The organism is Nocardioides anomalus, assembly GCF_011046535.1.
GTDB classification, from domain to species: domain Bacteria; phylum Actinomycetota; class Actinomycetes; order Propionibacteriales; family Nocardioidaceae; genus Nocardioides; species Nocardioides anomalus.
The window spans coordinates 614,462-1,062,414 of sequence record NZ_CP049257.1 but is presented as its reverse complement, the minus strand read 5'-3'; the positions used below and the strand labels follow the sequence as shown (position 1 = coordinate 1,062,414).

The 447,953-nt window shown below is 73.1% G+C and carries 453 protein-coding genes, 6 tRNA genes and 7 pseudogenes (2 of these 466 running past the window's edge); 163 read left to right on the top strand and 303 right to left on the bottom strand.

The genetic code is table 11. From position 1 onward, the window contains the following. The 5 genes in view from G5V58_RS05490 to bioD are tightly spaced (at most 45 nt apart) and all read left to right on the top strand, a layout consistent with a single transcriptional unit that may run on beyond the window. A protein-coding gene (locus G5V58_RS05490) for a hypothetical protein (RefSeq protein WP_165229531.1) crosses the window boundary here: on the top strand, positions 1-550 show its 3' portion. Its footprint begins 482 nt before the window's first position; only the last 550 of its 1,032 coding nucleotides appear in the window; its start codon lies off the left edge, out of view; its stop codon occupies positions 548-550. A 45-nt stretch (positions 551-595) separates the two neighbouring features. After that, positions 596-1,660 carry a biotin synthase BioB gene (gene bioB / locus G5V58_RS05485; RefSeq protein WP_165229528.1) on the top strand — a complete coding sequence of 355 codons (1,065 nt, stop codon included), beginning with the start codon at positions 596-598 and terminating at the stop codon, positions 1,658-1,660. Continuing rightward, entirely contained in the window at positions 1,653-2,945 is a 1,293-nt protein-coding gene (locus tag G5V58_RS05480; protein ID WP_165229525.1) for an adenosylmethionine--8-amino-7-oxononanoate transaminase, read from the top strand. Before bioB ends, G5V58_RS05480 begins: the two co-directional genes overlap by 8 nt. Next, positions 2,942-4,063, top strand: a complete 1,122-nt coding sequence (locus tag G5V58_RS05475) for an 8-amino-7-oxononanoate synthase (protein WP_165229522.1) — start codon at positions 2,942-2,944, stop codon at positions 4,061-4,063. Before G5V58_RS05480 ends, G5V58_RS05475 begins: the two co-directional genes overlap by 4 nt. Further along, positions 4,060-4,695, top strand: a complete 636-nt coding sequence (gene bioD / locus G5V58_RS05470) for a dethiobiotin synthase (protein ID WP_165229519.1) — start codon at positions 4,060-4,062, stop codon at positions 4,693-4,695. The genes G5V58_RS05475 and bioD overlap by 4 nt, the downstream gene beginning before the upstream one ends. Positions 4,696-4,701: 6 nt before the next feature. Here the strand turns inward: bioD and G5V58_RS05465 are convergent, their stop codons facing one another. Then, positions 4,702-5,373: a hypothetical protein gene (locus tag G5V58_RS05465; protein ID WP_165229516.1), complete on the bottom strand. Its 672-nt coding sequence runs from the start codon at positions 5,371-5,373 to the stop codon at positions 4,702-4,704. Between the two features lie 138 nt (positions 5,374-5,511). Between G5V58_RS05465 and G5V58_RS05460 the strand changes: the two genes are divergently transcribed. Further along, a complete protein-coding gene (locus tag G5V58_RS05460) occupies positions 5,512-6,240 on the top strand; it encodes a hypothetical protein (RefSeq protein ID WP_165229513.1) in 729 nt (242 codons plus the stop codon). Here the strand turns inward: G5V58_RS05460 and G5V58_RS05455 are convergent. Genes G5V58_RS05455 through G5V58_RS05440 form a run of 4 tightly spaced genes read right to left on the bottom strand, consistent with a single transcriptional unit; the run spans position 6,221 to position 10,290 of the window. Further along, on the bottom strand, positions 6,221-6,607 hold the full coding sequence (locus tag G5V58_RS05455; RefSeq protein ID WP_165229510.1) for a VOC family protein: 387 nt from the start codon (positions 6,605-6,607) through the stop codon (positions 6,221-6,223). The genes G5V58_RS05460 and G5V58_RS05455 overlap by 20 nt on opposite strands. 1 nt (position 6,608) lies before the next feature. Further along, positions 6,609-7,367, bottom strand: a complete 759-nt coding sequence (locus G5V58_RS05450) for a MerR family transcriptional regulator (RefSeq protein WP_165229507.1) — start codon at positions 7,365-7,367, stop codon at positions 6,609-6,611. 41 nt (positions 7,368-7,408) lie between these two features. Continuing rightward, positions 7,409-8,806 (bottom strand): hypothetical protein, encoded by a 1,398-nt coding sequence (locus G5V58_RS05445; protein WP_165229504.1) that lies wholly within the window; start codon positions 8,804-8,806, stop codon positions 7,409-7,411. 50 nt (positions 8,807-8,856) lie between these two features. Then, positions 8,857-10,290, bottom strand: coding sequence for an amidase (locus tag G5V58_RS05440; protein WP_165229501.1), 1,434 nt, complete (start codon positions 10,288-10,290; stop codon positions 8,857-8,859). A gap of 1,079 nt (positions 10,291-11,369) precedes the next feature. Here G5V58_RS05440 and G5V58_RS05435 point away from each other — a divergent pair. Next, positions 11,370-11,972 (top strand): TetR/AcrR family transcriptional regulator, encoded by a 603-nt coding sequence (locus G5V58_RS05435; RefSeq protein ID WP_165229498.1) that lies wholly within the window; start codon positions 11,370-11,372, stop codon positions 11,970-11,972. Here G5V58_RS05435 and cimA read toward each other — a convergent pair. Both cimA and G5V58_RS05425 read right to left on the bottom strand, forming a co-directional pair. Beyond that, positions 11,960-13,540, bottom strand: coding sequence for a citramalate synthase (gene cimA, locus G5V58_RS05430; protein ID WP_165229495.1), 1,581 nt, complete (start codon positions 13,538-13,540; stop codon positions 11,960-11,962). The genes G5V58_RS05435 and cimA overlap by 13 nt on opposite strands. Positions 13,541-13,677: 137 nt before the next feature. Beyond that, positions 13,678-15,465, bottom strand: coding sequence for a serine/threonine-protein kinase (locus G5V58_RS05425; protein WP_165229492.1), 1,788 nt, complete (start codon positions 15,463-15,465; stop codon positions 13,678-13,680). 10 nt (positions 15,466-15,475) lie between these two features. Here G5V58_RS05425 and G5V58_RS05420 point away from each other — a divergent pair, with 10 nt between their 5' ends. From G5V58_RS05420 to G5V58_RS05410, 3 genes are read left to right on the top strand one after another with little or no spacing between them, the layout of a single operon-like run. After that, positions 15,476-16,096 carry an SRPBCC family protein gene (locus G5V58_RS05420; protein ID WP_165229488.1) on the top strand — a complete coding sequence of 207 codons (621 nt, stop codon included), beginning with the start codon at positions 15,476-15,478 and terminating at the stop codon, positions 16,094-16,096. A gap of 3 nt (positions 16,097-16,099) precedes the next feature. Next, on the top strand, positions 16,100-16,420 hold the full coding sequence (locus tag G5V58_RS05415; RefSeq protein WP_165229485.1) for an ArsR/SmtB family transcription factor: 321 nt from the start codon (positions 16,100-16,102) through the stop codon (positions 16,418-16,420). Positions 16,421-16,434: 14 nt separating this feature from the next. Beyond that, complete coding sequence (locus tag G5V58_RS05410; protein WP_165229482.1) at positions 16,435-17,448, top strand: MBL fold metallo-hydrolase; 1,014 nt, start codon at positions 16,435-16,437, stop codon at positions 17,446-17,448. 6 nt (positions 17,449-17,454) lie between these two features. Here G5V58_RS05410 and G5V58_RS05405 read toward each other — a convergent pair whose 3' ends face one another. The 3 genes from G5V58_RS05405 to G5V58_RS05395 are packed head-to-tail and all read right to left on the bottom strand — an operon-like array spanning position 17,455 to position 19,803. Next, positions 17,455-18,531 (bottom strand): branched-chain amino acid aminotransferase, encoded by a 1,077-nt coding sequence (locus tag G5V58_RS05405; RefSeq protein WP_196240565.1) that lies wholly within the window; start codon positions 18,529-18,531, stop codon positions 17,455-17,457. Between the two features lie 51 nt (positions 18,532-18,582). Then, complete coding sequence (locus tag G5V58_RS05400) at positions 18,583-19,656, bottom strand: 3-isopropylmalate dehydrogenase (RefSeq protein WP_165229476.1); 1,074 nt, start codon at positions 19,654-19,656, stop codon at positions 18,583-18,585. A 9-nt stretch (positions 19,657-19,665) separates the two neighbouring features. After that, a complete protein-coding gene (locus G5V58_RS05395) occupies positions 19,666-19,803 on the bottom strand; it encodes a hypothetical protein (RefSeq protein ID WP_165229473.1) in 138 nt (45 codons plus the stop codon). A gap of 443 nt (positions 19,804-20,246) precedes the next feature. On the opposite strand from G5V58_RS05395, the gene G5V58_RS05390 reads away from it, so the two are divergent. Beyond that, the gene (locus G5V58_RS05390; RefSeq protein WP_230487105.1) at positions 20,247-20,759 is read left to right on the top strand and encodes an O-methyltransferase; all 513 of its coding nucleotides are present in this window, start codon (positions 20,247-20,249) and stop codon (positions 20,757-20,759) included. A 73-nt stretch (positions 20,760-20,832) separates the two neighbouring features. Here G5V58_RS05390 and yczE read toward each other — a convergent pair whose 3' ends face one another. Further along, positions 20,833-21,543, bottom strand: coding sequence for a membrane protein YczE (gene yczE, locus G5V58_RS05385; protein ID WP_165229470.1), 711 nt, complete (start codon positions 21,541-21,543; stop codon positions 20,833-20,835). Positions 21,544-21,604: 61 nt separating this feature from the next. On the opposite strand from yczE, the gene yczR reads away from it, so the two are divergent. Both yczR and G5V58_RS05375 read left to right on the top strand, forming a co-directional pair. Further along, positions 21,605-23,050 (top strand): MocR-like transcription factor YczR, encoded by a 1,446-nt coding sequence (gene yczR / locus G5V58_RS05380; protein WP_165229467.1) that lies wholly within the window; start codon positions 21,605-21,607, stop codon positions 23,048-23,050. Then, a complete protein-coding gene (locus G5V58_RS05375) occupies positions 23,047-23,322 on the top strand; it encodes a chorismate mutase (protein WP_165229464.1) in 276 nt (91 codons plus the stop codon). Before yczR ends, G5V58_RS05375 begins: the two co-directional genes overlap by 4 nt. A 4-nt stretch (positions 23,323-23,326) precedes the next feature. Here G5V58_RS05375 and serA read toward each other — a convergent pair whose 3' ends face one another. After that, positions 23,327-24,982, bottom strand: a complete 1,656-nt coding sequence (gene serA / locus G5V58_RS05370; protein ID WP_230487104.1) for a phosphoglycerate dehydrogenase — start codon at positions 24,980-24,982, stop codon at positions 23,327-23,329. Positions 24,983-25,096: 114 nt separating this feature from the next. Here serA and G5V58_RS05365 point away from each other — a divergent pair, with 114 nt between their 5' ends. Continuing rightward, on the top strand, positions 25,097-26,668 hold the full coding sequence (locus G5V58_RS05365; RefSeq protein ID WP_165229461.1) for an ABC-F family ATP-binding cassette domain-containing protein: 1,572 nt from the start codon (positions 25,097-25,099) through the stop codon (positions 26,666-26,668). On the opposite strand, the gene G5V58_RS05360 is transcribed toward G5V58_RS05365, so the two are convergent. The 5 genes from G5V58_RS05360 to G5V58_RS05340 form a co-directional block, all read right to left on the bottom strand. Then, on the bottom strand, positions 26,665-27,129 hold the full coding sequence (locus tag G5V58_RS05360; protein ID WP_165229458.1) for an MSMEG_6728 family protein: 465 nt from the start codon (positions 27,127-27,129) through the stop codon (positions 26,665-26,667). The genes G5V58_RS05365 and G5V58_RS05360 overlap by 4 nt on opposite strands. Positions 27,130-27,154: 25 nt before the next feature. Further along, entirely contained in the window at positions 27,155-28,423 is a 1,269-nt protein-coding gene (gene efeB, locus G5V58_RS05355) for an iron uptake transporter deferrochelatase/peroxidase subunit (RefSeq protein ID WP_165229455.1), read from the bottom strand. A 5-nt stretch (positions 28,424-28,428) separates the two neighbouring features. Further along, complete coding sequence (efeO, locus tag G5V58_RS05350; RefSeq protein ID WP_165229452.1) at positions 28,429-29,607, bottom strand: iron uptake system protein EfeO; 1,179 nt, start codon at positions 29,605-29,607, stop codon at positions 28,429-28,431. A 16-nt stretch (positions 29,608-29,623) separates the two neighbouring features. Further along, positions 29,624-30,511 (bottom strand): iron uptake transporter permease EfeU, encoded by an 888-nt coding sequence (gene efeU, locus G5V58_RS05345; protein ID WP_165229449.1) that lies wholly within the window; start codon positions 30,509-30,511, stop codon positions 29,624-29,626. A 77-nt stretch (positions 30,512-30,588) separates the two neighbouring features. Further along, positions 30,589-31,299 carry a DsbA family oxidoreductase gene (locus tag G5V58_RS05340; protein ID WP_165229446.1) on the bottom strand — a complete coding sequence of 237 codons (711 nt, stop codon included), beginning with the start codon at positions 31,297-31,299 and terminating at the stop codon, positions 30,589-30,591. Between the two features lie 133 nt (positions 31,300-31,432). Between G5V58_RS05340 and G5V58_RS05335 the strand changes: the two genes are divergently transcribed. From G5V58_RS05335 to G5V58_RS05320, 4 genes are all read left to right on the top strand, one after another. After that, positions 31,433-32,332 carry an ABC transporter ATP-binding protein gene (locus G5V58_RS05335; RefSeq protein ID WP_165229443.1) on the top strand — a complete coding sequence of 300 codons (900 nt, stop codon included), beginning with the start codon at positions 31,433-31,435 and terminating at the stop codon, positions 32,330-32,332. Further along, the gene (locus G5V58_RS05330; protein ID WP_165229440.1) at positions 32,329-33,147 is read left to right on the top strand and encodes an ABC transporter permease; all 819 of its coding nucleotides are present in this window, start codon (positions 32,329-32,331) and stop codon (positions 33,145-33,147) included. Before G5V58_RS05335 ends, G5V58_RS05330 begins: the two co-directional genes overlap by 4 nt. Positions 33,148-33,274: 127 nt before the next feature. Next, complete coding sequence (locus G5V58_RS05325) at positions 33,275-33,976, top strand: hypothetical protein (RefSeq protein ID WP_165229437.1); 702 nt, start codon at positions 33,275-33,277, stop codon at positions 33,974-33,976. Positions 33,977-34,086: 110 nt separating this feature from the next. Continuing rightward, positions 34,087-35,103, top strand: a complete 1,017-nt coding sequence (locus tag G5V58_RS05320) for an SGNH/GDSL hydrolase family protein (protein WP_165229434.1) — start codon at positions 34,087-34,089, stop codon at positions 35,101-35,103. 9 nt (positions 35,104-35,112) lie between these two features. Here the strand turns inward: G5V58_RS05320 and ilvC are convergent, their stop codons facing one another. The 7 genes from ilvC to G5V58_RS05285 form a co-directional block, all read right to left on the bottom strand. Continuing rightward, complete coding sequence (gene ilvC / locus G5V58_RS05315; RefSeq protein WP_329957558.1) at positions 35,113-36,141, bottom strand: ketol-acid reductoisomerase; 1,029 nt, start codon at positions 36,139-36,141, stop codon at positions 35,113-35,115. A 28-nt stretch (positions 36,142-36,169) separates the two neighbouring features. Then, positions 36,170-36,709 (bottom strand): acetolactate synthase small subunit, encoded by a 540-nt coding sequence (ilvN, locus tag G5V58_RS05310; RefSeq protein ID WP_165229431.1) that lies wholly within the window; start codon positions 36,707-36,709, stop codon positions 36,170-36,172. Position 36,710: 1 nt separating this feature from the next. Further along, positions 36,711-38,453: an acetolactate synthase large subunit gene (locus G5V58_RS05305; RefSeq protein ID WP_165229428.1), complete on the bottom strand. Its 1,743-nt coding sequence runs from the start codon at positions 38,451-38,453 to the stop codon at positions 36,711-36,713. A 207-nt stretch (positions 38,454-38,660) separates the two neighbouring features. Continuing rightward, positions 38,661-39,341, bottom strand: a complete 681-nt coding sequence (locus G5V58_RS05300) for a 4a-hydroxytetrahydrobiopterin dehydratase (protein ID WP_196240564.1) — start codon at positions 39,339-39,341, stop codon at positions 38,661-38,663. Beyond that, on the bottom strand, positions 39,338-42,523 hold the full coding sequence (cydD, locus tag G5V58_RS05295; RefSeq protein ID WP_165229422.1) for a thiol reductant ABC exporter subunit CydD: 3,186 nt from the start codon (positions 42,521-42,523) through the stop codon (positions 39,338-39,340). Before cydD ends, G5V58_RS05300 begins: the two co-directional genes overlap by 4 nt. Continuing rightward, complete coding sequence (gene cydB, locus G5V58_RS05290; protein ID WP_165229419.1) at positions 42,520-43,521, bottom strand: cytochrome d ubiquinol oxidase subunit II; 1,002 nt, start codon at positions 43,519-43,521, stop codon at positions 42,520-42,522. Before cydB ends, cydD begins: the two co-directional genes overlap by 4 nt. Positions 43,522-43,541: 20 nt before the next feature. Further along, positions 43,542-44,981 (bottom strand): cytochrome ubiquinol oxidase subunit I, encoded by a 1,440-nt coding sequence (locus G5V58_RS05285; RefSeq protein WP_165229416.1) that lies wholly within the window; start codon positions 44,979-44,981, stop codon positions 43,542-43,544. 77 nt (positions 44,982-45,058) lie between these two features. Here G5V58_RS05285 and G5V58_RS05280 point away from each other — a divergent pair, with 77 nt between their 5' ends. After that, positions 45,059-45,439, top strand: a complete 381-nt coding sequence (locus G5V58_RS05280) for a BlaI/MecI/CopY family transcriptional regulator (RefSeq protein ID WP_165229413.1) — start codon at positions 45,059-45,061, stop codon at positions 45,437-45,439. A gap of 2 nt (positions 45,440-45,441) precedes the next feature. Next, entirely contained in the window at positions 45,442-46,302 is an 861-nt protein-coding gene (locus tag G5V58_RS05275) for a M56 family metallopeptidase (RefSeq protein WP_230487103.1), read from the top strand. On the opposite strand, the gene G5V58_RS05270 is transcribed toward G5V58_RS05275, so the two are convergent. Beyond that, positions 46,296-46,718, bottom strand: coding sequence for a VOC family protein (locus G5V58_RS05270; RefSeq protein ID WP_165229410.1), 423 nt, complete (start codon positions 46,716-46,718; stop codon positions 46,296-46,298). The two genes, G5V58_RS05275 and G5V58_RS05270, sit on opposite strands and share 7 nt — an antisense overlap. A gap of 5 nt (positions 46,719-46,723) precedes the next feature. Continuing rightward, positions 46,724-47,419: a GNAT family N-acetyltransferase gene (locus tag G5V58_RS05265; protein WP_165229407.1), complete on the bottom strand. Its 696-nt coding sequence runs from the start codon at positions 47,417-47,419 to the stop codon at positions 46,724-46,726. A gap of 23 nt (positions 47,420-47,442) precedes the next feature. Between G5V58_RS05265 and G5V58_RS05260 the strand changes: the two genes are divergently transcribed. Together G5V58_RS05260 and G5V58_RS05255 are read left to right on the top strand one after the other, a co-directional pair. Next, the gene (locus G5V58_RS05260; protein WP_165229404.1) at positions 47,443-48,129 is read left to right on the top strand and encodes a Pr6Pr family membrane protein; all 687 of its coding nucleotides are present in this window, start codon (positions 47,443-47,445) and stop codon (positions 48,127-48,129) included. Next, complete coding sequence (locus tag G5V58_RS05255) at positions 48,126-48,470, top strand: UBP-type zinc finger domain-containing protein (protein WP_165229400.1); 345 nt, start codon at positions 48,126-48,128, stop codon at positions 48,468-48,470. The genes G5V58_RS05260 and G5V58_RS05255 overlap by 4 nt, the downstream gene beginning before the upstream one ends. A 127-nt stretch (positions 48,471-48,597) precedes the next feature. Here G5V58_RS05255 and G5V58_RS05250 read toward each other — a convergent pair whose 3' ends face one another. Beyond that, positions 48,598-49,818, bottom strand: a complete 1,221-nt coding sequence (locus G5V58_RS05250; protein ID WP_165229397.1) for a kynureninase — start codon at positions 49,816-49,818, stop codon at positions 48,598-48,600. A gap of 151 nt (positions 49,819-49,969) precedes the next feature. Between G5V58_RS05250 and G5V58_RS25590 the strand changes: the two genes are divergently transcribed. After that, a complete protein-coding gene (locus G5V58_RS25590; protein ID WP_196240563.1) occupies positions 49,970-50,614 on the top strand; it encodes an ABC transporter substrate-binding protein in 645 nt (214 codons plus the stop codon). Positions 50,615-50,672: 58 nt separating this feature from the next. Here G5V58_RS25590 and G5V58_RS25585 read toward each other — a convergent pair whose 3' ends face one another. Then, entirely contained in the window at positions 50,673-51,686 is a 1,014-nt protein-coding gene (locus G5V58_RS25585) for a hypothetical protein (protein ID WP_196240562.1), read from the bottom strand. A 52-nt stretch (positions 51,687-51,738) separates the two neighbouring features. Then, the gene (gene ilvD / locus G5V58_RS05235; protein WP_165229394.1) at positions 51,739-53,418 is read right to left on the bottom strand and encodes a dihydroxy-acid dehydratase; all 1,680 of its coding nucleotides are present in this window, start codon (positions 53,416-53,418) and stop codon (positions 51,739-51,741) included. Between the two features lie 149 nt (positions 53,419-53,567). On the opposite strand from ilvD, the gene G5V58_RS05230 reads away from it, so the two are divergent. The 4 genes from G5V58_RS05230 to G5V58_RS05215 all read left to right on the top strand — a co-directional run bounded on the left by G5V58_RS05230 (position 53,568) and on the right by G5V58_RS05215 (position 57,354). Beyond that, positions 53,568-55,217 (top strand): APC family permease, encoded by a 1,650-nt coding sequence (locus tag G5V58_RS05230; protein WP_165229391.1) that lies wholly within the window; start codon positions 53,568-53,570, stop codon positions 55,215-55,217. A gap of 19 nt (positions 55,218-55,236) precedes the next feature. Further along, entirely contained in the window at positions 55,237-56,106 is an 870-nt protein-coding gene (locus tag G5V58_RS05225; protein WP_165229388.1) for an EamA family transporter, read from the top strand. A gap of 93 nt (positions 56,107-56,199) precedes the next feature. Then, complete coding sequence (locus tag G5V58_RS05220) at positions 56,200-56,403, top strand: hypothetical protein (protein ID WP_165229385.1); 204 nt, start codon at positions 56,200-56,202, stop codon at positions 56,401-56,403. A 36-nt stretch (positions 56,404-56,439) separates the two neighbouring features. Next, on the top strand, positions 56,440-57,354 hold the full coding sequence (locus G5V58_RS05215; protein WP_165229382.1) for an alpha/beta fold hydrolase: 915 nt from the start codon (positions 56,440-56,442) through the stop codon (positions 57,352-57,354). 3 nt (positions 57,355-57,357) lie between these two features. Here G5V58_RS05215 and G5V58_RS05210 read toward each other — a convergent pair whose 3' ends face one another. The 9 genes from G5V58_RS05210 to gatC form a co-directional block, all read right to left on the bottom strand. Further along, a complete protein-coding gene (locus G5V58_RS05210; protein ID WP_165238674.1) occupies positions 57,358-58,095 on the bottom strand; it encodes an ECF transporter S component in 738 nt (245 codons plus the stop codon). A 71-nt stretch (positions 58,096-58,166) separates the two neighbouring features. Then, entirely contained in the window at positions 58,167-59,717 is a 1,551-nt protein-coding gene (locus tag G5V58_RS05205; RefSeq protein WP_165238676.1) for an ABC transporter ATP-binding protein, read from the bottom strand. Positions 59,718-59,719: 2 nt separating this feature from the next. Beyond that, positions 59,720-60,802 carry an energy-coupling factor transporter transmembrane component T gene (locus G5V58_RS05200; RefSeq protein ID WP_165229379.1) on the bottom strand — a complete coding sequence of 361 codons (1,083 nt, stop codon included), beginning with the start codon at positions 60,800-60,802 and terminating at the stop codon, positions 59,720-59,722. A gap of 40 nt (positions 60,803-60,842) precedes the next feature. Beyond that, positions 60,843-61,799: a hypothetical protein gene (locus tag G5V58_RS26330; protein WP_165229376.1), complete on the bottom strand. Its 957-nt coding sequence runs from the start codon at positions 61,797-61,799 to the stop codon at positions 60,843-60,845. A 105-nt stretch (positions 61,800-61,904) separates the two neighbouring features. Next, entirely contained in the window at positions 61,905-62,912 is a 1,008-nt protein-coding gene (locus G5V58_RS05190) for a hypothetical protein (protein ID WP_165229373.1), read from the bottom strand. Then, positions 62,909-64,498, bottom strand: a complete 1,590-nt coding sequence (locus G5V58_RS05185) for a prenyltransferase/squalene oxidase repeat-containing protein (RefSeq protein WP_165229370.1) — start codon at positions 64,496-64,498, stop codon at positions 62,909-62,911. The genes G5V58_RS05190 and G5V58_RS05185 overlap by 4 nt, the downstream gene beginning before the upstream one ends. Positions 64,499-64,775: 277 nt before the next feature. After that, positions 64,776-66,278: an Asp-tRNA(Asn)/Glu-tRNA(Gln) amidotransferase subunit GatB gene (gene gatB, locus G5V58_RS05180; RefSeq protein ID WP_165229368.1), complete on the bottom strand. Its 1,503-nt coding sequence runs from the start codon at positions 66,276-66,278 to the stop codon at positions 64,776-64,778. Further along, on the bottom strand, positions 66,275-67,798 hold the full coding sequence (gene gatA / locus G5V58_RS05175; protein ID WP_165229366.1) for an Asp-tRNA(Asn)/Glu-tRNA(Gln) amidotransferase subunit GatA: 1,524 nt from the start codon (positions 67,796-67,798) through the stop codon (positions 66,275-66,277). Before gatA ends, gatB begins: the two co-directional genes overlap by 4 nt. Beyond that, complete coding sequence (gatC, locus tag G5V58_RS05170; protein WP_165229364.1) at positions 67,795-68,097, bottom strand: Asp-tRNA(Asn)/Glu-tRNA(Gln) amidotransferase subunit GatC; 303 nt, start codon at positions 68,095-68,097, stop codon at positions 67,795-67,797. The genes gatA and gatC overlap by 4 nt, the downstream gene beginning before the upstream one ends. 111 nt (positions 68,098-68,208) lie before the next feature. On the opposite strand from gatC, the gene wrbA reads away from it, so the two are divergent. Together wrbA and G5V58_RS05160 are read left to right on the top strand one after the other, a co-directional pair. Further along, a complete protein-coding gene (gene wrbA / locus G5V58_RS05165; RefSeq protein ID WP_165229362.1) occupies positions 68,209-68,808 on the top strand; it encodes an NAD(P)H:quinone oxidoreductase in 600 nt (199 codons plus the stop codon). A gap of 61 nt (positions 68,809-68,869) precedes the next feature. Then, a complete protein-coding gene (locus G5V58_RS05160) occupies positions 68,870-69,535 on the top strand; it encodes a biliverdin-producing heme oxygenase (protein WP_230487102.1) in 666 nt (221 codons plus the stop codon). Between the two features lie 84 nt (positions 69,536-69,619). Here the strand turns inward: G5V58_RS05160 and G5V58_RS05155 are convergent, their stop codons facing one another. Next, positions 69,620-69,895, bottom strand: coding sequence for an HU family DNA-binding protein (locus tag G5V58_RS05155; protein WP_165229360.1), 276 nt, complete (start codon positions 69,893-69,895; stop codon positions 69,620-69,622). Between the two features lie 187 nt (positions 69,896-70,082). Between G5V58_RS05155 and G5V58_RS05150 the strand changes: the two genes are divergently transcribed. From G5V58_RS05150 to G5V58_RS05140, 3 genes are all read left to right on the top strand, one after another. Then, positions 70,083-70,451: a YciI family protein gene (locus tag G5V58_RS05150; RefSeq protein ID WP_165229358.1), complete on the top strand. Its 369-nt coding sequence runs from the start codon at positions 70,083-70,085 to the stop codon at positions 70,449-70,451. 4 nt (positions 70,452-70,455) lie between these two features. Continuing rightward, on the top strand, positions 70,456-71,670 hold the full coding sequence (locus G5V58_RS05145; protein ID WP_165229356.1) for an RNA polymerase sigma factor: 1,215 nt from the start codon (positions 70,456-70,458) through the stop codon (positions 71,668-71,670). Positions 71,671-71,786: 116 nt separating this feature from the next. Continuing rightward, a complete protein-coding gene (locus G5V58_RS05140; protein WP_165229353.1) occupies positions 71,787-75,392 on the top strand; it encodes a cadherin-like domain-containing protein in 3,606 nt (1,201 codons plus the stop codon). A 12-nt stretch (positions 75,393-75,404) separates the two neighbouring features. Here the strand turns inward: G5V58_RS05140 and G5V58_RS05135 are convergent, their stop codons facing one another. The 4 genes and pseudogenes from G5V58_RS05135 to ligA all read right to left on the bottom strand — a co-directional run bounded on the left by G5V58_RS05135 (position 75,405) and on the right by ligA (position 79,651). Then, positions 75,405-75,641: a DUF1272 domain-containing protein gene (locus G5V58_RS05135; protein WP_165229350.1), complete on the bottom strand. Its 237-nt coding sequence runs from the start codon at positions 75,639-75,641 to the stop codon at positions 75,405-75,407. A 12-nt stretch (positions 75,642-75,653) separates the two neighbouring features. Then, complete coding sequence (locus tag G5V58_RS05130) at positions 75,654-77,159, bottom strand: CoA-acylating methylmalonate-semialdehyde dehydrogenase (protein WP_165229347.1); 1,506 nt, start codon at positions 77,157-77,159, stop codon at positions 75,654-75,656. Between the two features lie 29 nt (positions 77,160-77,188). After that, a complete protein-coding gene (locus G5V58_RS05125; protein WP_165229344.1) occupies positions 77,189-77,512 on the bottom strand; it encodes a hypothetical protein in 324 nt (107 codons plus the stop codon). Continuing rightward, positions 77,509-79,651, bottom strand: a pseudogene (ligA, locus tag G5V58_RS05120) (NAD-dependent DNA ligase LigA). Before ligA ends, G5V58_RS05125 begins: the two are co-directional and overlap by 4 nt. Before the next feature lie 609 nt (positions 79,652-80,260). On the opposite strand from ligA, the gene G5V58_RS05115 reads away from it, so the two are divergent. Both G5V58_RS05115 and G5V58_RS05110 read left to right on the top strand, forming a co-directional pair. Then, positions 80,261-80,878 (top strand): TetR/AcrR family transcriptional regulator, encoded by a 618-nt coding sequence (locus tag G5V58_RS05115; protein ID WP_165229341.1) that lies wholly within the window; start codon positions 80,261-80,263, stop codon positions 80,876-80,878. Between the two features lie 39 nt (positions 80,879-80,917). Beyond that, positions 80,918-82,513: an MFS transporter gene (locus G5V58_RS05110; protein ID WP_165229338.1), complete on the top strand. Its 1,596-nt coding sequence runs from the start codon at positions 80,918-80,920 to the stop codon at positions 82,511-82,513. Between the two features lie 82 nt (positions 82,514-82,595). On the opposite strand, the gene G5V58_RS05105 is transcribed toward G5V58_RS05110, so the two are convergent. The 16 genes from G5V58_RS05105 to G5V58_RS05030 all read right to left on the bottom strand — a co-directional run bounded on the left by G5V58_RS05105 (position 82,596) and on the right by G5V58_RS05030 (position 98,965). Beyond that, positions 82,596-83,135, bottom strand: a complete 540-nt coding sequence (locus G5V58_RS05105) for a type 1 glutamine amidotransferase domain-containing protein (protein ID WP_165229335.1) — start codon at positions 83,133-83,135, stop codon at positions 82,596-82,598. A gap of 35 nt (positions 83,136-83,170) precedes the next feature. After that, entirely contained in the window at positions 83,171-84,166 is a 996-nt protein-coding gene (locus G5V58_RS05100) for a methionine synthase (protein WP_165229332.1), read from the bottom strand. Further along, positions 84,163-84,687 (bottom strand): C40 family peptidase, encoded by a 525-nt coding sequence (locus G5V58_RS05095; protein WP_165229329.1) that lies wholly within the window; start codon positions 84,685-84,687, stop codon positions 84,163-84,165. The genes G5V58_RS05100 and G5V58_RS05095 overlap by 4 nt, the downstream gene beginning before the upstream one ends. Next, positions 84,684-85,682: a dipeptide epimerase gene (locus G5V58_RS05090; protein WP_165229326.1), complete on the bottom strand. Its 999-nt coding sequence runs from the start codon at positions 85,680-85,682 to the stop codon at positions 84,684-84,686. Before G5V58_RS05090 ends, G5V58_RS05095 begins: the two co-directional genes overlap by 4 nt. Further along, the gene (locus G5V58_RS05085) at positions 85,679-86,371 is read right to left on the bottom strand and encodes a serine hydrolase (RefSeq protein WP_165229323.1); all 693 of its coding nucleotides are present in this window, start codon (positions 86,369-86,371) and stop codon (positions 85,679-85,681) included. Before G5V58_RS05085 ends, G5V58_RS05090 begins: the two co-directional genes overlap by 4 nt. After that, entirely contained in the window at positions 86,368-87,453 is a 1,086-nt protein-coding gene (gene mnmA / locus G5V58_RS05080) for a tRNA 2-thiouridine(34) synthase MnmA (protein ID WP_165229320.1), read from the bottom strand. The genes G5V58_RS05085 and mnmA overlap by 4 nt, the downstream gene beginning before the upstream one ends. Continuing rightward, positions 87,453-88,643: a cysteine desulfurase family protein gene (locus G5V58_RS05075; RefSeq protein WP_165229317.1), complete on the bottom strand. Its 1,191-nt coding sequence runs from the start codon at positions 88,641-88,643 to the stop codon at positions 87,453-87,455. Before G5V58_RS05075 ends, mnmA begins: the two co-directional genes overlap by 1 nt. A 52-nt stretch (positions 88,644-88,695) precedes the next feature. Continuing rightward, entirely contained in the window at positions 88,696-89,307 is a 612-nt protein-coding gene (locus tag G5V58_RS05070; RefSeq protein WP_165229314.1) for a nucleotidyltransferase domain-containing protein, read from the bottom strand. After that, a complete protein-coding gene (locus tag G5V58_RS05065) occupies positions 89,300-90,262 on the bottom strand; it encodes an endonuclease/exonuclease/phosphatase family protein (protein WP_165229311.1) in 963 nt (320 codons plus the stop codon). Before G5V58_RS05065 ends, G5V58_RS05070 begins: the two co-directional genes overlap by 8 nt. Next, positions 90,262-91,380, bottom strand: a complete 1,119-nt coding sequence (gene proB, locus G5V58_RS05060) for a glutamate 5-kinase (protein WP_230487101.1) — start codon at positions 91,378-91,380, stop codon at positions 90,262-90,264. The genes G5V58_RS05065 and proB overlap by 1 nt, the downstream gene beginning before the upstream one ends. After that, on the bottom strand, positions 91,361-92,905 hold the full coding sequence (gene obgE, locus G5V58_RS05055; RefSeq protein WP_165229308.1) for a GTPase ObgE: 1,545 nt from the start codon (positions 92,903-92,905) through the stop codon (positions 91,361-91,363). Before obgE ends, proB begins: the two co-directional genes overlap by 20 nt. Before the next feature lie 82 nt (positions 92,906-92,987). Beyond that, a complete protein-coding gene (rpmA, locus tag G5V58_RS05050) occupies positions 92,988-93,248 on the bottom strand; it encodes a 50S ribosomal protein L27 (protein WP_165229306.1) in 261 nt (86 codons plus the stop codon). Positions 93,249-93,278: 30 nt separating this feature from the next. After that, positions 93,279-93,587 carry a 50S ribosomal protein L21 gene (gene rplU, locus G5V58_RS05045; protein WP_165229304.1) on the bottom strand — a complete coding sequence of 103 codons (309 nt, stop codon included), beginning with the start codon at positions 93,585-93,587 and terminating at the stop codon, positions 93,279-93,281. Positions 93,588-93,735: 148 nt separating this feature from the next. After that, on the bottom strand, positions 93,736-96,819 hold the full coding sequence (locus tag G5V58_RS05040) for an Rne/Rng family ribonuclease (RefSeq protein ID WP_165229302.1): 3,084 nt from the start codon (positions 96,817-96,819) through the stop codon (positions 93,736-93,738). Positions 96,820-97,065: 246 nt separating this feature from the next. After that, entirely contained in the window at positions 97,066-97,779 is a 714-nt protein-coding gene (locus tag G5V58_RS05035) for a TIGR03936 family radical SAM-associated protein (protein WP_196240561.1), read from the bottom strand. A gap of 10 nt (positions 97,780-97,789) precedes the next feature. Further along, positions 97,790-98,965: a winged helix DNA-binding domain-containing protein gene (locus G5V58_RS05030; RefSeq protein ID WP_165229300.1), complete on the bottom strand. Its 1,176-nt coding sequence runs from the start codon at positions 98,963-98,965 to the stop codon at positions 97,790-97,792. Positions 98,966-98,998: 33 nt separating this feature from the next. Between G5V58_RS05030 and G5V58_RS05025 the strand changes: the two genes are divergently transcribed. The 3 genes from G5V58_RS05025 to G5V58_RS05015 all read left to right on the top strand — a co-directional run bounded on the left by G5V58_RS05025 (position 98,999) and on the right by G5V58_RS05015 (position 101,547). Further along, positions 98,999-100,180 carry an MFS transporter gene (locus G5V58_RS05025; RefSeq protein ID WP_230487100.1) on the top strand — a complete coding sequence of 394 codons (1,182 nt, stop codon included), beginning with the start codon at positions 98,999-99,001 and terminating at the stop codon, positions 100,178-100,180. Between the two features lie 70 nt (positions 100,181-100,250). Beyond that, a complete protein-coding gene (locus G5V58_RS05020) occupies positions 100,251-101,099 on the top strand; it encodes a DUF4190 domain-containing protein (RefSeq protein WP_165229296.1) in 849 nt (282 codons plus the stop codon). Positions 101,100-101,115: 16 nt separating this feature from the next. Next, positions 101,116-101,547 (top strand): hypothetical protein, encoded by a 432-nt coding sequence (locus G5V58_RS05015; RefSeq protein WP_165229294.1) that lies wholly within the window; start codon positions 101,116-101,118, stop codon positions 101,545-101,547. A gap of 52 nt (positions 101,548-101,599) precedes the next feature. Here the strand turns inward: G5V58_RS05015 and G5V58_RS05010 are convergent, their stop codons facing one another. The 3 genes from G5V58_RS05010 to G5V58_RS05000 all read right to left on the bottom strand — a co-directional run bounded on the left by G5V58_RS05010 (position 101,600) and on the right by G5V58_RS05000 (position 104,749). Further along, on the bottom strand, positions 101,600-101,917 hold the full coding sequence (locus tag G5V58_RS05010) for a MazG nucleotide pyrophosphohydrolase domain-containing protein (protein WP_230487099.1): 318 nt from the start codon (positions 101,915-101,917) through the stop codon (positions 101,600-101,602). 122 nt (positions 101,918-102,039) lie between these two features. Beyond that, positions 102,040-102,786: a class I SAM-dependent methyltransferase gene (locus tag G5V58_RS05005; protein WP_165229292.1), complete on the bottom strand. Its 747-nt coding sequence runs from the start codon at positions 102,784-102,786 to the stop codon at positions 102,040-102,042. A gap of 13 nt (positions 102,787-102,799) precedes the next feature. Beyond that, a complete protein-coding gene (locus G5V58_RS05000; RefSeq protein WP_165229290.1) occupies positions 102,800-104,749 on the bottom strand; it encodes a TIGR03960 family B12-binding radical SAM protein in 1,950 nt (649 codons plus the stop codon). A 94-nt stretch (positions 104,750-104,843) separates the two neighbouring features. Between G5V58_RS05000 and G5V58_RS04995 the strand changes: the two genes are divergently transcribed. Next, a complete protein-coding gene (locus G5V58_RS04995; protein WP_165229288.1) occupies positions 104,844-105,050 on the top strand; it encodes a hypothetical protein in 207 nt (68 codons plus the stop codon). Beyond that, on the top strand, positions 105,047-105,430 hold the full coding sequence (locus tag G5V58_RS04990) for a RidA family protein (RefSeq protein WP_165229286.1): 384 nt from the start codon (positions 105,047-105,049) through the stop codon (positions 105,428-105,430). The genes G5V58_RS04995 and G5V58_RS04990 overlap by 4 nt, the downstream gene beginning before the upstream one ends. On the opposite strand, the gene G5V58_RS04985 is transcribed toward G5V58_RS04990, so the two are convergent. Beyond that, positions 105,427-107,100 carry an MDR family MFS transporter gene (locus G5V58_RS04985; protein ID WP_165229284.1) on the bottom strand — a complete coding sequence of 558 codons (1,674 nt, stop codon included), beginning with the start codon at positions 107,098-107,100 and terminating at the stop codon, positions 105,427-105,429. The genes G5V58_RS04990 and G5V58_RS04985 overlap by 4 nt on opposite strands. 44 nt (positions 107,101-107,144) lie before the next feature. On the opposite strand from G5V58_RS04985, the gene G5V58_RS04980 reads away from it, so the two are divergent. From G5V58_RS04980 to G5V58_RS04970, 3 genes are all read left to right on the top strand, one after another. Then, positions 107,145-108,245 (top strand): calcium:proton antiporter, encoded by a 1,101-nt coding sequence (locus G5V58_RS04980; RefSeq protein WP_165229283.1) that lies wholly within the window; start codon positions 107,145-107,147, stop codon positions 108,243-108,245. Between the two features lie 142 nt (positions 108,246-108,387). Further along, complete coding sequence (locus G5V58_RS04975) at positions 108,388-108,867, top strand: DUF4188 domain-containing protein (RefSeq protein WP_165229281.1); 480 nt, start codon at positions 108,388-108,390, stop codon at positions 108,865-108,867. Then, positions 108,864-109,766 (top strand): LLM class flavin-dependent oxidoreductase, encoded by a 903-nt coding sequence (locus G5V58_RS04970; RefSeq protein WP_165229279.1) that lies wholly within the window; start codon positions 108,864-108,866, stop codon positions 109,764-109,766. The genes G5V58_RS04975 and G5V58_RS04970 overlap by 4 nt, the downstream gene beginning before the upstream one ends. Here G5V58_RS04970 and G5V58_RS04965 read toward each other — a convergent pair. The 11 genes from G5V58_RS04965 to G5V58_RS04915 form a co-directional block, all read right to left on the bottom strand. Then, positions 109,735-110,139, bottom strand: a complete 405-nt coding sequence (locus G5V58_RS04965; RefSeq protein ID WP_165229277.1) for a nitroreductase family deazaflavin-dependent oxidoreductase — start codon at positions 110,137-110,139, stop codon at positions 109,735-109,737. The two genes, G5V58_RS04970 and G5V58_RS04965, sit on opposite strands and share 32 nt — an antisense overlap. A gap of 30 nt (positions 110,140-110,169) precedes the next feature. Next, complete coding sequence (gene rodA / locus G5V58_RS04960) at positions 110,170-111,333, bottom strand: rod shape-determining protein RodA (RefSeq protein ID WP_165229275.1); 1,164 nt, start codon at positions 111,331-111,333, stop codon at positions 110,170-110,172. Then, positions 111,333-113,438, bottom strand: a complete 2,106-nt coding sequence (gene mrdA, locus G5V58_RS04955; RefSeq protein ID WP_165229273.1) for a penicillin-binding protein 2 — start codon at positions 113,436-113,438, stop codon at positions 111,333-111,335. The genes rodA and mrdA overlap by 1 nt, the downstream gene beginning before the upstream one ends. Then, on the bottom strand, positions 113,435-113,929 hold the full coding sequence (gene mreD / locus G5V58_RS04950; protein ID WP_230487098.1) for a rod shape-determining protein MreD: 495 nt from the start codon (positions 113,927-113,929) through the stop codon (positions 113,435-113,437). Before mreD ends, mrdA begins: the two co-directional genes overlap by 4 nt. A 27-nt stretch (positions 113,930-113,956) precedes the next feature. After that, positions 113,957-114,919 carry a rod shape-determining protein MreC gene (mreC, locus tag G5V58_RS04945; RefSeq protein WP_230487097.1) on the bottom strand — a complete coding sequence of 321 codons (963 nt, stop codon included), beginning with the start codon at positions 114,917-114,919 and terminating at the stop codon, positions 113,957-113,959. Position 114,920: 1 nt separating this feature from the next. After that, the gene (locus tag G5V58_RS04940; protein WP_165229271.1) at positions 114,921-115,961 is read right to left on the bottom strand and encodes a rod shape-determining protein; all 1,041 of its coding nucleotides are present in this window, start codon (positions 115,959-115,961) and stop codon (positions 114,921-114,923) included. Positions 115,962-116,226: 265 nt separating this feature from the next. Continuing rightward, positions 116,227-116,682 carry a hypothetical protein gene (locus G5V58_RS04935; RefSeq protein ID WP_165229269.1) on the bottom strand — a complete coding sequence of 152 codons (456 nt, stop codon included), beginning with the start codon at positions 116,680-116,682 and terminating at the stop codon, positions 116,227-116,229. A gap of 74 nt (positions 116,683-116,756) precedes the next feature. Beyond that, positions 116,757-117,167, bottom strand: coding sequence for a nucleoside-diphosphate kinase (gene ndk / locus G5V58_RS04930; protein ID WP_165229267.1), 411 nt, complete (start codon positions 117,165-117,167; stop codon positions 116,757-116,759). A 22-nt stretch (positions 117,168-117,189) separates the two neighbouring features. Then, positions 117,190-117,834, bottom strand: coding sequence for a pyridoxamine 5'-phosphate oxidase family protein (locus tag G5V58_RS04925; RefSeq protein WP_165229265.1), 645 nt, complete (start codon positions 117,832-117,834; stop codon positions 117,190-117,192). After that, the gene (locus G5V58_RS04920) at positions 117,827-118,213 is read right to left on the bottom strand and encodes a DUF4233 domain-containing protein (RefSeq protein WP_230487096.1); all 387 of its coding nucleotides are present in this window, start codon (positions 118,211-118,213) and stop codon (positions 117,827-117,829) included. Before G5V58_RS04920 ends, G5V58_RS04925 begins: the two co-directional genes overlap by 8 nt. Then, complete coding sequence (locus G5V58_RS04915; RefSeq protein WP_165229263.1) at positions 118,210-119,583, bottom strand: bifunctional folylpolyglutamate synthase/dihydrofolate synthase; 1,374 nt, start codon at positions 119,581-119,583, stop codon at positions 118,210-118,212. The genes G5V58_RS04920 and G5V58_RS04915 overlap by 4 nt, the downstream gene beginning before the upstream one ends. A gap of 53 nt (positions 119,584-119,636) precedes the next feature. Between G5V58_RS04915 and G5V58_RS04910 the strand changes: the two genes are divergently transcribed. Beyond that, complete coding sequence (locus G5V58_RS04910) at positions 119,637-120,728, top strand: NAD(P)-dependent alcohol dehydrogenase (RefSeq protein ID WP_165229261.1); 1,092 nt, start codon at positions 119,637-119,639, stop codon at positions 120,726-120,728. Here the strand turns inward: G5V58_RS04910 and G5V58_RS04905 are convergent. Genes G5V58_RS04905 through G5V58_RS04870 form a run of 8 tightly spaced genes read right to left on the bottom strand, consistent with a single transcriptional unit; the run spans position 120,706 to position 128,853 of the window. Next, positions 120,706-121,599: a GNAT family N-acetyltransferase gene (locus G5V58_RS04905; RefSeq protein WP_165229259.1), complete on the bottom strand. Its 894-nt coding sequence runs from the start codon at positions 121,597-121,599 to the stop codon at positions 120,706-120,708. The genes G5V58_RS04910 and G5V58_RS04905 overlap by 23 nt on opposite strands. Continuing rightward, positions 121,596-123,416: a glycoside hydrolase family 2 protein gene (locus G5V58_RS04900; protein ID WP_165229257.1), complete on the bottom strand. Its 1,821-nt coding sequence runs from the start codon at positions 123,414-123,416 to the stop codon at positions 121,596-121,598. The genes G5V58_RS04905 and G5V58_RS04900 overlap by 4 nt, the downstream gene beginning before the upstream one ends. Next, complete coding sequence (locus tag G5V58_RS04895; RefSeq protein WP_165229255.1) at positions 123,413-124,360, bottom strand: DUF1839 family protein; 948 nt, start codon at positions 124,358-124,360, stop codon at positions 123,413-123,415. Before G5V58_RS04895 ends, G5V58_RS04900 begins: the two co-directional genes overlap by 4 nt. A 16-nt stretch (positions 124,361-124,376) precedes the next feature. Continuing rightward, complete coding sequence (locus G5V58_RS04890; RefSeq protein WP_165229253.1) at positions 124,377-126,038, bottom strand: alpha/beta fold hydrolase; 1,662 nt, start codon at positions 126,036-126,038, stop codon at positions 124,377-124,379. 38 nt (positions 126,039-126,076) lie between these two features. Beyond that, complete coding sequence (locus G5V58_RS04885; RefSeq protein ID WP_165229251.1) at positions 126,077-126,991, bottom strand: amino acid--[acyl-carrier-protein] ligase; 915 nt, start codon at positions 126,989-126,991, stop codon at positions 126,077-126,079. 1 nt (position 126,992) lies between these two features. Beyond that, positions 126,993-128,162 carry an acyl-CoA dehydrogenase family protein gene (locus G5V58_RS04880; protein WP_165229249.1) on the bottom strand — a complete coding sequence of 390 codons (1,170 nt, stop codon included), beginning with the start codon at positions 128,160-128,162 and terminating at the stop codon, positions 126,993-126,995. After that, positions 128,162-128,437, bottom strand: coding sequence for an acyl carrier protein (locus tag G5V58_RS04875; protein ID WP_165229247.1), 276 nt, complete (start codon positions 128,435-128,437; stop codon positions 128,162-128,164). Before G5V58_RS04875 ends, G5V58_RS04880 begins: the two co-directional genes overlap by 1 nt. Then, positions 128,434-128,853 carry a holo-ACP synthase gene (locus G5V58_RS04870; protein ID WP_165229245.1) on the bottom strand — a complete coding sequence of 140 codons (420 nt, stop codon included), beginning with the start codon at positions 128,851-128,853 and terminating at the stop codon, positions 128,434-128,436. Before G5V58_RS04870 ends, G5V58_RS04875 begins: the two co-directional genes overlap by 4 nt. A gap of 118 nt (positions 128,854-128,971) precedes the next feature. On the opposite strand from G5V58_RS04870, the gene valS reads away from it, so the two are divergent. Then, positions 128,972-131,593, top strand: coding sequence for a valine--tRNA ligase (gene valS / locus G5V58_RS04865; protein WP_165229243.1), 2,622 nt, complete (start codon positions 128,972-128,974; stop codon positions 131,591-131,593). 16 nt (positions 131,594-131,609) lie between these two features. Here valS and G5V58_RS04860 read toward each other — a convergent pair whose 3' ends face one another. Both G5V58_RS04860 and G5V58_RS04855 read right to left on the bottom strand, forming a co-directional pair. After that, positions 131,610-132,458 (bottom strand): matrixin family metalloprotease, encoded by an 849-nt coding sequence (locus tag G5V58_RS04860; RefSeq protein WP_165229241.1) that lies wholly within the window; start codon positions 132,456-132,458, stop codon positions 131,610-131,612. Positions 132,459-132,520: 62 nt separating this feature from the next. Continuing rightward, positions 132,521-132,931, bottom strand: a complete 411-nt coding sequence (locus tag G5V58_RS04855) for a hypothetical protein (RefSeq protein ID WP_165229239.1) — start codon at positions 132,929-132,931, stop codon at positions 132,521-132,523. Positions 132,932-133,011: 80 nt separating this feature from the next. Between G5V58_RS04855 and G5V58_RS04850 the strand changes: the two genes are divergently transcribed. Together G5V58_RS04850 and G5V58_RS04845 are read left to right on the top strand one after the other, a co-directional pair. Next, a complete protein-coding gene (locus G5V58_RS04850) occupies positions 133,012-133,536 on the top strand; it encodes a SigE family RNA polymerase sigma factor (protein WP_165229237.1) in 525 nt (174 codons plus the stop codon). Continuing rightward, positions 133,533-134,438 carry a hypothetical protein gene (locus G5V58_RS04845; protein ID WP_165229235.1) on the top strand — a complete coding sequence of 302 codons (906 nt, stop codon included), beginning with the start codon at positions 133,533-133,535 and terminating at the stop codon, positions 134,436-134,438. Before G5V58_RS04850 ends, G5V58_RS04845 begins: the two co-directional genes overlap by 4 nt. A 58-nt stretch (positions 134,439-134,496) precedes the next feature. Here G5V58_RS04845 and clpX read toward each other — a convergent pair whose 3' ends face one another. From clpX to G5V58_RS04820, 5 genes are all read right to left on the bottom strand, one after another. Beyond that, a complete protein-coding gene (clpX, locus tag G5V58_RS04840; protein WP_165229233.1) occupies positions 134,497-135,780 on the bottom strand; it encodes an ATP-dependent Clp protease ATP-binding subunit ClpX in 1,284 nt (427 codons plus the stop codon). A 130-nt stretch (positions 135,781-135,910) separates the two neighbouring features. Beyond that, positions 135,911-136,525, bottom strand: coding sequence for an ATP-dependent Clp protease proteolytic subunit (locus G5V58_RS04835; RefSeq protein ID WP_165238658.1), 615 nt, complete (start codon positions 136,523-136,525; stop codon positions 135,911-135,913). 36 nt (positions 136,526-136,561) lie between these two features. Further along, positions 136,562-137,149 (bottom strand): ATP-dependent Clp protease proteolytic subunit, encoded by a 588-nt coding sequence (locus G5V58_RS04830; RefSeq protein ID WP_165238656.1) that lies wholly within the window; start codon positions 137,147-137,149, stop codon positions 136,562-136,564. A gap of 110 nt (positions 137,150-137,259) precedes the next feature. Then, positions 137,260-137,673, bottom strand: a complete 414-nt coding sequence (locus G5V58_RS04825; protein ID WP_230487095.1) for an SRPBCC family protein — start codon at positions 137,671-137,673, stop codon at positions 137,260-137,262. 105 nt (positions 137,674-137,778) lie between these two features. Further along, a complete protein-coding gene (locus G5V58_RS04820) occupies positions 137,779-138,906 on the bottom strand; it encodes a PGAP1-like alpha/beta domain-containing protein (protein ID WP_165229229.1) in 1,128 nt (375 codons plus the stop codon). A gap of 121 nt (positions 138,907-139,027) precedes the next feature. Here G5V58_RS04820 and G5V58_RS04815 point away from each other — a divergent pair, with 121 nt between their 5' ends. From G5V58_RS04815 to G5V58_RS04775, 9 genes are all read left to right on the top strand, one after another. Further along, on the top strand, positions 139,028-139,876 hold the full coding sequence (locus G5V58_RS04815) for a hypothetical protein (protein WP_230487094.1): 849 nt from the start codon (positions 139,028-139,030) through the stop codon (positions 139,874-139,876). A 75-nt stretch (positions 139,877-139,951) separates the two neighbouring features. Next, the gene (locus tag G5V58_RS04810; RefSeq protein ID WP_165229227.1) at positions 139,952-140,227 is read left to right on the top strand and encodes a WXG100 family type VII secretion target; all 276 of its coding nucleotides are present in this window, start codon (positions 139,952-139,954) and stop codon (positions 140,225-140,227) included. A 160-nt stretch (positions 140,228-140,387) separates the two neighbouring features. Beyond that, positions 140,388-142,175 (top strand): hypothetical protein, encoded by a 1,788-nt coding sequence (locus G5V58_RS04805; RefSeq protein ID WP_165229225.1) that lies wholly within the window; start codon positions 140,388-140,390, stop codon positions 142,173-142,175. A 76-nt stretch (positions 142,176-142,251) separates the two neighbouring features. Beyond that, positions 142,252-142,515, top strand: a complete 264-nt coding sequence (locus G5V58_RS04800) for a hypothetical protein (protein WP_165229223.1) — start codon at positions 142,252-142,254, stop codon at positions 142,513-142,515. 63 nt (positions 142,516-142,578) lie between these two features. After that, positions 142,579-146,895, top strand: coding sequence for an FtsK/SpoIIIE domain-containing protein (locus G5V58_RS04795; RefSeq protein WP_165229221.1), 4,317 nt, complete (start codon positions 142,579-142,581; stop codon positions 146,893-146,895). 112 nt (positions 146,896-147,007) lie between these two features. Beyond that, entirely contained in the window at positions 147,008-149,515 is a 2,508-nt protein-coding gene (locus G5V58_RS04790; protein WP_165229219.1) for a fibronectin type III domain-containing protein, read from the top strand. A gap of 16 nt (positions 149,516-149,531) precedes the next feature. Continuing rightward, positions 149,532-150,521: an AAA family ATPase gene (locus G5V58_RS04785; RefSeq protein WP_230487093.1), complete on the top strand. Its 990-nt coding sequence runs from the start codon at positions 149,532-149,534 to the stop codon at positions 150,519-150,521. Positions 150,522-150,524: 3 nt separating this feature from the next. Then, positions 150,525-151,721, top strand: coding sequence for a DUF58 domain-containing protein (locus G5V58_RS04780; protein ID WP_165229217.1), 1,197 nt, complete (start codon positions 150,525-150,527; stop codon positions 151,719-151,721). Beyond that, entirely contained in the window at positions 151,718-153,805 is a 2,088-nt protein-coding gene (locus tag G5V58_RS04775) for a DUF3488 and transglutaminase-like domain-containing protein (RefSeq protein ID WP_165229215.1), read from the top strand. The genes G5V58_RS04780 and G5V58_RS04775 overlap by 4 nt, the downstream gene beginning before the upstream one ends. A gap of 16 nt (positions 153,806-153,821) precedes the next feature. On the opposite strand, the gene G5V58_RS04770 is transcribed toward G5V58_RS04775, so the two are convergent. Further along, positions 153,822-155,510, bottom strand: coding sequence for a serine/threonine-protein kinase (locus G5V58_RS04770; RefSeq protein ID WP_165229213.1), 1,689 nt, complete (start codon positions 155,508-155,510; stop codon positions 153,822-153,824). A 121-nt stretch (positions 155,511-155,631) separates the two neighbouring features. Further along, positions 155,632-156,102, bottom strand: coding sequence for a trigger factor (locus G5V58_RS26555; RefSeq protein WP_329957557.1), 471 nt, complete (start codon positions 156,100-156,102; stop codon positions 155,632-155,634). Here G5V58_RS26555 and G5V58_RS26550 point away from each other — a divergent pair. Beyond that, complete coding sequence (locus G5V58_RS26550) at positions 156,089-156,334, top strand: hypothetical protein (protein WP_329957556.1); 246 nt, start codon at positions 156,089-156,091, stop codon at positions 156,332-156,334. The genes G5V58_RS26555 and G5V58_RS26550 overlap by 14 nt on opposite strands. On the opposite strand, the pseudogene tig reads toward G5V58_RS26550, so the two are convergent. The 9 genes and pseudogenes from tig to G5V58_RS04725 all read right to left on the bottom strand — a co-directional run. After that, positions 156,215-157,123, bottom strand: a pseudogene (tig, locus tag G5V58_RS26545) (trigger factor); the annotation flags it as partial. The gene G5V58_RS26550 and the pseudogene tig overlap by 120 nt on opposite strands. Before the next feature lie 56 nt (positions 157,124-157,179). After that, on the bottom strand, positions 157,180-157,758 hold the full coding sequence (locus G5V58_RS04760; RefSeq protein ID WP_329957555.1) for a cation transporter: 579 nt from the start codon (positions 157,756-157,758) through the stop codon (positions 157,180-157,182). 233 nt (positions 157,759-157,991) lie between these two features. Beyond that, positions 157,992-158,067, bottom strand: a tRNA-Pro gene (locus G5V58_RS04755). A gap of 33 nt (positions 158,068-158,100) precedes the next feature. Then, positions 158,101-158,174, bottom strand: a tRNA-Gly gene (locus G5V58_RS04750). A 310-nt stretch (positions 158,175-158,484) separates the two neighbouring features. Beyond that, positions 158,485-159,588 (bottom strand): PP2C family protein-serine/threonine phosphatase, encoded by a 1,104-nt coding sequence (locus tag G5V58_RS04745; RefSeq protein ID WP_165229211.1) that lies wholly within the window; start codon positions 159,586-159,588, stop codon positions 158,485-158,487. Beyond that, positions 159,585-160,445, bottom strand: a complete 861-nt coding sequence (locus G5V58_RS04740) for an Fpg/Nei family DNA glycosylase (protein ID WP_165229209.1) — start codon at positions 160,443-160,445, stop codon at positions 159,585-159,587. The genes G5V58_RS04745 and G5V58_RS04740 overlap by 4 nt, the downstream gene beginning before the upstream one ends. After that, positions 160,438-160,968 carry a ribose-5-phosphate isomerase gene (locus G5V58_RS04735; protein WP_165229207.1) on the bottom strand — a complete coding sequence of 177 codons (531 nt, stop codon included), beginning with the start codon at positions 160,966-160,968 and terminating at the stop codon, positions 160,438-160,440. The genes G5V58_RS04740 and G5V58_RS04735 overlap by 8 nt, the downstream gene beginning before the upstream one ends. 29 nt (positions 160,969-160,997) lie before the next feature. Further along, complete coding sequence (locus G5V58_RS04730) at positions 160,998-161,885, bottom strand: alpha/beta hydrolase (protein WP_165229205.1); 888 nt, start codon at positions 161,883-161,885, stop codon at positions 160,998-161,000. A 7-nt stretch (positions 161,886-161,892) separates the two neighbouring features. Further along, complete coding sequence (locus tag G5V58_RS04725) at positions 161,893-162,450, bottom strand: LURP-one-related/scramblase family protein (RefSeq protein ID WP_165229203.1); 558 nt, start codon at positions 162,448-162,450, stop codon at positions 161,893-161,895. Between the two features lie 34 nt (positions 162,451-162,484). On the opposite strand from G5V58_RS04725, the gene G5V58_RS04720 reads away from it, so the two are divergent. Next, a complete protein-coding gene (locus G5V58_RS04720) occupies positions 162,485-162,835 on the top strand; it encodes a DUF2568 domain-containing protein (protein WP_165229201.1) in 351 nt (116 codons plus the stop codon). A gap of 48 nt (positions 162,836-162,883) precedes the next feature. Here G5V58_RS04720 and G5V58_RS04715 read toward each other — a convergent pair whose 3' ends face one another. The 7 genes from G5V58_RS04715 to G5V58_RS04680 form a co-directional block, all read right to left on the bottom strand. Further along, positions 162,884-163,057, bottom strand: coding sequence for a CsbD family protein (locus tag G5V58_RS04715; protein WP_165229199.1), 174 nt, complete (start codon positions 163,055-163,057; stop codon positions 162,884-162,886). A gap of 66 nt (positions 163,058-163,123) precedes the next feature. Continuing rightward, positions 163,124-163,699: a hypothetical protein gene (locus tag G5V58_RS04710; protein WP_165229197.1), complete on the bottom strand. Its 576-nt coding sequence runs from the start codon at positions 163,697-163,699 to the stop codon at positions 163,124-163,126. Beyond that, positions 163,696-164,220, bottom strand: a complete 525-nt coding sequence (locus G5V58_RS04705; protein WP_165229195.1) for a DUF6286 domain-containing protein — start codon at positions 164,218-164,220, stop codon at positions 163,696-163,698. Before G5V58_RS04705 ends, G5V58_RS04710 begins: the two co-directional genes overlap by 4 nt. Beyond that, positions 164,220-164,603 carry an Asp23/Gls24 family envelope stress response protein gene (locus G5V58_RS04700; protein WP_165229193.1) on the bottom strand — a complete coding sequence of 128 codons (384 nt, stop codon included), beginning with the start codon at positions 164,601-164,603 and terminating at the stop codon, positions 164,220-164,222. Before G5V58_RS04700 ends, G5V58_RS04705 begins: the two co-directional genes overlap by 1 nt. Before the next feature lie 203 nt (positions 164,604-164,806). Then, positions 164,807-165,073 (bottom strand): hypothetical protein, encoded by a 267-nt coding sequence (locus G5V58_RS04690; RefSeq protein ID WP_165229191.1) that lies wholly within the window; start codon positions 165,071-165,073, stop codon positions 164,807-164,809. Next, positions 165,070-165,402, bottom strand: coding sequence for a hypothetical protein (locus G5V58_RS04685; protein ID WP_230487092.1), 333 nt, complete (start codon positions 165,400-165,402; stop codon positions 165,070-165,072). The genes G5V58_RS04690 and G5V58_RS04685 overlap by 4 nt, the downstream gene beginning before the upstream one ends. Beyond that, positions 165,392-165,811: an Asp23/Gls24 family envelope stress response protein gene (locus G5V58_RS04680; protein ID WP_230487091.1), complete on the bottom strand. Its 420-nt coding sequence runs from the start codon at positions 165,809-165,811 to the stop codon at positions 165,392-165,394. Before G5V58_RS04680 ends, G5V58_RS04685 begins: the two co-directional genes overlap by 11 nt. Positions 165,812-166,038: 227 nt before the next feature. On the opposite strand from G5V58_RS04680, the gene G5V58_RS04675 reads away from it, so the two are divergent. After that, positions 166,039-166,647 (top strand): RNA polymerase sigma factor, encoded by a 609-nt coding sequence (locus G5V58_RS04675; RefSeq protein ID WP_230487090.1) that lies wholly within the window; start codon positions 166,039-166,041, stop codon positions 166,645-166,647. Then, on the top strand, positions 166,638-167,129 hold the full coding sequence (locus G5V58_RS04670; protein WP_165229187.1) for a hypothetical protein: 492 nt from the start codon (positions 166,638-166,640) through the stop codon (positions 167,127-167,129). Before G5V58_RS04675 ends, G5V58_RS04670 begins: the two co-directional genes overlap by 10 nt. A gap of 2 nt (positions 167,130-167,131) precedes the next feature. Here G5V58_RS04670 and G5V58_RS04665 read toward each other — a convergent pair whose 3' ends face one another. Both G5V58_RS04665 and G5V58_RS04660 read right to left on the bottom strand, forming a co-directional pair. Further along, entirely contained in the window at positions 167,132-168,439 is a 1,308-nt protein-coding gene (locus G5V58_RS04665; RefSeq protein ID WP_165229185.1) for a glycoside hydrolase domain-containing protein, read from the bottom strand. Between the two features lie 37 nt (positions 168,440-168,476). Continuing rightward, the gene (locus tag G5V58_RS04660; protein ID WP_165229183.1) at positions 168,477-169,085 is read right to left on the bottom strand and encodes a LysE family translocator; all 609 of its coding nucleotides are present in this window, start codon (positions 169,083-169,085) and stop codon (positions 168,477-168,479) included. A gap of 51 nt (positions 169,086-169,136) precedes the next feature. On the opposite strand from G5V58_RS04660, the gene G5V58_RS04655 reads away from it, so the two are divergent. Further along, the gene (locus G5V58_RS04655) at positions 169,137-169,439 is read left to right on the top strand and encodes a putative quinol monooxygenase (RefSeq protein ID WP_230487089.1); all 303 of its coding nucleotides are present in this window, start codon (positions 169,137-169,139) and stop codon (positions 169,437-169,439) included. A gap of 36 nt (positions 169,440-169,475) precedes the next feature. Then, a complete protein-coding gene (locus G5V58_RS04650) occupies positions 169,476-171,698 on the top strand; it encodes an MSCRAMM family protein (RefSeq protein WP_165229181.1) in 2,223 nt (740 codons plus the stop codon). Here the strand turns inward: G5V58_RS04650 and G5V58_RS04645 are convergent. Genes G5V58_RS04645 through metG form a run of 4 tightly spaced genes read right to left on the bottom strand, consistent with a single transcriptional unit; the run spans position 171,695 to position 175,668 of the window. Next, positions 171,695-172,438 carry a DUF3626 domain-containing protein gene (locus tag G5V58_RS04645; protein WP_165229179.1) on the bottom strand — a complete coding sequence of 248 codons (744 nt, stop codon included), beginning with the start codon at positions 172,436-172,438 and terminating at the stop codon, positions 171,695-171,697. The two genes, G5V58_RS04650 and G5V58_RS04645, sit on opposite strands and share 4 nt — an antisense overlap. Further along, positions 172,435-173,208 (bottom strand): class I SAM-dependent methyltransferase, encoded by a 774-nt coding sequence (locus G5V58_RS04640; RefSeq protein ID WP_165229177.1) that lies wholly within the window; start codon positions 173,206-173,208, stop codon positions 172,435-172,437. The genes G5V58_RS04645 and G5V58_RS04640 overlap by 4 nt, the downstream gene beginning before the upstream one ends. Then, a complete protein-coding gene (locus G5V58_RS04635; protein ID WP_165229175.1) occupies positions 173,201-173,860 on the bottom strand; it encodes a glutamine amidotransferase-related protein in 660 nt (219 codons plus the stop codon). The genes G5V58_RS04640 and G5V58_RS04635 overlap by 8 nt, the downstream gene beginning before the upstream one ends. Beyond that, entirely contained in the window at positions 173,857-175,668 is a 1,812-nt protein-coding gene (metG, locus tag G5V58_RS04630; protein ID WP_165229173.1) for a methionine--tRNA ligase, read from the bottom strand. The genes G5V58_RS04635 and metG overlap by 4 nt, the downstream gene beginning before the upstream one ends. Positions 175,669-175,722: 54 nt before the next feature. Between metG and G5V58_RS04625 the strand changes: the two genes are divergently transcribed. After that, positions 175,723-176,409 carry a GOLPH3/VPS74 family protein gene (locus G5V58_RS04625; protein ID WP_165229171.1) on the top strand — a complete coding sequence of 229 codons (687 nt, stop codon included), beginning with the start codon at positions 175,723-175,725 and terminating at the stop codon, positions 176,407-176,409. A 3-nt stretch (positions 176,410-176,412) separates the two neighbouring features. Here G5V58_RS04625 and G5V58_RS04620 read toward each other — a convergent pair whose 3' ends face one another. Both G5V58_RS04620 and chrA read right to left on the bottom strand, forming a co-directional pair. Next, entirely contained in the window at positions 176,413-177,021 is a 609-nt protein-coding gene (locus G5V58_RS04620) for a mycothiol-dependent nitroreductase Rv2466c family protein (RefSeq protein WP_165229169.1), read from the bottom strand. Positions 177,022-177,029: 8 nt separating this feature from the next. Next, the gene (gene chrA / locus G5V58_RS04615) at positions 177,030-178,124 is read right to left on the bottom strand and encodes a chromate efflux transporter (protein ID WP_230487088.1); all 1,095 of its coding nucleotides are present in this window, start codon (positions 178,122-178,124) and stop codon (positions 177,030-177,032) included. 114 nt (positions 178,125-178,238) lie between these two features. Here chrA and pepN point away from each other — a divergent pair, with 114 nt between their 5' ends. After that, positions 178,239-180,782: an aminopeptidase N gene (pepN, locus tag G5V58_RS04610; RefSeq protein ID WP_165229165.1), complete on the top strand. Its 2,544-nt coding sequence runs from the start codon at positions 178,239-178,241 to the stop codon at positions 180,780-180,782. 697 nt (positions 180,783-181,479) lie between these two features. On the opposite strand, the gene G5V58_RS04605 is transcribed toward pepN, so the two are convergent. Together G5V58_RS04605 and G5V58_RS04600 are read right to left on the bottom strand one after the other, a co-directional pair. Then, on the bottom strand, positions 181,480-181,878 hold the full coding sequence (locus G5V58_RS04605) for a DUF5130 family protein (RefSeq protein WP_230487087.1): 399 nt from the start codon (positions 181,876-181,878) through the stop codon (positions 181,480-181,482). After that, a complete protein-coding gene (locus tag G5V58_RS04600) occupies positions 181,859-182,161 on the bottom strand; it encodes a hypothetical protein (protein WP_165229163.1) in 303 nt (100 codons plus the stop codon). The genes G5V58_RS04605 and G5V58_RS04600 overlap by 20 nt, the downstream gene beginning before the upstream one ends. Positions 182,162-182,206: 45 nt before the next feature. On the opposite strand from G5V58_RS04600, the gene G5V58_RS04595 reads away from it, so the two are divergent. Continuing rightward, positions 182,207-183,250 carry a mechanosensitive ion channel family protein gene (locus tag G5V58_RS04595; protein WP_165229161.1) on the top strand — a complete coding sequence of 348 codons (1,044 nt, stop codon included), beginning with the start codon at positions 182,207-182,209 and terminating at the stop codon, positions 183,248-183,250. A gap of 1 nt (position 183,251) precedes the next feature. On the opposite strand, the gene G5V58_RS04590 is transcribed toward G5V58_RS04595, so the two are convergent. Beyond that, positions 183,252-183,677 (bottom strand): OsmC family peroxiredoxin, encoded by a 426-nt coding sequence (locus G5V58_RS04590; protein WP_165229159.1) that lies wholly within the window; start codon positions 183,675-183,677, stop codon positions 183,252-183,254. Positions 183,678-183,711: 34 nt separating this feature from the next. Here G5V58_RS04590 and G5V58_RS04585 point away from each other — a divergent pair, with 34 nt between their 5' ends. The 3 genes from G5V58_RS04585 (at position 183,712) to G5V58_RS04575 (ending at position 185,406) form a co-directional block, all read left to right on the top strand. Then, positions 183,712-184,116 (top strand): globin, encoded by a 405-nt coding sequence (locus tag G5V58_RS04585; protein WP_230487086.1) that lies wholly within the window; start codon positions 183,712-183,714, stop codon positions 184,114-184,116. 175 nt (positions 184,117-184,291) lie between these two features. Next, the gene (locus G5V58_RS25580) at positions 184,292-184,864 is read left to right on the top strand and encodes a hypothetical protein (RefSeq protein ID WP_196240560.1); all 573 of its coding nucleotides are present in this window, start codon (positions 184,292-184,294) and stop codon (positions 184,862-184,864) included. Continuing rightward, entirely contained in the window at positions 184,861-185,406 is a 546-nt protein-coding gene (locus tag G5V58_RS04575) for an RNA polymerase sigma factor (RefSeq protein ID WP_165229155.1), read from the top strand. The genes G5V58_RS25580 and G5V58_RS04575 overlap by 4 nt, the downstream gene beginning before the upstream one ends. Here G5V58_RS04575 and G5V58_RS04570 read toward each other — a convergent pair. Both G5V58_RS04570 and G5V58_RS04565 read right to left on the bottom strand, forming a co-directional pair. Then, entirely contained in the window at positions 185,393-186,244 is an 852-nt protein-coding gene (locus G5V58_RS04570) for an acyl-CoA thioesterase (RefSeq protein WP_165229153.1), read from the bottom strand. The genes G5V58_RS04575 and G5V58_RS04570 overlap by 14 nt on opposite strands. Before the next feature lie 38 nt (positions 186,245-186,282). After that, on the bottom strand, positions 186,283-186,462 hold the full coding sequence (locus G5V58_RS04565) for a hypothetical protein (protein WP_165229151.1): 180 nt from the start codon (positions 186,460-186,462) through the stop codon (positions 186,283-186,285). 96 nt (positions 186,463-186,558) lie between these two features. Between G5V58_RS04565 and G5V58_RS04560 the strand changes: the two genes are divergently transcribed. The 3 genes from G5V58_RS04560 (at position 186,559) to G5V58_RS04550 (ending at position 188,994) form a co-directional block, all read left to right on the top strand. After that, positions 186,559-187,176 (top strand): TetR/AcrR family transcriptional regulator, encoded by a 618-nt coding sequence (locus G5V58_RS04560; protein WP_165229149.1) that lies wholly within the window; start codon positions 186,559-186,561, stop codon positions 187,174-187,176. A 42-nt stretch (positions 187,177-187,218) separates the two neighbouring features. Continuing rightward, complete coding sequence (locus tag G5V58_RS04555; RefSeq protein ID WP_165229147.1) at positions 187,219-188,436, top strand: acetyl-CoA C-acetyltransferase; 1,218 nt, start codon at positions 187,219-187,221, stop codon at positions 188,434-188,436. Between the two features lie 75 nt (positions 188,437-188,511). After that, on the top strand, positions 188,512-188,994 hold the full coding sequence (locus G5V58_RS04550; protein ID WP_329957554.1) for a MarR family winged helix-turn-helix transcriptional regulator: 483 nt from the start codon (positions 188,512-188,514) through the stop codon (positions 188,992-188,994). Between the two features lie 23 nt (positions 188,995-189,017). Here the strand turns inward: G5V58_RS04550 and ettA are convergent, their stop codons facing one another. Beyond that, complete coding sequence (gene ettA, locus G5V58_RS04545; protein ID WP_165229145.1) at positions 189,018-190,700, bottom strand: energy-dependent translational throttle protein EttA; 1,683 nt, start codon at positions 190,698-190,700, stop codon at positions 189,018-189,020. A 113-nt stretch (positions 190,701-190,813) separates the two neighbouring features. Here ettA and G5V58_RS04540 point away from each other — a divergent pair, with 113 nt between their 5' ends. Then, the gene (locus tag G5V58_RS04540) at positions 190,814-191,287 is read left to right on the top strand and encodes a single-stranded DNA-binding protein (RefSeq protein WP_165229143.1); all 474 of its coding nucleotides are present in this window, start codon (positions 190,814-190,816) and stop codon (positions 191,285-191,287) included. A gap of 183 nt (positions 191,288-191,470) precedes the next feature. Here G5V58_RS04540 and G5V58_RS04535 read toward each other — a convergent pair whose 3' ends face one another. The 4 genes from G5V58_RS04535 to G5V58_RS04520 form a co-directional block, all read right to left on the bottom strand. Further along, complete coding sequence (locus G5V58_RS04535) at positions 191,471-192,487, bottom strand: LLM class flavin-dependent oxidoreductase (RefSeq protein WP_230487085.1); 1,017 nt, start codon at positions 192,485-192,487, stop codon at positions 191,471-191,473. Positions 192,488-192,607: 120 nt separating this feature from the next. Then, the gene (locus G5V58_RS04530; RefSeq protein WP_165229139.1) at positions 192,608-194,284 is read right to left on the bottom strand and encodes a GTPase; all 1,677 of its coding nucleotides are present in this window, start codon (positions 194,282-194,284) and stop codon (positions 192,608-192,610) included. A gap of 62 nt (positions 194,285-194,346) precedes the next feature. After that, a complete protein-coding gene (locus tag G5V58_RS04525; RefSeq protein WP_230487084.1) occupies positions 194,347-196,125 on the bottom strand; it encodes a dynamin family protein in 1,779 nt (592 codons plus the stop codon). After that, the gene (locus G5V58_RS04520; protein ID WP_230487083.1) at positions 196,122-197,246 is read right to left on the bottom strand and encodes a PrsW family intramembrane metalloprotease; all 1,125 of its coding nucleotides are present in this window, start codon (positions 197,244-197,246) and stop codon (positions 196,122-196,124) included. Before G5V58_RS04520 ends, G5V58_RS04525 begins: the two co-directional genes overlap by 4 nt. A gap of 55 nt (positions 197,247-197,301) precedes the next feature. Here G5V58_RS04520 and G5V58_RS04515 point away from each other — a divergent pair, with 55 nt between their 5' ends. Together G5V58_RS04515 and G5V58_RS04510 are read left to right on the top strand one after the other, a co-directional pair. Beyond that, positions 197,302-198,747, top strand: a complete 1,446-nt coding sequence (locus G5V58_RS04515) for an aminopeptidase P family protein (protein WP_230487082.1) — start codon at positions 197,302-197,304, stop codon at positions 198,745-198,747. Further along, positions 198,740-199,282, top strand: coding sequence for a hypothetical protein (locus G5V58_RS04510; RefSeq protein ID WP_165229135.1), 543 nt, complete (start codon positions 198,740-198,742; stop codon positions 199,280-199,282). The genes G5V58_RS04515 and G5V58_RS04510 overlap by 8 nt, the downstream gene beginning before the upstream one ends. Here G5V58_RS04510 and G5V58_RS04505 read toward each other — a convergent pair. Then, complete coding sequence (locus G5V58_RS04505; protein ID WP_165229133.1) at positions 199,276-200,262, bottom strand: glycoside hydrolase family 6 protein; 987 nt, start codon at positions 200,260-200,262, stop codon at positions 199,276-199,278. The two genes, G5V58_RS04510 and G5V58_RS04505, sit on opposite strands and share 7 nt — an antisense overlap. Before the next feature lie 246 nt (positions 200,263-200,508). Further along, the gene (locus tag G5V58_RS04500; RefSeq protein WP_165229131.1) at positions 200,509-200,925 is read right to left on the bottom strand and encodes a group I intron-associated PD-(D/E)XK endonuclease; all 417 of its coding nucleotides are present in this window, start codon (positions 200,923-200,925) and stop codon (positions 200,509-200,511) included. 62 nt (positions 200,926-200,987) lie between these two features. Between G5V58_RS04500 and G5V58_RS04495 the strand changes: the two genes are divergently transcribed. Next, a tRNA-Arg gene (locus G5V58_RS04495) sits at positions 200,988-201,061 on the top strand. A gap of 1 nt (position 201,062) precedes the next feature. Here G5V58_RS04495 and G5V58_RS04490 read toward each other — a convergent pair. Next, on the bottom strand, positions 201,063-201,689 hold the full coding sequence (locus G5V58_RS04490; protein WP_165229129.1) for an endonuclease: 627 nt from the start codon (positions 201,687-201,689) through the stop codon (positions 201,063-201,065). Here G5V58_RS04490 and G5V58_RS25575 point away from each other — a divergent pair. Together G5V58_RS25575 and G5V58_RS04480 are read left to right on the top strand one after the other, a co-directional pair. Next, entirely contained in the window at positions 201,688-202,566 is an 879-nt protein-coding gene (locus tag G5V58_RS25575) for a hypothetical protein (RefSeq protein ID WP_196240559.1), read from the top strand. The two genes, G5V58_RS04490 and G5V58_RS25575, sit on opposite strands and share 2 nt — an antisense overlap. Beyond that, positions 202,563-203,846 carry a cation:proton antiporter gene (locus G5V58_RS04480; protein WP_165229127.1) on the top strand — a complete coding sequence of 428 codons (1,284 nt, stop codon included), beginning with the start codon at positions 202,563-202,565 and terminating at the stop codon, positions 203,844-203,846. The genes G5V58_RS25575 and G5V58_RS04480 overlap by 4 nt, the downstream gene beginning before the upstream one ends. On the opposite strand, the gene G5V58_RS04475 is transcribed toward G5V58_RS04480, so the two are convergent. The 4 genes from G5V58_RS04475 to ppk2 all read right to left on the bottom strand — a co-directional run bounded on the left by G5V58_RS04475 (position 203,815) and on the right by ppk2 (position 206,874). Continuing rightward, positions 203,815-204,102 (bottom strand): DUF3349 domain-containing protein, encoded by a 288-nt coding sequence (locus G5V58_RS04475; protein ID WP_165229125.1) that lies wholly within the window; start codon positions 204,100-204,102, stop codon positions 203,815-203,817. The two genes, G5V58_RS04480 and G5V58_RS04475, sit on opposite strands and share 32 nt — an antisense overlap. 7 nt (positions 204,103-204,109) lie before the next feature. Beyond that, positions 204,110-204,418 (bottom strand): hypothetical protein, encoded by a 309-nt coding sequence (locus G5V58_RS04470; protein ID WP_165229123.1) that lies wholly within the window; start codon positions 204,416-204,418, stop codon positions 204,110-204,112. Then, positions 204,415-205,632: an inorganic phosphate transporter gene (locus tag G5V58_RS04465; RefSeq protein WP_165229121.1), complete on the bottom strand. Its 1,218-nt coding sequence runs from the start codon at positions 205,630-205,632 to the stop codon at positions 204,415-204,417. Before G5V58_RS04465 ends, G5V58_RS04470 begins: the two co-directional genes overlap by 4 nt. Before the next feature lie 312 nt (positions 205,633-205,944). Further along, a complete protein-coding gene (gene ppk2, locus G5V58_RS04460; protein WP_230487081.1) occupies positions 205,945-206,874 on the bottom strand; it encodes a polyphosphate kinase 2 in 930 nt (309 codons plus the stop codon). 34 nt (positions 206,875-206,908) lie between these two features. On the opposite strand from ppk2, the gene G5V58_RS25830 reads away from it, so the two are divergent. Genes G5V58_RS25830 through G5V58_RS04450 form a run of 3 tightly spaced genes read left to right on the top strand, consistent with a single transcriptional unit; the run spans position 206,909 to position 212,113 of the window. Further along, positions 206,909-208,129, top strand: coding sequence for an AMP-binding protein (locus tag G5V58_RS25830; RefSeq protein ID WP_230487080.1), 1,221 nt, complete (start codon positions 206,909-206,911; stop codon positions 208,127-208,129). 22 nt (positions 208,130-208,151) lie between these two features. Continuing rightward, positions 208,152-210,785: a Pls/PosA family non-ribosomal peptide synthetase gene (locus G5V58_RS04455; RefSeq protein ID WP_230487079.1), complete on the top strand. Its 2,634-nt coding sequence runs from the start codon at positions 208,152-208,154 to the stop codon at positions 210,783-210,785. Next, positions 210,782-212,113 carry a M1 family metallopeptidase gene (locus G5V58_RS04450; RefSeq protein ID WP_165229119.1) on the top strand — a complete coding sequence of 444 codons (1,332 nt, stop codon included), beginning with the start codon at positions 210,782-210,784 and terminating at the stop codon, positions 212,111-212,113. The genes G5V58_RS04455 and G5V58_RS04450 overlap by 4 nt, the downstream gene beginning before the upstream one ends. Here the strand turns inward: G5V58_RS04450 and G5V58_RS04445 are convergent. The 9 genes from G5V58_RS04445 to pstC all read right to left on the bottom strand — a co-directional run bounded on the left by G5V58_RS04445 (position 212,064) and on the right by pstC (position 223,484). Then, complete coding sequence (locus G5V58_RS04445; RefSeq protein ID WP_165229117.1) at positions 212,064-212,459, bottom strand: 4'-phosphopantetheinyl transferase family protein; 396 nt, start codon at positions 212,457-212,459, stop codon at positions 212,064-212,066. The genes G5V58_RS04450 and G5V58_RS04445 overlap by 50 nt on opposite strands. Continuing rightward, positions 212,456-213,199, bottom strand: a complete 744-nt coding sequence (locus G5V58_RS04440; protein WP_165229115.1) for a lytic murein transglycosylase — start codon at positions 213,197-213,199, stop codon at positions 212,456-212,458. The genes G5V58_RS04445 and G5V58_RS04440 overlap by 4 nt, the downstream gene beginning before the upstream one ends. Before the next feature lie 39 nt (positions 213,200-213,238). After that, positions 213,239-214,102 (bottom strand): phosphate ABC transporter ATP-binding protein, encoded by an 864-nt coding sequence (locus tag G5V58_RS04435; protein ID WP_165229113.1) that lies wholly within the window; start codon positions 214,100-214,102, stop codon positions 213,239-213,241. A gap of 116 nt (positions 214,103-214,218) precedes the next feature. Then, a complete protein-coding gene (locus tag G5V58_RS04430) occupies positions 214,219-215,802 on the bottom strand; it encodes an Ig-like domain repeat protein (RefSeq protein WP_165229111.1) in 1,584 nt (527 codons plus the stop codon). An 87-nt stretch (positions 215,803-215,889) separates the two neighbouring features. Further along, the gene (locus G5V58_RS04425) at positions 215,890-216,693 is read right to left on the bottom strand and encodes a sortase domain-containing protein (RefSeq protein WP_165229109.1); all 804 of its coding nucleotides are present in this window, start codon (positions 216,691-216,693) and stop codon (positions 215,890-215,892) included. A 158-nt stretch (positions 216,694-216,851) separates the two neighbouring features. Continuing rightward, positions 216,852-219,596 carry a hypothetical protein gene (locus G5V58_RS04420; protein WP_165229107.1) on the bottom strand — a complete coding sequence of 915 codons (2,745 nt, stop codon included), beginning with the start codon at positions 219,594-219,596 and terminating at the stop codon, positions 216,852-216,854. Further along, positions 219,593-221,266 carry a phosphate ABC transporter substrate-binding protein PstS gene (locus G5V58_RS04415; protein WP_165229105.1) on the bottom strand — a complete coding sequence of 558 codons (1,674 nt, stop codon included), beginning with the start codon at positions 221,264-221,266 and terminating at the stop codon, positions 219,593-219,595. The genes G5V58_RS04420 and G5V58_RS04415 overlap by 4 nt, the downstream gene beginning before the upstream one ends. Beyond that, positions 221,263-222,468 carry a phosphate ABC transporter permease PstA gene (gene pstA / locus G5V58_RS04410; RefSeq protein ID WP_165229103.1) on the bottom strand — a complete coding sequence of 402 codons (1,206 nt, stop codon included), beginning with the start codon at positions 222,466-222,468 and terminating at the stop codon, positions 221,263-221,265. The genes G5V58_RS04415 and pstA overlap by 4 nt, the downstream gene beginning before the upstream one ends. Next, positions 222,468-223,484, bottom strand: a complete 1,017-nt coding sequence (pstC, locus tag G5V58_RS04405; protein WP_230487078.1) for a phosphate ABC transporter permease subunit PstC — start codon at positions 223,482-223,484, stop codon at positions 222,468-222,470. The genes pstA and pstC overlap by 1 nt, the downstream gene beginning before the upstream one ends. Positions 223,485-223,770: 286 nt before the next feature. On the opposite strand from pstC, the gene G5V58_RS04400 reads away from it, so the two are divergent. Both G5V58_RS04400 and G5V58_RS04395 read left to right on the top strand, forming a co-directional pair. After that, on the top strand, positions 223,771-224,067 hold the full coding sequence (locus G5V58_RS04400; protein WP_165229101.1) for a hypothetical protein: 297 nt from the start codon (positions 223,771-223,773) through the stop codon (positions 224,065-224,067). Between the two features lie 317 nt (positions 224,068-224,384). Further along, the gene (locus G5V58_RS04395) at positions 224,385-225,374 is read left to right on the top strand and encodes an AraC family transcriptional regulator (protein WP_165229099.1); all 990 of its coding nucleotides are present in this window, start codon (positions 224,385-224,387) and stop codon (positions 225,372-225,374) included. On the opposite strand, the gene G5V58_RS04390 is transcribed toward G5V58_RS04395, so the two are convergent. From G5V58_RS04390 to G5V58_RS04355, 8 genes are all read right to left on the bottom strand, one after another. Further along, positions 225,344-226,636 (bottom strand): aspartate aminotransferase family protein, encoded by a 1,293-nt coding sequence (locus G5V58_RS04390; RefSeq protein WP_165229097.1) that lies wholly within the window; start codon positions 226,634-226,636, stop codon positions 225,344-225,346. The genes G5V58_RS04395 and G5V58_RS04390 overlap by 31 nt on opposite strands. A gap of 116 nt (positions 226,637-226,752) precedes the next feature. Further along, the gene (locus tag G5V58_RS04385) at positions 226,753-227,757 is read right to left on the bottom strand and encodes a sugar phosphate isomerase/epimerase family protein (protein ID WP_165229095.1); all 1,005 of its coding nucleotides are present in this window, start codon (positions 227,755-227,757) and stop codon (positions 226,753-226,755) included. Positions 227,758-227,791: 34 nt separating this feature from the next. After that, positions 227,792-228,955 carry a xylose isomerase gene (gene xylA, locus G5V58_RS04380; protein WP_165229093.1) on the bottom strand — a complete coding sequence of 388 codons (1,164 nt, stop codon included), beginning with the start codon at positions 228,953-228,955 and terminating at the stop codon, positions 227,792-227,794. After that, a complete protein-coding gene (locus G5V58_RS04375; RefSeq protein ID WP_165229091.1) occupies positions 228,952-230,136 on the bottom strand; it encodes a Gfo/Idh/MocA family protein in 1,185 nt (394 codons plus the stop codon). The genes xylA and G5V58_RS04375 overlap by 4 nt, the downstream gene beginning before the upstream one ends. Positions 230,137-230,265: 129 nt before the next feature. Continuing rightward, entirely contained in the window at positions 230,266-231,333 is a 1,068-nt protein-coding gene (locus G5V58_RS04370; RefSeq protein ID WP_165229089.1) for a substrate-binding domain-containing protein, read from the bottom strand. Positions 231,334-231,390: 57 nt separating this feature from the next. Continuing rightward, positions 231,391-232,452: an ABC transporter permease gene (locus G5V58_RS04365; protein WP_165229087.1), complete on the bottom strand. Its 1,062-nt coding sequence runs from the start codon at positions 232,450-232,452 to the stop codon at positions 231,391-231,393. Next, positions 232,449-233,954 (bottom strand): sugar ABC transporter ATP-binding protein, encoded by a 1,506-nt coding sequence (locus G5V58_RS04360; protein WP_230487077.1) that lies wholly within the window; start codon positions 233,952-233,954, stop codon positions 232,449-232,451. The genes G5V58_RS04365 and G5V58_RS04360 overlap by 4 nt, the downstream gene beginning before the upstream one ends. Further along, entirely contained in the window at positions 233,951-235,192 is a 1,242-nt protein-coding gene (locus G5V58_RS04355; RefSeq protein WP_165229085.1) for an ROK family transcriptional regulator, read from the bottom strand. The genes G5V58_RS04360 and G5V58_RS04355 overlap by 4 nt, the downstream gene beginning before the upstream one ends. Before the next feature lie 218 nt (positions 235,193-235,410). Between G5V58_RS04355 and G5V58_RS04350 the strand changes: the two genes are divergently transcribed. Further along, the gene (locus G5V58_RS04350) at positions 235,411-236,616 is read left to right on the top strand and encodes an ROK family transcriptional regulator (protein WP_230487076.1); all 1,206 of its coding nucleotides are present in this window, start codon (positions 235,411-235,413) and stop codon (positions 236,614-236,616) included. 7 nt (positions 236,617-236,623) lie between these two features. Here G5V58_RS04350 and G5V58_RS04345 read toward each other — a convergent pair whose 3' ends face one another. From G5V58_RS04345 to G5V58_RS04320, 6 genes are all read right to left on the bottom strand, one after another. Continuing rightward, complete coding sequence (locus G5V58_RS04345) at positions 236,624-236,899, bottom strand: isoamylase early set domain-containing protein (protein WP_165229081.1); 276 nt, start codon at positions 236,897-236,899, stop codon at positions 236,624-236,626. 92 nt (positions 236,900-236,991) lie between these two features. Next, the gene (locus G5V58_RS04340; RefSeq protein ID WP_165229079.1) at positions 236,992-239,031 is read right to left on the bottom strand and encodes an MMPL family transporter; all 2,040 of its coding nucleotides are present in this window, start codon (positions 239,029-239,031) and stop codon (positions 236,992-236,994) included. Positions 239,032-239,055: 24 nt separating this feature from the next. Next, the gene (locus G5V58_RS04335) at positions 239,056-239,658 is read right to left on the bottom strand and encodes a maleylpyruvate isomerase family mycothiol-dependent enzyme (RefSeq protein ID WP_165229077.1); all 603 of its coding nucleotides are present in this window, start codon (positions 239,656-239,658) and stop codon (positions 239,056-239,058) included. A gap of 81 nt (positions 239,659-239,739) precedes the next feature. Next, positions 239,740-240,036, bottom strand: a complete 297-nt coding sequence (locus G5V58_RS04330; protein ID WP_196240558.1) for a hypothetical protein — start codon at positions 240,034-240,036, stop codon at positions 239,740-239,742. Between the two features lie 18 nt (positions 240,037-240,054). Beyond that, complete coding sequence (locus G5V58_RS04325) at positions 240,055-241,965, bottom strand: CocE/NonD family hydrolase (RefSeq protein WP_165229075.1); 1,911 nt, start codon at positions 241,963-241,965, stop codon at positions 240,055-240,057. A gap of 174 nt (positions 241,966-242,139) precedes the next feature. Continuing rightward, positions 242,140-243,336, bottom strand: a complete 1,197-nt coding sequence (locus G5V58_RS04320; protein WP_165229073.1) for an Ig-like domain-containing protein — start codon at positions 243,334-243,336, stop codon at positions 242,140-242,142. Between the two features lie 309 nt (positions 243,337-243,645). On the opposite strand from G5V58_RS04320, the gene zwf reads away from it, so the two are divergent. Together zwf and G5V58_RS04310 are read left to right on the top strand one after the other, a co-directional pair. Then, positions 243,646-245,037 carry a glucose-6-phosphate dehydrogenase gene (gene zwf, locus G5V58_RS04315; protein ID WP_230487075.1) on the top strand — a complete coding sequence of 464 codons (1,392 nt, stop codon included), beginning with the start codon at positions 243,646-243,648 and terminating at the stop codon, positions 245,035-245,037. Positions 245,038-245,039: 2 nt separating this feature from the next. Next, entirely contained in the window at positions 245,040-246,854 is a 1,815-nt protein-coding gene (locus G5V58_RS04310; RefSeq protein ID WP_165229069.1) for a glycoside hydrolase family 15 protein, read from the top strand. 4 nt (positions 246,855-246,858) lie between these two features. Here G5V58_RS04310 and G5V58_RS04305 read toward each other — a convergent pair whose 3' ends face one another. The 9 genes from G5V58_RS04305 to G5V58_RS04265 all read right to left on the bottom strand — a co-directional run bounded on the left by G5V58_RS04305 (position 246,859) and on the right by G5V58_RS04265 (position 254,836). Next, positions 246,859-247,581, bottom strand: a complete 723-nt coding sequence (locus tag G5V58_RS04305) for a GAF and ANTAR domain-containing protein (protein ID WP_165229067.1) — start codon at positions 247,579-247,581, stop codon at positions 246,859-246,861. Positions 247,582-247,838: 257 nt separating this feature from the next. Then, positions 247,839-248,684 (bottom strand): glycosyltransferase family 2 protein, encoded by an 846-nt coding sequence (locus G5V58_RS04300; RefSeq protein ID WP_165229065.1) that lies wholly within the window; start codon positions 248,682-248,684, stop codon positions 247,839-247,841. Continuing rightward, positions 248,681-249,694 carry a glycosyltransferase gene (locus G5V58_RS04295; protein WP_165229063.1) on the bottom strand — a complete coding sequence of 338 codons (1,014 nt, stop codon included), beginning with the start codon at positions 249,692-249,694 and terminating at the stop codon, positions 248,681-248,683. Before G5V58_RS04295 ends, G5V58_RS04300 begins: the two co-directional genes overlap by 4 nt. Further along, positions 249,691-250,746: a glycosyltransferase gene (locus G5V58_RS04290; protein ID WP_165229061.1), complete on the bottom strand. Its 1,056-nt coding sequence runs from the start codon at positions 250,744-250,746 to the stop codon at positions 249,691-249,693. Before G5V58_RS04290 ends, G5V58_RS04295 begins: the two co-directional genes overlap by 4 nt. A gap of 1 nt (position 250,747) precedes the next feature. Then, positions 250,748-251,863: a glycosyltransferase family 4 protein gene (locus G5V58_RS04285; RefSeq protein WP_230487074.1), complete on the bottom strand. Its 1,116-nt coding sequence runs from the start codon at positions 251,861-251,863 to the stop codon at positions 250,748-250,750. Beyond that, the gene (locus tag G5V58_RS04280; protein WP_165229059.1) at positions 251,860-253,047 is read right to left on the bottom strand and encodes an alcohol dehydrogenase catalytic domain-containing protein; all 1,188 of its coding nucleotides are present in this window, start codon (positions 253,045-253,047) and stop codon (positions 251,860-251,862) included. The genes G5V58_RS04285 and G5V58_RS04280 overlap by 4 nt, the downstream gene beginning before the upstream one ends. A gap of 69 nt (positions 253,048-253,116) precedes the next feature. Then, on the bottom strand, positions 253,117-253,692 hold the full coding sequence (locus tag G5V58_RS04275) for a DUF3618 domain-containing protein (RefSeq protein ID WP_165229057.1): 576 nt from the start codon (positions 253,690-253,692) through the stop codon (positions 253,117-253,119). Next, the gene (locus tag G5V58_RS04270; protein ID WP_230487073.1) at positions 253,668-254,072 is read right to left on the bottom strand and encodes a phage holin family protein; all 405 of its coding nucleotides are present in this window, start codon (positions 254,070-254,072) and stop codon (positions 253,668-253,670) included. The genes G5V58_RS04275 and G5V58_RS04270 overlap by 25 nt, the downstream gene beginning before the upstream one ends. Continuing rightward, positions 254,069-254,836 carry a hypothetical protein gene (locus G5V58_RS04265; RefSeq protein WP_165229055.1) on the bottom strand — a complete coding sequence of 256 codons (768 nt, stop codon included), beginning with the start codon at positions 254,834-254,836 and terminating at the stop codon, positions 254,069-254,071. Before G5V58_RS04265 ends, G5V58_RS04270 begins: the two co-directional genes overlap by 4 nt. 106 nt (positions 254,837-254,942) lie before the next feature. Here G5V58_RS04265 and G5V58_RS04260 point away from each other — a divergent pair, with 106 nt between their 5' ends. Then, positions 254,943-255,890: a TIGR03557 family F420-dependent LLM class oxidoreductase gene (locus tag G5V58_RS04260; protein ID WP_165229053.1), complete on the top strand. Its 948-nt coding sequence runs from the start codon at positions 254,943-254,945 to the stop codon at positions 255,888-255,890. Positions 255,891-255,903: 13 nt separating this feature from the next. Here the strand turns inward: G5V58_RS04260 and G5V58_RS04255 are convergent, their stop codons facing one another. Further along, positions 255,904-256,557, bottom strand: a complete 654-nt coding sequence (locus G5V58_RS04255; RefSeq protein ID WP_165229051.1) for an HAD family hydrolase — start codon at positions 256,555-256,557, stop codon at positions 255,904-255,906. Positions 256,558-256,610: 53 nt separating this feature from the next. On the opposite strand from G5V58_RS04255, the gene G5V58_RS04250 reads away from it, so the two are divergent. Together G5V58_RS04250 and G5V58_RS04245 are read left to right on the top strand one after the other, a co-directional pair. Beyond that, positions 256,611-257,054: an SRPBCC family protein gene (locus G5V58_RS04250; RefSeq protein WP_165229049.1), complete on the top strand. Its 444-nt coding sequence runs from the start codon at positions 256,611-256,613 to the stop codon at positions 257,052-257,054. A gap of 7 nt (positions 257,055-257,061) precedes the next feature. Further along, positions 257,062-258,654, top strand: a complete 1,593-nt coding sequence (locus G5V58_RS04245) for a phytoene desaturase family protein (RefSeq protein ID WP_165229047.1) — start codon at positions 257,062-257,064, stop codon at positions 258,652-258,654. Here G5V58_RS04245 and G5V58_RS04240 read toward each other — a convergent pair. After that, positions 258,651-258,860 carry a hypothetical protein gene (locus tag G5V58_RS04240; protein ID WP_165229045.1) on the bottom strand — a complete coding sequence of 70 codons (210 nt, stop codon included), beginning with the start codon at positions 258,858-258,860 and terminating at the stop codon, positions 258,651-258,653. The two genes, G5V58_RS04245 and G5V58_RS04240, sit on opposite strands and share 4 nt — an antisense overlap. A 113-nt stretch (positions 258,861-258,973) precedes the next feature. Between G5V58_RS04240 and G5V58_RS04235 the strand changes: the two genes are divergently transcribed. Next, positions 258,974-259,408: an SRPBCC family protein gene (locus G5V58_RS04235; protein ID WP_165229043.1), complete on the top strand. Its 435-nt coding sequence runs from the start codon at positions 258,974-258,976 to the stop codon at positions 259,406-259,408. Then, positions 259,405-260,043: a methyltransferase domain-containing protein gene (locus G5V58_RS04230; protein ID WP_165229041.1), complete on the top strand. Its 639-nt coding sequence runs from the start codon at positions 259,405-259,407 to the stop codon at positions 260,041-260,043. Before G5V58_RS04235 ends, G5V58_RS04230 begins: the two co-directional genes overlap by 4 nt. Before the next feature lie 22 nt (positions 260,044-260,065). Here the strand turns inward: G5V58_RS04230 and G5V58_RS04225 are convergent, their stop codons facing one another. Further along, positions 260,066-260,266, bottom strand: coding sequence for a CDGSH iron-sulfur domain-containing protein (locus G5V58_RS04225; RefSeq protein ID WP_165229039.1), 201 nt, complete (start codon positions 260,264-260,266; stop codon positions 260,066-260,068). Then, positions 260,263-261,216, bottom strand: a complete 954-nt coding sequence (locus G5V58_RS04220; protein WP_165229037.1) for an iron-containing redox enzyme family protein — start codon at positions 261,214-261,216, stop codon at positions 260,263-260,265. The genes G5V58_RS04225 and G5V58_RS04220 overlap by 4 nt, the downstream gene beginning before the upstream one ends. A 177-nt stretch (positions 261,217-261,393) precedes the next feature. Here G5V58_RS04220 and G5V58_RS04215 point away from each other — a divergent pair, with 177 nt between their 5' ends. After that, positions 261,394-262,215, top strand: a complete 822-nt coding sequence (locus G5V58_RS04215) for a sigma-70 family RNA polymerase sigma factor (protein ID WP_165229035.1) — start codon at positions 261,394-261,396, stop codon at positions 262,213-262,215. 32 nt (positions 262,216-262,247) lie between these two features. Here G5V58_RS04215 and G5V58_RS04210 read toward each other — a convergent pair whose 3' ends face one another. From G5V58_RS04210 to G5V58_RS04195, 4 genes are all read right to left on the bottom strand, one after another. Beyond that, positions 262,248-262,913 carry a LuxR C-terminal-related transcriptional regulator gene (locus G5V58_RS04210; RefSeq protein ID WP_165229033.1) on the bottom strand — a complete coding sequence of 222 codons (666 nt, stop codon included), beginning with the start codon at positions 262,911-262,913 and terminating at the stop codon, positions 262,248-262,250. Positions 262,914-263,034: 121 nt separating this feature from the next. Next, positions 263,035-264,075 (bottom strand): adenosine deaminase, encoded by a 1,041-nt coding sequence (locus G5V58_RS04205; RefSeq protein ID WP_230487072.1) that lies wholly within the window; start codon positions 264,073-264,075, stop codon positions 263,035-263,037. Positions 264,076-264,088: 13 nt separating this feature from the next. Further along, entirely contained in the window at positions 264,089-264,829 is a 741-nt protein-coding gene (locus G5V58_RS04200) for a DsbA family protein (protein ID WP_165229029.1), read from the bottom strand. A 4-nt stretch (positions 264,830-264,833) separates the two neighbouring features. Next, a complete protein-coding gene (locus tag G5V58_RS04195; RefSeq protein WP_165229027.1) occupies positions 264,834-265,331 on the bottom strand; it encodes a MauE/DoxX family redox-associated membrane protein in 498 nt (165 codons plus the stop codon). Between the two features lie 94 nt (positions 265,332-265,425). On the opposite strand from G5V58_RS04195, the gene orn reads away from it, so the two are divergent. Both orn and G5V58_RS04185 read left to right on the top strand, forming a co-directional pair. Continuing rightward, on the top strand, positions 265,426-266,058 hold the full coding sequence (gene orn / locus G5V58_RS04190) for an oligoribonuclease (RefSeq protein ID WP_230487322.1): 633 nt from the start codon (positions 265,426-265,428) through the stop codon (positions 266,056-266,058). Between the two features lie 35 nt (positions 266,059-266,093). Next, positions 266,094-266,166: transfer RNA gene (locus G5V58_RS04185), tRNA-His, on the top strand. Positions 266,167-266,239: 73 nt separating this feature from the next. Here G5V58_RS04185 and G5V58_RS04180 read toward each other — a convergent pair. The 3 genes from G5V58_RS04180 to G5V58_RS04170 all read right to left on the bottom strand — a co-directional run bounded on the left by G5V58_RS04180 (position 266,240) and on the right by G5V58_RS04170 (position 267,600). After that, a complete protein-coding gene (locus G5V58_RS04180; RefSeq protein WP_230487071.1) occupies positions 266,240-267,124 on the bottom strand; it encodes a homocysteine S-methyltransferase family protein in 885 nt (294 codons plus the stop codon). Then, positions 267,121-267,372: a virulence factor gene (locus G5V58_RS04175; protein ID WP_230487070.1), complete on the bottom strand. Its 252-nt coding sequence runs from the start codon at positions 267,370-267,372 to the stop codon at positions 267,121-267,123. The genes G5V58_RS04180 and G5V58_RS04175 overlap by 4 nt, the downstream gene beginning before the upstream one ends. An 87-nt stretch (positions 267,373-267,459) precedes the next feature. After that, on the bottom strand, positions 267,460-267,600 hold the full coding sequence (locus tag G5V58_RS04170) for a hypothetical protein (RefSeq protein WP_165229023.1): 141 nt from the start codon (positions 267,598-267,600) through the stop codon (positions 267,460-267,462). Positions 267,601-267,704: 104 nt separating this feature from the next. On the opposite strand from G5V58_RS04170, the gene G5V58_RS04165 reads away from it, so the two are divergent. Next, positions 267,705-268,601: a bifunctional helix-turn-helix transcriptional regulator/GNAT family N-acetyltransferase gene (locus tag G5V58_RS04165; protein ID WP_165229021.1), complete on the top strand. Its 897-nt coding sequence runs from the start codon at positions 267,705-267,707 to the stop codon at positions 268,599-268,601. On the opposite strand, the gene G5V58_RS04160 is transcribed toward G5V58_RS04165, so the two are convergent. Together G5V58_RS04160 and G5V58_RS04155 are read right to left on the bottom strand one after the other, a co-directional pair. Next, the gene (locus tag G5V58_RS04160; protein WP_165229019.1) at positions 268,576-270,591 is read right to left on the bottom strand and encodes a penicillin acylase family protein; all 2,016 of its coding nucleotides are present in this window, start codon (positions 270,589-270,591) and stop codon (positions 268,576-268,578) included. The two genes, G5V58_RS04165 and G5V58_RS04160, sit on opposite strands and share 26 nt — an antisense overlap. Positions 270,592-270,600: 9 nt before the next feature. Next, complete coding sequence (locus tag G5V58_RS04155; protein WP_165229017.1) at positions 270,601-271,878, bottom strand: lipase family protein; 1,278 nt, start codon at positions 271,876-271,878, stop codon at positions 270,601-270,603. 145 nt (positions 271,879-272,023) lie between these two features. Between G5V58_RS04155 and G5V58_RS04150 the strand changes: the two genes are divergently transcribed. After that, positions 272,024-272,099, top strand: a tRNA-Lys gene (locus G5V58_RS04150). Between the two features lie 209 nt (positions 272,100-272,308). Here the strand turns inward: G5V58_RS04150 and G5V58_RS26655 are convergent. Together G5V58_RS26655 and G5V58_RS04135 are read right to left on the bottom strand one after the other, a co-directional pair. Further along, positions 272,309-273,259: pseudogene (locus G5V58_RS26655) on the bottom strand (site-specific integrase); the annotation flags it as partial. Positions 273,260-273,384: 125 nt separating this feature from the next. After that, the gene (locus G5V58_RS04135) at positions 273,385-274,086 is read right to left on the bottom strand and encodes a hypothetical protein (RefSeq protein WP_165229015.1); all 702 of its coding nucleotides are present in this window, start codon (positions 274,084-274,086) and stop codon (positions 273,385-273,387) included. Positions 274,087-274,215: 129 nt separating this feature from the next. On the opposite strand from G5V58_RS04135, the gene G5V58_RS04130 reads away from it, so the two are divergent. From G5V58_RS04130 to G5V58_RS04120, 3 genes are all read left to right on the top strand, one after another. Continuing rightward, on the top strand, positions 274,216-274,419 hold the full coding sequence (locus G5V58_RS04130; protein WP_230487068.1) for a helix-turn-helix transcriptional regulator: 204 nt from the start codon (positions 274,216-274,218) through the stop codon (positions 274,417-274,419). After that, entirely contained in the window at positions 274,416-275,267 is an 852-nt protein-coding gene (locus G5V58_RS04125; protein ID WP_165229011.1) for a hypothetical protein, read from the top strand. Before G5V58_RS04130 ends, G5V58_RS04125 begins: the two co-directional genes overlap by 4 nt. A gap of 277 nt (positions 275,268-275,544) precedes the next feature. Next, positions 275,545-276,249 carry a thermonuclease family protein gene (locus G5V58_RS04120; RefSeq protein WP_165229009.1) on the top strand — a complete coding sequence of 235 codons (705 nt, stop codon included), beginning with the start codon at positions 275,545-275,547 and terminating at the stop codon, positions 276,247-276,249. An 11-nt stretch (positions 276,250-276,260) separates the two neighbouring features. Here the strand turns inward: G5V58_RS04120 and G5V58_RS04115 are convergent, their stop codons facing one another. Next, the gene (locus tag G5V58_RS04115; protein WP_165229007.1) at positions 276,261-276,515 is read right to left on the bottom strand and encodes a sunset domain-containing protein; all 255 of its coding nucleotides are present in this window, start codon (positions 276,513-276,515) and stop codon (positions 276,261-276,263) included. A 125-nt stretch (positions 276,516-276,640) separates the two neighbouring features. Then, positions 276,641-276,862, bottom strand: a complete 222-nt coding sequence (locus G5V58_RS04110; protein WP_165229005.1) for a helix-turn-helix domain-containing protein — start codon at positions 276,860-276,862, stop codon at positions 276,641-276,643. 102 nt (positions 276,863-276,964) lie between these two features. On the opposite strand from G5V58_RS04110, the gene G5V58_RS04105 reads away from it, so the two are divergent. After that, positions 276,965-277,390, top strand: coding sequence for a hypothetical protein (locus G5V58_RS04105; RefSeq protein WP_165229003.1), 426 nt, complete (start codon positions 276,965-276,967; stop codon positions 277,388-277,390). A 57-nt stretch (positions 277,391-277,447) separates the two neighbouring features. On the opposite strand, the gene G5V58_RS04100 is transcribed toward G5V58_RS04105, so the two are convergent. The 4 genes from G5V58_RS04100 to G5V58_RS04085 form a co-directional block, all read right to left on the bottom strand. Continuing rightward, positions 277,448-278,506, bottom strand: a complete 1,059-nt coding sequence (locus G5V58_RS04100; protein WP_165229001.1) for a DUF932 domain-containing protein — start codon at positions 278,504-278,506, stop codon at positions 277,448-277,450. Between the two features lie 83 nt (positions 278,507-278,589). Next, positions 278,590-278,895 (bottom strand): hypothetical protein, encoded by a 306-nt coding sequence (locus G5V58_RS04095; RefSeq protein WP_165228999.1) that lies wholly within the window; start codon positions 278,893-278,895, stop codon positions 278,590-278,592. Beyond that, a complete protein-coding gene (locus G5V58_RS04090; protein ID WP_165228997.1) occupies positions 278,892-279,908 on the bottom strand; it encodes a tyrosine-type recombinase/integrase in 1,017 nt (338 codons plus the stop codon). Before G5V58_RS04090 ends, G5V58_RS04095 begins: the two co-directional genes overlap by 4 nt. Before the next feature lie 388 nt (positions 279,909-280,296). Next, positions 280,297-281,031 carry a sigma-70 family RNA polymerase sigma factor gene (locus G5V58_RS04085; RefSeq protein WP_165228995.1) on the bottom strand — a complete coding sequence of 245 codons (735 nt, stop codon included), beginning with the start codon at positions 281,029-281,031 and terminating at the stop codon, positions 280,297-280,299. A 132-nt stretch (positions 281,032-281,163) separates the two neighbouring features. Here G5V58_RS04085 and G5V58_RS04080 point away from each other — a divergent pair, with 132 nt between their 5' ends. From G5V58_RS04080 to G5V58_RS04070, 3 genes are read left to right on the top strand one after another with little or no spacing between them, the layout of a single operon-like run. Beyond that, positions 281,164-282,225 carry a ferritin-like domain-containing protein gene (locus G5V58_RS04080; protein ID WP_165228993.1) on the top strand — a complete coding sequence of 354 codons (1,062 nt, stop codon included), beginning with the start codon at positions 281,164-281,166 and terminating at the stop codon, positions 282,223-282,225. Positions 282,226-282,229: 4 nt separating this feature from the next. Then, entirely contained in the window at positions 282,230-282,412 is a 183-nt protein-coding gene (locus tag G5V58_RS04075) for a hypothetical protein (protein WP_165228991.1), read from the top strand. 23 nt (positions 282,413-282,435) lie between these two features. Next, on the top strand, positions 282,436-283,335 hold the full coding sequence (locus G5V58_RS04070; RefSeq protein WP_230487067.1) for an alpha/beta fold hydrolase: 900 nt from the start codon (positions 282,436-282,438) through the stop codon (positions 283,333-283,335). On the opposite strand, the gene G5V58_RS04065 is transcribed toward G5V58_RS04070, so the two are convergent. The 3 genes from G5V58_RS04065 to G5V58_RS04055 all read right to left on the bottom strand — a co-directional run bounded on the left by G5V58_RS04065 (position 283,332) and on the right by G5V58_RS04055 (position 289,757). Further along, a complete protein-coding gene (locus G5V58_RS04065; RefSeq protein ID WP_230487066.1) occupies positions 283,332-286,019 on the bottom strand; it encodes a helix-turn-helix transcriptional regulator in 2,688 nt (895 codons plus the stop codon). The two genes, G5V58_RS04070 and G5V58_RS04065, sit on opposite strands and share 4 nt — an antisense overlap. A gap of 146 nt (positions 286,020-286,165) precedes the next feature. Next, a complete protein-coding gene (locus G5V58_RS04060) occupies positions 286,166-286,852 on the bottom strand; it encodes a sigma factor (RefSeq protein WP_165238623.1) in 687 nt (228 codons plus the stop codon). A gap of 172 nt (positions 286,853-287,024) precedes the next feature. Then, on the bottom strand, positions 287,025-289,757 hold the full coding sequence (locus G5V58_RS04055; RefSeq protein ID WP_165228985.1) for an ATP-binding protein: 2,733 nt from the start codon (positions 289,755-289,757) through the stop codon (positions 287,025-287,027). Between the two features lie 128 nt (positions 289,758-289,885). On the opposite strand from G5V58_RS04055, the gene G5V58_RS04050 reads away from it, so the two are divergent. From G5V58_RS04050 to G5V58_RS04030, 6 genes and pseudogenes are all read left to right on the top strand, one after another. Next, entirely contained in the window at positions 289,886-290,215 is a 330-nt protein-coding gene (locus G5V58_RS04050; protein WP_165228983.1) for a hypothetical protein, read from the top strand. An 81-nt stretch (positions 290,216-290,296) separates the two neighbouring features. Then, positions 290,297-291,163 carry an alpha/beta fold hydrolase gene (locus G5V58_RS04045; protein ID WP_165228981.1) on the top strand — a complete coding sequence of 289 codons (867 nt, stop codon included), beginning with the start codon at positions 290,297-290,299 and terminating at the stop codon, positions 291,161-291,163. 167 nt (positions 291,164-291,330) lie between these two features. Then, positions 291,331-291,897 (top strand): annotated as a pseudogene (locus G5V58_RS25820) (alpha/beta hydrolase); the annotation flags it as partial. Positions 291,898-292,000: 103 nt separating this feature from the next. Further along, positions 292,001-292,240, top strand: coding sequence for an alpha/beta hydrolase fold domain-containing protein (locus tag G5V58_RS25815; protein ID WP_329957553.1), 240 nt, complete (start codon positions 292,001-292,003; stop codon positions 292,238-292,240). Positions 292,241-292,262: 22 nt separating this feature from the next. Beyond that, positions 292,263-292,997, top strand: coding sequence for an alpha/beta fold hydrolase (locus G5V58_RS04035; RefSeq protein ID WP_165228979.1), 735 nt, complete (start codon positions 292,263-292,265; stop codon positions 292,995-292,997). Between the two features lie 154 nt (positions 292,998-293,151). Then, positions 293,152-294,435, top strand: coding sequence for a cytochrome b (locus G5V58_RS04030; protein ID WP_165228977.1), 1,284 nt, complete (start codon positions 293,152-293,154; stop codon positions 294,433-294,435). Between the two features lie 523 nt (positions 294,436-294,958). Here G5V58_RS04030 and G5V58_RS04025 read toward each other — a convergent pair. From G5V58_RS04025 to G5V58_RS04005, 5 genes are all read right to left on the bottom strand, one after another. After that, the gene (locus tag G5V58_RS04025) at positions 294,959-295,237 is read right to left on the bottom strand and encodes a hypothetical protein (RefSeq protein ID WP_165228975.1); all 279 of its coding nucleotides are present in this window, start codon (positions 295,235-295,237) and stop codon (positions 294,959-294,961) included. Between the two features lie 238 nt (positions 295,238-295,475). After that, positions 295,476-296,798, bottom strand: a complete 1,323-nt coding sequence (locus tag G5V58_RS04020; RefSeq protein WP_165228973.1) for an NAD(P)/FAD-dependent oxidoreductase — start codon at positions 296,796-296,798, stop codon at positions 295,476-295,478. Next, complete coding sequence (locus G5V58_RS04015) at positions 296,795-297,988, bottom strand: low temperature requirement protein A (protein ID WP_230487065.1); 1,194 nt, start codon at positions 297,986-297,988, stop codon at positions 296,795-296,797. Before G5V58_RS04015 ends, G5V58_RS04020 begins: the two co-directional genes overlap by 4 nt. 19 nt (positions 297,989-298,007) lie before the next feature. Further along, entirely contained in the window at positions 298,008-298,751 is a 744-nt protein-coding gene (locus G5V58_RS04010; protein ID WP_165228971.1) for an SDR family oxidoreductase, read from the bottom strand. Between the two features lie 219 nt (positions 298,752-298,970). Beyond that, positions 298,971-300,701, bottom strand: coding sequence for an FAD-dependent oxidoreductase (locus G5V58_RS04005; RefSeq protein WP_165228969.1), 1,731 nt, complete (start codon positions 300,699-300,701; stop codon positions 298,971-298,973). A 127-nt stretch (positions 300,702-300,828) separates the two neighbouring features. Here G5V58_RS04005 and G5V58_RS04000 point away from each other — a divergent pair, with 127 nt between their 5' ends. Continuing rightward, positions 300,829-301,437, top strand: a complete 609-nt coding sequence (locus G5V58_RS04000; RefSeq protein WP_165228967.1) for a redoxin domain-containing protein — start codon at positions 300,829-300,831, stop codon at positions 301,435-301,437. A 74-nt stretch (positions 301,438-301,511) separates the two neighbouring features. On the opposite strand, the gene G5V58_RS03995 is transcribed toward G5V58_RS04000, so the two are convergent. Together G5V58_RS03995 and G5V58_RS03990 are read right to left on the bottom strand one after the other, a co-directional pair. Beyond that, positions 301,512-302,759: a hypothetical protein gene (locus G5V58_RS03995; RefSeq protein ID WP_165228965.1), complete on the bottom strand. Its 1,248-nt coding sequence runs from the start codon at positions 302,757-302,759 to the stop codon at positions 301,512-301,514. Between the two features lie 76 nt (positions 302,760-302,835). Further along, positions 302,836-303,387: an excalibur calcium-binding domain-containing protein gene (locus G5V58_RS03990; RefSeq protein WP_165228963.1), complete on the bottom strand. Its 552-nt coding sequence runs from the start codon at positions 303,385-303,387 to the stop codon at positions 302,836-302,838. A 532-nt stretch (positions 303,388-303,919) separates the two neighbouring features. On the opposite strand from G5V58_RS03990, the gene brig1 reads away from it, so the two are divergent. Beyond that, positions 303,920-305,347, top strand: coding sequence for an anti-phage DNA glycosylase Brig1 (gene brig1, locus G5V58_RS03985; protein ID WP_165228961.1), 1,428 nt, complete (start codon positions 303,920-303,922; stop codon positions 305,345-305,347). 229 nt (positions 305,348-305,576) lie between these two features. On the opposite strand, the gene G5V58_RS03980 is transcribed toward brig1, so the two are convergent. Both G5V58_RS03980 and G5V58_RS03975 read right to left on the bottom strand, forming a co-directional pair. Then, entirely contained in the window at positions 305,577-307,154 is a 1,578-nt protein-coding gene (locus G5V58_RS03980; RefSeq protein WP_165228959.1) for a hypothetical protein, read from the bottom strand. 178 nt (positions 307,155-307,332) lie between these two features. Then, positions 307,333-308,394 (bottom strand): restriction endonuclease, encoded by a 1,062-nt coding sequence (locus G5V58_RS03975; RefSeq protein WP_165228957.1) that lies wholly within the window; start codon positions 308,392-308,394, stop codon positions 307,333-307,335. Positions 308,395-308,586: 192 nt separating this feature from the next. Here G5V58_RS03975 and G5V58_RS03970 point away from each other — a divergent pair, with 192 nt between their 5' ends. Beyond that, the gene (locus G5V58_RS03970; RefSeq protein ID WP_165228955.1) at positions 308,587-309,084 is read left to right on the top strand and encodes a GIY-YIG nuclease family protein; all 498 of its coding nucleotides are present in this window, start codon (positions 308,587-308,589) and stop codon (positions 309,082-309,084) included. Positions 309,085-309,114: 30 nt separating this feature from the next. On the opposite strand, the gene G5V58_RS03965 is transcribed toward G5V58_RS03970, so the two are convergent. The 10 genes from G5V58_RS03965 to G5V58_RS03920 form a co-directional block, all read right to left on the bottom strand. After that, complete coding sequence (locus G5V58_RS03965; RefSeq protein ID WP_165228953.1) at positions 309,115-309,702, bottom strand: PIN domain-containing protein; 588 nt, start codon at positions 309,700-309,702, stop codon at positions 309,115-309,117. Further along, positions 309,686-310,480 (bottom strand): ImmA/IrrE family metallo-endopeptidase, encoded by a 795-nt coding sequence (locus G5V58_RS03960; protein WP_165228951.1) that lies wholly within the window; start codon positions 310,478-310,480, stop codon positions 309,686-309,688. The genes G5V58_RS03965 and G5V58_RS03960 overlap by 17 nt, the downstream gene beginning before the upstream one ends. Positions 310,481-310,998: 518 nt before the next feature. After that, positions 310,999-311,136 carry a hypothetical protein gene (locus tag G5V58_RS26650; protein WP_407939675.1) on the bottom strand — a complete coding sequence of 46 codons (138 nt, stop codon included), beginning with the start codon at positions 311,134-311,136 and terminating at the stop codon, positions 310,999-311,001. A gap of 198 nt (positions 311,137-311,334) precedes the next feature. Further along, positions 311,335-311,727: a hypothetical protein gene (locus tag G5V58_RS03950; protein WP_165228949.1), complete on the bottom strand. Its 393-nt coding sequence runs from the start codon at positions 311,725-311,727 to the stop codon at positions 311,335-311,337. A 103-nt stretch (positions 311,728-311,830) separates the two neighbouring features. Beyond that, a complete protein-coding gene (locus tag G5V58_RS03945) occupies positions 311,831-312,256 on the bottom strand; it encodes a hypothetical protein (protein ID WP_165228947.1) in 426 nt (141 codons plus the stop codon). Between the two features lie 250 nt (positions 312,257-312,506). Then, positions 312,507-312,731: a hypothetical protein gene (locus G5V58_RS03940; protein WP_165228945.1), complete on the bottom strand. Its 225-nt coding sequence runs from the start codon at positions 312,729-312,731 to the stop codon at positions 312,507-312,509. A 169-nt stretch (positions 312,732-312,900) separates the two neighbouring features. Continuing rightward, complete coding sequence (locus tag G5V58_RS03935) at positions 312,901-313,461, bottom strand: GNAT family N-acetyltransferase (protein WP_196240557.1); 561 nt, start codon at positions 313,459-313,461, stop codon at positions 312,901-312,903. Positions 313,462-313,488: 27 nt separating this feature from the next. Further along, entirely contained in the window at positions 313,489-314,133 is a 645-nt protein-coding gene (locus G5V58_RS03930; protein ID WP_456237806.1) for a 3-oxoacid CoA-transferase subunit B, read from the bottom strand. Next, positions 314,130-314,645, bottom strand: a complete 516-nt coding sequence (locus G5V58_RS03925; protein ID WP_456237796.1) for a 3-oxoacid CoA-transferase subunit A — start codon at positions 314,643-314,645, stop codon at positions 314,130-314,132. Before G5V58_RS03925 ends, G5V58_RS03930 begins: the two co-directional genes overlap by 4 nt. A gap of 156 nt (positions 314,646-314,801) precedes the next feature. Beyond that, positions 314,802-315,977 (bottom strand): thiolase family protein, encoded by a 1,176-nt coding sequence (locus G5V58_RS03920; protein ID WP_165228943.1) that lies wholly within the window; start codon positions 315,975-315,977, stop codon positions 314,802-314,804. 70 nt (positions 315,978-316,047) lie between these two features. Between G5V58_RS03920 and G5V58_RS03915 the strand changes: the two genes are divergently transcribed. Both G5V58_RS03915 and G5V58_RS03910 read left to right on the top strand, forming a co-directional pair. After that, the gene (locus tag G5V58_RS03915) at positions 316,048-316,938 is read left to right on the top strand and encodes a LysR family transcriptional regulator (RefSeq protein WP_165228941.1); all 891 of its coding nucleotides are present in this window, start codon (positions 316,048-316,050) and stop codon (positions 316,936-316,938) included. A gap of 105 nt (positions 316,939-317,043) precedes the next feature. Beyond that, entirely contained in the window at positions 317,044-318,525 is a 1,482-nt protein-coding gene (locus G5V58_RS03910) for an APC family permease (RefSeq protein ID WP_165228939.1), read from the top strand. Position 318,526: 1 nt separating this feature from the next. Here G5V58_RS03910 and ald read toward each other — a convergent pair whose 3' ends face one another. Further along, positions 318,527-319,651, bottom strand: a complete 1,125-nt coding sequence (gene ald / locus G5V58_RS03905) for an alanine dehydrogenase (protein WP_165228937.1) — start codon at positions 319,649-319,651, stop codon at positions 318,527-318,529. Between the two features lie 133 nt (positions 319,652-319,784). On the opposite strand from ald, the gene G5V58_RS03900 reads away from it, so the two are divergent. Beyond that, a complete protein-coding gene (locus tag G5V58_RS03900; protein WP_165228935.1) occupies positions 319,785-320,276 on the top strand; it encodes an Lrp/AsnC family transcriptional regulator in 492 nt (163 codons plus the stop codon). 61 nt (positions 320,277-320,337) lie between these two features. After that, entirely contained in the window at positions 320,338-321,495 is a 1,158-nt protein-coding gene (locus G5V58_RS03895) for an NAD(P)/FAD-dependent oxidoreductase (RefSeq protein WP_165228933.1), read from the top strand. A gap of 6 nt (positions 321,496-321,501) precedes the next feature. Here G5V58_RS03895 and G5V58_RS03890 read toward each other — a convergent pair whose 3' ends face one another. From G5V58_RS03890 to G5V58_RS03870, 5 genes are read right to left on the bottom strand one after another with little or no spacing between them, the layout of a single operon-like run. Beyond that, on the bottom strand, positions 321,502-322,437 hold the full coding sequence (locus G5V58_RS03890; protein ID WP_165228931.1) for a 3-hydroxyacyl-CoA dehydrogenase: 936 nt from the start codon (positions 322,435-322,437) through the stop codon (positions 321,502-321,504). Next, complete coding sequence (gcvPB, locus tag G5V58_RS03885; protein ID WP_165228929.1) at positions 322,434-323,960, bottom strand: aminomethyl-transferring glycine dehydrogenase subunit GcvPB; 1,527 nt, start codon at positions 323,958-323,960, stop codon at positions 322,434-322,436. The genes G5V58_RS03890 and gcvPB overlap by 4 nt, the downstream gene beginning before the upstream one ends. Then, positions 323,957-325,336, bottom strand: a complete 1,380-nt coding sequence (gcvPA, locus tag G5V58_RS03880; RefSeq protein ID WP_230487063.1) for an aminomethyl-transferring glycine dehydrogenase subunit GcvPA — start codon at positions 325,334-325,336, stop codon at positions 323,957-323,959. The genes gcvPB and gcvPA overlap by 4 nt, the downstream gene beginning before the upstream one ends. Before the next feature lie 33 nt (positions 325,337-325,369). Continuing rightward, entirely contained in the window at positions 325,370-326,494 is a 1,125-nt protein-coding gene (locus tag G5V58_RS03875) for an ATP-NAD kinase family protein (protein ID WP_230487062.1), read from the bottom strand. Beyond that, on the bottom strand, positions 326,491-327,870 hold the full coding sequence (locus G5V58_RS03870; RefSeq protein ID WP_165228927.1) for an aminotransferase: 1,380 nt from the start codon (positions 327,868-327,870) through the stop codon (positions 326,491-326,493). The genes G5V58_RS03875 and G5V58_RS03870 overlap by 4 nt, the downstream gene beginning before the upstream one ends. 125 nt (positions 327,871-327,995) lie before the next feature. Here G5V58_RS03870 and G5V58_RS03865 point away from each other — a divergent pair, with 125 nt between their 5' ends. After that, positions 327,996-329,468, top strand: a complete 1,473-nt coding sequence (locus G5V58_RS03865) for an NAD-dependent succinate-semialdehyde dehydrogenase (protein ID WP_165228925.1) — start codon at positions 327,996-327,998, stop codon at positions 329,466-329,468. A 34-nt stretch (positions 329,469-329,502) separates the two neighbouring features. Here the strand turns inward: G5V58_RS03865 and G5V58_RS03860 are convergent, their stop codons facing one another. The 8 genes from G5V58_RS03860 to G5V58_RS03825 form a co-directional block, all read right to left on the bottom strand. Then, positions 329,503-329,832 carry a (2Fe-2S)-binding protein gene (locus G5V58_RS03860; protein WP_230487061.1) on the bottom strand — a complete coding sequence of 110 codons (330 nt, stop codon included), beginning with the start codon at positions 329,830-329,832 and terminating at the stop codon, positions 329,503-329,505. Then, entirely contained in the window at positions 329,829-330,794 is a 966-nt protein-coding gene (locus tag G5V58_RS03855; RefSeq protein WP_165228923.1) for a dihydrodipicolinate synthase family protein, read from the bottom strand. The genes G5V58_RS03860 and G5V58_RS03855 overlap by 4 nt, the downstream gene beginning before the upstream one ends. A 49-nt stretch (positions 330,795-330,843) precedes the next feature. After that, positions 330,844-332,055 carry an NAD(P)/FAD-dependent oxidoreductase gene (locus G5V58_RS03850; protein WP_165228921.1) on the bottom strand — a complete coding sequence of 404 codons (1,212 nt, stop codon included), beginning with the start codon at positions 332,053-332,055 and terminating at the stop codon, positions 330,844-330,846. Beyond that, the gene (locus G5V58_RS03845) at positions 332,052-333,524 is read right to left on the bottom strand and encodes an FAD-dependent oxidoreductase (RefSeq protein WP_165228919.1); all 1,473 of its coding nucleotides are present in this window, start codon (positions 333,522-333,524) and stop codon (positions 332,052-332,054) included. Before G5V58_RS03845 ends, G5V58_RS03850 begins: the two co-directional genes overlap by 4 nt. Before the next feature lie 3 nt (positions 333,525-333,527). Continuing rightward, positions 333,528-334,391: a transporter substrate-binding domain-containing protein gene (locus tag G5V58_RS03840; protein WP_165228917.1), complete on the bottom strand. Its 864-nt coding sequence runs from the start codon at positions 334,389-334,391 to the stop codon at positions 333,528-333,530. A gap of 123 nt (positions 334,392-334,514) precedes the next feature. Beyond that, positions 334,515-335,252: an amino acid ABC transporter permease gene (locus tag G5V58_RS03835; protein ID WP_165228915.1), complete on the bottom strand. Its 738-nt coding sequence runs from the start codon at positions 335,250-335,252 to the stop codon at positions 334,515-334,517. Beyond that, on the bottom strand, positions 335,252-335,995 hold the full coding sequence (locus G5V58_RS03830; protein WP_165238607.1) for an amino acid ABC transporter ATP-binding protein: 744 nt from the start codon (positions 335,993-335,995) through the stop codon (positions 335,252-335,254). The genes G5V58_RS03835 and G5V58_RS03830 overlap by 1 nt, the downstream gene beginning before the upstream one ends. Before the next feature lie 86 nt (positions 335,996-336,081). Then, complete coding sequence (locus G5V58_RS03825) at positions 336,082-337,047, bottom strand: VOC family protein (protein WP_165228913.1); 966 nt, start codon at positions 337,045-337,047, stop codon at positions 336,082-336,084. Between the two features lie 145 nt (positions 337,048-337,192). On the opposite strand from G5V58_RS03825, the gene G5V58_RS03820 reads away from it, so the two are divergent. Genes G5V58_RS03820 through G5V58_RS03800 form a run of 5 tightly spaced genes read left to right on the top strand, consistent with a single transcriptional unit; the run spans position 337,193 to position 341,197 of the window. Further along, positions 337,193-338,068, top strand: a complete 876-nt coding sequence (locus G5V58_RS03820) for a TIGR03619 family F420-dependent LLM class oxidoreductase (protein ID WP_165228911.1) — start codon at positions 337,193-337,195, stop codon at positions 338,066-338,068. Further along, the gene (locus tag G5V58_RS03815) at positions 338,065-338,820 is read left to right on the top strand and encodes an SDR family oxidoreductase (protein WP_165228909.1); all 756 of its coding nucleotides are present in this window, start codon (positions 338,065-338,067) and stop codon (positions 338,818-338,820) included. Before G5V58_RS03820 ends, G5V58_RS03815 begins: the two co-directional genes overlap by 4 nt. Continuing rightward, positions 338,817-339,572 (top strand): SDR family NAD(P)-dependent oxidoreductase, encoded by a 756-nt coding sequence (locus tag G5V58_RS03810; protein WP_165228907.1) that lies wholly within the window; start codon positions 338,817-338,819, stop codon positions 339,570-339,572. Before G5V58_RS03815 ends, G5V58_RS03810 begins: the two co-directional genes overlap by 4 nt. A 57-nt stretch (positions 339,573-339,629) precedes the next feature. Continuing rightward, entirely contained in the window at positions 339,630-340,427 is a 798-nt protein-coding gene (locus tag G5V58_RS03805) for an IclR family transcriptional regulator domain-containing protein (RefSeq protein ID WP_165228905.1), read from the top strand. Between the two features lie 2 nt (positions 340,428-340,429). Beyond that, positions 340,430-341,197 carry an SDR family NAD(P)-dependent oxidoreductase gene (locus tag G5V58_RS03800; RefSeq protein ID WP_165228903.1) on the top strand — a complete coding sequence of 256 codons (768 nt, stop codon included), beginning with the start codon at positions 340,430-340,432 and terminating at the stop codon, positions 341,195-341,197. Between the two features lie 10 nt (positions 341,198-341,207). Here G5V58_RS03800 and G5V58_RS25805 read toward each other — a convergent pair whose 3' ends face one another. From G5V58_RS25805 to G5V58_RS03750, 11 genes and pseudogenes are all read right to left on the bottom strand, one after another. Continuing rightward, entirely contained in the window at positions 341,208-342,068 is an 861-nt protein-coding gene (locus G5V58_RS25805; protein WP_230487060.1) for a DUF885 family protein, read from the bottom strand. A gap of 394 nt (positions 342,069-342,462) precedes the next feature. Continuing rightward, positions 342,463-343,152: pseudogene (locus G5V58_RS25800) on the bottom strand (DUF885 family protein); the annotation flags it as partial. Positions 343,153-343,172: 20 nt separating this feature from the next. Next, complete coding sequence (locus tag G5V58_RS03790) at positions 343,173-344,321, bottom strand: M24 family metallopeptidase (RefSeq protein WP_165228901.1); 1,149 nt, start codon at positions 344,319-344,321, stop codon at positions 343,173-343,175. 53 nt (positions 344,322-344,374) lie between these two features. Then, on the bottom strand, positions 344,375-345,364 hold the full coding sequence (locus tag G5V58_RS03785) for an LLM class flavin-dependent oxidoreductase (RefSeq protein ID WP_165228899.1): 990 nt from the start codon (positions 345,362-345,364) through the stop codon (positions 344,375-344,377). Further along, positions 345,354-345,776 carry a RidA family protein gene (locus G5V58_RS03780; RefSeq protein WP_165228897.1) on the bottom strand — a complete coding sequence of 141 codons (423 nt, stop codon included), beginning with the start codon at positions 345,774-345,776 and terminating at the stop codon, positions 345,354-345,356. Before G5V58_RS03780 ends, G5V58_RS03785 begins: the two co-directional genes overlap by 11 nt. 3 nt (positions 345,777-345,779) lie before the next feature. Then, positions 345,780-346,163 (bottom strand): nuclear transport factor 2 family protein, encoded by a 384-nt coding sequence (locus G5V58_RS03775; protein WP_165228895.1) that lies wholly within the window; start codon positions 346,161-346,163, stop codon positions 345,780-345,782. Continuing rightward, complete coding sequence (locus G5V58_RS03770; RefSeq protein ID WP_230487059.1) at positions 346,150-347,124, bottom strand: oligopeptide/dipeptide ABC transporter ATP-binding protein; 975 nt, start codon at positions 347,122-347,124, stop codon at positions 346,150-346,152. Before G5V58_RS03770 ends, G5V58_RS03775 begins: the two co-directional genes overlap by 14 nt. Further along, positions 347,121-348,125, bottom strand: a complete 1,005-nt coding sequence (locus G5V58_RS03765; RefSeq protein WP_165228893.1) for an ABC transporter ATP-binding protein — start codon at positions 348,123-348,125, stop codon at positions 347,121-347,123. Before G5V58_RS03765 ends, G5V58_RS03770 begins: the two co-directional genes overlap by 4 nt. Next, on the bottom strand, positions 348,122-349,027 hold the full coding sequence (locus tag G5V58_RS03760) for an ABC transporter permease (RefSeq protein WP_165228891.1): 906 nt from the start codon (positions 349,025-349,027) through the stop codon (positions 348,122-348,124). Before G5V58_RS03760 ends, G5V58_RS03765 begins: the two co-directional genes overlap by 4 nt. Beyond that, on the bottom strand, positions 349,024-350,103 hold the full coding sequence (locus G5V58_RS03755) for an ABC transporter permease (protein WP_230487058.1): 1,080 nt from the start codon (positions 350,101-350,103) through the stop codon (positions 349,024-349,026). The genes G5V58_RS03760 and G5V58_RS03755 overlap by 4 nt, the downstream gene beginning before the upstream one ends. Before the next feature lie 26 nt (positions 350,104-350,129). Beyond that, positions 350,130-351,734, bottom strand: a complete 1,605-nt coding sequence (locus G5V58_RS03750; RefSeq protein ID WP_230487057.1) for an ABC transporter substrate-binding protein — start codon at positions 351,732-351,734, stop codon at positions 350,130-350,132. 234 nt (positions 351,735-351,968) lie between these two features. On the opposite strand from G5V58_RS03750, the gene G5V58_RS03745 reads away from it, so the two are divergent. Then, a complete protein-coding gene (locus G5V58_RS03745) occupies positions 351,969-352,772 on the top strand; it encodes an IclR family transcriptional regulator domain-containing protein (protein ID WP_165228889.1) in 804 nt (267 codons plus the stop codon). Here G5V58_RS03745 and G5V58_RS03740 read toward each other — a convergent pair. Together G5V58_RS03740 and G5V58_RS03735 are read right to left on the bottom strand one after the other, a co-directional pair. Then, positions 352,681-353,637 carry a DMT family transporter gene (locus G5V58_RS03740; RefSeq protein WP_165228887.1) on the bottom strand — a complete coding sequence of 319 codons (957 nt, stop codon included), beginning with the start codon at positions 353,635-353,637 and terminating at the stop codon, positions 352,681-352,683. The genes G5V58_RS03745 and G5V58_RS03740 overlap by 92 nt on opposite strands. 36 nt (positions 353,638-353,673) lie before the next feature. Next, positions 353,674-354,573, bottom strand: a complete 900-nt coding sequence (locus tag G5V58_RS03735) for a dihydrodipicolinate synthase family protein (protein WP_165228885.1) — start codon at positions 354,571-354,573, stop codon at positions 353,674-353,676. A 153-nt stretch (positions 354,574-354,726) separates the two neighbouring features. On the opposite strand from G5V58_RS03735, the gene G5V58_RS03730 reads away from it, so the two are divergent. Beyond that, the gene (locus tag G5V58_RS03730) at positions 354,727-355,584 is read left to right on the top strand and encodes an IclR family transcriptional regulator domain-containing protein (protein ID WP_165228883.1); all 858 of its coding nucleotides are present in this window, start codon (positions 354,727-354,729) and stop codon (positions 355,582-355,584) included. Between the two features lie 14 nt (positions 355,585-355,598). Here G5V58_RS03730 and G5V58_RS03725 read toward each other — a convergent pair whose 3' ends face one another. The 8 genes from G5V58_RS03725 to G5V58_RS03690 all read right to left on the bottom strand — a co-directional run bounded on the left by G5V58_RS03725 (position 355,599) and on the right by G5V58_RS03690 (position 366,363). Beyond that, complete coding sequence (locus G5V58_RS03725) at positions 355,599-355,832, bottom strand: ABC transporter permease (RefSeq protein WP_165228881.1); 234 nt, start codon at positions 355,830-355,832, stop codon at positions 355,599-355,601. 43 nt (positions 355,833-355,875) lie between these two features. Continuing rightward, a complete protein-coding gene (locus G5V58_RS03720) occupies positions 355,876-357,060 on the bottom strand; it encodes an amidohydrolase family protein (protein ID WP_165228879.1) in 1,185 nt (394 codons plus the stop codon). Further along, on the bottom strand, positions 357,057-360,065 hold the full coding sequence (locus G5V58_RS03715) for a glycosyl hydrolase (protein WP_165228877.1): 3,009 nt from the start codon (positions 360,063-360,065) through the stop codon (positions 357,057-357,059). The genes G5V58_RS03720 and G5V58_RS03715 overlap by 4 nt, the downstream gene beginning before the upstream one ends. Positions 360,066-360,073: 8 nt before the next feature. Beyond that, positions 360,074-360,415 (bottom strand): TIGR03618 family F420-dependent PPOX class oxidoreductase, encoded by a 342-nt coding sequence (locus G5V58_RS03710; protein WP_165228875.1) that lies wholly within the window; start codon positions 360,413-360,415, stop codon positions 360,074-360,076. Positions 360,416-360,473: 58 nt separating this feature from the next. Beyond that, positions 360,474-361,436 carry an ABC transporter permease gene (locus G5V58_RS03705; protein ID WP_230487056.1) on the bottom strand — a complete coding sequence of 321 codons (963 nt, stop codon included), beginning with the start codon at positions 361,434-361,436 and terminating at the stop codon, positions 360,474-360,476. Beyond that, positions 361,436-362,464, bottom strand: a complete 1,029-nt coding sequence (locus G5V58_RS03700) for an ABC transporter permease (protein WP_165228873.1) — start codon at positions 362,462-362,464, stop codon at positions 361,436-361,438. Before G5V58_RS03700 ends, G5V58_RS03705 begins: the two co-directional genes overlap by 1 nt. Then, positions 362,461-364,494: an ABC transporter ATP-binding protein gene (locus G5V58_RS03695; RefSeq protein WP_165228871.1), complete on the bottom strand. Its 2,034-nt coding sequence runs from the start codon at positions 364,492-364,494 to the stop codon at positions 362,461-362,463. Before G5V58_RS03695 ends, G5V58_RS03700 begins: the two co-directional genes overlap by 4 nt. Before the next feature lie 87 nt (positions 364,495-364,581). After that, positions 364,582-366,363, bottom strand: a complete 1,782-nt coding sequence (locus G5V58_RS03690; RefSeq protein ID WP_165228869.1) for an ABC transporter substrate-binding protein — start codon at positions 366,361-366,363, stop codon at positions 364,582-364,584. Positions 366,364-366,490: 127 nt separating this feature from the next. Between G5V58_RS03690 and G5V58_RS03685 the strand changes: the two genes are divergently transcribed. Next, a complete protein-coding gene (locus G5V58_RS03685; RefSeq protein ID WP_165228867.1) occupies positions 366,491-368,032 on the top strand; it encodes a DUF885 family protein in 1,542 nt (513 codons plus the stop codon). Here the strand turns inward: G5V58_RS03685 and G5V58_RS03680 are convergent. Together G5V58_RS03680 and G5V58_RS03675 are read right to left on the bottom strand one after the other, a co-directional pair. Then, positions 368,029-368,646 carry a VC0807 family protein gene (locus tag G5V58_RS03680; protein ID WP_165228865.1) on the bottom strand — a complete coding sequence of 206 codons (618 nt, stop codon included), beginning with the start codon at positions 368,644-368,646 and terminating at the stop codon, positions 368,029-368,031. The genes G5V58_RS03685 and G5V58_RS03680 overlap by 4 nt on opposite strands. Positions 368,647-368,702: 56 nt before the next feature. After that, the gene (locus tag G5V58_RS03675; protein WP_165228863.1) at positions 368,703-369,176 is read right to left on the bottom strand and encodes a pyridoxamine 5'-phosphate oxidase family protein; all 474 of its coding nucleotides are present in this window, start codon (positions 369,174-369,176) and stop codon (positions 368,703-368,705) included. Positions 369,177-369,252: 76 nt separating this feature from the next. Here G5V58_RS03675 and G5V58_RS03670 point away from each other — a divergent pair, with 76 nt between their 5' ends. From G5V58_RS03670 to G5V58_RS03660, 3 genes are all read left to right on the top strand, one after another. Continuing rightward, positions 369,253-370,488 (top strand): D-arabinono-1,4-lactone oxidase, encoded by a 1,236-nt coding sequence (locus G5V58_RS03670; RefSeq protein WP_165228861.1) that lies wholly within the window; start codon positions 369,253-369,255, stop codon positions 370,486-370,488. A gap of 11 nt (positions 370,489-370,499) precedes the next feature. Further along, positions 370,500-370,940 (top strand): NAD(+)--rifampin ADP-ribosyltransferase, encoded by a 441-nt coding sequence (arr, locus tag G5V58_RS03665; RefSeq protein WP_165228859.1) that lies wholly within the window; start codon positions 370,500-370,502, stop codon positions 370,938-370,940. Between the two features lie 143 nt (positions 370,941-371,083). Next, on the top strand, positions 371,084-372,310 hold the full coding sequence (locus G5V58_RS03660) for a hypothetical protein (protein ID WP_165228857.1): 1,227 nt from the start codon (positions 371,084-371,086) through the stop codon (positions 372,308-372,310). On the opposite strand, the gene G5V58_RS03655 is transcribed toward G5V58_RS03660, so the two are convergent. The 4 genes from G5V58_RS03655 to G5V58_RS03640 all read right to left on the bottom strand — a co-directional run bounded on the left by G5V58_RS03655 (position 372,307) and on the right by G5V58_RS03640 (position 376,613). Next, positions 372,307-373,527, bottom strand: coding sequence for an alpha-hydroxy acid oxidase (locus tag G5V58_RS03655; protein ID WP_165228855.1), 1,221 nt, complete (start codon positions 373,525-373,527; stop codon positions 372,307-372,309). The genes G5V58_RS03660 and G5V58_RS03655 overlap by 4 nt on opposite strands. Before the next feature lie 98 nt (positions 373,528-373,625). Continuing rightward, the gene (locus G5V58_RS03650) at positions 373,626-374,492 is read right to left on the bottom strand and encodes an Ig-like domain repeat protein (RefSeq protein WP_165228853.1); all 867 of its coding nucleotides are present in this window, start codon (positions 374,490-374,492) and stop codon (positions 373,626-373,628) included. 100 nt (positions 374,493-374,592) lie between these two features. Continuing rightward, positions 374,593-375,594 carry a YihY/virulence factor BrkB family protein gene (locus tag G5V58_RS03645; protein ID WP_230487054.1) on the bottom strand — a complete coding sequence of 334 codons (1,002 nt, stop codon included), beginning with the start codon at positions 375,592-375,594 and terminating at the stop codon, positions 374,593-374,595. Beyond that, positions 375,591-376,613 carry an alcohol dehydrogenase catalytic domain-containing protein gene (locus G5V58_RS03640; RefSeq protein WP_230487053.1) on the bottom strand — a complete coding sequence of 341 codons (1,023 nt, stop codon included), beginning with the start codon at positions 376,611-376,613 and terminating at the stop codon, positions 375,591-375,593. Before G5V58_RS03640 ends, G5V58_RS03645 begins: the two co-directional genes overlap by 4 nt. A gap of 33 nt (positions 376,614-376,646) precedes the next feature. Here G5V58_RS03640 and G5V58_RS03635 point away from each other — a divergent pair, with 33 nt between their 5' ends. Beyond that, on the top strand, positions 376,647-377,210 hold the full coding sequence (locus G5V58_RS03635; protein WP_165228851.1) for a class I SAM-dependent DNA methyltransferase: 564 nt from the start codon (positions 376,647-376,649) through the stop codon (positions 377,208-377,210). Here G5V58_RS03635 and G5V58_RS03630 read toward each other — a convergent pair. The 4 genes from G5V58_RS03630 to modA form a co-directional block, all read right to left on the bottom strand. Further along, positions 377,207-377,587, bottom strand: a complete 381-nt coding sequence (locus G5V58_RS03630; protein WP_165228849.1) for a TOBE domain-containing protein — start codon at positions 377,585-377,587, stop codon at positions 377,207-377,209. The genes G5V58_RS03635 and G5V58_RS03630 overlap by 4 nt on opposite strands. A 175-nt stretch (positions 377,588-377,762) precedes the next feature. After that, positions 377,763-378,806 (bottom strand): sulfate/molybdate ABC transporter ATP-binding protein, encoded by a 1,044-nt coding sequence (locus tag G5V58_RS03625; RefSeq protein WP_165228847.1) that lies wholly within the window; start codon positions 378,804-378,806, stop codon positions 377,763-377,765. Next, positions 378,803-379,522 (bottom strand): ABC transporter permease, encoded by a 720-nt coding sequence (locus tag G5V58_RS03620; RefSeq protein ID WP_230487052.1) that lies wholly within the window; start codon positions 379,520-379,522, stop codon positions 378,803-378,805. Before G5V58_RS03620 ends, G5V58_RS03625 begins: the two co-directional genes overlap by 4 nt. 67 nt (positions 379,523-379,589) lie before the next feature. Beyond that, entirely contained in the window at positions 379,590-380,402 is an 813-nt protein-coding gene (gene modA, locus G5V58_RS03615; protein WP_165228845.1) for a molybdate ABC transporter substrate-binding protein, read from the bottom strand. Positions 380,403-380,505: 103 nt separating this feature from the next. Between modA and G5V58_RS03610 the strand changes: the two genes are divergently transcribed. The 3 genes from G5V58_RS03610 to G5V58_RS03600 are packed head-to-tail and all read left to right on the top strand — an operon-like array spanning position 380,506 to position 383,756. Beyond that, positions 380,506-382,611, top strand: a complete 2,106-nt coding sequence (locus tag G5V58_RS03610) for a BTAD domain-containing putative transcriptional regulator (RefSeq protein ID WP_165228843.1) — start codon at positions 380,506-380,508, stop codon at positions 382,609-382,611. 30 nt (positions 382,612-382,641) lie between these two features. Continuing rightward, a complete protein-coding gene (locus G5V58_RS03605) occupies positions 382,642-383,295 on the top strand; it encodes a sortase domain-containing protein (protein WP_165228841.1) in 654 nt (217 codons plus the stop codon). A 38-nt stretch (positions 383,296-383,333) separates the two neighbouring features. Next, positions 383,334-383,756 carry a PPOX class F420-dependent oxidoreductase gene (locus tag G5V58_RS03600; protein ID WP_165228839.1) on the top strand — a complete coding sequence of 141 codons (423 nt, stop codon included), beginning with the start codon at positions 383,334-383,336 and terminating at the stop codon, positions 383,754-383,756. 3 nt (positions 383,757-383,759) lie between these two features. Here G5V58_RS03600 and G5V58_RS03595 read toward each other — a convergent pair whose 3' ends face one another. Next, positions 383,760-384,269 (bottom strand): DUF4383 domain-containing protein, encoded by a 510-nt coding sequence (locus G5V58_RS03595; protein ID WP_165228837.1) that lies wholly within the window; start codon positions 384,267-384,269, stop codon positions 383,760-383,762. A gap of 123 nt (positions 384,270-384,392) precedes the next feature. On the opposite strand from G5V58_RS03595, the gene G5V58_RS03590 reads away from it, so the two are divergent. Genes G5V58_RS03590 through G5V58_RS03580 form a run of 3 tightly spaced genes read left to right on the top strand, consistent with a single transcriptional unit; the run spans position 384,393 to position 389,191 of the window. Next, positions 384,393-386,672 carry a catalase gene (locus G5V58_RS03590; protein WP_165228835.1) on the top strand — a complete coding sequence of 760 codons (2,280 nt, stop codon included), beginning with the start codon at positions 384,393-384,395 and terminating at the stop codon, positions 386,670-386,672. A gap of 49 nt (positions 386,673-386,721) precedes the next feature. Next, the gene (locus G5V58_RS03585) at positions 386,722-387,777 is read left to right on the top strand and encodes a YihY/virulence factor BrkB family protein (protein WP_165228833.1); all 1,056 of its coding nucleotides are present in this window, start codon (positions 386,722-386,724) and stop codon (positions 387,775-387,777) included. A 1-nt stretch (position 387,778) separates the two neighbouring features. Next, on the top strand, positions 387,779-389,191 hold the full coding sequence (locus G5V58_RS03580; protein WP_165228831.1) for an FAD-dependent oxidoreductase: 1,413 nt from the start codon (positions 387,779-387,781) through the stop codon (positions 389,189-389,191). Here the strand turns inward: G5V58_RS03580 and G5V58_RS03575 are convergent. From G5V58_RS03575 to G5V58_RS03555, 6 genes are read right to left on the bottom strand one after another with little or no spacing between them, the layout of a single operon-like run. After that, entirely contained in the window at positions 389,188-389,493 is a 306-nt protein-coding gene (locus tag G5V58_RS03575; RefSeq protein ID WP_165228829.1) for a GroES family chaperonin, read from the bottom strand. The genes G5V58_RS03580 and G5V58_RS03575 overlap by 4 nt on opposite strands. Before the next feature lie 20 nt (positions 389,494-389,513). Then, positions 389,514-389,777, bottom strand: a complete 264-nt coding sequence (locus G5V58_RS03570; protein ID WP_230487051.1) for a DUF3618 domain-containing protein — start codon at positions 389,775-389,777, stop codon at positions 389,514-389,516. A 12-nt stretch (positions 389,778-389,789) separates the two neighbouring features. After that, positions 389,790-390,545 carry an energy-coupling factor ABC transporter ATP-binding protein gene (locus G5V58_RS03565; protein ID WP_165228827.1) on the bottom strand — a complete coding sequence of 252 codons (756 nt, stop codon included), beginning with the start codon at positions 390,543-390,545 and terminating at the stop codon, positions 389,790-389,792. Positions 390,546-390,552: 7 nt separating this feature from the next. Continuing rightward, positions 390,553-391,221, bottom strand: coding sequence for a cobalt ECF transporter T component CbiQ (gene cbiQ / locus G5V58_RS03560; protein WP_165228825.1), 669 nt, complete (start codon positions 391,219-391,221; stop codon positions 390,553-390,555). 1 nt (position 391,222) lies between these two features. Further along, entirely contained in the window at positions 391,223-391,516 is a 294-nt protein-coding gene (locus G5V58_RS25570; RefSeq protein WP_196240556.1) for a PDGLE domain-containing protein, read from the bottom strand. After that, a complete protein-coding gene (locus G5V58_RS03555; protein WP_196240555.1) occupies positions 391,513-392,217 on the bottom strand; it encodes an energy-coupling factor ABC transporter permease in 705 nt (234 codons plus the stop codon). Before G5V58_RS03555 ends, G5V58_RS25570 begins: the two co-directional genes overlap by 4 nt. A gap of 70 nt (positions 392,218-392,287) precedes the next feature. On the opposite strand from G5V58_RS03555, the gene bcp reads away from it, so the two are divergent. From bcp to G5V58_RS03535, 5 genes and pseudogenes are all read left to right on the top strand, one after another. After that, entirely contained in the window at positions 392,288-392,761 is a 474-nt protein-coding gene (bcp, locus tag G5V58_RS03550) for a thioredoxin-dependent thiol peroxidase (RefSeq protein ID WP_165228823.1), read from the top strand. Continuing rightward, positions 392,751-393,350 carry a maleylpyruvate isomerase N-terminal domain-containing protein gene (locus G5V58_RS03545; RefSeq protein WP_165228821.1) on the top strand — a complete coding sequence of 200 codons (600 nt, stop codon included), beginning with the start codon at positions 392,751-392,753 and terminating at the stop codon, positions 393,348-393,350. Before bcp ends, G5V58_RS03545 begins: the two co-directional genes overlap by 11 nt. Before the next feature lie 93 nt (positions 393,351-393,443). Then, complete coding sequence (locus tag G5V58_RS25795; protein WP_230487050.1) at positions 393,444-393,659, top strand: hypothetical protein; 216 nt, start codon at positions 393,444-393,446, stop codon at positions 393,657-393,659. 82 nt (positions 393,660-393,741) lie between these two features. Then, positions 393,742-393,897 (top strand): annotated as a pseudogene (locus G5V58_RS26645) (hypothetical protein); the annotation flags it as partial. Further along, a tRNA-Leu gene (locus tag G5V58_RS03535) sits at positions 393,898-393,979 on the top strand. A gap of 31 nt (positions 393,980-394,010) precedes the next feature. Here G5V58_RS03535 and rdgB read toward each other — a convergent pair. Together rdgB and rph are read right to left on the bottom strand one after the other, a co-directional pair. Further along, complete coding sequence (gene rdgB, locus G5V58_RS03530) at positions 394,011-394,613, bottom strand: RdgB/HAM1 family non-canonical purine NTP pyrophosphatase (protein ID WP_165228810.1); 603 nt, start codon at positions 394,611-394,613, stop codon at positions 394,011-394,013. Beyond that, the gene (gene rph / locus G5V58_RS03525) at positions 394,610-395,329 is read right to left on the bottom strand and encodes a ribonuclease PH (RefSeq protein WP_165228808.1); all 720 of its coding nucleotides are present in this window, start codon (positions 395,327-395,329) and stop codon (positions 394,610-394,612) included. The genes rdgB and rph overlap by 4 nt, the downstream gene beginning before the upstream one ends. Positions 395,330-395,515: 186 nt before the next feature. Here rph and G5V58_RS03520 point away from each other — a divergent pair, with 186 nt between their 5' ends. Both G5V58_RS03520 and G5V58_RS03515 read left to right on the top strand, forming a co-directional pair. Next, positions 395,516-395,911, top strand: a complete 396-nt coding sequence (locus tag G5V58_RS03520; protein WP_230487049.1) for a sigma-70 family RNA polymerase sigma factor — start codon at positions 395,516-395,518, stop codon at positions 395,909-395,911. After that, complete coding sequence (locus tag G5V58_RS03515; RefSeq protein WP_165228806.1) at positions 395,908-396,624, top strand: hypothetical protein; 717 nt, start codon at positions 395,908-395,910, stop codon at positions 396,622-396,624. The genes G5V58_RS03520 and G5V58_RS03515 overlap by 4 nt, the downstream gene beginning before the upstream one ends. Here G5V58_RS03515 and G5V58_RS03510 read toward each other — a convergent pair. The 5 genes from G5V58_RS03510 to G5V58_RS25790 all read right to left on the bottom strand — a co-directional run bounded on the left by G5V58_RS03510 (position 396,578) and on the right by G5V58_RS25790 (position 400,507). Further along, complete coding sequence (locus tag G5V58_RS03510) at positions 396,578-397,339, bottom strand: SGNH/GDSL hydrolase family protein (RefSeq protein ID WP_165228804.1); 762 nt, start codon at positions 397,337-397,339, stop codon at positions 396,578-396,580. The two genes, G5V58_RS03515 and G5V58_RS03510, sit on opposite strands and share 47 nt — an antisense overlap. Before the next feature lie 73 nt (positions 397,340-397,412). After that, a complete protein-coding gene (locus G5V58_RS03505; protein ID WP_165228802.1) occupies positions 397,413-398,201 on the bottom strand; it encodes an ABC transporter permease in 789 nt (262 codons plus the stop codon). Between the two features lie 14 nt (positions 398,202-398,215). Continuing rightward, entirely contained in the window at positions 398,216-399,016 is an 801-nt protein-coding gene (locus tag G5V58_RS03500; protein ID WP_165228800.1) for an ABC transporter permease, read from the bottom strand. Further along, positions 399,013-399,957, bottom strand: a complete 945-nt coding sequence (locus G5V58_RS03495; protein ID WP_165228798.1) for an ABC transporter ATP-binding protein — start codon at positions 399,955-399,957, stop codon at positions 399,013-399,015. Before G5V58_RS03495 ends, G5V58_RS03500 begins: the two co-directional genes overlap by 4 nt. Before the next feature lie 166 nt (positions 399,958-400,123). Then, entirely contained in the window at positions 400,124-400,507 is a 384-nt protein-coding gene (locus G5V58_RS25790) for a hypothetical protein (protein WP_230487048.1), read from the bottom strand. A 116-nt stretch (positions 400,508-400,623) separates the two neighbouring features. Between G5V58_RS25790 and G5V58_RS25785 the strand changes: the two genes are divergently transcribed. Together G5V58_RS25785 and G5V58_RS03485 are read left to right on the top strand one after the other, a co-directional pair. After that, the gene (locus tag G5V58_RS25785) at positions 400,624-401,250 is read left to right on the top strand and encodes a sensor histidine kinase (protein ID WP_230487047.1); all 627 of its coding nucleotides are present in this window, start codon (positions 400,624-400,626) and stop codon (positions 401,248-401,250) included. After that, positions 401,247-401,900 carry a response regulator gene (locus G5V58_RS03485; RefSeq protein WP_165228796.1) on the top strand — a complete coding sequence of 218 codons (654 nt, stop codon included), beginning with the start codon at positions 401,247-401,249 and terminating at the stop codon, positions 401,898-401,900. The genes G5V58_RS25785 and G5V58_RS03485 overlap by 4 nt, the downstream gene beginning before the upstream one ends. A gap of 2 nt (positions 401,901-401,902) precedes the next feature. Here the strand turns inward: G5V58_RS03485 and G5V58_RS03480 are convergent, their stop codons facing one another. Both G5V58_RS03480 and murI read right to left on the bottom strand, forming a co-directional pair. Beyond that, positions 401,903-402,664 carry an MBL fold metallo-hydrolase gene (locus G5V58_RS03480; RefSeq protein WP_165228794.1) on the bottom strand — a complete coding sequence of 254 codons (762 nt, stop codon included), beginning with the start codon at positions 402,662-402,664 and terminating at the stop codon, positions 401,903-401,905. Further along, positions 402,661-403,467: a glutamate racemase gene (gene murI, locus G5V58_RS03475; protein ID WP_230487046.1), complete on the bottom strand. Its 807-nt coding sequence runs from the start codon at positions 403,465-403,467 to the stop codon at positions 402,661-402,663. Before murI ends, G5V58_RS03480 begins: the two co-directional genes overlap by 4 nt. A 131-nt stretch (positions 403,468-403,598) precedes the next feature. Between murI and G5V58_RS03470 the strand changes: the two genes are divergently transcribed. Beyond that, complete coding sequence (locus G5V58_RS03470; protein WP_165228790.1) at positions 403,599-404,306, top strand: PAS domain-containing protein; 708 nt, start codon at positions 403,599-403,601, stop codon at positions 404,304-404,306. Between the two features lie 563 nt (positions 404,307-404,869). Here G5V58_RS03470 and G5V58_RS03465 read toward each other — a convergent pair. The 7 genes from G5V58_RS03465 to G5V58_RS03435 all read right to left on the bottom strand — a co-directional run bounded on the left by G5V58_RS03465 (position 404,870) and on the right by G5V58_RS03435 (position 410,347). Continuing rightward, positions 404,870-405,847, bottom strand: coding sequence for a ribose-phosphate diphosphokinase (locus G5V58_RS03465; RefSeq protein WP_165238587.1), 978 nt, complete (start codon positions 405,845-405,847; stop codon positions 404,870-404,872). Positions 405,848-405,864: 17 nt separating this feature from the next. Then, the gene (locus G5V58_RS03460; protein ID WP_165228788.1) at positions 405,865-406,860 is read right to left on the bottom strand and encodes a DUF3152 domain-containing protein; all 996 of its coding nucleotides are present in this window, start codon (positions 406,858-406,860) and stop codon (positions 405,865-405,867) included. Between the two features lie 74 nt (positions 406,861-406,934). Then, a complete protein-coding gene (locus tag G5V58_RS03455; RefSeq protein WP_165228786.1) occupies positions 406,935-407,885 on the bottom strand; it encodes a PLP-dependent cysteine synthase family protein in 951 nt (316 codons plus the stop codon). Next, on the bottom strand, positions 407,882-408,433 hold the full coding sequence (locus G5V58_RS03450) for an NYN domain-containing protein (protein ID WP_165228784.1): 552 nt from the start codon (positions 408,431-408,433) through the stop codon (positions 407,882-407,884). The genes G5V58_RS03455 and G5V58_RS03450 overlap by 4 nt, the downstream gene beginning before the upstream one ends. A 2-nt stretch (positions 408,434-408,435) precedes the next feature. Then, on the bottom strand, positions 408,436-408,708 hold the full coding sequence (locus G5V58_RS03445) for a MoaD/ThiS family protein (RefSeq protein ID WP_165228782.1): 273 nt from the start codon (positions 408,706-408,708) through the stop codon (positions 408,436-408,438). Then, entirely contained in the window at positions 408,708-409,151 is a 444-nt protein-coding gene (locus tag G5V58_RS03440) for a Mov34/MPN/PAD-1 family protein (protein ID WP_165228780.1), read from the bottom strand. The genes G5V58_RS03445 and G5V58_RS03440 overlap by 1 nt, the downstream gene beginning before the upstream one ends. After that, entirely contained in the window at positions 409,145-410,347 is a 1,203-nt protein-coding gene (locus G5V58_RS03435) for an MFS transporter (RefSeq protein ID WP_165228778.1), read from the bottom strand. The genes G5V58_RS03440 and G5V58_RS03435 overlap by 7 nt, the downstream gene beginning before the upstream one ends. Before the next feature lie 60 nt (positions 410,348-410,407). Between G5V58_RS03435 and G5V58_RS03430 the strand changes: the two genes are divergently transcribed. Beyond that, entirely contained in the window at positions 410,408-410,866 is a 459-nt protein-coding gene (locus G5V58_RS03430) for a MarR family winged helix-turn-helix transcriptional regulator (RefSeq protein ID WP_230487045.1), read from the top strand. Positions 410,867-410,872: 6 nt separating this feature from the next. Here G5V58_RS03430 and G5V58_RS03425 read toward each other — a convergent pair whose 3' ends face one another. Both G5V58_RS03425 and clpS read right to left on the bottom strand, forming a co-directional pair. Further along, entirely contained in the window at positions 410,873-411,457 is a 585-nt protein-coding gene (locus G5V58_RS03425) for a DUF2017 domain-containing protein (protein WP_165228774.1), read from the bottom strand. Beyond that, a complete protein-coding gene (gene clpS, locus G5V58_RS03420) occupies positions 411,457-411,753 on the bottom strand; it encodes an ATP-dependent Clp protease adapter ClpS (RefSeq protein ID WP_196240554.1) in 297 nt (98 codons plus the stop codon). Before clpS ends, G5V58_RS03425 begins: the two co-directional genes overlap by 1 nt. Positions 411,754-411,843: 90 nt before the next feature. On the opposite strand from clpS, the gene G5V58_RS03415 reads away from it, so the two are divergent. Genes G5V58_RS03415 through G5V58_RS03390 form a run of 6 tightly spaced genes read left to right on the top strand, consistent with a single transcriptional unit; the run spans position 411,844 to position 417,024 of the window. Then, entirely contained in the window at positions 411,844-413,127 is a 1,284-nt protein-coding gene (locus G5V58_RS03415; RefSeq protein WP_230487318.1) for a nicotinate phosphoribosyltransferase, read from the top strand. Further along, complete coding sequence (locus tag G5V58_RS03410; protein ID WP_165228770.1) at positions 413,127-413,897, top strand: alpha/beta hydrolase; 771 nt, start codon at positions 413,127-413,129, stop codon at positions 413,895-413,897. The genes G5V58_RS03415 and G5V58_RS03410 overlap by 1 nt, the downstream gene beginning before the upstream one ends. 17 nt (positions 413,898-413,914) lie before the next feature. Continuing rightward, the gene (locus G5V58_RS03405; protein ID WP_165228768.1) at positions 413,915-414,472 is read left to right on the top strand and encodes a nicotinamidase; all 558 of its coding nucleotides are present in this window, start codon (positions 413,915-413,917) and stop codon (positions 414,470-414,472) included. Further along, positions 414,459-415,238: an enoyl-CoA hydratase-related protein gene (locus G5V58_RS03400; RefSeq protein WP_165228766.1), complete on the top strand. Its 780-nt coding sequence runs from the start codon at positions 414,459-414,461 to the stop codon at positions 415,236-415,238. The genes G5V58_RS03405 and G5V58_RS03400 overlap by 14 nt, the downstream gene beginning before the upstream one ends. Positions 415,239-415,273: 35 nt before the next feature. Then, positions 415,274-415,795: an ArsR/SmtB family transcription factor gene (locus tag G5V58_RS03395; protein WP_230487044.1), complete on the top strand. Its 522-nt coding sequence runs from the start codon at positions 415,274-415,276 to the stop codon at positions 415,793-415,795. Next, the gene (locus tag G5V58_RS03390; protein ID WP_196240628.1) at positions 415,792-417,024 is read left to right on the top strand and encodes an MFS transporter; all 1,233 of its coding nucleotides are present in this window, start codon (positions 415,792-415,794) and stop codon (positions 417,022-417,024) included. The genes G5V58_RS03395 and G5V58_RS03390 overlap by 4 nt, the downstream gene beginning before the upstream one ends. Here G5V58_RS03390 and G5V58_RS03385 read toward each other — a convergent pair. Together G5V58_RS03385 and G5V58_RS03380 are read right to left on the bottom strand one after the other, a co-directional pair. Further along, entirely contained in the window at positions 417,017-418,936 is a 1,920-nt protein-coding gene (locus G5V58_RS03385) for a bifunctional metallophosphatase/5'-nucleotidase (protein ID WP_165228762.1), read from the bottom strand. The genes G5V58_RS03390 and G5V58_RS03385 overlap by 8 nt on opposite strands. 75 nt (positions 418,937-419,011) lie before the next feature. Beyond that, entirely contained in the window at positions 419,012-419,536 is a 525-nt protein-coding gene (locus tag G5V58_RS03380) for a DUF1697 domain-containing protein (protein ID WP_230487043.1), read from the bottom strand. Positions 419,537-419,837: 301 nt separating this feature from the next. Here G5V58_RS03380 and G5V58_RS03375 point away from each other — a divergent pair, with 301 nt between their 5' ends. Continuing rightward, the gene (locus G5V58_RS03375) at positions 419,838-420,497 is read left to right on the top strand and encodes an SPFH domain-containing protein (protein WP_165228760.1); all 660 of its coding nucleotides are present in this window, start codon (positions 419,838-419,840) and stop codon (positions 420,495-420,497) included. An 18-nt stretch (positions 420,498-420,515) separates the two neighbouring features. Here G5V58_RS03375 and G5V58_RS03370 read toward each other — a convergent pair whose 3' ends face one another. Both G5V58_RS03370 and hppD read right to left on the bottom strand, forming a co-directional pair. Beyond that, positions 420,516-421,241 carry an RDD family protein gene (locus G5V58_RS03370; RefSeq protein WP_165228758.1) on the bottom strand — a complete coding sequence of 242 codons (726 nt, stop codon included), beginning with the start codon at positions 421,239-421,241 and terminating at the stop codon, positions 420,516-420,518. A 22-nt stretch (positions 421,242-421,263) separates the two neighbouring features. Further along, the gene (gene hppD / locus G5V58_RS03365; protein WP_165228756.1) at positions 421,264-422,475 is read right to left on the bottom strand and encodes a 4-hydroxyphenylpyruvate dioxygenase; all 1,212 of its coding nucleotides are present in this window, start codon (positions 422,473-422,475) and stop codon (positions 421,264-421,266) included. An 80-nt stretch (positions 422,476-422,555) separates the two neighbouring features. Between hppD and G5V58_RS03360 the strand changes: the two genes are divergently transcribed. Next, positions 422,556-423,026: an Lrp/AsnC family transcriptional regulator gene (locus G5V58_RS03360; protein ID WP_196240553.1), complete on the top strand. Its 471-nt coding sequence runs from the start codon at positions 422,556-422,558 to the stop codon at positions 423,024-423,026. Here G5V58_RS03360 and G5V58_RS26325 read toward each other — a convergent pair. The 5 genes and pseudogenes from G5V58_RS26325 to G5V58_RS03345 all read right to left on the bottom strand — a co-directional run bounded on the left by G5V58_RS26325 (position 422,990) and on the right by G5V58_RS03345 (position 425,055). Continuing rightward, positions 422,990-423,250, bottom strand: coding sequence for an MmyB family transcriptional regulator (locus G5V58_RS26325; RefSeq protein ID WP_268991258.1), 261 nt, complete (start codon positions 423,248-423,250; stop codon positions 422,990-422,992). The two genes, G5V58_RS03360 and G5V58_RS26325, sit on opposite strands and share 37 nt — an antisense overlap. Positions 423,251-423,320: 70 nt before the next feature. Then, positions 423,321-423,818 (bottom strand): annotated as a pseudogene (locus G5V58_RS26640) (helix-turn-helix transcriptional regulator); the annotation flags it as partial. A gap of 49 nt (positions 423,819-423,867) precedes the next feature. Continuing rightward, positions 423,868-424,323 (bottom strand): VOC family protein, encoded by a 456-nt coding sequence (locus tag G5V58_RS03350; RefSeq protein ID WP_165228752.1) that lies wholly within the window; start codon positions 424,321-424,323, stop codon positions 423,868-423,870. 100 nt (positions 424,324-424,423) lie between these two features. Continuing rightward, the gene (locus G5V58_RS25775) at positions 424,424-424,582 is read right to left on the bottom strand and encodes a hypothetical protein (protein WP_230487042.1); all 159 of its coding nucleotides are present in this window, start codon (positions 424,580-424,582) and stop codon (positions 424,424-424,426) included. Then, positions 424,558-425,055, bottom strand: a complete 498-nt coding sequence (locus tag G5V58_RS03345) for an NAD(P)H-dependent oxidoreductase (RefSeq protein ID WP_230487041.1) — start codon at positions 425,053-425,055, stop codon at positions 424,558-424,560. The genes G5V58_RS25775 and G5V58_RS03345 overlap by 25 nt, the downstream gene beginning before the upstream one ends. 82 nt (positions 425,056-425,137) lie before the next feature. On the opposite strand from G5V58_RS03345, the gene G5V58_RS03340 reads away from it, so the two are divergent. Then, the gene (locus G5V58_RS03340; RefSeq protein ID WP_230487040.1) at positions 425,138-425,677 is read left to right on the top strand and encodes a MarR family winged helix-turn-helix transcriptional regulator; all 540 of its coding nucleotides are present in this window, start codon (positions 425,138-425,140) and stop codon (positions 425,675-425,677) included. 7 nt (positions 425,678-425,684) lie between these two features. Here the strand turns inward: G5V58_RS03340 and G5V58_RS03335 are convergent, their stop codons facing one another. From G5V58_RS03335 to G5V58_RS03320, 4 genes are all read right to left on the bottom strand, one after another. After that, positions 425,685-427,352: a DEAD/DEAH box helicase gene (locus tag G5V58_RS03335; protein WP_230487317.1), complete on the bottom strand. Its 1,668-nt coding sequence runs from the start codon at positions 427,350-427,352 to the stop codon at positions 425,685-425,687. Between the two features lie 107 nt (positions 427,353-427,459). Further along, the gene (locus G5V58_RS03330; RefSeq protein WP_230487039.1) at positions 427,460-427,744 is read right to left on the bottom strand and encodes a DUF3039 domain-containing protein; all 285 of its coding nucleotides are present in this window, start codon (positions 427,742-427,744) and stop codon (positions 427,460-427,462) included. Between the two features lie 50 nt (positions 427,745-427,794). Next, a complete protein-coding gene (locus tag G5V58_RS03325) occupies positions 427,795-428,361 on the bottom strand; it encodes a YqgE/AlgH family protein (protein WP_230487038.1) in 567 nt (188 codons plus the stop codon). A gap of 124 nt (positions 428,362-428,485) precedes the next feature. After that, on the bottom strand, positions 428,486-429,010 hold the full coding sequence (locus G5V58_RS03320) for a hypothetical protein (RefSeq protein WP_165228744.1): 525 nt from the start codon (positions 429,008-429,010) through the stop codon (positions 428,486-428,488). 168 nt (positions 429,011-429,178) lie between these two features. Here G5V58_RS03320 and G5V58_RS03315 point away from each other — a divergent pair, with 168 nt between their 5' ends. Next, on the top strand, positions 429,179-429,862 hold the full coding sequence (locus tag G5V58_RS03315; RefSeq protein WP_165228743.1) for a TetR/AcrR family transcriptional regulator: 684 nt from the start codon (positions 429,179-429,181) through the stop codon (positions 429,860-429,862). A 7-nt stretch (positions 429,863-429,869) separates the two neighbouring features. On the opposite strand, the gene G5V58_RS03310 is transcribed toward G5V58_RS03315, so the two are convergent. From G5V58_RS03310 to G5V58_RS03290, 5 genes are all read right to left on the bottom strand, one after another. Further along, positions 429,870-430,880: a DUF3048 domain-containing protein gene (locus G5V58_RS03310; protein WP_165228741.1), complete on the bottom strand. Its 1,011-nt coding sequence runs from the start codon at positions 430,878-430,880 to the stop codon at positions 429,870-429,872. A 134-nt stretch (positions 430,881-431,014) separates the two neighbouring features. Further along, complete coding sequence (locus tag G5V58_RS03305; RefSeq protein WP_165228739.1) at positions 431,015-431,782, bottom strand: SDR family NAD(P)-dependent oxidoreductase; 768 nt, start codon at positions 431,780-431,782, stop codon at positions 431,015-431,017. Positions 431,783-431,818: 36 nt separating this feature from the next. Continuing rightward, a complete protein-coding gene (locus tag G5V58_RS03300; RefSeq protein ID WP_165228737.1) occupies positions 431,819-432,520 on the bottom strand; it encodes a hypothetical protein in 702 nt (233 codons plus the stop codon). Between the two features lie 353 nt (positions 432,521-432,873). Then, on the bottom strand, positions 432,874-433,326 hold the full coding sequence (locus tag G5V58_RS03295) for an HIT family protein (protein WP_230487037.1): 453 nt from the start codon (positions 433,324-433,326) through the stop codon (positions 432,874-432,876). Continuing rightward, on the bottom strand, positions 433,293-433,628 hold the full coding sequence (locus G5V58_RS03290) for an ArsR/SmtB family transcription factor (RefSeq protein ID WP_165228735.1): 336 nt from the start codon (positions 433,626-433,628) through the stop codon (positions 433,293-433,295). Before G5V58_RS03290 ends, G5V58_RS03295 begins: the two co-directional genes overlap by 34 nt. 144 nt (positions 433,629-433,772) lie before the next feature. Here G5V58_RS03290 and G5V58_RS03285 point away from each other — a divergent pair, with 144 nt between their 5' ends. The 6 genes from G5V58_RS03285 (at position 433,773) to G5V58_RS03265 (ending at position 437,174) form a co-directional block, all read left to right on the top strand. After that, entirely contained in the window at positions 433,773-434,069 is a 297-nt protein-coding gene (locus G5V58_RS03285) for a hypothetical protein (protein ID WP_165228733.1), read from the top strand. An 80-nt stretch (positions 434,070-434,149) separates the two neighbouring features. Further along, a complete protein-coding gene (locus G5V58_RS03280) occupies positions 434,150-435,679 on the top strand; it encodes an ArnT family glycosyltransferase (protein WP_165228731.1) in 1,530 nt (509 codons plus the stop codon). Positions 435,680-435,713: 34 nt separating this feature from the next. Further along, a complete protein-coding gene (locus tag G5V58_RS03275; protein ID WP_165228729.1) occupies positions 435,714-435,863 on the top strand; it encodes a hypothetical protein in 150 nt (49 codons plus the stop codon). After that, on the top strand, positions 435,860-436,003 hold the full coding sequence (locus G5V58_RS25770; protein WP_230487036.1) for a hypothetical protein: 144 nt from the start codon (positions 435,860-435,862) through the stop codon (positions 436,001-436,003). Before G5V58_RS03275 ends, G5V58_RS25770 begins: the two co-directional genes overlap by 4 nt. 27 nt (positions 436,004-436,030) lie before the next feature. After that, entirely contained in the window at positions 436,031-436,141 is a 111-nt protein-coding gene (locus tag G5V58_RS26635; RefSeq protein WP_407939742.1) for a DUF4186 family protein, read from the top strand. 16 nt (positions 436,142-436,157) lie between these two features. Then, positions 436,158-437,174, top strand: a complete 1,017-nt coding sequence (locus G5V58_RS03265; RefSeq protein ID WP_165228727.1) for an App1 family protein — start codon at positions 436,158-436,160, stop codon at positions 437,172-437,174. Here the strand turns inward: G5V58_RS03265 and G5V58_RS03260 are convergent. Genes G5V58_RS03260 through G5V58_RS03225 form a run of 8 tightly spaced genes read right to left on the bottom strand, consistent with a single transcriptional unit; the run spans position 437,158 to position 444,061 of the window. Then, positions 437,158-437,661 (bottom strand): GNAT family N-acetyltransferase, encoded by a 504-nt coding sequence (locus G5V58_RS03260; RefSeq protein WP_165228725.1) that lies wholly within the window; start codon positions 437,659-437,661, stop codon positions 437,158-437,160. The genes G5V58_RS03265 and G5V58_RS03260 overlap by 17 nt on opposite strands. Before the next feature lies 1 nt (position 437,662). Continuing rightward, a complete protein-coding gene (locus tag G5V58_RS03255) occupies positions 437,663-438,160 on the bottom strand; it encodes a hypothetical protein (protein ID WP_165228723.1) in 498 nt (165 codons plus the stop codon). Positions 438,161-438,202: 42 nt separating this feature from the next. Next, positions 438,203-439,519: a flavin monoamine oxidase family protein gene (locus G5V58_RS03250; RefSeq protein WP_165228721.1), complete on the bottom strand. Its 1,317-nt coding sequence runs from the start codon at positions 439,517-439,519 to the stop codon at positions 438,203-438,205. Next, on the bottom strand, positions 439,519-440,619 hold the full coding sequence (locus tag G5V58_RS03245; protein ID WP_165228719.1) for an ABC transporter ATP-binding protein: 1,101 nt from the start codon (positions 440,617-440,619) through the stop codon (positions 439,519-439,521). The genes G5V58_RS03250 and G5V58_RS03245 overlap by 1 nt, the downstream gene beginning before the upstream one ends. An 8-nt stretch (positions 440,620-440,627) precedes the next feature. Beyond that, on the bottom strand, positions 440,628-441,440 hold the full coding sequence (locus G5V58_RS03240; RefSeq protein WP_230487035.1) for an ABC transporter permease: 813 nt from the start codon (positions 441,438-441,440) through the stop codon (positions 440,628-440,630). Then, a complete protein-coding gene (locus tag G5V58_RS03235; RefSeq protein ID WP_230487034.1) occupies positions 441,437-442,294 on the bottom strand; it encodes an ABC transporter permease in 858 nt (285 codons plus the stop codon). Before G5V58_RS03235 ends, G5V58_RS03240 begins: the two co-directional genes overlap by 4 nt. Before the next feature lies 1 nt (position 442,295). Beyond that, on the bottom strand, positions 442,296-443,414 hold the full coding sequence (locus tag G5V58_RS03230) for a polyamine ABC transporter substrate-binding protein (protein WP_230487033.1): 1,119 nt from the start codon (positions 443,412-443,414) through the stop codon (positions 442,296-442,298). Beyond that, entirely contained in the window at positions 443,411-444,061 is a 651-nt protein-coding gene (locus G5V58_RS03225; protein ID WP_165228717.1) for a TetR/AcrR family transcriptional regulator, read from the bottom strand. The genes G5V58_RS03230 and G5V58_RS03225 overlap by 4 nt, the downstream gene beginning before the upstream one ends. A 127-nt stretch (positions 444,062-444,188) precedes the next feature. On the opposite strand from G5V58_RS03225, the gene G5V58_RS03220 reads away from it, so the two are divergent. The 3 genes in view from G5V58_RS03220 to G5V58_RS03210 are tightly spaced (at most 1 nt apart) and all read left to right on the top strand, a layout consistent with a single transcriptional unit that may run on beyond the window. Beyond that, the gene (locus tag G5V58_RS03220) at positions 444,189-446,228 is read left to right on the top strand and encodes an acetate--CoA ligase family protein (protein ID WP_165228715.1); all 2,040 of its coding nucleotides are present in this window, start codon (positions 444,189-444,191) and stop codon (positions 446,226-446,228) included. After that, positions 446,213-447,358 carry an acyl-CoA dehydrogenase family protein gene (locus tag G5V58_RS03215; protein ID WP_165228713.1) on the top strand — a complete coding sequence of 382 codons (1,146 nt, stop codon included), beginning with the start codon at positions 446,213-446,215 and terminating at the stop codon, positions 447,356-447,358. Before G5V58_RS03220 ends, G5V58_RS03215 begins: the two co-directional genes overlap by 16 nt. Before the next feature lies 1 nt (position 447,359). Next, on the top strand, positions 447,360-447,953 hold the 5' portion of the coding sequence (locus G5V58_RS03210) for an enoyl-CoA hydratase-related protein (protein ID WP_165228711.1). The gene runs 192 nt beyond the window's last position; the window shows 594 of its 786 coding nt (coding positions 1-594); the start codon lies at positions 447,360-447,362; its stop codon lies off the right edge, out of view.

Sequence of the window (447,953 nt, the reverse complement as noted above, 5' to 3'; positions counted from 1 at the left end):
CGAGGAGCGCGCTCCGGGCACGATGCCGTTCCGCGACCGGCACCCCTGGCTCTTCGGCGTGGCCGGAGCCCTGGTCATCACCGGTCTGGTGACGGTGGGGGTCCTCGCGTGGTTCGAGCACCGGGGGCTGCCTCCCTTCGACGACCCGCCGCCCCGGCGGGTGGCCGTGGCCACCACCGCCGACCAGGACCGGCTGGTCGGGCAGCTCGTCGCCGCGACCGGCGGCCCGTGGTCCGCGCCGCGCGCCCGTCTCCTCGGCTGCGAGGACGACGAGCAGTACGACGGCTGGATGCGCTGGGTGGACGTCAGCCGCGACGGGCCCGGCCCGGGCGCCGTGGCCGACCAGGCCGCCGCTGCGGCCGCGGCCCTGACGGCGGCGGGGCTGGACGTGGGCGACCCGGAGCCCGACCCCGACGGCTCGGCGTACCTCGACGCCGTCGCGCTCGACGTCACCGGAGGGCTGGCGGACGCGGTCGTCGAGGTCTACCTGCAGCCCGACCACGCCTCGCTCGGCGTCCACGGTCGCTGCGAGATGCCGCCGCACGGCTGACGGACGGGTTCCCGGGCGGCGGAGCGGGGTCGGCATACTGCTGGCATGACCGCGTCGTCCTTCGACCAGCTGGCCACCTCGATCCTGGACGGGAAGCCGGCCACCGAGGACGACGCGCTGGCGGTCCTGCGGGCCCACGACGACGAGCTGATGGACGTCGTGGCCGCGGCGTCCCGGCTGCGCCGCGAGCACTTCGGCAACACCGTCAAGGTCAACTACCTGGTCAACCTCAAGTCGGGGCTGTGCCCGGAGAACTGCAACTACTGCAGCCAGGCGCTCGGCTCCACGGCCGACATCCTCAAGTACAAGTGGCTGTCCACCGAGGAGGCCCTCGAGCAGGCCGCGGCCGGGCTCAAGGGCGGCGCGACGCGGGTCTGCATGGTCTCCAGCGGCCGCGGGCCGACGCACAAGGACGTCGAGCGGGTCGCCGACATGGTCGGGACGATCAAGGCCGAGCACCCCGAGGTCGAGGTGTGCGCGTGCCTCGGGCTGCTCAAGGAGGGCCAGGCCGAGCGGCTGCGCGAGGCCGGCGTCGACGCCTACAACCACAACATCAACACCGCCGAGTCCCACCACGACCAGATCGTGCAGACCCACACCTACGCCGACCGGGTGGACACCGTCGGCAAGGCGCAGTCGGCCGGGCTGTCGGCGTGCAGCGGGCTGATCGCCGGGCTCGGCGAGAGCGACGAGCAGCTGGTCGAGGCGCTGTTCGCGCTGCGCGACCTCGGCTCGGAGTCGATCCCGGTCAACTTCCTCATGCCCTTCGACGGCACCCCGTTCGAGAACACCTGGCACCTCACGCCCGCGAAGTGCGTGAGGATCCTGGCCATGGCCCGGTTCGTCTGCCCGGACCGCGAGATCCGGATCGCCGGCGGCCGCGAGATGCACCTGCGCTCGCTGCAGGGCCTGGCGCTGCAGGTCGCGAACTCGCTGTTCCTCGGCGACTACCTCACCTCCGAGGGTCAGGCCGCCGAGGCCGACCTCGAGCTGATCCGCGACCACGGCTTCGTGGTCCTCGGCTCGCCCGAGGACGTCTCCGACGTGGCCCGGCGCGACCCGGCCAAGCGGCGCCGCGGGGCGGGCACGGCGCTCGCGCCCAATGCCTGACCGGGGCGTGACCCGCTCCTCCGAGGAGCTGCTCGCCTACGACCGCGAGCACGTCTGGCACCCCTACACGTCCATGACCGCACCCACCCCGGTGCGGCTGGTCACCTCGGCCTCCGGCGTCCGGCTCCACCTCGCGGACGGCACCGACCTGGTCGACGGCATGTCGTCGTGGTGGGCCGCGGTGCACGGGTACGCCGTGCCGCAGCTCGACGCCGCCCTGCGCGCCCAGCTCGACGACATGGCCCACGTGATGTTCGGCGGGCTGACGCACGCGCCCGCCGTACGCCTGGCCGAGCGGCTGGTCTCGCTGACGCCCGAGGGGCTCGAGCACGTCTTCCTGGCCGACTCCGGCTCGGTCTCGGTGGAGGTCGCGCTCAAGATGGTGCTGCAGCACCAGCGGGGCGTGGGCCGGCCCGAGCGCACGCGGATGCTGACCGTGCGGGGCGGCTACCACGGCGACACCTTCGGCTGCATGAGCGTGTGCGACCCGGTGGGCGGGATGCACTCGATGTTCGCCGACGTGCTGCCCCAGCAGCTCTTCGCGCCGCAGCCGCCCCGACCCGGTGGCGACGTCGCGTCGTGGGCCGGGTCGTTCCGGGCGCTGGCCGCCCACCACGCCGGGGAGCTGGCGGGGATCATCGTGGAGCCGCTGCTCCAGGGCGCGGGCGGCATGCACGTCTACGACGCCGCCTGCCTGCGGGTGGTGCGAGAGGTGGCCGACGAGCACGGCCTGGTGCTGGTCTTCGACGAGATCGCCACGGGCTTCGGCCGGACGGGGACGTTCTTCGCCGCGGAGGCCGCCGGCGTGGCGCCCGACGTGCTGTGCGTGGGCAAGGCGCTGACCGGCGGCTACCTCACGCTGGCCGCGGTGCTCTGCACCGGCGAGGTCGCACGCGGCCTGTCGGCCTCGGAGTCCGGCGTGCTCATGCACGGTCCGACCTACATGGGCAACCCGTTGGCCTGCGCCGTGGCGCTGGCCTCGCTCGACCTGCTCGAGAGCTCGGACTGGGCGGCGAACGTGGCCCGCGTGGGCTCCGGCCTCCAGGCGCTGCACCCGCTCCGCGACGCGCCCGGCGTCGCCGACGTGCGCACGATCGGCGCGGTCGGGGTGGTGCAGCTCGACCACCCCGTCGATGTGGCCAGGGCGGCCGACGAGGCGGCGGAGGAGGGCGTGTGGCTGCGCCCGTTCCGCGACCTGATCTACACGATGCCGCCCTACGTGACGCCCGACGAGGACGTCGCGCGCATCTGCGCGGCCATCACCCGAGCGGCGGCGGTCGCGTGAGCCGCTGGGCCGACTGGCTGGCCGCCGAGGCCGCGTCCCGCGAGGCCGCGGGGCTGCGGCGCACCCTGCGGCCACGACCGGCCGAGGGCGCGACCACCGACCTGGCCGGCAACGACTACCTCGGGCTGTCCCGCGACCCCGCGGTCGTCGCGGCCGCGGCCGCGGCCGCCCAGCGCTGGGGCGCGGGCGCCGGCGCGTCCCGCCTCGTCACCGGCACCCTCGAGCTGCACGCCCAGCTCGAGCGCGAGCTCGCGGCGTACGCCGGGCAGCCGGCCGGGCTGGTGTTCTCGACCGGCTACCACGCCAACCTGGCCGCGGTCGCCGCCCTCGGGGGCCGCGACGCCCTGGTGGTCTCCGACGCCCACGTGCACGCCTCGATGGTCGACGCCGTGCGGCTCTCGCGCGCCGCGCTCGAGGTGGTCCCGCACAACGACGTCGATGCGGTGGCCGCGGCACTGGACCGCGCCGGCGACCGGCGGGCGCTGGTCCTGGTCGAGTCGGTCTACTCCGTGCTCGGCGACGAGGCGCCGCTCCCCGCGCTGGCCGCGGTGGTGGCCGAGCACGACGCGCTGCTGGTCGTCGACGAGGCGCACGGGCTCGGCGTCCGCGGCGCCGGCGTGGTGGCCTCACTCGGGCTGGCCGGGCTCCCCCACGTCCTGGTCACCGCGACGCTCTCCAAGGCGCTGGGCTCGCAGGGCGGGGCGGTCCTCGGTCCGGACGCGGTCGTCGAGCACCTCGTCAACCGGGCGCGGCCGTTCATCTACGACACCGGGCTGGCGCCGCCGGCGGCCGGGGCGGCGCTGGAGGCGCTGCGCCAGGTGCGGGCCCGGCCCGAGCTGGCCGACACGGTGCGCGACCGGATGGCCGACCTGGCCGCGGCGCTCGGCGTGCCACCCTCGGCCGGGGCGGTCCTCTCCGTCCCGATGCCCTCGCCGCGGGCCGCCGTCGCGGCCCAGGCCGCCGCGCTCGCGCAGGGCGTGACGGTGGGCTGCTTCCGACCGCCGTCGGTGCCCGACGGCATCTCGCGGCTGCGGGTCACGGTGGGCGCGGGCGTGCCCGGGGCCGACTGGGACCGCGCGGTCGACGTGCTCATCGCGGTGGTCAAGGAGCACGGGTGACGCGCTACGTCGTCGTCACCGGCACCTCGACCGGCGTGGGCAAGACCGTGGCCACGGCCGCGCTGGCCGCGACCACGCCCGGGTGCGTGGTCGTGAAGCCGGCGCAGACCGGTGGCGCGGACGGCGACTCCGACGCCCGCGAGATCGAGCGGCTGACCGGCGTACCCACCCAGGAGTGGACCGTCCTCCCCGAGCCGCTCGCGCCCGACACCGCGGCGCGGCGCGCGGGGGTCACGATCCCCACCGTGGCGCAGTACGCCGAGCGCCTGCGCACCGTCGAGGCCGAGACCGTGCTCGTCGAGGGCGCCGGCGGGCTGCTGGTGCGCCTCGACGCCGAGGGCGGGACGCTGCTCGACCTGGCCGCCCTGGTCCGCGCCGAGGTCGTCGTGGTGGTCGCCGCCGGGCTCGGCACGCTCAACCACACCGAGCTGACGGTCAACGCGCTGCGCGACCGCGGCGTCGCGGTGCGCGGGCTGGTCGTCGGCTCCTGGCCGGACGAGCCGGGGCTGGCCGAGCGGTGCAACCGGGAGGACCTGACCCGGATCGCGCCACTGCTGGCCGTGCTGCCCGAGGGCGCCGGTGCGCTGGACCGCGAGGCGTTCGTGGCCGCGGCGCCGGGGTGGTTCGCCTAGCGGCCCTCAGCGGCTCGAGGGTCGCCGGACCACGTCGACCGGCGAGCACGTGCTGGCCACGACGTCGGTGCCGCCGTAGCAGAGCATGACCTTGGTGCGCCCGTGCGGCGCCCGCTTCCAGGGCAGCCGGACCACGGCGAAGCCGCGCGTCACCACGCCTGTGCCGAGCGGCTTGAGGTGTCCGTCCTTCTTCTTGTACGCCGTGATCGTGCTGCCGTCGGTGGCCGAGGGCCGCTCGAGGGCCACCGTGCCGATCGCCGCCCAGACCAGGCGGCGCTTGTCCGGGCGCGGGTGGACCCGACGGACGTCCAGGCTGACCTGCGCGCCGATCTTGCGCACCGCGACCGGCGTACCGGTGAAGGAGGCGGAGTCCGAGCCGCGGTGGCCGACGACGTGCGGCGCCAGCTGGTGGCCGACGTCGGCGGGCTGCACGAGGTAGTCCTGCGCGGTCGCACCCGGGACGGCCACGCCGTCGCGCAGCCACTGGAACTCGTAGGACTCCGGCGGCTCGCTCCACGTGCCGAGGTCGGCGGTGACGTACGCGCCCGGCACGGGCGTCCCCGTGGTGGGGCTGTGGCCGACGGCCACGAAGTCGACGGCGTGGGCCGCCGGGGCGGCGTAGGCGAACAGCGTCGCGGTGACCCCCACGGTCAGCGCGAGCGCGATCTTTGACAGCACCCTAGGCACGACTTGACCCCCCACTCCGGTCTAGGACTGCGCAAGCCTACCGGGACGGGACATCTGCCCGTGGCACCCGGGACCCGCGACGTCGTAGCGTGCTCGGCGGCACGGAGCCGATGGAGGGACGGAGACGACGTGGGGTTCTCAGACAGCCTGAAGAAGTGGGCGACGTCGCGGGCGACCGAGCTGTTGACCGCCGACGGCGACAAGCGCGCCGACGCCGCGGCCTCGGCCGACGCCGCGTCGGCGCAGGCGAAGTCGGACCTGGGCGAGTCGCTGGTCCGCGCGGCCTTCCCGAAGCTCGGGCAGCTGGCCGACGAGCAGGAGGCCCGGCGCACGGCCCGGGCGCAGGCCGAGGTCGACGAGCGCCGCGACGAGATCGCCGCGTTGCCGCTGGCGTCGGTGCAGCTCTCGCTGTCCGGGCACACCAGCGGGTCTTGGTCGGGTCGGCTCCACTACGCCTGGCACGACGAGGAGCCGGGTGACGCCGACCCGGCCGACCCGTACGCCGACCAGCCGCTCGTGTGGTTCGAGCTGTTCGCCGAGGACACCGCGCGCCCGGAGGTCGGTGGGCTGCACCTGACGCACTGGGGCTTCCAGCTCCCCGGCTACCACGGCGACGGCACCTACGACCTGACCGCGATCGCGCAGCAGCGCGAGGCGGCCGGCGCGGGCGTGGAGTACCTCGACTGGGTGCTGGAGTTCGCGGACCACGACGACGCCCAGTACTACTTCTGGCCCGACGCCCCGCCGTCCTCGGTGACCGTCGCCGACTCCGGCCGGACGCTGGTCGTCTCGATCGGCCTCTCCGGCGCCTCCGGCGGGCTCGTGGCCGCCGCGACCATCACCTTGCCGGCTGGTTGAGGAACCACCGGTGACCGAACGGGTCGCGGAACACCGCGACCCGGCCGGCCGGCGGGCTGTCCTCGGGCCCCCGGTCGAGCGTGACTCCGTGCTCCTGCACGCGCCGGGCCACCGCGTCGCAGTCGGTGACCGTGAGGTGCAGGCTCACGCTGGCGCCGCTGGTGGGGTCCGGCGCGGCCACGCCCGCGGTCTCGAACTCGTCCGACAGCATCCAGCGCGCGCCGGCGACGGCCAGCTCGCAGTGCCCCACCCGGCCGTCGTCCATGACGATCGGCTCGTGGACGACGGTGGCGCCCAGCGCCTGCTGGTACCACGCGATGGCCGCGCGGCTGTCGCGCACGCAGAGGTACGGCGTCAGCTCGCTCATCTCACTCCTCCTCGTCCGGCAGGGGTTGCATGAAGGACCAGAGCCCGCCCTCGCGGTCGCGCGCGGCGTACTCGCGCACGCCGTAGGGCATGGTCGTCGGCGGGTAGGCGATCTCGGCGCCCGCGGCGCTGGTCCGCGCGTGGTGCGCCTCGACGTCGTCGACGTCGACCGCCATGCAGTGGCTGGCGCTGCCGGACGTGACCGGACTGAGGAGGCCGTAGTCGAGCGACTCGTGGTGCAGCCACACCACGCCGTCGCCGACGAAGACCTCGGCGTGCTCCTCGCTCGCCGGTCCGGGCGCGAAGCCGAACACCTCGACGAGGAACGCGTGCGCGGCCAGCACGTCGCGGTAGACCAGCAGGGTCAGGCGGCGCACGGCGAACGGCTCGTCGCCGTCCCCCAGCCCGGCCAGCAGGTCGAGCAGCTCGCTCGGGTGCGGCTGCTCGCCGCGCAGCAGCCTCGCCTCCACGGTCCGGACCCGCTCGCGCTGGCGGGCGGTGTCGGCCAGCACGTCGTCGAGCTCACGCAGGTGCCGGCGCGCGGCGGTGAGCAGGTCGGCGTCGGCGTCGACCTCCGCGACCGGCGTACCGAGGGAGCGCTGGAGGCGGATGCGGTAGAGCCGGTCGAGCGCCGCGCCGTCGTACTCCCGGCGGCCGCCGTCGCTGCGCCGCGGCTCGAGCAACCCGAGCTCCTCGTAGTAGCGCAACGAGCGCTGGGTCAGGCCCGTGCGTGCTGCGACCTCGCCGATGGTGAACGCCATGGCCGCGACGCTAGGACCTCACGTGGGGTGAGGAGCAAGCGTCACTCCGCGTGCACGGCCATCCGGCCGCCGCGCGTGGGCGGCGGGCGGTCGTAGTCCGGCTTGACCGGGTAGCCGTCCTCGTAGTGGTCGAGGAGCTTGTGGATCTTCTTCAGCGCCTTCTCCGCGCTGTTCTCGGCCTCGTCGTAGTAGTCGGCCGAGGCGGCCAGCAGGTGGCCCGCGGTGGTGATCTCGTAGGCGGTGTTGGCCGCGGCGTACTCCACGCCGGCGAGGAGGTCGGCGAACGCCGGGTAGGGGCCGGTGCTGGCGCCGAAGTACGCCGGACGGGTCCACGGTCCGGCGCCGGCCGCGGACTGGACGCCGGCCGCCGCCTGCTTGAAGCCCTTGGCGACGCGCACGCAGGTCTTGGTCCCGCAGAAGCGCATCCGGCCCTGGTCCACCTTGATGCTGACCGGGTGCGGCTGCTTCTGCTTGAACATCCCGGGTGACTTGAGGTCGAACTGGTCGGCCTTGTGGTGGAGGACCCCGAGGTTCTTGTTCAGGCACTTGGCGATGGCCTGCTCCTGCTCGGCGATCTCGTCGCGCAGGTCGTCGAGGGCCTTCTGCAGGGACTTGAGGACGGCGTTGGCGCTGCCCCCGCCGATCTTGGGCTTCTTGGCGCTGCCCTTCGGCGCGAAGTCCTTGAGCAGCCCGACGCCCAGGGAGCCGATGCCGACGACCGTGGAGAGGCCGCCGGTCGCGAAGATGCCGATCCCGGACAGGATCGCCCCGGCCACGGTGAGCTCGGTGGACATGTCGCCGCCCCCGCCGCCGCCGTAGGTCTGGTAGTCGCGGGCTCCGAGGAACGCCTGGGTGCCCTGCCCGAGGATCGCGAGGTAGTCCGCCCCGGCGCGCGCCCAGACCTCCGACTCCGCCGCGACGCACTGGCCGAGGACGTAGGTCAGGCCGAACTGGCCGGCGTTGATCGTCTCCAGCCGGTCGGCGTACCCCGCCCGGAAGGTCCGGATGGTGTTGCTGTCCATCCCGGCGAGGTCGCCCATGATGGTGTTGATCGCTTCGTGCAGCTTGCCACCGGCCTGCACCTGGGTGCTGGTGTCCTCGCCCTGCGTGACCGGGCCGGGACGGAGCAACTCGGCGGCCTTGCGCAGCGCCTGGACCTGGTCGTAGAAGTCGCCGGCCGCGGGCCGGTCCTCCCACGGCGACTTCAGGTCGGCGATGGCGCCGCGCCAGGAGTCCCACGTGGCCGAGTAGTCGAACGGCGGGTCGTAGGGGCTGCCGTCGGCCCAGCGCAGCACGCCGTCGGAGTGCACGATCGCGGTGTTGCCGTCCTTGTAGCCGGTCGCGGGGCTGTCCCCGTAGAGGCGGTCCTCGGCCATCGCGGCCGAGATCGCCGCGTTGGTGAGCGCGTCGTCGCTGGGCCCCCGGTGCGGTCCTGGCATGTGCGGGTTGTCCCCTCTGCGCCTCCCCCGCGAAACCCTGACGCGCCCGCTCACCAGCCCGGCGGGGTCCGCTCGCGCCACGGTCGCGCCGCCTCGAGCTGCGCGCACAGGCTGAGCAGGAGCTCCTCCTCGGCCGGGCGCGCGGCGAGCATGACGCCGACCGGCAGGCCGGCACTGGTCCAGCCCAGGGGCAGGCTCGCGGCGGGCATCCCGGTGACGTTCCACGCGCTGGTCCACGGCGTGAACCGCTTCTGCGCCTCGAAGTCCCCCTGCGGGTCGTCGTCGTCCCTGATCGCCCCGACCGCCAGCGGCGGTGCGGCGAGGGTCGGGGTGAGGACGGCGTCGTACGGCGCGAGCGCGGTCAGGGCCTCGGCCGCGAACCTGCGGACCGCGCCGATCGCCGCGCCGAACTCCGGGCCGCTCACCCGCCTCCCCCGCTCGCTCAGCCACCTGGTCAACGGACGGAGCAGGTGCTCCTGCTCGGGCTCCACCGGGCTCAGCGCGGTCAGCACCGACCAGCAGGTCTCGAACTCCGCCACCGCCTCGCGCGGCAGCGGCACCTCGACGTCCACCACCTCGTGCCCCAGGTCCTCCAGGAGCCGCGAAGTCTCCACAACCGCCGCCAGGCAAGCCTCGTCCACAGCCACGTCGGCGATGACGGGCTCGACGAAGCGGGCGACGCGAAGATGGCCGGGATCGCGGTCGCACGCCGCGAGGAACGTCCCGACCGGAGGTGGTGCCCAGAACGGATCCCCAGCCCGACGACCGGCGAGCTCGTCCAGCATCGCCGCCGCGTCGCGCACGGTCCGGGCGAGCGAGCCCGCCGTCGCCAAACCCACCGGGTCGCCGTACATCGGGAACCCGCTGATCCGCCCACGCGTGGGCTTGAGGCCGAACAGCCCGCAGCACGACGCCGGGATCCGGATGGAGCCGCCGCCGTCCGAGCCCTGCGCCACCGGGACCAGCCCCGCCGCGACCGCCGCCGCGGCCCCGCCGGACGACCCGCCGGCCATCCGGCTCCGGTCCCACGGCGTCACCGCCGCCGGCCGCCCCTCGGGCTCGGTGTAGCACGGCGACCCGAACTCCGGCGTCGCCGTCTTGCCCAGGCTGACCATCCCCGCGGCCTCGAGCGCCAGCACCACGCCGTCGGACACCTCGGGCACGAAGTCCGCGTACACCGGCGACCCGAACGTCGTCCGCACGCCCGCCGTGAGGTTGAGGTCCTTGATCGCCGTCGGCACGCCCCACAAGGGCGACCGCGGCGCGTCGGGGTCGACCGCCCGCGCGGACTCCTCCAGCGCCGCCGCCCGCCCCAGGGCCAGCTCGTCGGTGAGCGTCACGAACGCCCCCACCGTCGTCCCCGGGTCGTCGTCCACCCGGTGCGCCCGCTCCAGGTAGTGCGTCACCAGCTCCCGCGGCGACACCTCACCCCCACGCACGAGCACCCCCTGCTCGAGCGCCGACAGGTCGTGCAGCTCGCCCACGACCCGAAACTAACGCGAGCGACACGACCCTGCCCCCAGCAGGGCACGGAGGTGGTGGTGGCGGGTGGGCTCGGGAGGGGAAAGGAGAGGTCTGCCCGCACCGCCGTCGACGCGAGAGTCCATCGCGGGCCATCGCGCGCCGAGCTCGTGCCGGTGGTGGGGTTGCCCGGGTGCACCAGGAGGTCCGTCGCCAGCGCGTTGCCGTGCCCACAACGCCCACCGCACCCACCGCACCCACCGCGCCCAGCGGCGGTCCGAGGGCGGTAGGTCACGGCGGTCGGGCACGCGAGGGCGCCACTTGCACCACGGGCCGGCGGCTCTGCTCGTCGGCGCCTCTGGTCGCCGTCGCCTCTGCTCGTCGTCGCCTCTGCTCGCCGGCACTTCTGCTCGCCGTCGCCTCTGCTCGCCGTCGCCTCTGCTCGACGGCGGAAGTCCCCGACGGCGGTCCCCGACGGCAAGGGCCCCGACAGCCGTCCCCGACGGCGAGGCCCCGGCCGCCGTGCCCCGGCCGCCGGCAGTGCCCGCCGGCAGTGCCCGGCTGGGCTGCTCGGCGGCGGTGCGCGCCGGCGGTGCCCGGCTGGGCTGCTCGGCTCCAGTGCCCGCCCGCCCGCTCGGCGGCGATGCCCGGCGGCGATGCCCGGCGGCGATGCCCGGCTGGGCTGCTCGGCGGCGGTGCGCGCCGGCGGTGCCCGGCGGCGGTGCCCGGCGGCGGTGCCCGGCGGCGGTGCCCGGCGGCGGTGCCCGGCGGCGGTGCCCGGCGGCGGTGCCCGGCGGCGGTGCCCGGCGGCGGTGCCCGGCGGCGGTGCCCGGCGGCGGTGCCCGGCGGCGGTGCCCGGCGGCGGTGCCCGGCGGCGGTGCCCGGCGGCGGTGCCCGGCGGCGGTGCCCGGCGGTGGTGCCCGGCGGTGGTGCCCGGCGGCGGTGCCCGGCGGCGGTGCCCGGCGGCGGTGCCCGGCGGTGGTGCCCGGCGGTGGTGCCCGGCGGAGATGGCAAGGCTCACCGCGCCCCGCGCCGCTTGCCACGACCCGCCCAGGTCGACGCACCAGCACTGCGAGGCACCGACTCCTACAGTGGCCCCACCATGACCGACCGCACGCTCCTCCCCCTCGTGGACGCGCCGCCACCGGAGCGCCGCGACGCGGCGCGCAACCGCGAGGCGTTGCTGCGGGCGGCGGAGGAGCTGGTCGAGGGCAGCTGCAGCGTCGAGAACGTGACCATGGACGCGGTGGCCGCCAAGGCCGGCGTCGGCAAGGGCACGGTCTTCCGGCGCTTCGGCTCGCGCGAGGGCCTGATGGCGGCGCTGCTCGACCACAGCGAGACCGAGTGGCAGGCGCGCGTGATCTCCGGCCCGCCGCCGCTCGGCCCGGGGGCGGAGCCGATGCAGAGGCTGGAGGCGTTCGGCCGCAGCCGCCTCGAGCTCAACCTGCTCACGGCCGACCTCATCCGGGCGGCGGGGCGGGCAGGGACGCGGTCGTACGCCGCGTACTCGTTCGTCGCTATGCACGTGCGCCACCTGATGAACGAGCTCGGCACCGAGGGCGACGTCGCCCTGCTGAGCACGGCGCTGCTGGCGCCGCTGGAGGTGCCGATCCTCGAGCAGCAGGTGCGCGTCGAGGGGATCAGCGTCGAGCGGATCTACGCCGCGTGGGTCGACCTCGCGCGGCGCGTGACTCAGACGCCCTGACGGCGCAGGCCGTACGTCAGCCCGTCGACCAGGGCGCCCCACGACGCCTCGATGACGTTGTGGCCGACACCGACGGTCACCCACGAGGACTCGCCGTCGGAGGTCTCGATGAGCACGCGGGTGATGGCGTCGGTGCCGTGGCCCTGGTCGAGGATGCGCACCTTGTAGTCGATGAGCTCGAACTTCACGACCTCCGGGAACGCCTGCCCGATGGCGGTGCGCAGCGCCTGGTCGAGCGCGTTGACCGGCCCGTTGCCCTCGCCGGTGACCACGTGCCGCTCGCCGGAGGCGCGCAGCTTGACCGTCGCCTCGGAGACCGCCTCGCCGAGCGGCGAGGTCTCGGTGATGACGCGCCAGGACTCGACCTCGAAGTACGTCGGGCGCGCGCCGGTCACCATCTCCTCGAGCAGCAGCTCGAAGGAGGCGTCGGCGGCCTCGAAGGTGAAGCCCGTCGCCTCGAGCTCCTTGACCCGAGCGGTCACCGAGGCCAGCAGCGACGGCGACGAGGAGAGGTCGAAGCCCAGCTCGCGACCCTTGAGCTCGATCGAGGCGCGCCCGGCCATGTCGGAGACGAGCAGCCGCATGTCGTTGCCGACGCGCTCGGGCTGGGTGTGCTGGTAGAGGTCGGGATCGACCTTGATCGCCGAGGCGTGCAGGCCGGCCTTGTGGGCGAAGGCCGAGGAGCCGACGTACGGCTGGCGCGAGGCGGGCGGGAAGTTCGTGACGTCGGCGACGGCGTGGGCGATGCGGGTGGCGTCGCCGAGCAGACCGGGCGGGAGGACCGAGCGCGCCAGCTTGAGCTCGAGGTTGGCGACGACGGTGACGAGGTCGGCGTTGCCGGTGCGCTCCCCGTAGCCGTTGATGCAGCCCTGCACGTGCGTCGCGCCGGCGTCGATGGCGGCCAGCGAGTTCGCGACGGCGCAGCCGCTGTCGTTGTGGGCGTGGATGCCGACGCGCACGCCGGTGGTGTCGATGACGTCGTGCACCACGTCGGACACCCAGTCCGGGAGCATGCCGCCGTTGGTGTCGCAGAGGGCGACGACCGAGGCGCCGGCGTCGTACGCCGTGCGCAGCACCTCGAGCGCGTAGTCGCGGTTCGCCCGGTAGCCGTCGAAGAAGTGCTCGGCGTCCAGGAACACCTCCTGCCCCTCCGCGCGCAGGTGACCGACGGTGTCGCGGACCATCGCGAGGTTCTCCTCGAGCGTGGTGCGCAGGGCGAGGTCGACGTGCCGGTCGTGCGACTTGGCCACGAGGGTGACGACCGAGGCGCCGCTGTCGCGCAGGGCGGCGACCTGCGGGTCGTCGGCCGCGCGTACGCCGGCCCGGCGGGTCGAGCCGAACGCGGTCAGGCGCGCGTGCTTGAGGTCGAGCTCGGCGGCGGCCCGCCGGAAGAACTCGGTGTCCTTGGGGTTCGCGCCCGGCCAGCCGCCCTCGATGTAGCCCACCCCGAGCCCGTCGAGCTGCCGGGCGATGGTGAGCTTGTCGGCGACCGAGAGGTTGAGCCCCTCCTGCTGCGCGCCGTCGCGCAGGGTGGTGTCGTAGACGTGGAAGTCGCCGTGCAGGTCCATCGGTTCTCTTTCGGGTGTGCGGGCACAAAAAACCTCTCGGAGTACGAGAGGTGGCGCGTCGAGGGTGTCGACGCGCTAGGCGATGATGATGCGGGTGCTGCGGTGGCTCACAGCAGGCAGTGTGCCACGCCGCGCGCTCAGCGGGTGGTCGAACGTCCGGCCAGCGGACGGTCCTGGGCCGGCGCCCACGACGAGCCGCGGGCCTGGGCCAGCGCGCCGAGCGACGTGGCCAGGACCAGCAGCACGAACGTGACGGCCAGCCACGGCTTCCAGCCGCGGGCGACCGGGTGGACCACCCGGGCCAGCGGCGAGCGCACCCGGAAGCCGCCCGGCCCGGTCCACACCGACGCCGCGAACACCGTCCCGCACACGAACAGCGTGATGCTCTCCCCGGCCACGAACGCGTAGCACAGCAGCGCCGCCGCCACCGCCAGCCCGGCGCTCCACAGCTGGAGCATCACGGTCACCGGCAGCGACCGGATCAGCTCCCACGGCGAGCGCAGGACGAGCAGCGCGCCGTCGTACCACCGCCGCCCCCGCAGCCGCCGCCGCTCCCCGGCGTGGCTGGCCGCCTGCGAGCCCGAGCGCAGCACCCACACGGCCAGGAGCAGGAACCCGGACCCGAGCCACGGGTACGCCGCCACCACGCCGCCGCACAGCAGCGCGAGGACGCCGAGCAGCGTCGCGCGCCGGGTCCGCTCGGCGAGCGGGGCCTGGCCCTGGACGGGTACGACGGGGAGCACGGGTCGTCCGGTCGGCGGTCCCTGCCGCTCGAGCACGGTCTGGTGCTCGGTGAGGGGGCGCGTGACCCCGGCGGGTGTCCGCGGAGCCACGGCCGGCGCGGCGCCAGCGGCGGCGGCGGGCGCGGGCCCGACGGCCGGCGCGGACGGCCCCATCCGGTCGGTCGGGGTGACGTCGGCGCCGGCCTGCGCGGCGGCGTAGGGCAGCGTGAGCCGGTCGGCGGCGGCCGGCGGAGGGGGCGGCACGGGCGTGGCCGGCCGCTGCAGCGCGACCACCTGCGGCCGCAGCCAGCCCAGGATGGCGGGCAGCTCGGGCCGGCGGACCGGGTCGGGGTCGAGCGCCTCGGTGAGCAGCTGGCGCAACGGCTCGGGGATGCCGGACAGGTCGTGCTCGCCCCGGCGGACGCGGTCCATGATCGCCATCGAGGGGCCGCGACCGAAGGGCGGCTTGGCCGTCGCCGCGAAGGCCACGGTCGCCGCCCACGAGTGCACGTCGGAGGCGGTGGTGGCGTCGTCGCCGTACAGGATCTCCGGCGCGAGGTAGCCCGGCGTCCCGAGCAGCCACCCGGTGTGGGTCAGCTTCGGGTCGTCGGCCACGCGCGCGAGCCCGAAGTCGATGAGGATCGGGGTCCGGCCCTCCATCAGCACGTTGGACGGCTTCACGTCGCGGTGCAGCACACCGACCGCGTGCACGGACGCCACGCCCTCGGCCAGGCAGGCCGCGAACCACGTGAGGTCCTTGCCGGTGATCGGCCCCTCCTCGTGCACGTGGTCGTGCAGCGACAGGCCGGGGACGTAGCGCGTCGCGACGTACGGCACCGGCGCCCACGGGTCAGCGTCGAGGATCTCGGCGACCCACTTGCTCTTGATGCGCCGCAGCGAGCTGACCTCACGGGCCAGCCGGCGCCGCGCCTCGTCGTCGCCGACCACCGCCGGCCGCAGCACCTTGAGCGCCACCCGGGGGCCGTCGGTACGCCGGGCCAGGTGCACGACGCCCATGCCGCCCTCGCCGATCTTGGCCAGCAGCGTGTACCCGCCCACGGTCGGCGCGGCCGCGGTCGCCGGCGGTGCGTAGGACGCGGCCGGTACGCCGCGCGCCGGGGTCCGCGGCGTGCTGGTCACGCCCATCAGACTAAACGGCAGGGCCGCGGGTTCCCGGTTGACGGGCGCGACCTCGTCCGGCATCGTCGTATCAATGGACGTTGATATCAACCGCCTGCTGACCGCCACGACCCGGGAGGCGGAGGGCACCGAGCTCCGCCTCGTCCGGGAGTACGCCGCGAGCCCGGCCGAGGTCTGGTCGGCGGTGACCGAGCCCGAGCGCATCGCCCGCTGGCTCGCCCCGGTGAGCGGCGAGCTGAGGCTCGGCGGGCGCTACCAGGTCGAGGGCAACGCCGGCGGCGAGATCACCGCCTGCGACCCGCCGCGCTCCTTCGCGGCGACCTGGGAGTTCGGTGGGCACGTGAGCACCCTCGACGTCACCCTGACCGAGGCCGGGGACGGCACCCGGCTCGAGCTGCGCCACCACCTGCCCAGCCCGCCCGAGCACTGGGAGCAGTTCGGCCCCGGCGCGGTGGGCATCGGGTGGGAGCTCGGGATGTGGGGCCTCGAGCTGCACCTGGCCGACCCGTCGGCGCCGCGCCCGGACCCGGCCGACCTGCCCGACCTGTCCGCGCTCATGGCCCGGCTGGGCGAGGCGTGGGGCGAGGCCGCGGTCGCCGGCGGCGCCGACCCCGCGTGGGCCCGCGCCAGCGCGGCGCGCTGCGTGGCGGCGTACACCGGCGCACCCGAGGACACCCAGGCACCCGAGGGCTGAGCCGTGCACGCCTTCGACGTCCTGGGCGACCCGGTCCGGCGGCGGATCCTGGAGCTGCTCGGCCAGGCCGAGCGGTCGTCCGGTGACGTCGTGGAGGTCATCGGGCGGGAGTTCGGGATCGGCCAGCCGGCGGTGTCGATGCAGCTGCGGGTGCTGCGCGAGAGCGGGTTCGCGACGGTGCGGGCCGAGGGCCGGCGCCGGGTCTACGCCATCGACAGCGCACCGCTGGCCGAGGTGGACGCGTGGCTGCACCCGTTCCGGCGCTTCTGGGAGCAGCGGCTCGACGCGCTGGGGACCGAGCTGCGGCGCGGGCGCCGGGAGTGAGGGAGGCTGGCATCGTGCGCCTGACCCGCTGGACCCACGCCTGCGTCACCCTCGAGCGCGACGGCCGCCGCCTCGTCGTCGACCCGGGCATCTGGAGCGAGCTGCAGGCCCTCGACGGCGCCGACGCCGTGCTGCTCACCCACCACCACCGCGACCACGCCGACGTCGCGCGGATCGCCGCGAGCGGCGTACCGGTCTGGGCGCCGCGCGGCGCCGAGCTCGGCGACCTCCCCCGCACCGTGCTCGACCCGGACCAGCACCTCGAGGTCGCCGGCTTCGCGGTCACCACCGTGGGCGGCCAGCACGCCGCGGTGGTGCCGAGTCAGGAGGTGTGCGCCAACCTCGGCTACGTCGTGACCGCGGGCGGCGAGAGCGTCTACCACCCCGGCGACGCCCTGGCCGTCCCCGAGCAAGCCGTCGCCACGGCGCTCGTGCCCCTGCAGGGCAGCTGGCTCAAGACCGTCGAGGCGATCACGTTCCTGCGCGAGCTGCGCGCCGACCGGGCCGTCGGCATCCACGACGCCATGGTCAACGACCGGGCCCGGGCCGGGCTCAACCACTGGCTGGCCACCGAGGGCGACACGGAGTACCACTGGCTCACCCCGGGCACGACGCTCGGCGAGCCGTCCCGACCGCGCGTCGGCCAGCTGCGCCTCGTGGTCGAGGCCGACGACCTCGACCACGCGGTGGCGTTCTACCGCGACACCCTCGGCCTGCCGGTCGAGCTCGACCTGGCCGGCGAGCACGGCGAGCGGGTCGTCATCCTCGACGCCGGCCGCGCGACGCTGGAGCTCTCCAACCCGGCCCAGGTGGCCATGATCGACGAGGTCGAGGTCGGTCGCCGGGTCGCGCCACCGCTGCGGCTCGCGCTCGAGGTCGACGACGCCGCCGCGGCCACCGACGCGGCCGTCGCGGCCGGCGCCGAGCTCGTCGCGCCCCCGACGCGCACGCCGTGGGACTCGCTCAACAGCCGCCTCGCGGCGCCGGGCGGGCTGCAGCTCACCCTGTTCGAGGAGCTGGGCCGGTAGCGCCGCTCAGACGATCCGGCGCATCCAGCCGAAGGTGTCCTCGGCCCGCCCGAACTGCACGTCGACCAGCGCCTGCCGGATCGCCGAGGTCAGCTCGGTCGAGGCGGGGGCCGGGGTGTGGCCGCCGTCCTGCCAGCGCAGCTCGCCGACGGGGGTGACCACGGCCGCCGTGCCGCAGGCGAAGATCTCGACGATGTCGCCGCTGGCCACGCCGTCGCGCCACTCGTCGATGCCGAAGCGGCGCTCCTCGACCTGGTGGCCCATCTTGCCGGCGAGCTCGATGATCGAGGCGCGGGTGATGCCCTCGAGGATGGTGCCGAGCGCGGGGGTGACGATGCGGCCGTCCTTGAAGACGAAGTACATGTTCATCCCGCCGAGCTCCTCGACGTACGTCCCCTCCTCGCCGTCGAGGAAGACGACCTGGTCGCAGCCCTGCGCGATGGCCTCGGACTGCGGCAGCAGCGAGCTGGCGTAGTTGCCGCCCGTCTTGGCCGCGCCCATGCCGCCGCGGCCGGCGCGGGTGTACTCCTCCGACAGCCACAGGCTCACCGGACGCACGCCGCCCTTGAAGTAGGACCCGGCCGGGCTGGCGATCACCATGAACGTCACGTGCTGCGAGGGCCGGACACCGAGGAACGCCTCGGAGGCGAACATGAACGGGCGCAGGTAGAGGCTCTTCTCCCCCGCAGGGTCGGGCACCCACCGCTCGTCGACGGACACCAGCGCCTCGACGGCCTGGACGAAGTCCTCGACCTCCAGCACCGGCAGCGCGAGCCGGTGGCTCGAGCGGACCATCCGCGCGGCGTTCTCCTCGGGACGGAAGGCCCAGATCGAGCCGTCGCCGTGGCGGTAGGCCTTCATGCCCTCGAAGGTCTCCTGCGCGTAGTGCAGGACGGCCGTGGCCGGGTCGAGCGACAGCGGGCCGTACGGCGTCACGCGCGCGTCGTGCCAGCCCTCGGCCGGCGTCCACTCCACGGTGAACATGTGGTCGGTGAAGTGCGTGCCGAAGCCGGGCTCGGCCAGGATCTCGGCCAGCCGGGCGTCGTCGACCGGGCGCTCCGTGCGCGTGGTGCTGATCTGCATGGACATCAAAGTAGTCGCTTCCAGAGGTCGGGAGTAGGGAGGCCGAGAGGCTCAGCCGGCTACTCGGGCCGCGATGGCGTCGCCGACCTCCGAGGTGCGCCGGGTGCTGCCCGGCTCGCGGTCCGCGAGGTCGGCCACGACGGCGTCCTCGACCGCGGCCGCCGCGTCGGCGTACCCGAGGTGGTCGAGCAGCAGCGACGTCGACAGGATCGCCGCCGTGGGATCGGCCTTCTGCTGGCCGGCGATGTCGGGCGCCGAGCCGTGCACCGGCTCGAACATGCTCGGGCTGGTGCGGTCCGGGTTCACGTTGCCGGAGGCGGCCAGCCCGATGCCGCCGGTGATGGCGGCGGCGAGGTCGGTGAGGATGTCGCCGAAGAGGTTGTCGGTGACGACGACGTCGAAGCGCGCCGGGTCGGTGGCCAGGAAGATCATCGCCGCGTCGACGTGGATGTAGTCCACGGTGACGTCGGGGAACTCCGTCGCGACGGCCTGCACGGTGCGCCACCACAGCGAGCCGGCATGGACCAGCACGTTGGTCTTGTGGACCAGGGTGAGCTTCTTGCGGGGCCGGCGTGCCGCGCGGGCGAACGCGTCGCGCACGACCCGCTGCACGCCGTAGGCGGTATTGACCGAGACCTCGGTGGCGATCTCGGCCGGGGTGCCGACCCGCAGCGCGCCGCCGTTGCCGGTGTAGGGCCCCTCGGTGCCCTCGCGGACGACGACGAAGTCCACGTCGCCCGGATCGGCCAGGGGCGAGGTCACGCCGGGGAAGATCCGGGACGGGCGGAGGTTGACGTAGTGGTCGAGCTCGAAGCGCAGCCGCAGCAGCAGTCCGCGCTCGAGGATGCCGGGCGGGAGGTTCGGGTCGTTGGGCTTGCCGCCGACCGCCCCCAGCAGGATCGCGTCGTGCTCCCGGATCTCGGCGAGCACGGAGTCGGGCAGCACCTCTCCGGTCGCGAGGTAGCGCTCGGCGCCGAGGTCGTAGGCCGTCTGCTCGAACCCCACCCCGTCCGGCGCGGCGACCTCGAGGACCTTGAGGGCCTCGGCGGTCACCTCGGGGCCGATGCCGTCACCGCCGATGACGGCGAGGCGGACGGAACCGGAGGGTGCGGGAGTCTCAGTCACGCGCCGAGGCTAGTTGTCGTCGTGCGGCTGGCCGCCGTTGTCCCGGAGGTCGAGCGCGGCCTGGACGGCGGCGTGGGTGTTCTCGGCGCTGCGGGGGTTCTCCGGGTGGTGGCTCGCGGGCCCCCAGTCGGGGTACATGTCGTACATCGGTCTGCTCCTCGTGTCTGTTCAGGGTGTGCTGGAGTCGGGGCTGGTGGTGCTGGCCGAGGACGCCCCGGCGACGGGGACGTTCCGACTCGTGGATCGCACGAGGATGGACCTGCTGCACTGCGGATCACGCTGGTGGTGCGGGTGTCCGCGTCGCGGGGGCGTCTCGACCTGGTTGAGCTGGATTGAGAAGCCACGCAACGCCGACCACCGCGGCGAGGTGGCCTCTCGTCAGGCCTCGCCGCGGCGCTCGATGAGTACGAACACGCTCCGCATGGTGAGCCGATGCTAGGACGTCATCGGATCGCGCGTCACCCGTTTCCACAGGCTGTTCGCATGTCGAGACGCGCGTCCCGGGATGGAAGACTCGACGGCGTGAGCCACCCGCCCGACCTCCCCCGATCGTCAACCGCGCGTTCGACGTCTCGCGCCGGGCCGGCTACGTGTCCTTCTGCCGCAACGAGACCGGCCGCCTGCTGGCCATGCTGGCCGCGACCCGCGACGGCACGATGGCCGAGTTCGGCACCGGCTGCGGCGTCGGCACGGCGTGGCTGCGGTCGGGGGTCCGCGGCCACCCCGGCAGCGAGAAGGCCCGCATCGTCACCGCCGAGCTCGACCCCGCGCTGGCCGAGGCCGCCGCGGAGATCTTCCGCGACGACGACCAGGTCGAGGTGCTGGCCGCGGACTGGTCCACGCTGAAGGACCGCGGGCCCTACTCCCTGCTGTTCCTGGACTCCGGGGAGCCCACCGAGGTCACCGTCGATGCCATCGCCGACCTGGTCGAGGACGGTGGCGTCGTCGTGCTCGACGACTTCACGCCCTGCGAGCTGTGGCCGCCGATCACCTACGGCCGCGTCGACACGCTGCGCGAGCACTGGCTGACCGACGAGCGGTTCACCGCCGTCGAGGTGATGGTCGCGCCCGACGCGTCGACGATCATCGCCACCAAACGATGACGCTCGCGTGTGCTCGACGCGCTCGAGCCCTCGTCTTCCCTCCTCCCTCGCTCGCTGGCGCTCGCTCCGGTCGTCAGTCCAGACGAGGCCGCGCGTCGAGCGCGGCCGCTGCGCCCGGTCGCGGCTGAGGGCGAGCCGGCAGCTCGACGATCCAGGCCGGGAGCATGGCCTGGGTCAGCGGGCCGATGGCCAGCGCGAAGAGCACCGTGCCGACGCCGGCCACGCCGCCGAGCAGCAGGCCGAGGAGCACGACGGTGACCTCGAGCAGGGTGCGGACCAGGCGCAGCGAGAGCCCGGTGCGCCGGGCCAGGCCGGTCATCAGCCCGTCGCGGGGGCCGCGGCCGAGCTGGGCGCCGACGTACATCGCGGTGGCCAGCGCGCAGAGCACGATCCCGGTGAGGCAGTAGACGCCGCGCAGCCACAGCGCGTCGGGCTGGTCGAGCACGGCGAGGAACACGTCGGCCGCGACGCCGAGCACGATCGCGTTGGAGATGGTGCCGAGCCCCGGGACCTCGCGCAGCGGGATCCAGAGCACCAGGACCAGCAGGCTCACGACGACCAGCGCCTCGCCGATGCTGATGGGCAGGTGCTTGGCCAGCCCCTGGTGCAGCACGTCCCACGGGAAGCTGCCCAGGTGACCGCGCACGGCCAGCGCGATGGAGAGGCCGTAGAGCACCAGCCCGACGTAGAGCTGCGGCAGCCGGCGCCCGAGCCGGCCGGCGCGGAGCTGGGCCAGCGGACCCAGGTCGACGAGGCTGCGGCGGGGGACGGCGGTCGTGGTCACCGGACCAGCCTGCGGCCAAGTGGCCTTTCGTGAAATAGCCAATCGTGGGACAGTGGCCTGCATGGACCGCTCCATCACCGCGCGTCGGGTGGCCACCCTGGCCGGTGACTTCGACCGGAGCCCGGCCTACGCCGGCCTGGCCGACACCCTCGTGCTGCTGGTCGGCGACGGCCGGATCCCGCCGGGCACCCGGCTGCCGAGCGAGCGCGAGCTGACCGAGGCTCTCGGCGTCTCGCGGACCACCGTCACGCGGGCGTACGCCGCGGTGCGCGACGCCGGGTACGCCGAGGCCCGCCGGGGCTCCGGCACCTACACCCGCCTGCCGGGCGGGCCGACGCGCGCGCACGACCGCGCCCTGCTCCCCCGCGCCAGCGACCGCGACGCGATCGACCTCAACTGCGCCGCGCCCTGCGCTCCCCCGCAGCTCGCGGCGGCGTACGCCGAGGCGGCGACCCGGCTGCCGGCCTACCTGGGGGGCCACGGCTACTTCCCGGCCGGGCTGCCCGAGCTGCAGGCCGCGGTGGCGGCGACCTACGACGCGCGCGGGCTGCCCACCGACCCGGCGCAGGTGATGATCACGCCCGGCGCGCTGGCCGGCGTGGCGGTGGTCGCCCAGGCGCTGGTCGAGCGCGGCGACCGGGTGCTGGTGGAGTCGCCGGGCTACCCCAACGCGGCCGAGCGGCTGCGCCACGCGGGCGGCCGGCTGGTCACCACCGACGTCGACCCCGACGGCTGGGACCTCGACGCGACCGCGGCCAGGATCCGGCAGGCCGCACCGCGGGTGGCCTACCTGGTGCCGGACTTCCAGAACCCGACCGGCCTGCTGATGAGCGACGCCGAGCGCGAGCGGTACGCCGCCGAGCTGCGCCGCCACCACGTGGTGCCGATCGTCGACGAGACCCACGCCCTGCTCGCCCTCGACGGCGGCGAGGCGCCGCGGGCGTTCGGCGCCTTCGACCGCGACGCGTTCAGCGTGGGCAGCACCAGCAAGGCGTTCTGGGGCGGGCTGCGGGTCGGCTGGGTCCGCGCGCCCGCCGACCAGCTCGACCGGCTGACCCAGGCGCGGGTGACGCTCGACCTCGGCGTACCGGTCATGGAGCAGCTCGTCGTCCAGCACCTGCTCGAGGACCCCGGTCCGGCACTCGCCGACACCCGCGCCCGGCTGCGCGAGCGGCGCGACGCGCTGGTCGCGGCCCTCGGGAGGGAGCTGCCGGAGTGGCGGTTCCGGGTGCCCGACGGCGGGCTGTCGCTGTGGTGCGAGCTGCCGGGGCCGGGCCGCGGGCTGGGCCTGGCCGTGACCGAGGAGGCCGAGCGCGAGGGGGTGATCGTCGCGCCCGGGCCGGTGTTCGCTCCCGACGGCGGGCTCGACCGGTTCGTGCGGATCCCCTTCACCCGCCGCGTCGACGAGCTCGAGACCGCGGTCGGCGCGCTGGCCCGGGCCTGGGCGCAGGTGCACGAACGCCGGCCCGGCGGCCGCCGCCCGACGGGGCGGGTGATGGTGGCGTGAGCGGTCTCGAGGAGATCCGCTCCGGCATCGACGCGGTCGACGTGCACCTGGTGGCGCTGCTGGCCGAGCGCGAGCAGCTCGTGCGCCGGGCCGGTCGCCTCAAGGGCGATCCGGCGGCCGTGCCCGCCCCCGACCGGGTCGAGCAGGTGGTGGCCAAGGCGCGGGCGCTCGCCGCCGAGCACGGCGCGGACGCCGACGTGGTCGAGCGGACCTACCGCGCGATGATCACGGCGTTCATCGACCTGGAGCTGACCGAGACTGACCGCGGCTAGGAGCTCAGTCGAGGTCGGCGGCGCGCACCGAGACGGCATCGATGGCGTCCTCGATCTCGAGGAGCACCTCGGCGGGGATGGCGGAGTCCACCGACAGCGCGACGAGGGCGAGGCCGCCCTTGGAGTCGCGCGAGACCTGCATGCCGGCGATGTTGACGCCGGCCGCGCCGAGGATGCCGCCGACGGTGCCGACCATGCCGGGCTTGTCCTCGTAGTTGAAGAAGGCCAGGTGCTGGGTCGGCTCCAGGTCGACGTCGAAGCCGTTGACCTCGACCAGCCGCTCGCGCTGGTGGATGCCGACGAGGGTGCCGCTCACCGAGACCCGGCTGCCGTCGGACAGGGTGCCGCGCAGGGCGATGACGTTGCGGTGGTCGGGGTCCTCGCCCTGGGTGACCAGGCGGACGGCGGTGCCGCGCTCGGCGGCCAGCAGCGGGGCGTTGACGTAGGAGACCTGCTCCTCGACCACGTCGGTGAAGATGCCCTTGAGCGCGGCCAGCTCGAGCACCTTGACGTCGTGCTCGGTGATCTCGCCGCGGACCTCGACGTCGACCTGCTGCGCGACCCCGCCGGCCAGGGCGGTGAAGACCCGGCCGAGCTTCTCGGTCAGCGGGATGCCGGGGCGGACCTCCTCGGCGATGAGCCCGCCCTGGACGTTGACCGCGTCGGGGACGAGCTCGCCGGACAGCGCGAGCCGCACCGAGCGGGCCACGGCCAGCCCGGCCTTCTCCTGCGCCTCGTCGGTGGACGCGCCGAGGTGCGGGGTGGCCACGACGTTGTCGAGCTCGAAGAGCGGGCTGTCGGTGCACGGCTCGTGCGCGAAGACGTCGAGCCCGGCCGCGCCGACGCGCCCCTCCTTCAGCGCGGCGTACAGCGCCTGCTCGTCGACGATGCCGCCGCGCGCGGCGTTCACCAGGACCAGGTGCGGGCGCACGGCGTGCAGCTCGGCGTCGCCGATGAGCCCGATCGTCTCGGGGGTCTTGGGCAGGTGCACGGACATGAAGTCGGACTCGGCCAGCAGGGTGGCGAGGTCGACGAGGCGTACGCCGAGCTGCGCGGCGCGCCCGGCCTGGACGTACGGGTCGTAGGCGATGACCCGCATCCCGAAGGCCGCGAGCCGGTGGGCCACCAGCACGCCGATCCGGCCGAGGCCGACGATGCCGACGGTCTTGTCGAACAGCTCGGTGCCGGTGAACCGCGAGCGTTGCCACTCCCCCTGGCGCAGCGCCGCGTGGGCCGGGCTGACGTGGCGGGCCGCGGCCAGCATGAGTGCGACGGCCAGCTCGGCGGCCGAGACGATGTTGGAGGTCGGCGCGTTGACGACCATGACCCCGGACTGGGTGGCGGCGCGGACGTCGACGTTGTCCAGGCCGACACCGGCGCGGGCCACGACCTTGAGGCGCGGGGCCGCGGCCAGGGCCTCCGCGTCCACGGCGGTGGCGCTGCGGACCAGGAGCGCGTCGGCCTCGGCCAGGGCCGGCAGCAGCGACGCGCGGTCGGCGCCGTCGCAGTGGCGGACATCGAAGTCGGGGCCGAGCTCCTCGAGGGTCGCCGGGCTCAGCTCCTCGGCGATCAGCACGACCGGCTGGTCGGACACGGCGTTCTCCCGGTGGGTCGGGGACGGGTCGGAGTCGGGCCGCACGACGGTGTGCTGACGCCTCACGTTACCGCGCGGTGAACCGATAACCGGGTGCGCTCACCGACTGGGCGACCTAGCCTGGGAGACGTGGACTGAACCGGTGACCGCCCTGCCCGCCCCCGTCCCCCGGGAGTCACCGTGTCCTCCGCTGCCCTGTCCTTCTCCGCCCTCGGCCTGACCTGGCCCGACGGCACCGCGGCCTTCGACGGCCTCGACCTCCTCGTCCCGCCCGGCCGCTCCGGCCTGGTCGGCGCCAACGGCTCCGGCAAGTCCACGCTGCTCAGGCTGGCCGCCGGCGCCCTGCGCCCGACGTCCGGCTCGGTGTCGGTGGGCGGCGAGGTCGGCTACCTGCCGCAGGACCTCACCCTCGACCGCGGCTCGCGCGTGGACGACGTGCTCGAGATCGGGGTGGCGCGCCGCGCGCTGCAGCGGCTGGACGCCGGCTCGGGCGATCCCGCGGACCTCGAGGCCGTCGGTGATGAGTGGGACGTCGAGGAGCGGGCCGCGGCCGAGCTCGAGCGGCTCGGGCTCGACCCGTCCGTGCTCGACCGCCGGCTGGGCGAGCTGTCCGGCGGCGAGGTGGTCCGCCTCGGCCTGGCCCGGCTGCTGCTGCGCCGGCCGGAGGTGCTGCTGCTCGACGAGCCGACCAACAACCTCGACGCCGCCGCCCGCGCCCGGCTGCACGACGTGCTCGGGTCCTGGCCGCGGACCCTGCTCGTGGTCTCCCACGACCGCGAGCTGCTCGAGCGCGTGGAGCGGATCGGTGAGCTCCGCGGTGGCGCCGTGCGGTGGTACGGCGGCGGCTTCTCCTCCTACCGCGCCCAGGTCGAGGCCGAGCAGGAGGCGGCCGAGCAGGCCGTGACCGCGGCCAGGGCCGACGTACGACGCCAGCACGCGGACCGGCAGGAGGCCGAGCGGCTGCTGGCCCAGCGCAAGCGGCAGGGCGAGCGCAACATGGTCAAGACCAACATGGGCAAGGGCGCGCGGGACTTCTACAAGAACCGCTCGGAGAAGAACGCCGCGTCGTACCGCCGCATCCACGACGACCGCCTCGAGGGCGCCCGCGAGAAGCTCGAGGAGGCCGAGGCCCGGGTCCGCTCCGACGACACCATCCGCGTCGACCTGCCCGCCACCGAGGTGCACCGCGGCCGGGTGGTGCTCACCACCGACGACCTGGTGATCCGCACCGGCGCCGCCGTGACCCTCGACCTGCGCGGCCCGGACCGGGTCGCCGTCGTCGGCCCCAACGGCGCGGGCAAGACCACGCTGCTCGAGACCGTCGCGGGCTCACTCCCGCCGCGCTCGGGCTCGGTGCGCACCCACGTCCCCACCGCCCTGCTCCCCCAGCGCCTGGACCTGCTCGACCCGGACCTCTCCGTCGTCGAGAACGTCGTGCGCCGCGCACCCGGCGCCGAGCTCAACGCCATCCGCGCCCAGCTGGCCCGCTTCCTGTTCCGCGGCGCGAGCGCCGAGCAGCTGGTCGGCACGCTCTCCGGCGGTCAGCGGTTCCGGGCCACCCTCGCCGCCCTGCTGCTCGCCGACCCCGCGCCCCGGCTGCTGCTGCTCGACGAGCCGACCAACAACCTGGACCTGGCGTCGTACGACGCGCTGGTGTCCGCGCTCGCGGCGTACCGCGGCGCGCTGCTGGTGGTCAGCCACGACCGCGCCTTCCTCGACGACGTCGGCGTGGACCGGACCCTGGAGCTCTAGGGAACGTCCGGGCCGGCGGGCCAGACGTAGGGCAGGTCGTCGGGGTCCGGCCCGAACACCGGCCGGTAGGCGTCCGGGTCCTTGCGCAGCAGCGCCGAGCGGTGCGAGCGGTGGAAGGCCTCGTCGCCCAGCCACGGCGGCAGCGCCCCCGCGGCCCCCAGCGCGGCCTGGCTGCGCGGCACGCCCACGGCCTGCTCGGCCAGCTCCGCGCTCATCGTCGCGGCCACCGTGTCCGCGCCCCCGCCCTCGACCCACACCTCGCACACCGTGAGGGTGTAGCGGCCCAGCGCCTCGACGTACCCGCGCCACATCTTCACGGCCGGGTGGTGCCGCCAGCCGTCCGTCGGCACCGTCAGCCCGCGCAGGACCTGCAGGCACTCCACGCGCTGCTTGCCCAGCCGCTTGCGGTCGAGCACCTCGGCCGAGCGCCGGAAGTCGACGTACGGGAGGAAGGTCTGCACGCCGCGACCGGTGCCCCGGGAGGCCTCAGGCGAACAGGGCCTGCCCGACGTACTCGCCGTCCCGGGCGCCGGGCGGCACGGCGAACAGCGCGGAGCCGTTGACCTTGAGGTACTCCATCAGCGCGTCGTTGGCGGCCATCTTGGTCTGGATGGGGATGAAGTGGGTGTCGGGGTTGCGCACGAAGGCCAGGAAGAACAGGCCGGCGTCGAGGCCGCCGAGCGGGTTGGTGCCGTCCACGAAGTTGTAGCCGCGGCGCAGCATGCGCACGCCGTCGTTGAAGTCCGGGTGGACCAGGCGGACGTGGGCGTCGGGCGCGATGATCGTGGTGTCGTTGCTGCCCGGCATGTCGAAGTCGGGCGCGGTGAACTCGCCGCCGCCGGACAATGGGGCGCCGGAGTCCTTGGTGCGGCCGACGAAGGCCTCCTGGTCACCGAGCGGCTGGCGGTCCCAGACCTCGATGGTCATGCCGAAGCGGCGCGCGACGAGGTAGGAGCCGCCGGCCAGCCACTCCGCCTTCGGGTCGTCTCCGGAGGCCACCCACACGTGCTCGGAGACGTCGTCGGTCTCCTCGGCCTTGATGTTCATGGTGCCGTCCTTGAACCCGAACAGGTTCCGCGGCGTGGACTGGTCGACGCTGGTCGTCGAGGTGCGACCGAAGCCGAGCTGGGAGTAGCGCACCGAGACCGTGCCGAAGCCGATGCGCGCGAGGTTGCGGATGGCGTGCACGGCGACCTGCGGGTCGTCGGCGCAGGCCTGGATGCACAGGTCGCCGTACGAGCGCGCGGGGTCGAGGTTGTCGGCCGGGAAGTGCGGCAGCGTGCGCAGGGCCGCGGGCTGGCGGTCGGCCAGGCCGAAGCGGTCCGAGCCGTCGTCGGTGCGGAACAGCGACGGTCCGAAGCCGAAGGTGATGGTGAGCCGGCTGGCCGGCAGCCCGATGGCCTCCCCCGTGTCGTCGGGCGGCAGGTTCGAGGGGCCTCCGACCGGGCCGACGGTCCCGGCCGGGTCGCCCGCCATCATCCGCTCGGCGGCGTCAGTCCACTTCTGCAGCAGCTCGACGAGGTCGTCGCGGTCGTCGGTGATGACGTCGAAGGCCGCGAAGTGCAGCCGGTCCTGCGCGGGCGTGGTGATGCCGCTCTGGTGCGCACCGCGGAAGGGGTACGACGCGGGCGCGCTCGGCGTGGCCGCCGCGGCGTGCGACTCCTCCGTCGCGCGTCCGGCCACGAACGCGCCCGCGACCCCGGCGGCGGCCGCGCCGCCGCCGAGGAGGGCTCGTCGGGAGAAGTGGGCGGGCATGGTTCCTAGGAAAGCACCGCGGCGGTGAGGCGGGAGAGCGGCTCGGAGAGGGCGTTCACCGCGTCGGAGAGCGCCTTGATCTCCTCCGGGGTGAGCTGGGAGTAGTTCTTGAAGCCGTCGCCGCTCTTCTGCGCGTCCAGCAGCTGCTGCAGGTCGGCGAAGCGCGAGTCCAGCTCGGTGGCCAGCTCCGGGTCCTTCTGCTCCACGATCGGCTTGACGCCCTCGTAGCCGACGCGCGCGCCGTCCACGTTGGCCTGGAAGTCCCACAGGTCGGTGCCCGACCAGAACTCCTCCTCGCCGGTGACCTTGCCCGTCGCGACCTCCTCGAGCAGCCCGCGGGAGCCGTTGGCGATCTGGTCGACGGTGTAGGTGAGGCCCTGGACCCGGTCGTGCAGGGTGGTGATGTTGGCGAGCAGGTCGTCGCCGTACGTCGCGCGCTCGGCCGGGGTGAGCGGCGTGTAGTCGCGGGCCTTCTCGGGCCACAGGTCCTTCTCGATGCGGTGCCAGCCGGTCCACTCCTGGCCGGGCTCGAGGTCGGCCTCGCGCAGGTCGGTCTTGGGGTCGAGGTCACCGAAGGACTCGGCGACGGTCTCGATGCGCTCCCAGTGGGTGCGGGCGTCGGGGTAGAGGGTGCGGGCCTGGTCGTCCTCGCCCTGCTCGTAGAGGTCGACGAACTGCTGGGTCTTGGCCAGCAGCTGGTCGGCCTGGTCCTTGACGTACGCCGCGTAGTTGGTCGTGGCCTGGTCGACGAGCTGCTGGTCGTCGGCGGTGGGGGCCTCGGAGCCGTCCTGGGCCGCGGTGACGGTGAAGTCGGCGCGGATGCCCTCGCCCTTCATGCCGGGCTTGCAGGCGGTGAAGTACTTCCCGGCCGGCGCGTTGACCGTCATCTCGCGGTTGAGGCTCGGGCCGATGTTCTCGACCTCGGAGACGATGCGCAGCCCGTCCTCGCCGAGCAGGTAGAACTCGGTGACCTGCGAGCCGGTGTTGGTCACGTCGAAGGTCAGCGTGCCCGCGGGCGCCTCGGCGGCCGAGACCTGGCAGCCGTCATCTGTCGACTCGACGCTCAGCGCGCGGGGGTTGCCGGTGTCGGCCGCGCCGCCGGCGTTGCTGTCGGTGTTCTCGGTGCACGCGGCGAGGAACGGGGCGGCGGCCAGGCAGGCGACCGCGACGAGGGTGGTGCGCATCGGTGGTCAGGTCCTTCTAGGAGTGGCTCGGGACCGAGGTCCCGGCGGTCTTCGTGGAAGAGGTGGCGGGTCGGGTCTGGCGGCGCCGGACACCGAGGAGGAACAGGACCATCACCGGCACGGCGTACAGCAGCCACGCGGCCGCCTCGAGCTTGGTGGTGGCCGGGCTGAAGTTGAAGACGCCCTTGAGCAGCGCGCCGTACCAGCTGTTGATGTCGATGGTGTCGGACACGTCGAAGGCCAGGTCGTTGAGGCCGGGCAGGAAGCGGGCCTCCTGCAGGTCGTGGATGCCGTAGGCCAGCACGCCCGCTGCGACGAGGATCAGGAAGGCGCCGGTCCAGGTGAAGAACTTGGTGAGGTTGATGCTGATCGCGCCGCGGTAGATGAGGTAGCCGAGCGCCACCGCGGTGGCGATGCCCAGCGCGGCGCCGAGCAGCGGCTCCCACGTCGGGGTGATGGTGCCGACGCTCTCGCGGGTGCCGGCCTTGGTCGCGGCCCACAGGAACAGCGCGGTCTCGAGCCCCTCCCGGCCGACCGCGAGGACGGCGACGACGACCAGCGACCAGCGGCTGCCCTCGGCGGCGGCGTCGATCTGGCCCCGCAGCGTCCCGCTCATGCTGCGCGCCGCCCGCGCCATCCAGAAGATCATCCAGGTCACGAAGGCGACCGCGACGATCGACAGGCCCCCGCCGATGGCCTCCTGGGCCTCGAAGGTCAGGCCGCGCGGACCCCACGTGAGGGCCGCGCCGAAGCCCAGGCTCACCGCCACCGCGAGGGCCACACCGGCCCAGATCCGCGGGAGGAGGTGCCGCCGGTCGGATTTGACCAGGTAGGCCACGAGGATGCTCACGACGAGCGCGGCCTCGAGCCCCTCCCGCAGTCCGATGAGGTAGTTGGCGAACACAGGACGGGACTGTACGCCTGTCGACTAAGGCGTGCCTAACCTAGGTGAGGTTCGCCTCACCTGTCCCCTGCGACGGCTCAGATGGCGCAGCCGTCGGGGCCGCAGGCGTCGGCGCCGGGGCCGCCGACCAGCTCGACCTGCGGGTGGCTCTCGGTCCAGGCGCGGTCGAGGAGCTGGGTGAAGACCTCGGTGGGCTGGGCGCCGCTGACGCCGAACTTCTCGTCGACGACGAAGAAGGGCACGCCGTTGGCGCCGTAGGCACGGGCCTGGGCGATGTCGGCGCGGACGGCGTCGGCGTACTCGTCGGAGGCGAGCACCGCGTCGACGCGGGACGGGTCGAGGCCCGCGTCGACGGCGACGCTGCGGAGCACGGCGTGGTCGCCGACGTTCTCGGCGCGGGTGAAGTACGCCGCGAGCAGGGCCTCCTTCAGCTCACGCTGCCGGGCGGGGCCGCCGTCGGCGAGGGCCAGGTGGAGTAGCCGGTGCGCGTCGACGGTGCGGGCGTGCAGGGCGTCGGCGTGGTTGAACGTCAGCCCCGCGGCAGCGGCGGCGCCGTCGGCGCGCTTCATCAGCTCGCGGGCACCGGCGACGTCGGTGCCGAACTTCTTGGCCAGGGACTCCACGGTCGTCTCGACCGGGACCTGCGGGGCGGTGGGGTCGAGCTCGAAGGAGCGGTAGACCACCTCGACGTCGTCGGCGTGCGGGAAGGACTCCAGCGCGGACTCCAGGTGGCGCTTGCCGATGTAGCACCAGGGGCAGACGACGTCGGACCAGATCTCGATTCGCACGACCCGCACAACCCCGGGGGCGCGGCGCGTGTTCCCGGGGGGCACCCCTGAGGCGGGCTCAGGGTCCGGCAAGGGGACGCTCGGGACCGCTCCCCGATGCCCAGAGGCCCCCGGCGGCGGGAGCGTCGTACTCATGATCGACGTGACCGCACTCACCAGGACGTACGGCGGCCTCCGGGCCGTGGACGACGTCTCCTTCACCGCTCGTCCGGGCCGCGTGACCGGGTTCCTCGGTCCCAACGGCGCCGGCAAGTCGACCACCATGCGCGTCATGGTCGGTCTGACCCCGCCGACCTCCGGGTCGGCCACCGTCCTCGGCCGGAGGTACGCCGACCTCCCCAACCCCGGCCGCGAGGTCGGCGTGCTGCTCGACGCCTCGGCGCAGCACGCCGGCCGCACCGGCCGGGAGACGCTCAAGGTCGCCGCCCGCACCATGGGCCTCCCGCTCTCCCGGGTCGACGCGATGCTCGACCGCGTCTCGCTCACGCCCAAGGAGGCCGAGCGCCGGGTCAAGAACTACTCCCTCGGGATGCGCCAGCGCCTCGGCATCGCCACCGCGCTCATCGGCGACCCGGAGGTGCTGATCCTGGACGAGCCGGCCAACGGCCTGGACCCGGCCGGCATCCGGTGGATGCGCGACCTGCTGCGCGGCTTCGCCAACCACGGCGGCACCGTGCTCCTCTCCAGCCACCTGCTGCACGAGATCGAGGTCATCGCCGACGACCTGGTGGTCATCGGCCAGGGCCGGATCGTCGCGCAGGGCACCAAGACCGAGCTGCTGGCCACCGCCGGCACCCTGGTCCGCTCCAGCGCCGTCGCCGAGCTGGCCCGCGCGCTGGGCGAGCACGGCCTGACCGCCGTGGCCGCCGGGCCGGGCGGGCTGCGCGTCGAGGCCGACGCCGACCAGGTCGGCCGGGTCGCGCTCGCGGCCGGCGTACCCCTGTCCGAGCTGCGCGCCGCCGACGGCGCCGGCCTCGAGGAGATGTTCCTCGAGCTCACCGCAGACACGTCCCGAGAAGGAGCCGCGGCATGACCGCCACCACCGCCGAGTCGACCGCCCAGCAGGCCGCCGCGCCCGCCGCCCGGAGGCCGGCGCCCGCGCCGATCCCGTTCACCCGGCTGCTGTCGGTCGAGACCATCAAGATGTTCAACACCCGCGCCGGCTTCTGGCTCATGGTGGGGATGGCCGCGGCCGCGGCCGTGGCCACCGGCGCGGTCATCCTCGTCGCCCCCGACGACCAGATCGTCTACGACAACTTCGGCGCGGCCATCGGCATCCCGATGACCCTGCTGCTGCCGGTCATGGCGATCCTCTCGGTGACCAGCGAGTGGAGCCAGCGCAGCGGGCTGACGACGTTCACCCTCGTCCCCAACCGCGGCAAGGTGATCCTGGCCAAGCTGGTCGTCTCCGTCGTCATCGGCGCGGTCTCCATCGCCGTCGCCCTGGCGATCGGCGCCCTCGGCAACATCGTGGGCAGCGCCATCGCCGGCACCGACACCGTCTGGGACATCTCGGCCAACCAGATCGTCATGCTGGTGCTGGCCAACGTGCTGAACCTGCTCATCGGCTTCATGCTCGGCGTGCTCATCCGCAACTCCCCCGGCGCCATCGTCGGCTACGTCGTCTACTCCTTCGTGCTGCCGACGCTGTCGCTGCTGCTCGGGAACTTCCAGGACTGGTGGAAGGACTCGCGGCCGTGGCTGGACTTCAACTGGGCGCAGGGCGAGCTGTACGACGGCCACCTGAGCGCCACGGAGTGGGCCCAGCTCGGCACCTCCGGGCTGATCTGGCTGGTCCTCCCCCTGGCCGTCGGCCTGGCCATGGTGATGCGCTCCGAGGTCAAGTAGCGCCGCAACGCACCGCCGACCCCCGCCGCCCAGCGGCGGGGGTCGGTGTGCGCGAGGTGGCCGACGCCACACGCCCTCCGCCCCTGGTCGGACGTCGCGCGCCGCGCGGGTGGTTACCGTCGGGTACGTGCCACGTCTCGGACTGCTCCGCCTCGCCGTGCCCGCCCTCGTCCTCGCCGCGGGGCTCGGCGCCCTGGCCCCGGCCGCGCCCGCCTCGGCCGCGGTGACCGGGACGACCCAGAGCGGCGACGTGGTGCTCTACGAGCACTGCCAGCAGCACCCGATCACCTACGACCTCGCGGTCGGCCCGTTCACCAGCGGCTGGCGCGTGGAGATCCAGGTCGTCGACCCCGAGGGCCTGACCTCGCAGGGCACGGTGCTCAACTCCGCGGACAAGCCGCCGCTGTCCGGCACGACGTACTTCCAGTTCTGCGGCTCCGAGACACCCGGGACGTGGACCGTGCGCAGCATGATCCGCTACGCCCCCATCGACCTGACCCCTGACAGCGTGCTCACCACCTCGACGTTCCAGGTGCGCCCGATGCAGACCCAGACCACGCTGCGCGCGAAGCGGCTGCGCGACGGACGCTTCCGGCTGGTGAGCCGCGTGCAGCAGGAGGCACCGCAGGGCTTCGAACGCGCGGCGGGCATCACCGTGCGGCTCGAGCGGCAGACCGGCGACGCCTGGAAGAAGGTCCGCGGGCTGACCCTCACCACCGTCCGCGGCCGGGCCGTGGCCGTCCTGGGCCGCGGGACCTACCGGGCCGTCGTGCCCGGGGGCGGCAACCACACGGGCTCGGTCTCGGAGCCGGTGAGGGCGCACCGCTGACCGGTCGACCCTCGTCGCCGTAGTCCCTTCGGGCCATCTCGGCCGCGATCGGGCCGACCTCCGCCGAAGCCGCCGCAGGCGCGCCGGGCCGCTCCTAGCGTCCAGGGGAGATGTCCGGACTGCTCCCTCCGCTGCGCCGGCTCGCCGTCCTCGTGGTCTCCCTGCTGTGCCTGCTCGGAGCCGAGGCGGCGTTGCCGGTGACAGGCGCGACCCCGGTCACCGCGATCGCGGCGGCCGATGCGGTGGCGACCTACGACGCGGGCGTCCCGGCCTCGGACTGCGCGCTGGTGGGCCGGGTCTTCGTGCGCGGCGAGGGCTGCGCGCGCGAGCGCTGCGTCGAGGGTGCCGTGGTCTGGCGGCGGACGGCGGGCGCCGAGGCGTGCGCCCTGCCGGGGCAGCCGCGCGGCTACGGGTACGCCGCGACCGTGGACGTCCGCACCTGCCGGGCGCTGCACCGGCGGTGGCTGGCCTCGGTCAACTACTGCGCCGCACAGCCCGACCGGTCGGTGCGCACGCTGCCGGACGCGCCGCAGTGCCGCGGCGCCCACTCGACCTACGTCGTGGGGCGGGTCGACGCGTGCGTGCGCCCCGGCGACGCCCCTCCCCCACCCACAGCTGTCCGCGAGCACCGCACGGGGGTGCTCGTGGTCGGGGACTCGCTCGGCTGGCGCGGCGGTGACGAGCTGGTGGCGATGCATCCGGCCGTCACCGTCGACGCCCAGCCCGGCCGGCGCCCCAGCGAGCTGCTCCGCCGGCTCGACGCCTACCGCACGCACTCCGGGCCGGTGACCGGGCTCGTGGTCGAGCTGGGCACCAACACCGCGCCGGGCTACGGCCGCGCCGACCTGGCCGCGGCCATGCGCACGCTGCCCGGCTCGACCCGGGTGCTGCTGGTCGAGCCGTTCGTCGCGGCGGGCACGGGCTCGAGCCTCAACAGCCCGGCCGCGGAGCGGTTCGGAGCCTGGATGCGCTCAGTCGCCCAGTCCCGGTCGCACACCTGCGTGGCCGACTGGCCGGCGTACGTCCGTGCGCACGCCGGCCTGCTCCAGGACGGCATCCACCCGCGCCACGACGCCGAGGCGGCGTGGGCGACGTGGGTGGCCGACGCGTGGAGCGCCTGCCGCTGACCGCTGGGGTCAGCGGGCCGAGGAGCCCTCGACGTAGTCGCTGTCGTGGGACTTCACCCACGCCATCAGCTTGCGCAGCTCGCGGCCGGTCTTCTCGATCGGGTGCTGCTCGGCCTCGGCGCGGAACTTGGTGAACTCCGGGCTGCCGGCGTCCTGGTCGGCGATGAAGCGCTCGGCGAAGGAGCCGTTTTTGATGTCCTCGAGGACACCCTTCATGTTCTCCTTCACGTGCGGGTCGATCACGCGCGGGCCGGAGACGTAGTCGCCGTACTCCGCGGTGTCCGAGACGCTCCAGCGCTGCTTGGCGATGCCGCCCTCGTACATGAGGTCGACGATCAGCTTGAGCTCGTGGAGGCACTCGAAGTAGGCGACCTCGGGCTGGTAGCCGGCCTCGGTGAGGACCTCGAAGCCGTACATGACCAGCTGGCTCGCGCCGCCGCACAGCACGGCCTGCTCGCCGAACAGGTCGGTCTCGGTCTCCTCGGTGAACGTGGTCTTGATGCCGCCGGCCCGCAGGCCGCCGATGGCCTTGGCGTAGGAGAGCGCCAGCGGCCAGGTGTGGCCCGAGGCGTCCTTCTCGACCGCGACGAGGACCGGCACACCGCGCCCGTCGACGTACTCGCGGCGGACCAGGTGGCCCGGGCCCTTGGGGGCGACCATGAACACGTCCACGCCCTCGGGCGGGGTGATGTAGCCGAAGCGGATGTTGAAGCCGTGGCCGAAGACCAGGGTGTCGCCGGGCGCGAGCTCGGGCTCGATCTCCTCGGCGTACAGCTTCCGCTGGTGCTGGTCGGGGGCGAGGATGACGATGACGTCGGCCTCCTCCGCGGCCTCGCGCGGGGTGAGCACGCGCAGCCCCTCGGCCTCGGCCTTCTCGCGGCTCTTGGAGCCCGGCTGCAGGCCGACCCGCACGTCGACGCCGGAGTCGCGCAGCGACAGCGCGTGGGCGTGGCCCTGGCTGCCGTAGCCGATCACCGCGACGTTCTTGCCCTGGATCAGGGAGAGGTCGGCGTCGTCGTCGTAGAACATCTCAGCCACGTGGCTGCTCCTTCTTGTTGGTGGGACTTCAGACCGCAGCCGGCGGTGCGGGTACGGCGACCGGGCGCAGCGAGCGCTCGGAGATGGAGCGGGAGCCGCGGCCGATGGCGACCATGCCGGACTGGACGAGCTCACGGACGCCGAACGGCTCCAGGATGCGCAGCACGTCGGCGATCTTGGCCTGGTTGCCGATCACCTGCAGGGTGATGGCGTCGGGGGCGACGTCGATGACGCTGGCCCGGAAGAGCTGGACCACGTCGAGCACCTGGCCGCGGGTCTCGGCCGTGGCCGCGACCTTGACCAGCACGAGCTCGCGGTCGACCGACTGCTCGGGGTCGAGCTCGACGATCTTGATGACCTCGATCAGCTTGTTGAGCTGCTTGGTCACCTGCTCCAGCGGCGAACCCTCGACGTTGACCACGATGGTCATCCGCGAGATCTCGGGGTGCTCGGTCGGGCCGACCGCGAGGGAGTCGATGTTGAACCCGCGCCGGCTGAACAGGCCGGCGATGCGGGCCAGGACACCGGGCTGGTTCTCCACCAGGACCGAGAGGGTGTGAGACGTCATGTCAGAGGTCGTCCTCGTCGAACCGGGGCGCGAGATCGCGCGCGTACTTGATGTCGTCGTTGCTGGTGCCGGCGGCGACCATCGGCCAGACCATGGCGTCGCGGTGGACGCGGAAGTCGATGACCACGGGCACGTCGTTGATCTCCATCGCCTTGGTGATGGTGGCGTCGACGTCCTCGGGGCTGTCGCAGGAGAGCCCGACGCAGCCGTAGGCGTCGGCCAGCTTGACGAAGTCGGGGATCCGCTTGGAGTGCAGGTCGGTGTTGGAGTAGCGCTCGTTGTAGAACAGCGTCTGCCACTGCCGCACCATGCCGAGCGACTCGTTGTTGATGACCGCGACCTTGATCGGGATGTCGTTGATCGCGCAGGTGGCGAGCTCCTGGTTGGTCATCTGGAAGCAGCCGTCGCCGTCGATGGCCCACACGACCTTGTCCGGCTGGCCGACCTGGGCGCCCATGGCCGCCGGGACGGCGAAGCCCATGGTGCCGAGGCCGCCGGAGTTGATCCAGGTGCCGGGCTTCTCGTAGTCCACGAACTGCGCGGCCCACATCTGGTGCTGACCGACCCCGGAGGTGTAGATCGCGTCGGGGCCGGCGATCTGGCCGAGCCGCTGCACGACGTACTGCGGGGCGAGGCCGCCGTCGGCCGGCTCGTCGTAGCCGAGCGGGTAGGTGCCGCGGACGCCGTCGAGGAACCGGACCCAGCCCTCGTGGTCGCCGGTGTGGCCGGCGTCGGCCTCGGTGCGCAGGGCCGCGAGGAGGTCGGCGAGCACCTCGCGGACGTCGCCGACGATCGGGACGTCGGCGTGTCGGTTCTTGCCGATCTCGGCCGGGTCGATGTCGGCGTGGATGACCTTGGCGCCGGGCGCGAAGGAGTCGAGGTTGCCGGTGACCCGGTCGTCGAAGCGGGCGCCGAGGCTGATGATGAGGTCGGACTTCTGCAGCGCGCCGACCGCGGCCACCGTGCCGTGCATGCCCGGCATGCCGTAGTTGCGCGGGTGGCTGTCGGGGAACGCGCCACGGGCCATGAGCGTGGTGACCACGGGGATGCCGGTGAGCTCGACCAGCGCGCGCAGCTCCTGCTCGGCGCGCGCGCGGATGGTCCCGCCGCCGACGTACAGCACGGGGCGGCGTGACTCCAGGACCAGCCGGGCGGCCTCGCGGACCTGCTTGGCGTGCGGCTTGGTCACCGGGCGGTAGCCGGGCAGGTACAGCTCGGTCGGCCACTGGAACGTGGTCATGGCCTGCAGCGCGGACTTGGCGATGTCGACGAGCACCGGGCCGGGGCGGCCGGTGCTGGCGATGTGGAAGGCCTCCGCGATGCGCTGCGGGATGTCGGCCGGGTCGGTGACCAGGAAGTTGTGCTTGGTGATCGGCATCGTGATGCCGCGGATGTCGGCCTCCTGGAAGGCGTCCGTGCCGATCGAGCTCGCGCCGACCTGGCCGGTGATGGCCACGATCGGGACCGAGTCCATGTGGGCGTCGGCGATCGGGGTGACCAGGTTGGTCGCGCCCGGGCCGGACGTGGCCATGCAGACGCCGACCCGACCGGTCGCGGTGGCGTAGCCCTGCGCCGCGTGACCCGCGCCCTGCTCGTGGCGGACCAGGATGTGGCGGATCGAGGAGTCCATGAGCGGGTCGTACGCAGGGAGGATCGCGCCGCCCGGGATGCCGAAGATGTCGGTGACGCCCGCTGCCTCCAGCGACGTGACCAGGCTCTGGGCCCCGGTGATCTGCTCGCTCATGTTCTGTGTTCCTCGGTCGTGGGTGGGCCAACAAAAACCCCTCGGCCGCGTGGGCGACGAGGGGTGACGCGCTGACGGCGGCGTGGGTGCCTGGTGTCAGACGCGTCGCATGCGTACGAGGAGCTGGCGCATGCTGCCACGGTAGTCGCCCGGTCCGCGCCGCGTCATTCCGGGGCCGGAGTCGTCCCAACATCTGGGACGGGCGTCTCAGAACTGGACGTCGCCCTCGCGCCCGTCGGCGGTGCACACGCAGACCTGGTTGCCGTGCGCGTCCGCCAGGATCCAGAACGCCGGGACCGCGTCGGTGCTGACCAGCGTGCCGCCGGCGTCGACGGCCGCCTGCACCCGCTCCTCGGCCACCTCGCGCGGCACCACGATGTCGAGGTGGAAGCGCTGCTGGACCCGGCCGGTGGCACCCGGGGCGTCTTGGAACCACAGCGTGCTGTTGCGCCCGCCGGGGTCCTGCACCTCCGGCCACTCCTCGTGCTCGCGGTAGCCGAGCACGGCGGCCCAGAACGGGCGCACCTCGTCGGCCGACGGCACGTCGAGCGCGAGCTCGAGCGTCTGGACCTCCCGCGGGGTGGCCTCGACGCCGAGCTCGCGGGCGATCGCGCTGATCCGCCGGGCCAGGTCCACGTCGCGGCTCGTCGTACCGCCGACGTCGTGGCTCCACAGGTCCACGTCGACCTGCGGGTAGGTCAGCACCACGTCCGGGTGGTGGTCGGCCTCCTCCGCGGCGGCGGTGATGCGGGTGACGAGCTCGAGGCCCTTGGTGAAGCTGCCCGTCCGGAAGCGCGCGTGCAGCTTGGTCAGGAAGAACCGCCAGTCCTCCAGGCCCTCCTCGGCCAGCACCTCGGGGTAGCGCAGCGTCTGCTTCGGGTCGCTCACACCCCTACCTTCTCGCGTGCGCCCGCCCCGGTGTCCAGCACCCGGTCGACCCGGTCGAGGCCGACGCCGTCGTGCGTGATCCATACGACGCTGCGCCGGCCGCGCTCGGCCAGCAGGTCGTCGGCCACGGCCTGGGCCGTGGGTGCATCGAGGTGGGCGGTCGGCTCGTCCAGGACCAGGACCGGGTGGTCGGCCAGCAGCAGCCGGGCCAGCCCGATCCGGGCGCGCTCACCGCCGGAGACCGAGGCCGCGCCGTCGCCGAGCCGGGTGGCCAGGCCGTCGGGCAGGGAGGCCAGCCACTCCCCCAGGTGCGCGCGCTCGAGGGCGTCGGCGACCTCGGCGTCGGTGGCGTCCGGCCGGGCCAGGCGGACGTTCTCGGCCAGGGTCGAGGCGAACAGGTAGGGGTCGTCGTCGAGCAGGCCGACCCGCCGGCGCACGTCGTCCGCCGTGAGCGCGCTCGCGCCGCCCAGGGTGTAGCGGCCGCGGCTCGGGGCGAGGAACCGGACCAGCACCGCGGCCAGCGTGCTCTTGCCGGATCCCGACGGGCCGACGACGGCGACGCTCGCGCCCTCGTCGAGCCTCAGGTCGACCGGTCCGACGCCGCGGCCGCCGGGCCAGTGGGCGCACCCCGCGTCGAGCTCGACGCTGCTGCCCCGCGGCCGCTCGGGGCGCTCGGGGTCGGTGACCGCCGGCTCGAGGGCGGTGAGCGCGTCGAGACGGCGTACGGCGGCGCGCGTGTCGTGGCTCAGCGCACCGGCATCGGCCAGCGGGGCCATCACGTCGGCCAGCGCGAGGGGCAGGAGCAGGAGGAGCGCGCCGACCGGGGTGGGTGGTGCCACCAGCGCGGTGCCCACGACCGCGGCCGCCGTGGCCACGGCCGGTGCGAGGCGGGCGGTGGCCAGCCCACGCGTCCTGCGCCTGGTCGCCGCCTGGTGGAGCATCGCCTCGCGTTCGACGCGGCCGAGGGCACGCCCGCCCGCCTGCCACTGCGCGAGGGGACGGGCGTCGGTGACCAGCTCGAGCACCCGCCGGCTGAGCGCGGCCCGCCCGGCCAGGGCCCGCTCGCCGGTGCGCCGCGCGCCGGCGCGAGCGGTCAGCCAGGCCGCGCCGCCGCCGAGCAGCGTGGTGGCCAGCACCACGGCGCCCGCCCTCGGGTCCAGCCAGGCGGCGACGGTCGCGGTCAGCACGGTGGTGCCCAGCCAGGTCCACAGCGGCGCGCGGACCCGGAGGCGCTCGTCGAGCAGGGCGTCCACGTCGTCGACCACGCTCGCGAGCAGGTCTCCGCGGCGCCGGCCGAGCCGGCCGGGGACGAGTGGCACGAGGGCGGCGTACACCTCGGCACGGCGCCCGGCCAGCTCGTGGAGGGCGCGGTCGTGCCCGAGCAGCCGCTCGAGCCACCGCAGCACCGGGCGGGCCAGGCCGAAGGTCCGCACGCCCACGATCGCGACCATGAGGGTCAGGACCGGAGGCCGCTCGGCCGCGGTGGCGATCAGCCAGCCGGCGGTGGCGGTGAGCGCGACGCCCGAGGTGCTGGCCAGCACGCCCAGGCCCCAGACGGCCGCCCACGGGACCCGACGCGTGGGCACGTCGGCCCTAGCCGGGGCGGTGGCCGTCGCGCGCGGGTCCGCGGTGGGGTGCGGCCGGCTCGGGGCGGGTGCGGGGAGGGCCAGGACGGAGTCGGCCGCCTCGACCAGAGCGGGGCGGTGGGCGACCGCGACGACGCAGCGGGTGCGGGCCAGGTCGCGGACGACGTCGACCACGAGCGCCTCGGTGTCGGCGTCGAGGTGGGCGGAGGGCTCGTCGAGGAGGACGTACGGGCGGTCCGAGACCAGCACCCGCGCCAGGGCCAGACGGGCGCGCTGGCCGGCGGACAGGCCGGCGCCGTCCTCGCCGAGCCGCAGGTCCGGGTCGAGGGCCAGGCCGACGGTGGCCAGGGCCGCGGCGACCTCGGCGTCGGTGGCGCAGGGCCGGCCGAGGCGGACGTTCTCGGCCACCGTGGCGTCGGCCAGCCACGGCCGCTGCCGGAGGTGGGCGATCCGGTCCAGCGGCGGTGCGACCACCCGGCCGGCCGTCGGGGTGAGCTCACCCAGGAGGGCGGCCAGAACGGTGCTCTTGCCGCAGCCGCTCGCGCCGGTGAGGACCGTGAGCCCGCGCTCGGGCAGGACCGCGGACAGCCCGGTGACCGCCGGCGTCGTCCGACCGGGCCAGGTCAGGGTCACGTCGTCGAGGACCAGCGGCCCGCCCGACGGGTGGCGCCCGTCGCGGCGGCCGGCGGGAGGGAGGTCCGCGATGGCGGCGAGGGTCGCGCTGCCCTCCGCCGCGGCGTGGAACTCGGCGCCGACCCGGCGCAGCGGCCAGTAGGCCTCGGGCGCCAGCAGGAGCACGACGAGCGCGGTGCGCAGGTCCAGCCCGCCGGCCGCGAGCCGGAGGCCGACCACGACCGCGACCAGCGCGACCGAGAGCGTGGCCACGAGCTCGAGGACCGCGGAGGAGGCGAAGGCCAGCCGGAGGAGGTCGCGGTTGGCCCGGCGGTACCGCTCGGTCACCTTCCGGATCGTCGCCGCCTGCGCGTCGGCCCGGCGGTGCACGACGAGCGTGGGCAGACCGCGGACCACGTCCACGAAGTGGCCGGCCAGCCCCGACATCGCTCGCCACTGCCGCTCGGCCCGGCGCCGGGTCTCGACCCCGACCAGCGCGGCGAACAGCGGGACCAGCGGCAGCGTCGCCGCCACGACCAGCCCGGCGATCCAGTCGACCCGGAACAGCACCGCCACCGTGACCACCGGCAGGACCGCTCCGGTGACGAGGGCCGGGACGTAGCGGGTGAGGTACGGCTCCACCGCGGCCACGCCGCGCGTGGCCAGCGCCGTGACCTCGCCGGGACTGCGTGCGGCGGCCGGGTCGTCCAGCACCGCGTGCAGCACCCGCGCGCGCAGCGCGGTCCCGACCCGGGCCGCGGCCGCGGCGGCCGCCACGTCCACCACCCAGCCGGCGAGGGCGCGACCCAGGAGCGCCGCGACGAGCAGCGCGCACGCCCGCGGCCAGGAGCCCGAGCCGGCGAGCAGCCCGCTGACCAGCCACGCGGCGGCGTACGCCTGGATGACGACGAGCAGCCCCGCCACCACCTGCCCCGCGACGACGAGCGCCAGCGGCAGCCGCGCGACCGCGAGGTGGGGCCTCACGACGCGACCGGGATGTGGTGCACCGAGATCCGCTTGCGGAACACCCAGTAGGACCAGGCCTGGTAGCCGACCACCAGCGGCGTGAACAGCAGCGCCACCCAGGTCATGATCTCCAGCGTGTACGGCGTCGCGGCGGCGTTGGTCGTCGTCAGCGAGTACGCCGCGTCCGTGGTCGACGGCATCACGTCGGGGAACAGCGCCAGGAACAGCCCGGCCACCAGCAGCGCGATGGTCACGAACGTGCCCAGGAACGCCCGGCCCTCGCGCCCGGCGCGCAGCGCCACCACGCCGGCGAGGAACGCGACGACCGATGCTCCGAACACCAGACCCGATGACGTACTACCGCTCGATGTCTGGATCCAGACTTCCAGACCTGACAGCGCAACGACATCAACGCCACTGAGCCTGAGGGCGAGCGCCCGGGCGCGGTGGCGGATGTCGCCGTCGGTCTTGAGCGAGACGAAGACCGCGCCGTGGGTCAGGAACAGCAGGAGCGTGACCACGCCGCCGAGCAGCCCGAACGGGTGCAGCAGGGTGAGCAGGGAGCCGGTGAACTCGTGGTCGGCGTCGAGCGGCACGCCGCGCACCAGGTTGGCGAAGGCCACGCCCCACAGCAGCGCGGGCACGAACGAGCCGACGATCAGGGCCAGGTCCCAGCGCCGCTGCCAGGTGCGGTCCTCGCGCTGGTGGCGGTACTCGAAGGCCAGCCCGCGCACGATGAGCGCGACCAGGATGAGCAGCAGCGGCAGGTAGAAGCCGCTGAACAGCGTCGCGTACCACTCCGGGAACGCCGCGAAGGTCGCGCCGCCGGCCACCAGCACCCACACCTCGTTGCCGTCCCAGACCGGGCCGATGGTGTTGATGAGCACCCGCCGCTCGGTGTTGTCGCGGGCCAGCACCGGCAGCAGCATGCCGACGCCGAAGTCGAAGCCCTCCAGGGCGAAGTAGCCGATCCACAGCAGGGCGATCAGCGCGAACCAGACGGTGGTGAGCTCCATGACGGGTCTCCAGTCGAGGGTCAGTAGGCGAAGGCGAGCGGGCGGTCCTCGGCGTCGTCGTCCGGTGCGGCCGGCTCGACGTACGGCGCGGGGCCGGAGCGGACGGTGAGCAGGATCAGCCCGATCTCGATGACCGCCAGCACGCCGTACAGCGCGGTGAGGGTGACGACCGAGATCAGCGCCTCGGTCACCGAGACGCTCGGCGACACGGCGTGGTCGGTGGTCATCAGCCCGAAGACCACCCAGGGCTGGCGGCCCATCTCGGTGAAGATCCAGCCGAAGGAGTTGCCGGCCGCAGCGCCGAGCGGCAGGGCCACGCAGAGCGTGCGGAACCACCGGCCCGACGGCGTCCGGCCGCGCCGGGTCAGCCACAGCACGAGCGCGCCGCCCGAGGCCGCGCCCATGCCCAGACCGATCATGAGCCGGAAGGACCAGTAGGTCACGGGGACGACAGGCACGTAGTCGTCGACCTGGTAGTACGCCGAGCCGGGGTCCTGGCCGTAGCGCTCGGCGTACTCCGCGCGCAGGTCGTCGATGCCCTCGACCCGGCCGTCGACCGAGCCGGTGCCGAGGAAGGACAGCAGGCACGGCACGGTGAAGGCCTTCTTCTCCTCGCGCCCGTCCAGCGAGCCGATGGTGAGCACGGAGAACGGCGCGCAGGAGTCGCGGGTCTCGTAGAGCCCCTCGGCCGCGGCCATCTTCATGGGCTGGACCTCGGTCATCACCTTGCCCTGGAGGTCGCCGCTGACCGCGACCCCGAGACCGGCCACCATGGCCACGGCCGCGCCGAGGCGCAGCGCCGTGCGGTGCACCGCCCGGTCCTCGCGGTGCCGGTCGGAGGCGTGCAGCCAGCCCGAGACCGCGACGAGGAACAGCCCCGCGGTCAGGTACGCCGCCAGGACGACGTGCGGGAACGTGACGAGCTGGACCTTGTTGAACATCACCGCCCAGAAGTCGGTGAGCTCCGCGCGGCCGGACTCCGCGTCGTAGCGGTAGCCGACCGGGTGCTGCATCCAGGAGTTCGCGGCCAGGATGAACCAGGCCGAGAACAGCGTGCCGAGGTGCACGACCCACATGCACGCCGCGTGCAGCCCGCGCGGCAGCTTGTCCCAGCCGAAGATCCACAGGCCGAGGAACGTCGACTCGAGGAAGAAGGCCAGCAGCCCCTCGATGGCCAGCGGCGCACCGAAGACGTCGCCGACGAAGCGGGAGTAGTCCGACCAGTTCATCCCGAACTGGAACTCCTGCACGATGCCGGTCACCACGCCGATGGCGAAGTTGATGAGCAGCAGCTTGCCGAAGAACCGGGTGAGCCGGAGGAGCGCCGGGTCGCGGGTCCACACCCACCGCGTCTCGAGCACGGCGACCAGCGCGGTCAGCCCGATCGTGAGCGGCACGAAGAGGAAGTGGTAGACGGTCGTGATGCCGAACTGCCAGCGGGCGATGTCGACGACGTCCATGTGGCGCTCCTTCTACTACACGTCGTAGTATCTACTACGGAATGTAGTACTACGACCCCCGTAGGTACAATCAGGACATGCCCTTGCGATCCCTCGGTGAGCTGGAGCGCTCCGTGATGGAGCAGCTCTGGGCCGCGCCGGCCGACCCCGCCCACGACGGACTCACGGTGCGCGAGGTGCACGCGGCGCTGGCCGAGGAGCGCGACATCGCCTACACGACGGTGATGACGGTGATGGACCGGTTGGCCCGCAAGGAGCTGGTGGCCCAGGAGCGCGACGGGCGGGCCTACCGCTACCGCGCCCGGGCCAGCCGCGCCGAGATGACCGCCGACCTGATGCGCGAGACCCTCGCGGACTTCGACGCCCACGACCGGCGCAGCGCACTGGCGGCGTTCGTGGACACCGCCAGCGCGGCGGACGTCGCCGCCCTCCGCGCCGCCCTCGACCAGCTGGACTGAGGGTGCCCACCCCGCTGGTCCTCGGGGCCCTGGCCGTGCTGCTGGCCGGTCCGGTGCCCGCGGTGCTGGCGCGGGTCCCCCGCACCCGTCGTACGCCGCGCGCCGCGATGCTGCTCTGGCAGGGCGTGGCCCTGGCCGCGGTGCTCGCCGCGCTCGGCGCCGGGCTGTCGGTGGTGACCGGCCCGGTCGGGTGGCCCGACCTGGTCGCGCTCGTGCTCACCGCGCTGGTCCTGGGCCGGCTGCTGCTCAGCGGCCACCTGGTCGGCACCGACCTGCGCGCCCTCCGGCGCCGCCACCGCGAGCAGCTCGACCTGCTGGCCCGCGCCGACGCCCGCGCGCCCGGCCGGACGGCGGTGCTGGAGCACGACGTGCCGGTGGCCTACTGCGTGCCCGGCCGTCGGGTCGAGCGAGTCGTGGTGTCGGCCGGCACGCTCGACCGCCTCTCCCCCGCCGAGGTCAGCGCGGTGCTCCAGCACGAGCGCGCGCACCTGCGGGCTCGCCACGACCTGGTCCTCGAGGCGTTCAGCGTGCTGCACCACGCGTTCCCGCGCTGGGTCTCCAGCGCCGCCGCGCTGTCGGAGGTCCGGCTGCTGGTGGAGGTGCTGGCCGACCGGGCCGCCACGCGCTGCTCCGACCGCCGGGCGCTCGGGCAGGCCCTGCTGACCCTGGCCGAGGGCCGCGCGGGCGGCCCGGACTTCGCGCTCGGCGCGGCGGCGGTGGAGTCGAGCCTGCTGGTGCGCGTGCGGCTGCTCGGCGACCGCGGCCCGCACCGGCTGCAGGCCGTCGTGCTGGTCGCGCTCGCGGTCGGCGTGCTCGTGCTGCCCACGGCGTTCGTGGTCTGGCCCTGGCTCAGGACCTACTGAGGCACGACCGACATCCCGATGTCCTGCGGGTTGTGCGCGATCTCCCAGCGGTAGCCGTCGGGGTCGCCGAAGTAGCCGCTGTAGCCGCCCCACGCGCGGTGCTCACCGGCGTGCACCGGGTCGGCGCCGGCGGCGCGCGCGGTCTCGAGCACGGCGTCGACCTCCTCCGGCGAGGCCACGTTGTGGGAGATCGTGAACGGCGCGATGGCGCCGGCCGGCGCGGCGATGGCGCCGACCTCGGCCTCGAAGTGGCCGCGGTCCCACAGCGAGAGGACGAGCCGCTCGCCCGCGCGGATCATCACCACGTCGCCCTCGACCTCCACCTCGGCGTCCCAGCCGAGGCCGTCGAGGTAGAAGCGCCGCGAGGCCTCGAGGTCGCTCACGGCCAGGGTCAGGAAGCTGATGCGTTGGTCCATGCGCACTACCGTGCCACGGACAGCCGACGGCGCTGGGCGCCCGCGTCGTCGAAGTTCGCCGGGTCCAGCCACGCCTCGTGCGCGGCCCGGACCGCCGGCCACTCGGTGTCGGTGATCGAGAACCAGTCGGTGTCGCGGTTGCGGCCCTTGACCACCAGGTGGTGGCGGAACCGGCCCTCGTAGGTGAAGCCCAGCCGCTGCGCCGCCCGCCGCGACGGCTCGTTGAGCGAGTCGCACTTCCACTCGAAGCGGCGGTAGCCCAGCTCCTCGAACGCGTGCCGCATCAGCAGGTGCACGGCCTCGGTGGCCGCCCGCGTGCGCTGCAGGCTGCGACCGAAGAGCACGCCGGCCACCTCGACCTGCCCGGTGGCCGGATCGATGCGCGTGTACGACGCGAGGCCCTCGGCGCCGCGGCCCTCGGGCACCAGCGCGAAGGTCAGCAGGTCCGGCGTGGTGAGGGTGCGGGCGACCAGCGCGGTCATCTCGGCCTCGCTCGTGGGCGCCCCGGTGGCGCGGTAGGTCCACAGCGCCTGGTCCTCCGGACCGCAGGTGGCGGCGTACAGCCCCTGGGCGTGGCCCGTCGAGAGCGGCTCGACGACGACGTAGCGCCCCTCGAGCGTGACCGGGCGCGGCCGCGGCCGGGGCGCCCAGCCGGGGACGAGGTCGCCGACGGACTGGCCGTACTCGTTCTCCTCGGGCACCCGTGGACCCTAGTGTCTGGCCCGTGACCCTGCGCACTGCTCGACTCTGGCACGCACTGACGGCCGTCGTGGCCGTCGTCGCGCTCGTGCTCCAGCTCGTGCTCGTCGTCCACGGTGGCCGGGTGCTCGACGAGCAGGACCCGCCCGGCCTGGGTTTGCGGCTGGTGCGGTTCGTCTCCTACTTCACGATCCAGAGCAACGTCCTGGTCGCGGTCGTGACCGCCCAGCTGGCCCGCGACCCGCTGCGCGACGGCACGGTGTGGCGCGCGGTCCGGCTCGCGGCGGTCGTCGGCATCACCGTGACCGGCGTCGTGCACTTCTTCCTGCTCCGCCCGCTGCTCGACCTCGACGGCGCCGACTGGGCGGCCGACAAGCTCCTGCACGTCGTGGTGCCGGTGCTGGCCTTCGTCGGGTTCGTGCTGTTCGGCCCGCGGCCGCGCATCGAGCGCCGGGACGTCGGGCTGGCGCTCTGCTGGCCGCTGGCCTGGACGGCGTACACGATGGTGGTCGGGCTGGCCAGCGGCTGGTACCCCTACCCGTTCCTCGACCACCGCGAGGAGCACGGCTGGCCCGGCGTGCTGATCGCGGTCGCCGGGATCACGGTCTTCTTCCTGCTGCTGTTCTGGCTCGCGCTCCAGCTCGACCGGCGGGCCCGGCCGCAGCCGCAGCCCTGGGACCCGTACCGCGATCCCGGTAGCGTCGCTCCGTGACCACCACCGGCATCGACCCCACCGTCCCGCCGAGCGGCACCGGCTGCGCCGAGTGCGACGAGGCCGGCGGCTGGTGGGTGCACCTGCGCCGCTGCGCCCAGTGCGGGCACGTCGGCTGCTGCGACTCCTCCCCCGCCCAGCACGCCTCCGCGCACTTCCGGGCGACCGGCCACCGCGTCATGCAGAGCTTCGAGCCCGGCGAGGACTGGTTCTGGGACTTCGAGGCCGAGGACTCCGTCGACGGCCCCGACCTCGCCCCGCCGACCGCCCACCCCGACGACCAGCCCGTCCCTGGGCCGGCCGGACGCGTGCCGGCCGACTGGCGCAACCACGTCCACTGACCACGGTGGCTGAGGTGGGAGGCCGTCCACGGCCGACCCTCGAAGCCTGGTGAGGCCCGGCCCCCCGCTTGAGCGGGTGCCTCCCCCTGCGGAGGCTTCGAGGCTCGGCCGTGGACGGCCTCGCACCTCAGCCACCGAGGGGCGGCACTTCCTCGAGCACGTCCGCGACCGCCTCGAGGCCGGCCCGCACCTCGGCGTACGACGTGGACAGCGGTGACAGCCCGATCCGCAGGCCGTCGGGGTCGCGGTAGTCGGGGATGACGTCGCGCTCCCACAGAGCCGCAGTGGCCGCGCGCATCAGCGGGTGGCGCAGCGTCACGTGCCCGCCCCGGCGCTCGGGGTCGGCCGGTGACGCGAGCACGACGCCGGCCGGGGCCAGGAGCGCGTCGGCCACGTCGACGGCGTACGCCGTGAGGCCGACGGACTTGGCGCGCACCGCGTCCAGACCGGCCTCGGCGATCAGCTCGACCATGTCCGCCAGAGCGAGCATCCCGACGATCGCCGGGGTGCCCGACAGGAAGCGGCGGATGCCGGGGGCGGGGACGTAGGACGGCCCCATGAGGAACGGGTCGTCGGCACCCATCCAGCCCTGGATCGGCTGGGTGAGCTCGTCCTGGAGGCGCTCGGCGACGTAGAGGAACGCCGGGGCGCCGGGGCCGCCGTTGAGGTACTTGTAGGAGCAGCCCACGGCCAGGTCGACGTCCCAGGCGTCCAGCTCGGTGGGCACCACGCCGGCGGAGTGGCAGAGGTCCCAGAGCACGAGCGCGCCGGCGTCGTGGGCGATCCGGGTGAGCTCGGGTGCGTCGGCCAGGTACGCCGAGCGGTAGGCCACGTGGTTGACGACGACCAGCGCGGTCTGCGGGCCGACCACCGCGGCGAGCTGGTCGGCGGTGACGCCGGCGTTGGTGTCGACCTCGATCCAGCGCAGGGTGAGCCCGCACTCGCGGGCCACGCCGTCGGCGACGTACCGGTCGGTCGGGAACTGGTCGCGGTCGAGCACGATCTCGGTCCGCCCGGGCCGCGCGGCGACGGCGGCGCGCATCAGCTTGTAGAGCAGCACCGTCGTCGAGTCCCCGATCGCGACCTGGCCGGCCGCCGCGCCGAGGCAGACCTCGCCGAGGCGGTCACCGAGCGTGCGCGGCAGGTCGAACCACCGCTCGTCCCAGCCCCGGATCAGCCTCCCGCCCCACTCCTGGTCCACGAACGCCGCCAGCCTCGGGCCGGTCGCCCGCAGCGGCCGGCCCAGCGAGTTGCCGTCGAAGTAGACCAGCGGGGTCTCGGCACCGACGAAGCGGTCGCGGTACGCCGCCAGCGGGTCGGCGGCGTCGAGGTCGGTGGGTGCCTGCACGCGGCATGTCTACCTCAGTCGACACCCCGGGGGGTTTGCAGGTCGGGGTGTCGGGCTACAGGTGCCTCGGAAGGGTCACCGACCCTGCCGGACCTCACGGGGAGGTGTTCTGGGCCCGGGTCCTCCAGCTCGTTGGAGGGATTCCATCTTCATGTCCAGTCCTCGTCACACCGGCTCCGGCCGTCTGTTGGGCCTCGTCGCGCTCGTGGTCTCGGCCGCGCTCGCACTCACCGCGGCGCCGGGCCTCGCGCAGGCCGCCGCTCCCACGTCCGACCGCGGCGCTCGCAGCTCCACCGTCGCCCACACCGACCAGGGGACGATGACGTCCCGCGTGGTCGGCCGCACCGCCGATGGCCAGAAGGTCACCGGCTCGTTCACGCCGCTGCGCGTGGTCACCAAGCAGGGCCAGCCCGCGGTCAAGGGCCTGCTCCAGGGCGTCGTCAAGGAGGGCGGCGGCCGCACCAGCACCTTCAGCTCGCTGCAGACGATCCCGATCAAGAAGATCGCCGGTCAGCCCGTCGACGCGAAGTCCGCCGGCGCCGCGGTCTCGAGCCGGGCCGGCTGCGACATCCTCAACCTGGTCCTCGGACCGCTCGACCTGGACCTGCTCGGGCTCCAGGTGCACCTCAAGCAGGTGGTGCTCGACATCGTCGCGGTCACCGGGGCCGGCAACCTGCTCGGCAACCTGCTGTGCGCGGTGACCGGGCTGCTCGACGGCGGGCCGCTGGCCGGGCTGCTCGGCCAGCTCACCACCCTGCTCAACCAGATCCTGGCCGCGCTGCGGCTCGGCGCCTAGTCCAGGAGACCCCGTGGGGGCGTGCCCGCCCGGCTCCGGCCGGGCGGGCACGGCACGACTACTGGAAGCTCACGAAGCGCACCTTCGGCCGGATCCGGTGCACGTCGGCGGCCGACATCCGGCGCACGTCCTCGTCGTAGAACAGCTTGAACCCGAGGTAGAACTGCTGCGGCCGGGCCACGGCGTGGAAGGTGTCGAGCTTCTGGCCGGGGGTGCCGAAGCCGTCGACGTGCTGGACCATCACCAGCCCGCGACGCGGCTTGATGGCGCCGATGTCGCGGATCATGTCGGTGCGGAACTGGTGGAGCACGAACAGCTTCTGCGGCAGGTCGTTGCGGCGCACCAGGTCGCTCAGCCAGGCCGAGACCCGGTTGACCTCGGCCGCGCCGACCGAGCCGATCCGCGTGCCGGGTACGGCGTGCCGGCCCATCCGCCACTCGGGGTCGAGGGCCAGCCCGACGTACGGGTCCTTCAGGGCCCAGCCCCAGCGCTTCGCGATCGTGAGGAAGTCCGAGCGGCCCGGCTGCACGTCGAGCAGGAGCAGGGCGCCGTGCTCGTGCGCGGCGTCGATGTAGCGCTGCACCTCCTGGCGCGCGATGTCGTGGGAGAAGTCGCCACCCGGGCCGGCGGAGCGGTCGGCGATGCTGACGATCAGCTCGAAGACGACCTGCACCGGCTGGTGGCGGCGGGCGAACGGCGCGGCCGCGCGGCGTACGCGCTTGACCATCTGCTCCGGCGAGGTCTCCCCGAGCACGCCGAGCGCGCCGGTCTGCGCGGTGCCGTAGTAGGCCACCAGGAAGCGGCCGTCGCCGAAGATCCGCTTCTCCCCGCCCGGGAGGGTGGCGGGGGTAGCCGGCGCCGGGGGTGGCGCCGGCGAGGCCGGCGGGCTCGGGGCCGGCGAGGCGGGTGCGGACGGGCTGGGCCCGAGCGCCGGCGCGGACGCCAGGTCGGCCTGCGGTGTGCTCCCCCAGGCCGGGGCGTCGCGCACGTCGGGCACGACTGCGGCGGTGGCGATCAGCGCCACCAGCGCGACGAGCGCGGCGGCCAGCACGGAGCGTTCGGAACTGTCCATCGCACCGGAGACGATAAGCGACCCGCGTTGGTTGCCGGGTCAGGCGCGGCGCCTAGCCCGTGACCGCCCCGTGCGCGGCTGAGGAGACGAGCTTGCGGTACTTGGCGAGCACACCGGTGGTGTACTTCGGCGCCAGCGGCTCCCAGCCTTCCTTGCGCTGGTCCCAGTCCTCGCCCTGCTCGACCTCGAGGGACCGGTTGAGGACGTCGAGGGTGATCCGGTCGCCGTCGCGCAGGAACGCGATCGGGCCGCCGTCCACGGCCTCGGGGGCGATGTGGCCGACGCACAGGCCGGTGGTGCCGCCGGAGAACCGGCCGTCGGTGATGAGCAGGACGTCCTTGCCCAGCCCGGCGCCCTTGATGGCGCCGGTGATGGCCAGCATCTCGCGCATGCCGGGGCCGCCCTTGGGGCCCTCGTAGCGGATGACGACCACGTCGCCGGCGGTGATCTGCCCGGCCTCGAGGGCGTCCATGGCGGCGCGCTCGCCGTCGAAGACCCGGGCGGTGCCGGTGAAGACCGACTCGTCGAAGCCGGCGCTCTTGACCACGGCGCCGTCGGGGGCGAGCGAGCCCTTGAGGATGGTGAGGCCGCCGGTGGCGTGGATCGGGCGGTCCAGGGCACGCAGCACGTCGTCGTCCAGGGGCGGCGGCGACAGGGTGGAGAGGTTCTCGGCCATGGTCTTGCCGGTGACGGTGAGGCAGTCGCCGTGCATGAGGCCGGCGTCCAGCAGCGCCTTCATGACCACGGGGATGCCGCCGACCTTGTCGACGTCGTTCATCACGTAGCGGCCGAACGGCTTGAGGTCGCCGAGGTGCGGGACCTTGTCGCCGATCCGGTTGAAGTCGTCGATGCTCAGGTCGACCTCGGCCTCGCGGGCCATGGCCAGCAGGTGCAGCACGGCGTTGGTCGAGCCGCCGAGGGCCATGACCACGGTGATGGCGTTCTCGAACGCCTCGCGCGTCATGATCTGGCGGGCGGTGATGCCCCGGCGCAGCAGCCCGACCACGGCCTCGCCGGAGCGGTGCGCGAACCCGTCGCGGCGGCGGTCCACGGCCGGCGGCGCGGCCGAGCCGGGCAGCGACATCCCGATGGCCTCGGCCACCGCGGCCATGGTGTTGGCGGTGTACATGCCACCGCACGCGCCCTCACCGGGACAGATCGCGCGCTCGACGCGGTCGACCTCCTCGCGGCTGATCTTGCCGGCCAGGCAGGCGCCGACCGCCTCGAAGGCGTCGATGATCGTCACGTCGCGACCGTCGACCTGGCCGGGCATGATCGACCCGGCGTACAGGAAGACGCTGGCCAGGTCGAGCCGCGCGGCGGCCATCATCATCCCGGGCAGCGACTTGTCGCAGCCGGCCAGCAGCACCGAGCCGTCCATCCGCTCGGCGCTCATCACCGTCTCGACCGAGTCGGCGATGACCTCGCGCGAGACCAGCGAGAAGTGCATCCCCTCGTGGCCCATCGAGATGCCGTCGGAGACCGAGATGGTGCCGAACTCCATCGGGAAGCCGCCCGCCGCGTGCACGCCGTGCTTGACCGCCTGGGCCAGCCGCTGCAGGGAGAGGTTGCAGGGGGTGATCTCGTTCCAGCTCGAGGCCACGCCGATCTGGGGCTTGGCGAAGTCCTCGTCGCCCATGCCCACCGCCCGCAGCATGCCTCGCGCCGCGGCCCTCTCCAGGCCGTCGGTGACGTCGCGGGAACGGGGCTTGATGTCGGGCGCGTCGCTCACGCCCCGAGCGTACGGCGCGCGCCGCCGGCCGGGCGCCGGGCGTCAGGATGCGGGCGCGGAGCGGGAGGGCGGACTGTGACTGCGGTCACAGCACAGTGGGTACCGTCGGCCGGTTGCCTTCAGCAACCGTTTCCGAGAGGAGTGCGCGCATGGCCGCGACCACCGAGGCCCCCGAGCAGGGCCAGCAGCTCAAGCGTCACGTCGGCGTGGTGGGGCTGCTGTTCGCCAGCGTCGGCTCGATCATCGGCTCGGGGTGGCTCTTCGGCGCCCTCGACGCCTCGACCCAGGCCGGTCCGGCCGCGCTCATCTCGTGGGCCCTGGGCGGGGTGATGATCCTGCTCATCGCGCTGACCTACGCCGAGCTCGGCACGATGTTCCCGCTCTCCGGCGGCGTGGTCCGCTTCCCGCACCTGGCCTTCGGCTCCTTCGCGTCCTACACCTCGGGCTGGATCACGTGGGTGGCCGTGGCCACGACCGCGCCGATCGAGGTGGAGGCGTCGCTGCAGTACGGCACCAAGTACGCGCCGTTCACCCACGAGCACACCGTCGACGGCGAGACCGTGCACACGCTGACCGCGCTCGGCTACGGCAGCGCCGTGGTGCTGATGGCGATCTTCGTGGTCGTGAACTACTTCGGCATCCGCTGGTTCGCGCGGGTCAACAACGCGCTGGTGTGGTGGAAGATCGGCGTGATCCTGCTGGTCATCGTGGCCTTCCTGCTGACCTCGTTCCACAGCTCGAACTTCACCAGCCACGAGTTCATGCCCAGTGGCTGGCACGGCGTCTTCGAGGCCATCGCGACGTCCGGCGTGGTCTTCTCCTACCTCGGCTTCCGCCAAGGCATCGAGTTCGCCGGCGAGACCGACAACCCGCGCCGCAACGTGCCGCTGGCCGTGATCGGCTCGGTGCTCCTCACCGGGGTCATCTACGTCGCGCTGCAGTTCGCGTTCATCGGCGCCCTGGACCCCGGCATCCTGGACGACAGCAAGGGCTGGTCGGGGCTGTCGTTCGAGAACGACTTCGGCCCGCTCGCGGCCATCGCCTCGCTCATCGGGCTCGGGTGGCTCGCGGTCGTGCTGTACGCCGACGCGATCATCTCCCCCGGAGACACCGGGCTGATCTACACCACGGCGACCTCGCGCATCTCCTACGCGATGGCCAAGAACCGCAACGCCCCGCAGGCCCTGGCGCGGACCACCGACCGCGGCGTACCGCTCATCAGCCTCATCGTCACCTTCGTGGTCGGGCTGATCGTCTTCCTGCCCTTCCCGAGCTGGCAGCAGCTGGTCGGCTTCATCACCTCCGCGACGGTGCTGTCCTTCGCCACCGGTCCGCTCGTGCTCGGCGCGCTGCGGCACGGGCTGCCGGAGGCCGAGCGCCCGTTCTGCGTGCCCGGCGGCCACGTGATCCCGGTGCTGGCCTTCATCTCGGCCAACCTGGTCATCTACTGGTCGACCTGGCCGATCAACTGGAAGCTCGGCGTGGCGATCCTCATCGGCTTCGTGCTGCTGCCCGTCTACCACCTGCTCGGCAAGGACGTGCCCTCCCTGGACTGGCGCTCGGGCGCGACGTGGGTGGTGCCGTGGCTGCTCGGGCTGGGCGTCATCTCCTACCTCGGCAACTACGGCGGCCGCGGCGTGCTGACCTTCGGCACCGCCGTGCCGATCATCGCGGTCTTCTCGGTCCTCATCTACGTCCTCGCCGTCCGCTCGCGGCTGGCGACCGAGGAGATCGAGAAGCACGTCGAGTCGAGCCGCCGGGAGTCCGAGCAGGAGGAGTCCGAGCTGGAGACCGCCTGACGCGCACTAGGTTGGGCCGGTGGCGGCGCGCGGCTCTCGGGTGCGCCTGTCGCCGGTCTGGCTGGTCCTGATCGGGATCCTCTCGGTCCAGTTCGGGGCCGCGGTGGCCAAGACCCTCTTCGACGAGGTCTCCCCCACCACGATCGTGTGGCTGCGCCTGGCCGCGAGCGCAGCGGTGCTGCTGGCCGTGGCCCGGCCCTCGCTGCGGGGCCGCAGCCGGCAGGACTGGCTGGTGGTCCTGGCCTTCGGGCTGGCGCTGGGGCTGATGAACTGGTCGATCTACCAGTCCTTCGCGCGCATCCCCATCGGGCTCGCGGTCACCGTCGAGTTCGTCGGTCCGCTCACCCTGGCCGTGCTCGGCTCGCGCCGCCGGCGCGACCTGGTCTGGGTCGGGCTGGCCGGTCTCGGCGTGCTGCTGCTCGGGGTGGAGCCGGGCGACCTCAACCTGCCCGGCGTGCTCTTCGCGCTGCTCGCCGGGGCCACCTGGGCGGCGTACATCCTGCTGAGCGCGCAGACCGGGCGCCGCTGGCAGGGCGTCGACGGCCTGGCGCTGGCCTCGCTGGTGGCCACGCTGCTGCTGTCGCCGCTCGCGCTCGGGAGGTACGCCGGCCAGCTGGCCGACGTCCGGATCGTGCTGCTCGGGGCGCTGGTCGGCCTGCTGAGCTCGGTGATCCCCTACACCTGCGAGCTCATCGCGCTGCGCACGCTGCGCCCGGCGACGTTCAGCGTCCTGATGTCGCTCGAGCCGGCGGTGGCGGCGCTGGCCGGCGTCCTCGTGCTGCGCGAGCTGCTCGGCCCGGTGCAGCTGCTGGCCATGGCCTGCGTGGTCGCGGCGAGCGTCGGCGCGACCCGGTCCGGGGCGACGATCGGCGAGCCCGTCCCCGACTAGCCACGTCTCAGCCTGCTCTCACGGCATTGTTCACAGACTCTTCACATCGGGGTGATGACGGGTGCCCACCCGCTGGCTAGCGTCGTCCGGGTGATGCCGCTCGCCCCTCTCTCGGCCCTGTGGGGACGCGTGCGCACCTGGCCGGTCGAGTCCCAGCTGGGCGCACGCCGCAACGCCATGGTCGCCAGCACCGCGCTGGCCGCCCGTCGTGCCGAACGCACCGACGTCGACGACTACTTCGCCGCCCTGACCGCCCCGCCGGTGGCGCCCGCGCTGCCCGCCACCGCCCGGACCTGACCCTCACGACACGAGCGCTCTGGGAGACTGGGGCGCATGCCGACCTCTGCGGCGCGCCTGGCGCCGGCGCCGAGCATCTCCTACCGCGACGTGCTGTCCGACGACGGCACCCGGCTCACGGCCTGGACCAACGATCCCGACGGCGTCGTCGACGGACCGACCGTCGTGCTCTGCAACGGGCTCGGCACCGGACCGTGGTGCTGGCCGGCGCTGCTCCGCCCGGACTGCGGCGTGCGCGTCGTCTCCTGGAACCACCGCGGCACCGGCGGCTCGGACCGGCCCGAGGACCCCGCGCACTGCGGCATCGAGGCCTTCGTCGAGGACGCCCTCTCGGTCATGGACCACTTCGGCATCGACCAGGCCCCGCTCATGGGCTGGTCCATGGGCGTCAACACCATGTTCGAGCTGGCCTTCCGCCACCCCGAGCGGGTCACCGGGCTCTTCGCGGTGGCCGGCGTCCCCGGTGACACCTTCGCGACCATGCTCGCCCCGCTCCGGCTGCCCCGCCCGGTCGCCCGCGCCCTGACCGTCAACACGGCCCGCGTCCTCGAGCTGGCCGGCCGCGCCCTCACCCCGATCAGCTCCCGGCTCCCGGTCGGCCCCCGGGGCGTGGCCGTGCTGAGCCACAGCGGCTTCATGCTCCCCGTCGCCGACGCCGAGGTCACCGCGAACGCCGTGCGCGAGTTCCTCATGACCCCCATCGAGTGGTACATGCACCTGGCCCTGGCCACCTCCGAGCACGCCCGCGTCTCGCTCTCCCGCCTCCGCGTGCCCGCCGCCTTCGTGGCCGGCCGCTGGGACGTCCTCGCCGGCTCCCGCGACATGGCCTCGGCCGCCCGCCGGATCGACGGCGCGACGTACGTCGAGCTGGACGGCAGCCACTTCCTGCAGCTCGAGCAGCCGGAGACCGTGCACGAGCTGCTGCTGGAGTTCCTCGAGCGGGTGGGCTGAGGCTCAGCCGGGGCCGGTGACCACTCCCACCACCGTCGCCCGGCGGGCGGCGCGGCGCAGGGTGGTCAGCACGGCGGGGCCGACGACGAGGATGGCGACGGCGTTGGTGACGGCGCGGCCGGTGTCGAAGGAGCCGGTCGAGGTGATGAGCGTGTAGACGCCGAAGCGGTGCAGGTTCTCCAGCAGCGGGGCGCCGGGCTCGAAGGACAGTTGGGTCTGCTCGTGGCCGGGGATGGCGACGCCGAGCAGGAACGGCCAGCCGGACAGGTTCATCAGCAGGCCGTAGACGTAGGCGGCCACCACGCCGTACGCCGCGAGCGCGGCGATCTCCCAGCGGCCGGTGAGGCGGCGCGGGAGCAGGCCGGCGCCCATGCCGACCCAGGCCGAGACGAGCATCTGGAACGGCAGCCACGGGCCGACGCCGGCGGTCATGAGGGCGGAGGCGAACAGCGAGGTCACGCCGAGCACGAAGCCGAAGCCCGGCCCGAAGACGCGGCCGGCCAGGATGAGCAGGAAGAAGACCAGCTCGATCCCGCCGGTGCCCGCGGACAGGCCGCGCAGGATCGCGATCGCGGCCGAGAGCACGCCGAGGACGGCGAGCACGCGGACGTCGAGGCCGCCGGTGGAGAGCTCGGCCAGCATCACGGCGATGACCACGGGCAGCAGGGCCAGGAACAGGAACGGCGGGTCGAGGCGGTCGTCGGGCTGCACGCGGACCAGCAGCGGCCAGACGAGCATCATCAGCCCGCCGAGCGAGGCCACGGCGAGCAGCAGCGCGGAGCGGCGGGAGACGGGGATTGCGCGGGTGGTGCTCACAGGGCCGCCACCACCTCGTCGACGGTCAGCCACGGCGGGCCGAGGACCTTGGTGACCTGGGGCGCGAAGGCCGGCGACTCGGCGACCACGCGGCGTACCGGACCGGCCGAGACGACCTCGCCCTCGGCCATGACCACGACCTGGTCGGCGGCCAGCGCGGTGAACTCCACGTCGTGGGTGGACACGAGCACGGCGTGGCCGTCGGCGGCCAGGTCGCGCAGGGAGGTGGCGAGCACGGCCTTGGCGCGGTAGTCCAGGCCGCGCGTCGGCTCGTCGAGGAGTACGACGGGCGGCCGGCTCGCGAGGACCAGGGCCAGCGCGAGGGCGAGCCGCTGGCCCTCGGACAGGTCGCGCGGGTGCTGGTCGTCGGGGATGCCGGGGGCCAGGGAGTCGAGGATGGCCCGGGTGTCGGGGCCGCCGGCCGCGCACTCCTCGGCCACGGTCTCGAGGTAGAGCAGGTCCGCGGCCTGCTGCGGGAGCAGCCCGACCAGCCCCCGGCGTCCGGCCGGCTTGAGCGAGGCCGGGTCGGTGCCGCCGACCGCGACCGAGCCGGAGCGGCGCGGCCCGCTGCCCTGGAGCGCCCAGAGCAGGGAGGACTTGCCCGCGCCGTTGCGGCCCATGAGCGCGGTGACCACGCCGGCCGGCAGGGACAGCGAGAGCTCGCGGACCGCCACCGTCCTGCCGTGCGTGACGGTCAGCGCGGTGGCGGCGAGCGCCTCGGCGCCGGGGGTCACGGCAGTCGGCGCGGGCGGCTCGAGCGAGAGCCCGGCGGCCCGCCGCCGGGCGTCGCGCACGGTCAGCGGCAGCGGCGACCAGTCCAGCGCGCGGCCCAGCGACACCAGCGGCGGCACGATCGGCGAGGTGGCCAGGATCTCGGCGGGCTCCCCCACGCTCACCGCGCCGCCCGCGACCACGCAGACCCGGTCGGCGAACGGCACCACCCGCTCGAGGCGGTGCTCGGCCAGCAGCACCGAGACGCCCAGGTCGTGCACCAGCCGGGTGATGGTGGCCAGCACGTCCTCGGCCGCGGTGGGGTCGAGTGCCGACGTGGGCTCGTCGAGGACCAGCAGCCGCGGGTGCATGGTCAGCACCGACCCGATGGCGACCCGCTGCTGCTGGCCGCCGGACAGGGTGCGCAGGTCGCGGGCGCGCAGGTCGGCGATGCCGAGCAGGTCGAGGGTCTCCTCGACGCGGCGGCGCATGGTCTCCGGCGGCAGCCCGAGCTGCTCCATCCCGTAGGCCAGCTCCTCCTCGACGGTGTCGGTGACGAACCCGGCGAGCGGGTCCTGCCCGACGTACCCCACGACGTGCGCGCGCTCGCGCGGCGGCAGGTCGAGGACCGACCGGTCGTCGAGGCGCACGTCGCCCGCCAGCGTCCCGCCGGAGAAGCGCGGCACCAGCCCGGTCACCACGCCGAGCAGCGTGGACTTGCCCGAGCCGGTCGGTCCGGTGACGAGGAGCAGCTCGCCCTCCTCGACGCTCAGCTCCACCGAGGAGAGGACGGGCTCGTCGCCGTAGGTGAACGTGACGTCGCGCAGCTCGAGCAGGCTCACGCCGGCACCGCCCGGGGCTCGGGGGCGACGGCCGCGGCGGCCAGCCCGAGCAGGGCGCCGACCAGCGCGACCAGGGTCACCGAGGGGAAGGACGCGAGGTCGGGGTAGGCCACGACCAGCTGGTGCCCCGAGACCCACCAGCCCACGACACCGGTGGCCACGCCCGAGGCCATGACGGCCAGCTCGGGCCAGCGCCACGGGTCGGGCCGGTAGCGCGTGCGCCCCACCCGGCGCCCGGCCAGGGCCAGCCCGGCCACGGCGCAGACCACGCCGAGGACCAGCATCGGCGTGGCCAGCCAGCGGGGGGCGGTGTGGTCGAGCACGGCGTACACCCCGACGGCGACGCCGCACAGCCCGGTCAGCATGAGCGCGCCGGTGACCCGGCGCTCGGTGCGCGGGGCGCCGGCCGAGCGGCCGTAGCCGCGGGTGTCCATGCCCGCCGCCAGCCGCAGCGAGCGCTCGAGGGCGTCCTCCAGGACGGGCACGAGGTAGCGGCGCAGCCGCCCGGTGCGCCGGGTGTCGCCGGCCCGCAGCGCCTGCGCGGCCCGGACCCGGCGGGCGCTGTCCACCAGCTGCGGGAGGACGGTCACCGCGACGACGAGCGCGGTGCCGACCTCGTGCAGCGCGGCGGGCACCGAGCGCAGCAGCCGCTTGGGGTTGGCCAGCGCGTTGGCCGCGCCGACGCAGATGACGATGGTGCCGAGCCGCAGGCCGTCGTACAGCCCGGCCAGCACGGACTCGCGGGTCACCGGGCCCAGCAGGTGCAGGCCCAGGACCCAGTCGGGCAGCGGCACTTCGGGCAGGTCGATGAGCACGGTCCCGAGGTCGCCGCCGCCCCCGAGCAGCACCCGGAACAGCACCCGCATCACCACGATCACCACGGCGACGACGACGTAGAGCCGGAACGCGTCCGCCCACGGCTGCGCCGACCGGCGGGCCAGGACGACCAGGGTCGCCACGGCGACGAGGGTGAGCAGCACCAGCGGGTTGGTGGTGAACGACGCGGCGGTGGCCAGGCCCAGGGCCCAGACCCACCAGGCGACCGGGTGCAGGTCGCGGGGCAGTCGGGCGGCGCTCACCGGACGGTGCCCACCGCGTCGGCGACCGGCCGGGGCCGGGTCAGCTCTTGGGGCGCGGCCGCGGCCGGTACTCCGGCCGGGTCTTGGGCTGGGCCGGCCGGGTGGGCCGGGTGACCGGCGTCGGCGCAGGCGTGGCCTCGACCACGACCGCGGCGGGCGTCGCCACCGTGCGGTTGGCGCGGCCCAGGACGCCCCCGAGCAGGGCCAGCAGCGAGGTCAGCACCAGCAGGATGCCCGGCACCACCCACACCGGTGCGCTCGTGGTCGTGGACGGAGCCGCGTCGTTGAACGCGTCGTACTCCGCCGCCGTGCCCGCGCCGTCGTCGGTCGCCACCGCGCTGGGGTCGTCGCTCGCCGTGGCCACTGCGGCCGCCTCCGTCGCCGCCGCCGTCGGCGGCACCGCGTCGGTCTGCGGGGCCGACGGGGTCGGCTTGGCCGCCTTGGTCGGCGCGGCCTGCGTGGTCGGGGCGGCGGGCTGACTCGAGCTCGTCGTAGCCGACGTGGTGCCCGAGGTCGTGCCCGACGTGGTCGAGCCGCCGGTGTTCTGCGAGGTGTTCTGCGACTGCGAGCCCTGGTTGCTCGAGCCGCTCGAGCCGTTCGAGCCGCTGGAGCCCTTGCCGCCCTCGCTGCCGCCGTTGTTGCTGAGCGAGGCCGGCTTGCCGCCGCCCTTCGAGCCCGGCTTGGACGTCGGCTTCGGCGTGGGCTTGGGCGTGGACTTGACCGGCGGCTGCTTGGTCGGCGCGGCCGGCGGCGGGGCCGCCGAGCTCGGCGCGGGCGGCGGCGGAGCGGGGTCGCTCGGCGCCACGCTCACCGTGGGGGTCTTGGTCGGCGTGGGCGTCTTCTGGGTGGCCAGCGCGACCGGCGCCTGGGCCGGTCCCGCGGCGACGCCCCGGTCCGAGCCCGCGGCGCTCTGCGGCCAGAACGCGACCAGGCACGCCGAGAGCGCCAGCACCAGCGCTGCCAGCATGCGCACCACGTTGGTCCGGCGCACGCTCACCGATTCCTCCTGAGTCCCCATGACCTCGGGTGAGGCTCCACCCGGCTGTCGAAGGTACCGCACCGACGCCCACCGGGAGGAAACAACGGGCACGCAGCCGACCCCTCATGACGACGGCCGGGCACGTCTCCTGACGACGTACGTCGCGACGCCCGCCCCGGCGATCACCACCAGCACCAGCGGCACGACCCAGGCCGGCAGTGTCGACTGTCCCGCGCTCTGCGGCTCCACGGGCGTGGACACCACGTCCGGCCCGCCCGTGGGGCTCGTCGGCGCCCCCGACGTGGGCGCACTGGTCGGCGCCACCGCCGCGCTGCTGGTCACCGGGCTCGCCGGTGCCGACCCGGTCGGCGACGGTGCCCCGCTGGTCTGGTCCGGTGTCGCGCTGGACGTCGCCGCCGCCGAGGTCACCGGCTCCGTGGGCTGACCCGGCGTCGGCGTCGGCGCGGCCGCCGAGGGCTTGGCACTCGGCCCGCCACCGGGGTTGGTCGGCTTGGAAGTCGGCTTGGAAGTCGGCTTGGAGGTCGGCTTGCTGGTGGGCTTGGTCGTGGGCTTGGTCGTGGGCTTGGTCGTCGGCTTGGTGGTGGGCGTCACCGGGGCTGCACTGGTGGTGGTCGGGGCGGGGTGCGCCGCGGGGCTGACACCGGGCGGGTTCTTGCCGCCGGTCTGCCACGCGAAGCCGACGTACGCCCCATCGGGGACCTTGAGGCTGCCCACGCCGTAGTTGCTGTAGCTCCACGAGCCCGAGGTGCCGTCGGACCACCACAGGCCCCAGTAGGCGTCGTCGGGCGGGGTGTTGACGCAGGGCTCGCGGTCCGGGGAGGGCAGGCCGTCGATCCGGCAGACGAAGCCGGGCTCGTTCTGCACCGGCGTCATCGAGAACCCGGCGCTCGAGAACAGCGAGCTGGCCGACTTGCCCGCACCGCCCGCGACGCAGGCCGACCGCACGCCGCCGCCCAGGCTGCCGAAGTCGACCACGACGCTGACACCCGAGCCCGACCCGCACGTCGCCGCCTGGGCCGGTGCGGCCGTGACCGCGCCGACCAGCCCCGCCGCCGCGGTCGCGAGGACCGCGGCGGCGAGGCGCAGCGAGACGGTGGCCGGACGGATCACTTGACGACCGTGACCGTGACCTTGTCCTTGCGGCTGCTCAGCGCGCCGGTCACCTTGACCTTGGACGTGCCGACCTTCGTCGCCTTGAGCTTGACCCGGAGCACGCCCTGGCCGTTGGCCGTGAGCTCCTTGGTCTTGCCGCGGTACTTCACCGTGACCGGCTCCCCGGGCGCGAACCCGGTGGCCTTGACCTTGAACTTCTTGCCCTGGGCGATCTTCTTGGGCGCCTTGGCCTTGATCTTCGCAGCCGTCAGGCCGGTGATCTTGATGCTGTCGGCCTCGCCGCCAGCGTCGACGGTGCTCACCGTCACCGCGCCGGTGGCGGCCGGCAGGGTGAGCGGGTACGTCGCCGTGCCGCTGGCCGGCAGCACGATGCGGGTGCCCGCGCCACCGGTCGACGCGCAGATCGTGTCGCCCGGTGCGCCGGAGATCGTGACGTTCTGCGTCGAGCCGGCCGGCACGAAGGCGTCGGCCACCGAGAGCGTGGTCTCCCCGGCCTGGGCGCCGCCCGGCGCCCAGAGCAGGGCCGGGAGGGCCTGCGAGGTCGCGTAGGTCGCCGTGCTGTTGGCGTTGATGTCCATCGGGGCAGCCTTGGCGTTGATGACGCCGAGGTCGTCGACCACGAGCGCACCGTTGTCCGCCGCCGCGAACACCGCGCAGCTGCCGGCGTTGGCCAGCTGGTGCGCTCGGAGCCAGGTCGCCGCCTTGACAGCGGCGTTGGTCTGGCCCGAGATGCCCAGAGCCCAGGCGGCGAGGCCGGTCGAGTTGGCGTTGCCGTCGTAGGAACCGTCGGCACCCTGCTGGGTCGTCAGCCAGGTGATCGCCTTGGACAGGCTCGCGGCGACAGGCGCGGCGGCCTTCTGGTCCTGCAGCTGCAGCACCGCGAAGGCGGTGTAGTCGACGCTCGGCAAGGAGCCGTCGGGGTCGGCCGGGTCGCAGGACTGGTTGTCAGCGTCCTTGTCGGAGAAGTCGGAACGGAAGAAGCCGGCCGCACACTGCTGGTCGAGCAGGAAGTCCAGCGCGATGGCGGCGTTCGAGGCACCCGCGTCGTGCAGCGCCTTCGCGGCGTAGGCCTGGGTCAGCGGCGACTCGTAGTCGGTGGCACCGGGGGCGTTCTCGAGCCGGCCCGCGTACACGCCGGACGTGGCGATGGCGCCGTTGGCCTTCGTGACGGCCGCGTTCAGCGCAGCACCGGTGCGACCCAGGGCGTACTCGAAGGCCGCGAACTTCGCCGCCCCGCCAGCAGAGCCGGTGGGGTAGGTGCTCGCCTCGACGCCGGTGGCCATCTTGGCGACGGTGGCCGCCTGGCCACCGACGGCGTCCAGGGACAGGGCCGCGTCGATGGTGATGCCCGGCGAGGGCGTGTCGTACTGGGTGCCGAGGTACTCGGAGTGGGACACGATGATCCCGTCGGCGCCCGGCTGCTTGGCCAGGTAGGCCGCACCGACGGCGGCCGGCGACGGGTCGGCGCCGACCGGCTTGGCGATCGGCGCGGCCTGGGCGGCCGGCCCGGCGACGGCGACGCCGAGCGCGAGGGCGGCGCCGGCGGTCAGGGCCGCGGCACGGCGCAGGGTGGTGCTCTTCATGAGGTTCCTTCCCGCTGCACAGACGGGAGGGCCTCGAGGCCGACCCGCTGTTGGTCCGCGACAGCGAAGGTCAGGACGCGTCGCAGCAGGTGCTCCGGCTCGCGCACGCCGGCGGAGCCGGGGTGCGCCTACGGTTGCGGGTCAGCGCCGGACTCGGACCGGCTTTCCCCGCGGCGGGCGTGGTGGGTGGAGTTGTCGGTGGTGCGGGCGGAGCGTAACCCGCTCCCCCGGTCCGGGCCGATTCGGGACCGGCCCGTGAGCGGGACGGCGAGCGGGGTCAGGCCAGCTTCTCCAGGACCAGCTCGCGGACCCGGCCGGCGTCGGCCTGGCCCTTCATCTCCTTCATGACCGCGCCGATGAGCGCGCCGGCGGCGGCGACCTTGCCGTCGCGGATCTTGTCGGCGACGTCGGGGTTGGCGGCGATGGCGTTGTCGACGGCGGCCGCGAGGGCGCCCTCGTCGGAGACGATGGCGAGCCCGCGGGCGGCGACGACCTCGTCGGGGGTGCCCTCGCCGGCGAAGAGGCCGTCGAAGACCTGGCGGGCCAGCTTGTCGTTGAGGGTGCCGTCGTCGACGAGCGCCTGCACGCGGGCCACGTCGGCCGGGGTGACCCCGAGCTCGGCGATCTCGACGCCGGAGTCGTTGGCGCGGCGGGCGAGCTCACCGAGCCACCACTTGCGGGCGGCCTGGGGGGCGGCGCCGAGGGCGACGGTCTCGGCCACGAGGCCCAGCGCACCGGCGCCGACGGTGTCGCGCATCTCCAGGTCGGTGAAGCCCCACTCGGCCTGCAGGCGGGTACGCCGCTCGGTCGGGTTCTCCGGCAGCGTGCCGCGCAGCTCGTCGACCCACTCCCGCGAGGGCGCGACCGGGACCAGGTCGGGCTCGGGGAAGTAGCGGTAGTCCTCGGCGTCGGACTTCTCCCGGCCGCTGGTGGTGACCCCGGAGTCCTCGTGCCAGTGGCGGGTCTCCTGCCGGACGGTGCCGCCGCCGTCCAGCACGCCGGCCTGGCGGCCCATCTCGTAGCGCACCGCGCGCTCCACGGAGCGGAAGGAGTTCACGTTCTTGGTCTCGGTGCGCGTCCCGAGCCGGTCGCTGCCCTTCGGGGCGAGCGAGAGGTTCACGTCGGCGCGCAGGTTGCCCTGGTCCATGCGGGCCTCGGAGACGCCGAGGGCGACGATGAGCTCGCGCAGCTGGGAGACGTACGCGCGGGCCACGTCGGGCGCCTTGGCCCCGGCGCCGGTGATCGGCTTGGTGACGATCTCGATGAGCGGGATGCCGGCGCGGTTGTAGTCGACCAGCGAGTAGTCCGCGCCGTGGATGCGACCGGTGGTGCCGCCGACGTGGGTGGCCTTGCCGGTGTCCTCCTCCATGTGGGCGCGCTCGATGCCGACGCGGAAGGTCTCCCCGTCGACGTCGACGTCCATGAAGCCCTCGAAGGCGATCGGCTCGTCGTACTGGGAGGTCTGGAAGTTCTTCGGCATGTCCGGGTAGAAGTAGTTCTTCCGCGCGAAGCGACACCACTCGGCGATCGAGCAGTTGAGGGCCAGCCCGATGCGGATCGCCGACTCCACCGCCTTGCGGTTGACCACCGGCATCGAGCCGGGCAGGCCGAGGCAGGTCGGGCAGACGTGGGTGTTGGGCTCGGCGCCGAACGCCGCCGGGCAGCCGCAGAACATCTTGGTGTGGGTGTTGAGCTCGACGTGCACCTCGAGGCCGAGGGCCGGGTCGTAGCGCTCCAGCACGTCGTCGAAGCCGACGAGCTCGTCACGGGTCGCGGTCACAGCGAGCCTCCTTCCAGGGCGGGGGCGCGGTCGAGGAGCGGGCCGCCCCACTGCTCGACGAGCAGGGACTCCAGCGCCGCGCCGACGCGGTAGCACCGGTCGTCGGCCAGCGCGGGGGCGAGGACCTGGAAGCCGGCCGGCAGCCCGTCCTCGTCGGCCAGGCCGCTCGGCACCGAGATGCCGGGCACGCCCGCCAGGTTGGCCGGGATGGTGGCCAGGTCGTTGAGGTACATCGCCAGCGGGTCGTCGACCTTGTCCCCGATCGGGAACGCCGTGGTCGGCGCGGTCGGCGAGACCAGCACGTCGGCGACCTCGAAGGCCTGCGCGAAGTCGTTGCTGATCAGCGTGCGCAGCTTCTGGGCCTGGCCGTAGTAGGCGTCGTAGTAGCCGCTGGACAGCGCGTAGGTGCCGAGGATGATCCGGCGCTTCACCTCGTCGCCGAAGCCGACCTCGCGGGTCGCGCGCATCACCTGCTCGGCGCTCGGCGCGTCGACGCCCTCGGGCAGCACCCGCAGGCCGTAGCGCATCGCGTCGAAGCGGGCCAGGTTGCTCGACGCCTCCGCCGGGAGGATCAGGTAGTACGTCGCCAGCGCGTGCACGAAGTGCGGGCACGAGACCTCGACGACGTCGGCGCCGGCCTTGGTCAGCAGGTCGACCGACTCCTGGAAGCGGGCCATGACGCCGGCCTGCCACCCCTCGCCCGCGAGCTCGGTGATGACGCCGATCCGCACGCCGGACAGGTCACCGGTCGCGCCTTGCCGCGCGGCGGCCAGGAAGTCCGGGACCGGCTGGTCCAGCGAGGTGGAGTCCCTCGGGTCGTGGCCGGCGATGACGGTGTGCAGCAGCGCGGCGTCCTCGACGGTCCGGGTCACCGGGCCGACCTGGTCGAGGGAGTTGGCCAGTGCCACCAGTCCGTAGCGCGACACCCCGCCGTAGGTCGGCTTCACCCCGACCGTGCCCGTGACCGCGCCGGGCTGACGGATCGAGCCGCCGGTGTCGGTGCCGAGGGCCAGGGGCGCCTCGAAGGACGCCACGGCCGCGGCCGAGCCGCCGCCGGAGCCGCCCGGGATCCGGTCCAGGTCCCACGGGTTGTGCGTGGTGCCGTACGCCGAGTGCTCGGTCGAGGACCCCATGGCGAACTCGTCCATGTTGGTCTTGCCCAGGATCGGCATCCCGGCTCCACGGACCCGCGTGACCACCGTGGCGTCGTACGGCGGCACCCAGCCCTCGAGGATCCGCGAGCCGCAGGTGGTGGCGAGGCCCTCGGTGGCGAGCACGTCCTTGACCGCGATCGGTACGCCGTCCAGCGGGCCCGTCGTCTCGCCGCGGCCCCGGCGCTCGTCGGAGGCACGGGCCGAGTCCAGCGCCTGGTCGGCGTTGAGGGCGAGGAAGGCGTGCACGCTGCCGTCGACCTGGGCGATCCGGTCGAGGGAGGCCTGGGTGAGCTCGACGCTGGTGGTCGTGCCCTCGGCCAGGTCGCGGGACAGCTGGGCCGCCGTGCGGCGCAGGTCGGCGCTCACTGCTCGTCCCCGAGGATCCGCGGGACGACGAAGCGCTGCTGCTCGGCCTCGGGGGCGCCCGAGAGGGCCTGCTCCGGGGTGAGGCACGGCGCCACCACGTCCTCGCGGAACACGTTGGTCAGCGGCAGCGCGTGCGACGTCGGGGGGACGTCGGCGCCCGCCACGCCCTGGATGGAGGCGACCGACTCCAGGATCACCGACAGCTGCGGCGCGAGGTGGTCGAGCTCGGCGGCGGTCAGGTCGATCCGGGCGAGGTCGGCCAGGTGGGCCACCTCGTCGCGGGAGAGGGCGTCGGGCATGGGCTCAATCCTAGGGAGGTCGCGAGTCGGCGCCCGCACCGGTCAGGGACCACGCATCGGGGTACCGGTTGAAACGTCAACCGAAATCAGAAGGAAGAGGCCAACGAAGCGATGACCAAGCTCGCGATCGTCTACTACTCAGCCACCGGCACCGTGGACGCCATGGCCCGCCGCGCGGCCGAGACCGCCGAGAAGGCCGGCGCCGAGGTCCGGCTGCGCCACGTCAAGGAGACCGCGCCCGAGGAGGCTGTGCAGTCCCAGGACGCCTGGGTCCAGCACCGCGCCGACGTCACCGACGAGCCGGACGCCGAGCCGGACGACCTGGACTGGGCCGACGCCGTGCTCATCGGCACCCCGACCCGGTTCGGCAGCGCGGCCAGCCAGCTCCAGGGCTTCATCGACACCCTCGGCCCGCTGTGGTCGCAGGGCAGGCTCGCCGACAAGGTCTACGCAGCGTTCACCGCCTCGCAGACCGCGCACGGCGGCCAGGAGTCCACGCTGCTCGGGCTGTACGCGAACTTCGCGCACTGGGGCGGGCTCATCGTCCCGCCGGGCTACACCGACCCCTCCAAGTTCGTGGACGGCAACCCCTACGGCGTGGGCCACGTGACCGGTCCCGAGAACAACGCCCCGCTCGAGGACGCCGACCGCGACGCCCTCGACCACCTGGTGACGCGACTGCTCGACGTGGCCCAGCGGCTGGCCGCGTAGCGGCGAGGCCGCCGCGGCGTGACATGCTCGGCGGGACTGTTCCCGCCGACCTGGAGGCCGCGTGACCTCACTCGACGAGCGCTTCGTCGACGTCTCCCTCTCCACCGCCATGCGCGAGGGCTCGCAGGCCGAGCACCGCGCAGCCGAGGACTCGACCTTCATGGCCGAGCTCCTCGGCGGGCGGGTGGACGAGGCCGGCTACACGGCGTACCTCCAGCGGCTGCGGGTCGTCTACGCCGCGCTGGAGGCGGCCGGGCGCGCCCACCGCGGCGATCCGCTGGTGGCCGCCGTGCACGACGAGGACCTCGAGCGGCTCGACGCCCTCGACGCCGACCTCGAGCACTGGGCGCCCGGGGCGTCGCACGACGTCGACTCCCCCGCCGCGTCGGCGTACGCCGAGCGCATCCGCGCCGCCGCCGAGGAGTGGGGCGGGCTCTACGTGGCCCACCACTACACGCGCTACCTGGGCGACCTGTCCGGCGGCCAGGCCATCGGTCGGATCCTGGAGCGCGACTTCGACCTCGGCGGTGCGGGCACGGCGTTCTACGCCTTCCCGGCCGTGCCGAAGCCCAAGCCCTACAAGGACGCCTACCGCGCCCGTCTGGACGCGCTCGGCGCGACCCAGGACGACAAGGCCCGCATCGTGGCCGAGGTGCAGGCGGCGTTCCGGCTCAACCGCGGGCTGTTCGCCGAGCTGGCCGAGCGGCTGCCGGAATACGCGCGCTAGTCGACTCGACGGCGCGCCGGACCCGGCGCCGACGTGGGCCGGCGGCGCACCCCGGGAGGGGTGCGCCGCCGGCTCAGCGTCGGATCAGTTGTCGACGGCCGACTTGAAGGCGGCGCCGGCCTTGAAGCCCGGCACCTTGCTCGCGGCGATCTGGATCTCCGCGCCCGTCTGGGGGTTGCGCCCGGTGCGCGCGGAGCGCTCCCGGCGCTCGAAGGTGCCGAAGCCGGGGATGGTCACCTTGTCGCCGGAGGCGACGGTCTTGGTGATGGTGTCGATGACGGCGTCCAGTGCACGCTCGGCATCGGCGCCACTGAGACCGGCGGCCTCGGCGATGGCGTCCTTGAGCTGTCCCTTGTTCATTCCAGATCCTCTCGATCTACGGTCGGGGCCACTCTTTCACCCCCCACCCCCCTTCTGCGCAACCCGGGGGCAGTGTCGGCGCCGCCTGGGGCCACAAATTTCCTGGCAGGCTGTCGAAATCGAGCGGTGAGCGGCGACGAGGGGTGAGACGTGCCCCAGCCCGGGGCCGCGACAGAGAGGCACAGCCATGAAGTACGTCCTGATGTACACCTCCCGCCCCGACCTCGCCGCCGGGGCGGACCCGGAGGCCGCGCAGGCGCTCTACAAGCGGGTCTACGAGTGGTTCGGCGAGAACGCCGGCGTGATGGCCGACTCCGGCGCCGAGCTGCTGGGCGTGGAGACGGCGACCACCGTCAAGCACGGCGACGACGGGGCCGTCGTCGTGGACGGCCCGTTCAACGAGGCCAAGGAGGTCGTGGGCGGCTTCAGCGTGATCGACGTCCCCGACCTCGACACCGCGATCGCGGTGACCAGGACCTGGCCGCTGCTCGACCTGCCCGGCGTGGCGGTCGAGATCCGCCCCATGGTCGAGGACTACTCGCACATGGAGCAGTGAGCCGGTGAGCCCGACGGACGACCTCCTCGCGCAGGTCCTGCGCGAGGAGGCCGGTCCGCTGGTGGCCCGGCTGGCCCGCCGCTACGCCGACTTCGACCTGGCCGAGGAGGCCGTGCAGGCCGCCGTGGTCGAGGCGCTCGGCCAGTGGCGGCGCGACGGACCGCCCGCCAACCCGGCCGCGTGGCTCCAGGTGGCCGCCCAGCGCAACGCGGTGGACGGCGTACGCCGGAGCACGCGGCAACGCGCGCTGGCCGAGCGGGCGCCCGCACCCTCGGCCGAGCGCAGCGGGACCGACGAGCGGCTCGCGCTGCTGTTCGCCTGCTGCCACCCCGCGCTCGCCCCGGAGGCCCGCCTCGCGCTCACCCTGCGCGCGGTCGTCGGTCTCACCACGCCGCAGATCGCGCGCGCCTTCCTGGTCCACGAGAGCACGCTGGCCCAGCGCATCGTGCGGGCCAAGCGCAAGATCACCGACGCCGGCATCGCGCTGACCGTGCCGCCGCCCGAGCAGCTCGAGGAGCGGCTGCGCGACGTGCTGGCCGTGGTCTACGTGATGTTCAACGAGGGGTTCGTCTCCTCCACCGGCGCCACCCAGGACCGCGACCTGGCCGCCGACGCGGTCTGGCTCGCCGGCGTCGTCGCCACCGCGGTGCCGCACCAGGCCGAGGCGTGGGGACTCGCGGCGCTGCTCACCATCCAGCACGCCCGGGCGGCCGCGCGCTTCGACCCCGACGGCGCCCTGGTGCTGCTGCGCCACCAGGACCGCAGCCGGTGGGACCACCCGGCCATCGCCGCCGGCGAGCGGCTCATCGAGCAAGCCGCCGCGCTGCGCCGCCCGGGCCCCTACCAGCTCCAGGCCGCCATCGCCGCCGTGCACGCCACCGCGCCCTCGTGGACCGAGACCGACTGGCTCCAGATCGTGCTGCTCTACGACGTGCTGGCGCGGCTCGACCCCTCCCCCGTGGTCGTGCTCAACCAGGCCGTGGCCCGGGCCCAGCTCGGCGAGCCGGAGGCGGCGCTGATCCAGCTGGAGGCGCTCGGCGACCGGCTCGCGGCGTACCACCTCTGGCACGCCGCCCGCGCCGAGCTCCTCACCGCGCTCGGTCGTCACGACGAGGCCCGTGCGGCCAACCGCCGGGCGCTCGAGCTGACCTCGAACGACGCCGAGCGCCGCCTGCTCACCACGCGGTTGCACCGGCGCCCCCTGCAGGACGGCTCCTAGTCGGACTACCCCGGCGGGGGCCCGGATGGGCCATGCCCTGAGGGGCATCGTCGTGTGAGGATCCGGTGGTCACGGGCGCGTCCGCTCTCGGACACGTCTACATGGGGGAGGCGTCCGTGCGCGCCACGGCACCTGTTCGTCTGCTGTCCGCTCTGGCCCTCGTGGGGGCCGGGCTCGCGCTCGCCGCGCCTTCCACACCCGCGGCGGCTGTCGACCCGTACCCGTTCCCCTTCAAGGACGACACCTTCACCCTCTCCGACCAGCCGGGCTTCCCGAGCGCGCTGGTGACCCGCGGTGGGGACGCGACCTGGCTGAGCGGGACGCTCAACTCCGCCGTCGCCCAGGAGTACGGCCTCACGGCCAAGAAGGCCTCCGACATCAGCGACGCGCTGCGGCAGAGCTGGGTCGACGAGCAGCCCTACCCCGATCCCAGCGGCTCCGTGGCCGGCGCCGACTCGGTCGCCCTCGGCTACCTGACCCACTTCGACGACGACGACCCCGATGACCTCTCCGCGGCGTACCTCACCAAGGGCACCGGGGGCGCGAAGGACAACGTCCGGATCTACGGTCCGCAGTCCCGCGGCTTCGGGAACTTCAGCGGACTCGACGTGGCCCCGGGGGTGCTCTCGATCACGGTCACCGAGCCCGCGGTCGGGCAGCCGTCCTACGTCTTCCTCCGGTACGCCGACCACTTGGGCGCGGTGAGCGTGGCCGACAACGGCGAGATGAAGGAGGTCACCGTCACGGGTGGACCCACCGGCAAGCTGCTGGACCTCTACCACCGGGGCACCTGGCTCGACCAGGGCTCGGCCAAGAACACCGCTCTCGACGAGCGCAAGCGCGCCTTCGCCGTGCTGACCGACGAGGGCGGGAGCCCGGACACGCTCAGGGCCCGGATGCTCACCGTCGCCAGCCACACCGCCACCTCGGTGACCGTCTCGCCGACCACGTACAGCATCGCCCAGCAGATGCCGTCGTCCGGCACCCGCTCCTGGCTGCCCACCGGTCAGGTGCGCTACGCCTTCGCCGGCGGCACCGAGAGCAGCCTCTTCAACAACGGCAACCCCCAGTACTTCCTGGCCATGACGGGCCGGGACGCCGCGGCCGGCGGTGGCCAGGCCCACAACCACCTGGTGGCCTCGCTGAAGGGGTCGAAGAACATCATCGACTCCCTCGCCGACGGCGACGGCAGCAAGTGCGGCGACGACACCCCGCTGGCCATCGACGTGGAGAGCTACCACGCCGACTCCATGCTGGGGTGCGCGTCCGTGCGGGTCATCGGCGACGCCGACCGACTCGTGCAGAACATGGGGCGGCTCCACTACGCCTCGGGCTACCCGACCCCGACCTGGCTCGGGCAGCACGACAACGCCGTCGACAACCAGGACCGCCTCGGCCAGCTGAACCCCCGCGTCGTGCTCCCGTGCGCGACCCTGATGGCGGCCGCCGGCCAGAGCTGCAGCATCGGCGCCACGGCCCCCGGGGACGGCGCCGGCAACGCCACGCTCCAGACCACGCTCGCCGCCGACGTCGACAGCAGCGCCCCGGACCCGACCTTCAGCCGCCAGTACGTGACCAGCGACGAGTGGCTGGACCAGAAGAAGCCCGCGACCACGGGTGCGGCCGGTCAGTTCCAGTGGACCCGGCTCGCCGGCTACCAGACGGTGGGCACCGACGCGCCGCTGCTGGTGGCGCCGCTCCCCCTGGAGGTCAACGAGGTCCAGGTCCGCATCACCGCCACCCAGCCGGTGCTCACCCGCTCCAAGCCGATCCCGATCGCCTTCCTGGCCGCGCCGCCGGAGGTCTCCGGGGCCGGCCAGCAGGGCGACGCCCCGGAGTTCGCCTCGACGACCGGCTCCTCCAACGGGAGCACGACGTCCACCTCGAGCCGGATCGGTGTGCACGTCGGCATGGAGTGGGAGGACCCGCTCGGCGCGAACGGCCTGTCCATCGAGGCCAACCTCGAGAGCGAGGTCAGCGACGACAAGACGCTCGAGCGGACCGTCACCACCGCCCAGGCGTTCCGCGGCCTGGAGGACCAGGACGTGGTGGTCTACCGGACGGTGCCCACCGTGCAGTGGCGAGGCGAGGTGGTCCACTCCAGCACCGGCGTGGGGGCAGGCTCCCAGACCTCGATCGACTTCCCGACCGATGGTGTCGTCACCTCGGCGGCCAGCGTCTCCAGCCTGGCCCGGAGCTACCCGGACCTGTTCGGACCGACCGGCCAGCTCAAGCCGGTGCTGGACCAGGTCTTCGACCACGAGGTCGGCAACCCGGGCAGCTACCGGCCCTACGGCACCGACGGCTCCGCCGTCAGCGACTACTGCGACGGCTCGCTCGCCGACAACGGCGACCGCCAGCTCAAGTCGCTGGACCCGCTGGTGCCCGGGAACCCCTACCTCGCACCTACCCCTGTGCCGCCCAAGCCTGACATCCTGGTCAGCGCCCAGCACGACGTGCAGACCGGCACGGGCAACGCCGAGGGCGCGACGTTCGCCATCGAGAACGCCACGACCAACAGCCGCGTGCAGAGCACGTCGCTGGACGTCAGCATCAGCGGGCGCGCGGGCTACATCGCCGCCGGTGTGAGCGGCGGCTACACCTGGGGTCAGGGCTGGAGCTCCACGATCTCCGACGGCGCCGAGTTCGCGTCGTACGTCGGCCACATCCCCTCGGACAACCCGGCCTTCGACACCGAGACCTACTCCTGGCGCTCGTTCCTGTGCCAGAAGACGGTCGGCGACAGCACCGGCGCGCCGATCACCGCGTGGGTCCTCGACTACGCCGTCGACGGCTACCAGGGCTCCGGCGGCCTGGCCCCGCTCGCGCCGGTCGTCGCCGCCGGACCGGTCGCGAGCGCGACGACCGACCCCCAGGCGACCCGGCTGCGGTGGAGCCAGGAGACCGGCACGGTCGAGACCTACGACTGGCGGCTCGAGGCCGTCGGCGCGCAGGACGTGCGCTCCGGCTCGATCGGCTTCGACACGCCCAAGGACTCGAAGGCGCACAACACCCCGACCCACGACGTCGCGGTCGGTGGGGCCCCGCTGCTCCCCGGCCAGCTCTACCGCTGGAAGGTGGTGGCCACCGACTTCTTCGGCAACGCCACGACCAGCGACTGGGAGTACTTCGTCACCAGCAAGCCGGCCGCCGCGCCGGGACCGCCGGTCGCGGTGGACGACCGGACGTCGGTGCTCGAGGACCACGCGGCGGTGGTGAACGTGACGGGCAACGACACCAACCCGGGTGGCGGCGCGTTGACGGTCGCAGTGGCCGACGACCCGGTCCGGGGCACCGCGACGGTCCAGGGCGGCGCGGTGCGCTACGAGCCCAAGGCGAACTGGTGTGGCGTCGACTCCTTCGACTACACCGTCACCGACGCCTCGGGCCGGTCCTCGACCGCCACGGCGACGGTGCGCGTGCGGTGCGTGAACGACGCGCCGGTGGCGGTCAACGACCGGGTGCGGATGCCGCAAGGTGACCGCACGGTGTCGGTGCTCGCGCCGGGTCCGCTCGGCAACGACAAGGACGCCGACAGGGACGACCTGGAGCCCAAGCTGATCCGGGCCCCCCAGGGCGTCGACGTCGAGCTCGGGGAGCGGGGCGCGCTGTTCGTCACCATCCCGAGGACGATGCCGCGCGAGGGCACGCTCAAGATCAAGTACCGCGCCTGCGACGACGAGTCCTGCAGCGACGTCGCGACCATCACGATCGTGCTGTAGCAGCCGCGCAGTCTAGGGACAGCTCGCGCGCAGGACCCGCCTCGTCGAGGCCGGGTCCTGCGCCAGGGCGGCTGCTGGCCGGACCGGACGAGCGGTGAAGCCACCGCCGCAGTTGGGGCACACGCCGCGCAGCACCTGCTCGGCGCAGTCACGGCACCAGGTGCACTCGTAGCTGCAGATCATCGCGTCGGGCGAGTCCGGCGGCAGGTCGCGGTTGCAGCACTCGCAGTTGGGACGCAGCTCCAGCACACCGAGATCCTCTCAGCTCGAGGTCGGGAACTGCAGGCTCGCGCCCGAGGCCTGCCGGGTCTCGGGCCACCGGCTGGTGACCACCTTGGCCCGGCTGTAGAAGGCCACGCCCTCCGGCCCGTGGACGTGGGTGTCGCCGAACAGCGAGTCCTTCCAGCCGCCGAAGGAGTAGAACGCCATCGGCACCGGGACCGGGACGTTGATGCCGATCATCCCGACGTGCACGCCGCGCTGGAAGCGCCGCGCGGCCGCGCCCGAGGAGGTGAAGACCGCGGTGCCGTTGCCGTAGGGGTTGGCGTTGACCACGGCGATGGCCTCGTCCACGTCGTCGGCCCGCACCACCGACAGCACCGGCCCGAACACCTCCTCGCGGTAGACCTCCATGTCGGTGGTCACCGCGTCGAGCACGGTCGGGCCGACGAAGAACCCGTCCTCGTGACCCGGGACGACGAGCCCGCGCCCGTCCACGGCCACCCGGGCGCCGGCGCGCTCACCGCTGTCGACCAGCCCGACGATCCGCTCGCGTGCGGCCGCGGTGACGACCGGGCCCATCTCGCTGGCCTCGTCGCGGCCCGGGCCCACGCGCACGGCGCGGGCGCGCTGGGCCACGGCCTCGACGACCCGGTCCGCCCCGGCGCCGACCGCGACCGCCGCGGACACCGCCATGCACCGCTCCCCCGCCGACCCGAAGGCCGCGGCGGCCAGGTGGTCGGCGGCGAAGTCCACGTCGGCGTCGGGCAGCACGACCGCGTGGTTCTTGGCCCCGCCCAGGGCCTGGACCCGCTTGCCCGCGGCGCTGGCGCGCTCGTGGATCGAGCGGGCGATCGGCGTGCTCCCGACGAAGGAGACCGCCGCCACCCACGGCGAGTCCAGCAGCGCGTCGACCGCGACCCGGTCGCCGTGGACGACGTTGAAGACGCCGTCGGGCAGCCCGGCCTCCTGCCAGAGCTCGGCCAGCAGCAGCGACGCGGACGGATCACGCTCGCTCGGCTTGAGCACGAAGGTGTTGCCGCACGCGATGGCCACGGGGAACATCCACATCGGCACCATGGCCGGGAAGTTGAACGGCGTGATGCCGACGCAGACGCCGAGCGGCTCGCGGAAGGAGTAGGAGTCCACGCCCTGCGAGACCTGGTCGGAGTAGGAGCCCTTGAGCAGGTGCGGCACTCCGCACGCGAACTCGACCACCTCCAGCCCGCGCTGCACCTCCCCGAGGGCGTCGGAGAGGACCTTGCCGTGCTCGTCGGTGATGGCCTCGGCCAGCCGCTGCGCGTCGCGGGCCACCAGCTCGCGGAACGCGAACAGGATCTTGCTGCGCGCCGTGACCGACGTCTGCGACCACCCGGCGAACGCGTCGTGGGCCGCGGCCACCACCGCCTCGACGTCGGCGGCCTCGGCCAGCAGGACCTGGCGCGCGGTCCGGCCGGTGGCCGGGTCGAAGACCGGCGAGGTGCGCGTCGAGCCGAGCGCCGTGCGGGCGCCGGCGACCCAGTGCTGGACGGTCTGCGGGGTGCTCACGCCCCGAACCTAGCCGTCGCTCGGGCCGGTCAGGCCCGGGCGGCCGCGGCGATCACCACGGCCAGGGAGGCGACCAGGCAGGCCAGCGCGACCAGCCACGTGGTCGGCCGTGACCAGCGCGCCTGGGACACGAACGGCAGCACCAGCCCGGGCAGCCCGACCGCGAAGCCGAGCAGGATCCACCCCACCCCGCCGTCGGCGAAGCCGGACAGGCAGGAGATGACCGAGACGAGCACCGCCGCCCCGACGAGCGTGTCGCGACCCCAGTCCTCGGCGACCGAGCCGAGGCCCCGGGCCACCTCGCCGGCGATCGACGGGCCCTGCTCCTCGTGGGTGGGTGGCGGCTCGCTCACGTGTCGGCGCCCTCGTCGGCGGCGTCGTCCGGTGCGGCGGCGGCCACCGCGTCCGGACCCTCCTCGAGGAGTCGCTTGAAGCCGTCCTCGTCGAGCACGGTGACGCCGAGCTGCTCGGCCTTGTCGGCCTTGGAGCCGGCGTTCTCGCCGACCACGACGAAGTCGGTCTTCTTCGACACCGAGCCGGAGGCCTTGCCACCGCGGGCCAGGATCGACTCCTTGGCCGAGTCGCGCGAGAAGTCGACCAGCGAGCCGGTGACGACGACCGTCAGCCCCTCCAGGGTGCGCGCGACGGATGCGTCGGGCACGTCCTCCATCGAGACCCCGGCGGCGACCCACTTGTCGACGATCTCGACGTGCCAGTCGACGCCGAACCACTCGATCACGGCCTCGGCGATGATCGGCCCGACGCCCTGGGCCGCGGCCAGCTCCTCCTCCGACGCCGCGCGGATCCGCTCCATGGACCGGAACTCCTGGGCCAGCGCCCGCGCTGCCGTCGGCCCGACGTGGCGGATCGAGAGCGCGACCAGGACCCGCCAGAGGGGTACGTCGAGCCGGCTGCGCAGGTTGTCGAGCAGGCGCTGGCCGTTGGCCGTGAGCTGCGGCCCGTCCTCGCCCTTCTTGGGCGCGCGGGTGAAGAGCGGCGCCGTGCGGAGTGCGGCCTCGTCGAGGTCGAAGATGTCGCCCTCGTTGCCGATCGCGCCCGCCTCGAGCAGCGCGCTGGCCGCCTCGTAGCCCAGGCCCTCGACGTCGAACGCCCCGCGCCCGGCCACGTGGAACACGCGCTCGCGCACCTGGGCGGGGCAGTACTGGTGGTTGGGGCAGCGCAGGTCGCGGTCGCCCTCCTTCTGCTGGTAGAGCGTGCTCCCGCAGGCCGGGCACTCGGTCGGCATCACCCACTCGGGCAGCCCCTCGGGGCGCAGCGGCAGCACCGGCCCGAGGATCTCGGGGATCACGTCGCCGGCCTTGCGCAGGATCACCGTGTCGCCCGGGCGCACGTCCTTGCGCTTGACCTCGTGCGCGTTGTGCAGCGTGGCCTTCTCCACCGTCGAGCCCGCGACCTTGGTCGGCTCCATGAGCCCGAACGGCGAGACCCGGCCGGTCCGCCCCACCTGGACGTCGATGGCCAGCAGCTTGGCGTTGACCTCCTCGGGCGGGTACTTGAAGGCGATCGCCCACCGCGGCGCCCGGCTCGTCGAGCCCAGCCGCCGCTGCAGCGCCACGTCGTCGACCTTGACCACCACGCCGTCGATCTCGTAGGGCACGATCGTGTGGCGGTGCTCGCCGGCGTGCTCGACGTAGGCCTCGACGTCCTCGAGACCGGCCACCACCTTGACCTGGTCGGAGACCGGCAGCCCCCAGGCCGCCAGCGCCTCGTAGGCGTGCGACTGAGCGTCGGGGCTGAACCCCTCGCGCGCCCCGATCCCGTGGCACACCATCCCGAGCGCCCGCGACGCGGTGACCCGCGGGTCCTTCTGCCGCAGCGACCCCGCGGCCGAGTTGCGCGGGTTGGCGAACGGCGCCTTGCCGGCCTCCAGCAACGACTCGTTGAGCCGCTCGAACGCCTTCACGGGCAAGAACACCTCGCCGCGCACCTCGACCAGCCCCGGCACCGGGAACTCCTCGGTCCCGGTGAGCCGGCTCGGCACCGACTCGATCGTCTTCACGTTGGGCGTGACGTCCTCACCCGTGCGCCCGTCGCCCCGGGTGAGCGCCCGCACCAGCCGCCCGTCCTCGTAGAGCAGGTTGATGGCCAGCCCGTCGACCTTGAGCTCGCACAGCAGCGCCGCGTCCTCCGCCCCCCTCCCGGGCCAGCCGCGCGTACCACGCCTCGAGCTCGTCGTAGGTGAACGCGTTGTCCAGCGACTCCATCCGCTGCAGGTGGTCGACCGCCGTGAACTCGGTCGACACCGCCCCGCCGACCTTCTGCGTCGGCGAGTCCGGCGTCTGCAGCTCCGGGAACTGCGCCTCCAGCGCCTCGAGCCGCCGCATCCGCTTGTCGAAGTCCGCGTCGTCCAGCGTCGGGTCGTCGAGCACGTAGTAGCGGTAGCGAGCCTCGTCGACCTCCTCCGCCAGCCGCTGGTGCTCCTCGCGGGCCTGCGGCGTCGCTGCCTGGGGTTCGCTGGTCACGGTCGACATTCTGCCGGTCACCGCCGACAGGTCGTCCGAGCTCTGGGTCCTGTCTCTGCCTGCCGGTGCGGCTGCTCGCTGGCTGGGGTGATCAATTGCGTGCGGCACTTGTAACGCTCAGTTACGGGAACTGTCGACCCGTTGCAACGGGTCGGAAGATCCGATAACTGCGCGTTACAAGTTCTCGGCGGCGCCGGCCGCGGCAACCCGCACCACACCCCCACCCACCCGTGAAGGCGGAGACGAGACGGTGCCGCCGCCGACCAGGCCGCCTGTGGGCTGACCCGGCCCCCGCCTGACCGCAGCCCCCTCGCCGAACGCTAGACCCGCGGCGTGGGGCACGCATACGCGGCGCGACCACGCTGGGGGCAGTCGCGTGCACCACGGCGTCGGTTGCGTTCGGTGAGGGGGCTGCGGTCCGGCGGGGGCCGGGTCAGTCCACAGGCGGCGGGACCCGAGAGCCCGCACCACGAGACCCAGCACCCAGACACACCGCCCGACTGGTCCAGACCTGCCCCACAAAAGCGATTGGGTCAGAGGCCTCCTCCATGCCACGCTGAGACCCGATGAAACGAAACCGTTTCGTTTCACGCGTGTGAACGAGGAGCGGACCTGCTCATGTCCCCCCAGGCCGAGGCCGCTGCCGCCGCCACCCGTCCGCGGGTCGAGGGCGACCGGGAGTCGGAGATCCTCGAGGCGGCGCTGGCCGTCCTCGCGGAGGTCGGCTACGACCGGCTGACCATGGATGCGGTGGCCACCAAGGCCAAGGCGTCCAAGGCGACGCTCTACCGGCGGTGGAACGGCAAGGTCCAGCTGGTCATCGACGCGCTGCACCACGGGCACCGGCACGAGGGCCCCGGCCTGGAGATGCCCGACACCGGGACGCTGCGCGGCGACCTGCTGGCGGCGTACTGCGGCCACGGTGGTCTCACCGACAAGCCGGAGGTCGACGGGTTCGTCGCTATCCTCACCGCCATCAGCCGCGACGCCGACTTCGCCGAGGCGTTCCGCTCCCAGGTGCTGGCGCCCAAGCTGGCGGCCTCGTCGGCGATCTTCGACCGGGCCAAGGCGCGCGGTGAGGTGCGCGAGGACGTCGACATCGAGCTGCTGGCGCCGGCGCTGGCCGGGATCGTCCTGCACCGCTTCTTCATCATGGGCGAGCCCCCGACCCCCGAGACGATCGCGCAGGTCGTCGACCAGATCATCCTGCCCGCCGCCACCGCGGCCGGCCGGTAGCCCACCCTCCCAACCCGCCCACGAGGCAGAAGGAACACGATGACCGACACCACCGTGCCCGACCGCGACGAGGTCGAGGCGAACAGCGGGAAGGAGCTGCACCTGGGCTGGGCCCTGGTGCTGATCTCCGTCGCGCAGCTGATGGTCGTGCTGGACGGCACGATCGTGAACATCGCCCTGCCCTACATCCAGAGCGACCTCGACATCTCCAGCGCCAACCTGACCTGGGTGGTCACCGGCTACGCGCTCGCCTTCGGCAGCCTGCTGCTGCTGGGCGGCCGCCTCGGTGACCTCTACGGCCGCCGGCGCATCTTCATGGCCGGCCTGGCCATCTTCGCCGTGGCCTCCGGGCTCGGCGGTCTGGCCAACAGCGAGGGCATGCTGCTCGCCGCCCGTGGTCTGCAGGGCCTCGGCGCCGCGCTCGCCTCGCCCGCCGCCCTGGCGCTGATCACCACGACGTTCCCGGCCGGTCCGGCCCGCAACCGCGCCTTCGCCGTGTACGCCGCGATGTCCGGTGCCGGCGCGGCCGTCGGCCTGCTGCTCGGCGGGTGGCTCACCGGCCTGGACGGCGTCTTCGGCCTCGACATCGAGGGCTGGCGCCTCACCCTGCTGATCAACCTCCCGATCGGCCTGGCCGCCGCCGCCCTGGCCCCGCGCTTCCTGCGCGAGTCCGAGACCCAGGACCACGCGCTCGACCTGCCCGGCGCGGTCCTCGGCACCCTGGGCCTGCTCGGCCTGGTCTACGGCTTCAGCCGCGCCGGCTCGGACGGCTGGACCGACACCTGGACCCTGGCCAGCCTGATCGCGGGCGCCGTGGTGCTGGTGGCCTTCGTCCTGGTCGAGCGCCGCACGGCCGACCCGCTGCTGCCGTTCCGGGTGTTCCTCAACCGGACGCGCGGGGCGTCGTACGCCGCGATGTTCCTCGCGCCGGCCGCGATGTTCGCGATGTTCTACTTCCTGAGCCAGTACATCCAGAACGTCATGGGCTACAGCCCGATCAAGGCCGGCGTCGCGTTCCTGCCGTTCTGCGCCGGCATCGTGGTGGCCGCGGGCCTCAGCTCCAACCTGGTCAACCGGTTCGACGCCCGCTACATCGCCGGCGTCGGCACGCTGATGGCGGCGGCGGGGCTGTTCGGGTTCTCCCGCCTGCCCTACGACACCGACTTCCCGGTCTCGGACGTGACCGGGAGCTACGTCACCGACCTGCTGCCCTTCATCCTGCTGATGTCGCTGGGCATGGGCGCGACCTTCGTCCCGCTCACGCTCACCGCGGTGCACCACCTGCGGGCCGACGACTCCGGGATCGGCTCGGGCGTGCTCAACACCATGCAGCAGGTGGGCGGTGCGCTCGGCCTGGCCATCCTGGGCAGCGCGGCCACGCAGATCGTCTCCGACCGCACCGCCGAGCTGTCCAAGGCGGCGGCCCAGGCCGGCGGCGCGGCCCCGTCCGAGGCCCAGCAGTCGGCGCTCCAGCAGGTGCTCGGCGCGCAGATCTTCACCGAGGGCGCGACCAACGCCTTCCTGGTCGGCTCGCTGATGATGCTGCTGGCCTCGGTGGTCGTGTGGACGTTCCTCAACGTCAAGCACGAGGAGCTCGCGACCGACGGCCCCGAGGGCGCGCACGTCGGGGTCTGAACCCCGGCACGACTTCGCCGTACGACGCACCGCGGCCCCCGCTCCTCGGAGCGGGGGCCGCGGTCTGCGTCGGGGTTGGGCCTCAGCTGGTGAGCGCGTCCTCGATGGCGCCGACGAAGGCGTCGAGGTCGTCGGGGTTGCGGCTGGTGATGAGGTTGCCGTCGACGACGACCTCCTCGTCGACCCAGGTCCCGCCGGCGTTCTTGACGTCGAGGGCCACCGACTCGAAGCTCGTCAGCCGCTTGCCCTCGACCAGCCCGGCCGAGACCAGCAGCCACGGCGCGTGGCAGATGACGGCCAGCGGCTTGTCGGCCTCGGTCACCTGACGCACCAGCTCCTGGGCGTCCTCGTCGACGCGCAGCTTGTCGGCGTTCACCGTGCCGCCGGGCACGACGAGGGCGTCGATGGTGTCGACGTCGATGTCGCCGAAGCTGCCGTCGGCCTGGATCTCCTGCTTCGGGTCGGTGTCGCCCTCCACGGTCTGGATGGAGGAGCCGTCGGGCGAGTAGATCTTCACCGTCGCGCCGGCCTCGGTCAGCGCGTCGCGCGGGGTGGTCAGCTCGGCGTCCTCGACGAAGGTCACTGCGATGATCGCGACGTTCTTGCCGCTCAGGTCAGCCATGTCCCGGCGGTAACCGTGGCCTCACTGCCGGACGCTCACCCGGAAAGGTGAGTGGCCGCCTCGTGCAGCAGCGCGAGCGAGCGCTGGGCCCACGCCGGCGAGGCCCCGGCCAGCCCGCACGACGGCGTCAGGACGAGCCGCTCCCCCACCTCCTCGGGGTCCAGACCGACCATCTCCAGCCAGCGCAGCAAGGCCTCGGTGACCTGGGCGTCCGTAGGCACGTCGGCCGGGTCGGTGGACGGCACGACACCGAGCGCCACCGTCTCCCCCGCCTCGAGGGCGGTGGCCACCTCGTCGTGGTCGCGCGCGGACAGGTGGGCGTGGTCGACGCTCAGCCCGCGGGCGCCGGCGCCTCGGAGCAGGTCGAGCGGCGTCTCGCCCGCGCACGAGTGCACCCACGGCTCGGCGCCCGCCTCGGCCACGGCCCGGAGCACCCACTCGAGGGCCTGTGACGCCTCGGGGGCGTGCACGGTGCGGTGCCGGGAGAAGCCGGAGGCGGTGGGCACCCGGCCGGCCAGGACGGCGGCCAGGGCCGGCTCGTCGACCTGCACCACGAGCCGCTCGACGCCCGGCAGCCGGCGGCGCACGTCGGCCACGTGGTCGCCCAGCCCCTCGGCCAGGGCCTGGGCCAGGTCGCGGCGGGCGCCGTGGTCGGCGAGCACCTTGTCGCCGCGCGGCCGCTCGACGGTGGCGGCCAGCGTCCACGGCCCGGCGACCTGGACCTTGAACACGCCGGCGTAGCCCTGGGCCTGCTCCTCCAGCCCGTCCAGGTCCTGGGCCAGCAGGCTCCGGGCGCGGCGCTGGTCCACGCCCGGGCCGTCGGTGAGCCGCCAGCCCGCCGGCTGGAGGTCCGCGCCGAGCGCGGCCACCACAGCCATGGCCCGGCCGGTCATGGACGCGGTGGCGCCTCGACCGGGCACCTCGGGCAGGTAGGCCAGCTCCGGCAGCTCGCCGAGCACGAGTCGGACGGCCTCGTCGTACGCGCGCTGGTCGTCCCCAGGGTGGGAGCCGACGCCGGTGGCGAGCGTCATCCGAGCCGCCCCGCGCCCAGCAGGGTCTCGCGGCGCTCGGCCGGGACCGGCTCCTCGACCACGCCGCGACCCTCGGTCGCGTGCAGCAGCCCGACCTCGGTGACGAACCCGACGTGGCTCACCGGCTCGCCGCGACGACCGAAGAAGAACAGGTCGCCCGGCTCCGGCTCGCTGACCGGCGCGGCGGCCGCGGCCTGGTCCGCGGCGTCGCGCGGGACCCGCACGCCACAGGCCCGGAAGGCCAGGTGCACGAGTCCGGAGCAGTCGAGGCCGCCCCAGACGTACGCCGCGCCGAGCCGGCCGCGCGCCACGTCGAGCGGGGTCGCGCCGAGCGCCGCGGTCGGCACCCAGCCCGGGTAGCCGGCCGGGTCCAGCGAGCTCGGCTGGTCCGGCACGACGACGCGCGTCCAGTGGGCACCGGTGGCGACCACGACCGCCTCCTCGCCCACCGCGAGCGTGGTGACCCGCTCCGAGCGCTCGTCCGGATCGCGGTGGACCGGGGTCTCGCGGATCGCCCTCATGGGTCCATCCTGCCGACCCGCACCCGACCGGCGGGGTAGGCCACCGGCCCGGGGTCGCGCAGCCACCACGCGCCGTCGAGGTCGGGCACCACGTCGCAGCCGACCTCGGCCGCCAGCCGGGCCGCCGCGGCCACGCCGACCGGGCCCTCGAGCATGCAGCCGACGGTGACGCCGAGGCCGTGCTGCCGGGCCACCCGGGCCAGCTCGCGGGCGGGTGTGAGGCCGCCCGCCTTGGCCAGCTTGAGGTTGACCAGGTCGGCCGCACCGAGGCGGATCACCGCGACCAGGTCCTCGAGCCCGAAGACCGACTCGTCGGCCAGCACCGGGACCGGGGCGTGCCGCCGCACGTGGGCCAGGCCGAGCAGGTCACGAGCGGGGACGGGCTGCTCGACCAGCTCGAGGCCCTGGTCGGCCAGGTCGTCGAGGACCGCGAGCGCGGTGTGCGCGTCCCAGCCCTGGTTGGCGTCGATGCGCAACGCGGCCCCGGGCGCGGCGGCGCGGGCGGCCCGGACCCGCGCGCGGTCCAGCGCGGGGTCGGTGCCGACCTTGAGCTTGAGGTCGGTGAACCCCTCCGCCACGCGCGCCGCGGCCGCGGCGGCGACGTCGTCCGGCTCGCCCACGGGCAGCGTCACCACGGTGGGCAGGTCCACGGCCGGCGCGCCGCCCAGGCCGTGCAGTGCGCAGTCGAGCGCGCTCTTCGCGGCCCCGTGGCCGAGCACGGCCCGGTCCAGCCGCGGCCACAGGGCTCGCGGATCGACCGCGCGGCCCAGGACCGCGTCGCGCAGCGGGCCCTCCAGGACGGCGGTGTTGCCCTCGAGGGTGGTGCCGAGGACGGGGCCGTTGGCCGGCGCCTCGCCGTACCCCACCCGGCCGTCGCTGTCGGTCACCCGCACCAGGACCGACTCCACGCTGGTGGCCCGGCGCAGGGCGGTGACGAACGGCGTGTGGAGCGGCGCGCTGAGCCGCTCGACCTCGACCCGCTCGACGGCGGTCACCGGCGGCGGGTCCAGGCCTCGCGGGCGGCGAGGGCGATGGTGCCCTCGGGCTCGTCGCGGGTCAGCACCACCAGCGCGAACGGCGTCGCGTCGGGCGGGCGGACGATGCCCATGTCGTGGCGGTGGCCCTCGATCCAGCCGGTCTTGTTGGCCACCGGCGTGCCCTCGGGGAGCCCGGCCGGGATGCCCTCGCGGTAGGTCTGACCGCGCATCACGTCCTCGACCTCGTCGTGCACCGCCGCGACCCGGCCCAGCAGCTCGCCCCACTGCCGGGCGCTGGCGGCGTTGACGATGCCGCGGTCGGTGGCCGGCTGGTCGCCGATCATCCGCAGCACCTGCGGCATCAGCGCGGTGACGGCGGCGACACCGGTCTGCTCCATGACCAGGTCGGTGGCCAGGTTGCCCGAGTGGACGATGGCGCGCCGCACGAGCTCGCGCAGCTCCTGGTCGCCCCCGACGTCGTCCCACGTGTCCGGGTCCTGGTCGCCCGCCTCGTCGAGCGCGAAGGTCTCCCCCACCACCACGGAGTCGAAGTCGGTGTGCACCGGCACCGAGCGGTCCAGGTCGAGCGCCTCGGCGGCCATGGCCACCGGCACCTTCATCAGCGACGCGGCCAGCACCGGCTCGTCGGCGTCCTGGGCCCACCACGTCGCGCCGTCGAGGCCGCCCAGCCAGACGTGGACGCTCACCGTCGGGTGGCGGCGATGGTGGCCGAGCCGACGACGCGGGTGCCGTCGTACACCACCGCGGCCTGCCCCGGCGCGATGCCGTACGCCGGCTCGAGGAGCTCGACCTCCACGCCGTCGCCGTCGACGGTGACGACCGCCGGGTGCTCGGCGCCGTGCGCGCGCAGCTGGACGGTGCCGCGCAGGCGGGCGGGCGGCGTACCGCACCAGCGTGGGCGGATGCCGGTGAGGCCGTGCACGGCCAGGTGCTCGCGCGGACCGACGGTGACCGTGCCGGAGACCGGCTCGATGTCGAGCACGAAGCGCGGCTTGCCGTCCGGGGCCGGCCGGCCCAGCCGCAGGCCCTTGCGCTGGCCGATGGTGTAGCCGAACGTGCCCTCGTGCCGGCCGAGCTCGGTGCCGTCCTCGTCGAGGATCGCGCCCTCGGTGTTGGGCGCGCGCTCGCCGAGCTTCTCGCGCAGCCAGCCGGAGGTGTCGCCGTCGGCGACGAAGCAGATGTCGTGGCTGTCGGGCTTGTCCGCGACCAGCAGCCCGCGCTCGGCCGCCTCGCGCCGCACGTCGGCCTTGGTCGAGCCGCCCAGCGGGAACAGCGAGTGCCGCAGCTGCTCCTGGTCGAGGACCCCGAGCACGTAGGACTGGTCCTTGCCGTCGTCGACGGCGCGGTGCATCTCGACCTGCCCGTCCGTGCCCTGCCGGAGCCGGGCGTAGTGCCCGGTCGCGACGGCGTCGAAGCCGAGGGCCAGCGCCCGGTCGAGGACCGCGGCGAACTTGATCTTCTCGTTGCACCGCAGGCACGGGTTGGGCGTCCGGCCGGCGGCGTACTCGGCCAGGAAGTCCTCGACCACGTCCTCGTGGAACTCCTCCGACAGGTCCCAGACGTAGAAGGGGATGCCGATGACGTCGGCCGCGCGGCGCGCGTCGTTGGCGTCCTCGATGGTGCAGCAGCCACGTGCGCCGGACCGGTACGACGCGGGGTTGCGCGACAGGGCGAGGTGGATGCCGGTGACGTCGTGGCCGGCCTCGGCGGCGCGCGCCGCGGCGACGGCGGAGTCCACGCCGCCGGACATGGCAGCGAGGACCTTCATCAGCGGGCCCTCGCCGCCCGGGCGCGTTCGACCGCGGGCCCGATGGCCTCGACCACCGCGTCGACGTCGGCCGCCGTGGAGGTGTGGCCGAGGGAGAACCGCAGGGAGTGCCGCGCCTGGACCGGGTCGCAGCCCATGGCCAGCAGGACGTGCGAGGGCTGCGGTACGCCGGCCGAGCAGGCCGAGCCGGTCGAGGTCTCGATGCCGTGGGCGTCGAGCAGCATGAGCAGCGAGTCGCCCTCGCAGTCGGGGAAGCCGAGGTGGGCGTTGCCGGGCAGCCGGTGCACGCCGAGGGGGTCCAGTGCGCCGCCGTGCACGTGCGCGTCGGGCACCACCTCGCGCACCCGGCGGACCAGGTCGTCGCGCAGCGCGCCGATGCGGGTCGCCCGGTCGGCCTGCTCCTTGACGGCCAGCTCGACCGCGGCCGCGAAGCCGGCGATGGCCGGGGTGTCCAGGGTGCCGCTGCGGATGTCGCGCTCCTGACCGCCGCCGTGCACCAGCGGGGTGAGCTCGAGCTCGCGGCGCACGACGAGCGCACCGACGCCGTACGGACCGCCGAGCTTGTGCCCGGTGATCGTCATCGCGTCGACCCCGCTGGCCGCGAAGTCCACGGGCACCGCGCCGACGGCCTGCACGGCGTCGGTGTGCACCGGGATGCCGTGCTCGGCGGCGATCGCGACGATCTCCTCGATCGGCTGGACGGTGCCGACCTCGTTGTTGGCCCACATCACCGAGATCAGCGAGACCGGACGCTCGGACACGAGCTCGCGCAGGTGGTCGAGGTCGACACTGCCGGTCGCGTCGACGCGGATCAGCCGGACGTCGGCCTCGTCGGCGTCGCGGAGCCAGTCGGTGGCGTCGAGGACCGCGTGGTGCTCGACGGCCGAGGCGAGCAGCCGCGGGGTGCCGCCGAGGGCGTCCATCCGCGACCAGTGGATGCCCTTGACCGCGAGGTTGTCGGCCTCGGTGCCGCCGGAGGTGAACACGACCTCGCCGGGTCGGCAGCCGACCGCCTGGGCGATGGTCTCGCGCGACTCCTCGACGATCCGGCGGGCGTGCCGGCCGGAGGCGTGCAGCGAGCTGGGGTTGCCGACCTCGAGCAGGTGGGCCGTCATGGCCTCCACCGCGGCCGGCACCATCGGCGTGGTGGCGGCGTGGTCGAGGTAGACCGTGCGCTCCGGAGCAGTCATGACCTGCCCAGCGTACGGCGCCCGGCCCGGAGGTCGGACGTCGATGCCCGCGTCAGCGCAGCCGCCCGAGCCAGCGGTGGTCCGGGTGCAGCTCGGCCACCGCCTCGCGCAGCCAGGTCCGCCGCGCGTCGTCGAGCAGCGGCAGCGCGGCCTCGAGGTCCGCGTCGTCCTCGGGGCGCAGGTGCTTGGCCTTGAAGAGCAGCGCCACCTCCGGCGCCAGGAAGCGCAGCCCGTCCTCGCGCACCCAGGTGACCTCGTCCAGGACCGCGGTGTGCCGCGGCAGCCGGCGGTTGACCCACCGGCCGTCGGCGTCGGGGTTCAGCAGCACCTCGAAGGCCCACGGCGCGTCCGCGCCCGGGCGCACCCACAGCTGGTCGGCCTCGGGGTGCAGCGGCAGCTCGTCGGTGAACGGGCGCAGTGCACCGTCGAAGACCGACCAGCACTGGAAGCGGTCGGCCAGCGCGGTCCGCAGCGCGTCGGCGTCGCGGCGCAACGCCGCGAGGTCCAGGTCCTTGTGCCGACGGCGCACGCCGGTGAAGGCCTCGACCGCCCATCCGCCGGCGACCCACCACGGGCCGGCGAAGCCGGCCATCAGGGCCGGCGCGTCCTCCGGGCGGGGGACGTCCCACGGGCCGTACCACCGGCGGATCTCGGCTTCATCCACGCGCTGCGACCGTGGCCACGAGCCCGTTGTGGTCCGAGCCCTCGATGTCGACGGTCTCGGTGCCGAGGGAGGCGAGGGTGTCGGCGACGAGCACGTGGTCGATGCGGACCAGCGGCGGCAGCAGCGGGAAGATCGAGACGTGGTTGGCCGGCCAGGTGGGCTGCCAACCGACGTTGGCCAGCTCGCCGGCGTCGCGGAAGCCGGCGTCGTCGAGCTCGCGCATCACGTCGTGGTCGGGGGTGGCGTTCATGTCGCCGACGACGAGATCGGCGTGCGCGGCGACGGCCTCGTCGCGGATGACGTCGTGGTCGCGGCGCCAGGCGGGCGGGTCGACGGGCGCGACGGGGTGGACGGCGAGCAGGGTGAGGGACCCGACCTGGACGCGGTAGGAGCGGAACTGGGTGTTGAGCAGCGCGGGCTCGCCGAGCGGCTGGTCGGAGAAGACCATGGTCCCGGCCACGTCGGGGTCGGGGTCGCCGATCCGGTTCGGCAGGAGCTCGGCCAGCCCGAGGTCGTCGAGCTTCTCCAGCGCGACCGGGGTGATCTCCTCCAGGACCAGGACGTCGACGTGGTGGTCGCGCACCGCGCCGATCACGTCGGCCGGGTCGCCGCGGCCCTCGTAGAGGTTCGCGTTCATCACGACCAGGTGTGCCGCCCCCGGCGCGGGCGCGGGGTTGTCGCCGAGCACCTGGGGCGAGAACCACCAGGCGTGCAGGCCGAGCCCGACCAGCGCGAGCACGGCGCCGACCGCACGCGGTCGCCAGCCCTCGCGGCGGCGTCGAGCGGCGCCGGCCGCGAGCAGGACCAGCAGCGCGGCGTACAGCGGGAGCCCGATCGGCGTGAACGCCTCGATGCGGATGAGCGTCCCGACGTCGGTGTCGGTCACGCGCGAGCCGGTGATGAGCAGCGCCGGCGTGGCCAGCGTGAGGACCACGAGCCAGAACACGGCCTGCATCAGAGCAGCACCAGGTCGTCGCGGTGCACGACCTCGCGTTCGTACGCCGCGCCCAGCTCGCGCTTGAGGTCGCCCGAGGAGCGGCCGAGGAGCGCGGGCAGCTCCTCGGAGTCGAAGTTCACCAGCCCGCGCGCCACCGGTACGCCGTCCGGCCCGGCGATGGCGACGGGGTCGCCGGCGTGGAAGGTGCCGACGACACCGGTGACGCCGGCCGCGAGCAGCGAGGCGCGCCGCTGGGTGACCGCGGCGACCGCCCCGGGGTCGAGCACGAGCGTGCCGAGGGGCTCGGTGGCGTGGGCCAGCCACAGCAGCCGGGTGGGCTGCCGCCTGCCGGTGGCGTGGAAGAGCGTGCCGACCGCGTCGCCGGCCAGCGCGTCGCCGACCCGTTCGGCCGCGGTGAGCACGACCGGGATGCCGGCGCCGGTGGCGATCCGGGCCGCGTCGAGCTTGGTCTGCATGCCGCCGGTGCCGACGCCCGCGGGGCCGGCCTTGCCGACCTTCACGCCACCGAGGTCGTCCCAGGACCGGACCTCGGGGACCAGGCTCGCGCCGGGCGAGGCCGGCGGCCCGTCGTACAGCCCGTCGACGTCGGAGAGCAGCACCAGCAGGTCGGCGTGGACCAGGTGCGCGACCAGGGCGGCCAGCCGGTCGTTGTCGCCGAAGCGGATCTCGGTGGTGGCCACGGTGTCGTTCTCGTTGACGATCGGCAGCACGCCGAGCTCGAGCAGCTTGGCGAAGGTCTGGTAGGCGTTGCGGTAGTGCGAGCGCCGGGTCACGTCGTCCACGGTGAGCAGGACCTGGCCCGCGACCACGCCGTAGCGCGCGAGCTCCTCGGTGTAGCGGTGCACCAGCAGCCCCTGCCCGACCGACGCGGCGGCCTGCTGTGCCGGCAGACCGCGCGGCCGGCGCACCAGCCCGAGCGGGACCAGCCCGGCGGCGATGGCCCCGGAGGAGACCAGCACGACCTCCACCCCGCGGGCGCGGGTGGCGGCCAGCGCCTCGACCAGGTGGCGCACCCGGCCGGGGTCGATGCCCCCACCGGCGCTGGTCAGTGAGGACGAGCCGACCTTGACCACGACGCGCCGGGCGTCGGTGACCTCAGTCCTCGTCGTCGACACGGTCTGGATCCTGCTCGGACCCGATCTCGTACGACGTGGGACCCGCCGGGGTGCGCCGTCCGCGGCGCTCCTCGTCGAGGCGGCGGGCCACGTCGGCGCGCTCCTCGCCCTCGGAGCGCTCGGACATGGCCTCCTGGATCTCGCGGCGACGCTGGGCGGCCGGACGCTTCTCGTCGAAGCGCTGGTCCTCGCCACGGCGCGACAGGATCTCGGCGCCGGCGTCCAGCTCGGGGCGGAAGTCGAAGACCACGGCGTCGTCGGGGTCACCGATCATCACCGTGTCGCCCGCCTCCGCGCCCAGCTTGAGCAGCTTGGCCTCGACCCCGAGCCGGTTGAGCCGGTCGGCCAGGAAGCCGACCGCCTCGTCGTTGCTGAAGTCGGTCTGGCGCACCCAGCGCTCGGGCTTGGTGCCGCGCACGTGCCAGCCGGCGTCGGTGGCGGTCACCGTGAAGTGGTCGCTGCCGTCGGAGCCCGCGGGCCGCAGCACGATCCGGGTCGCCTCGACCACCTCGCGCTCGGCGCGCGCGGCCCGGACGATCTCGGCCATCGCGAAGGTCAGCTCGCGCAGCCCCTCCCCCGAGGCCGCGCTGACCAGGAACACCCGGTGCCCCTGCTCGCGCAGGTCCGCCAGGACGATCTCGGCCAGGTCGCGCCCGTCCGGGACGTCGACCTTGTTGAGCGCCACCAGCCGCGGCCGGTCCTCGAGCCCGCCGTAGCGGCTCAGCTCGCTCTCGATCACCACGAGGTCGTCGACCGGGTTGCGGCCCGGCTCCATCGACGCGGTGTCGACCACGTGGACCAGGGCGGCGCAGCGCTCGACGTGGCGCAGGAACTCGTGGCCGAGCCCGCGGCCCTCGCTCGCGCCCTCGATGAGGCCGGGCACGTCGGCGACGGTGTAGGTCGTCTCGCCCGCGGTCACCACGCCGAGGTTGGGCACCAGCGTGGTGAAGGGGTAGTCGGCGACCTTGGGCCGCGCCCGCGAGATCGCGGCGATGAGGCTGGACTTGCCGGCGCTGGGGAAGCCCACCAGCCCGACGTCGGCCACCACCTTGAGCTCGAGCACGACCTCGAGCTCGTCGCCGGGCTCGCCGAGCAGCGCGAAGCCGGGGGCCTTGCGCTTGCTGCTGGCCAGCGCGGCGTTGCCGAGCCCGCCGCGCCCGCCTTGGGCCACGACCAGCTCGGTGCCGGGACCGACCAGGTCGGCCAGCACCTCGCCGCGGCGGTCGGTGACCACGGTGCCGTCGGGCACCGGCAGGACCAGGTCGCCGCCGTGGGAGCCGTTGCGGTGCCCACCGGCGCCGTGGCCGCCCACGCCGGCCTTGCGCTTGGGGCTGTGGTGGTAGTCGACGAGCGTGGTCACGTCGGGGTCCACGCGCAGGATCACCGAGCCACCGGGGCCGCCGTTCCCGCCGTCCGGGCCGCCGAGCGGCTTGAACTTCTCGCGGTGCACCGACGCCACGCCGTTGCCGCCGCGCCCGGCGCTGACGTGCAGCGTCACGCGGTCGACGAAGGTCGGGACGGCCATGGGTCAGGTGCTCCTGTCGGGGGCTGAAATCACGAGAGGCGCCCCGATCGGGACGCCTCTCGTCGTGTCTGGTGGGGACGACTCAGGCGTCGTCACCCGGGACGATGTTCACGACCCGGCGGCCGCGACGGGTGCCGAACTGCACCGCGCCCGCCTCCAGGGCGAACAGCGTGTCGTCGCCACCGCGGCCGACGCCCGCACCCGGGTGGAAGTGGGTGCCGCGCTGGCGCACGATGATCTCGCCGGCGTTGACCAGCTGGCCGCCGTACCGCTTGACGCCGAGCCGCTGGGAGTTCGAGTCGCGGCCGTTCTTGGTGGACGCCGCGCCCTTCTTGTGTGCCATGTCTGTGTCTCCTCGGGAAGAGCTGCGGCCTCAGGCCGAGATGTCGGTGATCTTGACCTGGGTGTACTTCTGGCGGTGGCCCTGGCGCTTCTTGTAGCCGGTCTTGTTCTTGTACTTCTGGATGATGATCTTCGGGCCCTTGGTGGCGCCGAGGACCTCAGCGGTGACCGACGCCTTGTCGAGCTGGGCCGCCTCGGAGGTCACCGAGTCGCCGTCGACGACGAGGACCACGGGCAGGGTGACGTTCTCGCCCACGCCGGTCGAGACCTGGTCGATCTCGATGACGTCGCCGACGGCCACCTTCTGCTGCTTGGCGCCTGCGCGCACGATCGCGTACACCGCGGTCTCCTCGTTGGTTCGTGGAATCTGGGTCTGGGCGCGACGCTGACGCGCGCCGCAGGAAGAGGGCGCGCCGCCTGGGCGCGCACCGACGTTCCATGGTACGGATCCGCGGCGCTCAGGGCAAAAGCGCGCGGATCCGCTCTCGTCAGCGCTTCCGGGAGCCCTTGCGCTTGATCGGGACGTGCTCGACGGCGGGCTCGGCGGGCTCGGCGGACTCGGCCGAGACGGCGTCGCCCTCGGCCGCGGCGGTGCCGGGCTCGACCATCCCGTCCAGCGCGGGCGCGCCGACCGAGCCGTCGCGCTCGGCACCGATGCCGGCCGTGGCCTGGTGCAGGGCCGGTACGCCGGCCGGATCCGGCTCCGCGTGGTGCTGCGGCGGGCCGGCCGGGCGGCTCGCGCTGCGCCGGCGGGTCCGGGTCACCACGGTGGTCTGCTGCGGCGCGGGCTCCGGCTCGGGCGTCGGCTCGGGCTCCGGCTCCGGCTCGGGCTCCTCGGCCACGGTCTCCGGCTCGGGCTCGCGCACCGGCTCGAGGTCCTCGAGCTCCTCGGAGGCCTCGTGCTCGTCGACCACCTCGGTGTCGGTGAGGTCCTCGTCGGGCTCGTCGTGGTCCTCGTGCTCATCGGCCGGCGGGCGGGCCATGGCGGCGATGTCCTTGGGCGAGGGCATGGCCTTCGCGCCGTTCCCGTTGCCGTTGCCGTTCCCGCCGTTGGTGCCGCCGCCCTCGCCGCGCGCCCGACCACCGCGGCTGCGCCGACCGCCGCCGCCGCTGCTGCTGCCGCGCGCGCCGCCACCGCGGCCGCCCTCGTCGTCGGAGCGCTTCTGCTCGACCGGGTGGTCGTGCAGGACCAGCCCGCGGCCCTGGCAGTGCTCACAGGTCTCGCTGAACGCCTCGAGCAGGCCGGTGCCGATCCGCTTGCGGGTCATCTGCACCAGGCCGAGCGAGGTGACCTCGGCGACCTGGTGGCGGGTCCGGTCGCGGCCCAGGCACTCCACCAGCCGGCGCAGCACCAGGTCGCGGTTGGACTCCAGCACCATGTCGATGAAGTCCACGACGATGATGCCGCCGATGTCGCGCAGCCGGAGCTGGCGCACGATCTCCTCGGCGGCCTCGAGGTTGTTCTTGGTGACCGTCTCCTCGAGGTTGCCGCCGGAGCCGGTGAACTTGCCGGTGTTGACGTCGACGACCGTCATCGCCTCGGTGCGGTCGATGATGAGCGAGCCGCCCGAGGGCAGCCAGACCTTGCGGTCCAGGCCCTTGGCGATCTGCTCGTCGAGGCGGTACGCCGCGAACACGTCCTTGCCGTCGTGGTCGGCGACGTCGTACTTCTCCAGCCGCTCCTCGAGGTCGGGAGCCATGTGCTGGACGTACTGCTGCACGGTGTCCCAGGCGTCGTCGCCCTGGATCACCAGCTTGACGAAGTCCTCGGTGAACAGGTCGCGGACCACCTTGAGCGTGAGGTCCGGCTCGCCGTACAGCAGCTGCGGGGCGCTGCCCTTGGTCTTCTTCTCGATGTCCTCCCAGCGCGCCTTGAGCCGCTCGACGTCCTGGGTGAGCTCGTCCTCGCTGGCACCCTCGGCCGCGGTGCGCACGATCACGCCGGCGGTCTCGGGGACGATCTCGCGCAGCAGGGTCTTGAGCCGGTTGCGCTCGGTGTCGGGCAGCTTGCGGGAGATGCCGGAGGTGGTGCCGTCCGGCACGTAGACCAGGAACCGGCCGGCCAGGCTGATCTGGCTGGTCAGGCGGGCGCCCTTGTGGCCGATCGGGTCCTTGGTCACCTGGACCAGGACCGACTGGCCCGAGGACAGCACGGACTCGATCTTGCGGGGCTGGCCGTCCTTGTGCCCGAGCGCGGACCAGTTGACCTCGCCGGCGTAGAGCACCGCGTTGCGGCCGCGTCCGATGTCGACGAACGCCGCCTCCATCGACGGCAGCACGTTCTGGACCCGGCCGAGGTAGACGTTGCCGATCAGCGACGTCTGCGACTCGCGGGCGACGTAGTGCTCGACGAGGACCTTGTCCTCCAGCACCCCGATCTGGGTGAGGTCGTCGCGCTGGCGGATGACCATGACCCGGTCGACCGACTCGCGGCGGGCCAGGAACTCGGCCTCGCTGACGATCGGCGCGCGCCGGCGGCCCGCCTCGCGGCCCTCGCGGCGGCGCTGCTTCTTGGCCTCCAGGCGGGTCGAGCCGGACACCGCGGTGATCTGGTCCTCGGCCGAGCGGCCGCGGCGCACGCGGGTGACGGTGTTCTCCGGGTCGTCGGAGCTGCCACCACCGTCGTCGCCCGAGCGCCGGCGCCGGCGTCGACGGCGCGACGTGCCGCCCTCGCCGGACTCACCCGCGTCGCTGCTGTCGCTCTCGGCCTCGCCGGACTCGCCGTCCGCCTCGCCGTCGGTCTCGGCCTGCTCGCCCTCGTCGGAGCCCTCGGCGTCCCCGCCGCCCGACTTGCGCCGGCGACGGCCGCCGCGACGGCGGCGCCGGCGGCCGGAGCCGCCGCCCTCGCCCTGCTCGTCGCCCTGCTCGTCGCCCTGGTCGTCGCCCTGGTCGTCGCTGGCCTCGTCGGACTCGTCGGACCCGTCGGCCTGCTCGTCGGCCTGCTCGGTCCCAGGCGCCGGCAGCTCGGCCGTCTCGTCCTCGTCCTCGGGCTCGTCCGCGACCGGCTCGGGCTCGGCCTTCTTCCTGCTGCTCTTGCGCGTGGTCTTCTTCTTGGGCCCGGCCTCGGCCGCCGGCTCCTCGGCGACGGGCGCCTCGGCGACCGGCTCCTCGGCGACCGGCTCGGCGACCGGCTGGGCCGGCACCTCGGCGGCCTTCTTCGTGGTCTTGCGGGCCGAGCGCTTGCGGGTGGTGACCACCGGCTCCGGGACCTGGAACAGCACCGCCGTCCCCGCCGCCTCGGGGGCCGCCTCGGGCGCCGCGGCCTCGGCGAGCGCCGGCGCGGCCGCGGCCTCGTCGACGGGCTCGTCAGCGGGGGCCGGCTCGGCGGCCTTGGCCGCCTTCTTGGTGGTGGTCTTCTTCGCGGCCGTCTTCTTGGCCGTGGTCTTCTCGGCCACCGCCTTCTTGGCCGCGGCCTTCTTCGCGGGGGCCTTGCGCGCCGCCTTCTTGGCCGGTGCCGGCGTGTCGCCGCCGGCGTCCGGGGTGCCCTCCGGGGTGGCGTCCGGGGTGGTGGTGAGCTCGTCGTCGGGCATGTGCTGCTCCTCGACCCGGGTGCGCTGCACCCAGGTGGTCATCGCCGCGTCCCGGGCACGCCCGGGCGCAGCATCAAGCCTTCATGGCGACGACACCCACGTGGTGTCACACCGGGGCCGTGCCGGCTCCTGCCGCGGTCGCTGGTGTCTGCCTGGCCTGGTCGCTGTCACCGACCCGCCGGCCGCGTCGCGGTCTGGCGTCGGCGAGCCCCGCACAAGGCGGAGTCGTCGGGTCGAACGGGTCGACCTGTGGCGAGTATCGCACAGCCGGTCGAGGTCAAGTGATTTTCACGGCCTCAGCGGGTCGCCGATGCCGCCGGTCGCCTCGTCGTAGGACCCCTGCGCCAGCCGCGTCAGGAGCGGTACGCCGTCCAGCACCAACCCGCCCACGACGGACAGCCCGGAGAGCACGTCGTCGGGACGCACGGCGGGCTCCAGGTGGCGCAGCACCAGGTCCAGGGCCGCGCCCTCGCCGTCCGGGACCACGGTCAGGGCCAGCACCGCGGCGCGGGCGTCGAAGTCGCGCAGCCCCTTCTTGGTCATCCGCTGCACGAGCACCTCCGGCGCGGCCAGGAACAGGTCGGCGGCGGTCTCCACGGCGGTGGGTGGGACGGGGACGGCGACCCGCCAGCGGCTGGCCTGGAGCAGGTCGGCAAGGGCGCCGCCGGGTGACTCGACGACCTCGACCACGTCCAGGCCGTCGGGCAGGGCCTCGTCCAGGGCGGCGTGGACCGCGGCGGGGTCGACCAGCTCGGCCAGGGCGAGCTCGAGGTACTCCGCCTCGCTGGCCGCGCCCGTCGGCGACGCGCCGGCGTAGGAGATGCGGGGGTGGGGGTTGAAGCCGGAGGAGTACGCCATCGGCAGCCGGGCCCGGAACACCGCGCGCTCGAAGGCGCGGCTGAAGTCGCGGTGGCTGGTGAAGCGCAGCCGGCCGCGCTTGGCGTAGCGCACCCGCAGGCGCTGCACGGGCGGCGGCGCCTGCTTCGGCTGCTCCCGCGTCATCGGCGCGCCATCAGGGGTGCACCCACTCGACCGTCTTCATCGCCGCTGAAGGGTAGACGGTGCCGACGCGGACGCCGTCCAGCCAGTCGGTCAGCCGCTGGGCCTCGACCCGGAAGGCGGCGGCGGCCGCGCGCGGCAACTCCTGCAGCAGCCGGACCTCGACCACGCCGGCGTCGTCCTGGACCCAGCAGCCGACGACCCGGCCGTCCCACCAGGCCGTGGTCCCGGCGTTGCCGTTGCGGTCGAAGAGCTGGGGGCCGTGCGGGCCGAGGTAGAAGTCGCGCTGCTTCCAGCCCATGACCGTCGGGTCGAGCACCGGCAGCAGCGCCGCCCACGGCTCGACCGGCTCCTCGGGCTCGACGTCGTCGGGCAGCACGTAGCCGGTCGCGCCGCCGTCCAGCGACACCTCCACCGCCTCGACGTCGGCCAGCGCCGCGCGCACGGCGCCCTTGGTCGCGCCGAGCCACCAGACCAGGTCCGTCTCGGTGCCTGGACCGAAGGAGCGCAGCCAGCGGCGCACGAGCTCGGCGTACCCCTCCTCGGCGCCGAGCGGCTCGGGCACCTCCCCCAGCCAGTCCTCCGTGCGCGTCCAGCGCGGTCGGGACAGCCGCCAGTGCTGGGTGTTGGCCCCGCGCACCAGGTCGCGGGTCAGGCCGAGGTGGGTCAGGACGCGGGAGTGGTTCCAGACCGAGCCGTTGGTGACCGCGAACTTCACCGCCACCTCGGGCAGCCCGTCGCGGATCTCGATCGCGGTCATCCCCTCGGGGCGGCCGGCCAGCTCGGCCAGGATCGCCGCCCGCGAGCGGTCGAGCCAGGCGTGGCCGTCGTCGGCCACCCCGGCCTTCTCGACGTCCTTGGCCATCCGGTTGCGCTCGGCCTCGGCCACCCGGACCGACGCGCTCCCCCACGCCGCGGGCAGCAGGTCGCGCGGGAACACGAACAGCGTGCGGCGCATGGCCAGCTGCTTGACCAGGGTGCGCTCGGCGTACAGCGCGCGGTCCACGTCGGCCACCGTCACGCCGTCGACGCGGGCCAGCACGCTGAGGTAGACCGTCGCCGGCTCGGTGGCGTGGAGCACCGTCACCGCTCGGGTGGCGGCCTCCGGACCGTCCACGCGGTACGCCGGCGCGACCGCGTGCCGCCGGGCCAGCCGCCACCGGCGCTCGTCGTCGGGGATGTGCCGCACGGTCGCCAGTCTCCCCCTCGTAGGCTGGGGACAGTGAGCCGCCGCACCACTGTCCTGGTCCTGGTCGGCATCGTGCTCCTCTCCGTCAACCTGCGACCGGCGGCGGTCAGCGTCGGCCCGGTCCTCGACGAGATCCGCGCCGGTCTGGGCATGGGCCCGGCCTCCGCGGGTGTGCTCACCTCGCTGCCGGTGCTCTCCTTCGCGGTCTTCGGCGCCCTGGCCCCGGTGGTCGCCCGACGCCTCGGGCCGCACCGCGTGACCCTGCTGGCCCTGCTGGCCGTGGTCGCCGGGCTCGCCGCGCGCTCCGTGGTGCACGACGAGGCGGCGTTCCTCGTGCTGTCGCTGGTGGCGACCGCGGGGATGGCCATGGCCAACGTGCTGATCCCCTCGCTGGTCCGACTGCACTTCCCCGACCGGATCGGGCAGGTGACCGCGCTCTACACCACGATGCTGGCGGTCGGGCTGACCGCGGCCTTCCTGCTCACGGTGCCGGTCTCACACGCGTTCGGCAGCTGGCGCTACGGCCTGGCCGTGTGGGCGGTCCTCGCCGCCGTCGCGGCGCTGCCGTGGTTCGGGCTGGTCCGCCACGACACGACGATGGAGGCGCCCAAGCGCGACGTGGGCTACGGCGACATCGCCCGGACCCGCCTCGGCTGGGCCATGACGCTGTTCTTCGGGATCCAGTCGCTGATGGCCTACGCCGTCTTCGGCTGGTTCGCCACGCTGTGGCGCGACGCGGACTTCGGGGCCGGCGCGGCCGGCGCGCTGGTCGGGATCGTGGCGGGGATGTCGATCCCGCTCTCGCTGTTCCTCCCGCAGCTGGTGGCGCGCCCGGGCGACCAGCGGTGGGTGCTGGTGCTGGTCATCGCCTGCTACCCGGTCGCCTACGTGGGCCTGCTCGTCGCCCCGCACTCGCTGGCCGTCCTGTGGGCCGTCGTGCTGGGCGCCGCGCTCACCACGTTCCCGATCGCGCTGACCTACATCGGGCTGCGCACCCGCACCGCCGGCGCCACCGCCGCGCTGTCCGGCTGGACGCAGTCGACCGGCTACCTCCTGGCCGTGGCCGGACCGTTCGGCATCGGCGTCCTCCACGAGGCCAGCGGCGGCTGGGACGTCCCGCTCGTGGTGCTGCTGGTGCTGTCGGTGCCGCTGTTCGTCGTGGGGATGTACGTCGGCAGGCCGGCCCACATCGAGGACCAGCTCCGCGCCTCCTGACCCACCGCGGGGCGCCCATGTGGAACGCTGCTCTCGCGCACCGACCACGGCGGATCCCCCAGGGAGAACGATGAGCACACCGCAAGACCCGGCCGACCCGCAGAACCCCTACGGCACGCCGGGCTCGGACTCCACCCCGCCGCCCCCGCCGCCGAACCCCTACGGCACCGGGCCCACCGAGCCGCCCTCGGCCCCGGCCGCGCCCTCGACGCCCGACTACAGCAGCGCGCCGCCGCCTCCCCCGCCGGCATACGGCCAGCCGCAGCCGCCGGCCTACGGGCAGCCGCAGGCGCCGGCGTACGGTCAGCCGCCGTTCCCGCAGTACGGCGCCCCGCAGGAGCAGCAGCCCGGCAAGGGCATGGCGATCGCGGCGCTGATCATCTCGTTCTTCGGCTGCGTGTTCATCGGCGCGCTGGTCGCGATCCCGCTGGCCATCGTGGTGCTCGTGCGCAGCCGCGGTGGCCAGAACCACGGCAAGGGCCTGGCGATCTCCGCCATCGTCGTCAGCCTGGTGACGCTGGCGCTGCCGATCATCCTGCTGGTGGCCGGGGTGAGCTACGTCAACAGCCTCACCGACGTCAACGACCTCGACCAGGGCGACTGCATCACCGCCGACGGGCTGTCGGACGAGAACGCCAAGAGCGTCACCGACATCAAGACCGTGGACTGCTCGGACAAGCACGACGGCGAGGTCATCGCGGTGGTCGACCTGACCGCGGACCAGGCGCAGAACTACACCTCGACGCCCATCAGCGAGATCTGCGGGCCCGCCATCGACGCCGCCGGCAAGACCGACCTGATCACCGAGTCGGTCATCTACACCTCGCTCACCGTGTCGGACCCCGCAGCCGGCGACCAGGCCGCGTGCGTGGCCTACAACGCCGACGGCTCGCAGCTCACCGGCACGCTGGGCAGCTGAGCCCTTGCGGCGCGCCGTGCTGACGGCGGTCGCGGTGGCCCTGGCCGCCGTGGCCGTCGCCGTCGTGGTCGTCGTCCGCCAGCACTCCGCCCTCGGCTCGGTCGCCGACCTCGACCGCGGCGACTGCGTCGACGCCCGGGCCTTCCTGCGCGGCGAGCAGCCCGCCCTCGCCGACCTCGAGCGCGCCGACTGCGACGACCCCCACGACGCCGAGGTCCTGGTCATCGTCGACCTGTCCGAGAAGCAGGCCGCCGCCTACCGCCCTGTCGTCCCCGACGAGGTCTGCCTCGACGCCCTCGACGGCCAGGCCGACGTCGCCGTCGACTCCGAACGCCTGCTCGTGGCGGGTGTCGCGGACCACGCCCGACCGTCCGCCGGTGACGCGATGGCGTGCTTCGGGTTCGCGGCGGACGGCAAGCGCTTGAACGGACACGTGCGTCCTCGCTGACGCTCGGTGACCTGGCCGAGCGCAGACACCTCAGCAGCGGCCCGGACCCGGCCTACTCGTCGTCGATCGCCCGCCCCAGCTCGGCCATCGTGGCCACGAACGCCCGCTCGAGGTCGACGCCGTAGGCGTCGGCGAGCGTCATCACGCACCACAGGCAGTCGGCCAGCTCGTGCGCCAGGGCGTCGTCCAGGTCGGCGCGCGGCCGGACGCCCTCCTTGCCCTGCACCAGCTTGGCCAGATCGCCGACGTCACCGAGGAAGCCGAGCATGATCTCCTCACGCGACCACGGGCGGCCGTAGCGCTCGGCCTCCTGCGCGGCGTACGCCGCTCGCACGGCGCGGGCCATCTCGCTCAGCTCGGAGAAGTCCATCCCGGCATCGTGCCAGCACGAGTCGCGCCGTCGCCGTGGCCGGCGGCCGGGCGCCTGAGGGTGAGGACCATCATCAGCGTCGCGTCGTCGCGGGTCAGCGACGAACCGAGGGCGCCGCCACTTCAGTCCGCCTCACAGACGCAGAGCTGCAGCGCGGCGGCGCCGGTGAACGGCGTGCCGGACCAGTCGCCTAGGCGCTCGACCAGGCGCAGGCCGGCGGCGGCGAGGAGCAGGGGCAGCTCCTGGGGGAACACGCTGCGCAGCGCGAGCGGCACGACCAGGAAGTCGCGCTCGTCGGCGCTGGAGAACGACCAGGTCCCGCGGGTCACCTGGGCGGCGGCGTCGTAGGTCTCGGCGACGTCGACGGTCACGGGTCCGCGGTCGGGGTCGTCGAAGCCCAGGTCCGCACGGGTACGCCGGGCGCCGTCGGCCGCGGCGAGCAGACGGGGGTGGGGGTTGAAGACGTCGAAGACGAAGCGGCCTCCGGGGGCGAGGTGGCGGCGCACGGCGCGCAGGCAGCTCAGCAGGTCGGCGGTCTCGAGCAGGTGGAGCAGCGAGTTGCCGGAGCTGAAGACCAGGTCGAAGGTGCGGGCGAGGTCGAAGGCGCGCATGTCGCCGGCCACCCAGTCCACGGTGAGGCCCCGGTCGGCGGCGGCGTGGCGGGCCCGCTCGAGCATGGCCGGCGCGAGCTCCAGGCCGGTGCACGGGTGGTCGTCGGCGGCGAGGGGCAGCAGCTTGCGGCCGGTGCCGCTGCCGAGCTCGAGGACGGAGCCTCCGGCGCGGTCGGCCGCGGCTCGGTAGTGGGCGACGGCCTCGTCGCCGCCGGGGAAGAGCCGGTCGTAGAGCGCCGCGTCCGCGTAGAAGGCCACGGGCGCGGACCGGTCAGACCACGCTGAGCGGCAGCAGCTGGCGGCCGGTGGGCCCGATCTGGGTCTCGGTGCCGAGCTCGGGGCACACGCCGCAGTCGTAGCACGGCGTCCAGCGGCAGTCCTCGACCTCGACGTCGGCGCTGCCGTCGGCGACCGCGAGGGCGTCCTCCCAGTCGGCCCAGAGCCAGTCCTTGTCGAGGCCGGAGTCGAGGTGGTCCCAGGGCAGGACCTCGTCGTAGCCGCGCTCGCGGGTGGTGAACCACTCGAGCGAGACGCCGAGTGCGGGCAGGACGGCCGCAGCGGCAGCGGTCCACCGCGCGTAGGAGAAGTGCTCCGACCAGCCGTCGAAGCGGCCGCCGTCGCGCCACACCTGCTCGATGACCGCGCCGACCCGGCGGTCGCCGCGCGACAGCAGTCCCTCGATGGAGCCCGGCTCGCCGTCGTGGTAGCGGAAGCCGATGGCCCGGCCGTACTTCTTGTCGGCGCGGACCAGCTCGCGGAGCTTGGCCAGACGATCATCGGTGGTCGAGGGGTCGAGCTGGGCCGCCCACTGGAACGGCGTGTGCGGCTTGGGCACGAAGCCGCCGATGGAGACGGTGCAGCGGATGTCGTTGCGTCCGGAGACCTCGCGGCCCTTGGCGATCACCCGCTGGGCCAGCGAGGCGATGGCCAGCACGTCCTCGTCGGTCTCGGTGGGGAGACCGCACATGAAGTAGAGCTTCACCTGCCGCCAGCCGTTGCCGTACGCCGTGGCGACGGTCCGGATCAGGTCCTCCTCGGTGACCATCTTGTTGATCACCCGGCGCATCCGCTCCGAGCCGCCCTCGGGGGCGAAGGTCAGGCCCGAGCGGCGCCCGTTGCGGGAGAACTCGTTGGCCAGGGTGATGTTGAAGGCGTCCACGCGGGTGGAAGGCAGCGAGAGCGAGACGTTCTGGCCTTCGTAGCGGTCGGCCAGCCCCTTGGCCACCTCGCCGATCTCGGTGTGGTCGGCCGAGGAGAGCGAGAGCAACCCGACCTCCTCGAAGCCGGACTTCCGGATGCCGTTCTCGACCATGTCGCCGATGGTCTGGATCGACCGCTCGCGCACCGGCCGGGTGATCATGCCGGCCTGGCAGAACCGGCAGCCGCGCGTGCAGCCGCGGAAGATCTCGACCGAGAACCGCTCGTGCACCGTCTCGGCCAGCGGGACCAGCGGCTTGGCGGGGTAGGGCCACGCGTCGAGGTCCATGAGCGTGTGCTTGCGCACCCGGGCCGGTACGCCGGGCCGGTTCGGCACCACTGCGGCGATCTCGCCCGTGGGCAGGTAGGACACGTCGTAGAAGCGCGGCACGTACACGCCGCCCGAGACCGCCAGGCGCCGCAGCAGCTCGTCGCGCCCGCCCGGCGAGCCCTCGGCGCGGAACTCGCGGATCACCTCGGAGATCGCCAGCACGACCTCCTCGCCGTCGCCGAGCACCGCGGCGTCGATGAAGTCCGCGATCGGCTCGGGGTTGAACGCCGCGTGGCCGCCGGCCAGCACGACCGGGTCCTCGTCGGTGCGGTCCGCGGCGTGCAGCGGGATCCCGGCCAGGTCCAGCGCGGTGAGCATGTTGGTGTAGCCGAGCTCGGTCGAGAACGACAGCCCGAGCACGTCGAAGGCGCGCACCGGGCGGTGCCCGTCGACGGTGAACTGCGGGATGCCGTGCTCCCGCATCACCTGCTCCATGTCCGGCCACACGGCGTAGGTGCGCTCGGCCACGATCCAGTCGCGCTCGTTGAGCACCTCGTAGAGGATCTGCACGCCCTGGTTGGGCAGCCCGACCTCGTAGGCGTCGGGGTACATGAGCGCCCACCGCACCTCGGTGCTCGACCAGTCCTTGACGGTCGAGTTCAGCTCGCCGCCGACGTACTGGATCGGCTTCGAGACCGTGGGCAGCAGCGGCTCGAGGCGGGGGAAGAGCGACGCGGGGGCGGACACGACCATCAAGCGTACGTGCCCGCGCGAGGATGGGCGGCTGACCGCGGCGAAGCAGGCCCTGTGGCGGCTGGCGCGCTTCACCGGTACGCCGCCGCGCGGCGTGGTCGAGCCGGTCCCGGGTCGGCCCGTCGCGGCGCGGGTCTCCGAGCCGCGCGACGAGGTCGACGCACTGGAGTCCGGCGACGACGTCGAGCACCGCGCGGTGCTCCGCGTGGTCGACGGGCGCCTCGAGGTCGCGCCCGTCTCGCGGTGGGACTTCGGCGGCGAGGCCTGGACGTCCTGGGGGCGTCCTAGGGTCTGGTCATGACCGAGTTCGCCTCCCCCGACGGCCTGCCCACCCCGTTCGGCTACTCCCACGTGGTCGGCATCCCGGCCGGCCGGCTGGTGTGGACCTCCGGCCAGGTGGGGGTGACCACGGACGGCGAGGCACCCGAGGGGATGCAGGCGCAGACCCGGCTCGCCTTCGAGAACGTCGGACGCGCGCTCGCCGCCCAGGGGGCGGGGTGGTCCGACGTGGTCAAGCTGACCTACTACGTGACCTCCGTGGAGGAGGTCGCCACCGTGCGCGCGGTGCGCGACGAGTTCGTCGACACCTCCCGGCCGCCGACCAGCTCGCTGGTGCAGGTAGCGGGGTTGTTCCGGCCGGACCTGCTGGTCGAGGTCGAGGCCGTGGCCTGGCTCCCCTAGTCGCGAGGTGCGGCCGGTGCGGTGGTGGCCGCACCGCCGGCGGAGGCCCGGGCCGCGGCCGCCGCGGAGGTGGCCCGCAGCTCGACCTTGGGCATCAGCAGGAGCAGCAGGAACGCGATCAGCCCGACCCCGGCACCGAGCAGGAACACCGTGTCCATGGACTCCGCGAAGCCCTGCTTGAACGGGTGCGCCAGCGCCGGCGAGAGCGTGTCGATGAACGACGAGTCGCCCTGGACCTGGTCGGCCGAGCCGCCCATGTTCTGCAGCACGGCGGCGTCGGCCGGCGTCGGGTTGGCCACGACCGCCTGGAACTCGGCGGTGCGGGAGGCGTCGCGGAAGGCCGAGGCGATGTGCCCGCCCACGGTGCTGAACAGGATCGAGAGGAACACCGCGACCCCGAGCGTGCCGCCGATCTGGCGGAAGAACGTCGCGGAACTGGTGGCCACGCCGATCTCGCTGGGCGGCACGGCGCTCTGCATGATCAGCAGCAGCGGCTGCATGCAGTTGCCCAGGCCCAGGCCGAGGACGAGCATGAACAGGTCGATCACGACCAGCGAGGTGTCGGCCGACGTCGTCGAGAGCAGCAGCAGCCCGACCACGAGCAGCGCGGAGCCGACGCGCGGGAAGACCCGGGTCTTGCCGGTCGCGGCGATGATCCGGCCCGAGAGCAGCGCGCCCGACATCATGCCGATGACCATCGGCAGCATCAGCAGCCCCGCCTTGGTCGGCGACGCGCCGTGCACGATCTGCATGTAGAGCGGCAGGATCAGGATCCCGCCGAACATCGCCGCGCCGATCGCGATGCTGGCGAAGATGGTGACCGAGGCGGCCCGGATCCGGAACAGCCGCAGGGGGATCAGCGCGGCGTCGCCCATGGCGCGCTCGGCGCAGAAGAAGGCCAGCAGCCCCAGCCCACCCACGACGTACGCCGTGAGCGAGCGCCCGGAGCCCCAGCCCCAGTCGCGGCCCTGCTCGGCCACGGTGAGCAGCGGGACCAGCGCGACGACCAGCGCGACCGCACCCCACCAGTCGATGCGGGCCTCGCGGCGCCGGTGCGGCAGCTGCAGCGTGCGGTAGACGACGACCAGGGCGGCCACGCCGACCGGCACGTTGACCAGGAAGACCCAGCGCCAGCCGGTGACGCCGAGCAGCGAGGACTGCCCGGCGAAGAAGCCGCCGACCACCGGCCCGAGCACGCTCGAGGTGGCGAAGGTGGCCATGAAGTAGCCGGTGTACTTCGCGCGCTCGCGCGGGCTCACGATGTCGCCGATGATCGCCAGCACCAGGGTGAACAGCCCGCCGGCCCCGATCCCCTGGACCGCGCGGAAGGCCGCGAGCTCGTACATCGACGTGGCGAACGTGCACAGCACCGAGCCGCCGATGAAGACCGAGATCGCGAACATGAACAGCTTCTTGCGCCCGTACAGGTCGCCGAGCTTGCCGTAGATCGGCGTCGCGATGGTCGAGGTGATGAGGTACGCCGTCGTCACCCACGCCTGCACCGACAACCCGTCCAGGTCGTCGGCGATGGTGCGGATGGACGTGCTCACGATGGTCTGGTCGAGCGCGCCGAGGAACATCCCGAGCAGCAGGCCGGTCAGGATGGTGAGGATCTGGGCGTGGGAGTACTCGCCGCTGTCGGTCGCGGGCGAGGCGTCGTTCGTTGTCATCTGCAACGACCTTAGCGGTTCGTCGGGATCCGTAGGGTTCAGACGTGAGCACAGCGACGCGGGGCCGGTACTCCTGGACGGTCGTCGTGCCCCTGGTGGCGTTGGTGGTGCTCGCCTTCTCCTGGGGCCGGTACCCCGCGCCCCTCGTCGCCGCACTGATCGCCGTGCCCCTCATCGGCGCCGTCCTGGCCGCCGTCCACCACGCCGAGGTGGTCGCGCACCGGGTCGGCGAGCCGTTCGGCTCGCTGGTCCTGGCGGTGGCGGTGACGGTCATCGAGGTGGCGCTGATCCTCACCCTGATGATCTCCGGGGGCGCGTCGACGTACGCGCGGGACACCGTCTTCGCGGCGGTGATGATCTCGGCCAACGGCATCGTCGGCATCTCGCTGCTGGTCGGGGCCCTGCGCCACCACCTGGCGAACTTCAACCCCGAGGGGACCGGCTCGGCGCTGGCCACCGTCATCACGCTGGCCTCGCTCACCCTGGTGCTGCCCCGCTTCACCACCGGCGCGCCCGGCGCGGAGTTCACCGGCGCGCAGCTGGCCTTCGCCGCGGTCGCCTCGCTGGCCCTCTACGGGCTGTTCGTCTTCACCCAGACCGTGCGCCACCGCGACTTCTTCCTGCCCGTCGAGCCCGACCGCCCGGGTCCGCACGACGACGACGGCGACGGCCACGCCGACCCGCCGTCCACCCGCGACGCCCTGGTCTCGCTCGGGCTGCTGGTGGTGGCGCTCGTCGCGGTGGTCGGGCTGGCCAAGGTCGAGTCGCCGTCGATCGAGCACGGCGTCGAGGCTGCGGGCTTCCCGGCCGCGTCGGTCGGCGTGGTCATCGCCTTGCTCGTCCTGCTCCCGGAGTCGATCGCGGCCGTGCGCGCGGCGGCCCGCGACGACGTGCAGATCTCCTTCAACCTGGCCTACGGCTCGGCCATGGCCTCGATCGGGCTCACCATCCCGACCATCGCGGTGGCCACGATCTTCATCGACGACCCGCTCGACCTCGGCCTGGCCCCGCTGCAGATCGTGCTGCTCGCCGTCACCGCCGTGGTCTCGGTCTTGACCGTCGTGCCCGGGCGCTCCAAGCCGCTCAACGGCGGCGTGCACCTGGTCCTGCTCGCGGCCTTCGTGTTCTTGTCGTTGCAGCCCTAGCCGCGCGGGTACGGCGTACCCGTGGACGAGCAGCAGCTGACGGTCGCGGTGACCGGGACGACCAGGAGGCTCGGCTGGGCGCCGCGGTCCAGCGCCCGCGAGCCCCTGGCGCAGACCCTGCGGCCGGGGCCAGAGTCGTCCCATGGCTGAGAAGGTCCTCCAGGGGCGCCGCGGCGCCCGGATCGAGGGCGACTTCGTCGTCTTCCTCATCGGGGCGCGGCTCGACCCGCGCAACCCGATCCGGTCGCTGCGCGACCTCGGCGGCCGACGCGGTATGCCCGCGATGCTGCGCTACCTGACCGAGCACCCCGAGAAGGGGCCGCTCGGCTACGAGTCGTACGGGCTGACCATGAGCGTGCAGTACTGGCGCTCCTTCGAGCACCTCGAGCGGTTCGCCCGCGACGAGTCCGACCCGCACCTCCAGGTCTGGCGCGACTACTGGAAGCGCGTCGGCAACGACCCGCGCTCCGGCATCTGGCACGAGACGTTCCTGGTCCGCGCCGGGGAGTACGAGGCGGTCTACGGCAACATGCCGCCGCACGGGCTGGCCCGCGCCTCCGAGGTCGTGCCGATCGGCACCGACTCCTCCGCCCGCGGTCGGCTGCGGCGGCGCTCCTCGTGACGCTCGCGTGCCGGATCGGCGTGCAGCTGCCCGAGGTCGAGCGGTACGTGCCGATGGCCGACTACCTGGACCTGGCCCGCCGCGCCGAGGACGCCGGCTTCGACTCGGTCTGGGTGGGCGACCACCTGCTCTACGACCTCCCGCACGGCGCGACGCGCGGCCCGTGGGAGGCCTGGACCACGCTGGCCGCGATCGCCGCCGTCACCTCCCGCGTCGAGCTCGGCCCGCTCGTGGCCTCCACCGCCTTCCACGCCCCGGCCATGCTGGCCAAGCAGGCCGCCACCGTCGACGCCATCAGCGACGGCCGGCTCGTCCTGGCCCTCGGCGCCGGCTGGAACCGTCGCGAGTTCGACGCCTTCGGCTTCCCCTACGACCGCCGCGTCTCCCGCTTCGCCGAGGCGCTGACGATCGTCCACGCGCTGCTGCGCGACGGGCGCACGTCGTACGCCGGGCAGTTCTACGCCGTCGACGACTGCGTCCTCGACCCTCGGCCGGCCCGCGACGTCCCGCTCGTCCTCGGCTCGAACAGCCCCCGCATGCTCGCGATCGGGCTCCCGCTCGTCGACGCCTGGAACGTGTGGTGGTCGGTCTACGACAACTCCGCCGCGCGCTTCGCGTCGATCAAGGCGGAGGTGGACGCCGCCGCGCCCGCCGGCCGCACGGTCGAGGCCACCGCCTGCGTCCTCGTCACGCTCCCGGGCGGCCAGGGCCGGGTCATGGGCGAGTCCTACGACGCGCCCGTCGCCACCGTCACCCTCGACTCGCTGGCCGAGCACCTGCAGGCCATGGCGGAGGCCGGGGCCAGCCACCTCCAGCTGGTCCTCGACCCCATCACCGCCGACTCGATCGACGCCGTCGGCCGGGTGGTCAGCGCGGCTCGAGCAGCACCACGGGGATGACGCGGTCGGTCTTGCGCTCGTAGTCCGCGAAGCCCGGGTAGCGCTCCTTCTGCGTCTCCCAGACCGGCTCGCGCTCCTCGGGCCCCAGCTCCCGCGCCGTCACCGCCACCGTCTCGGTCCCGACCTCGATCGTGGCCTCCGGGTGCGCCAGCAGGTTGTGGTACCACGCCGGGTTGGTGTCCGCCCCCGCCTTGGACGCGAACACGGCGTACGCCGACCCGACGGCCTGGTACATCATCGGGTGCACCCGCTCCTCGCCGCTCCTGGCACCGGTGCTGTGCAGCAGGAGCAGCGGCGCCCCCTCGAACTGGCCCCCCACCTCCCCGCCGTTGGCCCGGAACTCGGCGATGATCTTGTCGTTCCAGTCGCTCACGACTGGAACGTACCCAGACCGGCCCCGACGTCAGCGGCCGACGAGCACCCTGCGCTCGGCCAGCGGCGCGACGTACGACGGCGCCTGGCTGCGGGCGTGGATGTTCTGCAGGAGCCCGACGGCCAGCATCCCCGCGAACAGGCTCGAGCCGCCGTACGACACGAACGGCAGCGGCACCCCGGTCACCGGCATGATGCCCAGGCACATGCCGATGTTCTGGAAGGCCTGGAAGCCGAACCAGCAGGCGATGCCGGCGGCGGCGACGCGGCCGAAGGTGTCGTCGGCGCGGCGGGCGATGACCAGCGCGCGCCAGATGACCAGGCCGAGGAGCGCGATCAGCAGACCGGCGCCGAGGAGGCCGAGCTCCTCGCCGGCGACGGTGAAGACGAAGTCGGTCTGCTGCTCGGGGACGAAGCCGGAGCGGGTCTGGGAGCCGTGGAAGAGGCCCTGGCCGAGCAGGCCGCCGTTGCCGATGGCGATGCGGGACTGCTCGACGTTGTAGCCGGCGCCGCGGGGGTCGAGGTCGGGGTTGACGAAGGCCAGGAAGCGGTCGACCTGGTAGGCCTTGAGCACGCCGGAGGACAGCGCGACGGCGGCGACGGAGACGGCCGAGCCGAGCACGAGGACCAGCCAGCGTCGACGGGCACCGGAGACGGCGAGCACGCCGAAGACGGTGGCGGCGAGCACGAGCATGGTGCCGAGGTCGGGCTGCAGCAGGATGAGGGCGGCGGGGAGCCCGGCGATCACGAGCATGAGCAGCACGTCGACCGAGCCGACGCGGGCCCGCCAGCGGGCGGCGGAGGTGCGCTCGGCCAGGACCAGGGCCATGCCGATGACCACGGCGAGCTTGGCGAACTCCGAGGGCTGGATGGACATGCCGCCCAGGTGCAGCCACGAGCGCGAGCCGTTGATCGTCGAGCCGACGAACAGCACGAGCACCAGGCCGACGAGCGACAGCAGGTAGACCAGCGGCGCGGCGATGCGGACCCAGCGGTGGTCGAGGGCGACCACGCCGAGGAGCAGGACGCCGCCGATGACGATGTTGACCAGCTGCTTGCGCAGGTACGCCGTGTCGTCGCCGCCGGTGAGGTCTGCGCGGTGGGAGGTGGCCGACCACACGAGCAGCACGGAGAGCACGAGCAGCGCGAGCACGGCGCCGAGCAGCACCTTGTCGAGGCGGCGCAGGGACGGCATCAGTCCTCCTCTCGGGCCGGCGGCAGGATCGAGCCGTCGTCCATGAACTGGGGCAGCCGCTCGGGCGGCGTGGTGCCGGGGATGTCGGCGTCCGCGGGCGTCACGTCCATGCCGTCCACGCCGTACAGCGACTCCCAGATCGCGCGCACGGCGGGACCGGAGGTGCCGGAGCCGGTGCCGCCCTGGCTGACCATCATGATGACGACGTAGTTCTCGTCGTACGTCGCGACCCAGGACGTCGACTGCTTGCCCTGCACCTCGGCCGAGCCGGTCTTGCCGCGGATGTGCACGCGGTCGAGGGGGAAGTCGGTGAACTTCCAGGCCAGCGTGCCGACCTTGGGCGTGCCCTGGAGCGCGGTGTCGACGTAGGCCAGCGACGACGCCGACGCGTCGAGGTGGCCCGCGACCTTGGGCGCGATGCGCCGCAGCACGGTCCCGTCGGGCGAGACGATGGCCTTGGCCACCCGCGGCTCGTAGAGCGTGCCGCCGTTGGAGATCGCCGAGTAGGCGCGGGCGAGCTGGAGCGGCGTGACGATGGTGTCGCCCTGACCGATGGAGAAGTTCACGGCGTCGCCGGCGCGGTAGTGGTTGCCCTCGAGGCAGAACTCGTGCGCGAACAGCCTCATGTACGCCGAGGGGGCGTTCCCCTTCTCGTCCATGCCGCAGTAGTAGGACTTCATCGACTTCCAGTAGTCGTCCTTCCACTGCCGGTCCGCGATCCGCCCGGGCGCCTCGCCCGGGATGTCGATCCCGGTGCGCGAGCCGAAGCCGAAGTCCTTGGCCTCCTGGACCAGCGGGTCCTTGGCCTGGACGTCGGTCTCGTCCGAGCCGTACTGCTGCCAGTACTTCAGCCCGACGCGGTAGAAGAACGTGTCGCACGAGAGCTGCAGCGCCTGGTCGAAGCCGATGTAGCCGTAGGAGGCGGACTCGTAGTTCTTGAACCACCGGTTGCCGACCTGCAGGCCACCGGAGCAGTCCAGCTTGGTGTCCTCGCTGAAGCCGTGGTTGAGCGCACCGACGGTCATGATCGGCTTCCAGGTCGACCCGGGCGCGAACTGGCCCTGGGTCGCGCGGCCGAGCAGCGGCTCGCCGGCGGCCTTCGAGTAGAGCGCCGAGAGCTCCTTCTTGCTGATGCCGCCGACCCAGACCGAGGGGTCGTACGTCGGCTGGCTGGCCATCGCGACGATCCGGCCGGTCTTGGCCTCCATCACGATCGCGGCGCCGGAGTCGGCCACGTAGTTCTTGCCGCTCACGTCGTCGAACGTCGCCCGCGCGGTCTGGATGGTCGAGGCCAGCTGCTGCTCGACCACCGACTGGACCTTGGCGTCGATGGAGGTGACCAGGGTGTCGCCGGGCTGGGCGGAGACCTCGTCCTCGTCGCCGAGCACGCGGCCCATCGAGTCGACCGCGACCTGCTGGTAGCCGGGCATCCCGCGCAGCCACTCGTCGTACTCCTGCTCGACACCGGCCCGGCCGACGACCGACGCGCCGTTGACCGAGGTGTCGCCGCCCGCCTTGGCCGCGTCGTACTCCGGCCCGGTGATCGGCGAGAGGTAGCCGAGCAGGTGCGCGGCGTTGATGCCGAACGGCTGGGGGTAGGCGCGCAGGCTCTGCTGCTCGGCGGTGACGCCGGGGAAGTCCTCGGGCTGCTCGAGCACGCGCAGCGCCATCGGCTGCGGGACGTCGACGGCGACCGGGACCGGCTGGAACGGCGAGCCGTTCCAGCAGTCGCCCTGGACCGCCTTGTCGGTGCCGCAGTCGGTGAGCAGCCGGTGGATGCGCGGCACGGCCACGGCGGTCACGCGCTGGACCCGGTGCAGCAGCGCGCGCTGTTCGTCGTCGGGCAGCTTGGCCAGGGTGCCGCGGTCGACCGAGACCACCCACGAGGTGCGGTTGGTGACCAGGGGGCGGCCCATGTCGTCGACGATCAGCCCGCGCTGGGGCTGGACGACGACCTCGCGCACCGACTGGGAGGCGGCCTGCTGGGCGTACTCGTCGCCGCTGACGACCTGGAGGTAGTAGAGCCGGCAGAGCAGGGTCGCGAACAGCGAGAAGACCAGGGCCTGGATGACGACCAGGCGCAGCCGGCTCCGGTGCTCCGTCACACCAGGACCCGGTCCGGCTCGACCCGGGCGAACAGCGCGAGCGTGAGGGGTACGACGACCAGGGCCAGCCCGGCGTCCCAGGCCAGCGAGACCAGCTCGACGCGGAGCAGCTCGCCGACACCCACGGCCGGGTCGCGCAGCAGCAGCCCGGTCAGCGCGAAGACCGACGTGCCGACGAACGCCGCGGCCACCGACAACGGCCACCACTGGGCGAGCCGGGGCCGGCCCGAGGCGGCGAGCCGGCCGGCGACGTACCCGACGACCAGCAGCGCGAGGGCCCAGCGACCGGCCACGTGGTCGGCCGGCGGGGCCAGGTCGAGGAGCAGCCCGGCGCCGAAGCCGAGGACCAGCCCGACCTCCGAGCCGTGGGCCAGACCGGCGGCCACCACGACGAGCAGGACCAGGTCCGGGACCACACCCTGCACGGCGAGGTGGTCGAAGAGCGAGGCCTGCAGGACCAGGGCCAGCGAGACCGCGAGGACGGCGGCCACCGCGCGCGGGAGGGTGAGCAGGGGGGGTCACCTGACGCTCCCGTCGACCTCGATGACGCCACGGTCGGAGTCGGTGCCGGACGGCACGACGACGCCGACGACGTCGAGGGCGGAGAAGTCCACGAAGGGGGTGATGACCGCGCGCTGGGTGGTCTCGCGCAGGCTGCTGTAGACCGACTCCACGGTGCCGACCGGCACGCCGGAGACGTACGGCGCGCCGTCCTGGCTGCCCCAGGTCACCACGGTCTCGCCCTGCGCGGGCACGTAGGACTGGTCGACGAGCTCGAGGTCGAGGCGGGCGTCCTGGCCCAGGTCGCCGCGGCCGTGCAGGAAGCCGACCTTCATGCTCTTGCCGACCCGGCCGCCGACGGTGGAGTCGGCGTCGGCGACCAGCAGCACCGTCGCGGTGGTCGCGGTGGTGCGCAGGACCCGGCCGACCAGGCCGTCGCCGTTGACCACGGTCTGGTCCGGCACGAGCCCGGCCCGCGAGCCGGCGTCGATGGTCACGGTGCGCGAGAAGGACTGGGCCGGGCCGATGGCGACCACGCGGGCCGGCACCAGGGCGTAGCCGAGCGACTCGGCGGTGGCCGTCAGGTCGTCGTACTCCTGCAGGCGGTTGCGGTCGTAGTCGCTGCTGGCCAGCTGTGAGCGCAGCCGGTCGTTGTCGGACTGCAGGGCGTCGACCTCGGCGGCCAGGTCGCGGTGGCTGCGCAGCCAGTGCGGCACCGCCAGGACCGGCCCGACCACGGTGTCCATCCCCGACTCGGCGGGACCGTAGACCTCCCCGGCCAGCCGGCGCAGCGGGTCGACCGCGGCGCCGTCGTTCACGTGGTCGAGCGTCATCAGCGTCGCGCAGGCCAGGACCAGCGCCACCACGAGCGAGCGGCGCGGCCGGCCCGGCTCGCGGGGCTCGAGGCTGCCGCGACGGTTGAGGCGCTCGCCGGACGTGGCGTCGGGACGGGCGCGGGGGCGCTGCTGCAGGTCGACCACGTCAGGCCGTCCGCGCCAGCCGGCGCCGCTCGGTGACCAGGACCTGCTGGAGCGCCTCGAACTCCTCCACGCACCGCCCGGCGCCGAGCGCGACGGAGCGCAGCGGGTCCTCGGCCACGTGCACGGGCATGCCGGTCTCGTGGCGCAGCCGCTCGTCCAGGCCGCGCAGCAGCGCTCCCCCGCCGGTCAGCACGATGCCGCGGTCCATGATGTCGCCGGCCAGCTCGGGCGGGGTCTGGTCGAGGGTGACGCGGACGGCGTCCACGATGGTGTGCAGCGGCTCCTCGAGCGCGGCGCGCACGTCGGCGCTGGTCAGCTCCACCGACTTGGGCAGCCCGGAGACCAGGTCTCGGCCGCGGATCTCGGCGGTGGTGTCGGCCGGCCCGGGGAACGCCGAGCCGAGGGTCACCTTGACCTCCTCGGCGGTGGCCTCGCCGAGGAGCAGCGCGTGCTCCTTCTTCATCCAGGTCGCGATGGCGCGGTCCAGCTCGTCGCCGGCGGTGCGCACGCTGAGCGAGGTGACGATGCCGCCGAGGCTGATGACGGCGACCTCGGTGGTGCCGCCGCCGACGTCGACGACCATGTTCCCGGTGGCGCGGTGCACGGGCAGCCCGGCGCCGATGGCCGCGGCCATCGGCTCCTCGACGATGTAGACCCGGCGCGCGCCGGCCTGGTAGCCGGCCTCCTTGACCGCGCGCTGCTCGACGGCGGTGATGCCGCTCGGCACGCACACGACCAGCCGGGGCTTGGCCAGGTAGCGGCGGCGGTGCACCAGCGCGATGAAGTGGCGCAGCATCAGCTCGGTCGCCTCGAAGTCGGCGATCACGCCGTCCTGCAGCGGCCGGATCACGTCGATGTCCTCGGGCGTGCGGCCCAGCATCTGCTTGGCCTCCTGCCCCACGGCGACCAGCTCACCGGTCTTGGCGTGCACGGCCACGACGCTGGGCTCGTCCACGAGCACGCCCTTGCCGCGGACGTACACCAGCGTGTTGGCGGTGCCCAGGTCAACGGCCATGTCCCGGCCGACGAAGTTGTTCGCCATCCGTATGTGTCCTTGCGCGCGGGGAAGAGGGTCGGCTGGACGGCCGGCCCGGCTCCTCGAGGCTAGGTGGACCGCGCGCCGTACCCCCGGAGGCACGCCGAGGCGGGAGTGACGGATGTGACTCGTGTGGTCAGCTGCGGGTCAGCGCAGGGTGTCCGTGTTGACCGGGTCCGCGACGTCCTGGGGTGGCTCCGGCGGCAGCACCACGACGTCCACGTCGGGGTGGCGGCGCCGGACCGCGGCGAGCAGCGGGTCCGGGATCGGGCTACCGGGCGGGTGCAGCTCCCTGCGTCAACCCATGCCCGGACCTCTGCCCCTCAAACGGCCCGACCAGGTCGCGGGCCCGGTCGACGCCCACGCGGACGGCCTCGGAGGTGAGCTCGAGGAGCACGCTGGTGGTGATCGGGGAGAAGGTCGCGTAGAGCTGTCCCTCGGGCCCCCACGCCACCGTCTGCCGCGGGTCCGCCGGCGGACGACCGACGACCCAGCCGGCCAGCCGGAGCTCGTGGCGCAGCGTGAGCAGGAGGGCGAAGCCGTCCGGGCGCACGTCGACCAGCTGGGTGGTGGCGCAGACCGAGCCCCTGTCGTCGGCGTACCGCAGCCGGGTGGCCGGCTCGGCGCCGCTCTCCGGGGCGACCGAGGCCCACGCCCGCGCGACCGCGCGGTGCGCGGCGGCGGCGAGCTCCTCCGGGCACGGCGGCCCGAGGTCGGGTGGGGTCACCCCAGGTGACTGCCCGCCCTGACGCCGGGCCAACCCCTGGACTAGTCAGGGGTCTTGGCGCTGGATCGACGCGTCTAGAGCGCGAGCTGCGGGAACCAGATCGCGATCTCGCGCTCGGCGGACTCGGCGGAGTCCGAGCCGTGCACGAGGTTCTCGCGGTTGGACAGCGACAGGTCGCCGCGGATGGTGCCGGGCGCGGCCTTGCGGCCGTCGGTGGCGCCGTTGAGCGCGCGCACGACCTCGACGGCCTCGTCGCCCTCGAGGACCAGGGCGACCAACGGGCCGCTGGTCACGAAGGCGCGCAGGGGCGGGTAGAAGTCCCGCTCGACGTGCTCGGCGTAGTGCTGGTCGGCCAGCGCGCCGTCGACGTGGCGCTGCTCCATGGCGGCGATGGTCAGCCCCTTGGCCTCGAAGCGGGACAGGATCTCCCCCACCAGGCCGCGGCGGACGGCGTCGGGCTTGAGCAGGACCAGGGTGCGTGCCATGTGCCCCAAGATAGACAGGGCGCTAGCGGCCGAGCTCCGCGGCCCGGGCGGCGACGTCGGACGGGACCGGGCGCGCGGTCAGCGGGTCGGTCTCGACCTCGCCGGCGACGACCCGCAGCGGCAGGACGCCGGCCCAGGTGCCGGCCTCGACGTCCTCCGGCTCGTCGCCGACGCCGCCGGTGCGCTGCTTGAGCGACGCCTCGGCCAGCGGTACGGCGAGCACCGCGGTCGCGACGAGCTCCTTGCGCGTCGGCGGCCGCAGGGTGGCGGCGCGGCCGGGCACGACCTGGTCGACGACCAGGTCCAGCGCGCGGGCCCGCTCGTCCTCGTCCTCGACCAGGCGGGCCGCGCCGATGACGACGGCGGAGCGGTAGTTCATCGAGTGGTGGAAGCCGGACCGGGCCAGCACCAGCCCGTCCACGCTGGTCACCGTCACGCAGACCTGGGCGCCCGGCGCCTCGCGCAGCCAGCCGGCGGCCACCGAGCCGTGCACGTAGAGCTGGTCGCCCTCGCGGTCCAGTGCGTAGGCCACCGGCAGCGCCACCGGGTGGTCGCCGGCCACCACGGCCAGGTGCGCGACGTACTGGCCGGCCAGGAAGTCCAGCAGCGCCGCACGGTCCTCGACCGCCCGCTCCTTGAGCCGGGTGAGCCGGGTCCGTTCAGTCACCGGCCCGCTCCTGCGCGTCGTAGGCCGCGAAGGCCGCGGCCCGCTCGCGCTCGATCTTGCGGCCGAGGAGGTACGACGTGGCCCACAGGCCGGCGAAGACCGCGCCGAGGAAGAACATCATCCCGACCACGAAGCCCAGGCAGATCGCGGCGACCTGGATGGCCCAGCCGAGCCCGTAGGCCCACTCCGAGCGCAGCGCGCCCGCGGTGAGCAGGCACAGCACGGCCAGGCCCAGGCCGATGGTGAGGGCCAGCGGGGCGTCGACGTCGGCGATGGTGATGAGCACCGGGGTGGTCAGGCCCAGGGTGATGGCCTCCAGGCTCAGCGTGGCCGCGCACATCCCGCGTCGCGGCGACCGCTCGCGCTCGGGCGTGCTCACTGCTCGCCCCGCCGGCGGCTCGGCCGCAGCATCGCGCGGGCCTCGCCCACGGTCACGACGGAGCCGGTCACGAGCACGCCACCGGCGGCGATGGAGCCGCCGCCCGAGCCGTCCTCGGCCAGGGCCACGGCGCGGTCGAGGGCGTCGGCCAGCCGCGGCTCGACCACGACACGGTCCTCGCCGAAGACCTCGCGCGCGACGACGGCCAGCTCCGCGGCGGGCAGCGCGCGGTCGGTGGAGTTCTGGGTGACGACGACCTGGGCCAGGTGCGGCTCGAAGGCGGCCAGCAGGCCCTCGGCGTCCTTGTCCCCCATCACGCCGATGACGCCGACGAGCGGGTCGAGGGTGAAGGAGTCCTCCAGGGCGGCCGCCGTGGCCTCGGCGCCGTGCGGGTTGTGCGCCGCGTCGAGCAGGATCGTCGGCCCGGTGCGCACGATCTCGAGCCGGCCCGGCGAGGTGACCTGGGCGAACGCCGCGCGCACGAGCTCGTCGTCCAGGGGCGCGCTGCCGCCGACGAAGGCCTCCACCGCGGCCAGCGCGACGGCGGCGTTCTCGGCCTGGTGCGCGCCGTACAGCGGGAGGAACAGCTCGTCGTAGCGACCCCGCAACCCCTGCAGGCTGACCAGCTGCCCACCCACGGCGGACTGCCGGCTGACCACACCGAAGTCCGTGCCCGCACGCGCGGCGGTGGCGCCGACCTCGGCGATCCGGTCGGCCAGCACCGCGGAGACGTCCGGCTCCTGCTCGGCCAGCACGGCGACCGCGCCCGCCTTGATGATCCCGGCCTTCTCCACCGCGATGACCGCGGGCGAGTCGCCGAGGTACTTCGCGTGGTCCACCGCGATGGGCAGCACCACGGCCACCACGCCGTCGGCCACGTTGGTGGCGTCCCACGAGCCGCCCATCCCGACCTCGACGACCGCGACGTCGACCGGGGCCTCGGCGAACTTCGCGTAGGCCATCGCGACCACGGTCTCGAAGAAGCTGAGCGGGTGGGACTCCTGCTCGTCGACCAGGTGGGTGTACGGCGCGACGTCGTTGAAGGCGGCCACGAACTCCTCGTCGCTCAGCGGCTCGCCGTCGACGCTGATCCGCTCGCTCATCTTCTCCACGTGCGGGCTGGTGAACCGCCCGGTGCGCAGGTCGAGTCCGCGCAGGAGGGTGTCGACCATCCTGCTCGTCGACGTCTTGCCGTTGGTGCCCGTCAGGTGGATGACCGGGTAGGCCGTCTGCGGGTTGCCCAGCAGGTCGAGGAAGGCCTCGATCCGGTCCAGCGACGGCTCGAGCTTGGTCTCGGGCCAGCGGGACAGCAGGGCGTCCTCGACCTCGGCGTAGGTCTCGGCCAGGCGGGCCTGCGGCTGCTCAGTCATGGTCGTCCCAGAGTAGGGGTGACAGCCACTAGAACAGGTTCTAGGTTGGCGGCGTGCAGACACGCGCCGCCGTCGTCGAGGCCCAGGGCCAGCCGTTCACGCTGAGCGACGTCGAGCTCGAGGAGCCGCGCGCGGACGAGGTCCTGGTGCGGATGGTGGCCACCGGGCTGTGCCACACCGACCTCACCATGGGCAGCTTCCTGCCCCCGGAGATGTTCCCGAACGTCTTCGGCCACGAGGGCGCGGGCGTGGTCGAGCGGGTCGGCGCGGACGTCGCGGGGCTCGAGGCCGGCGACCACGTGGTGCTGAGCTTCCGCTCCTGCCGCGACTGCGCGAAGTGCCGCGCCGGACTCGTCGGCTACTGCGACAGCCACCTGCTGCTCAACTACATGGGCATGCGCCTGGACGGCTCGCAGCCGATCAGCCGCGACGGGGAGCCGCTGTTCGGAAGCTTCTTCGGCCAGTCCAGCCTGGCCGCGCACGCGCTGGCCTACGCCGACAACTGCGTGAAGGTCGACCCGGCGCTCGACCTGACCCTCCTCGCGCCGTACGGCTGCGGCTTCCAGACCGGCGCCGGCACCGTGCTCACCGTGCTGCGGCCCCGGCCCGACGAGTGCCTGGTGGTGTACGGCGCGGGGGCGGTCGGGCTTGCCGCGGTCGCCGCCGCGCGGGCCGAGGGCGTGGAGTGCGTCGTCGCCGTCGACCCGCTGGCCGGTCGCCGCGCGGTGGCCGAGCGGCTGGGCGCCACGGTGGTCGACCCGGCCGAGGCCGCAGACGTGGTGGCGCGGGTCAAGGAGCTGACCGGCGGCGGGGCGGCGTACGGCATCGACACCACGGCCATCCCTGCGGTCATCAAGCAGGCCCAGCAGTCGCTGGGGATCCGCGGGACCCTGGTGGCGCTGGGACTGGGCGCGGAGGAGTTCGCGCTCGACGCGATCGACCTGCTCCAGGCCGGCAAGACGGTCAAGGCCTCCATCGAGGGCGATGCGGACCCGCAGGAGATGGTGCCGCGGCTGCTCGCCATGCGCGCAGAGGGCCGGTTCCCGCTGGACGACCTGGTGGCGACCTACCCCGCCGAGGCGATCAACGACGCGGTGGCCGACGTGGGCGCCGGGACGGTGGTCAAGCCCGTCCTCGTGTGGTGATCTGCATGCTCACCATGTCCACGACCGGGACGTAGCCGATCGCGGCGTAGATCTTGTTCGAGGTCGGGTTGGCCTGGTCGGTGAACAGGCACACCCGCGAGCCGGCGTCGCGCAGCAGCCGCGAGACGTGCGCGGTGAGCGCGCTGGCCAGGCCGCGGCCGCGGTGGGACCGCGGCGTGTAGACCGGACCGACCCGGGTCACGCCGTAGGACGGGGCGTTGAAGCCGACCAGCGACACCGGCGCCCCGAGGCGGTCCTCCCACAGCCAGATCCGGCCCTCGGCGATGCGCGCGTCGATGTCGGCGCGGTCGAAGACCTCGGCCTGCGGCTCCAGCCGACCGGCCTGCTCCGCCGCGTCCGCGTGGAAGGCCTTGAACCAGGCCAGGGCGACGTCGCCGTCGGCCGGCACGGCCACGCGGGGTCGCCCGTCCGGGGCGACCCGCGGCTCGACCAGCCGCTCCAGGACGTGCAGCCGGGTGTGCTCGTGCACCCGTGCCCGCCGGCCGGTGCGCCGGGCCAGCTCGGTGGCCAGGACCTCGGCGGCCGGGCGGACGCCGTTGACGCCGGTGACGTCCTCGCCGCGGGCCACCAGCGCGGCCGCGACCTCGCGGGCCGCGGCCTCGGGCAGCGGCAGGACGTAGAGCGGGTGCGGCGGGAACGGCGCGGCCCGCATGGCCACGCCGCACACCTCGCCGGCGGCGTCGCCGACGCTCAGCCACCACCGCGGGTACGCCGGCGGGGTGGGGTCGTCGAGGGCCCGTGCGGTCACCGAGGCGACGACCGTGCCCAGCACCGGGTCGGCCTCGAGCAGCCCGCCGGCCCGGCGCAGGAACGCGGCCGGGTCCTCGGTGAACTCGAGGGTGAACGTCACTGGAGCGACGCTAGTGGGACCCTCCAGACGGCCTGCAGGGACCCGAACGTGGCCCGCACGCCGGCGTGCGGCGGTGGCCCGAAGCGGTAGGCGTAGGTGGCGTCGGCGAAGCGCCCCAGCAGGGCCTCGACGCCCGCGACGTGGTGGCCGTGGGCCGGCACCTCGACCTCCACCTCGGCCGCCTCGCCGTCGGTGCCGTCCTCGCGCAGCAGCGCGACGCGGAGCGTGCCGGTGACCGGCTCGGGCCCGTCGTTCGCCACGTGCACGTCGAGCCCGTTGAGCCCCTCGTCGACCAGCCAGACCGCGGTCGGCTGGAGCACCGGCGCCAGGACCCGGGCGGCCGGCTTGGGCCGTCCGGTGTGGTCGAGCAGACCCCAGCCCGCACCGGGCTCGAGGTCACGCAACCACAGCACGATCCCGCCGCCGCAGCCGGACTCCGGACGGCGCCACTCGCCGAACACGTCGGCCATCACCTCGCCGGTGACCCGCTGGGCATCGGCCTCGGTCGCCTCCGGGCCGTACCGCACGCGCAGGTAGTGCTCGCGCACGTCGGCGAAGTCCCAGTCCGCGCCGTTGTCCCGGGGCACGCCGCCGGCGACGACCGGGTCGGGCAGGTGGCTGAAGGCCAGGCACTCGGCGGCGAACCCGACCCGGCTGTGCCGGGCGTCGGGCAGGTCGCGGAGGTAGGCGCCGACCCCGAAGTACTGCGCGATGCCGGTGTCCACCCGCGTGACCGGGTCGCCGCCGGACGGGCTCGAGTCGACCCACACCGCGTCGAGTGGGGAGGCCTCGACGACCGGGCGGAGCAGCGCGGCCAGCTCCGCGGCGTACCCGGTGGACGGGCTCACGCCGAACATCGCCGCCTGCTGCTCGTGCTCGGCTGACCCGCAGACCACCGCCGTCGACGGGTGGGCGGCCAGCCGGGCGGCGTGGTCGGCGACCTCGGCCTCCACGGTGGCCACGAAGCCGTCGTCGGCCAGCGGGTAGTCGAAGGTCGCGAACGCCAGGTCCTGCCAGACCAGGAGCCCGAGCTCGTCGCAGCGCTGGTGGAACGCGTCGGACTCGTAGGCCCCGGTGCCGGGCACGCGGACCAGGTTCAGCCCGAGGCGCGCCGCCTCGTCCAGCGCGTCCGGCGAGCCCGGCGTCCACACCGCGCCGCGGGCGAAGACGCGCACGCCGTTGACCCAGAGCTCGAGCGAGTCCGGCGAGCGGTTCTCCACGGTGCGGAAGCCGACGCGGCCCACGACCTCGCCGTCGACCCGCACGTCGTGCAGCGTCGGGGTGCCGTGGGTGTGCGGCCACCAGAGCGCGGCGTCCGCGATCTCCTCGTGGCGGGCGCCGTCGACCTCGACGACCCCGGTCGTGCCCTCGAGCCAGGCGCGCAGCCGCGGCCGGCGCGGACCGAGCGTGATCGGCTGGTAGGGGCCGACCACGGGCGGACCGGGCGAGAAGCCGGGCGCACGGCCCAACAGCTGGGTGCGGACCCAGCGCAGCCTGGACTCCTCGACCAGCATGGTCCGCCACCGCTGCCGGGGCCTGGTCGGCAGCTCGGCGAGCAGGTCGGCCAGCGGGTGCACGACGACCCGGACCTCGTGCTCCCCCGGCTCGAGCGTGACCTCGTGCCGCTCGAAGGCCGAGCGTCCGCTCGCGACCTCGGCGCCGTCGACGAGCAGCGACCACACCGTGGCGATCCCGCCCACCTCGAGCACGTCACCCGCGGCGGCCGTGCAGCGTGCGACCCACTCGTGCCGCTGGGCGTCGGCGTCCGGCCCGGGCTCGGGCGTCAGCCGCTCGAAGGCCAGGACCGCCCGGCTCACGAGACCAGCGCGTCGAGCTCGGTGAGGGCGGCGTCGTAGGCCTCGGCCATCGGGCCGACGACGCCGGCCGCGTCGAACTGCCGCTGGCGGGCCAGCCGGAAGAGCAGCATCTTGGAGCCGCCGACCACGTCGTCGAGGTGGGTCGCGGCCTTCTCGCCGTCCTCCTCGAACAGCCAGCGGACGTGCCCGGCCAGCAGCTCCATCGAGGCCCCGACCATGCGCGGGTTGTGGAAGGCGTAGGCGTTGTAGTCGGCCGACGAGCCGGCGATGAGCGCGGGCAGGTCGGCCTCGAGCTGGGCCGAGAACCGGAGGAACGGGTTGTCGCCGGGACGGCGGGCCAGGTAGCCGGCGAGCAGCTCGCGGGCCACCGCGCGCAGCGCGTCACCGGTCGGGACCGGCCCGGCCTGCGGCCGGATCAGCTCGACGTACGTCGGGAGGTGCCCGTCGCCGGAGTAGGTCGCGAACAGCTGGTCGTAGTCCTCGCCGGCCAGCTCGTGGTAGCCGGTGTTGTGGAAGTAGCGCAGGACCCGCGCGTCCTCGTCGATGGACTCGGCGATGATCGTCGACTTCACGTGGTCGGTGCGGTAGCTCGTGGCCGCCACGTCGGGCAGGTAGAAGGAGTCGACCTCCGGCATCACGGTCTGACCCGCGGCCAGGCGGGTGGCGATGAGCGTCGGGAAGCCGCGGTAGGGCTGCACCTCGTGCAGGTCGATGCCGTAGAGACGGAACAGGTCGCCCGGCGTGGGCTTGAAGAAGCTCCACTGGTCGAGCTCGAAGTCCGAGGCCACCGCGCCGCCCATCATCGCCTCGGGCTCGAGGCCGGCCGACTGCACGAACTCGACCAGGCAGTCGACGTAGCAGTTGGTCTCGGAGTAGGTCCGCTCGTCACTGTGGATCGGGTGCTCGGCGTACGACGACGGGTCGAGGTCGAACAGGCTGATCACGAGGCGCTCCTCTTGCTCACGGGGTCTTGCTCAGGGTGCGGTCCAGGAACTCGGTGGCGCGCTCGTAGCCGACGAGCTGCGCGCGCCGGGTCAGCAGCGAGTGGTCGAAGTCCTCGCGGGACTCGAAGCGGAAGCCGAACCGGCGGCGCATCCACCAGAACAGCGGGCGCAGCGCGTAGACCTCGGTGAAGTGCTGGGCGTCGTCGGGACAGGCCACGATCTCCACCGGGGTGCGCCGGCGCAGCACCCGCCACGGCACCAGCAGCGGCGCGTGCCAGACGGCGAGCTCGCGGTAGATCCGCCACAGGCCACCGGCCAGGATGCGGTGGGTCTCGGCCAGCCGGGCGAAGGGGCGGTTGGGCAGCATCGCCGCCCGGCGGCGGTCGGTGTAGACCGGCGTGCCCTTGGCCGCGGGGTAGAGGGTGAGCCGCGGGTTCATCGCGAAGATGCCGTCGACGTGCTCCCACATCGCGACCTCGAAGGCCGAGTAGGAGCCCGAGCACAGCCCGACCAGCGCGACCGGCACGCCGTCGGTGCGCAGCGCGGAGACGACGTGGCGCATGTCGTCGATCCACTCCGGCGCGAACGGCCGGTCGTCGGCCTGGCCGGGCAGCGTCGGGCTGTCGCCGACGCCGCTCTGGTCGATGCGCACCACGCGGTAGCCGCGCGCGGCCCAGCGGCGTGCCCACTCGACCCACCGGCGGCCGGGGCCGATGTGGTGCTCGGCGGCCACGTTGACCAGCACCACCCACGGCTCGCGGCCGGTCGGCTCGAGCGGCTCGTCGGCCAGGCCCACGATGCCGTCGGGGCCGAGCCGGGTCAGCCGCTCACGGACCGGGACGGCCGCGTCGGGCTCGGAGCCGACGACGACGGCACGCTCGGCGTCGGGCGCCTTGACCGGGACGGCCTCCTGACCGGCCACCTGCTCGGCCAGGAAGGCGACCACGCGCCGCAGGGCGTCCTGGGGCACCACGCTCAGCTCGGGGGGTACGTCGAGCAGCTGGCCCTGGCCGCCGGCGGCTGCGGTCTCCAGCGTCTCGAGGCCGAGCCGCTCCAGCAGGGCGGGGACGCTGGGCCGGTCGTCGCGGGTCAGCAGCAGCACCCGGTCCGCGAGCCGGCGGTCGGCCGGCAGCTTCCCGAGGTCGACCGAGCGCAGCGCCGTGGCCGTCTCGGTGTCGTACTGGAAGCCGGGGGTGTGCCGCAGCCCGTCGTCCGGCGGCTCGAGGGTGGCGTTCTCGCCGAAGCCGTAGAGCGCCTCGCCCTCGCGCAGCCAGGTCCGGCCCGAGACGCACGGGTCCCAGCAGACCAGCGCCGAGAACGGCGCCTCGGCGGCGCGGGCGCCGGCCAGGGTGGCGCCGAGCCGCATGCCGACCGCGGCCACCGAGGGCACACCGAGGTCGAGCAGGTGCTGGCGGGCGGCCTCCACGCTGTCCAGCCAGGCCGCGACCCGGCCGGGCTCGTCCTGGAGACCGGCGGAGTCGCCGGTGCCGTCGTAGTCGAAGCGCAGGGCCACGATGCCGGCCTCGGCCAGGGCCTGGGCCAGGCGCCGGAAGGTGCGGTGCGCGGCCCGCCCCTCCTCGCCCATGGGCGGGCACAGCACGGCGCCGCCGCGGGCCAGTCCGTCCGCCGGGCGCGAGACCCACCCGAAGAGCGGACGCTCCTCGGGACCGAACCACACCTGCGTGTGCTCGGTGGCCCCCCTCTGCTCCCCGTTCGTCACGCCAGCGCCAGGTGCGCCTTCACCTCGGCCGGCCACGCGTCCACGTCGGTGCCGTGGGTGGCGAACAGCGCGAGGGCGATGCGGTCGAGCCCGAAGCCGATGCAGGCGCTGTGGGCCGGGGAGCCGTCGGCCAGGTGCAGGCCGAAGGTCTCGCCGAAGTGGTCCTCGTGGTAGTTCGAGGAGCCGATCGCGGTGGGCTTGACGTCGGTGAGGTCGACGACCATCTCGTACTTCAGCTGGGAGTCGAGCTGGTTGACCGCCAGCATCTTGCCGACCCGACCGAAGAACGGGTCGTTGGCCGCTTCCGAGCGCACCGGCAGCCCGAGCTGCTGGAGCGCGGCCAGACCGCGCTCGAGCCACTCGTCGCGGTGGGCCAGCGATTGCTCGGGGGTGCCGACCTTGACGTACTCGTAGATGCGGAAGATCTGCATGCGCGCCGGGTCCAGGCTCGGCTCGTGCCGGAAGGACCAGCCGCTGCACTCCTCGTCCAGGCCGTCGGCCGGGACGTCGGTGGGCAGGTTGCCGTAGAGCGGGTGGCAGACCGACGAGGGCAGCACCACCTCGGCGGGGGTGAGGTGCGCGGTCCAGTCGCCGCCGTCCTCCAGCACGGCGAGCAGCGCGCGGTGCTCCTTGTCGCCGCCGGTGAAGACGTCGATGGAGCCGACCAGGTCGGGGAAGGAGCGGACGTAGTCGGTCTTGAGGAACTCCTCGCGCGGCATGATCGGCGGGAACCACCGGCGCGGCGCCCCCTCGACCACGGCCTGGGCCATGACGTGGCCCTCCACCCCGCGCAGCACCCGCTCCCAGTCCCAGGAGCGGTGGTAGACGCCGTCGACGGCGGTCTGGAAGATCGTGCCGCCCTCGACCAGGGCCTCGCGCAGGTCGTCGGGGGTGGCGTACGGCGCCCCCACGTCAGAACTCCCGCTGCACGAGCGCGAGCTGGGCGGTGTTGCCGGCGATCCGGTCGTTGTTCACCATCACGGCGGCGCCGTGGGCGTCGCGCAGGATCCGGCCGAGGGAGTACTCGGTGTCCTCGCGGTAGCCCTGGATGCCGCAGATGAGCAGCGCCTGGTTCACCACGTCGACCACCTCGGTCGAGGCGGAGATCTTGAGGGTGTTGATGGCGACCATGAAGTCGACCGCGCTGGTGGCGTCGGGGTCGTCCATGACGTCGAGGTAGCGCGACATGAGGGACTCCACGTTGCCGGCGAACTCCTGGCGGGTGACCATCAGTGCCGCCAGCCGGGCCGCGCCGGGCGGCACCGTGCCGGGGCTCTTGCGGGCCGCCTTCTGCACGTAGCGCTGCGCGCGCCAGGAGGCCTCCTCGGCCAGCCCGAGCCACAGGCTCGACCACAGCAGGTGCGCGGTGGGGAGCATCGTCTGCGCCGAGACGTCGCCGAACGGGTCGTCCAGGATCAGCGCGACGTCGCCGGTCGCGGTGAGCGTGAAGCCCAGCGAGCAGGTGCCGCGGAAGCCCATGGTGTCCCAGCCGCTCAGCGGCTCGAGGGTCACCGCACCGGACTCGCAGACGGCCAGGACCTGGTCGCTGGGCGGGGCGTCGGCGTCGCGACGCGCGGTGGTGAAGATCGCGTCGGCGTACTGGCCGTAGGAGATGACCGGCGCCTGCTTGGTGACCTGGAACTGGCCACCGTCGCGCTCGACGTAGCAGGTGGAGTTGCGGGTGTTGCCGCCGATGCCGATCTCGGTGGTGGCGCTGGCCAGCAGCAGCTGCTCGCTCGCCACGCGCCGGGCGTAGTCGCGCAGCGCCTCCGAGCGGCCGTGCCGGACCAGGCAAGCCACCTGGATGTGGTGCATCGCCAGGATCATGGCCGAGGAGGCGCAGTAGCGGCCGACCGTGCGGACCACGGCCGCGGCCGCGCGCAGGTCGTGACCGAGACCGCCGAGCTCCGTAGGGACGAGCGCGCCGAGCAGGCCCTCGGCACGGAACGCGTCGACGGTCTCCTTGGGGAAGCGGCCCTGGAGGTCGACGTCGGCGGCGTGGATCGCCGCCGTCTCGCGGCCGATCCGGTGGCCGAGCGCGGTGGCGTCGGCGACCGAGATCGTCGAGGTCGAGGTGGGCATCAGGCGCTCACCGCGGACTCGGCCCCGTCGACGCCCATCTCGGCCAGCGCGGCGCGGATGTTCGCGATGGAGGCGAAGGTGCTCTTCTTCAGCATCTGCTGGGGGAACTCGATGTCCCACTCGTCCTCGCAGGCCAGCATGACGGTGACGGACGCGTGCGAGGTCATGCCCGCGGCGTACAGGTCGTCGGTGTCCGACAGCGTGGCGACGTCGGTGCCGAGCCGGGCGTGCTCGGCCAGGAGCGCGCGGATGGTGTCGGTGACGGACTGGCTCATGCGGTGTGGGTCCTCGGTTCTGTCTCGTGGTCGGTCTGGAGGGCGACGGCGACCGCGAGCGCGTGGTCTCCGGAGTGGCTGAGGCTGACGTCGATGGGGCCGAGGCCGGCGTCGGCGGCGAGGTCGGCGGCGAGGCCGCTGAGGCGGACCACGGGCCGGCCGTGCTCGTGCGCGATCTCCACCGAGCGGGGGTCGACGCCGTCGGCGGTGCCGATCAGCTTGAGCACGGCCTCCTTGGCGGCGAAGCGGGCGGCCAGCGAGGGGGCGCCGCCGGTGCGGCCGGCCTCCTGCTCGACGGGGGTGTAGACACGGTCGAGGTAGCGCGCGCCGAAGTCGCGGACGGCGACGCGCACGTCGTCGATCCGCTGCAGGTCACACCCCGTCCGGGCCCGGGGCGCCTGGTGCGGTGTCCGCATGGCTGCACTCCCCCTCGACTTGTCGTTGCCCCCACACTGCGCCACTGATCAGGCTAACCCTGCAGGTCAGCGCGCATCCCGTTTTCGGCGCAGCCGCGCTCAGACCTACGATTTGGCCATGACCGAGACCCAGCAGGACCAGGCACCGGAGACGTCGACGGCCGCCCGCGCCGTCGTCGTACCCGAGAAGCCGGCCCTCGAGGGGCTCGAGCAGACGTGGGCCGAGCGCTGGAAGGCCGACGGCACCTACGCGTTCGACCGGACCCAGGCCCGCGAGGACGTCTACTCCATCGACACCCCACCGCCCACGGTGAGCGGGTCGCTGCACGTGGGGCACGTGTTCTCCTACACCCACACCGACCTCATCGCCCGCTTCCAGCGGATGCGCGGCAAGGCCGTGTTCTACCCCATGGGCTGGGACGACAACGGGCTGCCGACCGAGCGGCGGGTGCAGAACTACTTCGGTGTGCGCTGCGACCCCTCGCTGCCCTACGAGCAGGACTACACCCCGCCCGAGAAGCCCGACCCCAAGCGCCAGGTGCCGATCAGCCGGCCCAACTTCGTCGAGCTCTGCGAGCAGCTGGCGCAGGAGGACGAGAAGGTCTTCGAGTCGCTGTGGCGCACGCTCGGGCTGTCCGTGGACTGGTCTCTGACCTACACGACCGCCGGTCCGCACGCCCGGGAGATCAGCCAGCGCGCGTTCCTGCGCAACTTCGCGCGCGGCGAGGCCTACCTGGCCGAGGCGCCCACGGTCTGGGACGTCACCGACCGCACGGCCGTGGCGCAGGCCGAGATCGAGGCGCGCGAGTACCCCGGCGCCTACCACCGCGTCTCCTACCACGCCCCCGACGGCACCCCGCTGTACGTCGAGACCACGCGCCCCGAGCTCATCCCGTCGGCCGTGGCGCTCATCGCCCACCCCGACGACGAGCGCTACCAGGCGCTGTTCGGCACCACGGCGACCTCGCCGGTCTTCGGTGTGGAGATCCCGGTGGTCGCGCACCCGGCCGCGGAGATGGACAAGGGGTCCGGCCTCGTCATGTGCTGCACCTTCGGTGACCTCACCGACGTGCAGTGGTGGCGCGAGCTCGACCTCCCGGTCCGCACCGTCATCGGCCGCGACGGCCGGCTGGCCCGCGAGACGCCCGCCTGGATGTCCACCGACGCCGCGGTCGCGGCGTACGAGCGGCTGGCCGGCAAGACCGTCTTCTCCGCCCGCGAGGAGATGGTCACCATGCTGCGCGAGTCCGGCGACCTGGACGGCGAGCCCAAGCCGACCACCCGCATGGCCAACTTCTACGAGCGCGGCGACAAGCCGCTGGAGATCGTGGCCACCCGGCAGTGGTACATCCGCAACGGCGGCCGCGACGCCGACGTGCGCGCCGAGATGCTCGAGCACGGCACCGAGATCACCTGGCTGCCCGCGCACATGAAGACCCGCTACGACAACTGGGTCTCCGGCCTCACCGGGGACTGGCTGATCTCGCGGCAGCGCTTCTTCGGCATCCCGTTCCCGGTCTGGTACCCCCTCGACGCCGACGGCGAGCCCGACTACGCCCACCCCCTCATGCCCTCCGAGGCCGAGCTCCCGGTCGACCCCTCGACCGACGCGCCGCGCGGCTACACCGAGGACCAGCGCGGCAAGCCGCACGGCTTCCTCGGCGACCCGGACGTGATGGACACCTGGGCCACGTCCTCGCTCACCCCGCAGATCGCCGGCGGCTGGAGCAAGGACGACGACCTCTTCAACCGGGTCTTCCCGATGGACCTGTGCACCCAGGCCCACGAGATCATCCGGACCTGGCTGTTCTCCCGCGTGGTGCGCGCCCACTATGAGAACCACGCGACGCCGTGGTCGCACGCCATGCTCTCGGGCTGGATCCTCGACCCGGACCGCAAGAAGATGTCGAAGTCCAAGGGCAACGTCGTCGTGCCCACCGAGATCCTCGACAAGTACGGCGCCGACGCGGTCCGCTGGCGCGCCGCGCTGGTGCGGCCCGGCATGGACTCGCCCTTCGACGAGGCCCAGATGAAGGTCGGCCGCCGGCTGGCCATGAAGGTCCTCAACGCCTCGCGCTTCGTGCTCGACGGCGTCGGCGCCACCCAGCTCAACGCCTTCCAGGTCTCCGCGCCGGTCGACTGCGCCCTGCTCGGCCGCCTCTCCACCGTGGTCACGACCGCGACCGAGGCGTTCGAGGCCTACGACTACACCACCGCCCTCGAGGTCACCGAGCGCTTCTTCTGGGAGTTCTGCGACGACTACCTCGAGCTGGTCAAGGAGCGCGCATACGGCGACCCCGACTCCCCCGGCACCCAGTCGGCCCGGGCCACCCTCGCCATCGCGCTGCAGGTCCAGCTCCGGCTGCTCGCGCCGTTCCTGCCCTACGTGACCGAGGAGGTCTGGTCGTGGTGGCAGGAGGGCTCGATCCACCGCGCCACCTGGCCGAGCCAGACCGACCTCGGCGCCGCCGCGGCCGCCGACGCCTCGACCCTCACCGCCGTCTCCGCCGCCCTCATCGGCCTGCGCGGCGCGAAGTCGCAGGCCAAGGTCTCGATGCGCCACGAGCTCACCCGGGTGACCATCACCGGGCCGGAGGCCCAGGTCCGGGCGGCCGAGCAGGCCGCCGACGACCTGCGCACGACCGGTCGGGTCTCCGGCGACCTGGACTTCGTGGTCGACGACGGGCTCGCCGAGCTGCGGGTCGACGCCGAGCTGGCGCCGGTGGCGGAGCAGTCCTAGCGGCCGTCACCGGCCGCTAGACGCAGGGGCCCTGGCCGAGCAGGCGCAGGCCCTCGCGGTCGCCGTCGCCGAGCGTGGTGCGCCCGACGTTGTCCTCGTTCATGAGCTCGCCGGAGGAGTGCACGTGCGCGAGGCCGAGGACGTGGCCGAACTCGTGCAGCAGCACCGCCAGCGCCTCCGCGTGGTCGCCGCGCTCGGCCAGGTAGGCGTAGAAGTCGCGGGACAGGGCGATGGCGCCCGCCACCCAGTAGCGCGTGCCGCCGGGGGCGGTCATCGCGTAGCTGCCACCCAGGCCGGCGACGTCGTCGGTGAGCTGCTCGATGGCGGTCGCGTCCTGCCAGGAGACCACGACCGGGTCGGTGGGGGTCACCGGCGCGGCCTTGAAGTTCCAGTTCGGCGCGTAGCCGCCGAAGGAGCCGGTCACCACGATGTCGAGCCCCGTCGCGGCGCGCACCTGGGCCACCGCCTCGCGCACCAGTGACTCGGCGTCGGGCGGACCGCCGGCCGGGTAGACGGCGACCTGCACCTGCTTGCACGAGCTGTAGGTGACCGGCCGGCCCTGCTCGGTTTCCATGAACGCGTAGTCCGGCCCGCCTCCGATCGAGGGCAGCACCCGCGGTCCGTAGACCACGAGGAGGAGCACCACGCCCACCACGACGGGCACCACCCGCGCAGCCCGGCTCGGGCCGGTCCCGGGCACCGGCCGTCGGCGTCGCTGGCGGCCCACCGCGGGCTCGACCCGCAACGTCGCGGACGCCACGCGCTGGCGCTGCTCGAGGTCGCGCACGATGCGGTCGTACGCGCGGGCGCTCACCCCCGCCTCGGGGCTCGACGCCCCGTCCCCCGGTGTCTGCGGCTCGTCCATGGCCGGACGAGAGTACGGTCAGGAGGCCCTGGCGCGGGTCGGTTCAGTGCAGACCCTGGGGTCTACTGCTCGGGCAGCTGGTCGGGGTCGCCCTGCGCGCGGGCCCGGCGCGCCTGGTCGCGGATCCGGGCCTTGACCGTCCGGGTGAAGACCGCGGCGACGGCGAGGGCGACGCCGACCACGCCGGCGGCGACCGGGCCCATCAGCACGAGCTCCTCGGGGCTCTTGAGGACCAGGCCGCACAGGTAGACCACCAGGCCCACGGTCAGCAGGAAGAACCCGATCCGCTTCTCGGCCAGCAGCTGGGCGTGGGTGGAGATCGCGTCGTCCTCCCCCACCGCCGAGCCCTCCTCGCCGATCTCCTCGCGCAGCTCGACGATCGACTCGGCGTTGTGGGCGTGCGACAGCACGCCCGCCCCCACCAGGTCCAGGGCCACGCCGCTCACCAGGAGCACTTCGGTCACCAACGCCATGCCGCATCCTCGCGCAGCGCCGTGTGACGCGCGAGGGGTGGCGTGCGTCGGAGAGGGTGGACCACGAGCCGGGGAGGGACATGACCAGCAGCAGCCGGGGCGCGGAGCGCGACCGCGCGTTCACCGACTTCGCGCGGGCGCGGATGCCGGAGCTGTACCGGCGGGCCTGGCTGCTCTGCGGTGACTCGCACAGGGCCGAGGACCTGGTCCAGGAGACCCTGGCCAAGGTCTACGTGCGGTGGGGACCGGCGATCGCCAACCCCGCGGCGTACGCCCAGACCGCGCTGACCCGCACCTGGATCAGCCAGCAGCGCCGCCGCTCGAGCCACGAGCGGCCGGTCGAGCACGTGCCCGAGCGCGCGGTCGCCGGGCCCGACGACGTGCTGCGGCTGACGCTGCTCGCGGCCCTGGACGAGCTCGAGCCGCTCGACCGGGCCGTGGTCGTGCTGCGCTACCTCGACGACGCCTCGACCGAGGACGTCGCCCGGCTGCTCGACCTCACCAACGGCGCGGTGCGCAACCGGCTGCTCCGCGCGTTGCGCCGGCTCCGCGAGCGCCTCGACCTGCCCCTGTCCGACCTGATGACCGGAGGGATCCTCCCGTGACCGACACCGAGCTGGGCCGCCTGCTGCGCGGCCTCCCCGACGAGCTGGGCCCCGCCGCCGCCGACCGCCTCCTCTCCGAGGCGATGGCCGACGGCGCCCGGCGACGGCGCGGCCGGCGGCTCCTCGTCGCCGCCGGCACCGCCGGCAGCGCGGCCGCGGTGGTCGCCGTCGCCGTGGCGGTCACCGGTCTCACCGCGCCCCGCGCGGCCGTGGACCCGGCTCCCGCCGTGGCCACGAGCGCACCGGCCGTGCCCGTGCCGACCGCGACCCCCACGCACTACGCCGAGGGCTCGGCGACCGAGGTGCCCGGCGGCCCCGTCATCGCGACCGACCGCTCGGTGGTCGACGACGCGAGCCTGCGCGCCGCGCTGCTCGACCTGCTGCCCGCCGACCGGGTCGCGGACCTCGAGGTCGCCCACACCTGGTCCTCCGACCCCACCCACATGGCCGACACGACCCGCAACGGCCGCGCGCTCACCTTCAGCTTCGCCGGCGGTGGCGCCTCGGTGACCATCCAGCGCTGGGACGGGTACGCCGCGGTCGGGATCGCCTCTCCGGGCGACGGGCTCGCCTCGAGCCTCGACGGGGACCTGGAGCAGCGCGTCGCGCTCACCGCGCGCGAGGCGTGCCAGGGCGCCTACCGGGCCTTCCCGCCCCTGGACTGCACCCAGGACCCGGGAGGTTGGCGCTCGGTCAGCCACCCGAGCCAGGGCGCCGACGCACCGGCGAGCCACCAGGAGCTGTACGTGCGGCTCTTCACCGACGACGGCTACGTGATCACCGTCGACTCCTACAACACTCCGGGCGAGAAGGCCGGCGACGTCGTCGCCGACGAGCCGGTGCTCAGCCTGGACGCCTCGCTCGCCCTCGCCCGCAGCGAGGCGTGGTTCACCACGCCGTGAGCGGTCCCCGCCCGCGCGAGGCGGTGACCAGGGAGGAGACGGTCGGCTGACCGTCAGGTCAGGCGGACTTCTTCTTCTTGGTCTCGGCCTCGCGGGGGACCAGGGTCGGCGCCACGTCGTCCATCACCGTCTCCTCGGTGACGATGACGCGGGCGACGTCGCCGCGGGAGGGCACGTCGTACATCACGTAGAGGAGGACCTCCTCGATGATGGCGCGCAGGCCGCGGGCGCCGGTGCCGCGCTCCATGGCCTTGTCGGCGATGGCCTTGATGGCCCCGTCGGTGAACTCCAGCTCGACGCCGTCGAGCTCGAAGAGCTTCTGGTACTGCTTGACCAGGGCGTTGCGGGGCTGGGTGAGGATCTGGACCAGGGCCTCCTGGTCGAGCTTCTGCACCGCAGCGATGAGCGGGAGCCGGCCGATGAACTCGGGGATCAGGCCGAACTTGGTGAGGTCCTCGGGGCGGACCTGCTGGAGGAGGTCGTCGGCGTCGCGCTCCTCCTTGCCGCGGACCTCGGCGGTGAAGCCGAGGGTCTTCTTGCCGACGCGCTGCTCGATGATGTGCTCGAGCCCGGCGAAGGCGCCGCCCACCACGAACAGGATGTTGGTGGTGTCGATCTGGATGAACTCCTGGTGGGGGTGCTTGCGGCCCCCCTGCGGCGGCACCGAGGCGGTGGTGCCCTCGATGATCTTGAGCAGCGCCTGCTGCACGCCCTCGCCGGAGACGTCGCGCGTGATCGAGGGGTTCTCCGCCTTGCGGGCCACCTTGTCGATCTCGTCGATGTAGATGATCCCGGTCTCGGCCTTCTTGACGTCGTAGTCGGCGGCCTGGATCAGCTTGAGCAGGATGTTCTCGACGTCCTCACCGACGTACCCGGCCTCGGTGAGGGCGGTGGCGTCGGCGATCGCGAAGGGCACGTTGAGCATGCGCGCCAGGGTCTGGGCGAGGTAGGTCTTGCCGCAGCCGGTGGGGCCGATCACCAGGATGTTGGACTTGGCGACCTCGACGACCTCCTCCTTGGAGTGCCGTCCGCTGGCGGGCTGGACGCCGGCCTGCACGCGCTTGTAGTGGTTGTAGACCGCCACGGCGAGCGACTTCTTCGCCTGCTCCTGGCCGATGACGTAGGAGTTGAGGAACTCGAAGATCTCGCGGGGCTTGGGGAGCTCGTCGAGGGAGACGTCGGTCCCCTCGCTCAGCTCCTCCTCGATGATCTCGTTGCAGAGGTCGATGCACTCGTCGCAGATGTAGACCCCAGGGCCCGCGATGAGCTTCTTGACCTGCTTCTGGCTCTTTCCGCAGAAGGAACACTTCAGCAGGTCGCCACCATCACCGATGCGGGCCACTAGGTGCCTCCTCCTCCACTGTGATCATCACCGCAGTGCGTCCCGAACGGTACCCCGTCCCACACCTGTGTGGTGGTGGGACGGGGCCGCGTGTCCGGTCGGCCTGTCGATGACGCGGGTCGTCCGACGGTCAGCCGGCGTTGAGCGCCGGGGTCCCCTTGAGGGACGCCAGCACCGAGTCGATGAGGCCGTACTCGACGGCGCCCTCGGCGGTGAGGATCTTGTCGCGCTCGATGTCGCGGCTGACCTCGTCGATGCTCTTGCCGCTGTGGTCGGAGATCATCTTCTCCAGCAGCTCGCGCATGCGCAGGATCTCGTTGGCCTGGATCTCGATGTCCGAGGTCTGGCCGAAGGTGCCCTCGGTGTAGGGCTGGTGGATGAGGATCCGGCTGTTGGGCAGCGCCAGCCGCTTGCCGGCCGTGCCGGCCGCCAGCAGGATCGCCGCCGCCGAGGCGGCCTGACCGATGCAGACGGTCTGGACGTCGGGCTTGATGAACTTCATCGTGTCGTAGATCGCGGTCAGCGCGGTGAACGAGCCACCGGGGCTGTTGATGTAGATGCTGATGTCCTGGTCGGGGTTCATCGACTGCAGGCACAGCAGCTGGGCGATCACGGCGTTGGCCACGTCGTCGGAGATGGGGGTGCCGAGGTAGATGATGCGGTCCTCGAACAGCTTGGCGTAGGGGTCGATGCGGCGGAAGCCGTACGACGTGCGCTCCTCCCACTGCGGGATGTAGTAGTTCATGCTCGGGGAGAGCTCGGGCGTGTTGGTCATGAGGGGTCAGTCCTTCTGCCGCGCGGGGCGGCCGTCGTCAGCAGCCTCGCGAGCGCTGGTGATCACCTGGTCGACGAGGCCGTAGTCCTTGGCCTGGTCGGCGGTGAACCACCGGTCGCGGTCGGCGTCGGCCTCGATCTGCTCCACCGACTGGCCGGTGTGCTGGGCGATGAGCTCGAGCAGCACCTTCTTGATGTGCAGGGACTGCTGGGCCTGGATCTTGATGTCCGAGGCCGAGCCGCCCATGCCCGAGGAGGGCTGGTGCATCATGATCCGCGAGTGCGGCAGGGCGTAGCGCTTGCCCTTGGCGCCGGCGCAGAGCAGGAACTGGCCCATCGAGGCCGCCAGGCCCATGCCGACGGTCGCGACGTCGTTGGGGATGTAGTTCATGGTGTCGTAGATCGCCATGCCGGCGTCCACCGAGCCACCGGGGCTGTTGATGTGCAGGAAGATGTCGGCCTCGGGGTCCTCGGCCGAGAGCAGCAGCAGCTGGGCGCAGATCGCGTTGGCGTTCTGGTCGCGCACCTCGGAGCCGAGGAACACGATGCGCTCGCGCAGCAGCCGCTGGTAGATGTGGTCGTCGAGCACCGCCATGCCGGCGCCGCCGCCGGCCGTCGGGCCGGTCAGCCCGGGAGTCTGTGCAGTCACGTTGCGACCATAGCCGGGCCGGGGCCCGGTTCCACGGCGTGTCCCGCCTTGTTCGCTCAGGGCAGAGGAACGGCGGGTCCGGCCTGGTCCGGCGCGTCCTCGACCAGCCGCTTGAGCCGGGCCACGGACTGCGCCATCCCGGCCTCGAGCTCGTCGGCGTGGCCGCCCACGCCGCCCAGGAACGCCCGCGCGAACGCCGCGCTCAGCGGCGTCAGGCGCCGCGGCACCGGCCGCCGGTGCACCACGCGCGTGCCGCCCTCCCCCGCGGGGGCCAGCTCCCAGATCCACCGCGCTCCGCTGGAGGTGGTGTCCCACGCCAGCCGGCGCTCCGGGTCCACCGCGCTCACCACGTTGCGGGTGGGCCACACCGCGGCCCGGCGACGGTTCAGCCCGACGTACCACTGACCGGGGCGGAGCCCGCCCGGCTTCACCGGCACCATCCGCACCAGCTCGTCGGAGAGCTCGGGCATCCGGCGCACGTCGGACAGGACCCGCCACACCCGCGCCGGGGGGCGCGTCGATGCTCGTCTCCGCGCGCAGCTCGCGGTCCGGCTCGCCCCCTCCCTCGGCCTCGCTCACGCCAGCCAGTCTCGCAGCGCGCGGTGGACGTCGGGGTGGTTGAGCAGCCCGAAGTGGTCGGTGCGGCCCACGTGCAGCACGTCGGCGCCGGGGAACAGCGTGCGCCGGCGGTCGCGGCCGTACGCCGAGCGCGGCCGCACCAGCAGGTCGCCCACCAGGTCGCCCACCGGGTGGCGCCGGTCGCGGGTCAGGGTCGCGGCCACCAGGTGGTAGCGCGCGTGCGGCAGCGGCGGCACGTCCTCGGCCAGCCCCGCCACCAGGTCGTGCACGCCGCGCGAGCGCCAGTCGAGGATCCGCCCGAACGCCGCCGTCTCCTCCAGCGCCTGCAGGGCCCGGCTCCCGTGCCCGACGCCCCACGCGATCGGCGCCCCCAGGTGCGGCGTGCCCAGCGTGACCACGTCGCTCACCCGCTCCGCCCACGGCCGCTCGACGTCGCTCATCACCGCGCCCGCCGCCCGGATCACCAGCCCGCCGAGCGAGTGCCCCACCAGCGCCACCCGCTCGACCTCGACCGGCCACGCGTCCACCAGCCGCTGGCCCAGCGAAGCCAGCGCCGCGCCGTTCTCCCGCAGCCCCAGCCCCGTGTTGGCCCGCAGCATCACCGGCGTCCACCCCCGCTCGGCCAGCGCGTCGGCGTACGTCGGCGCCGTGGCCCGCCCGCGGTCCCAGTAGGACTCGTTCTCGCACAATCCGTGCAGGAACAGCACCAGCCGGCCGGTCGCCTGCGGGAACGCCTTCCTCAGTGCCTCGGTCTCCAGCTCGACGTCCGCGCCGTCGCGCCGGACCGCCATGGCGATGGCCATCTGGGGCCGCTCCCGCAGCAGCCGGTCCCCGATCAGCCCGTTGACCGCCGCGTTGACGAACCTGCCGCGGGGGTCGGCCTCCAGCCGCGGGCCGACGCCGGTCGCGGCCAGGCGGTCCAGGGCCCGGCTCGCGCCGGACAGCGACCCGGTCAGGCCCCTGTAGACGGTCGTGGTGATGCCGCGGTGCAGCGGCCCGGCCGGCGTGCGGCCCAGCACCGCCAGGTGGGTGTCCCGCACCGTCCGCACCACCAGCTCGTCGCCCACCTCGGCCAGCAGCGACAGCGCGTCGAGGACGGTCGGACCGGGTGCGGTCGTGCTCATGCGGTCACCGTAGCCGCTGAGTGAACAGTCGTACACCGCCGCGCCGCGCGACACCAGCCGTTCACCTCGGGTCGACCGCTTCTCACCTCGGGGCGCGACGGCCCGTGGAAGACTCCCCCGCATGCTGCGGGTCACGTTGCGGGGGGCGGGCCTGCCGACGGTCACCGTGGGCACCGGCGAGACCCTGCTGTTCGGCCGCTCGCCGCACTACGCGGTGCCGGAGGACGACCCGGACGCGGCGGTCAGCGTGTCCGCGCTGGTGCTGCCGCGGTGCGCGCCGCACGTCAGCCGCCTGCTGGGCGAGCTGACCGTCGGCGACGAGATCGCGCGGCTGCGGTGGCACGGCGCGGGAGAGACGCAGGTGGCCAGCCTGTTCGACGCGCCGGGCGGGGCACGGCGGGTGACCATCACCGAGGGGATCTCGCTGCTGCTGGACGAGGGCGAGAACCAGCTGGTCGTCATGCGCGGGCGCAAGGGCCCGGACGGCACGTTCGACGACCTGTCCATCGTGGTCGAGGTGCAGGGCGACAGCTCCGAGCCGCCGCCGCGGCCGCGGCCGGAGGGCGAGGGCGACGAGGACGACGCGATGGCCACGGCGCCGGCGCCGCGGCTGATGCCGCAGTCGCGGGAGTGGTACGTCGCGCTGGCGCTCGCGGAGCCGTGGCTGGCGGGCACCGACGACTACCCGCGCCCGCCGTCGAACCGCGAGATCTACGAGCGGGTCCTGCACTGGCACGGCTACGCCTGGAACCTCCAGCGCTCCCAGCGCGTGGACGACGCGATCCGGTCGATCTCGGCGCTGGCCTTCGGGCCCAAGGACGACCCGTTCCGGGCGGGCGCGGGGCGGGCGCAGAACGTCCGCTTCGCGGTCGGCCGGCGTACGGCGGAGGTCCGGCTGGTCACGCCGGAGGACCTCGAGGCGGTCGACCGGGCCGCGACGCGGAGGAACGTTCCACCCGCCCACGCCTAGCCGCGCCGACGCCGCCGTGCCTACGTTCCGGCACGAGCCACCCGGACGAGCCGGGGCACGTGGAGGAGCGAACCGATGACGCAGGGCAACTCGATGCAGGGCATGGACACCGAGCAGGGCCGCCAGGTCAGCGGCCAGATGGACTCCCACGCCAGCCAGGTCTCCGGCATGGTGGGCCGCATCTCCAGCGTGGTGGGCGCCCTGAAGTGGCAGGGCAGCGACCGCGAGACCTTCCTCTCCGACTGGCACGGCAGCTTCGCGCCGCAGGCGCACAACGCCGCCCAGTCCCTGCAGGAGCAGGCCGGCGTGCTCAACCGGCACGCCGACGCCCAGGACGCCGCCAGCTCCTGATCCGGCGCCGCGACGGACGCGCAGGTCCCAGCAGGCCGGGCGACAGCCCGGAACCTTCCAGGCCGCCGACCGTCGACGCCGACCCCCGCCCGTGCCTAGCGTCCGGGCCGGACAGCAACGAGCACCCAGCCAACGCAAGACCACTCAGGAGGTGGACCGGATGTCGTTCCTCGGGGCCGACACCGACGAGCTGCGCAGTGCCGCGGACGAGTGCCTGCAGGGCAAGGAGATCACCGACACGGTGATCCAGTACCTGCAGGCCCTCATCGCCCTGCTCAAGGCCGCGTCGTTCTTCAGCGGCGGCGCGAGCGCCGCCTACGCCGAGTACCTCGAGACGGTCGTCGTCCCGTGGCTCAAGAAGATCTCGATGGCGCTCGAGCTGTTCGCCAAGGTCCTCGGCGGCAACGCCGATGCGCAGGACCAGGCCAGCGCCGGCGAGAGCGTCGACCCCGGGTCGATCCCGAGCTACACCTCGCAGGTCAGCGGGGACTCGACGGTCCAGCCGTTCACCGGCTCGGTGCTGGGCAACGGGCAGAACGCCGGGCAGGCGTTCGGTGCGATCAGCGGCGCCGCTTCCTCGATGCAGAACAGCCCGGCCCTGGGCGGCACCGGCGCCGGCACCGGGACGGGCACGCAGGTCACCGTGACCTCCCCCGACGGCACCGTCACGACCGTGACTCCGGGCGGGGCGACCACCACCGGCCCGACCACGGCCGGCCAGGACTACGCCTACCCGCACGCCACGAGCGCCACCACCACCCCGACCACGACGACGCCGATCGTGGCGCGCGACAACCTGAACGCGCTGCACGGCGACCACCCGGCCTCGTGGACCGCACCGGCCGGCTCGGGGGCCGGCGCGGGCCACGCGGCGCTCGGAAGCGGCACCGGGGGCGGCGGCGCGAGCCCGTCGTTCTCCTCCGGCAGTGGCCTGAGCAGCGGCCTGGGCGCGGGCTCCGTCGACGGCTCCCACGGCAGCGACTTCTCCGGCCCGACCGCGGTGCACAGCACCGGCGGCGCCGGAGGCAGCACGCCGGGCGCCGACACCCTGGCCACCACCGCCCCCTCCGGCGGCGGCGACCCGGTCAGTGCGGGAGGCAACGGCCACAGCGGTACGTCGTACGGCACGGCCGCGGGCATCGCCGGCGGCGCCGGCGCGCTGGGCCTCGGCGGTGCGGCCCTGGCGGCCAAGGGCAGCGGCGGCACCACGACCGGCGGCGCCGACGGCGAGATCGACCGGCTCGGCTCCAGCAACGGCTACGGCAGCAAGGGCTCGGGCGTGACCAGCCTCCAGCAGCGCCTGACCGACGCCGGCTACGACACCCAGGGCGTCGACGGCCAGTGGGGCAAGAACACCCAGGCCGCCTACGACCAGTACCGCGCCGACCACCCCCTGCCGGTGCAGAGCGGCTCGGGCTACAGCAGCCCCAGCGGCTTCGACTACAACCAGATCAAGGGTGTGCGCAACAACCCCAACGTCACCCCGGAGTTCCTCCGGGCGGTCGAGGGGGTCGCCTCGCGCACCGGCGCCAAGCCCGAGGAGCTCATGGGCGTCATGAGCCTGGAGAGCAACGGCACCTTCCGCTCCGGCGTCGCCAACCCCGACACCCACGCCACCGGGCTGATCCAGTTCATGCCCAAGACCGCGCAGGGGCTCGGCACGAACATCGGCGACCTGGCCAAGATGACACCGACCGAGCAGCTGACCTACGTCGAGAAGTACCTCTCGCAGCCGCAGTACCGCGGCAGGGTCGGCACCCTCGAGGGCCTCTACTCCGCGGTCCTGCCGGGCCACGTGATGGGCGGCGACGAGGTCATGTTCCGACCGGGCACCGCGGCGTACGACGCGAACAAGTGGCTCGACACCGACGGCCGCGGCGGCATCTCCGTGCAGGAGGCCGTGCAGCAGGTCCGCATCCGGATGGGCCAGGGCGCCGCGGCGCGCTGAGCGCCGCACCGAGCCTGGCCGAGCAGCACCCACCAGACCCGACACCAGGGAACCCAACCGAAGGAGAAGAACCGTCATGACCATGAAGGGCATGGACATCGAGGCCGGTCGTCAGTCGGCCCAGACCATCCAGCAGGGCTCCCAGGAGCTCGAGCAGCTGACCAACACCCTGACCCAGTCACTGGAGAGCTTCCAGTGGATCGGGCCGGACGCCGACCGGACCCGCCAGAGCTGGCAGTCCGAGCACCGCACCGCGCTGACCAACATCTCGCAGGCGCTGCAGGAGTTCTCGACCCTCATCAACAACCAGGCCCAGGAGCAGGAGCAGGTCTCCAGCTGACCCTCGCCCGGGCGATCCCCGGGGCCGGGCGGACGGCGACGACGACGACGAGGAGGTGGACCGGTGCAGAGCTGGATCCTCTCGGTGCGACCCGCGACCGAGACCAACCTCCCCTCGGTCGACGTCGCCGTCCGGGCCCGGCCGGACGCGACCGTGGCCGACCTGGCCCGCTCGCTGGGCCGGCACCTGGCCCCCGACCAGCGCACCCTGCTGCTGGTCCCGAACGACGGCGGGCAGCTCTGGCCCGCCGAGCGGCGGCTCTCCGAGTGCGGACTGCGCACCGGTGACCTCGTCGACGTCGGCCCCGCCCCCGCCTCGTGGCGCGACCGCCCGGCCGGCAGCGCCGGCGCCCGCGCGGTGCTGCGGGTCACCGACGGCCCGGACCGCGGGGCGCGCGTGCGCGTGGCCGCCGGGCAGGCCACCGTCGGCCGCGCCGCCGGCTGCACGCTGCGGCTGACCGACCCGCGGGTCTCCCTGCGCCACGCCCGCATCGAGCTCGGCCCCCGGCCCGTCGTCCACGACGAGGGCTCGGCCAACGGCACGTCGATCGCGGGCGCGCCCGCCGCGGCCAGCCAGGTCGACTGGGGCACCGAGATCCGCGTCGGGGCGACCCGCATCGTCATCGAGCCGGGCGACGTGGTCGATCCCGAGCTCCCCGTCTCGGTGTGGCGCCCCCCGCGCTTCGGCGACCCGCTGCGCGACGACGAGCTCGACGTCCCGGCGCCGCCCTCGCGCCACAAGCCGACCCCGCTGCCGTGGGCGATCCTCGCGCTGCCCATGGTCATGGGCGCGGCCATGTTCATGCGCATGCACACGGCGTACGCGCTGGTCTACATGCTCGCCTGGCCGATCCTCGGCCTCCTCGGCTACTGGCAGCAGCGGCGCACCGCCGAGAAGCACTTCCAGGAGGAGCTGCGCGAGTGGCGCATCGACCTCGAGGAGATGCTCGACGAGCTCGACGCGAACAACCTGCGCCAGCGCGAGCGGCTGCTCGACGACTTCCCCGACGAGGAGACACTGCGGGCGCGTGCGGCCAGCCGCAACTCCTACCTGTGGGCCCGCGCCGAGGACCGCGCGCAGTTCCTCACCACCCGTGTCGGCACCGGGCCCGTCCCGGCCCTGCTGACCGGCAAGCTCCGCGACGGCGGTGACCGCAAGGAGCGGCGCCAGGCCGCGGGCGAGGTGGCCGAGCGCGCGGTGCTCGAGGACCTGCCGGTCCTGGCCGACCTCACCCAGCACGCCCTGGTCGCGGTGACCGGCGAGGACGAGGCGGTCGACGCCCTGGCCCGCGCCCTGCTGCTGCGGATCGGCTTCGACCACTCCCCCGCCGAGGTCTCCATCGCGGCCTGCCTGGGGCGCCAGCGCCGCCACCACGAGGCGTGGCTGCGCTGGCTGCCGCACACCAGCGCCCGGCTCGGTGGCGAGCCGCCGGTCGCCGTCGGCTCCCGCGACGCCACCGCGCTGCTCGAGCACCTGGTCGCCGAGGGCGACGGCTTCGGACACACCATCTGCCTGGTCGACGACGACGCCGGCGTGCCCCGCCGCACGGTCGAGGCCGTGGCCCAGGCCGCGGTCGGGCGCGGCGTCCACCTGCTCTGGCTGGGCCGCTCGGCCGCCGAGGTCCCCGCCGCCACCGGCCTGCTCGTCGACCTCGACGCCGGGATGGTCGGGGTGCGTGACCGGATGGGCACCGCGCGCGTCGAGGTCCCGGACCGGGCCAGCCTCGAGCACGCCTGGCGCCACGCCCGCTCGGTCACGGCGTACGTCGACGAAGCGGCCGTCCTCCCGCCCAGCACCGCGATCCCCACCGTCGTCCGGCTGCCCGAGGTGAGCAGCGACCTGGAGGACCTCGACGCCCCCGAGGCCGTGCTGCGCCGCTGGCGCCAGGCCGGCGGGCTGCGCGCCCAGATCGGCCGCGGCGTGGACGGCACCGTCACCATCGACCTGCGCGAGGACGGGCCGCACGGCCTGGTCGCCGGCACCACCGGCTCCGGCAAGTCCGAGCTGCTCCAGTCGCTCATCTGCTCCCTGGCCCTCAACAACCCGCCGGAGCGGATCACCTTCCTCCTCGTGGACTACAAGGGCGGCGCGGCGTTCCGCGAGTGCGCCGACCTGCCCCACACGGTCGGCTACATCACCGACCTCACCCCGGCGCTGGTCTCCCGCGCGCTCACCTCGCTGGGCGCCGAGATCACCAAGCGCGAGGAGCTGCTGGGGCAGTACGAGGTCAAGGACCTCATCCAGCTCGAGCGCGAGCACCCCGAGGCCGCGCCGCCGAGCCTGCTGATCTGCGTCGACGAGTTCGCGGCGCTGACCAAGGAGGTCCCGGACTTCGTCGACGGCATGGTCAACCTGGCCCAGCGCGGCCGCTCGCTCGGCATGCACCTGCTGCTGGCCACCCAGCGGCCCGCCGGTGTGGTGACCGGCCCGATCCGGGCCAACACCGACCTGCGGATCGCGCTGCGCGTGGCCTCGGCCGACGACTCCCGCGACATCCTGGACTCCCCCGAGGCGGCCCGCATCTCCCGTCGTACGCCGGGACGCGCGTGGGTGCGCCGGACCGGGCACGGCACCGCCGAGCTGGTGCAGTCGGCGTGGACCGGCGCCCGGGCGCCCCTGGTGGGCGTCGAGGACGCGGTGGTGGTGCAGCCGTTCGCGGCCACGACGACCAGCGAGCCCGACCAGCACGGCGGCGCCGACGTCCGCCTGGACCCCCGCACCGACCTGGAGCGCTGCGTGCGCAGCATCCAGGAGGCCTTCGTGCTGAGCGAGCAGGCCGCCCCGCACCGGCCCTGGCTGCCCTCGCTGCCCTCCGAGCTGCTGCTCAACGCCGAGGACGTGGCCCGCGGCGGCGCCGAGCGCGGGACCGGACGGGTCCGCCTCGGCCTGCTCGACGACCCCGCCGCCCAGGCCCAGCCGGACTGGGTCGTCGACCTGGCCTCCATCGGCCACCTGCTCGTGCATGGCGCCTCGGGCGCCGGCAAGACCGAGCTGCTGCGCACGGCAGCGCTCTCGGCCTCGGTCGGCGACGCCGCCGGTCCCGAGGGCGTGGCGCCCTACGTGTACGGCATCGACTACGCCGGCGGCGGACTCACCGCGATCTCGGGTCTGCCGACGGTGGCGGCCCTGGTCTCTGAGACCCAGGTCGGCCGGGTGCTGCGCCTGCTGCGCCTGCTCCAGCGCACCACCGCCGAGCGCGCGCAGGCACTGGCGTCGCGCGGCTGCTCCGACGTCGACGACCTGGGCCGCCACGGGATCCGGCTGCCGCGCGTCTACGTGCTGGTCGACAACCTGCCGGCGCTGGTGGAGGAGCTCGAGGGCGGCGGCCCGCTCCACCGCGAGCACATGGAGCACCTGCAGCAGGTCCTCCAGAACGGCCGCCGCGTCGGCGTGCACGTGGTCGCGACCGCCCCCGGCCGGGTCGGGGTGCCCACCGCCCTGGGCGCGTCGTTCGGCGCCCGCGTCGTGCTGCGGATGCCGACCACCGACGACTACCTGATGCTCGGCGTGCCCAGCAAGGTGCTCGACATCGAGACCGCCGCCGGCGCGGGTCTGGTCGGTCGTCGCCTGGTCCAGGTGGCCACCACCGGCGGGGTCGGCACGCCGGTCCAGGCCGAGCGCATCCGCTCCTTCGGCGACCGGGTGGCCCCGGTGGTCGAGGGCCGCGGCACCGCGCCGGTGCCGCCGATGCCGACCAGGGTCACGCCCGAGCAGCTGCCGACGCCCGAGGGCAGCCTGGTCCCCCTCGGGGTGGACGCCGACGCGGTCGCCCCGATCGCCCCCGACCTGCTCGCCGGGCCGGTGCTCATCGCCGGGCGCAGCCGCTCCGGTCGCACGTCCGCCCTGGACGGGGTCGAGGCCCTGGCCGCGCGGGCCGCGCAGGGCGGCCCCTCGCCGTACGTCGTGCGCAGCGCGGACCCGCAGGAGGCCGCGGCCCGCCTCGAGGAGTGGTTGAGGACTGAACCGGAAGGTTCCGGATCGTGGGCACTGCTCTTGGTCGACGGGGCCGAGGCTTGGGACACTCGGGGCGTGGCTGATCTCGGGATCAGCGGCGCTGTGGCCAGCCTGGTCAAGGCCTGCACCGAGCAGGCCCACCGGGTCGCCCTCGTCGCCGCCGTCGATGTCGCTGCGGCGCGCCAGCGCGGCGGGCCGGAGGGGCTGGTCGCCTGCGCCAAGCGCAGCCGGCGCGGCTTCCTGCTGGCCCCGGAGTGGAACGAGGGTGACGTCTTCGGCGTGACCGTGCCGACCCGCACGATCGAGCCGATGACCGGGACCGGCCGCGGTCTGTGGTGCGAGAACGGCCAGCTCCGCGTGGCCCAGCTGGTCGGGGCACCCGAGCCCGTGCAGCCGGCCGGCGCCGACGAGCTGGCGGCCCGCTGATGGGCACGGACGGGTCGACCGGCAGGTCCAGCGACAGGGTTGAGAGCCGTCCTGACCGGGAAGGGACGGGTGTGCGCACGCCTCTCGGGGGATCCGTACCCGCCTCGGGCGGGTGGCCGGCCGTCGCTCCGAGCGCTCGGCGCGGGGCACGGCCGAGCTGTCGGTCCTGGTCGCCGCGGGCGCGCTGGTCGCCGGCGCCCTGTTCGGGACCGGCCTGAGCCGCACCGCCACCCAGCTCGGCGACGGGCTCACGTGGTTCTCCGACAGCCCCAGCGGCGAGGTCATCCAGGTCAACCCGGCCACCGGCCGCCCCGAGACCCGCATCGACGTCGGCGCGCCGGGCAACGAGCTCGACATCGCGCAGTACACCGGCCGCCTCATCGTGACCAACCGCACCAGCGGCCAGCTGGTGTCCTACGACATGAGCAGCATCCTCACCTCGGGCCAGCGCCGGGTCACCCCGGGTGCGGCCACCGAGGTGCTCCACCACGGCAGCGACGTGTTCCTGGTCGACCGCGAGCGCGGCACCATCGGCGCGATCGACCCGGTCAGCACCGACACCCTGGGCGAGCTGTGGCAGTCGCCGGAGGGCATCGCCGACGCGGTCGTGGACGGCGGGGGCAACGTCTGGTCGGTGGACCAGAAGGGCACGCTGAGCGAGCTGCGCTGGTCTGGCCGGGACGGCGCGTTCGTCACCGAGGACGAGCGGGAGATCGACCACAGCGGCGCCCGGTCGGTCCTGGTCGGTCACGACCAGGGCGTGACCCTCTTCGGCCCGGACGCCGGCATCGTGGTCCAGGTCGGCACCGGCAGCGACGAGGAGGTCGTGGCCGGCGCGCCACGGCTGTCCGGTGAGCTCCAGGTCCCGCAGTACGCCCCGGCCGACCTCGTCCCCGTCGCCGCCCCCGAGACCGGCACCGTGGCGATCGTCTCCGACGGCAAGGTCCACGAGGTCGACGTCTCCAGCATCGGCTGCGCGCGCCCGGACCGGCCCGAGGCCTTCCAGGGCACGGTCTACGTCCCCTGCCCCGGCGACGACAAGGTCGTGCGCCTCGACGCGGGCGGTGCCCGGGCCGGCGACGACATCGCGCTGCCCGAGGGTGGCGACCCGGCCCTGGTCGTCGACGACGGCACCCTGCTCATCAACGTGCCCGGCGCGACGCACGGCGTCTCGGTCAGCCAGGACGGCTCGGTGTCCGAGATCGTCCGCCTCGACGACGACGTGCCGACCGTTTCCGGCGACCCGGCCGACGTGCCGAGCGTCGACCCCGGGACCGTGGACACGGTCGCGGACGGCGACCTCCAGGGCGGGCCCTCCGCGCCGCCGTCGGTCCCCCCGGTGTGCGTCGGCACGCGCTACCAGTGCGGCCCGGGCAGCGGCCCGCAGTCCGACCCGCCGCCCAGCACCCCGTCCAACCCGCCGGCCACGATCCAGACGCCGTCGAGCAACCCCTCGTCCAACCCGCCCACCACCCCGACGGGCTCGCCCTCGGGCTCCCCGTCCGGCTCGCCCTCCGGCGGCATCCTGACCATCCCCGGCGGCGGTGGCGGCAACCACGGCGGCAACCACGGCGGCGGCGGCAACCACGGCGGCGGTGGTGGCGGTACTCCGACGAGCACCCCGACCAGCACCCCGCCCGGCGGCGGGGGCGGCGGAGGCGGCGGTGGCCAGCAGCTGCCGGCGCCCACCGGGGTCACCGCGACCCAGCTGCAGTCCGGCGAGGTCCAGGTCACCTGGGTCTTCGACAGCCGCACCCCGGTCGACGGCTTCTCGGTCCAGGAGGCCGGCTCGCCGACCTCGCTGGCCGCGGTCAGCGCCGGCGTCCGGCAGGCCTCGGTGACCGTCCCCATCGGCGCGCACCGCTTCACGGTCACCGCGCTCAAGGCCGGCTCGTCGCCGCAGGTCTCGGCGCCCTCCGCCCCGGTCAGCACCGCCGACCGGCCGGGTGCGCCCACGCGGCTCGAGGGCACCGTCGTCGGCACCGCGTCCGACACCGCGGCGACGTACTCGCTGAAGTGGCAGCCCGCGACCGCCAACGGCTCCGAAGTCCTGGACTACACCGTCCAGGCCAAGGACCAGTACGGCGTGCACACCGTGACCGTGAAGGGCACCACCGCGCAGCTCACCGTCGACTGCGGCCAGACCTACTGCGACCCGACCCCGTCGACGGTGTCGGTGACGGCCCGCAACGCCCGCGGCTCGGGCGCGGTGGCCACCGCCCAGCTCACCTACACCGGGCCGACCCCGCCGCCGCTGCCCGAGGGCGGTGCGCAGCTGGTCGCCGGCGACAGCACCCAGTGGAGCGGGGTCGACGTCGAGGGCAACGGCACCACGACCCTCACCCTCGCCGCCCCGGACAGCTGGCGGACCTTCGCCGGGACCTGCTCGTGGACCCACACCGGCAACACCAACGGGGCCCAGACCGGGACCTTCCCGTGCGGCCAGGGCAGCGTGCAGGTCGACATCCGCAACGGCTACCTCTACGAGCCCGGGTCCGACGGCACGACGACCCACTCGATCGTCTTCCACGCCGAGGGACCCCGCGGCTCGGTCGACAGCGCGCCCTACCAGTGGACGACGACCCAGCAGCCGGTGTGCGAGGGCTGCCAGCTGCCATGAGCACAGGAGGACACCCGTGACCGCTCTGGCCGACTCCCCGACGCCGACCGAGGCCGACGTCGCCGCGTTCCGCCAGCTCCACCAGCGGCTCGGTGACGCGGTCGAGGCGGCGCTGCACGGCAAGCGCGCCACCATCGACCTGGTCCTGGTCTCGGTCTTCGCCGAGGGCCACGTCCTGCTCGAGGACGTGCCCGGCACCGGCAAGACCACGCTGGCCCGGGCCGTGGGCCAGGCGCTCGGCGGGCAGGTGCGGCGGGTGCAGTTCACCCCGGACCTGCTGCCCAGCGACGTCACGGGCACCACGGTGTTCGACCCGCGCGACGGTGAGATCCGGTTCCGGCCCGGTCCGGTCTTCGGCCACGTGCTGCTGGCCGACGAGATCAACCGGGCCGCGGCCAAGACCCAGTCCTCCCTGCTCGAGGTGATGCAGGAGCGGACGGTGACCGTGGACGGCGAGACCCACCCGGTCCCCGACCCGTTCGTGGTGATCGCGACCCAGAACCCTGTCGACCTCGACGGCACCTACCGGCTGCCCGAGGCGCAGCTCGACCGGTTCCTGGTCCGGGTCACCCTCGGCTTCCCCGACGCCGAGCACGAGATCGAGGTGCTGCGGCCCGGCAGCACCGCCGGCCACGTCGGCGAGGTGGCCCGGGTGACCTCGCCCGACGAGGTCGCGATGACCATCCGCCAGCTCGAGACGCTGCACGTGGCCGACCTGCTGCTGCGCTACGTGCGCGACCTCGGCGTGGCCGTCCGCGAGGACCCGCGCGTCCGGCTGGGCGCCAGCACCCGCGGGCTCAAGGCGCTGGTCCGCTGCCTGCAGGTGTACGCCGCGGCGCAGGGCCGCAACTACGTGGTGCCCAGCGACGTGCAGCGGCTCGCCGTACCCGTCCTCGCGCACCGCACGGTGCTCACCCGCGACGCCGCGCTGGCCGGGCACACGCCGAGCGCCGTCGTCCAGGACGCGCTGGAGGCGGTGCCCCCGCCGCAGCCCGACCGGGCCTGAGACGTGGCCCGCCGCGCCGGGAGGGCCGCCGTCACCAGCCGGGGCTGGCTGGTCGGCGCGCTGGCCCTCGGGATGCTCGTGCTCGGTCTCGGGCTGCACTACCCGCTCGTCGCCGCGCTGGGCGGTGCGCTGCTGCTCGCGCTGGCGCTCGAGGTCCTCGCCGTCGTGGCGCCGCCCGACCTCGTGGTGCGCCGCACCGTCACCCCCGCGGTCGTCGTGCGCCACGACGACTGCCGCGCCACCCTGGCCGTCACCGGCCGCCGGCACCGTGGCCTGGCCCGGCTCGAGGTCAGCGACACCGTCGAGGGCGCGCTGGTCCCCGTCCCGCTGCCCGAGGCGGCCCGCGCCGAGACGGTGAGCGTGCCCTACCCCATCCCCACCGGCCGTCGCGGCCTGGTCGAGGTCGGCCCGGTCCGGCTCCGGCGGGTCGGGCTGGCCGGGCTCGCCGACCACACCGTCTGGGTCGGGCGCACCGACCTGGTCCGCGTCCTGCCCCGCCGCGTGCCGGTGTCCGGGATGCCGACCGGCACCCGCCGCTCCGCCCGCGGCGCCGAGACCGCCTGGGAGCTGGGCGGCACCGACCTGGTGGGCCTGCACGAGTACGCCATGGGCGACGACCTGCGCCGCCTGCACTGGGCCACCAGCGCCCGCACCGGCTCGCTCATGGTGCGCGAGGACGTCGACCCCGCCGAGCCGCACGTGCGCGTGGTCCTCGACGACACCGCCGCGGGCTACCGGTCCGGGCGGCCCCGCGCCGAGCGCGACGACCAGACCTTCGAGGACGCCGTCGAGCTGGCCGCCGCGCTCTGCCGGTCCGCCGCCGCCGAGGGCCACCCGGTGCGCTTCCTGACCACCAGCGGCCGCCACCAGGTCGAGGTCCCGGGCTCGCCCACGGGCCAGCCGCAGCACGAGGCCCACGAGCTGGAGTGGCTGCTGGCCGAGATCGAGCTGGTCGAGGCCGGGCTGCCCGCCACGGTCGAGACCGACAGCGCCGACGTGGCCGTCGCGGTCAGCGGCCCGGGCGCCGACGAGCCCGCCCTGCGCCGGCTGCTCGACTCCGGCTCACCCGCGCGCACCGTGCACGCCGTGGTCGACCCGAGCGCCACCGTGGTCAGCGAGGACCACGCCGGACTCCTGGTCCTGCGCGGCGAGGACGCCACCGCGCTGGCCCGGACCTGGGACCGGGTGCTGCGACCGTGACCGGCTCCTGGAAGACCTCCGTGGCCGCCACGACCTGGGCGGCCTGTCTGGTGGCCACCGGCAGCCTGGCCATCGCCGGCGTCTGGGACTCCTGGGTCGCGACCGTCGTCCTCCTGCTCGGTGCGGTGCTGCCGCTGGTCCTGCTGCGCGTCGTGGTGTGGCTCGGCGTGCCGCGCTGGCCCGCCGCGGCCGTGCTGACGGCGCTGCTCGTCCTCACGGCGTACCTCATGACCGCCGGGACCGACGGCACCCTGGTGGAGAGCCTGGGCGACGCCGTCCCGCGGCTGCTCACCGAGCCGCTGCCCTACGCCGCGCGCGCCGACCTGCTCACCGCGCCCCTGGTGCTCGTCGCCCTGGTCTCGCTGCTGGCCGGGCTACGCCTCGACGCCCGCACCCGCGTCGGTCCGGTGGCCGGCGCCGTCGTGCTGTACGTCGCGGGCGCGCTGCTCAGCGCCGGCGCGACCGACCCGCACGGGCTGCTCGCTGTGCTGCTGGTCGCGCTGGCCGTGGCGGGTTGGGTGCTGCTCGACCACCGGCCCGACGACGCCCGCCGCCGGATCGCCACCGGGCTGCCGGTCGTCGCCGGGCTCGCCGTGGTCGTCGCCGGCGTCGCGCTGGTGCCGGTGGGCAACGCCTTCGAGCCGCGCGACCACGTCGACGCTCCCGTCCTGTCCGTCGAGCTGCCCAGCCCGCTGCCCCGCCTCGGCGCCTGGGCGGCCAACCCCGACGCCGAGCTGTTCCGGGTCCAGGGCGACCCCGTGCCGCTGCGGCTGGTCACCCTGCGCGACTACGACGGCACCCAGTGGCAGGCCTCCACGCGCTACTCCCCGCTCGGCTCGCCCGGCGAGAAGTCGCTGCCCGACGGCCGGCTGCGGCAACGCTCCGACCTGCGCGTGCAGCTCGACGCGCTCGGCGGTCCCTGGCTGCCCACCCCCGGCGACCCGGTCGCGGTCAGCGCCCGCGACGCGGCGGTCGACCTCGAGTCCGGCACCGTGTACGACGGCCGGGCCGGCACCGGGACCCGCTACGACGTGACCGGGGTGGCCGACGCGCCCGACCCCGACGACCTGCTGTCCGCCACCGTCCCGACCGGGGGCGACGCGGCGGCGTACCTCCGGCAGCCGGAGCTCCCCCTGTCCATCTCGACCTACGGCGCCCGGATCACCCGGGGCGCCGGGTCGCCGTACGAGACCGCGCTGGCCATCGAGAGCGCGGTCTCGCACAACCGCAAGCTGACCGCCCGCGCGGCCTCCGGGTCGGCGTTCTGGCGCATCGAGCAGTTCCTGTTCGGCGAGCCGGGCACGCCGGGCGCGCGGACGGGGACGTCGGAGCAGTTCGCCACCGCCTTCGCGCTGCTGGCCCGCGACGCCGGGCTCCCGACGCGGCTCGTGGTCGGCTTCGGGCCGGGCGACCCGGACCGCGACGGCACGCTCGTGGTCCACGGCCGCGACGCGCTGGCCTGGCCCGAGGTGTACTTCGACGGGCTCGGCTGGGTGCCGTTCAACCCCACGCCCACCGACTCCGCGATCGGCAGCAGCCGGCCCACGGTCGCGCAGCCGCCGGTGCCGGACAGCGACGGGCCACCCGCGCCCCAGGAGCAGCCGACGGAGGCGGGCGCATCGCCGCAGGACGACGACGCCGCGGCCCCGCGGCCGGCCGCCGGGGACTCCGGGGGCGGCGTCGGCGCTGCGACCCTCGCGCTGGGGGCCGGCGCGACCGTGCTGGTCCTGCTGCTGCTCGTTCTCGCCCTGCGGCGCCTGCGCTCGGTGCGCCACCTGCGCCGCGGCGCCCCCGGCGCGTGGGCCGAGGTGCTCGACACGCTGGCCCTGGCCGGCGTACCCGTCGACCGCACGCTGCCCGCCACCGACCTGGCCGACGCCGCGGACGCGCGCTTCGGCACCAGCGCGGCGCGCACCGTCGCCGACTCGGCCGAGCGGACGGTGTTCGGACCGGGCGGCGCCGAGCCGAGCGCCGGCGACCGGCTGCGCACGGCCCTGGCCGACGTACGACGCGCGGCGCGGTCGAGCGTGCCGGCGTGGCGCCGCTGGTGGTGGTGGGTCGACCCGCGCGTGCTGCTGCGCTGAGCGGTCCGGCGGGGGCCTACTTCGGCGTGACGCAGCGTGGCTGCGGTTGGGCGACCCCGAAGCGGCCGTCCGGCATCACCACCGACAGCACGAAGCAGGACCGGTCGCCCACCGACATCGGGTAGGACAGCTCGGCCTCGGTGACGCCGGGCGAGAACTGCTTGAGGACGTTCTTCTCCGGCGAGGTCTCGGTGAGCACGAAGCGGCCCTCGCCGTCGCTGGGGTCGTTCCACCGGAGGGCCAGCGTGAGCCCGTCGTCGGTGATGTCGAGGAAGTCGAAGGTGAGCTGGGGGTCGGGGATCCGCGGCTGCGGGTCGCCGCTGACGGTCGGCGCGCTGCTCAGCGTCGGCACCGGCTCGCCGGTCTGCACCGGCCCGGCGGTCGGTCCGGGGTCCTCGGCCCGGTCGTCGTCGTCACCACCGCGCAGCGCGGAGCCGAACAGTCCCAGGGTGCCGCCGACGAGCAGGGCCACCGCGGCCAGCACGAGCAGCGTGCGGCGGCGGCGGCGCGCGCCCGGGTCGACGGGCCGCTCCTCCTCGGGCGGGCGGGGCGGGACCGCTCCTCCCCCGGTCCGGGGCGCCAGCGCGGTGCCGGTGGGCTCCTCGTCGACCGGCTGCGCGCCGTGGGCCAGCACCGACAGGGCCAGCGGGGACGGCTCGGCGGGCGGAGGCGGCTCCTCGGCGCGGGCGGCGTGCTTGCCCCCGGTCGGCTCGGGCTCGGGGTCGACCCGGGTCGTGGCCGGCACCGGCGTGGGCGTCGGGGCCAGCGCCGTGCCGGTGGCCGCGCCCGGGCCCGCGCTCAGCGGGACGACGGGCGCGCCCGGCTCCCAGCCGTGCACCCGCACCTCGGCCAGGGCGTCGCGCACCTCACCGGCCGAGGCCCAGCGCTGGTCGAGGTCCTTGGCCAGGCAGCGGTCGACGATGCCCAGCACCGCCGTGGTGTCGCCCTGGCCACGGTGGTGCTCGAGGGGCCGGCGCTCCTCGGTGCGGACCCGGCGCAGGTAGGCCAGCGCCGAGTCGTCGTCGGGGTCGTCGCTGGCGAACGGCGGGCGGCCGTCGAGCAGGGTGAACAGCGTCGAGCCGAGCGCCCAGAGGTCGTCGGCCGCGGTCGGTGCCATCCCGTCCAGCAGCTGGGGCGAGGCGTGGCGGTAGGTGAAGGTCTCCACCGACGCGGTGTGCTCGGTGTCGACGAGCCGGGCGATGCCGAAGTCGGCCAGCACCCACGAGGTCGGCAGGACCAGGACGTTCTGCGGCTTCACGTCGCGGTGCAGCACGCCGTGCGCGTGGGCGAAGGCCAGCGCGTCGGCGACCACGACCATCGCGGCCACCGCCTCGTCGACGGCCATCGGCCCGCGCTCGCGGAGCTGGTCGTGCAGGCTGCCGCGCTCGTAGAAGTCCATGACGATCGCCGGGCGTCCGCTCGCGGTGGTGCCCACCGCGAGGACGGTGACGATGTTCGGGTGCTGGCGGCCCAGCGCGACGGTGATCTCGATCTCGCGAACGAACCGGTCGACCCGGCCGGGGTCGTCTACGGCGAGGACCTTGATGGCCACCTCGCGGTCGACCGCGAGGTCACGGGCGCGGTAGACGACCGAGTCGCCGCCGCGGCCGATCTCGACCAGGTCGGCGTAGCCCTCGAGCTCCTCGGCGGGGCGTGCCGGCGCCTGTGGCGGTCGCCACGCGTCGTCGTCGTTCGCCCCAGTCACGATCCCCAGAACCTCGTGTCCCTGCGCGTTCCGCAGTTGTGTGCGTCCCGGACGGATGATCGACCGTCCGGGACGCAGCCAAACCTACGGAACGCGTGGTCTGGTCACCCCAGGGGGTGGGCTACTTCGCGTCGTCCTCGTCCTCGGCGGCGTCCCCGGTGCCGGCCTCGGCCTCGCCGTCGGTGTCGCCGTCGGTGTCGCCCTCGGCCTCGGGCTCACCGATGGTGCCGTCCGGGCGGAGGTTCTTGAGCTCCACCGGCTGGCCCGACTCGTCGGTGACGCTCGCGCCCTCGACGATCTGGGCCAGCGCCTTGCCGCGCAGGATCTCCTGCACCAGCTCGGGGATGTGGTTGTGCTCGAACATGTGGTTGGCGAACTCCTGCGGGTCCTGGCCCGACTGCTGGGCCCGCCGGACCAGGTGCTCGGAGAGCTCGCCCTGGTCGACGCCGAACGCCTCCTGCTTGGCGATCTCGTCGAGGACGAACTGGGCGGCGACCGCGTCGCGGACCCGGCGCTCGAGGTCGGCCTCGAACTCCTCCTGGGTCTGGCCCTGCTCCTCGAGGTAGGCGTCCATCGTCATGCCGGAGTACACCAGCTGCTGCTCGATGCTCTGCCGGCGCGCGTTGAGCTCGTCGGTGACGATCCCCCTCGGGCAGCGGGATCTCCATCTTCTCCAGCAGTGCCTCGAGCACCGCGTCCCGGGCGGCCGCGGCCTGCTCGAGCCGCTTGCCGCGGGTGAGCCGCTCGCGGACGTCGTCCTGCAGCTCGGCCAGGGTCTCGAACTCCGAGGCGTCCTGGGCGAAGTCGTCGTCGAGCTCCGGTAGCTCCTGCTCCTGGACCTGGGTCACCTTGACCTGGACGTCGACCTCCTGCCCGATCAGGTCGCCGCCGACCAGCTGGGTCTGGAAGGTCTTCTCCTCGCCGGCGGCCATGCCGGCGAGCGCGTCGTCGAGGCCGTCGATCATCCCGCCGCGACCGACCTGGTAGCTCATGCCGGTCAGCTCGGCGCCGTCCACGACCTCGCCGTCGCGGGTCGCGGTGAGGTCGATGACCACGAAGTCACCGTCGGCCGCCGGCCGCTCCACGTCGGACAGGGTGGCGAACCGCTCGCGCAGCGCCTGCACCTGCTCCTCGACGTCCTGGTCGCTGACCGTCAGGTCGTCCACCGAGGCCTCGAGGCCGGCGTACTCCGGCAGCGTGATCTCCGGCTTGACGTCGACCTCGGCGGTGAACTCCAACCCGTCGTCGCCGTGCTTGGTGACCTCGATCTCCGGCTGCGCCAGCGGCTCGAGGGAGTTGTCCTGGAGGGCCTCCATGTACTTCTGGGGGAGGACGTCGTTGATCGCCTGGTCCAGCACCGCCTCGCGGCCGACCTGACGGTCGATCACCGCCGGCGGCACCTTGCCGCGCCGGAACCCCGGCACGTTGATCTGCTTCGCGATCTGCTTGTACGCCGCGTCGAGGCTCGGCTTGAGCTCCTCGAAGGGCACCTCGACGGTCAGCTTGGCCCGGGTCGGGCTCAAGGTCTCGACGGCGCTCTTCACTGCTTGATCTCCTCCTGGGGCCGCACTCGGCCACGTCTGGACGTCTCGCCCTGCCGGGCGACGTTCCATCGTATCGACGCCACCCACAGGGCCACGAATCGCGCTCGGCGGGGTCGGGTGCGCCGTCAGCCCTGGGAGGGCGTCCGGACGGTGAGCAGCGGCCCCGCCACCACGTCCTCGGCGCAGCACCCGTCCGTGCACGCCGCCCTGGCGGGACCCCCGGCGGGGCCGGGTGCGCAGCACCCCTCGCCGCGCCAGGCCTGGACACCTTCGCGCACCGCCACGGCCGCGATGACCAGGCCGGCGAGGGGATCGGCCCACGACCACCCCAGCGAGGCGTCGAGGACCAGGCCGACCAGCAGCACCGCCGACAGGTAGGTGCACAGGAGCGTCTGGGTCGAGTCGGCGACCACGGCGCCGGACCCCAGCGCCCGCCCGGTGCGCCGCTGCGCCCACGACAGGTTGGGCATGATCACCAGCGACGCCGCGGCCAGCACGATGCCGACCGTGGAGGTGTCCGGCTCCCGGTCGCTCGTCAGCGAGCGGACCGACTGGACGCCCACGTAGAGCGCGAGGGCGAAGAAGGACACCGCCATGAGGCGCAGGGCGGTGCGCTCGCGGGACTCGGGGACCACGTGGCGGAACTGCCACAGGATGATCAGCCCGGAGGACACCTCCACGACCGAGTCGAGACCGAAGCCCACGAGCGCGACCGAACCGGCGACGACCCCGCCGTGATCGCGACGACGGCCTCGAGGACGGTGTAGGTCACCGAGGCCCCGGCGAGCAGCTGGGCGCGACGGCCCAGGCGCACCCGGTCGGCGGCGGTGAGGACCTCGGACACGACTCGATACGAGAGCGGCGGCCGTCGGACCGGCCCGGACCGCAGAGGCCGCTCCCGACGAGTGCGGGAACGACCTCTGACCTGCGGTGCTGCTGGTCGGGGCGACAGGACTCGAACCTGCGGTCTCCTGCTCCCAAAGCAGGCGCGCTAGCCACTACGCTACGCCCCGCCAGACCGGCCCCGAGCTGCCTCGGACCCTGCCTGGAGCGGATGACGGGAATCGAACCCGCGTAGCCAGTTTGGAAGACTGGGGCTCTACCATTGAGCTACATCCGCGCGCTCCGGCGCGGGCCGGAGACCGTCGAAATCTAGCGGTCCGGACGCTCCCCCGACGAACCGGCGCCTGCACGGCGCGCTCGCGCCGCCGGCCGCGGCTGCTCCGGAACGCCGCCCGCACGGCCCGCAGCACCGGCGGGCGCTGGCGCGGCCGACGCGACGGTGCGCGACGTCGACCTGGCCTCGACCGGATGCTCGGCGAGGCCGAGCACCTGCTCCGCGGCGGCGTCGAGGGCGCCGCCCAGGGGGTGGGAGGCGCCCCCGCACTCGCGCGGCGACGGCCGCGCGGTGGTCGTCGGGTCGAGTCGAGCTAGCGACGAGCGATGACGACCACGGCGCGGTCGTCGTCGCGTGAGCCGAGGGCGTCGACCATCCGGCGGGCAGCGCCCTCGACGCCGCCGCGGAGCAGGTGCTCGGCCTCGCCGAGCATCCGGTCGAGGCCCAGGTCGATGTCGCGGCGGGGCTCCTCGACCATGCCGTCGGTGTAGAGCAGCAGGGCGTCCTGGTGGCCGATGCGGCCGTGGGCGGTGACGAAGTCCGCGTCGGGCATCAGGCCGAGGACCGGGCCCTCGCTGGTGAGCACGCCCCAGCGGCCGGCGCCGGCGTGGCGCAGGGCGGCGGGCGGGTGGCCGGCGCTGCGGACCTCGAACGAGCCGTCGTCGAGGTCGAGGGTCAGGTGGACGGCGGTGGCGAAGCCCTCGTCCCAGTCCTGGCGCAGCAGGTAGTCGTTGGCGGCGGTCAGGAACTGCTCGGGCGGCAGCGCGCCGAGCAGGCCGCCGAAGGCGCCGGAGAGCAGCAGGGCGCGGGTGCCGGCCTCCTCGCCCTTGCCGGAGACGTCGACGACCACCAGGTGCAGGCGGCCGGGTGTGGTGCAGGCGACGATGAAGTCGCCGGCGAACGGCGTACCGCCGGCGGAGCGGAGCGCGGACTCGGCGTGCCAGCCGGCCGCGAGCTCGGGGATGCCGCCCTGCTGGAGGATCCGGTCGCGCAGGTCGACGAACATCGACTCGCCGATCGCGCCGGCCACGCCGAGCCGCTGGCGGCGCAGCGCGAAGGCCAGCACGATCAGGCACATCAGCACCTGGATGCCGACCGCGCCGTAGGTCTTGAGCGTGACGCTCTCCTGCGCGGCCAGGGAGACCATGAGCGCACCGAAGAGGTAGACGCAGAAGTACGGCAGCAGGCGCGGCGTGAGCAGCAGGCTGCCGAGCAGCAGCGGGACCATGAGGCTGGTGAACGGCACGTTGACCGGCGAGATGACGACCCCGACCACGATGGCCAGCGGCAGCAGCGACAGCGCGAGCAGCAGCTTGGTGTCCTGGTAGGCACCGCGCCGCGCGAAGCGCCGCACGGTGTGCCGCGGGGCGGAGACCTCCGAGGCACGCGCGCGCGAGGGCCGCACGTCGGTGCTCATCGCTGCTCCCTGGCGTCCGTCGGGCCGGTCGCGATCACTGTACGGCGCGCGAGCGGGAACCGGGGCTGGCATCGAGGACACCAGTAGAGGTTGCGGCCCTGGAGCTCCGCGGTCCGCACCCGCGTGCCGCAGACCCGGCAGGGCTCGCCGGCGCGGCGGTAGACGTAGGACACGCGCTGACCGTTCGTGAGCTCCTCCTGCGTCAGGTGCTCGGGCCGCACCGTGCGGATCACGCCCTCGCGCACCCCGGCGGCCATGAGCCCGACGAGGTCGTCCCACAGCTCCGCCCAGCGCCCGGGCCGCACGCTGGTGCCCGGGCGCATCGGGTCGAGGCGGTGCCGGAAGAGCAGCTCGGCGCGGTAGACGTTCCCGATCCCCGCGACGACCGACTGGTCCATGAGCAGCCCGCCGAGCGGCGCGCGGCTGCGCCGGATCCTTTCGTACGCCGCGCCGCCGTCGGCGTCCGGGCGCAGCGGGTCCGGGCCGAGCCGGGCCACGATCGCCGCGCGCTCCTCGGGCGTCTGCAGCTCGCAGGCGGTGGCCCCGCGCAGGTCGGCGTACGCCGTGCGCGAGACCAGCCGCAGCCGGACCTGGCCCACCGGTGCCGGCACGACCGGGACGTCCGGGTGCACGTCGAACTTCCCGTAGAGCCCCAGGTGCACGTGCACCAGGTCGCCGCCGGCGAAGCGCAGCCACAGGTGCTTGCCCCACGACTCCGCGCCCTCGAGCACCCGCCCGTCCAGCAGGGCGGCCGAGTCCGCGAACCGACCCTGGGGGCTGCTGACCCGGAGCTGCTGGCCGGCGAACGCGCCGTCGAGCGCGGTGGCGAGACGGTGGAGCGTGTGCCCCTCAGGCATCCTGACCCTGCGTCTGCTGGCCGCCGTGCCCCTGGGCCGAGTCCGGCAGCGGCGGCAGCTCCCGGGTCTTCTCGTACTCCGCGACCTGGCCGAGCCGGCGCACGTGGCGCTCCTCGCCGCTGAACGGCGTGGCCAGGAAGATCTCGACGAAGCGCGTCATGTCCTCGATCGGGTGCATCCGCCCGCCCACCGAGACCACGTGGGCGTCGTTGTGCTCGCGGGCCAGCGTGGCCGTCTCGTCGGACCAGGCCAGCGCACAGCGGATGCCGGGCACCTTGTTGGCCGCGATCTGCTCGCCGTTCCCGGAGCCGCCGATCACCACGCCCAGGCTGTCCTCCAGGCCGTCCTTGCGGTCCACGGCCACGCCCTCGGCGGCGCGCAGGCAGAAGACGGGGTAGTCGTCCTGCGCGTCGTAGGCGAACGGCCCGTGGTCCACCGGCTCGTAGCCGTGCTCGGTCAGCCAGGCGACGAGGTGCGCCTTGAGGTCGAGGCCGGCGTGGTCGGAGCCGAGGTGCACGCGCATGCCGCCATCCTGTCAGGGGCCTCCCCCGGTCAGGCGACGCCGTGGCCGCGGAGGAAGGCGCAGGTCTGCCGCAGCGCCTGCTCGGCCGCCGGGAACACCGGGTGGCGCCAGTAGCCGTGGATCTGTCCGAGGTAGCGCACGCACGTCACGTCCCCGCCGGCCTCGGCGATCCGCGCGGCCAGCAGCTCGCCCTCGTCGCGCAGCGGGTCGTGCTCGGCGGTGGTGACCAGCGTCGGCGGCAGGGTGCCGAGCCGGTCGCTGAGCAGCGGGGCCAGGTCCGGGTCGGTCCGGTCGGCGTCGGTGGCGGCGTACTGCTGCCAGTACCACGCGGCCTCGCGCGGGTCGAAGTCCGCGGCGGCGCCCAGCGCGTAGCTCTCCCCCGCCGCCGTCGGGTCCAGGAACGGGTAGTGCAGCACCACCGCCGCAAAGCGCCCCGGGTGCCGCAGCGCGGCGACCAGCGCGAGGTTGCCACCGGCGCTGTCGCCGTGGACGTACGTCGGACCGCCGGCCGCCAGGTCGGAGCCCCGGAGCCACGCCAGGACCGTGTCGACGTCGTCGGGCGCGGCCGGGAACGGGTGCTCGGGTGCGAGGCGGTAGTCCACGCTCAGCACCGCCATCCCGAGCCGGTCCGCGAAGCGTCGGCACACCCGGTCGTGCACGTCGAGGTCGTGGAAGACGAACCCGCCGCCGTGCAGGTGGACGACGAGTCCGGGGTCCGCGCCGGCCGGGCGGTACAGCCGGACCGGCACCCCGGCCGCGTCGAGATCGCGGATCTCGGCCAGCTCGAGCGGCTCCTCGGCCAGCGCGGCGGCGCGGTTGGCCGCTCGGGCCGCCGCCACGTCGTACCCGTCGTCGTGGACCTGCGGCTCGCCCTGCGCGGCCTCGACCGCGCGGCGTGCCTCGGGGTAGAGCGCCATCAGCGGCTCACCGCGACATCAGGGCGTCCATGGCCACCGCGATCGCGGCGGCCACCCGGTAGTCCACGCGCGGGTCGGGGACCCGGACGGTGTAGCGGTCGCGCACCGTGCCCTGGCGCTCGACGCTGAGCAGCGGCTGGCCGTCGGAGCCGACGTAGTCGAAGTGGATCGGCAGGAACGGGATCTCGGTGAACCGGCGCACCAGGGCCACGAGCTGGCTGCGCTCCTGGCCGGTGCCGGCGTACCCCGGGCCCTCGACGTGGAACGTCGAGCGCAGCAGGCTGGCGCCGAAGTCCTTGCGGAAGAAGCCGATCTGCTGGCGCTGCTCGTCGAAGACGTCGTAGCCGGAGTTGAGGTCCATCACCGCACGCGCCTTGAAGCTGAAGACCGGCTGGCTGCGGCTGGCGTCGGAGTAGAAGGTGACCTCCTCCTTCAGCGCGAACCGCTTCTGCTCGGCCAGCGCGATGATCCGCGCCTCGTTGTCGCCGGCCACCACCTCGTAGCGGTTGGTGGTCATCGCGAACTTCTGGCGCAGGAAGAACAGGGGCACGTGGTCGACGCTCATGCGCAGACCCTAGAGAAGCGACGAGAATGCGCGGGTGCGTGCCTTCGGCTGGACGGTGCTCGCGCTGGTCTTCCTCGACGAGCTGCTCACGGTGGCCGCACTGGCCGTCGTCGGCTGGGCGGCGGCACCGGCGTGGCTGCTGGTCTGGTCGCTGCCGGCGCTCGGTGTGGCGGCGTGGGCGGCGTTCGCGTCCCCGCGGGCGCCGTACGGCGGGCCGGTGCTGCGCCCGGTCGTCAAGGCCCTGGTCTTCGGGGCGGCCTCGCTGGGTCTGGTGGCCGCCGGACACCCCGGGTGGGGGGTGGCGTTGCTGGTGTTCTCGGTGGTGGTCAACGGCCTCGCGCTGCTGCCGGACGTGCAGCGGCTCACCACGGAGGCCGGGAGGTGAGGACCCGGAGCGGACGCGCCCCCCGACGCGTCCACCCCGGGTCGGCTCTCACTTGCGGAAGACGTCCTTGACGTCCTCGACGGTGTCCTTGGCGGACGCCTTCGCCTGGTCCTTGTTGCCCTCGGCCTCGAGCTTCTCGTCGCCGGTCAGCTCGCCGACCTTCTCCTTGGCCTTGCCGAGGGCGTCCTCGGCGGCGTTCTTCGCCTTGTCGACCATGCCCATGCTGATCACTCCTTCTTGGTGTCGGTTCTTCTCGGGTGGTGAGGGGGTCCTGCTGCCGGGGGCGGGCTACTGCACCCGCACCCGGTCGTCACGGGGCCGCGTGCGTCGCGGCGCGTCGAGCAGCACGCGGAGCGGCACCGCTCCGGCGAAGGCCTGCTCGACCTCGGCCGCGCAGGTGCGCACGGCCCGGTCCAGGGCGTCGGTGTCGGCGTCGGGCTCGACCCGGCCGCGCACCTCCAGCACCGTGGTGCCGCGCACCCGGTCGGTCGTGCCGCGCGCTCCGGTCACGGGGCCGAGGTCGGCGAGCCGGTCGGCCACCGCGCTCGCGACCGAGCGCAGCTCGACCTCGAGGGTGCCGCCCTGGTCGCTGCCGGCGAGCCGGGTGCGGCCCGGGCCGCGGTGCGGCAGGTGGGCGAGCAGCCAGGCCAGCGCCAGCAGGGCGAGCACCACGCCGACGACGGCGCAGACCCACGGCCACCAGCCCGCGTCGACCACGTCGAGCACCGGTCCGGCGTCCAGCCGGTCGCGCAGGTCCAGCACGGTGCCGGTGCGCCAGTCCACGGCGAGCAGGCCGGCGGCGAGGAGCAGCAGCCCGACGAGGGCCACGACCACGCGGTCGAGCACGACGGTGCGGCGGCTCACGACGCCACCCCCTGCCGGGCGCCCCGGACCGTGACCACCGGTCTCGGCAGCCGGGCCAGGGCGGCGTCGACGTCGCGCTGGGCGGCGCCGGCGGCGGCCGGGGTGTCCTCCGCGGCGGTCACCACGACGCGCACCCGGCGCCGCGACGTCTTCTCGGTCCGGGCCTCGAGCACGCCGGCCGAGCGGTCGGCGACCGACCGGGCCAGGGCGGCCACGGCGGCGGGCGTCAGCCACGCGTCCGGGGTGTCGCCCAGCGGCACGTGCGTACGCCGGGCGGGCCAGAGCGCGCCGAGCAGCACCAGCAGCCCGACCACGGCGACCACGATGCCGAGCAGGGCCAACCCGGTGCTGGCCTGCGTGCCGTCCACGGCCGCGACCAGGTGCCGCGTCCACGACCGGCCGGAGACCCAGCCCTGGGTGACCGCGAGGTCGCGCACGGCCACCACGGCCACGGCGAGCAGCAGCAGGGCCACCAGCAGCGCCAGGCGCGCTGCGGCGGGCGCCTTCGTCGGCGAGCTCATCACTCGACCCTCCTGTCCTGTCGGTCGGCTGCGGCCGCGTCGCTCGCGGCCTGCACGGTCACGTCCACGCTGAGCACCTGCACGCCGGTCAGGGCGGTGGCCTGCTCTGTGACGCGGGTGCGCACGTCCGCGGCGATCCGGGCCACCGGCGCCGGCCACCCGCAGGCCACCGTGACGTCGATGCGGGCCCGGCCGCCGCGCACGCTCACCGAGGCGCGCGGGGCGCCGGAGCCCAGGACCCCGCCCAGCGTGCGGTGCTGGGTCACGGTGCCGGGCACGTCGAGCGTCGCGCGCTCGACCACGTGCTGGAGCGCCTTGGTGCGTACCTCGAGCGTGCCGCGCTCAGCGGCGGGTCCGAGAGCGGGCTGGAGGACGTCAGCCACGGCGTCCGCGCAGCAGCTCGTCGAGGTCGACCTCGCCGCTGAGGCGGGCACCGACCAGCCAGCCGCCGGCGCCGAGCACGACGGCGAGGAGCAGGCCCAGCACGCCGCCGGTCGTGACGGCGAGGGTGAGGGAGCAGGCCGGCCAGGAGGCCGGTGGTGGAGGTGGTCATGCGAGGTCCTTCCAGAACAGGGATGGGTGGGGCTCAGAGCGAGCCGTAGCGGCGGGCGCCCGGCCAGGACGCCGGCAGCCGGGTGCGGAGACCGCGGGCACCGCGGGCCGCGGCGCGAGCACGGGTCCAGCGCGAGCGCACCGCGACCGGGCCCACCGCGGCGGGGCCGGGCCGCTCGGCTCGGTCCAGGGCGGCCATGGCCCGGGCGAACTCCTCGGCGTCCCCGCCCAGGTCCGGGTGCAGCCGCCGGGCCACGGCACGCCGGGCGGCGCGCAGCTCGGCGTCGGTGCGGGTCGTCACGGTGCCAGCGCCGCCGGCGGGGCGACGTCCTCGACCGTGAGGGTGAGCGGACCGCTCACCAGACCGGCGAGGGCGGTGCGGACCGCGGCCGTCGTGGCCGCGACCGGAGCGCCCCAGTCCAGGACCAGGTGCAGCTCCCAGCCGTCCTCGTCGCGGCGCACGCCGGCCACGCGCCGGCCGGGGAGGTACGTCGCCGCGTCGCCCAGCAGCCCGGCGTGCAGCCCGTGCACCCCCGGGACGGCGAGGACGGCGTCGACGACGGCGTCCACCTCGGCGCCGGGGCCGGCACCGGGGTCGGCACCGGAGTCGGCACCGGGGTCACTCGACACGGGGCGCCTCGTCGCTCGGCTCCTCGCTGCCGTCGTCAACGAACACGTCGTGGACCACGATGTTGACCTCGGTCACCTCGAGCCCGGTCATCCGCTCGACGGAGTCGATGACGTTGCGCCGGATGCCGGCGGCCAGGTCGGCGATCGAGACGCCGTACTCCGCCACGATGTCCAGGTCGACCGCCGCCTGGCGCTCGCCCACCTCGACCGTGACGCCCTGCGACAGGTTGGTGCGCGAGCCGGGGATCCGCTCGCGGAGCGCGCCGACCGCACGCGCGGTGCCGCCGCCGAGCGCGTGGACGCCGTTGACGTCGCGCGCGGCGATGCCGGCGATCTTGGACACCACGGTGTCGGCGATCGCGGTGCGGCCCTGCTCGGACACGAGCGGTCCGGTCGTCCGGGTGGCCACCTCCGCGCCCGTGCTGGAAGAGCTGGCGGGGCTGGCGGGGCTGGTGGCAGGGCTGCTCGTGGGGGTCGGCTTGGTCTCGGTCATCATCGACTCGCTCTCTCTCGTTCGGACACCCATCAGTCGCTTCGTCCCCACGGGTCGTCACGCTCGGTCCGGGTGACCCGCATCACCCCGGGGGTGTGGACCACCCGTGCGGCCGGCTTGGGACCGGCAGGCACGATCGACCCGTGACGACCGGTCCGGGCACCCCCACCGGGGCCGAGGCCGGACCCCGTGGCGTGCGGGCGCGTCCCGACGCCACCGACCGCGCCCTGATCAGGGCGGCCCGGCTGGGCGACGACCTGGCCTTCCGGCAGATCGTGGACCGCTACGGCCCGCAGATGTACCGCTACGCCGTCCGGCTGGTCGGCGGCAGCGAGAGCGACGCCGCGGAGGCGGTGCAGGAGGCGTTCATCTCCGCGTGGCGCGGACTGGACGCCTTCCGCGGCGAGTCGAGCCTGCGGACCTGGCTGTTCCGGTTGGTCCACCGGCGCGCGGTCGACCTGCAGCGCAAGCGCAAGCCGACCCCGGTCACCGACGAGGCGCTCACCGGGCTGGTCGCCCCGGCCGTCGACAACGCGCTCCAGCACGTGCTCGACGAGGAGCTGCTCCACGAGTTGCAAGCCGCGCTCAACGAACTACCGTGGCAGCAACGGGCCGCCTGGCTCCTCCGCGAGGTCGAGGAGCACAGCTACGAGGAGATCGGCGAGGCGCTCGGAGTGCCGGTGAGCAGCGTGCGCGGGCTGCTGCACCGGGGACGACGGACCCTGGCGGAGAGGATGTCCCGATGGCGGTAGAGCCCGGGACCCCCGACGCCCTCGCGCGCGCCATCGAGCAGGCCCGCCGCGAGGCCTTCGACGCGACGCCGCAGGGCTGGGTCGAGCTGTCCGACACGATCATGACGCGGGTGCGCGGCCTGGTCCGCCCGGCCGAGCCGGTGCTGGTCTTCGGTCCCGACGGACCCGAGCAGGACGACCGGGGCTCGCGGACCTACGTGTCCTCCCGCGTCGTCGTCGACGCCCTGCGCCGCGTGCTGCAGGCCCATCCCACCCACACGCCGGAGCGCATCGACCTGGCCCTGGAGGACGGCCGACTCCGTGGGGTCGAGGTCGCCCTCGTGGCGACGTACGGCGTGGAGCTGCGTCCGCTCGCCGAGCAGGTGCGCGCCGAGGTCCTCGACACCCTGCGCGAGCTGCTGGGCGTCGACCCCGAGCTCGACGCCGCCGCGATCGCCGTGGACTTCGTCGACGTCGTGCCGGGCGACCCGCTCGACGCCTGAGCTCAACGGCCCTGCAGCACCTTCCACAGGTCGCGGGTGACGACCCCGGTCCCGGGCAGGCCGGCCCCCTTCTGGACCTTGCGGACCGCCTTGGCCGTCTTCGCGGTGTAGACCCCGGTGATGCTGGTCCGCCGGCCGGCCGCGGTGAGCGCGCGCTGGAGCCGCTCGACGCTGGTGCCGGTGAGCCCGACCTTGAGCACCGGGGTCGACCCCTTGGCCAGCAGCGCGGTCCACGTGGCGCGGGTCAGGGTGCCGGTGGCCTTCTGGCCGGTCTTCCGCTGGAGCTTGCGCACGGCGGCCGCGGTCTTCGCGGTGTAGGTGCCCGTGATCGGGGCGGCGCTGAGCCGGTTGCGGCGCAGCAGGCACTGGGCGACCTCGACCGCGGCGCCCCGCGATCCGGCCCTGAGCGTCGGGTAGCGCTCGAGGTCGACGTCGACGCCCTTGCACAGCGGCTTGTCCTTCGGAGGCACCGAGCCCTGGCCGACGTCGAGCCAGTTCTCGTCGACGCTCAGCGCGTAGCCGCCGTAGACCGCGGTGACGTCGGTGCGGTACTGGTGGATCCGCGCGTGGTCGTCCCACGCGTCGGTCCGCACCCAGTCGGCGGTCCCGGTGTCGGCCTGGCCGTTCGACCAGGCGAACCAGATGTCGTCGGGCATCTGGTAGGAGCCCGGCGAGGCGAAGTTGGCGAAGTCCAGCGCGGTGATCGCGGCCGCGATGTTGGAGTAGACGCCGGAGTCGTAGCCCTGCGCCTCGAGCTCCTTGGCCCACCCGGACAGGAAGCCCAGCGCGGCCTGCCGGCAGTCGTCCGGCCCGATGTCGAAGTCCTCGAGGTCGTAGTAGAGCGTCGAGCCCTTGCCGATCCCGAGGCCCCGCGCGATCGCGACGGCTGCGTTGGCCTCGGAGCGGCCGAGCGATTCGGCCGCGACCCGGTCGGCCGGCATCCGGTCGGCGTATCCCGAGCAGCTGGCCTGCGGACCGACGTACAGCGACAGCACCCGCCACCCGCGCTTCTGCTGGGTGCGGACCCAGCCGGCGCTGAGCTCGGGCTGGTCCTGGCACAGCCGGTTGCTGCCGCCGATGTAGACCCCGACCGCGGCGTACGGCGAGCTCTGCCACCAGGCGTCCATCAGCTCCTGGGGCGGTGCGCTGCACGTGTCGAAGCCGTAGCCGGTCAGCGACCCCGGCGCGCTCGAGGCCTTCGTGGCCACGGGGCGCGGCGCGGCCTCCGCGGGCGACACCACACCGAGCGCGACGGCCACCGCGACGAGCGCGGACACGACGAGGACACGGGCTCCCGAGACAGCAAGCATCGGGACATCCTGCCTGACGGGCGGGCGGCCGGCCCGCTCAACGCTGCTGGACGGCGAGCCTCGCGCTGAGCGCGACGAAGGACGCGGCGAAGACCTTGCGGATGCGCGCGACCAGCTGCGGGCGGGTGAGCACGCGGTCGCGCAGGGCGCCCGCGGCCACGGCGTACACCGCGAAGGTCAGGAACGTCATCACCATGAAGACGCCCGACAGCGCGGCCATCCGCGGCAGCGAGGACGAGCCGGCGGGCACGAACTGCGGCAGGAAGGCCACGAAGAACAGCGTGAGCTTGGGGTTGAGCAGGTTCGCGGTGATCCCGGTGGTGAGCACGGAGCGGACCGAGGTCGGCGCGCTCTCGGTGTCGACGTGCAGGGCACCGGTGTCGCGCCAGGTGGCCACGGCCATCCAGAGCAGGTAGGCCACGCCGGCGTACTTCACCGCCTGGAAGGCCACGCCCGACGCGTGCAGCAGGGCCGCGAGCCCGGTGAGCGCGGCCACCGCGTGCGGGATCGTGCCGAGGGTGCCGGCGAAGGCCGCCAGCAGCCCGGCGCGGGTGCCGCGGGCCAGCCCGGCGCCCATCGTGAAGAGGGCGCCGATCCCCGGCGTCGCGCAGATGACGAACGACGTCAGCAGGAACGACCACGACATGCGCGGACGCTACCGCGATGAGTTCGGCCCTGACGAGGGGTCGGACGAGGCATGGTCACCATGGGCATGGTCATCGTCGCCGGCCACCTGCTGGTCGACGCGGACGAGCGGGCGGCGTACCTGGAGAGCTGTCGCGAGGTGGTCGAGGCGGCCCGCGCGACGGACGGCTGCCTGGACTTCGCGCTCACCGCCGACCTGGTGGACCCGCGCCGGGTCAACGTGTTCGAGCGCTGGGAGAGCCAGGAGGCGGTCGAGACGTTCCGCGGCGACGGCCCCGCCGGCGACCAGCAGGCGGCGGTCCGGGGCGGGTCGGTCGCGGAGTACGGCGCGGTCGAGGAACGCGTGCTCTTCTGACCCCCGCACGTCGGCGGCGTACGGCATGATCCCGCCATGACGCGGACCCGGCCGAAGGCCCTTCGAGGCTCGCTGCGCTCGCACCTCAGTGCGAGCCTCGCCCCGACCATCACCTCCCTCGCGCTCGTCGCCAGCGGCGCCCTGCTGCTCGACGCGCCCGCCCCGGCACGGGCCGCGACCGTCGTGGCGGCGCCCGCCGCCCAGGGCGACGGCGGCCCCAACACCTACCTCAGCAGCCCTCCCGAGCTGGTCGCCGGTCGCACGGCGGCGCCGGCGCCGGCGCGGCCGGAGCCGCCCAAGACCCGCGGCACCATCACCGGCCAGGTCGTCGGCCCCGGCGGCACGCCGATCCCGAACGCGCTCGTCACCGGCGTCCGCTTCTCCGACCTCGGCCTGCCGGTCGACCGCACCGAGGAGAAGCCGGTCCTGGCCCGCACCAACGGGCGCGGCCAGTTCAGCCTCAAGCAGCTGCGCGAGCCCTACCTCGTGCGGATCTGCAGCGAGTCCGTGAGCAGCGGGGGTGCTCGCACTGAGGTGCGAGCGGAGCGAGCCTCGGAGGGCCACCGGGCCCGGCGCTCGGGCGAGTGCGACCAGGAGAGCAGCAAGAGGTTCACGCCGACCTGGCTCGGCCCGGACGGCAACCTGCCCAGCTGGATGCGCCACACCCGGATGTACCAGCCGGTCGCGCACCGCTCGATGGGCCGCATCGTCGTCCAGCCGACCGCGGTGGTCACCGGCACCTGGAAGGTCGACGGCGCCGACCGCACGATCTACCTCACCCGCATCGACGGCAGCATCGCTGCGCAGACCCAGACCGACGCCCAGGGCCAGTACCGCTTCGAGGTCGCCCCCGGCCCCTACCGCGTCGAGGCCGACCGCGACCCCGGCCTGCGCACCGCGTCCACCGTCCCCGGCTTCCGCTCGCACCGGCTGCTGCTGCGCGCCGGCCGCACCGCCCGGATCAGCTTCAAGACCCGCCACGCCGGCATCATCCGCGGCCTGGTCACCAGCAACGGCGTCCCGCTGCCCGACCAGTTCCTGTCCATCCTGGACAACACCGGCGCGTTCGCCGGCGGCGTGGTGACCAACGAGATCGGGCGCTACGTCGTCACCTCGCTCAAGCCTGGCGCCTACACCGTCGCCACCTCCTACGCCGGCTCGGCGTACGTCCCCAAGCAGCAGATCGTGGCCGTCACCGAGAAGACGGTGGCCACCGCCGACCTGGCCCTCGACCCGGGCCGCTCGATCACGTTCTCGGCCACCGACACGCTCCCGGGCGCCAACGGCTCGGTCGACGCCGAGCTGCGCAACGCCGACGGCCGCGTGCTCAAGGTCTTCCAGGGCAGCCCCGCCGCGCAGCCGGGCGGCAAGGTGACCTTCGCCGGGCTGCCGGCGGGCACCTACTCGCTCTCGGTGCGCCGCTCGGCCCTGCCCAGCGACGGGCCGGAGCAGGTCGACTTCCCCTGGGGTCAGCAGACGATCGACCTCAACGTCGCCACCTCCGCCGACCTCGCGATCCCCCTCGACCAGCCGACGGTCAACCTGAGCGGCTCGCTGCCGGCCGGCGGCCAGGTCAAGCTGACCGCCGTCCCCGAGGACCCCTGGCTGCGCCCGGCGTTCGTCGACGGCGACCAGGCCACCCCACTCGCGCTGAACTGGACCGAGCAGGAGACCGGCGGCCAGTACGTCGTGCGCGGCCTGGTCCCGGGCACCTACACCGCCGCGGTCACCACCGCCCGCAAGGAGCGCGAGGACCGGCCGAGCAAGACCGGCGCCAACCTCGCCGTCACGCACTCGGCGGTGAGCGTCACCAGCGCCGGCGGCACCCAGGCCTTCACCGCCCCGGTCGGCGCCGTGGTCCGTGGCCAGCTGCGCTACAGCAACAACCGGCCGGTCATCGCGCCCCTCGGCGTCCGCGTCCTCGACACCGGCGACCAGTCCTGGCTGTTCCCGACGGTGTCGGGCAAGCAGAAGTACGGCCGCCCGTTCAAGGTCGAGCGCCTGCACTCCGGACCGGCCACCACGGCCCTGCTCGACCTGGTCGGCCTGTTCGACGAGCACCCCGACGTCCTCGTCCCCGACGACCTGCTCAGCTCGGCCCGCGACGAGCCCGGCACGCCGTACTGGTTCACCGCCAAGCGCGAGCGCCTCGACCTGGTCAGCGGCCAGACCGAGGACCTCGGCGTGGTGAGCGTGAAGCTCCACGGCGTGAACGGCGTCAAGGCCGTCCTCGGCGGAGGCGGTCGTCAGGCTCCCTAGGGTGCTCGACGGCCGAACCGCGCCAGCAGGTGCCACACCCGCTTGAGCGTCTGCCGGTCGTGGCCACCGGCGCGCGCGGCGTCCCCGACCACCGCCGGGCTCAGCTCGGCGCCGAGCGCACGGGCCAGCGCCAGCGGCCCGGGACCGCGGTAGGCCGCGTCCAGGTCGGCGGTGGCCACCCGGAAGCCCGGGTGCCACTCCACCGGACAGCCCAGCCGCTCGGCGGCCTGGTGCACCGGACCGGCGCGGAAGCAGGGGTCGAGCACCACGGCCTCGGCGTCGCGCGCGAAGCGGACCCCGCCGTGGACGTGCGCCTCGACGTAGCGGTCGAGGTCGTCCAGCTCGGCCGACGCGCAGCGCGCCACCAGGTCGGCCAGCCGCTCGGGGCCGACGACCTGGTCCGGCTCGAAGACCGAGTCCGGGAAGCAGAACGTCGCCCGCTCGCTCACCTCCGGCCGCAGGCGCACGTGCGCGGAGCCGAACCGCGGGGCGCCGCCGTACGCCGAGCCGAGGTCGACCGCGCCGTAGACCGGCCGCTCCCGGGCGTCCGCGGCGTCGTACCGCCCGTCGAAGAGCCGGCTCTCCCACCGCCACCGGTCGCCACCGGGGTGCGCGGTGAGCCCGCCGTTGGAGGTGCCGGTGGCGAACTGGCTGAGGTAGGCGCCGTCGTCGGCCATCGCCTCGAGGACGCGCCGGTCGCCGACCGGCCAGTCGGGGTGGAACTGCAGGGTGATCCTCACGCCGGTCGGCGGGCGCGCACGATGTGCGCCCCGCTGCCCGGGGGCAAGGGCAGCTCGTCGACGTCGGTGAAGCCGACCTCGCGCAGCAGCGCGGTCATCTCACCGGGCGCCCAGGCGGGGGTGAGCTCCTCGCCGACGGCCGCGACGCGCTCGGCCAGCCGCCGCAGGCGCTCCTCGCCCGCCGCGTCGCGGTCGGTGCCGGGGTGGTCCAGCACCACCTCGGCGCCCGGCACGGTGGCCACCGCCGACAGCGTGGCGCGGACGGCCTCGCGGGTCAGGTAGGGCACCACCCCGAGCCAGACGAACACCGCGGGCGCGCCGACGTCGAAGCCGCCGGCCCGCAGCCGCTCCAGGAGCGAGTCGCGCTCGAAGTCCACCCCGACGTACGTCGCCACGGGGTCGATGCCGGCCTCGTCCAGCCGTTCGCGCTTCCAGGCCTGGGTGGCCGGGAAGTCGACCTCGAAGACGCGCAGGTCCTCGTGCGGGTTGCGGTAGGCGATCGTGTCGAGCCCGGCGCCGAGCACGACGCACTGCCGCGTCCCCCGCTCGTACGCCGCGGCGAGGGTCTGGTCGGCGAACCGGTGGCGCAGCGCCACGAACACCCGCAGCCGCGAGCGCGGCGGGGCGTCGGCCAACAGCGTCTCGCGGTCCACGCCCAGGAGGGGCAGGGCCAGCGGGTCGTCGAAGAGGACCGGGTCGTCCAGCAGCGGGTGCACCGCGCGGTGGACCGCGGCGCCCCACGCCGTGCGCGACGGCTCGCCCTCACGCACGAGCGCCCACCACCGCGTCCACGAACGCCGTGACCAGCGGGTGCACCGGCGCGCCGGCCAGCGCTCCGACGTGCGGCTGGAACATCGAGGTCACCCAGAACGGGTGGCCGGGCAGCTCGAGCACCTCGGCCCCGGCGTCGAGTGCGGTCGCCCCGACGACCACGCCGGCCGCCTCCAGGGCCTCGATGACCGCGGGGGCGGGCGCGTAGGAGCAGAAGTGCGTGCCGAGGAACGGCTCGCCCACCCAGGACCCGAAGCGGGTGCCCGGCACCGGGGTGACCAGCCGCTCTTCGCCCTGCAGCGAGCAGGCCAGCGGGGCCACGGCGTTGTCGGCCGCGACGCCGGCGGTCTCGGCGTGGGTGGCGCTCACCCCGAGCACGGACCGGGCCAGCTCCAAGACGGCGTACTGCATGCCGCCGCAGGTGCCGAGGAAGGGCACCTCCTCCTCGCGGATCGTGGTGAGGGCCGCGAGCACCGCGTCGTCGTCGGCGTACGGCGAGCCTGGGACGAGCCAGACCCCGTCGTACGCCGTGACGTCGAAGCCCGAGCCGGTCGGGACCCACTCGGTGTCGACCGGCAGGGCCGGGCGCAGGGAGTCGAGCTCCCGGTGGCTGCGGTGTCCGCTGCGGTCACCGAGGAGCGCGACGCTCACGCGCCGCCGAGCCTGGCGAGCTCCTCGTCGACCACGCTCGGGTCGAGCTTGGTGAAGATCGGCGTCGGCTTCTCGACGCTCGCGCCGACGGTGACCGGGCGCGACTCCCAGCGCGGCGTGCCGGAGTAGTCCCCGGTGATGACCGGGTAGAAGTCCAGCCCGGCGCCGTTGTCGGGGTCGAGCTCCTCGACGGTCTCGATGCGCGGCATGGGCATGAACTCGCCCTCGCCGCCGAGCACCCGGTGCACCTGGTTGGATGCGTGCGGCAGGAAGGGCGCGAGCAGGGTGTTGCAGTCGCTCACGCACTGCGCGGCCACGTGCAGGACGGTGGCCAGCCGCTCGCGCTGGGACTCGTCCTTCATCTTGTAGGGCTCGGTGACGGTGAGGTACTTGTTCACCTCGCCGACCACGCGCATGGCCTCGGCGATGCCCTGGCGCAGCCGCTGGCGACCGAGCAGGTCACCGACGGTGTCGAAGCCCGCGCGCACGGTCGCGAGGACGGCCTCGTCGACCGGCTCGAGCGGCCCGGCCTCGGGGATCGCGCCGAAGTTCTTGGCCAGCATCGTCGCGGTCCGGTTGACCAGGTTGCCCCAGCCGGCCACCAGCTCGCTGTTGTTGCGCAGCACGAAGTCGGCCCACGTGAAGTCGGCGTCCGAGGTCTCCGGGCCGGCCGCGCAGATGTAGTAGCGCAGCGCGTCGGCGGAGTAGCGCGCCAGCATGTCGCCGACCAGGATCACGTGGCCGCGGCTGGTGGAGAACTGCTTGCTCTCCATGGTCATGTACTCCGAGCTGACCACCTCGGTGGGCAGGTTGAGCACGCCGTACTCCCCCGGCTCGCCGCCGGCCGCGCCCTGGCCGTTGTAGGCCAGCAGCTCGGCCGGCCAGATGACGGAGTGGAAGACGATGTTGTCCTTGCCCATGAAGTAGTACGACAGGGCCTCGGGGTCGTTCCACCACTCGCGCCACCGGTCGGGCTGGCCCTGCCGGCGGGCCCACTCTATGGAGGCCGAGAGGTAGCCGATGACCGCGTCGAACCACACGTAGAGCCGCTTGTTGGTCTGCTCGGTCCAGCCCTCGACCGGCACTGGGATGCCCCAGTCGATGTCGCGGGTCATGGCCCGCGGCTTGAGGTCCTCGATGAGGTTGAGGCTGAACTTGATGACGTTGGGACGCCACGTGCCACTGGCCTCGCGACCCTGCAGGTAGGTCTGCAGCGCCTCGGCCAGCGCCGGCAGGTCGAGGAAGAAGTGCTGGGTCTCCACGAACTCCGGCGTCTCGCCGTTGATCCGCGAGCGCGGGTTGATGAGGTCGGTCGGGTCCAGCTGGTTGCCGCAGTTGTCGCACTGGTCGCCCCGCGCCTCGCCGTACCCGCAGATCGGGCAGGTGCCCTCGATGTAGCGATCGGGCAGCGTGCGACCGGTGGACGGCGAGATGGCGCCGAACGTCGTCTGCTCCACCATGTAGCCGTTCTGGTGCACCCCGCGGAACAGCTCCTGGACGACGCCGTAGTGGTTGCCCGTCGTCGTGCGCGTGAACAGGTCGTAGGACAGCCCGAGGTCGACCAGGTCGTTGACGATGATCGCGTTGTTCTTGTCGGCCAGCTCCCGCGCGCTCACGCCCTCGCTGTCGGCCGCCACCAGGATCGGCGTCCCGTGCTCGTCGGTGCCCGAGACCATCAGCACGTCGTGACCCGCCATCCGCATGTAGCGGCTGAAGACGTCGGAGGGCACGCCGAAACCGGCCACGTGGCCGATGTGGCGCGGGCCGTTGGCGTACGGCCAGGCGACGGCGGACAGGACTCTGCTCACGGTGTGATCCTAGGGAGGGGTGTGTCTGGTGGGCGACGCAGATACGTTCGGAGGGTGACGCTGATCGCGGAGGACCTGCTGCTCCTGCTCCTCGACAACGTGAAGGGAACCGTCTCGTCGTGGGGCTCGACCGACGTGCTGCTGGGTGGCGCGGTGCTGGCCGAGCTGGCGGTGGCCGGGCTGGTGACGGTGGACGAGAACAGGTCGAGGTGGAGGACCGACAAGGTCCACCCGGCCGGCGAGGCGCCCGCCGACCTCGACCCGGTGCTAGCCGACGCGCTGGCCACCATCGCCGAGAAGGACCGGGCGGCCAGCGACCTGGTCGGGCGGATCGGCAAGGGGCTCGAGGAGCGCCTGGCCACCCGGCTGGCCGAACGCGGCGTGATCGAGCGCAAGGACGGCAAGGTGCTCGGGCTCTTCCCACGCACCACCTGGCCGACCAGGGACTCCACGCACGAGGACGGCGTACGCCGCGCGGTGGCGAGCGCGCTGGTCGAGGGCCAGGACCCGGACCAGCGCACCGGCGCCCTCATCGCCCTGCTGGCTGCGGTGGACCAGGCCCACCAGGCGGTGGTCCCCGACACCGGAGCGAAGAAGCGCGAGCTCAACCAGCGAGCGAAGCAGATCGCCGAGGGCCAGTGGGCAGCCAGGGCGGTCAAGGACGCCGTCGACGCCGCCACCGCGGCGACGGTCGGCGCCGTGGTGGCGTCGACCGCCGCGACGACGGCTGCGACCAGCTAGACCTCAGTCGAAGTGCAGCTCGGACTCGCGGGTCCGCTTGAGCTCGGCGAAGTACGGGAACGCGCTGAGCGCCACCGCGCCGTCCCAGATCTTGCCGGCGTCCTCGCCGCGCGGGATCCGGGTCAGCACCGGGCCGAAGAAGGCGTGCCCGTTGATGGCGATCGTGGGCGTGCCGACGTCGTAGCCGACCTGGTCCATGCCCTCGTGGTGGGACGTGCGGATCGCGTCGTCCAGCGAGTCGTCGTCCATCCGGTCGGCGAGCTCGGTGGAGAGCCCCGCCTCGGACAGCGCGTCCTCGATGAGCCCGCGGTCCAGCTTCTCCGCGCCGCCGTTGTGCTTGCGGGTGCCGAGGGCGGTGTAGAGCTCGGCCAGCTTCTCCTGGCCGTACTCCTGCTCGACCGCCATGCACACGCGGACCGGCTGCCAGGCGTCCTTCAGCAGCGCGCGGTAGTCGTCGGAGATGTCCTTGTCCTCGTTGAGGTAGGCCAGGCTCATGATGCGCCAGGTCACCTTGATGTCGCGGACCTGCTCGACCTCGAGCACCGTGCGGGAGGTGATCCAGGCGAACGGGCAGAGCGGGTCGAACCAGAAGTCAACGTCGTCAGTGGCCACGTCCTTCTCTAACCCGTCGTGTGCACGAGTATTCCGGCGACCGCACCGGCGGCGACGTACCAGCCGGAGTTGAGCCGCGTGCGCCACAGCAGCACCAGGGTCATCGCAAAGAGCGCGACGGTCCACCCGTCCACCAGCGCGTCGCGCCCGAGCGTCCAGGAGACGCCGGCCATGAGGGCCAGCGCGGTGGCGTTCAGCCCGTCCAGCAGCGCGGAGGTCCAGTCCCGCGAGCGCAGCCAGCCGGCCAGCCGGGTGAGCAGCCCGACGAAGACGAACGACGGCAGGAAGATCCCCACCGTGGCCAGGAACGCCCCGGGCAGTCCCGCCACCAGGTAGCCCACGAACGTCGCGGTGGTGAAGACCGGTCCGGGCGTCACCTGGCCCACCGAGATCGCGTCGAGCAGCTGGTCGTGGGTGATCCAGCCCAGCCGGTCGACGAAGTCGCCCTCGAGGAAGGCCAGCAGCACGTAGCCGGAGCCGTAGAGCACCGCCCCGATCTTGAGCATCGTCGCGAACAGCGTCGCCAGCTGGCCGGCGCTCGGGTCGGCGAAGACCGGCAGGGCGGCCAGCGCGACCCCGTGCGTGCCCCGCAGCCGGACCAGGACGTGGACCAGCACGGCCACCGCGGCGCCGCCGAAGAGCACGACCAGCTCGTTGACCCCGAGGAGGTACGCCGCCAGCCCGGCCACCAGCAGCACGGCCAGGAAGGCCGACCTCACCACGGTCCGCACCAGCGGGACCAGGGCCCAGACGATGATGGCCACCACGACCGGCACCACGCCGTACAGCACGCCGTCGAAGGCGGGGGTGTCCCCGTGCTCGACGTACAGCCAGGCCAGTCCGGTGACGATGAGCGCGGCGGGGAGGATGAAGAGCACCCCGGCCAGCACGAGCCCGCGCCAGCGCGCCCGCTCGTGGCCCAGGTGGATGGCCAGCTCGGTGGAGTTGGGGCCGGGGATCAGGTTGGTGGCCCCCATCAGGTCCACGAACCGCTCGTCGCTCACCCAGCCGCGGCGGCGGACCAGCTCCTCGCGCATCATCGCGATGTGCGCGGCCGGGCCGCCGAAGGCCACGACGCCCAGGCGCAGGAACACCAGCGCCACCTCGCGGACCCTCCCCGGCGCGGGATCATGACGAGGTCCCGATCCGGTCACGTCTGCATCCTGCCGTGCCCCTGACGTGGTCCCGCTCACAGCCCGGGTGGCAGGATCGCCCCCATGCCTGGAACCAACCTCACGCGGGACGAGGCGGCCACCCGCGCCGCGCTCCTCGACGTCGCGTCGTACTCCATCGACCTGGACCTGACGACCGGCGACACCCACTTCGGCTCCACCACGACCATCGTCTTCAGCAGCCGTGAGACCGGCGGCTCCACCTTCGCCGACCTGGTGGACGCGACCGTCCACGAGATCACCCTGAACGGCGAGAGCGTCGACGTGTCGGCCTACGACGGCAGCCGGATCGCCCTGAGCGGGCTCCAGGCCGAGAACACCCTGGTCGTGAGGGCCGACTGCACCTACTCCCACACCGGCGAGGGCCTGCACCGCTTCGTCGACCCGGTCGACGACAGGGTCTACCTCTACAGCCAGTTCGAGGTGCCGGACGCCCGCCGCGTCTACACCACCTTCGAGCAGCCCGACCTCAAGGCGCCGGCGCAGTGGACGGTCACCGCGCCGAGCCACTGGGCGGTCGTCTCCAACGCCGCCTCCCCCGAGCCCACCGACCGCGGTGACGGCACCGCGACGTGGGCGTTCGCGCCGGCCGACCCGATGTCGACGTACGTCACCGCACTGGTGGCCGGTGAGTACCACGCCGTGCACCGCACCTACCGCGGCGCCACCCAGGAGATCCCGCTCGGCCTCTACTGCCGCCAGTCCCTGGTCGAGCACCTCGACGCCGACGAGCTGTTCAAGATCACCGAGCAGGGCTTCGCCTACTTCGAGGAGCAGTTCGGCTACCCCTACCCCTTCGGCAAGTACGACCAGCTGTTCGTGCCGGAGTACAACATGGGCGCGATGGAGAACGCCGGCTGCGTGACGCTGCGCGACGAGTACCTCCCCCGCAGCCGCCAGGACCGCTCGTTCTACGAGTTCCGCGCCGAGGTGGTCCTCCACGAGATGGCGCACATGTGGTTCGGCGACCTGGTGACCATGAAGTGGTGGGACGACCTCTGGCTCAACGAGTCGTTCGCCGAGTGGGCGTGCTACCACGCCGCCGTCAACGCCACCGAGTTCACCGAGGCCTGGACCGGCTTCACCAACGCCCGCAAGAACTGGGCCTACCGCCAGGACCAGCTGCCCAGCACGCACCCGATCGCCGCCGACAACCACGACCTCCAGGCGGTCGAGGTCAACTTCGACGGCATCACCTACGCCAAGGGCGCCTCGGTGCTCAAGCAGCTGGTGGCCTGGGTCGGCCTGGAGTCCTTCCTCGAGGGCCTGCGCGGCTACTTCCAGGACTTCGCGTTCGGCAACGCCGAGTTCAAGGACCTGCTCATGGCCCTGGAGAAGTCCAGCGGCCGCGAGCTCGAGTCGTGGGCCCAGGAGTGGCTGCAGACCTCGGGCGTGAACACCCTCGCCTCCTCCTTCGAGCTCGACGAGTCCGGCGCGTACTCCTCCTTCGCCGTCACCCAGTCGGCGGCCGCCGACTACCCGACGCTCCGCCGGCACCGGCTCGGCCTCGGGCTCTACGACAAGGTCGACGGCCGGCTGGTGCGTCGTACCTCGTTCGAGATCGACGTCGAGGGCGAGGCCACCGACGTCCCGCAGCTGGTCGGCGAGAAGCAGCCCGACCTGCTGCTGCTCAACGAGGGCGACCTGGCCTACGCCAAGATCCGCCTCGACGACCGCTCGCTGCAGACCGTGGTCACCAGCATCGAGACCATCGACGACTCGCTGGCCCGCGCCCTGTGCTGGGGCGCCGCCTGGGACATGACCCGCGACGCGGAGATGTCGGCCTCCGCCTTCGTCACCCTCGTGCTCTCGGGCATCGCCTCGGAGACCGACGCCTTCGGCGTGGCCCGCATCCCCGGGTACGCCGCCCAGGCCGTCACCCAGTACTCCGCCCCCGAGCACCGCGCCGAGCTCCGCGCCCGCTGGGAGTCCGGCCTGCGCGAGCTGCTGACCACCGCCGACCCCGGCAGCGACCACCAGCTCTCCTTCGCCCGCGCGTACGCCGGCGCCGCCCACTCCGACCAGGCCCTGAGCGACCTCGAGGGCCTCCTCGACGGCTCCTTCGAGATCGAGGGCCTCGCGGTCGACACCGACCTGCGCTGGACGATGCTCTCGGCCCTGGCCAAGAACGGCCGCGCCGACGCCGCCCGCATCGACGAGGAGCTCGCCCGCGACAACACCATCAGCGGCAAGGAGCACGCCGCCTCCGCCCGCACCCTGCGCCCCACCGCCGAGGCCAAGGCCGAGGCCTGGGAGCTGGCCATGGTCCGCGACGACGTCCCCAACGAGACCCAGCGCTCGATCGTGCTGGCCTTCCAGGCCTACGGCCAGGACGACGTCCTCGAGCCGTACGTCGAGAAGTACCTCACCGCCGCCGACACCATGTGGGAGGAGAAGGGCACCCAGCGCGCGAGCACGGCGCTGGAGTACATCTTCCCCAAGCACCTGGCCTCCCAGCGCCTCCTCGACCGGATCGACGCGTGGCTCGAGAGCTCACCGGCGAACCCCGCGGCCAAGCGGTACGTGCGCGAAGGCCGCGACGACGTGGCCCGGGCGCTGAGGGCTCAGGCGCGGGACGCTCAGGGCTAGGTTTCTTCGTCCGGGCCTGTGGTCTTCGTGCTGGGCTCCTGCTGACCTCGACGGTTCTTGCTCGTGCCGGGATCAATTGCGTAGCGGCCGCGCGCTCACCACCCCGACTCCCGCTGTCAAGGACGCCTTCGGCGCCGCGAGCGGCGAACTGCGGGGGCCTTCGGCCGTCGGGAGTTCGTCCTTGACAGCGGGACCCGGTCGGGGCGGTAAGACGCGCTCGAGGGCGGGGCACGCCCCGCCCGCAATGCGCGGCCGCCTCTGGCGACCACGCTGCGGTCCGCCTCCACGCACTTGTAACGCTCAGTTACGGGATCTTCCGACCCGTTGCAACGGGTCGGAAGATCCGATAACTGCGCGTTACAAGTTCTCGGCGGCGCCGGCCGCGGGACCCCGCACCACACCCCCACCCACCCGTGAAGGCGGAGGCGAGACGTTGCCGCCGCCGAACCAGGCCGGCTGTGGGCTGACCCGGCCACCGCCGGACCGCAGCCCCCTCGCCGAACGCTAGACCCGCGGCGTGGGGCACGCACACGAGACGTAATGGGGCTGGAAGCAGTCGCGTGCAACACGGCGTCGGTTGCGTTCGGTGAGGGGGCTGCGGTCAGGCGGAGGCCGGGTCAGTCCACAGGCGGCCGGAACCCCGAGAGCCGCACCACGAGACGAAGCACCCAGACCAAACCGAAAGTGCTCGGAAGGTCTACTCCGCGTGCAGGGTCTGCGGCGCCCGGGCGTGCTCCGCCAGCATCTGGATCCCGCGCCGCAGGCCTGCCACGAGCTCGCCCTGGGCGAAGAACGACTGCATCTGCGCCACGGCGAGCTCGACCTGCGGGTCGCGCAGCGTGCGGCGCACGGCGCTGCCGGTGACGACCTCGAGGGCGCGGGCGTCGGGGTCGACGAGGACCAGGACGCTGCGGGCCGGGGCGACGAGGGTCGCGTGCAGGCTCTCGGCGTACGCGCGGGGGTCGCCCTCGGCGTGGCCGACGAAGACCGAGAACTCCGCGCGCGAGAGCTGCTCGGCGCGGCGGATGGTCTCGTCGAGGGCCACCCGGTCGTGGGCGTTGAGCCGCCCGCTCAGCTCACCAGCGGCCACTGGCACCGCCCGAGTCGGAGTCCGCGGTCTCGCGGCTGGTCAGCTCGGCGGTGCCGGTGCGGGGGCCGCCGATCCACTGGTTCTCGACCGGGGGCTGGCCCGGGGCGATCCGCTCACCGCGCAGCAGCGAGGGGAGGTAGACCGCGACCGCGATCGAGAGGAACAGCAGCAGCGGGATCCCGCCCAGCACCAGCAGGGCGTGGACCATGTTCACGTCCTTCGGGTCGCTCCACCCCACGGGCACGTCCATGGGGACGAGGGCGGCGATGGCGCTCGGCGAGAGGGTCACCGCCCCAGGGTATCGACCTCGGGCCGTTCTGAGAGCCTGGGGCCCATGTTCCTGAGCAGCCCGTGCCAGCCGGACGAGTCGCTCTGCAACTGGGTGGACGACAGGACCGGCAACGCGACCCTGGCCAACCTGGCCGACGCCTTCATCGGCCTGCCCCTGGCCGTCCTCGGCCTGGTGGTGCTGGGGCTGGTGGTGCGCTTCGTGGCCCACCGGGTCGTGGACCGGATCGTCGCCGGCGCCGAGGAGGGGGTCCTCCCCGACCGGGTCAGCCGGTTCTCGCGCCGCCGGCGCCACCAGGAGCAGACCCACACCCAGGAGCTGCGCGACCTGGCCGCCCAGACCCGGCGGGTGCAGCGGGCCAAGACCATGGGCGACCTGCTCAAGAGCGTGATCACCGGTGTGCTGGTGGCGATCTTCGGGACCATGATCCTGAGCCAGGTCGGCGTCAACATCGCCCCGATCATCGCCAGCGCCGGGATCATCGGCATCGCGCTCGGCTTCGGCGCCCAGTCGCTGGTGAAGGACTTCCTGTCCGGCATCTTCTTGATCTTCGAGGACCAGTTCGGGGTCGGCGACGTGGTCGACGTCGGCGAGGCCAGCGGCACGGTGGAGGCGGTCAGCCTGCGGGTGACGCGGCTGCGCTCGCTGGACGGCACGGTCTGGTACGTCCCCAACGGCGAGATCCTGCGCGTGGGCAACCAGAGCCAGAACTGGTCGCGTGCGGTGATCGACGTCGGCGTCGGGTACGACGAGGAGCTGGGTCGCGTGAAGCGGGTCCTGCAGGAGGTCGCCCGCGACCTGTGGGAGGACGACGACTACCGCTCGCTCATCATCGAGGAGCCGGAGGTGACCGGCGTCGAGGCGCTGTCGGCGGACTCGGTGACGCTGCGCGTGCTGGTCAAGACCCAGCCGCTCGAGCAGTGGGGCATCGGCCGCGAGCTGCGCCAGCGGATCAAGGCGCGCTTCGACCACGAGGGCATCGAGATGCCGTTCCCGCAGCGGGTGGTCTGGCACCGCGACGGGCGGCCGCACCCGCCCGGCACCCCGCCGGAGCAGGGGCCGGGCGAGCCGGCCGACGACCGGGTCTGACTCAGGCCAGCGCTGCGTCGAGGGTGATCGTCGTGCCGGCCAGCGCCTGGCTGACCGGGCAGTTGGCCTTGGCGTCCTCGGCCGCGGCCACGAAGTCCTCCTCGCTGATGCCGTCGACGGTGCCGCGCACGGTCAGCCGGATCTCGGTGATGCCGGTGCCGGGCACGAAGTCGACCTCGGCCGAGGTCTTGAGCTCGGTGGGCGGGGTCCCGGCCTTGGCCAGGCCGTTGGAGAAGGCCATCGAGAAGCACGCCGAGTGGGCGGCCGCGATGAGCTCCTCGGGGCTGGTCTTGCCGTTCGCGTCCTCCGCGCGCGACGCCCAGGTCACGTCGTACGTGCCGATGCCCGAGGACTGCAGCTCGACGCTGCCCGCGCCCTCGAACAGCGAGCCCTGCCAGGTGGTCTCTGCCTTGCGAGTGGTTGCCATGCCGCCGAGTTTGGCAGGCCGTCAGAATGGGTCGGTGAGCACCTTCTACGACGAGATCGGCGGCTACGAGACGATCCGCCTCATCGTCGGCCGTTTCTACGCGGGCGTGGCCGAGGACCCGGTGCTCCGCCCGCTCTACCCCGAGGAGGACCTCGGTCCGGCCGAGGAGCGCTTCCGCGACTTCCTGGTGCAGTACTGGGGCGGCCCCACGACGTACTCCGACGGCCGCGGCCACCCGCGGCTGCGGATGCGGCACGCACCGTTCGCGGTCACCCCGACCGCCAAGGACCACTGGCTCACGCACTTCCGGGCCGGGCTCGACGAGGCGGTGCGGGCCGGGCTGCTGAGCCCGGAGCAGGACACGCAGTTCTGGGAGTACGTCACCCACGCCGCCCAGTTCATGGTCAACCACTTCGACCAGGCCCCCGGCCCGCGCTGACGAGAAGATCCCGCCGCCGGCTGTAACGCTCCGCGGCGCCCGTGACAGGAAGCGGGTGTCGGAGGAGCTCCCGCCTCGACCCAGACGAGGCGGGTACGGCCCGGCGGTCTGCGCCCCCCGCGCTGCCGCCGGGTCACCTCCGGCGCCTCTGGTGGTCGTCCGGGAGGGGGACAGCGTGCTCGACCTGCGGCTCGACGTACCCGAGCTGGAGCCCGACCCGCGACTGCTCGCCGAGCTCTCCGCCCGCAGCGCCGGCGCGGCCCCCGGCGCCGCAGGCACCGGGCGCGTCCTGCTCGCCGCGGCCGGCGTGGCGGCCGTCGCCGGCGTCTCGTGGCTCGCCGGCGCGCTGCCCGGCACCCACTCCCCGCTGAGCCCGGAGCCTGTCCACCGGCCCGCGCCCGGCGTCGGGGTCACCCCGGGTCCCGACCCGTCGCCGCTCGGCGCGGCCGCGGCTCCCCCGTCGGCCTCGGCCGCCCCGGGCGCGACGACCGGTCCGCCCGGCACGGGGAAGGGCAAGGGGAAGAGCAAGGCGAGGGGGCACGCCGAGGCGCACCACCCCGCGGGGCCGAGCAGGGCGCCGGAGCCGACCGAGCCCCCGCACCCGGCCCACCCGGCCCACCCGGCCCACCCGGTCCACCCGGTCCACCCGGTCCACCCGGTCCACCCGAGCCACCCGAGCCACCCGAGCCACCCCGTGCACCCTCCCCACCCCCAGGGCGGCGCGCCCGGCCGGGGCCACCAGCGGTGAGGGACGACGCCGTCGTCGCCGCGGCCAAGCAGGGCGACCAGGACGCGTGGCGCGCGCTCTACCGCGCGCACGCCGGGCGCCTCGTGGTCTGGCTCGAGACGCGCTCCGGCACCGATGGGGCGTACGCCGCCGAGGACGTCGCCGGGCAGACCTGGCTGACGGCGGCCGAGAAGGTGCACGACTACCACGGGAGCGCCGAGGAGTTCGGCGGGTGGCTGTTCGGGATCGCCCGCCGGGTGGCCGCCAACGCCCGCCGCCGGGCCGGGCGCCGCCAGACCGACCCGGTCGAGGACATCCCCACCGTGGTGGTCGCCGGACCGGAGACCACCGTGCCCGGTCAGGCGTGGGTGCGCGAGGTGCTGGCCGGCCTGTCCCCGCGCGAGCGCGACGTGGTGGCCTGCGTCGACGTGGTCGGGCTCAGCGTGGCCGACGCCGCCCAGGCACTGGGCATGACGCCGGTCGCCGTACGAGTGGCGCGGCACCGCGCGCTGCGGCGCCTGCGCGACGCCGGAGCCAGCCTGGCGCTGCTCAGCTCGGCCTGACCTGGAGGGCCGCGGCCTCCAGGCTCGCGCGGACCTCGGGATCCGGCTCGGTGGAGCGCTCGCTGGCCAGGTCGAAGAAGACCACGGTGACCTGGGCGCGCGCGAGGGGCTGGTCGCCGTCGCGGATCTCGGAGTCGATCGTCATCGAGCGGGTGCCGACCCGGCTGATGACCGAGTGGCAGGCGTAGGGCTCCGGGCGGAACAGCAGCGGGCGCAGGTAGTCCACGTCGGTCTGGGCCACCACGACGCTGAACCGACGCTGCGGGACCAGCTCGTTGACGAGGGTGACGCGGGACTCCTGGAGGTACTCGAAGTACTTCACGTTGTTGACGTGGCCGTAGACGTCGACGTCGGAGAACCGGACGTGGACGGGGTAGAGCGAGCGGGACTCGGCCAGCGCGGGCGTGCGGCGCCGGGGCTGGGCGTCGGGCTCGAGGTGCTGCTCGAGGGCGGCGCGCTCCTCCGGGGCGATCCGGCGGGGCCGCTCCTCGGCGAAGACGTACGGCGTGAGCACGGTGGTCGCGCGCAGGTAGACCACCCGGCCGGCCTCGGCGTCCTCGTGGAAGATCTCGTAGGCCATGGTGAAGCTGGCGGCCTTGACCTCGGTCACCCAGCACTCGATGGAGACCGGACGGAAGTCGAAGGTCAGCGTCTTGAGGTAGGTGACCTCATGCCGGGCCACGACCAGGCCCTCGGCCAGCCGCTCCGGCCCACGCCCGTGGGCGCGGAGCATGTCGACGCGCGCCTCCTGGAGGTAGTCGACGTACACCACGTTGTTGACGTGACCGAGCTGGTCCAGGTCGGCCCAGCGCATCGGGCACTCGTAGCGGTGGCGCACGCCCCGACTCTGCCAGAGCGCGCTCGCGCCCCGGGGGCTCAGTGGGCCAGGACGAGGCGGCGGTAGTAGGTCGGGATGCTCTGGTGACGCGCGACGCGGACCCGGTGGTGGTGGGTCACCTCGCGCCCGAGGACGGTGAGCGACGCGACGGCGCCGGCCACGGCCAGCAGGGCGATCACGACGAAGAACGGCAGGACGCCGGAGAGGTCGTACAGCATGGCGGTTGCTCCTTTTCTACGTTTGTAGAATTCTCTACATCTGTAGAAAGTACGCCGCTCGTGGGCGCTCCGCAAGCCCGACGGCACAATGGGGTGGTGCCGTCCGTCACAGCCGCCGAGTCCGAGGCGCCCGCGCTCTCGCCGCGACGTCGCGCGCTGCTCGAGGCCGCGCTGCACGTGGTGGCCGAGGAGGGCCTGCGGGGCCTGACCCACCGGGCCGTCGACCGGCGGGCGGGGCTGCCGGAGGGCACCTGCTCGGCGTACTTCCGGACGCGGGAGGCGCTGCAGACCGGTCTCACGGCGTACGTCGCGGCGCAGTGCGGTCAGGACGTGCGGGACCTGGCCGACCAGCTGGCCGCCCTCGGCACTGACGAGCCGGGGCTGCCGGAGCGGGTGGTGACCACGGTCGTCGAGGCCTTCGAGAGCTGGCTGGACGAGGGCGAGCTGATCCTGGCGCGCATCGAGCTGTCCATGGAGGGCTCGCGCAACCCCGCCCTGGCCGCGGTCCTGGCGGAGTACCGCGACCGGCTCGTGGCCGTCGTCGACGCGACCCTGGCCTCGCGCGGCAAGCGGCACGACGGGCGCACCGCCGAGGCGCTGGTGGCCGCCTCCGACGGGCTGCTGGTGGCGGCGCTGCAGAAGCCGCCGGCCGAGCGGCGGCCGTTCCTGTCGGAGTCGCTGCGCCTGATCCTGCACGCGCTCACCGAGGCGTGAGTCACACCGCCGTCCTCTGCGACGTCCCCTAGGCTCGGGCTCATGCCTGAAGCCGTGATCGTCTCCGCCGCCCGCTCCCCCATCGGCCGCGCCAACAAGGGCTCGCTCAAGGACCTGCGTCCCGACGACCTGACCGCGACGATCATCCAGGCCGCGCTGGCCAAGGTGCCCGAGCTGGACCCGACGACCATCGACGACCACTACCTCGGCTGCGGGCTGCCCGGCGGCGAGTCCGGCAACAACATGGCCCGCGTCGTCAACGTGCTGCTCGGCCTCGACGAGGTCCCCGGTGCCACCATCACGCGCTACTGCTCCTCCTCGGTGCAGACCACCCGGATGGCCTTCCACGCCATCAAGGCCGGCGAGGGCGACGTGTTCCTCTCCGCCGGTGTCGAGACCGTCTCGCGCTTCGCCAAGGGCACCTCGGACCACTGGCCCGACACCCAGAACCACCTCTTCGACGAGGCCAAGGCGCGCACCGAGGAGCAGGCGCAGGGCGGCCAGGGCTGGCACGACCCGCGTGAGGACGACACCCTCCCCGACGTCTACATCGCGATGGGCCAGACGGCCGAGAACGTCGCCAAGCTGCGCGGCCTGGACCGCAAGGAGCTCGACGAGTTCGGCGTCCGCTCGCAGAACCTCGCCGAGAAGGCCCTCGCCGACGGCTTCTGGCAGCGCGAGATCACCCCGGTCACCACCCCCGACGGCACCGTCGTCTCCGCCGACGACGGCCCGCGCGCCGGCGTCACCTACGACGCGGTCTCGCAGCTGCAGCCGGTCTTCCGCCCCGACGGCGTGGTCACCGCCGGCAACTGCTGCGCCCTCAACGACGGCGCCGCCGCCGTCATCATCATGAGCGACACCAAGGCCGCCGAGCTCGGCCTGACCCCGCTGGCCCGCATCGTCTCCACCGGCGTCTCCGGCCTGTCGCCCGAGATCATGGGCCTCGGCCCGGTCGAGGCCTCCAAGCGCGCCCTCGCCCACGCCGGGATGTCCATCGACGACATCGACCTGGTCGAGATCAACGAGGCGTTCGCGGCACAGGTCGTGCCGTCGTACCAGGACCTCGGCATCGACCTGGACCGCCTCAACGTCAACGGCGGCGCCATCGCGGTCGGCCACCCGTTCGGCATGACCGGCGCCCGCCTGCAGAACACGATGCTCAACAGCCTCGACTTCCACGACAAGTCCACCGGCCTCATCACCATGTGCGTCGGCGGCGGTCAGGGCATGGCGCTCATCCTGGAGCGCCTGTCCTGACCCGCACCCGACTTCTCAGCGCTTCGCCGGGAGGTCGGGTAGGTCGCGCCTGACCGGCGGATTAGGATCCCCCGCGTGGAGGCGGAGGAGACTCGGTGGCTCGACGTCGGCCAGCAGCGCTCGTGGCGCGCGCTGGTCATGGGCACCACCCTGCTCTTCGACCGCCTCGACGAGGACCTGCGCCGCGCGCACGACATCTCCCTGGTCGAGTACGAGATCCTCGTGCGCCTCTCCGAGCGCGACGGCCAGATGCGCATGGCCGCCCTCGCCGACGCCCTGGCCCACAGCCGCAGCCGGGTGACCCACACCGTCACCCGCATGGAGAAGCAGGGCCTGGTCCAGCGCTCCAGCTCACCTGAGGACGGCCGCGGCATCCTGGCCACGCTCACGGAGAAAGGCCACGACCTGCTCGTCCGCGCCGCCCCCTCGCACGTGACCGGCGTGCGCGAGCACCTCGTGGACCTGGCCAGCGACGCGGACTTCGAGGCCCTCGGCCGCGTCATGGACGCGGTCTCGGACAACCTGATCTCCGACCACCCCGAGATGGAGATCCGCTAGCGGATCCCCGGCCCGCCGCGCGGTCAGTCGCGGGTCAGGCGGCGGTGGGTGACGCGGTGCGGGCGGGCCGCCTCGACGCCGAGGCGCTCGACCTTGTTCTCCTCGTACGCCGCGAAGTTGCCCTCGAACCAGAACCACTTCGCCGGGTCCTCCGCGTCGCCCTCCCACGCGAGGATGTGGGTGGCGATGCGGTCCAGGAACCACCGGTCGTGGGAGGTGACCACGGCGCAGCCGGGGAAGTCGAGCAGCGCGTCCTCGAGGCTGGAGAGGGTCTCCACGTCCAGGTCGTTGGTCGGCTCGTCGAGCAGCAGCAGGTTGCCGCCCATCTTGAGCGTGAGCGCGAGGTTCAGCCGGTTGCGCTCACCGCCGGAGAGGACGCCGGCCTTCTTCTGCTGGTCGGGGCCCTTGAAGCCGAACGACGCGACGTACGCGCGGGAGTTCATCTCGAAGTTCGCGACCTTGATGAAGTCCAGGCCGTCGCTGACGACCTCCCAGACGTTCTTCTGCGGGTCGATGCCGCCGCGGCTCTGGTCGACGTACGACAGCTTGACGGTCTGGCCGACGGTCAGCGTGCCGGCGTCGGGCTTCTCGTCGCCGGTGATCATCCGGAACAGCGTGGTCTTGCCGACGCCGTTGGGGCCGATGACGCCGACGATGCCGGCGCGCGGGAGCGAGAACGACAGGTCGTGCATGAGCAGCCGGTCGTCGAAGCCCTTGGTCAGGCCGTTGGCCTCGAGGACGATGTCACCCAGACGCGGGCCGGCCGGGATGTTGATCTCGGAGGTGTCGATCTTGCGGTCGCGGTCGGCCGCTGCGGCCATCTCCTCGTAGCGCGCGAGCCGCGACTTGCTCTTGGTCTGGCGGGCCTTGGCGTTGGACCGGACCCACTCCAGCTCCTTCTCGAGCATCTTGGCGCGCTTGGCGTCCTTCTGCCCCTCGATCTTGAGCCGTTCCTTCTTGGTCTCGAGGTACGTCGAGTAGTTGCCCTCGTAGGGGTGCGTCTTGCCGCGGTCGAGCTCGAGGATCCACTCGGCCACGTTGTCGAGGAAGTAGCGGTCGTGGGTGATGGCCAGGACGGCGCCCGGGTAGGACTTGAGGTGACCCTCGAGCCACTGCACCGACTCGGCGTCGAGGTGGTTGGTGGGCTCGTCGAGGAGCAGCAGGTCCGGCTGCTGGAGCAGCAGCTTGCACAGCGCGACGCGGCGGCGCTCACCACCGGAGAGGGTGTCGACGATGGCGTCCGGCGGCGGGCAGCGCAGGGCGTCCATGGCCTGGTCGAGCCGGCTGTCGAGCTCCCAGGCGTTGGCGTTGTCCAGGTCGGTCTGCAGGTCGCCCATCTCGGCCATCAGCGCGTCGAAGTCGGCGTCGGGGTCGCCCATCGCCTCGGAGACCTCGTTGAAGCGCTGCATCTTGGCCATGATGTCGCCGACGGCCTCCTGGACGTTCTCCAGGACGGTCTTGCCCTCGGTCAGGGGCGGCTCCTGCTGGAGCATCCCGACGGTCGCGTCCGGGTCCTTGATGGCGTCGCCGTTGTTGGCGTGCTCGAGGCCGGCCATGATCTTGAGCAGCGTCGACTTGCCCGTGCCGTTGGGTCCGACGACGCCGATCTTCGCGCCGTGCAGGAACGACAAGGTGACGTTGTCGAGGACGACCTTGTCACCGTGGGCCTTGCGCACGTTGCGCAGGGTGAACACATACTCCGCCATGGTCCACGAGCCTAGTTGCGGGCCACGAACCTTCCACAATCGCGTGCTCCGGGCCCGTCCTCCACAGGTGGCGTCGGCGGGCCTGCGTCGGGTCGGCTCGATGAGGCACCGTCGTGCGCACTGACCCCTTCCTCGACGGAGACCGCATGAACGAGACCCACGTGACCCTCCAGGGCAACCTCGGAGGCGACGTCCGCTTCCACGACACCGCCAAGGGCGCGGTCGCCAGCTTCCGCGTCGGCACCACGCCCCGCTGGCCCGACCGCACCACCGGCGCCTGGGTGGACGGCGACACCACCTGGTACACCGTCACGGCCTGGCGCGCCCTGGCCCGCAACTGCGCCGCGTCGCTGCACAAGGGCGACCCCGTGGTCGTGCACGGTCGCCTCACCGGGCGCGAGTGGTCCAACGCCCAAGGCTCCGGCACCACGTTGGAGGTCGACGCCACCTTCGTCGGCCACGACCTCAACCGCGGCACCGGCACCTTCGCCAGGACCGGTCCCGGCCCGGCCCTGGCTCCCGACCCGGCGGCCGCCGGCGCGGCCTCCGCGGAGGAGGAGGTGGTGCCCCAGGGAGCCGCCGCCTGAGCCGACCCCACGAGCCGGCCGGGGTCGCGCCCAGCGCACCCACGCCCGCCGCACGGGCGCCCCGGGCCGGTCGCCCGGCGTCACCCGGACCGCTGCGCACGGTCCGGGCGGCGGCGGGCTGGACCGGTGACGGGACGCGGGCCGCGCGCGGGACGCCGCGCGGGCTCGACCCCCGGCGCCCGGCTAGAGGTCGGCTACCCGCGGGGCGACCTCGGTGCCGAGCAGCTCGATGCCGCGCAGCAGGTCGTCGTGGGCCAGGCGCGGGTTGGTCATCTGCAGCGAGACCCGGTCGACGCCGCCGAGCTGCTCGGCCACGCGCCCGAGCTTGGTCACGATCTGGTCGGGGTCGCCGAGGAAGAAGGCGCCGTCCGGTCCGCTCGTGGCGTCGAACTGCGCGCGGTTGGGCGGCGGGAAGCCCCGCTCGCGGGCGACCGAGGTGAACATCTCGTGCCAGCCCGGGTAGATCGTGTCCGCGGCGTGGCGACGGCTCTCCCCGACGTAGCCGAAGACGTGCAGCCCGACCTGCAGGTCCGCGGGTGCGTGACCGGCCTCTGCACCGGCGCGGCGGTAGAGCTCGACCAGCGGCCCGAAGCGTCGCGGCTCGCCGCCGATGATCGCGACCATCAGCGGCAGGCCCAGCACGCCGGCGCGCACGAAGGACTCCGGCGTACCGCCGACGCCGACCCAGATCGGCAGCCGCTCCTGCACCGGTCGCGGGTAGACGCCCTGGCCCGTGAGGGGAGGGCGGTGCTTCCCGGACCAGGTCACGTGCGGTGCCTCGCGGATCTGGAGCAGCAGGTCGAGCTTCTCGGCGAACAACGAGTCGTAGTCCGCCAGGTCGAGGCCGAACAGCGGGAAGGACTCGACGAAGGAGCCGCGCCCGACCACCAGGTCGGTCCGGCCGCCCGAGATCAGGTCGAGCGTCGCGAACTGCTGGAAGAGCCGCACCGGGTCGGCCGCGCTCAGCACCGCCACCGCGCTGCCGAGCCGGATGGACGTCGTGCGCGCGGCGGCCGCCGCGAGGATCACGGGGGGCGCGGAGTCGTAGTACTCCTCACGGTGGTGCTCGCCGATGCCGAACGAGTAGAGCCCGGACCGGTCGGCGAGCTCGATCTCCTCGAGCAGGTGGGCCATCCGCTCGGCGGGGCCGACGACATGACCGGTCGACGGGTCGGTGACCCGCGAGACGAAGCTGTCCACGCCGACGTGCAAGGCGACCTCCGAGGCTGGTGGTGAGAGTGCCGGGCCAACACCCGCGGCTGCGCGCTCATTCCGCACCGCCCGTCGACCGGCGGGGGCGCGGTGAGGAGGCAGTGGCCGCTAGGTCGCGAGCACCTGGTCCAGGCCGTTGCGCACGGCCCGGAAGGCGTCGAGCTCCTGCTCGACCGGCGCGACCACCAGCGCGGACGACACCTGGCTGACCGCCTCGCGCAGTCGTCGGTCCGCGGCGGCGGCACGGCGGCGGGCGGTGAGGTCGACCAGCGGTCCGCACACCAGCGCCAGGAGGATGCCGAGCACCACGCCACCGATGAGCAGCAGCAGCGGCAGGTCGATGCCGGACACCGACGGGACGGAGGAGGAGCCGAGGCCACCGGAGGCCGCGAGGGCGACGGTCCAGGCGCCGCCGACGAGCACGGCCAGGATCAGCAACCACTGCACGACGCGGACCAGGCCGGCCCAGGAGGGCACCGTGGAGACGCCGAGGTCGGTGCCGCTGACGGCGGCGTCGAGCTGGTCGCCCATGTCGTCGACCTGGGCGAGGGAGGCGCGGCGCACGGCGTCGGCCCACGGGCGGGTCATGCCGGCGGAGACGTCGTCGGCCAGGGCGCGGACCTCGGTGTCGACCTTGGCGCGCTGGACCGGCGTGGCGGTGGGGATCGAGGTGCGCGCACGACCGGTCAGCAGGCGGCCGTCGGCGCCGAGGTCGAGGTGCAGGCGGCGCAGCGGGTCGGGGCGCAGGCGCGACAGCCAGGAGACGACCGGCCAGCCCGTGGCGGCGCGGGCGCGCATCCGGGTGGAGCGCTCGATGGCCTCGACCACGGTCGGTACGCCGGCCGAGTCGGCCAGCGCCTCGTCGAGGGCCTGCACGCGGCCGGCGGCGAGGGAGCGGGGGCGACCGGGACCGCAGGCCTCGGAGAGGCGGGTGGCGACGCCGCGGACGTCGGCCTCGATGCGGGCGCGGGTCGCCTTCTTGTCGGCCACGCGGCGCGCGATCTCGGCGCGGAGCTCGGCGATGCCGTCGCCGTGGCGGGCGCTGGTGGCGATCACGGGCACGTCGGACAGGCCGTCGGCGTCGAGCAGGCGGCGCACGTCGGCCAGCATCGAGGCGCGGCGGTCCTCGGGCACGGTGTCGATGTGGTTGAGCACGACGACCATGACGCCGGCGTGCGAGGCCTGGGGCGCGAGGTAGCGGTCGTGGATGGCGGCGTCGGCGTACTTCTGCGGGTCCAGCACCCACACCAGCAGGTCGGCCAGCTTGACGATGCGGTCGACCTCGAGGTGGTGGGCGACCTCGGTGGAGTCGTGGTCGGGCAGGTCGAGCAGGACCACGCCCTCCATGGCGCGGTCCTCGCGGCGCGTGGCCGGCGAGAGGGACCCGGAGGAGTCGAGCATCGAGTCGCGGGTAGTCTGGTGGCGCGGCGGGATCCCGAGCCACTCGAGCAGCTCCTGCGCGCCCTCGCTCCCCCACACGCAGGCGGTGGCCCACGAGGTGGTGGGGCGGCGTACGCCGACCGCGGAGAGCTCGAGTCCGGTGAGCGCGTTGAAGGTCGAGGACTTGCCCGAGCCGGTGGCGCCGGCGATGGCGACCACGGTGTGGTCGGCGGACAGCCGGAGCCGTGAGCCCGCCCGGTCCACGACCCCGGCAGCGTCGTCGACCACGTCGTCGGGCAGCCGGCCCCGGGCCGCGGAGACCGCGGACTCCAGCGCCTCGATGCGCCCGCCCAGGTCGGACCCGCGCGTGACGAGCCGGCGGGCGCCCTCGAGCAACGACGTCATCGTCTCCCTCGATGTGCGGTGTGGACAGGTGGCGGGTGGGGTGGTCCCAACCTAGTGGCTGCTCACGAGCCGCGCTGCCCCGCGTACCTCGCGTCCTCCACGCGACGCGAGGCGCGTCGCAGCTGCTCGGGGGCGTCGGCGTCGAGGTCCAGGCTGTCGACGAGCGCGGTGTAGCGCGCGAGCTCGGCCGCGAACAGCTCGCGGACCCGCACCTCGAGGGCCTTGCGGGCCCGCTCGGCCAGGCTGCGCACGGCCTGGTCGCCGAAGACGGCCTCGAGCAGCTTCTGGCCGAGGACGGCGGACCCGCCGGCGATGCCGACCTCGGCGCCGGTGAGGCCGTAGGAGTAGGAGAAGACGACGACCATGAGCGCGACGGACAGCCCGTTGACGCCGAAGGCCAGGAACCGCGCGGTGGTCCGCTTGTCCTGCCCCTGGGTGCGGACCATGTCCAGGACGTCCTGCTGCCACTCGCGCACGGAGCGCTCGGCGTTGCGGCGCAGCTCGCGGGAGGCGCGGCCGAGCTCGGAGCCGCCGTCGGCGAGCAGCCCGAGGCCGGAGGCGAGCTGGCGCCAGGACGCCTCGGCGCGCTCGGCGGCGGCCTCGGCGTGCTCGAGGATGAGCATCTCCAGGCCGGACTCGACGGCGACGGTGATCCGCTCGGCCTGGGCGGGCTTGCCCTTGACGGTGTTCATCAGCCGGTCGCGGATCCGGCCGACCCGGCTCTCGAGGCCCTTGAGCAGCTCGCCGGTGCCGACGAACTCCTGCCAGCGGGCCAGCACCTCGCCACGCAGCAGGGTGCCGTCGGCGATGCCGGCCAGGACGCCGCGCACGCCCTCGTCGTACGCCGACGTGGCGTCCTCACGCAGCCGCACGGCCGCGGCGACCTGCTCGGCGGCGGCGTCGGCGATGGGGTAGGTGCGACGGGTCAGGGTCCGCACCGCGCCGTCGAGGGTCTGCACCACGACCTGCTGACGCGCGGCGGTGTCGCCGGCCAGCGACTCCAGCCAGGTCTTGATGTCGGCCACGTGGTCGGCGGGCAGCAGGCCGTCCTCGCTGACCGGCCCCTCGTGGACGATGAAGAGCGGGGAGTCCTTGAGCCCGCGGCTGGCCAGCATCCGGGCCAGGTGGGTGGCCACGGTCTGCACGGCGTCCTCGGGCGTGCGGTCGAGGACGACGGCGACCGCCGTGGAGCGCTCGGCGGCCTGGCGCAGGAACTCCCAGGGCACCTGGTCGGCGTACCGCGCGGCCGAGGTGACGAACAGCCACAGGTCGCCGGCGGCCAGCAGCTGGGCGGCGAGCTCGCGGTTCTCCTCGACGACCGAGTCCACGTCGGGGGCGTCGAGGACGGCCAGGCCGCGGGGTACGGCGGGGTCGGCGACCAGCTGCAGCGCCGCGGGGTCGGTGGTCATGTGGTCGACCCGCTCCAGGTCGGGCAGCAGCCGGTCCGCGCCGAACCACGACGCGTCCTCGGGGTGGTGCACCAGCACCGGGGAGCGGGTGGTGGGGCGCAGCAGCCCGGGCTCGGTGACCCGGCGCCCGACGAGGGAGTTGACCAGGGTCGACTTGCCGGCGCCGGTGGAGCCACCGACGACGGTGAGCAGCGGCGCCTCGAGCGTGGTCACGCGCGGGATGACGTAGTCCTCGAGCTGGTCGACCATCTCGGTCAGCCCGGAGCGCAGCTCGGCGGTGCCGGGCAGGTCGAGCGGGAGCCGCACGGTCTGCAGCGCGTGGTGCAGCCGGACCAGCGCGGTGAGCATCACCGTGCCGTAGGAGCCGGCCGTCGGCGCGCCGGCGCCGGTGGCCAGGTTGAAGGGGTTCGCGGGATCCGGGACGGTCGTCATCGCGTCGGCACCACCTGTCCGGGGAAGGCGATGGCGGGGCGGATGGAGTTGATGAGCGCGAGGAAGTCCTGGCCGCGCGCGGCGTAGTCGCGCGGCGCCGTCCCGCGCAGGTAGCGGTGGTGCAGGAAGCCGAGCTCGATCGCGGCCTGCTGGTAGTCGCGCATCTGCTCCTCCCCCGCCTTGCCGCCGATCTGCTTGGCGTAGGCCCGGGCGGCCCGCCGGGCTCGGAGGTCGACCACCCAACCGATGTCGGTCGCCGGGAACAGGCCCCGCTGGGCGGCGTCCCCGAGCGCTGCGGTCAGCATCCTCCGCTCCGAGCGGCGCGACCAGACCCCGAGCCAGATCAGCCCGGCGAAGGCCGGGACCATGATGAGGAAGTAGGCGCCCACGAAGCCCTGGAAGCCGAAGATCGTGGAGCCGTTCCACGTCGCGTGGGCGAGCACCGCGCAGCAGTACCCGCCCAGCGGCGCCAGCCACCGCAGCGCGGGGTTGCGGGTGGTGACCGCGATCCCCACACCGATGCCGGTGAAGGCCGTGAAGAGCGGGTGCGCGAACGGGCTGAACAGGCAGCGCACCACGAAGGTGCCGGTCACGCCGGCCAGGCCGCCGGGCGCGGAGCCGTCGGTCCCGTTGTACGCCGCGCCGAGGTAGAGGATGTTCTCGGTGAAGGCGAATCCGATCCCGACCATGCCGGCGTAGACGATCCCGTCCAGCACGCCGTCCAGCTCGGCCCGGCGCCACCACAGCAGCAGGATCAGGAACAGCCCCTTGCTGAACTCCTCGGTGACGGGCGCGATCAGGGCCAGGCTGACCTCGTCGGTCACGCCGGCGAACAGCCCGCCGATGCCCTGGACGACCAGGGCGCCGAAGGTCGCGGCGAACGCGCCCCACAGCAGCCCGAGCAGCAGCAGGCGCCGCGGCTCCGGCTCGTAGCGGTCCAGCCACAGGTAGCAGAGCACCAGCGGGACCACGGGCACGGCGGCCAGCACCGTGGCCAGCACCGCGATCCCCGGGGCGCTCGAGAGGGCGATGATGAGCAGCATCGGGAGCGCGCCCAGGCACACGAGCACGCTCACGATGATCGTGAACGCACGGCTGTCCCGGCGCGGTCCCTTGGCCACGGACGGGAGTCTAGGTCCCGGCTCGGGCGCACCCGCCCGGCGTACAGTGGCGCGGGTGAGCGAGCAGGAGATGACGCCCCCACCGGTCGACCACTCGAGTGAGCCCAAGACCGAGCAGCACGACCCTGCCGTCCCCGAGGCGTACGCCGCGTTCATGCGGACCGGCTGGGGCGACCGCGAGCTGGACCTGCCCCGCCACCCGGTCGCCGACCGGGCCGCCGCGCGGCGCGCGAGGCTGGCCGCGTCCTTCCCGGGCGAGCGCCTCGTGCTCCCGTCCGGCACCTTCAAGGTCCGCGCCAACGACACCGACTACGTCTTCCGGCCCGACACCGCGCACGCCTACTTCTCCGGCAACCTGACCAGCGACGCCGCGCTCGTGGTCGAGGACGGCGACGCCGTGCTCTACGCGCGGCCCCGCTCCTCGCGCGAGACCGACGAGTTCTTCCGCGACCGGCAGTACGGCGAGCTGTGGGTCGGCCGCCGACCCTCGCTCAGGGAGATCTCGGACTCCCTCGGCATCGAGACCCGCCACATCGACCAGCTCCAGGACTCGCTGACCTCGCGCTCGGGCCCCAAGACGCGGGTGCTGCGCGGCATCTCGCCCTCGGTCGACCGGATGGTCGCGGCCGACACTGCCCTGGACGCCGACCTGTTCCGCGTGGTCGGCGAGCTGCGACTGCTCAAGGACGACTGGGAGATCGCCGAGCTCCAGGCGGCGTGTGACGCGACCACGCTCGGCTTCGAGGACTGCGTGCGCGAGTGGCGCCAGGTCCTGGAGTACGGCGAGCGCTGGATCGAGGGCACCTTCAACCGCCGGGCGCGGGTGATGGGGAACGCGGTCGGCTACGACCCCATCGTGGGCGGGGGTCGGCACGCGACCACGCTGCACTGGATCGACAACAGCGGTCCGATCGCGCCCGGCGAGCTGGTGCTGCTCGACATGGGCGTCGAGGGCCACAACCTCTACACCGCCGACGTCACCCGCACCCTGCCGGTCGACGGCACCTTCACGCCGTTGCAGCGCGAGCTCTACGACCTCGTCTTCACGGCCCAGCAGCGCGGCATCGAGGCCAGCGTGGCCGGCGCGCCGTTCCTGGCCGCCCACAACACCGCCATGGGCGTGCTCGCGCACGGGCTCGAGGGGCTCGACCTGCTCCCCTGCTCGGCCGAGGAGGCGCTCGACCCCGACTCCAAGGTCTACGCGCGCTGGACGCTGCACGGCACCAGCCACATGCTGGGCATGGACGTGCACGACTGCGCCGGCACCTCGCCGGACATCTACCCCAAGGGCGACCTCGAGGTCGGGATGGTGCTCACCGTCGAGCCGGGGCTGTACTTCCAGGAGGACGACCTGCTGGTCCCCGAGGAGCTGCGCGGCATCGGCATCCGCATCGAGGACGACATCGTCGTCACCGCCGACGGCCCGGTGAACCTCTCCGCGTCGCTGCCGCGCACCTCGGCGGACGTCGAGGAGTGGATGGGTCGCCACCTCGGTGGCTGAAGGCGGGGTCGAGCACCACCTCGAGGCCCTCGAGCAGCTGGTCCTCTGGGCCGGCTTCCTGGGCGCCTGGCTGCTCGTGGCCGGCCCGCTCCACCAGGCCCGGGTCGAGCTCGGCGAGGAGGAGCTCGAGCGTGAGCGGTACGTCCCGGCCTTCGACGCGGCCGGGCCGCCGCCGCGGACCTCGGCGTGGTGGTGGCTGGTCCCGCCGCTGCGGCTCTACCTCGGCCACCGGCGCAAGGAGCGCTGGCAGCGCGAGGTCTGGATGCGGCTGCCGCACGAGGACTTCGAGGCGCTCGCGTCGTTCATGAGCAAGGCGCGCGGCTGGCTGCTGGTCGGCGGCGGCGCGTTCTTCATCGCGATCAAGGAGACCCACGAGCTGGTCGAGGGCTACGAGTGGGCCACCTGGGTGTTCTGGGTGCTCTGCGTCGCCATGCTCGCCCTGTGCCTGACCAACACCGTCCTCGGCGCGTTCCAGCAGCGCGGCGTGCTCGAGGCGCACGCCCGGCAGGTGGAGGCCGGCGAGACGGCTCAGTAGGGCGAGGTCTTCGCGACCGCGAGCGCCCGCTTGAGGTCGAACGGGTCGGCCTGCATGTAGAGCCACGGCCGGCCGATCCAGAGGTAGCCGTCGGCGTACGCCGCCGCGTTGGCCGCGTCGGTCGGCGACAGTCCCCAGGCCGGGTTGGCCACGTCGTAGGTCGGCGGGATGCCGAGCGTCACGCACGCCGCCTGGCCCCGGACCTTGCAGGTCTCGGCGTTGTCGTAGTTGGGGCCCTTGTAGTCGTAGCCGTTGAACGGCGCCCCGTTGGCCGCGGTGTTCACCACGAAGTGCTTGTCGGGGTAGCCCGCCGCCGCCAGCGCCTGCACGACCGAGGTCCCGAACGCGACCTCGGCCGACGTCGAGGCGTAGTGCGTGGAGTTGAGCGCGAACCCGCGGGCGGTGTCGATGCCCGCCGGCAGCAGGATCTGCAGCGCCTTGGCCGGGTCGTCCCGCAGCCAGTCCGAGGCGCCGGCGTCGATGTAGACGCTGACGTTCGGCAGCGCGCTGAACACGTGCGAGGCGTACCCCACCAGCTGGGACGGCAGCTGCGAGCCACCGGGTGCGCACAGCGCGAACGGCCCGTCCGGCTGCAGCACCAGCGCGACGTGCGCCGTGCCGATGCCGGCCGCGAAGCCGTCGATCCACCTCGTGTAGTCCTTCTGCTCCTTGCGCGTGGGCAGCCGCTTGCACGCGTCGCCCTCCCACGGCTTGAGCCGGAAGACGGTCATCTGCACCAGCGCCTCGGGGTCGCCCGCCTGCGCGTTGGCGATGTGGGAGCGCACCACCCCGGCGATCTTGCCGGCCGGGATCCACTGGCCGTACCACTTGGCCTTGGGCGCGAGCGCGATCTTGGCCAGCAGCGTCTTCTTCTTGCCGCGCGCGGTGAGGTACGGCGTCCACGCCTGGTCGCCGGCGCCCTTGTAGACGCCCCAGGTCCGCCCCGCCAGCGGGTTCGTCTCCACCGGGGTCCGGACCACCTGCACCCCACGCTGCGCCGCAGGTGCGTCCGAGCCGACCGCTGGAGCCGAACCCGCCGCGAGTGCGCACACCAGCGCCGCCGCCGTCAGCCCGCCGGCCGACCACCGCAGCGCCGCCGAACGCAGCGTGGGTCCACTTCCCATGGCAGAAGCGGACCACCGCCGCCAGCCGCCACGCCGGGGAACCGCGCCGATTCGTCCTTTCGGACAGACCTGACCGGAATCGCTGCGCGTACGCCCACCCGCTCACCCCGGGACACCCCGGAACCGGCTGGCCACCAGCACGCCGCTCTGCTGACCGTTGCTCGGTGGCCTGATCCGCAGCGTCACCGAGGCCCGGTGCTCCCAGGGCCGCACGTAGTAGCACTCGTCCGTGTCGGGGCAGTAGATGCAGAGGAGGTCCACCTCAGACTTGTCGACCGGCACCGCATGGGTCCCCTGCCGGTCGTTCCACACCGAGCGGAACCGGACGGTGACGCCGCCGCGGCTCGCCGTGCGGAACTTGACCTGCACCCGGCTGAAGCGTCCTCTCCGGTAGGCGACCAGGTCGAACGGGGCGTGCTCGGTGGCCGGGAACAACACGGTGCAGCCCTGGCTCACCAGGTCGGCGAACGCCTTGGCCACGCCGAGGTCGCCCTTGTCCTTGGTGTGGTGGCCGGCCATGCCTGGACGCTAGGCGGGCGCACCGACACCACACGCGCTGCTGGATACTGTGCTGTGGACCGGCCCCCGTAGCTCAGCTGGATAGAGCAGTGAGCTTCTACCTCACGTGCCGCAGGTTCGAGTCCTGCCGGGGGTGCTCAGACTGCCTTGACCACCGCCGCCGCCAGCCGCGCCACCTGCCCTCGCGGCGCGAGCTCCGCCAGGCGGCGCGGGTCGGTCGGCAGCCCGAGCTCGCCGGCGGCGGCCAGGGCCTTCTCGTCGAGGAACGGCGCTAGCCCCCACACGTCCTGGACCTCGCGCACGAAGATCCGCGCGCCGACCGGGCCGATGCGGGGGAAGTCCGCGATGGCGTCGGCGAGCTCGTCGGCGCCGTCCGGCGAGGAGGGCCGGAGCGCGCGCAGGTCACCCCGGTAGGTCTCCTCCAGGTGGCGGGCGCTCTCCTCCAGCTTGGTGGCGGTCGACTCGTCGTAGCGCTTGTAGTGCGCGCGACCGAGGGCGTCGACGCGCTGCCGCCAGGTCGAGGCGAGCAGGCGCTCGGGGGTGCGCCAGCCGGCGTAGAACAGCTCGCGGGCGGCGGCGACGGCGAGGTCGGCGGAGATGCGGGTGCTGGCCAGGGTGGTGAGGACGAGGAGCTGGTAGAGCGGCGCGGGCTCGTCGCGCAGTGTGATGCCGGCGTCCTCGGCGTACGTCGTGCCGTGCTCGCGCAGGACGCGGTCCGCGATGTCCTGGTGGGTGGCCACGCCAGCGGGTACCCCGCAGGTCATGACCTCCACCCTCACCCGCGGCCTGGCCGCCGGCGCGGTCGGCACCGCGCTGCTGGACGCGGCGACGTACGCCGACCTGCTGCTCACCGGGCGGCCGGCCAGTGACGCTCCGGGGCGCACGGTGCTGGGCCTGGCCCAGGCGCGGGGACTGGACCTGCCGGACGACGACAGCCGGCTCGCGGCGTACGGCCAGCTGGGCGGACTGGCCGCCGGCCTCGCCGTCGGGGTGGCCGCGAGCGTGGCTCGGCGCGCAGGCGTGAGGCTGCCCGCGCCGCTGAGCATCGGCGCCACCGCGGCCGCGGCCATGGCGGCCACCGACCTGCCGATGGCCCGCGCCGGTGTGAGCGACCCGCGGACGTGGTCGGCCCAGGACTGGGTGCGCGACGCGCTGCCGCACCTGGCCTTCGGCGCGGGTGTGCACTACACGGTGAGCCGGGTGCCGGTGGCGACGGCCGAGCGCGAGAAGGGCCTGCTCTGGCGGAGCACGGCCCTCGGCGTGGCCGCCGGGGCGCGGGCCAGCCTGGGCGCGGTGGCCTTCAGCCGGGCGGCGGGGTGGGGCACCAAGGCCACGGCCGCGCTGAGCCTCGGCGAGCTGCTGGCCGACAAGCTGCCGCAGGCCCCGAGCCGGCTGCAGCCGGGGAGCCAGGCGGGTCGTCTGGCCAGCGGGGCGGTCGGGGCGGCCGCACTGGCCCGGCGCAGCGGGAGCAGCCCGTGGCTGCCGGCGGCGTTCGGCGCCCTGGGGGCGGGCGTCGGCACCATCGCGGGTGCGGCCTGGCGCGAGGCGGCGCAGCAGCGCGGCTGGACCTGGCAGGCGGCCCTGGCCGAGGACGGCGTGGCGCTGGGCCTCGTCGCAGTGGCGGTACGACAGCGCAGGTGACCGCCGACCTCGTCTACCTCGTCGCCGGGGCGAGCCTGCTGCTCGCCGTCGTCCTGCCGGACCTGCTGCACCGGTGGGCGATCTCGGCGCCGATGGTGCTCGTCGCCGTGGGGATGCTCATCGGGCTGACTCCGCTCCCCGACGACCTCCCCCTGGACCCGCAGCACAACCGCGCCGCGATCGAGCACGTCACCGAGTTGGTCGTGCTGGTCGCGCTCATGGGTGTCGGCCTCGCGCTCGACCGCCCGCTGAGCCTGCGCAAGCGGGAGAGCTGGCACCGCTGGACCGCGACCTGGCTGCTGCTGGGCGTCGCGATGCCGGTCAGCATCGCGGCCACCGCCCTGCTGGGCTGGTGGGCCGGGCTGGCCGCGCCGGCCGCGCTGCTGCTCGGCGCCGTGCTGGCGCCGACGGACCCCGTGCTGGCCTCCGACGTCCAGGTGGCCGGCCCGCAGACCGGCGACGACCACGAGGTCGACGAGACCGACGAGGTGCGGTTCACGCTCACGTCGGAGGCCGGGCTCAACGACGGCCTGTCCTTCCCCTTCGTCTACGCCGCGATCCTGCTGGCCACCGAGGGCGCGGTCAGCCACTGGGGTCTCGAGTGGATCGCGTGGTACGCCGTCGGCAAGGTGGTCGTGGGCGTCGCGGTCGGCATCGTGGTCGGCCGGGTGCTGTCCTACGTCGCCTTCCGCTCGCGCAGCGACGCGTTGCGGGTCGCCGAGCGCGGCGAGTCGCTCCTGGCGCTGGCCGCCCTCGTGGCGTCGTACGGCGCCGGCGAGGTGGTGGGCGGCTACGGCTTCCTGTCGGTGTTCGCGTGCGCGATGACGTTCCGCTCGGCCGAGCGCAGCCACGACTACCACGCGGCGATGCACGACGTCGCCGAGCGGCTGGAGCGGATGCTGACCCTGTTCGTGCTGCTGGTGCTGGGCATCGCGGTGACCCGCGGGCTGCTCTCCGCGCTGGACTGGCGGGGGGTCGTGATCACCCTCGCGGTGCTGCTCGTCGTCCGGCCGCTGACCGGCTGGCTGGCCCTGCTCCCCTGCCGGCACGTGATGACCGCCGGCGACCGCGGAGCCATCGCGTTCTTCGGGGTCCGCGGGATCGGCTCGCTGTACTACCTGGCCTACGCCAGCAAGGAGGACAGCGTCCTGGCCCAGGACTGGCTGTGGTCGACCGTGTCGTTCACGATCGTCGCCAGTGTGCTGCTGCACGGCGTGCTGGCCACGCCGGTCATGCAGCGGCTGGACGTCAGTCGTCGAGCGGCCAGCCGTGGTGGCTGACCAGCCGCTGCTCCACCCGCGTGATGTCCTCCGGGTCCGGCAGCGCGTCGGTGAGCTTGGTGATCTGCACGCCGATCTCGGCGGCGTCGCCGTCCTCGGTGGTGGCGATCTCGTGCGCGACCTCACGCACCTCCTCCTCGGTCAGCCGCCGCCGCAGCAGGGCGAGGAGGGGGATGTAGTCCTTGGGCGGTACGCCGGCGGGGTAGCCCTCGCGCAGCCAGTCCAGGATCCCGGCGAGTCGGGTGTTGAGCGCCATCAGGACCTCACTTCGGCTTGTCGACGATGGTCGGGTAGACGTGGTCGAAGGAGACCACCTTGCCCTGCCCGGCCGCGATGATGATCGTCAGTCCGAGCGCGATGCCCGCCAGGACCACGGCGAAGCACAGCACCGCCACGGCGCGACCGACCGGGTGCGCCGGCTGGTCGGCGACCACCTCGGCGCTGCCCCCGGTCCCCCACGCCAGCGACCGCACCCCGGCGGCGAACACCGCCGGCAGCCCGGCGCCGAGGACCAAGCCGACCAACAGGACCTTCCACGCGCCCTCGAGGGCGAAGCCCAGGTTGTCGCTCACGCCGCCACCTCCTGCTTGACCGAGCTGGCCGGCGTACCGGACCACTCGTCGTTGACGTTGCCCGGGTGCACCGGCTGGCGTTGCGAGCGCACGAACATGTACGCCGCGAGCGCGGCCAGCACCGCGAAGACGACCACCGGCCCGGCGTACCCGCCGAGCGCGTCGCCGACGTACCACATCACCGCCCCGACCAGGCCCGCCGCGGGCAGGGTGATCAGCCAGGCCAGGACCATGCGGCCCGCGATGCCCCAGCGCACCTGCGCGCCGGGCTTGCCGACGCCCGAGCCGAGGATCGAGCCCGTCGCCACGTGCGTCGTGGAGAGCGCGAAGCCGAGGTGGGAGGAGGCCAGGATGACCGCCGCCGACGCCGACTCGGCGGCCATGCCCTGCGGCGACGTGATCTCGACCAGGCCCTTGCCGAGCGTGCGGATGATGCGCCAGCCGCCGATGTAGGTGCCCGTCGCGATGGCCAGCGCGCAGGCCAGCTTGACCCAGAACGGCACGTTGGAGGTGTCGCTCCAGTGCCCGCTCGCGATGAGGGCCAAGGTGATGACGCCCATCGTCTTCTGCGCGTCGTTGGTGCCGTGGGCCAGCGAGACCAGCGAGGCGCTGCCGATCTGGCCCCAGCGGAAGCCGTTCTCGGTGAAGCGCTGCGCGACGCCGGCGGTGATCCGGAAGATGAACCACGTGCCGACCGCGGCCACGACGCCCGCGATGACCGGCGACATCAGCGCCGGCAGGATGACCTTCCCCATCACGCCGTCGAGCTTGGAGCCGTCGCCGTTCCAGTTCACGCCGCTGGTCCCCAGCCCCGCGATGGTCGCGCCGATGAGCCCGCCGAACAGCGCGTGCGAGGACGAGGACGGCAGGCCGATCAGCCAGGTGAGCAGGTTCCAGAGCACCCCGCCCACCAGCCCGGCCATGATGATGAGCAGCAGCGCGTAGCCGCCGTTGTCGGTCAGCTCCGGGATCGGGGCACCGCTGGAGTCCTGGACCTTCACCACGGCGTTCGTCACCGTCAGCGCGACCTCCACGGAGAGGAACGCGCCGACCAGGTTGAGCACCGCCGAGAGCCCCACCGCGACCTTGGGTCGCAGGGCCCCCGTGGCGATCGAGGTCGCCATCGCGTTGCCGGTGTCGTGGAAGCCGTTGGTGAAGTCGAAGGCCAGCGCGGTCCCGATCACCAGGACCAGGATCAAGGTCGCTTCGGTCACGACCTGACTGTGCGCCTCGCGCTGACCCGCGAAAAACCCCGCCGCAGCGGTGTTCGCCGACTGTTCACCTCGGTTGTGGGAGGCGAGGATCTCGGGCGTGGCGCTCCTCGCGGGTACGCCGGGCGCCGGCGCTGCGCGGGTGCGCGGTCGGCTGCGGCGCGGGCGGCACACCCCGCGGGCCGAGCGGCGGCGGGTGCGAGCGGCGGCGGGTGCGAGCGGCGGCGGGTGCGAGCGGCGGCGGGTGCGAGCGGCGGCGGGTGCGAGCGGCGGCGGGTGCGAGCGGCGGCGGGTGCGAACAGTGCCGCCCGGCGTTCAGTCGCCGACCGCTTCGATCCCGCGCCGGACGATCCTGGGGTCGGGCTCGCCGACGGTCTGGGGGTCCTTGCCGTCGTAGTCGAAGCGCGAGAGGAAGGCGCGCATGGCGTTGGTGCGGGCGCGCTTCTTGTCGTTGCTCTTGATGGTGGTCCAGGGCGCCCACTCGGTGTCGGTGCGCCGGAACATGGCCTCCTTGGCCTCGGTGTAGTCGTCCCACTTGTCCAGCGACTCGAGGTCGATGGGCGAGAGCTTCCACTGCCGGACGGGGTCGACCTGGCGGATGATGAAGCGGGTGCGCTGCTCGGCCTGGGTGACCGAGAACCAGAACTTCGTCAACGAGATCCCGCTGTCGACGAGCATGCGCTCGAAGAGCGGGGCCTGGGCCATGAACTGCTCGTACTCCGGCGGGGAGACGAAGCCCATGACGCGCTCGACGCCGGCGCGGTTGTACCAGGAGCGGTCGAAGAGGACCACCTCGCCAGCGGTGGGCAGGTGCTGCACGTAGCGCTGGAAGTACCACTGGCTCTGCTCGCGGTCGCTGGGCTTGCCCAGGGCGACGGTGCGGGCGTACCGGGGGTTGAGGTGCTCCATGAACCGCTTGATGGTGCCGCCCTTGCCGGCGGCGTCGCGGCCCTCGAAGAGCAGCACGTGCTTGCCGCCGACGTCGGCGGCCCAGGCCTGGAACTTCAGCAGCTCGACCTGCAGGAGGTACTTCTGCTCGTCGTAGTCCTCGCGGGTCATCCGCTCGTCGTACGGGTAGTTGTCGCGCCAGGTGTCGACCGCGCGCCCCTGGGGGTCGAGCAGCACGGGGTCGTCGTCGTGGTCCTCCCCGATGGTGTGACCATCGATCTGGAGCCGGTCGATGTACTCCCGCACGTCCTGCAGCACGAGGCGACCGTACGGCGGCCCGGTGAACGAGCCGGTCACCTGCCGTTCACCTCGGTGCCGCACCATGCGGCCAGTGGAGCCCGTGGACGCCGTCGACCCGCTGCGTCGCGGCGACCTCGCGCCCCCGCCGCGGACCCTGGTCGACGTCTTCCGCGCCACCGTCGAGCAGGCCGGGGACGAGCCGGCGGTCGATGCGGGCAACGGGGTCCTGACCTACGCCGAGCTGGCCGAGGCCGCCGACGAGCTGGCCCACGAGCTCAACGCGCACGGCGTCGGCACCGGCGACAAGGTCGGCGTCCGGGTCACCAGCGGCACCACCGACCTGTACGTCGCGATCCTCGGCATCCTGCTGGCCGGGGCGGCGTACGTCCCCGTCGACGTGGACGACCCCGACGAGCGCGCGCGGCTGGTCTTCGACGAGGCCGGCGTGGCCGCGGTGGTCGGCAACGACCAGACCGTGGTCATGCGCTGGGAGGGCCCGCCGCGCGAGCCTGAGGAGCCGGACCTCACCGACGACGCGTGGGTGATCTTCACCTCCGGGTCGACCGGTACGCCGAAGGGCGTGGCCGTCAGCCACCGCAGCGCCGCGGCGTTCGTGGACGCCGAGTCCCGGCTGTTCCTCCAGGCGGCGCCGCTCGGCGTCGGCGACCGGGTGATGGCCGGGCTGTCGGTGGCCTTCGACGCGAGCTGCGAGGAGATGTGGCTGGCCTGGCGGTACGGCGCGTGCCTGGTCCCCGCCCCCCGCGCGCTGGTCAAGAGCGGCATCGACGTGGGGCCGTGGCTGGTGGCCAACGGCATCACCGTGGTCAGCACCGTGCCGACCCTGGTCGCGCTGTGGCCACCGGAGTCGCTGGCCCGGGTACGGCTGCTCATCATGGGCGGCGAGGCCTGCCCGCCCGAGCTGGGCGCCCGCCTGGTGGCGCCGGGCCGCGAGGTGTGGAACACCTACGGCCCGACCGAGGCCACCGTCGTCGCGTGCGGGGCGGAGCTGACCGGCGCGCCGCCGGTGCGGATCGGGCTGCCGCTGGACGGCTGGGACCTCGCTGTGGTCGACGCCGAGGGGCACGAGGTGCCCGAGGGCGCGACCGGCGAGCTCATCATCGGGGGCGTCGGTCTGGCCCGCTACCTCGACCCGGCCAAGGACGCCGAGAAGTACGCCCCCATGCCGACCCTCGGCTGGGACCGCGCCTACCGCAGCGGCGACCTCGTGGTCCGCGACAGCGCCGGGCTGGTCTTCGGCGGCCGGGCCGACGACCAGGTCAAGCTGGGGGGGCCGGCGCATCGAGCTCGGTGAGATCGACTCCGCGCTGCTGGCCGTGCCGGGTGTGGTCGGCGCCGCGGCGGCGGTCCGCAGGACCGCGGCCGGCAACCAGCTCCTGGTCGGGTACGTCGCCACCGACGAGCGCTTCGACCAGGGCCAGGCCATGGACGTGCTGCGCCACGCGCTGCCCGCCGCACTGGTCCCCCGGCTGGCCCAGGTCGATGTCCTGCCCACCCGGACCTCGGGCAAGGTCGACCGCGACGCGCTGCCCTGGCCGCTGCCGAGCCTGCAGGGATACCCGGGTACCCGGGGATCCCTGCACGGCACGATGGCCTGGATCGCCGAGCTCTGGCTCGAGGTGCTCGGCGCCGACGTGCGCAGCCCGTCCGACGACTTCTTCGACCTCGGCGGCGGCAGCCTGACCGCGGCCCAGATGGTCTCCCGGCTGCGTGAGCGGTTCCCCGAGGTCGTGGTCGGCGACCTCTACGAGCACCCGACGGTCGGCACCCTGGCCGCGCACCTCGACACCCTCGGCGCGGCCGGCCCGGCCAGCGACCGGACCGTGCCGCCGACACCCCTCAAGACCCAGGCCGGCCAGGTCGTGGGCACCCTGCTGCTCCGCGCCCTGGCCGGCCCGCGGTGGCTGGTGTGGGTCGGGATCGGCTCGCGCGTGCTGGCCGACGGCCTCGGCTGGACGGTCCTGCCCCAGCCGTCGTGGTGGCTGCTCCTCGTCGGCTGGCTCGTCTTCGTGACCCCGCCCGGGACCATGCTGCTGGCCGCGGCCGGCGCCCGGCTGCTGCTGCGCGGCGTCGAGCCCGGCGAGCACCCGCGCGGCGGCAAGGTCCACCTGCGGCTGTGGCTGGCCACCCGCCTCGTCGACGAGCTCGGCGCCACGGGGCTGGCCGGCGCGCCGTACATGACCTGGTTCGCCCGACTGCTCGGCGCCGACATCGGCCGCGACGTGGACCTGCACTCCGTCCCCCCGGTGACCGGGATGCTGCGCCTGGGCGCGGGCAGCTCGGTCGAGCCGGAGGTGGACCTCAGCGGCTTCTGGGTCGACGGCGACGTGCTGCACCTGGGCGAGGTCCGCGTCGGCGCCCGCGCCCGGGTCGGCGCGCGCAGCATGCTCTGCCCCGGCGCCGACGTGGGCAAGGACGCCGAGGTCGCGCCCGGCTCGGCGGTCTTCGGGTCGGTGCCGGACGGCGAGTTCTGGTCCGGCTCCCCCGCCGAGCGGGTCCAGGAGCGTGCCCGCGGCCCGTGGTCGGACCGCCCCTCCAGCACCCGCGCCTGGGTCGCGGCGTACGGCGCGGTCGCGGTGCTGCTCGGCGGCCTGCCCCTCCTCGCCCTGCTCGCCGGCGCGGCCCTCCCGGTCCTCGCGAGCGACGACCCCACGTCGTACGCCGAGCTGTGGGCGCTGCTCGCCTGGCTGCCGGCCTCGGTGGTCGTGGCGTTCGTGGTGCTGGCCGGGCTCGTCTGGCTGGTCGTGCGGGTCGCGGGCCTGGCCGTCGCGCCCGGCGTGCACAGGGTCCGCAGCGGCACCGGCCTCGCGGTGTGGACCACGGTGCGGGTGCTGGACGACGCGCGCACGTGGCTGTTCCCGCTCTACTCCTCCAGCCTCACGCCGTTCTGGCTGCGCGCGCTCGGCGCCCGGGTCGGCCGGCACGTCGAGGCCTCGACCGTGCTCCTGGTCCCGAGCCTGACCCAGGTCAACGACGAGGCCTTCCTGGCCGACGACACCCTCATCGGCGGCTACGAGCTCGGCGGTGGCTGGATCCGGGTGGAGCGGGTCAAGATCGGCAAGCGGGCCTTCGTGGGCAACTCCGGCATGGCCGCCCCGGGGCGCAAGGTGCCCAAGGCCTCGCTGGTCGCCGTGCTCTCGGCCGCCCCGCGCCGCAAGAAGGCGCAGGCCGGCGAGTCCTGGCTGGGCAGCCCGCCGGCCCCGCTGCGGCGTACCGCCGCGGAGGGCGACGCCGGCCGCACCTACGCCCCGCCCACCCGGCTCAAGGTGCTGCGCGCGCTGGTCGAGGCCTGCCGGGTGGTCCCGGTCGCGCTGGCCGGGGGCACCGGCGTCGCGGTGGCGATCACCCTGGCCTGGCTGCTCGACCAGAGCGCGCTGCTCGCGCTGGTCCTGGCCGGGCCGGTCCTGGCCGTGGCCGGGATGGCCGCCGCGCTGGTCACCGTGGTCGCCAAGTGGGTGCTCGTCGGTCGGCACCGGCCCGGCGCGCACCCGCTGTGGAGCGGGTTCGTGTGGCGCAACGAGCTGGCCGACACCTTCGTCGAGGTGCTGGCGGCGCCGTGGTTCGCCCGCGCCGTGGCCGGCACCCCGCTGCTCAACGTGTGGTTCCGGCTGATGGGCGCGCGGATCGGCCGCGGGGTCTGGTGCGAGTCCTACTGGCTGCCCGAGACCGACCTGGTCGAGCTGGGCGACGGGGTCACCGTCAACCAGGGCACGGTGGTGCAGACCCACCTCTTCCACGACCGGATGCTGACCACCGACCGGGTCGTGCTGAAGCGCGGCGCGACCCTCGGGCCGAACAGCGTGATCCTGCCCGCGGCGACGCTCGGACGGCACGCTACGGTCGGTCCCGTGTCGCTGGTCATGAGGGGTGAGTCGGTGCCCGACGGCACGGTCTGGATCGGCAACCCCATCGGCCCGTGGACGGCCGCGGCCGCCGAGACCGCCCGGTGAGCCACGGCTCCCTGCCCACGGCCGACCCCTACCTGCCCGGGCACGGCGACCCCGCCTGGGGCGCGACGCACTACGCGCTCGACCTCGACTACGACCTGGCCGGCAACCGGCTGCGGGGCGACGCGGTCATCGACGCGGTGGCCCGCGAGGACCTCACCCGCGTGGTCCTCGACCTGGCCGGGATGGACGTGGCCAAGGTCAGCGTCGACGGCCGCGCGCCCGCGAAGTACGCCGTGCGCGGCACCCGCCTCGTCGTCACCCTCAAGCAGCCGCTGGCCGGGGGCACGCCGTTCCGCCTCGCCGTGCGGTACGCCGGCGCGCCCGAGCCGCTCATCGACGAGCACCACGGCGACGCCGGCTGGGAGGAGCTCACCGACGGTGTGATCGTCGCCGGCCAGCCGCACGGGGCACCGACGTGGTTCCCGTGCAACGACCGGCCCGACGACAAGGCGTCGTACTCCCTCAGCGTCACCACCGACGCCGACTACACCGTGGTGGCCAACGGGGAGCTGGCCGAGCGGCGTCGCGGCTCCTCCAGGGTCACCTGGCGCTACGAGCAGGTCGAGCCGATGGCGACGTACCTCGCCACGGTGCAGATCGGCCGCTACCGCGTCCAGGAGTACGCCGGCGCGCCGGTCCCGATGCGGTCCGCGGCCCCCGCCGACGCCGGGCCGGGCTTCGAGGCCGCGTTCGGCCGGCAGCCGGAGATGATGGCGCACTTCGTGGAGCGCTTCGGGCCCTACCCCTTCGCGACGTACACCTCGGTGGTCACCGCCGACGACCTCGAGATCCCGTTGGAGTCGCAGTCGCTGTCGACGTTCGGGCGCAACTTCTGCGTCGACGACTGGGACGCGGTCCGGCTGGTCGCCCACGAGATGGCCCACCAGTGGTTCGGCAACGCGGTGACGCTCGCACGGTGGCAGGACATCTGGCTGCACGAGGGGTTCGCCTGCTACAGCGAGTGGCTGTGGTCGGAGGCCTCGGGCGGCGAGAGCGCGGACCACTGGGCCGACCACCACCACGACCGGCTGGGCGGGCTCGACGAGGACCTGGTGCTCGCCGACCCAGGCCCGGAGCTGATGTTCGACGACCGCGTCTACAAGCGCGGGGCGCTCACCCTGCACGCCCTGCGGCGCACGGTGGGCGACGAGGCGTTCTTCGCGCTGCTGCGCGACTGGGTGGCCCAGCACGTCGGCGGCACGGTGACGACCGAGGAGTTCCGGGCCTTCGCCGCGCGGCACACCGGCGCCGACCTCGAGGCGCTCTTCGATGCGTGGCTCAACGAGACCGGCCTGCCCGAGCTCCCAGACCGGCCAGCCGCCAGCTGACCTGCTCCCCCGCCACGGCCCCGACGTACGCCGGCGGCAGCGGGAGCGGGGCGACCGGGACCTCGGCGCCCGCCTTGAACAGGGCCTCGGCCACACTGAACTCCGCCCGCGGCCGACCGTCGACCGGAGGCCCCACGTCCTCGACGTCGATGCCCACCGGACCCTCGGCCCAGGCCACCGCGACCAGGTCGGTGGCGTAGGAGATCGAGACCCGGGCGGTCGCGCCCACGGCGTACGGGCGACCGTGCGCGGCGCTCCCGCACCGGGGGCACAGCCGGCCGACCGACCGCGCGCCGAGCTCCTCGCGCAGCAGCGCGTGGGCCAGCTCGCGCAGGGGCAGGCTCACGCCGAGCGCTCGGCGTACGTCACCGCCGCGAGGTTGACCGCGCTGACGTAGCTGGCGCTGTGGTTGTAGGCGAAGACCGCGGCCGACCAGCCCGCGCCGGTGGTGAGGTCGTAGCCGGTCCCGCAGAGGTACGCCGCCGCAGCGGCGGCCGCGTCGTTGAGGTCCTGCGGGTCGGCGGTGCCGTCGCCGTCGCCGTCGCGGGCCCACGTGGCCCAGGTCGACGGCAGGAACTGCAGCGGTCCCACCGCGTGGTCCCAGGTCGGGTCGCCGTGCAGCGCCGTCCCGTCCGGCGCCGCGCGGATCGCGGCCACCGGGCCCGCGCCGTCGAGGGCCGGGCCGATGATCGGCGTCGACGGCCGGCCGGTCGCGTCGAGCGTGCGACCGTCGATGGTCCCCTGGTGGGACTCGACCCACCCGAGGCCGGCCAGTGTGGTCCAGCCGATCCCGCAGCCCTGCGGGGCGCTCAGCACCGCGCGGCCGTAGGCGGCCACCGCGACCGCGGACAGCCCGGCGCGCTGCGCCGTCCGCTGCGCCCACGCCGGGTCCACCTGCGGGGGACCGTCCGGCGCGGCCGCGGGCGCTGCGGCCGGGGCGGCCGCCGGCACCGGCTGGGCCACCTTCGGCGGCTGCGCGCTGCTGAGCACCGGGCTGAGGTCCGAGGTCTGCCGCTGGGTCAGCCAGGCGAGGCCGCTGAGCAGCGCGAGCGCCACAGCGACGTACGCCACGGAGCGGAGCCTCACCCGGCCATCATCCCGGTCATCGGCGCAGAGTCCGAACCCTCACCCGAACCGGCCGTTGACGTAGTCGGAGGTGCGCTGGTCCCGCGGGCTGCCGAACATCGCGTCGGTGCGGCCGTGCTCGACGATGACGCCGGGCGTGCCCTGCGAGGCCAGGAAGAACGCGCAGGTGTCGGAGACCCGTGCCGCCTGCTGCATGTTGTGGGTGACGATCACGATCGTCACCTCCTCGGCCAGCTCGACCATCGTCTCCTCGATCACGCGGGTCGAGGTGGGGTCGAGCGCCGAGCACGGCTCGTCCATGAGCAGGACCCGCGGCTTGACCGCGAGCGAGCGCGCGATGCACAGGCGCTGCTGCTGACCGCCGGACAGGCCGCCGCCGGGCGCGTCGAGGCGGTCCTTGACCTCGTTCCAGAGCCCGCCCTTGATCAGGCAGGACTCGACGAGGTCCTCGCGCTCGGAGCGTGAGGCCTTCGCGCCCGTGAGCTTCAGACCCGCCAGCACGTTCTCGCGGATCGACATCGCGGGGAACGGGTTGGGCTTCTGGAACACCATCCCGATCGCGCGCCGCGCGTCGATCAGCCGCTTCTGCGGGTCGTAGATGTCGCCGCCGTCGAGCAGCACCTCACCGGCCAGCGCCGCCGACGGGACCAGCTCGTGCATCCGGTTGAGGATCCGCAGGAAGGTCGACTTCCCGCAGCCCGACGGCCCGATCAGCGCGGTGATCCCGCCCGCCGGCATGGTCAGCGACACCCGGTCCAGCACCTTGTGCGTGCCGAACCACGCGGTGATGTCCACCGCCCGCAGCTCGGCGAGCCCCGCCCGCGACGCCGCGGCGTCAGCGGGGTCGGCGGCCACGCGGGCCGCGGGGAGCAGGTCGGTGTCCTGTCGGGACGTGGCGCTCATCGTCGTTCTCTCGTCTTCTCGAGGGTGGTGCGGGGTGCTGCCGGGCGGTGGCCCGGTCCGGACGGCTCCGCGGAGCCGCCCGGACCGGGACCGGTGCTGCGTGGTGCGGGGTGGTGCTACTTCTTGCCGCCCTTGCCCTTCTTGGGCTTCGGGAGGGCCTTGACCTTCACCGTGGTGGAGCTCGCGTTGCCCGCGGAGTCGCCGGGCCACGAGACCGTCAGCGTGTGCTTGCCGGGCTTGAGCTTCTTGAGCGTGATCGTGGCCGTCCCACCGGACAGGGTGCCGGTGCCGACGACCTTGCTGCCGTCCTTGACGGTCACCGTGCCGGTGGCCTTGGTCGAGACGCCGGCCAGGGCGACCGTGACGGTGCCCTTGGCCTTCTTCCCGAACTTGACCTTCTTCGGGAAGTCCGCCGAGATCGACGAGCTGGCCTTCGAGGCCGGGGCGCCGGTGACCGTGCCGGTCCCGGTGCCGGACGAGGTCTTGAACGCCGAGTTGGCGGCCGGGACGAACGTCGCGGTGTAGGTGTGCGAGCCGGGCGCCGCCGCCGGGGTGATCGTGGCCTGGCCGGACACGAGCGGGACGTTGGCCTGGACGACCTGGCCGTTCTCGGTGAAGGTGACCCGACCGTTGGGGGCCGACGGGGCGGTCACCTTGGCCACGACGCGAGCCGAGGAGGCGCTCTGGCTGGTCACGGTGACGGCCGTGGCCGTGTCGACCTGCGCGGTGACGAAGTTGGTCTCCGCCGCCGTGGTGTTGACCCCGCACTTCCCGCCGTTGGCCGGGGTGCTGAGCTGCTGGAAGCCTGCGGCCTCGATCGAGGACGTCGCGGCGGGGCTGCACAGCCACTGGAAGAACGCCTGGATCTTGGTGTCCGAGGGGCCCGTCGACCGGGTCACGTTGTACAGCGCGCGCTTGCGCGCGAAGTTGCCCTCGATCTTGATCGAGGAGCCGGCCAGCGTCGCCCGGCCCTGGGAGAACGGGACGATGGCGTTCGGGTCACCGGCCACGGCGGCGGGGTCGTGCTCCTGCGGGGTGGTGTCGACGGTGCCGAGGGTGATGGCAGCGCCTCCGGCGTTGCACGACGCCAGCTCACCCAGGAAGAACTTGGTGGTGCCGGAACCGCTCTGCGGGAGCTTGGCCTTGATGGTGCCGTCCTTGCCACCCGGCAGCTGGTTCCAGTTGGTGACGTCGCCCTTGTAGATCTTGACGAGGTCCTCGCAGGAGAGCGAGGCCGGGGCGTTCGACGTCGCGGCGGTCACGGTGACCACCGTGTCGAGGGCGAAGGGATAGGACTGGAGGCCGTTGTTGGTCTCGTCGTCGGACTGCTTGGACGAGGAGCGGGCGAAGTCGACCTCGGCGAGGTTGCTGCCGCCGTACAGTGCGGCCTTGCCCGGGCCGGAGCCGTTGGGCCGGCTGACCGGGGTGCCCGGCGTCGGGATGGTGCCGCCACCCGTGGCGGCGTAGCTGTACACCTTGAAGCCGGCGGAGCTGGCCTGGGTCGCGTTCCAGTCGTTGGCGGCCAGGAACAGCGCGTGCTGGCTGGTGTCGGACCCGACCGCGATGAGGTCGGCGGACACCGGGGTTCCGGCCGTGTCGTCGGGGTCGACCGCGGCCATGGCAGGAGCGGCCGCCATGGCCAGGACGGTGACCGCCGCGGCGCCGCCAGCGATGCCGGCGACGAGCTTGCGTGCGTACATCTGTTCTCTCTCCAGGATGGGCCGCGAGCGGCCGTGTGGGTGGTGCGGTGGTGGTGCGGGTGGTGGTGCGGGTGGTGCGTGCGCGGGTCAGACGACGTTGGGCAGCAGCCGCATCACCACGTCGGTGGTGGACCAGGCGAGGGCCACCGCGACGGGTGTGGCGACGATCCAGACCAAGGTCGAGGACCAGCGCTGACGGGCGGCGACGACCGCGAGGGTCACCGCCAGGAGCAGCGCCAGGTGCAGCGCCAGGAGCGGGAAGGCTCCCCGGTCGCTGTGCATGACGAGCTCCGGATCAGGGACCGTCCGGGGCAGCCCGGGCGGTGGGACGAAGCCCTTGGGGGCGTCGGCGTCGACGTACAGCACGTCGCCCGGCGTCAGGGCTGCGAACGGGCCCGAGCCCTCGGCGGTCTCCAGGACCAGCCGCGCTCCCCCGGCCGCGAGCGGCTGGGAGTAGGGGTCGCCAGCCCGGCGCACGTTGACGACCTCGAACGCCACCACGCCCTGCGCCATGGTGACCTCGATGTCGTCACCGGGCCGCAGCTCGGCCAGGTCGCGGAAGGGCGCGCCGTACGTCGCGCCGCGGCCCATGACCACCGACGTGCCGGCCTGACCGGGAAGCACGGTCTTGCGCAGGTGCCCCGGCCCCGCGAGGGTGTCACCGGACGCGGTGCCCTCGACGACGACCTGCGAGACGCCGATCCGCGGGATCGAGAGCAGCGCGACCGGGCTGCCGACCGGCTCGGTCGGGCCGATCGGCGGCACGATGTTCGGGTCGCCGGCGATGGCCACCCGGAACTGGTCGTAGAGCAGGTCCTGCGACCGCGCCTGGCTGAAGGTGCCCAGGAACAGCATCTGGGCGACCACCCACAGGCAGACGATCGCGAGCATCGTGCCGGCGGTCGAGACGACGGCCCACAGGTCGTCCCCGGGCCGGGGAGGACGGCTCTCCGGCGGCCGCGGGCGCGCCGGGGCTCGGCGGGGAGCCGGGGAAGGAGCGGGCGGGGGCGTGACCGCAGCGGTCTCGTCGCGGTCGGGCAGCGTCGCCGTCACCGGACCGGCCCTCGCGGAGGTCGCACGAAGAAGCGCACGGCCGTGGTGAGGGCGATCCCGACCAGGCCCAGCAGGAGCAGGACCGGCACGGTGCGGTTGCCGAGGTCGGAGCTGACGGCCTCGGTCTGCGGCATCACCACTGGTGCCGCCGAGGCGCTGGCCGCGGCCGGCGAGGCCGCGTCGCTCGGCGCCTCGCTGGGCACGTCGTCGGACGGGACGTCGGGCAGGGGCTCGTTGGTGACGGTCCCGCCCGGCAGGGTCGGGTCGGCCGTCGGGGAGGCCGACGCGGTCGGGCTCGGCTCCTCGGTCGGCTCGGGGGTCTGGGCCTCGACGGCGTCCGCGACGTCCTGTGCGAGGGCGTATAGCTTGCGGGTGCTGCCGCTCTTCTCGATCGGCACGAAACCACCGGGCAGCTCACCGTTGCCGGAGCCCTCGCGCTGGCCCTCGCTGGTCGCGGTGCGGATGAAGAGCGCGACCTTGTCCGCATCGTCCTGGACCAGGTCCTGCAGCTTCGCGGCGGTGTAGACGATCATCGTTCCCGGGTAGGCCCCCGTCGACTTCCGCACGTCGTCCTGATCCAGGACGAACGGCTCCTGCAGACCGCTCAGGTCCGGCGCCTTGTCGGAGGAGCGTCGCTGACCAGCACCCCCGTCGCCCTTGCCGCCGCCCTTGCCACCGCCGCCCTTGCCACCCTTGCCTCCCTTGCCTGGCTCACGCAGCTGCATGAGGTCGACGGCCGCGCGGAGAGAGTCCTCGGTCGGTCCGACGTACGAGCCGCTCTTGGTCTGCAGGGCGGCTGCCCTCAGGCCGTACCGGGCTGCGTCACCCAGGCTCACCACGCCGAGCATGAAGCGGCCGCCGAAGTTCTGCCGGTCGATCCGCCCCAGCTTCCAGAGGTTGGTGGCGGGGTCGAAGTCGCACCGGGTCTGGGTGTTGGGCCAGCCGTCGAGGAGGGCCTCGGCGATCTTGCGCAGTGTCGTCACCGGCGCAGCGAGCTGGTTGGAGTACACCGCCGGGTTCGCCTGGCGGCACGTGTTCGGCGAGGGCGGGATGAAGTCGTCCAGGAGCGGCCACTCCGAGCGGGGCATGGTCACGTCCTTGTAGGACGGGTTGACCCGCATGCCCCACGGGTCGGGCTTGCCCTTGATGAAGTCCATCGCGGACGGGTCCTGAGCGATCCACTCCGTCAACTGCTCGACGACGTCCGAGTCGTTGGCGAGATTGAGCAACGCCGCGCCCGTCTCGGTACCGCTCGTGTCCAGTCCCGGGTTCAGCTCCTGGAACTCGGGGTCGGCCTGGATGCCGTCGGGGTTGTTCTCCATCCCCGGGTGCGTGCGACCCAGTGCGGACCCGGTGTAGGACTGCGTGAGGAGCTTGGCGACCAACCGCTGGTCGAGTCGCAGCGAGCTGTACTCGCCCTGGTTGTCGGGCTTGTCGATGTTGTAGCCGATCGCGAAGCCGGTCAGCGCCGTCGGTGCGTAGCCGACCGGGTCGTCGCTCCGCTTCTTGTGCGCAGAGGAGACGAACGCCGCGGCACCCCCGCCACCCTCCATCAGGTTCCAGCCCGCGGCATCGGACATCTGGTTGAGCTGGAACTTGAAGCGCTTCTTGTTCAGGCAGTACGCCGGAGACCACTGCAGTGCCGCTTGGGCCATCAGCTCGGAGCCGTAGAAACCGGTGGGCGGGCGTGGGTCGAGGATGTCGCAGGTGTCGGGCGGGAGGCCCATGGTGATGGGGATCGAGATCCGGTTGCTCCAGTTGGTGCCGCTCCACCACAGCGCAGGGCTGGCGGAGAGGTCGACGCCGGCGCCCTGGAAGTTGCTGCTGCCGGGGCTGAACTGTCCGCCCTTGCGGCAGGTCGTGTCGGCGATGCTCGGTGGAGTGGCTCCCTGAGCGCAGCTCAGCCCGTTGATCGGGATGACGACGATGCTGCACGCCGTCGTGTCGCTGCAGCCCAGCGACTCGTTCTCCACGTCGCTGCGCACCTCGAACTGCACGCTGCCGGCGCCGTCGGCATCACTGAACGCCGCGATCTCCGCGGGTGGGAAGGCCGCCCCGACGGCGGCTTCGGGCGGCATCGTCGACGCATCACACGCCGGGAAGACCTTGCCGGAGGCCGCCACGAACGGAGTGAGGTGGGTGTAGAGCGGGTCCTGGTCGGCGTTGGCGCAGACGTCCTTGCCCGGGAAGGGGTCCACGCCGGAGATCCGCTGGCGGTCTGCGTCCGGCTCGAGCGGGTCCTTGGTCCAGACCGCGTCACCGTCGTTCTTCAGGACCTGCGAGCGCTGGGAGAAGGAATTGGTCCAGCACGTCTGCGGAGCCACCTGCTGGTCGGCCGGCAGGCTGGCGTCGTCGGTGCCGCGGCACTGCAGGATGACCACCGGGTACTCCTGCTGGAGGCCCGCCTCGCCGTACGGGTTGCTGGCCCGGCCACCACTCGGCTGGGCACCCGTCCAGCTGATGAGGATGCGTTGCCGGCCGCGGAGGTTCTTGGTCTGCGACGCGGTGACCGTGACGGTGTTGCTCGGGAACGAGTACGTCGAGCCGTCGTCCTCGACGAACGTCCGGGTCAGCGTCTTGGTGGCGGTGAACCCCGGGTCCGCGCCTTCCCGGCCGACCTGGACCACTCCGGTGCGCGTGTCGGGCACGGCAGCGCTGGCCGGCATCATCGCCAGCACGACGCCGGCGAGCAGCAGCAGCGCCGACACGGCGGTCGGCACGCGGAGGGCTCGGGTCGTCATCGAGCACCTCGCCGCAGCGGACGCTTGCGGAAGCTCGAGAGCATCAGGCCGGGCAGCAGGATGATGCCGCACAGCAGGAGCACGGCCACCCAGCCGAAGGTCTTGTCGTCGGCCGGCCGGGAGGACTGCAGCTCGGTGGGCTGGGGGAAGTCGGCGGCCTGCTGGCCGGTGCTGGTGGTGGTCGTCGTGCCCTGGTCGGCGCCGGTGCCGGCGTCGACGGGGGCGGGCGTGGAGACCTCGCCGGTGTCGGGGTCGACGACCGGCCCGGTGTCGGTGGGCGCGGCGACGGGTGGTGGTGCGGCGCCGCCCGTCTGGTCGGGCGCGCTGGACTGCGAGGCGGTGGGCGACGCCGGGTCGTCGGTGGACGGCTCGTTGGTGCCGGTGTCGGTGCCGCAGGGTCCGGCGCCGTCCTTGTCGCACTCGGCCGGCTGCGGTGCGATCTGGGCGAGCTTGTTCTTCGACAGGTTCTTGCCGTCGAAGGTCGGGTTGTTGCACGACTTCACGTCGCGGTTGGTGATGTCGACCAGCGGGTCCGCGGCCTTGAGCTTGGCCAGCTGGTCGAAGCCGGCCTGCACGAGGTTGAGCGGCAGCGGAGAGTAGCCGTAGGGCCCGGCCTTGGTCTGGCCCGCGCACAGCGAGTAGTACATGAAGTCGGCGAGCGTCTGCCGCTTGGCCGTGGTCATGCGGGTGTCGCTCGCCCCGGTCGGGATGATCATGTAGCTGTAGGAGCTGATCGGGTAGGCCCGCGGGTCCGGGTTCGTGTAGACGTTGTCGAGGATCTGGGTCAGGTAGAGCTGGCTGCTCGGGTCCTGGTTGATCTGGGCCTTGGTCAGCGCGACCGCGGTGTTGTACTGCGTCGGCTCGACGTAGTAGCCCGCCTTGTTGAGGACCTTGACGACCGGGTAGTCCTTGTTGAGCGGGTAGGAGTACTCGACGTAGCCGATGGTCCCGTTGCCGGCGAACCCGGAGATCGTGTTCATCACCTGGTCCGAGCCGGCCTGGCCGATGGCCCGGCCCTTGCGCGGGTAGTACGACGTGAGGCCGGACTTGCCGTAGAACGGGCGCCAGATGTCGGGGTACTGCTTGTCCATCCACAGCGTGAACTGCGCGGTGGTGCCCGAGCCGTCGGAGCGGACGACCGGCGTGATCGGGAGCTTGGGGAAGGCCCGGCCGTTGTTGTCCTTGGTGATCGCCGGGTCGCTCCAGTCGGTGATCTGGTTGGTGAAGATCTTGGCGATGGTGTCGCCGGACAGCCGCAGGTTGCGGACCAGCTGGCCGCCGATCTTGAGCTGGTAGGTGAACGCGGTGCCCCCGGCCACGATCGGCAGGTAGGCGAACTCGCGACCGTTGCTGGTGTCGGCGTTGCCCTGCTCGTCGGTGCCCTGGTAGGGGATCTCGGAGATCGCGAAGTCGGTGCTGCTCTGCGAGAAGTCCTTGCGGCCCTTGGACGAGCCACCGCCGGTGTAGACGACCTTCATGCCGTTGGCGTCGACATCGGCGATCCACTGCTGGACGATCAGCTCCGACCAGGTCGAGCCGGTCCCCTCGATCTGGGCGTACGTCGTGCGTGGCGCGAGGGGCGCGGCGTGGTCGGCCGCCGCGACGCCGGGCAGCGACAGCAGGCAGGCCGCACCGGCCAGGAGCACGAGCAGGGCACGGACGCGGTTCACGAGGGGTCCTTCACGGTGTCGGTCGCGGGTCGGCGGAGCGCGGGTCGGCGGAGCGCCGGTCTGCGGCGCCCGCTGCGGCGGGGCCGGGCCAGCAGGCGGGCGATGGTGAAGAGCACCAGCACCAGGAACAGCAGCGCGGTGGCGGCGGCGAAGGCGCGCTCGATGGCCACGGGCTCGCCGCTGCGGACGTTGGAGTAGATGAACAGCGGCAGCGAGTTCATGACGCCGTCGGTCGGGTTGGTCACGAGGAACGCCGCGGCGCCGGAGGTGAGCAGCACCGGGCTGGTTTCTCCCACCCCGCGGGCCACGCCGAGGATGACCGCGGTGGCCAGGCCGGGACGGGCGGTGGGCAGGACGACGTGCCACACCGTCCGCCAGCGGCTCGCGCCGAGGGCCAGGCTGGCCTCCCGCAGACCACCGGGGACGACCCGGAGCACCACGTCGGAGGCGCGGGCGATGATCGGCAGGATCATCACCGAGATCGCGAGCGCGGCCGCGAGCCCCGAGCGCGGGTAGCCCAGCGCGATGATGAAGACGGTGTAGATGAACAGGCCGGCCACGATCGAGGGCAGCGCGGTCATCGCCTCCACGACCGTGCGCACGATGCGCGCGAACTTCCCGCCGATCTCGGTCATGAACACCGCGGTGCCGATGCCCAGGGGCAGCGTGATGAGCAGCGCGATGCCGAGCTCGATGGCCGAGCCGGTGATCGCGTGGAGGACGCCGCCGTTCTCGAAGCCGTCCTTGGGGCCGACGCCGCTCATGTCGTCGGTCCAGAAGTTCACGTGCAGCAGCGGCTTCCAGCCCCGCGCCGTGACGAACACGACCGTGCTGACCACGGCCGCACCGACGACCAGCGCGGCACCGGTGATGACGGAGGCGGCCACCCGGTCCTTGACCTCGACCATGCCCCCGCTCATCGAGGCGGTGACCGCGGTGACGACCAGGCCGAGCACGAACCAGGTGAGGAGGAACCACGGCAGCCCGCCGAGCGGCAGCAGCCGCTGGGTGATGAGCCAGGCCAGGCCGAGCGCGGCGACCCAGGAGCCGCCGCGCGCGAACCGCTCGTCCGGGCTGGGCCGGCCCAGGCCGAAGCGCGGCACCGGGGGCGGCGCGTCCTCGTCGTACGACGGGAGGACGGTCGCCGGCGGAGCGGCGACGTCGTAGGTGGGCGGCTGGGCCGATCCGTGCGTGAGCGTCATCAGTCGACCCCCGCTCCGGAGCGGCTGCGGTTGACCACGACGGCCGCGACCGTGTTGACGACCAGGGTGATGAGGAACAGCACGAAGCCGGCGGCGAGCAGGGCGGAGAGCTGCGACGTGCTGGCCTCGCCGAAGCGGCCGGCGATCAGCGAGCTGACCGTCGTGGTGCCCACCTCGAGGATGCGCGGCTTGATCTCGAAGGCCGGCGAGACGATGAGGACGACCGCGATGGTCTCGCCCAGGGCCCGGCCGAGGCCGAGCATGGTGCCGCCGATGATGCCGCCGCGACCGAAGGGCAGCACGACCGAGGTGATCATCCCCCACCTCGTGGCGCCCAGCGCGAGGGCCGCCTCCTTCTCCCCGGGCGGGGTCTGGGAGAAGACCTGCCGCATGACCGCGCAGGCCATCGGCATGACCATCATCGACACCGCGATGCCGGCGCAGAACGCGCTGGCGGTGTAGCGCGTGGCGTCCCAGATGGCGGCATCGGGGTCGGTGTCCTCGACCGCGAAGACCGGGATCCAGCCGAGGTGCTGCTGGAGCCACAGGGCGAGCTCCGCGGCGTGCGGCATGATCAGGAAGAAGCCCCACAGGCCGTAGACGATCGACGGGACGGCCGCCATCAGGTCGATGAGCGCGACCAGCGTCGGCTTGAGCCGCGCCGGCGCGTACTCGCTGATGTAGAGGGCCGTGGTGAGGGCCAGCGGGAAGGCGAAGAACATCGCCACGAGCGCGACCGACACCGTGCCGCAGAGCACCGCGGCGATGCCGATGACGTCCTGGTCCGGCTGCCACTGGGTCTCGGTGAAGAAGCTCCACCCGTAGCGCTTCAGCGTCGGGTAGGCCTGGTAGCCCAGGAACAGGCCGACGCCGCCGGTGATCACCAGGACCGAGGCACCGATGGTGCGCGCGCCGAGGGCGAAGACGGCGTCCGCGCCGGTCGAGGCCCGGGAGATGCGCCGGGGACGGACGTCGACCTCAGCCAGGGCAGGGTCGTGCGTCGGGATCGAGGTCACAGTCGCTTCCAGGTCGGGCCGAGATCGGGCGTGCGTGGTCCGGCCACACCGGACGGCCGCAGTGTTGAGAGCCGCTCGGAACGGATCGGAGGCGACAGGTGAACGCGACGGGAACAGGTCTCGCCCGGAGTGCCAACGGGCTACCGGGATGGTGGTGCGGGTGGCCCGAACGGGCCACCGGCCCGGGGGTCGTTCACCGAGGGTTCACGCACCGGTGGGGGCGGGGTCTCCCTGCACGTCGCGGTGCGTACGCCCGGCGTTCGCCCGGCCTCCCTACGGTTCCCGCGTGGCCCGGCGTCAACGCATCCGAGCCGGTCTGCACCGGTGGATGGACGACGCGTGCCTGCGCTGCGGGCTGCACCGTCGCGAGGTCTGGCTCCTCGACGACCGCGGGCGCGAGGTGATGGCGCTCGTCTGGAGCGACCGGGACGGCGACCTGCGCCTGCAGCCCTTCCCGCCGATGAAGGGGCTGGAGGCACCGCAAGCCCCCACGCAGACGCGCGTGGAGGCCTTCGGCAACCTTCCGGTCGGTCCCGAGCCGACCTGCGGGCCGGTGCCCGCGGTCGACGACGCGACCGGGTGACGAGCACGGGCCGACCCGCGGTGACCCACCGGGTCGGATGACCCGGAGCCGCGTGCCGGCCCCCGACGGACGTGGTCCCCGTGAGCACGGTGGAAGGCCGGGGGGCACCCTTCCACCGCGAGCTGGAGCAGTTCCGTCGGACCCCCGGGACGATGTGCCCATCCCCCTAGGGGCATCTTCAGTGTGACTGCTGTCACCGGCGCGGTCTGTCCCTGCAGCGAAGTCTTGCGGGACGTTGTGCGAACCACTCTTCCGGGTGGTTCCGCCGGGTCGGCTCGCTGTCACGATGCCAGGAACGACCGGACGTGGGGTGGGGGATGCGCGCCGAGTTCGAGACGACCGACGCCCAGGAGACCTGGGCGCTGATGCAGCAGGCATTCGGCGTGGACGTGCAGGTGACGACCGAGCCCGGACCCGTGCACCTCGTGCGCGAGGACCTCGGCACCCTCGTCGTCGACGAGGTGGAGCACCACGTCGGACTGGCGGGGACCGCGCTGCCGACCGGCTTCCTCAAGATCGTCGAGGGCCGCCGGGGGTGGGCCGACGTGACCCGCCGCGAGGGCACCGACCGCGTGGCGCCGGGCGTGGTGCTGGGGCTCGCCCAGCCCGGCGAGGAGTGGTCGGTGCGCAGCGGTCCGGTGGTCCACGAGCGCGTGGTGAGCCTGGACGAGGCGGCGCTGCGGCAGGCCGTGCGGGACCGCAGCGACGCCGACAGTGACGGCACCGTGCGCTTCGCCACCCTGGTGCCGGCGCCCGCCTCCTCGGCCCCGTGGACCAGCCTGGCCGATTTCGTGGCCCGGACCGCCGCCGCCCACCCCGAGGTGCTGCGCCAGCAGCTCGCCCTCTCGTCGTTGACGCAGCTGGCTGCGCACACCGCGCTCGCGGTCTTCGCCAACGACACCTGGGGCGACCCCTCCCAGGCGCAGCTCGCCCGCGACAGCATGGACTCCGGATCAGGCGCCGTGGTGCGGGCGGTGGCCTACATCGAGACGTCGGCGCACACCGACATCACCGTGGCCGACATCGCGGAGGCGGCGCACGTGACGCCGCGGGCGTTGCAGTACGGCTTCCGGCGCCAGCTCGGCACGACGCCGATGTCCTACCTGCGCAAGGTCCGCCTGCACCACGCCCGGGCCGAGCTGCTCGCGGCGGACCCCGCGACCACGGTCGCGGGGGTGGCCGGGCGGTGGGGGTTCTTCAACCTGGGCCGCTTCGCCAGCTACTACCGCGCCGAGTTCGGCGAGAACCCCGCGCACACCCTGAGCGTGGTCACCGGTCAGCGCAGCTCGGACAGCTCGCCGTCGTAGGTGCGCACCACGTCGGCGAACGCCGCGACCAGGCCGTCGCACAGGGTGTCGGCGATCGGCAGGCTCACCGTCACCATCCCGCGACGCGCCAGCCAGTAGCCGCGCTCGACCAGGCCGAGGAAGACCAGCTCCTGGGCCAGCGCCCCGGCCGGCGTCGGCGGCTGCGCCACGGCGTACGGCGGGAGGCCGGCGTGGATCGTCATCATCGACCCGCGGCCGGTGACGTGCAGGCCGGCCGGGCGGGCCACGTCGTCGAGGGCGGCGCGCAGCCGGTCCCCGCGCTCGTTGACGTCGGCCAGCGTGGCGTCGTCCAGGACGTGCTCGAGGCCGGCGATGCCGGCAGCCAGGGTGAGCACGTTGTTGTTGAAGGTGCCGGCGTGGAAGAGGGCGTCGGGCCGGGTGGGGTCGAAGGCGGCCATCAGGTCGGCGCGCCCGCCGAAGGCACCGAAGGTGAGCCCGCCGCCGAGGTACTTGCCCAGCGTCGTGAGGTCCGGCGTGACGCCCGTGGCCTGCTGGAGCCCGCCAGGAGAGAGCCGCGAGGTCATCACCTCGTCGAAGACCAGCACCGCGCCCGCGGCGGCCGTCTCCTCGCGCAGCATCTCCAGGAACGCCTGGCTGGCCGGCACGCAGCCGCCGGCCCCGAGCATCGGCTCGACGAGGACGGCGGCGAGCGTGCCGGCGTGCGCGCGGACCAGCGCACGGGTGCCGTCGACGTCGTCGTAGTCGGCCAGCACCCACGCGTGCGGCACGGTGACCGGGCTCGGCTCCTGGCCGAAGGTGAGCACGCCGCCGTGGTAGCCGCCGCGGAAGACCAGCACCTCCGGCCGACCGGTCGTGGCCACGGCGAGCGCCAGCGCCATCAGGTTGGCCTCGGTGCCGGAGTTGGTGAAGCGCACCAGCTCCACGCTCGGGAACCGCGCGCACACCAGCTCGGCCAGCCGCGGCTCCAGGTCGTTGACGCCGCCGAAGGACAGGCCGCGGTCCAGCGCGTCGCGGACCGCGTCGAGCACGACCTTCTCGGAGTGCCCGTAGAGCCCGGCGGTGAACTCGCCCAGGAAGTCGGCGTACTGGTGGCCGTCGACCGACCACAGGTAGGGCCCCTCCCCGCGCTCGAACGCGACGGGGAACGGCTCGACGTGCAGGATCGAGCGGGTGTTGCCGCCCGGCAGCCACCGCGCCGCCCGCGCGTGGCGGGCGGCGCTCAGCGGGTGCCGGTCGGCGTAGCGCCGCCGGGCGGCGACGACGGCGTCCTCGAGGCTCACGCGGTCATCGTCGCACCCCGCCCCGCGCGCTTGTAACGCTCAGTTACGGGAACTGCCGACCCGTTCGAAGGGGTCGGCAGTTCCCGTAACTGAGCGTTACAAGCGGGCGGCGGTGCTCAGTTGTCGGTGGCGAACGCCGCGTCGAAGGCGGCCTCGGGGGCGTCGAAGGCGAGGCGGCGGACGAACTCCAGGGCCTCGGGGGCGCCGAGGAGGCGGTCCATGCCGGCGTCCTCCCACTCCACCGAGATGGGGCCGTCGTAGCCGATCGTGTTGAGCATCCGGAAGCACTGCTCCCACGGCACGTCGCCGTGGCCGGTGGACACGAAGTCCCAGCCGCGGCGGGGGTCGGCCCACGGCAGGTGCGAGCCGAGCCGGCCGTTGCGGCCGTTGCCGGTCTGACGCTTCGCGTCCTTGCAGTCGACGTGGTAGATCCGGTCCTTGAAGTCCCACAGGAAGCCGACCGGGTCGAGGTCCTGCCACACGAAGTGGCTGGGGTCCCAGTTGAGGCCGAAGGCCTCGCGGTGGCCGATGGCCTCCATGGTCGCCACCGTCGTCCAGTAGTCGTAGGCGATCTCGGAGGGGTGCACCTCGTGGGCGAAGCGCACGCCGACCTCGTCGAAGACGTCGAGGATCGGGTTCCAGCGGTCGGCGAAGTCCTGGTAGCCGGCGGCGACCTGGTCGGCGGTGGCCGGCGGGAACATCGCGACGTACTTCCAGATCGAGGAGCCGGTGAAGCCGACGACGGTCTTGACGCCGAGCTTCGCCGCGATCCGCGCGGTGTGCTTCATCTCCTCCGCCGCGCGCTGGCGCACGCCCTCGACGTCGCCGTCGCCCCACACGTGCGCGGGCAGGATCGCCTGGTGCCGGGCGTCGATCGGGTCGTCGCAGACGGCCTGGCCCTTGAGGTGGTTGGAGATCGCGAAGACCTTCAGGTCGTACTTCGCGAGCAGGTCGAGCTTGCCCTGGACGTAGGCGTCGTCCTCCCACTGCCAGGGGTCGAGGTGGTCGCCCCAGCAGGCGATCTCGAGGCCGTCGTAGCCCCACTCGGAGGCGAGCTTGGCCACCTCCTCGAACGGCAGGTCGGCCCACTGGCCGGTGAACAGGGTGATCGGGCGGGGCATGGTGTGTCCTTCCTGGGGATGGCGGAGAGGGAGCTCAGCGGACGCCGAGCAGGTGCTCCATCGCGAGCTGGTCGAGCGCCTCCATGGCCACGCTCCGGGAGCGCAGGCCCGCGAGGTCGTACGAGGCGTTGCGCACGTCGTGGAGGGACTCCCCCGGCGCGAGGGTGGGCTGCTCGAGCTCCATGACGCCGGCCGCCTCGACCGCGGCGGCGACGTCGGGGTCGGCGCGGAACGCCTGCACCCGCTCGCGCAGGATCAGGTAGTTGCGCATGCACCCGCGCGCGGACTCCCACACGCCGTCCATGGCCTCGGCCCGCGGCGGCTTGTAGTCGAAGTGCACGTAGCCGTCGTAGCGGCGCTCGGTGCCGGCACCGAGCATGGCGTCGACGGTCCAGAAGGCACCGCGCAGGTTGCCGGCGCCGAAACGCAGGTCCTGGTCGAAGCGCGGACCGTGCTGGCCGTTGAGGTCGATGTGGAACAGCTTGCCGTGCCAGAGCGCCTGGGCGATGCCGTGGGCGAAGTTGAGCCCGGCCATCTCCTCGTGCCCGACCTCGGGGTTGAGCCCGACCAGCTCGGGGTGCTCGAGCTCGGAGATGAGGGCGAGGGCGTGGCCGATGCTCGGTAGCAGGATGTCGCCGCGCGGCTCGTTGGGCTTGGGCTCGAGCGCGAAGCGCATGTCGTAACCCTGCTCGAGGACGTAGCCGCACACCGTGTCGAGCGCGTCGCGGAAGCGGTCCATGGCCGCGCCGACGTTCTTGCTCGCGCCGTGCTCGGCGCCCTCGCGACCGCCCCACATGACGAAGGTCTTGGCGCCGAGGGAGGCGGCCAGGTCGATGTTGCGCAGCACCTTGGCCAGCGCGTAGCGGCGCACCTCACGGTTGTTGGCCGTGATCGCGCCCTCCTTGAAGACCGGGTCGGAGAAGGTGTTGGTGGTGACCATCTCGACGATCAGGCCGGTCTCGTCGAGCGCCGTGCGGAACCGGTCGAGGGTGGCCTCGCGCTGGGCCTCGTCGGGCAGCAGGTCGTCGTCGTGGAAGGTGACGGCGGCGGCGCCGAGCTCGGCCAGCCGGTACGTCGCCTCGACGGGGTCGAGGAGGTCGCGGGAGGCCGGACCGAACACGTCGGTGCCCTGCCAGCCGACGGTCCAGAGACCGAAGGAGAACTTGTCGTCGCGGGTCGGGGTGTAGTCGTCGCTCATGAGGCGACCTCCTGCCAGGAGCGGGTGTCGGAGCTGGTCTCGACGGCGGCCAGCACGCGCTGGACCTGCAGGCCGTCGGCGAACGACGGCCTGGGCGCCTCGCCGGCCGCGAGGGCGTGGACCAGGTCGACGACCTGGTGGGTGAAGCCGTGCTCGTAGCCGAGGCCGTGGCCGGCCGGCCACCACGCGGCGACGTACGGGTGCTCGGGCTCGGTGACCAGGATCCGGCGGAAGCCGGCGGTCTCGGCGGGCTCGGTGGCGTCGTAGAACTCCAGGACGTTCATGTCCTCGAAGTCGAAGGCCAGGCTGCCCGCCGAGCCGTTGACCTCGATGCGGATGGCGTTCTTGCGGCCGGTGGCGAAGCGGGTCGCCTCGTAGACCCCGATCGCGCCGCTGGTGAGCCGGGCCAGGAAGACCGCGGCGTCGTCGACGGTGACGGGGCCGAGCTCGCCGCTCGAGCCACCGCCGCCGAGGGTGCCGGCGGTCTCGCCGGCCGGGACCGGTCGCTCCTTGACGAAGGTCTCCAGCTGGCCGGAGACCTCGGTGATGCGCAGGCCGGTGATGAACTGGGTCAGGTCGATGATGTGGGCGCCGATGTCGCCGAGCGAGCCCGAGCCGGCCTTGCTCTTGTCCAGGCGCCACGACAGCGGCGCCTCGGCGTCGGCGATCCAGTCCTGGAGGTACTGCGCGCGGACGTGGCGGATCTCCCCGATCCGGCCCTCGGCCACGAGCTGGCGGGCCAGCGCGACGGCCGGGACCCGGCGGTAGGTGAAGCCGACCATGGCCTGCACGCCGCGGGCCGCGGCGCGCTCGGCGGCCGCGACCATCCGCTCGGCCTCCTCGACGGTGTTGGCCAGCGGCTTCTCGCACAGCACGTGCTTGCCGGCCTCGAGCGCCGCGATCGCGATCTCGGCGTGGCTGTCGCCGGGGGTGCAGACGTCGACCAGGTCGACGTCGTCGCGCGCCACCACGGCGCGCCAGTCGTCGGAGGACTCCTCCCACCCGAGCCGGCTCGCCGCCTCGGCCGCCCGCCCCGCGTCCCGGCCGCACACGACGCGCATCACGGGGTCGAGCGGCAGGTCGAAGAAGCGCGGCGCCACGCGCCAGGCCTGGGAGTGGGCGTTGCCCATGAAGGCGTGGCCCACCATGCCCACGGCCAGCGTGGGCTTGGGGTCGGTCATGAGGGGGACTCCGTTCCAGGGTGGAGGGCCGCCGGGGCGGGCGGTCACGGCGAATCCGGATCCCTCGACGGTGGGTCGAGGACCGGACTCGCCGTGACCACCACGCAGGCGGGGTCGGTCAGGTGTGGCTCAGGACTCGAACGCGGTGTCGATGAACTGGTCCACGTTGTCCTTGGTCACGACCGGCGCGTAGAGCTGCACCGTGCGCGGGACCTCGACCTCGACCAGGTCGCTCATGTTCTTCTGCTGGCCCAGCAGGCGGGCGAGCTTGATGCCGTCGGCGGCCTGGGTCGACGGGTAGATGACCGTCGCCTGCAGGACGCTGTCGCCGGCCTGGATCGAGCGCATCGCGTTCGCGGAGCCGGCGCCACCGACCATGAAGAACTCGTCACGGCCGGCGTTCTTGATGGCCGCGAGGACGCCGACACCCTGGTCGTCGTCGTGGTTCCAGATGGCGTCGATCTTCGGCGCGGCCTGGAGCAGGTTCGCGGCCGCCTCCTCGCCGCCCTCGACGGTGAAGTCGGCGGCGACGCGGTTGTCGACGTCCTGACCGCAGTCGGCCAGCGCGTCCTTGAAGCCCTGGCTGCGCTCCTGGGTCAGCGGCAGCGAGTCGATGCCGGCGATCTCGGCGACGACGGCGTCGGACTTGTCGCCGATCTGCGAGCAGATGTAGGCACCGGCCGAGACGCCCATGCCGTAGTTGTCGCCCAGGACGGTGACGCGGGCGGCGTTCGGGTCGTCGAACTCGCGGTCGACGTTGATGACCGGGATGCCGGCCTGCATGGCCTTCAGGGCGACCGGGGTCATCGCGGCGCCGTCGAAGGGCAGCAGGACGATCGCGTCGACCTTGTCGTTGATGAACGTCTCCACCTGGCTGATCTGGAGGTTGACGTCGTTGGTGCCGGAGGCGACGCGGAGCTCCACGTCGTCGTACTGGTCGGCGACCTTCTTGGCGGAGTCGGTGATCGACGCCATCCAGCCGTGGTCGGCGGCCGGCGCCGAGAAGCCGATGACGATCTTGTCGCCGGCCTCGTCGTTCGAGCCCGAGTCGGCCTGGGTCGTGCCGCCGCCCAGGTCCTGGTCGTCGTCATTCTTCTCGTTGCCGGTGCAGGCACCGAGGGCGAGGACCGCGAGACCGGCGACCAGGGTGGTCCCGAGGCGGCGCGACCGCGTGCGGAAGGGACGGACAGACTTCATGGTGTGCTCCTGTTGTGCTGACGGTTGGTGGTGCGGGTGTGCAGGTACGCCGAGGCGTCAGGTGCTGCTGTTCCGAGACGCCAACCGCTGCTGCAGGAGCACGGCGGCGACGATGATGGCTCCCTTGAGGAGCGACTGCTCCGAGATGGAGCGGTTGTTGAGCGTGAAGACGTTGGTCAGGGTGGTGAAGATCAGCACGCCGATGACCGTGCCGACGATGCTGCCGCGGCCACCGGTGAGCAGGGTGCCGCCGATGACCACGGCGGCGATGACGTCCAGCTCGAGGCCGGTGCCGTGGGTGGAGCTGCCGGTCGTGGTCCGCGCCACCAGCATCAGCGCGGCCAGGCCGCAGCAGAGGCCGACGAGCACGAAGACCATCACCGTGTGCCGCTTGACGTCGATGCCGGCGAGCCGAGCGGCCTCCGGGTTGCCGCCGACGGCGATGGTGCGGCGCCCGAACGTCGTCCGGTTGAGCAGCACCCAGCCGGCGATGGCGACCAGGACGAAGATGTAGACCTGGACCTCGATGCCGAAGAGCTCGTGGTCGAAGAAGTCCACGAAGCCCGGCACGTCGACGATCTGGGTCTTGCGGTTGGAGATGATCTCGGCCAGGCCGCGGGCGCTGGCCAGCATGGCCAGCGTGGCGATGAACGAGACCACTCCCCCGTAGGCGACGAGCAGTCCGTTGACCAGTCCGCAGCCGGCGCCGACCGCGAGGGCCACGAAGACCATCACGATCCAGTGGCTGTCCTGGGCGGTCTGCTGGGTGGCCAGGGTCGTGCACCACACCGAGGACAGCGCGAGGATCGCGCCGACCGACAGGTCGATCTGTCCGGCGGTGATGACGAAGGTCATGCCGACGCTCACCACGCCGGTGACCGCGGCCAGCCGCAGGATGGTCAGCGCGTTGTCCGAGGAGCTGAACCGGTCGCCCGCGGTGATCGCGCCGACGATGCAGAGCAGCAGCAGCGCGACCACGAGCCCGGTGTTGCGACCGGCGCTGCTGCGGAAGAGCGCGACCGCGCGGTTCGGCTCGCGCGCCGTCTCCTCCGCGGCGGCCTCGACCCGCGCGGTGTCCGCGCTGGCCGGTCCGGCGGCGCCGGTGGTGTTCTCGCTCATGCGACGTTCCCTTCCATCACGAGGTCCAGCACCTTCGACTCGTCCAGCTCCGTCGACGGCGCCTCGTGGACGACGCGCCCCTCGCGGACGACGAGGACCCGGTCGGCGAGACCGAGGACCTCCTCGATCTCACTGGAGACGACGACCACGGCGACGCCGCTGTCGGCGAGCCGGCGGACGAGCTGGTAGATCTCCGTGCGTGCGCCGATGTCGACGCCGCGGGTCGGTTCGTCCAGCAGCAGCACGCGGCAGTCGCGCAGCAGCCACCGGGCCAGCACGACCTTCTGCTGGTTGCCGCCGGACAGCGTGCGGGCGGCCCGCGTCACGCCGGCGGGACGTACGTCGAGCGCCGTGGTCAGCTCCGAGGCCTTGTGCTTCTCCCCGGCCCGGTTGAGGAACCCGACGCGGGCGAAGCGGTCCATCGAGGAGACGGTGATGTTGCTGTAGACCGACTGGTCCAGCAGCAGCCCCTGGCTCTTGCGCTCCTCGGGGGCCAGGCCGACACCGGCCTTGACCGCGGCGGTGACCGAGCCGCGCCGCAGCGGGCGGCCGTCGACGCTCACCGTGCCGGTCGAGCGCTTGCGCGCGCCGTACACGGTCTCGAGGATCTCCGAGCGGCCCGCGCCGACGAGGCCGGCCAGGCCGACGATCTCGCCGGCGCGCACGGTGAGGTCGACGTCGCGGAAGACGCCCGCCAGCGAGAGGCCGGCGACCTCGAGGACCACCGGCTGGTCGGCGACCGCGGTCGGGCGAGGCGGGAAGACGTACTCGATGGAGCGACCGGTCATCAGCTTGATGAGCTCGGCCGTCGGCGTCTCGGAGACGGGCAGGCCGGTGGCCACCGTGCGGCCGTCCTTGAGGACGGTGATCCGGTCGCCGATCTGGCGGATCTCCTCGAGGCGGTGGGAGATGTAGACGACCGCGACGCCCTCGGCGGTGAGCCCGCGGATGACCCGGAACAGGTTGTTGACCTCCTCCTGGTCGAGCACGGCCGACGGCTCGTCGAGGATGAGCAGGCGGGTGTCGCGCGACAGGGCCCGCGCCATGCTCACGATCTGCTGGCCGGCCGGGGAGAGCGAGCCGACGGAGCGGCCGGGCGAGATCTCGGAGTGGCCGAGCCGCGCCAGCAGCTCGCGGGTGAGGCTGTTGGCCCGGTGGCGCTGGGAGAAGCCGACCGTGGAGAGCTCGTGGCCGAGGAAGATGTTCTCGGCGACGCTCAGCTCGGGGACCAGGTCGAGCTCCTGGTAGATCGTGGCGATGCCGGCCTTGAGCGAGGCCTGCGGCGAGCTCAGCGAGACCTCGGCGCCGTCCCAGACCACCGTGCCCTCCTCGGGCTGGTGCACGCCGGCGAGGACCTTGATGAGCGTGGACTTGCCGGCGCCGTTCTGGCCGAGCAGGCAGTGCACCTCTCCGGCGCGGACGTCGAGGTCCACCCCGCCGAGGGCGCGCACCCCGGGGAACTCCTTGACGATCCCGGACATCTGCAGCAAGGCGTCGCTCATCGTGCGGCTCCTTCGGGTGTGGCGCGGCGCTCGACCCGGGCCGGGTCGGCGAAGACGGACTCGAGCGAGCGGGTGGCACCGCCGCGGACGGCCGCGGAGAAGCCGAGCCGGGAGAGCTCGATGCGGGTCCCGCCGGCGTCGGGGGCGAGCACGCCGTCCCGGAGCCGGGTCTCGACCGCGGCGCGCATGTGCTGGCCCACGGCCGCGAAGTAGCCGCTCAGCACGACTGCGGCGGGGTTGAGCGCGTTGACCAGGACCGCGGCCCCGGCGCCGACCCAGCCGCCGACCTGGGCCAGCGCGTCGAGGGTGCGCGTGTCGCCCAGGTCGGCGCGCCGGTTGAGCTCGGCCAGCCGGTCGTCGATGGCCAGGTCCGGGTCCCGGACCGGGTCGTCGGGGTCGGCGGCCAGGTCCAGCAGTGCGCGGAGACCCGCGACGGTCTCCCAGCAGCCGACCCGTCCACAGCCGCAACGGCGTCCCTGCGGCTCGACGATCATGTGGCCGAACTCGCCGGCGTAGCCCAGGCGACCGCGCAGCAGCCGGCCCTCCGCGACGATCCCGCCACCGACGCCGACCTCGCCGAAGATCACCAGGACGTCCTGGCGCTCGGGGTCGCCGGGCGTGGCCTCGGCCACCGTGGCGAGGTTGCCCTCGTTGTCGATGACGACGGGGTACGTCGGGCCGAGACGGTCGCGCAGCAGGTCGCCGACCGGGACGTCGCGCCAGCCCAGGTTGGGGCCGTGGGTGAGCAGGTCGCGCTCACGGTCGACCAGTCCCGCCACGCCGACGGTCAGGCCGACGGGCTCGGCGCCGCGCTTGCGCACGTCCCCGGCCGTGCGCTCGACCAGCTCGGCCAGCCGGGCCAGCACCTCCTCGGCGGGCAGGGCGCGGGCGTCGAGCCCGACCTCGTGCCGGCTCAGCACCTCCCCGCGCAGGTCGAGGGCCAGCGTGGAGACGTGGTTGACGTTGATCTCGGCACCCAGTCCGGCCACCAGCCGGCCGTCCAGCTCGACCGAGGTGCCCGGTCGGCCGACCGCGCCCCGCTCGACGCCGGCGGAGCGGACCAGGCCGCGCTCGACCAGCTCGGCGACCAGGCTGGACACCGCGCCGCGGGTGAGCCCGGTCTCGGCCGCCAGGGTGGCCCGGGAGCGCGGTCCGCGGTCGCGCAGCTGGCGCAGGACCGCGGCCAGGTTGCTGCGGCGCACGGACAGCTGGTCGGTCGCGTCGGCGGTGTGCACCACGCGTCCTCCTCCCGCCGTCCCGGCCAGGCGACGTGATCGTCGTCACTGGTTTGTCTGAGCGACGCACAAACTAGGTGCAGGTTCGACGGGAGCGCAAGGCTTCTCGGCCACATTTCCCGAAGTTGTGGCGAAACTTCCGCCAACACTGGACGAAGTTGGTCCTCACGTGGTCGGCTCGGTGCATGGAGTCGGCGTCCGGACCGTGGCAGGATGCGGTCGTGCGGCACTCGCTGGCCGGACGGGCCGAGACGCCCGTCCAGGCGCTCCTGCTGGCCCGGCTCCGCGACGAGGGACCGCTGTCCAAGGCCCAGCTCGCCGACCGCCTCGAGGTCTCGCGCACGACGGTGGGCGCCGAGGTCGCGCGCCTGACCGAGCTCGGCCTCGCGGTCGAGGCCGGGCCGGCCGCCTCCCGCGGCGGACGGCGCTCCACGCTGGTCGACCTCTCCCCCGACATCCGCTTCGCGGGCCTGTCCATCGGCGCGACCGGGCTGTCGGTGGGCATCACCGACGGTCGGCTCAGCACGCTGGCGGTGCGCCACGCGCCCTGCGACATCCGCCAGGGGCCCGAGCAGGTGCTCGCCCTGGCCCTGGAGACCACCCGCAAGCTGATGGCCGAGGTGGGCGTGGACGGGCTGAGCGGCGCCGGTGTCGGCGTGCCCGGGCCCGTCGACTTCCACCGCGGGGTCTCGGTGTCGCCACCGATCATGCCGGGCTGGGACGGCTACCCCGTGCGCGACGTGGTCTCGCGCGACCTCGGCTGCCCCGTGGTGCTGGACAACGACGTGAATGTGCTGGCCGTCGGCGAGCAGCACGCCGGCGTGGCCAAGAACGCCCGCGACTTCCTCTTCGTCAAGATCGGCACCGGCATCGGCTGCGGCATCGTCGTTGACGGTGAGCTCTACCGCGGGGTCGACGGCTGCGCGGGCGACATCGGCCACATCCGGGTCGAGGACTTCGGGCCGACCTGCGCGTGCGGCAACACCGGCTGCCTCGAGGCCTTCGCCGGCGGCGCCGCCCTGGCCCGCGACGCGACGGCCGCCGCGCGGTCCGGACGCTCCGACATCCTGGCCGGAATGCTCACCGACGGCGCCGACCTCACCGCCGCCGACGTCGGCGCCGCGGTCAGCCAGGGTGACCCGGTGGCCGTCCAGCTCATCCGCGAGTCCGGCCGGCGAGTCGGCCAGGTCCTGGCCAGCCTGGTCTCGTTCTTCAACCCCGGGCTCATCGTCATCGGCGGCGGCGTCACCGCGGTCGGCCACTCCCTGCTGGCCGAGGTGCGCGGCGTCACCTACCGACGCTCACTCCCGCTGGCCACCGGCAACCTGCCCATCGTGCTGAGCGAGCTCGGCGCGGACGCCGGGGTCATCGGCGCGGCCCGGATGGTGAGCGGCGCGGTCTACTCCTCCGAGCCCGCCCGGGGCTGACCGACGATCAGGTCAGCACGAGGCCGTTCTGCCAGTCGCGGTGCTCGACGGCCGGGTCGTCGAACCAGTGGCCGTCGTCGGTGAGGTAGCGGAAGCCGAAGGCCTGGCCGGCGGGGACGGCGACCTTGACGCTGCGGGTGCCGTTGCTGCGCTTGACCATCCGGTGAGCGCCGGGGGTCCAGTCGTTGAAGTCGCCGACGACGCAGACGCGGCCGGCAGGCTCGTCCTGCGGGAGCACGAAGGTGAGGTGGGTGAGCTCACCCCGGGGTTCTTGCTTGATCACGGGACCAAGCCTGGTCGTCTCGTCGTGCGCCGGGCGGCAGGACGCGCCGGACCCCACCCCGTGGGGCCAACCTCACAAGACCCCGCGGACGGTCAGAGCCGCAGCAGGCGGGCCAGCGCTCGGGGCAGCACCCAGTTGAGGTGGCCGAGCGCACCCACCAGGGCGGGGGCGAGCAGGCCGCGGACGATCACCGCGTCGATGGCGATGCCGAGGGCCAGCGCGGTGGCCAGGATCTTGACCTCGACGCTGGGGGTGGTGGAGAGCGCGATGAAGGCCAGGAACAGGATGAGCGCCGCCGAGGTGACCAGCCGGCCCGTGTAGGCGATGCCGTCGCGGGCGGCGCGGTCGGTGTCGCCGTGCTCGTCGTAGGCCTCGCGCATCCGGCTGAGGATGAAGACCTCGTAGTCCATCGAGAGCCCGAACAGGAACGAGAACGCCGCGATCGGCACCCACGTGGTGATGACGCCGGTGGCGGACTGGTCGAAGAGCAGCTCCGAGCCGTGCCCCTCCTGCCAGATCAGCACGGTCACGCCGTACGCCGCGGAGATGGACAGCACGTTGAGGACCAGCGCCTTGACCGGCAGCCACAGCGAGCGCAGGGCGCGGGCCAGCAGCAGGAAGGTGACCACGACGACGGCGAGCACCACCCACACCGCGTCGCCGTACACCGCGGAGACGAAGTCGGCGTCCTCGGCCGGCGTTCCGCCCACGTCTCCGCCGCCCGTCCCAGCCGCGTCGCGGACCCGGTCGAGGGTCGCCCGGCCCGCGGCGCTGGCCGGGTCGTCGGCGGACCACACCTGGAGCAGCCGCTGACCGTCGGCCGACCACGACGGCGCCGCCACGGCGGCCACACCGTCGACGGCGCGCAGCTCCTCGGCCAGCGCGTCGGCGTCGCCGTCGTCGACGAGGACCTCGGTGGGCCGCAGCACCCCGACCGGCACGCCGGCGTGGACCGCGTCGCTGACCGCGCGGTACGCCGGGCTGGAGGACGTCAGCCCGGAGAGCCGGGGGGAGCCGAGGGTCAGGGAGAGGACCGGGGCGGCCAGCGCGAGGAGGACGACGACGGTCCCGACGATGGTGAGCCACCGGTGCGCGAGGACGCCGACGGCGAGCCGGTCCCAGAAGCGGCTGCGCGCCCGCGCGGGCCGGCGCCGCGGCCAGAGCAGCCGCGGCCCGACGGTGCTGAGCAGCACGGGGACGAGGGTCACGGCGACGGCCACGCTGAACAACGGGATGAGCAGGCCGCCGAGACCGATGCTGCGCAGGAACGGCACCGGCACGAGCACCAGCGCGGCCAGCGAGACGGCGACGGTCACACCGCTGAAGAGCACCGACCGGCCGGCGGTGCGCATGGCGGTGCGGACGGCCTCCTGGTTCTCCGCGCCGCCGTCGCGCTCCTCGCGCCAGCGGGTGACCACGAGCAGGGTGTAGTCGATGGCCACGCCGAGCCCGATGAGCGCGACGAGGTACTGCACCACGAACGAGACGTCGGTGACCCCGGTCAGCGCGAGCAGCGCGAGGTAGGTGCCGAGGATCGACACCGCGGCGACCGCCAGCGGCAGGACCGCGAGCAGCGAGCCGAAGACGAGCGCCAGCACGACGAGCGCTCCGAGCGCACCGAGCAGCACCTCGACCAGCACGCTGCGGTCACCGCCGCTGCCCTCGGTGAGCTGGACGAACCCGGTGAGCTCGGCGTCCGCGCCGCTGTCGGCGACCAGCCGCTCCAGGACCGGCTGGCTCGCGGCGTACGGCTCGGGGCCCGGGGTCACCGGCGGGTAGACCACCGCGACGGCCACGTCCCCGGCGTCCAGGGCCTCGGCACCGGGGTCGGCGGCGGTGACGACCCGCGTCCCCCGGACCTGCTGGGTGGCCTGCTCGGCCAGCTGCTGTGCGGTCGCAGCGGCGTCGTCCCCGCGGGCCACGATGAGCAGCGGCTCGTCGAGCCCACCGCCGCCGAACTGCTGGGCGATCGCCTCGTTGGTCTCGTACGCCGGCTGGCCCGGCAGGGCGAACTCGTAGCTGAGCCGGTCCACGGTCGTGGTCGTGGTCGCGCCGCCCGCCACCCCGACGGCGAGCCAGACCAGCACCACGAGCAGGCGGTGGCGCAGCACCCAGTCCGTCAGCCGCTCCACGGGAACGGCGGTACCCGCCGCGCCCTAGAGCAGCGGGAGGGCCGGGTCGTCGCTCGCCACGCGGCCGGTGGCCAGGCGGATCCAGGTCAGCCCGACGTCGGGCGGCTCGCCGGGGTACGCCGTGGCCAGCGCGCCCGCCACCGCGTCCACCGCCGCGGGCAGCAGTGGCGCGTCGTCGCGCCCGAGGGTGCGGGCCAGGTCGTCGGCGTGCACCACCAGCTCCGTCAGGCGGGTCAGCAGGTAGTCGTCGCGCGCGATGGGCCCGCGCCGCGCCTGGAGCACGGCGCCCGGGGTGGCGTCCAGTGCGGCGAAGGCCTCGGCCGCGGTGCGGCGGAAGCCGCCGATCACGTCGGCGCCGTAGGTGTCGCGCATAGCCCTTGTGTCCGCGGCGATCTGGTCGGCGTGGGGTGGGTACGCCGCGACGTAGGCCCCGAAGCCGAGCGGCTCCGCGCCCTCGGGGGCGGTGGTGACGAAGCGGGACAGCCCGATGCCGAGCCCGAGGTGGGCGATGAGGTCGCGCACCGTCCAGTCCCCGAGGCCGACCGGCTCGGCGAGGTGTGCACTCACGTCCACCTCGTCGAGCCAGTCGGAGAGGGCGGCGTACTGCTGCTCCAGCAACGTCCTCACGCCGCCGAGCGTGGCCGAGGGTCGGGGCGGCCGTCGAGGGCCGCGACGGTCAGGGGCCGTCGAGATCCGGTCAGCGGACCGTCAGCTCAGCGGGGTCCCGGTCGGTGCGGCCGGGGGCTGGGCCTGCTCGTCGTCGGAGCCGTGCACCTTCTCGGCCACCGCGCTCGCCGCAGCGGTGGTCTTCTCCTTGACGGCTTCGGCCACGACCGGCGCCTGTTCGGCCACGGTGGTGCCGACCTTCTTGGCGGCGGACTGGACCCGCGGGTCGCTGGCCACCTTCTGCGCGCCGGACTTGATCGACTCGTAGCGCTGGCGCCCGGCGGCCGCTCCCGCGACGTACCCGAGAGCGAACGCGATCAGCAGCTTGAGCTTCGACATGGTCGTGCAGTACCCGCGTCAGCGCACCGGAACCGTCAGCACCGAGGGGTACGCCGGACCGGTGTGCAGGGTGAGCGGTGCGATCTGCGGCAGGTTCGGCGCGGTGGGCAACAGGTGCGGCACGTCGAAGGCCTGCACGCTCAGCCGGAGCCGGTGGCCGGGCAGGATCGCGGCCCCGGTCGGGAAGACCTCGACGTCCACGGGCACGACGGCCCCGGCCGGGACCGGCTGCTGCGAGGCCCGGGTGAACGGGTGGTAGGGCTGGACGAGCTGCCCGTCGAGGTAGCGCGAGCGCGACTCGTCCAGCGCGCGCTGCGAGAGCGTCTGCCACCCGCCGGTCAGCCGGGAGACGGTGCCGTCGGGGGCGACGTCCTCGACCGCGACGGAGTACATCCCGTCGCCCGTGGGCGTGGAGGTGTAGAGCCGCACGTTGATCGGGCCCTGGACCCGCAGGGGCGCGGTGAGCGGTTCGGTCTGGAAGGTGAGTCCGCCCAGGTCGTTGACCCGGTTGTCGCGCAGGCACGGGCTGTCCGGCCAGGCCTGGTGCAGGATCCCGGCCGTCCACTGGTTGGCCGAGCGGGTGCAGAGGCCGGTCACCGGCAGCGGCGGGACCGTCGAGGTGCCCGACTGCGCGCCGTCCTGGGTCAGCCCGCCCGCCTGGCCGCCGACGGCCGCGGAGCCGGACAGCCGGAACGACGTCGCGCGCAGGTCCTTCGAGACGTACTTCTTGGTGGTCACCCAGCGGCCGCTGCCCTGCTCGTAGTAGGTGAACGGCTTGATGTCCTCGAGCAGTCGCGGGTCCGGCACGCCCTTGACGTAGTGGTCGAACCAGCGCAGCTGCAGCTCCTGCAGCGAGCCGTAGCCGGCCTGGCCGACGTCGGCGCCCGACGAGCCCTGGAGGTGGTCCCACGGACCCGTGATCATCCGGACCGGCACGCCGTGGGCCTGGAGCCGCTCGTAGAGCAGCGGGGTGCCGCGCTGGAACAGGTCGTACTCGCCGCTCACGAGGAACGTCGGCACCTTGATCCGGTCGACGACGTTGATCGGCGAGCGGTCGGCGTAGAACGGGCCGTCGTAGGCCGGGGCCTGGCCCAGCACCGCGCCCGTCAGCAGCGGCACGGTGAAGGTCGTCGCCGTGGCCAGCCGGTCGAGCAGCGCGCCGAAGCCGGCCGCCGGCTGCTGTGCGCCGTACGCCGGCGGGACCAGCCCGGCGGCCGTCACGAGCCCCATCCAGAGCGGGATGAAGCTGACGTCGAGCGCGCCGCCCGAGGCCACGATGTCGCGGTAGGTGTCCGCGCCGGGCACCTGCGGGAAGATCGCCTTGAGCCCCTTCGGGTGCGCCGCGGCGGCGTAGAGCTGCGCGATGCCCATGTAGGACGGGCCGGTCATCGCCGACTTCCCGTTGCTCCACGGCTGGCGGTGCGCCCAGTCCACCACCTCGCCGTAGTCCTGGGTCTCGCGCGGGCTGAACGCCTCCCACACCCCGGCCGACGAGCCCGTCCCGCGCGCGTCCACGGTCAGCTGCACGTAGCCGCGCTCGACCAGGTAGTCCGCCGCCGGCCCGGCCAGCCCGCCCCCACCGGTCTGCAGTGTCTTGTTGTAGGCCGTGATCGTGATGACCACCGGCAGTGGCGTGGTCACCACCGCGCCGTCCGCGGTGGTCGGGCGGACCACGTCACCGCGCAGGACCACGCCGTCCGACATGGGGATGGCCACGTCCTGCGTGACCTGCGTGCCGGCGTACTGCTCCGGACGGGGGCGCCAGCCGCCCGCCTGCTGGACCTGCGAGCCCGGACCGGGCACCCAGTGCGCGTCCCGCCCCGCGGCCCGCCCCGCGGCCTGGGCCGCCGGCGCTCCCGGCGTGAGCGTGGTCGCGGTGGCGGCCAGGACGACGAGGGCGAGCGTGGCGGCCCGAGAGCGCAGCGTCATGCCGGGTCCAACGAGACCAGGGTGTCTGCGTCACGGTGTCGCAAGAGGGATCTCGGCAAAGTCAGGACTCGGCGGGCCCGGGCGCCCTACGCTCAGGCCAGGTTCGTCCGGCGACCCCATACGGATGAGCCGAGACGGCCCTCGCTGCCCCCACGGCGAGGGCCGTCGCCGTCCTCAGTCGAGGACGGTGAACTTCCCCTCGCCGGTGCGTCCGGGCGCCATGCCCACGACGCTCACGGTCCGCACGCCGGTGTCGTCGCCGACCGCGAAGCTGTAGGTGACGGTGCCGTCCTCGGACGCCTTCTCGGTCGTCAGCTCCTCGTCACCCAGGCTGAGCGTGACCTCCTCGCCGGCGACCAGGCCGCTGACGGTCACGGTCTGCTGCTTCTCGCGCGGGAGCTTCTTGCGCTTGAGCTCGACGCCGAGGTCCTTGGTCGGCTTGACCACCTGGAGGGTCGCGGTGCCGACGCGGCCGGCGTTGCTGCCGGTGAGCGTGATGGCGAGCTCGCCCTCGACGTCCAGGGGCGTCTTGACGGTGCGGTGCACCTCGCCCTTCTTGTCCGCCTTGCCCGAGAAGACGGGCTTCCCGGCCACGCGCAGCACGTAGGCCTCACCCTGGGCGAGGCCGTCGGCGGTGACGTCGACCGCGGTGCCGCCGAGGACCAGCGCGTCGGCGTCGGTGGTCAGCTCGAGGGACTTGGCCTTGCGGATCGCGGTGACCTTGACCGTCGCGCGGTCCTTGCCGGCGGCGTTCTTGACGGTCAGCCGGAACACGTGGGTGCCGCGGTCGGTGAGGCGCACGGTCGTCGAGCCCTGGGACTTCTGCCGGCCCTTCCACTCCCCCGAGGCGCGGACCTCGTCGGCGTTCTTGCTGCTCCAGCGCAGGGTGACCTGGTCACCGACGGACGCGTTCGTCGTGGACACCGACAGCTTCACGACCGGCTTCTTGACCGGCTTGGGCGGCTTGGGCGCCTTCGGCGGGTCGTTGACGAACTGGGTCATCACCGCCGAGGTGGAGGCGGCGTTGAGGCCGTCCCCCTCGTAGGTCGCGGTCAGCGTGTGGCTGCCCACCGCCATGGTCGACGTGGTCAGGGTGGCGACCCCGCCCGCGACGGGTGCCGAGCCGAGCGTCGTGCTCCCCTCGAGGAAGGTGACGGTGCCGGTCGGGTCCGAGCCCGTGACCGACGCGGTCACGGCGACCGCCTGGCCGGCGGTCGACGGGTTGACCGAGGAGGCGAGGGTCGTCGTGGTCGCGGCCGGGGCGTCGGCGACCGCGGCCGGGGCGGTGCCGACGACCCCCAGCGAGCCCAGGGCGACGGCGGCCACCGGGGCGGCGACGAGCAGGCGCAGCGTGTCCAGCTTCTCCCTCATGCGCACGACGGTAAGAGCCCTGATGCCTCCGTGTTCGCGAGTTGGTCAAAGACGTGTTCATGGAATCGAGGTTGACATCGATGCCCTAGGGGGTATGCCATAGCACCACGGCACCTGGCCGACTCCCCCCAGCGTCCAGGTGCCGCGTCGCTCCCTCGAGCCGTCGCGGCCTCCACCGCGCGCCGAGGGGGTGCCGGGTCCGGCCGGGCTCCTGACCCCGGCCGGGCCCGGCCTCTGCGTCTCGCTCGGGCCTCTCAGGCCTCGGACCACCCGGTCATGCCGGGAACGGCGGTCGGGTACGGGACAGCCGTGACCGACGCCCCGCACCCGCCGCCCCACGTCCTGGTCCTCTTCGGGGCCACCGGCGACCTGGCCAAGCGCAAGCTCTTCCCCGGCCTGGCCAAGCTCCAGGCGGCCGGCCGGCTGCCCGAGGACTACCGGGTCATCGGGAGCGGACGCCACTCGCCCGGCACCGACGACGAGTTCCGCGACCAGGTGCGCGAGGCGCTGGAGGACCTGGACGACGAGGCCGTGGACGCGCTGCTGGAGCGGACGTCGTTCCAGACCTCGAGCGCCGACGACGGCAGCGACCTGGCCGAGGCGGTCCGGGCGGCGGAGGAGGAGCTGGGCGACGACGCGCGCCGACTGGTCTACCTGTCGGTGCCGCCGGCCGCGATGCAGGACATGATCGCGATGCTGGGCCGCGAGGGCATCACCGAGCGGGCGCGGCTGGTGGTCGAGAAGCCGTTCGGGCTCGACCTGGAGAGCTCGCAGCGCCTCGACGCCGCACTCAAGGACGTGGTGGACGAGGACCAGGTCTTCCGCATCGACCACTTCCTGGGCAAGGAGGCGGTGCAGAACATCCTGGCCCTGCGGTTCAGCAACCGGCTGTTCGAGCCGGCCTGGGACCGCGAGAGCGTGGCCGAGGTGCAGATCGACGTGCCCGAGACGCTGGGGATGGAGGGCCGCGGCAGCTTCTACGAGGCCACCGGCTGCCTGCGCGACATGGTCTCCACCCACCTCGGCCAGCTGCTCGGGTTCGTGGCCATGGAGGACCCGCACACCCTCGACGAGCAGGCCCTGCGCGACGCCAAGGTCGCGGCGCTGGAGGCGCTGCGGCCCTTCGACAAGGAGCACGCGGTGTTCGGCCAGTACGCCGGCTACCGCGACGAGGACGACGTCGACGAGGACTCCGACGTCGAGACGTTCGTCGCGCTCACGGCGTACGTCGACACCGACCGCTGGCGCGACGTGCCGTTCCACCTGCGCACCGGCAAGAAGCTGGCCGAGACCCGGCGCACGGTGACGCTGAGGTTCCGGCCCCCGGAGTCGCAGCTGCTCGACGGCGAGCCGGTCCCGAACGACCTGGTCCTCGAGCTGACCGACGACCCCGAGATGAGCGTCGAGCTCAACGCCAAGCGGCCGGGGCCGGACCTGGTCCTCGCGCCGGCGACCATGACCGTCGACCTGGTCGAGGAGATCGAGGACGCCGAGCCCCTCGAGGCCTACGAGCGGCTGCTGCTCGACGTGCTGCGCGGCGACCAGACGCTGTTCACGCGCGCCGATGAGGTCGACGCGCTGTGGCGGGCCTGCCAGCCGCTGCTCGACGACCCGCCCGAGGTGCAGCCGTACGACGCGGGCAGCTGGGGACCGCAGGCCGCGGTCGACCTGCCCGAGCGCGGCTGGCGGCTCGGTGGCTGAGCGTGCCTGACCAGCTGCCGATCGCCGACCACGGGCTGATCGGCGACCTGCGCACGTGCGCGCTGGTCGGCTCCGACGCCACCGTCGACTGGTTCTGCGCGCCGCGCTTCGACTCCCCCAGCGTCTTCGGCGCGCTCCTGGACGCGGAGAAGGGCGGCGCCTGGACCCTGGAGGTCGTCGACGGGGAGCCGCGGACCCTGCAGTTCTACTTCCCCGACACCAACATCCTGGTCACCCGCTTCCTCACCGAGGAGGGCGTGGCCGAGGTGCACGACTTCATGCCGATCCTCGCCGCGCACGACCCCGACCACCGGCAGCGGCTGGTGCGCCGGGTGGTGTGCGTGCGCGGGGAGGTCCGGGTGCGCACCCGCGTCGACGCACGGCCCGACTACGGCCGCGCGGAGCCGCGCCTGACCGAGATCGACGGCGGCGTGCTCATCGAGGCCGACGGGGTGCGGCTCGGCCTCGCGGCGTCCACCGGCCTCGCCGTGGACGGCACGGTCGTCACGGCCGAGGTCGGGCTGAGCGGCGGCGACGAGGTCCTGTTCGTGCTCGAGGTGCTCGACGGCGACGCCGACCCGCACCCCGGCGACACCGACAGCACGACCGAGCTGTTCGACGGCACGACGGCGTTCTGGCGGCAGTGGCTCGCGCGCTCGACGTACCGCGGGCGCTGGCGCGAGATGGTCGAGCGGTCCGCGCTCACCCTCAAGCTGCTCACCCACGAGCCGTCGGGCGCGGTGATCGCGGCGCCGACGACGAGCCTGCCGGAGAAGATCGGCGGCGCCCGCAACTGGGACTACCGCTACGTCTGGATCCGCGACGCGGCGTTCAGCCTCTACGCCCTGCTCCGGCTCGGCTTCACCGACGAGGCGGCGTCCTTCATGGAGTGGCTCTCGGAGCGGATGGGCGAGCGCGACGAGGAGCGCGACAAGACCCTGGGTCCGCTGCGCGTCTGCTACGACATCGACGGCAACGCGCCCGGCGAGGAGGTCGAGCTCGACCACCTGTCCGGCTACCGCGACTCGAAGCCGGTGCGCGTCGGCAACCTCGCGGTGCACCAGCTCCAGCTCGACATCTACGGCGAGCTGATCGACAGCGTCTACCTGTTCAACAAGTACGGGCCCGGCATCAGCCACGACGCGTGGGCCGACCTGCGCCGGCTGCTCGACTGGCTGATGGACAACTGGGAGCGGCCCGACGCCGGCATGTGGGAGATCCGCGACGACCCCAAGCCGCACACCACCTCGCGGCTCATGTGCTGGGTGGCCATCGAGCGGATGATGCGCACCGCCCGCCAGCGCGGCCTGCCCGGCGACCTCAGCGGCTGGGCCGAGGTCCGCGACCGGATCACCGAGCGCATCATGACCGCGTCCTGGGACGACGAGGTCGGGGCGTTCATGCAGTACGAAGGCGCCGACACCCTCGACGCCGGCGTCCTGCTCATGCCGATGGTGAAGTTCGTGGCGCCCAACGACCCGCGCTTCGTCTCCACCCTCGCCGCCATCGAGGACCGGCTGGTCTCCGACAGCCTGGTCTTCCGCTACGACGTCGAGGCCTCCCCCGACGGCCTGGACGGCTCCGAGGGCACCTTCTCGCTCTGCTCGTTCTGGTACGTCGAGGCGCTGACCCGGCTCGGCCGCCTCGACGAGGCCCGGCTGGCGCTGGAGAAGATGTTCACCTACGCCAACCACCTCGGGCTGTACGCCGAGCAGGTCGGGCTCGCCGGCGACCAGCTCGGCAACTTCCCGCAGGCCTTCACCCACCTGAGCCTGATCAGCGCGGCCATCAACCTGGACCACGAGCTGGGGAGCTGAGCGCTCACTCCTCGTCGTGCAGGTCGATGATGAGCCGGGCCAGCTCGGTGACGGGGATCCCCGCCTGGGTCGCCGCCGACCGGAGCCGCTCCGAGGCCTCGTCGACCTGCACCCCCGAGCGCTCGGCCAGCACCCCGGAGGCGATGTCGACGATGGCCTGGTTCTCGATGGTGCGCAGTGTCTCCTCGGCCTGCCGGCGCGAGGAGAAGGACAGGTCGGCATCGCGGATCACCTCGGAGGCCGGGGCCTGCACCAGGGCGGCCAGCTCCTCGGTGCGACCGGAGAACGCGCCCACGGTCGAGGCGTAGACGGTGAGCCCACCCACCACCGCGTCGCCCACGTGGACCGGGGCCGACAGGGTGCTGCGCACCCCTCGATGGGCGCTGGCCCGCGCGAACAGCGACCACCGCTCCTCGTCCAGCGCGGCGGCGTCCGGCACCTCGAGCGGTCGGGCGTGACGGATCGCCGCGAGGGCGGGACCGTCCTCGAGGTACTGCACACCGTCGAGGGCCAGCAGGCGACGGTCGCTGACCGCCATGGTGAAGGTCACCTGGGGCTCGGCGAGCGACAGGCTGACGCCGACGGTCTGCGGCACCACCGCCTGCACCCGGGCCGCCAGCGTGCGGACGTGGTCCTCCAGCTCGGGCCGGTCGTCGAAGGCCAGGAAGCGGAACGCGTCAGCAGTCGCCGCGACCGGCTCCAGCGGGTCGCTCGGCTCGTCAGGCACTCGTCCTCCTCGGCTCGGTCCCGGCGGGGTCTCGGCTCGGGTCCGACACCCCTCTCGTACCCGAACCTGGAGGAGCCAGTACGCCCGCTTGGGCGGTGGGGGCGGCCACCTGCTCCGCCGCTGGGGCTCCGGGGCGGCGCTCGGCCGGCGACGGGCAGCACGTGGTGACCGTGGACGGCCGCCAGGGCGCCGACTTGCGTGAGCGGGTCCGCACGGTCACCCGCGGCGAGCGCCTGCCCCTCGCCCAGGCGCGGACGTCACGACGCCTCCTGCACCCGGATCGGATCGGCGGTCGCCACCCAGCGGCCGTCGCGGAAGGCCGCCAGCCCCCGCTCCTCGAAGGCCGCGAGCCAGCCCTCCATCGGCCAGCGGCCCCACCGCTCGTGGAACAGCGCGGCGTTGCGCAGCACGTCGTCGAGGTGCTCGACGGGCGGGCGGGAGACCGGGTGCCACTGGTGGTAGGCGCGGGCGCCGCCGAGCACGCCGTGCTCGAGCCCGGACCGCACGACGGCGTGGCCGAAGTCGGTGTCCTCCCCGCCGTAGCCGACGTAGTCCTCGCAGAAGCCGCCGGCGTGCCCCCACGCGGAGGCCGCCATGGCGAAGGACAGTGACCAGAACAGGTCCGGGTCGGTGCCGTACAGCGCGTGCCCGGGTCCCGGGTCGGGACGGGCCGGGTGCGGGTCGTCGAGGGCATCGAGCCGCGCGAGGTCGTAGCCGCCCGGCGGCGGCTCGGGCAGGTAGGTGACCACGCCGCTCCACACCGTGGCGGGCTCGGTGGCGCACGCCGCGGCGTACGCCGCCACGAGGTCGGGACCGGCCAGGCAGTCCACGTCGAGCAGGACGACGGTGTCGGCGCCGCCGGCCAGCGCGTGGGCCACGCCGGCGTTGCGGGCCGCGGCCAGCGGGAGGCCCAGCGGCTCGCGCGGCACGGCGACGACCTCGCGGCGCAGCCCGTCGCGGACGGTCGGCTCGATGCTCGGGTCGTCCATGGCCACGACGACGTACCGGTCGGGCCGGCGCGAGCCGCGGGCCAGTGAGCGGTGCTGTGCCGCGAGGTGCTCGTGGCGCCCGTGGGCGAGGGTGACGACGGCGACCCGGCTCACGGCTGCCCGCCCGCGCCGACCGTTCGGACCACGTCCGCCGCCCGGTGGGCAGCGTCGCCGTCGCACCACAGCGCCCAGGCGGCGCCGTCGAGACCACGGGCCTGCTCCAGCACCTCGGACCAGCCGTGCGCCGGGAAGTCGTCGAGGACGACGGCGGGCCACGGTCCGCGGCTCAGCACGGCGCCGGTGGTCCGCTGCTCGCGGTGCGGCCGCTCCTGGGGTACGACGACCGCGGGCACGCGCGAGGCGGCGATCTCGGCCACGGCGTTCTGCCCGGCGTGGGTGATGGCGACGTCGGCGTCGGCCAGCAGCCCGGACGGGTCCTCGACCCACGTGCCCAGCTCGGCGTCCAGCACGGTCCACTCCCAGTCCGGCGTCTCCTTCTGGGCGAGCTCGAGGCGGTGCGCGTCCAGGTCGCGACCACCGGCCCCGGACATGAGCACGACCCGGGGAGGTCCGGGACGGCGCTCGCCGCGCTCGACGACCGGGAACCGGGAGAGCCCACCGACCGGGACCAGGCGCTCGAGGACGCCCGGCCGGACACCGGTGAGCAGGCCGGCGGCGCCCGCCGGCCAGCAGGCGAGGATGGTGTCGGAGACGTCGTAGCCGAGCTGGTGGGCCTGGTCGTCGCGGTGCCCCGGGCCGGCGACGGTGACGACGGGGATGCCGTGCAGCCGGACCAGGACCGCGACCTCGACGGAGACGTCGACGACGAAGACCCGCGGGGCGACGTGGCGGATCCACGCGGCGATCTCGGCCATCCGCGAGCGCAGCCCGTGGTGGCCCAGCGGCACCCAGTGCAACCGGTCGCCGGCGGTGCGGTCGGTCGAGGCGAGGTCCCCGGCGCCCTCGTCGGCGTCGTCGCGCTCGAGCTGGATCCACGGCCCCGGCCAGTCGGGCGGCTCGGGGAGGGAGGAGAAGCCGGTGACCGGCTCGCCGAGCGCCTGCGCGATCGCCGTGGCCCGGTGCAGGTGCCCGCGGCCCACGTGGTGGACGTAGTAGCCGATCACGCGGCGACCGGGTCCAGGACGGCGTCGTAGAGCCCCTCGTAGCGGTCGACCATCCGCTGCAGCGAGCAGTGCCGCTCGGCGTAGGAGCGGACGACCCGGCGCTCGCACCGGGCCGCGACCAGGATCGCGCGGGCCAGCGCCGCCACGTCGGCGTCGGGGGCCAGCGCGCCGACGCGAGGGTCGACCAGCTCGGGCAGCGCGCCGCGTGAGAACGCCGCGACCGGCGTCCCGCAGGCCATCGCCTCGGCGGCCACCAGGCCGTACGGCTCGTCCCACTGCGGCGTGACCACGGCGACCGAGGCCCGGCCGAGCACACCCACGAGCTCACGCCGCGACAGGTGCCCGGCGTAGGAGATGCCGTCGCCCAGGCGCGGGCGGACCTCGCGCTCGACGTACGCCGGGTCGGAGACCGGTCCGGCGAGGACCAGCTCGACGCCGGCCAGCCGGGCGGCGTCCATGGCCAGGTGGGGTGCCTTCTCCGGGGTGAGCCGGCCCGACCAGACGGCCGGTCCACCGCCGGGACCGGGCACGAAGGCGGTCACGTCGACGCCGTTGTGGATCACCGTGGAGGAGACGGCGTGGGCCCAGGCCCGCGCGGTCATCTCGCTGACCGACACGAAGTGGCCGACGCCGCCGGACAGGGCCACGGCGGACTCCAGCCACGGCACCGGCGGGGTGTGCAGGGTGGTGACGACCGGGGCGTCCAGGCTCTTGGCCATCGCCACGGGCAGGTGGTGCAGGCTCGTGTTGTGCACAAGGTCGAAGCGCTGGTGCCGCAGCCCGAGCATCAGGTCGAGGTAGGCGTGGTGCTCGAGCATCCACTGCTCACTCGGCGAGTTCACGTCGGTCAGCGAGACCGCGCTCGGCGCGAAGGCGGGCACCTCGAGCCGGGTCACCGGCAGCCGGGGGTCGGAGCCCGGGCCGGCGAACAGGGTCACGTCGTGGCCGCGCCGGTCGAGCTCGGAGACCATCGCGTGGGTCCAGGCCTCGAGCCCTCCCGCGAACGGCTCGGCGATGGGGAAGCGGCTGGAGGCGATGACGCAGATGCGCACGTCAGACCCGTTCCGTCACCGACCGGTAGACCTCGGCGTGTGCGGCCGCGATCTCGGCCCGCTGCCGGCGGCGCTCGGGCACCGTCGCACCGAACGGCGGGCGGGCGTCGTACGCCGCGGTGACCGCGTCGCGCAACGAGGCCGGGTCGAAGCGGTCCTCGTCCATCTCGTAGGTCAGCACCGGGCCCTGCTCGGCGTAGAAGCCGCAGGTCGGGGCGACCACGGTGGTGCCGAGGTCCCGGCACGCCTCGAGCCAGCCCGAGTGCGTGCCGAAGCGGTAGGGCAGCACCGAGACGTCGAGGGAGTTGAGGTAGCTGTAGAAGGCCTGGTCGTCGGCGAGGTAGTCGTGCACCCGCAGGTCGACGTGGCGGTGGGCGGCGGCCACGTCGATCGCGGCGGCGACGACGGGGTCGTGGCTGCGACCGGCCGGGTCGTGCAGCTCGGCGTGCACGTTGACCTGCAGGACCGCGCCGGGCAGACCGGCGACGGTCTCGGCCAGGACCGGCAGCACTGCGAGCGGGTCCATGCTGGCCCGCACGCTCTTGACGTGCAGGCCCACGCGGAACTGGCCGCTGCGCCGGCGCGCCCGCGCGTCGGCCGCGACCTGCATGGTGCGGAAGTCGACGACGTGCGGGTGCGGCACGACGACGGCCTCACGGCCCCACCGGCGGGCGATCTCGGCCGCCGCGCCGCGGGTCAGGGTCACCAGCGCGTCGGCGCCCCGGACCAGGACCTCGAGCTGCTCGTCGTGCAGCGCCCGCGTCGGGTGGTGCGGGTTGCGCAGGTCGTGGACGGTGAACACCAGCGGTCGGCCGGTCGCGTGCAGGGCGTCGACGAAGTCCTGCAGCTCCTCGGGCGGCCGGGCGTCGAAGCCGAAGTGCAGGTGGGCCAGGTCGAAGTCGTGCGCACGCACCCAGTCCGGGCCGAGCATGACCGGCGGCCACCAGCGCTGCTCGCCGGACCGGACGCCCTCGGGCGTGGGGTCGGCGAGCCGCAGCGGTCCGGTGCCGTCCTCGGGGCCGAGGTGGCGGATGTAGGCGTGGTTCTGCGGGATGGAGGCGACCACGAGGGGCGTCGCCGCCTCGGGCCGCGCGTGAGCGACGGAGAGGGCGGTCACGGCCGGAAGACGATCTTCACGGCCCCGTCCTCCTTCTTCTGGAACGTCTCGTACGCCTGCGGCGCCTCCTCGAGGGACAGGTGGTGGGTGGCGAAACCCTCCACCCCCAGCACGTCCTCGTCCTGGTTGAGCAGCGCGAGGATGTCGTCGCTCCAGCGCCGGACGTTGGCCTGGCCCATGCGCAGCTGGAGCTGCTTGTCGAAGATCTGCATCATCGGCAGCGGGTCGGCCGACCCGCCGTACACCCCGGAGATGGAGACGGTGCCGCCGCGGCGCACGGAGTCGAACGCCGAGAGCAGGGCCTCGAGCCGGTCGATGCCGGCGTTCATCATCAGCGGCTCGGCCAGCTTGTCGGGCAGCAGGCCGACGAGCTTGTGGGCCAGCTTGGTGGCCCCGGAGCCGTGCGCCTCCATGCCGACGGCCTCGATGACCGCATCGGCGCCGCGTCCGTCGGTCATCTCACGCACCGCGTCGGCCAGACTGTTGTCGCCGAGGGCCGTGATGTCGACCGCCTCGGCGCCCCGACCGGACACCCGCTGGAGCCGCTCGGGCACCAGGTCGGCGACGATCGCGCGCTTGCCCTCGAGCATGGCGATCCGCGAGGCCATGTCACCGATCGGACCGGCGCCGAGGACGAGCACCGTGCCGCCGTCGGGGATGTCGGCGTAGCGCACGGCCTGCCACGCGGTGGGCAGCACGTCGCTGAGGTAGACGTAACGGTCGTCGGGCGGGCCGTTCGGCACCTTGATGGCGCCGTAGGCACCGTGCGGGACGCGGAGGTACTCCGCCTGGCCGCCCGGCACCTGGCCGTAGAGCTTGCTGTAGCCGAGCAGGCTCGCGCCGGTCCCGGTGTCGCGGTTCTGGGTGGTCTCGCACTGGCTCTGCAGGCCGCGCTCGCACATCCAGCAGTGGCCGCAGCTGACGTTGAAGGGGATGACCACGCGGTCACCGACGTCGAGGTGCTCGACCGCTGACCCCACCGCCTCGACGACGCCCATCGGCTCGTGGCCCACGATGTCGCCCGGCTCCATGAACGGCCCGAGCACCTCGTACAGGTGCAGGTCGGAGCCGCACAGCCCGGTCGAGGTCACCCGGATCAGGACGTCGGTCGGCTCCTGGATCGTCGGGTCCGGGACCGTCTCGACACGGATGTCCTTCTCGCCCTGCCACGTCACTGCTCGCATGCGGTGCCAGTGTCCGGGCCCCTCCGCCCGCACCCCCACCCCTGGGGGTGGAAGTGCGGACGGTGCGCGTCAGCCCTGGGCCTGGTCGCGGACCGACTGCGCCGAGGACTGGCCCTCGTTCGCGACGGTCTGCGCGGAGTCCTGCGCGGACTCCTTGACCTGCTGGGCCGCCTCGGTGGCGTTCTCCTTGACGTTCTGCGCGACGTCCTGGGCCGCCGAGCGCACGTCGTCGAGCAGCGGCTGGCCGTGCTCCTTGACCGCCTCGCTCACCTGGTGGGCGGCCTCGGCCTCGGCCCGGCTGGCCGGGATCAGCGAGGCGATGACCAGCCCGGCGCCGAAGGCGACGAGCCCGGCGGCGAGCGGTGCGCCCTCGACGCGGTCCGTCGCGGACGAGGCCAGGGCGCTGGGCGCCCCGGTGGCGCTCGAGGTCGCCGACGACGCGGTCGAGGTGACCGAGTCCCTGGCGCTCTGCGCCGTCCCGAACACCTTGTCCCGGACCGAGCCGGCCCGGTCGCGGGCGGCCTGCTTGCGCCGCTCCACGATCGCCGAGGGGCTCACGCGGTCCTGCAGGGTGTCGAGGTCGCCCGCCATGCGCTGCCGGGTCTGCTCGATCTGGGTGGTCAGCTCTTCTGTGCTCTGGCCCATTGCACGTCCTCCTTGATGGTCTGCTGGGTCTGGGGCAGCTGCGGGTTGGCCGCCTGCAGCTCTCTGCGCCCGATGAGGGCGAGGACCGCCGCGATGACGGCCCACACGCCGAAGGTGATGAGGGCGCCGATCTCGATCGGCAGCCAGTCGTCGAGGAGGAACATGAGCGCGAGGCTGAGGAACAGCAACGCGAAGTGGCCGGCCACGCCGGCCCCGCCGAGCATGCCGGCGCCCTTGCCGACCTTGCCGACCTCCTCCTTGAGCTCGACCTTGGCCAGCTCGACCTCCTGCTTCATCAGCGTGGAGAGGTCGGTCGACAGGTCACTGACGACTTGGCCCAGGCTGCGCTCGTCACCGAGCGGTTCCTGCGGGTGGCTCACGGCGTCACCCCGCCGGGGGCGTCGGGCGCCGACGGCAGGCCGGTGCCGGGCGGCGGCGAGGAGTAGCCCGTCGCGCTGGGCGGGACCGGCTCGATCGTCGGGCGCCCGTGGCTCGCCGCCACGTCCGTCGTGTTGGGCGCGCCCGGGGTGACCCGCGGCGGGTCGGTGAGCGGGCTGGTGCCAGGGGTGGTGCCCGGGTTGCCGTGGGCGTCCGGGGTCGCCTCGGCGGCCTCGACCGCGTCCTTGGTGCCGCGCAGCAGCCGCCCCGCCACCACGCCGGCGGCCAGCGCGCCGAGCAGGAACGTGCCCGGACGCTGACGCGCGAACCGTCGTACGTCGTCGAGAAGCTCGGTCGGCTCGCGGCCCTCGAGGTGCTGGGCCAGGGACCGGGCGCGGTCGGAGACCTCGCGGGCCAGGTCGCCGGCGAGGCCCGAGGCGTTCTCCGACATCTGGCCGAGGTCGTCGCTGAACGTCGACAGGGTGCCGGCCAGCTTGTCCTTCTGCTGGCGGCCCTGGTCGTCGAGCTGGCCGCGGACCTGGCCGACGGCGTCGTCCACGACGCCCTTGGCCTGCTGGGCCGCCTCCCCCGCGACGCCCTTCGCCTCGCTGGCGGCGAGGCCCGCGACGTGCTTGCCCTCGTCGGCCGAGGTGGACGCGGTCTGCTGGGTGCGCTCCGCCGCCCCGTCGGTGCTCCCGGTGCCGCTGGTGGCGCCGGTGGCGGCGGTCGTTCCCGTGGTCGTGCCTGTGCCGATGTCGGCAGTCATGTGACCTCCTGGAGGTGTCTCGACCACCGGGTAGCCGCCGCTCCGGGGTCCCACCCCACCCACGGGGGTGAACGGTGAGGGACCGCTCGGCGGGTACTCCGAACCCATGCGCTTCGGATACTTCCTGTCCTGCGAGGAGTACTCGCCGTCCGAGATCGTCGAGCAGGCGGTCGCCGCCGAGCAGGCCGGGTTCGAGGCGCTGTGGATCAGCGACCACTTCCACCCCTGGAACGACGAGCAGGGCCAGAGCGCCTTCGTCTGGGGCATGATCGGCGCGCTCTCCCAGGCGACGTCGCTGCCCATCACCACGGCGGTGACCTGCCCGACGGTGCGCATCCACCCGGCGGTCATCGCCCAGGCCGCGGCCACCGCGGCCGTGCAGACCGGCGGGCGGTTCACGCTCGGGGTCGGCACCGGTGAGGCGCTCAACGAGCACGTCCTCGGCGACGTGTGGCCCTCCGCCGACACCCGGCTCGAGATGCTCGAGGAGGCCGTCGACCTGATCCGCGAGCTGTGGCAGGGCGGGGTGGTGACGTGGGACGGCAAGCACTACGAGACCGACACCGCGCGCGTCTACACCCGGCCCGAGGAGCCGCCGGCGATCTACGTCTCGGCTTTCGGCCCGAAGGCGCTCGAGGTCGCGGCCCGCATCGGCGACGGCTACATCGGCACCCAGGACGACCCCGAGCTGGTCCAGGGCTTCAAGGACCAGTCCGGCGGCAAGCCCGCGCAGGGCGGCGTGAAGGTCGCGTGGGCCCAGACGCGTGACGAGGGCGTCGACCACGCCTACCGGCTCTGGGCCAACTCCGGACTGCCCGGCGAGCTCTCGCAGGTGCTGCCCACCCCGCAGCACTTCATGCAGGCCGCCGAGCTGGTCACCCGCGACGCGGTCTCCGACAGCGTCGTGGCGGGCAACGACGTCGACCAGCACGTCGAGCAGCTACGGAGCTACGTCGACGCCGGGTACGACGAGGTGTACGTCGCCAACATGGGGCCGAACTACGTGGCCATGATCGAGGCCTACGGCCGCGACGTGCTGCCCCGGCTGCGCTGAGCCCGGCGCCCGCTCACGACGGCAGCCAGTCGTCGAGGTGCTCGAGCAGCTCGGCGGCGTCGCGGTAGACCCGCACCGCCCCGGCCTCCTCGAGCTCGCTGCGGCTGGTCCCGCCGGTCAGCACGCCGTACGCCGGGACGCCGGCGCGCCGGGCCGCCTCGACGTCCCACACCGAGTCGCCGATCATGCAGGCCGCGTCGGGGCCGAGCCGCTCGAGGGCGATGTCGACCAGCTGCGGATCGGGCTTGGACTCCTCGGCGTCCTCGGCGGTGGTCGCGGTGTCGGCATGGTCGTGGGCGTCGAGCAGGTCGAAGCCGTGCTCGGCGTGCTTCGGGATCGCCGAGCTGGCCAGCGCCACGTCGACGCCGCGCTCGTCGAGCCCGGCCAGCAGCTCCTTGGCCCCGGGCAGCAGCCGGACCTCGCTCATGACCGCGTCGTACTCCTGCTCCCACCGCTCGCGGATCGCCTCGCCGTGCTCACGCTCGACGTCGTCGCCGGCGACCTCGGGCACCAGCTTGTCGCCGCCCATCCCGATCGCGCGGTGCACGCGCCACAGCGGCACCGTGACGCCGACGCTCTCGAACGCGCGCGCCCAGCACACGACGTGGTGGTAGTTGGTGTCGACCAGCGTCCCGTCGACATCGAGCACGACCGTCGTCCCTGTCACGGTGCGACGGTGCCCACACGCGTGGGCGACCACGCAGGGGTTACCGCTGAGCCGTGAGCTCCAACACCCGGATCGTGTCCGCCACGCCCGAACAGGTCTGGGAGGTGCTGAGCGACGGCTGGCTCTACCCGCTGTGGGTGGTCGGGGCCTCCCGGATGCGCGAGGTCGACGACTCCTGGCCGGAGCCCGGGTCCCGGCTGCACCACTCGGTGGGCAGCTGGCCGCTGCTCCTGGACGACGAGACCGAGGTCCTCGAGGCGGTCCCGGGCGCGCGGATGAAGCTGCGTGCCCACGGCTGGCCCGCGGGCGCCGCCGAGGTGACCATCCACCTCGTCGCCCACGCCTCCGGCACGGAGGTCACCATCGAGGAGGTCGCCACCCACGGTCCCGGCGCACTGGTGCCGAAGCCCCTGCAGGACCCGGTGCTGGGTTGGCGCAACACCGAGACGCTGCGCCGGCTCGCCTACCTGGTCGAGCGCCGGCAGCAACGGGTCTGACGCCCCCGTGACGACGTACGACGCGGTCGTGGTGGGCTCCGGCCCGAACGGCCTGGTCGCCGCGAACCTGCTGGTCGACCGCGGCTGGTCGGTCCTCGTCCTCGAGGCGCAGCCGACCATCGGCGGCGCGGTCGCGAGCGCCGAGGACGTCCACCCCGGGTTCGTGCACGACACCTTCAGCGCGTTCTACCCCCTGGCCATGGCCTCGCCGACCATCCAGTCGCTGGGGCTGGAGGAGCACGGGCTGCGCTGGCGCCACGCCCCGGCGGTGCTCGGCCACCCGTTCCCCGACGGCAGCTGGGCGATCCTGCACCGCGACCGCGAGATCACCGCCCGGCTGGCCGACGCCCAGCACCCCGGCGACGGCGAGGCCTGGCTGGAGCTGTGCGCGGAGTGGGACGCCGTCGGCGAGCACCTCGTGCACGCGCTGCTGCGGCCGTTCCCGCCGGTGCGCCCCGCGCTGTCGCTCCTGGCCAACCTGCGCAAGGCCGGCGGGCTGCGCTTCGTCCGCACGCTGCTCACCCCGGCCGCCGAGATGGGGCGGCACCGCTTCGGCGGCGCCGGTCCGACGGTCCTGGTGGCGGGCAACGCCGGCCACGCGGACATCCCCCTCGACGCCCCGGGCTCCGGCCTGATGGGGCTGCTGCTGGCGATGCTCGGCCAGACCGTCGGCTTCCCGGTGCCCGAGGGCGGCGCCGGCGAGCTGGCCGGCGCGCTGGCCCGCCGCTTCGCCTCCCGCGGCGGTGAGCTCTGGTGCGACGCCGAGGTCATCGGCATCGACGTCGAGGGCGGCCGCGCCGTCGGGGTGCGGACGCCGACCGAGCGGGTCCGCGCCCGGCGCGCGGTCATCGCCGACGTGGCCGCACCGAACCTCTACGGGCGGCTGCTCGCGCCCGGCGACGTGCCCGAGCGGGTGGCGCGCGGGATGCGCCAGTTCGAGATGGACCCCGGGACCGTGAAGGTGGACTGGGCCCTGAGCGGCCCGATCCCCTGGCTGAACGAGCCGGCGTACGCCCCGGGCACGGTGCACGTGGCCGACTCGCTGACCCAGATGCAGGACGCGCTCAACACCGTCTGGACGGGGCGCGTCCCGGCGGACCCGTTCATGCTCACCGGGCAGATGACGACCAGCGACCCGACCCGCTCCCCCGCGGGCACCGAGTCGTTCTGGGCCTACACGCACGTGCCGCAGGAGTTCCGGGGCGACGCCGGCGACGGCTCGATCAAGGGCACCTGGGACGCGAGCGACCGGGAGCGGATGGCCGACCGGATGCAGGCGCGGATGGAGGCGCTGGCGCCGGGGTTCGGCGAGCGCGTCCTGGCCCGCCGCGCCCTCGGGCCGCGGGAGCTCGAGGCCCGCAACGCCAACCTCATCGGTGGCGCGGTCAACGGCGGCACGGCCCAGCTGCACCAGGAGCTGGTCTTCCGCCCCGTGCCGGGGCTCGGCCGGGCCGAGACCGGCGTGCCGGGGCTCTACCTCGGCTCGGCGGCCGCCCACCCGGGCGGCGGCGTGCACGGCGCGGCCGGCAGCAACGCCGCCCGCGCGGCCGTGCTGCACGAACGGCTGCGGCTGGGGCGGCTCTCGACGAAGAGCCGCTAGGCGTCGCGCCCGGCGCCCTGGTCGTCGGGCACGTCCTGACCGCCGGTGCCGGTCTCGTCGGCGCCGCCGCGCCCGACGTACTCCTCCTTGCCCCCGCCGGTCGGACGGGTGCCGTGCGCGGGGTCGGTGGGCGCGTCGGCCTCACCGCGCTCGCGCATCGTGCGGTCGCGTCGCAGGGCGTCGGTCAGCTTGCCGATCCAGCTCATGCGCTGGCGGTATCCCGCCTCCACCCCCGCGGTCCCACCCCAAGGGGTGGGCGTGGCCGGACCGGTCCGGGGGCACCCACCCGGCACCAGCCGTCTGCCCCCAGGAGGACCCCGTGGCCAGCGTCGAGCGCACCATCACCGTGTCGACCCCGCTGAGCAGGGTCTGGCCCTACCTGGCCGACTTCACCACCACCGAGGAGTGGGACCCGCCCACGGTCTCCACCACCCGCACGTCGGGCGACGGCGGCGTGGGCACGACGTACCACAACGTCTCGTCCTTCCTGGGCAAGGAGACCGAGGCCGACTACACCGTGGTGCGCCGCGAGGAGGAGTCGGTGCTCGAGCTGGAGGGCGAGGCCGGCTCGGTGGGGCTGCACGACACGATCACCCTCACCGGCACGCCCGAGGGCGGCACCGAGGTCACCTACCACGCCGAGTTCCACCCCTCCGGCGCCGCCAAGCTGGCCGAGCCGCTGCTGCCGCCGGCCCTGAAGGTCCTCGGCGACAAGGTCGCGGCCTCGATGGCCGAGAGGCTCGAGCAGCTGTGACCACGCTCGAGAGCGCGCCGCTCACCGTCGACTTCGGCGGCCTGCGCATCGAGTACGACGAGCGCGTGCTCACCCCGCGCCCGTGGACCGCCGCGCAGTCGCGCTGGGCCGCCGACCTGATCCGGCTCGCCCCGCCCGGCACGGTGCTCGAGCTCTGCTCCGGGGCCGGTCAGATCGGGCTGCTGGCCACCACACTCGCGCCGCGCACGCTGGTCTGCGTCGACGCCTCCCCCGTCGCCTGCTCCTACCTGCGCCGCAACGCCGCCCACGCCCGCCAGCGCGTCGACGTGCGCGAGGGGCTCATGGACGAGGTGCTGCAGCCGGACGAGGAGTTCGCCGTCATCATCGCCGACCCGCCGTGGGTGCGCCGCGAGGGCGTCGCGGAGTTCCCCGAGGACCCGGTCACCGCCATCGACGGCGGGGACGACGGCCTCGACCTGGTGCGCAGCTGCCTCGACGTCGTGGCCGACCACCTGGTCGTGGCCGGCTCCGCGCTGCTGCAGGTCGGCCCGGACCAGGCCGACGACGTGCGCCGCCTGGTCGCGACCCACCACCACTTGGCGGTGGTCGAGGTCCGCACCTTCGAGCGCGGCGCCCTCGTGCAGATCGACCGGCTCGAGGACCTCGTCGCCTAGGGCGCCGGACCGGGTCCTGTCCTCAGGGCCGGAGCTTCTTGGGCAGCACCTTGTGGGTGCCGTCGCACCACGGCTTGGAGGCGGACTTGCCGCAGCGGCACACGGCCGAGACCGGCCGGGTGGTGGTGTGCTCGACGCCGTCGTCGTCGGTGATCGTGTGCTGACCGCGCAGCAGCATCGGCCCGGCGGGGCAGAGCACGATGTCGGCGCGACGCCCGCTCATGCGGCCACGCCCCACTGCGCGAGCAGGCGGTGGGCGGTGCGGTCCTCGAGGTCCAGGCACGCCCAGGCCCCGAACCACACGTCGGCCTCGAGGGCGGGCTCCTCGCGCACCAGCGCGACGCACACGTCGCGCAGCGCGACCTGCTCGTGCACGGCGTCGGCCTCGACGTGCTCGGTGTAGTAGCCGACGATCTCGACCGGGAAGCCGAGCCGCTCGAGGCCCTGGGCCATCCGGCGCGACGGCATCGAGCTGGTGGCCTCGAAGGCCGCGAGGTGGCCGACCGACGCGGCGCGGAGGCGGCGCTGGAGCCCGAACATCGACAGGGCGTTGTTCTGCTCGAGGATCTCGGCGGGCGCCTCGTCGACGTACGCGCCGGACTCGGGGCGCAGCCCGCTGGCCTCCATGCCGCGCGCCCACAGGTGCGCGTGCAGGCGAGCCGGGTCGCCGACGCCGTACTCGTCGTACTGCAACTCGACCAGCGGCGCCTTCACCACGTTGGGCAGGCGCGGCACCGTGAACGACGTGGGGTCGGCCTCCTTGAGGTGGTAGATCGAGCGGACCCGGAACAGGTCGAGCACCTGCTCCTCGCTCGCCTGGGTCTGCACGAAGCGGGCCAGCGACGGACCGTCGTGCTCGTCGAGCCAGTCGAAGAAGCCGCTGGCCAGGTCCACCCCGTCCGGTACGCCGGGCCAGCGCTCGCGCAGCGAGGCCTCCAGCGTGTCCTCGAGCCGCTTGCGCACGCGCAGCAGCTCCGGCTCGCGCTCGGCGCCGTCGTCGACCTCGTCGAAACCGCCGAAGCTCAGCTCCTGCAGCACCCACAGGGTCAGGGCGGCGTCGTCGGCCGACTCGGGCTCGGTGTCGATGCGCGGCACCTCCCGCTCCGGGAGGTCGCGCAGGGCGGCGAGCACCTGGTCGCCGAGGGGTCCGCGGGGCTTGGGGAGGGCGGTCACGGGGCGTCGGTATCCGCTCGATGAGGCGTCCCTCACTCCGAGGGGTGGTTTCACCTGTGGGGGTGAGCAGCAGCAGTAGCCCGTGTGGGCTACTAGAGGGGTAGCCCGGGCCAGTCGCGCCGGGACGCCCCGCTGAAGACATCGGCGTGGCACCACCCCTGATCTGAGGGGGTCCGTGTGAGCACCACACAAGCCATCACCCACGTCACCACGCACGCCACCAACCGCGCCACGAGTCAGGCCACCTCGCGCGCCGAGCGCAGCCGGCTCACCCACGAGCTGCTGACGCAGGCGCACGCCACCACCACCGACCCGGTCCGGCGCACCGAGCTCCTCGACGAGGTCGTGGTGCTCAACCGCGGCGTGGCCGAGGCGGTCGCCAACCGCTACCGCGGCCGTGGCGTCGCGGTCGAGGACCTGCACCAGGCCGCCTACGAGGGCCTGGTCAAGGCCGTGCGGAAGTTCGACCCCACCGTCCGCCCCGACCTCCTGACCTACGCCGTGCCCACCATCCGCGGTGAGGTCCAGCGCTGGTTCCGCGACCAGTCCTGGATGGTCCGGCCCCCGCGCCGGCTCCAGGAGATGCAGTGGCGGGTCAGCCGCGGCACCGAGACGCTCCAGCAGCAGCTGGGCCGCGAGCCCAGCGAGGACGAGCTCTGCGCGCACCTCGAGTGCACTCGCGCGGAGCTCGACGAGACGACCCAGTCCTTCGGCTGCTTCGCGCCGCCGTCCCTGGACCGGCCGATCGGCGGACTCGACGGTCCGACTCTCGGCGACGCCCTGCCCCACGAGGCGGACGAGCACAGCGCGGCCGAGGCCCGGGCCACGCTCGGCCCGGTCGTGCGCACGCTGCCCGAGCGGGACCGGCGCATCATCTACATGCGCTTCTTCCAGGACCGCAGCCAGCAGGACATCGGCACCGAGCTCGGCGTCACCCAGATGCAGGTCTCGCGCCTGCTCGAGCGGATCCTGCGCGACCTGCGCACCCAGATCGCCTGATCCGACCCGCGCCCGGACGGGTGGCCCGCGCGCTACCCGTCCTGGGGCTGGGACGGCTGGACGTGGCGGACCACGTCGGGCTGGAAGCCGTGCTGGATGCCCCAGAGCACGGCCTGGGAGCGGCGCTCGACGCCCATCTTGCGGTACGCCGTGCGGATGTAGGTCTTGACCGAGTTGATGCTGAGGTAGCTGCGGTCGGCGATCTCCTGGTTGGACAGGCCCTGGGTGATGAGGGCGATGATCTCGGACTCGCGCACGGTCAGCCCCTGCTCCTTGCCCGGGTAGCTGCTCTCCGGACGCGGGTTCACCGTCCCGCCACCCTTGGGCACCACCCGACGCCCCTCGTGCACCGCCTCCAGGGCGCGGACCAGCTCCTCGGCGTCCATGCCCTTGGACAGGTAGCCCGAGGCCCCGGCCTCCAGCGACTCCTGGACCAGCTCGGCGTGCAGGTTCCAGCTGTAGATGACGACCTTGGCCCGGCCACCGTCGACCAGCGAGTCGACGTCCACGCCCTTGCCCTGCACCTGGCCGAAGGTGTCGTAGAGGATCACGTCGACCTCGCGCACCACGGGCAGGTTGCTGTCCACCTCGATGACCCGCACCCGGTCGCGGAACGGTTCGAGCAGGGCGGCGACGCCCACGACCACCAGCTCGTAGTCGTTGACGATCGCGACACGCACCGGTCGTCCTTGCTGCATGGGGCACACCCTAAGTCGGCGGCCGACACGCCGTCGCCCTCCCCCGCTCGCGTGGCCACCACGGCTAGAACAGGAGTGGCCCCGCTGCGTATGAGGTAGCGGGGCCTGTTCGTGCCCGGGCTCAGCCCGCCACGTAGGCGTCGATCTCGCCCAGCAGCCGCGTCTTGATCTCCTCCGGGGCGAACGACACCCGCACGCCGGTGCGCGCCAGCTCGGCCAGCCCGGCCTCGTCCAGGCCCAGCAGGTCGGCCGCGACGGCGTACTCGTGGACCAGATTGGTGCCGAACATCGGCGGGTCGTCCGAGCCGATGGTGACCGTGACCCCGGCGTCGCGGAAGAGCGGCAACGGGTGCTCGGCCAGCGAGGCGACCGCGCGGGTGGCGACGTTGGACGACGGGCAGACCTCGAGCGGTACGCCGGTCTCGGCCAGGTGGCGCAGCAGCTCCGGGTCCTGCGCGGCCGACGTGCCGTGCCCGATCCGCTCCGCGCCCAGCAGCCGCAGGGCGTCCCACACGGTCTGCGGCCCGGTCGTCTCGCCGGCGTGCGGCACGCTGTGCAGCCCGGCGGCGCGGGCCCGGTCGAAGTGCGGCTGGAACTGCGGACGGGGCACGCCGATCTCCGGCCCGCCCAGCCCGAAGGCCACCAGGCCGTCCGAACGGTGGTCGAGCGCGTAGCCGAGGGTCGCGTCCGCCGCGGGCAGCCCGAACTCGCCGGGGATGTCGTAGACCCAGCGCAGCACCAGGCCGAAGTCGCGCTCGGCCTCGGCCCGCGCCGCCTCCAGCGCCTCGGTGTAGCCCTCGATCGACATCCCGATCGTGGGGTCGTCCGGCCGGACCGAGGTGTACGGCGTGCAGGTGAGCTCGGCGTAGCGCAGGCCCTGCTCGGTCGCCATCTCGCGCGCGATCTCGTAGGTCAGGTAGTGGATGTCCTCGGGGGTGCGCACCAGCGCGACGACCGCGAGGTAGACCTCGATGAAGTGCGCGAAGTCGCGGAACTCGAAGAACGACGCGAGCTGCTCGGGGTCGGTCGGGACGGTGCCGGGGTGGCGGGCCGCCAGCTCGCCGACGATGCGCGCCGAGGCCGAGCCGACGTGGTGCACGTGGAGCTCGGCCTTGGGCAGGCCCTGGATGAACGCGTCGAGCGGAGAGGCGTGGTCCGGCACGCCTGGGAGTGTGTCAGCCGGCCGCGGCGAGGGCCGCATCGATGGCGTCGCCGAGGGTCGAGCCGGCCTTCTTGCCGTCCACGAAGACCGTCGGGGTGCCGGTGACGCCGTTCTTGGACATCTCGTCGCGGGTGTTGGTCACCCACTGGTCGAACTCGCCGTTCTCGATGCCGTCCTTGACCGCGGACTCCTCGGCGCCGGCCTGCACGGCCATCTTCACCAGCTCGTCGTTGCTCGGCCCGGGGCCGCCCTCCTCCGGCTGGTTGTCGAAGAGCAGGTCGTGGTACTTCACGAACGTGTCGACCCCCGAGGTGTCGAGCACGACCGCGGCGGCGTTGAGGGCGCGCGAGGAGTACTGGTTGGTGGAGGCCTTGTCGAGGAACGACACCATCCGGTAGTCGATCTTGATCTTCCCCGCGTCGACGGCGGCCCGGAGCTGGTCGCGGGTGGACTTCTCGAACTCGTGGCAGATCGGGCACTGGAAGTCCTCGTAGACCGTCACGGTCTTCGGCGCGGACGCGTCACCGACCACGACGCCGTACCCGCCGTCGCTCGTGCCGCCCGGCGCGGTCGCCGCCTCGCCCGAGGTGTCGCGCAGGCTCTGGATGAGGAAGCCCGCCCCGATGATCACGGCGATGGCGACCACCACACCCACGACCGCGAACAGCTGTCGGCGGCGCTCCTGGCGCCGCTTCTCGGCGAGGAGGGCCGCCGCCCGCTCGGCGCGCTGCTGCTGCTTGGTCTTGCTGGCCATCGTCTCAGGCTCCTGCGGTCTCGAGGTCGTCGTCGTGCACGTCGGTGTCGTGGGTGGGGAAGAGGAGGGCATCGAGGGCCAGGCGCGAGCGGCGCAGCCACACCAGGAACAGGGACAGGACGAGCAGGCCGCTGTCGCGCGCGATCTCCCAGGGGTACGCCGAGTCGGCGCCCTCCTTGGCCCCGCCGCCGCCGAAGCAGCCGCACTCGATGGAGAGCCCGCGTGCCCACACCGAGGCGATGCCCACGATGAACGCCGCCAGCAGCAGCGCGGAGACCACGGCCGCGCCGCGGGTCAGCAGCCCGAGCACCAGCAGGGCGCCGAGGACCACCTCCACCACCGGCAGCAGGTGGCCCACCGTCGGCACCAGCGACTCGGGCAGCAGGTCGTAGGCGCGGACCGCCTCGACGCTCGCGTACGGGTCGGCCAGCTTGAGCCCGCCGGCCACGATCCAGACGATCCCGGTGACCAGGCGCGCCAGGGTGCCGGCCCACTCCTTCACGACCTCAGGGTAGGCAGCGGTCCTGAACCGGCGCTGAGAGACGGGAACTAGGGTGGGCAGGGTGAAGGAACGACTGGTCTGGATCGACTGCGAGATGACGGGCCTCGACCTGCGCGCCGACGCCCTGATCGAGGTCGCCGCGCTGGTCACCGACTTCGACCTCAACGTGCTCGGCGACGGCGTCGACCTCATCGTCAAACCGCCCGCCGAGGCCCTGGACCAGATGGGCGACTTCGTCCGGAACATGCACGAGCGCTCCGGCCTGCTGGAGGAGCTCGAGGGCGGCCTCACCCTGGCCGACGCCGAGGCCCAGGTCCTGGCCTACGTCAAGGAGCACTGCCCCGACGGCAGCCGCCCCCCGCTGGCCGGCAACACCGTGGCCACCGACCGGGCGTTCCTGAGCCGCGACATGCCGGCGCTCGAGGGCTTCCTGCACTACCGGATCGTCGACGTGTCCTCCATCAAGGAGCTGGCCCGCCGCTGGTTCCCCCGCGCGTACTTCCAGGCGCCGACCAAGCGCGGCAACCACCGCGCGCTGGCCGACATCCAGGAGAGCATCGAGGAGCTGCGCTACTACCGCGACGCGGTCTTCGTCGCTCCGCCCGGCCCGGACAGCGACACCGCTCGCGCGATCGCCGAGCGCCACGGCGGCGCCCTGACCGGCCTGCCGGTGCCCGAGGAGCCCGCGCAGGGCGGCGATTCCGCGCCCGCCGCAGACCTCCCCTAGACTTCTCGCTGGCTCCGGCACTCCCGGGGCCGATGGTGGGTGTAGCTCAGCTGGTAGAGCGCTGCGTTGTGGTCGCAGATGTCGCGGGTTCAAGTCCCGTCACTCACCCGGAGACGAGCCCCGGACGGCACCGCCGTCCGGGGCTCGGTCGTCTTCTCCGCCGCTCCGGCCGAGGTGGCCCTCAGGCCGGCGTGAGCGTGGCGCCGATGGCCGCGATGTGCGCGGGCGTGGAGCCACAGCAGCCGCCGACCAGGTCGATGCCCAGCTCGGCCAGCCGCGCCGCGTGGGCGGCGAGGTCGTCCGGGGTGGCGTCGTACTCGAAGTGGTCGCCGACGACCTGCGGCAGACCGGCGTTGGACTGCGCGACGAGCAGCAGGTCGCCGGTGCGGGCGCCGGCCATCTCACCGGCGATGACCTCCATCTCGGAGGGACCGCGGCCACAGTTGGCGCCGACCGCGTCGGCGCCGGCGGCGGCCAGGTGGGCCACCGCGTCGGCCGGGCGGACGCCCATCATGGTGCGCAGGTTGGTGTCGAAGCTCATGGTCACCACGACGGGCAGGTCGGGGGCGACGGCGCGGGCGGCGGCCAGCGCCGCGTCGGCCTCGCCGAGGTCGCTGAGCGTCTCCACGAGCACCAGGTCGATGCCGCCCTCGACCAGGGCCGCGAGCTGCTCGGCGAAGAGGGCCTGCGCTTCCTCGGGCGTCATCGCGCCCAGCGGAGCGAGCAGCTCGCCGGTGGGCCCGAGGTCGCCGGCCACGAGCAGGCCGTGCTCGTCGGCCACCGAGCGGGCGATGCGCGCGGCGTTGCGGTTGACCTCGGCCAGCCGGTCCCCGAGACCGTGCATGTCCAGGCGCGGGCGGGTGCCGCCGAAGGTGTTGGTGGTGAGGATCTGCGCGCCCGACTCGGCGTACGCCGCGTGGGCCGCGCGGACCGCGTCCTGGTTCTCCAGGTTCCACAGCTCGCCGGGGGCGCCGTCCTCGAGCCCGCTGTCCTGCAGCAGCGTGCCCATGCCGCCGTCGAAGAGGACCGGCCGGCCACTGCCCAGCAGCGCCGCGAGCCGGTTCACGAGCCGAGCCCGTCGAGGTAATCGGCGATCCGGTCGCTGGGCCACGCCGCGTCGAGCTCGGCGCTCACCCGGTCGAGGACCTCGGCCGGGCTGCCGTCCGCGCCGGTCCACGCGGTGCGCTGCCATCCCGCGAGGTAGTCGTCGGCGCCCGTGTCGCCGAGGCGCATCGCGGCCTCGTCGATGGCCTCCTGGAACCGCGGAGCGAGCTCCGCCTTGACCGTCTCGTCACCCGCGCGCGCCGCCACCATCGAGGGGGAGCTCGCGCCAGGTGGTCACCTGGTACTCCGTCACGGACCGAGCCTAGGCGCAGCCGGGGCGCCGGCCGGACCGGAGCGTCAGCCGCGGACGAGCCAGGCGGCCAGCGTCTGCCGCACCGCGGCCAGCAGGAGTCGCGACTCCAGCAGGGCCGAGCCGGTGATGGAGGGCAGCGCCGGGGGCGTGGGGCCGTGCGGCGTCCGCGGGGCGGTGTCGGTCATGGGCCACCAGTTGCCCGCGACAGTGCGTCGCAAACGGGGTCTTGTTCGTCGTGCGCCGGCGACGGCGCTCGCCAGCCGCCCAGATCTCTGACTAGAGTCAGAGGATGAGCACGACGGCGGTGCTGCGCCGGTTCAACCGGACCTACACGCAGCGGATCGGGGTCCTGGAGGAGTCCTTCCTCGGGCTGGGGCTGCCGCTGGGCGCCGCGCGCCTGGCCTTCGAGGTCGGCGCGGTCGGCGAGGCCGGCGCGACCGTGCGGGGGCTGCGCGCCCGGCTGGGGCTGGACTCGGGGCACCTGGCCCGGCTGCTGCGGCGCCTGAAGGAGGCCGAGCTGGTCACGGTGGCACCGGACCCCGCGGACCGGCGGCGCCGCACGGTGACCCTGACCCGCAAGGGCCGCGGTTTCCTGCGCCGGCTCGACGACCGCTCCGAGGAGCTGGCCGCGCGCCTGGTCGCGCCCCTGACCCCGCGGCAGCAGGAGCGGCTGGTGGCCGCGCTGGCCACGGCGGACCTCCTGGTCCGGGCCGCGACGGTCGACCTGCGGACCGTGCACCCGGCCGCACCCGAGGCGCGGGCCGCGGTGTCGGCGTACTTCGAGGAGCTGCGCGAGCGCTTCGGCTTCGACCCCGGGCAGCCCGACGACGAGCGGGCCATGGCGCCGGGGGCCGGGGTCTTCGTGGTGGCGACCAGCGACGGCGAGCCGGTGGCGTGCGGCGGGGTCCAGGCGCTGGAGCCCGGCGTCGGCGAGGTCAAGCGGATGTGGGTGCACCCCGACTGGCGCGGCGCGGGCCTGGGCGCCCGGCTGCTGCGCCACCTCGAGCAGGTCGCGGTCGACCTCGGCCACCACACCGTGCGCCTGGACACGAACGGGACGCTGACCGAGGCCATCGCGATGTACGAGCGGGCGGGTTACCGCCGCACCGAGCGCTACAACGACAACCCCTTCGCCCAGGCGTGGTTCGAGAAGGCCGTCCCTAGCGCCCGCCCGGACGGGGGGTGAGCCGCTCCCAGTCCAGCTCGATCGGCAGCAGGCGGGCCTCGGCCCACGCCTCGTGCTGGTCGAGGTGGTGCGGTGAGCGCGGGTCGCCGGAGGCGCCCATCGGGACGACCCAGCCGCTCCGGGCGCGGTCGCCCAGGTCCCACACGTAGCGCGCCACCGACCCGCGGTAGGCCTCGTCGGTCACGCCGGGCAGCCACCCGGTGCAGCGCACGGTGTCGGTGTCGCCGCTGACCGGGGTGGCCGGCACGACCGGGGGCTCCAGGTCGGGGTCGGCCACGTCGAAGGCGTGCGTGGGCGCGAACACGTGCGTGGCGCCCCACGCGGCCGGGTGGTCCGCGGCGTCGGCCAGGGCCTCGACGGCCAGGCGTCGGACGTCGACCCCGAAGGCGGTGCCCGCGCCGACCAGCGGCTCGAGGGCCAGGCCGACGCTGGCCGGCAGCGAGAGGTACGCCGCGAACAGCGGGCCGCGCACGGTGTCGTCGAGCAGCGGCCGCAGCGCGTCGGCCGCGCAGATCCGGTGTGTGAGCGCGGCGCGCCAGGCCGCGAACGCCGCGGCGCCCTCGGAGTCGGCGGCCATCACGCCGTCCCAGGCCAGGATCCGCTGACGGACCTCCTCGCCCGCTCCGGTGGCCTCGACCCCGCGCAGTGCGTCGCGCAGGGGGACCGCGGTGAGGGCCGCGCAGTCGCCGTGGATCGCCGCGAGGTCGGCGACGGTGAGGTCGTCGCGGTCGCGCAGCAGCGCGTCGATGCGGTCGGCGCGGTGCGGCGGGGCGAACTCGGTGCCGAGCAGGTCGCTCTCGCTCCCCCGCCGCTCGTTGGCGGTGACGACCTGGCCGTCGGCCGGGACGTCGTGGCGCGGCAGCTCGACCCAGCCGCTCCAGGTGTCGGCGCCGCGGCCCGCGGCGATGCCGCGGCGGTTGGCCTCGGCCCGCACCGGGACCCGCCCGGCGTAGCGGAAGCGGACCTGGTCGCGGTCGGCGATGACCACGTTGTTGACCGGCGCCACCCAGGCGTCCAGCGCGCGGTCGACGTCGTCGACGGTCCGGCTGCGCAGCAGCGGGAGCAGGGCGTCGAAGCCGAGGTCGCCGAGCACGGTGGCCGCGTCGCGCAGGGCGGTCCCGCGGCCGGCGTCCCGGTCGACCTCGAACAGCGGTCCGCGCTCGGTGGCCCAGACCTCGACGGCCACCGGGTCGGCGCCGCGCACCTCGACGACCTCCTCGTGGCCGTCGACGACGTCGTCCAGCGACTCGTCGTACAGGTCCTGGTAGTCGGCCACCGCGTTGGTGATGGCCCACGCCACCTCTCCGGCGTGCGCGAAGTGCTGGACGCCCGGGACGCCGGGGAAGGTGAAGCCGACCACGTCGAGCGCGTCGACACCGGTCACCGCCAGCCGCACCTGGCTGTAGACGCCGGGCGACTCGAAGACCCGGTGCGGGTCGCCGCCGATGAGCGGCCGGCCGCTGCGGGTGCGCGCGCCGCCGACGGCCCAGGCGTTGCTGCCGGGGACGTACGCCGGGTCGCGCGACAGCAGCGCCTCCTCGGCGCCCAGGACCTCGCGGGCGCGCTGGTGCCAGAGCTTGGCCGGGGTGCTGGCGAAGAGCAGGTGCTGGGCGTGGAAGACGGCGAGCGGCGTCCACGGCTCCCACGGCTCGGGTGCGATCGCGAGCCGCTCGAGCTCGGGGGCGTCGTCGTGCAGCCCGGCGTTGACGCCGTCGACGAAGGCGGCCACGAAGGCCTGGGTCTCGGCGTCGCAGCCGGCCAGCGCCCGCTGGGCGGTGTCGACGATCCGGGTGCGGCGGGCCCAGGTGTCCCACGGCAGCTGCGCGGCGCCGAGCACGGCCGCGGCCGTCCCGGTCGCCCGGCGGCGCTGGTGCTCGAGCTGCCAGGCGCGGTCCCGCGCCGCGGCGTACCCCTGACCGCGGGCGAGGTCCCGCACGTCGCTCGCGCGGACGTGCGGGACGCCGTAGGCGTCCTCGAAGAGCTCGGCCACCCCGCGAACCTAGTGCGCGTGGTGGTGGCGCTTCTTCTTCCTGAGCTTGAGCGGCGCCAGGGAGTTGCCCGGCGGGATCTGGTCGCAGTTGCCGGTGAACGGCAGGCCCGCGAAGCGCTGGCCGAGGAAGGCCATCGCCTCGGGGAAGAACTGCAGGCCGGCGGTCGTGTGGTCGGCGCCCTGGTAGACCTTCAGCTGCACGGGCGCGCCCTGGCCGCAGTACTCCTTGGCCAGGCCCTGCACGTCGCCCTTGATCATCACGTCGTCGCCGGTGCCGTCGTGGTCACCGACGCCGAAGAACAGCGGCGTCTGCGGCGTGCCCGGCGTGCTGCCCATGATCAGCTTGTTGATGGTCTTGGCGATGGGGCGGATCTTGAGGAAGCGGTGGTACTTCTTCTTGACCAGCTGCTGCACCTTCAGCCCGGGGTAGTTGCCGTTGAAGGAGCCGATGCACTGGTCCTGCACCTCGGCCATGACCTGCTTGCCGTAGCGGCTGGCGTACTTGTTCACCTTGATCCCGAACGCGCGCGCCAGCGACACCAGCACGGCCGGCATGACCCCGGACCACGAGGCGCTGCCGTTGACGTACTTCAGGTTGTGCGCCAGGTGCACCGGCAGCCCGCCGACCGCCGCGCCGACCAGGTTGAGCTCAGGGGCGTACGACGGCGCCAGCTCGGCCGCCCACTCCCCCGCGATCGAGCCGCCGGAGTAGCCGAAGAGGCCGACCTTCTGGCTGGCCGGCATCCCCAGGTAGCTCTCGGTCGCACGGATGCTGTCGAGGGTGCTCCAGCCCGACTCGTGGCCCGCGACCCAGTGCAGGTCGGTGCCCTCGAAGTCCGGCACGGTCACGGCGTATCCCTGCGCGGCCAGGCCGACCACCAGGCCCGCCTCGGTGACCGCCAGCTGGGAGTTGCTCGCGCCCGGGTCGCCGCCCTGGAGGGTGTAGCTCGGCGAGCACTGGTCGCCCAGCGCGTCGTAGAAGCTGAGGTAGGCCACCAGCCCGCCGTTGACCGGCCCCGTCGGGTTGAGCACCGTCGTGACCGTCGCGCTCGGGCGGCCCTGCTCGTCCTGGGTGCGGTAGAGCAGCTGCACACCCGGCACCACGCCCTGGCCCGCACCCGGCACCCCGACCGTCACCGGCCGGCTCCGCAGCACGGTGCCCCGCGGCACGTCCTGGAGGGCCGACGCGCTCCACGCGTAGAAGGGGTCCTCGTGCGGCCGCGGCACCGCCGCCTGGCTCGGCGCGGCCGTCGGCAGCGCCAACGCCAGTGCCACGGCGACCGCCACGGCGGTCCGTCGTACGGCTCGGATCATGGTGCCCTCCCGGTGTCTCGCTGTCCCCGCGGGTCAACGCGCGACCCCGCCCGCGGTCACGGTTCCCGATTTCGACCGCACCTGACGCGCTGGTAGTGTTGCTCCTCGCAGCAACCGGGCGCCATTAGCTCAATTGGCAGAGCAGCTGACTCTTAATCAGCGGGTTCGGGGTTCGAGTCCCTGATGGCGTACCAGCATCACCGCAGGTCATGTGCCCCGTTCGACTCTCGTCGGAGGGGGCACTTGCGTCTCCGGGGGGCGTACTGGTCACCGACTGGTCACGCGGCCCTCGCGCTAGAAGGTTCCCCACCGCGTCGGCAGCCCTCCTGCTGACACCACCCACCAGGTGGGCGTAGGTGTCCGCGGTCAGCGAGAACGAGGAGTGGCCGAGGAGTTTTGAGACGATGGCCAGGTCGTAGCCAGCCGCGAGGAGCAGCGACGCGTGGGCGTGACGAAGGTCGTGAAGCCGCTGGTGACGCAGTCCGGAGTTGCTGACCATCTGTGCGAAGCGCTTGGTGACCCGCTCTGGGTGGATCGGGGCTCCGTCGTCGCGGGCGAAGATGAGGTCGTGATTGGTGTACGCCGATCCCCACGAGGCGATGTGCGCCGACTGCAGGAGTCGCTGTCGTTCCAGGAGATCTAGGGCCTGAATACCGAGATCGATACGGCGGGCGGTCCCGCTGGACGTCTTGGGCGTCGAGAAGCCGAGGTTGCGGTGGGCGCCCAGGCATGTCGAGCAGCGGATGTCGCCCTTCAGGTCGACTACCTGCTGACGGACGACGAGACAGCCCTCGTTCGCCTTGATGTCAGTCCACCTGAGACCGAGGAGCTCCCCTCGTCGCAGCCCCGTGAGGACCGCGAGCTCGAAGATCGGGCTCCAGGGGTCCTCGCTGATGGAGACCAGGAACTCACCGATCTCCTCAGGCTCCCAGGGGTTGATCTTGGCCTTCAGGTGGCGAGGCAGCCAGGCGTTGGTTGCGGGGTTGCGCTCGACGAGTTCTTGGCGCACAGCGTCGCCTAGGGCTGAGCTCAGGGTGGCGTGAATCCGCCTCACTGTGGGTGCACCCCGCCCCTCGTCGATGAGGGCCCGTGTCATCTCGGAGATGTGACGGGTCCTGAGCGCTTGCAGGCGCACCGCGCCAAGCCGCGGGGCGATGTCCACAGAGACGTGACGGCGGTAGTCCTTGATGGTCGTGGGCTTGGAGTTCTTGGCCTTCTCGTCGAGCCATCCGTCGAGATACTCCTGAAGCGTGAGGCGTTGGTCGTCACGCATCCCGCCGTTGGCAGCCTTGCGCTCTGCCTCGAGCATCGCCTTCTTCGCCTCGGCCTGGGTTGCGAAGCCGCTGCCTCTCACCTGTTTGCGCCGACCGCTCCCGAGGTCTTGGTAGCTGATGACGTAGGACCAGCTGCCGTGCTTCTTGTTGCAGGCGACCCTCCGGCCTCGCTTGTCATAGGCCGGCGGGCACCCGCAGCGCTTGTTCAGGCTTCCGATGACGGCACCCCCTTCTTGAGCTTGTCGAGGATCTGCTGTAGCTCCGCAGCGACCTCACGGACGGCTTCTTGGCGACCGGCTTGAAGGCCGTGAAGTCGACCCTCCTCAAACGAGTCGACCCCGGTGGTGAAACGCTCCCAGCCCGCCTTGATCGAGGGCAGCTTCGGCGCAGGGTCACGACCCTCGTCGGGCAGGGTGCTGAGTCGGTCCTCGATCAGCGGGTCATCTCCGACGGCGTCGTGGTTGAAGGCAAGCCAGGCGAGGAACCTGGGGGTCATCAGCTGGACCTCGTCTACCTCCTCGTCGGGACGCCCGAGGTGGATCCACGGGGCGTCGATGTCCACCTCCTCGTTCTGGGGCGTAGCCGTTGGCGGCAGGAAGAACCATGACAGCGGCAGCCGCAGTGCCAGGCTGAAGGCAATGACGTCGGTGACGTCGAAGCTGCGCAGGCGGGGACTTCTGGCGGCCCACCCTTGCTCAGCGGCGCTGACCGCGGCGACGGTCCACTTCTTGCCCGTGAGCCGGCGCAGTTCGCCCGCCAAGTCCTTCTGACTCATCTCCCTCCCGGTACGACCCAGCTTGAGGTTGTACGCGACGACCTGACGCACGTTCACAGGCGGCACGGCGAGGTCGGCGCGCTTGTGCGTCGTCGGTTCGCTCCATGGGCTGAACCACCTGAGCTTGGCCATGGCTTGACGCTACATGTCTAGACTCAACATCTCAACAGAACATGGTGTTCTGCTCTAAAACAGAAGGGACGAGCGATGGCACCTCCACTGAGCCGCACCTGGACACGGTGCGACATCGAGAACCTCGGCGTGGTCACGGACGTCCGGACGGCTGCCGCGATCCTTGGGATCTCCAGGTCCCATGCGTATGACCTCATCAACCGGGGCGAGTTCCCGTTCCCCGTCCTGGCGTACGGGCACAGGAAGAAGGTGCCGGTGGCCGGCATCCTGCTCCACCTCGGCTTCGCCGGGGACGACGACGACGACACCACCACCCGCACCGAGGGTCTATGAGCAAGCTCAAGCCCAAGAACGTCGACCATCAGACCCTGTGGGCGATCCGCGACGCACGGGACCTCGACGCCTGGGAGAAGGCGTTCCTCTTCGTGGTGGCCACAAGGGGCCTGATGTTCACCACAGCGGCCCGGGCAGCGGCGGACATGGGGATGGGGCTCACGAAGTTCTACGCCGTGCGGAAGTCGCTGCTCTCCCGCGCCCTGGTATCTGTGACCACGCGAGGACAGGGCAACGGATCGTCGATGACCACCACGTACAGCGTGAACCTCGACGAGGTGCGCAAGCTCCTGCCTTCTCCGGGCGAGGAGTTCGCAACCGGCACGACCACGCCCGACGGCGAGATCCCTCCCGCGTCGCGAGTGAAACCACTATCGCAGGACGAAGAGGTATCTACCGCTGTGCGAAGCCTGCGTATCCGTCGCACGGCAGAGAGAAGGTCACCCGAAGGTTCACCTGAGGAAGACCACAAGACCACCACTAAGCCGGAGCCGGGCTGGTCGAAATCAACGCAAGAGATGAGCCCGTACATGAAGGAGCTCACCCACAGGATCGGGTCCTTCACCGAAAAGGATCTCCGCTTGGTCTTCCTCGTGTGCCTATACAACCGCAAGCACGTTCAGGGCCTCGAGTTCATCTTCACTTCCTCGCCACCTAGCTTTGCCTTCGGCGGTATGTCTCCGGCACCCACGGAGGACTTCCGAAAGATCCTCGGGGAGCGACCTGGTCTCCTCCAAGAACTTCTTCTGGAACTTCCGGAGGAAGAACTCAAGCTCGCATTCGATCTGGGGCCTGAGGGATACCGCGACCACTTCCGCAATAGGACTTCCACCTCGGTAACTTCATAGCCACCAAGCATGGACACCTGACACCGACCAGGGCTCTTCGCCGGCGGACGTTCCTGCCTGCCGGCGTATCGGATCTGTTCTCCGATACGACCCCACCTAGCAGAAACCTCCGCGACCATTGCGTCATGGCCCTCAAACCGGTGACGCCCATGCCGGTGGATCTGATGACACCGCCATCCGCAGGCGGTCCTCCAGCACACACCGCGCGCGACGCGACCCCAAACTCAAGCACTCCAGATCGACGGCCATGAGAGCTCGTGCCCTAGCAGTCGTGCTGGTGGCCACCACCACCTTCACCATCACCACCTTCTCGCCGGTCGCGTTCACCACCTCGCGCGCCCTCGCGACAAACCAACACGACAGCAGCGCTCATGCCGACCGGCGCGCAAGCACGGCCAAGGTCGTGCGCTGGGTCGATGGCGACACCGTCAAGACCTCGGTCGGCCGCATACGCCTGATCGGGGTAGACACCCCCGAGGAGGGACAGTGCGGGTACACGCAGGCCAGGAAGCTGGCACAACGCCTCGCGCCCGTCGGCACCACCATCCGCCTCGGCGACCCGCCGTCGGTCCAGAACAAGGACAGCTACGGACGGCTCCTCAGATACGTGAACCATGGCCGAATCGACATCGGGCTCCGTCAGATCCAAGCGGGATCTGCCGCAAGATACGACTCGCTCGACGGCTATGACCCGCACCCGAGGGAAACGGTTTACCGGCAGGCCGATCTCGAAACAGACCCCTACTGCACCCCCGCGGGTCCCCCGCCACCCCCGCCACCCCCGCCGGACCTCACCTCATACCCGCCGATCCCAGGCACCTGGGACTGCCCCACCAACGCACCCATCAAGGGCAACCGCGGCGAGACCGAGTGGATCTACCACCTGCCCACCAACAAGTACTACTCCGCCACCAACCCGGAAGAGTGCTTCGCGACCGAAGCCGGGGCTCTAGCCGCCGGTTACCGCCCGGCCCGGGTCTAGGGCCCACAACCTCACTGGACCTTCGAGGCGCGGTAACCAGCGTCCTCAGCGTCGTCAGCCGTCGAGAAGCACTCGCTCGGATAAGTAGCGTCGTAGTACTGCCAGCCGGGCAGGTGATAGATCCGTTCGCCGGCCTGCGAGACGTTCCCCTTAACCGGGAAGTCGCTCGGGCAGTTCCGACCGTCCGGCGACCGTGACGTCTCAGAGTCCACAGACGAGTTATCACCGTCATGGGTAAGCACCAACGCCACCACCGTGGTGATCACCGCGCCCCCTACCGTGGCCGCCGTCCACTGGACCAAGCGGTGCGACCAGTGCCGTTCCGGCCTCGACGCGGGACGGTGACCGCTACTCATGGGGCCACTCTGTCAGGGTGGGGCACTGAGCCTGATCAGGTCGACTTCTCTCTCAACAAGTCCAGAGGTTCCACACCGATCGAGGAGGCCAACTTCTCGACGGTCCGCAGAGTGAGGTTCCGCTCCCCCCGCTCGACTGATCCCATGTAAGTCCGGTGCACTCCAAGCTCGTCGGCGAACGCCTCTTGAGAGAGCCCCTCGTCCTCACGATGGCGACGCAGGTTGCGGCCCACAACCCGTTGAAGTTCGCCTTCCATGACGCAACCGAGCGTCTTGGGCCGCTACCTTTAGGTCTACAGACTTATAAGTAGCGGGGAGTCATCATGAGCAGGTCGTCAGCGGATGTCACGATCGCGCTCGTGGCCCTGGTGATGGTCGTCAGCGGCTGTGGCAGCTCATCGACAACAACACCTGGCGACAGCGCGGCGGCGACATCGGCAGCGTCGTCGGCGTCGACGGCGTCTGTCGACCTCTCCGACGCCTACAACTCATGCGCCTTCGAGCGCGCCACCGCAGAGAAGCTCTTCCCCGGGAGCTCAGCGTTCTCACTCGGGGACAACGGCAAGAGCATCATCATCGCCGGCGCCCCCATGGCCTACCAGGAGTTCCTCGACGCTCTCACGTGCCTCTTGGACGAGGTAGGCACCTCCGATGCCCTGACTTCTCAGATCGGCACGACCACCAACGGCACCGAGCCTCAACAGGCGTCGGAGGCCGGGCTGGACTACCAGTGGAGCTTTTCCAGCACCGGCGGGCTGTCACTCACTGTCACCTATGCCGAGTGAGGCCAGAAACGCGAGAAGACCAGCGAGGGGGCGGCCTGGTGGCCGCCCCCTCAGTAGTCATGCCAGCACGGCTTGCAGCGTTGACCACGCTTCCTGGTCGACCCGCCCGAAGTCACCTGCGATGGTCCGCAGCATGTTCCGCTCGGGCCTGCTGGTTCCTCTGACCGGGTTCTCGTGGTGCTCGTAGGTGTTGACCGCCTGAAGCGCCCCATGTGCGGTGCCTGACCAAGGCGCTACCCGGTCGTCGTATCGGTACAGGTTGTCCAAGAGGTCGCGCTTCTTGTCGGCCAGGGTGAGCGATCTCCCCGTCAGGGCTCTACCGTCCGCCCCCACCCTTGGCACATAGGTGTCCAGGAACGAAGACCACGCAGGGTCGGGCACCTTGACCTCGCACAGGTGAGCGACCTCTCGGGCGAAGGAGTCCGCGATGGTGTGCACCATCGACAGAGCGTCCCGGGCCGCCATCAGATGGGTGCGTGAGTGCCGTGAATGCTTCACCTTGTAGGCCTGGCCCTTCTCAGCCAAGGCTGTCTCGCGGGTGTTGTCGCATACGACGTCAGTGATGGTGCGCTTGTAGGTCGTGGCGGTCGAGCCGTCGAAGCTGGTAGTGGCGAGGAGGTTGGGCCTGAAGATCACCCCCTGCGGCGTCGTGATCGACTCCGGGACCGAGACCTCGACCCAAGCGACCGCCCCTCCTCGAAGGAGCCCAGCTGAGCTGATGCTCAGGTCGTCGTCGAGCAAGTTGGCTACGGTGCCCAGCAGCCATTCGCGGTACTGGTGCATGGCGTAGCCGGGGGCGAAGATGCCCATAACCGCGTTGTTGTCATCACGGCAGATGGCCTGCCGGTCCTCGACCACGTCCCAACGGACGGGGCTTCCCGCCGAGCTGAGGTGCGTCATCGTCGTGACGTCGGTTGGCGTCTCGACCGCGATCTGCCGCGAGACGGCTTCCCAGGAGAAGAGACGACGCTCGACGTCCGAGACCGGTATGGGGCCGGGGTAGTGGTTCGACTCGACGCCTTGGTGCTCGGCTCGGTAGTGCCATGCGGTGCCGCGGTGGTCCGTGTTCCCGATCAACGTGTGGGTGTTCAGGTGCTCCAGCGTTTCCTTGCTCATCAGGTTTGTCCTCCTCTTGAAATGACGAAAGCCCCCGACGGATGTCGGGGGCTCGGATTGGAGATGTCGAGATGTTCGGTCTGCTAATCCCAGTAGCCGTGACCGGGATCCAGCCGTCGGCCGCGTCCGCGGAGGACGGCCAGGAGCGCCTCAGCCAGTTGGAAGGCGAAACTTCTGATCCTCCGGTTGTCGAGCAGCAGGTCGGCAGCCGCGATCGCGACTCGAACTAGCGCTTCGGCGTAGCCGGGGTCCGCTGCGTACTGGTCGCGACGTCGTTGGGCCCATATTCCGATCGCATCGGCCAGCCGCTGGAGCTCGCGATGGAGCGCCAACAGCACCTTCTTGATCTGCCTCCTTGCGCCTACGAGGAAGCGCTTGGCCTGCCTCATCGGAGACCTCCTTGCGTGGTGATGGGTTCGTCGCCGTAGATGGAGGCAGCCAGCCGTTCCGCCGAGTGCTTGGCAACCTCAGGCGAGATGTGGCTGTAGATGTCTGCGGTGACGCTTAGCGAGCTGTGGCCAAGCCGTCGGCTGACCTCGACGAGTGACTCCCCCGACGCGAGTCCGAGCGAGGCGGAGGTGTGCCTGAGATCGTGCAGCCGGATCCGCGGCAACCCGCACGCGTGGACCAGGCGCACGAAGCGTCGTGACACGTGCGCTGGATCCAACGCCTCACCATGTTCGTCGGAGAACACGAGCTCGGGGCGCTGCGGAGGCGCCAGCACGCGAGAGACAGCCAGTTCTTGCGCGCGCTTGTGCCACGTCAGACGACGACAGGTCTCGTCGTCCACCGCAATGGTTCGGTGACCCGACCTGGACTTGGGCTCACCAACAACGACTCGCCCACCCACCAGCACAGCCGCCTGCCGAACGCTGAGGCGACCAAGGTTCAGGTCGACATCACGCCACCTCAACGCGATCACCTCACCTCGACGGAGTCCCGTGACCGCCAGCAGCAAGAACAAGGGGTGAAGCGGGTCAGACTGCACGGCTTGAAGGAAGGCTTGGAGGTCCTTCGCGGTCCAAGTCACCGGTTCACGACGCCGTTGCTGTGGTAGCTCCACAGCGCTAGCTGGATTGCGCTCCAGCTGCCCGCGCTTCACCGCGGTGCTCAATGCGCTGAGCAGCGTGGCGTGTACACGCCTCAGCGTCGACACGGAGAGCCGCTGGTCTTCTCGTGAGGCGAGTTCGCGGTACATCTTGTCGAGATGCGCCGGGCGAAGCTCCCCCAACGGGTGGTGCCCCACGTAGGGCACCAAATAGTTGCGAACGTGACTCTCGTAGGACTTGAAGGTCGATGCACGCAGGGACTGCTTGGCCCACAGCCACTCTTCTAGATAACTCGCCACCGTCATCGAGCTGGCACGGTTGTCGACGACTGACAGACGTCGAGGTTCTTGCATCACAACTCCTCTCAGAAATGCAGAAAGCCCCCGGTTCCGGAGAACAAGGGGCTGATCGAATGGGGCCACCGGAGCGGCGACCACAACAACCTCGGTCAGGGCCTTCTCTGAATTGGCACACGTCTTCCGAGGTGCTTCCAGTATTTCACAATTAGTTGCACATGACAACTAATTTCTCGCCCTGCATATCGCCGCGATCCCTCATAATCCTCCACGGGCACCGGTGCTTTACCGGCTTCGCCGCCAGGTTGCGAGAAGCGAAGCGAGCGGCCGAGGCAACCGCTGATTGCAGGCCTTCCGTGACCCGCAGGCCCTCGCTCCGCCTCGTGAGTGAGCAGGCAGGTCGGTGCTGGTGCCTCCGAGTCCGAAGGGCGTCGTGCGTCGTGCGTCAGGCCGCGTAGACAAGTCGCTGAAGCCTCTCCAGGTGGGAGCGCAACAGTCGCGACACATGCATCTGCGACATCCCGAGCTCGCGACCGATCTCGGACTGCGTCCTCCCCTGCGAGCGCAGGTGGAGGATGCGTTGATCACGAGCGGACAGCGAGGCAATGTGCGGCCACACCAGCATCCTCAACTCGCTGTCGGCCCACGCACTATCGCGCTCATCGACGAGTCCATCGCCCAGCCTCGACTGGTCCTCGGGGTCGGGCGTATCGAGGCTGAATGGCCGGTAGCACGTGCCGACATCGACACCCTCAGAGACGTGCGTGTCCGGGCAGTCGTCCCGGGCCCGCCAATACGAGACATGAGCGTCCTGAAGGTGCCGGGGCGGTCGGATCAGCCACGCGTCATCACGGAAGTAGTGGCGGACCGCGCCGTTCAGGCACGGAACGGCGTAGCTGAGGAAGTCCCTGCCCAGCATGGGGTCGAAGGCGCGTACAGCACGCACGAGCGCCAGGTAGGTGACCCCGAGGATGTCTGGCGCGTGCTCAGAGCGGCCTGAATAGCGTCTTGCGTAGCGACGGGCCACCGCCCTGGCGACCGGCATGTTGATCACCGTCAACTCCTCCACCAGGCGGTCCCTGTCCGCGTCTGCGGCGCTCATCAGGAGCTCGGCGATCTCATGATTGCGGGCGCGCAGGACTTCGTCTGTGCCTGCGATCGGGCTACGGCTCGGCGTCATGGCTAGCCGACCACAGCGGACGTCGAGCTGTGACGAACGAAGCCGGGCCGCAGGTGTCACGGATCGGGCGGCTGCACGGTCGGGTGGGGTGATCAGTCAACCGCCGTCCGAGGCGGTAGGAGGAGGCCCTGCATGTCCACCAGTCGCGCGACGAGTTCCGGCACGAGGGGGGTCGAGGACCTCGACTCACTCCGCGAGCACCTGCAGTGGGCCATCGAGCTCGAGCACTGCACGCTGCCGCCGTACCTCTGCGCTCTGTACTCCCTCGACGCCGAGCGGAACGCGGCAGCGGTCGAGGTGGTGACGAGCGTGTTTGTCGAGGAGATGCTGCACCTGACCCTGGCCGCCAACCTGCTCAACGCCGTGGGCGGCCGGCCGGTCCTGGACTCGCCTCGCCTGCTGCCGGGCTACCCGATGACCTTCCCGCACGGGGACCGCTCGTTTGAGATCCCCCTAGCGCCCTTCGGCGCCGAGGCGCTCGAGGCCTTTCTCCGCATCGAGCAGCCGTCAGCGGTGGACGCTCGGGCCGAGAGCGAGGAGTACGAGACGATTGGGCAGTTCTACGAGGCCATCCGCGCCGGCCTGGTCGAGCTCTCGGGGGACCTAGGTGAGGCCGCCGTGTTCTGCGGCGACCCGGAGCGACAGGTCACCTCCATGGCGGCCTACCGCGGGGGCGGTCAGGTCGTCGGGGTCACCGACCTCGCGACGGCACTGCGCGCGCTCGACGAGATCGTCGAGCAGGGGGAGGGCATCGCACATCGCGACGTGTGGGACGGCGACCACGACATGTTCAAGCCGGACCGGGACGAGGTCGCTCACTACTTCCGCTTCCTCGAGCTCAAGCTGGGTCGCCGCTTCCAGCGCGGAGACACCCCTGCGAGCGGGCCCACCGGCGAGCCCGTGCTCGTGGACTGGGACGCCGTGCGGCCCATGGAGCTCAATCCGCGTGTGGCGGACCACCCGGTCGACAGCCCGGTGCGGGACGCCATGGACACCTTCAACTACAACTACCGCCAGCTCCTGCAGCAGCTCGAGACGGCCTTCGACGGACGGCCCGACACCCTGTTGGCATCCGTGGGCGCCATGTACGCGCTCAAGGCCCAGGCCACCGCACTGATGGCCATGACCACGGGCGACGGCACGACGGTGGCCGGCCCGAGCTTCGAGTACGTGTCGGTCGACGACCGTGACTGAGCGCATGGTTGAGCCGCCGCCCGACCGGGACCAGCTGCTGAGGGTCGTCGACGAGGAGCTGGAGCTGGCCGCCGCCGGCGACCAGGAAGACCTCGAGACGGTGGAGTACGAGGCCCGCCTGCGCGGACTGCGCGGAGCCATCACCCAGGCGGGGCCCGACGGGCTCGCTTCGGAGCGCACCCGATGACCCCTCCACGCAGACTGACACCGTTGCGCCAGGTCCAGACCGACGTCCTCGACGTCTCCTACTACGAGGCCGGACCCGCCGACGGCCGACCGGTGGTGCTGCTCCACGGCTACCCCTACGACATCCACAGCTTCGTGGACGTCGCCCCGTGGCTGGCCGAGGAGGGTTGCCGCGTGATCGTGCCCTACCTGCGTGGCCACGGGTGCACGGCCTTCCGCGACCTGCGGACGCCCCGCTCCGGTCAGCAGGCGGCCCTCGCAGTCGACGTCCTCCAGCTGCTCGACGCTCTCGAGGTCCCGCACGCGGTCCTCGCCGGTTACGACTGGGGTGGTCGCGCGGCCTGCATCGCCGCCGCCCTGTGGCCCGATCGGGTGACCGGCCTGGTCTCGGTCAACGGCTACCTGATCCAGGACATTGCCGCCTCGGCGCGACCGTTGCGACCCGACCTGGAAGCCGGGCTGTGGTACTTCTTCTACTTCCTCACCGAGCGCGGCCGGGCCGGTCTGGAGAATCACCGCCGCGGCGTCGCCGAGGTCATCTGGCGCCGCAACTCGCCGGAGTGGGAGTTCGACCCTGCCGTCCTGGACCGGGCCGCGGCAGCGTTCGTGAACCCGGACTACGTCGAGGTGGTGCTGCACTCCTACCGCCACCGCATGGGCGCGGCTCCCGGCGCCGCGGCGTACACCCTCGTCGAGCGTGCGCTGGCCGCCCAGCCGGCGATCACGGTGCCGACCGTCACCCTGGACGGCACCGCGGACGGCAACTTCCCGGCACGGACCGGGGAGCCCGATGCCTCGCTCTTCACGGGCCCTCGACGTCACCACCTGGTCGAGGGTGCGGGCCACCACCTGCCGTTCGAGGCCCCCGTGGCGTTCACCGACGCCGTGCTCGAGGTGCTCGAGATGGCCGGGTTGAGCCGCTAGCCGCGGCCTTCGAGCGCCTTGGCGATCTCCCTGCGGGAGGACACGCCGAGCTTGGCGAACACCTTGCGCAGGTGCCATTCGACCGTGTGCGGACTGATGAACAGCTGCGTGCCGATCTCCGGGTTGGTCAGCCCTTCCGCCGCGAGGCGCGCGATCTGCGCCTCCTGCGGGGTGAGCAGCGCAGCCTCCACCGTGCCCGAGCGGCGCAACGTCGCGCCCGTGGCGTCGTGCTCGCGCCGGGCCCGCTCGGCGAACGCCACCACTCCCATGGCGAGGAGCTGCTCGTGGGCGAGACCCAGCTCCCGGCGAGCTTCGCGTCGCCGACCGGCCCGACGCAGCCACTCGCCGTGCAGGAGCCGGGCGCGCGCCGCCTGGAGGTGCACACCGGCGCGCTCAAGCCGGGCGACAGCCTCACCGAAGCCCTCGTCGGCCGCAGAGCCGTCCGCCAGCTGCGCTGCCACGAGCGCTGCGGTGCCCAGAGCCCACTCGGTACCGCTCGCCTGGCACATCTCCAGGAGGCGCTCAGCGTCGGCCGCGGCCTCCCCGGGCCTGCCGAGGTGCACCGCCGCCTCGACCAGCTCGGTGGTAGCCCAGATCGACAACCCGAGCTCCTGCGGGTAGGCCGCACCTTGGCGTGCCGCGTCGAGCGCCTGCTCGTGACGCCCGAGGCCGTTGCAGAGCACCGCCGTCGCCCAGGCGGTCGCGGTTGACGCCTTCTCGGCGCCACGAAGCGCCAGGTCGCCGATCACCGCCTCGATCACGGCCCGCGTCCGGTCCTCGGAGCCGCGCCACGGCTCAAGCACCAAGGCGCAGTACTGCGCGAAGAAGCTGCCACCCAGGGCCTCCCCGGCGTTCGCGGCCTCGTCGGCGAGGCGCGCCGCGGCGTCCATTTCCCCGGCGAAGACGAGGTTAGAGGATTGCAGCAGCAGCGCCGAGGGCAGCAGGGACAGCGCTCCGGTCTCCCGAGTGAGGTGCACCAGACGTGCCGACAGATCGCTGTAGGCCTCGAAGTCGAGGACGTTGTGCGCCATCCGGCTCGCCAGAGTCAGCCACCCAAGACCCTCCTCGTCCGGCACCGGCTCACGGCGGTAGGAGTCCAGAGCCTGGCGCACCAACCGGACGCCCGCCTCGTAGCCGTCGGTGTAAAGCCGTGCGGACCCCTCGAGCAGAAGGTCGGCACGCGAGGGGGGCGAGTCGGGCCTGAGCGCAACCGTTGCGGCCGCGATCCGCTCGACGGCGGCTGTGCCCGACAACCGGCCCGCGGTGATCGAGGCGTAGTAGGCGTCGCGGTAGGTCTCGCGAGCCAGTGCCGGGTCTACGGGCTCGAGCCGTTTTGCTGCGGCGAGGATCCTGGGAAGTCCCGCGCTCGCACCCTGGGAAGCGAAGAGCACGAGACCTCTCAGCAGTTCGGCGCGACCGCGGGTGGCCTCATCCAGCGGTGACAGCTCCGCTGCGTCGAGAAGCTCCAGCGCTGATGCGTACGCGCCGGTGCGGTACGTCGCCTCGGCAGCGGACACGGCTCGCCGTCCCCGGCGTTCGAGGTCGGGCGTCAGCTGGGTCGCCCGGTCCAGGAAGGCGGCCGTCGCAGCGAGGCTGCCCCGGGACCGGGCCCGGTCCGCGGCCTGCTCGAGCTGCTCGGCGACGTCCTCATCGGGAGCGGCGGTAGCCCGTGCGAGGTGCCAGACGTACCGGTTGGGATGCGACGCCTGGTCGGTGGACTCGGCCAGACGCCGGTGCGCCTGTTGACGTTGAGACTGCGAAGCGGCCGCATAGATGGCAGACCGCACGAGCGGGTGCCGGAACCGGACCGCGTGAGTTACGTCCACCAGCCCGTCGGCGACGGCCGGGGCGAACTCCCGCACCAGGTCGAGCCCCTCGGCGGCCGCAACCCGTTCGAGGTGTGCCAGGTCGCCCGTCGCCTCGGTGGCCGCCAGCAGCAGGACGTCTCGGGTCGACTCGGGCATAGCGGCGACCCGGCGTTGGAAGCCGGCCTCCAGCTCCATGGTGAGACCTGACCGCTCGAGTCTCCTGAAGGCACCAGTGACCTCCGCAATGGTCGGGTCCCGCGGCAGCTCCAGCAGGGCCAACGGGTTTCCCTGCGTTTCAGCCAAGACCCGTTCGCGGATCCGGTCGTCCACCGGACCGGAGGTCACCGCCGCGAGCAGCGAGCGGGCGTCGGCGTCGCCCAGTCCGCGAACCTCAAGCCGCGGCAGGTCGCGCAGCGCCGGGGACGGGGCACCCCGCACGCCGAAGAACAATCCGACTCGCTCCGCCTCCAGCCGCCGCGCCACGAAGGCGAGCGCCTGCGCCGAGACCGGGTCGAGCCACTGCGCGTCGTCGACCACGCACACCAGCGGACGCTCCTCGGCGACGTGCGCCAGCAGGCTGAGCAACGCCAGCCCGATGAGGAAGGGGTCAGGCGGCGGCCCGGCCACCAGCCCGAAGGCCGTCATCAGCGCAGCCCGCTGCGGTGCGTGGAGCTCGGAGCACTGGTCGATGAACGGCGCACACAGCTGGTGCAGGCCCCCGAAAGGCAGGTCGGTCTCCGACTCGACGCCCGACACCCACAGCACGCGACACTCGTGTGCGCGCTCGACCGCGTGCTCCAGCAGCGCGGTCTTGCCGATCCCCGCCTCGCCGTGGACCACGAGTGCAGCACTGCGACCGTCCACGACGCCGGTCACCAGCTCGTCGAGGACGTTCCGCTCCTGCCGACGCCCGAGGAACGCCCCGGCCGCCCTCCCGCTTCGCCTCATCCGTCTCCGGTCGGCAAGTTACAAGTGCCTCATCATGCACCGCGCCGCCCCGCCCGTGTCGAGACGTCCGCGGGTCAGGCGGCAGACGCGACCCCGCGGGGCATCCGACGCCGGGTACAGCGGGCGGCCCGACCGGTTCGGCTCTTGAGCAGGTCCTCGAGAGGACCGAGGTCCCCGGAGGCGGCCCCCGCGAACGCCGCCACCAAGTCTTGGTGGGCAGCGCGGTCGACGCGGTGCCGCGCGTTCGCGATCAGGGCCACGTGCGCCCTCCGCACCAGCTGGCGCGCGTGTGGAGCGTTCGTCCCGAGGACGGCTGCGAGCTCCTCGTAGGGGTACTCGAAGGCTTTGCGGAGGAGGTAAGCCGCGAGCTCGCTCGGGCTCAGTCGGCTCATGAGGTGGCCCAGCAGGGCGGCGTTCTCGGCGGACCGCTCTGCTCGCGCGGCGGGGTCAGTCTCGGCCACGACTGCGATTCGGAGCTCTTCGGTCGGGGCCTCGTGCCGATACCGCGCAGACTGCACCACATTGATGGCGAGGTGGGTGGTCGCCGTGGTGAGGAAGGCGGCTGGGTTCTGGATCTGGGCGTGGTCGGTGCGCTGCCAGCGCAACCAGGCGTCCTGGACCACGTCCTCAGCGGCGGCCCGGTCGCCGACCACGCGTTGAGCGATCCGCAGCAGGCGGGTGCGCTCGGCCAGGAAGACGGTCGCTGCGCCCTCCAGGTCCGAGACGCGGCTGCTGGGGGCAGCAGGGGGTGCGGCAGTCATGGGCACGGTCGGCCCTCCTCTGAGTGTCGTGGGCCAGCGGCGTGGCCTCGGTGCTCCCGAGCCTGGCGCCAAGCACCCGTGGGTCGCGCCACGGACATCCGTGGTCCTCTCCGGGGTGGACCACGTGGCGGGACCCCCCGGCCACGTGGCCCGCGGCGTCCTGTGCAGGACGTCAGGCGCCGTCGACGACGGCCAGCCGGCCGGCCAGCTGGCGACGGGAACGGACGCTGAGCTTGGCGTAGACCTTGCGCAGGTGCCACTCGACCGTATGCGGGCTGAGGAACAGCTGCGCCGCAATCTGGGGGTTGGTCAGGCCGTCCGCTGCGAGCTGCGCGATCTGCAGCTCCTGGGCGGTGAGCCCGCGGTCGTCTCGCTGGGCGCCACCGGTTGCCGTCGCGCCCAGCGTGCGCAAACCGCTCACAGCACGCTCCGCGAACAAGCGCGCGCCCATCAACGTGAGGAGAGCCTCGGCCCGACGGAGGTGGTCAGCCGCGGCCACGCGCCGATCGGTCTGCAGCAGCCACTCCCCGAACAACAACTCCGCCCGGGCGTGCTCCCAGGACGTGGTGGTCCCGGCGAGGCGCGTCACCGCCTCTTCGTAGAGCTCGCCCGCCGTCCGTGGGCCCGCTGTCAAGGCACGGGCGCGGGCCCGCACGCCGAGGGCCCAGTCCGTGCCGCTCGCCGTCGCGAGCTCGTCCAGCTGCGCGGCGGCAGCCGCAGCGGTCGGCCCCTCCCCGCAGCGGGTCGCTGCCTCGACCAGATCCGCGAGACCCCACTGGGGCAAGGCGAGCTCTGGAAGGTACGCCGCCGCGGCGCGCGCCGCGGGCAGGGCGGACGCGAAGTCACCCCGTCCGAGCTCGATCAGGGCCAGCGCCCAGTGGGAGGCCGTGACCCCGACGCCCTCGCCTCGCTCGGTGACGTCGGCGAGGTTGCGCTGGATCAGCTGCGGGGCGCGGGCATCGCCGGCGAGGGCGGCGACGTACAGCGTCGCGTACAGCGAGAGCTCGACACCGGTGCTGGCGCGCAGTGCCGAAAGCTCGGCCACGAGGGGCTTGGCGAGGTCCAGCCGGCCGGCGAACACGTGCACCGTTGCCAGGGAGTTGATGGCGAGAGGGAGCTCGGCCAGCGCACCGGTCTCTCTCGCCACCCGTACATGCGCCTCCGCGATCGACCGCCACGCATGGTCCTGCCAACCGTCGGCGGCCACGGCGGCGCTCAACCAGAGGTAGCGCAGGTCCGCACCGTCCAGGGGGCGGTGGGCGAGGGCGGCCAACAAGCGGCGTGCTGGAGCGATGGCCGCGGCGTAACCGTCGGTGAAGCGGCTGGCGAGGACGTCGACCAACAACCCGGTCAGGTCCCCGTCGAGCGCTTGCGGACCACCGTGCCGGGCGGCCTCGGCGAGCGTGCGGATGGAGCCCGGCGGCGCGAGCCGTCCGGAGAACATGCCGGCCGACATCGCCTCCAGGTGCGTCTCGCGCGCGAGCTTGGGATCGAGGTCTTCCAACTGCCGTGCCGCTGCGAGCAGCCTCGTCGAGGCCCCCTGTCCGCGGTCGGCCGCGAAGCGGGCCTGGGCGTCCAGCAGGGACAGCCGCGCGAGGCCCAGCTGGGTGAGGGGACCCGCACGAGCGGTGGCCAGCAGTGCGAGGCAGTCCTCAACGAGGCCGGCGCTGAGCTTGGCCGCTGCGGCGGACAGCGCACGCTCACCTTTGACCTGCGGGTCGGGGCTGAGCAGGGCGGCCCGTTCGAGCAGTGCCGCGCCCGCGGCCGCACCACCCCGCGACCTGGCCCGGTCCGCCGAGGCCTCCAGCTCGGCCGCGATCTTCTCGTCGGGTCCGTCGACGGAGAGCGCGCGGTGCCAGGCGCGCTGGTCCGGGTCAGCCTGGGCGTCGAGCGCCTCCGCGAGGGCCGCGTGGGCTCGACGACGCTCCTCCGCGGACCCCGACGCGTACGCTGCGGTCCGGAGCAGCGGGTGCCGGAACCGGACCCGCCGTCCGACGTCGAGGAGCCCCTCGGCGGCCACCGCGTCGGAGAGGTCGGTGTCGAGCGACGCTGCGGCTCGCTGCAGGACGGTGGCGTCGCCCCGCGGCTCGAGCGCAGCCAGAAGCATCAGCTGCCGGGTGCGGCTCGGGAGCGCAGCGAGGCGTGCGGCGTACTGCTGCTGGATCTGGTGCGCCGTAGAGGCCCCCGTACCGCCTGCGGGGGTGAACGGCGCACCAGACAGCTCCAGCAGGGCGAGCGGGTTGCCTCGCGCCTCGTCCAGAACCCTTCCCCGCACCCGGTCGTCCAGAGACACCGCTCGGGCCACGTCCAGCAGTTCACCTGCATCGGTGCGACTCAGGCCACCGAGCGGCAGCTGTGGGAGGCCGCGCAGGATCGGGTCGTCCTCCGCCCGGGTCGCGAAGACCACCGCGATGGGCTCAACCTGCAGGCGTCGGGCGACGAACGTGAGGACCTGCGCCGAGACCTGGTCGAGCCACTGGACATCGTCGACGAGACAGAGCAGCGGCTGCGCAGCAGCTGCGTCCGCCATCAGGCTGAGCGTGGCGAGTCCGACCAGGAAGCGGTCCGGTGGGCCGGTGGTGACCACACCGAAGGCGGTCTGGAGCGCGTTGCGCTGCGGCTCAGGAAGCGCGTCGACACCCGAGAGGAGCGGCGCACAGAGCTGGTGAAGTCCAGCGAACGGCAGCTCCATCTCAGCCTCGACCCCGGTGGCTGCGACCACCGTGAAACCGACGGCTTCGCGGCGCACCTGCTCGAGCAGCGCGGTCTTGCCGATCCCCGGCTCACCTCTGAGCACGGCCGTACCACTGCGGCCGGCGCGGGCGTCCGCCAGGATCGCGCGCAGCGCGGTGAGCTCGCGCTCACGACCCCACAGCTCTCCAGCCGGGGGTGCCCCTGCCGCCATCAACCCTCCTCGCACGTGGAGGCTACGGGCCCGCCGCGACGTGGACAACCAGCTCGAGCCACGGCTCGGGCGTCACGCGTACGCGCTCGTGCCGGTCGCTGAAGAGAGACCCGAGTGAGGAGTGTCCGATGGTCGAGGTGTTGATGACCTGCAGTGGCTGCGGGCGCGAGATCGCTGTCGAGATGGACCGAGCCGTCCTCCGCATGGACGTCACTCCCCGACCAGAGGCCGAGCTGTTGTTCTGCTGTCCTCGCTGCGACCTGCCCTCGGTCCGGCACGTGGGCGCCGAGCTGCTGACGCTGTTGTTGTTCGTGGGCGTCGAACCGGTGTGCCTGGCCGAGCCGACCCTGCCGATCGCCGACCGCCCGCCGACGAGCGTCCCGTTGCGCCATGACGACCTCCTCACCTGGCACGAGCAACTGCGCGACGTCGACTCCGTCGCCCCGTGGGTGCGCTGAGTCGAGGTCCTGCATGTCACGTCCTGCCTCCTCGCGCGGTCGACCCGACGAAGACCACCAGAACCAGAACAAGGAACCCAGATGACTCCCACCGCCCGAGCCGCCCACCGCAGCCGCCGTCGCCGTCGCCTCCGCGCGGCTCTCCTGCTCGGATCGGTCGCGCTCGCCTCCGTCGTGACTCCGGACCCGGCCGGCGCCACCGGCGCGTCCCACCACTCCGACACCGCGACCCGACGTCCCACCATCGTCCTCGTGCACGGCGCCTGGGCCGATGCATCCAGCTGGAGCGGGGTCGTGCGCGGTCTTCAGGCTGACGGCTACCGCGTTCTCGCGCCTGCCGATCCGCTGCGGTCCCTCGCTTCGGACGCTGCAGACCTCTCCCGGCTGGTCGACGCCATCGGCGGGCCGGTGGTGCTGGTCGGTCACTCCTACGGCGCTGCCGTCATCACCAACGCGGCCACCGGTGACCCCGACGTCCAGGCGTTGGTCTACGTCAACGGCTCGGTCCCGGCGCGAGGCCAGACCGTCGCCGAGCTCGCCGGCCCGGATTCCGCGCTCTCGGTGACCGACCCGACCACCATCTTCGACTTCGTCCCCGGATCGGTGCCTCCCGGACCGGCCAGCGACGTCTACCTCAAGCGCTCGACGTTCCTCGCCTCCTTCGCGACGGGGTTGCGGCACCGGACCGCTTCGGTGCTCTGGGCGACGCAACGGCCGATCACGTTGGGCGCGCTCAACGAGCCCTCCGGACCGCCGGCGTGGGAGTCCATCCCGAGCTGGTACCTCGTCGGGACGCGTGACCGGGTCATCCCGCCCACCGCACAGCGCGCCATGGCCCGATCGGCTGGGTCGACGGTTGCGACGTTCAGGGCCGGTCACCTCGGCCTGATCACCGATCCCGGCCCGGTGGTCCGCACGATCGAGGCCGCCGTCCGAGCGACCGACTGACCACGAGCCCCACCACCACACCCACCGTGCCGCGGCACTGCTGCGGCCGCCGACAGGAGGACCCACCCGTGAACCCGCCCGAGAACCCACCCGCGAACCCGCCGCAACTCGAGCCAGAGGCCCAGCAGCTGGCCGACGCAACCGCACAGCCGCCGTTCTTCTACCAGATGACTCCCGAACAGGCCCGCAAGGTCCTCGACGACGTCCAAGCCGCGCCGATCCCGCTACCCCCGGTCGACGAGACGTGGGTGACCGTGCCCGCCAGCGTCGGCGACGTGGAGGTGCGCGTCGTGAAGCCTGCCGGCAGTACCGGGCCCCTGCCGACCGTCTTGTACATGCACGGCGGCGGATGGGTCCTGGGCAACGCAGGGACCCACGACCGGCTCGTCCGTGACCTCGCCACCGGGGCCGGGGCGGCCGTGGTGTTCGTCGAGTACACGCGATCGCCCGAGGCCAGGTACCCCGTCGCCATCGAGCAGGGGTACGCAGCCGCGCGGTGGATCGTCCAGCAGGGAGCGCAGCACGACCTCGACGCGACCCGGCTCGCCGTGGCCGGCGACTCGGTCGGCGGCAACATGGCGGCCGCGCTGACGCTCATGGCCAAGGAGCGCGCAGACGTGAGCTTCTGCCACCAGCTGCTGTTCTACCCGGTGACCGACGCAGCCCAGGACACCGAGAGCTACACCCGCTTCGCCGACGGTCCGTTCCTGCTCGCCAAGTCGATGGCCTGGTTCTGGGACGCCTACCTGCCCGACGTCGAGCAGCGCACGCGCGTCACCGCCTCTCCCCCTCCGGGCGTCACTCCAGGAGCTCGCCGGACTACCGGAAGCGCTCGTCGTGGTGGACGAGAACGACGTCCTGCGCGACGAGGGCGAGGCCTACGCACGACGCCTCGCCGAGGCGGGCGTGCGGACCACGTCGGTCCGCTACAACGCCACGATCCACGACTTCATGATGCTGAACCCGCTGCGGTCCTCGGCGGCGAGCACCGCCGCGATCGAGCAGGCGGTCCACGTCCTGCGCAAGGCCTTCACGAGCCCGACGCCTGAGCCGGGCCCGGTCCTCCGAGCCCGTTGAACCACCCCAGAAGGAGACACCTGTGAACCACCTCAACCCCACCGTCCTGCTGGTGCACGGCGCCTTCGCCGAGTCCGCCAGCTGGAACGGCGTGATCAAGGAGCTGCACGGCGCCGGCACGGACGCCGTCGCTGTGGCGAACCCGCTGCGCAGCCTGTCGGGCGACGCGTCGTACCTGCGTGACGTCATCGCCTCGACCGAGGGTCCGGTCATCCTGGCCGGCCACTCCTACGGCGGCATGGTCATCACCCAGGCCGCAGCCGACAACCCCAAGGTGCAGGGTCTGGTCTACGTGGCCGCGTTCGCTCCGGACACCGGCGAGAGCGCCGTCGCGCTCTCGGGGTCGGCCCCAGGCAGCACCCTGGGCCAGACGCTCGAAGGACGACCGCTCAACGACGGGACCACCGAGCTCTCGATCCGGCTGGAGGCCTTCCACGAGCAGTTCTGCGCCGACGTCGACGCACCTACCGCGGCCCTGATGGCCCGGACGCAGCGACCGGTCACCGAAGCCGCCCTCACTGAGGGGCTGCCCACGTCTCGACCGGCCTGGCGCTCGCTGCCGTCCTGGTTCGTCCTCGGCACCGAGGACCGGAACATCCCCGCGGCCGCGATCCGCGCCGAGGCGGCGCGCGCCGGCGCCCGCGGGACCCATGAGCTCACCGGCGCCTCGCACGCCATCAGCGTCTCGCGCCCCTTCGAGGTCGCGGCCACCATCGCGCAGGCCGTCGCCGCCTGTCGCGCCGATCACGCTGCCTGACCGCAGCCCTTCCCGCCGAGGGCGGGGCCGACCGGTGAGCGGTCGGCCCCGCCCTCTTCTGTCCTGCCACCTCACTGGAGACCCCGTGCACCCCTCTCGTCCTCGCCTCACCCTCCCCCGCACGGTCCGCCTACACTGGACCGGGCTGCTCGGGGTGGTGTCGCTGACTTGCCTCGGCGTCCTCGCGGTGACCGGTGTCGCGCTGTCCTTCTGGTACGACCCCTCCGGAGACACCGTCGACTACTCCGGCAGCTACCCGCTCCTGCGCGGACTGCCCGTCTCGCGCGCCTACGCCAGCACCATGCACATCTCCTTCGACGTGCCCGGCGGCCTGCTGCTGCGCCAGACGCACCACTGGGCCGCCCTGGTCCTGCCGGCGGCGCTCATCCTCCAGATGCTCGCAACCTTCTTCACCGGTGCGTTCCGCGACCCGCGCCGGCTGACCTGGGCGCTCCTCGTCGGGACCTTCCTGCTCGTGCTCGGCGCGGGGTGGAGCGGCTACGCCCTCCCCGACGACATGCTCGCGGGCACCGGGCTGCGGATCGTCGAAGGGATCGTGCTCGGCATCCCCGTCGTTGGCACCCGGGCCTCGTTCGCCTTCTTCGGCGGCGAGTTCCCCGGCACCGCGCTCACTCACATGTACTGGCTCCACGTCGCCGTCCTGCCCAGCCTGGTCGTCGTGGTGGTGGCCTTGCGCGCGCTCGCCGCGCTCCGTACCCCGGTGGACGCCTCGGACTCCCGGCGTGTCCCCCTCCGCGTGTACGCCGTCCGTGCCGCCGGCCTCAGTCTGATCACCACCGGCTTCCTGGTGCTGCTCGGTGGTCTGGTCGAGGTGAGCCCCGTCTGGATCTACGGGCCGGCATCGAGCGGCCACGCGTCCGCGGGCAGCCAACCGGACTGGTACACCGACTTCCTCGACGGTGCTCTGCGTCTGGTCCCGTCCGGGTGGGAGCCCCAGGTGCTCGGCCATCCCCTGTCCCTGTCCGTCCTCGTCCCTCAAGCACTCGTGGGCGCGTTCATCGCGACGATCCTGCTCTGGCCGTTCCTCGAGGCCGTGGCGACGGGCGACCGCAGGCGGCACGTCGTCCTCGACCGTCCACGTGAGCACCCCACCCGCACGGCTCTGGGCGTCGCCGGACTGGTCTTCTTCTGCGGCCTGTGGCTCGCTGGGGCGACCGACGTCGTCACCGTGGCCTTCGGCATCTCGTTCGAGCACCAGGTCGTCGCGCTGCGGACCCTCGTGCTGCTCGGACCCCTGGTCGCCTTCCCCGTCACGAGGGCGCTGTGCACGGGTCTGACCGCCCGCGAGCTGACCGAGCGCGCCGGAGGCATCGAGACCGGGGTCATCCTCCGCGACCCCCTCGGCGGTTACACGGAGCGCCACGGACCGCGCCCAGCCGACCCCCCGGCCCTCACCGGAGAGCGCCGTGACACCTGACCTCACCACCTGCCCGGAGTGCGGCGGCCTCGCCGAGATCGTCTGGCGGACGGTCCTCGCGAGCACCGACGGACCGGTCGAGCACGCGCGAGTGCGGTGCGTGCGCCGACACTGGTTCCTGCTCCCGGTGGCGTCGATCGGTCACCAGGCTGCGGTTGCCTCCGGCGCCGAGCCCGACGATGCCCTTCGATGAACGCACCTCAGGTGACTGGCCGACTCACACGCTCGGGTCCCGCCCCCTGGTGACGTGGGCTCGACGAGCCCAAGTGATCTCCTGGCGCGCGCCCCGAGCGGCCCCGACACGCTGCGCCGCCGGTCGGATGGAATGAGGACGCTCCTCGAGCGACCGGTGGTGGACCGCGAGCGCGTCCGCGCAGTGGGAACACGGTCGCCGGCTGGAGGCAGCACAGCCGGAGGTTGTGCGGAATCCAGCAGACTGAGCCGGAGCGCGGCACCAGTTCTTCTCGCTCAGCCAGGTTGACGAACGACCGCAGCAGCTCGAGGCCCGCGCTCGAGGGATCGTTCAGCGGCGTCCGTGCGCCCGCCATTCGACGACGAGCCACGCCACGAAGAACGCCAGCGCAGCCTCCAGCAACACTTCGCTCTGCGCTCCCCCGAGGGCGAGCACCATCCAGAGGAGCATGACCGCGACGTAGCCGCCTGGGTAGAAGTGCCACCACCACCGGGCGCGGCGCAGCTGACGAGCGGTGGGCTCGGCCATCTTGGTCACAAGCGGGCGATCGTGCGCCAGCTCGCGCTCGATGCCCGCCCACTCGTCACGTTCCCAGTCGTCGAGCTCCATCCCTCACTCGCCTCCGGTCCAGGGGTCGGACGGAGGGTCCAGACGGAAGCGGTACACCGTGGTCGCCCGGGGTCTCAGCACGAGCTCAGCAGGCGAGGTCGGCGTCGGTCGGCGACCACCGGCGGGCGCTGTCCCACCGACCCGCGAGGCCATGGCCACGCAGAACCCGATGGACAGAGCCGTCGCCAGGGCGGTGCCGACGAACCACAGGAGCCACGCCGTGTCGCTCATGGCCGGCTCACGCGGCGTCGCGCCGCGACGCGTCGTCGCGGAAGGCCGCGCGCGGGTGTTGAACCGCGGTGAGTGAGGCGATGTCGCGGCCGAGGACGAGGCCCGCTCCCCAGCCCGACGCCACCCGGATCTTGCGCTCCCACGTGGGGACCACGAGGACGTGGTAGCCGCGGTGGATGAGCCACGCCGGGAGACCGCGCAGCGTGATCGGTCCGCTCTGGAAGATCCCGTGGCCCAGACCGAGGGTCGCGATCGTCCCGAGGCTGCGGTGCCGGTACGGCCGAGGCCGCCCACCACGGAGCACGGCCACCAGGTTGCGGGCGAGCAGCTTGCCCTGGCGTACGGCGTGCTGGGCGTTGGGGACCGTGAACGCACCGGCCGGCCCGGTCAGGTCGGGGACCGCCGCGTCGTCGCCAGCGGCCCAGGCGTGCTCCACCGGGAGTTCCGACGTACCCACGCGCAGGTCCGGGCGGACCACCAGGAGACCGCGTGCGTCCACAGGGAGGTCGGTGTGCCGGGACACGACCGGATTCGCGGCGATGCCCGCGGTCCACACGACCAGCCCCGCCTCGATCACAGTGCCGTCGGAGAGCGTCACGGTCCCGTCGGCGACCAAGGTGACAGTGCGACCGAGGTGCACCGTCGCCCCGCGCATCTCCAGGAAGCGTCGGACCCACGCCCGGGCTCTGGGCGTCACCTCCGGGAGGATGTGGTCGCTCGCGTCGACGAGGTGGAAGTCGAGCTCGCCCAGCCGGATGCCCCGGTGGTATCGGGTCAGGCCCAGCGCCAGACTGAGCACCTCCGCGAAGCCCTCGACCCCAGCGAAGCCACCACCGACGAAGACGACCGTCAGCCGGCGACGTCGTGCCTCCCCGGGCGGGAGACTGGCGGCCTCGTCGAAGGCGGTCAGCACGGCGTCCCGCACGGCGACGGCCTCCTCGATGCGCTTGAAGCCGATCGCCTCATCGGCGACGCCCGGGACCGGGAAGACGCGGGTGACGGCACCCGCCGTGACCACAACCTCGTCGTAGCCGAGCACGGTGACCGACCCGTCCGCCAGCCGCACGTCGACGCGGCGTGAGGAGTGGTCGATCCTGGTGGCGCGACCGTTCACCAGTCGGGTCCGGCGCAGGTGGCGCGCCAGCGGCACCACCGCGTGACGGGCCTCGATCGAGCCGGCCGCCACCTCCGGCAGGAACGGCTGGTAGGTCATATACGGCGCGGGGTCGACCAGCGTGACGTCGGCCTCTCCTTTGCGCAGCAGCCGCTCTAGCCGCCATGCCGTGTAGAAGCCGGCGTACCCACCACCGACGATCACGATCCGGGTCATCCCTGCTCCTTCTCCGTGCGCGCGCGGGCGCGCTCTTGTACGTCGTGAGCGGCGACCGCCGCCACGAGGACCGTGGCCACGCCGCAGAGCCCGAGAGCCGGGCCCAAAGCCGGGGCGAGCGCCGTGACGGCGACCAGCGCGACCAGGACCAGGCCTGTTGCGGACCACGCCCCCGTGACGCGAGACGAGGGGACCTGGATCGCCTGGAGGGCGATGAGGAACGCACCGGCCGGGACCACGACCGCGGCGAGCGTGCCGCGATCGCCGAGGTCCTGCGTGGGGTGGGCCGCGGTCGCCACCACCACCTCGAGCCCGGCTGCCAGCGCCGCCAGTGCCGCGAAGACCGCGTAGTGGCCGTAGCCCCACACGAAGGACCACCCCCGCCTCGAGGCCAGATCCGGGCCAGCCGAGAGGGTGAAGTAGCGCCACCAGAGGGACGCCACCACCACGAGCGCCGCGATCGACACCACCAGCAGCCGGGGTCCGGCGGAGTCCTCGACCACCGCCACGACCGCGGTCGTGGCCGCCAGGACGCCCTCGCCCAAGAGGATGATCGCGAACAGCGAGTAGCGCTCAGCGATGTGGTGGGGGTGCCACGTGGTGGGCGCGGGCTGCTCGGCCCAGACCGGAACCAGCAGCTCGAGGACGACGAGGACGAGGAAGCTCGCTGTGGTGAGGTGCTCCCCCAACAGCAAGCGGGACAGCCAGCACACCTCGAGTGCGGCAATGGCGCCGGCGTACCGGAGTGCGGTCCGCCGGCCGGGATGGTGCTGCACCGCGGCACGCAGCCAGAGGCTCAGCAGTCCGATCCGCATCACCAAGTAGCCGGTGGTCACGGTGACGTAGTCGCCCCGGTCGAAGGCCGAGCCGACACCGGCCGCGAGCACCAGGACGCCCGCCATCTGCAAGAAGGCGGCCAATCGATACGCCACGTCGTCGCAGTCGTACGCCGAGGCGAACCAGGTGAAGTTCATCCACGCCCACCAGATGGCGAAGAAGACCATCAGGAAGGGCCCGACCGCCGCCGCGCTCTCGCCGGTCAACGTGGCGTGCGCCAGCCGCTGAGCGAGCTGCGCGACGGCGGCCACGAAGGTGAGGTCGAACAGGAGCTCCAGCGGGGTGGCGGCCCGGTTGGGCTCGTCGGTCGACCGCGGACGCATCCTGCGGTGGACCGCGGTGGGGTGGGGCACCGGTCCGCTCTCCGTCAGCTCAGCGGGCTGCGGCCCACGCGGCGTACGTCGTCGAGCCGAGCCGGGCCTCCGGACCGGGGACGAGGCTGTCGTCGACGAGCTCGGTCCCGAAGTACTCCGCGTGCTCGTCGACCACGACCTCGCGGATGTCACCCGCCGCCCGCAGCGCCTCGGTGACCAGGTCGGACATCCGGAAGGGCTCCGGACCACCGAGCTCCACGACGCCCGCGACCGGCGGAGCGACGACGGTCTCGGCGACGAGTGTCGACACGTCGGCGGCGGCGATGGGCTGGAAGCGTCCGGGCGACAGGTGCACCGTCGCGTCGTTTGCGGAGGACTCGGCGATGGCGCCCAGGAACTCGAAGAACTGCGTCGCGCGGACGATGGTGAACGGCAGCCCGGACTCGGCGATCAGCCGTTCCTGGGCGACCTTGGCGCGCAGGTAGCCGCTCGCGGGGAGACGGTCGCAGCCGACGACCGAGAGCGCGACGTAGTGGCGCACGCCGGCACTGCGTGCGGCGGCGACCAGGTTGGTCGTCGCGTTCGTGAAAAACCGCATCACGTCCTCGTCGGCGAAGGACGGCGAGTTCGAGACGTCGAGCAGCGCCTCCGCCCCCTCGAGGGCAGCAGTGAGCCCCTCCCCGGTCAGCGTGTTGACCCCGGTCTGCAGCGAGGCGGCGATGGCCTCGTGGCCGTGGGCGTTGAGCTTCTCGACGACCTGGGAGCCGATGAGCCCGGTCCCTCCGATGACGACGACCTTCATGAGCCAGTTCCTCTCGTGTGCTGGGCGTGGTCCGGCGACCGCGTGACGGGCCGGTGGTGGAGCGGATGACGGAGCCGGTGACGAGCGGGACCAGTCGCTCTCTGCTTCCGGCGTGGCGTGCGGCACCGCCCCGGTGAAACCCGGTCTTCTCGTTCTCACCTGCGACTCGACGTGGCTCCGTCACCTTGTCGACCGGCTAGAGGCCCGGGACGTGACGGGCTACTCGACGAGCTTGCCCTGCGTTGAGACGTCCCGCATGAGCCGGCGTATCTCGTCCGGGATCTCCGGCAGGGGCTCGCGGCTGACCCCGGTCGCCGGTGACCAGAGCAGGTTGACCTGCAGCGTGGGGTCGGTGTCGGGGTGGTCCGATCGGTTGTGACAGCCCCGGGTCTCCCGGCGCTCTCGGGCACATTCCAGCGTCGCGCGCGCCGAGAGCACCGAGGACGCGAGGTCGAAGGCGTGGGCGAGGTCCTGGAAGCCCGAGATGTCCGGGTGGATCCCGAGGTCGGCCACTCGCTCCTCCACCGCGTCGAGCGCGGCCAGCCCCGCCGTCAGTCCAGGACCGTCGCGGACGACTCCGGCGTGCTCGGTCATCAGGTCGCGCACGGCGCGCTGGAGGGCCCTCACGTTCTCGGTCCCCTCAGCCGCGAGCAGGTGGTCGACCGCGTCGGCGGCCTCGATCTCGGCGGCGCGCGAGCGCGGTTGGGACGCGAGCCGGGCCGAGTGGTCCGCCGCCGCGCGCCCCGTCAGGCGTCCGTACACCAGCAGCTCGATCAGCGAGTTGCCGCCGAGCCTGTTCGCGCCGTGGAGCCCGCTGGCCGCCTCACCGATCACGAAGAGCCCCTCCACGTCCGTGCCGTGGTCGTCGGGGCGGACCTGCACGCCACCCATCGAGTAGTGCGCAGTCGGCGCGACCTCAATCGGCTCGCGGGTGACGTCGAGCATCTGGAGGTCGAGCAGCGTCTGGTGGACCCTGGGCAGCCTCTCGAAGACCACCTCGCGCGGCAGGTGGGTGAGGTCGAGCCACACCCCGCCCGCCGGCGTACCGCGGCCCTCCTTGATCTCGGTGTAGGACGCTAGCGCGACTCGGTCACGGGTGGAGAGCTCCATCCGCTCCGGGTCGTAGCGCGCCATGTAGCGCTCTCCATCGGCGTTGAGCAGGTGCCCTCCCTCGCCCCGGGCCGCCTCGCTGACGAGGGTCCCGGCCGCGTCCTCGGGCGAGAGAAGCCCAGAGGGGTGGAACTGCACCAGCTCGGCGTCGCGGAGCCGGGCGCCGGCCTCGACCGCGAGCCGGAAGGAGTCCCCGACGTTCTCGTCCCGGCGCGAGGAGGAGCGCCGCCAGACCCGAGTATGGCCCCCGGTCGCGAGGATGACCGCGTCCGCGTGCACGACGTAGCGGCTGCCGTCCACCAGGTCAAACCCGTAGACGCCGAAGACCCTCCCGTCGTCGACGAGGAGCCGCGTCACGTAGACCGTGGAGAGGATCGGCACCGCCAGCTGCTCGGCCCGCTCCCGCAGCGCGCGCTGCAGCTCCAACCCGGTGAAGTCTCCGGCGTACGCGGTGCGGCGGTAGGTGTGGGCTCCGAAGAAGCGCTGGGCGATCCGCCCGTCGGGACGACGGTCGAAGCGCATGCCGTACCGCTCGAGGTCGTGGATCCCCTCGGCCGCGTTGCGGCAGACGATCTCAACCGCGCGCGGGTCGGCGAGTAGGTAGCCCTCGCGGAGCGTGTCAGCCGCGTGTTGCTGCCAGGTGTCGGCGGCGTCCATAGTGGCCAGCGCCGCGTTGATCCCCCCGGCCGCCAGGGTCGTGTGCGCGTCGGTCGGGGGTCGTTTGCCGAGCGCAAGGACGGACACGCCGGCCTCGGCAAGCTCGATGGCGGCTCGAAGGCCGGCACCACCAGTCCCGACCACGAGGACGGAGGTGGCGAGACGGTGTTCACGCACGGACATGGGGCTCCTCGGCGTCGACGGACGATCCGTGCGGTCGACCGGATAGCGGCCGGCCCCGTGACGGGCTGCGTCACGCCTGGGCAGTCCCGACGGTCGACGAGTCGAACGCGAACCAAGGAGAGCACTCATGCAGCCTGGCCTGAACCCCGGCGACACTTTCCCGGACTTTCAGCTGCCTGACCAGACCCGCAAGACGCGCAGGCTGAGCGAGATCCAAGGGGACGACCCGATGATCCTCACTCTCGCCCGCGGCGCCTACTGTCCGAAGGAGCACCAGCAGCACCTGGAGCTCGCGGCCTTCTACCCGAAGATCGCGGTCGCCTACACGAAGGTCGCGACCATCACGCCGGACCCACCGCGTGGCGCCCAGGAGTTCCACGACGCGGTCGGGGCGCAGTGGCCGTTCCTCTCCGACGTCCGACGGACCGTCGCCCAGGGCCTGGGCATCGAGGAGTACACCGACCCCAGCCATCAGCCGATGATTCCGCACACGCTTGTCCTCGCACCCAGGCTGGTGGTGCACTCGGTCTACAACGGCTACTGGTTCTGGGGACGACCGTCCACCGACGACCTCTGGCGCGACCTGCGCTACATCACTCGACAGATTCGTCCCGACTGGGACATTACGACACCGGGCCTGCGCCAGCGCTGGGACGCCGGCGACACGACGCAGTTTTACGGTCATCACGGCACCACTAGCGGGGAAGCGACTGAGCAGACACCGAACGGTGTCTAATTAGCTGCCATACCCATGTTGCGCTGACCAGCGGGGGGAGCCGGCTGAAAGCCCGGAATGTGGGCCCCATCGGACTACATCTCCGATGACTTCTGAGGGCTCAGCGTCGGCGGCTCGCCCCCATCGAGACCAGCATCGGCATCTGCGCCGCCACCCGCGTCGACCTTCCGAGGCGCACGAGATCGAGCTGCGTCCTCAGACAGAAACCTATTAACCGCTGCGACACCAGCCCGACTCAGTCTTGCAAGTCCCCTGCGGCTGAAGGGGCGAGCACCGCTGAGCACGATCTGCGCCTGCCCTCGCCTCCGCGCAAGCCGGCTCCGTAGGCGCTGACCCGCGAGGAGCACACCCATGTCGGCTCGCAACGGCGGCGTCGTCCGTCGTCCCGCAACCTGTGCCGACACCAGCGCGTGCCCTAGGTCCACTAGCAACAGGGCTTCGAGCGCCACGATCACGCCCACGAACACTGCACCGGCTACCGAGAGTGGCGGGCGGCCGGAGTCATCACCACTCAAGAAGAAGAGGAGCGTCAGCAGGAACACGTCGGCGACAACCATCGCGACACTTGAGGAGAAGGCCCGGCTCCGTCGGCTGGCCCATTCCCGTAGCCGCATCAGGACGTCGTTCAAGACCAGAAGCGCGACACCGAAAGCGATGAGGAACGGTCGCTCGTTCAGGGAGACCAGTTCGTCCTCCGTGATCAAGAACGGGAGGTAGGCCGGAAGCGCGTACAAGTATGCGGCGGAAACGATCACCACAAACTCGAAGACGAAAACGTAGGTGGCCAGACAGAACACGCCAAACACAACCATGGCACCGAAGAACGTGCGCCAGGGCGGCTCAAGCCGTTGCACTGTGGTGCGCCGCGTCCAGCACACCTGCCAGACGGCGTCGAAGCCACGCACGGCGGATCGGAGCTCACCAAGAACAGCAAGCACGAGCCGTGAGGGCGCACCGAGCTTTGGCGCATCTGGGACAGCGGGGTTGGGGCTGAGGAGACCCGTCGCGAACGGGTAGAGCAACCAACTCATCCCCACTCCAACGAACATCGACGCGAGCAGGGCGAAGAGCAACACGTCCCGTAGCGGGGTTGGCGGATCGGTAGGGATCGCCGTTCCCGCTACCAGGACTACCGCGCCGTAGGGCAGGCCGCTCAGGATGACCGCACAGATCCGTCGAAGCAGCCTCGCCACGCTGTCGGTGTTGGAGTCTCGCCGCAGGATGACGAACTCGTGGCGCGCCGTCGGGCGTCGTGCTAGAGGCCACGCCGCCAACACGCTGGCCAGGACTCCAAGGACCGCGAAAGAGACGGAGTCTGTCATTCTCGCAACCCGTCGCAGGCGCGGAGCGGGTGTGACCGTGCAGGTGGCGACATGGACGCGCGGCGCGCCTCTGGCGCTACCTGATGCAGCCGACTTCCTTGGTGGTGAGCTTGTACTTGTTGGTGGCCGGGACGCTCACCCTGAAGCACGTGTTCCTCGAACCCTTGACTTGGATCTTGACCTTGCCGCCGGGGTTGACCGACTTGGTCCGGGTGTAGAACTTGAACTTCCCACCGGGCACGCGACGCTGTATCTGGAACTTCCCGCGGTAGGTAGGGACCTTGCCGAGGATCTTGAAGTTGCCGGAGACCTTCGCGACGCGCAACTTGATCGTGTGGAACTTCTTCGCGGGGGTGCTGGTGCCCCCACCACCGCCTCCGCCGCCGGTGCTATACGAGCACGGACAGGGGTTGGACTCACACGCGATCCCGTCGCCGTCGGCGTCGAGGTAGTCCGGATCTGAGTTGGGACCGCCGTGGTTGAGGAAGTAGTTCTGGGCGGCCGCCTGCGTCGCGAAGTTGCCGCAGTCCATGTCCTTGGCCTGAACGGTCCCAGCCGTCACCAGGCTGACCGCCGTGAACCCGCCGGCCGTAAGGACCAGCGCAATGAGACGTACGACGTAACGCATAGAGCTTCTCCCCGTGCTGTGCGTAAGGCCTGTGTTGGCACGATAACGGCGCTCGAGGCGTGCCGCTAGGCCCCTGGTGGGTGACGCTCGAAGCGAAGCTCCTGCTCAGCGAAGCACGACTGCGTCTGTCGACAGGCGCGCGGACGCACCATGAGGCATCGGGGGGCGGCCACGTGCAGCGGGAGTTCTCGGTACTGAGCTCGCAGTGCCTTGCGGTGCCCTACCCCCTCGGAGGAACACTGTCTGCATGCCAGTTCAGACCAAACCGCAGACCGCCATCGGGGCCACCTCCCGTATCGAGCCGGGCCCCTGCGGCTGCGACTGTCCGGGGTGCGACCAGGGCACCCACTGCATGAAGGCCAGCAAGGGCTGCGGCTACCGCAAGGTGTAGAGCCAGAGCCCTCACGCGACGGGGCACCGCCACGCGGTGTAGCACCGGCCAGGTCGGGCGAGCCACTCCAGATCAGACCTTGTGGGACCTGAGCCACTCCACAAGTCCGGCTGTCAGTACCAACAACTACGGTCGCTGGCCATGAGCGCTCGAGGCGAGGTCGCCGACTTCTGGGATGAGGTCCTCCGGCTATGGATCGCGGGCGAGGATCACCAGATAGCTGAGCTGCCTGCGTGGTTCGCCAGCTACAAGGGCACCGGCGTTGGGTCTCTAGACCTAAGCACTTACCCCGATCCCTACGTCGGGGATCTGCGTGGCGGCACGCACGACGTCAAGATCATCGCCCTCGGCCTTAACCCCGGCACCGGTTACCCGCAGCTTCAAGGCCCTCAGGGCACCTGGACTGGCCGGATCGCCGAGCAGGGGTACGGCCACTGCTTCGAGCGCAGCCCCGCAGAAGACCCTGATACCTGGATCGCGTTGCACGGCAAGCCCAGTCTGTACTGGAAGAACCTCACGACCTTCAGCCGACGCTGGCTTGGCGACGACTCGGTCTCAGTGCACAACATCCTCAACCTCGAGCTCTACCCATGGCACTCCAACAAGCTCACCGCGGCCATCACCCCGCCACCCGAACTCATCGAGAAGTACGTGTGGGCTCCGGTCCAAGAGGCCGACGCTGAGATCGTCTTCGCATTCGGGAAGCCCTGGTTCAGCGTGTGTGACGCACTTGAGCTCCCCGAGGCGGCCTCGTGGGGACCGGGCGGAGAAGCATTGCCTGGATCGACCGTCGAGGGATGGCGCGTCGTCGCCTACCGGCTGCCATCCGAGCAGTTCGTGTTGGTCAGCGCACAGCCTGGATACGCCGGGCCTCCTGGGCCGGAGCGCACCCACGTTCTTCGGGGCCTTGTTGAGGATCTTCAGGCTCAGTGGGCCTCCACGACACCGCTCTCGCACATGGGAGACCCCTCCGGTAATGAGCCTGTCCCTCGAGCGGGCCAGCCCGACGAACGACACGAAGCCAAAATTCTCGAGGTGTCCGAACGGATGCGCCTGGTGCTCGAGATGGTGGCGGTGCTCCACCGTCGTGGTTACCAGCGACTCCGGATCGTCCCCGGGATGAGCGGCTCCGGGTTGTACTGGCGTGTATCGATTACCCCGTCCGCCAACGTCCGACCAGAGCCCCGCCTAGGGGGTGTTGACCACGTCGATGATCACAAGCATCTTGTCGCTTTCTGGACCAACGCCGACGAGCAAGTGTTCGGGGAGGAGTTGTCCGCGAAGGCGACGTCCTCGGCGCTCGCCGACCACTTCGAGAATCAATTTCCAGACGTTCTCGCGGCCGCGCGCGGCAGTGACTGGAGCTACGCCGGTTGGTACGTCGAGATGCTCAGCCACGTCGACGCCGGGTTCTATCCGGTCTTCTACGCCGATGACCTCACCATCGAAGACGAGCTCATCCCCTTGATCGGTGCACAACAGAGGACCAAACCCCGCCTCCCTCTTCCTCCTCAGCCTGTCGATCGAGCGGACGAAGCGCGGAGCAGCCCCTGGGTGAAACTCTCATGACGCCATCGCGAGGGTGACCAAGTCGGTTCAGGGATCATCCTCAGGTCCAGACGGCGCTTCAATGCTGCGTTGCGACGAAGGCAGGCGGACAGCTCGCTCTTGGTAGCTCACTGAGACCTTCTGCGGCGTCGTCACTTTCGGTCGAAGTGGTCCCGCCACCAGCTCGACAACAGGGACACCCCGACCAGCAACAGGACGACAGCGATGAGGACGACCGCCCAGCCGGGCATCAACGACCTCGATCTGGGTCGATGTTCCCCTCGCGCGACTGCCGCGGGCGCCGGCACCCAGCTCGCAGGACCTCCCGGAGTCGGTCAGGTCGAACAAGGATCTCGAGGAGGTAGAGGTACGCCAAGAGGCCGAGATCATGGGGAAGAACTCCATCGTGCTGAGCCAGGAGCGCGTCGGTCCGATCCTCTGAGTTTCCTCGGCGAGCACCATGGCCGTGGGTCGCGTCGCGCAGGGCCTTCAGGTACAACGCGGCAGCTCGCCGAGGAGTCATGCTCTGGACGCCGGTGCCGACCTGCAACTCGACATCTACCGTTCCAAGGGAGCGCCTGAGGAAGAACCCATCCTGAACCGCCTCCAGTGCTTGGACAGCGCGAGCAGCGCCCGGCACCAACACCTCCGCGGCCTCTTGCGAGAGACTCTCGGATATCGCCTCCAGCGCCGCGCGGGCGTGTTCAAAGTCGGTGAGGTTCTCCAACTGCACCGTCGTCAGCCGCTCGACAGTGTCGAGCGCGGTAAACATCAGGACCCTGCGCGCGTTGGTGTCTCGCTCGGAGATCAGGGCCGATGTCGTGCGGCGGAAGAGCTGCTCAACCGTCAGGATCGTCGTCATGTGGCGGCGCGGGAGGTAGACGCCAGCTGCGTCGGTGAACACCGAGAAGTCTGAGGTCACCGCGAACATCGAGTTCAGTGCATCTGCCCACCAACGAGATGCCGTCGCTGATGCGGTGGGGGTGAGTCGGGCGACGGGCATGGCGCTGTCGCGTCCCGGTACGCCGATGTGGTGCAGCATCTCCTCGGCACCGCTGCTTCCTCCTGCTACGGGTTGGCCGAGGCTGAACATCAGCGACCCGAACATTCTGGGGACGTTGAACGCCCAGACTGAAGGCGAGAGGGCGGCCAGGAGAGGTCCGATGTAAGCGTCCATCAGGTAAACGCCGTCAGCTAAGGCGTGCGCGGACTGAAAGGTCAGTTCGTTCCTCGCTTGCGCCGCCCCCACATGCGCGATGTCTCCTACTTGGAGGAGCGGGTCCTGCCAGATCTGGCAGAGGATGAGCGGGAGCTTCTGTCGCCACACCAGGCTCGCCGAGCGCTCGAAGACGTGAGCACCAGCATCCGCGAAGACCTTGGTCTCGGGCTGGTCCTGCAGCGGTACCTGGAGCAGTTCAGTGAACTCGTGCTCGGCCTGACCCGCCAAGGCCGCCGGCTCGGCGAGAAGCAACCGTAGGCGCATTGCCTCGAAGGCGTGCACTGGGTTGCCCGTGCGGGAGACACGTTCCTCTCGCGCCGCCAACTCCTCGAGGGCCCATGCGCTGCTCTCGTGGGCCGCGAAGTGGGGCCGTGAGGACAGGTAGCTGAAGTCAGGGCGGCGCGCTCCTGGGCCCGCGAGTTCTCGGTGCTGAACTAGGTCGGGTCGCTGGCGGCGGTAGCGCTCGTTGGTTTGCACCAGCCATCTCCCCGGATCGTCCGTGGCGATGCAACGGACACCCGCATCAGCGAACAACCCCTGAGGTTTGCCACCCCACGCCCAAGACGGCATGTCCACCAGGGCGTACCCCTCAGGTACCTCCCCGAACATGCAAGGAGGCTAAGGCAGTGCACCGACAGGAGGGATGATTTCGTCCGCCGACCTCGGGCCGTGCCTGACGTCAGTCCCTCGGTCTCAGGCGGGCTCAACCATGGACCAGCCGAACAAAGTGGGAGGACACCGTGCAGTGGACTACGGGGTCGATGGTCGACCCTGACGCGTTCACCGATCAGGAACCCGCGTCGCTCAGCATCCACACCCGTTTCAACGGGAGTTTGGCCCGGGTGTCCTCCGAGAGGTTCTCGTAGTTCAGCAACACCGAGTCGACCACCTCGGCGGCCTCCCAGAGCCTGACACGCAGATTGGTTTTCATGGACTCGCGAGCAGGCTTGGTGACCCCACCCCATGCCACCAGGAGTCCTTGGTCGGCTCCGAACTTGGTCATGACGCCATGTAGCTGGGTTACGACGGGATCGCTGACCTGGGCACCGGACTTCACCTGTACGAGGAGCATCGGATCGTCGAGGCCAAGCGGCCCTCGCCCGGCGATGATGTCCACTCCCCCATCTGGACCGGGAGGAGCGGTGGTGCACCGGAACCCCTCTGCCGTGAGGAGCTCAGCAACGAGAGCGGAGAGACCGTGCCCCGCGAACTCCTCGGCGATGCGAGCGGTGATCTGATTGAGCGCGACCTCCTCGATGTCCGGGCTCAGCTCGGGTTCGTCGACGTCTTCATCGTGGTCGAGCAACTCGGAGCCAGGCTTCGCCTTGCTTGGACTGGGGATGGAGGGGACCTGACCGGGGTCAGCTCCCGTCGAAAGCAGGTGCTCGAGGCGGGCGACGGCGTGGTTCTTGCTGGAGGCGAAGATCGACATGGCGCTGCCGAGGGTGAACAGAAGGTCCTGCTTCACCGCGGTCCGCGGGAGATCGGTGCGTTGCCAGTCCACCTGAACTACGTGCCGTTTGTTGCGGTCCGCGTCGTTCGCCAGGAACGTGTATCCGCTCTTCACCCGACCGATCGCGATCTGCTTGGTGGTCTTTAGCGGCATGACGATCAGATCGCCCACCTTGATGCGAGAACGCAGAGCCCACAATTGCCCGGTGAAGTTGTTGAGCTTGCCCACCGAGGAGCCCGGGAAGGACTCGGCCACCACGGCGGCAACGTCTTCGCGTGTCACGCAGGGCGTGAGGTCCGGAACCTCCCACCAACCGCCGCCCGACCACCCTTCCTGGAGCGCCCAGGAGTCACGCTCGCCACTCTTGCCGGAACGGATTACCCAGGCCGCGACCACGTCAGGCTCCTTCGATCATGTCCAACTCAGACAGCGTTTCCAGAATCTTGGTGGCCCCCACCGACACTGTCACTAACCAAACCAGCTCGCGAGGCTTGTCAAGGGGCCTTTCATAGCCCGATGGTGTCCTCCATGCCACCCCTCAAGGGCCACCTCGTTGGAGCATTCGGGTTGTTTTGGGAGAGGTCGGAGGTGACCTGGAATCCTGGATCGGGCGACACCTGGCAGATGCTCGGACGCAGGAACACCATCAACCCCGCACTGCGGGTGTGCGACTTCCGCACCGCCAAAGGGGTGTACATCCTCTACGACAACTACGGACCGACCTACGCCGGACTCGCTCGAGGACTTGGAGGTCTGGGGGCACGGCTGCGGACCCACAACACCAAGCCGCCTCGCAAGCGCGAGTGGACCCGCTTCTCGTGGTTCAGCTTCGATGACATCGTGGCCGCGACCGGCTACCACGGCTGGGAGGAGGTCCGGCACCGAAGCAAGCCAGTCCCCGCTCAGTCCGAGACAGTGATCCGGGAGATGGAAGCCCTGTTGATCAAGGTGCTGGGCACCCGGCAGAACAAAATGAGCTTCCAGAACGCGAACGAGTGGGAGCAGCTCTGGTGGCACGAAGCCGCCAACCTCAGAGACAAAGAGCTCGTGGACCCTCGGCTCTTCACCGCCAAGCTGGAGTCGTAGCCGCGTATCGGATTACCTATCCGATACGCCTCACGTCTCGCGGAGCAGATCACCCTGCTCCGGCCCGCGAACCCAGGCCAGGAAGGTGTCGAGCCCCCACGAGGTGATGCCCAGGCGGTCGCACGCGGTCGTTAAGGCAATCTTCAAGGGCAAGCGGTCGATGTTGTCCTCGGTTGCGACCGCGACGTCGTACCCGGCTTCTAACAACTCCCACGCCGTGGCTGCGATGTACGGGTCAGCGGGTTCGCGGTCGGGCTCAGCGTCGACCTCAACCAGGTCCCCGATCCACTCCAACAGCTCTGACATCGTCTCGTCCGTCGGATTGCTGTGTCGCACGTGCCTGACGGCTTCGCCACACCAGATGCCCGGGGCGTCAGGGTGCTTCTCCTTCGCGAGTTCGCGGGCCACCTGTCGGGGGAAGGTCAGTCGACCACTTCGCACGAGATCGAGCATTGCGGCGAACACACCCCACTGTTCTTCGGTAGGCAACACGTACTTCAGCTGGATGATCACGCTGGAATCGAGGACAACCACCAAGTCCGGCTCTTCCCGGGAATCAGCCTCGGGTGCACTGTCGGTGCGAGCGTCATCCTCGCCCTCCTCAGAGGGCAGGAACACCAGGAACCTCGTCTGCCATCTTGCGTACGTCGTCCACGGTAAGGCGCAGCACGGACAAGGCGTCGCTGACCGGAAGGGACTGCAACAGGTTGGTCACCGCGCCGACGCCGTACTGACGGACGCGCATCCGATGCGTCGGCGGGTTGTGCGGTGTCCCCGAGGTCCTCACCGCTGGCTTGAAGATCCCGAGGACTGCGCCGTAAAGACCGTCGCGAGCGAAGTCCAGGTCGATCAGCCTGAGCGCCGCGGCTCGGTTGCTGACGCCGAACCGGTGAGCGATGAGCTTGACCTGATCGATACCCGCGTCGCCGGGACCGATGTGCTCAGCACGCATGAGTCCCCGAACCTCAGCTGCAGGCATGAGCAGAGCGGCCGCGAACTCCTCGCACCACCTCTCGGTGCGGGTGTCAACGAAGAGCTGGGCACCCGACGGCTCCAGACACGCGGTCGCCTCGCGCAGCATCAGGTGCCCGAGCTCATGGCCGATGGTAAACAGCCTCACCGGCGGCTGAACCCGCGACTGGTTCATGACGATCATCGGAGCGCGGTCATCCCAACCGGCGAAGCCGCGAACAGCGTCTTCACCCAGCTGAAGCTCGAACACGAGGATGCCGGCGGTCTCGAGAAGGGCACGCCAACCCCGGAGCGCCTCGTACTCTCCATCGAACTGAATGCCGTCAGGGACCTCCAACCAGGCGCGGGCCTGTCTCGCCGCAGATTCCGGGCTGGTGTGCGCGCGCGTCACGCTCGGCACGTCCGGCCGCTCGTCGTCTGCCACGGTGACCGCGACAGCCTGTTGCACCCGCTTGGCCCGGCGAGCCTGAAGTAGCACCCGCGGTTGAACGTCGTGTGTTGCACCCGGCGGATGCCTGAACCCGTCCGGCATCGACCCACGCGCGGGCGGCTCAGGGAGGAAGAAGAAGGCCCGGGATCGGTGAAGCGTTGACGCGAGGTCCGAGACCTGGCCGGCCGTGGGGGTCCTGTCTCCCGACACCCAGCCGTCAAGCTCGGCCAGGTCGACCCTCAGCGCTCGAGCGAGGTCCTCGCGAGAACGCCCGTCCTCTGCAGAGGCCCAGGCCAACACCGAGGGGGTAATCGGCGACCTTCGAGCAACCGCCATCAGAGGCTCCCTCCCCTCGGCCGGTCACGTTGGCTTGTTGCCGAACACTATGCGTTGACGCGACGACGTAGGCCTCCACCGTGGCGGTCGGGCACAACCAATACCCGTTGCGTCAGGTCTCCGCCCAGCGCATCTCCCCCTCGCCGAGTTGACCGTGGGGCTTGCGGACGCCGTTCTTAGTGGATGCGCTGGTGCGCTTCCATGAGTTCCCCCTCACCGAACGTGCCCTCAACCTCATCGCGGTCGATGCCACGGCCGTCGTCGGAGATGACCACCTTCTTGATGGCATCGGCCTCGTCTCGAACGAGCGTCACGTCGACGCGGGACGCCTCGGCGTCGATCGAGTTCCACGTCAGCTCAACAAGCGCTCATGTGGATCCTTCTCGTGCACCAGACGACCAACATGATCATCGCTGCCCCGCAGCACGAGCTCCGGTGACGCCGTGCGCGGACTATAACCGGGCTGGCCGACGGTCCTAGGGGGTCGCCCGGTTGCACCTCCTGGGTTGCCTTCACCAGATTGCGGGCTCCTCTGGGAGCGGCGTTGGCCGGAGCACGAGCGTCGCCAACTCGGGCTCCGGCGCGCCACTCTGCCGGACTTGAAGCCCGAGAAGTCTCGACCTGAGATCGATGATCCGTAGTACGGAAGTGGCCGCCGCGAGGTCGCCCGACACGGCCTTCTCCCACAGTCCGGCTTGGAGCTCGTCGAGCCTGTCGACCTCCAACTGGCGCAGCTGCTCGGCGTTCTCGGCCTCCACCTCTGCCAGCGCCTTGAATACCGCCCGATGCGCTGACCCGCGGTGCGCGTAACCGGCACGACGAGCGATCTGCTCATACGGGAGCCCATCAGCTGCCAACTCAAGCGCCTTGGAGCGTTTCAGCCGTGCCTGGACCAACGACTTCATGCCAATCACCTCCGGCGTCAGCCTTCGGTCCTAGCTCAACATGGACCTCCAGTCAGGCGCACCAGCGACCCCGCTCATGCGGGGTCGCTGGCCTGAGGACTATCTAGTTCTTTGCCGACTTGGTCTCAGACGCTTCTGCGCGTTCGCGGGCGCAGCCATAGGACTCCTCCCTGGTCGAGCGCGCAGTATGCAGCGCGCGCTTGCAGAGCCACTCCGGATCGATCCCGACCTGGCACGCGGCGTTGATGATCGCGGCGATGGGGTCTGAGTAGGAGTCGGTTGAATCCGCTCCTTCTGGAACCGGGTTGAGCGGGGTCCAGTCCCACGTGGCGATCGAGGGGACGCCGATGAGGGCGCGCCCCCAGTTGATGTCCTCGGCGAGATAGCCCTCCTCCGCCATCCCCGCCATCTCGGGCCATTGCTCCTGGGGTGACTCCCAGTACATCGCTGGAGGCTCACCGTCTGGGTGAGAAACCTGCCAAGGGCCAGGTTCGTGTTCGAGGCAGTAGCCGTTGTTGAAGTCGATCATCCATCTCCTCTGTACGCGCGGTGACTGGTCACCGATTGGTCACAGACCCGCGAGGACCGCGGCGTCTGTTCCCGGACGCAGAAGCACGTTCGCCGCCTGCGTCCGGACTTATCTGGACGCATCAGGACGGCTGTGCACCGTCCGATACGGCGTCGCTGGAACTCTTAATCAGCGGGTTCGGGGTTCGAGTCCCTGATGGCGTACCCACCAGCCCCCGACCTCCCGGTCGGGGGTTTTCTGCACCTCGGCCTCAGCGCGTGGGCGGCCGCGGCGTGCTGAGCCCCGCGCCCGCCTGCTCGAGCTCCCCGCACCGCCCGGCCCACCGCTGCGCCGCCTCGGTGTCCGCGTGCCGCGTGCACGTCACCATGTGCTCGGCCAGCGAGTGCGCGACCTCCTCCGGCTGCGCCGCCGCCACGAACCGCTCGACGGTCTCCGCGCTGTCGTGCGCGCCCGGCGCGCTCGGCTGCTCGGTCATGGGCCACCCCAACTTCCTCTAGTGAGCCCCCCGGCTGCTGGCCGCTCAACGGTCGGTTGGCGGCCAGGTCACCCTGACGCGGTGGGTGGTCTAGCGGCCTCAACGCTCGCCGCCCGCGGTCCCTGCGGTGCCGCCGGTCCGGCAGCGCTGCGTGCACCGGCCTGGAGTCCTAGGCGCCGGGGAGCCTCGGGACGCCGAGCTCGGCCTTGCGGAGGCGGTAGACCTGGAGCCGCAGGTCGTAGTACTTGTCGGTCTCGCCGACCCACTCCATGCCGATGGAGGTGGCGGTGCGGGCGGCGCGGGTGTTGCGGGGGCGGACGACGGCGAAGAGCTCCTCGACGCCCCGGTCGAAGGCGTGGGCGGCGACGGCGTGGCCGGCCTCGGCGGCGAAGCCCTGGCCCCAGGCGGTGGGGGCGAGCTGCCAGCCGATCTCGAGGTCGTCGTTCTCGGGCGGGAGCGGGAGGAGGGCGAGGGCGCCGACGAGGGCGCCGTCGTCGCGGGTGGTGACGGCCCAGCGGCCGGCGGGGCTGGGGGGCGGGGTGGTGAGCCAGCCGCCGATGAGGCGGCGCATGTCGTCGACGTCGGGGACGCGGGTGACGGCGGGCGCGAGCCAGCGGGTCACGGACTCGTCGCCGAAGACGGCCAGCGCGTCGGGGGCGTCGTCCACCGACCAGGGGCGCAGCACCAGTCGCGCGGTCTCGAGCGTGTCGTCCACCAGGTCAGCAGCCATGCAGGGAGGACAACCGCGGCGGCGCGGTCATTCCCCGACCCGCGGCGGCAGGAGGGGTACGTCGAGGCGCGCGGCCAGCTCGTCGTACGTCGTGCCGAAGGTCTCGCGGACCCGGACGCCGTCGGGGGTGAGGTCGAAGACGGCCTGTTCGGTGTAGACCCGGTCCACGCAGCCGACGCCGGTGAGCGGGTAGGTGCAGGCCGGCACCAGCTTGGGCGCGCCTTCCTTGGCGAACAGCGTCATCATCACGAACACCTGCCGCGCACCGATGGCGAGGTCCATCGCGCCGCCGACGGCGGGGACGGCGTCGGCCGCGCCGGTGTGCCAGTTGGCCAGGTCGCCGGTGGCGCTCACCTGGAAGGCGCCGAGCACGCACACGTCGAGGTGGCCGCCGCGCATCATGGCGAAGGAGTCGGCGTGGTGGAAGTACGCCGCGCCGGGCAGCTCGGTGACCGGCTGCTTGCCGGCGTTGGTGAGGTCGGGGTCCTCCTCGCCAGCGGCGGGCCGCGGGCCCATGTTGAGCATGCCGTTCTCGGTGTGCAGCACCACGCCGGAGCCGGGCTCGAGGTGGTCGGCCACCGAGGTGGGCTGGCCGATGCCCAGGTTGACGAACGAGCCGGGCGCGATGTCGCGCGCCACCAGCGCCGCCATCTGGTCCTTGGACAGCGTCACGGGGTCACCACCACCCGGTCGACGTAGATCGAGGGCGTGACCACGGCCTCGGGGTCCAGGCCGCCGACGTCGACGACCTCGCGGACCTCGGCCACGACCGTGGTCGCGGCGGTGGCCATGACCGGCCCGAAGTTGCGGGCGGTCTTGCGGTAGACCAGGTTGCCCATCCGGTCCGCGCGGTGCGCGCCGATCAGGGCCACGTCGCCGCGCAACGGGTACTCCAGCACGTAGGTCCGCCCGTCGATCTCGCGCGTCTCCTTGCCCTCGGCCAGCTGCGTGCCGGCGCCGGTCGGGGTGTAGAACGCGCCGATGCCGGCCCCCGCCGCGCGCATCCGCTCGGCCAGGTTGCCCTGCGGGACCAGCTCGAGCTCGATCGCGCCGGAGCGGTAGAGCCCGTCGAAGACCCACGAGTCCACCTGCCGCGGGAACGAGCAGACCACCTTGCGCACCCGGCCCTCGGCGAGCAGCGCGGCCAGGCCGGTGTCGCCGTTCCCGGCGTTGTTGTTGACCACCGTGAGGTCGGTGGCCCCCCTGCCGGATGAGCGCGTCGATGAGCGCCACCGGCTGTCCGGCCAGCCCGAAGCCGCCGATGAGCACGGTCGCGCCGTCGGGTACGTCGGCCACCGCCTCGTCCGCCGCGTCGGCGCCCTCGTGGAAGGCGGTCCGGATCACGCCACGTTCTCCAGGACGACGGCCAGGGCCTGCCCGACCCCGATGCAGATCGCGGCCACGCCCCACCGGTCGCCGGACTCGCGCAGCCGGTGCGCGAGCGTCCCGAGGACCCGGCCGCCGGACGCGCCGAGCGGGTGCCCGATCGCGATCGCGCCGCCCTTGGTGTTCACGATCTCGGGGTCGATGCCCCACGCGTCGACGCAGGCCAGGGACTGCACGGCGAAGGCCTCGTTCAGCTCCACGGCCGCGACGTCGGACCACGCGATCCCGGCTCGCGCGAGCGCCCGGTTCGCCGCCTCGACCGGTGCGAACCCGAACTCCTGCGGCGCCAGCGCGAAGGTCCCGCGTCCCGCGATCCGGGCCAGCGGGTCCAGGCCGGGCACGGCCCCCTCGGCGCCGAGCAGCACGGCGGACGCACCGTCGTTCAGCGGCGAGGCGTTGCCGGCGGTGATGGTCCCGGACGGGCGGAACGACGGCTTCAGCTTCGCCAGCCCCTCCGCCGACGACCCCGGCCGGATCCCCTCGTCCTCCTGCAGGTCCACCCCCGGCACCGGTACGACGAGCGCGTCGTAGAAGCCCGCCGTCCAGGCCGCGTCGGCCAGGTTGTGCGAACGGGCCGCGAACTCGTCCTGGCGCTGCCGCGAGACGGCGAACCGGTCGGCCAGCATCTCGTTGGCCTCGCCCAGCGACACCGTCCACTCGGCCGGCATGTTCTCGTTGACCAGCCGCCACCCCAGCGTCGTCGAGACCGCGGTGACGTTGCCCGCGGGGAAGGCCCGCGACGGCTTGGGCAGCACCCACGGCGCCCGCGTCATCGACTCGACGCCGCCGGTGAGCACCACGGTCGCGTCACCGGTCTCGATGGCCCGCGAGCCCTGCATCGCGGCGTCCAGCGACGACCCGCACAGCCGGTTCACCGTCACCGCCGGCACCGAGACCGGCAACCCGGCCAGCAGCACCGCCATCCGCCCGACGTTGCGGTTGTCCTCGCCGGCCTGGTTGGCGCAGCCCCACACCACGTCGTCGATCGCGGCCGGATCCAGGCCGGGCGCCTGGGCCAGCACGCCCTGCACCGCCACCGCGGCCAGGTCGTCGGGCCGCACGTCGGCCAGCGCACCGCCGAAGCGGCCGAACGGCGTCCGTGCGGCGGCGTACACGAAGGCGTCACCCATGCTGCGACCGTACGCCGCGACCACTCATGCACACCAATACGAAGTGCCACCACATTGATAACCTCAGAGCATGGAGCTGCGGCACCTGCGGGCCTTCCTCGCGGTGGCCGACGAGCGGCACTTCGGCCGCGCGGCCGAGCGTCTGCACCTCGCCCAGCCCGCACTCTCCCAGCAGGTCAAGCAGCTCGAGCGCGAGGTGGGCCTGGCGCTGTTCGAGCGCACCACCCGGCGGGTCGAGCTGAGCGAGGCCGGCCATCGGTTCGAGCCGCACGCCCGCTCGGTCCTGGCCGCGGTCGAGCACGCCTCGGCCGACCTGGCCCTGCTGGCCGACGGCCGGGCCGGGCGCGTCGCCGTCGGCTTCATCGGCACCGCGACGTACGACGTGCTGCCGCGGGTCGCGCGCGAGGTGCGGGACCGGCTACCTGACGTCGAGCTCGACCTGCACGGCGAGCTGCTGAGCCCGGCCCTCGTCGACCGGCTGGTGGCGGGCCAGCTGGACCTCGCCATCCTCCGTCCCGACGGCATCACCCGCCCCGACGTCTTGATCCGCGACCTGCGCCGGGAGCGGCTGGTCGCGGTCCTGCCGGCGCAGCACCCGCTCGCCCGGCGCCGGCGCCTCGACCTGGCCGACCTGGCCGAGGAGGCCTTCGTGGTGCACCCGGCCGGCGACCGCTCCTCGATGCACGGCCACGTGCTGGCCGCCTGCGCCCGGGCGGGGTTCCGGCCCACCTCGACCATCGAGGTCTCCGAGACCGCGACCCTCGCGGTGTTCGTCGCCGCGGGCCTCGGCGTGGCCCTGGTCCCCGAGCCGGTGCGCAGCCTGGCCCTGGCTGGCGTGGCCTACGTCCCGCTCGCCGATCCCCCCGAGGTGCGCCTCGCCCTGGCCTCCCGCGCCGGCGACCCCGCGGCGGCCACGGAGCGGGTCGCGGGCATCATCGCGGCGGCCGTGGGCGCCGGCTGATCGGACGCTGGACAGCGGTTGAGACACCCCTTCCCAGCGCTGCGCGTTCTGCGCATACTTGCGCGCATCGCGCACAGGAGTGCGCCAGGGTGAAGGAGAAGAACGGTGGTCCAACAGGACGCGGTGGCAGGCGGCGCGGACGGTGCGTCGCTCAAGCGGGGGGAGCTCGGCTTCTGGGAGGTGCTGTTCCAGGCGCTCACGTCGGCCGCCCCCGGGCTGTCGGTGACACTGGCCGTCATCGTCGGCGCCAACTTCGCGGGCGGCTCGCTGGGGCTGTCGCTGGTGCTGGCGCTCGTCGGCATCCTGCTCGTGGCGTCGTGCGTCGGCCAGATGGCCGCGCGCTTCCCGTCGGCGGGCGGCTTCTACACGTTCGTGGCCAACGGCCTGCACCCCGCGCTCGGGACCATGGTGGCCTGGCTCTACCTCATCGTGTGGGCGGTCTTCCCCTCCACGCTGTTCCTGCCGTTCGGCAGCTTCACCGCCTCGACCCTGAACAACTGGTGGGGCTGGTCCTACAAGCCCACGTGGGTGGTCGCCGCCCTGGTCTGCATCGGCTTCGTCTACTGGCTGGTCGGCCAGGGCGCCAAGCTCAGCACCAACGCCGCGATCGTGCTCGGCGTCATCGAGTTCGCCATCCTCGGCGCGCTGGCCCTCACGCTCATCGTCAAGGCGGGCTCGGACAACACGCTCATGGTCTTCACGCCGCACTACGCCGACGTCGCGGGCTTCGCCGGGCTGTCCGGGCTCATCGGCGGCATGATCTACGCGATCTACGGCTTCGTCGGCTTCGAGAACGTCGTCCCGCTGGCCGAGGAGGCCAAGGACTCGCGCCGCACCGTGCTGCGGGTCTCGCTGCTCTCCCCGCTCATCCTCGGCCTGTTCATCATCCTGTGCACCTACGCGGCCACGGTCTTCTTCGGCCCCGGCCGCTTCGCGGAGTTCCCCGGCTACAACGGCGGCGACGCCTGGATCGGCATCAGCGAGGACGTCTGGGGGCTGGGCTGGTACGTCCTGCTCTTCGCCATCCTCAACTCCGCGATCGCCAGCGCGAACGGCGCCACCAACGCCGGCATCCGCCACATCTTCGCCATGGGCCGCATCCAGCTGCTCCCCGAGGCGTTCGCCCGCAGCGACCGCAACGGCACGCCGATCGTGGCGCTGCGCACGGTGATGGCGATCTCCGTGGTGCTCACCGTGGTGACCGGGCTCGTGCTCGACGGCGGGCCGCTGCAGGCCTTCGGCTTCCTCGGCACGATCGAGACCTGCGTGGCGATCCTGCTCTACGCGCTGGTGGCACTGTCGTGCCTGGTCTGGTTCACCCGCAACCGGCCCGAGGGGTTCAACCCCTTCCTGCACGTGCTGGTCCCGGTGCTCGCGATCGTGGTGATGGTCCCGGCCCTGATGGCCGCGATCGGGGTGGGCGCGAGCATCTTCCCGTTCATCTCGCCGCTTCCCGAGCCGTTCAACTACGCCGGCTACATCTCGCTGGCCTGGCTGGTGCTCGGCATCGCGTTCGCGGCGTGGGTCTGGGTGGCCCACCCCGACCGGGCGCGGGCCACCGAGACCGTCTTCGTCGCGGGCGAGTGACCTAGCCGAGCACGTCGGCGGGGTCGACGGCATCGATGCCGACGGCCTCGCCGACGGGCTTGTTGGTCAGCTGCCCGGCGTGGGTGTTGAGCCCGAGGGCCAGGGAACGGTCCGACCGGCACGCCTCGGTCCACCCCCGGTTGGCCAGCGCGACCGCGTAGGGCAGCGTCGCGTTGGTCAACGCGTACGTCGACGTGTTCGGCACCGCGCCCGGCATGTTCGCCACGCAGTAGAACGTCGAGCCGTGGACCTCGTAGGTCGGGTCCGCATGCGTGGTCGCGTGGGAGTCCTCGAAGCAGCCGCCCTGGTCGATCGCGATGTCCACCAGCACCGAGCCCGGCTTCATCCGCGAGACCAGCTCGTTCGACACCAGCTTCGGCGCCGCCGCACCCGGGATCAGCACGGCCCCGATCACCAGGTCCGCCTCGAGCACCTGCTGCTCGATCGCCAGCTTCGAGCTGGCCAGGCCGTGGACCCGGTTGTCGTAGCGCCAGAACGACATCCGCAGCTTGTCCAGATCGGTGTCCAGCAGCGTCACGTCCGCGCCCATCCCCAACGCGATGTTCGCGGCGTTCTGACCGCTCACCCCGGCGCCGATGATGACGACCTTCGCGTTGGCGACCCCACCGACACCGCCCATCAGGACGCCGCGGCCGCCCTGGGCCTTCATCAGGCTGTAGGCGCCCACCTGGGGCGCCAGACACCCCGCCACCTCGGACATCGGGTAGAGCAGGGGCAGCCCACCGGAGGGCAGCTGGACGGTCTCGTAGGCGATCGCGGTGACCTTGCGCGCCAGCAGCTCCTCGGTCAGCGGCTTGTCCGCGGCCAGGTGCAGGTAGGTGAACAGCGTCAGCCCCTCCCGCATCCGGTCGTACTCCTCCGCGACCGGCTCCTTGACCTTCAGCACCAGGTCCACCCCACCGTCGGTGCCCCACGCCTCCTCGGCCGTGTCCACGATCCGCGCGCCCGCGGCGACGTACTCCTCGTCGGTGATCTGCGAGCCGACGCCGGCGTCCTTCTGGACGACGACCTCGTGGCCGTGGGCCACCAGCTCGTGCACCCCGATCGGCGTGATCGCCACGCGGTACTCGTGGTTCTTGACTTCCTTCGGCACTCCGACCTTCACGGGACTCCTCGCACTCTGGGGTGTTCGTTGGCAAGAGCAAGTGTCATGCTTCTGTTCGACCAGCGCCATCGCCGCCGAAGGATCATCGGCAGAGGCCGCCCAGACCGCAGGAACGACGACGAGGACCGCCGACATGACCACCCCGCCGAACGGAGTTCACGGCGCCGTCGACACCGTGGACCGCAAGATCCTGACCCTGCTCATGGCCGAGGGCCGGCTGCCCAACAACGTGCTGGCGTCCCGGGTCGGGATCGCGGCGTCGACCTGCCTCACCCGGGTCCGCAACCTGCGCCAGCGCGGGGTGATCCGCGGCGTGCACGCCGACGTCAACCTCGAGGCACTGGGGCGCCCGCTCGAGGCCATGGTCTCGATCAGCCTGCAGGCCAGCTCGCGGTCGCGGATCGCGCAGTTCCGGGAGTACCTCGGCTCGCTGCCCGGCGTGCTCGACGTGTACTTCCTGGCCGGGCGCAACGACTTCATGGTGCACGTCGCGGTGGCCGACCCCGGCACCCTGCGCGACTTCGTGGTGGAGAACCTCAGCGCAGTGCCGGACGTCGCGATGACCGAGACCAACCTGATCTTCGACCACGTCCGGCCGACGGCCGAGCACGTCCTCGACGCATGACGGCAGATCCGCACACCGCACAACTGTTCGCAGGACGACCGCGAGCGGTAGGCTGACGACCGTGGACGCGGCGTACGACCTCATCGTGGTCGGGGGCGGGGCGACCGGCACCGCGACGGCGTACTGGGCCAGCCGTGCCGGCGCCCGGGTCCTGCTGCTGGAGCGGCACCAGCTCAACACCGAGGCGTCCGGCCGCAACGCGGGCAGCCTGCACGGTCAGATCCAGCACGAGCCCTACCGCGAGCTGGGCGAGGACTGGGCGCGCGCCTGGCTCCCGGCGCTGCGCTTCCTGGCCGACTCGCTCGAGCTCTGGGACGGGCTGTCGGCCGAGCTCGGCGTCGACCTGGAGGTGCGCCGCAAGGGCGGTCTGCTGGTGGCCGACGCCCCCGAGCAGCTCGACTGGATCGAGCGCAAGGTGGCCCTGGAGAACGAGGCCGGCGTGCCCAGCCGGGTGCTCGGCGGGCGCGAGCTGCGGGCGCTCGCCCCCTGGGCCACCGACCGGCTCATCGGCGCCGAGCTGTGCCCGATCGAGGGCAAGGCGAACCCCCTGCTGGCCGGACCGACCTTCGCCCGCCGCGCGGCGGAGCTCGGCGCACAGGTGCGCACCGGGACCGCCGTCGAGGCGCTCGAGCCGGGCGCGGGCGAGCACCTGGTCCGGTTCACCGGCGGCACGGCCCGGGCCCCGCGCGTGGTCGTCGCGGCCGGCGACGCGATGCCGTGGTTCGGCGAGCAGCTCGGCGTGCACCTGCCGATCACCAGCGAGGCGATCCAGGCCAACGTCACCGAGCGCGTCGCGCCGCTGGTCGAGCACCTCGTCTACTACGCCGGTGGCCGGCTCACCTTCAAGCAGTCCGCGAGCGGCACGCTGCTCATCGGCGGCGGCTGGCCGGCCCGCCGCGACGCCCAGGGCGCGTGGGTCCTCGACCCGGACTCGCTGCGGGCCAACCTGTCCACCGCGATGTCGCTGTTCCCGCAGCTCGCCGATGTCCGCCTGGTCCGCACCTGGGTCGGGATCGGCAACGGCACGCCGGACCACCGGCCGGTGCTCGGCGAGGCGCCGGGTCACCCGGGGGTGTTCCTCGGCCTCTACCCCTACATGGGGTTCACCGCGAGCCCGCTCATGGGCCGCACCCTCGCCGCCCTCGCGCTGGGCGACGACCCCGGGCGCGACCTGACGCCCTTCGCCCCGGGCCGGTTCAGCCCCGCCCTGGCGTCCTGACCAGGCTCAGAGCTCGGGGTCGGCCGCGACGACGCGCATGAGGGCGCGGTCGCGGCGCAGCACGCTGGCCGCCCAGTCCTCGGGCCGCAGCCGCTCGTGCACTGACGCCGCCACCTCGCCGACCAGCTCGGGGGTCCACTCCTCACGCTCCCCCACCTCGGCGCCCATCCGCAGGTACGCCGGGCCCATCACCTCGGCGTGCCGCTCGAGGCCGCCGCGGGTGTTGAGGTCGGCGGTGGCGAACGGGCCGATGACCGCCCACCGCCGGCCGAGGCCGTGGCTGACCACGCGGTCCACGTCGGCCGCCGAGGCCACGCCGTCGCGGACCAGGCGGTAGGCCTCGCGCAGCAGCGCGCCCTGGAGCCGGTTGAAGACGAACCCCTCGACCTCGTGGCGCACCAGGACCGGCACCATCCCCGCGCCCTCGAGCAGCGCGCGGGTGCGGGCCACGGTGTCCTCGGTGGTGAACTCCGCGGGCACCAGCTCGGCCACCGGCAGGAGGTACGGCGGGTTGCCGGGGTGCACGACCAGGCACCGGCCCCGCCCGGGCAGGTCGGCGGCGAAGCGCGAGACCGGCATCATCGAGGACGACGAGGCCAGCACCGCTCGGGGCTCGGCCAGCCCGTCGAGCTCGGCGAAGAGCGCGCGCTTGACCTCCTCGGACTCCACGACGCACTCCTGCACGTGCGCGGCGCCGCGCACCGCGAGCGCGAGCGTCTGCGCCACGCGGACGCGGGACGCGACCGGCTCGGGATCGGCCAGCAGCCCGTGGGCCACCAGCTCGTCGAGCCGCTCGCGCAGCTCGCCGGGCACCGCCCCCCGGCGCCCGGCGGCCACGTCGAAGATCGCCACCTCGTGACCGGCGCGGGCGAAGACCAGCGCCCAGGCGACGCCGATGCTCCCGCCGCCGACCACCGCGACCGGCGGCCGGTCGGCGCTCACGCGCGGCCGGTCTTGCGCCGGTGGGCGCGCCAGGTGGTGGCCCAGCCGTCGGGGCGGTCGAGCCCGGCGCCGTCGAACTGCGCGACCACCTGCTCGTGCGGAGCCGTCCGGACCTTCTCCGGGTCGGTGCGGCCTTCCTCGAGCACGTGCGCGAGCACGTCGATCCAGTAGTCGATGTCCTCCAGCGACCAGCTCTCGCCGGCCTCCGGGGTGAACGGCTCGGGGACGATCCACGGCTCGTGGCTCAGCCACATGGCGTCGATGCCGAAGTCGGCCATCCGGTTCTGGACGTCGGTCGCCTTGAGGCCGGTCTCGGCCGACCACTCCTCCAGGCTGAAGCGCGTCATCTCCAGCCGGTGCTTGGTCATGGTCGGGATCGCCTTGGTGACGCCGGGGAGCGCGAGCAGCCGGGTCTCCATGTAGTTGTTGGCCAGCACCGACAGGTCGGCGGCCTCCTTGATCCCGTCCCCGCCCATCGCCGTGAGCCAGGAGTAGGCCTTGACGACCTGGTTGAGGTTCCCGGAGTACTCCCGGACCCGGCCCACGCCGCTGGGGTTCTCGCGGCGCACGTAGCCGTCGTCGGTCTTCTCGACCAGCGGTCCCGGCAGGTACGGCGCGAGCTCCTCGGTGCAGCCGTAGGCGCCGACGGCCGGTCCGCCACCGCCCTTGGAGACCCCGAAGGTCTTGTGGAGCATGAACATGCAGGCGTCGAAGCCGAGCTCCGCGGCCCGCAGCCGGCCCATCACGCCGTTGAAGTTGGCGTGGTCGTAGAAGGCCAGCCCGCCGGCGTCCTTGACCGTGCGCACCCACTCCTTGACGTGCGGGTTGTAGATGCCCATGTCGTCGGGGTTGTTCATCATCAGCGCGGCGGTGCGGTCGGAGACCACGGCCTTGAGCGCGTCCAGCGACGGGTAGCCGTCGGACTCCAGCGGCAGGGTGATGACGTTGAAGCCCGCCGCCGCGGCCGTGGCCGGGTTGCACGGGTGCGCCTGCTGGGTGGTGATGACGTCGCGGCGCTGGGCCAGCTCGCCGCGCTCGGCGAAGTAGGCGCGGGTCACGGTGGCGTGGGTGAACGCCGCGGCGGCGCCCCCTCCGGCCTGGAAGACGAACCGGTCCATCCCGGACAGCCCGCGCAGCATCAGGTCGAAGCGGTGCACGACCTCGAGCAGGCCCTGCAGGGTGCTGTCGTCCTGGTCGGGGTGCAGCTCGGCCAGGCCGTCGCGCTGCGCGAGCTGCTCGCCGGCCCGCGGGTTGTACTTCATCGTGCAGGTGCCGAACAGGCTGATGCCGATCATGCCCATCGTCTCCTGCGAGAGGTGCAGGTAGTGGCGCAGCACGTCGGGCTCGGCCACCTCGGGCAGCGCCGCGCGCGTGGCCCGCAGCAGCCCGGCGGGCAGCACGCTGGCCGGGTCGAGCTCCTCGATCGGCTCCGGCGGGACGTTGCCGCGCCGCCCGGGCGCGGACATCTCCATGATCAGCGGCTCGTCCCACACCGGGGCGTGGTACCTGCGCAGCCCGCTCATGCCAGCACCTTCCTCAAGGAGTCGGTCAACAGCTCGATGTCGTCGGCGGTATGCACCTCGGTCACGCAGTACAGCGCGCTCTGGCCGAGGCCGGGGAAGTCGGCGGAGAGGTCCTTGCCGCCGAAGACGCCGTGCTCGCGCAGCCCGGCGTTGATCTCGGCGACCGTGCGGCCGGTGGCCGAGAAGTCCACGACGAACTCCTTGAAGAAGCCGTCCCAGCGGACCTCGACACCGTCGATCTCCGCGACCCGGCGTGCGGCGTACTGCGCGTTGGCCAGGATGGTCCGGCCGAGCTCGGCGAAGCCGTCGGGGCCGAGCAGCGACATGTACACGGCGTTGGCCACGGTCCAGAGGTAGACCGAGTTGCCGGTCCAGTCGTTGCCGTCCTCGCGCGCGCCGTACGACGACTGGCCGAAGAGCACCATGCCGAAGGAGTGCTCGTCCTCGGTGGTGCTGCCCAGGCTGACCTGGAGCGTCGGGTACTGCCGGGCGTAGCGCTCCTCGTCGCGGGTGGCGATGAAGCCGCCCACACCGCCGCCGGCGTGCAGGTGGATGCCGAGCGGCTGGGTGGAGCCGACGACGATGTCCGCGCCGAGCTGGGCCGGGGTGGCCAGCAGCCCGAGCGAGCTGGGGTCGACGCCGAGCACGGTCTCGGTGCCGTTGGCCCGCGCCGCCGCGGCGATCTCGGCGGCCGCGGTCTCGACCACGCCCAGGTAGTTGGGGGTCTCGAGGTAGACCGCGGCGGTGTCCGGGCCGAGGGCCAGGGCCGCCGGGTCCAGGGTGCCGGTCGCGGGGTCCACGTCGACGACGCGGACCGTGATCAGGTCGTTGCCGCCCTCGGTGCCGCAGTAGGTCCGGATCACCTTGAGCCGCTCGGGGCTGAGGGACGACGCGACGACCACCTCGCCGCGCCCGGTCATCCGGGCGGCCATCCGGATCGCGTAGCCGGCGGCGCTGCCCCAGCTGTAGACCGGCAGGCCGACGAAGTCCATCTCCAGCAGGTCGCCGAGCAGTGAGGCGAACTCGAACCACGCCTGGTTGCGCCCGAGGTCGGAGGACGGCGTGCCCCACTCGGAGGTGAGGAACTCGCTGCGCGTGACGATCTCGTCGACGACGGCCGGCACGTGGTGCTGCCAGAGGCCGCCGCCGAGGAAGCTGGCGTTGGCCACGCAGTCGTCGTTGCGGTCGATCAGCCGGCGCACGTGGCGGCGCAGCGTCGCCTCGGAGCGCACGCCGGGCGCGAGCCCGTTGGGTGTGCGCGAGACGTGGTCGTCGGGGATCTGCTCGAAGAGCTCGTCCACGTCGGCCACCCCGACCGCCGCCAGCATCCTCGCCTTGGCGTCGTCGGTGGAGTTGGGCATGTACGGATGGGCCACCTCAGGCTCCTTCCCAGCCGGTGTGGTCGGGGCTCACGCCACGACCCTGAGCACGGTGCTGCGGGTGCGGCCGGTCCGCACCCGGTGGTAGCCGACCAGGCGGGCGGCCAGGTCGGGGTCGTCGACGTCGACGTGGAGGACCGGCTCGTCGAGGGCGGCCACCTTGTCGGGGGTGGCCAGGACCTCGATGCGGTCGGTGCCGACGGCCCGCAGGACCGACGGGGACAGCTGCTGGTTGCCGCGACCCAGGAGGAAGCCCTGCCCGCCCACGACCCCGAGGACCAGCGTGGCGTCCGGGTGCTGCCCGAGCAGGGCGAGCAGCTCGGCCTCGCTCGCGTCGGCGGCCACGAGCGTCCCGTCGAGCACGGCGTCCACCCCGAGCGGAGTGGTCGCCACGCCGAGCGCGTCGCCCACGGCCGCGACCGTCGTGCCCGGGCCGAGCAGGTAGAGCCGGCCCGGCGCCATCTCCTCGGCGACCTCACGGCCCAGCCCGGCCAGCTCCAGCGGTGGGGCCGCGCCGGCGCCGCCCTTGGCAGCCTGGACCGCGTGCCGCACCTGCGGGACCGCGACGGTGGCGTGCAGGCGGACCGCACCGTCCTCGTCGCGGTCGACGACCTCGGCGGTGCGGGTCGGGGACACGTCGTCGGCCAGGAAGCGGGCCGCGGCCTCGCCGGCGGCCTCGGGGGTCACGCCGAAGACGCCGGAGTGCATCTTGACCCCGGCCGGGACGCCCAGGACGACGGTGGTGGGCTGGACGGTCCGGGTGAGGGCCTGCGCGACGTCGCGCGCCGTGCCGTCCCCGCCGACGAAGAGCACGAGCCGGACGCCGGCCTCGACCATCCGGGCCACCGCGGCGCGGGTGTCGGCGCCGTCGGTGGCGCCGTTCTGACCGGGCACGCCCGGGACCGTGGCGACGTCCCAGCCCTCGAGCGCCGCCACGTGGTCGGTGCCCATCGGCCCCTCGACGGTCAGGACCGCCAGCCGGGGCGCCGCCCGGTGCAGCCGGTCGAGGGCGCGGCGGGCGCGTGCGGGCGCGACCGGCTCGGCCCCGCGGTCGCGCGCCTGCGCGAGCGCCGCGTCGTCGGTCCCGTGCAGACCGACCCGGCCGCCCATCCCGGCGACCGGGTTCACCACCAGCCCGAGGGCGGGTGAGGTCACGCCAGCCCGAACTCTCGGCTGACGTCGTCGAGGGCCTGGCGGGTGCCGGCCACCATCTGGTCGAGCTCGTCCTCGGTCACCACGAACGGCGGCGAGAAGGAGATCGTGTCGGCGTTGGGCAGCGCGCGGGTGATGACGCCCAGCTCGCGGGCCCGGGCCACCAGCGCGCCGCTGAGCTTGCCGCGGGGCTCGAAGCGCCGCAGCGGGTCGAGCGACTCGGCCAGCTCCACGGCGGCGACCAGGCCGTGGCCACGCACCTCGGCGACCAGCGGGTGGCCCTCGAAGGCGGAGCGGAGCCGGGTGATGAGGTGGTCCCCGCGGGCCTTGGCCTGACCCATGAGGCCGTCGCGCTCGATGATGTCGAGGTTGGTCATGGCCGCGGTGGCCGCCAGCGGGTGCGCGGAGTAGGTGTAGCCGTGGCTGAACAGGCCGTACTTCTCCGAGCCCGAGGCGATGACGTCCCATACCGCCTCGGAGACCAGGCAGGCCGACAGCGGGACGTAGGCGGAGGTGATGCCCTTGGCCACGGTCATCAGGTCCGGCTCGACGCCGAAGGTCGTGGAGCCGAACCACTCGCCCGTCCGGCCGAAGCCGCACACGACCTCGTCGGCGATGAGCAGCACGTCGTGACGACGCAGCACCTCCTGGATGGCCGGGAAGTACGTCGCCGGCGGGACGATCACGCCGCCCGCGGCCTGCAGCGGCTCGGCGATGAACGCGGCCACCGTCTCGGGGCCCTCGGCCACGATGAGCTCGTCGAGCTCGCGGGCCAGCCGGGCCACGAACTGCTCCTCGGTCTCGCCGTCCTCGCCCTCGAAGCGGAAGTGCGGCGCCCGGGCGAAGCGGACCATCGGCAGCGGCAGGTCGAAGCCGGTGTGCATGCCCGGCAGCCCGCAGAGGCTGCCCGACATCACGGTCACCCCGTGGTAGCCGCGCTCGCGGGAGATGATCTTCTTCTTCTCCGGCCGGCCCAGGACGTTGTTGTAGTACCAGACCAGCTTGACCTGGGTGTCGTTGGCGTCCGAGCCGCTGTTGCCGAAGAACACCTTGGCCATCGAGCCCGGCGCGTCGGTGATGAGCCGGTGCGCGAGGCGGGCCACCGGCTCGTTCCCCATGCCGGCGAAGGTGTGGTAGTACGCCAGCTTCCTGGTCTGCTCGGCCAGCGCGTCGGCCATCTCCTCGTTGCCGTAGCCGATGTTCACGCACCACAGCCCCGCCATGGCGTCGAGGTACTCGCGCCCGTGCGTGTCGGTCAGGGTCGAGCCGCGACCGCTGACCATCGTCAGCGGACCGGTCTTCTCGTGGTCCTTGGCGTTGGTGAACGGGTGGAAGAAGTACTGACGGTCGAGGTCTTCGACGGAGCCTGCGGAGGTCATGGGGTGCCTGCTCATCTCGCGAGGTGCTGTGGGTGGGTGGACTGTAGCAAAGGGTGCGCGCAAAGCGTACGATTGGGCGCAGAACGGCCGTCCGACTCGGACCGGCCCCTCCGCGAAAGGTTCCTGTGGACACTCAGTTCGACGCCGACCGGCTCCGGGACGGGGCCCTGCTGCGCACCCGGCTCTTCATCGACGGCACCTGGCGCGAGGGCCAGGGCGCGCCCAGCGAGGTGCGCGACCCGGCCAGCGGCGCGGTGCTCGCCGCGGTCGAGTCCGCCAGCGCCGCGGACGTGGAGGACGCGGTCGCCGCCGCCGAGCGCGCGGGTCGCGCCTGGGGCAAGGTGACCGCGCCCGAGCGGGCGCGCACCCTGCGCCGGTGGTTCGAGCTCATCGTCGAGCACGCCGACGACCTGGCCATGATCCTCACCGCCGAGCAGGGCAAGCCGCTCGCCGAGGCGCGCGGCGAGATCATCTACGGCGCCGGCTTCGTCGAGTGGTACGCCGAGGAGGCCAAGCGCACCTACGGCGAGGTCATCCCGAGCAACGTCGGCAGCCGCCGCCTGCTCACCGTGCGCCAGCCGGTGGGCGTGACCGCCGCCATCACGCCGTGGAACTTCCCCTCGGCGATGATCCTGCGCAAGGCGGCCCCGGCCCTGGCCGCGGGTTGCTCGATGATCGTCAAGCCGGCCCCGGAGACCCCGCTCTCCGCCCTGGCCCTGGCCGAGCTGGCCCAGCGCGCCGGCATCCCGGCCGGCGTGCTGAGCGTCGTGCCCGGCCCGGCCGAGGAGGTCGGCGGCGTGCTGACGTCCAGCCCGGTGGTCCGGGCGCTGAGCTTCACCGGCTCGACCGCGGTGGGCAAGCTGCTCATGCAGCAGAGCGCCGGCACGGTCAAGAAGCTCGCGCTCGAGCTCGGCGGCAACGCCCCGCTCATCGTCTTCGACGACGCCGACCTCGACGCGGCCGTGGCCGGTGCCATGGCCTCGAAGTTCCGCAACGCCGGCCAGACCTGCGTGTGCGCCAACCGGATCCTGGTCCAGGCGGGCATCCACGACGCCTTCGTCGAGCGGCTGCGCGAGGCGGTCGCGGACCTGCGCGTGGGCAACGGTTTCGAGGACGGCTCCGAGCAGGGTCCGCTCATCTCCACCGCCGCGGTGGAGAAGGTGCAGCGCCACGTCGCCGACGCCGTGTCCGGCGGGGCGAGCGTCGTGCTCGGTGGCGAGGTGCACGAGCTCGGCGGCACGTTCTTCCAGCCGACCCTGCTCACCGGCGTCACCGGCGACATGCTCGTGGCCCGCGAGGAGACCTTCGGCCCGCTGGCCGCGGTCATCCGCTTCGAGACCGAGGAGGAGGCCGTGACCCTGGCCAACGCCACCGAGTTCGGGCTCGCGGCGTACTTCTTCACCCAGGACCTGGGTCGCAGCTGGCGCGTGGGCGAGGCCCTGGAGTTCGGCGTGGTCGGCATCAACACCGGCCTCATCTCCTACGAGGGCGCCCCGTTCGGCGGCGTCAAGGAGTCCGGCCTCGGCCGCGAGGGCTCGCTGCACGGCATCGACGAGTTCACCGAGATCAAGTACCTCTGCATCGACGGCGTCGGCTGAGCTGAGCACAGGCCCGTAGGCGCCGCCGGCAGGCTCAGCCGGCGGCGTCACGGGGACCCGGTCCGACCTGGGTCTGCACGACCATGTCGTCGCGGACCCAGGTCATGCAGGCGCGCGTGTTGGGCACGCCGTCGACGACGACCAGGCACTCGAAGCACACGCCCATGCCGCAGAACAGGCCGCGCGGGTCGCCGTCGGACGTCGTGCGCATCGTGAGGTCGTCGGTGTCGGCGATCATCGCCGCGGCGACGCTCTCGCCGAGGAAGGACTCCACCGCGCGGCCGTCCACGGAGATCCGGACCGGATCGCCGCGGCGCACGCCGGGCTGCGGCTCGATCCGGGCACCGCGGCGGCGTCGGCTCACGCTGTCACCTCAGCCACCTCGGCGGCGCCCTCCTCGGCGGCCAGCAGCCCTTCTCGCACGAGCACCGCTCGCATCTCGGCCAGCGCGGCCGGGTCGGTGACGGGCAGGCGCGGCGGGCGCACGTGGCCGGCCGGCTGCCCGAGCATGCGCATGAGGACCTTGAGCTGGCTCTGGTAGCCGCCGAACTTGCCGGCCCAGCCGCCGGGCAGCCACAGCTGCGGGAAGAGCCGGTCGGAGCGCTGGGCGTGGGCGCGGGCGGCGTCGAGGTCGCCGGCCCAGTAGTCCTCCCAGAACTGCGGGTCGGGACGGCCGAACAGCGAGCCGCCGCCCACGGTGCCGTCGCCGCCGTGCTCGGCCAGCTCCTCCACGCCGCGCGCGGACATGTAGGGACCGAACACGCGGACCCGGTCGCGGACCCGCTTGGACGTCGCGAAGAACTGGTCGGCGTCGGGCGTGCTGTCCTTGATGGCCACGATGTGCTCGACGTCCGCGAGCTTGTCCGCCAGCTCGGTGTCGATGTCGATGCCGCTGCCGTAGGGCCAGTTGTAGACGACCAGGGGTCCGTGGACCCGGGCGCTGATGTCCTCGTAGTAGGCGAGCACCTCGGGCGCGAACAGCTTGACGTACGGCGGGGGCGAGACCAGCACGCCGTCGACACCGGCCTCGAGCGCGTGGTGGGCCAGCTCGGCCACCTGGTCGGCGGTGTAGTCGGTGCAGCCCACGATGACCTTGAGCCGGCCCGCGGCCTGGCCGACGGCGGCCTCGGCGACGGCCTTGCGCTCGTCGCGGGTCTGGGAGAACCACTCACCGCAGGTGCCGTTGACGACGATGCCGTGCATGCCCTGGTCGGCGTAGTGGTCGACCAGCGCCGCGAGGGTGTCGAGGTCGAGCGCGCCGTCCTCCGCGAACGGCGTGACGAACGCCGGGAAGTAGCCCTGCCAGTCGATGTCGTCGCGGTCCATGGTGCGGCGTCTCCTTCGTGTCTCGTGCGGGGGTCTCGAGCGAGGTGGGTCAGGCGGTCGCGCGGTCCACGGCGTACCGGTCGGGGAACGGGTCGTGCTTGCCGGGTGCGGTCATCTGCTCGGCCAGCTGCCGGGCGAACATGGGACCGAAGGTGAAGCCGGTCGAGGCGACGCAGACGTGGAAGCCCGGCACCCGCTCCGACTCCCCCACCACCGGGTTCATGTCGTCGGTGAACACGATGACCCCGGACCAGGTGCGCACCACGCGGGCGTCGGCCAGCGCCGGGACGATGTCGACGGCCACGGTGACGTTGCCGGCCGCGCTCTGCCACTGGGTGGGGTAGCGGCGCGGCCCCGGGACCGCGCGCGAGGGCCAGCCGCCGCCGATGATGAAGGAGCCCACCGAGCTCTGCTTGAGCGTGAGGCGCCGCCCGATGTGCTGGACCATCGGCGTCAGCAGGCGCGGGCGCCGCTCGGTGACGTTGACGTGCAGGCCGTCGCTGCGCACGGGCAGCCGGAGGCCCACCATCTGGGCGACCTCTCCGGACCAGGCGCCGGCGCAGTCGACCACGCGGTGGGCGCGCAGGTCGCCGTGATCGGTGCGGACCGTGAAGCGGTGGGCGCCGGAGCCGGGTCGCCGCTCGACCCGGTCGATGCCCTGGACCGCCACCCCGGTGCGCAGCTCGGCGCCGTGCTCGGCCGCGCGGGCGGCGTACAGCGGGGCGACGATGAGCGGGTTGGCGTGCCCCTCGACGGGGCAGTACGTCGCGGCCAGGACGCGCTCGGAGAAGAACGGCGCGCGCTCGCGCAGCTCGGACCCCTCGACCACCTCGGTCTCGATGCCGGCCAGCCGCTCGAGCTCGTGCTTCTCGTGCAGGAGCCGGACCTGCTCGGGCGTCTCGGCGACCATCCAGCCGCCCGTCTCGTGCAGCTCCACGTCGCCGTCCAGCTCGCGGTCCAGCTGCTGCCACAGTCCGTAGGCCTCGAGGCTCAGCCGGGCGTCGGCCAGGAGCCGGTCGCGGTCGGTGTCGGTGCCCTTGCCGGACAGCTGGTGGATGGCCAGCTGCAGGTGGAAGCTGCCGGCGTTGGTGCCGGACGCCTCGCGGTTGAGCTCGGCGCGGTCGAGCAGCACGACCTCGACGCCCTCGCGGGCCAGGTAGAACGCCATCGCCGCGCCGGCGATGCCGCCGCCGATGACGGCCACGTCGGTCTCGGCCGGCAGCGGGCCGCGCGAGGGGCCCAGCAGGGGGACGCCGTTCAACGCTCTCCCTGGGGGTCGGGGGCCACGAACAGCCCGGGGTCGACGACCGCGGCGTCGGCCATGGCCGCGATCGGCACCGGGCGCACCGGCATCCGCGGGGTGGCGAAGTCGACGCTCGACAGCTCGCGGCCGCTGGTGCGGGAGATCACCGCCGCGACGTGGCGCGCACAGTTGCGGCCCTGGCACGGGCCCATGCCGGCGCGGGTGAGCGCCTTGACCACGCTGACGTCGTCGGTGGCGGCGGCGGCCTCGACCACCTCGCGCTGCCGGACGTTCTCGCAGCGGCACACGACGGTCTGGTCGTCGGCCAGGTCGTAGACGCCGGGGCCGACGCGGAAGAGCCGGTGGGTGGCGCGGGTCAGCCGGCGCCGGCGCACCAGGCGCCGGCGGGCCTCGCGGGCCTGGTCGTCGGCCGTGGCCCGGTCGAGCACCTGGGAGTCCTGGGCGGCCCCGAGGGCGGCGAGCACCCCCTCGTCGATGGCCACGTAGGAGCCCTCGACGCCGGTGCCGTCGCCCGCGGCGTACACGCCGGGGACCGAGGTCCGGCCCCACTCGTCCTTGCGGACCACGCGACCGCCGAGGTCCTCGTCGAAGGTGGTCTCGCAGCCCGCGAGCCGGAGCAGCTCCAAGGAGGGCACGAAGCCGTAGCCGACGCAGAGCACGTCGGCCGCCACGGTCTCCTCGGTGCCCGGGAGCACTCGCCAGTCGCGGTCGACGGCGGCGTGGACGACCTGCTCGACGCGACCGGCGCCCTCGGCGCGCACCACGATGCGGCCGTAGCGGACCGGGACGCGGTGGCGCAGCAGGCCGGCGCGGTAGCGGGCGGCGTCGCGCAGCAGGACGCCGTTGCCCCAGGCTGCAGCACCGACGCGCAGCACGTCGCCGGGCCGCGGGGCCGGGCCGGCCTCCAGGGCGGCGACGATGTGCGCGCCGTAGTGGGCGAGCTGCGAGGGGAAGGCCAGGGCGACCGGCCCGGAGCCGGCGAAGACCATCCGCCGGCCCGGCAGCACGAACTGGCTCTTGGCCATCGACTGCATGCCGCCGGCCGTGACCACGCCGGGCAGCGTCCACCCGGGGAACGCGACCGGGCGGTCGTGCGCCCCGGGGGCGAGGACCAGCCGCGGCACGCGCACGGTGCGCGCGTGCTGGCCGTCCTCGACGAGGACGACCGCGAAGCCGTCGTCCTCCGGCTCCACCGCGACCACCGCGGTCCGCAGGGCGATGCGCACCCCGCTGGCCTCGGCGGCGGCGATGAGGCTGCGGCCGTACCGCGTGCTGCGGTCGGCCGCGGCCGGGTCCGGGATGGAGGTTCCCGGACCCGGCTGCTTGTAGATCTGGCCGCCCAGGGACGGCCGCTCGTCGACGAGCAGCACCCGCATCCCGGCGTCGGCGGCGGTGCGGGCGGCGCTCATGCCCGCCGGGCCGCCACCGACCACCAGGAGCGCGAGGTGCTGCTCGTCGTCAGGCACCGGTCAGCACCCCGCCGGCATCTCGGGGAAGTCCTCGACCCCGAAGTTCTTCGCGTACGCCTCGGCCAGCGTCCCGTCGTTCTGCGCCGTGCACAGGAACGAGTTCAGCTCGTCGACCAGGGCGCTGTTGCCCTTCTGGACCGCCCAGCTGCCGTAGCCGATGGCCAGCGGGTCGGGCAGGTCGGCCTGCTTGATCTGGTCGGGGTTGGACTTGATGTACTGCGCGAGGATGTAGTCCTCCAGCACCGAGCCCTGGGCCCGCCCGGTCCCGACCTCGAGCAGCGCGGCGTTCTGCTGCGAGAAGCCCTCGACGTTGGCGTTGGGGAAGGTGTCCTTGGCCAGCTGCTCGCCCGACGAGCCCTGGAGGGCGGTCAGGCGGGTGTCCGGCGTGTTGTAGTTGTCGATGGTGAACGGGCCGTCGTCGTCCTGGGGCACCGCGAGGACGCTCACGTAGGGGACGTACTCGCGCGAGAAGTCGATGACCTTCTTGCGCTCGTCGGTGGCGGTGAGGCCGACCGAGACCATGTCGAACTTCTTCGACTGCAGGCCGGGGATGAGGCCGTCGAAGTCGAGGTTCACGATGTCCAGCTTGACGCCCATGTCGTCGGCGAGCTTGTTCAGCAGGTCGACGTCGTACCCGGCCGGCTGGTTGTTGTCGTCGAGGTACATCTCGGGCTCGAACTGCAGGTTCATGCCGACGGTGAGCGTGCCGTCCTTCATCAGGCCGCTGGCCGACGACGAGTCGCCGCCACCGCTGCCGCCGTCCGAGCCCGAGTCGGAGTCGTCACCGCAGGCGGCGAGTCCGACGGCGAGCGCCATCGTGGTGCCGATGACCGCCGCTCGGCGCCACAGGGAGTTCCGCTTCATTCCAAGCACAGCGACTTCCTTCCTTGCCTTGATGCTGTTGGTCCAGCACGTCGTCGTGCTGTGGGTGGTGGTTGCGGTGCAACCGGGCAACCGAGAACCCGGGGACCTCTGTGGGCACGCCCGTCAGGCCAGCTCGCTGACCAGGGCGTGGATGCGGCGCTGCTTGCGGGCGCGCAGGCCGCGCGCGACGACACCCTTCGGCGGGGCCGCGAGCGTGCTCTCCCCGAGCCGGAAGAGCAGGTCGACCGCGAAGGCCACGAGCACGTAGATGCCGGCGGCCGCGGTGTAGAGGACGAACGGCTGGAAGGTCTGGGCGTTGACGTTCTGGGTCACGCGCACCACCTCGAGCAGGCCGATCACGGTGAAGGTCGAGGTGTCCTTGATCATGCCGATGAACATGCTGCCGATGTTGGGCAGCGCGATCTTGAACGCCTGCGGCACCACGATCGAGAAGAAGATCCGGGTGTCACGCATGCCGAGCGCCTGCCCCGCCTCGCGGTGACCGGGTGGCACCGCCTGGAGGGCGGCGCGGAAGATCTCGGACATGAACGCGCTGTAGAGCAGCGACAGCGCGATGACGCCGGCCTGGAAGACGGTGAAGTTCACCCCGAGCAGCAGCGAGACGCCGAAGTAGATCCAGATGACCGTCACCAGGGCCGGCATGCCGCGGAAGACGTTGATGTAGATCGCGGCCACCCACGACAGCGGCGCCCGGCCCATCCGCAGCATGGCCAGGCCGAGGCCCGCGACCAGCGAGACGAGCAGCGCGACGACCGAGACCTGCAGGGCGGTGAGCAGACCGTGCCAGAGGTCGCCCTTGTAGTCCCAGATCAGACCCCAGTCGTAGTCGGTGATCCCCATCAGCGCACCGCCCGGATGAAGTCCTGGGTGCGGGCGTTGCGCGGGTTGTCGAACAGCTCGCTCGATCCCTGCTCGACCACGACGCCCTGGTCCATGAACACGTTGAGGTCCCCGATCTCCCGGGCGAAGCCGAGCTCGTGGGTCACCACCACCATCGTCATCCCCTCGTCGGCCAGCTCGTGCATGACACGGAGGACCTCGCCGACCAGCTCGGGGTCCAGCGCGGAGGTGGGCTCGTCGAAGAGCATCACCTTGGGATCCAGGCTGAGCGCCCGGGCGATGGCCACGCGCTGCTGCTGACCACCGGACAGCTGGCCCGGGTAGTGGCCGGCCCGCTCCAGGAGCCCGACCCGGCGCAGGTACTCCGCGGCGCGCTGCATGGCGGGCTCGGACCGCATCCCCTTCACCGAACGCAGCGGCAGCGCCACGTTGTCCAGCGCGGTGAGGTGCGGGAACAGGTTGAACTGCTGGAAGACCATGCCGACCTTGCGGCGCAGCGCCATCGGGCGGCCGCGCTTGACCGAGGCCGCGCCGGCCACGCCCGGCCCGTACTCGACCCCGTCGACGCAGACCGAGCCGTGGTCGGGCGGCTCGAGCAGGTTGATGCTGCGCAGCACCGTGGACTTGCCGGAGCCGGACGGGCCGAAGAGCACGACGTGCTCGCCCTGGTGGACGTCCAGGTCGATGCCCTTGAGCACCTCCAAGGGGCCGAAGGACTTGCGCAGCCCGCGGATCTTGACCACCGGCTCGTCGTTCTCGCGCACCCGGGCGGGCGCGGCCACGGTGTCCGCGACGGTGTCCGTGACGGGGGCGGTCGGCTCGAGCGTGCTCACGCGCGCACCTCCGTGACGCAGACGTAGAGGTCGTCGGGGTCGCGGAAGTAGGCGTAGCGCCAGGTGCCACCGCCAACCACGTCCAGGCTGACCGGCTCGCCGACCAGCTCGACGTCGAGGCGCTCGAGGTGCTCGACGGCCGACTCCAGGCAGCGCGCGCCGATGGCGAACTCGAAGGTGCCGAGGTGGCCCCACTCCCCGCGCATGTCCGGCGACGCCGGGTAGTGCTGCACCGGCTCCAGCGCGCCGCCGATGGGGTTGGTCAGCAGCATCATCCGCATCCGCGGCGGCGTGCGGTCACCGAACCACGGGTGCATCGGCTCGAAGTAGCCGTCGGACTCGAAGAGCTGACCGGTGAAGCCGAGGGACTGGTAGAAGGTGCGCGTGCGCTCGATGTCGGAGACGCCGAAGGCGACGTGGTTGACGCCGTGCGGCCCCTCCTCCAGCGGCCAGCCGGCCGCGAGGGTCGACCACTCGATGAGCTCGATCTTCGCGCCGTCCGGGTCGGCGACGTACGACAGCCCGCAGTGGGTCTGGTAGGGGTCGAGGTCGGCCTCGTTGGGGTCCATGAGGTTGACGTGACCCCGCGCGACCAGGTCCGCGTGGAAGTCGGCCTGGCCGTTGACGTGGACGCAGACCTCGCAGATGCCGGGCTCGCCCCACGCCTGGCCCTCGGGCATCGGCGGTGGGGTCCGGTCGAGGATCTGCACGAGCTTGACGCCGGCGCGACCGAGCACGGTCGGGGTGCCGGCGCGCAGGTAGAGCACCCGCGCCTCGGTGCTGTCGTGGCCGCTGACGCCGGCCAGCCCGGGCAGCGGCCCGGTGTAGTCGAAGGACTCGTCGGTGAAGCCGAGCTCGGCGTAGAACGCGCGCGCTGCGTCGACGTCGGAGACGCCGATCCCGATGTGGTCGAGGCCGGACAGGGTGCCGAACTGGCGCTCGGTCCGGGGTGTGGTCACCATCCGCGCAAGGTCCTCTCGAGGGTCGGTCCGCGTGAGTGGGGGAATGCTCGCAGAACCGTACCTCTGCGCGCAATACGTACAAACGTGCCGCTTTGCGTTTGTTTGGGCGCTTGACGCACAAACCGGCGCCTCCGAGAATGAGCCGGTGCCGATCGCCCTCGGAGCCAAGCTCCCCCACACCGGAGCCACGGATCCCACGTCGATCCCCGACCGCGCACGCGGTCTCGAGGACGCCGGCTTCGACTCGCTGTGGGTGAGCGACCACGTGGTCATGCCCATGCACATCGGGTCCTACTACCCCTTCGCCGAGGACGGCCGGGCGCCGTGGACCGGCGACATCCCGTACGTCGAGACGCTGGTGGCGATGACGGCCGCGGCCGCCGTGACCGAGCGGGTGCGCATCGGCAGCGCGGTCCTGGTCCTGCCCCAGCGCAACCCGGTGCTGCTGGCCAAGCAGGTCGCGAGCCTGGACGCGCTGAGCGGTGGTCGCATCGAGCTCGGCGTCGGCGCCGGGTGGCTGCGCGAGGAGTTCGAGGCGCTGGGCGAGCCGTTCGAGGAGCGTGGCGCCCGGCTCGAGGAGTGGGTGAACGTGCTCCGTGCCTGCTGGACCGGCAGCCCCGGCCCCCGCGACGGGCTCTACCCGCTGGCCGACGGGCTCGTGCAGCTCCCGGTCCCGGCGCACCCCGTGCCCGTGCTCGTCGGCGGTCACACCAAGGCGGCCTTCCGCCGGGCCGGGACGCTGGGCGACGGCTGGCTGGCCCAGCAGGCGGTGCCGGCCCTCGACGTCGCGCACCTCGCCCAGGAGATGGACGCCGTGCGTGCCCACGCCCGGCGGGTGGACCGCGATCCCGGCGCGCTGCGCTTCACCCTGCGGCTGGTCGAGTCGGCCGGTCGCGAGGCCGACGTGGCCGCCCACCTCGAGGCGCTGGCCGAGGCCGGCGTGCACGAGGTCATCGTCGACGTCGACCCGGACGCCGGTCCGGTCGCCGTGCACGACACGCTCCGCGCGGCGGCCCGGTGAGCACCCCGCAGCTGCTGCCCGGGCGGCGGGTGCTGGTCACCGGCGGCGGCCGGGGCATCGGCGCGGCCGCCGTCGAGCGCTTCGCCGCCATGGGCGCGCGTGGTGCCGCCCTCGACCTGGCCGGCACGTCGTGGTCACTGCCCGACGGCTGGGTCGGACTGGACTGCGACGTGACCGACGAGGAGCAGGTGGCCGGCGCGGTCGACGCGGCGGTGACCGGCCTCGACGGGCTCGACGGCGTCGTGGCCGCGGCGGGCGTCGTGCCGTCGTGGCAGCAGCCGGCCGACCTCGACCTGGCCGACCTGGACCGGGTGCTCGCGGTCAACGTGCGCGGTGTGGCCGCCACCCTCAAGCACGCCGGCCCGCGACTGGGCGAAGGCGGTTCGGTCGCGGTGGTGGGCTCGCTGAACTCCTGGCGCGGGGATCCGCGGATCTGGTCCTACGCCGCGAGCAAGCACGCCGTGCTCGGCCTGGTCCGCTCGGCCGCCCTGGCTCTCGGGGCAGCCGGTGTGCGCGTCAACTGCGTCGGGCCCGGCCCGGTCGCCACCGACGCGCTGCTCGGCCGGATGGCCGACCGGGCGACAGCCACCTCGACCTCACCCGACGCCGCGCTGGAGGCAGCGGCCGCGCAGACCGCGCTGGGCCGGATCGCGACCACCGACGACGTCGTCAACGCCCTGGCCTTCCTCCTCAGCGACCTCGCCGCAGGCATCACCGGGCAGCTGCTGCCCGTGGACGGCGGGCTGCTGTGAGCGGGGAGCTGACCGGACGCACGGTCCTGCTCACCGGCGCCTCCGGCGGCATCGGCGCTGTGACCGCGCAGGCCCTGCTCGCCGCGGGCGCCGACGTGCTCGCGCACTACCGCTCCGACCGCGAGGCGGCCGAGCGCGCCGTCGGCGGGGCGAGCGGCGCCACGCTGGTCTGCGGCGACCTGGCCACGCCGGCGTCCGCCCGCGCTCTCTGGCGCGACGCGGAGGCGGTGCGCCCGGTCGACGTGCTGGTCCTCAACGCCGCGACCATGGCCGAGACGCCGTTCGACGGCGACGACGCGGCGTGGGACGCCGGCTGGGAGCAGCTGCTCGCGGTCAACGTCGTCGGCGCCGGCACGCTGCTGCGCGAGGCCGTGCGCGCCTTCGCCGGCCGCGGCGGCGGCACGGCCGTGGTCGTCTCCAGCTGGGCGGCCGAGCAGGGCTCGCGCATCCTCGACGTCAGCGGGTACGCCGCCTCCAAGGCCGCGATCCGCAACCTGGCGCAGACCCTGGCCCGGCACTTCGCCGCGGCGGGGGTGCGGATCTACGTGGTGGCCCCGGGCGTCGTGGACACCGGCATGGGGGTCGCCGGCCAGTCCGCGGACCAGCAGGAGGCCGTGGCCGCCGGGCTGGCGATGGGGAGCCTGGTCCCGGCCACCGAGGTCGCCGACCTCATCACCTACCTGGTCTCCGACCGTTGCCCTAGTCTCACGGGGGCCACCGTGGACCTCAACGGAGCGTCGTATGTCCGCTAGCGGAGCGAGGAGTCGAGAGTGGCAGCACGCAAGGTCGGTGCCGAGGTGGATCCGGTCGTGAGCGACGAGGAGGAGGGCACCGGTCGGCACCGGGACTTCGTGCAGTCGCTGGAGCGCGGGCTGGCGATCATCCGCGTCTTCGACGCCGACCACCCGCGGCTGACCGTCTCCGAGATCGCGCAGTCGGCCGGCCTCACCCGGGCCGCCGTCCGCCGCTTCCTCTTCACCCTCACCGAGCTCGGCTACGTGCAGCCGCACCGCAACGGCTACGAGCTCACGCCGCAGGTGCTCGAGCTCGGCTACTCCTACCTCTCCGCGCTGACCTTCCCCGAGGTCGCGCTCCCCCACCTGGAGAAGCTGGTGGCGGACACGGGCGAGGCGAGCGAGGGCGCGATCCTGGACCGCGACGACGTCGTGTACGTCGTGCGCGTGCCCGGTCCGGCGCTGATGACCATCTCGGTGAGCGTCGGCGCCCGCAACCCGGCGTACTCCACCGCCCTGGGCCGGGTCCTGCTGGCGCACCTGCCGCCGGCCAAGCTGGACGCCGTCCTCGAGAAGGCCGAGCTCAAGCCGATGCTGCCCAACACCATCACCGACAAGACCGCGCTGCGCGCGGAGCTGGCCCGGGTCCGCGAGCAGGGCTTCGCGCTGGTCAACCAGGAGCTGGAGATCGGGCTGGTCGCCGTGGCCGTGCCGATCCGCGACCGGCACGGGCAGACCCGCGCCGCCATCAACCTCTCCACCCACATCGGCCGGCAGACCCCCGAGGCGATGCGCGACCTGGTCCCGCGGGTCCAGCAGGCGGCCGCCGACATCGAGCTCGGCCTGCGCCACTCGATCAGCTGGGCCGACTGAGCGTGACCGGACCGCTCGCGGGCCGCACCGTGCTCCTCACCGGCGCCTCCCGCGGCATCGGAGCGGCCACGGCCCGGGCCCTGGGCGCCGCCGGCGCGCACCTCGTCGCGCACTACGGCGCCCACGCCGACGGGGCCCGCGAGGCCACCGCCGACCTGCCGCCCGAGCGGGTCCGCCTGGTCCGGGCTGACCTGCGCTCCCCCGAGGCCGTGGGCACGCTGTGGGACGAGGCCGTCGGGTGGCGCGGCCGGGTCGACGCCGTGGTCTGCAACGCCGCGGTCATGCCGCTCACGCCGCTGGCCGGGGCCGAGGACGCCTGGCACGCCGGGTGGCGCGAGGCCTTCGAGGTCAACGTGCACCAACCGGCGTCGCTCATCCGGTCCGCGGTCGGGCACTTCCTCGAGCACGGGGGCGGCACGGTCGTGGTCCTCAGCAGCTGGGCCGCGCAGCGCGGCTCGAGCAACCCCGAGCTCGGCGCGTACGCCGCCAGCAAGGCCGCGCTCGCGGCGTTCGCCAAGACCGTGGCGCGCGCCCACGCCCGCGACGGCGTCCTGGTGCACCTGGTCGCCCCGGGCATCGTCGACACCCAGATGTCGCGCGACGCCGCGGCGGCGCAGGGCGGCGAGGCGGCGGTGAACGCGAGCCTCGCCGCGGGTGCGCCGGTGCCGCCGGAGGAGGTCGCCGACCTGGTCAGCCGGCTGGCCACCGGGCGGTGGCGCCACCTCAGCGGCGCCACCCTCGACGTCAACGGCGCCAGCTACCTGCGCTAGGGCGCGTCGTTCAGTACTGGTCGTCGCCCTCCCGGAAGCCCGGGCCGTTGACGACCAGGTAGACCGCCCGGCCGGCGAGCTCGTACGTCGCGCCCCGGGGCACGACGTGGCGCGAGCCGGCGGGAAGCCGGACCCCCTCCGCGTCGCCGTCCACGCGCAGCGTGAGCGAGCCCTCAAGCACGTAGTAGACCCGGGTCGAGGCGTCGGTGCGCACCGGGCGGTGCCGGCCGTCGATCGTGACGCGGGTGAGGCTGACGTCGCCGGCGGTCTCGTCGGCGGTGGTCAGCGGCTCGGCCAGCAGGGAGTTCTCGGGCTCGGAGACCAGCGGGACCGAGAGCGCCTCGACCCGGTCGAGGTCGGAGCGGTCGCCGAGCAGCTCCCAGCGCTGCAGGGCGATCGGGACGTTGCCCTCCAGCCAGAGCCGGTCGTGGAAGGCCAGCAGGTCGAAGCCGAGCCCCTGCTCGCGCACGGCGTCGGCGAACAGCCGCAGGATCTGGGTCTTGCCGACCTGGTAGGTCAGGGCCTGGCCAGGCGCGGACGCGAAGAACGCGGCCTCCTCGTGCGCGGTGGCCTTGTCCATCGGCACGACGCGCTCGAGGTACTCCGCCGCTCCGCCGATGTCGAGGTCACCGGTGGCCAGCCGGACGTCGACCTCGACGCGCAGGGCGCGCAGGCGCATGAAGTTGTACATCACCTCGCGGGTGCGCGGCGCGTCGTCGAAGAGCCCGGAGGCCAGCATGAGCTCCTCGTTGTAGAACGCGATGCCCTCGTTGGAGCCGGAGTCGTAGTAGTGCCGGCGCAGCTCGCGGGGGGTGTCGCCAGGACAGGGCCAGCTGCTGGTAGTGCGCGCCCTCGTGCACGATCCCGGCACGCGGGTCGAGGGCGTTGGCCGCGTAGAAGTACGGCGGCTCGCCGTCGAACTCGTGCACGTAGCTGACGCCGTCCTCGTCGACGCGCCGGGGACCGGTGAGGTCGTCGGTGACCCCGAGCCAGGCGATCGGGACGAGGTGGGCCGGCAGGGGCAGGTTCGTGTAGTGGTGCAGGGTGCCGGGCTGGCTGAGCACGCCCCGGGCGACGTAGAAGTCGCGGACCTGCTGCTCCAGCTCGCCCTCGAGGCGGCACTGGTCCGCGACCGTGGTGGCCCCGGGCGCCTGCGGCTGGCCGCTGTGGTGGTTGCGGTTGCGCTCGAGCGTCTCCAGCGCGATCGCGCGGTCGAGCTCGGCGCGCCCGGAGGCGAGGATCTCCTCGGGGGTCAGCGGCATGACCGCGACCTCGGTGAGGAACCACTGGTAGAGGTCGCGCCCCACCGCGCGCAGCGCGGGCAGGTCGGGTACGACGGAGCGCAGCCACTGGCGGTAGTCCACCAGCGCGGTCGTGGCCGCGTCCGCGGCGCGCTGCAGCCGCTCGGCGACGCCCGCGGCTGCGGGGAGCGCGAGCAGGGCGGCGACCACGGCCGGCACCTGGACCTCGATCTCGGCCAGCTCGCCGACGGCGCGCTCGGCGAAGGGGGCGTAGGCCTCGCCGGCGACGTTCTCGCGTCCCGTGGCGAGGATGGCCGGGGTCTGCTCGAGGGCGTGTGCCACCTCCTCCAGGCGCGCGGCGTCCGGGTCGGGCACGGTCAGCAGGTCGAAGACGACGCCGATGCTCTGGTCGACGTAGAAGCGCGGCTGGGTCTGCCACATCCGCAGCACGTCCAGTTCCCACCGCACCCGGGCGAACGCCGAGCGCAGCAGTCGCCGGTCGACCAGCTCGGCCCGGTCCTGCGTGGGGGCCAGGTCGGCCAGGCGGCGCTCGAAGTCGACGAGGTCGCCGCGGTAGCCCGCGACGTCGCCGGCCGACCAGCGCGGCGTCCAGCCGGTGGGCCGGTCGATGCGCGGGATGTCGTCGTGCGACCGCGGCTGCTGCGCGGCCCGCCAGGCCCAGAACTCCAGGCCCAGCTCGTGGGAGTCGCTCATGTCGCCTCTCGGTGGGGTGGTCAGTCGTTGACGACCATGGTGGTCGGGTGCTCGTTGAGCTTGCGGCCGCCGTCGGCCGTGCAGAGGATGACGTCCTCGACGCGGGCACCGACGCGGCCCGGCCAGAAGACCGACGGTTCGATGGTGAAGGTCATGCCCTCCTCGAGGGGGGTGTGGTCCTCCTCGGAGATGTAGGGCAGCTCGTGCACGTCGAGGCCGATGCAGTGACCGGTGCGGTGGCGGAACCAGTCGCCGTACCCGCCGTCGACGATGACCTGCCGGGTGGCGGCGTGGACCTCGGCCGCGGTGGCACCGGGCCGGACCGCGGCGATGCCGGCGGCCTGGGCGGCCATCACGAGCGCGTGCACCTCGACGTACTCCTCGTTCGGCTCGCCCACGTGCACGGTGCGCCCGAAGTCGGAGCAGTAGCCGTCGACGACGGCGCCGAAGTCGAAGGAGATGCCGAGCCCTGCGCGCAGCGGCTGGCGGGAGATGCGCACCGTCGCGTCGCGCTCCTCGCCCGGCCCCATCCCCCACACCGCGGTGTCGAAGGACTCGGTCCGCGAGCCCGCGACCTTCATCTGGTAGGCCACCTCGGCGGCGACCTCCATCTCGGTCACGCCCGGGACGACCTTGGGCTCGATCCCGGCCATCACCTCGTCCACGATGCGGCAGGCCTCGGTCATCTGCTCGAGCTCGGCCTCGGTCTTGATCCGGCGCATCGGGTTGAGCAGCGACTCGGCGCTGACCACCCGCTCGGGGCGCCCCAGCTCGGTCAGGTTGACCACGCTCTCGGCCCACGCGCGGTTGCCGACCGCGAGGGTCCCGGTGCCGGCGTACCGCGAGAGCACCGAGGCCACCTCGGTGCGGCCGTCGTCGGTCTCGTTGACCGTGACCACCTCGCCGGTGACGCCCTCGGGCAGGTCGAACTCGGTGATCATGCGCGGCAGGACGAAGACGGGATCGGCCCCGCGGGCGAAGAAGGCCCCGGCCACCCAGTGGTGGGCGTAGCCGACGTTGCCGAACGTCGGCACCCGGCGCTGCATGCCGGTGAGGTACTCCAGGTCGGAGGACGGCGGGAGGAAGACCAGGTCCACCCCGGCCTCGTCCATGCGCCGCGACAGCTCCTCGCGGCGGGCGGCGTACGTCGACTCGGTGATCTCGGCCATCATCGCTCCTGAGTTCGCTGTGCGCACGTTTGCGCGCTTGATGAACACACTACTCAGCCCGGCTCGCCGCTGCCAAGCGCGGGCAGCACCTCCGCCCCGAGCAGCTCGACGGCAGCGCGTGGGTCCGGTCCGAGGGGCGGACCGAAGGACAGGTGGGTGGCGCCCCGGTCGACCAGCCACCGGCAGCGGAGCAGCACGTCCTCGACGTCCCCGGCGATCCCGAGCCGCAGCATCCGCGCGTCGACCAGCGAGCGGGCGCGGTCGTGGTCACCCGCGGCACCGGCCGCGTCGATCTCGGCGAAGTCGGCCCGGGTGAGCCCGGCGCGCTCGAGCAGGTACGGCGAGAAGGCGGAGCCGTAGTAGGCGATCTTGTCGGCCAGCGCGGCCTCGGCGCGGGCTCGGTCGCGGTCCAGCGAGAGCCACACGCAGGCCGGGAGGTCGAAGTCGGCCGGGTTGCGGCCAGCGCGTGCCAGTCCGGTCTCGATGTGCGCCTTGGCGGTCGGGAAGTGCTCGGGCGGGTAGAGCAGCGGCAGCGCCCCGTCGGCCACCTCGCCAGCCAGCTCCAGCATCTTCGGGCTCATGGCCCCGAGGTAGATCGGCACGTCGGCGACCGCGGTGCGCAGCCGGGCCTGGTCGGTCCAGCCCGGGAGGTCGACCAGCTCGTGGCGCAGCAGTGCGCGGACCGCGGTCACGGCGTCGCGGGTGACGGCCAGCGGGCGCCGCTGCTCGATGCCGACCCACTCCAGGAACTGCTTGGCCCCCGCGGCCAGGCCCAGCCGGAACCGGCCGCCGGACAGCTCGTGCAGCGACGCGGCGGTCATGGCCAGCTCGGCCGGGTGGACCGTGTAGGGGTTGAAGATCCCGCAGCCCAGCGCGATGCGCGAGGTCCGGGTGGCGGCGGCGGTGAGCAGCACGGTCGCGCTGTGCAGCATCAGGTCGTCGGAGACCCAGAGCTGGTCGAAGCCGGCGGCCTCGGCCGCCTCGGCCAAGGCGCAGAACTCGGCCGGCGACAGGTCGTTGTTGAGCCGGAGGCTAGTGCGCACCCTCGGCCCCCTCGGTCCGCTCGTCCGGCTGCGGCAGCTCCGCGTCCAGCTCCACCTCGACCAGCAGCCCGTCCCCGATCAGGGCGTGCACGAAGAGCATGGTGTTGGCCGGCGCCACGGCGCCCAGCAGCTCGCCGTGCACGCGCGCCGCCTCCTCCCAGTCCGCGTCCGGGGTCAGGTAGACCCGGGAGCGGACCACGTCCGCACGGCGACCGCCGAGCCGCTCGACGGCGCCGAGGGCGCGCTCGAGGGCGCGCCGGGTCTGGGCGCCGGTGCCGCCGAGGTCGCCCTCGTCCCCGACGTGGCCGGTCGTCCCGCTCACCCAGATGCGCGGGCCCTGGCGCACCGCGCGGCGGTAGCCCGCCAGCTCCTCCCAGGGCGAGCCGTCGCTGACGCCGGTCCGCTCGGTCACGGCTCAGCCCTCGATGACGTCTTCGTGGTTGTGCACGACCTGCCAGCGCTCGCCGGTGCGGCGCCACACGCCGGTGTTGCGGACCAGCTGGGGCGGGGCGGCGTCGTCGGCGAAGGTGACGTGCAGCAGGTGGCGGACCCAGCCGATGTCGCCGTGCACGTCGATGCGCTCGTCGGTGGCGCGCAGGTCGGCGACCTGCGGGCCGCCCGCGGGCCGCCGCGCGCGGATGGCGTCGAGCTCTGCCCGGCCCACGGCCAGGCCCGGCTCCTCGGAGTCCCAGATCGTCGCGTCGTCGGCGATGTGCTGGTCGATGCGCACGCGGTCGCCGGTCAGGAACCCGGCGTACATGTCGAGCACGGCGGCCCAGATCTCGTCACGGTCGCTCAACGGGGATCCTCTCGGTGGTGGTGGACCAGTCGGTCAGCCAGCAGTAGGACACCCGGCCGGGCGCGGTCACGGCGACCGGGTCCTCGGTGCGGCAGCGCTCCACCGCGACCGGGCAGCGGGGGTGGAACCGGCAGCCCGAGGGCGGCTGGGCCGGGTCCGGTACGTCGCCCGGCAGCTCGGCCGGGAGGTCGCCCGGCCGGCCGACGCGCGGCACTGCACCGGTGAGGGCGCGGGTGTAGGGGTGCCCCGGGGCCTCCCACAGCGGGCGGGTGGGCGCGGACTCCACGACCTTGCCGAGGTACATCACCGCGGTCACGTCGGCGACCTGGCGCACGATCGAGAGGTCGTGGGAGATGAAGACCAGGCTGAGCGACAGCTCGCGGCTCAGCTCCACCAGCAGGTTGGCGATCTGCGCCTGCGCCGAGGCGTCGAGCGCGGCGATCGGCTCGTCCGCCACGATCAGCCGGGGCCGCGCGGCCAGGGCACGCGCGATGGAGATGCGCTGGCGCTGGCCCCCGCTGAACTCGTGCGGGAAGCGCTCCGCGGCCGCGGCCGGGAGCCCCACCAGGTCGAGCAGCTCGCGCACCCGCGCGCCGCGGTCGCCACGGTCGCTGCCGGACAGGTCGACCGCGGTCTGCAGCTGGACGCCCACCTTGCGGCGGGGGTTGAGCGAGGAGGCCGGGTCCTGGAAGACCATCTGCAGCCGGCGCAGCTCGGGCGAGCGGCTGCGGCGCCCGATGGGAGCGACCTCGGCGCCGTCGAAGGTGACCGTCCCCGAGGCCAGCGGCACCAGCCCGACCATGGCGCGGGCCAGCGTGGACTTGCCGCAGCCGGTCTCCCCGACCAGCCCGACCACGGTGCCCTCGGGCACGTCCAGGTCCACGCCGGCCACGGCGCGCACCGGCGGCTGGCCGGCGCGCTTGTAGTCGACGACGACGTCGCGCATCTCCAGGAGGCTCACGGCACGCGCTCCGGGAGGGGTGCGGCCGCGCGGTCGCGCAGCGGGTCGGGCGGGCAGGCCAGGGTGCGGCCGCTGCCACCCACTGGCACCAGCGGCGGGACCTCGGTGCGGCAGCTGTCGCGGGCGAAGGCGCAGCGCGGGTGGAAGGCGCAGCCGGGGACGGTGTCGCCCAGGGTCGGCGGCGCACCGCCGATCGGGGTCAGCGGCCGGTCCGGCTCCTCGGGGCGCGGCAGGGCGTCGAGCAGGCCCTGGGTGTAGGGGTGCCGCGGCTGCTGGAGCAGCTCCCCCGTCGCGCCGGACTCCACCACCCGTCCGGAGTAGAAGACGTAGAGCCGGTCGGCGATCGAGGACAGCACGCCGAGGTCGTGGGTGATGAGCACGACCGAGAGCTGCTGCTCGCGGCGCAGCCGGTCCAGCAGCCGCAGGATGCCGGCCTGGACGGTGACGTCCAGCGCGGTGGTCGGCTCGTCGGCCACGAGCAGCTTCGGCTCGCAGGCCAGGGCCATCGCGATCGCGATGCGCTGGCGCATGCCACCGGAGAAGTGGTGCGGGTAGCGGCGCAGGGCGTCGTCCGGGTTGGGGATGCGGACCAGGTCCAGCAGCTCCGCGGCCCGCGCCCGGGCCACCCGCCGGCTCACCGAACGGTGCACGATCTGGTGCTCGGTGAGCTGCCGCTCGATGGTCAGCATGGGGTGCAGGGAGTTGAGCGGGTCCTGGAAGACCATGGCGATGCCGGTGCCGCGGATCCTCTGCAGCTCGCGGCGGCGCATGCCGATGAGCTCCTGGCCCTCGAACCGGGCGCTGCCGGCGGCGGTGCCACCGGTCGGCAGCAGGCCCATGAGCGCGAGCACGCTCAGCGTCTTGCCGCTGCCGCTCTCGCCGGCGATGCCGACCACCTCGGACTCCCCGACGGTGAAGCCGACCGAGCGCACGGCGTACTGGTCACCGTGCCGGCCGGGCAGCCGCACGGAGAGGTCCTCGACCTCGAGCAGGGTGCTCACGTGCCGATCGCCCTCGCGGTGCGCGGGTCGAGCGCGTCGCGGACGGTGTCGCCGAGGAAGTTGAAGGCCAGCACGACGGTGAGGATGGCCAGGCCCGGGAAGACGCCGATCCACCACTTGTCGAAGTACATCGCGCCCTCGGCGACCATCGAGCCCCACTCCGGGGTCGGCGGCCGGGTGCCCAGACCGAGGAAGGACAGCCCGGACAGCAGCAGCACGGCGGTGCCGAGGTCGAGCGCGCCGAGCACCAGGATCGGACCGGCCACGTTGGGGCCGACCTCGCGGACCAGCGCCCGCCGACCGGAGACGCCGAGCAGCCGGGCCGAGAGCACGTAGTCGGCCTCGCGGGCCGAGAGCACCAGGCCCCGGCTGACCCGTGCGTACGACGGCCAGGAGACGACCACGATGGCGAGCACCGCGTTGTGCAGGTCGGGCCCGAGCGCGGCCACCATGGCCATGGCCAGGATGATCGCGGGGAAGGCGAAGAAGAGGTCGGTGACCCGCATGATCACCGTCTCGACCTTGCCGCCGAAGTAGCCGGCGGTGGAGCCGACGGCGGTGCCCACCACCAGGGAGAGGGTCACCAGCAGGACCGCGAGCGGGATCGAGAGCCGCGCCCCGGCGAGGACCCGCGAGTAGACGTCGCGGCCCAGCTCGTCGGTGCCGAACCAGTGCGCGCCCGAGGGCCCGAGGAAGGGCGCGTTGTCCTGGGCCAGCGGGTCGTGGGTCTGGAGGACCGGCGAGAGCAGCGCGACCAGGATCCAGATCGCCAGGACCACGAAGCCGACCAGACCGAGCGGCTCGCGCCACACCGAGCGGGTGCCGCGGCGGCGGCGTCCCGTCTCGACGGGCACACCGCCCTCGGCCAGGGTCGAGTCGGGAGCGTTGTTGATCGTGGTCATGTCGCCCGGATCCTCGGGTCGACCAGGCCGTAGGCGATGTCCACGGCGAAGTTGATGCCGACGTAGATCACCGCGACGACCAGGCAGACGCCCATGATCGACGGCAGGTCGAGCGCCAGGGCGGAGTTGTAGGCGTACTGGCCGATCCCGGGCCAGGAGAAGATCTTCTCCACCAGCACCGTGCCGGACAGCAGGCTGCCGAAGGCGACGCCGAAGACGGTGAGGATCGGCAGCAGCGCCGGACGCACCACGTGGCGGAACACGACGACCCGCTCCGGCATGCCCTTGGCCCGCGCGGTGCGGACGTAGTCGTTGTTGAGCACCTCGAGCATCGAGGCGCGCGTGAAGCGGGTGAGCAGGCTGATGGTGAACATGGCCAGCACGAGGGCGGGCAGCAGCAGGTGGCGCAGCGCCTCCCCGAAGAGGCCGGGGTCGCCGTCGAGCAGCGCGTCGAGGGTGTAGAAGCCCGTGTGGTGCGCCGGCGGGTCCACGCCCGGGTCCAGACGGCCGCCGCCGGGCACCAGCCCCAGCTTGAAGAAGAGCACGTAGTAGCTGACCAGCGCCAGCCAGAACGTCGGCACGGACACCCCCGACAGGGTCACGACCCGCAGCACCTGGTCGAGCCAGGTGTTGCGCCGGATCGCGGCCAGGATGCCGAGCGGCACGCCGACGAGCACCGAGATCACGATCGCGGTCACCGCCAGCTCGATGGTGGCCGGCACGAACTCGCCGAGGTCCTCGGTCACCGGCTTCTGGGTCTGCTGGGACAGGCCCAGGTCGCCGTGGGTCAGCCCCTCGAGGTACTTGACGTACTGGACCGGGAGCGGCTTGTCGAGGCCGTTCTTCTCCTTGAACGCCTGCACGATCTCCGGGTCGGAGACCGCCTGCTGGCTGAGGTTGGCCGCGACCGGGTCACCCGGGACCAGGTGGGTCAGCAGGAAGGCGATGAGGGTGATGCCGACGAGCAGCATCAGCAGCGCCGCCAAGCGGCGGAGCACGAACCACAGGAGGACGTGGTCCGTGATCCGCCGCCCGCCGGTCGGAGCGGCCGGTGCGGTCGTCGCGGAGGTCGCCAACTAGGGCTCCCGCCGGAACGAGGGGGTCACTTCAGGGAGGCGAAGTCGACGGTCCAGACGGGGTTGTACTCGAAGCCGGACAGCGACGACGTCGTCACCGCGACCTGAGCCGTCTGGAACAGCGGCATGAAGGGGCCCTCCACGTTCATCTGCTGCTGGATCTGCTGGTAGAGCTGGCCGCGGGCGTCGTTGTCCACGGTGGTCGCGGCCTGCTCGCCCAGCGCCTCCAGCGCGGGGTCCGCGCCTGCGGCCCAGCCGGCCCGCAGGCCGACGGTCTGACCCGGCAGGAAGGCGAGGTAGTCGCTCGGGTCAGGGTAGTCCGCACCCCAGAGCCACAGGCCGAGCTGCTCCTTGCCGTCGCGGTAGTTGGGCAGCGAGGTGGCGATCGGCGACGGGACCAGCTCGACGTCGATGCCGATCTCCTTGAGCTGGGCCTGGATGCGCTGGGCCACGGTGCCGAAGGAGACGCCGTTCTTGGTCAGGTCGCTGGGGTACTCCAGCTCGACCTTCTCGCCGTCGTACCCGCTGGCCGCGAGCGAGGCCTTGGCCTTGTCCACGTCGGTGGCCAGCGCGTCGGAGGGGTCGAGCGCGCCGACGAACAGCGTCGGGATGATCCCGGGCGAGCGGACCGAGCCCTCGCCGGCCAGCTCGACCAGCGAGTCGTAGTCCAGGCCGTAGCGCAGCGCGTCCTGGAAGTCCTGGTTCGAGGTGGTCTCGGAGATCGCCGGGTTGTCGTTGGAGAACAGGAAGAAGGTGTTCGACGTGGGGTCGCTGTGCACCTCGACCGAGCTCGGCAGCCCCTCGGCCTGGGCCGGGGCCAGGTCGAGCACCAGCTGGGCCTGGCCCTTCTGCACGTCGAGCTTCTGCACGTCGGCGGTCACGTTGCGGACCACGACCTTGCTGTACGTCGGCGCGTCGCCCCAGTAGTCCCCGTTGGCCTCGAGGCTGACCTCGGAGGTCGTGCTGAAGCTCTTCAGCACGTAGGGGCCCGAGCCGGCCGAGTTGGCGTTGAGCCACTCGCCGGCCTTGTCGGTGGTGTCGGCGTCGGCCGCGTCGGTCCCGCCGTGCTCCTTGACCACCTTGGAGTTCTCGATGCCGAGCGCCGGGTTGGACAGGATGTAGGGCAGCCCGGGGTTGGCCTTGTCCGAGGTGAGCACGACGGTGTTCTCGTCCGGGGCGGACGGGGTCACGCCGTCGAGCAGGAAGGACGGGTTGCCCTTGAGGTTCTTGACCCGGTTGAAGGAGAAGACCACGTCGGCCGAGGTCAGCTTGGTCCCGTCGGAGAACGTGACGTCGTCGCGCAGCGGCAGCGTCAGCGTCTTGCCGTCCTCCGAGAGCTCGTAGGACTTGGCGATGACGGGCACCGGGGTGGACAGGTCGCCGCCGTCGAAGCCGAGCAGGGGCTCGTACATCGCGTGGGCGATCATGCCGCCGGTGATCTCGTAGACCTGGCCCGGGTCGGCGGTGGTGAGGTCGAAGGAGTTCTCGACCACGAGGGTCTTGCTCCCGCCGCCACCACCGGACGAGGAGTCGTCCGACGAGTCGGACCCGCAGGCGGCCAGCGAGAGGGCCACCGCGGCCCCTGTGGCGACCAGGCTCCAGCGCCGCAACCACTTGGTGTGTCGCACCACGACATCGCTCCTTGATCGTCGCCCGCGAGGGGGCGAGAGAAGAGGGTCACCGCCGATCGTCAGCCACGCTGCCGCGTTCGGCTGACGGACATTAGCACGCTAGGCGAATACAACGACAGGTCTGCGGCCGGTCGAAAAATTCGCACTGTGGCGATAAGGTCCGCGGAGCGAACAACGGCGTCCGGCCCGTCCTGTCGGCGTCCGAGGGGTCGCCCGGTCCCAGGGGAGACGGAGATGGCCGCAGTGCGTCCAGAGCTCGACGCCGGCGCTGAGCGCCCCGACGACTTCGTGCAGTCCCTCGCGCGAGGGCTCTCGGTGATCCGGGCGTTCAGCGCGGAGCACCCCGAGCTCTCGCTGTCCGAGGTCGCCCGCGCGACCGGCCTCACGCGCGCGGCGGCCCGCCGCTTCCTGCTGACCCTGGAGTCGCTCGGGTACGTCGGCAGCAGCGGGCGGCTGTTCCGCCTGCGGCTGCCGGTCCTCGACCTCGGCTACGCCTACCTGTCCTCGATGGGCCTGGCCGACATCACCCAGCTGCACCTGCACACGCTGAGCGAGGACCTGCAGGAGTCCTGCGGCGCGAGCGTGCTGGACGACAGCGACATCGTGCACATCGCCCGCGCGACCAGCGACCGCCTGATGGCGGTCCGCATCGACCTGGGTCGCCGCATCCCGGCGTACGCCACCTCGATGGGGCGGGTCCTGCTGGCCGCACTGCCGGACGCCGAGCTGACCGCCTACTTCGCGCGCCACGAGCGGCCGGCGCTGAGCCCGCACACCGCGACCGGCGAGGACGAGCTGCGCCGGATCCTCGCGCAGGTGCGCCGCGACGGGCACGCCATGGTCGACCAGGAGCTCGAGGAGGGCATCCGGTCCATCGCGGTGCCGGTCCACGGTCCGCGGGGCGGGGTCGTCGCCGCCATCAACACCAGCGCGCACACCTCGCGGGTCACCGTCGAGCGGCTGCGCGAGCACTTCCTGCCGCGGCTCGCCGCGACGGCCACCTCCATCGAGCACGACCTGGAGATGGCCCGCCGCTGACCCCGCCCGCCACCCTCGGACCGAGGGTGAGGAGCAGGGCGAGGCCGATGACGACGGCGCCGACCACGGTGGTGTGGTCCAGCCGCTCCCCCAGCAGCAGCACGCTGGCGACCACGCCGACGATGGGCGTGATGAAGGACAGCACGCTGAAGCGCGCGGCGCCCAGGCGGGCGATGAGCCGGTTGGCCAGCACCACCGCGACGATCGAGCTCAGCACGGCCAGGTAGGCGAACAGCACCCACGAGTCGGCCCGCTCGGGCACCCGCGGCGCACCCTCCAGCAGCAGGGCCGCGGCGGCCACGAGCACCCCGCCGATGAGGTTCTGCCCGGCGACCACCCGCAGCACGTCGAGCCCGCCGGCCCGCGCGTTGATCCACACGAAGCACCCGCCGTAGACGGTCACCCCCGCGAAGACCGCGAGCGCGCCGACCAGCTCGCGGGTGCCGGGCACGCCCGCGCCCCGGAAGACGATGACGGTCCCCGCGGCCCCGGCCAGCAGCCCGGCCACGAAGCGCGGGGTGGGCGCCTCGCGGCGCACGACGTGCGCGATCACCGTCGTCGTGATCGGCTGCGTGGCCACCACCAGGCTGGCCAGGGCGGCGCCGATGAACTGCTGGCCCCACACGGTCACGCCGAAGTTCAGGGCCATGCCGAAGACCCCGATCGGCCAGACCACCCGCCACCCGGCCGCGCCGAGCGGCGCACCGGCGTACGCCGTGAGCAGGACCGGGGCCAGCAGCGTCGCCGCGACGAGCAGGCGCAGCGCGCAGAACCACAGCGGCGGCCAGCCCGCGTCGAGGCCGGCCTTGATGACGATGGGCGTGGTGCCCCACAGCAGGCACAGCGCCGTGAAGGGGACGGCCACGGGGACCCGTGGCCCCCCGGGCTCGGTGGGCAAGTCCTAGGACTTGTCCAGGACGCTCATCAGGTCGTCGAGCTCGGCCATGACCGCCTCGATCCGGCGCACCCGGTCGCGGCCCTCCTCGCCGAGCTCGGCGAAGGTCGTGAGCGGACGCCGCACGTCGCCGACCGGGTGGCCGGCCAGGGCGGCGAGCGCCTTGGAGTAGCACTGGTGGCCGTAGGTCGGGTGCCCCGCCGCGATGGTGTGGTCGATGACGTCGATGAGCCGCTGGACCCGACGCGCGTCCTCGATGCGCCCGGCCTCGAGCAGGTCGAAGATGCGGTGCGAGGCGTACGGGATGTAGTTGCCGTAGGGGTTGACGTAGCCCACCGCGCCGAGCAGGTAGGAGTCGACGACCCGCTCGCCCGCGAAGACCTTGACCAGTCCCTCGGAGGCGTCCACGACCTCGCGGACCCGGCCGACGTCCTGGCTGGACTCCTTGATGTAGCGCACGTTGTCGAAGCGCCGGCCGAGCTCGGCGACCAGCCGCGCGGACATGTCCACGTTGGAGGTGACGGGGTTGTTGTAGAGCATGACCGGGAGCCGCACGGCGTCGCACACGGCGCCGTAGTAACGGATGATCTCGTCCTCGGTCGGCGTGTAGTAGTACGGCGGGAGCACCATCAGCCCGTCCGCGCCCTGCTCCTCGGCCCGCCGGCTCTGGCGCACCGCGACCCGGGTGTCGGCGTTCATGGTCCCGACCAGCACCGGGATCCGGCCGCCGACCTGCTCGACGCTCACCCCGACGACCGTCTCGCGCTCGGCCTCACTGAGGGTCAGGAACTCCCCGGTCGTGCCCAGCACGATGATCCCCGGGACCCCGACCTCGAGCTGCCAGTCGACGAAGCGGCGCAGCGCCTGCTCGTCCACGGTCGCACCGTCGGGCGTGAAGGGGGTCACCGCGACGGTGTAGCTCCCCCGGAACCCTGTGTCCAAGATGTTCCTTCCAGCGAACGAAGTTCGGATCGTGAACGAACGGTACTACGGTTCGCCTCGGGCGTGGCGAATCCGCGGCTCTGCCCCGGGTGCACGCGCGTGCCCTAGGGTCTGCGCATGCCCACCGACAGCGCCGGTGACGCGGACGACCGGGACTACGTCCGGTCCCTCATCCGCGGCCTCGACGTGATGCGCGCCTTCAGCGCCGACCGTCCCGTGATGACCCTGACCCAGGTCGCGGAGCAGGCCGGCATGAACCGCGCCGCCGCCCGACGCTTCCTGCTCACCCTGGTGCGCGAGGGGTACGCCGAGGTGCAGGGCCGCAACTTCCGGCTGAGGCCCAAGGTCCTCGAGCTGGGCCGGTCGGTGCTGCCGACCATGACCTTCGCGGACCTGGCGCAGCCGCTGCTCGACGACCTGGCCGCCGAGCTCGACGAGACCTGCTACGTCACCGTGCTGGACGGTCAGTCGGTCGTCTACATCCTGCGCGCCAGCGGCCGCCGTCTCATCGGCATCAACCTCGAGGTCGGCAGCCGGATGCCGGCGTACCTCATGTCGAGCGGGCGGGTCCTGGCCGGCGCCCTGCCGCCCGAGCAGCGCCGCAAGTGGGTCAACGCCGTGCGCCTGGAGCGCCACACCGACAAGACCGTGCGCACCAAGGCCGAGCTGGCCAAGGTCGTGACCGAGGCCGGTCGGCAGGGCTGGTGCGTGGTCGACGAGGAGTACGAGATCGGCATGCGCTCGCTCTCGGTGGCGCTCGGCGACCGCGAGGGCCACGTCTTCGCCGCCGTGAACGTCACCTGCCCGTCCAGCCGGGTCAGCGTGGCCAAGATGAACGGCCCGTTCCTGCGCGCCCTCCAGGGGCTCGCGACGCACCTGCGCGACGCGATGCCCTCCGACGGGCTGGCCGCCGACCTCGCCGTCGCCGGCTCGGAGTCGGTCGCGCTCGACCGCCTGGCCCAGCCGCGCGGCTGACCGCGAGGGACGGCTCAGGCCGCACCCGCGGCCGTCAGCCGCCGCCACTCCACGCGCGCCAGCACGCCGGAGCCGACGGCCAGCACCGCGAGCACCAGGAAGACGAGCCACTCCGCGCTGCCGTCGCCGCCGTCGGGCTCGACCCCGAAGACCTCCTCGATCCACTCCTCCCAGACCAGGGTCAGCACCAGCGCCAGTCCGCTCAGCACGGACAGCGCCACCTCCACCCAGAACCGCAGCTTGCTCACCGTTCTCCTCCGTCCATCGTCTCGTCCATCGTCCTCGTGCTCCTCAGGCCGGCGACACCACGAGCCGGCCGTACGTCGTCACGGCCAGCGGCTCACGCAGTGCGGCCAGGTCCTCACGCGGGTCGCCGGCCACGACCAGCAGGTCGGCGACCGCCCCCGGCTCGGGGCGGGTGCGGTCGTCGAGGCCCGCCAGTCTCCGCCCGCCGACCGTGGCCGCGTGCAGCACGGCGAGCCGGCTCATGCCGGCAACCTCCATGAAGTGCAGCTCGTCGTGCAGGCGTCGGCCGATCGGGTTGATGTCGGCACCGGCGGCGATCGGCACACCGGCCGCGACGCAGGCCATCAGCGCCTCGGCGTGGGTCGCCGCCGTCTCCCGGGCCCGTCGCTTGGCGTGCTCGGGCCAGCCGTCGTCGTCCATCAGGGCGTCGTCCTGGGTGACGGCCATGGTGGGCACCAGCCAGGTGCCGTGCTCCGCCATCACCGCCGCGGCCCGCTCGTCGAGGGCGTAGCCGTGCTCGACCGACCGGCCGCCCCGCCGGGCGAAGGTCTCGGCCACCCGCGCGCTGCCGCAGTGCGCGGCCACGGGCACGCCGCGCGCGTGCGCCACGGTCAGGACCGCGTCCAGCTCGGCCTCGGTCAGCTGCGGGTCGTCGATGCTCTCGTGCTCGCTGTAGAGACCACCGGTGAGCATGACCTTGACCCAGTCCACGCCCCGCTCGACCAGGGCCCGGGTGGCGCGCAGGAACGCGTCGGCGCCGTCGACGGCCCACTCCCACTCGACGCCCACCGGCTTCCGCGGGTACGCCGTGCCGTGGCCGCCCGTGGTCCGCAGCCCGGGCCCGGCGGCGAGCAGCCGCGGACCGGCGTACTCCCCGGCGGCGAAGGCGCGCGACCAGGCCACGTCGACCCCGTCGGCCTCGGAGACCGCGCGGACGCCGGTCACGCCCTGGCGCGCGGCGTCCATCAGGTTGGCGCCGGCGCGCACCGCCCAGGCGGGCGCGCCCTCGAAGTAGCCGCGGGCGCTGGGGTCGTGCATGAGCGAGCCGGGGTGCGCGTGGCAGTCCCAGAGCCCGAACAGCAGCGTCGCGCCTGGCAGGTCGAGCACCTGGGGATCGACCACGCGGCTCGCCTCGACGACCCGGTCAGCGGAGACCGCCACGTCCTGCGTGACGCTCTCTCCGGTGGCGACGTCGAGCACCCGGACGCCGCGGAACAGCAGGTCGCTCACCGCGTCCACCCGTGCTCGGCCAGGCCGTGGAGCCGGTCGTCGAGCTGGGCCGAGAGCTCGGCCCAGACCCGGCGGACCGCAGCGGTCGGCGCGGTGTCGGAGAGCTCGCTGACGATCTCGGGGAGGAGCTTGATCTTCGCGGTCAGCCCCGGCGGCTGCTTGAGGTCGTCGCCGTGGCCGCCGGAGTGCCCGCCCACGACCCGCCGCGCCTCGGCCAGCGCGGTGCGCTCGTCCTCGGGCAGCGCCTCGTCGACCAGCCGCTCGTCCAGCCACAGCAGCGCCTGCCCGGCCGCGGCCAGGGCGTCGCGGACCTCGACCAGCAGGTCGTACTGCTGGCCCATCGCCTCGTCGCCGCTGAACAGCCGGGGGTCGCGCAGCACGCTCACCTCGGCCTCGCGTCGCTCGTCCCCGGCCACCACCGCCACGCGGTAGCGGCCCGGCGGCACGCGCGGGCCCGGCGTGATCGGCTCCGGTCCGTCGTCCCCGGGCCCGAGCGCCGGCGTGGTGCGCAGGTCCCAGACCGTGCAGTGCTCCCCCGCGGCCCGCTCGGCGTCCTCGGCCGGCGGGTCGGCCCACGGGTCCGGCAGCACGCGCAGGACGGTGCCGTCGGGGTCGCTGACCTCGACGCGCAGGTCGCGCTCGGGCACCGGCGCCGCCAGCCGGTAGCGCACGGCGAGCCCGTCCGGCGGGTTCTCGCCGCCGTCGATGACCACGTTGTGCTCGGTGCCGTCCGCCGCGGTCTCCCGGGTGAACGACGCCCCGCCCAGCGGTACGCCGGGGAAGCCGCCGACCCAGGTGCCCTCGCCCTTCATCTCGAAGCCGGTCGGCGTCGGGTAGCGGTAGGTCGTGGGCGGCGTGAAGAGGGTGAGGAGCCCGTCGTCACGGTCGGCCTCGCGGACCGGGGTGAGGTCGTCGAGGACCCAGAAGCCGCGGCCGTGGGTGGCCGCGACCAGCTCGTGGTCGCGCAGGGCCAGGTCGTAGACCGGCACCGGCGGCAGCCGGTCCCCCAACGGCGACCACGTCGCCGCCTCGTCGGTCGAGACCAGCACGCCGTGGTCGGTGCCGAGGTAGAGCACCGAGGGCCGGACCGGGTCCACGAGCAGGCAGCGCAGCACGCAGTCCTCGGGCAGCCCAGCGGTGAGGTCGGTCCAGGTCGCACCCTGGTCGGTGGTGCGGTAGAGGTAGGGCCGGCGGTCCTGGAGGCGGTAGCGGTGCGCCGCGACGTACGCCGTGCCGGCGTCGCCCGCCGACGTCTCGATGGCCGTGACCGTGGCCAGCGCCGGCAGGTCGGGTGGCGTGACCGGTCGCCAGGTGCCGCCGGCGTCGGAGGTGACGTGCACCAGCCCGTCGTCGGAGCCGGCCCACAGCACGCCCGGGTCGGCCAGGGAGTCGTTGAAGGCGTGGAGGGTGCAGTAGACCTCGGCACCCGAGGTGTCCTTGTTGATCGGCCCGCCGCTGGCCAGCTGGAGGGTCTTGTCGTCGGTGGTGAGGTCGCCGCTCAGCGCCTCCCACGACATGCCCGCGTCGGCGGAGCGGAAGACCCGCTCACCGCAGACGTAGAGCACGCTCGGGTCGTGCCGCGAGAACTGGATCGGGTAGGTCCAGCCGAACCGGTGCCGGTGCGTGCTCGGGTCGGTGCCCATGAAGTGCTCGACCCAGACCGCGACGTCCTGCGCCTGCTCGGTCACCTGGTCGAAGCGCAGCAGCGGTCCCGGGTGACCGAAGCCGGCGCCCCCGACGTAGACGAACCGGTCGTCCACCGGGTCGCAGGCCACGTCCCCGGCCTCCGCCTCACCGAGCTCGAGGCAGTCCGGCCACCGGATCGCGCCCTTCCACGAGCGCGACGGCACCCGGATGCCGGAGTTGTCCTGCTGGGTGCCGTAGAGGTCGAAGGGGAAGCGCGGCGAGACGTCGACGCGGTAGATCTGCGCGGTCGACTGGTTGTAGACCGAGGAGAAGGTCTGGCCGCCGTTGAAGGAGACGCAGGCGCCTCCGTCGTTGGCCTGGACCATCCGCCGCGGGTCGCGCGGATCCAGCCACAGGTCGTGGTTGTCACCGTGCGGCGTCTGGACCTGGCTGAAGGTCTCGCCACCGTCGCGCGAGCGCCAGAACCACAGGTTGCAGGTCCAGACGGTGTCGGGGTCGACGGGGTCGGCGAAGACGTGGCTGTAGTACCACGGCCGCCCGGTCTGGTCGCTCTCGGAGTTGAGCAGCGTCCAGGACTCCCCGCCGTCGTCGCTGCGGTAGATGCCGCTCTGGTCCTCGGCCGCCTCCACCACGGCGTAGACCCGCTCGGGCCGGCAGGGCGAGATCGAGACGCCGATGCGCCCCTTGAGCGTGGTGGGGAAGCCGGCCTTGCCGCTCATCGGCTCCCAGGTGCGGCCGCCGTCGGTCGTGCGGTGGAGGTCGCTGTGCGGACCCCCGCTCACCATCTCCCAGGGCTTGCGGACCGCCTGCCAGATCGAGGCGAACGCGACGTCGGGGTCGGTCGGGTGCAGGCTGAGGTCGGCCGCGCCGGCCTCCTCGTCGACGAAGAGGACGTGGTCCCACGTCTCGCCGCCGTCGCGGGTGCGGAACACGCCACGCTCGGGGTTGGGGCCGAAGATGTCGCCGAGCGCCGCGACCCACACGTCGTCGGGGTCCTCGTCGCGGATCCGGACGCGGGCGACGTGCCGGGTCTCCGCCAGCCCCTGGTGGGTCCAGCTCCGACCGCCGTCGGTGGTCCGGTAGACGCCGTCGCCGGCCACCACGTTGTTGCGGGTGCAGGACTCGCCGGTGCCGACCCAGACCGTCTGCGGCCGGGAGTGCGCGACCGCGATGGCCCCGACCGAGGAGGAGGTGAGGTGGCCGTCGCTGACGTTGCGCCAGTAGGTGCCGCCGTCGTCGGTGCGCCACACGCCGCCGGCGCAGGCGCCGAACCAGAAGACCGCCGGGTCGTCGGGGTCACCGGCCACCGCGACCGACCGGCCACCGCGGGAGGGGCCGACCGGACGCCAGGACCGCACCCCCGCCATCAGCGCGCGCCGCCGTCGCGCAGCGGGCGGATGCGCAGCAGCACCCGCTCGCTCTCGATCTGGTCGGCCTTGTAGGGCCGGCCGAAGTAGCGCTCGGACAGCACGTCGATGTGCTCGCGCGCGGCCGCGCCCTCCACGATCTCCTCGACGACGCCGCGGAGCTCGCCGTAGGAGTAGGGGTTGTCCTTCTCCCACACCGTCACCGTCACCCGCGGGTCGCGCTGGACGTTGCGGAACTTCTTGCGGTGCCGCTCGGTGTTGATGAGCACGCACTCGCCGTCGTTGTCGACCCACATCACCTGGGCGGCGGGCTGGCCGTCCTCGAGGAGGGTCGCGAGCACGGCGAAGTTGGGGGGCGCGGAAGAGCTCTCGCTCTCGAGGGGTGAGCATCGGTTCCTTTCAGGTGCGCACTCGGGCGTCGAGCACGACGTAGAGGAGGTCGACGACGATGTTGGCGACGACCACGAAGAAGCTGGCCAGCAGGACTACGCCGATGATGGTCGGCTGGTCGCCACGGGAGACGGCGTCGACCGCGAGACTGCCGATGCCCTGCAGGCCGAAGATGCGCTCGGTGACGACCAGACCGCCGAGCAGGGCGGCCACGTCGACCCCCAGCTGGGTGACCAGCGGTGCGATCGCGCTGCGCATGCCGTGCTTGTAGACCACGACCCGCTCCGGCAGCCCCTTGGCGCGCGCGGTCCGGACGTAGTCCTCGCTCAACACGTCCAGCATCATCGCGCGGGAGAGCCGCGCGTACGTCGCGGTGCTGACGAACGCGACCGTCGCCCAGGGCAGCACCATGTGCCGCGCCCACTCGCTCAGCGACTCCGAGGGCGAGACGTAGCCGGAGCCCGGGAAGATCGTGATCCCGTGCACGGTGAGCTGGTAGAAGAGCAGGTAGAGCGTGAGCAGGCCGAGCACGAACGTCGGGAAGCTCAGCCCGGTGAGCACGAACGCCGCGCCGACCCGGTCGCGCAGCGAGCCGGGGCGACGGGCCGAGGCGGTGCCGATGGCCACGCCACCGAGGAAGAACACGAGGGCGGAGCCGGCGGCCAGCGACAGGGTGACCGGCAGCCGGGCGGTGATCTGGTCCAGGACCGGCTGGCGGCTGTAGTAGGAGTAGCCGAGGTCGCCGTGCAGGAGCCCGGTGAGGAAGTGCCAGTAGCGCTGCGGCACCGGCTGGTCCAGCCCCAGGTTGTGCCGGATCCGCTCGACCACGTCGAAGGTCGCCTGGGGCCCGGCGATGGAGCGGGCCGGGTCGTTGGGGGCGACGTAGAAGAGCACGAAGACGACGATGCTGATCGCGAACAGGGTCAGCAGGCCGAGGGCCAGCCGCTTGACGAGGAACCGCAGGATCGCCATCAGTGCGCCTCCCCGTCCCGCGCCGCGGCCGCAGCGCGGGCGCGCTCGGCCCGCTTGCGACCGCGCCGCACGGTCCGGGCCAGTCGACCCGGTCGCCGCGACGCACCGGGGTCGAGCGCGTCGCGCAGCCCGTCGCCCAGCAGGTTGAAGGCGAGGGTGGTGGCCAGCAGGGCCAGCGAGGGGAAGACGACGATCCACCAGGCCACGGTGTAGAGCGCGTTCTGGCTGGCCTCGGCCAGCATGTTGCCCCACGTGGCCGTCGGCGGGGTGACGCTCAGGCCGAGGAAGGACAGCGTGGCCTCGAAGACGATCGCCGAGGGGATCAGCAGGGTCGCGTAGACGATGATCGGTGCCACCAGGTTGGGCAGCACGTCGCGCACGATGATCCGGCGCCGGGTCCCGCCGAGCGAGCGGGCCGCCTCGATGAACTCGCGCTCGCGGATGCTCAGCACCTGCCCGCGCACCACCCGGGCGATCGGGCCCCAGGTGAAGCAGGCGATGACCAGCACGCTGATCTTCAGGCTCGGGCCCACCAGCGAGACCAGCGAGATCGCGAACAGCAGGAACGGGATGCTGAGGATGAGGTCGATGACCCAGTTGAGGACCAGGTCGGTGCGCCCGCGCAGGTAGCCGCTGACCGTCCCGACCAGGACGCCGATGGCGACGGCGCAGGCGCTGGCCAGCAGCCCGACGACCAGCGACACGCGGGCGCCGTACGCCAGCCGGACGAGCACGTCGCGGCCGAGCCGGTCGGTCCCGAGCCAGAACTCGCCGTTGGGCCCGACCGGGAGGCCGTCGGGGCTGAGGCCGTCGTCGCGGTACTGGAAGTTGGGGTCGTGACCGGTGATGGCGGCGACCACGGGGGCGAAGACCGCGGTCAGGACGATGAGGACCACCACGACCAGGGAGACGACCGCGACCTTGTCGCGGCGCAGGCGGGCCACGGCCAGCGCGAGCGAGCTGCGGGCGCGGACGGCGGCCTCGGTGCCGGCGGTGGCGAGCTCCTCGGACAGCACGGGCTGGGTCATCGCGCACCCTCCCCGACCAGCTCGGTGAGCGGGAAGTGGCAGGCCACGGCGACCGGGTCCCCGTCGCGGCGCTCGAGGACCGGGATCTGGGTGCGGCACGTGTCCTCGGCGCGCGCGCACCGCGGGTGGAAGCGGCAGCCCGGTGGCGGGTGCACCGGCGAGGGCACCTCCCCGGCGAGCGGGCGCAGCGCCCCGGCATCCGCCAGGTCGGGGTCCGCGACCGGCGCGGCGCTGAGCAGCGCCTTCGTGTAGTGGTGCCGCGGGGCCGCGAACAGGGCCTCGGTCTCGCCGGCCTCCACGATCTTGCCGAGGTACATCACCGCCGTGCGGTCACTGATGTGGCGCACCACCGACAGGTCGTGGCCGATGAAGACGTAGGTGAGGCCCAGCTCGTCCTGGAGGTCCTCGAGCAGGTTGATGATCTGGGCCTGGACCGAGACGTCGAGCGCAGAGACCGGCTCGTCGCAGACCACGACCCGCGGCCGGGTGGCCAAGGCCCGGGCGATGCCGATGCGCTGGCGCTGCCCGCCGGAGAACTCGTTGGGAAAGCGGTTGTAGTGCTCAGGGTTGAGCCCGACCAGCTCCATCAGCTCCTGGACCTTGGCGGTGGCCTCGCGGCGGGTCCCGGCCAGGCCGTGGATGGCCAGGGGCTCGCCGATGATGGCGCCCACGCGCCGGCGGGGGTTGAGCGAGCCGTAGGGGTCCTGGAACACCATCTGCACGTCGCGGCGCAGCGCCCGCAGCTGCTTGGCGTCGAGCCGGGTCAGGTCACGGCCCTCGAGCTCGACGGTGCCGCTGGTGACCGGGATCAGCGCGGTCATCAGCCGGGCCAGCGTCGACTTGCCGCAGCCGGACTCCCCGACCACGCCGAGGGTCTCGCCCCGGCGGACCTCGAGGTCGACGCCGTCGACGGCGTGCACCTGCTCGCGGCCGCGGCCGAACCAGGCGCCGCGGACCGGGAAGTGCTTGGTGACGCCGCTCAGCCGCAGGACCACGTCGTCGCCGTGGTCGACGCGCTCCTGCGCGACGGGCACCGGCCGGACCTCGCTCGGCGACCGGTCGACCGCCGAGCGGACGTCGTCCTCCGGCAGCCAGCACAGCGAGAGGTGCTCGCGCTCGAGACGGCGCAGGGGCGGCGGGGTAGCGCAGACGTCCGTCGCGCGGCCGCAGCGCGGCCGGAAGACGCAGCCGGTCTCGGCGGCGAGGAGGCTGGGCGGCTGGCCCGGGATGGCGTAGAGGCGCTCGCCGGCGGCCTTGGACGACGGGATGCTCTCGAGGAGTCCGCGCGTGTAGGGGTGGTGCGCCGCGTGGTAGAGGTCGCGCCGGGTCGCGGTCTCGACCATGCGGCCGGCGTACATCGTCATGACGCGGTCGGCCATGCCCGCGATCACGCCGAGATCGTGGGTGATCATGATGATCGAGGTCCCGAAGTCGGCCTGGAGCTCGCGCAGCAGCTCGAGGATCTGCGCCTGCACGGTGACGTCGAGGGCGGTGGTCGGCTCGTCGGCGATGATCAGCGCCGGCCGCAGCGCCACCGCCATGGCCAGCATGGCCCGCTGGCGCATCCCGCCGGAGAACTGGTGCGGGTACTCCTCGGCGCGCTGGTCGGGCTGACCGAGCCCGACCCGGGCCAGCAGCTCGACGGCGGTGGCGCGCGCCTGGCGCTCGGGGACCTTCTGGTGCACGCGGATCGCCTCGGCGATCTGGCGCCCGACCTTGAAGTGCGGGTGGAGGCTGGACAGCGGGTCCTGGAAGACCATGCCGATCCGCGCCCCGCGGACCCGGCGCAGCTCCGCGTCGGACATCGCGATCAGGTCGCGCCCCTCGAACTGCGCCTCCCCGGTGACCACGGCCCCGGGCAGGAGGCGCACCAGCGCCTGCGTGCTCACGCTCTTGCCCGAGCCGGACTCGCCCACGATGCCGAAGGTCTCGCCCGGCTCGACGGAGAAGTCGAGCCCGCGGACGGCCTCGACCTCGCCGTCCTCGGTGGTGAAGCGGACCCGCAGGTCCCTCACGTCGATCAGTGCCATCAGCTTCCGTTCCCGAGGCGGGGCCGCCTCGCCCGACCGGCGTCGAGGGCCGGTCGGGCGGGCGGTCGGACCGTGGTCAGTGCTCTGTCAGTCGCTCAGGGCCACGTTGGTCATGTCGCCGTTGTGCCAGCCCGGCACGTAGACGAAGTTGGCCACCCGCGAGCTGTGCAGGGTCGCGACCTGGGTCCGGGCGATCGGCACCCATGCGGCGTCCTCGCTGGCGATCTGGTCGGCCTGGGCCCAGATCGTCGCCGCCTCGTCGGGGTCGGTCGTGGCCAGGGCCTGGTCGATCACCGTGTTCAGCTCGTCGTTGTCGTAGTCGCCGTAGTTGGGCGAGCCCTTGGCGAACTTGCGGCCGTCGAGCAGCGGGACGAAGAAGCCCCGGGCCGCGTTGCCCAGGTAGTCCGGCGTCCAGCCGACCGGTGCGATGTCCCACTCGCCGCGCTTGGTGGCGTCGGGGTTCTGCAGGTAGTTCTGGTAGAAGGTGTTGCGCGACATCGACTTCATCTCCAGGGTGATGCCGGCCTTGGCCAGGTCCTGCTGGAGCACGGTCGCGATGTCGGGGTAGGCGCTGTCGTCGCGGTAGAGCATCTTGAGCGTGATCCCGTTGGGGAAGCCGGCCTCGGCCAGCAGCTGCTTGGCCTTCTCGGTGTCGCCCTCGTCGTCCGGCGTCTCGTAGGGGTCGATCTCCTGGTAGCCGTTGATGACCGGCGGCAGGATCTGCCCGGTCACCTCGGCGACCTCGGGGCCACCGAGCACCTTGATGATCGCGGCCTTGTTGACCGCGTAGTTGAGCGCCTGGCGGACCTTGAGGTCGTTGAGAGCGCCACCGTTGTTCGGGCTGAGGAAGTTGAAGGTGAGGTAGGGCAGCAGCGTGCCGCCGCCCGCCACGACGAGCCGGTCGTCGTTCGAGGCGCGCAGCCCCGGCACCTCGGAGGTCGGCGTGACCGCGTCGCCCCACTGCATGTCGATGGTGCCGGCCTGGATCTGCTGGGAGATCGCCGAGTCGTCCTGGCCGGCCTGGATCTCGATCCGGTCGACGTAGGCCTTGCGCAGCGGGTCGGTCTCGGGGTCCCAGGCGGGGTTGCGCTCGAGGGTGAAGGACTGCCCGGGCTTGTACTCGCTGATGAGGTACGGGCCGTCGGAGACGGTGTTGGCCCGCATCTCCGGGCTGTCCGGGAGGTAGTCGAGGTACTCCTCGGGCTGCGGGGCGGTGAAGGAGCCGAGGGCCAGCAGCGAGAGGAAGTCGCTGGCCGGCTGGGTCAGCGTGAAGACCACCGTCTGGTCGTCGGGAGCCTGCACGCCGCTGATCTCGTTGTTCTCGACGTAGTCGCGGATCGCCTCGACGGTCGGCTCGACCTTGGCGAAGCCGTCGCAGTACTCCGTCAGCCCGGCGATGGTGTCGGTGAAGTAGCTCAGCACCGGCGAGCCGAGCTGGGGGTTGCAGATGCGCTTGACGCCCAGCACCACGTCGCCGGCGACGACGTCGCGGTCACCGTCGGGCGCGTGCCACTTCGCGCCCTGGCGCAGCGTGATCGTGTAGGTGAGGCCGTCGGCGCTGATGCCGCCGTTGTCGACGGTCGGGACCTCGGTGGCGAGGTCGGGCGCGACCGTGATCGCGTCCTGCTCGTCCTTGGTCGTGGGGTAGCCGAAGAGACCCCGGTTGATCGCGTGCTGCATGGCCAGGTCCGCCGGGCCGTAGCCGGTCGCGGGGTCCAGGTTGCCGATCTCCTCGGGGCCGGCGAGCTTGAGCGTGCCGCCCTTCTTCAGGTCTCCCGAGCCTCCGCCCGCGTCGCTGTCGGTGCTGCTGCACCCGGCCAGACCGAGCGATGCCGCCACCAGCAGCCCGGCCGCCATCTTCCACGTCACCACTGTCGCCTCCGACTCTCAGGAAGTTCGCTACACGAACTTGCGAACGCAGAGAGACCATAGTGCGATGTGTACGCATGTCAACACCTTGTACGCTGTGCGCCCACACGAGCCTGGAGGTGGTCCGATGGATCCGCGGCTGCACGCCGTCTGCGAGCTGTTCATGCCCTCGGTGCGGGAGGAGGGCGGCCGGCACGAGTACGACGGGCGGCTCTACGACCTGTCCCCCGACGGCGTCCGCGCGTCGCTCGCCGCCCTCGGCGGTCCGGCGTACGACGACCCGGGGACCGAGGCCCACGTGGCGAGCTTCGAGGCGCTGGCCCGGGCGTGGTTCGGCGACCTCGAGGTGCACCGGTGGAACCCCGACCTGCACCTGCGCAACCTCAACCTGGTGCACTACGAGCGGGAGTACGCACCGGCGGCCGAGCGCGCGGCGCACCGGCTCGAGCACCTGCGTCGATGGCCGGACGCGGTGGAGATGGCGCTGGCCTCGCTCGACCGCGTGGCCGCGCCGATGGCGCAGGCCCTGGTCTCCAGCGCCCGCGGGCTGCACGCCCAGGTCGAGGCCGTCGGCGCGGACGAGGACACGGCCCGGCGCGCGCACGACGCCGCCGACCGGATCACGGCGCACCTGGAGCGCGCGGCGGTGGAGGGTGACCCCGACCCCGCCCTCGGCGGCGACAACCTGGCCCGGCTGATGACCGCGAGCGAGGACCTGACCTTCGACCTCGGCGCGATGGCCGAGGTGGTCGAGCGCGAGCGGGACCGGCTCGACGAGATCCTGCGCGAGGCCTGCGCCCGCGTCGACCCCACGGCGCCGGTGCGCGAGGTGGTGCGGGGGCTGCTGGCCGACCGGCCCCGCACCGACGCCGAGATCCTGCACAACGCCTCGTCGGTCACCGAGGAGCTGGTGCGCTTCACCGCCGAGCGCGAGCTGGTGCCGTTCCTGGACGGCGAGATGGAGTTCGGGCTGGACCACGAGGCGCAGGGCCTGTTCTTCGCCAACATGCGCTTCTCCGCGCCCGAGGAGCCGGACTCCCCCTCGACGTACCACGTGACCCCGCCGGACTGGGGCTGGCCGCGGGCCGACGTCGACCAGTGGCTGGAGACCTTCAGCCCCACCCTCATCGGCTCGATGAGCGCGCACGAGGCCGCCCCCGGCCACTTCGCCCACGCCCGCGCGCTGCGCCGCACCGAGGGTCTGGCCCAGCGGGTGCTGATGTCCTACACCTTCGCCGAGGGCTGGGCGCACTACGCCGAGGAGCTGTGCTGGGAGGAGGGGTTCAGCGAGGACGACCCGCGCTACGCGATCGGCATGGCCATCTGGGCGCTGGTGCGCGTCACCCGGCTGGCCTCGGCCATCGGGCTGCACAGCGGCACCATGAGCGTCGAGGAGTCGACCGCCCGGTTCGTCGACGACGCCCACTTCCCCGCGCCGGCCGCTCGCCAGGAGGCCAACCGGGGGCTCTTCGACCCGATGTACGCGCGGTTCACCTGGGGCAAGCTGGTCATCCGGGACGCCCGCGAGCAGGCCCGGCGGGCGTGGGGCAGCGACTTCTCCCTGCTGCGCTTCCACGCGGCGATGTTCGACCTCGGCTCGCCGCCCGTCGGGCTGGTGGCGCGTCGCTTCGGCGACGAGGTCGGTCCGGGACGACCCGGCCCGGGCTAGACGCGGGCGAGCAGGCCCTCGCGCCGCCCCACGACGACCGCGGCGGTGATGGTCAGCGCGACCGTGAGCAGGTTGGCCGCGGGCATGGTGATGCTCTTGACCAGCACGAACGAGCCGAGCGAGGCCGAGCTCAGCAGCCAGAACATCGACGCCGCCTTGATCAGGCAGACGCCCGCCCAGAGCGCGGTCAGCCGCCAGAACAGGCGGCGGATGGCCGGGCGCAGGGCGAGCTCCTCGTCCATCGGGTAGAAGTCACCCGCGAGTCGCGCGACCACCGGCCGCGCCGTCAGCAGCGAGACCAGGAACGTCGCGGCGACCAGCCCGTCGGTGATGATCGGCTGCAGGAAGTACAGGAACGTGCTGTCGGCGGCGAACGCGATGACCGTGCGGCCGGTCAGCACCACGGCGGTGAGCACGAGCAGGCCGGACGTGCGTCGTCCGGTGAGCGCGCGGTAGGCGATCGAGCCGTAGGACCACACCAGGGCCGCGCCGATGGCGGGCCAGATCCCGAGGGTCTGGAAGCAGACGAAGAACAGCACCGCCGGGACCACGCAGGCCACGGTGAGGCTCACCCCCACCCGGCGCAGCACGGTGCGCAGGCGCGGGCGCTCCACCGCGGGCTGGGTGCCGTCGGGCCGCGACCCCTCGACCGGGAGCGGCCCGACCGCCGTCACAGCGATGTGGAGCCGTGTTCGGTGTCGTAGGTGTCGCCCGTGAGCTTGGTCTTGACGAAGCTGATCATCGAGGCGACCTTACCGCCCGGGCTGTCCCAGTACTCGCCGCCGGCGGCGTCGACGCGGATGAGGGTGGCGTTCGGGTCGTCGGGACCGCCGGGGAGCCAGGCCTCGGCGAAGGTGTTCCACAGCTCCTCGAGCTTGGCCTTGTCGTCGACGACCTCGGCGGTGCCGTTGATCGAGACCCAGGCGTCGCGGGAGGAGAAGGTCAGGCCGACGTGCGGGCGGGCCTGGACGTCGCGGACGTGCTCGGTGTCGCGCGCGGTGATGAACCACAGCTCCGCGGACGGCTCCACCTCCTGGCGGGCCATGGGCACCGACCGCAGCGTGCCGTCGGCCGACGTGGTGGTGAACATGGCGACGTACATGTCGTTCATCAGCTCGACGAGCTTGGCCTGGTCATCAGTCATGGCTCCCCGGTATCCGGCGGCCCGCGTGGCCACGCCTGCCGACGGGACCGGACCGGGCGGGAGGGATGCTGGGGCGGTGAGCGAGGAGAACTGGGCGGGCAGCTGGACCTACCACGCACCGGTGGTGCGGCCACGGACGCTCGAGGAGCTCGCCGAGCTGGTGACGGGCCACCGACGGGTCCGCGCGCTCGGCTCGCGGCACTCCTTCACCGACCTGCCCGACACCGACCCCGACGGGGTGCTGCTGTCCCTGGACGCGCTGCCGGTCGAGGTCGCGGTCGACGAGGAGCGGCGCACGGTCACGGTGAGCGGTGCCACGCGGTTCGCGGCGCTCGGCGAGGAGCTCGACCGGCAGGGCTGGGCGCTGCCCACGATGGCGTCGCTGCCCCACCTCTCGGTGGCCGGCGCGGTCGCCACCGGTACGCACGGCTCGGGTCGCCAGGTGCCCAGCCTGGCCGCGCTGGTCCGCGGCCTGGAGGGCATCGGCGCCGACGGCGCGGCGTACCGCCTGGGGGCCGAGGACCCCGACCTGCCCGGCTCGGTGGTCGCCCTGGGCGCGCTGGGGATCGTGACCACGGTGACCCTGGACGTCGTCCCGAGCTACGACCTGCGCCAGGAGGTCTGGCTCGACCTGCCGTGGCCGACGACCACCGAGGCGCTCGACGCGGTGCTGGGGTGCGGCTACAGCGTCAGCCTGTTCACCTCGTGGCGCGGCGACGCCGTCGAGCAGGTGTGGGTCAAGAGCCGCGCGGACGCCGAGCGCCCCGACCTCTCCCCCGCCCGGGCCGCGGACCGCACCGTGCACATGATCGCCGGCGCCGACACCGCCGCGGTGACCGAGCAGCTCGGCGCCCTCGGACCGTGGCACCACCGGCTCCCGCACTTCCGCGCCTCGCACACCCCGAGCGCCGGCGAGGAGCTCCAGAGCGAGTACTTCGTCCCTGCCGACCGCGCGCTCGACGCCCTCACCGCGGTGCGCGGCCTGGCCGACCGGCTCGCCCCGCTCCTCCTGGTCAGCGAGGTCCGCACCGTCGCCGGCGACGAGCTCTGGCTCAGCGGTGCGTACCGCGGCGACGTGGTCGCCTTCCACTTCACCTGGCGCCGTGACTGGGACGGCGTGCACGCGGTGCTGCCCCTGGTGGAGGAGCGGCTGCTCCCGCTGGGTGCCCGACCGCACTGGGGCAAGGTCTTCACGGCCACGCGCGAGGACCTCGCGGCGGCGTACCCGGAGCTGGAGCGGTTCCGCGAGCTGCGCGCCCGCCGCGACCCCGACGACCGGTTCGGCAACGCCTTCCTCGACCGCCTGCTCTGAACCTGCCCACCATGGCCCGGCTGCGGCAGGATGGGCCCGTGGACGTCGAGGGTCCGTTCTTCCACGGCACCAAGGCCGCGCTGCTGCCCGGCGACGAGCTCGTGCCCGGCTTCGGCTCGAACTTCCAGCAGGGCCGGGTGATGAACCACGTCTACTTCACCACCCTGGTCGCCACCGCCGCCTGGGGCGCCCAGCTCGCCGCCGCGCTCGCCGACCTCGACGACGACGGCCGCGTGTACGTCGTGGAGCCGCTCGGCCCCTACGAGGACGACCCGAACGTCACCGACAAGAAGTTCCCCGGCAACCCCACCCGCTCCTACCGGACCCGCTCCCCGCTGCGCATCGTCGCCGAGCTCGGCGACTGGCCGCGCCACCCGCCCGAGGCCGTGCGGGCCATGCTCGACGGGCTCGCCGCGCTGCGCGCCGAGGGCCGCGACGTGATCGAGGACTGACGTGGCCGCGCTCCCCTAGAGTGGCCGGATGCGGGCTCGGGCGGTGCTGGTGACGGTCGCGGTCGCGGCCTTCGCGGCTCCCCCTGCCCGCGGCCGCGGAGCAGTGGACGCCGCTGCAGGCCGTCGGCGCCCGGACCCTGGCCGTGGCGCTGGACGACGGCACGACCGCGCTGATCAGCACGGGCGGACCGGACGAGGCGACGGTCTACGACCAGCGCCGGGCCGCCGACGGGTCGCTGGGTCCGAGCACCGCGGTGGTGAGCGTCCCCGGGGTGACGGCGTGCCTTCCGGTCGAGTCGGCGTCGGCTGTCGGCAACTTCGCGGTCGGCGTCGAGTGCCAGACCGACACCGGGCTCGAGGACCCGCCCACGCGGCTGGTCGAGCTCGTGTGGACCGGCGACGACGGCTGGGTCTGGAAGGTCCAGCGCGAGGGCGAGCTGGGCTCGGTGGACTTCTCACCGCAGGGGCAGTACGCCCTGTTCGACAGCGAGAGCCGGTACGGCGGGCCGCACCGGCTCACGACGTACCACGCCGACCTGGGCTGGGGCAGTCTGCGGCGCCCGCCGCTCGGCCCGACCGGGGACCGCCTGGTCGCCGCGGTCGGCGACGGCGGTGACGTGGTCGCGGTCCGGGGCGCGGGCGACGAGGACGAGCCCGGTTACTTCTTCGGCGGGCGCCTGCGCGTCGACGTCTGGGAGAACACCGGGGTGCGGGGCCGGTGGACGACGCGGCTGGACCGGCCCTACCCCGACGGCGGCATCCGGCCGACGGCGGTCGACCTCGGCGGCGGTGGGTTCACGGCCACCCTGGTGCGGTCCCGCTCCACCGGGCGGCTGGACGGTCTTGCCGACCGGCTGGTGGTGCTGTCCGCCACGGACACCCGCGTGCAGGTGCGTGCGGTCGGCCGCTGGAGCCGCCAGGTGCTGGCCGCCGACGCGGCCCGGACGGTGTCCGGCGTGGGCGTCGTGGCCTGGCAGGCCGTGGACGGTCGGCGCAGCGCCCGGACCCGCATGGCCACCGTGCCGCCCGGCCGGACCCGGGCGGACGTGGAGGTGCTGCCCGGACGGACCACGCTGACCGACGGCGTGGCCACCGGCCGGGGCCTGGACCTGGCCGTGAGCCCGGGCGGGCGGGTCGTCGTGGCCCGGGTCGAGCACCTGCGCGGCGCGGGCGGGACCACCGTGCGGGCCGACGCCTTCACCGTCGACGGCGCGGGGGCGCTGAGCCCGAGCACCGCGGCGGCGTGGTCGCAGCCGCGCGGTGTGACCGTGGACGTCAGCGCCGCGACGCTCTCGGCCGCCGTGACCCTGGGCCTGCTGACCGGCCCGTTCTACCTGGAGCCGCTGGCGGCGTACGCCGTGCTGTCCTAGCCGAGGCGCCGCAGCTGCTTGACGTGCCCGGGCTCGAGCTCGGCCAGGGTGCGGACCCCGAGGAGCTTCATGGTGCGCTCGATCTGGCCGCGCAGGATGTCGATCACCCGGTCCACCCCGGGGCGGCCGCCGGCCATCAGCCCGTAGAGGTAGGCCCGCCCGACGAGCGTGAACCGCGCGCCGTGCGCGACCGCGGCCACCACGTCCTGGCCGGACATGATCCCGGTGTCCAGGTGCACCTCCACCCGGTCCCCGACCGCCCTGACGACCTCGGGGAGCAGGTGGAACGGCACCGGCGCCCGGTCCAGCTGCCGGCCGCCGTGGTTGGACAGCACGATCGCGTCCACCCCCAGCTCCGCCAACCGGGCCGCGTCCGCGACCGACTGCACGCCCTTGACGGACACCTTCCCCGGCCACTGGTCGCGGATCCAGGCCAGGTCGTCGTAGGTCACCGTCGGGTCGAACATGGTGTCCAGCAGGTCGGCCACCGTCCCCGACCACGCGTCCAGGGAGGCGAACGCCAACGGCTCGGTGGTCAGGAAGTTCCACCACCACGCCGGCCGCGGGATCGCGTTGGCCACCGTGCGAGGCGTCAGGGTGGGCGGGATCGTCATCCCGTTGCGCACGTCGCGCAACCGCGCCCCGGCGACCGGCACGTCCACCGTCACCAGCAGCGTGTCGAACCCGGCCCGCGCGGCCCGCTCGACCAGCGCCATCGACCGGTCGCGGTCCTTCCACATGTACAGCTGGAACCACTTCCGCGCGCCCGGCGCCGCGGCCGCGACCTCCTCGATCGAGGTCGTGCCCATGGTCGAGAGGCTGAACGGGATCCCCGCCGCCTCAGCGGCGCTCACCCCGGCGACCTCGCCCTCGGCCTGCATCATCCGGGTGAACCCCGTCGGCGCGATCCCGAACGGCAGCGCCGACCGCCCGCCCAGCACCTCGACCGAGGTGTCGACGTCCGAGACGTCGCGCAGGATCGCCGGGTGGAACTCCACGTCGGCGAACGCCTGCCGCGCCCGCGCCAGCGAGACCTCCCCATCCGCCGCGCCGTCGGTGTAGTCGAACGCCGCGCGCGGCGTACGCCGCTTCGCCACCCGCCGCAGGTCCTCGACGGTCAGCGCCTTGGCCAGCCGCCGCTCCCGCGGCGACCAGGTCGGCTCCTTGAACCGCAACAACGGCGCGAGGTCGCGGGCCTTGGGCACCTGACGCTTCATGGGCTGCTCCCGAGGTGGTGGGTGTCCGGCCGAGTCTGCCCCAGACGCCGAACCGCCGGCCCCCTGACGGGGACCGGCGGCTCGAGTGGTGCTGAGGACTACTTGGTGACCTTGACGGTCTTGGCCTTGCTGGTGCTGCCGTTGTTGTAGTCGTCGCCCTTGTAGATGACGGTCAGCTTGTGGCTGCCGACACCGAGCTTGACCTTGACCTTGGCCTGGCCCTTGGCGTCGAGCGTGCCCTTGCCGACCTTCTTCTTGCCGTCCTTGATGATGAACTTGCCGGTCGGCAGCACACCACCCTTCGAGGACTGGTCGTCGGTGACCTTCACCTTGACGGAGACGGGCTTGCCGGCCTTGGCGGCCTTGGGCGCGTTCGCCTTCACCTTCGACTCCTGCTTGGACAGGGCGATGGTGCCGATGGCGGCCGGGGTGCCGGTCGCGGTGCACGGGACCGTGGCGACGGTGGCGCCGCTGGCGTTGGTGCCCTGCAGGTTGAAGGTCTTCGGCATGCTCACCGTGTAGGTGCCCGCCTTGGGCAGCTGGAACGCCGCGTTGGCGCCCTTGCCCGCGAAGGTGGTGTTGGTGCCGTCCGAGGAGGCCGTGGTCCACGCGACCGGCGCCTTGGCGACGGCGTCGCCGAACGCGGTGCCGAAGTCGTCGGACTTCGCGCTGGTGATGCCCAGGGAACCGAGGCCCGAGGCCGTGGCGTTGCTGAAGGTCAGGTTGGAGTTGAAGCTCAGCAGCCCGGCGGGGACAGCGAGGCCGGCCGGCGCGGTCGGGGGCAGCAGCGCGATGTCCACGCTGACGGTGCCGGAGAGCGGCCCGAAGGCGCTGGTGCAGGTGTACGCCGTGGTGACGGGCGCAGCGGTGGCCGAGGTGCTGGTCGCACCGACGAGGCCGGCGGCCGCGAGGGCCGCGACGGCGCCGCCGGCGGCGACGCGCGTGGTGAGGCGGGCGAAGGTCATGTGTTGTGCCTTTCGTTGACGAGGTCGTGCGACGCGGTACCACTCCCTGACCGCGTTCCGCCGAACGTTACTCGCTCGTCACTTCCCAGCAACACAGGGCTCACCCAAGAGTTTGCTGAGTTCCGTGGTCGTCCACGGTCACCCGCTCGGGGCGACCGGGGTCGTCCTCGGCCGGCTCGGGCCGGCCGGCGCGGCAGGCCTCGAGCTGGGCGCAGAGGGCGGCGCCGTAGAACAGCGCGACCGAGGAGAGCAGCGTCCAGAGCAGGAGCGCGACGACGCCGGCGAGCGGGCCGTAGACGTCGCCGAACGACGGGCTCAGGCCGGCGTACGCCGCGAGGAGGCCGGTGCTGGCCAGCGTGAGGGCGACGGCGACGGCGGCACCGACGGCCAGCCAGCTGAGGCCGGGCTGGCGGCGGCGGGGGGCGTGGTCGAGCAGGACGGCGACGGTGAGCGAGACGAGGAGGACGCCGACGGGCCAGCGGCCGACGTCCCAGGCGGTGACCAGGCCGTCGGACCAGCCGTACTGGTCGGCCATGGCGTGGGCGAAGGCGCGCCCCGCGACGAGGAGCAGGAACCCTACCCCCACCGGTACGGCGAGCACGCCGGTCAGCGCGGCGGCGCGGCCGTACTTGGGCAGGGCCGGGCGGTCGCGGCGGATGCCGTAGATCCGGTTGACGCCCCGCTCGACCTGCGCGAACGCGGTGACCATCGAGGCCAGCGCGAGCAGCAGGCCGAGCCAGAGGGCGAGCTCGCCGGAGAGCTCGGAGGCGTCCGAGCCGCGGACCGCGCGCGTGAGGGCGTCGCTGTCCCCGGAGCCCGGGGACACGGCCGAGACCGTGCCGGCCAGGACCGCGGCCGGCCGCTCGTGGTCGAGGTCGGCGACCAGGCCCGAGAGCGCGAGCAGGAACGGCACCACCGACAGCGCCGCCTGCATCGCCAGGGCCCGTGAGGAGCTGAAGCCGTCGCCGTAGCGGAACCGCACGAAGGCGTCCACCAGCAGCCGGCGCACCCCGACCTTGCGCAGCTCGTGCCACGCGTCGTCGGCGTCGAGCTCGTCGCCGTCCATCTCCACCGTCACCGGCACCAGCCGGGCCGTGGTCACGGTCGGATCACCGCGATGCCGCCCGTCTCGGGCGCGCGGCCCAGGGCGACCAGGGCGTCGGACGCCTCGTCGAGGGTGAGCACCCGGTCCACGAGCAGACCCGGGTCGAGGTCGGCCGAGCGCAGCAGGTCGAAGAGCGCGGCGTACTCGTGGGCGGGCATTCCGTGCGAGCCGACGACGGTCAGCTCGTGCGCGAGGACGAGGTCCATCGGGAGCGGCGTCGCGGCCTCGGCCCCGAGCAGGAGCCCGAGCTGGACGTGCGTGCCACGCCGGCGCAGCGAGCGGACCGACGCGGCGGCGACCTGCGGCGAGCCGACCGCGTCGAGCGAGACGTGGGCGTCGAGGCCCTCGTGCCGGCCGACGTCCAGGACGCGGGTCGCACCCAGCTCGAGGGCGCGCTCGCGACGTGGGGCGGACGGGTCGATGGCCACGACCGTGGCACCGAGCGCGGCCCCGATCAGCACCGCCGACAGGCCGACGCCACCGCAGCCGTGCACGGCCAGCACGTCGCCGGGGCCGACCGGCGCGTGGGTGTGCAGCGCCCGGAACGCCGTCGCGAAGCGGCAGCCCAGGGCGGCGGCCGCGACCACGTCCACGTCGTCGGGCAGCCGGACCAGGTTGGCGGCCGCGTGCGGTACGGCGACCAGCTCGGCCCACGAGCCCGGGTAGGTGAAGCCGGGCTGCTGCTGGTGCGGGCAGACCTGCTGCTCACCGGCCCGGCAGTACTCGCAGCGACCGCAGGCCACCACGAACGGCACGGTCACCCGGTCCCCGACCGCCCAGCCGCCGGCCCCGGCACGGACCTCGGCGCCGACCTCCGCCACCGTCCCGGCCAGCTCGTGGCCCGGGGTCATCGGCAGCGGCACCGGGTCGTGGCCGACGAAGGCGTGCCAGTCCGAGCGGCAGACGCCGGTGGCGCCGACGCGGACCACGACACCGTCGGCCGGGCAGACCGGCGGCGCCACCTCGCGGACCACCGGGGTCGCGCCGTACGCGTCGTAGACCACCGCTCGCACCACGGGACGACTCTGGCACCCCGATAGCGTCACCGGGTGAGCGACCTCTGGGATGCGCAGGCGGAGCGGTTCGACGACGAGCCGGACCACGGCCTGCGCGACCCGACCACCCGCGACGCGTGGCGGCGGCTGCTGCGGACCCACCTGCCCGACCCGCCCGCGCGGGTCGCGGACCTCGGCTGCGGCACCGGGACGCTGAGCGCGCTGCTCGCGGACGAGGGGTACGCCGTGGACGGGGTCGACTTCGCCCCCGAGATGGTCCGGCGGGCGCGGGCCAAGGCGGGCGACCGCGCGCGGTTCGTGGTCGGCGACGCGGCCCGGCCGCCGCTGCCCCCCGGGGCGTACGACGTGGTGCTGAGCCGGCACGTGCTGTGGGCCCTCGACGCGCCCGCCGCACTGCAGCGCTGGGTCGGCCTGCTGCGCGACGGCGGCCGGCTGCTGCTCGTGGAGGGCCGCTGGCACACCGGCGCGGGCCTCTCGGCCGCCCAGACCGAGGCCCTGCTGCGCGCGCAGGGCCGCGAGCCGACGACGTACCCGCTGACCGAGGACGTGTACTGGGGCGGCCCGATCCGCGACGAGCGCTACCTGAGCGTCGCCTAGGGCGCGACCTCGACGATCACGTTCGTCGCCTTGACCACGGCGGTCGCCGGCTTGCCGACCTCGAGACCCAGCTCGTCGGCCGCGTCGCGGCTCATCAGCGACACGATGCGGTAGTCGCCGCAGGCCAGCTCCACCTGCGCCATCACCCCGTCCCGCTTGACCGCGACCACGATGCCGCTCATCCGGTTGCGGGCGCTGGACGTCGACGAGGAGCCGGCCAGCGAGGCCAGCAGCGGCGCGAGCTGGTCGGCCGGAAGCACGCGCTGGTTGCCGTGCCGCTCGAAGGTGACGCGCCCCTCGCTCTCCCACCGCCGCAGGGTGTCGACGCTGACGCCGACCGCCTGGGCGACCTCGCCGATGCGCAGGTGCTCCGCCACGACGAGCAGCCTAGGGTGCGTCGATCAAGGCAGCGTGGATGCCAGCGTTGTCCAGGTGGTGCGATGACGGCGCCGCAGACGCGATGGCGGGCCAGCGGCCCGTCGAGTCGGCTGTCGGGGTCGTCAGCGTGCCGCCTGGGCGGCGCTGGCGCCGCGCTGTCTTGATCGACGCACCCTAGAGCCCGTAGACCGCGACCTCGGTGGCCTTCACCGCGAAGACCACCGGCAGCCCGACCTCGAGGTCGAGCGCGGCCACGGCCTGGACGGTGACGTCGGCGTGCAGTGCGCCGGCGTGCACCCGGACCCGGTCGGCCAGCGGCTCGAGCTCGGTGACCGTGACCGGGAAGGCGTTGCGGGGCGAGCCCTCGACGATCTCGCGGTAGACCGCGACCGCGGCGGGCCGGAACGTCGCCACCGCGGGCGACCCCTCGGCCGGCAGCGGGTCGGCCACGCCGTGCACCCGCAGCCCGTCGGGCGCCTCGACGGCGCCCTCGCGGAGCGCCCCGGTGACCAGGTTGAGCCCGGCCAGCCGCGCCGCGAACGCCGAGCGCGGGCGCGACAGCACCTCCGCCGACGCCCCCTCCTCGACCACGGCGCCGTCGGTCAGCACGACGACACGGTCGGCGAGCAGCAGCGCGTCCAGCGGGTCGTGGGTGACGACCACGGCCGTGCGGTCGGCCAGCACCCGCCGCAGCGTCTGGCGCAGGGCCGGCTGCACGGCCACGTCGAGCGCGGCCATCGGCTCGTCGAGCAGCACCAGCCCGGGCGAGGCGGCGAGCGCCCGGGCCACCGCGACCCGCTGCGCCTGGCCGCCGGAGAGCTGCGCCGGGCGCCGCGCCCCGAGGTCGCCGACCCCGACCAGCGCCAGCCACTCCTGGGCCGAGGCCCGCGCGTCGGCGCGCGAGGCGCCGGTGGACCGCGGCCCGAAGGCGACGTTCTCCAGCGCCGAGAGGTGCGGGAAGAGCAGCGGCTCCTGTCCCAGCAGGGCGGTACGCCGCGCGTGCGGCGGCACCTGCACGCCGGCCGCCACGTCGGTCAGCACCCGTCCGTCGAGCGTCACGGTGCCGGCCGCCGGCCGCACCAGCCCGGCGGCGACCCCGAGCGCGGTGGACTTGCCCGAGCCGTTGGGCCCGAGCAGCGCCAGCGTCGTGCCGGCCTCGACCGTGAGCGCGACCTCGACCCCGCGCGAGGGCACCGCGAAGGACAGCGACAGGCTCACAGCGCGCTCCGCGTCTGCCGCGCGAGCCCGATGACGAGCACGGCGACCACGACGAGCACCAGGGCCAGCGCGACCGCGGCGTCGGGGTCGGTCTCGCGCTGGAGGTAGATCTCGAGCGGCAGCGTGCGGGTGCGCCCCTGGAGCGAGCCCGCGAAGGTGATGGTCGCCCCGAACTCCCCCAGCGACCGCGCGAAGGACAGCACCGCGCCGGACAGCAGCCCGGGCAGCACCAGCGGCAGCGTGATCCGCCGGAAGACCGTGGTCGGACCGGCCCCGAGCGAGGCGGCCACGACCTCGTAGCGCTGCCCCGCCGTGCGCAGCGAGCCCTCCAGGGACACCACGAGGAACGGCAGCGCCACGAAGGTCTGGGCCAGCACCACCGCCACCGTGGTGAAGGCGATCTGGAGGCCCAGCGCGTCGAGCTCCGAGCCCAGCAGCCCGCGCCGCCCGAAGGTGTAGAGCAGCGCCAGTCCGCCCACGACCGGTGGCAGCACGAGGGGCAGCAGCACCAGCGAGCGCAGCGCACCCAGCCCGGGCAGGTCCGAGCGGGCCAGGACCAGCGCCATCGGCACGCCGAACACGACGCACAGCGCCGTGCTCGCCGCGGACGTCTTGAGGCTCAGCCAGAACGCCGCACGCGACGACTCGGAGGTGATGAGCGAGCCGAAGTGCGCCCAGTCGACCCGGGCCACGATGGCCACGAGCGGGAGCAGCACGAACACCGCCCCGACCAGGGCCGGGACGAGGACCCACCGGGGCAGGCCGACCCGGGCCTGCGTCGCGTCACGGCTGGGCGAAGCCGGCCTCCTCGAGGATGCCCTGGCCCTGGTCGCTCAGGACCAGGTCCACGAAGGCCTGGGCCAGGTCGGCGTGGTCGGAGTCCTTCAGCGCGACGATCGGGTAGGTGTTGACGATGTCTGCGGACTCCGGGAACGGTACGCCGGTCACGTCGTCCCCCGCCGCCTCGACGTCGGTGACGTAGACCAGCCCGGCGTCGGCCTCGCCCGAGGTGACCTTGCCGAGCACGTCGGTGACCGACTGCTCCTCGCTCACCGGGCTGAGCGTCACACCGGTCGCCTCCTCGGCCTTGACCGTCGCCGCCCCGCACGGCACCTCGGGGGCGCAGACCACGACCTTGACGCCGTCGCCGGCCAGGTCGGCGAAGGAGCTGATGCCCGCCGGGTTGTCCGGAGGCGTGGCGATCTCGAGGGTGTTGGTGGCGAACGGCTGCGGGTCGTCGGCCTGGAGGTCGTCGGCGGTCAGCTTGTCCATGTTGGCCTGGTCGGCGGAGGCGAAGACGTCGGCGGGCGCGCCCTGCTGGAGCTGGGCGACCAGGTCGGAGGAGCCGCCGAAGCTGAACTCGACGCTCACCCCGTCGTGCGCGGCCTCGAACTCCTGGCCGATGGCCTGGAAGGTCTGGGTGAGCGAGGCGGCGGCGTACACCGTGAGCGTGGTGTCGGAGCCGGCGCCCGCGCCGGAGCCCGAGTCGGAGCCCGAGTCGGAGTCGTCGCCGCACGCGGCCAGGGACAACAGGAGGGTGGCGGCCGCCAGGGCCGCGCCCGTACGCCGGAAGGTCACCGCCGCATCGAACCACATCGACCTAGGCAACACCTAGGCAGGGCCGTGAGAGGGGCTCGCAGGCTTCCGGGTGCTGGCGAGGCGGCCCGCGGCCGGCGCTCCGCGACTTACCATCGCCACCATGGCGACCCTGGCGGGGCGATCGGCCGCCCACCTGGCCTCGCTGACAGCCCTGCCCCCGGAGCGCGCCGCGGCGGCCGTGGTCGAGGACGGCACCACCGCGACGGCGGTCCTCCTGGGCCGCGACTGGCTCAGCCTGGCCGAGCACGTGCGCCACGACGACGGGACCTACCCGCCCGGCTTCGCGTGGCGGTGCGGCTACGCGCTGCACCACCTCGGCCACCTCACCGACGCGCGCACCGTCACGTCGTACGCCGACGGCTCGGGCGCCTCGGACTCCGACCGGGCCAGGCTGGCGTCGGTGGCGGCCGCGGTGGCCTGGTCGCGCGGCGACGAGGAGCGCTGCCGCGAGCTGGCCGAGGAGGCGACCAAGCACGCGCGGGTGGCCGACGACCCCGGCGCGGAGGCGTCGGCGTGCGTGGTGAACGCGTTCCTGGCCGCGAGCTCCGGTGACCGCGACGCCAACCTGGCCTGCTACGAGCGCGCGCTGGTGCTGGCCGAGCGGGCCGGCGACCTGCTGACCCTCGAGCGGGTGCGCAACAACCTGGGCTCGCGCTCGCTGGAGGAGGGGCGCAACGACGAGGCGCTGCAGCACCTCCAGCAGGGACTCGAGGTCAACGCCCGGACCGGCCACCTGTCCGGGCTGGCCGTGCTGCGCCACAACCGGTCCGAGGCCCTGCTCGGCCTGGGCCGCATCGACGAGGCGCTGGTCGAGTGTGACGCCGCGCGCGACCTGTGGACCCAGCTCGAGGCGCCCAGCGTGTGCGCGTCCTGGCAGCTGCGCGGCGACGTGCAGACCGCCCGCGGCAACGCGACCCAGGCGGTGCTGGCCTACCGCCAGGCCGGGGAGCTCGCGGCCGCCGAGGGCGACATGCAGACCCGGGCCGCCGCGCTGGTCTCCGAAGCCGCGGCCCTGGCCAGCACCGACCCGACCCGCGCGACCGCCCTGGTCGAGGAGGCCCTGGGGATCCCGAGCCCGGTCGGTCACGCCGTCCCCGTGGTGACGGCCGGGTGGGTGCGGCTCGCGGTCGGCGACGCCGAGGGCGCCCGCCGCCAGGCCGACCTCGGCCTCGACCTGGCCGCGCGGCACCGCGACCTGCCCCGGCTGGCCGACGCCCTCGAGCTCGCGGCCCTGGCCGGGCCCGGAGCCGCCGACGCCGACGCGCGGCTGCGCGAGGCGGCCGGGCTGTGGCGCGAGCTGGCCCACCCCCTGCGGCTGCTCACCAACGAGCTGGTCACCGCCCAGCGCGCCCGCGACCGCCTCACCGAGGGGCTGGTGCGCGAGGAGCTGCACTCGCTCGGTGTGCACGACGACGTGTGGCGCATCGCGGGCCCGCTGCACGCCGTACGCCACCGGCCGGACGAGCCCCAGGTGCGGGTGCACGTGCTCGGCGCGTTCGGGGTCGACGTCGGTGGCACGCCGGTCCCGGCCTCGGCCTGGCCGTCGCGCAAGGCCCGCGAGGTCCTGACCGTCCTCGCCGTGCGCGGCGACCGCGGGGTGAGCCGGGAGCGGCTCGGCGCGCTGGTCTGGCCGGACGCCGAGGGCGTCGGCAACCGGCTCTCGGTCGCGCTGTCCCACGTCCGCGCCGTCCTGGACCCGGGCCGCGCCTTCCCTGCCGACCACCACGTGGTCGCCGACCGCGACACCGTCCGCCTGGACCTGCGCCACGTCGACGTCGACCTGGTCGGCTTCGCCGGCGCCGCGCGCGCCGCGCTGGCCGCCGCCCGCGCGGGCTCGCCGCGCGCCGTGCGCATGCTCGAGGCCGCCGCCGCCATGCACACCGGCGAGCTCGGCGAGGGCTGGCTGGAGGGCGAGGCCGGCTGGGCCGACGGCGAGCGGGAGGAGAGCGAGGCGCTCGGCCGCGACGTGCTGCGCACCCTGGCCTCCGCTGTCGCCGCGGGCGAGCGGCCCGCGGACGCCCTGACGTGGTACTCCCGGCTGGTCGCCGCCGACCCCTACGACGAGGCGGCGTACGCCGAGCTGGTGGGTCTGCTGTGCCGGCTCGGGCGCTACGGCGAGGCGCGCCACCACCACCGGGCCTACGAGCTCCGGATGGCCGAGCTCGACGTGCCCGCCCAGCCGTGGGCGGAGATGGCCCGGGCGTAACCGCGACCGGGCGTGCCGCGTTGACCTGGCATGGCCGGCACCCTCTCCCCCGCCGCGGAGCGACCCTTCGACCGGTTCGCCTCCGGGTTCGGCCGGGTCGCCGCCGTGCTGAGCGTGCTCGGTGTGCTCGTCGCGCTGGGCCTGAGCGTGCCCTCGGCGTGGTGGGACGCGCTCGGACCGGGCGGCGACGGCGCCGCCGCGCCGACGTACACCCGGATGACCCCGGCCGACCCCGTCCGGGTCGCTGCCGGCGGGCCGTCCGGTGTCCGGCTGGTCTCCCCGCTGGTGAAGTCCACCGTCGAGCCCCGCGCCGCGCTCGCGGCGCCGCCCGACGACGCCCCGCTCGTCAGCTGGTGGGACGGCAGCGCCCGCGCGGGCGCCGCCCAGGGCCAGACGATCCTCATCGGCCACGTCGCGGGCGGCCACGGCGGGCTCACCCAGCTGGGCGAGATGGCCGAGGGCGACACCGTGGACCTGCTCACCGAGCGGGGCACCATGCGCTACCAGGTCAGCACCGTGCGCACCTTCGACCCGACCACCATGGACCGGGTCGGGCTGACGCTGTTCAAGCAGGACGGCGGCGCCGGCCGGCTCGTCATGATCTCGGCCGGGGGCTGGGACGGCGCGGCCTACCAGCGCTCGGTGGTCGTCACCGCCGCGCCGCTCGGACGCCCCACCGACTGACGGCGGAACAACCCGGGCCGCGGCCGCGCTGCACCGGCATGGAGCTCGAGCAGGCCCTGGCCGCCGCCCGCCGCAACCACCAGTCGGTCCTGGTGACCATCCGGTCCTCCGACGGCCGCCCCCAGCTGTCCAACGTGCTGCACCGCGTGACCGACGACGGCGACGTCCAGGTCTCCATCACCACCAGCCGCGCGAAGTACAAGAACCTCCAGCGCACCCCGTGGGCCGCGCTGCACCTCAACGGCGAGGACTTCTGGAGCTACGTCGTCCTCGAGGGCGAGGCCACGCTGTCCGACGTGGCCCGCGACCCGCACGACGCTGTGGTCGAGGAGCTGGTCGACTACTACCGCGAGCTCTCCGGCGAGCACCCCGACTGGGACGACTACCGCGCCGCCCAGGTCCGCGAGGAGCGCGTCCTCGTCCGGCTGCGGCCGAGCCGCGCCTACGGCCTGCTGCGCTGAGCCTCAGGCCAGCGAGGGCCCGCGCCCACGGTGCCGGAGCCGGCGCAGGCCGAGGACCCCGAGCGCGACCATCGAGACGGCCAGCACCAGGTGCAGCCAGTCGTCGGCGGAGTTGAGCGGCACGACGTTGGCCTGGCTGTCGTCCCCGACCAGCACCCCGTAGAGCCAGACCACGGCGTACACCACGCCGCCGAGGAGCAGGTAGAGCGCGGCGGGCCGCGGCCGAGCGGCGAGGGTGAGCCCCACGACGCCGTAGGCCAGGTGGATGAGGTTGTGCAGCACCGAGACCTGGAACACGCCGGCCAGCTCGGCTCCGCTCGTGTGTCCGGCGAAGGTGAGGTCGCCGTAGTGGGTCGTGACGCCGGGGACGAACCCGAGGATCCCGACGATGAGGAACACGAGGCCGTAGGCGCCCGTCACCGTGCGCAGGAAGCCCGCCGCGCCCACGTCGTACGGCGTCCCGCCGGTGTTGACCTGGATGCTGCCGTCGTTCACGCCGTGCTGGTTGCTCATGGCGCCGGGTAACCGCGGCGGTCGCACCAACGCTTCCCGGTCCTCGCATTCACCCCCACAGGTGGGGACCGGCCCAGCCGTGCGGGGCACCTGTCCGCGACAGCCGCGACCGGGAGGAACCGCATGGACCCCAAGGAGAAGCTCAAGGACACCGCGAAGGCGGTCGGCGAGAAGGTCGAGGAGGTGGCCGAGACCGCGGCCAGCAAGGCCGCGAGCCTGACCGAGCCGCCCATCCCCGGCGCTCCGGGCAGCGAGCCGCCGTCGCTCGAGGAGCCGACCGAGCCGCGCGAGACACCGCCGCCGAAGCCCGACCAGGAGCAGCCGACGCCGCTCTCGCCCACCGGCGCCCCGAGCGCGGACCCGCCGACGGCGAGCGCGCAGCAGGGCGCCTACCTCACCACGGCCACCGGCGTGCGCCTGCACGACACCGACCACTCGCTCAAGGTGGGCGCGCGGGGGCCGACGGTCCTGGCCGACCACCACCTGCGCGAGAAGATCATGCACTTCGACCACGAGCGGATCCCCGAGCGCGTGGTGCACGCCCGCGGCGCCGGTGCGCACGGCGTCTTCGTGGCCAACGGCGCGGCCACCTCGGTCTCGCGCGCCGCGGTCTTCGGCAAGGACGTCGAGACCCCGGTCTTCGTGCGCTTCTCCACCGTGCTCGGCTCGCGCGGCTCGGCCGACACCGTGCGCGACACCCGCGGCTTCGCGGTGAAGTTCTACTCCTCCGAGGGCAACTGGGACCTGGTCGGCAACAACATCCCGGTCTTCTTCATCCAGGACGGCATCAAGTTCCCCGACGTCATCCACGCCGGCAAGCCGCACCCGGACCGCGAGATCCCGCAGGCGCAGAGTGCGCACGACACGTTCTGGGACTTCGTCTCGCTGCACACCGAGGGCCAGCACCACGCGATGTGGAACATGTCCGACCGCGGCCTCCCGCGCAGCTACCGGATGATGGAGGGCTTCGGCGTCCACACCTTCCGCCTCGTCGACGCCGAGGGCGGCACGACGCTGTGCAAGTTCCACTGGAAGCCGCGCCTCGGCGTGCACTCCCTGACCTGGGAGGAGGCGCAGCTGGCCGCGGGCGTCGACCCGGACTTCCACCGCCGCGACCTGCACGACGCCATCGAGTCCGGCGCCTACCCGGTGTGGGACCTGGGGATCCAGACCTTCGCGGACACCCCCGACCAGACGTTCGAGGGCATCGACCTGCTCGACCCGACCAAGCTGGTCCCCGAGGAGCTCGCGCCGGTCCAGCTGATCGGCACCATGACGCTGACCGGCAACCCGACGAACTACTTCGCCGAGACCGAGCAGGTCGCCTTCCACACCGGGCACCTCGTGCCCGGCATCGACGGCACCGACGACCCGCTGCTGATGGCCCGCAACTTCTCCTACCTCGACACCCAGCTCACCCGGCTGGCCGGGCCGAACTTCAACCAGATCCCCATCAACCGCCCGCACGCGCCGGTCAACGACATGCACCGCGACGGCTACCACCAGAGCGCGGTCCACGGCGGCGTCGCGCCGTACAAGCCCAACACCCTGGACGGTGGCTGCCCGTTCTTCGCGGGCATGGACGAGGGCGCGTTCGTCGACGTGCCGGTGCAGGTGCCGGCGGCCAGCAAGGTGCGGGCCAACCCGGCGTCGTACGACGACCACTACAGCCAGACGCGGCAGTTCTACCGGAGCATGACCCCGGTCGAGCAGGAGCACATCGTGCTGGCCTACACCTTCGAGCTCGGCAAGTGCTACGAGCAGGCGGTCAAGGAGCGCCAGCTCCAGTGCCTGGCCAACATCGACGCCGACCTGTGCGCGCAGGTGGCCACCGGGCTCGGCCTGCCGGCGCCCGCGGCGAGCGTCGAGGTGCCCGACGTCGAGCTCTCCCCGGCGCTCTCGCAGCTGCCCGGCGAGTGGCCGCCGGACGGCCGGATGGTCGGGATCGTCGTCGACCCGTCCGGTGACCTCGAGGGGGTCGAGGCCACCCGCCGCACGCTGCTCGCGGCCGGCGTCGTGCCCCTCGTCATCGCGCCCCACGGCGGCCAGGTCGAGGGCACCACGGTGCAGCGGACCTTTGCCACGGTCCGCTCCATCGAGCTCGACGCGGTGCTCGTGGCCGGTGCGGCGCCGCCGGCGCCCGACGCGCTCCCGGCCCGCGACGCGAAGGCCGGCGCGGACACCGCGGCCCTCGACCCGCGGGTCACGCTGCTGCTGGAGGAGTGCTACCGCCACGCCAAGGTCATCGGCGCGTGGGGCGACGGCACCGCCGCGCTGACCGCCCTCGGCCTGGACGGCGTGGCCGGCGTGGTGAGCGGTGACGACGCGGCCGGCGTGCTCGCCGACGTGCAGGCGCTGATGGCGCACCACCGGGTCTGGGAGCGGTTCCCCGCGCGGGCCTGACACCCCAGGGGGTGAGGGTTGCTCAGCGGTGCCGAGGGCACCGCTGAGCATGCCTTCCACCGACAGCACGACCGACGACCGGCCGGCCCCGGAGGCACCCGGGAAGGTCGACGACCCGACCGACCTCGACCAGCACTCCTGGGGCTACGTGCTCCGCAAGACCGCGCGGGAGTTCTCCTCCGACCAGTGCACCGACCTGGCCGCCGCGCTCACCTACTACGCCGTGCTGGCGCTCTTCCCCGCCGCCATCGCGCTGACCTCGCTGCTCGGCCTGGTCGGTCAGGGCACCGAGGCCGTCGACCAGGTCCTCGACATCCTGCGCCAGGTCGGCGCGGGCGGGGTCGTGGACAGCATCGGTCCCACCCTGAAGGACCTGTCGGCCTCGCAGGCGGTCGGTCTCGGCCTGGTGATCGGCCTGCTCGGTGCGCTCTGGTCGGCCAGCGGGTACGTCGGCGCGTTCGGTCGCGCGATGAACCGCATCTACGAGATCGGCGAGGGCCGCCCGGTCTGGAAGCTGCGCCCGGCGATGCTGCTGCTCACCGCGGTGCTCGTCGTCCTGGTGGCGGTGGCGCTGGCCGGGCTCGTCGTGAGCGGGCCGGTCACCGGTGCGGTCGGCGACGCGCTGGGCCTCGGCCACACGGCCCAGCTGGTCTTCTCGATCGTCAAGTGGCCGCTCATCGCGCTCGTCGTCGTGGGGATCGTCGCGCTGCTCTACTACTTCACGCCCAACGTGCGGCAGCCGAGGTTCCGCTGGGTCAGCGTGGGTGCGGTCCTGGCCCTCGTGGTCTGGGCGGTCGCCTCGGCGGCGTTCGGCTTCTACGTCGCGAACTTCTCCTCCTACGACAAGACCTACGGCGCCCTGGCCGGGGTCGTCGTCTTCCTCCTGTGGCTGTGGATCACCAACCTCGCGCTGCTCTTCGGCGCCGAGCTGGACGCCGAGCTCGAGCGTGGCCGTGAGCTCGCCTCCGGCATCGAGGCCGAGGTCGAGATCCAGCTGCCCCCGCGCGACGACCGCAACATCGAGAAGGCCGAGGCCAAGGAGCGCGAGGACGAGGCCAAGGGCCGCGAGCTGCGCCACCGCGCCCAGAGCCACCGGAAGGACTGAGATGACCCTGACCTCGCTCTGGCAGGACCGGCACCCCCGCTCCGAGCCACCCGTCCCCGAGGTGTCCGGCGACTACGACGTCGCGGTGATCGGCGCCGGGCTGACCGGGCTGACCACCGCGCTGCTGCTCGGCCGCGCCGGCCGCTCGGTCGTCGTGCTCGAGGCGGGCACCGTCGGCCACGCCACGACCGGCCGCACCACCGCCAAGATCAGCTGTCTGCAGGGCACGCGGCTGTCGACCATCGCCCGCAAGCACACCTCGTCGGTGGTCCAGGACTACGTCACCGCCCAGCGCGAGGGGCTGGCCTGGCTCGAGCGGTTCTGCGGCGACCACGACGTCGCCGCCCAGCACCGCGACGCGGTCAGCTACGCCTACACCGCCTCGGGCGAGGGCCAGCTGCGCCGGGAGCTCGACGTCGCCACCGGCGCCGGGCTGCCCGCGTCGTGGCAGGACGACTTCCCGCTCCCCTTCCGCACCCGCGGCGGCGTGCGGCTGCCCGACCAGCTCCAGGTCGACCCGATGGAGCTGCTCGACGCGCTGTCGCTGGAGGCGGCCGCGCACGGCGTACGCCTGGTCGAGGGCGCGCGGGTGACCAAGGTCCGCGGCTCCGCCCCGGTCACGGTGTCCACCGAGGCCGGCGAGGTCCGCGCGGACACCGTGGTCGTGGCCACCAACATGCCGATCCTGGACCGCGGCGGGTTCTTCGCCCGGATGAAGCCGCTGCGCTCCTACAGCCTGGCCTTCCGCACGCCGACGGCCCTGGTGGACGCGATGTACCTCTCCGTCGACACCCCCTCGCGCTCGCTGCGCGACGTGCCGGACGGCGACGGCTCGCTGCTGCTCGTCGGCGGCAACGGGCACAAGGTGGGCGCGGAGGTCGACACCGCCCGGCGCGTCGAGGAGCTGCGTCGCTGGACCGCGGAGCTCTGGCCCGAGGCCGTCGAGACCCACGCCTGGTCCGCGCAGGACTACGCGCCGCACCACGAGCTGCCCTTCGCCGGGCCGGTCCTGCCCGGCCGCGACGAGATCCTGGTGGCGGGCGGCTACGCGAAGTGGGGCATGACCAACGCGGTCGCCGCCTCGCTGGTGCTGAGCAGCCGGATCCTGGGCGGCCACCTCGAGTGGTCGGAGGCCTTCCGGACCTGGAGCCCGCACGAGACCACGGGCCTGGCCACCGCCGCGCTGGCCAACGGCGAGGTCGGCCTGGAGCTGACCCGCGGCTGGATCGGCGCGCTGGCCACCGGGTCGGTGACCCAGGACGGCGTCTCGCGGGTGTGCACCCACCTGGGCGGGATCGTGCGCTTCAACGAGGCCGAGCGCAGCTGGGACTGCCCGCTGCACGGCTCGCGCTTCGACGCGGACGGCCCGGTCCTCGAGGGTCCGGCCGTCTGTGGCCTGAAGCGGGTGGGCTAGAGGTAGAGCCCGGTCGGTCGGCCGCCGTCCTCGAGACGGTCGGCGGCCACGGCGTGCACGTCGCGCTCGCGCATGACGACGTAGGTCTCGCCGTGCACCTCGACCTCCGACTTGTCGGCCGGGTCGAACAGGACCCGGTCGCCGGCCTCGACGGACCGGGCGTTCGGGCCGACCGCGACCACGCGCGACCAGGCCAGGCGGCGCGCGCCCATGGCCGCGGTGGCCGGGATGACGATGCCGCCGGAGGAGCGCCGCTCGCCCCCGTCGGAGTCCACCTCGACCAGGACGCGGTCGTGCAGCATCCGGATCGGGGTCTTGTCGGTCAGGACGAGACCTTCCGGATCACCACGAACAGCGCGACGGTGCCGACGAGCACGCCGGCGACCTTGAGGATGTTCTCGCTGCGGGGCTGACCGGTGGCCGGGTCGACGAAGTACGCCTTCAGCGAGGCGACCTCGCGACCGACGATCGTCTTGGGGTTGGCGCGGTAGACGAGCTGGTCGATGGTGCTCGCCAGCCGCTCGCGCGTCTCCTCCATCTCGCGCTCGAGCTGGGAGGGACCTTCCTCCTGCTTGCCCTTGGCCACGAGCGGAGGCTATCAACCGGTGACCGGGCGCCCGACCGTGCGGGGGTCGAAGCCGAACGGCAGCTCCAGCCGGTGCGCCCGCATCAGCGCGTCGTCGGTCAGCACGTCGTACGTCGCGCCGTCGGCCACCACGGTGCCGTCGCTCAGCACCACCGCGCGCGGGCAGAGCTCGAGGGCGTAGGGCAGGTCGTGGGTGACCATCAGCACCGTGACGTCCAGCGAGCGCAGGATGTCGGCCAGCTCGCGGCGCGAGGCCGGGTCGAGGTTCGAGCTCGGCTCGTCGAGGACCAGGATCTCCGGCTCCATGGCCAGCACGGTCGCCACGGCCACCCGGCGGCGCTGGCCGAAGGAGAGGTGGTGGGGCGGGCGGTCGGCGTACTCCTCCATGCCGACCTGCTCCAGCGCGTGCTGGACTCGGGCGTCCAGCTCGGACCCGCGCAGCCCGAGGTTGGCCGGGCCGAACGCGACGTCCTGGCGCACCGTGCCCATGAAGAGCTGGTCGTCAGGGTCCTGGAAGACGATGCCGACCCGGCGCCGGATCTCGGGGATGTTCGCCTTGGTCACCGGCAGCCCGCTGACCGCGACCGTGCCCGCGCCGGCGACCAGGATGCCGTTGAGGTGCAGCACGAGCGTCGTCTTGCCGGCCCCGTTGGGGCCGAGCAGCGCGACCCGCTCGCCCCGGTGGACGTGCAGGTCGACGCCGAAGAGCGCCTGGTGGCCGTCGGGGTAGGCGAAGGCCAGCCCCTCGACGTCGAGGACGGGTGTCACCGGGTCATCACCGGGGCATCCTGCCCGTGTAACCGCGGCTGAGCATGGCCAGGTGCACCCGCTCGCCCCGCTCGTAGGAGCGGATGAACAGCGCACCGGCCGAGCGGGCCAGCACCGGCCAGTGCCGCGGATTGCGGGCGGTGAAGCCGCGCGACTCGCGGGCCACCTTCATCCGCTGCAGCTCGGTGGTCACCACCTCGAGGTAGCGCACCATGAAGCCCATGATCTGCACGAGCAGGTCGGGCACCCGCAGCCGCTCCAGGCCGACCAGCAGCTCCTGCGGCTCGGTGGTCGCGGCCAGGGTGAGGCTGGCCAGCACGCCGAGGGTGCCCTTGGCCAGCAGCGCGCCGGCGCTCTCCAGCCCGGACTCGCTCAGGCTGAGGCCCAGGACGTCGGTGCGCGGGCCGTGGGCCACGAAGGGCAGCAGCACCGCGAAGAACACGAACGGGACCTCGACGACCATCCGCTTGAGCAGGTACGTCGCCGGCACCCGGCTGAGCGCGATCACGCCGAGGACGACGACCAGGTAGGCGGCGTACGCCGGCCACCAGCCGCGCGGCGTGGCCACCACGACGAGCACGAAGCCCAGCAGGGCCAGGACCTTGAGGTGCGCGGGCGCGCGGTGGACCGGCGAGTGGGCGTGGAAGTGCAGGGTGTGCCCGTGCGGGCCGCCCACCTCAGACCCGGCTGTCGTGCTGGTCGTCGGCGCGGTCGCGCCCGCGGCGACGCAGCGCGTAGGTCAGGGCACCGGCGATGGCCAGGACGACCAGGACCCCGACGATGCCGCTGAGGCTGCCGTAGTCGAACAGGCCGCTGTGGTGGGTCACCTCGGTGTCGGCGAACCCCTTGTCCTGCGACACCCTGGTCAGCCCGTCGGGGTCGCTGCTGGCGAAGCGGCTCACGATCCCGGCGCAGACCAGGGCGGCCACGAGCAGGCCGAGCAGGACGACCCGGGTGCTGGGGCGCCTCACGCCGCTGCTCCACTGCTCGGCTGCTGGGTCCGCACGACCAGCTCGCGCTGCTCCAGGACCCGGCGCGCGCCGTGCACGAGGTCGGGGCGGACCGCGACGATGCTGCCCACCGCCAGGCCGGTGATGACGCCCTCGCCGATCCCGATGAGCACGTGCACGCCCACCATCGCGGCGGCCAGGTTGTCGAGCGGGATGTCGGCGGTGCCACCGACGGCGTACAGCGCGACGAACAGGAAGGAGGCCACCGGCACGCTGACCAGTGCGCCGATGCCGGCCGCCGGGGCCACCATCGACAGCCGCTTGGGCAGCACCGACTGGAGGGCGCGGAAGACCGCCCACCCGACGAGGACCGTGGTCAGGCCCATGAGGTCGATGTTGGTGCCGAGCGCGGTGATGCCGCCGTCGGCGAAGAGCAGGCACTGCACGATGAACACGGTCGCCGTGCACAACAGGCCGGTGTAGGGACCGACGAGGACGGCGGCCAGCGCCCCGCCCATCAGGTGGCCGCTGGTGCCGGAGGCGACCGGGAAGTTCAGCATCTGCACGGCGAAGACGAACGCCGCCACCAGCCCGGCCAGCGGGGCCGTGCGGTCGTCCAGCTCGCGGCGCGCGCCCTTGAGCGCGACACCGACGGCGACCACGGCCACCGCACCGGTCGCCACGGAGGTCGGGGCGTCGAGGAACCCGTCGGGTACGTGCACGTGCTCAATATATGTTGTTGCGAACTACTCGCAACAACGGGTCGTCGCCGGGCCGTGGCAGGATCGCGACGTGACCGACCGACTCTCCCCCGGCGACCCCGCACCGGAGTTCACGCTGCCCGCCGACGACGGCTCCACGGTGTCCCTGGCCGACCTGCGCGGCGGCAAGGTGATCGTCTACTTCTACCCCGCGGCGATGACCCCCGGCTGCACCAAGCAGGCCTGCGACTTCACCGACTCCCTCGACTCGCTGCAGGCCGCCGGCTACACCGTGCTCGGCATCTCCCCGGACAAGCCGGAGAAGCTCGCGAAGTTCCGCGAGCGCGACTCGCTCACCATCACGCTCCTCTCGGACGCCGACCGCTCCGTGATGAAGGCCTACGGCGCCTTCGGGCTCAAGAAGCTCTACGGCAAGGAGGTCGAGGGGGTCATCCGCTCGACGTTCGTGGTCGACGAGGACGGCAAGGTCGAGCTCGCGCAGTACAACGTCAAGGCCACCGGCCACGTGGCCAAGCTCCGCAAGGACCTCGGGCTTGCCGCGTAAGCCCCGGGCCACCTACCTCGAGGCCGCCCACGCCTTCGCCGACCTGGTCGCTCAGCTCCCGCCCTCGCTCGAGGGCCCGGGCCTCGGCGAGTGGGACCTGCGCGCCCTCGTCGGCCACACCGCCCGCTCCCTGGTCACGGTCTCGGACTACCTGCGCCGGCCCGCCCCCTCGGTCGTCGTCGGCTCCGCCGCGGAGTACGTCGCCGGCCTCGGCGCCGCCTCCCAGGACCCCGCCGTCACCCGCCGCGGCGTCGAGGCCGGCCAGATGCTCGGCGACGACCCCGCCGGCGCCGTCCGCCTGCTCCTCGACTCCGTCACCGCCGACCTGGCCCGCGCCGACCTCGACCAGGTCGTCACGACCTACGCCGGCGGCATGAGGCTGCGCGAGTACCTTCCCACCCGCACCTTCGAGCTCGTCGTCCACGGCCTCGACATCGCCCACGCCGTGCCACTGCCCTGGACCCCGCCCGCCGCCGCGCTGCGCACCACCGTCCGCATCGCCGCCGACGTCGCCGTCCTCCGCGGCGAGGGCCCGCTCCTGCTGCGCCTGGTCACCGGCCGCGAGCCCGGCGGCGTCGCCATCGTCTAGGTGTCGGCGGGCGCGCCTACGGTCGCGTCATGGCTACCCGGCGCACGTACACCCGCGAGCTGCTGGAGGACGCGGTTGCGCCAGTCGTCGTCGGTGACGGGCGTCTTGCGGCACCTCGGTCTCGACCAGGCCGGCGGCACCCACGCCCACGTCAGCCGGATGATCCGCCACTTCGGGATCGACACGTCGCACTTCGTCCGGCACCGCAACGGCGCCCACCTCGCCCGCCTGCGCCCGGAGCAGCTGCTCGTGCGGACGGCCCTGGACTCGTCGCGCACCAAACCGCACCTGTTGCGGCGCGCGCGCTGACAGAGATCGGCGGGCATGGCGCTGTGACCGGTGCGGCAACGACGGGACCTGGCTCGGGGCGCCGCTTCAGCTCGACGTCGACCACATCGACGGCGACTTCCACAACAACGGGTCCGACAACCTGCGCTACCTGTGCCCGAACTGTCACTCCCAGACGGCGAACTTCGCCGGCCGCAGTCGCAACAAGTACGCTCACGTGCTCCCCGGCAGCCTCGGTGCTGACCGTGGAAGCACGTGAGCCGGAGTGGTGGAACAGGCAGACACGCGGCACTTAGGATGCCGTGCCCCAGGGCGTGCGGGTTCAAGTCCCGCCTCCGGCACCGAGGGTGCAGTGGAGCCCGACAGCCGTCGCTAGCCGAGCAGCGCGGCGACCTGCGGCGCGATCTCGCGCAGCGCGTGACCGCGGTGGCTGATCGCGTCCTTGTCCTCCACCGACAGCTCGGCGGTGGTGACGCCGGGGCGGTCGGAGGCCTCGAAGAGCACGTCGTAGCCGAACCCACCGCTCCCCCGCACCTCGCGGATGACGCGCCCGGGCATGGTGCCCTCGACGGTCAGCTCGCCGCCGGCGTGCACGAAGGCGATCACGCAGGTGAAGTGCGCGCCCCGCCGCTCGTCCGGCACGTCGGCCAGCTGGGCGAGCAGCAGCTCGTTGTTGTGCTCGTCGGACTTGGGCGGGCCGGACCAGCGCGCGGAGAGGATCCCGGGCATGCCGTTGAGCGCGTCGACGCAGAGGCCGGAGTCGTCGGCGAGCGTGGGCAGCCCGGTGTGCGCGAACCCCGCCCGGGCCTTGAGCAGCGCGTTGCCCTCGAAGCTCGGCTGGTCCTCCACGGGCTCGTCGTACGCCGGCACGTCGGCCAGCCCCAGCACCTGGACCGACGGCAGGTGCGGGGCCAGGATGCGGGAGAGCTCGGCCAGCTTCTTGGCGTTGTGGGAGGCCAGGAAGACGCGGGTCACGAGGCGAGGGCCTCCTGCTGGAGCCGGGTCAGGTCGGCGCAGCCCTTCTCGCCCAGGGCGAGCAGCGCGTCGAGCTCGGAGCGCGAGAACGCGGCGCCCTCGGCGGTGCCCTGGACCTCGACGAAGGAGCCGGTGCCGGTCATGACGATGTTCATGTCGGTCTCGGCGCGCACGTCCTCCTCGTAGGGCAGGTCGAGGCGCGGCACGCCGTCGATGATGCCGACCGAGACCGCGGCGACCGAGCCGGTGAGCGGCTCGCCGCGCAGCGCGCCCTGCGAGCGCAGGTGGGCGACGGCGTCGGCCAGCGCGACGTACGCGCCGGTGATGGAGGCCGTGCGGGTGCCGCCGTCGGCCTGGAGCACGTCGCAGTCGAGCTGGATGGTGTTCTCGCCGAGCGCCTGGTAGTCGATGACCGCGCGCAGCGAGCGGCCGATGAGGCGGCTGATCTCGTGGGTGCGCCCGCCGATGCGGCCCTTGACCGACTCGCGGTCGGAGCGGGTGTTGGTCGAGGCGGGGAGCATGGCGTACTCCGCGGTCACCCAGCCCAGGCCCGAGCCCTTGCGCCAGCGCGGCACGCCCTCGGCGGCCGAGGCGGCGCACAGCACACGGGTCCGGCCGAACTCCACCAGCACCGAGCCCGCCGCGTGGTCCAGCCAGTTCCGGGTGATCTTCACCGGTCGCAGCTCGTCGTCGGCCCGTCCGTCTGCACGCGTCATGGCGCCGACGCTACCGACAGGCAACCCGCGCGCCGCTCGCACCCGTCAGGCTGGGTGGAAGGAGCGTGATGAAGCCAGACCAGAGGGACACCGAGTTCGTCGAGTTCGTGACCGCCCAGCGCACCGCGCTGCTGCGCACGGCCCGGCTGCTCACCGCGGGGGGACGCGGCGTACGCCGAGGACCTCGTGCAGACCACCCTGACCAAGCTCTACGTGCACTGGCCCCGCGTACGCCGGGCGGGCAACCCCGTCGGGTACGCCCGGACCAGCCTCACCCACGCGTTCGTGGACGAGCAGCGCCGGGCGCACCGGCGCCGCGAGCAGACCACCGACCAGCCGAGCGAGCGCGCCGTCCACGATGCCGACACCGACCTGGCCCACACCGTGCTCGCCGCCCTGGCCGGGCTCGCGCCGCGCCAGCGGGCGGTCGTCGTGCTGCGCCACTTCCTGGACCTCGACGTGGCCGAGACGGCCCGCGTCCTGTCGGTGTCCACCGGGACCGTGAAGTCCCAGAACAGCAAGGCCCTCGACCACCTCCGCGCCGCCCTCGGGCCGGCCCTCACCGTGCAGGAGAACGCATGAACGACCTCAACACCCTCCTCGACCGCGCCGCCGGCCCGGCCCGTGCCACCGTCGACGCGCACCCCGACCTCACCCGGGGCCACCGGGCCCTCGCGCGCACCCGGCGCCGCCGCGGGGCGGTCGGCCTCGCCGGCGTGGCGGCGGCCGGCGCCTTCGGCGTGGCCCTGACCCGCGGCGGCGGCGGCGGCGACACCCCGGTCGGGGTGGCCGACGACCCGACGACGGTCCCGAGCCCGAGCACCGCCACCTCGACGCCGCCCACCGCGCCGCCCACCGCGCCACCGCCCACCACCCCGCCGCCCACCTCACCCACGGTCGACCCGTCGGCCCCGGTGACCGGGTCCGCGGCACCGAGGTTCTTCGCGCTCCCGCCCGCCCCCGCCGGCTTCGAGCTGCAGGGCAACAGCCCGTCGTCGGTGACCATCGCCCCCGTCGGCGACCGGAGCGTGCCCGAGGACTTCGAGGGCAAGATCGTGCTGATGTTCGACACCCACCGGCCGGCCGGCCACCGGCAGGTCGTGGACGGCCGCACGTTCTGGGTCGCCGCGGACACCGGCGGGGGCTACGCCCGGGTCTCGACCCGGTCGCGCGAGGGCGATCCCGCGGGGGTGCTGGCGCTGCAGTTCCCGGTCCGCGCGTGGACCACCGACGACGCGCTCGCGTTCCTCAGCGGGGTGCGAGCCCTCGACGGGGCAGCCGCGGTCGGGGGGTGAGCAGCGGGCCCCAGTCCCGCGCCCGCCGCCCGACCCACGGCGCGCCCTCGCGCAGCAGCCAGGTGACCTCCGCGCGCCACGTCAGCGGCTGACCGCCGCCCGGCCCGAGCGCGGGCGGCTCGAAGTCCAGCCCGGCGGCGCACAGCAGGTCGGCGTAGGCCCGGGCCAGCGCCCGGTGACCGAGCTCGGAGGGGTGCAGCCGGTCCACCGCCCAGAACGCCCGGTCGTGCACCGAGGGCCAGGCGCCCAGGTCGACCCGGTGCCCGCCGTACCTCGCGTGGACCTCGTCGTGCGCCGCGTTGACCTGGGCCAGCCGGGCCCGCAGCGGACGGGCCAGCACCGCCGGCACCCCGAAGACCAGCGCGTGGTCGTGGAAGCGCGCGGTGAGCAGGGTCGCGCCGGCGTCGTGCAGCGCCTCGGCACAGGTGAGCACGTCGTCGCGGAACCGCGCCGGGTCCCAGCCGGCGCGCAGCGTGTCGTTCACGCCGATGAGGAGGGAGGCGAGGTCGGGCCGGTGCGCGACCGCCTCGGCCAGCTGCGCCTCGCGGACCAGCGCGGCGGTGGCCCCGGCGACCGCGACGTTGCAGTACGACACGTCGTACGCCGTGCCCAGCGCCGCGGCCAGCAGCCGGGACCAGCCCCGCCACCCGCCGGCCACGGGGTCGCCGAGCCCGACGGTGGCCGAGTCACCGAGGGCGGCGAGCCTCAGGTACACGCTGCGAGCGTGGCCGACCCGACCACCACCACCCCACGGTGAGGTGTCGTGTCGGGGACGGTCGGGTGAAGAGCTACTTCACCTCGGCGCGCAGCACCCGCCAGAGCCCGACGGCCAGCGGCAGCGCCAGCCACAGCGCGCCGGAGGTCAGCAGATGGCCCCACGCCTCGGCGCCGGACAGCTCCCACTCGTAGATGTCGCCCTGCGCGGCCTGGAAGTCCAGCCACGGCGCGAGGGAGCCGAACCAGTCGCTGAGCGCCGACAGCGCGGCGAAGACGCCGGGCAGGACGAACCGGTAGACGACGAAGAGCACGATCGAGGCCGGGGTGTTAAGCAGCAGGGTGGCGATGGCGAAGCCGCCGACCATGGCCAGGGACTGGGTGACCAGGAAGCCCGCGACGTCACCGGCCCCGAGCCGCCACGAGGTGAGGTCGGGCTGCGCCAGCTCGCACACGAGGGTGCAGACCAGCCCGACGACCAGCGCCGCGATGAGGTTGGCGACCGTCAGCAGCAGCGCGGCGCCCAGCTTGGCCAGCACCACCCGCGAGCGCCGCGGCTCCAGGCTGAAGGTGACCAGCGCCGAGCGCTGGCTCCACTCGCTGGTCACCAGCATGATCGCGAGGAACGGCAGCAGGAACGACATCAGGTACGCCGCCACCGCCACGTAGTCGCCGAGCGCGACGGGGTCGGTGTAGCCCAGGGTGAGCCCGACGAGGATGCCGAGCACCACCACGACGATCGCGAGGATGCCCGCCAGCAGCCAGAACCCGGCGCGGGTGTCGCGGGCCTTGCGGAGCTCGACCGCGACCAGCCGGGTGAACGGCACCCGGCTGGTCGCGGACAGGTCGAGCGTGGTGCTCACGTGCGCACCGAGGACTACTTGAACTCGATGCGCAGCAGCCGCCAGATCCCCAGGGCCAGCGGGACGACCAGCCAGATGATGCCGGCGGTGAGGATCTGCGCCCACTGCTCGCCGGTCGGTGCGTAGTCGCCGGAGATGAGCGGCGTCTGGGCGGTGTTGAACTCGATCCACGGCGCGATGTCGTCGAACGTCGAGCTGAGCGCGCTCAGGATGCCGACGGCGGTGGGCAGGATGAGCGAGTAGGCGAAGTAGCCGACGATCGCGCCCGGGGTGTTCATGATCAGCATGGCGATCGCGAAGCCGGTGAAGATGCCGATCAGGTTGGCCAGGAACAGCGCGCTGAACAGCATGTCGCCGGTCACCGACCACTCCGGGCTGGCCCCGGTGACCATGCCCAGCACGGTGCCGAGCAGGGCGAGGACGAAGCCGAGGACCATCACGCCGATGCCCAGGGCGACGCCGGCGATGAACTTGGCCAGCACCACCCGCGAGCGCCGCGGCTCGAGGGTGAAGGTGACCAGCCCGTTGCGCTGGCTGGCCTCGCTGGTCACCAGCATGATCACGATGATCGGCAGGAAGAAGCCGAAGATCGCCCCCGGGATCTGCAGGTAGTCGTCGAGGTTCTTCAGGTCGTCGGACGCGGCGAAGCTGTAGATCACCTCGACCACCACGATCAGGGCCAGGATCGAGATGATCAGCCAGCGGCCGGCACGGGTGTCGAGCGCCTTGCGGGCCTCGACCTGGGCCAGCCGCAGCAGGGGTACGCCGGGCGTGTTGGTGGTGTCGATGCTCGGGTTCGCGGTGGCGGTGCTCATGCCTGGGCTCCTTGCGTGGGGGCGGCCGGGGCGGCCGCGGCGGGCGCGATGGCCTCGCGCTGGGTGTCCTCGGTGAGCGAGAGGAACAGCTCCTCCAGCCCGCCGTCGGCGGCACGCAGGTCGGTCAGGACGATGCCCTGTTCGACCGAGAGCCGGCCGACCTCGACCGGCGCGGTCTCCACCCGCAGGCCGGAGCCGGCGGGCGTCACCGTGACGCCCTTCTCGCGCAGCGCCTTGGCCAGCAGCTCGTTGTCGAGCGCGGTGACCAGGGAGGTCGTGTGCTCCGAGCCGGCGAGGAGCTCGTCCTTGGTGCCGCTGGCCACGATCTTGCCGCGCCCGATGAGGATCATCTCGTCGGCGATCTGCTCGACCTCGTGGAGCAGGTGGCTGGACAGGAGCACCGTGCCCCCGCGGTCGGCGTAGGACTTGAGCAGCCCGCGCATCCACCGGATGCCGGCCGGGTCCAGGCCGTTGGCCGGCTCGTCGAGGATCAGCACCGACGGGTCGCCGAGCAGGGCGTGGGCGATGCCGAGGCGCTGCTTCATGCCGAGGGAGTAGTTGCGCAGCCGGCGCTTGGACTCGGTCGCGTCGAGCGAGACCAGCGCGAGCATCTCGTCCACGCGCGAGGCCGGGAGACCCATGGTCTGCGCGCCGATGGTGAGGATCTCGCGACCGGTGCGCCCGGCGTGCTGCGCCGAGGCGTCGAGGAGCACGCCGACGTGGCGACCGGGGTTGGGGATGTCCTTGTAGAGGTGGCCCCCGATGGTGACGCGGCCCGCGGTGGGCGGGGTGAGCCCGACCATGACACGCATGGTGGTCGTCTTGCCGGCGCCGTTCGGGCCCAGGAAGCCGGTGACCCGACCGGGCTGGCAGACGAAGCTGACGTCGTCGACGGCGGTGAAGGCGCCGTACTTCCGGGTGAGTCCTTCGACGGTGATCATGGCTCCAGCCTGCCGAACACCCACGCTGCGCGCATCGTCTGTTCGTCACCCTTCGAGCCAGACCAAAGTAGGGGTCGGCGGGCGACCAGCGCAGCCTGCGCGGCGGACCACGGTCCGCCTAGCCTGAGGTCGTGCAGGAGGAGTGCGGGCGCCCGGCCCCGGCGGCCTACCAGCCGCGGGTGACCGCGTGGGGCACCACGTGGCGGGTCCTGCTCATGCTCGGCTTCAGCGCGATCGGCTGGCTGCCGATCGTCGACGACCAGGCCGAGTGGCTGTGGATGCTCGACGTCACGCTCGGCGTGGCCAGCTTCGTGCTCGTGTTCTTCCGCCGCCGCTGGCCGCTCGCCGTCGCGGTCCTGACCAACCTGTTCGCCGCGGTCTCCGGCCTCTCCAGCGGCCCGGCCGTGCTCGCGCTGGCCTCGATCGCCACCCGGCGCCGCTGGCGGGAGATGGCGCTGGCGGGCTCGGTGTCCTTCGCCGGGGCGATGTTCTTCGCCACCTCCCAGCCCGGCACGACCAACGACCCGTGGTGGCTCAACCTCTCCGTCACGATCATCGCCACCGCGGCCGTGCTCGGCTGGGGGGCTCTACATCGGCTCGCGCCGCGAGCTCATCTGGACGCTGCGGCACCGCGCCGAGAGCGCCGAGGCCGAACAGGAGCTGCGCGTGGCCCAGGCCCGCGCCAACGAGCGCGCCCGGATCGCCCGCGAGATGCACGACGTGCTGGCCCACCGGATCTCCCAGGTCTCCATGCACGCCGGCGCCCTGGCCTTCCGCGAGGACCTCACCCCCGAGCAGGTGCGCGAGAGCGCGACCGTCATCCGCGAGAAGGCCCACGAGGCGCTCACCGACCTGCGCGGCGTCCTCGGCGTGCTGCGCGACGGCGACGGGGAGCTCACGCTCGCCCCGCAGCCGACGTACGCCGACCTGGGTCGCCTCGTCGAGGAGGCCCGCGAGTCCGGGCTCAACGTCCAGCTGCACGACGACGTCGCCACGGCCGACGACGTGCCGCTGGCCGCCGGCCGCACGCTCTACCGCATCGTCCAGGAGGGCATCACCAACGCCCGCAAGCACGCCCCCGGCACCCTGCTCAGCGTGGAGCTGACCGGCTCGCCCGAGGACGGCCTCGACGTGGTGCTGCGCAACCCGCTCGGCTTCGGCAGCCAGACCCCCGGCGCCGGCCTCGGCCTGGTCGGTCTGTCCGAGCGCGCCGAGCTGCGCGGCGGCCGGCTCGAGGCCCGCCGCGACGGCACCAGCTTCGTGCTGCACGGGTGGATCCCGTGGGCGGCATGAGCACCCGCCTGCTCGTGGTCGACGACGACCCGCTCGTGCGCTCCGCGCTCGTGCTCATGCTCGGCGGCCAGCCCGACGTCGAGGTGGTCGGCGAGGCCGTGGACGGCCTCGACGCGCTCCGCAAGGTCGACGAGCTCCGCCCGTCCGTCGTGCTCATGGACATCCGGATGCCGCGCATGGACGGCCTCGAGGCCACCAGGGCGCTGCACACGCGCCCGGACCCGCCCCACGTCATCGTGCTGACCACCTTCGACGCCGACGAGCACGTCGTCGGCGCCCTCGGCGCCGGCGCCGACGGCTTCCTGCTCAAGGACACCCCGCCGCCCCAGATCCTCGAGGCCGTCCGCGCGGTCGCCGACGGCGACCCGATGCTCTCCCCCTCGGTGACCCGCACGCTCATCGAGCGCCTGCGCACCGACGCCGGCGACGACCGCGCCGACGCCGCGCGCGCCCGCCTCGCCGTCCTCACCGACCGCGAGCAGGACGTCGCCCTCGCCGTCGGTCGCGGGCTCACCAACGCCGAGATCGCCCGCGAGCTCCACCTCTCGGTGCCCACGGTCAAGGCCCACGTCTCGCGGCTCTTCGACAAGCTGCGCGTCACCAACCGCGTCCAGATCGCCATCTGCGTCCACGACGCGGGCCTGGTCTGAGCTCAGACCTCGAAGACCGCGCCGGCGCGGGCCAGGTCGGCGGGGCCGTCCCAGACCTGCTGGGCCTCGGTGAGCATGTCCCGGGGCTCGTACCAGGGCGGCACGTGGGTGAGCACCAGCGACTGCACGCCCGAGTCGCGGGCCAGGCGGCCGCAGTCGGCGCCGGTGAGGTGGATGCCCGGCGGGTTGGCCGCGCCCTCGTGGAAGGACGCCTCGGCCAGCAGCAGGTGCGCGCCCCTGGCCACGTCCTCGAGCTGCGGGCAGGGGGCGGTGTCGCCGGTGTAGGCGAGCAGCCGGCCGCCGGCGGACACCCGGAGCCCGTAGGCCTCGACGGGGTGGTCGACGCGGACCGCCTGCACGGTGAACGGCCCGATCCGGGCCGGCTCCCCCGGCGTCCAGGTCCGGAAGTCGAACTCCAGCGTCATGCCCGGGTCCTCGGGGAGGTCGTACGCGCGGGCCATGCGCCCCGCCGTACCGCTCGGGCCGTAGACGGGCAGCCGCGGCTGGGCGCCCTCGGGGTGGTACTTGCGCATCACGTAGTAGCCGCACAGGTCCAGGCAGTGGTCGGCGTGCAGGTGGCTGAGCAGCACGGCGTCGACGGCCAGCGGGTCGGCGTACCGGTGCAGCGCGCCGAGCGCCCCGCTGCCGAGGTCCACCAGGACCCGCCAGGTGCGCCCGCCGTCGTCGTGCTCGAGCAGGTAGCAGGACGCGGGCGAGTCCGGCCCCGGGTAGGAGCCGCTGCAGCCGACGGTCGTGAGCCTCACGCGAGCCCGCCCGCGAACTGCGTGGCCGCCATCAGCTCGGCGCCGAGGAACCGGCGCCCGATGGTCTCGAACTCCTCGGGCAGGCCGGTGGTCGCGAAGGTGTACGTCGCCTCGCCGGACCCGCGCATCAGCCCGGTCGCGGTGAGCATCTTGTAGACGTCCTTGGCGCACTCCTCGGCGCTGCTGACCAGCGTGACGCCGTCCCCCATGACGTAGGAGATGACGCCGGTCAGCAGCGGGTAGTGCGTGCACCCGAGGATCAGCGTGTCCACGCCGGCGGCCGAGAGCGGGTCGAGGTAGTCGTGCGCGGCGGCCAGCAGCTCGTCGCCGCCGGTGATGCCCGACTCGACGAAGTCCACGAACCGCGGGCACGCCCGGGTGGTCAGCTCCACGTGCGGCGCCGCGGCGAACGCGTCCTCGTAGGCCATCGACTCCTGGGTGGCCCGCGTGCAGATCACGCCGATCTTCCCGGTCCGCGTGGCCGCCACCGCCCGGCGCGTGGCGGGCAGGATGACCTCGACCACCGGGACGTCGTAGCGCTCCCGCGCGTCGCGCAGCATCGCCGCGCTCGCGCTGTTGCAGGCGATGACCAGCGCCTTGACGCCCTGGGCGTAGAGGTGGTCCAGGCACTCCAGGGCGTACTCGCGGACCTCCGCGATCGGCTTGGGCCCGTACGGCTGCCGGGCGGTGTCGCCGAGGTAGTGCACCGACTCGTGCGGCAGCTGGTCGATCACCGACCGCGCCACCGTCAGCCCCCCGAACCCGGAGTCGAAGATCCCGATGGGGGCGTCAACGGCGGGCACGACCGCCAAGCCTAGGTGGCCCGGGCGCCCGGCGCACCGTGTCCTCGCCCACGTGCGGCCCCGGTGTGACGCCCACCCCAGGGTTCGTCCGTCTCGGGGACAACCGCCTCCCGAGCGAGCACAGTGGGCGCGTGGCGGACGAGCAGCAGGATCGCCTGGACCAGGCGCTGCGGGACAAGACGGTCGCGGAGGAGGCCCTGCGCGACCTGCAGGCGCGCGTCGACAACGCCCAGCGGCTGGCCAACATCGGCGACTACGACTGGGAGATCGCCACCGACACCAACCGGTGGTCCGACCAGCTCTACCGCATCTTCGGCCACGAGCCGCAGTCCTTCGACGGCACCTACGAGCGCTTCCTCTCGATGGTCCACCCCGACGACCGCGAGACGGTCCAGGCCACCCACCAGCGCGCCTACGCCACCGGCGAGCCCTACGAGATGGTCGAGCGCATCGTCCGCCCCGACGGCGAGGTCCGCTACCTCTCCACCAACGGCCAGGTCCTCACCGACGACTCCGGCACGCCGCTCCGCTTCCGCGGCACCTGCGTCGACATCACCGACCGGATCCGTGCGGAGCAGGCGCGCGAACGCCACGCCGCCGACGCCCACGAGGCCGAGACCCGCCGCCAGGCGGCACTCGAGATCAACGACTCGGTGGTCCAGGGCCTGACCGCAGCGCTGTACGCGCTCGAGCTCGAGGACGACGCGGCTGTGCGCGACTACGTACGCCGGACGCTGGACAGCGCGCGAGCGATCATCACCGACCTCATCGCTCCCGCCGACGGCCGGGTGGCCCCCGGTGACCTGGTGCGGACCACGCCTTCTGCGTTGCCGTCCTGAGCTCACGGTCCTGGCTTCTCGCTCGCCCGTCGCCGGTTCTTGACCGTACTGGGACCAATTACGTAGCGGCCGCGCGCTTACCACCCCGACTCCCGCTGTCAAGGACGCTACGCGCCACTTCGTGGCGGACGGCGGCCTTCGGCGAGAGGTCCGTCCTTGACAGCGGGACCCGGTCTGGCTGGTAGGGGCGCGCTGAGGGCGAGGCTGCGCCCCGCCCCACGAAAGCGCGGCCGCCTTCGGCGACCACGCTGCGGTCCCCATGTGCGAATGACCTCGACCTCACTCCCACCCACCCAAGTGAAGGCGAAGGCGAGGGTGCCGCCGCCAGACCAGGCCGCCTGTGGGCTGACCCGGCCCCCGCCGGACCGGAGCCCCCTCGCCGAACGCTAGACCCGCGGCGTGGGGCACGCATGCCGGACGTAATGGGGCTGGGAGCAGTCGCGTGCAACACGGCGTCGGTTGCGTTCGGTGAGGGGGCTGCGGTCCGGCGGAGGCCGGGTCAGTCCACAGGCGGCCGGACCCGAGAGCCCGCACCACGAGACGAAGCACCCAGACCAGAAGACCTAGTCGAACAGTCGCGGCTGGGGCGGCCCGAGAGCCGGGTCCACCCCGTCGAAGAGGTCGCTGATCGACTCCCCGTGGTGGATCCGCTCGATCGCGGCGGCGAAGAGGTCCGCGACGGACCGCACCTCCAGCTCCGGCCACCCGGTCGGCGCCGGGACCGTGTCGGTGGTGACGACCTCGGTGATCATCGGGTGACCGCGCAGGCGCTCGACGGCCTTGCCCACGAAGAGCCCGTGGGTGCACGCCACGCTGGCGGAGGCGCACCCCTGCTCGGCCAGCCGGTCCAGGAGCTCGAGGATCGAGCCGCCGGTGGCGATCTCGTCGTCGAGGATGATCGCCCGCTTGCCCTCGACATCGCCCACGATGGCGTCGATGACGACGCGGTCGTCGGCGAGGCGCTTCTTGCTGCCGGCGGCGACGGGGATGCCGAGGAGGCGGGAGAACTGGGTCGCGGTCTTGGCGTTGCCGAAGTCGGGGCTGACCACGACGGCGTTCGAGAGGTCCTGACCGAGGAAGTGCTCGGCCAGGATGCCGAGGGCGGTGAGGTGGTCGACGGGGATGGAGAAGAAGCCGTGGACCTGCGGGGCGTGGAGCTCCATGGTCAGCACCCGCTGCGCTCCGGCGGTCACCAGCATGTCCGCGACGAGCCGGCCGCCGATGGACAGGCGGCTGGCGTCCTTCTTGTCGGAGCGGGCGTAGGCGTAGTACGGGATGACGGCGGTGATCTGGGCCGCCGAGGCGCCGCGGGCGGCGTCGAGCATGAGGAGCAGCTCCATGAGGTGCTCCTGGGTGGGCGGGGCGAGCGGCTGGACGATGTAGACGTCGCGCTGGCGGCAGTTCGCCTGCAGCTGGGCCTGGAGGCAGTCGTTGCTGAAGCGGGTGATCTCGACCGAGCTGAGCTCCACGCCGAGCGACTCGCACACCTTGGCGGCGAACGGACGGTGGCCGGAGCCGCTGAAGACGACGATCTCGCGCACGTTCGACTCCCGGGTGGTCACTCGACGTCGGGACTGTAGTCGCGGGCCAGGGCGTACGCCATGGCCCGTCCGCGCGGGGTGCGGCCGGCGATCTCGCGCTCGGTCGGGAACGGGTTGAACCGGCACCCCTGGAGCCCCTTGGACTGCTGCTGCATCACGGGCGCGAGCCGGCCGGGGCCGGGGCACTGGGCGTGGCCCAGGCCGAGCCAGTGGCCGGTCTCGTGGTTGACGACCATGTGGCGGTAGTCGCGCAGGGCCAGGTGGGCGGCGTTCCAGGCGGGCGAGGCGTGCTTCCAGCGCTCCTGGTTGATGATGACGAACCGGCCGACGCGACAGCTCCACTCGGCACTGCAGCCGGAGGAGAAGCGGGGCAGGTACGACGCCTCGGCCAGCACGAGCGTGAACGCCCCGCCGCGCGCGACCGGGACGAAGCGGATGCCGGACGAGCGCCAGCCGCGCGGGTCGTCGTAGGTCTCCTGGGCCTGGCGGCGGAACTCCCTGAGGCTCGTGGTGATCCGGCCGCGGGTCTCGACGTGGTAGCGCACGGTCCGGCGCACGTCGATGCGGTGCGCCACCTGGGCGGTGCGGACGGTGACGGTGAGCGGGTCGTAGCCGGGCGCCTCGGCGGTGACCTCCAGGGCCAGGCGGTGACCGACGTCGCCGGGGCGGACGGCGTACGTGCGGGCGGTGCTGCCGTCGGGCCAGCGGTAGCTGACGTCGGGGTCGGGCGCCGAGAAGCGGCCCGGGCGCGCCTTGAGGGTGTGGGTCCAGCGCGGCTCGCCGAGCACCCGCTGGCGCGTCGCGGTCATGGTGGCGCGGGCCACCGGAGCGGTGGGCGCGGAGATCGTGGAGCCGGTGGCGTCGGTGACCTGGACCGCGAGCGGGCGGTCGAGGTCGTCCAGGCCGGGGGTGTACGTCGGGGCGGTGGCGCCCGGGACGGGGGCGCCGGCGCGCAGCCACTGGTAGGCCACGCCCGGCTCGGCCGCGGAGGCGGTGAGCGGCTGGCCGTACACGGCCGCGCCGGTGATGGTCGGCGGGGCCGGGGCGGCGTCGGCCGCGGGAGCGAGGAGGAGCGAGAGGGCCAGGGTCAGGCCCAGAGCTGCCCCTCGAGCGCGTCCTCGGCCTCGTCGACGGTCCCCTCGTAGGCCCCGGTCGAGAGGTACTTCCAGCCGCCGTCGCACACCACGAAGGCTATGTCGGCCGCTTCGCCGGCCTTCATCGCCTTCGCCGCCTGGGCCAGCGCGGCGTGCAGGATCGCCCCGGTGGAGATGCCCGCGAAGATGCCCTCGAGCTCGAGGAGCTCGCGCACCCGGCGTACGGCGTCGCGCGGACCGACCGAGAACCGGGCGTCGATGAGGTCGGCGTCGTAGAGCTCCGGCACGAAGCCCTCGTCGAGGTTGCGCAGGCCGTAGACCAGCTCGCCGTAGCGCGGCTCGGCGGCCACGATCCGCACGTCGGGCTTGGCGCCGCGGAAGAACCGCGAGACGCCCATGAGCGTGCCGGTGGTGCCGAGCCCGCCGACGAAGTGGGTGACGCTGGGGAGGTCGGCCAGGATCTCCGGGCCCGTGCCCTGCTCGTGGGCGAGGGAGTTGGCCTCGTTGCCGTACTGGTAGAGCATCACCCAGTCCGGGTGCTCCTCGGCGACCTGCTTGGCCACGCGCACCGCCTCGTTGGAGCCGCCGGCGGCGGGCGAGGTGATGATCTCGGCGCCCCACATCCGCAGCAGCTGGCGGCGCTCCTCGGAGGTGTTCTCCGGCATCACGCAGACCATGCGGTAGCCCTTGAGCTTGGCCGCCATGGCCAGCGAGATGCCGGTGTTGCCCGACGTCGGCTCCAGGATCGTGCAGCCCGGGCGCAGCAGCCCCTCCTTCTCGGCCTCCTCGACCATCCGCAGTGCCGGACGGTCCTTGATGGACCCGGTGGGGTTGCGGTCCTCGAGCTTGGCCCACAGGCGCACGTCGGGGCTCGGCGACAGCCTCGGCAGCCCGACCAGCGGCGTGCCGCCGACCGAGGCGAGGAGGTTGTCGAACCGGGTCATCGGAGCACCGCCGCGGGGTCGAAGTCGTCGAGCTGGATGATGCGCACCCGCGGCAACGGCGCGTTGAAGGCCCTGACGTCGTCCTCGAGGTCGAGGAGCTCCACGCCGAGCTGGGCGATCTGGGTGCTGAGGAACTCGCGCAGCGCGACGACCGCGACCCGGCGTTCGCCGTGGGCGAGCCGCTCGAGGTGCGGGGCGAAGTCGCCGTCGTGGCTGAGCAGCACCACGTCGTCGTCGCGGTCGAGGAGGGTGTCCATGGTCCGCTGGATGCCGATGTCGACGACCTTCTCGTCGTCGCGGCCGGACAGCGGGATCGGGCGGTACTTCATGGCCAGCAGCGCCTGGACGAACTGGGCCGGCAGCACGCCGCTCGAGGCGTTGAGGAAGAACAGGCCGAGCACCGGCTGGTGCCAGTGGGCCTCGAGGTACTCGGTCACCCGCTCCCACCGCGGGCGCTCCTCGGGGTGGGGCCGTCGGCCGAACAGGGAGCTCCCCAGCGTGGCGTCGATGTTCTCGCCGTCGATGAGGACGACTGTCCGGCCGGCCACGCTCAGCCGCCCGCGACCGCCGGCAGCACCGTGACGGAGTCGCCGTCGTTCAGGGGGGCCTCGAGACCGCCGAGGAAGCGGACGTCCTCGTCGTTGACGTAGACGTTGACGAAGCGGCGCAGGTCGCCGTTGTCGAGCAGGCGGTCCTTGATCCCGGAGTGCTTGGCCTCCAGGTCGTCGATGAGCGCGGCCAAGGTGGCGCCCTCACCGGTGACGGCCTTCTCGCCGTCGGTGTAGGTGCGCAGGATGGTGGGGATCCGGACCTCGATGGCCATCAGGTGGTGCTCCTCGTGGGTAGGTGCTCGACGACGGCCACCTCTTCCTCGGTGACCTCGCCGTCGACGATCTTGTAGGACCTGAACTCCACCGGGCCGTCGTTGTTCCCGTGCTCGCGTGTGCTCACCAACACGTAGTGCGCGCCGGGCTCCATCGCGAGCCCGATGTCGGTGCGGCTCGGGTAGGCCTCGGTGGCGGTGTGGGAGTGGTAGACGACGACCGGCTCCTCGTCGGCGGCGTCCATCTGCCGGTAGAGCTGGAGCAGGTCGGTGGAGTCGAACTCGTAGAACGTCGGGCTGCCCGCGGCGTTGACCATCTCGACCAGCCGCTCGGCCCGGTCACTGCCCGCCGGACCCGCGACCACCCCGCACGCCTCCACCGGGTGGTCCCGCTTGGCGTGCGCGACGATGGCGTCGTACGTCGCCCGGTCCAGTGTCAGCACCCCTCCAGCGTAGGGGTCGAGGCACACCGTCCCCGCGCCGCTCCCGCCAGGTAGGACGCCACCAGGGCGCCCGCCGCGAGGGCCCCCGCGGCCAGCAGGAAGCCCGTCGCGCGGCCCTCGGCGGCCGCGACCGTCGCCACCACCGCCAGGCCGACCGCGCCGCCGGCCTGTTGCGTGGTGTTCACGAAGCCCGACGCCACCCCCGCGTGCGCGGCCGGCGCCGCCCGCATGGCCAGCGTCGTCACCTGCGGCATGGCCAGCCCGAAGCCCGCGCCCATGACCACGAACCCCGGCGCCACGTGCACGGCGTACGACCCCTGGTCGGGCAGCTCCGCCATGCTCACCATCCCCGCCACGAACAGCAGCAGCCCGCCCACGAGGACCCGCTCGGCGCCGTACCTGCTCGCCAGCCGGCCGCTCAGCCCCAGGCTCGCCACCGCGATGGCCAGCGTCACCGGCAGGTAGGCCAGGCCCGTGTGCAGCGCGTCCAGGCCCAGGGTGTCCTGCAGGTAGAGCGCGGTGAGGAACTGGAAGGAGAAGCCCGCCACGGTCATCGTGAACAGCACCGCGTTGGGCAGCAGGAACCGCGTGTCCGTCAGCAGCGCCCGCACCCGGCCGCCGCTCGCGCCCGTCGGCTCGTCCCGGGGTACGACGACCAGGGCCGCCGCCAGCACCACCACCCCGATCGGCACGTTGACCCCGAACACCCACCGCCAGGTCGCCGTGTCCACCAGCACCCCGCCCGCCACCGTCCCGATCGACGCCCCCGCCGAGCCCACGAACGCCGCCAGCGCGAACCCCCGCGCCCGACCCGCCTCGTCGTCGTACAGCCGGGCGACCATGCCCAGCACCACCGCCGTCGTCAGCGCTCCCCCGGCGCCCTGCACCACCCGCGCCCCCACCAGGAACGCCGGGCTCGTGGCCACCCCGCACAGCGCCGACGCCACCGTGAAGACCGCCAGGCCCGCCAGGAACACCCGCCGTGCACCCACCACGTCGCCCAGCCGGCCCGCCGGCAGCAGCAGCACCGCGAAGGCCACGAAGAAGCCGTTGACCACCCACGACAACCCCGCCGCCCCGAACCCCAGGTCGTCCCGCACCGCCGGCAGCGCGACGTTCACCACCGTCCCGTCCAGGATCACCATCAGCTGCGTGGCCAGCAGCACGACCAGCGCCGCACCCTTCCTCGTCTCCATGATGCGACCGTAACAGATCGTTCCGTAACAGACCATCTGATGCGGACGTACCCTGGACCCGTGGACCTGTCCTTCCTGCTCAACCAGGTGTCGTACGCCTTCGCCGCCCGGCTGGCCGACGCCCTGGCCGAGGTCGAGCTGAGCGTGCGCGAGTACTGCGTGCTCTGGAAGGCCGCCGAGCAGCCCCGCACCCAGGCCGAGATCGCCACCCTCGCCGGCCTCGACAAGACCACGATGGTCGTCACCCTCGACCGCCTCACCGACCGCGGCCTGGCCCAGCGCACGCCCTCCCCCACCGACCGCCGCGCGCGGCTGGTCGACGTGACCGACGCCGGCGCGGACGCCTACGAGCGCGGGCGGGTCATCGTGGAGCGGGTGACCGAGGAGGTGCTGGGCACGCTCTCCGCCACGGACCGCGCGGCGTTCGTCCGCGGGCTCGAGGCGCTGGTCGGCGGCACCCTCGCCGAGCCCTCCCACGTGCGGCCCGAGCGCCGCAAGGAGATCCGCGCCGGCCGCTAGAACGGACTAGCTGGCGAGTGCGTGGATCAAGCTCTCCTGGAGGAGCCCCACCCAGTCGTAGATGTCGTGTGCCTGGGCGCGGGGGTCGTCGTCGGGGAGGGAGTACCAGTACTCCTCGTCGCCCTCCTCGACCTCGAGGCGGGTGGCCAGGGCCAGGCGCAGATCGGTGAACGAGCGCATCCAGGTCTCGGCGGTGGGCTCGTCGAGCTCGACGTCGATCATGAGTCCCTCCTCGGAGAGCTCGGGCGGGAGCCCGGCCTCCTCGAGGGTGTCGATGATGGTGATGGCGGCGTTGGCCTTGCCGTCGCGCAGCGAGCCCTCGGTGAAGCGGCGGAACTCGGCGGCGGCCTCCTCGTCGTGCTGGTACGCCGTGGGGAACAGCCGGGCGAGGACGGGGTCGTCGGGCTCGGTGGTGGGCCCGGAGAAGTCCATGAGGGCCTCGAACGGGTCGGCGTCGTCGCGTGGGACAGCGGCCTCGTTGCGCAGCAGCTCGACGAGCTGAGCGGCGAGCGAGCGGAGCAGGTCGGCCTCGAAGCCGGTGAAGGTGGCGATGACGCGCTTGCTCCTGCGGTGCCGGGTGAAGCCGGCCATCAACTCTGCTTGTCCAGGGTCGCCCACAGGCCGTACTCGTGCATGGCCTGCACGTCGCGCTCCATCTCCTCGCGGCTGCCGGAGCTGACCACGGACTTGCCGTCCTCGTGGACCTCCATCATCAGCTTCTCGGCCTTCTTTTCGTCATAGCCGAAGTACTTCTGGAACACGTAGGTGACGTACGACATCAGGTTCACCGGGTCGTTCCAGACGATCGTGACCCACGGCGTGGCCAGGACCGTGATCTCGTCGGGACTCAGGTCCGGTTCGACCTCGACGGGAGAAGCAGCGGACACACGTCCATCGTGGCACACGCCCAGGGCGCTGCGGCCGACGTCCGCTGGCGCCGCCTGACGTCGGCCGCAGCGTCCTAGGGTGGGTCCGTGGTGCCCACAGCCCTCCTGACCGACCACTACGAGCTGACGATGCTGCAGGCGGCCCTGGCGGGAGGTACGGCGGGGCGCCGGTCGGTCTTCGAGCTGTTCGGGCGGCGGCTGCCCGAGGGCCGGCGCTACGGCGTGGTGGCGGGTGTGGGGCGGGCGCTGGACGCGGTCGAGGAGTTCCGCTTCGACGACGAGGCCCTGGCGGCACTGGAGGGCGTGGTCGACGACGCGACGGTGGCGTGGCTGGCCGACTACGAGTTCACCGGCGACATCTGGGGCTACGCCGAGGGCGACGCCTACTTCGCGCACTCGCCGCTGCTGATCGTGGAGGCCAGCTTCGCCGAGGCGGTGGTGCTGGAGACGGTGCTGCTGTCGATCTACAACCACGACTCGGCCATCGCGTCGGCGGCCTCGCGGATGACGCTCATGGCCGGCGACCGGCCCTGCATCGAGATGGGCTCGCGGCGCACGCACGAGGAGGCGGCGGTGGCGGCCGCGCGGGCGGCGTACGTCGCCGGGTTCGCCAACACCTCCAACCTCGCGGCCCGCCAGCGCTACGGCGTGCCCACGGCCGGCACCAGCGCGCACTCCTTCACGCTGCTGCACGACAGCGAGGAGGAGGCGTTCCGCGCGCAGGTCAGCTCGCTCGGGCGGGGCACGACGCTGCTGGTCGACACCTACGACGTGGCCGAGGCGGTCCGCCTGGGCGTCGAGGTGGCCGGACCGGAGCTCGGCGCGGTGCGCATCGACTCCGGCGACCTCGGCGTGCTGGCCCACCAGGTCCGCCAGCAGCTCGACGACCTCGGGGCGACCCGGACCCGGATCGTGGTGACCAGCGACCTCGACGAGTACGCCATCGCCGCGCTGGCCAGCGCGCCGGTCGACGGGTACGGCGTCGGCACCCAGCTGGTCACCGGCAGTGGGCACCCGACCTCGGGCTTCGTCTACAAGCTGGTCGCCCGCGAGGACGCCGACGGTGAGCTGCAGTCGGTGGCGAAGAAGAGCGTGGACAAGATCTCGGTCGGCGGCCGCAAGTACGCCCTGCGCCGCCGCGACCCCGACGGCGTGGCCGAGGCCGAGGTGGTCGGCATCGGCACGCCGGGCCGCAACGACGGCGACGACCGCGAGCTGCTGGTGCCCCTGGTCAGGGACGGGCGGGTCGTCGGCCGCGAGACGCTCGACGCCGCCCGGCAGCGCCACCTCGACGCCCGGGCCGAGCTCCCGCTGGAGGTGCGCTCGATGAGCAAGGGCGACCCCGCCATCCCGACGGTGTTCGAGGGGGTCTGATGGCCGTCCTGACCTGCGACCTCTTCTCCGACTCCCTGGCCCGGGGCACCACCATCACGGTGGTCCTCCCCCAGTCCACCGAGGAGCAGATCGGCGTCGAGGCGCTCGAGGCCGTCGAGGAGGTCGAGAACGCCGGCCCGCCGCCCGTGCTCTACCTGCTCCACGGCCTGTCCGACGACCACACCGCGTGGACCCGCTACACCTCGATCGAGCGCTACGCCACCCAGCGCGGCCTGGCCGTGGTCATGCCCGCCGCGGACCGCAGCTTCTACGCCAACGAGGCGCACGGTCACCGCTACTGGGACTGGGTCTCCGAGGAGCTGCCGCGCGTCGTGGGCGAGTTCTTCCGCGTCTCCCAGGCGCCCGAGGACACGTTCGTGGCCGGCCTGTCCATGGGTGGGTACGGCGCGCTCAAGCTCGCCCTCACCCACCCCGACCGCTACGCGGCCGCCGCGAGCCTCTCCGGGGCCCTCGACGTGGCCTTCATCGCCGGCCAGCCGGACCGCGACGAGCTCGTCGGCCGGGTCTGGGACCACGAGATCACCCCCGAGAACGACCTGTTCGCGCTCCTCGAGGCCGCCCCGTCCGTGCCGCCGCTGCACGTGTCCTGCGGCACCGAGGACTGGTTGCTCCGCGCGAACCGGAGGTTCCTGGCCGCGGCCGAGGCCCGGGGCGTCGACGTCACCGCCGACCTCCGACCCGGCGGGCACGAGTGGGCTCTGTGGGACGCGGTGGTCCAGGACGTCATCGCCTGGCTGCCCCTGCGCTGAGCCCTAGAGTCGGCAGCGTGAAGAGCGCACTGATCGTCGTCGACGTCCAGAACGACTTCTGCGAGGGCGGCTCGCTGCCGGTGACCGGCGGCGCGCAGGTGGCCGCCGACATCGCCACCCTGCTGCGGGCCGGGTCGGCGTACGACCACGTGGTGGCGACCAAGGACCACCACGTCGACCCGGGCGACCACTGGTCGAAGGACCCGGACTTCAAGGACTCCTGGCCGGTGCACTGCCGGGTCGGCACCGACGGCGAGGCCTTCCACCCCAACCTCGACCCGCAGCCGTTCCACGCGATCTTCCTCAAAGGCGAGCACCAGGCGGCGTACAGCGGCTTCGAGGGCGCGCACGACGGCACGCCGCTCGCCCAGTGGCTGCGCGAGCGCGACGTCACCCGCGTCGACGTCTGCGGGATCGCCACCGACCACTGCGTGCGCGCCACCGCGCTGGACGCGGCCCGCGAGGGGTTCGAGACCGCGGTGCTGCTCGACCTCTGCGCGGGCGTCGCGCCGGAGACCACCGAGGCCGCGCTGGCCCAGCTGAGCGAGGCGGGCGTGACCCTTGCCGGAGACTGACCACCTGCGCGTCGAGCGGCGCGACGACGGCGCGCTCTGGCTCACCTTCGACCGCCCCGAGGTCCTCAACGCGCTCAGCGACGAGCTGAGCCTGGCCCTGGCCGAGCAGCTCGAGCTCGCCTCGTCCGACGACGCCGTCCGCTGCGTCGTGCTCACCGGCGCCGGCGGGTCCTTCAGCGCCGGCGCGGACATCTCCGGGGAGGACGCGGTCGAGCGCTTCGACGTCCGCGCGCTCGACGCGGCCAACCGGATCATCCGCGCGGTGACCTCCTGCGCCACGCCGGTCGTCGCGGCCGTGCGCGGCGTCGCCGCCGGCGTCGGCGCCTCCGCCGCGCTGGCCGCCGACCTGGTCGTGGCCCACGAGGACGCCCAGCTCCTGCTGGCCTTCGCGCGGATCGGGCTGATGCCCGACGGCGGCTCCTCGGCCACCGTCGCCGCCGCCACCGGCCGCGCCCGCGCCATGCGGATGGCCCTGCTCGGCGAGCCCCTCACCGGGCGCGAGGCGTACGACGCGGGCCTGGTCAGCCACGTCGCCGGCGCCGACTTCGACGAGGTCGTCGCCGGCGTGGTCGGCCGCCTCGTCCGCGGCGCGCCCCTGGCCCAAGCCGCCACCAAGAAGGCCGTCAACGCCGCCACCCTGCACCAGCTCGAGGCCGCCCTGGAGCGCGAGCGCACCGGTCAGACCGTCCTGCTGCGCACCGAGGACGCCGCCGAGGGCATGCGCGCCTTCGGCGAGCGTCGCCGCCCGGACTTCAAGAACCGCTAGGCTCACCCCCCAAGAACTCTTGGGGAGGTGGCGCGGTGGCCGGGACCAGCAGCCTGCGCGTCGTGGCGCACCCGGTCCGGCTGCGGATGCTCTCGGTCCTGACCGGCACGGCGATGAGCGCGGCCGACCTGGCCCGCGAGCTGGGCATCAGCCACGCCAACGCGTCCTACCACCTGCGCCAGCTGGCCGAGCACGGCGAGGTCGTCGTGGCCGGCGAGCAGCGGATCCGGGGTGGGACGGCCAAGCTCTACCGCTACCCCCATGAGGCCGAGGGCGCCGACACCGGCGTCAGCGCGACCACCGAGGACCGGGTCCAGTACGCCCGCGCCGTCGCCCAGGAGGTCGAGCGCCGGCTCGTGGACCGGGCGCCGGACCGGCAGTCGCTGATGGCCGACCTGGAGGGCTGGGTCGCCCCCGAGGCGTGGGAGCGCGCCGCCGCGCTGGTGCGCGAGGCCTCGCGGCTGCTGCACGACGCCAACCGGCCGCCCGGCACCGAGGGCACCACCCACATCAGCCTCAGCGTCGTCGCGTTCCGGATGACCGGGGGCGAGCAGTGACCGGACGCGGCGCCGCCCTCGCCACGCTGCGCGAGCGCAACTTCCGCTGGTACTTCGTCTCCCGCCTCGTCAACGGCGTCGGCGGCACCATGGGCAGCATCGCCCTGGTCTTCGCGGTGCTGGAGGTCAGCAGCTCCGCGTCCGCCCTGGGCGTCGTCCTGGCCGCCCACAGCATCCCGATGGTGCTGTTCCTGCTGGTCGGTGGCGTGATCGCGGACCGGTTCGGGCGCACCCTGGTCATCCAGACCTGCAACGTCCTGTCCGGGCTCACCCAGCTCGCCATCGGCTTCCTGGTCCTCACCGGCACCGCCGAGCTGTGGCAGCTGGTCGCGCTCACCGCGGTCAACGGCGTGGTCAGCGCGGCCAGCCTCCCCGCGCTCGCCGGCGTGCTGCCGCAGCTCGTGCCGCGCGAGCAGCTGCAGCCGGCCAACGTGCTCATCTCCATGCAGCGCGGGGTGCTGAACGTCGGCGGCCCGGCCCTGGGCGGCGTGCTGGTCGTGACCATCGGCGCCGGGTGGGCGGTGGCCATCGACGGCGTGACCTACCTGCTGTCCGCGGCGGTCCTGCTCCTGGTGCGGCTGCCGCCGCCGGCCCCGCGGGACGAGCAGAGCTCGGTCCTGGTCGATCTGCGCGAGGGCTGGGGCTACTTCCGCCGGACGACGTGGCTGTGGGTGGTGGTGCTCGCGTTCTCCGCGCTCAACGCGTTCTACGTCGGGGGGTTCGAGACCCTGGGACCGGTGCTGGCCAAGGCCACGTCCATCGGCGAGGTGGGCTGGGGTCTGACCCTGTCGGCCGGAGCCGTGGGGCTGCTCGTCACCACCGTGGTGATGCTGCGGGTGCGCCTCGAGCGGCCCCTGCTGTGGGGCATGGTCGGGTGCACCGGCTTCGGCGCCCCGATGCTGGCGCTCGGGATCCACCCGCACCTGGCCCTGGTCCTGGTCGCGGCCGTGGTGGGCGGTGCCGGCATCGAGCTGTTCAGTCTCGGCTGGAACCTGGCCCTGCAGGAGCACGTGCCCGAGGACATGCTCTCGCGGGCCATCTCCTACGACATGCTCGGCTCGATGGTCGCCGTCCCGGTCGGCCAGCTGCTGGTCGGACCGCTCGGCGTGGTGTTCGGGGTGCAGCACACGATCCTGGTCTGCGCGCTGCTCTTCGTGGCCATCAGCCTGGCCACGCTGGGGTCGCGCGCGGTGCGCGACCTCCAGCGTGTCCCGGCCGAGGTCAGCTGATGGTCACGTCCGCCCCGTTGTAGACCAGCTTCCAGTCCGCGGTGAACTGGGTGGGCGGCGTGTCCACGTCGATGACCTTGTTGGTGGTCACCCAGTCGATGAGCAGCTGGCGGATCTCCACCTGGGCGTTGTAGACCACCGGCGCGGTCTTCACCGCCGGGAAGCCGCCGCCGCCGGACTGGCGGTAGTTGTTGACCGCCAGGACGAACTGCGCGGCCGGGTCGACCGGCGCCCCGTCGTAGGACAGGTCGAGGATGCGGCTGCCGACGTCCTTGCCCACGTCGATCTTGTAGGTCAGGTGCTTGTCGAGACCACGGATCGCGTCGAAGTTGTAGTCGGGGATGCCGTTGGGCGCCGACGCCGTGGTGGCGTTGGTGAGCTGGGCGATCGTGTAGGGACCGGCGGTCGTCTGCTTCTTGAAGTACGCGGCCGAGAACTCGAGGTAGTCCTTGACGTCCTTGCCGGTGACCTTCACCCCGAGCAGGGTGTTGTCGTAGATGTAGAGCCCGGCGACGTCGCGGACGCTCACCTGACCCTGCGGGAACGACGCGGTCCGGCTGAACGGCGCGGCCTCCGAGAGCACCGGCAGGGTGGCGTCCGCACCGGTGAGCGCGGCCTTCACCGCCCCGGCCTGGACGTACTGGACGAAGTCGATGATCGGCACGTCCTCGACCACGGAGCGCTCGGCGGAGAGCAGCTTGGTGGAGGTGCCGATCGGGGCGTTGACGTAGGTGACGACCTTGTCGTGCTGGGCCCGGACCACCGCGGCGACCTTGAGGTTCTCCTTGGCGGTGTTGGAGTTGAGCAGGTGGCTGGCCGAGCGGACCAGCTTCCACTCCTTCTTGCGGGCCTTCCACTCCACGGTGAGGTTCATGACCGCGAGCCGCATGCCCCAGTAGTAGGGCTCGCAGAGCAGCACCTTCTTGCCGGTCTTGGCGTTGGTGACGAACCGCTCGGGGATCTCCTTGTGGGCGTGGCCCACCAGGATCGCGTCGATGTCGGGCACCTGCTCGGCGACCAGCGACGCGGCGTTCTCGGGGTAGGGCAGCGCGTCGCCGTACGACGAGGACGTGTCGGCCCCGGAGTGGGCCGAGACGATGACCAGGTCGCAGCCCTTCTTCTTCAGCTCGGGGACGTACTTCGCGGCCTGCTCGACCAGGCCGGGGAACTCGACCTTGCCCTGGACGTTGGCCTTGTCCCAGATCGCGACGCCCGGGGTGACCAGGCCGAGGATGCCGACCTTGAGCTTGCGGCCGCCACCGAGCTTGTACTTCTTGATGGTGTAGGGCGGGAAGACCGGCAGCTTGGTCGAGGGGTCGACCGCGTTGGCGCCGAGCAGCGGGAAGTCGAGCTGGCCCTGGTAGGCGCGCAGCGTGTCCATGCCGTAGTTGAACTCGTGGTTGCCGAGCGCGGCGGCGTCGTACTTCATCTGGTTCATCGCCGCGGCCATCGGGTGGGTGCCACCGGCGGTGATCGGCGCGACGCGCGCGTAGTAGTAGGCCAGCGGGGTGCCCTGGATGGTGTCGCCGGCGTCGAGGAGGAGGACCGGGCCGCGCTTGCGGTACTTCTTGCGCATCGCCTTGACCAGGGTGGCGACCTTGGCCAGCCCGATGTCGTTGTGCGCGGTGTCGTCGTACTCCTTGTTCTTGAAGTAGTCCCAGTTGAAGACGTTGCCGTGGGAGTCGGTGCTGCCCAGGACGGTCACCCGGACCTTGTGGGGGCGCTTGCCGCGCCGATCCAGGTCGAGGTCGTCCTCGTCGTCGGCGAACGCCGGGGCCGCGAGACCGGCTGCGGCCAGCGCCGCCGCGCCGGTGAGGACGCCGCGCCGGCCGGGCAGGCCGGCGTAGGCCTCGACGTCGGGGTGCGGCTCGTGCTCGCTGAGCGGCACGTGGTCGTGGGGGTGTGCGGGCATGACGAGGCTCCCGAGAGGTGAGGGGGTCGTCGTCCGGTCGGGCGACGCCCTTTTCCTATCAGGTTCCGCCGACGTTCAGCACCAGCGGTCGGCGAGCTCCCTGATCACGGTCAGGTTGCGGTTGGTGGCCACGCCGAGGTGCTTCTCGACGGCCGCGTTGGTGAGCCTGGCCTCGTGGTAGTTCGCGCCGAGGAGCAGGTGCACGGCCCGCCCGCCGACCTTGGCCACCTCCTCGGCGCTCCCGGCCTCCTCGACCTCGCGCACGGCGGCGGCCGTCGGCGTCTGCTTGAGCAGCGAGACGTAGTGGCGCCCGCTGTGCCCGAACGACGCGGCCTCCTCGGCGATCGCCTTGAGCTCCCTCGGCGTGAACACCACAGTCGGCACCGCGAAGCCGGCCTCGGCCGCGAAGGCCTCCTCCAGCGCGGCCTCGATCTTCGCCCGCGAGCGCAGCGTGGTGTCGAAGCGGACGTTGCCGGTGTTGATGTAGGTCTCGACGTCGGTGAACCCGGCCGCCTCGACCGCCGCGATGATCGAGGCCTTGGGGAACTTCCGCTTCGCGCCGAGGTTGATCGCGCGCAGGAAGCCGATGCGGGTCGCCACGAGGCGGATCGTAAATCGCTCGCGGCCCGGGTCGCGCTCCCCTAGCCTCATTGGCCGGTGAGATCAGCAGCCGGCCGGGGAGTCCCTGGGCCGGTCCTGCGCGTCGTACCTCACCGGACTGGTGCCTCCCGAGGCGACGGGTTCGACTCCCACCACCCACGAGCGGGCCGGCCAGGGGCGTGAGCGCCGGGCCGCCTTGCGGACCGACCCGTCAGCACGAGGGCCGGTGCCCCGCGACCCGACGTGCCCCGGCCCGCTCAGCTCCACCACCACCCGAGTGCCCCCTGGAAGGAGGCCGACCATGTCCCTGTTCACCACCCCCTTCACCGTGTTCCCCCACGAGCGCGCCCTCGAGTACGTCGACGGCGTGTGCACCCGCGTGCTCGGCCCCGGCCGGCACCAGGCGGTACGCCGCGCGACGTACCGCCGGGTCGAGGTGCTCGACCGCCTGGTCACCACCGCGCCGCAGGAGGTCCTCACCGCCGACGGCGTCGCGGTCCGCGTGACCGCGGCCGTGCGCTGGCGGGTCGTCGACCCGCGGGCGTTCGTCGAGCGCGTGCTGGACCCGGCGGCCGTCGTCTACCTGGCGGTCCAGGTCGCCCTGCGCGACGCCCTGGTCGCCGTCGAGGTGGAGCGGCTGGTCCGCGACGCCCGTCGGCTGGCCGGCGCGGCGCTGCTCGAGGCCGCCCGAGCCGCGGGCGCCCCGGTCGGCGTCGAGGTCGTCGACGTGGTGGTCAAGGACGTCGTCCTGCCGCCGGAGCTGCGCGCGGCGTACGCCGAGCTGGTCACGTCGCGGACCCGCGGCCTGGCCCAGCTCGAGGCAGCCCGCGCCGAGACGGCCGCGCTGCGGTCGCTGGCCAACGGGGCCAAGCTGCTCGAGGAGCACCCGGCCCTGGCGCGGCTGCGGCTGGTGCAGGCGCTGCCGTACGGCTCGAAGCTGGAGCTGTCGGTCAGCGAGTGACGACCGGCGTGGTGCGGATCAGCGGACCCGCACCACGTTGGTCCGCGCGGCCTTGTCGTGCAGGGCCTGGCGCTGGTCGTCCCACAGCGGCCAGAGCACGTCGAGCAGCGTGTAGAGCCCGATGACCGAGCCCACGAGCGGCACGAACGACAGCGCGGCGACACCGGCCTGGGTGAGCCAGCGCAGCAGGATCGCGCGCCACGGCAGCGGCCCGGGCTGGTCTCGCAGCCGGACCCGGAGCCCGAGCGCGAGCTTGCCGGGCGTGGCCTGCTTCCAGCGCAGCCAGCCGACGGTCCACACGAAACCGACGACCAGGCCGATCAGCCCCATCAGGGCCAGGGTGCCGGCCAGGTCGCTCTGCAGCTGGAACGGCGAGGGCTGCGGGCCGCCGGAGTCCGCGGCGCGCTCGAGGTCGTCGAAGTAGTCGCGGTAGGCGTCGACCACGCGGCCGTAGAACGGGATGTACAGCACCGCGCTGATCACCCCCAGCAGCAGCCCGTCGATGAGGTAGGCGCCCACCCGCTGCCACCACCCCGCGAGGGGGACGCCGTCCGGGGTGGTCGTCGCCTTGCCCCCGCCGGCACCGCCGTACGCCGGCTGGGCGCCGTAGTAGGCGCCCGCCGCCGGGGCCTGTGCCGGGGCGACGTGCTCGGTCCAGCGCGCGCCGTCCCAGTAGCGCAGTTGGGGCGGCTGCCCCGGCTGGGCCGGGACCGGGTCGGGGTGCCAGCCGGGCTGCGTCGTCACGTTGCGCAGGCTACCCAGTCGCCTAGAGGTTGCCGCGGGCCTCCTGCTCGCGCTCGATCGCCTCGAACAGCGCCTTGAAGTTGCCCTTGCCGAAGCCGAGCGAGCCGTGGCGCTCGATGAACTCGTAGAACACCGTCGGCCGGTCGCCCATCGGCTTGGTGAAGATCTGCAGCAGGTAGCCGTCCTCGTCGCGGTCGACCAGGATGCGGCGCTTCTTGAGCTCCTCGATCGGCACCCGCACCTCGCCGATGCGCGCGCGCAGCTCGGGGTCGTCGTAGTAGGAGTCCGGGGTGTCGAGGAACTCCACGCCGTTGGCCCGCAGGATGTCGACGCTGCGCAGGATGTCGTTGGTGGCCAGCGCGATGTGCTGGCAGCCGGCGCCGTCGTAGAACTCGAGGTACTCGTCGATCTGCGACTTGCGCTGGGCCACGGCCGGCTCGTTGAGCGGGAACTTCACCCGGTGGTTGCCGCTCGCGACCACCTTGCTCATGAGCGCGGAGTAGTCGGTGGCGATGTCGTCGCCGATGAACTCGGCCATGTTCGTGAAGCCGAGGACCTGGTTGTAGAACCTCACCCACTCGTCCATCCGGCCGAGCTCGACGTTGCCCACGCAGTGGTCGACGGCCTGGAAGAGCCGCTTCGGGTGACCCTCACGCCGCTGCACCGTGCTGGTCCGCGCGACGTAGCCGGGCAGGTAGGGCCCGGCGTACCGGCTGCGGTCGACCAGGGTGTGCCGGGTCTCGCCGTACGTCGCGATGGCGGCCAGGCGGACCGTGCCGTGCTCGTCGCTCTCGTCGTGCGGCTCGACCAGGACCGTCGCACCCGTCGAGCGCGCGTGGGCGATGCACCGGTCGACGTCGGTGACCTCGATGGCCAGGTCCACCACGCCGTCGCCGTGGCGGCGGTGGTGGTCGAGCACCGGGCTGTCGGGCGTGACGCCCCCGGTGAAGACGAACCGGGCGCTGCCGCTGCGCAGGACGTAGGACTTGGCGTCGCGGTAGCCGTTCTCCGGGCCGCGGTAGGCCTCGAGCTCCATGCCCATCGCGAGCTGGTAGAACTGCGCGGTCTGCGTGGCGTTGCCGACCACGAAGCAGACCGCGTCCTGGGCCACCACCGGGAACGGGTCGCTGCTCGCGTCGTACTCCACGAGGCCGACGAGCTGCTTGAGCTGCTCGAGGGAGAGGCCCGCCTGGACCTCCTCGTTGGTCAGGGCGGTGAGGGTGGACTCGCTCATGGCGTCACTGTGTCCGCAGCGGGCAATCTGTGCAACAGTTGCCCGACACGCTGTGCACTTTGTCCAGTCAGGAGCGCGAAGTGGACGACCTCGACCGCAGGGTGATCGACCTGTTCGCCGCCGAGCCCCGCATCGGCGTCCTCGAGGCCTCGCGCCGTCTCGGCGTCGCGCGCGGCACCGTCCAGGCCCGCCTGGACAAGCTCGAGGCCGGCGGCGTGGTCACCGGCTGGGGGCCGGACCTCTCCCCCGCTGCGCTGGGCTATCCGGTGACCGCCTTCCTCACCCTCGAGATCCGCCAGGACACCGAGTCCGGCGGCGGTCACGACCCGGTCGGTGCCCACCTGGCCGCGATCCCCGAGGTGCTCGAGGCGCACACCACGACCGGTGCCGGCGACCTGCTCGTCCGCGTGGTCGCGCGGTCGAACACCGACCTCCAGCGCGTCATCGACCTGGTCCTCGCCGACCCGGCCATCGTGCGGTCCTCGACGGTGATCGCGCTGGCGACGCAGGTGTCCTACCGCGTGCTGCCGCTGGCCGGCGTCGCGGAGTAGCCGACCAGCCGGTGCAGCCGCTCCTGCGACGCCGAGCCGGGGTCGGCGGTGTAGAGCCACAGGACCTGGCCCGGGTCCCCGGGCAGCACGAGGGACTCGAAGTTCAGTCGGAGCTCGCCGACGGCCGGGTGCGCGAAGCGCTTGGCGCCGTGCGTGTGCTGGTCGAGGCGGTAGCTCTCCCACATCCGTGCGAACTCCGCGGACTCCGCACGGAGGCCGGCCACCAGCGGGGCCGTCGGCCGGCAGGGTGTCGCGCAGGATCGCCACCATCTGCGCGTCGACGACGTCCCACTCGACGTAGACCTCGCGGGCGCGCCGGGCGAGGAAGAGCCACCGCGCCAGGTTGCGCTCAGCGGTCGGCAGGGCCGCGAAGTCGTCGAACAGCAGCCGGGCCGCGCGGTTGGTGCCGAGCACCTCCATCGTCGGCCCGTGGACGAGGCCGGGCACCGGCCCGAGCGCGTCGAGCATCGTCAGCAGCGCGGGCCGAACCCGCACCGGATCAGGCTCGGCGGGCGCGCCGGCCCGCAGCAGCGCACGCAGGTGTCGGCGCTCGAGCGGGTCGAGCCGCAGCGCGTCCCCGAGCGCGTCGAGCACCTGCTCGGAGACGTTGCCGGCGCGACCCTGCTCGAGCTTGACGTAGTAGTCGACGCTCAGCCCGGCGAGGGCGGCCACCTCCTCGCGTCGCAGCCCCTGGACCCGACGCCCCTCGGCGGCCGGCAGGCCGACGTCGGAGGGGACCAGCCCGGCGCGACGCGAGCGCAGGAAGCTCCCGACGTCGGTGGTGCCCGGCACGTCCCGAGCATGGCACGGGCCCCGGTCGCGCAGCGAGCGTCTCAGCGGCTCAGGCGAGGGGCTGGGAGAGCTCGAACATGTTCCCCCACGGGTCGCGGAAGAAGGCGAGCCGGGCGCTGATGTCCTCGATCTCGAACGGCTCGTCGACCACGTCCACGCCCCGGCGCCGCAGCTCGGCCAGCGTCGCGTCGACGTCGTCGACCCGGAGGCAGACGTGGTTCAGTCCGTTGACGGCGAGGCTGGCGTCGACGTCGTCGTACACCGCCTGAGGGGCGGCCCCCGGCCCGGCCAGGATCTCGAGGTGGAAGTCGTCCTGCGCGGGTGGCAGCACGTAGGCGAGGGTCAGGTCGCCGTACGGCCAGGTCTGCAGGACCCGCCACCCCAACGTGTCGACCCAGAAGTCACGGGCGGCGGCGAAGTCGGGGTAGCGGATCGCGGCGTGGTGGCCACGCATCGAGGCGAACGGGGAGCTGGGGTCCTGGGCCGGAGCGGCGGGGAGCGGCATGGCTCCATCCGACCAGCGCCCGGCCACCCGGAGGAGGCCGGGCCTGGTGCCGCTCCGCCCCAGGACCGCGAGAGCCACCCAACCCGAACGCCGGGCCGGATCAGCGCGTGGCCAGGTCCTTCCCGGCGCTCGCGGCGGCCTCCTCGGCCTCCTTCTTCATCATCGCGGCGAGCTCGGCGAACTCGTCCAGGGCGGGGTTCACGCCGACGAGGGTGAACTCGCGCTCGATGACGGTCAGGTCCGCTCCCCAGATGTCCACGAGGATCCGGCGCAGGTAGTCGGTGCTGTGGTCCCAGCCCTCGCGGGGGTGCCGGCGCCGTACGCGCCGCCGCGGGTGGTGATGAGCACGACCGGCTTGCCCTCGAGCAGGCGGGTGCCGTGGGGGGCGCCGGCGAGGACCAGGTCGAACCAGGCCTTGGCGTGCTGGGAGACACCGAAGTTGTAGAGCGGCAGCGCCAGGACGACGACGTCGGCGGCCTGGAGCTCGGCGGCGAGCTCGGCGGCCAAGGCAAGGCCCTCGCGCTGGGCGGGGGTGCGCTCGTCCTCGGCGACGAAGCCGGCGTGCACGGCGTTGGCCCACGCGTCGGCGGGCAGGGGGTCGACGCCGAGGTGGCGGTTGACCACGGGCACATCGGGGCGCACGGCGCGGAACTCGTCGAGCACCAGGTCGGCCAGGGCGGCGCTGGCCGAGGCCGGCCCCTGGATGGTGGCGTCGATGCGGAGCAGGGTCATCGGGTTCTCCTGGAGGCGAGTTGAATGTTCAACACGACCATACGACCTCCGAGTTGAATGTTCAAGTCGCTACGCTGGTGGCGTGACCGACCGCACCCCCGCGCCCGACGACGTCCCCTGGCTGGACGCGGCGCAGCTGCGGGACTGGCGCGCCCTCATGGGTCTGGTCATGACGCTGCCGCCGGCGCTGGACGCCGAGCTCAAGCAGGACGCGGGGCTGAACTCGTTCGAGTACCACGTGCTGGCCGCCCTGTCCGAGGCCGAGCACCAGGCGCTGCCGATGAGCGAGCTGGCGATCCTCTCCCGCGGCTCCCGCTCCCGGCTCTCCCACGCCGTCTCGCGGCTCGAGGACGCCGGATGGGTCGAACGCCGCGCCTGCGCGGAGGCGGGTGTGCGCACGGCGGCCCACCTCACGCCGGCCGGACGGCGCAAGCTGGAGGCGTCGGCCCCCGGGCACGTCCGCGAGGCCCGCCGGCTCGTCGTCGATCACCTCACCCCGGAGCAGTTCGCCGCGCTCGGTGAGGCCGCACGGATGATCCTCCGGCTGACCGCTCCCGAGTTGGACGAGGACAACGCCGAGGCCTGCCTGGCTGCCCTCGAGGGGCTCGACGCCGCAGGCTGAGCCGGCGTCAGCTGGCGCGGCTGGCCCACTCCCGGAGCCGGTCGATGCGCTTGCGGAGCACGTCGGCCGTGGCGACCGCGGCCGCGGGGCCGCCGCACTCCTTGCGCAGCGCGGCGTGGGTGATGCCGTGGGCCTGACCGGTCCGGTGGTGCCAGGCGGCGACCAGTCCGTTGAGCTCGCGGCGCAGCAGCGCGAGCTGCTCGTGGGTGGCGACCTCGCGGGGCTCGGGGTCGGGGCGGGCGGGCCTCTTGGCGCGGCGGTCGCTCTGGCGCTGGGCCAGCAGCTCGCGCATCTGGTCGGGCTCGAGCAGGCCGGGGATGCCGAGGAAGTCCATCTCCTCCTCAGAGCCGACGTGCACCTCGCCCTCGTGTCCGAACTCGGCGCCGTCGAAGAGCACGCGGTCGAAGTGCGCCTGCGAGCCGAGGGCCTCGAAGGGCACGGCCTCGAGCTCGGCCGAGGCGGCCTCGCCGGCCTGGGCACGGGCGAGCAGGTCGTCCTCGGCGGCGAAGAGGTCGCCCTCGTCGGACACCTTGCGCTGGAGCACGTGGTCGCGGGCGACCTCGAGCTCGGCGGCGTACTGCAGCAGCGAGGGCACCGACGGCAGGAACACCGAGGCGCTCTCGCCGCGGGCGCGGGCGCGCACGAAGCGGCCGACGGCCTGGGCGAAGAACAGCGGCGTGGAGACGGTGGTGGCGTAGACGCCGACCGCGAGCCGGGGCACGTCCACGCCCTCGGAGACCATCCGGACCGCGACCATCCAGCGCGAGTCGCCGGCGGCGAACTCGGAGATCTTCTTCGAGGCGCCCTTCTCGTCCGACAGCACCAGCGCGGGGGTCTCGCCGGTGAGCGACTTCAGGGTCCTGGCGTACGCGCGGGCGGCGTCCTGGTCGGAGGCGATCACCATCGCGCCGGCGTCGGGCACGTGGCGGCGCACCTCGGAGAGCCGCATGTCGGCGGCGCTGAGCACCGACGGGATCCACGAGCCCTCGGGGTCGAGCGCCGTGCGCAGCGCCTGGGCGGTCAGGTCCTTGGTCAGCGGCTCGCCGAGCCGGGCCGCGACCTCGTCGCCGGCGCGGGTGCGCCACTGGAGCTCGCCGGAGTAGGCCATGAACATCACCGGGCGGACCACCCGGTCGGCCAGCGCCTCGGCGTAGCCGTAGGTGTAGTCGGCCACCGAGCGCGGTACGCCGTCCGGGCCGGGCGCGTAGGTCACGAACGGGATCGGGTTGATGTCGGAGCGGAACGGCGTGCCGGTCAGCGCGAGGCGCCGGTGGGCCGGCTCGAAGGCCTCGCGCACGCCCTCGCCCCACGACAGCGCGTCGCCGGCGTGGTGGATCTCGTCGAGGATGACCAGCGTCCGGAACCGCTCGGTCCTGATGCGCAGCGCGAGCGGGTTCACGCCCACGCCGGCGTAGGTCACCGCGATGCCGAGGTAGTCCTGGGACGTCTTGCCCTTGCCCGCGGCGTACGCCGGGTCGATGGGGATCCCGGCGGTGGCCGCGGCCTCGGCCCACTGCAGCTTGAGGTGCTCGGTCGGCGCCACGATCGTGATCCGGTCAACCTGCCGGCGCCCCAGCAGCTCCGCGGCCACCGAGAGGGCGAACGTGGTCTTGCCGGCGCCGGGCGTGGCGACCGCGAGGAAGTCGCGGGGCATCGCGTCGAAGTACTGCGTCATCGCCGCCGACTGCCAGGCCCGCAGCGGCGTGGCCGTGCCCCAGGCCGCACGCTCGGGCCAGGCCGGACCGAGTCCGGGAGCCAGGTGCGCGGCGTCGTCGCCGCCCGTCACTCGGTGGAGCCCGAGTCGCCGTCGCCGTCGCCGTGCAGCGAGTCCCAGACTTCCTTGCACTCCGGGCAGACCGGGAACTTCTCGGGCGCCCGGCTCGGCACCCAGACCTTGCCGCACAGGGCCACGACCGGCGTGCCCATCACCATCGCCTCGGTGAGCTTGTCCTTGTCCACGTAGTGGCTGAACCGCTCGTGGTCACCCTCGTCGGTCGGGACCGTCCGCTCCTCGTGCCGGACGTCCTCCTCGACCGCCGTGCCCGTCCCGAAGCCGATGGTGCTCACGCTCCGGACTCTACGCCGCGCGGCGGGTGTGCCCGCAGTCGACAGGGCGCTCAGTTGAGCTCGGGGTCGGCCGGCCGGGTCGAGTGCCAGGCCAGCTCGCCGGGCTGGCGGCGGAGCACGTCACGCCACAGCTCGCCGGTGTCGCTGCGGAAGGCGTCGACGGCCCGACCGGGGACGACGTACCAGCTGCCCTCGTCGATCTCGCCGGCCAGCTGCTCGGCGTCCCAGCCGGCGTACCCGGCGAAGATCCGCATGCCGGCCAGCGAGCCGGTGACCAGCTCGACCGGGGTGTCCAGGTCGACCAGGCCGAGTGGGCCGTCGACCTCGCGGAAGCCGACGGGGACGTCGTCGCCGTCGCGCAGCAGGGCCACGCCGAGCGCGCCCTCGCGGCTGACGGGGCCGCCGTGGAAGAGCACCTCGGGGTCGGAGGCGATGTCGCCCCACGGCTCGAGCACGTCGGCGACGGGGACGACCGAGGGCCGGTTGAGCACGACGCCGAGGGCGCCGTTCTGGTCGACGTCGAGCATGAGCACGACGGTGTCGACGAAGTTGGGGTCGAGCAGCTGGGGCGTGGCCACGAGGAGCATCCCGGCACGCACCTCGGCCGACGGGTCCATACCGCCATCATCACCCATGACCGCGCGACGAGGAGGCCGGAACGCCGACGACCCCGGGGCGCGCGGGGAGGGAGGGTGCGCGGCCCGGGGTCGCCGAGTCTGGGGGCCCGGAGGGCCTGGGGGGTCAGGCGACGAGCGCCGCCCGCAGCCGCTCGAGCAGCGACGCACGCTCGCCGGTCCCGGTGGGCGCGGCGGCCGGCAGTGTGCGCCGGGCGTCCTCCTCGAGCCGGGCGCCGACGGCGGCGGCCCGGTCGTCGGAGGCGCTGGCCAGCCCGGCCATCACGGCCAGGAGCACGTGCTCCTTGGCGGCGGACGTGCGCATCATCGCGGCGGTCGCCTGGTCGCCGGGATCGGCGCGGCGGGCGTCGAGCACGGCCCGCACACCGGGCAGCTCGGCCGCGGTCAGCTGCCAGGCGCGCACGACGGCACCGGGCAGGTCGACCGGCTGGTGCAGCTGCTCGCGCTCGATCCGGCCGGCGAGCCGGGTGTGCCACTTCAGCTGCAGGGCGCCGAGGACCTCGCGCTCGTCGGCGAAGACGGCGCCGACGCCGTCGATGTCGGTGGGGAGCACGCCGTCGCGGCGCGCGTCGGCCGCGGCGATGACGGCGCGCAGCACGTCTCCACGGCGGTGGAAGGACGTCCAGGTCATGGGGCGTTCCTCTCTGCTGGGCAGGTCCGCGGCAGCGGTCCCGGCACTCACATACTCTGAGTACGTACCCAGAGTACGTCGACGTACCCGCGGTATGCCAGGCGTCCGGCAGTGATGCTGCGCACGGTGATCCTCGCCATACCGGCGGTCGGTTCCTACACTCTCGGGATGCCCAAGTCGGTGACCCGCCTGGTGCCCAAGGTGCCCTCCGTGCCCGGAGCCAGCCGGCGCCAGCAGTACTCCGCCTCGACCAAGCGCGCGCTGGTCGACATGGCGGAGGGGCTGTTCACCGAGCACGGCTACGCCAACACCTCGCTCGACCAGATCGTGGCGGGTGCGCAGGTGACCAAGGGCGCGCTCTACCACCACTTCAGCGGCAAGCAGGCCCTCTTCGAGGCGGTCTTCGAGCGGGTCGAGCAGGACTCCTCGCGCTTCATCAACCGAGAGCTCAAGGGCCAGCGGGACCCGTGGGAGAAGGCCCGGGCCGGGCTGCGGGCGTTCCTGGCCGTGGTGCGCGAGGAGCGCTACCGCCGCATCGTCATCCAGGACGGCCCGGCGGTGCTGGGCTACGAGCGGTTCCGCGAGCAGGAGGAGCGCTCGACGTTCGCGACCGTGCTCGACATCGTCCGCTCCGTCCTGGGCGCCGGGGCGTGGGAGCTCGACGAGCCCATGCTCCAGACCTTCGCGCGGATCTTCTTCGGCGCGATGTCCTCGGCCGGGGAGTCCGTGGCCACCGCCGAGGACCCCGAGGAGTCCGCGGAGCGGGTCGAGGCCGCGATCGGCTTCATCATCGCCGGCTTCCGCGCGCTGGCCGACGCGGGCACCCAGCCCGAGTGGGTCGGGCTGGACTGAGCAGCGGCTACTTGGTGAAGCGGACCGAGCCGCCGGTCTGCGGCACCAGCTCGATCCAGGTGTGGCCCGCCGGCACGGTCAGCTCGCCGGCCGCGGTCGAGAGCTTGAGCGGGGCGCCGAGCGAGGCCTTCGACCACTGACCGCGCACCAGCCGCCCGTCGTGGAAGATCATGGCCTGGCCCTGGCCGGTGAACTTGGTCTCCGGCACGGGGTTGCCGGCGGGGTCGGTGTAGCCGGCGTCGTCGACCTTGACCCGCAGCACCAGCACCGTCGTGGCAGGGAACTCGTCGCCCTGCGCGGCGTAGGTGTTCTCGTTGACGTAGGTGCCGGCCCGGAAGGTCCAGTTCGTGGTGTGGCCGCCCGAGAACGACGCCGCGATGGTCCGCGCGGGCTGGCCCTGCGCGAAGTCCTTCTCCTCGCCCCAGGGCAGGTAGTCGTCCGGGCGCTCGGCGTCGTCCTGCTTGGCCAGGGTGACGGTCTGGCTCATGTCGGTGAACAGGTTGTACGGCGCGGAGCGGCTCGAGTCGCGGTAGAAGCCCTTGTCGCCCTCGGTGAAGTAGTCGATGCCGGCGTCGCCGATCCGGTTGAGCGTCACCTGGGCGGCACCGGAGGTGACCACGTCGGCGTGCACCGGAGAGACGATGCCGATGTCGCTGGCCCGCATCGAGCGGACCGGCCCGACGTTCCCCGGGATCTGGGAGTAGTAGAACGCCGCCAGGCGGGTCATCCCGCCCTCGACCAGCTCCTCGACCACCATGTCGGCCTCGCCGAGCCCCTGCTGCGGCGCACTGGCGTAGGTGTTGTCCATCTTGAGCACCATCACGGGGTGCTTCTGGGCGGCCTCCGCCGAGCCCTCGACGGGCAGGCCGGTCAGCGGCCAGGTGGAGGCCAGCTCTGCGCCGGCCGCGACGTTCTGCGCCTCGGGGCCGTCGCTCTCGTCGTCCCCGCCCCCGCCGCCGCCACAGCCGGCGAGCACGAGGGAGGTGGCCAGCAGGGCCACCGCGGTCCGGGTGGACACGGCCCGACTACGCACGCGGTTGCTCCGATCCGGGGGCTTCTCTACTGAACTGGTGGACTTCGATGGTCCGCCACACCTGACTGCGACGCCGGGAGGCGCGCCGGAGTTCCGCCCCGGTGCGACCGGCGGTCTGGTCAGCCGAGCTTGGCCCCGCCGTCGACGTACAGGGTCTGGCCGGTGATGTAGGACGCCTCGTCGCTGCACAGGAACGCCGCCGCGGCCGCGATGTCGGCCGGCTCGCCCACGCGCTTGACCGGGTTGGCCTCCGCGTTGAGCTTGCGGAACTCGTCGACGTCCATCTTGAGCCGGCGCGCGGTGGCGTCGGTCATCTCGGTGGCGATGAAGCCCGGCGCGATCGCGTTGGCGTTGATGCCGTAGGGGCCGAGCTCGATGCCGAGCGTGCGGGTGAAGCCCTGGACACCCATCTTGGCCGCGGAGTAGTTGGCCTGCCCGCGGTTGCCGAGCGCGCTCACGCTGGAGAGGTTGAGGACCTTGCCGTAGCGCTGCTCGACGAAGTGCCGCTGGGCCGCGCGGGTCATGAGGAACGCACCGCGCAGGTGCACGCCCATGACCAGGTCCCAGTCCTCGTCGGTCATCTTGAACAGCAGGTTGTCGCGGGTGATGCCGGCGTTGTTGACCAGCACGTGGATGCCGCCGAGCTCCTCGACGACCCGGGTCACCGCGGCCTCGGCCGCCTCGGTGTTGCTGACGTCGGCGCCCACGCCGATGGCCTTGGCCTCGCCCTGGAGCGGGAGGCGCTCGGCCGCCGCGGCGGCGGCGGACTCGTCGAGGTCCACGACCGCGACCGACGCCCCCTCCTCAGCGAAGCGGGTGGCGCACCCGAAGCCGATGCCCTGTGCGGCACCGGTGATGACGACAACTCGACCGTCGTAGCGACCCATGGCCCTGCACTCTAGGACGCCCTGAGGAGCGGGCCGTCAACGGGCCGTGGCCTGCGGCCAGCGCACGTCGGGGAAGGCACCCGCGAGCCGGCCCTGCTCCGCGGCGTAGCCGTCGATCGCGCCGGTGACACCGCGGTACCAGAAGTCCTCCTGCTCCGCGGCCTCCAGCATGTCGAGCCAGCGGGCGAAGACCTGGCTGAGCGCGAGGAGCGCCGCGGGCAGCTCCTCGACGGCGAGCAGGGCCATCGCGCCCTCCTTGAGCACGTCGAAGACGGAGAGGAGGTACTCACCGGCCGCCACCGTGGCGCCGTCGACCATCGTCGCGGTCCACTCCAGCGCGATGGCGAGGTTCAGCGAGGCGGTGGCCACCTCGGTGAAGCCGTCGACCTGGCGGCCGGCGCTGATCCGGTAGTTCTCGTCGCCCTCGAGCCAGGTCCGGCGCGTCGGCAGCTCCTCCGGGTCGACCAGGCGCTCGGCCGCGCTCACCTCGTCGCTGCCGCGGCGCAGCTGGCGCGCCTCGTCGCGCAGGACGCGCGACTCCCCGAGGCCCTCGAACACCGCGTCCGCCGCTGCACGGAGCTGCCGGGTCACGCCGTGCACGGGCACCACCCAGCCGCCGAGCACGCCGCCGCACCGGCGGTCCAGCGCCTCCACGGCGCGATCGGCCTCGTCGGCCTGCTCGTGGACCTTGCGCCGGACGTCGTTGACCTGGTCGTTGGTCCACACCGGGTCGCTCACCGGCGACCGACCCGGCCCGTGAGCTCGGAGTAGCGCATGCCCTGGAGCGCGTCGACCGCGTCGTGGACGTTGGCTGGGCGCTCAGCGAGGCCGCCATGTCCCCGCCCTCGGCCGAGGCCTGCGGCACCAGCCGGCGCAGCGTCTCCACGACGCTGCGGTAGGCCTCCGGCAACCCGGCCCGCACCCCGGCGGCACTGAAGCACCGGTCCTCGATGGCCAGGTCGTCCTCGAACAGCGCCGGCACCGACACCGCCGCCTGCTGCCACCGGTCGGCGTCGCGGCGCAGGTCGTCGGCCACCACCTTGGTCATGCGGCCCGCCTACCCGTGGCCGGACCGGCCTGGAACCCGGGGCTCAGCCCAGGGCGACCCGCAGCCGGTCGCCGTACGCCGCGCGCTCGGTGTCGTCGGCGTACGGGGTGCGCGGCCAGAAGAAGCCGCGCAGCCCGTCGCCCTTGGTGCGCGGCACGACGTGCAGGTGCAGGTGCGGGACGGACTGGCTGACGGTGTTGTTCATGGCCACGAACGATCCCTGTGCGCCGAGGCCGTCGACGACCGCGGTGGCCAGCCGCTGGGCGGCCTCGAGGAAGCCGTCGCGCAGGCCGGCCGGGAGGTCGGGCAGGGTGACGACGTGCTCGCGCGGCACCAGGAGCACGTGGCCCTTGAAGACCGGGCGCTGGTCGAGGAAGGCCACGAGGTCGGGCTCGTCGAGCACGATCTCCGCGGGGAGCTCGCCGGCGACGATGCGGCAGAAGACGCAGGCGGGGTCGGTGTTCAGGGCCGGCTCGCCGTCGAGCCCGCCGCCCACTCCAGGTCGACCTCGGGTGCGAGCTGGGCCAGGATCCGGCGCCCGGCCAGCAGCAGGTCGCGGACCTCGGGCACCGAGATCGAGTAGACGACCTCGCCGTCGCGCCGGGTGGACACCACCATCTGCGCCTTGCGGAGCACGCTGAGCTGCTGGGACAGGTTGCTGGGCTCGATCTCCACGTGATCGCGCAGCTCGTGCACGGCGTGCGGTCCCTCGCAGAGCAGCTCGAGGATGCGGATCCGGGCCGGGTGGCCGAGCGTGCGGAACAGCTCGGCCTTGGCCTGGTAGAGCGGTACGGCCATGTCGGTGCAAGCCCCTCGGGTCGGACGTCGGGCTCCGCGCCCCCCGCGCAGCCCCGAGGGACGGCAGTTTGTCACATGAAAACTTCTTCAATTACCCTGGTGTCACCACGGGGACGGCCCCTGACGGGGACGGGAGGCTCGAACGTGGACGTGGGGACCACCGACCAGCGGGCCTGGTCGCTCGCGCCGCACCTGGTCGTGGTCCGCGCCACCGGCGACGCCGCCGAGTGGCTCAGCCCGGACAGCGGCACCACCTGCCGGCTCGAGGCGGTGGGTGAGTACGTCGTCCTGCGCCGGGTCGGGACCCGCGTGACGCCGGTCGTGGCCGGGACCGTGCTCCCCGACGAGGCCGCCGTCCTGCTGACCGACCCCGACGCGGTGTCCGCGCGCCGGGCCGCCGCACACGCGATCGTCGCGGTCGATGCGGGCGTCCGCGACTGACGGTCCACCCGGTCTCCGCGGCCCGGTAACGATCCGGCCTCGGCGCGAACCCCCGTCCTCCCGGCGGCATCACGGCTCACGTGACCCCCGCCCCCGCGCTCCCCTCGTCCGCCGGTCCGCTCGCGCCCGCCCGGGTCCGCCCGGACCGGTTCCTGGTCGGCGCCGTGGTCGTCGCCACGCTGCTGCGCCTGCCCGGGCTGCTGGCGACGCCGGGCTCGGACGAGGCCGGGTTCCTGCTCGTGGCGCGGTCCTGGTCGCCAAGCGCGGACAGCCTGTACGGGCCCTACTGGGTCGACCGCCCGCCGGTCCTCCTCGCGGCGTACCGCTGGAGCGACGCGCTGGTGCCCGACCTGCTCCCGGTGCTCGGCCCGCGGCTGCTCGCCCTGGTCCTCTCCGCCGGCCTGGTGGTCGCGGTGCACCGGCTCGCGGCGCGGGTCGCCGGTCGCGACCCGGCCCGGGTCGCGACGGTCGTGGCGGTGGCGCTGCTCTCGGACCCGGACCTGTCGGGCTGGACGGCCAAGGGCGAGGTGCTGGGCACGCCGCTGGTCGCGGTGTCCTGGCTGCTGCTGGTCCGGGCGCTGGACACCGGGTCGGCGCGGGCGGCGCTGCTGGCCGGCGTCTGCGCGACCACCGCGGCGGGGTGCAAGCAGAGCCTGGTGGGCGGGCTGGTGCTCGGCGCGGTGCTGCTGGTCGCGTCCTTCCTCGGCGCCCGGGTCGCGCCGGCGCGGGTCCTCGCCGTGGCGGGTCGCTGGGCGCTCGGCGCGGCCCTTCCGGTGCTCGCCGTCCTGGCCTGGATCGCGGTCAGCCCGGCCACGGTGGCGGCCGGGTGGTACCAGGTCGTCGGCTTCCGCGCCGACGCCTCCGCGGTCCTCGCGGCCAGCGACTCGCGGGCACCGGTCGAGCGGGCCCACGACCTGGCCAGGCTGTTCGTGACCTGCGGGATGGCACCGCTGCTCGTGCTGGCCGTCGCCGGTGCCCGCCGCTGGTGGTCGCGGTGGCCCGCGCTGTCGCTCGCCCTGCTGGTCACCACCGGCGTGGACCTGGCCGGCGTGGTGGTCAGCGGCAGCTTCTGGCACGCCTACCTGGTGCCGCTCGTCCCGGACGTGGCCCTGCTGGCGGGGCTGGTGGCGTCGGCCGCCCCGCCGTGGCGGTCCCTGGCTCGCGCCGTCGCGGCGCTCTGCGTGGTGGCCGCGCTGCCGGCGTACGCCGGGTTCGCGCGCGACCGGCTCGTCGACCCGACGCCGACCGGCCCGTGGCAGGTCGGCGTGGCCATCGCCGACGCGGCCGGGCGCGACGACACCGTGGTCAGCCTGTACGGCAGCGCGGAGCTCGTGGAGGCGTCCGGGCTGCGCTCGCCCTACCCGCACCTGTGGTCGCTGCCCATCCGCACCCTCGACCCCGACCTGGCCGGACTCCGCGCGGTGTTGGCCGGCCCGGACGCACCGACGTGGGTGGTCGGCGTGCTGCCGCTCAGCTCCTGGCACATCGACGCCGACCACCGGCTGCGGGAGGTGCTGCTGCAGCACTACCGGCTGGCCACGCCGCCGTGCGGACCGCTGGTCTGGGTGCGCGCGGACGTGGTGCGCCCGGCCCTGCGGCTCGAGTGCTGACGTGTGCCGCCCGGGTGGGTGGGCACCGGTCCGCATGGCCGACGACCCTCTCGAGCGCAGCGTGGACAAGCCGATGTACGGCGAGCGCCGGCCGCACGGACCGGCGATCCTCGGCGTCGTCGCGATGGTCGTGGTGATCGTGGCGATCATCGCCCTGCTCACCTGGCTCCGCTACCACACGTGACCTCCGACGGCGGGCTGGACGAGCGGCTCGACCGGATCGCTGAGCACCCGTTCCGCGCGCGGTTCCACCTGCGGGGTCGTGGGCGCGCCACCGCCGAGCTCCGCGGCGTCGCCACGATGCGCGCCACGCGGCCGTGCTGATCGCCGACCGGCTCGCGCCGCAGCTGCCTGCTGAGGTGGCACGGCATCGACACGGGACGGGCGCTCACCCGGGAGGCGCGGACGTACGTCGTCGACGTGGTCGGGCGCTGGATCGGGCGTGAGCTGTCGCGTCCGTGACGGCTAGCGTGGCCGGGTGAGCCGCTTCGCCGTCGCGCTCGAGCACGCCTGGGAGGCGGCCCGTCGGGGGCGTGGCGGCGTGCCCACGGACTTCCGGATCGAGGCCTACCTCGGCCACGGTGGCCCGGCACGCGTCGTGGTCCGCGGCCGGGTCCTGGACGACCCGCCGCTCAGCGAGGCGGTCGAGGGCGAGGGCGTCGGGGCGGCGCTGCGGCGCACGCTGCGGGGGTTCCTGACCGACGAGCTCCCCGGCGTACCGCTGCGGGTGGAGGTGGGCGGCGCGAGCGCCGAGGTGGTCTCGGACGCGGAGGGCTACTTCGTGGCGCGGCTCGCCGCTGTCGACCTGACCGCGCCCTGGACCGACGGCACCGTGACCCTCGCCGCGGCCTACCGCGGGCTCGAGTCGGCTCCGCCAGCACCCGTGCGCGTGCGGGTCCCGGCGCCGGGCGCGCGGTTCGGCGTGGTGTCCGACATCGACGACACGGTCCTGCAGACCGGCGTGCAGCGCGCCGGGCTGATGCTGCGGCAGACCCTCACCGGCTCCGCGCTCACCCGCACGCCGTTCCCCGGCGCGGCCGCGCTCTACCGCGACCTCGCCGACGACGACACGAACCCGTTCTTCTACGTCAGCTCGAGCCCGTGGAACCTGCACGCGTTCCTGGTCGCCTTCCTCGAGCACCGCGGCTTCCCGCTCGGGCCCGTCCTGCTGCGCGACCTGCTCGGCGCCGGCGGCGGGCGCGAGCCCAAGCACGGGCGGATCCGCGAGGCGCTGACCACCCACCCCGACCTGCCGTTCGTGCTCATCGGCGACTCCGGCGAGCGCGACCCGCAGGTGTACGCCGACGTGGTCCGCGAGTTCCCCGACCGGATCCTCGCGGTCTACATCCGCGAGGTGCGCCTCGACCCCGGCGACGGGCGCGTCGAGGCGGTCACCGACGCCCTCGACCACGACGTGCCGTTCGTGCTCGCCGCCGACAGCGACGCCGTGCGCCGCCACGCCGAGTCGATCGGGCTGCTCAGAGCTCGCGGCTGAAGAAGAGCAGCCACTGCCGCAGCCCCTCCGGGGCGTCCCAGTACGCCGGGACCTCCTCGAAGCCCAGGCTGCGGTAGAGCCCGATCGCCTCGGCCTGCAGCGGCCCGGTGTCCAGCACCAGCCTCGCGTAGCCCAGCCGCCGGGCCTCGGCCACCACCGCCTCGCCCAGCGCGCGCCCGGCCCCCACGCCGCGGCGCTCGACGTACATCCGCTTCATCTCGGCGACTCCCTGAGCGGAGCGCCGCAGCGCCACCGCGCCCACCGCCGCGCCGTCGTCGGCGCGGGCCAGCAGGAGCGCCCCGCCCTCGGCCTCGGCGTAGCGCCCCGGGAGCCCGGCCAGCTCGGCCTCCCAGGCGTCCGGGTCGAAGTAGGCGTGCAGCTGGTCCAGGTGCTCGGCGTGCCGCTCGTCCTGCCAGACCAGGAAGGCCCGCCACAGCCGGCGCACCTCGTCCAGGTCGGCCGCCGTCGCCGCCGCCCGGACCTCCACGTCAGCCCCGCCGGAGCCTGAGGCGCGTGCCGTCGCTGTCGTACTCCTTGCCCAGGTCGGCGTGGGCGTTGATGGACCAGGTCTCCGGCACGGGGCCGGGGTAGCAGCGCTGCGGGACCGAGACCGAGACGACGTGCCCGGCGACGTCCCAGCGTGCCTGGAGGCCGCGGCACGCCACCTTGGCGCAGGACTCCTCGCCGCACCGGAAGGCCTTGGCGCTCGCGCCGCTGCCCCGGTGCCGCACGTCGATGGCCATGCCGTCGTAGGTCCGGCCCTCGTAGCCGAAGGTGAACGTCCCGGCCGTCGTCAGCCCGGGGACGGTGACCTTGATCTTCACGCGACGGACCGCGTTGGTCGCGTCGATCGCCGTGATGTCGATGGCCGCCGGGGCGTCGCCGACGGTCGTGTCCTTGTGGCCCGACTCGGCGTGCGCCGGGGCGGCGGTGAGGGACACGAGCGCCGCGGCAGCGGCGGCCAGGGTCAGCAGGGGTCGGCGCACGGACCAGACCGTAGGGGCGGCCCGGGTGGCCGTCAACGAGGTTCAGCCGCGGGCCAGCGCCTCGGACGCCGCGCCGCGTCCGGTCCGGACCGCGCCCTCCATGTAGCCCGCTACCCACTGGTCAGACCCACACACGTAGAACGGTGGCTCGTGCGTCCCGTGGAGCGGGCCGACGCGCAGCACGTCGCCGGGCTGCCACTGGGTGACGTAGCCCTGGGTCCAGGGGTCGGTGCCCCAGAGCCGCTCGAAGGTGGCCACCGGCTCGAGGGCCGGGGGGCCGAACCACGAGGCGAGCTCGGTCAGCGCCTCCTCGCGGCGGAAGCGCGGGTCGGTGGAGAGGTACGCCGCGATGCGCTCGGGCGGGACGAGGCAGGACAGGACGCCGTCGTCGGTCTGCGGCCAGGAGGAGCCGAGGACGCCCTCGGACTCGGTCAGGCCGTTCTGGCCGCGGTCGCGCCAGAACGGCCGGTCGTACGCCGCCACGAACTTCGCGGCCAGCGCGTGTCGCTGGCGGTGCAGCGACTCCAGGCGCGCGTCGGAGACGCCCTCGACGGCGACGTCGCGCAACGGCCCCACGGGCAGGGCGCTGACCACGGCGGCGGCGTGCACGACCTCGCCGGAGTCGAGGGTGACGGCGCAGCCGGCGGCCGCGACCTTGACCCCGCGCACCGGCACGCCGAGGCGCACCCGGTCTCCGAGCTCCGCGGCGAGCCGCAGCGCGACGGTGGCCGAGCCCTCGGCCACGCGGAGGTTCTCCCACTCGTCGTAGTCGTAGAGCCCTCGGGTCGTGGTCACCGCGCACTTGCGCAGCAGCGAGAGCATCGAGGTCCGCTCTGACGAGCCGGCGCTGAGCCCGAGCTGCGCGGCCTCGATGGCCCGGCGAACGGCGGGCGTGGCGCCGACCAAGCGCAGCCAGTCGCCCACCGAGGCGCGGTCGAGGACGGCGGCCGACGGGTGCGACCACGGGTCGGCGGGGTCGACCGTGTCGCACAGCGCGGTGAAGGCGGCCTCCACGGCCGCCTGCGACGCGTGGTCCGCGGGCTCGAAGAACGCGGGCGAGTCGCCGACGTGCAGCCCGTCGTGCAGCGCGTAGGTGAGCTCGCCCGGCTCCGCGACGTACGACGGCACGAGGGTGAGGCCCAGCTCGGCGACGAGGGCCTGGTAGGCGGTGTGCGCGTTGCCCACCACCTCGCCGCCGAGCTGGACGAGCCGGCCGTCCTCGAGCCTCACCTGCTCCACACGCCCCCCGACGCGCGAGCGGGCCTCGAGGACGACCACGTCGGCGCCGCCGGCGGCGAGGTCGCGTGCGGCGCAGAGCCCCGCGAGCCCGGCGCCGAGGACCAGGACGTCGTAGGCCATCAGGGCAGCACCAGGCAGTGCTCGGGCCGCCAGCCCAGGCGCACGCGCTCGCCGTCGTGCCAGCGCTCCTCGGTGCGCGAGCGGTCGGTGTTCTGCTCCAGCACGGCGAGCTCGACGCCGTCGGCCACCTCCAGGAGGTACGTCGTGGTCGCGCCGCCGTAGACCGTGGCCTTGACCAGCCCGTCGGTCTGCACCATGTCGGGCGTCAGCTCGGAGAGCCAGATCTTCTCCGGGCGCACGGCCACGGTGACCTGCGAGCCGTCGGCCACGCCGGCCAGCGGACCGGTACGCAGCGCTACCGCGCCCGGCAGCATCAACACCCCGTCGCGGTAGGCACCGGTCATCTGGTTGGCGGTGCCGATGAAGCCGGCCACGAACGCCGTGGCCGGGCGCTCGTAGACGTCCTCGGGCGTGCCCACCTGGTGCACCTGGCCCTCGCACATCACCGCGACCGCGTCGGACATCGTCAGCGCCTCGTCCTGGTCGTGGGTGACGAAGACGAAGGTGATGCCGACCTCGCGCTGGATCTTCTTCAGCTCCACCTGCATGGTCCGGCGCAGCTTGAGGTCGAGCGCGGCCAGCGGCTCGTCGAGCAGCAGCACCGAGGGGCGGTTGACCAGGGCGCGGGCCAGGGCGACCCGCTGCCGCTGGCCGCCGGAGAGCGAGCGCGGCTTGTCCTTGTCCCGGCCGGTCAGCTGGACCAGCTCGAGCACCTCGCCGACCCGGCGGCGGACCTCGGCGCGCGGCACCCGGCGCCGGCGCAGCCCGAAGGCCACGTTGTCCCAGATCGAGAGGTGGTCGAAGAGCGCGTAGCTCTGGAAGACGGTGTTGACGTCGCGCCGGTGCGGCGGCTGCTCGGTGACGTCCTGGCCGTGCAGCAGCACGGCGCCGCGCGTGGGGTCGACGAAGCCGCCGACCATGCGCAGCGTGGTGGTCTTGCCGCAGCCCGAGGGGCCGAGCAGCGAGAAGAACGCCCCGGGCTCGACAGCCAGGTCGAGGTCGTGCACGACGTTGGCGCCGCCGTAGGACTTGGCCACACCGCGCAGCTCCACAGCGGCGTCGGTGCGGGTCGCGACGGGCGGGTCGGAGACGACGGTCATGGGGTCCCTCAGCTTCCGAGGAGGTCGAGCCCGGAGCCGCGGCGGCCGAGCAGGCGGGGCAGGAACAGCGCCAGGACGATGAGCACGATCGAGCCGAGCAGCAGCAGGGTGCCGACCGCGTTGATGGAGGGCTGCACGCCGAACCGGATCGCGCTGTAGATGCGCACCGACAGCGGCTGCGGGCTCACGCCGGTGGTGAAGTAGGCCAGCACGAAGTCATCGAAGACGATGGTGAAGATGAGGATCGCCGAGGAGAGCACGGCGGGCCACAGCAGCGGCAGCGTGACCAGACGCAGCGCCTGGACCCGGGTGGCGCCGAGGTCCATGGCGGCCTCCTCGACCTCCGGGTTCAGCTCGGCCACCCGCGAGCGCAGGATGACCGTCACGTAGGAGATCGAGAACGTCGTCTCGGCCAGGATCAGCGTGGTCAGCCCGGGCTCGAGCCCGACGCCCTTGAACAGCATCAGCGACGACGCGCCGGTCACGATCTCCGGTGTCACCAGCGGCACCAGCATCACGATCCCGGCGGCCGAGCCGAGCCGGCTGCGCACCCGGACCAGCCCGAAGGCCAGTGCGGTGCCGACCAGCACCGAGCCGACCATGGCCACCGCCGCGACCTCGAGGCTGGTGCCGAGGGAGTGGACCAGGTCGGAGTCGTCGAGGAACGCGCGGTACCACCGCAGCGACCAGCCGTCGAAGACGGCGAGCGACTTCCTGGTGTTGAAGGAGAAGACCACGACCGCGGCGATCGGCGCGTAGAGGAACAGGAAGAACAGCATCGTGACGGCGATGGCCGCCTTGGGCCGCCGGGCCGCGCTCACGCCCGGGCCGCCTTCGCCTCGCGCGCGGTCTGGCGCACGTAGGCCGACATGCAGACCAGGAGCAGCAGCATCAGCACCATGGTCAGCGCGGCACCGAGCGGCCAGTTCTGGCCCGCGAAGAACTTGTCCTGGATGAGGTTGCCGATCATCAGGTCGTCGGTGCCGCCCAGCAGCCCGGCGCTGACGAAGTCGCCCATGCTCGGCAGGAAGACGAGCGCGAGCCCGGCGTACGCCCCCGCGCGGGTGGCCGGCACGGTGACGGTGAGGAAGGTCCGCAGCGGCGAGCCGTAGAGGTCGCGGCCGGCCTCGATGAGCGAGCCGTCCATCCGCTCCAGCGCCGCGTAGACCGGCAGCACCATGAACACCGCGTAGCCGTAGACCAGCCCCCCGATCACCGCGGCCGGGGTGTCGAGGACGTGGAACGACGAGCCGACCAGCCCGGCCTCGCGCAGTCGGGAGAGGACCACGCCGTCGTCGGACAGCAGGGTCTGCCAGCCGTACATCCGCACCAGGTAGTTGGCGAAGAAGGGCACCACGAGCAGCGCGACCAGCGCGTTCTTCCAGCGTCCGCCGTGGCGCGCGATGACGTAGGCGACCGGGTAGGCGATGAGCAGGCAGATCACCGCCGCGCTCGCGGCGTACACCAGGGAGCGCAGGACCACGCGCAGGTAGGTCCAGTCCAGGACGTCGCGCAGGTTCTCGAGCGTGGTGCTGAAGTAGGGGTTCCCCAGCTGGTCGGTGCGCCCGAAGCTCAGCAGGACGACCAGGCCGAGCGCGCACACGAAGAACGCCGACATCCACAGCGTCCCGGGCAGCAGCAGCGCGGCCCACAGCCGCTCCGGTCGCCGGGCCACGTCAGCCGACCTTGATCTCGGTGTACGCCGCGTCGCGGACCCGGGTGGACTCGACCGAGCCGCCGGTGAAGTAGTGGCCGCCGGCCAGGTCCTCCAGGGTCACCTTGCACGCGGGGTAGGACGCGATGAGGTCGTCGTAGACCTCCTCGGTGCCGTGGATCGGCATCGGGTAGCCGATGTAGCCGATGTTCTTGGCCGCGACCTCGGGCCGGAGCATGTAGTCGATGAAGAGCAGCGCCGTGCCGGGGTGCTCGGCGTTGGCCGGGATCGCGTAGGTGTCGCTGTTGACCGGCGTCCCCTCCGACGGCGACTCGAACCCGTAGAGCCCGGGGTCGTCGGCCTGCCACAGCACCGCGGCCATGTCGCCGCTCCAGGTCTGCTGGAGCCACGCGTCGCCGCCGAGCAGGTTGAGGTAGTCGTCGCTGCTGAACGCGCGCAGGTAGGGCCGCAGGGTGCCCATGGTCTCGACGATCCGGTCCAGCTCGTGCACGTCGGAGGTGTTGAGCGGCAGCCCGAGGAGCAGCGCCGCCATGCCCAGCACCTCGTCGCGGTCGTCGAGGACGAAGGTGTGGTCGCGCGCGTCGTCGTCCCACAGGTCGCGCCAGCTGCCGGTCAGCTCGTCGCCGAGCTGGTCCTTGCGCCACGCGATCCCGGTCTTGTACATCGTGAACGGGACCGAGTGCGCCGAGCCCGGGTCGTACCACGGGTCGGCGAAGTAGTCGTAGTGGTCGAAGATCGCCGGTGCGTTGGTCAGCACGGAGTGGTCGATCGGGTAGAGCTTGTTGGCCGCGGTCAGCTTCTGCACCCACTGCGCCGAGGGGAAGATGACGTCGTAGCGGTTGCCGGCGGCCAGCTTGGCCTGCATCGACTCCATGGAGTCGAAGTTGCTCTGCACGACCTTGACGCCGTACTCCTCCTGGAAGCCCTTCATCACCTTCGGGTGCACGTAGTCGGCCCAGTTGAAGTACACGAGGTCGCCGTCGACCTCGGGCACGATCCTCTTCGTCGGCAGCGGGTCCGGGCCGGGCGGGTCGATGTAGGCACAGGCCGACGTGCTCAGCGCCGTACCGGCCGCCGCGCCCACCAGGGCGCGGCGCGAGAGGTACGGCGTCGCGGTCACCGGCGCCGCGCGTGGGGGTAGGGCGTGGTCACGCCGAGCGGGGCGGCCGCGACCGCCCAGATCGCGTCCAGCGCCTGCTCGCGACTGACCGCCGGGCTGCGCATCATCAGGTGCACCCCGTAGCCGTCGCAGACCGAGTTGACCAGCTGGGCGTGGGCCACCACGTCGTGCTCGGCGAACTCCCCCGCCTCGACGCCCGCGCGCAGCGTCTCCTCGATCCAGTCGGTGTGCTCCTTGTAGAGCTCGATGGCGATCCGGCGCGAGGCCGCGTCGCGGCCGGCCCGGCACCACAGCTCCTGCCACAGCGCCCACTCGCGGCGCAGCCCGGGCGTGGTCGGGAGCGAGGCCATGACGATCCGGGCCAGCCGGGCGGTGGCGGTGTCGTCGCCGCCGCGGGCCTCGTAGACGTCGGCGCCGGTGCGGCCGAAGGAGTAGTGCAGCGCGGCCTCGAAGAGGTTCTCGCGGGTGTCGAAGTGGTAGTGCAGCGCGGCCGTGGAGACGCCCGCCCGCTCGGCCACGTTGCGCATCCGGACGTTCTCCAGGCCGATCTCGGCGATCACCTCGCAGGCCGCGTTGAGGATCGCCTCGCGGGTCTGCGCGGCGATGTCGGCGCGGCTGCGCCGGGCCCTCGTCGGGGTCTGGGTCATCTCGAGATTCGTCCTCGTCACCTCTGGCTGACTAACTGATCAGTTTGTTAGGTTGCCCACACGGCGGGTGCCTGTCAAGGGCTCCGCCACCGCGCCAGCAGCGCCCGAGCGGAGGTGGGCCCAACCCGTGGACCGCGACCTCAGTGCGCTCTTCGACCCCGCCTCGATCGCCGTGGTCGGGGCCAGCGCGGACCCCGCCAAGTGGGGCAACGCGATCGCCGTGCAGGCCCTGCGGGGCGCCGACCGGCACCGCGTCCAGCTGGTCAACCGGCGCGGCGGCGAGGTGCTGGGCCGCCCGTGCCTGCGCTCGGTCGCCGAGCTCGACCGGGTCGACCTCGCGGTGCTCACCGTGCCCGAGGCCGGGCTGGAGGAGGCGGTCGACGGCGTGCTCACGCGGGGCGCGAAGGCGCTGGTGGCCATCACCGCGGGGCTCGCCCCGGATCGGGAGGCGGCGCTGGTCGCCCGGGTCCGCGCCGCCGGCGCGGTGCTGGTGGGCCCCAACTGCCTGGGCGTGGTCGACAACCACACCGGCACCTACGCGGCGTACAACTCCTTCCGGCCGGGCGGCGTGGCCGTGCTCAGCCAGAGCGGCAACCTGGCCATCGAGCTGGACCGGCTCCTCGCCGCCCGCGGGCTCGGCATCTCCCGCTTCGTCTCGCTCGGCAACCAGGCCGACGTCGGGCTGGTCGACCTGATCGCGGCGTGCGCGGCCGACCTGCACACCGAGGCCGTCGCGGTGTACGTCGAGGACGTGCGCGACGGCCGCGGTTTCGTCTCGGCGGTGACCGCGGCCGTCGACGGCGGCACGCCGGTGGTGGTGCTGGTCGGTGGAGCGAGCAGCGCCGGCGCCCGCGGCGCGCAGTCGCACACCGGCTCGCTGACCAGTGACGCGGCCGTGGTCGCCGCCGCGTGCCGGGCCGCCGGCGCCCACCAGGTCCGCACCCCACGGGCGCTGGCCGACGTGCTCGCGGCCCTGCGGCAGCGGGCCGTCCCCCGCGGTCCGAGGGTCGCGGTGCTGACCGACGGTGGCGGCCACGGCGTCATCGCCGCCGATGTCCTGGCGACCCACGGCCTCGAGGTCCCGGCCCTCTCCCCCGCCACCCAGACGTCTCTGGCCGAGCACGTCTGGGCGCAGTCCAGCGTGGCCAACCCGGTGGACCTGGCCGGCTACGGCGAGGTCGACCCGGACAGCTACGCCCGCACCTTCGCCGCGCTCCAGGACGCCGCCGACGTGGACGCGGTGCTGGTCACCGGCTACTTCGGCGGCTACTCCAGCGGCGAGGACGGCCTCGCCGGGCTCGGGCCGGCCGAGACCGCCGCGGCCAAGCAGATCGCGGCCGACGCCGTGGGCCGCAAGCCGGTCGCGGTGCAGTCGATCTTCCCCCAGTCCGAGGCCTGCCGGGTGCTGACCGAGGCCGGGGTCCCGGTCTTCGCCGCGGTCGAGGACGCCGCCGCGACGCTCGCGGTCCTCACCTCCCCGCGTGCCCGCGGCCTGGCGCCCCTGCCGCCGGCCGCGGCGCCGCTGGGCCCGACCGGCTACAGCGCGGCCCGGGCCGTGTTCGCCGCGGCCGGCGTGCCGTTCGTGGCGGCCCGCGAGGTCCGCACCGCAGCCGAGCTCGAGGCCGCGGCGGCCGACCTGCCCGCGCCGTACGTCCTCAAGGCGCTGGGCCGGCTGCACAAGTCCGACGGCGGCGGCGTGGTGGTCGGCCTGCCCGACCTGCCCGCGCTGCTCGACGCGCACGCCCGGCTCGACGCCTCGGCGTACTCGGTCGAGGAGATGGCCGGCCTGGCCTCCGGCGTGGAGCTGATCGTCGGCGCGCGGTGGGACCCGCGCTTCGGCCCCGTGGTCCTGGTCGGCACCGGCGGCACCGCGACCGAGGTGCTCGGCGACGTCGTGGTCGCCCTCGGGCCGGTCGACGAGGCCCAGGCGCAGGACCTGCTCCGCGGCCTGCGCACCGCCGCGCTCCTCGACGAGCACCGCGGGCGCGCGGCGCTCGACGTGCCCGCCGCCGCCCGGGTCGTCTCGGCGGTGAGCCGGTTCGCCGCCGCGCACCCCGAGGTCGCCGAGCTCGAGCTCAACCCCGTCCTGGTCACACCCACCGGAGCCGTGGCCCTGGACGCCCGGATCGTCACCCAGCAGGAGGGACAGCAGTGGACTTCGCACTGACCGACGAGCAGCGCAGCATCGTCGAGGTCACCCGGGCCTTCGTGGAGCGCGAGCTCTACCCGCACGAGGAGGAGGTCGAGCGCACCGGCCACGTCCGGCCCGAGCTGGTCGCCCAGATCCGGGCGAAGGCGCTCGCGGCCGGGCTGTACGCCGCCAACATGCCCGAGTCCGTCGGCGGCGCCGGCCTCGACGCGGTGACGCTGGCGCTGTTCGAGAAGGAGCTGGGCAAGGCCAGCTACGCGCTGCACTACACCGGCGTCGTGCGTCCGTCGAACATCCTCATGGCCTGCGAGGGCTCACAGCGCGAGGACTACCTGCTGCCCGCCGTTCGCGGCGAGCGCACCGACTGCCTGGCCATGACCGAGCCGGGCGCCGGCTCCGACATGCGCGGCATCCGGACCCGCGCCACCCGCGACGGCGGCGACTGGGTGATCAAGGGGACCAAGCACTTCATCAGCCACGCCGACGAGGCCGACTTCGTCATCCTGCTGGCCCGCTCGGGTCCGGACCGCAACGACTTCTCGACGTTCCTGGTCGACCTGGACGCCCCCGGGCTGGCCGTCCACGACGGCTACCGCAACGTCTCGCACCGCGGCTACACCAACTCGATCCTCGACTTCGACGACGTGCGCGTGCCGGAGAGCGCGCTGCTGGGCCCCGAGGGCAAGGGGCTCGAGCTGTCCGGCGAGTGGCTCGGCTCGACCCGGCTGTCGGTGGCCGCCACCTGCCTGGGCCGGGCCGAGCGCGCCCTGGCCCTGTCCACCGCGCACGCGGCCACCCGCGAGCAGTTCGGGCAGAAGATCGGCAAGTTCCAGGGCGTCGGCTTCAAGCTCGCCGACATGGCCCTCGAGCTCCGCGCCGCCGAGCTGCTCACCCTGCAGGTGGCCTGGCTGCTCGACCAGGGTCGCGCCACCGACGCCGACATCGCCATGGCCAAGCTCAAGGCCACCGAGATGCTCGCGATGGTGGCCGACGAGGCCATCCAGGTCCACGGCGGCATGGGGCTCATGGACGAGCTGCCGCTCGAGCGGATCTGGCGCGACGCCCGGATCGAGCGGATCTGGGACGGCACCAGCGAGATCCAGCGCCACATCATCAGCCGCTCCCTGCTGCGGCCCCTGGGAGGCTGACGTGTCCGAGCCCCTGCACCTGGTCCGCGAGGACGGCGTCCTCGAGGTCACCCTCGACCGGCCGCCGGCCAACGCCATCGACCTGCCCACCTCCCAGGCGATGGGCGAGGTGTTCCGCGACTTCCGCGACGACCCCGGGCTGCGCGTCGCGATCGTGCGGACCGAGGGCGAGAAGTTCTTCTGCGCCGGCTGGGACCTCAAGGCCGCGGCCGACGGCGCCCCGGTCCAGGGTGCGTACGGCGTGGGCGGGTTCGGCGGGCTCCAGGAGCTGCCCGACCTCAACAAGCCGGTCATCGCCGCGGTGCACGGCCTGGCCATGGGCGGCGGCTTCGAGCTCGCGTTGTCCTGCGACCTGATCTACGCCTCGGCGGCCACTCAGTTCGGGCTGCCCGAGATCAACGCCGGCACCCTCGCCGACGCCGCGACCATCAAGCTGCCCAAGCGGATGCCGTACCACGTGGCCATGGAGCTGCTGCTGACCGGACGCCGGATGGGCGCCGAGGAGGGCGCGCGCTGGGGCGTCGTCAACGAGGTGCTGCCCGACGAGGAGTCCGTGCGCCGCCGCGCGTGGGAGACCGCGCGCCTCCTGGCCTCC

Coding starts and splice junctions, on each gene's coding strand:
- bioB (WP_165229528.1), top strand. CDS start 596: ATGACCGCGTCGTCCTTCGACCAGCTGGCCACCTCGATCCTGGACGGG.
- G5V58_RS05480 (WP_165229525.1), top strand. CDS start 1,653: ATGCCTGACCGGGGCGTGACCCGCTCCTCCGAGGAGCTGCTCGCCTAC.
- G5V58_RS05455 (WP_165229510.1), bottom strand. CDS start 6,607: ATGAGCGAGCTGACGCCGTACCTCTGCGTGCGCGACAGCCGCGCGGCC.
- G5V58_RS05450 (WP_165229507.1), bottom strand. CDS start 7,367: ATGGCGTTCACCATCGGCGAGGTCGCAGCACGCACGGGCCTGACCCAG.
- G5V58_RS05445 (WP_165229504.1), bottom strand. CDS start 8,806: ATGCCAGGACCGCACCGGGGGCCCAGCGACGACGCGCTCACCAACGCG.
- G5V58_RS05435 (WP_165229498.1), top strand. CDS start 11,370: ATGACCGACCGCACGCTCCTCCCCCTCGTGGACGCGCCGCCACCGGAG.
- cimA (WP_165229495.1), bottom strand. CDS start 13,540: ATGGACCTGCACGGCGACTTCCACGTCTACGACACCACCCTGCGCGAC.
- G5V58_RS05425 (WP_165229492.1), bottom strand. CDS start 15,465: ATGCCGGACGAGGTCGCGCCCGTCAACCGGGAACCCGCGGCCCTGCCG.
- G5V58_RS05420 (WP_165229488.1), top strand. CDS start 15,476: ATGGACGTTGATATCAACCGCCTGCTGACCGCCACGACCCGGGAGGCG.
- G5V58_RS05405 (WP_196240565.1), bottom strand. CDS start 18,531: ATGCAGATCAGCACCACGCGCACGGAGCGCCCGGTCGACGACGCCCGG.
- G5V58_RS05395 (WP_165229473.1), bottom strand. CDS start 19,803: ATGTACGACATGTACCCCGACTGGGGGCCCGCGAGCCACCACCCGGAG.
- yczR (WP_165229467.1), top strand. CDS start 21,605: ATGGACCGCTCCATCACCGCGCGTCGGGTGGCCACCCTGGCCGGTGAC.
- efeB (WP_165229455.1), bottom strand. CDS start 28,423: ATGCCCGCCCACTTCTCCCGACGAGCCCTCCTCGGCGGCGGCGCGGCC.
- efeO (WP_165229452.1), bottom strand. CDS start 29,607: ATGCGCACCACCCTCGTCGCGGTCGCCTGCCTGGCCGCCGCCCCGTTC.
- G5V58_RS05335 (WP_165229443.1), top strand. CDS start 31,433: ATGATCGACGTGACCGCACTCACCAGGACGTACGGCGGCCTCCGGGCC.
- G5V58_RS05330 (WP_165229440.1), top strand. CDS start 32,329: ATGACCGCCACCACCGCCGAGTCGACCGCCCAGCAGGCCGCCGCGCCC.
- G5V58_RS05320 (WP_165229434.1), top strand. CDS start 34,087: ATGTCCGGACTGCTCCCTCCGCTGCGCCGGCTCGCCGTCCTCGTGGTC.
- ilvN (WP_165229431.1), bottom strand. CDS start 36,709: ATGACGTCTCACACCCTCTCGGTCCTGGTGGAGAACCAGCCCGGTGTC.
- G5V58_RS05305 (WP_165229428.1), bottom strand. CDS start 38,453: ATGAGCGAGCAGATCACCGGGGCCCAGAGCCTGGTCACGTCGCTGGAG.
- cydB (WP_165229419.1), bottom strand. CDS start 43,521: ATGGAGCTCACCACCGTCTGGTTCGCGCTGATCGCCCTGCTGTGGATC.
- G5V58_RS05285 (WP_165229416.1), bottom strand. CDS start 44,981: ATGGACGTCGTCGACATCGCCCGCTGGCAGTTCGGCATCACGACCGTC.
- G5V58_RS05280 (WP_165229413.1), top strand. CDS start 45,059: ATGCCCTTGCGATCCCTCGGTGAGCTGGAGCGCTCCGTGATGGAGCAG.
- G5V58_RS05270 (WP_165229410.1), bottom strand. CDS start 46,718: ATGGACCAACGCATCAGCTTCCTGACCCTGGCCGTGAGCGACCTCGAG.
- G5V58_RS25590 (WP_196240563.1), top strand. CDS start 49,970: ATGTCCAGTCCTCGTCACACCGGCTCCGGCCGTCTGTTGGGCCTCGTC.
- G5V58_RS25585 (WP_196240562.1), bottom strand. CDS start 51,686: ATGGACAGTTCCGAACGCTCCGTGCTGGCCGCCGCGCTCGTCGCGCTG.
- G5V58_RS05230 (WP_165229391.1), top strand. CDS start 53,568: ATGGCCGCGACCACCGAGGCCCCCGAGCAGGGCCAGCAGCTCAAGCGT.
- G5V58_RS05220 (WP_165229385.1), top strand. CDS start 56,200: ATGCCGCTCGCCCCTCTCTCGGCCCTGTGGGGACGCGTGCGCACCTGG.
- G5V58_RS05215 (WP_165229382.1), top strand. CDS start 56,440: ATGCCGACCTCTGCGGCGCGCCTGGCGCCGGCGCCGAGCATCTCCTAC.
- G5V58_RS05210 (WP_165238674.1), bottom strand. CDS start 58,095: ATGATGCTCGTCTGGCCGCTGCTGGTCCGCGTGCAGCCCGACGACCGC.
- G5V58_RS05185 (WP_165229370.1), bottom strand. CDS start 64,498: ATGAAGAGCACCACCCTGCGCCGTGCCGCGGCCCTGACCGCCGGCGCC.
- gatC (WP_165229364.1), bottom strand. CDS start 68,097: ATGCCCGACGCCCTCTCCCGCGACGAGGTGGCCCACCTGGCCGACCTC.
- wrbA (WP_165229362.1), top strand. CDS start 68,209: ATGACCAAGCTCGCGATCGTCTACTACTCAGCCACCGGCACCGTGGAC.
- G5V58_RS05155 (WP_165229360.1), bottom strand. CDS start 69,895: ATGAACAAGGGACAGCTCAAGGACGCCATCGCCGAGGCCGCCGGTCTC.
- G5V58_RS05150 (WP_165229358.1), top strand. CDS start 70,083: ATGAAGTACGTCCTGATGTACACCTCCCGCCCCGACCTCGCCGCCGGG.
- G5V58_RS05115 (WP_165229341.1), top strand. CDS start 80,261: ATGTCCCCCCAGGCCGAGGCCGCTGCCGCCGCCACCCGTCCGCGGGTC.
- G5V58_RS05110 (WP_165229338.1), top strand. CDS start 80,918: ATGACCGACACCACCGTGCCCGACCGCGACGAGGTCGAGGCGAACAGC.
- G5V58_RS05105 (WP_165229335.1), bottom strand. CDS start 83,135: ATGGCTGACCTGAGCGGCAAGAACGTCGCGATCATCGCAGTGACCTTC.
- G5V58_RS05100 (WP_165229332.1), bottom strand. CDS start 84,166: ATGACGCTCGCCACCGGCGTCGGCTCCCACCCTGGGGACGACCAGCGC.
- G5V58_RS05095 (WP_165229329.1), bottom strand. CDS start 84,687: ATGAGGGCGATCCGCGAGACCCCGGTCCACCGCGATCCGGACGAGCGC.
- mnmA (WP_165229320.1), bottom strand. CDS start 87,453: ATGAAGGTCCTCGCTGCCATGTCCGGCGGCGTGGACTCCGCCGTCGCC.
- G5V58_RS05075 (WP_165229317.1), bottom strand. CDS start 88,643: ATGACTGCTCCGGAGCGCACGGTCTACCTCGACCACGCCGCCACCACG.
- G5V58_RS05065 (WP_165229311.1), bottom strand. CDS start 90,262: ATGCAGGCCGTGTTCTGGCTCGTGGTCCTCACGCTGGCCACGCCGGCG.
- obgE (WP_165229308.1), bottom strand. CDS start 92,905: ATGGCCGTCCCGACCTTCGTCGACCGCGTGACGCTGCACGTCAGCGCC.
- rpmA (WP_165229306.1), bottom strand. CDS start 93,248: ATGGCACACAAGAAGGGCGCGGCGTCCACCAAGAACGGCCGCGACTCG.
- G5V58_RS05040 (WP_165229302.1), bottom strand. CDS start 96,819: ATGACCACCTGGGTGCAGCGCACCCGGGTCGAGGAGCAGCACATGCCC.
- G5V58_RS05035 (WP_196240561.1), bottom strand. CDS start 97,779: ATGACGCGGGAGCAGCCGAAGCAGGCGCCGCCGCCCGTGCAGCGCCTG.
- G5V58_RS05020 (WP_165229296.1), top strand. CDS start 100,251: ATGAGCACACCGCAAGACCCGGCCGACCCGCAGAACCCCTACGGCACG.
- G5V58_RS05010 (WP_230487099.1), bottom strand. CDS start 101,917: ATGGACTTCTCCGAGCTGAGCGAGATGGCCCGCGCCGTGCGAGCGGCG.
- G5V58_RS05000 (WP_165229290.1), bottom strand. CDS start 104,749: ATGGTCGTGTCCGCCCCCGCGTCGCTCTTCCCCCGCCTCGAGCCGCTG.
- G5V58_RS04990 (WP_165229286.1), top strand. CDS start 105,047: ATGACCGAGTTCGCCTCCCCCGACGGCCTGCCCACCCCGTTCGGCTAC.
- G5V58_RS04985 (WP_165229284.1), bottom strand. CDS start 107,100: ATGACAACGAACGACGCCTCGCCCGCGACCGACAGCGGCGAGTACTCC.
- G5V58_RS04975 (WP_165229281.1), top strand. CDS start 108,388: ATGGCTGAGAAGGTCCTCCAGGGGCGCCGCGGCGCCCGGATCGAGGGC.
- rodA (WP_165229275.1), bottom strand. CDS start 111,333: ATGCCGTCCCTGCGCCGCCTCGACAAGGTGCTGCTCGGCGCCGTGCTC.
- G5V58_RS04940 (WP_165229271.1), bottom strand. CDS start 115,961: ATGGCGAACAACTTCGTCGGCCGGGACATGGCCGTTGACCTGGGCACC.
- ndk (WP_165229267.1), bottom strand. CDS start 117,167: ATGGCACGCACCCTGGTCCTGCTCAAGCCCGACGCCGTCCGCCGCGGC.
- G5V58_RS04915 (WP_165229263.1), bottom strand. CDS start 119,583: ATGACTGAGCAGCCGCAGGCCCGCCTGGCCGAGACCTACGCCGAGGTC.
- G5V58_RS04880 (WP_165229249.1), bottom strand. CDS start 128,162: ATGCCCACCTCGACCTCGACGATCTCGGTCGCCGACGCCACCGCGCTC.
- G5V58_RS04875 (WP_165229247.1), bottom strand. CDS start 128,437: ATGAGCCAGTCCGTCACCGACACCATCCGCGCGCTCCTGGCCGAGCAC.
- G5V58_RS04870 (WP_165229245.1), bottom strand. CDS start 128,853: ATGCGGACACCGCACCAGGCGCCCCGGGCCCGGACGGGGTGTGACCTG.
- valS (WP_165229243.1), top strand. CDS start 128,972: ATGACCGAGACCCAGCAGGACCAGGCACCGGAGACGTCGACGGCCGCC.
- G5V58_RS04860 (WP_165229241.1), bottom strand. CDS start 132,458: ATGGACGAGCCGCAGACACCGGGGGACGGGGCGTCGAGCCCCGAGGCG.
- G5V58_RS04855 (WP_165229239.1), bottom strand. CDS start 132,931: ATGGCGTTGGTGACCGAAGTGCTCCTGGTGAGCGGCGTGGCCCTGGAC.
- G5V58_RS04850 (WP_165229237.1), top strand. CDS start 133,012: ATGACCAGCAGCAGCCGGGGCGCGGAGCGCGACCGCGCGTTCACCGAC.
- G5V58_RS04835 (WP_165238658.1), bottom strand. CDS start 136,525: ATGAACTACTACATCCCGCAGTGGGAGGAGCGCACGTCGTACGGCTTC.
- G5V58_RS04830 (WP_165238656.1), bottom strand. CDS start 137,149: ATGGCGGTGCTCGACGACCACATCTACCAGCGGCTGCTGCGCGAGCGC.
- G5V58_RS04825 (WP_230487095.1), bottom strand. CDS start 137,673: ATGCCCGAGCTCTCCGACGAGCTGGTGCGGATGGTGCCGGTGAAGCCG.
- G5V58_RS04820 (WP_165229229.1), bottom strand. CDS start 138,906: ATGAGCACGACCGCACCCGGTCCGACCGTCCTCGACGCGCTGTCGCTG.
- G5V58_RS04815 (WP_230487094.1), top strand. CDS start 139,028: ATGCTGCGGGTCACGTTGCGGGGGGCGGGCCTGCCGACGGTCACCGTG.
- G5V58_RS04810 (WP_165229227.1), top strand. CDS start 139,952: ATGACGCAGGGCAACTCGATGCAGGGCATGGACACCGAGCAGGGCCGC.
- G5V58_RS04805 (WP_165229225.1), top strand. CDS start 140,388: ATGTCGTTCCTCGGGGCCGACACCGACGAGCTGCGCAGTGCCGCGGAC.
- G5V58_RS04800 (WP_165229223.1), top strand. CDS start 142,252: ATGACCATGAAGGGCATGGACATCGAGGCCGGTCGTCAGTCGGCCCAG.
- G5V58_RS26550 (WP_329957556.1), top strand. CDS start 156,089: ATGCCGGAGTACACCAGCTGCTGCTCGATGCTCTGCCGGCGCGCGTTG.
- G5V58_RS04745 (WP_165229211.1), bottom strand. CDS start 159,588: ATGAGCACCGACGTGCGGCCCTCGCGCGCGCGTGCCTCGGAGGTCTCC.
- G5V58_RS04740 (WP_165229209.1), bottom strand. CDS start 160,445: ATGCCTGAGGGGCACACGCTCCACCGTCTCGCCACCGCGCTCGACGGC.
- G5V58_RS04735 (WP_165229207.1), bottom strand. CDS start 160,968: ATGCGCGTGCACCTCGGCTCCGACCACGCCGGCCTCGACCTCAAGGCG.
- G5V58_RS04730 (WP_165229205.1), bottom strand. CDS start 161,885: ATGGCGCTCTACCCCGAGGCACGCCGCGCGGTCGAGGCCGCGCAGGGC.
- G5V58_RS04725 (WP_165229203.1), bottom strand. CDS start 162,450: ATGAGCGTCGACCACGTGCCCCTGTTCTTCCTGCGCCAGAAGTTCGCG.
- G5V58_RS04715 (WP_165229199.1), bottom strand. CDS start 163,057: ATGGGCATGGTCGACAAGGCGAAGAACGCCGCCGAGGACGCCCTCGGC.
- G5V58_RS04705 (WP_165229195.1), bottom strand. CDS start 164,220: ATGAGCTCGCCGACGAAGGCGCCCGCCGCAGCGCGCCTGGCGCTGCTG.
- G5V58_RS04670 (WP_165229187.1), top strand. CDS start 166,638: ATGGCGGTAGAGCCCGGGACCCCCGACGCCCTCGCGCGCGCCATCGAG.
- G5V58_RS04665 (WP_165229185.1), bottom strand. CDS start 168,439: ATGCTTGCTGTCTCGGGAGCCCGTGTCCTCGTCGTGTCCGCGCTCGTC.
- G5V58_RS04660 (WP_165229183.1), bottom strand. CDS start 169,085: ATGTCGTGGTCGTTCCTGCTGACGTCGTTCGTCATCTGCGCGACGCCG.
- G5V58_RS04655 (WP_230487089.1), top strand. CDS start 169,137: ATGGTCACCATGGGCATGGTCATCGTCGCCGGCCACCTGCTGGTCGAC.
- G5V58_RS04650 (WP_165229181.1), top strand. CDS start 169,476: ATGACGCGGACCCGGCCGAAGGCCCTTCGAGGCTCGCTGCGCTCGCAC.
- pepN (WP_165229165.1), top strand. CDS start 178,239: ATGCCTGGAACCAACCTCACGCGGGACGAGGCGGCCACCCGCGCCGCG.
- G5V58_RS04595 (WP_165229161.1), top strand. CDS start 182,207: ATGTTCCTGAGCAGCCCGTGCCAGCCGGACGAGTCGCTCTGCAACTGG.
- G5V58_RS04590 (WP_165229159.1), bottom strand. CDS start 183,677: ATGGCAACCACTCGCAAGGCAGAGACCACCTGGCAGGGCTCGCTGTTC.
- G5V58_RS04565 (WP_165229151.1), bottom strand. CDS start 186,462: ATGCTGTACGACCTCTCCGGCGTCCTGCCGTTCTTCGTCGTGATCGCC.
- G5V58_RS04555 (WP_165229147.1), top strand. CDS start 187,219: ATGCCTGAAGCCGTGATCGTCTCCGCCGCCCGCTCCCCCATCGGCCGC.
- ettA (WP_165229145.1), bottom strand. CDS start 190,700: ATGGCGGAGTATGTGTTCACCCTGCGCAACGTGCGCAAGGCCCACGGT.
- G5V58_RS04530 (WP_165229139.1), bottom strand. CDS start 194,284: ATGACGTCGTTGCTCGAGGGCGCCCGCCGGCTCGTCACGCGCGGGTCC.
- G5V58_RS04525 (WP_230487084.1), bottom strand. CDS start 196,125: ATGACGACCGTCCCGGATCCCGCGAACCCCTTCAACCTGGCCACCGGC.
- G5V58_RS04500 (WP_165229131.1), bottom strand. CDS start 200,925: ATGGCCGGCCACCACACCAAGGACAAGGGCGACCTCGGCGTGGCCAAG.
- G5V58_RS25575 (WP_196240559.1), top strand. CDS start 201,688: ATGACCTCCACCCTCACCCGCGGCCTGGCCGCCGGCGCGGTCGGCACC.
- G5V58_RS04490 (WP_165229129.1), bottom strand. CDS start 201,689: ATGACCTGCGGGGTACCCGCTGGCGTGGCCACCCACCAGGACATCGCG.
- G5V58_RS04475 (WP_165229125.1), bottom strand. CDS start 204,102: ATGGCGCTCAACACCCGACTCGCCGGGATCCTGGACTGGCTGCGCGAG.
- G5V58_RS04435 (WP_165229113.1), bottom strand. CDS start 214,102: ATGAGCGCCACGTCCCGACAGGACACCGACCTGCTCCCCGCGGCCCGC.
- G5V58_RS04430 (WP_165229111.1), bottom strand. CDS start 215,802: ATGTACGCACGCAAGCTCGTCGCCGGCATCGCTGGCGGCGCCGCGGCG.
- G5V58_RS04425 (WP_165229109.1), bottom strand. CDS start 216,693: ATGCTCGCGATCGTCTGCCTGTGGGTGGTCGCCCAGATGCTGTTCCTG.
- G5V58_RS04420 (WP_165229107.1), bottom strand. CDS start 219,596: ATGACGACCCGAGCCCTCCGCGTGCCGACCGCCGTGTCGGCGCTGCTG.
- pstA (WP_165229103.1), bottom strand. CDS start 222,468: ATGACGCTCACGCACGGATCGGCCCAGCCGCCCACCTACGACGTCGCC.
- G5V58_RS04395 (WP_165229099.1), top strand. CDS start 224,385: ATGCGCGCCGAGTTCGAGACGACCGACGCCCAGGAGACCTGGGCGCTG.
- G5V58_RS04385 (WP_165229095.1), bottom strand. CDS start 227,757: ATGCCCCGCCCGATCACCCTGTTCACCGGCCAGTGGGCCGACCTGCCG.
- xylA (WP_165229093.1), bottom strand. CDS start 228,955: ATGAGCGACGACTACACCCCGACCCGCGACGACAAGTTCTCCTTCGGT.
- G5V58_RS04375 (WP_165229091.1), bottom strand. CDS start 230,136: ATGACCGACCCCAAGCCCACGCTGGCCGTGGGCATGGTGGGCCACGCC.
- G5V58_RS04370 (WP_165229089.1), bottom strand. CDS start 231,333: ATGAAGTCTGTCCGTCCCTTCCGCACGCGGTCGCGCCGCCTCGGGACC.
- G5V58_RS04365 (WP_165229087.1), bottom strand. CDS start 232,452: ATGAGCGAGAACACCACCGGCGCCGCCGGACCGGCCAGCGCGGACACC.
- G5V58_RS04360 (WP_230487077.1), bottom strand. CDS start 233,954: ATGAGCGACGCCTTGCTGCAGATGTCCGGGATCGTCAAGGAGTTCCCC.
- G5V58_RS04330 (WP_196240558.1), bottom strand. CDS start 240,036: ATGTCGAAGCTCAAGCTGCTGATCGCGTTCGCTCTCGGGTACGTCGCG.
- G5V58_RS04325 (WP_165229075.1), bottom strand. CDS start 241,965: ATGACGCTGCGCTCTCGGGCCGCCACGCTCGCCCTCGTCGTCCTGGCC.
- G5V58_RS04320 (WP_165229073.1), bottom strand. CDS start 243,336: ATGAGGGAGAAGCTGGACACGCTGCGCCTGCTCGTCGCCGCCCCGGTG.
- G5V58_RS04280 (WP_165229059.1), bottom strand. CDS start 253,047: ATGCGAGCAGTGACGTGGCAGGGCGAGAAGGACATCCGTGTCGAGACG.
- G5V58_RS04275 (WP_165229057.1), bottom strand. CDS start 253,692: ATGGGCCAGAGCACAGAAGAGCTGACCACCCAGATCGAGCAGACCCGG.
- G5V58_RS04265 (WP_165229055.1), bottom strand. CDS start 254,836: ATGACTGCCGACATCGGCACAGGCACGACCACGGGAACGACCGCCGCC.
- G5V58_RS04260 (WP_165229053.1), top strand. CDS start 254,943: ATGCGCTTCGGATACTTCCTGTCCTGCGAGGAGTACTCGCCGTCCGAG.
- G5V58_RS04240 (WP_165229045.1), bottom strand. CDS start 258,860: ATGAGCTGGATCGGCAAGCTGACCGACGCCCTGCGACGCGACCGCACG.
- G5V58_RS04225 (WP_165229039.1), bottom strand. CDS start 260,266: ATGAGCGGGCGTCGCGCCGACATCGTGCTCTGCCCCGCCGGGCCGATG.
- G5V58_RS04210 (WP_165229033.1), bottom strand. CDS start 262,913: ATGCAGCAAGGACGACCGGTGCGTGTCGCGATCGTCAACGACTACGAG.
- G5V58_RS04200 (WP_165229029.1), bottom strand. CDS start 264,829: ATGGCCAGCAAGACCAAGCAGCAGCAGCGCGCCGAGCGGGCGGCGGCC.
- orn (WP_230487322.1), top strand. CDS start 265,426: ATGACGGGCCTCGACCTGCGCGCCGACGCCCTGATCGAGGTCGCCGCG.
- G5V58_RS04175 (WP_230487070.1), bottom strand. CDS start 267,372: ATGGTGGCGGCGCGCGCGGGTGACGAGACGGTCAAGGCGGAGCTCGCT.
- G5V58_RS04170 (WP_165229023.1), bottom strand. CDS start 267,600: ATGACCGACACCGCCCCGCGGACGCCGCACGGCCCCACGCCCCCGGCG.
- G5V58_RS04165 (WP_165229021.1), top strand. CDS start 267,705: ATGAGCACGACGGCGGTGCTGCGCCGGTTCAACCGGACCTACACGCAG.
- G5V58_RS04135 (WP_165229015.1), bottom strand. CDS start 274,086: ATGGCCAAGCTCAGGTGGTTCAGCCCATGGAGCGAACCGACGACGCAC.
- G5V58_RS04125 (WP_165229011.1), top strand. CDS start 274,416: ATGAGCAAGCTCAAGCCCAAGAACGTCGACCATCAGACCCTGTGGGCG.
- G5V58_RS04110 (WP_165229005.1), bottom strand. CDS start 276,862: ATGGAAGGCGAACTTCAACGGGTTGTGGGCCGCAACCTGCGTCGCCAT.
- G5V58_RS04100 (WP_165229001.1), bottom strand. CDS start 278,506: ATGAGCAAGGAAACGCTGGAGCACCTGAACACCCACACGTTGATCGGG.
- G5V58_RS04095 (WP_165228999.1), bottom strand. CDS start 278,895: ATGAGGCAGGCCAAGCGCTTCCTCGTAGGCGCAAGGAGGCAGATCAAG.
- G5V58_RS04090 (WP_165228997.1), bottom strand. CDS start 279,908: ATGCAAGAACCTCGACGTCTGTCAGTCGTCGACAACCGTGCCAGCTCG.
- G5V58_RS04085 (WP_165228995.1), bottom strand. CDS start 281,031: ATGACGCCGAGCCGTAGCCCGATCGCAGGCACAGACGAAGTCCTGCGC.
- G5V58_RS04080 (WP_165228993.1), top strand. CDS start 281,164: ATGTCCACCAGTCGCGCGACGAGTTCCGGCACGAGGGGGGTCGAGGAC.
- G5V58_RS04075 (WP_165228991.1), top strand. CDS start 282,230: ATGGTTGAGCCGCCGCCCGACCGGGACCAGCTGCTGAGGGTCGTCGAC.
- G5V58_RS04060 (WP_165238623.1), bottom strand. CDS start 286,852: ATGACTGCCGCACCCCCTGCTGCCCCCAGCAGCCGCGTCTCGGACCTG.
- G5V58_RS04055 (WP_165228985.1), bottom strand. CDS start 289,757: ATGGCGGCAGGGGCACCCCCGGCTGGAGAGCTGTGGGGTCGTGAGCGC.
- G5V58_RS04050 (WP_165228983.1), top strand. CDS start 289,886: ATGGTCGAGGTGTTGATGACCTGCAGTGGCTGCGGGCGCGAGATCGCT.
- G5V58_RS04045 (WP_165228981.1), top strand. CDS start 290,297: ATGACTCCCACCGCCCGAGCCGCCCACCGCAGCCGCCGTCGCCGTCGC.
- G5V58_RS04025 (WP_165228975.1), bottom strand. CDS start 295,237: ATGGAGCTCGACGACTGGGAACGTGACGAGTGGGCGGGCATCGAGCGC.
- G5V58_RS04020 (WP_165228973.1), bottom strand. CDS start 296,798: ATGACCCGGATCGTGATCGTCGGTGGTGGGTACGCCGGCTTCTACACG.
- G5V58_RS04010 (WP_165228971.1), bottom strand. CDS start 298,751: ATGAAGGTCGTCGTCATCGGAGGGACCGGGCTCATCGGCTCCCAGGTC.
- G5V58_RS04005 (WP_165228969.1), bottom strand. CDS start 300,701: ATGTCCGTGCGTGAACACCGTCTCGCCACCTCCGTCCTCGTGGTCGGG.
- G5V58_RS04000 (WP_165228967.1), top strand. CDS start 300,829: ATGCAGCCTGGCCTGAACCCCGGCGACACTTTCCCGGACTTTCAGCTG.
- G5V58_RS03995 (WP_165228965.1), bottom strand. CDS start 302,759: ATGACAGACTCCGTCTCTTTCGCGGTCCTTGGAGTCCTGGCCAGCGTG.
- G5V58_RS03990 (WP_165228963.1), bottom strand. CDS start 303,387: ATGCGTTACGTCGTACGTCTCATTGCGCTGGTCCTTACGGCCGGCGGG.
- brig1 (WP_165228961.1), top strand. CDS start 303,920: ATGAGCGCTCGAGGCGAGGTCGCCGACTTCTGGGATGAGGTCCTCCGG.
- G5V58_RS03980 (WP_165228959.1), bottom strand. CDS start 307,154: ATGTTCGGGGAGGTACCTGAGGGGTACGCCCTGGTGGACATGCCGTCT.
- G5V58_RS03950 (WP_165228949.1), bottom strand. CDS start 311,727: ATGAAGTCGTTGGTCCAGGCACGGCTGAAACGCTCCAAGGCGCTTGAG.
- G5V58_RS03945 (WP_165228947.1), bottom strand. CDS start 312,256: ATGATCGACTTCAACAACGGCTACTGCCTCGAACACGAACCTGGCCCT.
- G5V58_RS03940 (WP_165228945.1), bottom strand. CDS start 312,731: ATGACCGAGCAGCCGAGCGCGCCGGGCGCGCACGACAGCGCGGAGACC.
- G5V58_RS03935 (WP_196240557.1), bottom strand. CDS start 313,461: ATGGCTGCTGACCTGGTGGACGACACGCTCGAGACCGCGCGACTGGTG.
- G5V58_RS03920 (WP_165228943.1), bottom strand. CDS start 315,977: ATGGGTGACGCCTTCGTGTACGCCGCCGCACGGACGCCGTTCGGCCGC.
- G5V58_RS03915 (WP_165228941.1), top strand. CDS start 316,048: ATGGAGCTGCGGCACCTGCGGGCCTTCCTCGCGGTGGCCGACGAGCGG.
- G5V58_RS03900 (WP_165228935.1), top strand. CDS start 319,785: ATGACCACCCCGCCGAACGGAGTTCACGGCGCCGTCGACACCGTGGAC.
- gcvPB (WP_165228929.1), bottom strand. CDS start 323,960: ATGAGCGGGCTGCGCAGGTACCACGCCCCGGTGTGGGACGAGCCGCTG.
- G5V58_RS03870 (WP_165228927.1), bottom strand. CDS start 327,870: ATGACCTCCGCAGGCTCCGTCGAAGACCTCGACCGTCAGTACTTCTTC.
- G5V58_RS03855 (WP_165228923.1), bottom strand. CDS start 330,794: ATGGACCGCGACGACATCGACTGGCAGGGCTACTTCCCGGCGTTCGTC.
- G5V58_RS03840 (WP_165228917.1), bottom strand. CDS start 334,391: ATGAAGCGGAACTCCCTGTGGCGCCGAGCGGCGGTCATCGGCACCACG.
- G5V58_RS03835 (WP_165228915.1), bottom strand. CDS start 335,252: ATGGGGATCACCGACTACGACTGGGGTCTGATCTGGGACTACAAGGGC.
- G5V58_RS03825 (WP_165228913.1), bottom strand. CDS start 337,047: ATGGTGACCACACCCCGGACCGAGCGCCAGTTCGGCACCCTGTCCGGC.
- G5V58_RS03790 (WP_165228901.1), bottom strand. CDS start 344,321: ATGGCCGAGATCACCGAGTCGACGTACGCCGCCCGCCGCGAGGAGCTG.
- G5V58_RS03760 (WP_165228891.1), bottom strand. CDS start 349,027: ATGACCACGATCAACAACGCTCCCGACTCGACCCTGGCCGAGGGCGGT.
- G5V58_RS03745 (WP_165228889.1), top strand. CDS start 351,969: ATGGCCGCAGTGCGTCCAGAGCTCGACGCCGGCGCTGAGCGCCCCGAC.
- G5V58_RS03730 (WP_165228883.1), top strand. CDS start 354,727: ATGCCCACCGACAGCGCCGGTGACGCGGACGACCGGGACTACGTCCGG.
- G5V58_RS03705 (WP_230487056.1), bottom strand. CDS start 361,436: ATGGCGATCCTGCGGTTCCTCGTCAAGCGGCTGGCCCTCGGCCTGCTG.
- G5V58_RS03700 (WP_165228873.1), bottom strand. CDS start 362,464: ATGACCCAGCCCGTGCTGTCCGAGGAGCTCGCCACCGCCGGCACCGAG.
- G5V58_RS03695 (WP_165228871.1), bottom strand. CDS start 364,494: ATGGCACTGATCGACGTGAGGGACCTGCGGGTCCGCTTCACCACCGAG.
- G5V58_RS03685 (WP_165228867.1), top strand. CDS start 366,491: ATGGATCCGCGGCTGCACGCCGTCTGCGAGCTGTTCATGCCCTCGGTG.
- G5V58_RS03675 (WP_165228863.1), bottom strand. CDS start 369,176: ATGACTGATGACCAGGCCAAGCTCGTCGAGCTGATGAACGACATGTAC.
- arr (WP_165228859.1), top strand. CDS start 370,500: ATGGCCCGGCTGCGGCAGGATGGGCCCGTGGACGTCGAGGGTCCGTTC.
- G5V58_RS03655 (WP_165228855.1), bottom strand. CDS start 373,527: ATGAAGCGTCAGGTGCCCAAGGCCCGCGACCTCGCGCCGTTGTTGCGG.
- G5V58_RS03650 (WP_165228853.1), bottom strand. CDS start 374,492: ATGACCTTCGCCCGCCTCACCACGCGCGTCGCCGCCGGCGGCGCCGTC.
- modA (WP_165228845.1), bottom strand. CDS start 380,402: ATGTGGTTCGATGCGGCGGTGACCTTCCGGCGTACGGGCGCGGCCCTG.
- G5V58_RS03610 (WP_165228843.1), top strand. CDS start 380,506: ATGGCGACCCTGGCGGGGCGATCGGCCGCCCACCTGGCCTCGCTGACA.
- G5V58_RS03605 (WP_165228841.1), top strand. CDS start 382,642: ATGGCCGGCACCCTCTCCCCCGCCGCGGAGCGACCCTTCGACCGGTTC.
- G5V58_RS03600 (WP_165228839.1), top strand. CDS start 383,334: ATGGAGCTCGAGCAGGCCCTGGCCGCCGCCCGCCGCAACCACCAGTCG.
- G5V58_RS03595 (WP_165228837.1), bottom strand. CDS start 384,269: ATGAGCAACCAGCACGGCGTGAACGACGGCAGCATCCAGGTCAACACC.
- G5V58_RS03590 (WP_165228835.1), top strand. CDS start 384,393: ATGGACCCCAAGGAGAAGCTCAAGGACACCGCGAAGGCGGTCGGCGAG.
- G5V58_RS03585 (WP_165228833.1), top strand. CDS start 386,722: ATGCCTTCCACCGACAGCACGACCGACGACCGGCCGGCCCCGGAGGCA.
- G5V58_RS03580 (WP_165228831.1), top strand. CDS start 387,779: ATGACCCTGACCTCGCTCTGGCAGGACCGGCACCCCCGCTCCGAGCCA.
- G5V58_RS03575 (WP_165228829.1), bottom strand. CDS start 389,493: ATGCTGCACGACCGCGTCCTGGTCGAGGTGGACTCCGACGGGGGCGAG.
- rph (WP_165228808.1), bottom strand. CDS start 395,329: ATGACGCGTGCAGACGGACGGGCCGACGACGAGCTGCGACCGGTGAAG.
- G5V58_RS03515 (WP_165228806.1), top strand. CDS start 395,908: ATGAACGACCTCAACACCCTCCTCGACCGCGCCGCCGGCCCGGCCCGT.
- G5V58_RS03500 (WP_165228800.1), bottom strand. CDS start 399,016: ATGAGCACCGCCACCGCGAACCCGAGCATCGACACCACCAACACGCCC.
- G5V58_RS03495 (WP_165228798.1), bottom strand. CDS start 399,957: ATGATCACCGTCGAAGGACTCACCCGGAAGTACGGCGCCTTCACCGCC.
- G5V58_RS03485 (WP_165228796.1), top strand. CDS start 401,247: ATGAGCACCCGCCTGCTCGTGGTCGACGACGACCCGCTCGTGCGCTCC.
- G5V58_RS03455 (WP_165228786.1), bottom strand. CDS start 407,885: ATGACCCGGTTCGACAACCTCCTCGCCTCGGTCGGCGGCACGCCGCTG.
- G5V58_RS03445 (WP_165228782.1), bottom strand. CDS start 408,708: ATGGCCATCGAGGTCCGGATCCCCACCATCCTGCGCACCTACACCGAC.
- G5V58_RS03435 (WP_165228778.1), bottom strand. CDS start 410,347: ATGGAGACGAGGAAGGGTGCGGCGCTGGTCGTGCTGCTGGCCACGCAG.
- G5V58_RS03425 (WP_165228774.1), bottom strand. CDS start 411,457: ATGGCCGGCTTCACCCGGCACCGCAGGAGCAAGCGCGTCATCGCCACC.
- G5V58_RS03410 (WP_165228770.1), top strand. CDS start 413,127: ATGGCCGTCCTGACCTGCGACCTCTTCTCCGACTCCCTGGCCCGGGGC.
- G5V58_RS03385 (WP_165228762.1), bottom strand. CDS start 418,936: ATGCCCGCACACCCCCACGACCACGTGCCGCTCAGCGAGCACGAGCCG.
- G5V58_RS03375 (WP_165228760.1), top strand. CDS start 419,838: ATGTCCCTGTTCACCACCCCCTTCACCGTGTTCCCCCACGAGCGCGCC.
- hppD (WP_165228756.1), bottom strand. CDS start 422,475: ATGAGCGAGTCCACCCTCACCGCCCTGACCAACGAGGAGGTCCAGGCG.
- G5V58_RS03350 (WP_165228752.1), bottom strand. CDS start 424,323: ATGCCGCTCCCCGCCGCTCCGGCCCAGGACCCCAGCTCCCCGTTCGCC.
- G5V58_RS03345 (WP_230487041.1), bottom strand. CDS start 425,055: ATGACCCTGCTCCGCATCGACGCCACCATCCAGGGGCCGGCCTCGGCC.
- G5V58_RS03335 (WP_230487317.1), bottom strand. CDS start 427,352: ATGACGCAGTACTTCGACGCGATGCCCCGCGACTTCCTCGCGGTCGCC.
- G5V58_RS03325 (WP_230487038.1), bottom strand. CDS start 428,361: ATGGACCCGTCGGCCGAGGTGCGTGCCGGGATGCTCCTCGTGGCCACG.
- G5V58_RS03320 (WP_165228744.1), bottom strand. CDS start 429,010: ATGACCTGGACGTCCTTCCACCGCCGTGGAGACGTGCTGCGCGCCGTC.
- G5V58_RS03315 (WP_165228743.1), top strand. CDS start 429,179: ATGCCCAAGTCGGTGACCCGCCTGGTGCCCAAGGTGCCCTCCGTGCCC.
- G5V58_RS03305 (WP_165228739.1), bottom strand. CDS start 431,782: ATGGGTCGCTACGACGGTCGAGTTGTCGTCATCACCGGTGCCGCACAG.
- G5V58_RS03290 (WP_165228735.1), bottom strand. CDS start 433,628: ATGGCCGTACCGCTCTACCAGGCCAAGGCCGAGCTGTTCCGCACGCTC.
- G5V58_RS03275 (WP_165228729.1), top strand. CDS start 435,714: ATGGCCGACGACCCTCTCGAGCGCAGCGTGGACAAGCCGATGTACGGC.
- G5V58_RS03250 (WP_165228721.1), bottom strand. CDS start 439,519: ATGGCCTACGACGTCCTGGTCCTCGGCGCCGGGCTCGCGGGGCTCTGC.
- G5V58_RS03245 (WP_165228719.1), bottom strand. CDS start 440,619: ATGACCGTCGTCTCCGACCCGCCCGTCGCGACCCGCACCGACGCCGCT.
- G5V58_RS03225 (WP_165228717.1), bottom strand. CDS start 444,061: ATGACCCAGACCCCGACGAGGGCCCGGCGCAGCCGCGCCGACATCGCC.